General features: G+C 70.3%; 334 protein-coding genes, 12 tRNA genes, 1 other RNA gene, 6 pseudogenes and 1 riboswitch. Of the genes and pseudogenes, 232 read left to right on the forward strand and 121 right to left on the reverse strand.

Annotated elements, in window-relative coordinates:
- From BV907_RS00005 to BV907_RS00025, 5 genes are all read right to left on the reverse strand, one after another.
- The coding region (locus tag BV907_RS00005; protein ID WP_245827701.1) for an amino acid permease at positions 1–673 on the reverse strand (673 nt) is incomplete at its 3' end.
- A gap of 76 nt (positions 674–749) precedes the next feature.
- Positions 750–2,183 carry an aspartate ammonia-lyase gene (gene aspA, locus BV907_RS00010; protein ID WP_077487621.1) on the reverse strand — a complete coding sequence of 478 codons (1,434 nt, stop codon included), beginning with the start codon at positions 2,181–2,183 and terminating at the stop codon, positions 750–752.
- Positions 2,184–2,233: 50 nt separating this feature from the next.
- Complete coding sequence (locus tag BV907_RS00015) at positions 2,234–3,319, reverse strand: asparaginase (protein WP_077487622.1); 1,086 nt, start codon at positions 3,317–3,319, stop codon at positions 2,234–2,236.
- 67 nt (positions 3,320–3,386) lie between these two features.
- Positions 3,387–4,127: a FadR/GntR family transcriptional regulator gene (locus tag BV907_RS00020; protein ID WP_077487623.1), complete on the reverse strand. Its 741-nt coding sequence runs from the start codon at positions 4,125–4,127 to the stop codon at positions 3,387–3,389.
- 20 nt (positions 4,128–4,147) lie between these two features.
- Complete coding sequence (locus tag BV907_RS00025) at positions 4,148–4,390, reverse strand: fumarylacetoacetate hydrolase family protein (protein WP_077487624.1); 243 nt, start codon at positions 4,388–4,390, stop codon at positions 4,148–4,150.
- A 97-nt stretch (positions 4,391–4,487) separates the two neighbouring features.
- On the opposite strand from BV907_RS00025, the gene BV907_RS00030 reads away from it, so the two are divergent.
- From BV907_RS00030 to BV907_RS00040, 3 genes are all read left to right on the forward strand, one after another.
- Positions 4,488–5,303: a hypothetical protein gene (locus BV907_RS00030; RefSeq protein WP_077487625.1), complete on the forward strand. Its 816-nt coding sequence runs from the start codon at positions 4,488–4,490 to the stop codon at positions 5,301–5,303.
- Positions 5,304–5,319: 16 nt separating this feature from the next.
- Positions 5,320–6,126 carry a transglutaminase-like domain-containing protein gene (locus BV907_RS00035; RefSeq protein WP_077487626.1) on the forward strand — a complete coding sequence of 269 codons (807 nt, stop codon included), beginning with the start codon at positions 5,320–5,322 and terminating at the stop codon, positions 6,124–6,126.
- A 139-nt stretch (positions 6,127–6,265) separates the two neighbouring features.
- The gene (locus BV907_RS00040) at positions 6,266–6,997 is read left to right on the forward strand and encodes a hypothetical protein (protein WP_245827702.1); all 732 of its coding nucleotides are present in this window, start codon (positions 6,266–6,268) and stop codon (positions 6,995–6,997) included.
- 68 nt (positions 6,998–7,065) lie between these two features.
- Here BV907_RS00040 and BV907_RS00045 read toward each other — a convergent pair whose 3' ends face one another.
- The 8 genes from BV907_RS00045 to bcp all read right to left on the reverse strand — a co-directional run bounded on the left by BV907_RS00045 (position 7,066) and on the right by bcp (position 16,679).
- Positions 7,066–7,461 (reverse strand): PepSY domain-containing protein, encoded by a 396-nt coding sequence (locus tag BV907_RS00045; protein ID WP_077487628.1) that lies wholly within the window; start codon positions 7,459–7,461, stop codon positions 7,066–7,068.
- Positions 7,462–7,567: 106 nt separating this feature from the next.
- Complete coding sequence (locus BV907_RS00050) at positions 7,568–8,026, reverse strand: MarR family winged helix-turn-helix transcriptional regulator (RefSeq protein WP_077487629.1); 459 nt, start codon at positions 8,024–8,026, stop codon at positions 7,568–7,570.
- Complete coding sequence (locus tag BV907_RS00055) at positions 8,023–9,183, reverse strand: LLM class flavin-dependent oxidoreductase (RefSeq protein WP_077487630.1); 1,161 nt, start codon at positions 9,181–9,183, stop codon at positions 8,023–8,025. Before BV907_RS00055 ends, BV907_RS00050 begins: the two co-directional genes overlap by 4 nt.
- A gap of 129 nt (positions 9,184–9,312) precedes the next feature.
- Positions 9,313–12,549 carry an efflux RND transporter permease subunit gene (locus BV907_RS00060; protein ID WP_077487631.1) on the reverse strand — a complete coding sequence of 1,079 codons (3,237 nt, stop codon included), beginning with the start codon at positions 12,547–12,549 and terminating at the stop codon, positions 9,313–9,315.
- A gap of 63 nt (positions 12,550–12,612) precedes the next feature.
- Positions 12,613–14,103, reverse strand: coding sequence for a malate:quinone oxidoreductase (locus tag BV907_RS00065; RefSeq protein ID WP_077487632.1), 1,491 nt, complete (start codon positions 14,101–14,103; stop codon positions 12,613–12,615).
- Between the two features lie 95 nt (positions 14,104–14,198).
- Positions 14,199–15,857: an ABC transporter substrate-binding protein gene (locus BV907_RS00070; RefSeq protein WP_245827703.1), complete on the reverse strand. Its 1,659-nt coding sequence runs from the start codon at positions 15,855–15,857 to the stop codon at positions 14,199–14,201.
- Between the two features lie 140 nt (positions 15,858–15,997).
- Positions 15,998–16,079: transfer RNA gene (locus BV907_RS00075), tRNA-Leu, on the reverse strand.
- A gap of 99 nt (positions 16,080–16,178) precedes the next feature.
- On the reverse strand, positions 16,179–16,679 hold the full coding sequence (gene bcp / locus BV907_RS00080; RefSeq protein ID WP_077487944.1) for a thioredoxin-dependent thiol peroxidase: 501 nt from the start codon (positions 16,677–16,679) through the stop codon (positions 16,179–16,181).
- A 166-nt stretch (positions 16,680–16,845) separates the two neighbouring features.
- On the opposite strand from bcp, the gene BV907_RS00085 reads away from it, so the two are divergent.
- Positions 16,846–16,918 (forward strand) — tRNA-Lys (locus BV907_RS00085).
- Positions 16,919–17,003: 85 nt separating this feature from the next.
- Here the strand turns inward: BV907_RS00085 and BV907_RS19510 are convergent.
- Together BV907_RS19510 and BV907_RS00090 are read right to left on the reverse strand one after the other, a co-directional pair.
- Positions 17,004–17,135 carry a hypothetical protein gene (locus BV907_RS19510; protein ID WP_281250827.1) on the reverse strand — a complete coding sequence of 44 codons (132 nt, stop codon included), beginning with the start codon at positions 17,133–17,135 and terminating at the stop codon, positions 17,004–17,006.
- 151 nt (positions 17,136–17,286) lie between these two features.
- Complete coding sequence (locus BV907_RS00090) at positions 17,287–17,766, reverse strand: hypothetical protein (RefSeq protein ID WP_077487633.1); 480 nt, start codon at positions 17,764–17,766, stop codon at positions 17,287–17,289.
- A 127-nt stretch (positions 17,767–17,893) separates the two neighbouring features.
- Between BV907_RS00090 and ilvD the strand changes: the two genes are divergently transcribed.
- The 6 genes from ilvD to metG all read left to right on the forward strand — a co-directional run bounded on the left by ilvD (position 17,894) and on the right by metG (position 26,748).
- On the forward strand, positions 17,894–19,624 hold the full coding sequence (gene ilvD, locus BV907_RS00095) for a dihydroxy-acid dehydratase (protein WP_077487634.1): 1,731 nt from the start codon (positions 17,894–17,896) through the stop codon (positions 19,622–19,624).
- A 299-nt stretch (positions 19,625–19,923) separates the two neighbouring features.
- Positions 19,924–21,789, forward strand: coding sequence for an acetolactate synthase large subunit (locus BV907_RS00100; RefSeq protein ID WP_077487635.1), 1,866 nt, complete (start codon positions 19,924–19,926; stop codon positions 21,787–21,789).
- Positions 21,790–22,302 carry an acetolactate synthase small subunit gene (gene ilvN / locus BV907_RS00105; RefSeq protein ID WP_077487636.1) on the forward strand — a complete coding sequence of 171 codons (513 nt, stop codon included), beginning with the start codon at positions 21,790–21,792 and terminating at the stop codon, positions 22,300–22,302.
- Positions 22,299–23,369 (forward strand): ketol-acid reductoisomerase, encoded by a 1,071-nt coding sequence (ilvC, locus tag BV907_RS00110; protein WP_077487637.1) that lies wholly within the window; start codon positions 22,299–22,301, stop codon positions 23,367–23,369. Before ilvN ends, ilvC begins: the two co-directional genes overlap by 4 nt.
- Before the next feature lie 110 nt (positions 23,370–23,479).
- Positions 23,480–25,075, forward strand: a complete 1,596-nt coding sequence (gene serA, locus BV907_RS00115) for a phosphoglycerate dehydrogenase (protein WP_077487638.1) — start codon at positions 23,480–23,482, stop codon at positions 25,073–25,075.
- Positions 25,076–25,191: 116 nt separating this feature from the next.
- Complete coding sequence (metG, locus tag BV907_RS00120) at positions 25,192–26,748, forward strand: methionine--tRNA ligase (RefSeq protein ID WP_077487639.1); 1,557 nt, start codon at positions 25,192–25,194, stop codon at positions 26,746–26,748.
- Between the two features lie 142 nt (positions 26,749–26,890).
- Here metG and BV907_RS00125 read toward each other — a convergent pair whose 3' ends face one another.
- A complete protein-coding gene (locus BV907_RS00125; RefSeq protein WP_077487640.1) occupies positions 26,891–27,856 on the reverse strand; it encodes a type IV toxin-antitoxin system AbiEi family antitoxin domain-containing protein in 966 nt (321 codons plus the stop codon).
- Between the two features lie 208 nt (positions 27,857–28,064).
- On the opposite strand from BV907_RS00125, the gene BV907_RS00130 reads away from it, so the two are divergent.
- From BV907_RS00130 to BV907_RS00170, 9 genes are all read left to right on the forward strand, one after another.
- Complete coding sequence (locus tag BV907_RS00130; RefSeq protein WP_077487641.1) at positions 28,065–29,180, forward strand: DNA glycosylase AlkZ-like family protein; 1,116 nt, start codon at positions 28,065–28,067, stop codon at positions 29,178–29,180.
- Positions 29,181–29,254: 74 nt separating this feature from the next.
- Positions 29,255–30,307 (forward strand): 3-isopropylmalate dehydrogenase, encoded by a 1,053-nt coding sequence (locus tag BV907_RS00135; protein WP_077487642.1) that lies wholly within the window; start codon positions 29,255–29,257, stop codon positions 30,305–30,307.
- Between the two features lie 120 nt (positions 30,308–30,427).
- Positions 30,428–31,540: a branched-chain amino acid aminotransferase gene (locus tag BV907_RS00140; RefSeq protein ID WP_077487643.1), complete on the forward strand. Its 1,113-nt coding sequence runs from the start codon at positions 30,428–30,430 to the stop codon at positions 31,538–31,540.
- Between the two features lie 286 nt (positions 31,541–31,826).
- Positions 31,827–32,603 (forward strand): fumarylacetoacetate hydrolase family protein, encoded by a 777-nt coding sequence (locus tag BV907_RS00145; protein ID WP_077487644.1) that lies wholly within the window; start codon positions 31,827–31,829, stop codon positions 32,601–32,603.
- A 123-nt stretch (positions 32,604–32,726) separates the two neighbouring features.
- Entirely contained in the window at positions 32,727–34,250 is a 1,524-nt protein-coding gene (gene gltX / locus BV907_RS00150; protein ID WP_077487645.1) for a glutamate--tRNA ligase, read from the forward strand.
- Between the two features lie 49 nt (positions 34,251–34,299).
- A complete protein-coding gene (locus BV907_RS00155) occupies positions 34,300–35,010 on the forward strand; it encodes an HAD family hydrolase (RefSeq protein WP_281250828.1) in 711 nt (236 codons plus the stop codon).
- Between the two features lie 173 nt (positions 35,011–35,183).
- Positions 35,184–35,255 (forward strand) — tRNA-Gln (locus tag BV907_RS00160).
- Between the two features lie 71 nt (positions 35,256–35,326).
- Positions 35,327–35,399, forward strand: a tRNA-Glu gene (locus tag BV907_RS00165).
- A 70-nt stretch (positions 35,400–35,469) separates the two neighbouring features.
- Positions 35,470–35,542 (forward strand) — tRNA-Glu (locus BV907_RS00170).
- A gap of 46 nt (positions 35,543–35,588) precedes the next feature.
- Here BV907_RS00170 and BV907_RS00175 read toward each other — a convergent pair.
- Both BV907_RS00175 and BV907_RS00180 read right to left on the reverse strand, forming a co-directional pair.
- Complete coding sequence (locus BV907_RS00175; protein WP_139346517.1) at positions 35,589–36,113, reverse strand: DUF1697 domain-containing protein; 525 nt, start codon at positions 36,111–36,113, stop codon at positions 35,589–35,591.
- 31 nt (positions 36,114–36,144) lie between these two features.
- Positions 36,145–36,864: an IclR family transcriptional regulator gene (locus tag BV907_RS00180; protein WP_077487648.1), complete on the reverse strand. Its 720-nt coding sequence runs from the start codon at positions 36,862–36,864 to the stop codon at positions 36,145–36,147.
- A 125-nt stretch (positions 36,865–36,989) separates the two neighbouring features.
- On the opposite strand from BV907_RS00180, the gene leuC reads away from it, so the two are divergent.
- The 6 genes from leuC (at position 36,990) to BV907_RS00210 (ending at position 43,534) form a co-directional block, all read left to right on the forward strand.
- Positions 36,990–38,435, forward strand: coding sequence for a 3-isopropylmalate dehydratase large subunit (gene leuC / locus BV907_RS00185; protein WP_077487649.1), 1,446 nt, complete (start codon positions 36,990–36,992; stop codon positions 38,433–38,435).
- Positions 38,436–38,453: 18 nt separating this feature from the next.
- Positions 38,454–39,053 (forward strand): 3-isopropylmalate dehydratase small subunit, encoded by a 600-nt coding sequence (leuD, locus tag BV907_RS00190; protein ID WP_077487650.1) that lies wholly within the window; start codon positions 38,454–38,456, stop codon positions 39,051–39,053.
- Positions 39,054–39,211: 158 nt separating this feature from the next.
- Positions 39,212–40,537 carry a UDP-N-acetylglucosamine 1-carboxyvinyltransferase gene (gene murA, locus BV907_RS00195; RefSeq protein ID WP_077487651.1) on the forward strand — a complete coding sequence of 442 codons (1,326 nt, stop codon included), beginning with the start codon at positions 39,212–39,214 and terminating at the stop codon, positions 40,535–40,537.
- 74 nt (positions 40,538–40,611) lie between these two features.
- Positions 40,612–41,334 carry a lysophospholipid acyltransferase family protein gene (locus BV907_RS00200; protein WP_077487945.1) on the forward strand — a complete coding sequence of 241 codons (723 nt, stop codon included), beginning with the start codon at positions 40,612–40,614 and terminating at the stop codon, positions 41,332–41,334.
- A 50-nt stretch (positions 41,335–41,384) separates the two neighbouring features.
- Positions 41,385–42,401: an NAD(P)H-dependent glycerol-3-phosphate dehydrogenase gene (locus tag BV907_RS00205; RefSeq protein ID WP_281250837.1), complete on the forward strand. Its 1,017-nt coding sequence runs from the start codon at positions 41,385–41,387 to the stop codon at positions 42,399–42,401.
- 2 nt (positions 42,402–42,403) lie between these two features.
- Positions 42,404–43,534, forward strand: a complete 1,131-nt coding sequence (locus BV907_RS00210) for a D-alanine--D-alanine ligase family protein (RefSeq protein WP_077487652.1) — start codon at positions 42,404–42,406, stop codon at positions 43,532–43,534.
- Between the two features lie 19 nt (positions 43,535–43,553).
- Here BV907_RS00210 and BV907_RS00215 read toward each other — a convergent pair whose 3' ends face one another.
- Positions 43,554–44,078, reverse strand: a complete 525-nt coding sequence (locus BV907_RS00215) for a DUF3515 domain-containing protein (protein ID WP_077487653.1) — start codon at positions 44,076–44,078, stop codon at positions 43,554–43,556.
- A 101-nt stretch (positions 44,079–44,179) separates the two neighbouring features.
- Here BV907_RS00215 and BV907_RS00220 point away from each other — a divergent pair, with 101 nt between their 5' ends.
- From BV907_RS00220 to BV907_RS00245, 6 genes are all read left to right on the forward strand, one after another.
- The gene (locus BV907_RS00220) at positions 44,180–45,199 is read left to right on the forward strand and encodes a thiamine-phosphate kinase (protein ID WP_077487654.1); all 1,020 of its coding nucleotides are present in this window, start codon (positions 44,180–44,182) and stop codon (positions 45,197–45,199) included.
- 22 nt (positions 45,200–45,221) lie between these two features.
- Positions 45,222–46,211, forward strand: a complete 990-nt coding sequence (locus BV907_RS00225; protein ID WP_077487947.1) for a DAK2 domain-containing protein — start codon at positions 45,222–45,224, stop codon at positions 46,209–46,211.
- On the forward strand, positions 46,201–48,441 hold the full coding sequence (locus BV907_RS00230; protein ID WP_077487655.1) for an ATP-dependent DNA helicase RecG: 2,241 nt from the start codon (positions 46,201–46,203) through the stop codon (positions 48,439–48,441). Before BV907_RS00225 ends, BV907_RS00230 begins: the two co-directional genes overlap by 11 nt.
- Before the next feature lie 51 nt (positions 48,442–48,492).
- Entirely contained in the window at positions 48,493–49,095 is a 603-nt protein-coding gene (gene rsmD, locus BV907_RS00235) for a 16S rRNA (guanine(966)-N(2))-methyltransferase RsmD (RefSeq protein WP_077487656.1), read from the forward strand.
- Complete coding sequence (locus BV907_RS00240; protein WP_077487657.1) at positions 49,092–49,556, forward strand: hypothetical protein; 465 nt, start codon at positions 49,092–49,094, stop codon at positions 49,554–49,556. The genes rsmD and BV907_RS00240 overlap by 4 nt, the downstream gene beginning before the upstream one ends.
- A gap of 80 nt (positions 49,557–49,636) precedes the next feature.
- Positions 49,637–49,825 (forward strand): hypothetical protein, encoded by a 189-nt coding sequence (locus tag BV907_RS00245; protein WP_077487658.1) that lies wholly within the window; start codon positions 49,637–49,639, stop codon positions 49,823–49,825.
- 50 nt (positions 49,826–49,875) lie between these two features.
- Here the strand turns inward: BV907_RS00245 and BV907_RS00250 are convergent, their stop codons facing one another.
- Together BV907_RS00250 and BV907_RS00255 are read right to left on the reverse strand one after the other, a co-directional pair.
- A complete protein-coding gene (locus BV907_RS00250) occupies positions 49,876–50,670 on the reverse strand; it encodes a spermidine synthase (protein WP_077487659.1) in 795 nt (264 codons plus the stop codon).
- Positions 50,667–51,863, reverse strand: a complete 1,197-nt coding sequence (locus BV907_RS00255) for an aminotransferase class I/II-fold pyridoxal phosphate-dependent enzyme (protein WP_077487660.1) — start codon at positions 51,861–51,863, stop codon at positions 50,667–50,669. Before BV907_RS00255 ends, BV907_RS00250 begins: the two co-directional genes overlap by 4 nt.
- An 82-nt stretch (positions 51,864–51,945) precedes the next feature.
- Here BV907_RS00255 and coaD point away from each other — a divergent pair, with 82 nt between their 5' ends.
- From coaD to ftsY, 7 genes are all read left to right on the forward strand, one after another.
- Positions 51,946–52,428, forward strand: a complete 483-nt coding sequence (coaD, locus tag BV907_RS00260) for a pantetheine-phosphate adenylyltransferase (RefSeq protein ID WP_077487661.1) — start codon at positions 51,946–51,948, stop codon at positions 52,426–52,428.
- Between the two features lie 160 nt (positions 52,429–52,588).
- On the forward strand, positions 52,589–53,119 hold the full coding sequence (locus tag BV907_RS00265; protein WP_077487662.1) for a YceD family protein: 531 nt from the start codon (positions 52,589–52,591) through the stop codon (positions 53,117–53,119).
- 31 nt (positions 53,120–53,150) lie between these two features.
- A complete protein-coding gene (gene rpmF, locus BV907_RS00270; RefSeq protein WP_066498296.1) occupies positions 53,151–53,354 on the forward strand; it encodes a 50S ribosomal protein L32 in 204 nt (67 codons plus the stop codon).
- 18 nt (positions 53,355–53,372) lie between these two features.
- Positions 53,373–54,077: a ribonuclease III gene (gene rnc / locus BV907_RS00275; protein WP_077487663.1), complete on the forward strand. Its 705-nt coding sequence runs from the start codon at positions 53,373–53,375 to the stop codon at positions 54,075–54,077.
- 3 nt (positions 54,078–54,080) lie between these two features.
- Positions 54,081–55,040: a bifunctional DNA-formamidopyrimidine glycosylase/DNA-(apurinic or apyrimidinic site) lyase gene (gene mutM, locus BV907_RS00280; RefSeq protein WP_077487664.1), complete on the forward strand. Its 960-nt coding sequence runs from the start codon at positions 54,081–54,083 to the stop codon at positions 55,038–55,040.
- 135 nt (positions 55,041–55,175) lie between these two features.
- Positions 55,176–58,778, forward strand: a complete 3,603-nt coding sequence (smc, locus tag BV907_RS00285; RefSeq protein WP_175637307.1) for a chromosome segregation protein SMC — start codon at positions 55,176–55,178, stop codon at positions 58,776–58,778.
- Between the two features lie 46 nt (positions 58,779–58,824).
- Entirely contained in the window at positions 58,825–60,042 is a 1,218-nt protein-coding gene (ftsY, locus tag BV907_RS00290; protein ID WP_139346518.1) for a signal recognition particle-docking protein FtsY, read from the forward strand.
- A gap of 48 nt (positions 60,043–60,090) precedes the next feature.
- Here ftsY and BV907_RS00295 read toward each other — a convergent pair whose 3' ends face one another.
- On the reverse strand, positions 60,091–61,296 hold the full coding sequence (locus BV907_RS00295) for an MFS transporter (RefSeq protein ID WP_077487667.1): 1,206 nt from the start codon (positions 61,294–61,296) through the stop codon (positions 60,091–60,093).
- Between the two features lie 279 nt (positions 61,297–61,575).
- Between BV907_RS00295 and BV907_RS00300 the strand changes: the two genes are divergently transcribed.
- From BV907_RS00300 to BV907_RS00310, 3 genes are all read left to right on the forward strand, one after another.
- Positions 61,576–62,952 carry an ammonium transporter gene (locus BV907_RS00300; RefSeq protein WP_077487668.1) on the forward strand — a complete coding sequence of 459 codons (1,377 nt, stop codon included), beginning with the start codon at positions 61,576–61,578 and terminating at the stop codon, positions 62,950–62,952.
- Complete coding sequence (locus BV907_RS00305) at positions 62,949–63,287, forward strand: P-II family nitrogen regulator (RefSeq protein WP_077487669.1); 339 nt, start codon at positions 62,949–62,951, stop codon at positions 63,285–63,287. Before BV907_RS00300 ends, BV907_RS00305 begins: the two co-directional genes overlap by 4 nt.
- A gap of 277 nt (positions 63,288–63,564) precedes the next feature.
- Complete coding sequence (locus BV907_RS00310) at positions 63,565–64,950, forward strand: ammonium transporter (protein ID WP_077487670.1); 1,386 nt, start codon at positions 63,565–63,567, stop codon at positions 64,948–64,950.
- 40 nt (positions 64,951–64,990) lie between these two features.
- On the opposite strand, the gene BV907_RS00315 is transcribed toward BV907_RS00310, so the two are convergent.
- Positions 64,991–66,445, reverse strand: a complete 1,455-nt coding sequence (locus BV907_RS00315) for a glucose-6-phosphate dehydrogenase (protein WP_077487671.1) — start codon at positions 66,443–66,445, stop codon at positions 64,991–64,993.
- A gap of 153 nt (positions 66,446–66,598) precedes the next feature.
- On the opposite strand from BV907_RS00315, the gene ffh reads away from it, so the two are divergent.
- Complete coding sequence (gene ffh, locus BV907_RS00320; RefSeq protein WP_077487672.1) at positions 66,599–68,173, forward strand: signal recognition particle protein; 1,575 nt, start codon at positions 66,599–66,601, stop codon at positions 68,171–68,173.
- Between the two features lie 169 nt (positions 68,174–68,342).
- Here the strand turns inward: ffh and thiC are convergent, their stop codons facing one another.
- Positions 68,343–70,130, reverse strand: a complete 1,788-nt coding sequence (thiC, locus tag BV907_RS00325; protein ID WP_077487948.1) for a phosphomethylpyrimidine synthase ThiC — start codon at positions 70,128–70,130, stop codon at positions 68,343–68,345.
- Positions 70,128–70,235: riboswitch (TPP riboswitch) on the reverse strand. (Overlaps the previous gene by 3 nt.)
- A 58-nt stretch (positions 70,236–70,293) precedes the next feature.
- On the opposite strand from thiC, the gene BV907_RS00330 reads away from it, so the two are divergent.
- The 17 genes from BV907_RS00330 to BV907_RS00410 all read left to right on the forward strand — a co-directional run bounded on the left by BV907_RS00330 (position 70,294) and on the right by BV907_RS00410 (position 83,385).
- The gene (locus BV907_RS00330) at positions 70,294–71,394 is read left to right on the forward strand and encodes an amidohydrolase family protein (protein WP_077487673.1); all 1,101 of its coding nucleotides are present in this window, start codon (positions 70,294–70,296) and stop codon (positions 71,392–71,394) included.
- A gap of 90 nt (positions 71,395–71,484) precedes the next feature.
- On the forward strand, positions 71,485–72,360 hold the full coding sequence (locus BV907_RS00335) for a VOC family protein (RefSeq protein WP_077487674.1): 876 nt from the start codon (positions 71,485–71,487) through the stop codon (positions 72,358–72,360).
- Positions 72,361–72,439: 79 nt separating this feature from the next.
- Positions 72,440–72,895 (forward strand): carboxymuconolactone decarboxylase family protein, encoded by a 456-nt coding sequence (locus BV907_RS00340; RefSeq protein WP_077487675.1) that lies wholly within the window; start codon positions 72,440–72,442, stop codon positions 72,893–72,895.
- A gap of 214 nt (positions 72,896–73,109) precedes the next feature.
- A complete protein-coding gene (gene rpsP, locus BV907_RS00345) occupies positions 73,110–73,523 on the forward strand; it encodes a 30S ribosomal protein S16 (RefSeq protein ID WP_077487949.1) in 414 nt (137 codons plus the stop codon).
- Between the two features lies 1 nt (position 73,524).
- The gene (locus BV907_RS00350) at positions 73,525–73,767 is read left to right on the forward strand and encodes an RNA-binding protein (RefSeq protein ID WP_077487676.1); all 243 of its coding nucleotides are present in this window, start codon (positions 73,525–73,527) and stop codon (positions 73,765–73,767) included.
- 101 nt (positions 73,768–73,868) lie between these two features.
- Positions 73,869–74,402, forward strand: coding sequence for a ribosome maturation factor RimM (gene rimM, locus BV907_RS00355; protein ID WP_077487677.1), 534 nt, complete (start codon positions 73,869–73,871; stop codon positions 74,400–74,402).
- Positions 74,403–75,236: a tRNA (guanosine(37)-N1)-methyltransferase TrmD gene (gene trmD, locus BV907_RS00360; protein ID WP_077487678.1), complete on the forward strand. Its 834-nt coding sequence runs from the start codon at positions 74,403–74,405 to the stop codon at positions 75,234–75,236.
- A gap of 232 nt (positions 75,237–75,468) precedes the next feature.
- Complete coding sequence (gene rplS, locus BV907_RS00365) at positions 75,469–75,828, forward strand: 50S ribosomal protein L19 (protein WP_077487679.1); 360 nt, start codon at positions 75,469–75,471, stop codon at positions 75,826–75,828.
- A gap of 33 nt (positions 75,829–75,861) precedes the next feature.
- A complete protein-coding gene (gene lepB, locus BV907_RS00370; RefSeq protein WP_077487680.1) occupies positions 75,862–76,527 on the forward strand; it encodes a signal peptidase I in 666 nt (221 codons plus the stop codon).
- Positions 76,524–77,282, forward strand: coding sequence for a signal peptidase I (gene lepB, locus BV907_RS00375; protein ID WP_245827705.1), 759 nt, complete (start codon positions 76,524–76,526; stop codon positions 77,280–77,282). Before lepB (BV907_RS00370) ends, lepB (BV907_RS00375) begins: the two co-directional genes overlap by 4 nt.
- Positions 77,279–78,106, forward strand: a complete 828-nt coding sequence (locus BV907_RS00380; RefSeq protein WP_077487682.1) for a ribonuclease HII — start codon at positions 77,279–77,281, stop codon at positions 78,104–78,106. Before lepB (BV907_RS00375) ends, BV907_RS00380 begins: the two co-directional genes overlap by 4 nt.
- A 4-nt stretch (positions 78,107–78,110) precedes the next feature.
- A complete protein-coding gene (locus BV907_RS00385) occupies positions 78,111–78,452 on the forward strand; it encodes a DUF2469 domain-containing protein (RefSeq protein WP_077487683.1) in 342 nt (113 codons plus the stop codon).
- A gap of 115 nt (positions 78,453–78,567) precedes the next feature.
- The gene (locus tag BV907_RS00390) at positions 78,568–78,924 is read left to right on the forward strand and encodes a YraN family protein (protein WP_077487684.1); all 357 of its coding nucleotides are present in this window, start codon (positions 78,568–78,570) and stop codon (positions 78,922–78,924) included.
- On the forward strand, positions 78,921–80,480 hold the full coding sequence (locus tag BV907_RS00395) for a YifB family Mg chelatase-like AAA ATPase (RefSeq protein WP_077487685.1): 1,560 nt from the start codon (positions 78,921–78,923) through the stop codon (positions 80,478–80,480). Before BV907_RS00390 ends, BV907_RS00395 begins: the two co-directional genes overlap by 4 nt.
- Positions 80,481–80,533: 53 nt before the next feature.
- The gene (gene dprA, locus BV907_RS00400) at positions 80,534–81,688 is read left to right on the forward strand and encodes a DNA-processing protein DprA (RefSeq protein WP_077487686.1); all 1,155 of its coding nucleotides are present in this window, start codon (positions 80,534–80,536) and stop codon (positions 81,686–81,688) included.
- Between the two features lie 48 nt (positions 81,689–81,736).
- Positions 81,737–82,681 carry a tyrosine recombinase XerC gene (locus BV907_RS00405; protein WP_077487687.1) on the forward strand — a complete coding sequence of 315 codons (945 nt, stop codon included), beginning with the start codon at positions 81,737–81,739 and terminating at the stop codon, positions 82,679–82,681.
- Between the two features lie 200 nt (positions 82,682–82,881).
- On the forward strand, positions 82,882–83,385 hold the full coding sequence (locus BV907_RS00410) for a DUF3145 domain-containing protein (protein WP_077487688.1): 504 nt from the start codon (positions 82,882–82,884) through the stop codon (positions 83,383–83,385).
- A 148-nt stretch (positions 83,386–83,533) separates the two neighbouring features.
- On the opposite strand, the gene fabF is transcribed toward BV907_RS00410, so the two are convergent.
- The 6 genes from fabF to aceE all read right to left on the reverse strand — a co-directional run bounded on the left by fabF (position 83,534) and on the right by aceE (position 91,492).
- On the reverse strand, positions 83,534–84,769 hold the full coding sequence (fabF, locus tag BV907_RS00415) for a beta-ketoacyl-ACP synthase II (protein ID WP_077487689.1): 1,236 nt from the start codon (positions 84,767–84,769) through the stop codon (positions 83,534–83,536).
- 96 nt (positions 84,770–84,865) lie between these two features.
- Positions 84,866–85,111 carry an acyl carrier protein gene (locus BV907_RS00420; protein WP_077487690.1) on the reverse strand — a complete coding sequence of 82 codons (246 nt, stop codon included), beginning with the start codon at positions 85,109–85,111 and terminating at the stop codon, positions 84,866–84,868.
- A gap of 100 nt (positions 85,112–85,211) precedes the next feature.
- Positions 85,212–86,273 (reverse strand): beta-ketoacyl-ACP synthase III, encoded by a 1,062-nt coding sequence (locus tag BV907_RS00425; protein ID WP_077487691.1) that lies wholly within the window; start codon positions 86,271–86,273, stop codon positions 85,212–85,214.
- Entirely contained in the window at positions 86,270–87,211 is a 942-nt protein-coding gene (locus BV907_RS00430; RefSeq protein ID WP_077487692.1) for an ACP S-malonyltransferase, read from the reverse strand. The genes BV907_RS00425 and BV907_RS00430 overlap by 4 nt, the downstream gene beginning before the upstream one ends.
- A 105-nt stretch (positions 87,212–87,316) precedes the next feature.
- Complete coding sequence (locus BV907_RS00435; protein ID WP_077487950.1) at positions 87,317–88,558, reverse strand: PucR family transcriptional regulator; 1,242 nt, start codon at positions 88,556–88,558, stop codon at positions 87,317–87,319.
- 192 nt (positions 88,559–88,750) lie between these two features.
- The gene (gene aceE / locus BV907_RS00440; RefSeq protein WP_077487951.1) at positions 88,751–91,492 is read right to left on the reverse strand and encodes a pyruvate dehydrogenase (acetyl-transferring), homodimeric type; all 2,742 of its coding nucleotides are present in this window, start codon (positions 91,490–91,492) and stop codon (positions 88,751–88,753) included.
- Positions 91,493–91,888: 396 nt separating this feature from the next.
- Here aceE and BV907_RS00445 point away from each other — a divergent pair, with 396 nt between their 5' ends.
- The 6 genes and pseudogenes from BV907_RS00445 to gndA all read left to right on the forward strand — a co-directional run bounded on the left by BV907_RS00445 (position 91,889) and on the right by gndA (position 95,310).
- Positions 91,889–92,305 (forward strand): DUF3052 domain-containing protein, encoded by a 417-nt coding sequence (locus BV907_RS00445; RefSeq protein WP_077487693.1) that lies wholly within the window; start codon positions 91,889–91,891, stop codon positions 92,303–92,305.
- Complete coding sequence (locus BV907_RS00450; RefSeq protein ID WP_077487694.1) at positions 92,305–92,802, forward strand: peroxiredoxin; 498 nt, start codon at positions 92,305–92,307, stop codon at positions 92,800–92,802. Before BV907_RS00445 ends, BV907_RS00450 begins: the two co-directional genes overlap by 1 nt.
- A gap of 70 nt (positions 92,803–92,872) precedes the next feature.
- Positions 92,873–92,945: transfer RNA gene (locus BV907_RS00455), tRNA-Val, on the forward strand.
- Between the two features lie 206 nt (positions 92,946–93,151).
- A pseudogene (locus tag BV907_RS19515) lies at positions 93,152–93,466 on the forward strand (NAD(P)-binding domain-containing protein); the annotation flags it as partial.
- Between the two features lie 75 nt (positions 93,467–93,541).
- Positions 93,542–93,706, forward strand: a pseudogene (locus BV907_RS19185) (L-idonate 5-dehydrogenase); the annotation flags it as partial.
- Positions 93,707–93,873: 167 nt separating this feature from the next.
- The gene (gene gndA / locus BV907_RS00465) at positions 93,874–95,310 is read left to right on the forward strand and encodes an NADP-dependent phosphogluconate dehydrogenase (RefSeq protein ID WP_077487696.1); all 1,437 of its coding nucleotides are present in this window, start codon (positions 93,874–93,876) and stop codon (positions 95,308–95,310) included.
- 130 nt (positions 95,311–95,440) lie between these two features.
- Here the strand turns inward: gndA and epsC are convergent, their stop codons facing one another.
- From epsC to msrA, 3 genes are all read right to left on the reverse strand, one after another.
- Positions 95,441–96,019, reverse strand: coding sequence for a serine O-acetyltransferase EpsC (epsC, locus tag BV907_RS00470; RefSeq protein WP_245827733.1), 579 nt, complete (start codon positions 96,017–96,019; stop codon positions 95,441–95,443).
- 57 nt (positions 96,020–96,076) lie between these two features.
- Entirely contained in the window at positions 96,077–97,012 is a 936-nt protein-coding gene (cysK, locus tag BV907_RS00475; protein ID WP_077487697.1) for a cysteine synthase A, read from the reverse strand.
- An 87-nt stretch (positions 97,013–97,099) separates the two neighbouring features.
- Positions 97,100–97,624, reverse strand: a complete 525-nt coding sequence (msrA, locus tag BV907_RS00480) for a peptide-methionine (S)-S-oxide reductase MsrA (protein WP_077487698.1) — start codon at positions 97,622–97,624, stop codon at positions 97,100–97,102.
- Between the two features lie 55 nt (positions 97,625–97,679).
- Between msrA and BV907_RS00485 the strand changes: the two genes are divergently transcribed.
- The gene (locus BV907_RS00485) at positions 97,680–98,615 is read left to right on the forward strand and encodes a Nif3-like dinuclear metal center hexameric protein (protein WP_245827706.1); all 936 of its coding nucleotides are present in this window, start codon (positions 97,680–97,682) and stop codon (positions 98,613–98,615) included.
- Between the two features lie 53 nt (positions 98,616–98,668).
- Positions 98,669–99,403 carry a zinc ribbon domain-containing protein gene (locus BV907_RS00490; RefSeq protein ID WP_077487700.1) on the forward strand — a complete coding sequence of 245 codons (735 nt, stop codon included), beginning with the start codon at positions 98,669–98,671 and terminating at the stop codon, positions 99,401–99,403.
- 6 nt (positions 99,404–99,409) lie between these two features.
- On the opposite strand, the gene BV907_RS00495 is transcribed toward BV907_RS00490, so the two are convergent.
- Positions 99,410–100,174, reverse strand: coding sequence for a YaaA family protein (locus tag BV907_RS00495; RefSeq protein ID WP_077487701.1), 765 nt, complete (start codon positions 100,172–100,174; stop codon positions 99,410–99,412).
- A gap of 86 nt (positions 100,175–100,260) precedes the next feature.
- Between BV907_RS00495 and rnpB the strand changes: the two genes are divergently transcribed.
- From rnpB to BV907_RS00510, 3 genes are all read left to right on the forward strand, one after another.
- An RNA gene (gene rnpB / locus BV907_RS00500) (RNase P RNA component class A) lies at positions 100,261–100,657 on the forward strand.
- Positions 100,658–100,897: 240 nt separating this feature from the next.
- A complete protein-coding gene (locus tag BV907_RS00505; RefSeq protein ID WP_077487702.1) occupies positions 100,898–102,376 on the forward strand; it encodes a glyceraldehyde-3-phosphate dehydrogenase in 1,479 nt (492 codons plus the stop codon).
- A gap of 71 nt (positions 102,377–102,447) precedes the next feature.
- Positions 102,448–102,657, forward strand: coding sequence for a hypothetical protein (locus BV907_RS00510; RefSeq protein ID WP_077487703.1), 210 nt, complete (start codon positions 102,448–102,450; stop codon positions 102,655–102,657).
- Between the two features lie 109 nt (positions 102,658–102,766).
- On the opposite strand, the gene def is transcribed toward BV907_RS00510, so the two are convergent.
- From def to orn, 3 genes are all read right to left on the reverse strand, one after another.
- The gene (gene def, locus BV907_RS00515; protein ID WP_175637309.1) at positions 102,767–103,384 is read right to left on the reverse strand and encodes a peptide deformylase; all 618 of its coding nucleotides are present in this window, start codon (positions 103,382–103,384) and stop codon (positions 102,767–102,769) included.
- A gap of 128 nt (positions 103,385–103,512) precedes the next feature.
- Positions 103,513–103,585: transfer RNA gene (locus BV907_RS00520), tRNA-His, on the reverse strand.
- Positions 103,586–103,701: 116 nt separating this feature from the next.
- Positions 103,702–104,340: an oligoribonuclease gene (orn, locus tag BV907_RS00525; RefSeq protein WP_245827735.1), complete on the reverse strand. Its 639-nt coding sequence runs from the start codon at positions 104,338–104,340 to the stop codon at positions 103,702–103,704.
- 184 nt (positions 104,341–104,524) lie between these two features.
- On the opposite strand from orn, the gene mptB reads away from it, so the two are divergent.
- Positions 104,525–106,063 carry a polyprenol phosphomannose-dependent alpha 1,6 mannosyltransferase MptB gene (gene mptB, locus BV907_RS00530; RefSeq protein WP_077487705.1) on the forward strand — a complete coding sequence of 513 codons (1,539 nt, stop codon included), beginning with the start codon at positions 104,525–104,527 and terminating at the stop codon, positions 106,061–106,063.
- Between the two features lie 78 nt (positions 106,064–106,141).
- Positions 106,142–109,102: a glycoside hydrolase family 2 TIM barrel-domain containing protein gene (locus tag BV907_RS00535; RefSeq protein ID WP_077487706.1), complete on the forward strand. Its 2,961-nt coding sequence runs from the start codon at positions 106,142–106,144 to the stop codon at positions 109,100–109,102.
- Positions 109,103–109,159: 57 nt separating this feature from the next.
- Here the strand turns inward: BV907_RS00535 and BV907_RS00540 are convergent, their stop codons facing one another.
- Positions 109,160–110,209 carry a LacI family DNA-binding transcriptional regulator gene (locus BV907_RS00540; protein WP_077487707.1) on the reverse strand — a complete coding sequence of 350 codons (1,050 nt, stop codon included), beginning with the start codon at positions 110,207–110,209 and terminating at the stop codon, positions 109,160–109,162.
- Between the two features lie 166 nt (positions 110,210–110,375).
- On the opposite strand from BV907_RS00540, the gene BV907_RS00545 reads away from it, so the two are divergent.
- Genes BV907_RS00545 through BV907_RS00555 form a run of 3 tightly spaced genes read left to right on the forward strand, consistent with a single transcriptional unit; the run spans position 110,376 to position 113,613 of the window.
- On the forward strand, positions 110,376–111,545 hold the full coding sequence (locus BV907_RS00545; RefSeq protein ID WP_139346521.1) for a Gfo/Idh/MocA family protein: 1,170 nt from the start codon (positions 110,376–110,378) through the stop codon (positions 111,543–111,545).
- Positions 111,545–112,777: a dihydrodipicolinate synthase family protein gene (locus BV907_RS00550; protein WP_077487709.1), complete on the forward strand. Its 1,233-nt coding sequence runs from the start codon at positions 111,545–111,547 to the stop codon at positions 112,775–112,777. The genes BV907_RS00545 and BV907_RS00550 overlap by 1 nt, the downstream gene beginning before the upstream one ends.
- The gene (locus BV907_RS00555) at positions 112,774–113,613 is read left to right on the forward strand and encodes a sugar phosphate isomerase/epimerase family protein (protein WP_077487710.1); all 840 of its coding nucleotides are present in this window, start codon (positions 112,774–112,776) and stop codon (positions 113,611–113,613) included. Before BV907_RS00550 ends, BV907_RS00555 begins: the two co-directional genes overlap by 4 nt.
- 118 nt (positions 113,614–113,731) lie before the next feature.
- Here BV907_RS00555 and BV907_RS00560 read toward each other — a convergent pair.
- Positions 113,732–113,804, reverse strand: a tRNA-Arg gene (locus tag BV907_RS00560).
- A 203-nt stretch (positions 113,805–114,007) separates the two neighbouring features.
- Here BV907_RS00560 and BV907_RS00565 point away from each other — a divergent pair.
- Both BV907_RS00565 and ettA read left to right on the forward strand, forming a co-directional pair.
- Positions 114,008–114,547 (forward strand): single-stranded DNA-binding protein, encoded by a 540-nt coding sequence (locus BV907_RS00565; RefSeq protein WP_077487711.1) that lies wholly within the window; start codon positions 114,008–114,010, stop codon positions 114,545–114,547.
- 102 nt (positions 114,548–114,649) lie between these two features.
- The gene (gene ettA, locus BV907_RS00570) at positions 114,650–116,332 is read left to right on the forward strand and encodes an energy-dependent translational throttle protein EttA (RefSeq protein ID WP_077487712.1); all 1,683 of its coding nucleotides are present in this window, start codon (positions 114,650–114,652) and stop codon (positions 116,330–116,332) included.
- Positions 116,333–116,415: 83 nt separating this feature from the next.
- Here ettA and BV907_RS00575 read toward each other — a convergent pair whose 3' ends face one another.
- Entirely contained in the window at positions 116,416–117,318 is a 903-nt protein-coding gene (locus BV907_RS00575) for an acyl-CoA thioesterase (protein WP_077487713.1), read from the reverse strand.
- Between the two features lie 105 nt (positions 117,319–117,423).
- On the opposite strand from BV907_RS00575, the gene BV907_RS00580 reads away from it, so the two are divergent.
- The gene (locus BV907_RS00580; RefSeq protein WP_077487714.1) at positions 117,424–117,906 is read left to right on the forward strand and encodes an acyl-CoA thioesterase; all 483 of its coding nucleotides are present in this window, start codon (positions 117,424–117,426) and stop codon (positions 117,904–117,906) included.
- Positions 117,903–118,574, forward strand: coding sequence for a DUF8185 domain-containing protein (locus BV907_RS00585; protein WP_077487715.1), 672 nt, complete (start codon positions 117,903–117,905; stop codon positions 118,572–118,574). Before BV907_RS00580 ends, BV907_RS00585 begins: the two co-directional genes overlap by 4 nt.
- A 41-nt stretch (positions 118,575–118,615) precedes the next feature.
- Here BV907_RS00585 and BV907_RS00590 read toward each other — a convergent pair whose 3' ends face one another.
- From BV907_RS00590 to pepN, 4 genes are all read right to left on the reverse strand, one after another.
- The gene (locus BV907_RS00590) at positions 118,616–119,092 is read right to left on the reverse strand and encodes a globin (RefSeq protein ID WP_281250830.1); all 477 of its coding nucleotides are present in this window, start codon (positions 119,090–119,092) and stop codon (positions 118,616–118,618) included.
- On the reverse strand, positions 119,085–119,750 hold the full coding sequence (locus tag BV907_RS00595; protein WP_077487717.1) for a mechanosensitive ion channel family protein: 666 nt from the start codon (positions 119,748–119,750) through the stop codon (positions 119,085–119,087). The genes BV907_RS00590 and BV907_RS00595 overlap by 8 nt, the downstream gene beginning before the upstream one ends.
- Positions 119,751–119,824: 74 nt before the next feature.
- Positions 119,825–120,292 (reverse strand): OsmC family protein, encoded by a 468-nt coding sequence (locus BV907_RS00600; RefSeq protein WP_077487718.1) that lies wholly within the window; start codon positions 120,290–120,292, stop codon positions 119,825–119,827.
- A complete protein-coding gene (gene pepN / locus BV907_RS00605) occupies positions 120,279–122,852 on the reverse strand; it encodes an aminopeptidase N (RefSeq protein ID WP_077487719.1) in 2,574 nt (857 codons plus the stop codon). Before pepN ends, BV907_RS00600 begins: the two co-directional genes overlap by 14 nt.
- Positions 122,853–123,023: 171 nt before the next feature.
- Between pepN and BV907_RS00610 the strand changes: the two genes are divergently transcribed.
- The 10 genes from BV907_RS00610 to BV907_RS00655 all read left to right on the forward strand — a co-directional run bounded on the left by BV907_RS00610 (position 123,024) and on the right by BV907_RS00655 (position 130,901).
- Entirely contained in the window at positions 123,024–123,986 is a 963-nt protein-coding gene (locus tag BV907_RS00610) for a hypothetical protein (RefSeq protein ID WP_077487720.1), read from the forward strand.
- Between the two features lie 53 nt (positions 123,987–124,039).
- Positions 124,040–124,522, forward strand: coding sequence for a ribose-5-phosphate isomerase (locus BV907_RS00615; protein WP_139346522.1), 483 nt, complete (start codon positions 124,040–124,042; stop codon positions 124,520–124,522).
- A gap of 6 nt (positions 124,523–124,528) precedes the next feature.
- On the forward strand, positions 124,529–125,452 hold the full coding sequence (locus tag BV907_RS00620; RefSeq protein ID WP_077487721.1) for an Fpg/Nei family DNA glycosylase: 924 nt from the start codon (positions 124,529–124,531) through the stop codon (positions 125,450–125,452).
- Between the two features lie 81 nt (positions 125,453–125,533).
- Positions 125,534–125,604: transfer RNA gene (locus BV907_RS00625), tRNA-Gly, on the forward strand.
- 103 nt (positions 125,605–125,707) lie between these two features.
- Positions 125,708–125,782, forward strand: a tRNA-Pro gene (locus BV907_RS00630).
- Between the two features lie 66 nt (positions 125,783–125,848).
- Positions 125,849–127,237: a trigger factor gene (tig, locus tag BV907_RS00635; protein ID WP_077487722.1), complete on the forward strand. Its 1,389-nt coding sequence runs from the start codon at positions 125,849–125,851 to the stop codon at positions 127,235–127,237.
- Positions 127,238–127,467: 230 nt separating this feature from the next.
- Positions 127,468–128,094 carry an ATP-dependent Clp protease proteolytic subunit gene (locus tag BV907_RS00640; RefSeq protein WP_077487723.1) on the forward strand — a complete coding sequence of 209 codons (627 nt, stop codon included), beginning with the start codon at positions 127,468–127,470 and terminating at the stop codon, positions 128,092–128,094.
- A 31-nt stretch (positions 128,095–128,125) separates the two neighbouring features.
- The gene (locus BV907_RS00645; RefSeq protein ID WP_077487724.1) at positions 128,126–128,785 is read left to right on the forward strand and encodes an ATP-dependent Clp protease proteolytic subunit; all 660 of its coding nucleotides are present in this window, start codon (positions 128,126–128,128) and stop codon (positions 128,783–128,785) included.
- Between the two features lie 115 nt (positions 128,786–128,900).
- Positions 128,901–130,190 carry an ATP-dependent Clp protease ATP-binding subunit ClpX gene (clpX, locus tag BV907_RS00650; RefSeq protein ID WP_077487725.1) on the forward strand — a complete coding sequence of 430 codons (1,290 nt, stop codon included), beginning with the start codon at positions 128,901–128,903 and terminating at the stop codon, positions 130,188–130,190.
- A gap of 87 nt (positions 130,191–130,277) precedes the next feature.
- The gene (locus BV907_RS00655) at positions 130,278–130,901 is read left to right on the forward strand and encodes a mycothiol-dependent nitroreductase Rv2466c family protein (RefSeq protein ID WP_077487726.1); all 624 of its coding nucleotides are present in this window, start codon (positions 130,278–130,280) and stop codon (positions 130,899–130,901) included.
- A 409-nt stretch (positions 130,902–131,310) separates the two neighbouring features.
- Here the strand turns inward: BV907_RS00655 and valS are convergent, their stop codons facing one another.
- Positions 131,311–133,926: a valine--tRNA ligase gene (valS, locus tag BV907_RS00660; RefSeq protein ID WP_077487727.1), complete on the reverse strand. Its 2,616-nt coding sequence runs from the start codon at positions 133,924–133,926 to the stop codon at positions 131,311–131,313.
- Between the two features lie 71 nt (positions 133,927–133,997).
- Between valS and BV907_RS00665 the strand changes: the two genes are divergently transcribed.
- Positions 133,998–134,426 (forward strand): DUF488 family protein, N3 subclade, encoded by a 429-nt coding sequence (locus tag BV907_RS00665; protein ID WP_175637310.1) that lies wholly within the window; start codon positions 133,998–134,000, stop codon positions 134,424–134,426.
- Here the strand turns inward: BV907_RS00665 and BV907_RS18105 are convergent.
- Positions 134,329–134,859 carry a hypothetical protein gene (locus tag BV907_RS18105; RefSeq protein WP_139346523.1) on the reverse strand — a complete coding sequence of 177 codons (531 nt, stop codon included), beginning with the start codon at positions 134,857–134,859 and terminating at the stop codon, positions 134,329–134,331. The two genes, BV907_RS00665 and BV907_RS18105, sit on opposite strands and share 98 nt — an antisense overlap.
- 368 nt (positions 134,860–135,227) lie before the next feature.
- On the opposite strand from BV907_RS18105, the gene ileS reads away from it, so the two are divergent.
- From ileS to ndk, 4 genes are all read left to right on the forward strand, one after another.
- Positions 135,228–138,620: an isoleucine--tRNA ligase gene (gene ileS / locus BV907_RS00670; protein WP_077487728.1), complete on the forward strand. Its 3,393-nt coding sequence runs from the start codon at positions 135,228–135,230 to the stop codon at positions 138,618–138,620.
- The gene (locus BV907_RS00675; protein ID WP_425441582.1) at positions 138,617–139,990 is read left to right on the forward strand and encodes a bifunctional folylpolyglutamate synthase/dihydrofolate synthase; all 1,374 of its coding nucleotides are present in this window, start codon (positions 138,617–138,619) and stop codon (positions 139,988–139,990) included. The genes ileS and BV907_RS00675 overlap by 4 nt, the downstream gene beginning before the upstream one ends.
- Positions 139,990–140,454 carry a DUF4233 domain-containing protein gene (locus BV907_RS00680; RefSeq protein WP_077487729.1) on the forward strand — a complete coding sequence of 155 codons (465 nt, stop codon included), beginning with the start codon at positions 139,990–139,992 and terminating at the stop codon, positions 140,452–140,454. Before BV907_RS00675 ends, BV907_RS00680 begins: the two co-directional genes overlap by 1 nt.
- 77 nt (positions 140,455–140,531) lie before the next feature.
- Complete coding sequence (gene ndk, locus BV907_RS00685) at positions 140,532–140,951, forward strand: nucleoside-diphosphate kinase (RefSeq protein ID WP_077487730.1); 420 nt, start codon at positions 140,532–140,534, stop codon at positions 140,949–140,951.
- A 113-nt stretch (positions 140,952–141,064) separates the two neighbouring features.
- On the opposite strand, the gene BV907_RS00690 is transcribed toward ndk, so the two are convergent.
- Positions 141,065–141,694 (reverse strand): vitamin K epoxide reductase family protein, encoded by a 630-nt coding sequence (locus tag BV907_RS00690; RefSeq protein WP_077487731.1) that lies wholly within the window; start codon positions 141,692–141,694, stop codon positions 141,065–141,067.
- A gap of 403 nt (positions 141,695–142,097) precedes the next feature.
- Here BV907_RS00690 and BV907_RS00695 point away from each other — a divergent pair, with 403 nt between their 5' ends.
- The 16 genes from BV907_RS00695 to BV907_RS00770 all read left to right on the forward strand — a co-directional run bounded on the left by BV907_RS00695 (position 142,098) and on the right by BV907_RS00770 (position 157,837).
- The gene (locus BV907_RS00695) at positions 142,098–145,544 is read left to right on the forward strand and encodes an Rne/Rng family ribonuclease (RefSeq protein WP_077487732.1); all 3,447 of its coding nucleotides are present in this window, start codon (positions 142,098–142,100) and stop codon (positions 145,542–145,544) included.
- Between the two features lie 9 nt (positions 145,545–145,553).
- Positions 145,554–147,089 (forward strand): bifunctional hydroxymethylpyrimidine kinase/phosphomethylpyrimidine kinase, encoded by a 1,536-nt coding sequence (locus BV907_RS00700; RefSeq protein WP_245827707.1) that lies wholly within the window; start codon positions 145,554–145,556, stop codon positions 147,087–147,089.
- Positions 147,090–147,375: 286 nt separating this feature from the next.
- The gene (gene rplU / locus BV907_RS00705) at positions 147,376–147,687 is read left to right on the forward strand and encodes a 50S ribosomal protein L21 (protein WP_077487733.1); all 312 of its coding nucleotides are present in this window, start codon (positions 147,376–147,378) and stop codon (positions 147,685–147,687) included.
- A 61-nt stretch (positions 147,688–147,748) separates the two neighbouring features.
- On the forward strand, positions 147,749–148,000 hold the full coding sequence (gene rpmA / locus BV907_RS00710) for a 50S ribosomal protein L27 (RefSeq protein WP_077487734.1): 252 nt from the start codon (positions 147,749–147,751) through the stop codon (positions 147,998–148,000).
- 155 nt (positions 148,001–148,155) lie between these two features.
- The gene (gene obgE, locus BV907_RS00715; RefSeq protein WP_077487735.1) at positions 148,156–149,769 is read left to right on the forward strand and encodes a GTPase ObgE; all 1,614 of its coding nucleotides are present in this window, start codon (positions 148,156–148,158) and stop codon (positions 149,767–149,769) included.
- Positions 149,753–150,889: a glutamate 5-kinase gene (proB, locus tag BV907_RS00720; RefSeq protein ID WP_077487736.1), complete on the forward strand. Its 1,137-nt coding sequence runs from the start codon at positions 149,753–149,755 to the stop codon at positions 150,887–150,889. Before obgE ends, proB begins: the two co-directional genes overlap by 17 nt.
- A 59-nt stretch (positions 150,890–150,948) precedes the next feature.
- Positions 150,949–152,301, forward strand: a complete 1,353-nt coding sequence (locus BV907_RS00725) for a glutamate-5-semialdehyde dehydrogenase (protein ID WP_077487737.1) — start codon at positions 150,949–150,951, stop codon at positions 152,299–152,301.
- A gap of 105 nt (positions 152,302–152,406) precedes the next feature.
- Positions 152,407–152,649, forward strand: coding sequence for a hypothetical protein (locus BV907_RS19055; RefSeq protein WP_077487738.1), 243 nt, complete (start codon positions 152,407–152,409; stop codon positions 152,647–152,649).
- Between the two features lie 62 nt (positions 152,650–152,711).
- Positions 152,712–153,344: a nicotinate-nucleotide adenylyltransferase gene (gene nadD, locus BV907_RS00735; protein ID WP_077487958.1), complete on the forward strand. Its 633-nt coding sequence runs from the start codon at positions 152,712–152,714 to the stop codon at positions 153,342–153,344.
- The gene (locus tag BV907_RS00740) at positions 153,341–154,663 is read left to right on the forward strand and encodes a hypothetical protein (RefSeq protein WP_077487739.1); all 1,323 of its coding nucleotides are present in this window, start codon (positions 153,341–153,343) and stop codon (positions 154,661–154,663) included. The genes nadD and BV907_RS00740 overlap by 4 nt, the downstream gene beginning before the upstream one ends.
- Positions 154,664–154,695: 32 nt before the next feature.
- Complete coding sequence (gene rsfS / locus BV907_RS00745; RefSeq protein ID WP_077487740.1) at positions 154,696–155,088, forward strand: ribosome silencing factor; 393 nt, start codon at positions 154,696–154,698, stop codon at positions 155,086–155,088.
- Positions 155,089–155,754: a histidine phosphatase family protein gene (locus BV907_RS00750; RefSeq protein WP_077487741.1), complete on the forward strand. Its 666-nt coding sequence runs from the start codon at positions 155,089–155,091 to the stop codon at positions 155,752–155,754.
- A 117-nt stretch (positions 155,755–155,871) separates the two neighbouring features.
- Positions 155,872–155,944 (forward strand) — tRNA-Ala (locus BV907_RS00755).
- Between the two features lies 1 nt (position 155,945).
- Positions 155,946–156,021: transfer RNA gene (locus tag BV907_RS00760), tRNA-Ala, on the forward strand.
- A 276-nt stretch (positions 156,022–156,297) separates the two neighbouring features.
- The gene (locus BV907_RS00765) at positions 156,298–156,564 is read left to right on the forward strand and encodes a hypothetical protein (RefSeq protein ID WP_077487742.1); all 267 of its coding nucleotides are present in this window, start codon (positions 156,298–156,300) and stop codon (positions 156,562–156,564) included.
- Positions 156,565–157,150: 586 nt separating this feature from the next.
- The gene (locus BV907_RS00770; protein WP_077487743.1) at positions 157,151–157,837 is read left to right on the forward strand and encodes a GntR family transcriptional regulator; all 687 of its coding nucleotides are present in this window, start codon (positions 157,151–157,153) and stop codon (positions 157,835–157,837) included.
- Between the two features lie 147 nt (positions 157,838–157,984).
- Here BV907_RS00770 and BV907_RS18110 read toward each other — a convergent pair whose 3' ends face one another.
- Positions 157,985–158,191 carry a hypothetical protein gene (locus BV907_RS18110; protein WP_139346526.1) on the reverse strand — a complete coding sequence of 69 codons (207 nt, stop codon included), beginning with the start codon at positions 158,189–158,191 and terminating at the stop codon, positions 157,985–157,987.
- 675 nt (positions 158,192–158,866) lie between these two features.
- Here BV907_RS18110 and BV907_RS00780 point away from each other — a divergent pair.
- The 4 genes from BV907_RS00780 (at position 158,867) to BV907_RS19190 (ending at position 164,574) form a co-directional block, all read left to right on the forward strand.
- A complete protein-coding gene (locus tag BV907_RS00780) occupies positions 158,867–160,564 on the forward strand; it encodes an ATP-binding cassette domain-containing protein (RefSeq protein ID WP_139346527.1) in 1,698 nt (565 codons plus the stop codon).
- 3 nt (positions 160,565–160,567) lie between these two features.
- Positions 160,568–162,088, forward strand: a complete 1,521-nt coding sequence (locus BV907_RS00785; protein ID WP_077487746.1) for an ABC transporter substrate-binding protein — start codon at positions 160,568–160,570, stop codon at positions 162,086–162,088.
- Positions 162,089–162,125: 37 nt separating this feature from the next.
- Positions 162,126–164,021 (forward strand): ABC transporter permease subunit, encoded by a 1,896-nt coding sequence (locus BV907_RS00790; protein ID WP_245827708.1) that lies wholly within the window; start codon positions 162,126–162,128, stop codon positions 164,019–164,021.
- A gap of 274 nt (positions 164,022–164,295) precedes the next feature.
- The gene (locus BV907_RS19190; protein ID WP_245827709.1) at positions 164,296–164,574 is read left to right on the forward strand and encodes a YHS domain-containing protein; all 279 of its coding nucleotides are present in this window, start codon (positions 164,296–164,298) and stop codon (positions 164,572–164,574) included.
- Positions 164,575–164,622: 48 nt separating this feature from the next.
- On the opposite strand, the pseudogene BV907_RS19720 reads toward BV907_RS19190, so the two are convergent.
- The 8 genes and pseudogenes from BV907_RS19720 to BV907_RS00825 form a co-directional block, all read right to left on the reverse strand.
- A pseudogene (locus BV907_RS19720) lies at positions 164,623–164,927 on the reverse strand (transposase); the annotation flags it as partial.
- 151 nt (positions 164,928–165,078) lie between these two features.
- Positions 165,079–165,504, reverse strand: coding sequence for a transposase (locus BV907_RS19725; protein WP_425441583.1), 426 nt, complete (start codon positions 165,502–165,504; stop codon positions 165,079–165,081).
- An 8-nt stretch (positions 165,505–165,512) separates the two neighbouring features.
- Positions 165,513–165,641, reverse strand: coding sequence for a hypothetical protein (locus BV907_RS19520; protein ID WP_281250832.1), 129 nt, complete (start codon positions 165,639–165,641; stop codon positions 165,513–165,515).
- A gap of 918 nt (positions 165,642–166,559) precedes the next feature.
- Positions 166,560–166,667, reverse strand: a complete 108-nt coding sequence (locus BV907_RS19855; RefSeq protein WP_342745488.1) for a hypothetical protein — start codon at positions 166,665–166,667, stop codon at positions 166,560–166,562.
- A gap of 446 nt (positions 166,668–167,113) precedes the next feature.
- The gene (locus BV907_RS00810) at positions 167,114–167,389 is read right to left on the reverse strand and encodes a YHS domain-containing protein (protein ID WP_139346528.1); all 276 of its coding nucleotides are present in this window, start codon (positions 167,387–167,389) and stop codon (positions 167,114–167,116) included.
- A gap of 31 nt (positions 167,390–167,420) precedes the next feature.
- On the reverse strand, positions 167,421–169,745 hold the full coding sequence (locus BV907_RS00815; RefSeq protein ID WP_077487748.1) for a heavy metal translocating P-type ATPase: 2,325 nt from the start codon (positions 169,743–169,745) through the stop codon (positions 167,421–167,423).
- 26 nt (positions 169,746–169,771) lie between these two features.
- A complete protein-coding gene (locus BV907_RS00820; protein ID WP_077487749.1) occupies positions 169,772–170,716 on the reverse strand; it encodes a heavy metal-binding domain-containing protein in 945 nt (314 codons plus the stop codon).
- Entirely contained in the window at positions 170,716–170,928 is a 213-nt protein-coding gene (locus BV907_RS00825; RefSeq protein WP_139346529.1) for a heavy-metal-associated domain-containing protein, read from the reverse strand. The genes BV907_RS00820 and BV907_RS00825 overlap by 1 nt, the downstream gene beginning before the upstream one ends.
- Before the next feature lie 236 nt (positions 170,929–171,164).
- Here BV907_RS00825 and BV907_RS00830 point away from each other — a divergent pair, with 236 nt between their 5' ends.
- Entirely contained in the window at positions 171,165–172,328 is a 1,164-nt protein-coding gene (locus BV907_RS00830; RefSeq protein WP_175637312.1) for an FAD-dependent oxidoreductase, read from the forward strand.
- A gap of 523 nt (positions 172,329–172,851) precedes the next feature.
- On the opposite strand, the gene BV907_RS00835 is transcribed toward BV907_RS00830, so the two are convergent.
- From BV907_RS00835 to BV907_RS19645, 4 genes and pseudogenes are all read right to left on the reverse strand, one after another.
- Positions 172,852–173,190 carry a metal-sensitive transcriptional regulator gene (locus BV907_RS00835; protein WP_077487962.1) on the reverse strand — a complete coding sequence of 113 codons (339 nt, stop codon included), beginning with the start codon at positions 173,188–173,190 and terminating at the stop codon, positions 172,852–172,854.
- Between the two features lie 821 nt (positions 173,191–174,011).
- Entirely contained in the window at positions 174,012–174,386 is a 375-nt protein-coding gene (locus tag BV907_RS00840; RefSeq protein ID WP_077487752.1) for an ArsR/SmtB family transcription factor, read from the reverse strand.
- Complete coding sequence (locus BV907_RS19640; protein WP_342745493.1) at positions 174,346–174,837, reverse strand: MFS transporter; 492 nt, start codon at positions 174,835–174,837, stop codon at positions 174,346–174,348. The genes BV907_RS00840 and BV907_RS19640 overlap by 41 nt, the downstream gene beginning before the upstream one ends.
- Positions 174,838–175,003: 166 nt before the next feature.
- Positions 175,004–175,492, reverse strand: a pseudogene (locus tag BV907_RS19645) (MFS transporter); the annotation flags it as partial.
- A 590-nt stretch (positions 175,493–176,082) separates the two neighbouring features.
- Between BV907_RS19645 and BV907_RS00850 the strand changes: the two are divergent.
- Together BV907_RS00850 and BV907_RS18115 are read left to right on the forward strand one after the other, a co-directional pair.
- Positions 176,083–177,345 carry an MFS transporter gene (locus BV907_RS00850; RefSeq protein ID WP_077487753.1) on the forward strand — a complete coding sequence of 421 codons (1,263 nt, stop codon included), beginning with the start codon at positions 176,083–176,085 and terminating at the stop codon, positions 177,343–177,345.
- Positions 177,342–177,758, forward strand: coding sequence for an ArsR/SmtB family transcription factor (locus tag BV907_RS18115; protein WP_175637306.1), 417 nt, complete (start codon positions 177,342–177,344; stop codon positions 177,756–177,758). Before BV907_RS00850 ends, BV907_RS18115 begins: the two co-directional genes overlap by 4 nt.
- Here the strand turns inward: BV907_RS18115 and BV907_RS00860 are convergent.
- Together BV907_RS00860 and BV907_RS00865 are read right to left on the reverse strand one after the other, a co-directional pair.
- Positions 177,742–178,461 carry a GntR family transcriptional regulator gene (locus BV907_RS00860; protein ID WP_175637314.1) on the reverse strand — a complete coding sequence of 240 codons (720 nt, stop codon included), beginning with the start codon at positions 178,459–178,461 and terminating at the stop codon, positions 177,742–177,744. The genes BV907_RS18115 and BV907_RS00860 overlap by 17 nt on opposite strands.
- A 421-nt stretch (positions 178,462–178,882) precedes the next feature.
- Positions 178,883–179,941 carry a cation diffusion facilitator family transporter gene (locus BV907_RS00865; RefSeq protein WP_077487964.1) on the reverse strand — a complete coding sequence of 353 codons (1,059 nt, stop codon included), beginning with the start codon at positions 179,939–179,941 and terminating at the stop codon, positions 178,883–178,885.
- A 142-nt stretch (positions 179,942–180,083) separates the two neighbouring features.
- On the opposite strand from BV907_RS00865, the gene BV907_RS00870 reads away from it, so the two are divergent.
- Both BV907_RS00870 and BV907_RS00875 read left to right on the forward strand, forming a co-directional pair.
- A complete protein-coding gene (locus BV907_RS00870) occupies positions 180,084–180,296 on the forward strand; it encodes a heavy-metal-associated domain-containing protein (protein WP_077487755.1) in 213 nt (70 codons plus the stop codon).
- A gap of 310 nt (positions 180,297–180,606) precedes the next feature.
- Positions 180,607–180,861: a YHS domain-containing protein gene (locus BV907_RS00875; protein ID WP_077487756.1), complete on the forward strand. Its 255-nt coding sequence runs from the start codon at positions 180,607–180,609 to the stop codon at positions 180,859–180,861.
- Positions 180,862–181,313: 452 nt separating this feature from the next.
- Here the strand turns inward: BV907_RS00875 and BV907_RS18120 are convergent, their stop codons facing one another.
- The 7 genes from BV907_RS18120 to BV907_RS00910 form a co-directional block, all read right to left on the reverse strand.
- Positions 181,314–181,505, reverse strand: a complete 192-nt coding sequence (locus tag BV907_RS18120) for a hypothetical protein (protein ID WP_139346531.1) — start codon at positions 181,503–181,505, stop codon at positions 181,314–181,316.
- A 117-nt stretch (positions 181,506–181,622) separates the two neighbouring features.
- A complete protein-coding gene (locus BV907_RS00885) occupies positions 181,623–182,015 on the reverse strand; it encodes a hypothetical protein (RefSeq protein WP_077487758.1) in 393 nt (130 codons plus the stop codon).
- Positions 182,016–182,480: 465 nt separating this feature from the next.
- A complete protein-coding gene (locus BV907_RS00890; RefSeq protein ID WP_077487759.1) occupies positions 182,481–184,016 on the reverse strand; it encodes a multicopper oxidase family protein in 1,536 nt (511 codons plus the stop codon).
- 305 nt (positions 184,017–184,321) lie between these two features.
- The gene (locus tag BV907_RS00895) at positions 184,322–184,723 is read right to left on the reverse strand and encodes a DUF6153 family protein (RefSeq protein WP_077487760.1); all 402 of its coding nucleotides are present in this window, start codon (positions 184,721–184,723) and stop codon (positions 184,322–184,324) included.
- A gap of 379 nt (positions 184,724–185,102) precedes the next feature.
- The gene (locus tag BV907_RS00900; RefSeq protein WP_077487761.1) at positions 185,103–186,062 is read right to left on the reverse strand and encodes a 2-hydroxyacid dehydrogenase; all 960 of its coding nucleotides are present in this window, start codon (positions 186,060–186,062) and stop codon (positions 185,103–185,105) included.
- A complete protein-coding gene (locus BV907_RS00905; protein WP_077487762.1) occupies positions 186,059–187,258 on the reverse strand; it encodes a pyridoxal phosphate-dependent aminotransferase in 1,200 nt (399 codons plus the stop codon). The genes BV907_RS00900 and BV907_RS00905 overlap by 4 nt, the downstream gene beginning before the upstream one ends.
- A gap of 187 nt (positions 187,259–187,445) precedes the next feature.
- Positions 187,446–187,823, reverse strand: a complete 378-nt coding sequence (locus BV907_RS00910) for a cupin domain-containing protein (protein ID WP_077487763.1) — start codon at positions 187,821–187,823, stop codon at positions 187,446–187,448.
- 83 nt (positions 187,824–187,906) lie between these two features.
- Between BV907_RS00910 and BV907_RS00915 the strand changes: the two genes are divergently transcribed.
- From BV907_RS00915 to BV907_RS00925, 3 genes are read left to right on the forward strand one after another with little or no spacing between them, the layout of a single operon-like run.
- A complete protein-coding gene (locus BV907_RS00915; RefSeq protein ID WP_077487764.1) occupies positions 187,907–188,272 on the forward strand; it encodes a zinc ribbon domain-containing protein YjdM in 366 nt (121 codons plus the stop codon).
- A 48-nt stretch (positions 188,273–188,320) separates the two neighbouring features.
- Entirely contained in the window at positions 188,321–188,983 is a 663-nt protein-coding gene (locus tag BV907_RS00920; protein ID WP_077487765.1) for an alpha/beta hydrolase family protein, read from the forward strand.
- Between the two features lies 1 nt (position 188,984).
- On the forward strand, positions 188,985–189,278 hold the full coding sequence (locus BV907_RS00925; RefSeq protein WP_077487766.1) for a DUF1905 domain-containing protein: 294 nt from the start codon (positions 188,985–188,987) through the stop codon (positions 189,276–189,278).
- Positions 189,279–189,329: 51 nt separating this feature from the next.
- Here the strand turns inward: BV907_RS00925 and BV907_RS00930 are convergent, their stop codons facing one another.
- Complete coding sequence (locus BV907_RS00930; RefSeq protein ID WP_077487767.1) at positions 189,330–191,144, reverse strand: SulP family inorganic anion transporter; 1,815 nt, start codon at positions 191,142–191,144, stop codon at positions 189,330–189,332.
- A 70-nt stretch (positions 191,145–191,214) separates the two neighbouring features.
- On the opposite strand from BV907_RS00930, the gene BV907_RS00935 reads away from it, so the two are divergent.
- Together BV907_RS00935 and BV907_RS00940 are read left to right on the forward strand one after the other, a co-directional pair.
- On the forward strand, positions 191,215–192,630 hold the full coding sequence (locus BV907_RS00935) for a phytoene desaturase family protein (protein WP_077487768.1): 1,416 nt from the start codon (positions 191,215–191,217) through the stop codon (positions 192,628–192,630).
- Between the two features lie 20 nt (positions 192,631–192,650).
- Positions 192,651–193,778 (forward strand): class I SAM-dependent methyltransferase, encoded by a 1,128-nt coding sequence (locus tag BV907_RS00940; RefSeq protein WP_077487769.1) that lies wholly within the window; start codon positions 192,651–192,653, stop codon positions 193,776–193,778.
- Here BV907_RS00940 and BV907_RS00945 read toward each other — a convergent pair.
- A complete protein-coding gene (locus BV907_RS00945) occupies positions 193,747–194,766 on the reverse strand; it encodes an aminoglycoside phosphotransferase family protein (protein ID WP_077487770.1) in 1,020 nt (339 codons plus the stop codon). The two genes, BV907_RS00940 and BV907_RS00945, sit on opposite strands and share 32 nt — an antisense overlap.
- A gap of 179 nt (positions 194,767–194,945) precedes the next feature.
- Here BV907_RS00945 and BV907_RS00950 point away from each other — a divergent pair, with 179 nt between their 5' ends.
- From BV907_RS00950 to metE, 9 genes are all read left to right on the forward strand, one after another.
- A complete protein-coding gene (locus tag BV907_RS00950; RefSeq protein WP_077487965.1) occupies positions 194,946–196,154 on the forward strand; it encodes an ROK family protein in 1,209 nt (402 codons plus the stop codon).
- Between the two features lie 60 nt (positions 196,155–196,214).
- Positions 196,215–197,222 (forward strand): AAA family ATPase, encoded by a 1,008-nt coding sequence (locus BV907_RS00955; protein WP_077487771.1) that lies wholly within the window; start codon positions 196,215–196,217, stop codon positions 197,220–197,222.
- 9 nt (positions 197,223–197,231) lie between these two features.
- Positions 197,232–198,113: a DUF58 domain-containing protein gene (locus BV907_RS00960; RefSeq protein ID WP_077487772.1), complete on the forward strand. Its 882-nt coding sequence runs from the start codon at positions 197,232–197,234 to the stop codon at positions 198,111–198,113.
- Complete coding sequence (locus BV907_RS00965) at positions 198,103–198,570, forward strand: hypothetical protein (RefSeq protein WP_077487773.1); 468 nt, start codon at positions 198,103–198,105, stop codon at positions 198,568–198,570. The genes BV907_RS00960 and BV907_RS00965 overlap by 11 nt, the downstream gene beginning before the upstream one ends.
- Positions 198,561–199,541: a vWA domain-containing protein gene (locus tag BV907_RS00970; protein WP_077487774.1), complete on the forward strand. Its 981-nt coding sequence runs from the start codon at positions 198,561–198,563 to the stop codon at positions 199,539–199,541. The genes BV907_RS00965 and BV907_RS00970 overlap by 10 nt, the downstream gene beginning before the upstream one ends.
- The gene (locus tag BV907_RS00975) at positions 199,538–200,536 is read left to right on the forward strand and encodes a vWA domain-containing protein (protein WP_077487775.1); all 999 of its coding nucleotides are present in this window, start codon (positions 199,538–199,540) and stop codon (positions 200,534–200,536) included. Before BV907_RS00970 ends, BV907_RS00975 begins: the two co-directional genes overlap by 4 nt.
- Positions 200,533–201,363, forward strand: a complete 831-nt coding sequence (locus tag BV907_RS00980) for a tetratricopeptide repeat protein (RefSeq protein ID WP_077487776.1) — start codon at positions 200,533–200,535, stop codon at positions 201,361–201,363. Before BV907_RS00975 ends, BV907_RS00980 begins: the two co-directional genes overlap by 4 nt.
- Positions 201,364–201,679: 316 nt before the next feature.
- The gene (locus BV907_RS00985) at positions 201,680–202,630 is read left to right on the forward strand and encodes a methylenetetrahydrofolate reductase (RefSeq protein WP_077487777.1); all 951 of its coding nucleotides are present in this window, start codon (positions 201,680–201,682) and stop codon (positions 202,628–202,630) included.
- Between the two features lie 41 nt (positions 202,631–202,671).
- Complete coding sequence (gene metE / locus BV907_RS00990) at positions 202,672–205,023, forward strand: 5-methyltetrahydropteroyltriglutamate--homocysteine S-methyltransferase (RefSeq protein WP_077487778.1); 2,352 nt, start codon at positions 202,672–202,674, stop codon at positions 205,021–205,023.
- Between the two features lie 47 nt (positions 205,024–205,070).
- Here the strand turns inward: metE and BV907_RS00995 are convergent, their stop codons facing one another.
- The 3 genes from BV907_RS00995 to BV907_RS01005 form a co-directional block, all read right to left on the reverse strand.
- Entirely contained in the window at positions 205,071–205,574 is a 504-nt protein-coding gene (locus BV907_RS00995) for a DUF2004 domain-containing protein (protein ID WP_077487779.1), read from the reverse strand.
- A 72-nt stretch (positions 205,575–205,646) separates the two neighbouring features.
- On the reverse strand, positions 205,647–206,474 hold the full coding sequence (locus BV907_RS01000; protein WP_077487780.1) for a DUF72 domain-containing protein: 828 nt from the start codon (positions 206,472–206,474) through the stop codon (positions 205,647–205,649).
- Between the two features lie 34 nt (positions 206,475–206,508).
- Entirely contained in the window at positions 206,509–207,432 is a 924-nt protein-coding gene (locus BV907_RS01005) for a LysR family transcriptional regulator (protein WP_077487781.1), read from the reverse strand.
- Between the two features lie 405 nt (positions 207,433–207,837).
- On the opposite strand from BV907_RS01005, the gene nrdH reads away from it, so the two are divergent.
- The 10 genes from nrdH (at position 207,838) to BV907_RS19525 (ending at position 254,950) form a co-directional block, all read left to right on the forward strand.
- Positions 207,838–208,086 carry a glutaredoxin-like protein NrdH gene (gene nrdH, locus BV907_RS01010; RefSeq protein ID WP_077487782.1) on the forward strand — a complete coding sequence of 83 codons (249 nt, stop codon included), beginning with the start codon at positions 207,838–207,840 and terminating at the stop codon, positions 208,084–208,086.
- Between the two features lie 34 nt (positions 208,087–208,120).
- Entirely contained in the window at positions 208,121–208,606 is a 486-nt protein-coding gene (nrdI, locus tag BV907_RS01015) for a class Ib ribonucleoside-diphosphate reductase assembly flavoprotein NrdI (RefSeq protein ID WP_077487783.1), read from the forward strand.
- The gene (gene nrdE / locus BV907_RS01020) at positions 208,576–210,747 is read left to right on the forward strand and encodes a class 1b ribonucleoside-diphosphate reductase subunit alpha (RefSeq protein ID WP_077487784.1); all 2,172 of its coding nucleotides are present in this window, start codon (positions 208,576–208,578) and stop codon (positions 210,745–210,747) included. Before nrdI ends, nrdE begins: the two co-directional genes overlap by 31 nt.
- Before the next feature lie 37 nt (positions 210,748–210,784).
- Positions 210,785–211,762 (forward strand): class 1b ribonucleoside-diphosphate reductase subunit beta, encoded by a 978-nt coding sequence (gene nrdF, locus BV907_RS01025; RefSeq protein ID WP_077487785.1) that lies wholly within the window; start codon positions 210,785–210,787, stop codon positions 211,760–211,762.
- Between the two features lie 60 nt (positions 211,763–211,822).
- Positions 211,823–213,118: a right-handed parallel beta-helix repeat-containing protein gene (locus BV907_RS01030; RefSeq protein WP_077487786.1), complete on the forward strand. Its 1,296-nt coding sequence runs from the start codon at positions 211,823–211,825 to the stop codon at positions 213,116–213,118.
- Between the two features lie 209 nt (positions 213,119–213,327).
- Entirely contained in the window at positions 213,328–250,893 is a 37,566-nt protein-coding gene (locus tag BV907_RS01045; protein ID WP_175637315.1) for a hypothetical protein, read from the forward strand.
- A 96-nt stretch (positions 250,894–250,989) separates the two neighbouring features.
- On the forward strand, positions 250,990–251,841 hold the full coding sequence (locus BV907_RS01050; RefSeq protein ID WP_245827710.1) for a hypothetical protein: 852 nt from the start codon (positions 250,990–250,992) through the stop codon (positions 251,839–251,841).
- Positions 251,842–252,018: 177 nt separating this feature from the next.
- On the forward strand, positions 252,019–252,438 hold the full coding sequence (locus BV907_RS19195; protein ID WP_077487790.1) for a YciI family protein: 420 nt from the start codon (positions 252,019–252,021) through the stop codon (positions 252,436–252,438).
- Positions 252,411–253,736, forward strand: coding sequence for an RNA polymerase sigma factor (locus tag BV907_RS01060; RefSeq protein ID WP_077487791.1), 1,326 nt, complete (start codon positions 252,411–252,413; stop codon positions 253,734–253,736). The genes BV907_RS19195 and BV907_RS01060 overlap by 28 nt, the downstream gene beginning before the upstream one ends.
- Positions 253,737–253,831: 95 nt before the next feature.
- The gene (locus BV907_RS19525; protein WP_077487792.1) at positions 253,832–254,950 is read left to right on the forward strand and encodes a hypothetical protein; all 1,119 of its coding nucleotides are present in this window, start codon (positions 253,832–253,834) and stop codon (positions 254,948–254,950) included.
- Positions 254,951–255,010: 60 nt separating this feature from the next.
- On the opposite strand, the gene BV907_RS01070 is transcribed toward BV907_RS19525, so the two are convergent.
- A complete protein-coding gene (locus tag BV907_RS01070) occupies positions 255,011–256,738 on the reverse strand; it encodes an alpha-amylase family protein (protein WP_077487793.1) in 1,728 nt (575 codons plus the stop codon).
- Between the two features lie 10 nt (positions 256,739–256,748).
- A complete protein-coding gene (locus tag BV907_RS01075) occupies positions 256,749–257,747 on the reverse strand; it encodes a TIGR03885 family FMN-dependent LLM class oxidoreductase (RefSeq protein WP_077487794.1) in 999 nt (332 codons plus the stop codon).
- 144 nt (positions 257,748–257,891) lie between these two features.
- Between BV907_RS01075 and BV907_RS01080 the strand changes: the two genes are divergently transcribed.
- Genes BV907_RS01080 through BV907_RS01095 form a run of 4 tightly spaced genes read left to right on the forward strand, consistent with a single transcriptional unit; the run spans position 257,892 to position 262,355 of the window.
- Positions 257,892–258,428 (forward strand): DedA family protein, encoded by a 537-nt coding sequence (locus BV907_RS01080; protein ID WP_077487795.1) that lies wholly within the window; start codon positions 257,892–257,894, stop codon positions 258,426–258,428.
- A complete protein-coding gene (locus BV907_RS01085) occupies positions 258,425–259,243 on the forward strand; it encodes a thioesterase family protein (protein ID WP_077487796.1) in 819 nt (272 codons plus the stop codon). Before BV907_RS01080 ends, BV907_RS01085 begins: the two co-directional genes overlap by 4 nt.
- 3 nt (positions 259,244–259,246) lie before the next feature.
- Positions 259,247–260,008 carry a lipoate--protein ligase family protein gene (locus BV907_RS01090; protein WP_245827711.1) on the forward strand — a complete coding sequence of 254 codons (762 nt, stop codon included), beginning with the start codon at positions 259,247–259,249 and terminating at the stop codon, positions 260,006–260,008.
- 58 nt (positions 260,009–260,066) lie between these two features.
- Positions 260,067–262,355: an FdhF/YdeP family oxidoreductase gene (locus BV907_RS01095; RefSeq protein ID WP_077487797.1), complete on the forward strand. Its 2,289-nt coding sequence runs from the start codon at positions 260,067–260,069 to the stop codon at positions 262,353–262,355.
- Positions 262,356–262,460: 105 nt separating this feature from the next.
- Here the strand turns inward: BV907_RS01095 and BV907_RS01100 are convergent, their stop codons facing one another.
- Both BV907_RS01100 and BV907_RS01105 read right to left on the reverse strand, forming a co-directional pair.
- On the reverse strand, positions 262,461–262,721 hold the full coding sequence (locus BV907_RS01100; RefSeq protein ID WP_077487798.1) for a mycoredoxin: 261 nt from the start codon (positions 262,719–262,721) through the stop codon (positions 262,461–262,463).
- Between the two features lie 137 nt (positions 262,722–262,858).
- Positions 262,859–263,596 (reverse strand): SOS response-associated peptidase, encoded by a 738-nt coding sequence (locus BV907_RS01105; RefSeq protein ID WP_077487799.1) that lies wholly within the window; start codon positions 263,594–263,596, stop codon positions 262,859–262,861.
- 117 nt (positions 263,597–263,713) lie between these two features.
- On the opposite strand from BV907_RS01105, the gene BV907_RS01110 reads away from it, so the two are divergent.
- The 6 genes from BV907_RS01110 to pdxS all read left to right on the forward strand — a co-directional run bounded on the left by BV907_RS01110 (position 263,714) and on the right by pdxS (position 272,055).
- The gene (locus BV907_RS01110; protein ID WP_342745490.1) at positions 263,714–264,136 is read left to right on the forward strand and encodes a DUF6504 family protein; all 423 of its coding nucleotides are present in this window, start codon (positions 263,714–263,716) and stop codon (positions 264,134–264,136) included.
- Positions 264,137–264,146: 10 nt separating this feature from the next.
- Positions 264,147–267,581 carry a DNA polymerase III subunit alpha gene (locus BV907_RS01115; protein ID WP_077487800.1) on the forward strand — a complete coding sequence of 1,145 codons (3,435 nt, stop codon included), beginning with the start codon at positions 264,147–264,149 and terminating at the stop codon, positions 267,579–267,581.
- A gap of 123 nt (positions 267,582–267,704) precedes the next feature.
- On the forward strand, positions 267,705–269,720 hold the full coding sequence (gene thrS, locus BV907_RS01120; RefSeq protein ID WP_077487801.1) for a threonine--tRNA ligase: 2,016 nt from the start codon (positions 267,705–267,707) through the stop codon (positions 269,718–269,720).
- Position 269,721: 1 nt separating this feature from the next.
- Entirely contained in the window at positions 269,722–270,396 is a 675-nt protein-coding gene (locus BV907_RS01125) for an HIT family protein (RefSeq protein WP_077487802.1), read from the forward strand.
- Positions 270,386–271,012: a phosphatidylinositol phosphate synthase gene (gene pgsA / locus BV907_RS01130; RefSeq protein WP_077487803.1), complete on the forward strand. Its 627-nt coding sequence runs from the start codon at positions 270,386–270,388 to the stop codon at positions 271,010–271,012. Before BV907_RS01125 ends, pgsA begins: the two co-directional genes overlap by 11 nt.
- Positions 271,013–271,146: 134 nt before the next feature.
- Complete coding sequence (pdxS, locus tag BV907_RS01135; RefSeq protein WP_077487804.1) at positions 271,147–272,055, forward strand: pyridoxal 5'-phosphate synthase lyase subunit PdxS; 909 nt, start codon at positions 271,147–271,149, stop codon at positions 272,053–272,055.
- 830 nt (positions 272,056–272,885) lie between these two features.
- Here pdxS and BV907_RS01140 read toward each other — a convergent pair.
- The 8 genes from BV907_RS01140 to BV907_RS01175 all read right to left on the reverse strand — a co-directional run bounded on the left by BV907_RS01140 (position 272,886) and on the right by BV907_RS01175 (position 281,763).
- Positions 272,886–273,839 carry a LysR substrate-binding domain-containing protein gene (locus tag BV907_RS01140; protein WP_077487805.1) on the reverse strand — a complete coding sequence of 318 codons (954 nt, stop codon included), beginning with the start codon at positions 273,837–273,839 and terminating at the stop codon, positions 272,886–272,888.
- A 113-nt stretch (positions 273,840–273,952) separates the two neighbouring features.
- Positions 273,953–274,957 carry an isopenicillin N synthase family dioxygenase gene (locus BV907_RS01145; protein WP_077487806.1) on the reverse strand — a complete coding sequence of 335 codons (1,005 nt, stop codon included), beginning with the start codon at positions 274,955–274,957 and terminating at the stop codon, positions 273,953–273,955.
- A gap of 249 nt (positions 274,958–275,206) precedes the next feature.
- Positions 275,207–275,557 (reverse strand): cupin domain-containing protein, encoded by a 351-nt coding sequence (locus tag BV907_RS01150; RefSeq protein ID WP_175637317.1) that lies wholly within the window; start codon positions 275,555–275,557, stop codon positions 275,207–275,209.
- 56 nt (positions 275,558–275,613) lie between these two features.
- The gene (locus BV907_RS01155; RefSeq protein WP_077487808.1) at positions 275,614–277,080 is read right to left on the reverse strand and encodes an alanine/glycine:cation symporter family protein; all 1,467 of its coding nucleotides are present in this window, start codon (positions 277,078–277,080) and stop codon (positions 275,614–275,616) included.
- A 150-nt stretch (positions 277,081–277,230) separates the two neighbouring features.
- Positions 277,231–278,112, reverse strand: a complete 882-nt coding sequence (gene dapA / locus BV907_RS01160; RefSeq protein ID WP_077487809.1) for a 4-hydroxy-tetrahydrodipicolinate synthase — start codon at positions 278,110–278,112, stop codon at positions 277,231–277,233.
- Between the two features lie 43 nt (positions 278,113–278,155).
- Positions 278,156–279,514: a protoporphyrinogen/coproporphyrinogen oxidase gene (locus BV907_RS01165; protein WP_077487810.1), complete on the reverse strand. Its 1,359-nt coding sequence runs from the start codon at positions 279,512–279,514 to the stop codon at positions 278,156–278,158.
- 30 nt (positions 279,515–279,544) lie between these two features.
- Positions 279,545–281,074, reverse strand: coding sequence for a xylulokinase (locus tag BV907_RS01170; protein ID WP_077487811.1), 1,530 nt, complete (start codon positions 281,072–281,074; stop codon positions 279,545–279,547).
- Complete coding sequence (locus BV907_RS01175; protein ID WP_077487812.1) at positions 281,071–281,763, reverse strand: hypothetical protein; 693 nt, start codon at positions 281,761–281,763, stop codon at positions 281,071–281,073. The genes BV907_RS01170 and BV907_RS01175 overlap by 4 nt, the downstream gene beginning before the upstream one ends.
- Before the next feature lie 319 nt (positions 281,764–282,082).
- On the opposite strand from BV907_RS01175, the gene BV907_RS01180 reads away from it, so the two are divergent.
- The gene (locus BV907_RS01180) at positions 282,083–282,898 is read left to right on the forward strand and encodes a GntR family transcriptional regulator (RefSeq protein WP_077487813.1); all 816 of its coding nucleotides are present in this window, start codon (positions 282,083–282,085) and stop codon (positions 282,896–282,898) included.
- A 36-nt stretch (positions 282,899–282,934) separates the two neighbouring features.
- On the opposite strand, the gene BV907_RS01185 is transcribed toward BV907_RS01180, so the two are convergent.
- Positions 282,935–284,263 (reverse strand): flavin monoamine oxidase family protein, encoded by a 1,329-nt coding sequence (locus BV907_RS01185; protein ID WP_077487814.1) that lies wholly within the window; start codon positions 284,261–284,263, stop codon positions 282,935–282,937.
- Positions 284,264–284,626: 363 nt separating this feature from the next.
- On the opposite strand from BV907_RS01185, the gene BV907_RS01190 reads away from it, so the two are divergent.
- The 5 genes from BV907_RS01190 to BV907_RS19530 all read left to right on the forward strand — a co-directional run bounded on the left by BV907_RS01190 (position 284,627) and on the right by BV907_RS19530 (position 288,548).
- Positions 284,627–285,418 carry an amino acid ABC transporter ATP-binding protein gene (locus tag BV907_RS01190; RefSeq protein ID WP_077487815.1) on the forward strand — a complete coding sequence of 264 codons (792 nt, stop codon included), beginning with the start codon at positions 284,627–284,629 and terminating at the stop codon, positions 285,416–285,418.
- Positions 285,419–285,425: 7 nt separating this feature from the next.
- On the forward strand, positions 285,426–286,073 hold the full coding sequence (locus BV907_RS01195; RefSeq protein ID WP_077487816.1) for an amino acid ABC transporter permease: 648 nt from the start codon (positions 285,426–285,428) through the stop codon (positions 286,071–286,073).
- Positions 286,073–286,735 (forward strand): amino acid ABC transporter permease, encoded by a 663-nt coding sequence (locus BV907_RS01200; protein WP_077487817.1) that lies wholly within the window; start codon positions 286,073–286,075, stop codon positions 286,733–286,735. The genes BV907_RS01195 and BV907_RS01200 overlap by 1 nt, the downstream gene beginning before the upstream one ends.
- Positions 286,736–286,797: 62 nt before the next feature.
- On the forward strand, positions 286,798–287,664 hold the full coding sequence (locus BV907_RS01205; RefSeq protein WP_077487818.1) for a substrate-binding periplasmic protein: 867 nt from the start codon (positions 286,798–286,800) through the stop codon (positions 287,662–287,664).
- A gap of 113 nt (positions 287,665–287,777) precedes the next feature.
- Positions 287,778–288,548 carry a GntR family transcriptional regulator gene (locus BV907_RS19530; protein WP_077487819.1) on the forward strand — a complete coding sequence of 257 codons (771 nt, stop codon included), beginning with the start codon at positions 287,778–287,780 and terminating at the stop codon, positions 288,546–288,548.
- Positions 288,549–289,102: 554 nt separating this feature from the next.
- Here BV907_RS19530 and BV907_RS01215 read toward each other — a convergent pair.
- From BV907_RS01215 to BV907_RS01225, 3 genes are all read right to left on the reverse strand, one after another.
- A complete protein-coding gene (locus BV907_RS01215) occupies positions 289,103–290,269 on the reverse strand; it encodes an NAD(P)/FAD-dependent oxidoreductase (protein ID WP_077487820.1) in 1,167 nt (388 codons plus the stop codon).
- 30 nt (positions 290,270–290,299) lie between these two features.
- On the reverse strand, positions 290,300–291,952 hold the full coding sequence (locus BV907_RS01220) for a choline dehydrogenase (protein ID WP_077487821.1): 1,653 nt from the start codon (positions 291,950–291,952) through the stop codon (positions 290,300–290,302).
- A 139-nt stretch (positions 291,953–292,091) separates the two neighbouring features.
- Positions 292,092–293,123, reverse strand: a complete 1,032-nt coding sequence (locus tag BV907_RS01225) for a PucR family transcriptional regulator (protein WP_077487822.1) — start codon at positions 293,121–293,123, stop codon at positions 292,092–292,094.
- 146 nt (positions 293,124–293,269) lie between these two features.
- Here BV907_RS01225 and pruA point away from each other — a divergent pair, with 146 nt between their 5' ends.
- Positions 293,270–294,895 (forward strand): L-glutamate gamma-semialdehyde dehydrogenase, encoded by a 1,626-nt coding sequence (gene pruA / locus BV907_RS01230; RefSeq protein ID WP_245827712.1) that lies wholly within the window; start codon positions 293,270–293,272, stop codon positions 294,893–294,895.
- 93 nt (positions 294,896–294,988) lie between these two features.
- Here pruA and proC read toward each other — a convergent pair whose 3' ends face one another.
- A complete protein-coding gene (proC, locus tag BV907_RS01235) occupies positions 294,989–295,813 on the reverse strand; it encodes a pyrroline-5-carboxylate reductase (RefSeq protein WP_077487823.1) in 825 nt (274 codons plus the stop codon).
- 305 nt (positions 295,814–296,118) lie between these two features.
- On the opposite strand from proC, the gene BV907_RS01240 reads away from it, so the two are divergent.
- The 3 genes from BV907_RS01240 to BV907_RS01250 all read left to right on the forward strand — a co-directional run bounded on the left by BV907_RS01240 (position 296,119) and on the right by BV907_RS01250 (position 300,701).
- Positions 296,119–298,164 (forward strand): FAD-dependent oxidoreductase, encoded by a 2,046-nt coding sequence (locus tag BV907_RS01240; RefSeq protein WP_077487824.1) that lies wholly within the window; start codon positions 296,119–296,121, stop codon positions 298,162–298,164.
- A gap of 115 nt (positions 298,165–298,279) precedes the next feature.
- Positions 298,280–299,638, forward strand: coding sequence for an MFS transporter (locus BV907_RS01245; protein ID WP_077487825.1), 1,359 nt, complete (start codon positions 298,280–298,282; stop codon positions 299,636–299,638).
- A gap of 40 nt (positions 299,639–299,678) precedes the next feature.
- Positions 299,679–300,701 (forward strand): Ldh family oxidoreductase, encoded by a 1,023-nt coding sequence (locus BV907_RS01250; protein WP_217697868.1) that lies wholly within the window; start codon positions 299,679–299,681, stop codon positions 300,699–300,701.
- A gap of 397 nt (positions 300,702–301,098) precedes the next feature.
- Here BV907_RS01250 and BV907_RS01255 read toward each other — a convergent pair whose 3' ends face one another.
- Together BV907_RS01255 and BV907_RS01260 are read right to left on the reverse strand one after the other, a co-directional pair.
- Positions 301,099–302,445 carry a flavin monoamine oxidase family protein gene (locus tag BV907_RS01255; RefSeq protein ID WP_077487826.1) on the reverse strand — a complete coding sequence of 449 codons (1,347 nt, stop codon included), beginning with the start codon at positions 302,443–302,445 and terminating at the stop codon, positions 301,099–301,101.
- 78 nt (positions 302,446–302,523) lie between these two features.
- Entirely contained in the window at positions 302,524–303,408 is an 885-nt protein-coding gene (locus BV907_RS01260; protein ID WP_175637318.1) for a substrate-binding periplasmic protein, read from the reverse strand.
- Between the two features lie 1,589 nt (positions 303,409–304,997).
- On the opposite strand from BV907_RS01260, the gene BV907_RS18125 reads away from it, so the two are divergent.
- Complete coding sequence (locus BV907_RS18125; protein ID WP_139346533.1) at positions 304,998–305,429, forward strand: hypothetical protein; 432 nt, start codon at positions 304,998–305,000, stop codon at positions 305,427–305,429.
- Between the two features lie 421 nt (positions 305,430–305,850).
- Here the strand turns inward: BV907_RS18125 and BV907_RS18130 are convergent, their stop codons facing one another.
- The 3 genes from BV907_RS18130 to BV907_RS01275 form a co-directional block, all read right to left on the reverse strand.
- On the reverse strand, positions 305,851–306,834 hold the full coding sequence (locus BV907_RS18130) for a hypothetical protein (protein ID WP_139346534.1): 984 nt from the start codon (positions 306,832–306,834) through the stop codon (positions 305,851–305,853).
- A gap of 329 nt (positions 306,835–307,163) precedes the next feature.
- On the reverse strand, positions 307,164–308,291 hold the full coding sequence (locus BV907_RS01270; RefSeq protein ID WP_077487829.1) for a hypothetical protein: 1,128 nt from the start codon (positions 308,289–308,291) through the stop codon (positions 307,164–307,166).
- A gap of 218 nt (positions 308,292–308,509) precedes the next feature.
- Positions 308,510–308,728 (reverse strand): hypothetical protein, encoded by a 219-nt coding sequence (locus BV907_RS01275; protein ID WP_077487830.1) that lies wholly within the window; start codon positions 308,726–308,728, stop codon positions 308,510–308,512.
- A gap of 86 nt (positions 308,729–308,814) precedes the next feature.
- On the opposite strand from BV907_RS01275, the gene BV907_RS01280 reads away from it, so the two are divergent.
- The 4 genes from BV907_RS01280 (at position 308,815) to BV907_RS01295 (ending at position 314,237) form a co-directional block, all read left to right on the forward strand.
- Entirely contained in the window at positions 308,815–309,534 is a 720-nt protein-coding gene (locus BV907_RS01280; protein WP_139346535.1) for a DUF6308 family protein, read from the forward strand.
- Positions 309,535–310,164: 630 nt separating this feature from the next.
- Positions 310,165–311,358, forward strand: coding sequence for a hypothetical protein (locus BV907_RS18135; RefSeq protein ID WP_139346536.1), 1,194 nt, complete (start codon positions 310,165–310,167; stop codon positions 311,356–311,358).
- Positions 311,359–311,587: 229 nt separating this feature from the next.
- On the forward strand, positions 311,588–312,022 hold the full coding sequence (locus BV907_RS01290; protein WP_077487833.1) for a hypothetical protein: 435 nt from the start codon (positions 311,588–311,590) through the stop codon (positions 312,020–312,022).
- Positions 312,023–312,416: 394 nt separating this feature from the next.
- Positions 312,417–314,237, forward strand: coding sequence for an ATP-dependent nuclease (locus BV907_RS01295; RefSeq protein WP_175637319.1), 1,821 nt, complete (start codon positions 312,417–312,419; stop codon positions 314,235–314,237).
- Between the two features lie 102 nt (positions 314,238–314,339).
- On the opposite strand, the gene BV907_RS01300 is transcribed toward BV907_RS01295, so the two are convergent.
- The 3 genes from BV907_RS01300 to BV907_RS01310 form a co-directional block, all read right to left on the reverse strand.
- Positions 314,340–314,801 carry a hypothetical protein gene (locus BV907_RS01300; RefSeq protein ID WP_077487835.1) on the reverse strand — a complete coding sequence of 154 codons (462 nt, stop codon included), beginning with the start codon at positions 314,799–314,801 and terminating at the stop codon, positions 314,340–314,342.
- Entirely contained in the window at positions 314,798–315,769 is a 972-nt protein-coding gene (locus tag BV907_RS01305; RefSeq protein ID WP_139346537.1) for an ImmA/IrrE family metallo-endopeptidase, read from the reverse strand. Before BV907_RS01305 ends, BV907_RS01300 begins: the two co-directional genes overlap by 4 nt.
- Positions 315,770–316,455: 686 nt before the next feature.
- Complete coding sequence (locus BV907_RS01310; protein WP_077487837.1) at positions 316,456–317,415, reverse strand: DUF4238 domain-containing protein; 960 nt, start codon at positions 317,413–317,415, stop codon at positions 316,456–316,458.
- 1,093 nt (positions 317,416–318,508) lie between these two features.
- Here BV907_RS01310 and BV907_RS01315 point away from each other — a divergent pair.
- Both BV907_RS01315 and BV907_RS19210 read left to right on the forward strand, forming a co-directional pair.
- Positions 318,509–321,286: a phytase gene (locus BV907_RS01315; protein WP_077487838.1), complete on the forward strand. Its 2,778-nt coding sequence runs from the start codon at positions 318,509–318,511 to the stop codon at positions 321,284–321,286.
- A gap of 242 nt (positions 321,287–321,528) precedes the next feature.
- Positions 321,529–321,707: pseudogene (locus tag BV907_RS19210) on the forward strand (ectoine/hydroxyectoine ABC transporter ATP-binding protein EhuA); the annotation flags it as partial.
- A 55-nt stretch (positions 321,708–321,762) separates the two neighbouring features.
- Here the strand turns inward: BV907_RS19210 and BV907_RS01325 are convergent.
- The 3 genes from BV907_RS01325 to asnB all read right to left on the reverse strand — a co-directional run bounded on the left by BV907_RS01325 (position 321,763) and on the right by asnB (position 327,907).
- On the reverse strand, positions 321,763–323,064 hold the full coding sequence (locus BV907_RS01325) for a phosphoribosyltransferase family protein (RefSeq protein ID WP_077487839.1): 1,302 nt from the start codon (positions 323,062–323,064) through the stop codon (positions 321,763–321,765).
- A gap of 101 nt (positions 323,065–323,165) precedes the next feature.
- A complete protein-coding gene (locus BV907_RS01330) occupies positions 323,166–325,178 on the reverse strand; it encodes a M3 family metallopeptidase (protein WP_077487840.1) in 2,013 nt (670 codons plus the stop codon).
- 65 nt (positions 325,179–325,243) lie between these two features.
- Positions 325,244–327,907, reverse strand: coding sequence for an asparagine synthase (glutamine-hydrolyzing) (gene asnB, locus BV907_RS01335; protein ID WP_077487841.1), 2,664 nt, complete (start codon positions 327,905–327,907; stop codon positions 325,244–325,246).
- A gap of 89 nt (positions 327,908–327,996) precedes the next feature.
- On the opposite strand from asnB, the gene pdxT reads away from it, so the two are divergent.
- From pdxT to BV907_RS01380, 9 genes are all read left to right on the forward strand, one after another.
- Complete coding sequence (gene pdxT, locus BV907_RS01340; RefSeq protein ID WP_077487842.1) at positions 327,997–328,728, forward strand: pyridoxal 5'-phosphate synthase glutaminase subunit PdxT; 732 nt, start codon at positions 327,997–327,999, stop codon at positions 328,726–328,728.
- Between the two features lie 2 nt (positions 328,729–328,730).
- Positions 328,731–329,486 carry a YebC/PmpR family DNA-binding transcriptional regulator gene (locus BV907_RS01345; protein WP_077487843.1) on the forward strand — a complete coding sequence of 252 codons (756 nt, stop codon included), beginning with the start codon at positions 328,731–328,733 and terminating at the stop codon, positions 329,484–329,486.
- A gap of 3 nt (positions 329,487–329,489) precedes the next feature.
- Positions 329,490–330,122, forward strand: a complete 633-nt coding sequence (gene ruvC / locus BV907_RS01350) for a crossover junction endodeoxyribonuclease RuvC (RefSeq protein ID WP_425441585.1) — start codon at positions 329,490–329,492, stop codon at positions 330,120–330,122.
- A gap of 153 nt (positions 330,123–330,275) precedes the next feature.
- Positions 330,276–330,926 (forward strand): Holliday junction branch migration protein RuvA, encoded by a 651-nt coding sequence (gene ruvA, locus BV907_RS01355; RefSeq protein WP_077487844.1) that lies wholly within the window; start codon positions 330,276–330,278, stop codon positions 330,924–330,926.
- Positions 330,919–332,001 (forward strand): Holliday junction branch migration DNA helicase RuvB, encoded by a 1,083-nt coding sequence (ruvB, locus tag BV907_RS01360; RefSeq protein WP_077487845.1) that lies wholly within the window; start codon positions 330,919–330,921, stop codon positions 331,999–332,001. Before ruvA ends, ruvB begins: the two co-directional genes overlap by 8 nt.
- Before the next feature lie 128 nt (positions 332,002–332,129).
- On the forward strand, positions 332,130–332,585 hold the full coding sequence (yajC, locus tag BV907_RS01365) for a preprotein translocase subunit YajC (protein WP_077487972.1): 456 nt from the start codon (positions 332,130–332,132) through the stop codon (positions 332,583–332,585).
- 98 nt (positions 332,586–332,683) lie between these two features.
- The gene (gene secD, locus BV907_RS01370) at positions 332,684–334,453 is read left to right on the forward strand and encodes a protein translocase subunit SecD (protein WP_077487846.1); all 1,770 of its coding nucleotides are present in this window, start codon (positions 332,684–332,686) and stop codon (positions 334,451–334,453) included.
- A complete protein-coding gene (secF, locus tag BV907_RS01375) occupies positions 334,453–335,451 on the forward strand; it encodes a protein translocase subunit SecF (RefSeq protein WP_077487847.1) in 999 nt (332 codons plus the stop codon). The genes secD and secF overlap by 1 nt, the downstream gene beginning before the upstream one ends.
- Positions 335,452–335,668: 217 nt before the next feature.
- Positions 335,669–337,942 (forward strand): RelA/SpoT family protein, encoded by a 2,274-nt coding sequence (locus BV907_RS01380; protein WP_077487973.1) that lies wholly within the window; start codon positions 335,669–335,671, stop codon positions 337,940–337,942.
- 152 nt (positions 337,943–338,094) lie between these two features.
- Here the strand turns inward: BV907_RS01380 and BV907_RS18645 are convergent, their stop codons facing one another.
- The 3 genes from BV907_RS18645 to BV907_RS01395 all read right to left on the reverse strand — a co-directional run bounded on the left by BV907_RS18645 (position 338,095) and on the right by BV907_RS01395 (position 341,003).
- Positions 338,095–338,688 (reverse strand): hypothetical protein, encoded by a 594-nt coding sequence (locus BV907_RS18645; RefSeq protein ID WP_077487848.1) that lies wholly within the window; start codon positions 338,686–338,688, stop codon positions 338,095–338,097.
- Positions 338,689–338,820: 132 nt separating this feature from the next.
- A complete protein-coding gene (locus BV907_RS01390; RefSeq protein ID WP_425441590.1) occupies positions 338,821–340,257 on the reverse strand; it encodes a DUF349 domain-containing protein in 1,437 nt (478 codons plus the stop codon).
- A gap of 5 nt (positions 340,258–340,262) precedes the next feature.
- Positions 340,263–341,003, reverse strand: a complete 741-nt coding sequence (locus BV907_RS01395; protein ID WP_077487849.1) for a peptidylprolyl isomerase — start codon at positions 341,001–341,003, stop codon at positions 340,263–340,265.
- Positions 341,004–341,120: 117 nt separating this feature from the next.
- Between BV907_RS01395 and hisS the strand changes: the two genes are divergently transcribed.
- The gene (hisS, locus tag BV907_RS01400; RefSeq protein ID WP_077487850.1) at positions 341,121–342,470 is read left to right on the forward strand and encodes a histidine--tRNA ligase; all 1,350 of its coding nucleotides are present in this window, start codon (positions 341,121–341,123) and stop codon (positions 342,468–342,470) included.
- Between the two features lie 108 nt (positions 342,471–342,578).
- Here hisS and BV907_RS01405 read toward each other — a convergent pair whose 3' ends face one another.
- Positions 342,579–343,841, reverse strand: a complete 1,263-nt coding sequence (locus tag BV907_RS01405; RefSeq protein WP_077487851.1) for an APC family permease — start codon at positions 343,839–343,841, stop codon at positions 342,579–342,581.
- 104 nt (positions 343,842–343,945) lie between these two features.
- Between BV907_RS01405 and aspS the strand changes: the two genes are divergently transcribed.
- Positions 343,946–345,778: an aspartate--tRNA ligase gene (aspS, locus tag BV907_RS01410; protein ID WP_077487852.1), complete on the forward strand. Its 1,833-nt coding sequence runs from the start codon at positions 343,946–343,948 to the stop codon at positions 345,776–345,778.
- An 88-nt stretch (positions 345,779–345,866) separates the two neighbouring features.
- Here the strand turns inward: aspS and BV907_RS01415 are convergent, their stop codons facing one another.
- Positions 345,867–348,146, reverse strand: coding sequence for a hypothetical protein (locus BV907_RS01415; protein ID WP_077487853.1), 2,280 nt, complete (start codon positions 348,144–348,146; stop codon positions 345,867–345,869).
- Between the two features lie 240 nt (positions 348,147–348,386).
- Between BV907_RS01415 and BV907_RS01420 the strand changes: the two genes are divergently transcribed.
- The 14 genes from BV907_RS01420 to nusB all read left to right on the forward strand — a co-directional run bounded on the left by BV907_RS01420 (position 348,387) and on the right by nusB (position 362,219).
- On the forward strand, positions 348,387–349,805 hold the full coding sequence (locus tag BV907_RS01420) for a replication-associated recombination protein A (RefSeq protein WP_077487854.1): 1,419 nt from the start codon (positions 348,387–348,389) through the stop codon (positions 349,803–349,805).
- Positions 349,806–349,989: 184 nt separating this feature from the next.
- Positions 349,990–350,613, forward strand: a complete 624-nt coding sequence (gene rpsD, locus BV907_RS01425; protein ID WP_245827714.1) for a 30S ribosomal protein S4 — start codon at positions 349,990–349,992, stop codon at positions 350,611–350,613.
- A gap of 151 nt (positions 350,614–350,764) precedes the next feature.
- Positions 350,765–351,139: a DUF948 domain-containing protein gene (locus BV907_RS01430; RefSeq protein WP_077487856.1), complete on the forward strand. Its 375-nt coding sequence runs from the start codon at positions 350,765–350,767 to the stop codon at positions 351,137–351,139.
- 32 nt (positions 351,140–351,171) lie between these two features.
- Positions 351,172–351,384: a hypothetical protein gene (locus BV907_RS01435; RefSeq protein ID WP_077487857.1), complete on the forward strand. Its 213-nt coding sequence runs from the start codon at positions 351,172–351,174 to the stop codon at positions 351,382–351,384.
- Positions 351,385–351,485: 101 nt separating this feature from the next.
- Positions 351,486–354,164, forward strand: coding sequence for an alanine--tRNA ligase (alaS, locus tag BV907_RS01440; RefSeq protein WP_077487858.1), 2,679 nt, complete (start codon positions 351,486–351,488; stop codon positions 354,162–354,164).
- Between the two features lie 12 nt (positions 354,165–354,176).
- Positions 354,177–354,728: a Holliday junction resolvase RuvX gene (ruvX, locus tag BV907_RS01445; RefSeq protein ID WP_245827715.1), complete on the forward strand. Its 552-nt coding sequence runs from the start codon at positions 354,177–354,179 to the stop codon at positions 354,726–354,728.
- Positions 354,729–354,733: 5 nt separating this feature from the next.
- Positions 354,734–356,881, forward strand: coding sequence for an endolytic transglycosylase MltG (gene mltG / locus BV907_RS18145; RefSeq protein WP_245827716.1), 2,148 nt, complete (start codon positions 354,734–354,736; stop codon positions 356,879–356,881).
- On the forward strand, positions 356,878–357,771 hold the full coding sequence (locus tag BV907_RS01455) for a shikimate dehydrogenase (protein ID WP_139346539.1): 894 nt from the start codon (positions 356,878–356,880) through the stop codon (positions 357,769–357,771). The genes mltG and BV907_RS01455 overlap by 4 nt, the downstream gene beginning before the upstream one ends.
- Before the next feature lie 26 nt (positions 357,772–357,797).
- Positions 357,798–358,997 (forward strand): chorismate synthase, encoded by a 1,200-nt coding sequence (aroC, locus tag BV907_RS01460; RefSeq protein ID WP_077487861.1) that lies wholly within the window; start codon positions 357,798–357,800, stop codon positions 358,995–358,997.
- Complete coding sequence (locus BV907_RS01465) at positions 358,994–359,545, forward strand: shikimate kinase (protein ID WP_077487862.1); 552 nt, start codon at positions 358,994–358,996, stop codon at positions 359,543–359,545. Before aroC ends, BV907_RS01465 begins: the two co-directional genes overlap by 4 nt.
- Positions 359,542–360,654, forward strand: coding sequence for a 3-dehydroquinate synthase (gene aroB / locus BV907_RS01470; RefSeq protein ID WP_077487863.1), 1,113 nt, complete (start codon positions 359,542–359,544; stop codon positions 360,652–360,654). The genes BV907_RS01465 and aroB overlap by 4 nt, the downstream gene beginning before the upstream one ends.
- Positions 360,651–361,160, forward strand: a complete 510-nt coding sequence (locus BV907_RS01475) for a tetratricopeptide repeat protein (RefSeq protein WP_077487864.1) — start codon at positions 360,651–360,653, stop codon at positions 361,158–361,160. The genes aroB and BV907_RS01475 overlap by 4 nt, the downstream gene beginning before the upstream one ends.
- Before the next feature lie 85 nt (positions 361,161–361,245).
- Entirely contained in the window at positions 361,246–361,809 is a 564-nt protein-coding gene (gene efp / locus BV907_RS01480) for an elongation factor P (protein WP_077487865.1), read from the forward strand.
- Positions 361,809–362,219 carry a transcription antitermination factor NusB gene (nusB, locus tag BV907_RS01485; protein WP_077487866.1) on the forward strand — a complete coding sequence of 137 codons (411 nt, stop codon included), beginning with the start codon at positions 361,809–361,811 and terminating at the stop codon, positions 362,217–362,219. Before efp ends, nusB begins: the two co-directional genes overlap by 1 nt.
- A 97-nt stretch (positions 362,220–362,316) precedes the next feature.
- Here the strand turns inward: nusB and BV907_RS01490 are convergent, their stop codons facing one another.
- Positions 362,317–363,417: a PrsW family intramembrane metalloprotease gene (locus BV907_RS01490; protein ID WP_245827717.1), complete on the reverse strand. Its 1,101-nt coding sequence runs from the start codon at positions 363,415–363,417 to the stop codon at positions 362,317–362,319.
- A gap of 420 nt (positions 363,418–363,837) precedes the next feature.
- Here BV907_RS01490 and pyrR point away from each other — a divergent pair, with 420 nt between their 5' ends.
- The 13 genes from pyrR (at position 363,838) to BV907_RS01555 (ending at position 378,981) form a co-directional block, all read left to right on the forward strand.
- Positions 363,838–364,413 (forward strand): bifunctional pyr operon transcriptional regulator/uracil phosphoribosyltransferase PyrR, encoded by a 576-nt coding sequence (gene pyrR / locus BV907_RS01495; protein ID WP_077487868.1) that lies wholly within the window; start codon positions 363,838–363,840, stop codon positions 364,411–364,413.
- A complete protein-coding gene (locus tag BV907_RS01500) occupies positions 364,410–365,417 on the forward strand; it encodes an aspartate carbamoyltransferase catalytic subunit (RefSeq protein ID WP_077487869.1) in 1,008 nt (335 codons plus the stop codon). The genes pyrR and BV907_RS01500 overlap by 4 nt, the downstream gene beginning before the upstream one ends.
- Positions 365,414–366,745 carry a dihydroorotase gene (locus BV907_RS01505; RefSeq protein WP_077487870.1) on the forward strand — a complete coding sequence of 444 codons (1,332 nt, stop codon included), beginning with the start codon at positions 365,414–365,416 and terminating at the stop codon, positions 366,743–366,745. The genes BV907_RS01500 and BV907_RS01505 overlap by 4 nt, the downstream gene beginning before the upstream one ends.
- Positions 366,745–367,278, forward strand: coding sequence for a PH-like domain-containing protein (locus tag BV907_RS01510; RefSeq protein ID WP_077487871.1), 534 nt, complete (start codon positions 366,745–366,747; stop codon positions 367,276–367,278). Before BV907_RS01505 ends, BV907_RS01510 begins: the two co-directional genes overlap by 1 nt.
- Positions 367,275–368,492, forward strand: coding sequence for a glutamine-hydrolyzing carbamoyl-phosphate synthase small subunit (carA, locus tag BV907_RS01515; protein ID WP_077487872.1), 1,218 nt, complete (start codon positions 367,275–367,277; stop codon positions 368,490–368,492). Before BV907_RS01510 ends, carA begins: the two co-directional genes overlap by 4 nt.
- Positions 368,492–371,857, forward strand: coding sequence for a carbamoyl-phosphate synthase large subunit (gene carB, locus BV907_RS01520; protein WP_077487873.1), 3,366 nt, complete (start codon positions 368,492–368,494; stop codon positions 371,855–371,857). The genes carA and carB overlap by 1 nt, the downstream gene beginning before the upstream one ends.
- Positions 371,850–372,743 carry an orotidine-5'-phosphate decarboxylase gene (gene pyrF / locus BV907_RS01525; RefSeq protein ID WP_077487874.1) on the forward strand — a complete coding sequence of 298 codons (894 nt, stop codon included), beginning with the start codon at positions 371,850–371,852 and terminating at the stop codon, positions 372,741–372,743. The genes carB and pyrF overlap by 8 nt, the downstream gene beginning before the upstream one ends.
- A gap of 168 nt (positions 372,744–372,911) precedes the next feature.
- Positions 372,912–373,241 carry an integration host factor, actinobacterial type gene (gene mihF, locus BV907_RS01530; RefSeq protein ID WP_077487875.1) on the forward strand — a complete coding sequence of 110 codons (330 nt, stop codon included), beginning with the start codon at positions 372,912–372,914 and terminating at the stop codon, positions 373,239–373,241.
- Positions 373,242–373,255: 14 nt separating this feature from the next.
- The gene (gene gmk / locus BV907_RS01535; RefSeq protein WP_245827718.1) at positions 373,256–373,876 is read left to right on the forward strand and encodes a guanylate kinase; all 621 of its coding nucleotides are present in this window, start codon (positions 373,256–373,258) and stop codon (positions 373,874–373,876) included.
- Positions 373,877–373,919: 43 nt separating this feature from the next.
- Positions 373,920–374,195, forward strand: coding sequence for a DNA-directed RNA polymerase subunit omega (gene rpoZ / locus BV907_RS01540; RefSeq protein WP_077487876.1), 276 nt, complete (start codon positions 373,920–373,922; stop codon positions 374,193–374,195).
- A gap of 28 nt (positions 374,196–374,223) precedes the next feature.
- Complete coding sequence (gene coaBC / locus BV907_RS01545; RefSeq protein ID WP_077487877.1) at positions 374,224–375,528, forward strand: bifunctional phosphopantothenoylcysteine decarboxylase/phosphopantothenate--cysteine ligase CoaBC; 1,305 nt, start codon at positions 374,224–374,226, stop codon at positions 375,526–375,528.
- Positions 375,525–376,760 (forward strand): methionine adenosyltransferase, encoded by a 1,236-nt coding sequence (metK, locus tag BV907_RS01550; protein WP_077487878.1) that lies wholly within the window; start codon positions 375,525–375,527, stop codon positions 376,758–376,760. The genes coaBC and metK overlap by 4 nt, the downstream gene beginning before the upstream one ends.
- 49 nt (positions 376,761–376,809) lie before the next feature.
- Positions 376,810–378,981 (forward strand): primosomal protein N' family DNA-binding protein, encoded by a 2,172-nt coding sequence (locus tag BV907_RS01555; protein WP_077487879.1) that lies wholly within the window; start codon positions 376,810–376,812, stop codon positions 378,979–378,981.
- A 60-nt stretch (positions 378,982–379,041) separates the two neighbouring features.
- On the opposite strand, the gene BV907_RS01560 is transcribed toward BV907_RS01555, so the two are convergent.
- On the reverse strand, positions 379,042–379,614 hold the full coding sequence (locus BV907_RS01560; RefSeq protein WP_077487880.1) for a Pycsar system effector family protein: 573 nt from the start codon (positions 379,612–379,614) through the stop codon (positions 379,042–379,044).
- Positions 379,615–379,912: 298 nt separating this feature from the next.
- On the opposite strand from BV907_RS01560, the pseudogene BV907_RS19730 reads away from it, so the two are divergent.
- Together BV907_RS19730 and BV907_RS19215 are read left to right on the forward strand one after the other, a co-directional pair.
- Positions 379,913–380,208 (forward strand): annotated as a pseudogene (locus BV907_RS19730) (phospholipase effector Tle1 domain-containing protein); the annotation flags it as partial.
- Positions 380,203–380,790: a phospholipase effector Tle1 domain-containing protein gene (locus tag BV907_RS19215; RefSeq protein WP_245827719.1), complete on the forward strand. Its 588-nt coding sequence runs from the start codon at positions 380,203–380,205 to the stop codon at positions 380,788–380,790. The pseudogene BV907_RS19730 and the gene BV907_RS19215, both read left to right, overlap by 6 nt.
- A 168-nt stretch (positions 380,791–380,958) precedes the next feature.
- Here the strand turns inward: BV907_RS19215 and BV907_RS01570 are convergent, their stop codons facing one another.
- The 3 genes from BV907_RS01570 to BV907_RS01580 are packed head-to-tail and all read right to left on the reverse strand — an operon-like array spanning position 380,959 to position 384,079.
- Complete coding sequence (locus BV907_RS01570; RefSeq protein WP_077487881.1) at positions 380,959–382,092, reverse strand: glycosyltransferase family 4 protein; 1,134 nt, start codon at positions 382,090–382,092, stop codon at positions 380,959–380,961.
- Positions 382,089–382,997 (reverse strand): alpha/beta fold hydrolase, encoded by a 909-nt coding sequence (locus BV907_RS01575; protein WP_245827720.1) that lies wholly within the window; start codon positions 382,995–382,997, stop codon positions 382,089–382,091. Before BV907_RS01575 ends, BV907_RS01570 begins: the two co-directional genes overlap by 4 nt.
- Before the next feature lie 59 nt (positions 382,998–383,056).
- Positions 383,057–384,079 (reverse strand): sugar-binding transcriptional regulator, encoded by a 1,023-nt coding sequence (locus BV907_RS01580; RefSeq protein WP_425441587.1) that lies wholly within the window; start codon positions 384,077–384,079, stop codon positions 383,057–383,059.
- 106 nt (positions 384,080–384,185) lie between these two features.
- Here BV907_RS01580 and BV907_RS01585 point away from each other — a divergent pair, with 106 nt between their 5' ends.
- The 3 genes from BV907_RS01585 (at position 384,186) to glpK (ending at position 388,284) form a co-directional block, all read left to right on the forward strand.
- A complete protein-coding gene (locus BV907_RS01585) occupies positions 384,186–385,907 on the forward strand; it encodes a glycerol-3-phosphate dehydrogenase/oxidase (RefSeq protein WP_077487883.1) in 1,722 nt (573 codons plus the stop codon).
- A gap of 23 nt (positions 385,908–385,930) precedes the next feature.
- Positions 385,931–386,683, forward strand: coding sequence for an MIP/aquaporin family protein (locus BV907_RS01590; protein WP_077487884.1), 753 nt, complete (start codon positions 385,931–385,933; stop codon positions 386,681–386,683).
- 65 nt (positions 386,684–386,748) lie between these two features.
- The gene (gene glpK / locus BV907_RS01595) at positions 386,749–388,284 is read left to right on the forward strand and encodes a glycerol kinase GlpK (protein WP_077487885.1); all 1,536 of its coding nucleotides are present in this window, start codon (positions 386,749–386,751) and stop codon (positions 388,282–388,284) included.
- Positions 388,285–388,389: 105 nt separating this feature from the next.
- On the opposite strand, the gene BV907_RS01600 is transcribed toward glpK, so the two are convergent.
- The 4 genes from BV907_RS01600 to BV907_RS01615 are packed head-to-tail and all read right to left on the reverse strand — an operon-like array spanning position 388,390 to position 396,077.
- Positions 388,390–389,286 carry a hypothetical protein gene (locus tag BV907_RS01600; RefSeq protein WP_077487886.1) on the reverse strand — a complete coding sequence of 299 codons (897 nt, stop codon included), beginning with the start codon at positions 389,284–389,286 and terminating at the stop codon, positions 388,390–388,392.
- 29 nt (positions 389,287–389,315) lie between these two features.
- Complete coding sequence (locus tag BV907_RS01605) at positions 389,316–392,447, reverse strand: efflux RND transporter permease subunit (protein WP_077487887.1); 3,132 nt, start codon at positions 392,445–392,447, stop codon at positions 389,316–389,318.
- Position 392,448: 1 nt separating this feature from the next.
- Positions 392,449–392,916, reverse strand: a complete 468-nt coding sequence (locus tag BV907_RS01610) for an efflux RND transporter periplasmic adaptor subunit (RefSeq protein ID WP_139346540.1) — start codon at positions 392,914–392,916, stop codon at positions 392,449–392,451.
- Complete coding sequence (locus tag BV907_RS01615; protein ID WP_077487978.1) at positions 392,913–396,077, reverse strand: efflux RND transporter permease subunit; 3,165 nt, start codon at positions 396,075–396,077, stop codon at positions 392,913–392,915. Before BV907_RS01615 ends, BV907_RS01610 begins: the two co-directional genes overlap by 4 nt.
- A gap of 418 nt (positions 396,078–396,495) precedes the next feature.
- Between BV907_RS01615 and leuS the strand changes: the two genes are divergently transcribed.
- The 11 genes from leuS to BV907_RS01670 all read left to right on the forward strand — a co-directional run bounded on the left by leuS (position 396,496) and on the right by BV907_RS01670 (position 413,871).
- Positions 396,496–399,042, forward strand: a complete 2,547-nt coding sequence (leuS, locus tag BV907_RS01620) for a leucine--tRNA ligase (protein ID WP_077487889.1) — start codon at positions 396,496–396,498, stop codon at positions 399,040–399,042.
- A gap of 10 nt (positions 399,043–399,052) precedes the next feature.
- Positions 399,053–400,051, forward strand: coding sequence for a DegV family protein (locus BV907_RS01625; RefSeq protein ID WP_077487890.1), 999 nt, complete (start codon positions 399,053–399,055; stop codon positions 400,049–400,051).
- A 484-nt stretch (positions 400,052–400,535) separates the two neighbouring features.
- On the forward strand, positions 400,536–401,516 hold the full coding sequence (locus BV907_RS01630) for a hypothetical protein (RefSeq protein WP_077487891.1): 981 nt from the start codon (positions 400,536–400,538) through the stop codon (positions 401,514–401,516).
- An 860-nt stretch (positions 401,517–402,376) separates the two neighbouring features.
- Entirely contained in the window at positions 402,377–403,054 is a 678-nt protein-coding gene (locus BV907_RS01640; protein WP_245827721.1) for a ComEA family DNA-binding protein, read from the forward strand.
- Positions 403,054–405,828 (forward strand): ComEC/Rec2 family competence protein, encoded by a 2,775-nt coding sequence (locus BV907_RS01645; RefSeq protein ID WP_077487893.1) that lies wholly within the window; start codon positions 403,054–403,056, stop codon positions 405,826–405,828. The genes BV907_RS01640 and BV907_RS01645 overlap by 1 nt, the downstream gene beginning before the upstream one ends.
- A 285-nt stretch (positions 405,829–406,113) precedes the next feature.
- Positions 406,114–406,314: a hypothetical protein gene (locus tag BV907_RS19060; RefSeq protein WP_217697870.1), complete on the forward strand. Its 201-nt coding sequence runs from the start codon at positions 406,114–406,116 to the stop codon at positions 406,312–406,314.
- A 250-nt stretch (positions 406,315–406,564) separates the two neighbouring features.
- Entirely contained in the window at positions 406,565–407,170 is a 606-nt protein-coding gene (locus BV907_RS01650) for a dihydrofolate reductase family protein (RefSeq protein ID WP_077487894.1), read from the forward strand.
- A 152-nt stretch (positions 407,171–407,322) separates the two neighbouring features.
- A complete protein-coding gene (locus tag BV907_RS19535) occupies positions 407,323–407,448 on the forward strand; it encodes a DUF1016 domain-containing protein (RefSeq protein WP_139346541.1) in 126 nt (41 codons plus the stop codon).
- Between the two features lie 85 nt (positions 407,449–407,533).
- Positions 407,534–410,641, forward strand: coding sequence for a polymorphic toxin-type HINT domain-containing protein (locus BV907_RS01655; RefSeq protein WP_077487895.1), 3,108 nt, complete (start codon positions 407,534–407,536; stop codon positions 410,639–410,641).
- 1,092 nt (positions 410,642–411,733) lie between these two features.
- Positions 411,734–413,185: an ISL3 family transposase gene (locus BV907_RS01665; protein WP_425441588.1), complete on the forward strand. Its 1,452-nt coding sequence runs from the start codon at positions 411,734–411,736 to the stop codon at positions 413,183–413,185.
- Positions 413,131–413,871, forward strand: a complete 741-nt coding sequence (locus tag BV907_RS01670; protein WP_139346543.1) for a DUF4386 family protein — start codon at positions 413,131–413,133, stop codon at positions 413,869–413,871. Before BV907_RS01665 ends, BV907_RS01670 begins: the two co-directional genes overlap by 55 nt.
- A 408-nt stretch (positions 413,872–414,279) precedes the next feature.
- On the opposite strand, the gene BV907_RS18155 is transcribed toward BV907_RS01670, so the two are convergent.
- Positions 414,280–415,668, reverse strand: coding sequence for a S1 family peptidase (locus BV907_RS18155; RefSeq protein ID WP_139346544.1), 1,389 nt, complete (start codon positions 415,666–415,668; stop codon positions 414,280–414,282).
- A 515-nt stretch (positions 415,669–416,183) separates the two neighbouring features.
- On the opposite strand from BV907_RS18155, the gene BV907_RS01680 reads away from it, so the two are divergent.
- The 3 genes from BV907_RS01680 to holA all read left to right on the forward strand — a co-directional run bounded on the left by BV907_RS01680 (position 416,184) and on the right by holA (position 418,113).
- Positions 416,184–416,372 carry a hypothetical protein gene (locus tag BV907_RS01680; protein ID WP_077487897.1) on the forward strand — a complete coding sequence of 63 codons (189 nt, stop codon included), beginning with the start codon at positions 416,184–416,186 and terminating at the stop codon, positions 416,370–416,372.
- A gap of 175 nt (positions 416,373–416,547) precedes the next feature.
- Positions 416,548–416,850 carry a DUF4193 family protein gene (locus BV907_RS01685; RefSeq protein WP_077487898.1) on the forward strand — a complete coding sequence of 101 codons (303 nt, stop codon included), beginning with the start codon at positions 416,548–416,550 and terminating at the stop codon, positions 416,848–416,850.
- 234 nt (positions 416,851–417,084) lie between these two features.
- Entirely contained in the window at positions 417,085–418,113 is a 1,029-nt protein-coding gene (holA, locus tag BV907_RS01690; protein ID WP_077487899.1) for a DNA polymerase III subunit delta, read from the forward strand.
- Positions 418,114–418,217: 104 nt separating this feature from the next.
- Here the strand turns inward: holA and rpsT are convergent, their stop codons facing one another.
- Positions 418,218–418,478 (reverse strand): 30S ribosomal protein S20, encoded by a 261-nt coding sequence (gene rpsT / locus BV907_RS01695; protein ID WP_077487900.1) that lies wholly within the window; start codon positions 418,476–418,478, stop codon positions 418,218–418,220.
- A 159-nt stretch (positions 418,479–418,637) separates the two neighbouring features.
- Positions 418,638–419,210 (reverse strand): type II toxin-antitoxin system PemK/MazF family toxin, encoded by a 573-nt coding sequence (locus BV907_RS01700; RefSeq protein ID WP_425441591.1) that lies wholly within the window; start codon positions 419,208–419,210, stop codon positions 418,638–418,640.
- A 130-nt stretch (positions 419,211–419,340) separates the two neighbouring features.
- Between BV907_RS01700 and lepA the strand changes: the two genes are divergently transcribed.
- The gene (lepA, locus tag BV907_RS01705; protein WP_175637321.1) at positions 419,341–421,194 is read left to right on the forward strand and encodes a translation elongation factor 4; all 1,854 of its coding nucleotides are present in this window, start codon (positions 419,341–419,343) and stop codon (positions 421,192–421,194) included.
- A gap of 42 nt (positions 421,195–421,236) precedes the next feature.
- Positions 421,237–422,487, forward strand: a complete 1,251-nt coding sequence (gene hemW / locus BV907_RS01710) for a radical SAM family heme chaperone HemW (protein ID WP_077487902.1) — start codon at positions 421,237–421,239, stop codon at positions 422,485–422,487.
- A gap of 36 nt (positions 422,488–422,523) precedes the next feature.
- Here the strand turns inward: hemW and BV907_RS01715 are convergent, their stop codons facing one another.
- Together BV907_RS01715 and BV907_RS01720 are read right to left on the reverse strand one after the other, a co-directional pair.
- The gene (locus BV907_RS01715; RefSeq protein ID WP_077487903.1) at positions 422,524–422,928 is read right to left on the reverse strand and encodes a DUF4870 domain-containing protein; all 405 of its coding nucleotides are present in this window, start codon (positions 422,926–422,928) and stop codon (positions 422,524–422,526) included.
- Between the two features lie 95 nt (positions 422,929–423,023).
- Positions 423,024–423,866 (reverse strand): DUF3097 domain-containing protein, encoded by an 843-nt coding sequence (locus BV907_RS01720; RefSeq protein ID WP_077487904.1) that lies wholly within the window; start codon positions 423,864–423,866, stop codon positions 423,024–423,026.
- A gap of 284 nt (positions 423,867–424,150) precedes the next feature.
- On the opposite strand from BV907_RS01720, the gene hrcA reads away from it, so the two are divergent.
- From hrcA to BV907_RS01735, 3 genes are all read left to right on the forward strand, one after another.
- Positions 424,151–425,167, forward strand: coding sequence for a heat-inducible transcriptional repressor HrcA (gene hrcA, locus BV907_RS01725; RefSeq protein ID WP_077487905.1), 1,017 nt, complete (start codon positions 424,151–424,153; stop codon positions 425,165–425,167).
- Positions 425,168–425,179: 12 nt separating this feature from the next.
- Positions 425,180–426,310 (forward strand): molecular chaperone DnaJ, encoded by a 1,131-nt coding sequence (gene dnaJ, locus BV907_RS01730; RefSeq protein ID WP_077487906.1) that lies wholly within the window; start codon positions 425,180–425,182, stop codon positions 426,308–426,310.
- Between the two features lies 1 nt (position 426,311).
- Positions 426,312–426,878 (forward strand): 16S rRNA (uracil(1498)-N(3))-methyltransferase (locus BV907_RS01735; RefSeq protein ID WP_245827723.1); only part of this gene is annotated, 567 nt, incomplete at its 3' end.

Genomic DNA, 426,878 nt, shown 5'->3' on the forward strand with positions numbered 1-426,878 from the left:
GGCCGGTGGGTGCGCCGGTGGGGGTGCCGAAGGCCACGAAGTAGATGCCCAGGACGAGGAAGGCCAGGAGGGCGGCGACCTTGATGAGGGCGAACCAGAACTCCATCTCGCCGAAGACCTTGACCGAGACCAGGTTCAGGGCCAGGACCAGGACGAGGGCGATCAGGGCCCAGGCCCACTGCGGGACGGCGCCGATCCAGGGCACGTAGCGGCCGAAGAAGTTCATGTACAGGGCCGCGGCGGTGATGTCCACGATGGTGGTCATGGCCCAGTTGATCCAGTAGAACCAGCCGGAGACGTAGGCGGCCTTCTCGCCGAAGAACTCCCGGGCGTAGGAGACGAAGGAGCCGGAGGAGGGCCGGTGCAGGACGAGCTCGCCCAGGGCGCGCAGGATGAGGAAGACGAACGCGCCGCAGATCGCGTAGGAGAGCACGAGGGAGGGCCCGGCCGCGGCGAGCCGGCCGCCGGCGCCGAGGAACAGGCCCGTGCCGATCGCACCGCCGATCGCGATCATCTGGATCTGCCGGGCCTTGAGGCCCTTGTGGTAGCCCGCGTCCTCGGCATGGAGCACGTGGTCCGCCGCGTGCGCGTGGCCATGATCCTCGAGGTGGTCAGGGATGTCGGCGCCCTGGGGCTGGGCGCCCTGGGGCTGGGCAGGGTGCATGGAGGACATCAGTGTCCCTTTCACTGGGGGGATGGGGGCAGGGGGACAGGGTCAGGGGAGGGCGGCCGGGGAGGAGGCCCGGCGCCTACCGGCTCAGGTTCGCGAGCCGCTCCGGCCGCAGGAGCTCCTCGAGCCGCTCGGCGGTCAGGAGCCCGCGCTCGAGCACGAGCTCCGCGACGCCGCGTCCGCTCGCGAGGGCTTCCTGCGCGATGGAGGTCGCGGCCGCATAGCCGAGGTAGGGATTGAGCGCCGTGACGAGGCCGATCGACTGTTCGACGGACGCCCGGAGTCGCTCCTCGTTCGCGGTGATGCCCCGAACGCAGCGCTCGGTCAGCGTCTCGCACGCCGCCGTGAGGTGCGTGATGCTCTTGTGCAGGCTGTGCACGATCACGGGCTCGAAGGCGTTGAGCTGGAGCTGGCCGCCCTCGGCCGCGAGCGTGATCGTCACGTCGTTCCCGATCACCTCGAAGGCGACCTGGTTGACCACCTCGGGGATCACGGGGTTGATCTTCCCCGGCATGATCGAGGAGCCGGACTGCACGGCTGGCAGGCTGATCTCGGCGAAGCCCGCGCGCGGCCCCGAGGCGAGCAGGCGCAGGTCGTTGCAGATCTTCGAGAGCTTGACGGCCACGCGCTTGAGGACGCCCGAGAGGTGCACGAACGCGCCCATGTCCTGGGTCGCCTCGATGAGGTCGACGGCGGTCACGAGGGGCAGGCCGGTCGCCTCGCCGAGGTGGCGGCAGGCGGCCTCGGCGTAGCCGGGCGGGGCGTTGAGACCCGTGCCGATCGCCGTGGCGCCGAGGTTGATCTCGTGGATCAGGGTCGAGGCCTCGCGCAGGCGTTCGCGGTCCTCGCCGATCGTGACCGCGTAGGTGCCGAACTCTTGGCCCAGCGTCATCGGCACGGCGTCCTGGAGCTGGGTCCGGCCCATCTTCACGACCGTGCGGAACTCCGCCGCCTTCTCCGCGCAGGCGTCCTCGAGCCGCACGAGTGCGCCGAGCAGCTCCTCGATCCCGGCGACCGTGGCGACCCGGACGGCTGTGGGGTAGACGTCGTTCGTGGACTGGCTCAGGTTCACGTGGTCGTTCGGGTGCAGGTAGGCGTACTCGCCCTTCGCATGGCCGAGCAGCTCGAGCGCGCGGTTCGCGATGACCTCGTTCGCGTTCATGTTCGACGACGTCCCCGCGCCGCCCTGGATGACGTCGACGACGAACTGGTCCACGAGGTGCCCGTCGAGGATCTCGCGGCACGCGGCCTCGATCGCCTCGCCGCGCTCGGCGTCGAGCAGCCCGAGCTCGCGGTTCGTCCGCGCCGCCGCGAGCTTGACGGCGGCGAGGCCGCGCACCAGATGGCCGTTGGTCGAGAGCGGCTGCCCCGTGATCGGGAAGTTCTCGACGGCCCGCAGGGTGTGCACGCCCCAATAGGCCTCGGCGGGGACGAGCCGGTCGCCGAGAAGGTCATGGTCGGTCCGGTGTGCACCGTCCTTGGAGTCCTCGAGCGGGGTGGTCGGTTGGGTCATGGCGGCGTCGCCTTTCGGTTCTGGTGCCGGGCAGGGTCAGGTGGCTGCGGTCAGCTGGTCGGGAACGCGTCGTCGAGGGCCACGAGGCTGCCCATCGGCCGCCCGCCGCCGAGCACGTCGGGACGCGCGAGCTGGGCCAGCGGCCCGCCGTCGAGCGCCTCCGGGACGCCGAGAGCGGCGAGGGCGCGCACAGTGATCGGCATGCGGGCGCGGTCGCCGCCGTCGGCGACCTTGACGGCCACGGCGCGGCCGTCGGGCAGGCCCACGAGCTGGACGCCCTCGAAGCCGTCCTTGGCCACGGCTCCCGGCACGAGACGCATGAGGACCGTGACGTCGCGGCCCTCGCCGGCGACCATCTCGGGGTGGGTGTGCATCGCGCGGCCGACGGCGGCTTCCGCGCTCGGGCGAGCGGCGTCGCCGTCGTGCGTGGCGGCCCACTCATGCTTGGCGGCGGCACGCGCGAGGAGGCCGTAGGCGCGGGCCATCCCTGCGAGGCTCACCGCGGGCACGGGGGTTCCGCAGCCGTCCGTGCTCCAGGTCTCCGGCTCCTCGCCGGTCAGCTCGGCGACGGTTTCGGCGATGAGCCGCTGGAGCGGGTGCCCCGGGTCGAGGTACCCCGCGACGGGCCAGCCGTTGAGCGTGCAGACGGCGGCCATGGCAGCGTGCTTGCCGGAGCAGTTCTGGCACAGCCGGTCGGGCCGGCCGGACGCGCGGAGCCAGGCCTCACGCTCGGGGACGCCGTAGGGCAGGTCCGTGGTGTTGGCGAGGGCCGACGCGTCGAGTCCGTGCAGCCCGAGGATCCGCAGGGCGCCCTCGCGGTGTCCAGGCCCGCCGCTGTGGCTCGCGGCAGCCAGGGCGAGCAGGTCGTCGGTCACGCTGAGCCCGGCGCGGACGAGCGCAACGGCCTGGAGGGGCTTGAGCGCGGAACGCGGGTAGAACGGCGCGGAGTCGCCTGCCGCCCACAGGAGCCGGCCGTCAGCGTCCGTCGCGGCGATGCTGCCATAGTGCACGCTCTCGATGAGCTCCCCGCGCCATTGGACCGCGAGCGGGACGTGAGCGGGCAGGGCGCCCGCGACAGCGGGGCGCCGGAGGGCTGCGGGCAGCGTGGCTTCGGGCAGGGCGGGAGAAGGCGTCATGGTTCCTGGGGGAGTCGGAGACGGAATCAGGGGTCAAAGGGGCGGCAGGCGCTGCCCGGCGGCGGCGTCAGCCCTCGGGCGGGCTGGAGCCGAGGGAGCCGAGGGCCCGCCCGACGGCCTCGAGGTGCTCGGCCATGGCCGCGCTGGCAAGCTCGGCGGAGCCGGCCTCGATCGCGGCGAGGATCTTCTGGTGCTCGAGGTCCGAGGCGTGCTGGCGGTCGGCGATGAGATTGAGCGTCTCGGACTGGTGGGCAAGGGCCTCGCGGAGGTCCGTGACGACCGACTCGAAGACCTTGTTGCCGCTCGTCCGGGCAATGTGGCAGTGGAAGGTCGCATCGAGCGCGACCCACGCGGCGGGGTCGTCCTCGAGCGCCATGTCCGCGACGATCCCCCTGAGGGTCGCGAGGTCCTCCTCGCTCCGGCGCACCGCGGCGAGGCCCGCGGCGGGGATCTCGATGTGGGGGCGGGCCTCGGTGAGGTCCCGCGCGGAGTACCTGCCGAGGACGAGGTCGCCCGAGACGCGGCCCGAGACGACGAACGTGCCCTTGCCGGTGTGGGTCTCCGTGAGGCCGAGCGCCGCGCAGGAGCGCAGGGCCTCGCGGACGACCGAGCGGCTCACGCCGTACCGCGCCGCGAGGGCTGACTCGGACGGGAGCCTGCTCCCGACGGGAACGGTCCCCGACTCGATCTCCGAGCGGAGGTCCGCGAGCACGGCCTCGGCAGCGCTGAGGCGGGCGAGGGGCCGACGATCCGTCGTTCCGAGCCGCCCCTCAGACTGTCGAGGTGTCGTGCTGTCTGACAGGTTCACGCGAACGACTATGGCAGTCGTCACAGGAGCGTGTCAAGCGCGCGGCGAGGGAAGCCCGTGAGGATGACGTCGCCCGGGTGGAGCGTCATGAACGAGCTCGCATGGACGAGGATCTCTTCGAGGCCCCAGCTCAAATTCTCGATCCGCCCCGCGCACAGCGGCGAGCCGTCGACCGCGACGCGCAGCTCGGCGTCGTCCGCGGGCCGCCGCGTGACGATCCAAGGTCCTAGCGGGGCGGAGGAGGCGTCAGGCTGGATGCTCACCCGGCCATCCTAGGGGCGGGCCCGGTGCCCCGGCCGTCCCGGGGGTTGCGCTGGCCCGGCTGCGGAGGTCCGGGCCCGGGTTCGCTATGGTGGCCCCATGGAAGCCGTCCCGCCGCGCCGCCGCCTTCCCCGACCCGTCGCCACGGCCGCCCTGGCCATCGTCACCCTCACCCTCATCGCCGCGTGCTCGGCGGCCCCCCACACGCCCGTCTGGACCGGCGTGACGAGCGGGTCGCCGGCGGCCACGTCGGCCGGCTCGGCCTCAGCCAGCCCGAGCGGGAGCCCCACCGGCACCGCGAGCGGCGACGCCACGCCGTCGTCCGCCCCGACCTCCGGCGCGTGGAAGACATTCACCGACCCCGGCCGGACCCTGAGCTTCCAGCTTCCCGAAGCATGGATCGTCCAGTCCGTGGCCCCGGACCCGGGATCGCGGCCCGGGGCCCTGCGCTTCGACGTCAAGACCGCCGAGGGGGAACCGGTCGCGACGCTGCACACGGGCGTGCCGGTCGCGTTCGCGGAGTCGTGCCCGGAGGGGGAACGCCACGGCTACACGGTCCTCGCGAGCGAGCCGGTCGAGGTCCCCTTCGCCGACATCCCCGGTGCCATCGAGCCGCGGTTCGTCCTCCGGGCCGTCCACTCGAGGGCGTTCATCGCCTCCTACGGCCTCACCAACATGCCGACGGCGGTCGAGGGCAAGGTCTGCCAGCTGCAGAACCGGGTCTCGGGCCCGGAGACGACGGGCGGCTTCTGGTTCGCGGACCAGCCCTTCGTCGATCCGGGCTCGGCGGAGTTCGGGAGCACGCGGACGATGTTCGATACCCTTGCCGAGGTGTCGTCCTACGCAAGCTCCTCGACCGAGTTCGCCGACGCCCGGCGCATGATCATGTCGCTGAAGTTCACGTCCCAGCACTAGCCCCTTTCGGAGCCCCATGCAGCGAAACGTCAGCGCCCGCCTGTCCTTCACGACCGCGGCGCGGACCAAGCTCGCGATGGCCGTGGCCGTCGCGCGCCAGCCCGGCTACACGTCCTTCGAAGAGGAGCTCCTCATCACCTCGGACGGCGAGCGGCTCGAGGCGCGCGAGCTGCTCGACGGGCATGGCGGCCGCTTCCACGTCCTCGAATTCGGGGAGCCAGCGGAGGTCGAGGTCGTCTACACGGCCCGGGTCGGTGGCACGTGCGAGCCCGAGCCCGCCGACGAGATGGAGCTCATCCGCTACGTCAGGCCCAGCCGGTACGCCGAGAGCGACAGGCTCCTGCCGACGTCCTACGCCCAGTTCGGCTCGCTGCGCGGGATGGACCTCGTCACGGCCGTCCGAAATTGGGTGCACGGACAGCTCTCCTACGTGAGCGGGTCCTCGCGCGGCACGGACGGCGCTGTCGAGACGCTCCTGCACCGCCGCGGGGTGTGCCGCGACTACGCCCACCTGGCGATCGCGCTCCTGCGTGCCAAGGACGTGCCCGCCCGGCTCGCCGCTGTCTATGCGCCCGGTCTGCGCCCCATGGACTTCCACGCGGTGGCCGAGGCCTATGCCGACGGCGCGTGGCACGTCATCGACCCAACCGGCCTCGCGCCGCGCTCGGCGATGCTGCGCATCACGGCCGGCCGCGACGCCTCGGACACGGCCTTCCTGTCTACCGTGGGCGGGAGCCTCACGCTCAAGCGCCTCAGCGTAGGCGCCGAGGTCGAGGGCGAACTCCCCGCCGAGGACCCGGCCGCTGTCGTCCGCCTCGCCTGAGACCGCGCCCACTGGTGCAGTGTCTCTGGCGGGCATCGGGTCTGGACAGCCGTTTGGGCCATCGAGCACCGGGTACTCCCACCGGGACGGCTCAGATCGCCACCGGCCCAGAAGAGGGTGGATCGCTATGAAGTCAAAGATGAAGGTCTTCTTGGGAGTCGCCGCATTATTGCTGATCGCAGGCGGAGGCTTGTTTCTCTACACCAGCATCCGTCCTGCCCAGAGCTGGGCGGAGTACAATCCGCAGATCAGCCAGGCTGATTTCACAACGCAGATTTCCAACAAGTACTTCGCCCTTCCCCTCGGCAAGAAGCTGGTCTATGAAGCCACGAACAGGGGAGGCAGCGAGAGAATTGAGATAGAAATTCTCAAAGAGACCAAGATCATCGAAGGCATCGAGACTGTCATCTATCTGGACAGGGAATACAAGAACGGGCAGCTCGTCGAGGAAACCCGGGACTACCTGGCCCAGCACAAGAGCGGCGATGTCTGGTACTTCGGCGAAGACGTCAGCAACTTTGTGGACGGAAAATTGAAGGATCATCGGGGATCCTTCATGCACGGCAGGGACGGCGCAAAAGCGGGCATCTGGATGAAGGCCGAACAGAGGATCGGAGATTCCTACAGACAGGAATACTACCGGGGTCATGCCGAGGATATGCGAGATACTGTCGAAACCGGTCTGACCGTCTCTACGGGAATGGGCACTTTCAGAGATTGCGTCAAGGTCTATGACTGGACGCCGCTTGAGCTAACCTCCCGAGAGCACAAGTACTACTGCCCTGAGGTCAGTTCGCTGGTCCTCATTGAGGACATTTTCACTGGCAAGCGAACAGAACTCACGGATATGGTTCTGGCCAGCACGGGCTAGCGCTGCATCCGACAGGACCACATCCGACGGGTCCCCGTCCGACAGCGCCACGGAGCCCGTCGCAAGGTTCAGTCGCGCTCCGGCGCTCCCGTGCGGAGGACCTGGAAATCTGCTCCCAGTTCCACGTCAACCTCGGAGCCGTCCGGAAGGATGATCCCCACCTCATAGGCGGAGCCGGCTTCGTTCTCCCGTTCCACTTCGCCTACCTGGCCCTGGCCAACCTTCGCCAGCGCGGCTTGCCCTGCCTTGTCCCTTTCCTCGGCGCTCAGAGGCGCCCCGGAGTCGGATCCATCATCGTCCTGCTCTGTCGATACGACGTGGAACGAGCTGTTCGGCGCCACAGTGCTGGGTCCCGCCAACGATTGACTGTCGCCCAACGTGCTGCCCGCAACGGCTGCGGACGCCCCGCCCAGGGTGGCCGCGGCTGCGGCAAGGCTGGTGATCCAAAGGGTCTTCCGGTCCATGACAGTCTCCTGTTGTCTGTCCCCCGACCCACTCGATCGTTGCTTTCCCATCATCCTCCGGCGGCTCATTCGGAGGGAAGGATTGGAATGGGTGATGCACCCTGCGCTAGAGCGGGTGGTTCGCGACGACGTGCTCCCGCAGCCGTGCAGTGAGTCGCTGAAGCGCCGCGAGCTCCTCGCTGTCGAGGGCGCCGTCGAGGATCCGCGCGATCTCGCGGACGTGGGCCCGGCCGATCTCCCGCTGGAGCCCGCGCCCCGCGTCGGTGAGCCGCACGACGATGCCGCGGCCGTCCTCGGGGGCGCTCTCGCGGGTCACGAGGCCCTGCTTGTCGAGCCGCTCGACCAAACGTGAGAGGCTTGACTGGGCCAGGAGCACGTGGTCGTTGAGCTCGTTGAGGCGCAGGCCGCCGCCCGGACAGGCGCTGAGCGTGAAGAGCACGTCGTACTCCTTGATGCCGAGGCGCCGGAACGCCGGGTCGCGCGAAAGCCTGCGCATGACGGCGACCTGGGCCCGGAAGAGCGACTCCCAGGCCTCGGCGGCCTCGCGCACCGTGGGCGTTCTCATGGTCGCCCCACGCTGCCATCCGCCGCGCCCGCGCCGGCACCTGCGGTCGCGTCCGCGGGCTCACCGCCGTCGCCGGCGAGCTCGGCTGCCCGCTTCGCCGCGACCCGGGCGTCATGGGTGGGCGCCTCGGGGACGTCCGCGGGCCGGCCCTCGGCGAAGCCTGCCTTGAGCTGGGGGAGCACCTCCCCGAGGAGGTCGAGCTGCTCGAGGACCGTCCTGAGCGGGAGCCCCGCGTGGTCGACGAGGAAGAGCTGGCGCTGGTAGTCCCCGAAGTAGTCGCGGAAGGCGAGGGTCTTCTCGACGAACTCGGCCGGGCTGCCCACCGTCAGGGGGGTCTGCGCCGTGAAGTCCTCCATCGAGGGGCCGTGGCCGTAGACGGGCGCGTTGTCGAAGTACGGCCGGAACTCGCGCTTCGCGTCCTGGGAGTTCCTCCGCATGAAGAACTGCCCGCCCAGGCCGACGATCGCCTGATGCGCCTTGCCGTGCCCGTAGTGCTCGTACCGCTCGCGGTAGAGGCTGATGAGCCGGATGTAGTGCTCCTTGGGCCAGAAGATGTTGTTCGCGAAGAAGCCGTCGCCGTAGTAGGCGGCGAGCTCGGCGACCTGCGGGGTGCGGATCGAGCCGTGCCACACGAACGGCGCCACCTCGTCGAGCGGGCGCGGCGTGACCGTGAAGTTGTGCAGCGGCGTGCGGAACTTGCCGCTCCACGTGACCGTCTCCTCGTCCCACAGGCGGCGCAGGAGCGCGTAGTTCTCGATCGTGAGCTCGAGGGAGTCCTGCGGGTTCTTGCCGAACCACGGGTAGACGGGCGCTGTGTTGCCGCGGCCCAGCACGAGGTCCGTCCTGCCGCCGACGAGGTGCTGGAGCATGCCGAAGTCCTCGGCGATCTTGACCGGGTCGTTGGTCGTGATGAGCGTCGTCGCGGTGGAGAGGATGAGCCTCTCGGTCTGCGCTCCGATGTACCCGAGGAGCGTCGTGGGGGAGCTCGGGTAGAACGGCGGGTTGTGGTGCTCGCCGGTCGCAAAGACGTCCAGTCCCACCTCCTCGGCGTGCTTGGCGATCTTCACGATCGCCTGGATGCGCTCGCCCTCGGTCGGCATGCGACCCGTGGTCGGGTCGAGCGTGACGTCGCCGACGCTGAAGATTCCGAACTGCATGGGAGGGACCCCTTCCTCTGGGTGCTGGCTCTCGGTCTACCGGGAGTCTAGCAGGATAGATGCATTTGCATCTACTTGAACCGAGGCAGGGGCGGATCCATTCCCGCCCCGGGACGAGTCCCCGGGCCGTCAGGTCCTCGCCGCGCGCCGTCCGCTGACCCGGGGCACCTCGCCCGTCGTCCAGTCAGCCTGGGCGTCCCCGGCGGGTGCGGCGACGTCGTCGCCCGGCGTCCGCCCGGCGTCGTCCGTGCCGCCGTCCTCCATGGTCACCGGAGCGCGCCGCAGGTCCCGCAGGAGCCGGCGCCGCTCGAGGCGGCCCTCGACGAGCCGGTACAGCACTGGGACGATCACCAGCGTGAGCGCCGTCGAGGAGACGAGGCCGCCGATGACGACGACGGCGAGCGGCTGCGCGATGAACCCGCCGCCGCCCGTGAGGCCGAGCGCCATGGGGATCAGGGCGAAGACGGTCGCGAGGGCCGTCATGAGGATGGGCCGCAGTCGCTGGCGGGCGCCCCGCTCGATCGCCTCGGCGAGGTCCAGGGCCGCCCGGCCCGGGGAGGGCCGCCGGTACTGGTTGATGAGGTCGATGAGGACGATCGCGTTCGTCACGACGATGCCCACGAGCATGAGCAGGCCGATGAGCCCGGGCAGGCCGAGCGGGATCTGCGCGACGAGCAGGGCCGCGATCGCTCCCGTCGCGGCGAACGGGATCGAGACGAGGAGGATGAGCGGCTGCACGAGGCTCTTGAACGCGGCCACCATGATGACGTACACGATCACGATCGCCGCGAGGAGGGCGAGCCCGAGCTGGCGGAAGGACTCGGCCTGCTGCGTGCTCGCGCCGCCGACCGTGGCCGTCGCGCCGCGGTCGAGGCCCAGGGCGTCGACGCGGCGCTGGACCTCGGCGCTCACGGCCCCGAGGTTCGTGTCCTCGGGGGCGACCGAGACGGTCGCGGTGCGCTGCCCGGAGGTGCTCGTGACGGTCACGGGGACGTCGACGGCGTCCACGCTCGCGATCGCCCCGAGGGTGAGCCCGCCCGGGGCGCCGGGGATCCGGAGCGAGCGCACGGCCTCAACGCTGGTGAACTGCGTCCCGCGTCCGATCCGCACGGGGTAGTCGGTCGTGCCGAAGCGCACCGTCCCCGCGGGCAGCGGACTCGCCGTGGCGGCGAGGGCCGTCGCGATCTGCTGCTCGCTGAGCCGGGCGGCGGCGGCCTTGGCGCGGTCGACGCGCACCTGCACGACGGGCTGGCCCGCGGCGAGGTTGCTCGTCACGCCCGTCGCCCCGGGGACGCCCTCGAGCGCTGCGAGGACGTCCTCGTTCGCCGCGGCGAGGGCCTCGGCGTCGGGCGCCTTGACCGTGACGTCCACGGTCGAGGAGGTCCTGAAGCCGCCCTGCTGCCGGCCCACGCTCACGGTGCCGACGCCGTCGAGGCGGCCGACGGCGTCGCGCACCTCGGCCTGGAGCGCCTGCTGGTCGCGGTCCTCCTCGGTGATGACGGTGAAGGTCGCGTTCGAGGCGCCGGTCGAGAGGAACGCGCCGAAGCCCGTCGTCGAGTTGCCGACCGTGACCTGGACGGTCCGCACGCCGTCGGTGCCCCGCAGGAGCTCCTCGACGCGCCCTGCCGCCGCGGAGGTGGCCTCGAGGCTCGTCCCGGGCGCCATGGACTGGCGGACGGTGAAGCTGTTCTCGCCCGAGCCGCTGAGGAGGTTCGTCTGCAGGAGCGGGGTCATCGCGAAGGTCCCCAGGAGCACGAGGCCGCCCGCGATGAGTGTGAGCACGGGGTGCCGCTGGGTCGTGCGCAGGACCGGGAGGTAGCCGCGCTGGAGCGGGGAGGCCTTCTCCTTCTCCATCGCCGCGGCCGCGGCTTCGCGCGGATCGCGCGCCTGCGCCGCGCGGTGGCCCAGGAACCAGTAGGCGAGGACGGGGACGATCGTGAGGGCGACGAGGAGGGAGGCCAGCAGCGCGAGCGTCACGGTGAGCGCGAAGGGGCGGAAGAGCTCGCCCGCGAGGCTGCCGACGAAGGCGATCGGGAGGAAGACGGCGACGGTGGTCAGGGTCGACGCCGTCACGGCGCCGGCGACCTCGCGCACGCCGTCGAGGATCGCCGTCGTCTTCTCCTCGCCGTAGCCGAGATGCCGCTTGATGTTCTCGATCACGACGATCGAGTCGTCCACGACGCGGCCGATCGCTATCGTGAGCGCGCCGAGCGTGAGGAGGTTGAGCGAGTACTCGGCGGCGTAGAGGCCGATGAACGTGGCGAGGAGGGAGAGCGGGATCGAGACGGCCGTGACGAGCGTCGCGCGGACGGAGAGCAGGAAGACGAGGATCGTCAGGACGGCGAAGCCGAGGCCCAGGAGGCCCTCGGTCGTGAGGTCCTTGATCGAGGTCTCGATGAACGGGGCCTGGTCGAACACGGTCGCCAGCCGGGCGTTCGAGCCGAGCTCGGCCTCGAGCTGGGGGAGAAGGTCGCGGACCGCGTGCGAGATCGCGACGGCGTCACCCTCGGGCTTCTTCGTCACCGAAAGGGCGAGCGTGGGCCTGCCGTCCGTTCGGGTGATCGACGTCGCCTCGTCGTCCTCGAGGGCGACGGCGGCGACGTCGCGGATCGCCGTCGGCGTCTTGCCTCCGGCTAGCGGCAGCGCACCGACTGCCTCGGGCGACTCGAGCGGGCTCCCGGCCTGGAGGGAGAGCGTTCGGCCCTCCTCCTGGACCGTGCCCACGGGCACGAGGGAGCCGTTGTTCTCCAGCGCAGTGCGGATGGCGGCGACCTCGGTGCCGCGGGCCGCGAGGGCCGCCGGGTCGGGGGTGATCTGGAGGTGGCGGGTCGCCCCGCCGGTCATGTCGGCGCCGCGCACTCCCGGGATGCGCTGGATCTTCGGCACGGCGAGCTCGGCCAGCTGCGCGCTGAGCTCGCTGAGCGGCCTGTCCGAGGATGCGGCGAGGAACACGATGGGGAAGTCGCTGATGCTGCCCGCGACGGTCTGGGGTTCGACGCCGTCCGGCAGCGTGCGCCTCACGGTTGAGACGGCGCGGTCGATCTGGTTGCGGGCCCGATCCAGGTCAGTCCCGTACGCGAACGACAGCCGGATGGTCGAGACCCCCGAGCGGGAGGTCGAGGCCGAGCTCTCGAGCCCCTCGACCGCCTGGAGCGCCTTCTCGACGGGCCCGCCCACCTGCCGGTCGACGACCTCGGGGGACGCGCCGGGCATGGACGAGACGACGGTGAGCTGCGGGAACTCGATCGAGGGGATGAGCTCCTGCTTGAGGCTCCCGGCCGTGATGACGCCGAAGGCGGCGGCGCAGACCGTGATGAGCGCGATGAGCGCCCTGTTGGCCATGGAGAGGCGGGCGAGGCTGAACATCGTGCCCTTTCACGTCACGCGGCGAACGGCCCGTGCCCTGAAGGGACACGGGCCGCTGGCCGTCTACTGGGCGGGTGCTGCGAGCTGCAACGCCGAGGCGGTGCTCGCTGCGACCTCGGCCGCGAGGGTCGGATTCTCGTCGAGCTTGACGCCGTAGCCCGGCATCATCTCCCGGAGCCGGCCCTCCCAGCCCTTGTAGAACTTCGGGAAGCAGCGCCGCATGAGCTCGAGCATGATCGGCACGGCCGTCGAGGCACCCGGCGAGGCGCCGAGGAGCGCGCCGACCGAGCCGTCGCGCGCCGTGATGACCTCGGTGCCGAACTGGAGGACGCCGCCCTTGGACGCGTCCTTCTTGATGATCTGCACACGCTGGCCCGCGCTGATGAGCTCCCAGCCGTCGCCCTTGGCCTGCGGGAAGTACTCGCGCAGCGCGTCGATCTTCGCGTCTCGGCTCTTGGCGACCTCCTTGATGAGGTAGGCCGTGAGGTCCATGTTGTCCTTCGCGACCGCGAGCATCGGGATGATGTTGCCGAGGCGGATCGAGAGCGGCAGGTCCAGGAGGGAGCCGTTCTTGAGGAAGTTCGTCGAGAAGCCGGCGTACGGGCCGAAGAGCAGCGAGCGCTTGCCTTCGACGTACCGCGTGTCGAGGTGCGGGACGGACATGGGCGGGGCGCCCACGGAGGCCTGGCCGTAGACCTTGGCGTTGTGCGTCTCTGCCACGGAGTCCTCGGTGCAGCGCAGGAACTGGCCCGACACCGGGAACCCGCCATAGCCGCGGCTCTCGGGGATGCCCGATGCCTGGAGGAGGTGGAGCGCGCCGCCGCCCGCGCCCACGAACACGAACTTGGCGTGGATGCCGCCGCGCTCGCCCGAAGCGAGGTGCTTCGTGGAGACGTTCCAGCCGCCGCGGGAGCGCTCGAGGTCCGTCACGTCGGTGCCGTAGTTGACCTCGACCCCGCTGCGGTCGAGGAAGCCGACGAGCTCGCGGCTGAGCTGGCCGAAGTCGACGTCGGTGCCCTCGGCGACGCGGGTCGCCGCGACGCGCCCCGCCCCGCGGCCCTTCATGACGAGGGGCGCCCACGACTCGATGACCGCCGGATCCTCGCTGTACTCCATCGACGAGAAGAGCGTGTGCGGCTTGAGCGCGTCGTAGCGCTTCCGCAGGTAGTCGGAGTGCGCGTCGCCGAGCACGAAGCTCATGTGCGGGACCGTGTGGATGAACTGCGACGGATCGCCGATACTGCCCTCGGTCACGAGGTGCGACCAGAACTGCCGCGAGAGCTGGTACCCCTCGTTGATGCTCAGCGCCTTCGCCGGGTCAACGGAGCCGTCCTTGGCCTGAGGGGTGTAGTTGAGCTCGCAGTAGGCCGCGTGGCCTGTTCCCGCGTTGTTCCACGGCCCCGAGCTCTCGAGCCCCACGTCGTCGAGGCGCTCGAAGAGGACGATGTTCCAGCTCGGTTCCAGCTTCTTGAGGAACGCTCCCAATGTGGCGCTCATGATGCCGCCGCCGATCAAGACGACGTCGGCGGACCGGGTGGTGGAAATGAAGGTCACTGATGTCTCCCTGCGCAAATGGACCAGAGGCAGAATATCCCTCGCCCGAGCGGTTCGCTAAATCCCCTCAGGTCCCCGCGTCAAGGCTTCTGTGCCTATTTTTTGAGGCGGATCCGATTGAACATCTCGTGCAGCACGGGCGACGTCGGATAGCTCTCGACCCGGGCCGATGTGGCCACGGCGGAGATCGGGAAGGCGATGGGCACGGCGGGCACGGTTCCGGCGAGCTGGTTGTTGATGTCGACGTACGCGTTCCGGCGCTCGGCGCCGTCGGCCAAGAACCGTGCGCGCTCGATCTTGCTGAAGAGCTGGGCATCGAAGAAGCCGAACTCTCCGTTCCTCGCCCCGAACAGGGCGGTGAGGAAGTTGTCCGGGTCGGAGTACGAGCCATTGAGGCCGAGGAGGTGGAACGCGTGGTCGCCCTTGGACGTGACGCGCGTGAGGTATCCCTCCGACCATTCGACGGGCACCGGCTTGATGTTCAGCCCGACGGTCGTGAGTTGGGCGCTGAGCTCCGCGTAGATCTTCTCGGGGGTCGGCAGGTAGGAGCGGCTCACATTGAGCGGGTAGCAGAACGTGAGCTCCTCGCCCTTGTACCCGGCTTCCGCGAGAAGCCGCTTGGCCCGCTCGGGGTCGAAGCCCGGGAAGTTCGCGGACGAGTTGAAGCCCGTCACCCGGGGCGGGACGAACTGGCCGGCTGAGGATGTGTCGTCGACGAAGAACCTGCGGATGAGGGCGTCCTTGTTGATGGCGGCGGCGACCGCCTGGCGCACCTTCTCGCTCTGCAGGGGCGACGACTCCTGGTTCATCCCGAGGTAGAAGACGGAGAACGGATCCCGGCGAGCCACGGGGAGGCCACGGCGCACGAGGGCCTCCATCGTGTCCACCGTGACGGGATCGAAGCCATCCACGCGCCCGTCGACGAGGGCCTGCAGGCGGCTCTGGGGGGTGTCGTAGACGACGAAGCTCAGCGTCGCGATCTCACCGCGCTCGCCCCAGTAGCCCGGGTAGCTCACGAGCTCGACCCGGTCCGCCGAGCGCCCGGCGAAGGAGAACGGTCCCGTGCCGACCGGATGCAGGCCGTAGCGGGAGATCGGGCCCGCCGGCGTGGGCTGGTCCAGGAGGTCTGCTGTGCCCTCCGCGAGCGCCTTGGGCGAGGAGATGGCGAAGGCCGGCATCGTGAGGGCATCGAGGAACGCCGTGAGGGGGCGCGTCAGCTCGATCCTGACCTCGTGGGCCGAGACCACCGTGCACGACTTGAAGACCGAGAGGTCCGCCTGGTCGGCGTGCGCGCGGAACACGGACGTGAAAGCCATCGTCGGGTTCGCGGCCCGGAACTCCGGCGGCGCGGCGAACCACCGGTCGACGTTCGCCTTGACCGCCGCCGCGTCGAAGGGCGTCCCGTCGTGGAAGGTGACGCCTTCGCGCAGGGTGAACGTGTAGGCGTGGCCGTCGTCGCTCGCGGTCCAGGACGTCGCGAGGGCGGGGGAGGGCTGCGACGTCGTGAGGTCCGCGGCGACGAGGCCCTCGAGCACCTGGCGCGAGACGCGCCACGACTCGAGGTCCGACGTCGCGGCTGGGTCGAGCGATGCGGGGGCGGCCGGGACGGCGAAGACGAAGGCCTCGGTGGGCTCCGCGGACGACGGCGTGGGGCTGGGCGCGGGGGAGGGCTGCGGCTGCGGCGTGCACCCGGTCAGGACGAGGGCGCCGACCGCCGCCTGCAGTACACCCCTGCGACCAATGCTTCCCGACACTGCGCTCCCTGCCACTGCCTGCCTTTCCCTGCGCCCCGCCCGCTGGTGCTGTCCCCGCCTGCCCGCGGGCGGCCTTCCGGCCGGCCAAGCCGCGGAAAGGGCAGGCGGGCGGAGGGCCCGTGGACGGGAGATCCGAAGAGTGCGCGAGGAGGGACTTGAACCCTCACGTCCGAAGACACAGGAACCTAAATCCTGCGTGTCTGCCAATTCCACCACTCGCGCAGTGTTCCCGCGCCGGGCGGGACCGCCCGGCCAGTCTACCGGGCGCCCGTGCTGAAGAAACTCCTGTGGCGCGGGGCACGCGACTGGCCTCGTCCTAGGCTAGGCGCCCGCCGTGGCCGCGATCTTCAGGTCGCGGTGCAGCTTGGCCACGTGTCCCTTGGCGCGCACGTTGTACTGCGCGAGCCCGATGCGCCCGTCCGGCTCGACGACGAACGTGCTCCGGATGAGCCCCTGGTAGGTGCGGCCGTAGTTCACCTTCTCGCCCCACGTGCCGTAGGCCTCTGCGACGGCGTGGTCCTCGTCGGCGAGGAGGAGGAAGCCGAGCTCCCGCTCGCGGGCGAAGGTCCGGACGGCGTCGGCCGGATCGGGGGAGACGCCGACGACGGTGTACCCGGCGCCGGCGAGGGAGGCGAGGCTGTCCCGGAAGTCGCACGCCTGCTGCGTGCACGCCGGGGTGTCGACCTGCGGGAAGAAGTAGAGGAGGACGCGCTGCCCCGAGAGGTCCGCGAGGGACGTGGTCCCGCCGGCCGAGTCGGGGAGGGAGAAGCCGGGAGCGGGGTCGCCCGCAGTGAGGCGGTGCTGTGGTGCTGACGTGGTCATCGGCCCAGCGTAGCGCCGGGCGATGCGGCCGTCGGAGGCGGTGATGCACCTCACCCGTCAGGGTGCCCCGGCCGATTTCACTTGCCGCTGGAAGTCGTGTAGAGTTTCATGTCGTTGCGGGGCACGGCGACGGACCGAAAGGGACGGCGCAGGGCACGCACGGAACGCGCCTCTAGCTCAACTGGCAGAGCAATTGACTCTTAATCAATGGGTTCCGGGTTCGAGTCCCGGGGGGCGCACACAAGAGAACGAAGGGCTCCGGCTGATGCCGGGGCCCTTCGGCGTTCAAGGGGCCAGCCCGCTGCTCAGCCCGTCCGGCGCTGCTCAGCCCGTCCGGCGCGGCGCGAGGATCCGGTGGCGCCCCCGGCGCGCGATCGAGGCGTCCTCGTGCAGGATCATCCAGGTCCCGAGGGCGAGCGCGATGCAGGCCGAGATCAGAATGAGCAACCAGTCCATAGCGGTTCCTTCGCGCGGCCCCCGTCCTGTGGGGGCGGATGAGGCCATTGAACGATGGGCCGTTTCGGCGTGTCCACCACCAGCGCCGGAGCAGATTCGGCGTGTCGCGCTGCTCGCCGCCGGGACGTGCTGTGGGCTCGGCCCGGCGGGGTCAGAGGGCGGCGAGCTCCTCGAGGAATGCGGCGAGGTCGGCGGCGTCGTCCTCCTGGTGGAGCGTTCCGGCCGACGCCCCCGCATGGGGCAGCGCGCAGTCGGCGCGCAGCGTGAAGGTCACGACCCGGCCCGTGCTCGTGGCGACGTCGTACGCCCCCTGCCCGACCACGGTGACGTACGCGAGATTCGTCAGGTCGATCGTCGCCGGCTGGCCGGCGGGGGCGAGACTCGTCCGGTCGAAGGGCGCGAGCACGAGTTCGACGGGCCGGCGCCGGTAGCCGAGGACGAGCCCCCGCGGCGCCGGCGCGCCCGGGACCTGCCCGGTCACGGTTCCCCCGCACTCCGTCGCGCACACGAGGTTGTAGTCGCCGTAGTTCGGGATCTGGCCGTCGAAGACACGGTGGAGCGCGGCCTTCAGCCGGTCGTCGGACTCCGCGTCCGGACGGCCGGACTCTGCTGTGCTCACGTCGCTGCTCACGCCAGGAGGCTCCTTTCGCCGCCCCCAGTCTACGGACAGGGGGTATGGCGGGGGCAGCTCGCGAGCGATACTGGGTCACCGCGCGGCGGGCTGACCCGGCAGTGGGGCCGACCCTAGACTGTGGCCCATGACCGACGAGAGCCAGGCCACAGCACCAGGATCCAGCGGAGACATCGACATCAAGCCCCGCAGCCGCGCGGTCACCGACGGCATCCACGCGGCCCCGTCGCGCGGCATGCTGCGCGCCGTCGGCTTCGGCGACGAGGACTTCGCCAAGCCCCAGATCGGCGTGGCGAGCTCGTGGAACGAGATCACCCCCTGCAACCTCTCGCTCGACCGCCTCGCCAAGGCCGCCAAGGAAGGGGTCCACGCGGCCGGCGGGTTCCCCCTGCAGTTCGGCACCATCTCCGTCTCCGACGGCATCTCGATGGGCCACGAGGGCATGCACTTCTCCCTGGTCTCCCGGGAGGTCATCGCGGACTCGGTCGAGACCGTCATGCAGGCCGAGCGCATCGACGGCTCGGTGCTCCTGGCTGGCTGCGACAAGTCGCTCCCGGGCATGCTCATGGCCGCCGCCCGTCTGGACCTCGCGAGCGTCTTCCTCTACGCCGGGTCGATCATGCCCGGCTGGGTCAGGCTCGAGGACGGCACCGAGAAGGACGTCACGCTCATCGACGCCTTCGAGGCGGTCGGCGCCTGTGCCGCGGGCAGGATGTCCCACGGGGACCTCGACCGGATCGAGCGCGCCATCTGCCCCGGCGAGGGCGCGTGCGGCGGCATGTACACCGCCAACACGATGGCCAGCGTCGCCGAGGCACTCGGCATGTCGCTCCCGGGTTCGGCCGCCCCGCCCTCGGCCGACCGCCGCCGCGACATGTTCGCGCACCGCTCGGGCGAGGCCGTCGTCAACCTCCTGCGCAGCGGCATCACCGCCCGCGACATCCTGACCCGCGAGGCGTTCGAGAACGCGATCGCCGTCGCCATGGCCTTCGGCGGCTCGACGAACGCCGTCCTGCACCTGCTCGCGATCGCCCGCGAGGCCGAGGTCGGGCTGGAGCTCGAGGACTTCAACCGCATCGGTGACCGCATCCCGCACCTCGGCGACCTCAAGCCCTTCGGCCGCTACGTCATGAACGACGTCGACCGCGTCGGCGGCGTGCCGGTCATCATGCGCGCCCTGCTCGACGCCGGGCTCCTGCATGGGGACGCCCTCACCGTCACCGGCAGGACCGTCGCGGAGAACCTCGCAGAGATCGACCCGCCGGACCTGGACGGCAAGATCCTCCGCGCGCTGGACAACCCCATCCACGCGACGGGCGGCATCTCGATCCTGCACGGCTCGCTCGCGCCGCAGGGAGCCGTGGTCAAGACGGCGGGCTTCGACGCCGAGGTCTTCGAGGGCACGGCCCGCGTCTTCGAGCGCGAGCAGGGCGCGCTGGACGCGCTCGACGCCGGCCGGATCGCGGCGGGCGACGTCGTCGTGATCCGCTACGAGGGTCCCAAGGGTGGCCCGGGCATGCGCGAGATGCTCGCCATCACCGGCGCGATCAAGGGCGCCGGCCTGGGCAAGGACGTCCTCCTGCTGACCGATGGCCGCTTCTCCGGCGGGACGACGGGGCTGTGCATCGGGCACGTCGCGCCAGAGGCGGTCGACGCCGGCCCCATCGCCTTCGTGCGCGACGGCGACCGGATCCGCGTGGACATCCCCTCACGCACCCTTGACCTGCTGGTCGCCGACGCCGAGCTCGCGCGGCGCAGGGAGGGCTGGGAGCCGATGCCCGCGCGCTACACCCGCGGCGTGCTCGCGAAGTACGCCAAGCTCGTCCACTCGGCGAGCGAGGGCGCCGTCGTGGGCTGACAGCGGGGGCGCCAGTGCGCGGAAGCGCGCCGCGCGGTCTCACGTACTGGAAGAGGGTCCGCAATGTGAGATGCCCGTGGGGCAAATTGACACTCTCGCGGGCCAGCGGCAAGACTGTGGGCATGCAGACCGAACCGACCGGCATGGTGCTCGATGTCGTCGTCCTTGCCAAGCGCGTGGCTCACTGAGCCCGTCTGGCACGATCTGTCACGCGCAACCCCTCGCAAAGCCTCAAGGCTGCAGGGGTTGTTTTTATTTGAGCACAGCACTTCGCCACGAAGATCCTAAGGAAGAGACTGATGAGCAAAGGAACGCCGATCAGCCCATCGCTGATGGCTTCGAAGCCGTCCGCGGCCAAGGCCGCGGATTCCGTCGACACCGTCGACTCTGCCTCTGCCGTCCTGGGGCCCAACCGCGTCGTTGGGCCCACAGAGATGACTGGATCTGAAGCAATTGTCCGCTCGCTCGAGGAACTGGGCGTGGATGATGTCTTTGGTCTTCCGGGCGGCGCGATCCTGCCGACCTACGACCCTCTGATGGCTTCGAAGATCAACCACGTGCTGGTGCGCCACGAGCAGGGCGCAGGCCACGCTGCCCAGGGGTATGCGATGGTCACCGGCCGTGTGGGAGTCTGCATCGCGACGTCGGGTCCGGGCGCCACCAACCTGGTGACCGCGATCGCCGACGCGCACATGGACTCCGTTCCCCTCGTCGCAATCACCGGCCAGGTCTCGAGCGCGGTCATCGGCTCGGACGCCTTCCAGGAAGCGGACATCGTGGGCATCACCATGCCCATCACGAAGCACTCCTTCCTCGTCACGAAGGCCGAGGACATCCCGCGCACGCTCGCCGAGGCCTTCCACCTCGCCTCGACCGGCCGCCCGGGGCCCGTCCTCGTGGACATCACCAAGGACGCCCAGCAGGCCAAGACGACGTTCAGCTGGCCGCCCAAGATCGACCTGCCCGGCTACCGCCCCGTGACACGCGGCCACAGCAAGCAGGTGCGCGAGGCCGCCCGGCTCATCGCGGCCTCGTCCAAGCCCGTCCTCTACGTCGGCGGCGGCGTGGTCAAGGCGCACGCCTCGGCCGAGCTCCTGGCCCTCGCGGAGGCGACCGGCGCCCCCGTCGTGACGACGCTCACGGCGCGCGGCGCGTTCCCGGACTCGCACCCGCAGCACGTCGGCATGCCGGGCATGCACGGCGGCGTCGCCGCGGTGACGGCCCTGCAGCAGGCCGACCTTCTCGTCACCCTCGGCGCCCGGTTCGACGACCGCGTCACCGGCGTCCTGAGCACGTTCGCGCCGAACGCCAAGGTCATCCACGCGGACATCGACCCCGCCGAGATCTCCAAGAACCGCACGGCGGACGTGCCGATCGTGGGCTCCGTCAAGGAGATCATCCCCGAGCTCACCGAGGCGGTCCGCGCGTCCGGGGCCGCTCCCGACCTCGGACCGTGGTGGTCGTTCCTGCGCCGCCTCCTCGAGGACTACCCCCTCGGCTGGACCGAGCCCGAGGACGGACTCATCGCGCCGCAGCGCATCATCAAGCGCCTCGGCGAGCTCACCGGCCCCGAGGGCGTCTACGTCGCCGGCGTCGGCCAGCACCAGATGTGGGCCGCCCAGTTCATCCGGTACGAGCGCCCCCACGCGTGGCTCAACTCGGCCGGGCTCGGCACGATGGGCTACTCGGTCCCGGCGGCCATGGGCGCCAAGGTGGGCGACCCCGACCGCGTGGTGTGGGCGATCGACGGCGACGGCTGCTTCCAGATGACCAACCAGGAGCTCGCCACCTGCGCCCTGAACAACATCCCGATCAAGGTCGCGGTCATCAACAACTCCTCGCTCGGCATGGTGCGCCAGTGGCAGACCCTCTTCTACGACGGCCGCTACTCGAACACGGACCTGCACACGGGCCACGAGACCGTGCGCATCCCGGACTTCGTCAAGCTCGGCGAGGCCTACGGCTGCGCGTCCTTCCGCGTCGAGCGCGAGGAGGACATCGACGCCGTGATCAAGGAAGCGCTCGAGATCAACGACCGCCCGGTCGTGATCGACTTCGTCGTGAGCCCCAATGCGATGGTGTGGCCCATGGTGCCCGCCGGCGTGAGCAACGACCTGATCCAGGTCGCCCGCAATTCCACCCCCGATTGGGAAGAGGAGGACTGAGTGTCCCGCCACACCCTGTCCGTGCTGGTTGAGGACAAGCCGGGCGTCCTGACGCGCGTCGCCGGCCTCTTCGCCCGCCGGGCCTTCAACATCCACTCGCTCGCCGTCGGCCCGACGGAGGTGGACGGCGTCTCGCGCATCACCGTCGTGGTCGACGCGGAGGGCGACCTCCTCGAGCAGGTCACGAAGCAGCTGAACAAGCTCGTGAACGTCATCAAGATCGTCGAGCTCGTGCCCGAGAACTCGGTCCAGCGCGACCACGTCCTCATCAAGGTCCGGGCCGATGCGGTCACGCGCCTCCAGGTGACGCAGGCCGTCGACCTCTTCCGGGCGTCGATCGTCGACGTCTCGACCGACTCCCTCGTGGTCGAGGCCACGGGGACCACCGAGAAGCTCGACGCGCTCCTGGGCGTCCTCGAGCCCTTCGGCATCCGCGAGATCGTCCAGTCGGGCACCCTCGCAGTCGGCCGCGGCTCGCGGTCCATGAGCGACCGCGCGCTGCGCGCGAGCTGAGAACTTCGCACACCTTCCAACGCAAGCCAAGGAGACACCAAGTGACTGAGCTGTACTACGACGACGACGCCGACCTGTCGATCATCCAGGGCAAGAAGGTTGCCGTCATCGGCTACGGCAGCCAGGGCCACGCCCACGCCCTCAACCTGCGCGACTCGGGCATCGACGTCCGCGTCGGCCTCAAGGAGGGCTCCAAGAGCCGCCCGAAGGCCGAGGAGGAGGGCCTGCGCGTCCTGACCCCGCGCGAGGCCGCGGAGGAGGCCGACGTCGTCGTCATCCTCGCCCCGGACCAGGTGCAGCGCCACCTGTACGCCGAGGACATCGCCCCGGCCCTCAAGGACGGCGACGCCATCGTCTTCGGCCACGGCTTCAACATCCGCTTCGGCTACATCCAGCCGGCGGCTGGCGTCGACGTCATCCTCGTCGCCCCGAAGGCGCCGGGCCACACCGTGCGCCGCGAGTACGTCGCGGGCCGCGGCATCCCGGACATCATCGCCGTCGAGCAGGACGCCACGGGCAAGGCCTGGGACCTCGCGAAGTCCTACGCGAAGGCCATCGGCGGCACCCGCGCCGGCGTCATCAAGACGACCTTCACCGAGGAGACCGAGACGGACCTCTTCGGCGAGCAGGCCGTGCTCTGCGGCGGTGTCTCCCACCTCGTCCAGGCGGGCTTCGAGACGCTGACCGAGGCCGGCTACCAGCCGGAGATCGCCTACTTCGAGGTCCTCCACGAGCTCAAGCTCATCGTGGACCTCATGTGGGAGGGCGGCATCGCCAAGCAGCGCTGGAGCGTCTCCGACACGGCCGAGTACGGCGACTACGTCTCCGGCCCGCGCGTCGTGACCCCGGCGGTCAAGGAGTCGATGAAGGAGATCCTCGCCGACGTCCAGTCCGGCGCGTTCGCCAAGCGCTTCATCGACGACCAGGACAACGGCGCCAAGGAGTTCCTCGAGCTCCGCGAGAAGGAGGCGCAGCACTCGATCGAGGCCACGGGCCGCGCGCTGCGCTCCCACTTCTCCTGGAAGCAGCAGGACGCCGACTACACCGAGGGCTCCGCGGCCCGCTAGCCGGCCGGGGCGGCGGCGGGCGCGTGAAGCGCCCGCTAGCCGCCCGCCCCCGTCCCCACTGCACCTTCATCCTCATCCCCCTGACACCCGAAAACTGGAGAGGCCCCCCAGTGAGCACCGAGAAGCCCGTCGTCCTCCTCGCCGAGGAACTGTCCCCCGCCACCATCGAGGCCCTCGGCCCGGACTTCGAGATCCGGCACACCGACGGAGCCGACCGCGCCCAGCTCCTCGCCGCGATCGCCGACGTCGACGCGATCCTGGTCCGCTCGGCAACGCAGGTCGACGCCGAGGCCATCGCCGCCGCCAACAAGCTCAAGGTCGTCGCCCGCGCGGGCGTGGGCCTGGACAACGTGGACATCAAGGCCGCGACCCAGGCCGGCGTCATGGTCGTCAACGCCCCGACGTCGAACATCGTCTCCGCCGCCGAGCTCACCTGCGGCCACATCCTCGCGCTCGCGCGCAACATCCCCGCCGCCAACGGCGCCCTCAAGGGCGGCGAGTGGAAGCGCTCGAAGTACGCCGGCACGGAGCTCCTGGACAAGAAGCTCGGCGTGATCGGCCTCGGCCGCATCGGTGCCCTCGTGGCCGCCCGCATGCAGGCCTTCGAGATGGAGATCCTCGCGTACGACCCGTACGTGACCGCCGCCCGTGCAGCCCAGCTCGGAGTCAAGCTCGTCACGCTCGACGAGCTGCTCGAGCAGAGCGACTTCATCACGATCCACATGCCCAAGACCCCCGAGACCGTGGGCATGCTCGGCAAGGACGCCTTCGCGAAGATGAAGCGCACCGCCTACGTCGTGAACGTGGCCCGCGGCGGCCTCGTCGACGAGGCCGCCCTCGCCGAGGCGCTCGAGGCCGGCGAGATCGCCGGCGCCGGCATCGACGTGTTCGCCAAGGAGCCGAGCACCGATCTGCCGTTCTTCGCGCACGACAACGTCGTGGTGACCCCGCACCTCGGCGCGTCCACGGACGAGGCCCAGGAGAAGGCCGGCATCTCGGTCGCGAAGTCGGTCCGCCTGGCCCTCGCGGGCGAGCTCGTGCCCGACGCCGTCAACGTGGCCGGCGGCGTCATCGCCCCGGACGTCCGCCCCGGCATCCCGCTCATCGAGAAGCTCGGCCGCATCTTCACGGCCCTGGCCCACGAGTCGGTCACGCAGATCGACGTCGAGGTCGCCGGAGAGATCGCGGCGCTCGACGTCAAGGCGCTCGAGCTCGCTGCCCTCAAGGGCGTCTTCACCGACGTCGTCTCCGAGAAGGTCTCCTACGTCAACGCCCCCGTGCTCGCCGAGCAGCGCGGCGTCGCCGTGCGCCTGCTCACGACGACCGACGCCGAGGACTACCGCAACGTCCTCACGATCCGCGGCCTGCTCCAGGACGGCTCGCAGGTCTCCGTGGCCGGCACGCTCACGGGCCCCAAGCAGATCCAGAAGATCGTCCACATCAACGGCTACGACGTCGAGATCCCGATCTCGGAGCACCTCGTCGTGATGTTCTACTCCGACCGCCCCGGCGTGATCGGCACGATCGGCCACATCCTCGGCATGAACGAGATCAACATCGCCGGCATGCAGGTGGCCCGCTCCGAGGCCGCCGGCCAGGCCATGGCGCTGCTCACGGTCGACTCGGCGATCCCCTCGAACGTCCTCGATACCGTCAAGAGCGAGATCGGGGCCTCCGTGGTCCGCGAGATCGACCTCGAGGACTGAGGGCCCTCGCGGGCACTGGCCGCTCAGCCAGCCGCGCACGACGGCGACCCCACCGCACGCGGTGGGGTCGCCGTCGTCTTTAGCGCCGGTGCCGGGGACTGCGGTAGTTTCTTAGGGTGACGTCGACTGCCAAGACCCCGTTCTACATCACCACCGCCATCACGTACCCGAACGGCGAGCCGCACATCGGCCACGCGTACGAGTACATCTCGGCGGACGCGATGGCGCGCTTCAAGCGACTCGACGGGTACGACGTCTTCTTCCTCACCGGCACTGACGAGCACGGGCTCAAGATTGCCCAGACCGCGCAGAAGGCCGGCCTGACGCCCCAGGAGTTCGTGGACCGCCAGGCGGAGGTCTACCGCGAGGTGCACGAGCTGGTCGGCACGAGCTTCACCCGGCTCATCCGCACCACGGACGAGGACCACTACGCGGCCGCCCAGGACATCTGGAAGCGCATGGAGGCCAACGGGGACATCTACCTGTCCAAGTACGAGGGCTGGTACTCGGTGCGCGACGAGGCCTTCTACACCGAGGAGGACACCGTGGTCCGCGACGGTGTGCGGTACTCGAAGGAGACCGACACCGAGCTGACCTGGACGGCCGAGGAGAGCTACTTCTTCCGCCTGTCCGCGTATCAGGACAAGCTCCTCGCGCTGTATGAGGCCCAGCCCGAGTTCGGCGCCCCGAACTACCGCTTCAACGAGGTCATCTCGTTCGTGAAGCGTGGGCTCGAGGACCTCTCGATCTCGCGCACGTCCTTCGACTGGGGCGTCCCCGTCCCGGGCTCGGAGTCGCACGTCATGTACGTGTGGGTCGATGCGCTCACGAACTACCTGACCGGCGTCGGCTACCCGGATGTCGACTCGGAGCTGTTCACCAAGTACTGGCCCGCCGACGTGCACATCATCGGCAAGGACATCTCGCGCTTCCACGCCATCTACTGGCCCGCCTTCCTCATGAGCGCGGGGATCGAGCTGCCCAAGCGCGTCATGATCCATGGCTTCCTGCAGAACAACGGCGTCAAGATGTCGAAGTCGCTCGGCAACGTCGTGGCGCCGCGCGACATGATCGGCCAGTACGGGCTCGACACGATGCGATACTTCCTGCTGCGCGAGGTCCCCTATGGCGCGGACGGCTCGTACAACCATGAGGCCATCGTGTCCCGCATGAACGCGGACCTCGCGAACAACCTCGGCAACCTCGCCCAGCGCTCCCTGTCCATGGTGGCGAAGAACCTCGACGGCGTCGTCCCCGAGCCGGGGGAGCTCTCCGACGCCGACCGGGCGATCCTCGACGCCGCCGCCCGCCTGCTGCCCGCCGCGCGGGCCGCGTTCGAGAAGCAGGAGTTCTCCCGGGCCCTCGAGGCGATCTGGGGGGTGCTCGGCGACACGAACGCGTACTTCGCCGAGCAGGCCCCGTGGGTGCTGCGCAAGACGGACCCGGCCCGCATGGCGACCGTCCTGTACGTCACGCTCGAGGTTGTCCGGAAGGTCGCGACGCTCGTCCAGCCCGTCATGCCGGGCTCCGCCGCGAAGCTCCTCGAGGCCCTCGGCCAGCCCGAGGGGGAGGCACGGCTCTTCGCGGCCCTCGCCGCGCCGATCGCCCCTGGCACGCAGCTGCCCGCCCCGGCGCCGGTCTTCCCGAAGTACGAGGAGCCGGCCGGCGCCTGACCTCCCGCCGAGGTGGGGGGTTGTCCCGCCGAAATGGGGGTGTGTGCCGCCGAGGTGGGGGTGTGTGCCGCCGAGGTGGGGGACACGCACGACGGCGACCGCTCGCCGTCGTGCGCCCGGCCCGCCAGCCGCTCGGTGCGCGTCACGCGATCGAGGCGAGCCCGTGCGGCGTCGTGAGGAACGCGCGCACCTTGGAGCGCAGGGCGTCGACGTCGTCGAGCTCGGGCCAGTAGATGTTCAGCACCCGCCATCCAGCCGCGATGAGGCGGGCCTCCCGTGCCTGCTGCGCCGCCATCTTGGCGTCGGGCGGGCCGTAGTCGAAGTACTTCGCGAAGCCGTGCACTTCGATCACGAGCCGCCGCTCCGCCCAGCCGAAGTCCACGCGCTCGCGCCCGCCCGCCGTCGTGATCCAGAGCTGGAGCTCGGGCTCCGGCAGGTTCCACTCGGTGAGGAGGAGCCTGAATCGTGTCTCGGCGGGGGACTCCGACCGGCCGTCGGCCGCCGTGAGGACTTCGCGGACGCGGCGGATTCCGCGCGTTCCCTTGCCTTCGGCGACGAGGCGGCGCAGTTCTTCGACGTCGGCGCCGTGAGCCAGGCCGGAGTCGGCGACGATGACGGCCAGCTCGAAGGGCAGGAGCCGCGCGCAGTCGATGATGGTCCGCTCGAGGGAGGTGACGCGCATGCCGTTGCGGATGCGGATGTCGCGGTCCGGAATCCTCTGGTTGTGCCGCACGACATCGTCGCGGATGCCGGTTTCGCCGGCGCGGCTCGCATGCGCGACGTGCACGAGTGGCCGGGCCCGCCACAGCGACAGTCCCCAGAGGAGTGCCGCAGACGTGTGGGTGTATACGTGCAACGCGCCTGACGCCGCGGCGTTGTGCGCGCAGATCCGCACGATCATCGGGTCCGGAGTCCCGGACAGGTTGGGTGAAAAGATCCCCCGTTCCTGCCGGGTCAGTTCGCCGGCGTCGACCAACCGGCGGATGCTGGTCCTGTCCACGCCCGACCCGAGCAGATCCGCCGTCGTGAGCAGGGGGACGGGCGACGGCGCGTGGCTGGCGAGGGCTTGGAGGCGGCGGCGGGCGTCCGGGTCCAGGTTGAGGTCCATGCTCGGAGTGTGCCCTGTGATCGACGGCCTGCAGCGCCCCTACGAATGATTGTGGACAACGTGGCCGAAACTGCGGGGCTGTGGAGGGGATTTCGGCGATCTATTCGCGGGCCGGGAGCCCCCATTTCGGCGGTATATTCCCCCATTTCGGCGGTACGTTCCCCCATTCGGCGGTAGGTCAGATCGGGGGCCTTCTATCCTTGGGACCATGGATTGGACGGCCGTGGTGCGGCAGCGCCTCGCGACCCAGCGACTCACCGCCGAGCCCCTTGCCTCTGCCGGGGACACAGTGAGGCTCCTGCTCGGGGTCCAGGCCCAGGAGCGTGAGCATGCTCTGTCGTCCCTCGTGCTCCGCTCCCGCGTCCCCTCCATCGCTGCTGCTCGGACCGAGCTGGACGCGGGGTCCTTCGTCCGGACCCACATCCTGCGCCAGACATGGCATTTCGTCGCCGCGGAGGACCTGCGCTGGCTGCTCGACCTCACGTCGCCCCGGGTCGAGGCGAAGGAGATGGCCTACGTCCGCAAGTTCGTGCCGGAGCCGCGCCACCTCGATCGCGCCCTCGACCTCATGGGTTCGGCGCTGGCGGGCGGAAGGCTCTCGACCCGCAAGGAGCTGGGCGCGCTCATGGAAACGCACGGCCTGCCCGGGGCGGGGGAGGCCGTCGGCCACGTGCTCATGATCGCCGAGCTGCGCGGCCTCATCTGCGGCGGTCCGATCCGCGGCAGGGAGCACACGTACGGCCTGGTTGCCGATCTCATCGATGCGCGGCCAGACATGCCGGGTGACGGCTCGGACGGGTTGTCGGGTTCGCGCGAGGCCTCCCTCGCCACGCTGGGCATGCGGTTCTTCGCCGGCCATGGACCCGCCTCGGCCAAGGATCTTGCGCGGTGGGCGACGCTCACTGCCGTTGACGCGAAGGCCGCCGTCGCCGGTGCGCGCTCGCTCGGCGAGCTCGAGGAAGTCCAGGTCGATGGGATTCCTCACTGGTTCTCGCCCGCAATGGCGGCAGAACCCGTCGCGGCCCGGCTGGCTGACGCCTTCCTGTTCCCGGTCTACGACGAAGCGGTCCTCAGCTATCCGCTCGTGACCTTCCCGTCGCTTGGGGATGCGCCGAGGGTCGACGGTGTCGAGGCCTCGTGGGGGTGGGCAGTCCTGGATGCGACCCGCGTCGGCCTCTGGAAGCGAACTGTCCACTCGGATCGCGTCACCGTGGAGACCCGGCTGGCCCCCTCGCTCGGCCGCGGGGAACGACGCCGGGTCGCCGCCGCCGTCGACCGCCTCGCAGCGGCCAACGGACTCCCGGCCGAGCATGTCGAGGTGTGACGGCAGAAACCGACCCCCGTCCGCACTTCGAGACGACATGACCAGCATGTGGATGCCGCCGATATCCTAGGAACATGACGCAGACGCAGCTCGACCTCGCAGTGATCCCCGGCGACGGCATCGGCCCCGAAGTGACGGCCGAGGCGCTCAAGGTCCTCCACAAGGTCCTCGAGGGCACGGGCCTCGACGTCAAGGAGACCCACTACAGCCTCGGCGCGCAGCACTGGCTCGAGACGGGCGAGACGCTCTCCGACGAGACGCTCGCCGACATCCGCGGCCGCGACGCGATCCTCTTCGGCGCGGTCGGCGCGGCGCCAGGCGATACCCGGATCCCCTCTGGGCTCATCGAGCGCGAGCTGCTCCTCAAGCTGCGCTTCACCCTGGACCACTGCGTCAACCTCCGCCCCTCGAAGCTCTACGCGGGCGTCGGCAGCCCCCTCGCCAACCCGGGCGACATCGACTTCGTCGTCGTGCGCGAGGGCACCGAGGGCCCGTACACGGGCAACGGCGGCGCCCTGCGCGTCGGCACGCCCCACGAGATCGCGACCGAGGTCTCGGTCAACACGGCGCACGGCGTCGAGCGCGTCGTCCGCGACGCGTTCCGCCGCGCCGAGGGCCGCCGCAAGAAGGTCACGCTCGTCCACAAGCACAACGTCCTCATCTACGCGGGCCACCTCTGGAAGCGCACCGTCGAGGCCGTCGCGGCCGAGTTCCCCGGCGTCGAGCACGACTACCTGCACGTCGACGCCGCGACGATCTTCCTCGTCACCGACCCGTCGCGGTTCGACGTCATCGTGACCGACAACCTCTTCGGCGACATCCTCACGGACCTCGCCGGCGCCGTCACGGGCGGCATCGGCCTCGCCGCGAGCGGCAACATCAACATCGATCGCACCGCCCCGTCCATGTTCGAGCCGGTCCACGGCTCTGCCCCGGACATCGCCGGGCAGCAGAAGGCGGACCCGACGGCGGCCATCCTCTCCGCCGCGCTCCTGCTCGAGCACGTGGGCCAGCCCGAGGCCGCGGCGCGGATCGAGGCGGCGGTCGCGGCCGACGTCGAATCCCGCACCCCCGGCCGGGCGCGCACGACGGCGCAGGTCGGCGACGCGATCGCGGCTCGACTCTAGCTGTATCTGCCGCGGGCTCTCGCCCGTTCCCGGCGGGACCCCGGCGTAAGCTGTAGGCACTGACAGCCCCCGACGCGGGAAGCAGGGTGGCTTCCCGGCTCGGAACGATGTGGAGGAATCATGACTCAGAACGCCCTCGGCGTGGAATTTGCGCAGCGCCTCTCGGAGACCCCGAGGAGCGCTGACGAGCGTGCTGCCGTCCTGGCGAACCCGGGCTTCGGCAACCACTTCACGGACCACACCGCCGTCGTCGACTACACAGTCGACGCCGAGGGCAAGGGCGGCTGGCACGATGCGCGGATCGAGCCGTACGGCCCCATCGCCATGGACCCCGCGGCCGCGGTGCTGCACTACGGGCAGGAGATCTTCGAGGGCCTCAAGGCCTACCGCCACGCGGACGGCTCGGTCTGGTCGTTCCGCCCCGAGGCGAACGCCGCGCGCTTCAACCGCTCGGCCCGCCGCCTGGCCCTCCCGGAGCTCCCGGCCGAGCTCTTCATCGAGTCCCTGCGCCAGCTCGTCTCGGTGGACAAGGCCTGGGTTCCGAACGGCGAGGGCGAGTCGCTGTACCTGCGCCCGTTCATGATCGCGACCGAGGCGTTCCTCGGCGTCCGCCCTGCCCGCGAGGTCTCGTACCGTGTCATTGCGTCCCCGGCGGGGAACTACTTCGGCGGCGAGCTCAAGCCGGTCTCCATCTGGCTGTCGGAGAAGTACGCGCGCGCCGGCCACGGCGGCACGGGCGAGGCGAAGTGCGGCGGCAACTATGCGGCGTCGCTCGCGGCCCAGCTCGAGGCGGAGGCCAACGGCTGCAAGCAGGTCCTCTTCCTCGACCCGACCAATGACAACGCCGTCGAGGAGCTCGGCGGCATGAACATCTTCTTCGTGTTCAAGGACGGCACGCTCGTCACCCCGGCGCTCAACGGCAACATCCTCCACGGCGTGACGCGGGACTCCATCCTCCAGCTCGCCGTCGACCGCGGCCTCTCGGTCCAGGAGCGGAAGATCACGATCGACGAGTGGCGCGAGGCCGCCCAGGCCGGGACGATCAGCGAGGTGTTCGCGTGCGGCACGGCCGCCGTCATCACGCCGATCGGCGAGCTCAAGACCGCCGACGGCTCGCTCGTGACCGCGCCGCTCGAGGGCGAGTCGGTCGCCATGAGCATCCGCGAGCAGCTCCTCGGCATCCAGACCGGAGCGGTCGACGACCTGCATGGCTGGCTGACCCGGCTCGCCTGAGCGACCTTCGCGCAGCGCACAGCAACGGCGCACGACGGCGCGTCCCCGCCACCGGGGGCGCGCCGCCGTCGTCCCCGAGGCGGTTCCCAGCGTTGCGGGGTCACCTCCCAGCGTTGCGGGGTCACCTTCCAGCGTTGCGGGGTCACCTTCCAGCGTTGCGGGGTCACCTTCCTGTATTGCGTGTCCAATGTCGGGACATTGACCTCTGAACGTTGAAAGGTGACCCCGGATCCTTGCGAGCTGACCCCGGGTCGCAGGGAGGTGACCCAGCGATAGGGTAGGGGCCATGCGCATTGCCCGTTGTGTACTGGATTCCGAACCCTTCTACGGCGTCGTCCAGGGGGAGCCAGGCCAGGAGCGGGTCGCCGTCATCAAGGGCGACCCGTTCTTCGCCGGCATCGAGCCCACCGGCGTCACCCACCCGCTCGAGGACGTCCGGCTCCTCGCCCCGATCATCCCGCGCAGCAAGGTCGTCGGGATCGGCCGCAACTACGCGGAGCACGCGAAGGAGTTCGGCAACGAGGTCCCGACGGAGCCGGCCATGTTCCTCATGGCCAACACGGCCGTCGCGGGGCCCGGCGATCCGGTCGTCCTGCCCGAGTGGAGCGAGGAGGTCTCCTACGAGGGCGAGCTGTGCGTCGTGATCGGCCGCATCTGCAAGGACGTCCCGGCGGAGAAGGCGGACGACGTGATCTTCGGCTACACGGTCGGCAACGACTTCACGGCCCGGGACAAGCAGCGCGCCGACGTCCAGTGGGCCCGGGCGAAGTCCTTCGACACCTCGGCGCCGCTCGGCCCGTGGATCGAGACCGAGCTCGACACCGAGGACCTGCGCCTCGTCACCCGGCTCAACGGCGAGGTCAAGCAGGATGGCACGACGGCGGACATGGTCTTCGGCGTCCGTGAGCTCGTCGCCGCCGTCTCGAGCGCCTTCACGCTCCTGCCGGGCGACGTCATCATGACCGGGACCCCGGCCGGCGTGGGCCTCGTCTCTGAGGGCGACAGGGTCGAGGTCGAGATCGAGGGCATCGGCACGCTCTCGAACCCGGTCGTCCGGCGATAGGACCGGGCTCCCAGGGCTGCCAGGGGTCCACAGGCCTCACGCACGACGGCGGGTGGGCGGCGGGGCGCGGGCCACCCGCCCGCCGTCGTGCGCGCCTGGGCTCGGCCCTAGAATGGTGCCACTATGACTTCCTCCGCCGAGCTCGCCGCTGCCTACTCCTCGCCCATCCCGTCGGTTACCCCGGACACGCCCGTGCGCGTGCGCTTCTGCCCGTCCCCGACAGGCACCCCGCACGTCGGCATGATCCGCACGGCCCTCTTCAACTGGGCCTATGCGCGCCACACTGGCGGGACGTTCGTGTTCCGCATCGAGGACACGGACGCCCAGCGCGACACGGAGGAGAGCTACGAGCAGATCGTCGAGGCGCTGCGCTGGCTCGGCCTGACCTGGGACGAGGGGATCGACGTCGGCGGGCCCCACGTGCCCTACCGCCAGTCCCGCCGCCTCGAGCTCTACACCGCGGTCGCGGCCAAGCTCAAGGACGCCGGCTTCCTCTACGAGTCCTACTCGACGCCGGAGGAGATCGAGGCCCGGCACCGGGCCGCGGGCCGTGACCCCAAGCTCGGCTACGACAACTCGGACCGCGACCTCACTGCCGAGCAGGTCGCGGCGTTCCGCGCCGAGGGCCGCGAGCCCGTGCTGCGCTTCCGCATGCCCGAGGAGGACGTCGTCTTCGACGACCTCATCCGCGGCGAGATCCGGTTCAGGGCCGGCACGGTGCCGGACTTCGTCGTCGTGCGCGCGGACGGCTCGCCGCTCTACACGCTCGTGAACCCCGTCGACGACGCGCTCATGGGCATCACGCACGTGCTGCGCGGCGAGGACCTCCTCTCCTCGACCCCGCGCCAGGTCGCGCTCTACCATGCGCTGCACGCCGTCGGCGTCGCGAGCTACATGCCGCTCTTCGGCCACCTCCCGTACGTCATGGGGGAGGGCAACAAGAAGCTCTCGAAGCGGGACCCGCAGTCCAACCTGTTCCACCACCGCGACCGCGGCTTCATCCCCGAGGGCCTCCTGAACTACCTCGCCCTGCTCGGCTGGTCGCTCTCGGCGGACGAGGACATCTTCACGGTCGACCAGCTCACCGCGAACTTCGACATCGCCTCGGTCCTGCCGAACCCGGCCCGCTTCGACCAGAAGAAGGCCGAGGCCATCAACGGCACGCACGTGCGCATGCTCGTGCCCCGGGACTTCCGTGACCGCCTTGTGCCCTACCTCCGCGCCGCCGGCGTCGTCGGCGAGTCCCTCTCGCCGCGCGAGGAGGAGGTCCTCACGGAGGCGGCGCCGCTCATCCAGGAGCGCATCACGCTCCTGGGCGAGGCCCCCGAGATGCTCGGCTTCCTCTTCGCGGCCGACGACGCGATCGTGATCGCGGACGACGCGCGCAAGGGTCTGCCCGAGAACCTCGTCGAGGTGCTCGACGCCGCCCTCGCCGCCCTCGAGCCCGTCACGGACTGGACCGCGGAGGCGATCCAGGCCGCGCTCAAGGCCGCGCTCGTCGACGGCCTCGGCATCAAGCCCCGCCTCGCCTTCGGCCCCGTGCGCGTGGGCGTCTCCGGCCGCCGCGTCTCCCCGCCGCTCTTCGAGTCCATGGTGATCCTCGGCAAGGAGTCCTCGCTCGCGCGCCTCAAGGCCTTCCGTGGCTGAGGCCTTACCTCGCGCTGTTGATGCCGTGCGCGCTGTAGACGCTCCCCGCGTGCGTGGCGTGCTCCTCGACATCGACGAGACCCTCGTGGATCTCGAGGGCGCGATGGACCGCGCCCTGCGGGAGGTCTCCGGGCCGCTCCTGCCGCACCTCGGCCAGGAGGAGTGGGTCACGTTCTGCCGCATCTTCACGCGCGGCTCGGACGACATCTACGCGCGCTACATCGAGGGCGAGATCACCTTTGCGCAGCAGCGCGTCCTCCGCGCCGAGCGCTGCCTCGCCCACTTCGGGGCGGCGTTCGGCTCGGGACAGGACGCGCTCGCGTGGCTCAGCGCCTACGAGACGGCGCAGCCGGCCTACGTCCAGGCGTTCGACGACGTGGCGCCGCTCCTCGACGCGCTCGACGCCGCGGGCATCCCTTATGGCGCCGTGAGCAACAACGTGCACGACTACCAGCGGGCCAAGCTCGACCACGCGGGGCTGGAGCGCATCGCGGTACTCGTGGGGATCGATGCCGTCGGGGTGGCCAAACCGGACCCGGCGATCTTCCGCGAGGGCCTGCGCCGGCTCGGCACGAGCGCCGAGGAGACGGTCTACGTGGGGGACAACCCCGACCACGACGTCATCGGCGCGGCCGGCGCTGGAATCCGCGGCATCTGGCTCAACCGGAGGGCAGCCGTCCTGCCTGCGGAGACGGCTCCGTCCGTCCCGGAGCAGGTCGGCAGCCTCGTCGAGCTGCCCGGCCTCCTGGGCCTCTCCTGAGGCCCGGATGGCCTCTCGCGGCCCCGTCCCGCCCGGCCCGACGGGGGTGTCCGCGGCCTGGCCGGGGGAGACCTGCCGATTTGGCGGGCAGGCGGGCATCGGGTAGAGTAACTACTCGTGCTGAGGGGCACGGCGGGGATCCGAAGGGAAGCGCGCCGGAGTCCTGAAGGCCTTGGGATATGGTGTAATTGGCAACACTACGGTTTCTGGTACCGTCATTCTAGGTTCGAGTCCTGGTATCCCAGCTCCTGAAGCGTCACTCCTGTGGGGCTGAAGGCACGCCCGGATCGCGTCCGGGCGAACGGTAAAGTACCACGGCCCCATCGTATAGCGGCCTAGTACGCCGCCCTCTCACGGCGGTAACGCGGGTTCGAATCCCGCTGGGGTCACGGTTGGATGCCCGGCTCGTCCGGAAAGCGTCCGCCACTGGAAGTCCTGCCCTCGGGCAGGGCAGTGCGAGGCCCCATCGTATAGCGGCCTAGTACGCCGCCCTCTCACGGCGGTAACGCGGGTTCGAATCCCGCTGGGGTCACCTCGGGAAGGGCCCGGTCTTCGGACCGGGCCCTTCTGCTGTCTCCTCAGGCGAAGGCGGCCCTGACCTTGAGCATCGTGCGGAGGTTGCGGGTCGTCGTCGTGGCCTTGAACTTCGGCTTGGCCGTGGCCTTGGACAGCGGCGACACGAGCGTCGACCCGCGCGGGGCGAGCCACGCCGTCGCGCCCGGCGCGAGGCGCTCCTGGCCATCCGCGCCGTCGGTCGCCGCGGCGAGCTCGTCGAGGGCCGCCGGGTCGGAGCTGAGCGTGATGTAGGTGTGCGTCGAGGCGTCGTCGGCCGGGTACGGGCAGGCCTCGACGATCGCCTCCACCTCGGCGCGCGTGAGCACGACGACCCACGCGTCGTAGCCGAAGGCCGCCCGCAGCGCCGCCTCGACGGCCGCCTTGAGGGGACGGGCGCCGAGGTCCGTGGACAGGACGATGTTGCCACTGGCCAGGAGCGTCGCGACATCCGTGACGTCGAGGGCCCCGATGACGTCGCGCACCTCGGCCATCTTGAGGGTGATGCCGCCGACGTTCACGCCGCGGAGGAAGATCGCGTACTGGGCCACGGGCCTCCTTGTTCCGGGGCCGGCCCAGCCGTCAGTCGTTGCCCTTGCGCAGGGCCTCGGTGAGCAGCCGTCCGGCGTTGCAGACCACTTCAGCATGCTGACGGCCCGGCTGGCGGGTCAAGCGCTCGATGGGGCCCGAGATCGAGACGGCGGCGATGACGCGCCCGGACGGGCCGCGGACGGGGGCGGACACGGAAGCGACACCGGGCTCGCGCTCCCCGAGGCTCTGGGCCCAGCCGCGGCGGCGGACGCCGGCCAGGACCGTGGGCGTGAAGCGGGCCTGGTTGAGTCCCTCGAGCAGCCGGTCGTGGTCCTCCCACGCGACGAGGATCTGCGCGGCCGAGCCTGCCTTCATGCTCAGCTGGGTGCCCACGGGAATCGTGTCGCGCAGGCCGACGGGCCGCTCGGCGGAGGCGACGCACACGCGCCAGTCGCCCTGGCGCCGGAAGATCTGGGCGCTCTCGCCGGTCGCGTCGCGCAGCTGGACGAGGATCGGGCCGGCGGCGGCGATGAGGCGGTCCTCGCCTGCGGCAGAGGCGAGTTCGACGAGCCGCGAGCCGAGCACGAAGCGGCCCTGGATGTCGCGGCTCACGAGGCGGTGGTGCACGAGGGCGAGCGCGAGGCGATGGACGGTCGGCCTGGCGAGCCCCGTCGCGGAGACCAGCTGGGCAAGCGTCGTCGGCCCGGCCTCGAGGGCATCGAGCACGAGTGCGGCCTTGTCGATCACGCCGACGCCACTAGAATTGTCCATAGGTTGATATTGCCGTCTCAATATCTGAGATGCAAGTTCGCCGGCTGGCCAGCGCGAGAGCACCACTGGTCCACTGGAATCCAAGGCAGCCGGACCGGCCGCCGCCAATGCGAAGGGAGCTGGGCGTGGGACGCACACTGGCCGAGAAGGTGTGGGACGCGCATGTCGTGCGCAAGGGTGAGGACGGGCAGCCGGACCTCCTCTACATCGACCTCCACCTCGTGCACGAGGTGACCTCCCCGCAGGCGTTCGAGGGGCTCCGCCTCGCCGGCCGCCCGCTGCGCCGCCCGGACCTCACCATCGCGACCGAGGACCACAACACGCCGACGCTCGACATCGACAAGCCGATCGCCGACCCGACGAGCCGGACGCAGATCGAGACGCTGCGCGCGAACTGCAAGGAGTTCGGCGTCCGCCTGCACCCGCTCGGCGACAAGGAGCAGGGCATCGTCCACGTCGTGGGCCCGCAGCTCGGCCTGACCCAGCCCGGCCTCACGATCGTTTGCGGCGACTCGCACACCTCCACCCACGGCGCGTTCGGCGCGCTCGCGATGGGCATCGGCACGTCCGAGGTCGAGCACGTCATGGCCACCCAGACGCTCCCGCTCAAGCCGTTCAAGACCATGGCCGTCACCGTCGAGGGGACGCTCAAGCCCGGCGTGAGCTCGAAGGACATCATCCTCGCCGTCATCGCCAAGATCGGCACGGGCGGCGGTCAGGGCTACGTGCTCGAGTACCGCGGCTCCGCCATCCGCGCGCTGTCCATGGAGGCGCGCATGACCATCTGCAACATGTCGATCGAGGCCGGCGCCCGCGCGGGCATGGTCGCCCCCGACCAGACGACCTACGACTTCATGAAGGGCCGCCCGCACGCCCCCGAGGGCGCGGACTGGGATGCCGCCGTCGCGTACTGGGACACGCTGCACACCGACGAAGACGCCGTCTTCGACGCGGAGGTGTTCCTCGACGCCGACGAGCTCGAGCCGTTCGTCACGTGGGGCACGAACCCCGGCCAGGGCGTCTCGCTCTCCCAGACCGTCCCCGACCCGGACTCGTTCGCCGATGAGAATGCCAAGGCCGCGGCGCGCCGCGCCCTCGAGTACATGGACCTCGCCGCGGGGACGCCCATGAAGGACATCCGCGTCGACACGGTCTTCCTCGGCTCGTGCACCAACTCGCGCCTCGAGGACCTGCGCGCGGCGGCCGACGTCGTGCGCGGCCGGACGAAGGCGGAGAACATCCGCATGCTCGTGGTCCCCGGCTCGGCGCGCGTGCGGCTCGAGGCCGAGGCCGAGGGCCTCGACAAGGTGTTCACGGAGTTCGGGGCGGAGTGGCGCTTCGCGGGTTGCTCAATGTGCCTCGGCATGAACCCGGACCAGCTCGCGCCGGGGGAGCGCTGCGCATCGACGTCGAACCGCAACTTCGAGGGCCGCCAGGGCAAGGGCGGGCGCACGCACCTCGTCTCGCCCGTCGTCGCCGCGGCGACGGCCGTGCGCGGGACCCTCTCCTCGCCGTCGGACCTCGACCCGCTGCCCACCTCGTCCGACGCCGCCAGCCCGGCCGCCGCCTAGAAAGGCCCCGAAGGAACCATGGAGAAGTTCACGACCCACACCGGCATCGGCGTCCCGCTGCGGCAGAGCAACGTCGACACCGACCAGATCATCCCGGCGGTCTTCCTCAAGCGCATCACGCGCACGGGCTTCGAGGACGCGCTCTTCGCTAGCTGGCGGAAGGACGAGTCCTTCATCCTCAACCGCGAGCCGTTCAGCCACGGCTCCGTTCTCGTTGCCGGCCCCGACTTCGGCACGGGCTCCTCGCGCGAGCACGCCGTGTGGGCGCTCAAGGACTACGGGTTCAGGGTCGTCCTGTCCTCGCGCTTCGCCGACATCTTCCGCGGCAACTCGGGCAAGCAGGGGCTCCTGGCCGCCGTCGTGGCCCAGGACGACATCGAGCTCATCTGGAAGGAGCTCGAGAACCATCCCGGGACGCAGATCACGGTGGACCTGACGTCCAAGACCGTCGTGTGCGGCAACCTCGTCGCGCCGTTCGAGATCGATGACTACACGCGCTGGCGCCTGCTCGAGGGCCTCGACGACATCGGCCTGACCCTCCAGCACGAGGGCGAGATCGCCTCCTACGAGGGGTCGCGGCCCTCGTTCAAGCCGACGACGCTGCCGGCCCGCAGCTGACCGGCAGCCCGGAGCCCGCTGCAGGGCGCTGAGCAGCGCGGAAAGCAAGCTCGCGTCCGGCGTTTTCCCGACGCCGGACGCGAGCTTCTATGCTTAGCTGGGTCCGCCGCCGGGGCGCTCGGCGCCGGAGGTGCTCCAGGGAGTGAGGAAAGGTGCAGATGAGCAGTGTCCTGACCATCCGAGGGGGCATCCCCCTCTCGGGGAGGGTGGCCGTGCGCGGCGCCAAGAACCTCGTCCCCAAGGCCATGGTCGCAGCCCTGCTCGGCAGCGCGCCCTCCGTGCTCCGCAACGTCCCCGAGATCAAGGACGTCGACGTCGTCACGAGCCTCCTGCAGCTGCACGGCGTCAAGGTCGACCGCGACCCGACTGCGGGCGAGCTCAGGCTCGACCCGAAGGCCGCCACGGCGGCACCCTCTGCGGAGATCGACGCCCACGCGGGCGACTCGCGGATCCCGATCCTCCTGTGCGGCCCGCTCATCCACGCGATCGGCGAGGCGTTCATCCCGGACCTCGGCGGCTGCCGCATCGGCGACCGCCCGATCAACTACCACCTGAACGTCCTGCGCGAGTTCGGCGCCGTCGTCGACAAGCGCCCGGGCGGGATCAGCATCTCCGCCCCGCGTGGCCTCCACGGCGCGAAGATCTCCCTGCCGTACCCGAGCGTCGGCGCGACCGAGCAGGTGCTCCTGAGCGCCGCCCGGGCCGAGGGCATCACGGAGCTCACGGGCGCGGCCACCGAGCCAGAGGTCATCGACCTCATCGCCGTCCTGCAGAAGATGGGCGCGCTCATCAGCGTCCAGACCGACCGCACGATCCGCATCGAGGGCGTCCCGGAGCTCGGCGGCTACAGCCACCGGGCCCTGGCCGACCGGAACGAGGCGGCCTCGTGGGCCTCGGCGGCCGTGGCGACGCGGGGGGACATCTTCGTCGAGGGCGCGTCGCAGCGCGACATGATGACGTTCCTCAACGTCTACCGGAAGCTCGGCGGGGGGCTGCAGATCGAGGACGATGGGATCCGGTTCTTCCACCCCGGCGGCAAGCTCTCCCCGCTCGTGCTCGAGACCGACGTCCACCCCGGGTTCATGACCGACTGGCAGCAGCCGCTCGTCGTCGCCCTGACCCAGGCCGACGGCGTGTCCATCGTCCACGAGACCGTCTACGAGAACCGGTTCGGCTTCACCGAGGCCCTGCGCCGCATGGGCGCGACGATCCAGGTCCACCGCGAGTGCCTCGGCAGCGTCCCGTGCCGCTTCGGCCAGCGGAACTTCCACCACTCCGCGGTCATCTCGGGGCCCACCGAGCTGCACGGGGCGGACTTCGACATCCCGGACCTCCGCGGCGGCTTCAGCCACCTGATCGCGGCCCTCGCGGCGGAGGGAGTCTCCCGCGCGACCGGCGTGGACATCATCAAGCGCGGCTACGAGCGCTTCACCGACAAGCTCCAGGCGCTCGGCGCCGACTTCGACCTCGAGGAGGACCGGTGACCGGTCGGCACGGCAACGAAAGCCTGGGGGAGAGGGTCGCGTTCGCCATTGCGGCCGCCATCGTCCGGCCCCTCATGAACCTCCTCATGGACAGGGAGTGGCGCGGCACCGAGAAGCTCGCAGCCCTCGGCGGCGGCTTCATCGCGTGCCCGAACCACTGCACCGAGATCGACCCGCTCACCGTGGGCCACATGCTCTACAACAACGGCCGCTCGCCGCACTTCCTGGCCAAGGCGGGGCTCTTCAAGCCGCCGGTTCTCGGCCAGATCATGCGCGGGACCAAGCAGATCCCCGTCGACCGCGGCGGCACCGGCGCCGGCTCGTCCCTCGAAGTGGCACGCGAGGTGATCGACGAGGGCGGGGCGATCATCGTCTACCCCGAGGGCACCCTGACCCGTGACCCCAACCTGTGGCCCATGAAGGGGCACACGGGTGCCGCGCGCCTGGCCCTCAAGACGGGCGCCCCAGTCGTGCCGATCGTCCATTGGGGGGACCACGAGCTGTTCCCGCGCTACGCCAAGCGCCTGTACGTGTTCCCGCGGAAGAAGGCCGTCGTGCTCGTCGGGGACCCCGTCGACCTCGACGACCTGCGCGGGCGCCCCATGGACAAGACGACCCTCGTCGAGGCCACCGAGCGGATCATGGCCGCGATCACCGGCCTCCTCGCGGAGCTGCGCGGCGAGGAGCCGCCGGCTGAGCGCTGGGACCCCGCCGCCAACGACCAGAGCCTGCACGGCCGCGACGTCGCGCGCGGCGCCCGGGTTCCCACGACGGACGACGGCGGGACGGCCGCGTGAGCGCTGCGAACCCGGCGCCGGGGGAGGCACCCGCGGGAACGCGCGAGCCCCTGACGCGGATCGCCGTCATGGGCGCGGGAAGCTGGGGGACGACCTTCGCGAAGGTCCTCGGCGAGGCCGCCGAGAGCCACGGCGCCGAGTGCAGCATCCGCATCTGGGGGCGGCGCGAGGAGATCGTCGCCGACATCAATGCCCACCGCAATGCGCGCTACCTCGACGGCATCACGCTCCCGGCCTGCATCACGGCGTCGACGGACCCGGCCGAGGCGCTCGAGGGCGCCGAGGCGGTCGTCCTCGCCGTGCCCGCCCAGTCCCTGCGCGGCCAGCTCGCGGACTGGGCCTCGCACATCCCCGCGGACGCCGTCGTCGTCTCGCTCATGAAGGGCCTCGAGCTCGGCTCCGACGCTCGCATGAGCGAGGTCATCGCCGAGGTGACCGGCGTGCCCCGCGAGCGGATCGCCGTCGTCTCCGGCCCGAACCTCGCCCTCGAGATCGCCCGCTGCGAGCCCACGGCGTCGGTCGTCGCGTGCAGCGACGAGGCGACGGCGCACTGGCTCGCCGAGGCCTGCACGGCCCCGTACTTCCGCCCGTACACGAGCACCGACGTCGTCGGGGTCGAGATCGGCGGGATCGTCAAGAACGTCATCGCCCTCGCGGTGGGCATCTGCGAGGGCAAGGGCATGGGGGACAACACGAAGGCCTCCGTGATCACGCGCGGGCTCGCCGAGACCACGCGCCTCGCCGTCGCCCTCGGCGGCGACCCCCAGACCATGGCCGGGCTCGCGGGGCTCGGCGACCTCGTCGCGACGTGCTCCTCGAAGCTCTCGCGCAACCACTCCGCCGGCGCGCTCCTGGGCCAGGGCCTGAGCGTCGAGGAGGTCGGCGTGCGCATGACCCAGGTCGCGGAGGGCATCAAGTCCGCCCCCGCGGTCAACGAGCTCGCCCAGCGGCTCGGCGTCGACATGCCCATCACGGCCGCCGTCGTGGCCGTGCTGCGGGGGCAGCTCCCCGTGGACCAGCTCGGACCGCTGCTGCTCGCGCGGCAGCTCAAATCAGAAGGCGACTAGCTGTGGATTCCAACGCAACGACCGGTTCCAAGATCCGCGTCGCGCTCCTGTTCGGAGGCCGCTCGAGCGAGCACGCCGTCTCCTGCGTGACGGCGGCCGGCGTCATGGGCGCGATCGACACCGACAAGTACGAGGTCGTGCCGGTCGGCATCACGCGCGAGGGCCAGTGGGTGCTCTCCGACGGCGACTGGCACGAGTGGGCTCTCAACCAGGGGCAGCTGCCCGAGGTCGGCGCGGCGGAGGGGACCGTTCAGCTCGCCGAGGGCTCGGGGCGCACGCGCCTCGTCGTGGCCGAACCCGACCGCGTCCCCCGCGAGCTCGGCGGCGTCGACGTCGTCTTCCCGCTCCTGCACGGGGCGTTCGGCGAGGACGGCACGGTCCAGGGCCTCCTCGAGCTCGCCGACGTCCGCTACGTCGGGGCGGGCGTGCTCGCCTCCGCCGTCGGCATGGACAAGCATTTCATGAAGGTCGCGTTCGCCGCCGCCGGGCTCGAGGTGGGCCCGTACGTCGCGGTGACCGACAAGCAGTGGCGCCGCGACCCGGCCGCGGTGCGCGACGCCGTCGGCCGCCTCGGCTACCCCGTCTTCGTCAAGCCGTGCCGCGCCGGCTCGTCCGTGGGCATCTCCAAGGTCGACGGGCCCGAGGGCCTCGAGGCCGCGATCGACGAGGCTCGCCGACACGACCTGCGGCTCGTCATCGAGGCGGGGATCGTGGGCCGCGAGATCGAGTGCGGCGTGCTCGAGGGCCGCGGCTCGGACTCGCCGCGGACGTCACTGCCCGGGGAGGTCTCGGTCGCCGGTGGAAGCCACGCGTTCTACGACTTCGACGCGAAGTATGTCGAGGACAACGCCGCGGCGCTCTCGTGCCCCGCGGACCTGCCCGAGGAGGCGATCGCGCGCGTGCGCGAGCTCTCCGCGGCCGCGTTCGACGCCGTCGCGGCCGAGGGCCTGAGCCGCGTGGACTTCTTCTACACGCCCGACGGCAGATTCATCATCAACGAGATCAACACGATGCCCGGCTTCACTCCCATCAGCATGTACCCGCAGATGTGGGCCGCGACCGGCGTGTCCTACCCCGAGCTCATCGACGAGCTCATCCAGCTCGCCCTCGCGCGCCCGACTGGGCTGCGCTGACGCGCGGGCCGGGCCGGCCTCAGCCCGCGGCCGGGAGCGACGCGAGGTCCTCCTGGCCCACGCACTGGCGCGTCGCGGGGACCTTCTCGACGGCGCCCGAGAGGCTCGCGAGCACGGTCGCCGAGCTGATCCGCCCCTCGTCGAGGAGGATCTCGGTGGCGGGCTCGCGCCCGTACGTCGTGAGCGTGTAGTAGGGGTCGCCCTCCTCGATGACCCAGTCGACGCCGTTGACGGTCACGCACCGGTCCGTGGTCGGGCCGGGGGCGGGCACTCCGCAGCGGAGCACGACGGCGGACGGGTCGCCCCACGCGGCCGTCGCCTGGCTCGTCGTCTTGCGCAGCGCCGCGTCGCCGAGCGTGTCGGGAAGCGCGATCATGAGCGGCGCGCAGGCCGGGTTGGCGGCGTCCGGCGCGGGCTCGACCGCGACGGGGGCCGCGCAGCCCGCGAGGGACGCGCCGAGCAGGCCGAGCAGCCCGAGCAGAGCAGCGGCGGTGCCGCGTCCCATGGTGGCGCGGGAGCGGGCGGGGGAACGGCGCGCGGGCATGCTTCTCCATCCGGGGTCGGGGGGTCTATCCAGCCTACCCGCCCGGGGGGAAGTGCCAGCGAAGGGACAGCGTCCAGAGGCGCCGCGGCTAGGCTAAGAGCGTGACGGACACCCAGGACAGGCCGGCCCTCGTGCGCGAGCTGAGCGAGTCCGAGCTCCTCGACCGCATCTTCCCCCGGCTCGACGTCCTCGGCGCTGCCCTCCTCGGGCCGGGAGACGACGCCGCCGTCGTCGCCGCGCCGGACGGGCGCGTCGTCGTCAGCACCGACACGCAGACGCAGGACGCCGACTTCCGCCTTACGTGGCCGAGCGGCTATCGCAGCACGGGCGCGGACGTCGGGTGGAAGGCCGCGGCGCAGAACCTGTCCGACATCAATGCGATGGGCGCCGTCGCGACGGCCATGGTCGTGAGCCTCACGCTCCCCGGCGAGACCGAGGCCGAGTGGGTCGAGGACTTCGCCGACGGGCTCGTCGAGGCGATCCGCGCCCTCGGTGCCGACCGGTGCACGGTGGCCGGCGGCGACCTCGGCCGCGGCCGGGAGCTCTCCGTGACCGTCACGATCCTCGGGACCCTCGAGGGACGCGCCCCCGTCCTGCGCTCGGGCGCCCGCCCCGGCGACGTGCTCGCCGTCGCGGGCCGCCTCGGCGCCGCCGCCGCCGGCCTGGCCCTGCTCGAGCACGGCCCCGCGTACGCGACGCTCCCTGCGAGCCTCCGCGAGGCCGTGGGCCGGCAGTGCCGGCCTGTCCCGCCCCTCGCCGCCGGGCCTGCCGCCGCCCGCGGGGGCGCGCACGCGCTCATGGACCTCTCTGACGGGCTGCTCAAGGACGGCCAGCGCCTCGCCGCGGCGAGCGGCGTGGGCCTCGACTTCGACGCCGAGTCCCTCGCCGCCCACGCCGCCCTCCTGGCCGAGCCCGCGGCCGCCGTCGGGGCAGATCCGCTCGGCTGGGTGCTCGGCGGAGGGGAGGACCACGGCCTCCTCGGCGCCTTCCCCGCGTCCGTTCAGCTCCCGGAGGGCTTCGCTGCGATAGGCTCGGTCGTGCCCACGGCCGGCGGGCCGGGCGGGGTGGCCATTGGCGGGCGCCCCGTGCAACCGAGCGGATGGGACCACTTTGCACGCTAAGATCGCCTCGAACGCCGCGGCCATGCGGCGCTGGCTCGCCGACGCCGAGACCGTCCTGGCCAACCACAGCGACCGCCTCAACGCGATCAACATCTTCCCCGTCGCGGACGGGGACACCGGCACCAACCTCTACCACACGGTCCGGGCCGCCGCCTCGGCCGCCGCGGAGACCCCCGGCACCGACGTCGGCGAGGTCCTCGCAGCCGCGGGCCAGGCCGCGATGGAGGAGGCCTGGGGCAACTCGGGCACGCTCCTGGCCGTGTTCCTCGACGCCGTCGCGGCGACCCTCAGGGGACACACGCGCGTGAACGGTCCCCTCCTCGCCGCGGCCCTCCACCGCGCCCAGATCCGCGCGTGGTCTGCCCTGAGCGAGCCCGTCGCCGGGACGATGCTCTCGGTGCTCGAGGCCGCCGCCGACGGCGCGGCGTCCCCGCGCGCCGTGCATCCCGGGACCGGGGACGGCGGCCCCGACAGCAACCAGGCGCTCGCGGCGGCGCTCGACGCCGCGGTCCAGGCCGCCGTCGGCGCCGTGGTCGACACCGAGTCCCAGCTGGGCGTCCTCACGACCGCCCGGGTCGTGGACGCCGGCGGCGTCGGCCTGCTCCTCGTCCTCTCCGCCCTGCGCACCGCCGTCCTCGGCGAGGGGCTCTCCGACGACGTGCTCGACGGGCTCCACGGCTACCGCGTCGACGACCCGCACATCCACGCGGACCAGCCGCACGCCGTCGGCGTCGAGCTCATGTGCACCGTGACCCTGAGCCCGCTCCACGCCGCGGGTCTGCGCCAGCGGCTCGATGAGATCGGCGACTCCGTCATCATGAGCCCGGTGGGCGCGTTCGACGACGGCGCCGGCGTGTGCCGGTGGCGCGTCCACGTGCACGTCGCGGACCCGGACGCGGCGCTGGCCCTCATCCGCTCGCTCGCCGAGCCGGAGAAGATCTCCTTCACCGAGCTGCACGCCGAGCCGCCGGCCGGCGAGCACGCTGCGGAGGGCGGCACCGTTGGCCGCTGAGCGGGACCGGCCCCTCTCGCGGCTGCTCGGGGCCTCGTCCGCGAAGAAGATCAGGGACAGCCTCGGTCTAGAGACCGCCGGGGAGCTGCTCGACTACTTCCCGCGCCGGTACGTCCAGCGCGGCGAGCTGACCCCCATCGCGCTCCTGCCGCTCGACGAGGACGTGACGCTCATCGCGCGCGTCGTCAGGGCCGCGACCCGGCGCATGGCCACGCGGAAGGGCTCCATCACCGAGGTCCTCGTCTCGGACGGCTTCGGCGACCACGGCGCGGACACGATCAGCCTCACGTTCTTCAACGCCTTCCAGGCCTCACGGCAGCTCGCCCCCGGCACCGTCGCGATGTTCTCGGGCCGCGTCGGGCGCTACAAGGGGAAGCTTCAGCTGACCAACCCCGACTACGTGCTCCTCGACCCCGAGGACTCCGCCGAGGGAACCCCGGAGGAGCTCGCCGCGAGGCCCATCCCCGTCTATTCCGCCACGGCCAAGCTCACGACCTGGCAGATCGAGCGGGCCGTCAAGACCCTCCTGAGCCAGCTGGACCTGGGCACGCTCGAGGACCCGCTGCCGGAGGCCCTCCGGCAGAAGTACCGGCTGCCGGGGCTCGCCGACGCCTACCGCCTGATCCACGAGCCGGCGACGCAGGAGGCGTGCATGCTCGCCCGCCGCCGCTTCCAGTACGAGGAGGCACTCGTCCTCCAGTCGGCCCTCGCCCGGCGCCGGATCCAGCACGCCCAGCTCCCGTCGCGGCCGAGCCCCGCCCGCCGCGGCGGCCTGCTCGACGCGTTCGACGCGCAGCTGCCCTTCGAGCTCACCGAGGGCCAGCGGTCCGTGGGGGAGGAGCTCGCCGCCGAGCTCGCCGCCCCGCACCCCATGAACAGGCTCCTGCAGGGCGAGGTCGGGTCGGGGAAGACGGTCGTCGCCCTGCGCGCGATGCTCCAGGTCGTCGACGACGGCGGCCAGGCCGCACTGCTCGCACCCACCGAGGTGCTCGCGGGCCAGCACTACGAGTCGATCCGGCGCACGCTCGGACCGCTCGCGCGCGAGGGCCTGCTCGGGGCCTCGGACGGGGTCGAGGTCGTCCTGCTCACGGGCTCGCAGTCCGCGGGGGAGCGCAAGCGCGCGCTCCTCGCCGCAGCGAGCGGGCAGGCGGGGATCGTCGTCGGCACCCACGCCCTGCTCTCCGAGGCCGTCCAGTTCGCCGACCTCGGCCTCGTCGTCGTCGACGAGCAGCACCGGTTCGGCGTCGAGCAGCGCGACGCCCTGCGGGCCAAGAGCCTCGCGACGCCCCACCTGCTCGTCATGACGGCCACGCCGATCCCGCGCACCGTCGCGATGACGGTCTTCGGGGATCTCGAGACCTCCGTCCTGCGCGAGCTCCCGGCGGGCAGGGCGCCGATCGCGACCCACGTCGTGGGGCTCGTGGAGAACCCCTCGTGGGAGCAGCGCATCTGGGCCCGTGCGCGCGAGGAGGTCGACGCCGGGCGGCAGGTGTACGTTGTCTGCCCCCAGATCGGGGAGTCGAGCGAGGAAGGCCAAGAAGAAGGCGACCTCGCGGCCCTCGACGCCGCCACGTGGGGCGGCACGGCCCTCGCCGACGGCGCCTCCGCGCCTCCGCCTGCCGCCTCGGTCGCCGGGACGATGGAGCAGCTGGCCGGCGAGGCCGCCCTCGAGGGGGTCCGCCTCGGCATGCTGCACGGGCGCATGGACACCGCCGACAAGTCGGCGTCGATGGAGTCCTTCGCCGCCGGCCGCACCGACGTCCTCGTCGCGACGACCGTCGTCGAGGTCGGCGTCGACGTGCCCAACGCGACCCTCATGGTCATCCTCGATGCCGACCGCTTCGGCATCGCCCAGCTGCACCAGCTCCGCGGCCGCGTCGGGCGCGGCGGCCACCCGGGCACGTGCCTGCTCGTGACCGCCCTGGAGCCCGGCCACCCGAGCCGCGCCCGCCTCGACGCCGTCGCGGCCAGCACCGACGGCTTCGTCCTGGCCCAGAAGGACCTCGAGCAGCGTCGCGAGGGCGACATCCTCGGGGCCACCCAGTCCGGGAGGCGCTCGACCCTGCGTCTCCTGCGGGTCCTGCGCGACGCCGAGGTCATCGAGCGGGCCCGCGGCGACGCCCTCGGGCTCGTGGCCGAGGACCCCGGACTCGACCGGCAGCCCGCCCTGCGGGCCGCCATCGACGAGTACCTCGGGCCCGACAAGGAGGTGTTCCTCGAACGTGGATGAGGCACTCACGCAGGCAGTCGGGCGCCCGGCCGCCCCCTCTGGGCCGAGCGCATGAGCCGGATCATCGCCGGCATCGCGGGCGGGACGACCCTCGCCTCCGTCCCCGGCTCGGCCACCCGGCCCACGACCGACCGCGTGAAGGAGGCCCTCTTCTCGCGGCTCGACGCCCTCGGCATGATCAGCCGCTCGCGCGTTCTCGACCTCTTCGCGGGCTCGGGGGCCCTCGGGGTCGAGGCCGCGAGCCGAGGCGCGTCGACGGCCGAGCTCGTCGAGGCCGACCCGAAGGCCGTGCGGGTGTGCGAGCGCAACGCGCGCCTCGCCAACGACGCCCTCGGCCGGCGCGCCGTCACCGTGCACCGCTCCAAGGTCGCGGGCTTCCTCGAGCACACCCTGCCCGGCCGGCACTGGGACCTCGTGTTCATGGACCCGCCCTACCCGCTCGGCGAGGAGCCCCTCTCCGCGGTCCTCACGGCGCTCGTGCCGCATCTGGCCGAGGACGCGCTCGTCGTCGTCGAGCGTTCCTCTCGCTCGCCCGAGCCGGCGTGGCCCGAAGGCCTGGTCCTCTTCGCCGAGAAGAAATACGGCGAGACGCGGCTGTGGTTCGCCGAGCCGGTGCCAACGCCGTCGGAGCCCCCCGCTACGGTGGGGGCATGATCGAGCCCCTCGGCCCGGCCGCCGCAGCGACCGCCTCCCCGACAGCTCCCGCCGCTGCTCTCGAGATAGCGTCCGGCTCCCTGCCCCAGTGGTGGGAGATCGTTGCGGCCTTCGCCCCTGTCGGGACGTTCGCCACCGCCGTCGTCGCGGCCGTGGTCGGCCTCCACACGATCCGCCAGCGCTCGTACTCGGACCGGCGCGCCGAGTTCTGGCGGCGCACGGAATGGGCCCTCGAGGCCTCGGTGTCCCCGGATCTCCAGCTCCAGGCGATGGGCACGATGGTGCTCGCGAGCCTGGCCAAGAGCGATCTCATCGCGAGCGAGGAGGAGCTCAGGCTCCTCGACGCCGTGTGGGTCGACCCGATCGCCGAGGCCGAGGAGGCCGGCCTGGACGAGGAACTCGGCGGCGACGGCGGGCCGGACAGCGGCGGGGCGGGGCCTGACGACGTAGGGCGGGGCTGATGGCGTGGACGCCCCCGCCGCAGCCGGGGATACTGGCAGGAGAGCTGCGCGGCGGTCGCAGCGGCACGAAGGGGTCTGATGTGAGCAAGCACGAGGCACGTCCCGGCGCAGGCCGTCACACGTCCGAGCCGTCCGAGCGGCGCCCCGGATCCTCGGACCGGCGTGTCCAGATCGCGGCCGCGCGGCTGCGCGTCGTGCTCGACGAGCGGCTCAACCGCCCCACGCCCGAGTGGGTCAAGCGCCTCGCCGAGCAGAAGCTCGCGAGCTGAAGCCCGGGGCCGGCGCTCCCGGCCGGTCTGCCGTTCCCTGACGCGCTTCCTCAGTCCGAGAGCGCGTCGAGTTCGACCCCCCGCACGAGGACTCCCGGGTGCGGGCCCGCCTCCGTGAGCCGCTCCGTCCAGCCCTCCGGCCACGCACCCCTGAGCCCGACGGCGACGACGTTGCCCGGGAAGCGTGCCGTGAGCATGTCCGGCTCGGTGAGCACCGCGACCTCGGCCAGGACGGAGCGCATCGCCGCGAGCTGGGAGCGCACGAGCGCCAGCGGGGGCTCGTCGCCGATGTTGACCACGAGCGCCCCGCCCGGCGCGAGGAGCGCCGCGGCTTCCGCGTAGAAGCCGGCGTCCGCGAGGTGCTCCGGGGCGTCCGGCCCCGAGAAGACGTCGAGCACGACGACGTCGTACGGCCCCCGCGCCCCGACCGTGGTGAGCTCCCAGCGGGCGTCCCCGATCACGGTCTCGAGGTCGGTCCCCTCCGGCAGGGGCAGGTGCTCGAGCACGAAGTCCGCGAGCTCGCGCTCGAGCTCGACCGCGGTCTGCACTGAGCCCGGCCTGGTTGCCTGGACGTAGCGGGCCAGGGTCAGGGCGCCCGCGCCGAGGTGCAGGGCCCGGATCTGCGTGCCGGCCGGGGCGACGGCGTCGACGACGTTCGCGATCCGCCGCAGGTAGGCGTAGAAGACGTGCTCGGGGTGGCCGAGGTCCACGTGCGACTGCTCGGCCCCGCCGATCGAGAGGATCCACGCGCCCGGGACGAAGGCGTCCGGCTCGACCGAGGCGTGGGCGCCGACGCCGCGCAGCCAGCGCGTGCGCGGCTCTCCATCCTGGGCGCGGCGCCTCACAACGCGTCCGCGAGGCCCGCGAGGCGCGAGGCGGCCTCGTGCAGGAGGGGGGCCTTCTTGCAGAACGCGAAGCGCAGGAGCGAGCGCGTGCGCTCGGCGCCGCCGAGGTGGCAGAAGACGGAGACGGGGATGGCGGCGACGCCGACGAGCTCGGGCAGGCGGCGGGCGAGTGCGGGCGCGTCGTCGATGCCCAGCGGGGAGGTGTCCGCCGTGATGAAGTAGGTGCCCTCGGGGACGAAAACGTCCAGGCCCGCCGCGCGCAGGCCCTCGGCGAGGATGTCCCGCTTGGCACGCAGCGTGTCCGCGGCTGCGGCGAAGAACTCGTCCGGGTAGCCGAGGCCCAGCGCGACGGCCTCCTGGAACGGCGTCCCCGAGCTGTAGGTGAGGAACTGCTTGATCGTGCGCACGCGCGCGACGAGCTCCTCGGGCCCGCTGATCCAGCCGACCTTCCAGCCCGTGAACGAGAACGTCTTGCCCGCCGAGGAGATGGTCACGGTGCGCTCGCGCGCGCCGGGCAGGGAGGCCACGGGAACGTGCCGGTCGCCGAAGACGAGGTGCTCATAGACCTCGTCGGTGACGATCACGGCGTCGTGCCGCGCCGCGAGCGCGACGATCCGCTCGAGCGTCTCGCGGCCGAACACGGCGCCCGTGGGGTTGTGCGGGTTGTTCAGCAGCACGAGGCGGGTGCGCGGCGTGAACGCCGCCTCGAGCTCGGCCGGGTCGGGCTGGAACGCCGGTGCGTGCAGGGGCACGGTCGTGTGCTCGGCGCCGGCGAGGGCGATCATCGCCCCATAGGAGTCGTAGAACGGCTCGAAGGTGAGCACCTCGTCCCCGGGGCCGGCGAGGGCCAGGACGGCGGCGGCGATCCCTTCGGTCGCGCCCGTCGAGATGACGACCTCCCGCCATGGATCCAGCGCGATGCCGTAGAACCGCGCCTGGTGCTCGGCGACGGCCTCACGCAGCCGCGGGATGCCCTGGCCGGGGGCGTACTGGTTGGCGCCGGAGAGGATCGCGGAGCGCGCGGCCTCCATCATCTCGGCCGGGCCGTCCTCATCCGGGAATCCCTGTCCGAGGTTGATGGCACCGTGCCTGACGGCGAGCCCCGTCATCTCCTCGAAGATCGTCACGCCGAGCCGGCCGTCGGAGCCGAGGAGGTTGGCACCTGCTGCTGTTCGCTGCCACGCGGAAGTCATCCGCCCATGCTATGGCCATCGGGGGAGGCGGCGCGCCCTGCGCTGGCGGTGCCGCCAAGGGGCCATGGAGTATGTTGGCGGTATGCGACGCGCAGTGTGCCCCGGCTCCTTCGACCCGATCCACAATGGGCACCTCGAGGTGATCGCGCGGGCCGCGAACCTCTTCGACGAGGTCGTCGTCGCAGTCTCCACCAACTACATGAAGCAGTACCGGTTCACCCCGGACGAGCGGATCGCGATGGCGCGGCGCACCCTCAGCGCCATCAGCGGGATCATCGTCGAGCCCATGGGGGAGGGCCTGCTCGCGGAGTACTGCCGGCAGCGGGGCGCGTCGGCCATCGTCAAGGGACTGCGCTCGTCGAGCGACTTCGACTACGAACTGCCCATGGCGATCATGAACCGCCAGCTCACCGGCGTCGAGACCGTGTTCCTCCCCGCGGAGGCCCACTACGTCCACCTGTCCTCGACGCTCGTCAAGGAGGTCTACGATCTCGGCGGCGACGTCTCCGAGTTCGTCCCCCGCTCCGTCCTGGCGCGCCTCGCCGAGGGCGCGCCTGGCCGGTGAATGGCCGCGGGGCGGCTAGACTGGTCGGGCACAGCGGGCGCGGCCATCGCCGCCTTTCGGCGGCGCGGCCTGGTTTGGGGCAAGTGGTTCCCACAGGCTAGGATGGTTTGTCGGTCTATGTTCTACAGGAGTTCTCATTAAGCGCGAAGCACGTTCGCCTTTGATGTTCGATGTCAAGGACCTCGGGCGCAGCCCGGGGACTATGCGAACCCTCACGGAGCATGTACCCGCACCGAGTGATCTCGGTGTGGCGCTCATCGGCGTCGGCGAAGGATCCCCCGTGGATCTGGACCTGAAGCTCGAGTCGGTGCACGAGGGGATCCTGGTCTCGGGGACGGCGCACGTCACAGTGACGGGCGAATGCGGCCGCTGCCTGGATCCCATCGAGTACGGGCTCGACGCCGAGGTGCAGGAGCTTTTCTTCTTCGAGGGACACGCGCCCTCGGACGGAGAAGACGATGAAGAGCAACGTCGAGTCGAGCACGAGTCCATCGATCTTGAGCCGGTGTTGCGGGACGCAGTAGTGACCCTGCTGCCGTTCCAGCCGGTGTGCCGGGAAGACTGCGAAGGGCTGTGCTCCGAATGCGGAGTGCGCCTCGCGGACGAGCCGGGGCACCACCATGAGGTCGTCGACCCCCGGTGGGCTGCCTTGGCAGATTTGGTGAAGCCAGACCGGCACGACGATGAGTAAGTGTTGGCACTAGAAGAGAAATGAGTTAGCCGTGGCTGTTCCCAAGCGGAAGATGTCTCGCTCGAATACCCGCGCCCGCCGCTCCCAGTGGAAGGCCTCCGTTCCCACCCTGGTCAAGACCGTGGAGAACGGCCGCGTGACCTACAGCCTGCCGCACCAGGCGAAGGTCGTGACGGACTCGGCTGGCACCGAGCTGTTCCTCGAGTACAAGGGCCGCAAGGTCGCCGACGTCTGAGCGGCGTGATACTCGCGCATGAGCACTCATGACGAGCTTCTGAAGCGTCTCGGCGTCGGCATCGACGCCGAGACGCTTCGTCTTGCCCTCACGCACCGCTCCTACGCCTACGAGAACGGCGGCATCCCGACCAACGAGCGCCTCGAGTTCCTCGGCGACTCGATCCTCGGGTTCTCCGTCACGGAGCTGCTGTACCGCGAGCACCCCGACCTCACGGAGGGCGAGCTCGCCAAGCGCCGCGCCGCCGTCGTGAGCACCCGCGCCCTCGCGGGCATCGCCCGCCGCCTCGGCGTCGGCGAGCACATCTACCTCGGCCAGGGCGAGAAGGTCACGGGCGGGAAGAACAAGTCCTCGATCCTCGCGGACACCATGGAGGCGCTCATCGGCGCCACCTTCATCTCCAACGGCCTCGAGACCGCGCGCCGCCTCGTCGTGGACCTCATCGGGCCGCTCCTCGCCGACGCGGCCGTCCTCGGCGCCGGCACAGACTGGAAGACGCACATCCAGGAGCTTGCGGCCAACCGCCAGCTCGGCGCCATCCACTATTCGGTCGAGGGCGAGGGTCCGGACCACGCGCGCGTCTACACCGCGACCCTCCTCATCGGCGGCACGGCCTACGGCACCGGCATGGGCAACTCCAAGAAGGAGGCCGAGCAGCAGTCCGCCGCGAACGCGTGGAAGGTCCTGGGCCCCGACGGGCAGGACGCGACGGCTTCGGGCTAGTAGATGCCCGAGCTCCCCGAAGTCGAAGTCGTCCGGCGCGGCCTCGCCTCGTGGGTCGTCGGCCGCACGGTCGAGGACGCTGAGGTCGTCGACCCGCGCTCGGTGCGGCGCCACGCCCTCGGGCCGCAGGACTTCTCCGGCCAGCTCGAGGGCGCGAGGGTGCTCGACGCCGTCCGGCGCGGGAAGTTCCTCTGGCTCATCCTTGCGGGCCCCGACGACACCGGCGCCCCAGACGGCACCCTGCCGCACACCGCGCTCATGGCCCACCTGGGCATGAGCGGGCAGCTCATCGTCGAGGACGAGAGCCAGCCCCGCGAGAAGCACCTCAAGGTCCGGCTCACGCTGAGCGAGGTCCCTGGCATGCCCCGCGAGCTCCGCTTCGTGGACCAGCGCATCTTCGGTGGCCTCGCCGTCGTGCCGCTCGTGCCGACGCACGACGGCGGGCCCGGCGGCCGCGGTGAGGCGCCCCTCGCGCTCGTCCCGGCCGAGGCGGCGCACATCGCCCGAGACCCGCTCGACCCGCTGTTCGACCCCGAAGCGTTCCATGCCCGGCTGCGCTCGCGCCGGACCGGGATCAAGCGCGCCCTGCTGGACCAGCGGCTCGTCTCCGGCATCGGCAACATCTACGCCGACGAGGCCCTCTGGGGCGCGCGGCTGCACTATGCCCGCCCCACGGAGACGTTGCGCCGGGCCGAGACGGCCCGGCTCGTCGCCTCCATCCGTGAGGTCATGGAGCGTGCACTCGAGGCCGGCGGGACGAGCTTCGACTCGCTGTACGTCAACGTCAACGGCGCCTCGGGGTACTTCTCCCGCTCCCTCGACGCCTACGGCCGGGCCGGGCTGCCCTGCCGGCGCTGCGTGGCCGAGGGCCGCGTGGGGACCATCGTGCGCGAGCCGTTCATGAACCGGTCCTCGTACCGGTGCACGCGGTGCCAGCCCGTGCCCCGCAACGGGCGCTGGTAGCCGCGGCCCCCGCGCACGCCTGGCCGCGCGCCGTCGTGCGCTGAAACCGGGGGCACACCGGCCGGTTGCCCGGCCCACGGCGTGTCGCGGCGTAGATTGGAGCATCATCGACCGCCGAGCGAAACAGCAGGACCCTTGCACCTCAAAACCCTGACCATCCGAGGCTTCAAGTCCTTCGCCTCGGCCACGACCTTCGAGTTCGAGCCGGGGGTCACCGCGGTCGTGGGCCCGAACGGCTCGGGCAAGTCCAACGTCGTGGACGCTCTCGCGTGGGTCATGGGGGAGCAGGGCGCCAAGACGCTGCGCGGCGGCAAGATGGAGGACGTCATCTTCGCCGGCACCGCCGGGCACCCCCCTCTGGGCCGTGCCCACGTCTCGCTCACGATCGACAACGCCGACGGCGCCCTGCCCATCGAGTACAGCGAGGTCACGATCTCCCGGGCGCTGTTCCGCGCGGGCGGTTCCGAGTACGCGATCAATGGGACCCCGTGCCGGCTCCTGGACATCCAGGAGCTCCTGAGCGACTCGGGCCTCGGGCGCGAGATGCACGTGATCGTCGGGCAGGGCCAGCTCGACCGCGTGCTGCACGCCACGCCCGAGGACCGGCGCGGCTTCATCGAGGAGGCCGCTGGGATCCTCAAGCACCGCCGCCGCAAGGAGCGCACGGTGCGCAAGCTCGAGGCCATGCAGGCCAACCTCGCGCGCCTGACCGACCTCACGGGCGAGATCCGCCGGCAGCTGGGCCCGCTCGGCCGGCAGGCCGAGGTGGCACGCCGCGCCCAGCGCATCCAGGCCGACGTGCGCGACGCCCGCTCCCGCCTCCTCGCGGACGACATCGCGACCCTGGCCGCCGCTCTGGAGAAGGAGGACGCCGACCAGACCGCCCTCGTCGAGCGCCGGGCGGAGGTCGAGCGGCGCCTCGACGCCGGGCGCCGCGAGCAGGCCGAGGCCGAGCGGGCCGCGGCCGCCGCCACCCCGACCCTCAACGCGGCCCGCGACACGTGGTACCGGCTCACCCAGGGCCGCGAGCGGCTGCGCGCCCTCGCCTCGCTCGCCCTCGAGCGCCGCCGGCTGCTCGGCTCGTCGGACGCGCCGGTGCGCGGCCGCGACCCCGAGGCGCTCGAGCGGCAGGCCGAGGCCCTCCGGCTGGAGCTCGAGGCCGTCTCCGAGACCGTCGAGGTCAGGGCCGAGGCCCTCGCAGCGTCGGAGGAGGCCCGCGCGACCGCCGAGGCCGGGGCCGCGGCCGAGGACCGCCGCCACACCGCCCTCCTGCGCGCCCAGGCCGACCGGCGCGAGGGCCTGGCACGCCTCGCCGGGCAGGTCGCCGCCGCGCGCAGCCGCGTCGAGGCCGCCGAGGGCGAGATCGGGCGCCTCCAGGCGGCCCTCGGCTCGGCCGGCGAGCGGGAGCGGGCGGCCCAGGAGGAGTTCACGGCCCTCGAGGCCCAGATCGCCGGCGTCGAGGCGGGCGAAGGCGACCTCGACGCCGACTACGAGGAGGCCGCGGCCGAGCTCGCCGCCGCCGAGGAGGAGCGCGAGGCCGTCCTCGAGCGCCGCCGGAAGGCCGCGGCCGACCGGCAGGCCGGGCAGGCCCGCCTCGAGGCGCTCTCGGCCGGGCTCAAGGACCGCGACGGGACGGGGGCCGTCCTGTCCTCGTCCGCCGGGGTGCTCGGGCCGGTGGCTGACCTCGTGCGCGTCGAGGCCGGATTCGAGGCCGCGGCTGCGGCCGTCCTCGGCCCGTTCGCCGAGGGGCTCGCGATGTCCGGGCCGGATGAGGCCGCCGCGGCCCTCGAGCGGCTCAAGCGCGACGGCGCCGGCCAGGCCGCGCTCCTCGTCGGCGGCCCGTCGCCCTCGGGCATCCTTGGCGCCGGAGCGGGAGGGGACGACGGCGGCCGCCCGCGCCCTGAGCTCCCGCCGGGCGCGCGCTGGCTCGACGACGCCGTCGCGCCGGACGCCCGCGTGGCCCCCGCCGTCGGCCGCCTGACCCGGCACGCCGCCGTCGTGCGGTCCCTGTCAGACGCCGCGGCGCTCGTCGCCGACCACCCCGGGCTCGTCGCCGCGACGCCCGACGGCGACCTCGTCACGGCCGCGTCCCTGCGCGGCGGCTCGGCGGGCGCGCCGTCCACCATCCAGCTCCAGGCGGAGGTCGAGCGCGCCCAGGCCGCCCTCGACGCGGCCCAGGCCGAGTACGAGCGCTGCGGGTTCGCGCTCGCCTCGGCCAGCGAACGCGAGCGCGCCGCCCGGGAGCGCGCCGAGGAGGCCCTCGCGGCGCTCAACGACTCCGACGCGCGCTTCGCCGCCGTCGCCGAGAAGCTCGCGGCCCTCAACGCCCAGCTGCGCGGCGCGGCCGCCGAGGAGGAGCGCCTCGCGGCCTCGCTGGCCGCGGCCCGCGCGCAGCTCGAGACGGAGGAGCTCGCCCTCGAGGCCGCCGCCGAGAGGCTCGAGCTCGCCGAGGAGGCGCCCGAGGAGGAGCCGGCCCCGGACGAGCGGGACCGCCTGCACGCCGAGGCGGTGGCGGCGCGCTCGGCCGAGCTCGAGGTGCGTCTGGCCCTTCGCGCGGCGCAGGAGCAGGAGCGCACGCTCGAGGCACGTGCCCAGTCCCTCGAGCGCGCCGCCGCCTCCGAGCGCCGGGCCGCCGAGGAGGCCCGCCGCCGGGCCGAGCGGCGCGCGCGCCAGGCGGCCCGGGCGCAGGCCGTCGCCCAGGCCGCGCAGGCTGGGCTCGCGGCCATGGATGCCGCGGTCGAGGAGGCCGTCGCCGAGCGCGACGACGCCGAGGCCCGCCGCGCCGAGCTCGACGAGCGCCTTAGGGGGCTGCGACGCGCGAACGAGGAGCTCTCGCGCGAGCTCGCCGAGCTCAACGACGCCGCCCACCGCGACGAGCTCGCCCGCGCCCAGCAGAAGCTCCGGCTCGAGGCGCTCCAAGAGCGCGCCGTCGACGAGCTCGGCCTCTCCGCGGAGGCGCTCGTCGCCGAGTTCGGCCCGCACCGCCCCGTCCCTGTGCCCGACCTACCCGCCGACAAGTGGGCGGCCCTCCGCGTCGAGGTCGACGACGAGGGGGCACCCGTCGAGGAGGGCGTGCCGTTCGTCCGCGCCGAGCAGGAGCAGCGCCTCAAGCGGGCCGAGCGGGATCTCGCGGCCCTCGGCAAGGTCAACCCGCTCGCGCTCGAGGAGTTCGCCGCGCTCGAGGAGCGCCACCGGTTCCTGAGCACGCAGCTCGACGACCTCAAGGCGAGCCGCAAGGACCTCCTGCAGATCATCGCCGAGGTCGACGAGCGCGTGCAGCGCGTCTTCGCCGAGGCCTTCGCCGACACCCAGGAGCAGTTCGAGCGCGTCTTCGCGCGGCTGTTCCCCGGCGGTGAGGGGCGGCTCGTGCTCACGGACCCCTCCGACCTGCTCACGACCGGGATCGAGGTCGAGGCGAGGCCCGCGGGCAAGAAGATCAAGCGGCTCTCGCTCCTGTCCGGGGGCGAGCGCTCGCTCACGGCGGTCGCGCTCCTCGTGGCCATCTTCAAGGCCCGCCCGTCGCCCTTCTATGTCATGGACGAGGTCGAGGCCGCGCTCGACGACACGAACCTCGGCCGGCTCATCACGGTCTTCGAGGAGCTGCGCGCATCGAGCCAGCTCATCGTCATCACCCACCAGAAGCGGACCATGGAGGTCGCGGACGCCCTCTACGGGGTGTCCATGCGCGGCGACGGCGTCTCGACGGTCATCAGCCAGCGGCTCGAGCCCGCCCGCTGACGGGAGGGCCAGGGGCCCTCCCGGACCCTGTGAGAAGCTAGGAAGCGTGACAGACCTTTCCGCCATCCTGCCCGTCATCATCGTCGTCGCGATCGCAGTCCTCGTCGTCGCCGGGGCCGTCATCGGGCTCGTGCGCGGCCGCCGGAAGAAGATCGACTACACCGGCCCGCGGGACGCCAACGACCAGGTCATCGCCCCCACTCGCCCGGGCGCCGTCGACACCGAGACCGCCCCGCCCGCCGGCGTCGGGACCCTGCCCGAGCCCGCAGAACCCGCGGCCGCCCCTGAGCGTGACGTCGTCGACGAGTCCGTTGTCGAGGCCGTCCCGACCGAGACCCCCGCGCCCGTGGCCGGGCGGCTCGTGCGACTGCGCGAGCGGCTCGCCAAGAGCAACAGCATCCTCGGCAAGGGCCTCCTCGCGCTCCTCGCGAGCGACAGGATCGACGAGAACGTGTGGGACGAAGTCGAGGAGACCCTCCTCCTCGCGGACATCGGCACCGAGCCGAGCCTCGCGCTCGTCGACTCCCTCCGCGACCGCGTCAAGGTCATGGGCACGCGCAGCCCCGAGGAGGTCCGCGCGATGCTCCGGGAGGAGCTCGTCGCCCTCGTCGATCCGTCCCTCGACCGCTCCCTCAGCGTCGACCGCAAGGCGGGCAAGCCCGCCGTCGTGCTCGTGGTGGGCGTCAACGGCGTCGGCAAGACGACGACGGTCGGCAAGCTCGCGCGCGTCCTCGTCGCGGAGGAGAAGGACGTCATCCTCGGCGCCGCGGACACGTTCCGCGCGGCCGCCTCCGAGCAGCTGGCCACGTGGGGCGCGCGCGTCGGCGTGCCGACGGTGAAGTCCGACGTCGATGGCGCCGACCCGGCGTCGGTCGCCTTCGAGGCGGTCAAGGCCGGCATCGAGCAGGAGGTCGACGTCGTCATGGTCGACACCGCGGGCCGCCTCCAGAACAAGGTGGGCCTCATGGACGAGCTCGGCAAGGTCAAGCGCGTCATCGAGAAGCAGGCCGAGGTCGACGAGGTGCTCCTCGTCCTCGACGCGACGACCGGCCAGAACGGCCTCAACCAGGCCAAGGTCTTCTCCGAGGTCGTCGACATCACGGGCATCGTCCTGACCAAGCTCGACGGCACCGCGAAGGGCGGGATCGTCGTCGCGATCCAGCGGCAGCTCGGCGTCCCGGTCAAGCTCGTGGGCCTCGGCGAGGGCCCGGACGACCTCGCCCCGTTCGACCCCGAGGCGTTCGTCGACGCGATCCTCGCCTGACGGGCCCCCTCTCTTCATCCCCTCTCAACGCCGCATCGCAACACGCTGCTATTCCGTGCGGATAGCCGCGTGTTGCGATGCGGCGCTGTGGCGCCAGGCCCAGAGCGGCGCCGCAGCGAGGAGGCATGTGCCGGAGACCGCAAAAGCCCAGCCGTAGCCGATGCCGTCAGCGAGGGCGCCGGCGACGAGCGGGCCGAGGATGCTGCCGATGTCCGCGGCCATCTGGAAGACGGCGAGGGGGCGGCCGCCGCTGCGCTCGGCGCCGATCGTGTCCGCGACCGTGGCCTGGAGGGACGGGCCGAGGAACCCGGAGCCGAAGCCGGCCGCGACCGAGAGGGCGAAGAACGCAGCCTCGGAGCCGCTCACGCCCAGCAGCGCCGTCGGCACGGCGGTCCCAGCGAGCCCGAGGAGGGCGACCGGCCGGCGCCCCCACCTGTCGGTGAGCCGGCCCGAGAACGTCAGCGAGGCCGCGGTCCCGGCCGCGAAGAGGGCCAGCGCGAGGCCCGCGGTCCCCGAGCCGGCGCCGAGGGCCGCCGTCGCGAAGAGCGGCACGAGCGCCATCCGGATGCCGAAGGTCGCCCAGCCGTTGGCGAAGTTCGAGCCCACGGCCGCCCGGAACGCGCCGCTGCCCAGAGCCTCCGCGAGCCCCAGAGGCGGCCGGGCGGCGCCGTTGCCCCGGGCCGGCGCGCCGCGGCCGAGCAGGAGGTGGACGACGGCGGCGGCGACCACGAGCGCCGCGGCATAGACGAGGAACGGCACGCGCAGCCCGAAGCCCGCGAGGACGCCGCCGAGGACCGGGCCCGCGATGCTCCCGAGCAGGAACGAGGACGCGTAGAGGCCGCTCACGCGGCCGCGTGCGTCGGGCGGCGCGAGCCGGACGATGAGCCCGGCGGCGGAGATCGTGAACATCGTCGAGCCGATCCCGCCGAGGCCACGCACGGCCAAGAGGGTCCAGTAGTCGGGCGCGAAGGCGCACGCGGCGCTCGAGGCGGCGACGAGGAGCAGGCCGGAAGCGTAGACGGGCCGCTCCCCGAGCCGGTCGACGAGCCGCCCGGCCGAGGGGGCCAGACATAGGCGCGCGAGCGCGAAGGCGCTCACGATCACGGACGCCGCCGTCGCGCCGACGCCGAAGCTCGTGGCCAGCTGGGGCAGTACGGGGGCGACGAGGCCGAATCCCACCGCGATGACGAACGCCGCGGCCACCATGACCCAGACGTCGCGGGGCACGGACGGACGCGTGGGGACTCGAGGCATGCCTCCACCCTAGGGCAGCGGAGTCCTCACGGCCCGGCGCGCCCCCTGGTGAGGTCTGGCGCCGCGTGGGACGCGGACGAAACACGCGCGAAACGATCCCGTGACGAGGGCTTTACGCCGGGGAGCAACTTGTAACGGACGCGCAATCTTCGCCGCGACCGGTTGAAACACCGCCGCCGGATGCTTGTTGACAGGTTCAGGGCTGCGGGAGGCCGTCTCCGGCGCCCACGAACGACAGCTTCCGACAGTTTGTCGCACGCACACTCGAAAGGTTCCACCATGGACACTGGCGACACCGCCTGGGTGCTCATCTCCGCGGCCCTCGTGCTGCTGATGACTCCCGGACTCGCGTTCTTCTACGGGGGCATGACCCGTGCCAAGAGCGTCCTGAACATGATGATGATGAGCTTCGGGGCCATCGCCCTCGTCGGCGTCCTGTGGGTCACCGTCGGGTACTCGATGTCCTTCGGCACCGACATCGGCGCCGGCCTCCTCGGCAACCCGCTCGAGAAGTTCGGCCTCGAGGGCGTCCTGACCACGGGTGAGGGGGCGCCGCTGGCCGGCACGATCCCGGAGATCGTCTTCGTCGGCTTCCAGGCCGTCTTCGCGATCATCACGGTCGCCCTGGTCTCCGGCTCCATCGCCGACCGCGCCAAGTTCGGCTCGTGGATGGTCTTCGCCGGCCTCTTCGCGGTCCTCGTGTACTTCCCCGTCGCGCACTGGGTCTTCGACTTCAACAAGGACGCCGAGGGCAACCCGATCGGCGGGTGGATCGGCCAAGGCCTCGGTGCCATCGACTTCGCCGGCGGCACCGCGGTGCACATCAACGCCGGTGCGGCGGGCCTCGCGCTCGCGCTCATCCTGGGCAAGCGCAACGGCTTCGGCAAGGACCCGAACCACCGCCCGCACAACCTCCCGTTCGTCATGCTCGGCGCCGGCCTCCTGTGGTTCGGCTGGTTCGGCTTCAACGCCGGCTCCGCCCTCGCGGCGAACTCGGTCGCGGGCTACGCCTGGATCAACACCCTCGTGGCCCCGTGCGCCGCGATCCTCGGCTGGCTCATCGTCGAGAAGCTGCGTGACGGCCACGCGACGTCGCTCGGCGCCGCCTCCGGCATCGTCGCGGGCCTCGTGGCCATCACCCCGGCCGCCTCGGCGATCACCCCGCTGTGGTCCATCGTCCTCGGCCTCGTCGCCGGCGTCCTGTGCGCCCTTGCCGTCGGTCTCAAGTACCGCTTCGGCTACGACGACTCGCTCGACGTCGTCGGCGTCCACCTCGTCGGCGGACTCCTCGGCACGCTGTTCATCGGCCTCGCGGCCAACCCGGAGTCCCCGGCCGCAGGCCAGGGCCTCTTCAGCGGCGGCGGCTTCGAGCTCCTCGGCAAGCAGGCCATCGGGGCCGGTGCGGTCCTCGCCTACTCGTTCGTGCTCTCCCTCGTCATCGGCTGGCTCATCAGCAAGACGCTCGGCTTCCGGGTGTCCTCCGAGGCGGAGGAGGCCGGCGTCGACATCGCGCTCCACGCCGAGACGGCCTACTCGTCGAGCTCGGCGGGCTCCGGCTTCCACCCGCTCGGCCACCGGGCCGAGGCCGAGGTGAAGGCGTTCAACGCGGACGACCTCCTCTCGGAGAAGTCCGGCGGGAAGAAGGTTGAGGCATGAAGCTCATCACCGCGATCGTCCGGCCTGAGAAGCTCGATTCGATCCGTGAGGGCCTCGAGGCCTACGGGGTCCAGGGACTGACCGTCAGCTCGGCGTCCGGCTACGGCCGCCAGCGCGGCTACACCGAGGTGTACCGCGGCGCGGAGTACAGCGTGGACCTCATTCCCAAGCTCCGCGTCGAGGTCCTCGCGACCGACGAGCAGGCGGACGACATCCTGGACGTCATCATCACGACGTCGAACACGGGCCGGGCCGGCGACGGCAAGGCGTGGACGATCGACGTCCACGAGGCGGTCCGGGTCCGCACCGGGGAGCGCGGGGCAGCCGCGATCTAGCGCCGCACCTCTGGCGCTGCACACAGCGCGTTTCGCACGGACGACGGCGGGTTCCTTTCCCGCCGTCGTCCGTGCGAAACACTGCGTTAACACGCCGGTGACGAGGTCTTAACGCCCGGGGGGATTCCTGTAACACGGGCGCAACCCGGATGGCGGCTGCGTGAAACACGGGGGCGGGAGTCTATTCGCCAGCGGTCCGCACGCGGCGCCCCGGAGGGAGCGGCGCGGGGCGGACAGTCCCCATCAGCTGCCCGTGACCTCCGTGAAAGGCATCCCCATGAATGCTGGCGACACCGCCTGGGTCCTCGCCTCCTCAGCCCTCGTGGCGCTCATGACGCCCGGCCTCGCGTTCCTCTACGGCGGCATGACCCGGGCAAAGAGCGTGCTGAACATGATGATGATGAGCTTCGGGGCCCTCGCGCTCGTCGGCGTCCTGTGGGTCACGGTCGGCTACTCGATGTCCTTCGGCGCCGATCTGGGCGGGGGCATCGTCGGCAACCCGCTCGAGGCCTTCGGGCTCGAGAGCCTCCTCGCGACCGGCGAGGACACGCCCCTCGTGGGCACGGTCCCTGAGCTTGCTTTCGCCGCGTTCCAGGGCACATTCGCCATCGTGACCGTGGCCCTCGTCTCGGGCGCGATCGCCGACCGCGCCAAGTTCGGCTCGTGGATGGTCTTCGCCGGCCTCTTCGCGGTGCTCGTCTACTTCCCCGTCGCCCACTGGGTCTTCGACGCGAGCACGGACGCGGCCGGCGCCTTCGCGGGCGGCTGGCTCAACGGCCTCGGCCTCATCGACTTCGCCGGCGGGACCGTCGTCGAGGTCAACGCCGGTGCCGCGGGCCTCGCGCTGGCCCTCGTCCTCGGCAAGCGCAAGGGCTTCGGCAAGGACCCGAACCACCGCCCGCACAACCTCCCGTTCGTGATGCTCGGCGCGGCCCTGCTCTGGTTCGGCTGGTTCGGCTTCAACGCCGGCTCGGCCCTCGCCGCGGACGGCGTCGCGGGCTTCGCGTGGATCAACACCCTCGTGGCCCCGTGCGCCGCGATCCTCGGCTGGCTCCTCATCGAGAAGCGCCGCGACGGGCACGCGACCTCCTTCGGCGCCGCCTCGGGCGCGGTCGCCGGCCTCGTGGCCATCACGCCGTCGTGCGCGGCCCTCACCCCGCTGTGGTCGGTCGTCCTCGGGTTCGTCGCCGGCGCCGTGTGCGCCCTCGCCGTGGGCCTCAAGTACCGCTTCGGCTACGACGACTCGCTCGACGTCGTCGGCGTCCACCTCGTCGGCGGAATCGTCGGCACCCTGTTCATCGGCCTCGCGGCGAGCCCCGAGGCGCCGTCCGGCGGCCAGGGCCTCTTCTACGGCGGCGGCCTCGACCTGCTCACAGTGCAGGCGATCGGCGTCGTCGCGGTCATGGTCTACTCGTTCGCGGTCTCCCTCGTCCTCGCCCTGGCCATCAAGGCCACGCTGGGCTTCCGGGTCTCCGGGGAGGCCGAGGAGGTGGGGGTGGATCTCGCGATCCACGCCGAGACCGCCTACGCCTACGGCGGGCTCGGCTCGTCGGGAGGGGCGTTCCACCCGCTCGGGCTCGCCGATGGCACCCCCGCGGCCGGGCCAGGTGCCGGGGAGCGCGAGGCGTCCGACGCCGAGGAGCTCGCCGGGGCTGCCCGCTGACGACGGCGCGCTGCACGGCGGCAGCTCAGGCGGCGGCGGTTCAGGCGGGGTCGCGGCGGGACGTCGCCCAGCTGGCGGGCCCCGTCCCGCCGGCCTCGTACTCCTCGAGGGGGACCTCGCCCTTCGCCCACGCCTCGAGGACGGGGTCGACGACCTGCCAGCAGTCCTCCGCCGTGTCGCCGCGGACCGATAGGAGGGGGTCTCCGGACAGCACGCCGTCGAGCACTTCGCCATAGGGCGCCAGGTCCGGGGCGTTGAGGTCGGCGTCGAGCGTGACGCGGTTGAGCGTGAGCACATCCCCGGGGCCGTTGACGTCGACATCGAGGCGGAGCGTGTCCGGGCCGAAGCCGATCCTGAGCCGGGTCGGCGTGTCCGTCCCGCGGAAGCCGCGAGGGAGGTGCGGGACCGGCCGGAACGTCACGACCGCTTCCCTGCGCTTGACGCCCAGGCCCTTCCCCGAACGCAGCACGAACGGTACTCCCGCCCAGCGCCAGCTGTCGATCTCCACCGTGACCTCGGCCAGGGTCTCCGTGCCGCGGCCAGGCTCGACGCCGGGCTCGGCGGCGTAGTCCGGGATGTCCCGGCCGTTCATCGTCCCGGCGGTGTAGCGGGCGCGTGCCGTGGTCTCGGCATAGGGGAGGGGAACCCGCGCGGCACGCAGCACGGTGCTGACGGCGTCCCGGAGGTCCCGCTCGTGCAGGGCCGCCGGGACGTCGATCGCGAGGAGGGCGAGGATGTGCAGAAGGTGGCTCTGCACCATGTCGCGGAGGGCGCCCGCGCCGTCGTAGTAGCCCGCGCGGCCCTCGAGGGCGAGGTCCTCGTCGAAGATGATCTCGACCTTCTCGATGTGGTCGCGGTTCCACACGGGCTCGAGGATGCGGTTCGCGAACCGGAGACCGAGGATGTTCAGCACCGTGCCCTTGCCGAGGAAGTGGTCGACCCGGAACACCTGCCGCTCGGGCACGAGGCGGCGCAGATGCGCGTTGAGCTCCGCCGCGGACGCGGCGCTCGTCCCGAAGGGCTTCTCGAAGACGAGGCGGGTCCCGGGCGGCAGGTCGTCGTGGCCGAGGAGGGCGCACGCCGCGACGCTCACCCTGGGCGGGAGGGCGAAGTAGACGGCGACGGGCGGGCTCAGGGAACCGAGGAGTTCCGCGAGCACACCGGGCGCGGTCACGTCCGCCTGCCGGTAGTCGGACTCGTCCCGAAGGCGCTCGAGGGTCCTGCGGCCTTCGTCGGACGCCTGGGCGAGCGGGGCCTCGGTCGCGGTGCGGAGCCGTTCGCTCCACTGCTCCGGCGTCCAGGGCTCGTGGCCAGCGCCCACGAGGGCGAGCTGCGGGTGCCGGCCCGTCGCGAGCAGCTGGGCCAGGCCCGGCAGGAGGAGCCTGCCGGTGAGGTCGCCCGAGGCGCCCAGGACCAGGAGGGTCCTGGTCGGCTCGGGCTCGGGGGTCCGGGCTGCCTCTGACGCTGTCTGGGACTCTGCCTCGGTGCCGGTCACCGTGCCAGCATGCCATCCGTGCGCGGCCGTTGATACCCTTGGGGGTGAGCCGCGGCGCGTCGCGGTGCTGGGCGGTGGAGTCAGAGTTCGCCCGCCGCCAGCCGCGCGCCGGGAACCGGACAGATACCCGTTACTGAAAGAAGTGCACCCCGCGTGTTCAATTCCCTCTCGGATCGCCTGAGCGCCACCTTCAAGAACCTCCGCGGCAAGGGCCGGCTGAGCGAAGCGGACGTCGACGCCACGGTCCGCGAGATCCGCCGCGCCCTCCTCGACGCCGACGTCGCCGTTCCGGTCGTGCGGGACTTCGCAGCGAGGATCCGCGAGCGGGCCCTCGGCGAGGAGGTCTCCGCGGCGCTGAACCCGAGCCAGCAGGTCGTCAAGATCGTCAACGACGAGCTTGTCGGGATCCTCGGCGGGGAGACCCGCCGCCTGCGGCTCGCGAAGAACCCGCCGACCGTGATCATGCTCGCCGGCCTCCAGGGCGCGGGCAAGACGACGCTCGCCGGCAAGCTCGCGAAGCACCTCAAGCGCGACGGCCACTCGCCCCTGCTCGTCGCCGCGGACCTCCAGCGGCCCAACGCCGTCACCCAGCTCCAGGTGGTCGGCCAGCGCGCCGGCGTCGCCGTCTACGCCCCGCACCCGGGCGTGCAGTCGGAGTTCGAGGCCGCTACCGGCGACCCGGTCGCCGTCGCCCGCGGCGGCGTCGACGAGGCGCGCACGAAGCTGCACGACGTCGTCATCGTCGACACCGCCGGCCGCCTCGGCATCGACGCGGAGATGATGCAGCAGGCCGCGGACATCCGCGCCGCGATCAGCCCCGACGAGGTCCTCTTCATCATCGACGCCATGATCGGCCAGGACGCCGTCAACACGGCCAAGGCCTTCGAGGAGGGCGTCGACTTCACCGGCGTCGTGCTCACGAAGCTCGACGGCGACGCCCGCGGCGGCGCCGCGCTGTCCGTCGCGACCGTCACCGGCCGCCCGGTCATGTTCGCGTCCACGGGCGAGGGACTCGACGACTTCGAGCTCTTCCACCCGGACCGCATGGCCTCCCGCATCCTCGACATGGGCGACATCCTCACGCTCATCGAGCAGGCGGAGAAGAGCTGGGACAAGGACGAGGCCGCCCGGATGGCGAAGAAGTTCGCCGACCAGGAGGACTTCACGCTCGAGGACTTCCTCGCCCAGATGCAGCAGATCCGCAAGATGGGCTCGATGAAGAAGATGCTCATGATGATGCCGGGCGCCCAGAACTTCAGGCAGCAGCTCGAGCAGTTCGACGAGCGCGAGATCGACCGCGTCGAGGCCATCGTCCGGTCGATGACCCCGCACGAGCGGCTCGCCCCGAAGATCATCAACGGGTCGCGCCGGGCCCGCATCGCCCGCGGGTCGGGCGTGCACGTCTCCGAGGTCAATGGCCTGCTCGAGCGCTTCGGCCAGGCGCAGAAGATGATGCGCAAGATGGCCCAGGGCGGCGGCATCCCCGGCATGCCCGGCGTCCCCGGCATGGGTGGCGGCTCGCGCAAGCCGGCCGGCAAGAACGGGAAGAAGAAGGCCAAGTCGGGCAACCCCGCCAAGGCCGCCCAGCAGCTGCGCGAGGCGGAGGCTCGCCGCGCCGCCGGTGCCCAGTCCGCGCCCGGCTCGGCGTTCGGCCAGCAGATGCCTGCGGACTTCGACCCCTCGGCACTGAACCTGCCGAAGGGCTTCGAGAAGTTCCTCGGCAAGTAGCCCCGGGCACAGGCCACCCGAAGCACGACGCCGAAGGGGCGCCTCCGCTGGGAGGCGCCCCTTCGGTGTCGTGCGCGCTGGTGCAACCCGCTGGCTCCGACGTCTGCTGCCCTCGGCCGCATCTGCTGTCCGGGTCCGGGCAGCAGATGCGCCTCAAGGGCAGCTCATGCTACTCAGGGGCGCCGACCCCAATGGTCTCCGGGAGGTAGACCTTGCCGCCCTGGGCGAGGAACTCCTCGCTCTTCTGGCGCATGCCAGCGATCGCCTCCTGGGCCTCCTTGGAGCCGAACTCGTTCCGGATGTCCTGCGAGATGCGCATCGAGCAGAACTTCGGCCCGCACATCGAGCAGAAGTGCGCCGTCTTGGCGGGCTCGGCCGGGAGGGTCTCGTCGTGGAACGCCTCGGCGGTCGCCGGGTCGAGGGAGAGCGAGAACTGGTCCTTCCAGCGGAACTCGAAGCGCGCCTTCGAGAGGGCGTCGTCGCGCTCGTGCGCCCCCGGGTGGCCCTTGGCGAGGTCGGCGGCGTGCGCGGCGATCTTGTAGGTGATGACCCCAGTCTTGACGTCGTCGCGGTTCGGCAGGCCGAGGTGCTCCTTGGGCGTGACGTAGCAAAGCATGGCCGTGCCGTACCGGGCGATCTCGGTCGCGCCGATGGCCGAGGTGATGTGGTCGTAGCCGGGCGCCACGTCGGTCACGAGGGGGCCGAGCGTGTAGAAGGGCGCGCCGTCGCACAGCTCCTGCTGGCGCTCGATGTTCTCGCGCACGAGGTGGAACGGGATGTGGCCGGGGCCCTCGACCATGACCTGGACGTCGTACTCCCAAGCACGCTTCGTGAGCTCGGCGAGGGTGTCGAGCTCCGCGAACTGCGCGGCGTCGTTCGCGTCCGCCGTCGAGCCGGGGCGCAGCCCGTCGCCGAGCGAGAACGCGACGTCGTACTGGGCGAAGATCTCGCACAGCTCGTCGAAGTGCGTGTAGAGGAAGTTCTCCTCGTGGTGCGCGAGGCACCAGCCGGCCATGATCGATCCGCCGCGCGAGACGATGCCCGTGACGCGGTTGGCCGTGAGCGGCACGTAGCGCAGGAGCACGCCAGCGTGGATCGTCATGTAGTCCACGCCCTGCTCGCACTGCTCGATGACGGTGTCCCGGAAGACCTCCCACGTGAGCTTGGAGGCGTCCCCGTTGACCTTCTCGAGCGCCTGGTAGATCGGCACGGTGCCGATCGGCACGGGGGAGTTGCGGATGATCCACTCGCGCGTCGTGTGGATGTCGTCGCCGGTCGAGAGGTCCATGACCGTGTCCGCGCCCCACTTGGTGGCCCACTGGAGCTTGTCGACCTCCTCGGCGATCGAGGATGTCACGGCCGAGTTGCCGATGTTGGCGTTGATCTTCACGAGGAACGCCTTGCCGATGATCATCGGCTCGGACTCGGGGTGGTTGATGTTGCTCGGGATGATCGCGCGGCCCGCGGCGACCTCGCTGCGGACGAGCTCGACGTCGCAGTTCTCGCGGAGCGCGACGAAGCGCATCTCGGGCGTGATCACGCCGGCGCGCGCGTAGTGCATCTGCGTCACGCGCCGGCCCTCCGTGGCCCGGCGGGGGACGGGCTTGGCACCACGCCACTCGGCCGACGCCTCGCCGCGGCGAAGCGCCGAGCGGCCGTCATCGAGCAGGTTCCGCTCCCGGCCCTCGTATTCCTCCGTGTCGCCGCGCTCGGCGATCCACGCCACGCGGTACGGCGGCAGCCCCACGACGGGGTCGCTGCCCGGGCCCGCGGTGCGGTAGACGGTCAGCGGCGGGTTGGCCTCGCCGCTGGGGGAGTCGTCGAGCGCGATCTGCGTGACCGGCACCCGGATGCCGTGCTCCGCGTCCTCGAGGAAGGACAGGGAGTGGGCGGGGTGCTGCTCAGTCGAGCTGATTTCTACTGCGTTCTCCGCTTGCGCGGTAATTGCATCGCTCATGGATGAGCCCTCACTTCCTACGCCGGCATGACCCGGACAGGTTCGACGGTCGCAGGCCGCGCCAGCCTGATCTCAGCCCCTGCGAGGGCACCCGTGTGGACCCGACGAGACTAGCCTGCGCCGCGCCGGGGCGCCAAAGCGGCGCTCTCGTTACGCTGGGCTCATGAGCCGCATCATCCACCTCACGGGCCCGGTCCTGCCCGAACGCGGCGTCAAGCGCGCGGAGGCGTGGGCCGTGGACGGCCGCATCACCTATGTCCGCCCCGTGGCGGCGCCGGAGGCGACGCTCGCGGGCTGGGTCCTCCCGGGCCTCGTGGACGCGCACTGCCACCTCGGGCTCGTGGCCGGCGGGGCGGCGGACGACGGCGCGACGCTCGCCCAGGCGCGCGCCGACGCGGCCGCCGGGGTGCTTCTCGTACGCGACTGCGGGAGCCCCGCGGATACGCGCTGGCTCCAGGCGCGCGACGACGTCCCACGCCTCGTGCGCGCGGGCCGGCACATCGCGCGCAGCCGCCGCTACCTCAGGGGCCTCGCCCTCGAGGTCGAGCCGGAGGGCCTCGCCGAGGCCGTCCGCAAGGAGGCGCGTACCGGGGACGGGTGGGTCAAGATCGTCGCGGACTGGATCGACCGCGACGCCGGCGACCTCGCGCCCGCGTTTGCTCCCGCCGTGGTGCGCGAGGCCGTGGCAGCGGCCCACGCCGAGGGCGCGCGCGTCACGGCCCACACGTTCTCGGCGGAGGCCCTCGACCCCCTCCTGGACGCCGGGGTCGACTGCCTCGAGCACGCGACCGGGCTGCTGCCGCGGCACATCCCGCGGCTCGCCGACGCCGGGGTGCCGATCGTCCCGACGCTCGTCAACGTGGCCACGTTCCCTGAGATCGCCGCCCGCGCCGAGGCGAAGTTCCCCCGCTACGCAGCGCGCATGCGCGCCCTCTGGGAGCGCCGGCACGAGCGCATCGCCGCGGCCCACGCCGCCGGCGTTCGCATCTACGCGGGCACCGACGCCGGGAGCGTCATCGCACACGGGAGGATCGCCGACGAGGTCGTCGAACTCGCCGTAGCGATCGGGGCCGAGGCCGCGCTCGACGCCGCCGCGTGGGGGGCGCGCTCGTGGCTCGGCGCGGCGGGCCTCGCCGAGGGCGATCCCGCGGATGTGGTCGTGCTCGCGGCCGACCCGCGGCGCGACCCGGGGACGCTCGCCGCCCCGCTGCACGTGCTCCGGGACGGTATGCGGATCGCGGGGACGAGGGCCCAGGCGACCTGACCGGCGAGTTGCGACGGAAGGTATTGATTGAAGCTTCAAGTAAAGCTAGACTTGAACCAACAACCTTCCCGAATCCTGCAAGGAGCCCCGATGACCGCGTCCGCCCAGGACCTCCTGCCCGCCGACCTCGCCATGGGCACGGTGATGCTCAAGGTCGGCGACATGAGGCTCATGCTCGACTACTACGAGCGGGCCCTCGGCCTCGTGCCGCTCACGGAGACCCTCGGCGGGCCCGTCCTCGGCCGGCGCGGCGTCCCGCTCGTCCACCTGAGCCAGGCGGCGGGCCTGCAGATCCCGAGCCGGGGAGAGGCGGGCCTGTTCCACACCGCGATCCTCTTCGAGAGCCGGGCCGACCTCGCGGCCACCGTCGCCACGGCGGCGCAGTACGACCCCCGCCGCTACGCGGGCAGCGCCGACCACCTCGTCTCCGAGGCCTTCTACTTCACGGACCCCGAGGGCAACGGCGTCGAGCTCTACGTCGACAAGCCGCGCGAGACGTGGCGGTGGGACGGCGACCAGGTCGTGATGGACAGCCTCCCGCTGCCCCCGCAGGCGTTCCTCACCGGGAATCTCACCGAGGAATCGGTGAGCGGCCAGCGCGAGGCTGCGGCCGGCGTCGGCCACGTCCACCTGCAGGTGGGCGACGTGCCGACGGCGCAGGCGTTCTACGTCGACACGCTCGGCTTCGAGAAGACCGCCGGCTGGCACGGCCAGGCGCTCTTCGTCTCGGCGGGCAGGTACCACCACCACATGGCCATGAACGTGTGGAATTCCCGTGGCGCCGGGCCGCGCAAGGAGACGCTCGGCCTCGGCGAGGTGCTCATCCACGTCCCGGCCGAGGACGACGTGCTCGCCGCCGCCGACCGGCTGCGCGCCGCTGGCGTCGGGAGCCACCACACCGGCGCCGAGCTGCGCTTCGAGGATCCCTGGCGCAACCGGATCCGCATGGCCGTCGTGGCAGCCTGAGGAAGCCTGCGCTACGCTCGTCGTGTCCGCACCCAGTGCGGGCACCACGATTTGCCGCACCGCCGCAGAGGGGGACACCGTGACCGCTCCCAGCCCGTTCGCCGAGATCTTCGTCGCCACGCATTCCGAGGCGTTGGCCCGAGCGGCCGCGCTCGACGGCGGGTCCGGCACGGACCCGGGTGGGATCCGGATCCCCGGCGTCTCCGACTATGAGATCGAACAGCTCGGCAGCCTTGTCGGGGCGGCCGTGCACGCCCCCGGAGTCGACTACGAGCTCACGATGGTGGACGTCGCGTCGGACTCCCTCCTCGCCGTCCCGATGGCCATGGTCCGCGCCCTGGCCGAGCTCCTCGGGTACGAGTCCGGCGAGGAGGAGGGCGACGCCGTCGAGCGCGTCGCGGCGGCCTGGGTGGACCAGGAGGACCTGCCCTTCGACGCCCGCGAGGCCTACGACTACGTCGAGCAGCTCGCGAAGCTCGCCGCCGACGTCGACGACTCGGACCACCAGGAGCTGTTCGTCTGGGCCGGGACCTGACGCGGACGGTGCGCCACGCGCCGGGCCGGTCGCGCGTGGCGCGTGCGCGGCGACGCGTTTTCTCTGGCACAATGGACAGGTACTCGATCCGCACGGCCCCCTCTCTGTCGTGCGCATTGTGTCAACTTGAGAGCCCTGACGAAGTACGGCCCGCCCCACGGGAGCGGAAAAGCCGGGGCTCGACCCGTGTGCAGAAACAGGAGTGACCACAACCGTGGCCGTTAAGATTCGTCTCAAGCGCTTCGGCAAGATGCGCGCCCCGTACTACCGCATCGTCGTCGCCGACTCGCGCACCAAGCGCGATGGCCGTGCGATCGAGGAGATCGGCAAGTACCACCCGACCGAGGAGCCCTCGTTCATCGAGGTCAACTCCGAGCGCGCCCAGTACTGGCTCGGCGTCGGCGCTCAGCCGACCGAGCAGGTCACGGCGATCCTCAAGATCACCGGCGACTGGCAGAAGTTCAAGGGCCTCGAGGGCCAGGAGGGCACCCTCAAGGCGCCCAAGGCCAAGGAGGCCTTCGTGGCCCCCGACAAGGGTTCCGTGATCCTGCCCGAGGCCATCACCCCGAAGGCCGCCAAGAACGACGAGGCCGAGGCCGAGGCTTCCGCCGAGACCGAGGCTGAGTAGTTTGCTGGCCGAGGCCCTCGAGCACCTCGTCCGCGGGATCGTGGACAATCCGGATGACGTCACGGTGGAGGCCAAGAGCAACCGCCGGGGCGAGATCCTCGAGGTGCGCGTCCACCAGGACGACCTCGGCCGCGTGATCGGCCGTCAGGGCCGCACCGCCCGCGCGCTGCGCACCGTCGTGGCCGCCCTCGCCGAAGGCGAGCCGGTGCGCGTCGACGTCATCGACACCGACCGCCGCCGGTAGGCGCCCCAGCCAGCAGGCCTCATTCCGGCCCCTCCGCCCGCTAGGGTGGAGGGGCCGGAGCCGTTCCCACCCGACACGTCCGCAAGGAGCAGCACAGAGCGATGCAAGTACAGGTAGCCCGGGTCGGCAAGCCCCACGGGATCCGCGGCGAGGTCACGGTCCAAGTGCTCACCGATGCGCCCGAGGACCGCTTCGTGCCCGGCGCTGCGTTCATCGTCGAACCAGCCTCCCTCGGCCCGCTCACGGTGCGCGCCGCGCGCTGGAACAAGGAGATCCTGCTCCTGTCGTTCGACGAGGTGCCCGACCGCACCAGGGCCGAGGAGCTGCGCGGCGCCCGGCTCTTCGTCGAGACCGACGAGCTTGAGGACGACGACGAGGACGGGTGGTACGAGCACGAGCTCGTCGGGCTCGAGGTCAGGGTCGAGGGCAGGGCCGTGGGCACCGTGGCCGCGCTCCAGACGATGCCCGTCCAGGACCTCCTCGTCGTCGACACGCCCGAGGGCGAGGTCCTCGTGCCGTTCGTCGAGCAGATCGTCCCGGAGGTGGACCTCGAGGGCGGCTTCGTCACGGTCACGCCGCCGCCGGGCCTCTTCGAGCTCAACCGGGAGCCCGGGGAGCCGGAGCCGGGGGCCTAGGTGCGCATCGACGTCGTCAGCATCTTCCCGGACTACCTCGCGCCGCTGCGCCTGTCCCTGCTCGGGCGCGCCCAGGAGGACGGGCTCCTGACCCTCACGGTGCACGACCTGCGCGAGTTCACCTCCGACCGGCACCGCACCGTGGATGACACGCCGTACGGCGGGGGAGCGGGGATGGTCATGAAGCCCGAGCCGTGGGCCCTCGCCCTCGGGCGCGTGCTCGCGGCGCAGACAGGCGTCTCTGACGCCTCCGTGGACGACGGCGCCGCAGGAGCGCCCGCCGGAGGCGCGCGGCGCCCCGTCCTCATCGTCCCCTCGCCCGCGGGGCAGGTCTTCACGCAGGCGATGGCGCACGAGCTTGCCGAGGAGCCGACGCTCGCGTTCGCGTGCGGGCGCTACGAGGGCATCGACGAGCGGGTCCTGGACTGGGCGGGGGAGCACTTCGACGTGCGTCCCGTGAGCCTGGGGGACTACGTGCTCAACGGGGGAGAGGTCGCAGTCATGGCCATGGTCGAGGCCGTCGGGCGGCTCCTGCCCGGCGTCGTCGGAAACCCGCACTCCCTCGTCGAGGAGTCCCACTCGGACGGCCTCCTCGAGTATCCCGTGTACACGAAGCCCGCCTCGTGGCGCGGCCACGAGGTCCCGGAGGTGCTCCTCTCCGGCAACCACGGCAGGATCGCGCAGTGGCGGCTCGAGCAGCAGCTGCGCCGCACTGCCGCTCGCCGGCCCGAGCTGCTCGAGGGCGCCGACGCCTCGGCCTACGGCAAGGCCGAGCGGGCGGTTCTGCGGGAGCTGGGGTTCGAGGTCGCCGACGGGCGGCTGCGTCGGGCGTGACGGCGCCTGCCGGGGGCGGCGCGCCGAATGGCGGGCCATGCCGGGCCTGTGGCAGAATGGTCAGTTGTGTCTGCCGGGCATCGGACCTGCCGCAGGGGGCCTGCGCCAACGGAACGGACACGCCGCCTCGCCGGGGCTTTCGGCTGGCGGTCGCACACACTCCGGGCTGCGCCGCGAGCGGCGGAGCCCGAAACCAAAGCGGGTGACCTGTGGCATCCGCCAGGAGAAGATCATGCACATTCTCGACGCCGTCGATGCCGCCTCGCTGCGCTCCGACATCCCCGAGTTCGCCCCCGGTGACACGATCAAGGTGCACGTGAACATCATTGAGGGCAAGAACACCCGCGTCCAGGTCTTCCAGGGCTTCGTCGTCGGCCGCCAGGGCCACGGCGTCCGCGAGACCTTCACGGTCCGCAAGGTCTCCTTCGGTGTCGGCGTCGAGCGCACGTTCCCGGTGCACTCCCCGATCATCGAGAAGATCGAGGTCGTGACCAAGGGCGATGTGCGCCGCGCCAAGCTCTACTACATGCGCGAGCTGCGCGGCAAGGCCGCCAAGATCAAGGAGAAGCGCGACTACAGCTCCGCCAAGTAGCCTCCGGCTGCCCAACGGCTGCACGCCCCTTCCGTGGCCAGTACCGAGCGCCAGTCCCGCCTGCGGGGCTGGCGTTCGGCCGTCCTGGCCCTCGGCATCGCCCTGCTCGTGTGGGGTGTCATCCGGGCGCTCGTCGTCGACGTCTTCTACATCCCCTCCGGCTCGATGGAGCCGCTCCTCGTCCCCGGCGACCGGATCGCCGTCGCGCGCCCCCTCCTCGACGGGCAGCCCGTCCAGCGGGGGGACGTCGTCGTCTTCGACGGGCGGGGGTCGTTCGTGCCGCTCGCCAGCAGCCGGGGCTGGTTGGGCGACGCCGTGCGCGGTGGCGCCGAGTGGCTCGGCATCGTGGCGAGCGAGACGGTCTACGTCAAACGAGTCGTCGGCGTCGCGGGGGACCATGTCCGCTGCTGCACGGCCGACGGCCGGCTCGAGGTCAACGGGGCCCCGCTCGACGAGCCGTACGTCTATCCCGGCGACGCCGCGAGCGAGCAGGCGTTCGACGTCGTCGTGCCCGACGGCCGCCTGTGGCTCCTCGGCGACCACCGCTCCGACTCCGCCGACTCGCGCTCGCTCCTCGGTGCCCCGGGCGGCGGCATGGTGCGCACCGAGAGGATCATCGGCAGGCCGATGGCGATCCTCTGGCCGCTTGATAGATTGGGCCATCTGAGCACGGCCCCCATATCGAAGGACAACCAGTGAAGCGCACCCCCGGACCCGGATCCGACGAAGCGGACACGGGGGCGCAGCCAGAGCGCGCCGCGCGCCACAGGGAGGCCCCCTCGAAGCGCGGCGGCCTGCTCGGCTGGCTTCGTGAGATCGCCATCATCCTGGCCGTCTCGGTGGTCCTGTCCTTCCTCATCAAGACGTTCCTCTTCAAGGCCTTCTACATCCCGTCGGAGTCGATGGTGCCGACGCTCGAGGAGAACGACCGGATCTTCGTCAACCTCATGGTGCCGCGGAACTTCGCGCTGGAGCGGGGGGACGTCGTCGTATTCCGGGACACGAAGGGCTGGCTGCCCGCTGTCCCGGAGAAGCCCTCGAACCCGCTGCTGGAGGGCCTCGAGTTCATAGGACTCCTGCCCGACACGTCGCAGCAGCACCTCATCAAGCGCGTCATCGGTCTCCCGGGGGACCACGTCGCCTGCTGCGACGACGCGTCCGGGCGCATCACGGTCAACGGCGAGCCACTCGCGGAGGCCTACGTCAACCCCGCCGAGTTGCCCCGCCCCCTGCCGTTCGACGTGACGGTTCCGGAGGGTAGCATCTGGGTTATGGGAGACAACCGGAACCACTCCTCCGACTCCCGCATCCACGACGGCGAGCGGCGCGGCTCGGGGTTCATCTCGCTTGACGACGTCGAGGGCAAGGCGACCGTCATCGCGTGGCCGTTCACGCGGCTGCGCATCCTCGACAGCTATCCGGCCACGTTCAGCAGCGTGCCCCCCGCGTCATGAGCACCGCCCGCCCCGGCCTGCCCGCGCCGACCCTTCGCTTCGTCAACCGTCTCGCCGGCGAGTTCGGCCCGCTCGTCGCCGGCTGTGACGAGGTGGGGCGCGGCGCCCTCGCCGGCCCTGTCACGGTGGGGGTCGTCGTCGTCGACGCGCGTCGGGTGAAGACGAGGACTGTCCTGCGGGACAGCAAGCTCCTGACCCCCGAGCGGCGCGTCGAGCTCGTGCCCCTCGTGCGCACATGGGCCGTGGGATCCGCCGTCGGGCACGCAAGCGCCGAGGAAATCGACGCGCTGGGGCTCATGGGGGCCCTGAGGCTCGCCGGCGTCCGGGCGCTCGAGGTGCTCGGCGCCGAGGGGATCATTCCCGACGCTGTCCATCTCGACGGCAACTACGACTGGCTGGCCCGGGGAGGGCAGGCCTCGCTCTTCGAGGAGGCCGTGGCGATTCCCACCGTGCCGGTCCGGACCACGATCAAGGCCGACCTGAAGTGCCAGGCGGTCGCGGCCGCTAGCATCCTTGCCAAGGTCGCGCGGGACGAGATCATGGTGGGCCACGGGCTGGCTGATCCGCGGTATGGATGGGCCGTCAACAAGGGCTATGCCACGCCGGACCACCGCGCGGCGCTCGCCCAGTTCGGCCCCAGTAGCCTGCACCGGCTCTCGTGGCACCTCGGGACGGGACTCCCGCCCGAGGACGCGCTGGGGATGATCGAGGCGCTCGGGACCGACGCGGAGCTGGAGCCATACCCTGAGCTGGAGCCAGACGCGGCCCTGGGACTCGACGACGTGCACGCCGACGGTGGAGCGCCGGCCGGTGGGGGAAGATAGGACCATGAGCGCCGAAGACCTTGAGAACTACGAGACCGACATGGAGCTCCAGCTCTATCGCGAGTACCGGGATGTCATCTCGTTGTTCAGCTACGTCGTGGAGACGGAGCGCCGGTTCTACCTTGCCAACCATGTGGACCTCCAGGCCCGCTCGGCGGACGGCGAGGTGTACTTCGACCTCACCCTTCAGGATGCGTGGGTCTGGGACGTCTACCGCACTGCCAGGTTCGTCAAGAGCGTCCGCGTGATCACCTTCAAGGACGTCAACGTCGAGGAGCTCCCGAAGGTCGAAGACCTCGGTCTGCCCAAGGACGGCGGGCTCGGCGCGGCGGGGCTCGGGGGCTGAGCACGGCCCCTCGCCGCAGCCCTGACTGCTCCTCCACAGCTGCCCGGCGGGGCGTGTCGTCCACATAGGGAAGCTCTCGGCCCCCAGCGGATCTCGCGGGCGCGAGTCTGGTTCCATGAGAGCCAAGGACAGACTCGGGCAGCGCGGAGAGCGGCTCGCCGAAGACTACCTGCGGTCGCAAGGCGCCGCGATCCTGGACCGGAACTGGAGGTGCCGAGACGGCGAGCTCGACATCGTCGCCGACGACGCCGGGGTGCTGGTCGCCGTCGAGGTCAAGGCCCGCCGCTCGTGGGACTTCGGCCACCCCTTCGAGGCCGTCGACCCCGTGAAGCTCGGCCGGCTCGTCCGCCTGCTGGGCGCCTGGGCGGCAGCACACGGAATCCGCGGCGGACGACGGCGCGTGGACGTCATCGCGGTGACGGGGCCGGCCGGGGAGCTCAGCCGCATCGAGCATCTGCGGGGCGTCGCATGAGCGGGCTCGGCCGGGCGCTGGGCGTGGCCCTCGTGGGCCTCAATGGCTACCTCGTCGAGGTCGAGGCGGACATCCAGCAGACCCTGCCGGGCTTCGTCGTCCTCGGCCTGCCGGACTCGGCGCTGAACGAGGCGCGCGAGCGCGTCCGCAGTGCGGCCCACAACAGTGGGCTGCCGCTCACTCGGCGCAAGCTCACCGTCAACCTCATCCCGGCCTCCCTGCCGAAGCGGGGGACCGGCTTCGACCTCGCGATCGCCGTGGCCGCCCTCGCCGCCGCCGGGGACCTGCGCCCGCCCGCCGGCGTCGTCTTCCTCGCCGAGCTCGGCCTCGACGGGCGGCTGCGCCCGATCAGGGGCGTCCTGCCCGCGGTCATGGCGGCCGTGCGCTCTGGCCGACCAGACGTCGTCGTCGCAGCCGACAATGCGCGGGAGGCCGCGCTCGTGCCGGGCGCCACGGTCCACGCCTACGAATCCCTCGGGCAGCTCGCCCTCGACCTCGGCGCCGACCCCCGGACGGTGGTCATCCCGCCGCGGGGCCCGGTCCGGGACGGCAGCACGGGCGCCGGGGGAGAGGAGCCGGGCCAGTCACTGATCGCTGTCGCGGATCTGCGGGACGTGGCCGGCCAGTCGGAGGCCCGCGCCGCCCTCGAAGTCGCCGCGGCCGGCGGGCACCACCTCCTCTTCGTGGGCCCGCCGGGCGCGGGGAAGACGATGCTCGCCGAGCGCCTCCCTGGCATCCTGCCCGACCTCGACGACGAGGCCGCGATGGAGGTCACCGCCATCCATTCCCTCTCCGGGGACCCGCGTGCCGGACGTGAGCTCATTCGCCGCCCGCCGTTCGAGAGCCCTCACCATACGGCGAGTGCACCGGCAATCGTCGGCGGCGGCAGCGGCGTGCCCCGCCCCGGGGCGGCGTCCAAGGCCCACCGGGGCGTGCTGTTCCTCGACGAGGCCCCCGAGTATGAGGCGAGGGTGCTCGATTCCCTTCGGCAGCCGCTCGAGAGCGGAGAGCTCGTGATCCACCGGGCGGCAGGCGCCGCCACATACCCCGCCCGCTTCCAGCTCGTTCTCGCCGCCAATCCCTGCCCCTGCGGCAACGGGTTCGGCAAGGGACTGGACTGCACGTGCACGGCGCAATCCAAGCGCCGCTATTTCGCCAGGATCTCCGGCCCGCTGCTGGATCGGGTCGACATCCAGCTCCACGTCCGCAAGGTCTCCGCGCTGGACCTCCAGACGCGGGCCAGCGGCGAGTCCACTGAGACCGTCGCCGGCCGCGTGCGCGAGGCCAGGCACCGGCAGGCGGAGCGTCTTGGCCCGTTCGGCCTCGAGACGAACTCTCAGGTGCCCGGCCGCCTCCTGCGCGGTCAACTCAGGCTGGATCCCGCCGCGACCCGGCCGCTCGAGAGCGCCCTCGCCGCCAACACGCTCACGGCCCGCGGCTACGACCGTGTCCTCCGGCTCGCGTGGTCGCTCGCCGACCTCGCGGGAGCCGACCGGCCCGGAGGGGACGAAGTGGGCCAGGCCCTCCTCCTGCGGCAGGCGGTGGCAGCGGCATGAATGGCGACTCGGCACGACGCGCAGGCGGCAGCGCCCTCGGGGAGGAGCAAGGCATGGACGGGATCCGAGTGGCCCGGGCGGCACTGTCGAGGCTCTTCGAGCCGCTCGACCCCATCGGCACGGCCCTCGTCTCCATCCTCGGACCGGTTGACGCGCTGCGGGTCGCCACCGGACGTGCCGCGGCCGCGGGGGCCGAGGCGGTGCTGGCCGATCCGGGCATGGGTGGCGGGGCCCTCGCGGCCGCCCTCGAACGCTGGCGGCCCCGGGTCGCGCAGCTGGCACCCGAGAGGGACCTCGAGACCATCGCGCGCTTCGGTGGCCGGCTCGTCATCCCCGAGGATGACGAATGGCCGGACGGCCTCGACGACCTCGGCGCCGAGGCGCCCCTGTGCCTGTGGGTCCGCGGAGAGGACCGCCTGCCCGCGATGAAGCGCACAGTGGCCATCGTCGGATCGCGGGACGCGACGGGCTACGGACTGTCTGTCGCCGGGGAGCTCGCCAAGGGCCTCGCGGACCGTGGCCTCACGGTCGTCAGCGGGGGCGCCTACGGCATCGACGGGCAGGCCCACCGCGCCGCCCTGGCGTCGTCGTCGCACGCGCTGCCCACGGTGGCGGTCATGGCCGGAGGCGTCGACCGCTACTACCCCTCCGGCCACGAGGACCTGCTGCGGGAGGTTGCGAGGCGCGGGCTCATGGCCTCCGAGATGCCGCCCGGGGCGTCGCCGACGCGGCACCGCTTCCTCAAGCGGAACCGGCTCATCGCGGCGCTGTCGTCCCTGACGGTGGTCGTGGAGGCGCGCTGGCGCTCCGGCGCCCTCAGCACCGCCCGCAGGGCGGCGGAGATCGGACGCCACGTTGCTGCCGTCCCCGGATCCGTCTACAGTGCCAACTCCGTCGGATGCCACCGGCTCCTGCGGGAGGGGGCACTGTGCGTGACCGACGAGAAGGAGGCCTTCGAGCTCCTCTCGGCCTCGGGAGAGGGTCTGGTCGAGGAGCCCGAGGTCCCGGCCGCGGCGCACGACGGATTGTCCCTCGTGGATTTCATGGTCCTCGAGGCGCTGCCCAAGCGGCGCGGGGCAGAGGTCGAGAGCCTGGCGTCCGTGGCGGGACTGAGCGAGGCTGAGGTGAGGGCGGGCCTCGGCCGGCTCCAGCTCCTCGGCCTCTGCACTCGGTCCGAGTGGGGCTGGCGGCGGGTCGCGGACGCATGAGGCGCGTGTCGCCTTGCCCGCGCCCCGGGCGAGCGCGAGAGTGGCCCGGTGGGAACAGACGACGACGCTCGCCCTCTGGCCGAGGGCCTCGAGGGGCCCCTCCGTGACTTCATCCGGCACATCGGCCTCGGCCGGGGCCGGTCCGAGCACACGCTCCGTGCCTACGAGTCCGACCTCCGCTCGCTCCTCGCGACGGCGGCGGCGGACGGCGCGTCCACCCTCACCGAGATCGACCTCGCGACGCTCCGCCGCTGGCTCGGGCGCCAGAGCGAAGCGGGCCTCGCGCGGTCCACGGTCGCCCGGCGCGCCGCCTCGGTGAGATCGTTCACGGCATGGGCCCGCCGGGAAGGCCTCCTCGAGGTCGATCCCGCGCTCCGCCTCCTCGCACCGAAGCGCGAGCGGCACCTCCCCGAGGTCCTCCACCGCGGTCAGGTCGAACGGCTCGTGGATTCGCTCCAGGCCGAGGCGACCGGGGCCTCCGGCGAGGACGCGATCCCCGCGAGGGACCTCGCCGTCATCGAACTGCTCTACGCCTCCGGAACGAGGGTCGGGGAGCTCGTTGGGCTGGACGTCGATGACGTCGACTTCGACAGGCGCATGCTGCGGGTGCTCGGAAAGGGGAGCAAGGAGCGGGCCGTCCCGTTCGGCGTCCCGGCCGAGAAGGCCCTCCGCCGCTGGCTGGCGGTGCGCGGACGCCTCGCGACCCCTGGGAGCGGGCCCGCCCTCTTCCTTGGCCGCCGCGGCGGCCGGCTCGGCCAGCGACAGGCACGGGAGATCGTCGACCGCGCCCTCCGCGGGCTCGGCGATACCTCTGCCAGCGGCCCCCACGCGCTGCGCCACACCGCGGCGACGCACCTCCTCGACGGCGGAGCCGACCTGCGCAGCGTGCAGGAGATCCTCGGCCACGCCAGCCTCGCGACGACCCAGCTCTACACGCACGTCTCGGTCGAGCGGCTCCGGTCGAGCTATCAGGCATCTCACCCCAGGGCCTGAGGGCCGGGCGGGAAATCCGCGCATTCCTTGCGGCATGGCGCACTGGCGCAGGCGCAAGGTCGTACGGCAGAATGGTCGCGAAACCGCCGGATTCGGGTCGAAGGGGCGCGAGTTGGCGGACAACTGCATAGGCGCGGATCGCTGGGCACCGCCCGCTGACGGTCGTAGGGGAAGACGTACCGGCAGCGATGGAGGATGGAATGTCTGCAGTGATGACGCGTGGTCTGCTGTTCGTGCACTCGGCACCGAGCGCGCTGTGTCCCCACGTTGAGTGGGCCATCGGCTCGGTCGTCGACAAGCGGACTGACTTGGACTGGACGGCGCAGCCCGCCGCTCCGGGGATGTTCCGCGCCGAACTATCGTGGATGGGCGCCCCGGGCACGGGGGCGCAGCTCGCCTCAGCGCTCCGAGGGTGGGCCCACCTCCGCTACGAGGTCACAGAGGAGCCGAGCTCGGGCGTGGACGGGGCCCGCTGGTCGCATACCCCCGAGCTGGGCATCTTTCATGCCATGACCGACGTGCACGGCAACATCGTGATCTCCGAGGACCGCGTCCGCTACGCCTACGAGGCAGGGGGAGGGGACCCCGCCGTCGTGTTCCACGAGCTCTCTCTGGCGCTCGGCGAGGCGTGGGACGAGGAGCTCGAGCCGTTCCGCCATGCCGCGGAGGGTGCGCCCGTGCGCTGGCTGCACCGGGTCGGCTGACGCCCCCTGCATCCTCTGCCCGTGCGCACCCACGGCACACCATCGTCGCGACACAGCACTGGGGCCCGCCGAATGGCGGGCCCCAGTGCTTTGGCGTGCGTGCGGGCTGTTCCGTGCGTGCGGCGCCCCCTGGCACGGAGCCGCGGACTCAGCGGCTGCGGATGACGATGACCGCGTTGTGCCCGCCGAAGCCGAAGGAGTTGCTCAGGGCCACGATGTCGCCCTCCGGCAGGTCCCGGGCCGTCGTCACGACGTCGAGCGGGATCTCGGGATCCTGGTTGTCGAGGTTGATCGTCGCCGGGGCCATGCGCTCGTGGACGGCGAGGACCGTGAGCACCGCCTCGACGGCACCGGAGGCGCCCAGGAGGTGGCCCATCTGGGACTTCGTGGCCGAGACGCCGACGTTGTCCACGTGGGAGCCGAGGGCGGCCTTGAGGGCCGTGTACTCTGGCTTGTCCCCGACCGGGGTCGACGTCGCATGGGCATTGACGTGGACGATGTCCTCGGGCTGGACCCGGGCGTCGAACATGGCGGCCTTGAGGGCGCGCGTCGCACCGAGGCCCTCCGGGTCCGGGGCCGTGATGTGGTACGCGTCCGCGGTGACCGACGTCCCGGCCAGCTCGGCGTAGATCCGGGCGCCGCGGGCGAGGGCGTGCTCCTCGGCCTCGAGGACGAGCGCGCCGGCGCCCTCGCCCATGACGAAGCCGTCGCGGTCGATGTCGTAGGGACGCGAGGCCGCCTCGGGGTCGTCGTTGCGCTTCGACAGCGCCTGCATGGAGGCGAACGCCGCGATCGGCATGGGGTGGATCGCCGCCTCGGCGCCGCCGACCATCACGACGTCGGCCTTGCCCGAGCGGATGAGCTCCTGGCCCACGCTCATCGCCTCGGTGCCGGAGGCGCAGGCGGAGACGGGGGTGTGGGCGCCGGCGCGGGCGCCGAGATCAAGGCTCACGGCTGCGGCGACGCCATTGGGCATGAGCATCGGCACGGTCATCGGCAGGACTCGGCGCGGCCCCTTCTCCTTGAGCGTGTCCCAGCCGTTCAGGAGCGTCCACACGCCGCCGATCCCGGTCGCGAAGGCGACTGCGAGGCGGTCGTGGTCGACGTTCTCGATCCCCGCGTCCTTCCACGCCTCACGGGCGGCGATGACGCCGTACTGCGTCGACGGGTCCATGCGCTTCATCTCGACACGGCTCAGGACCTCCTCGGCGGGGACGGTGAGCCTGGCAGCGATCTTGACGGGAAGGTCGAACTGTTCCACCCAGTCGTCGGTCAGCCTGCGGACGCCCGAGACGCCCTTGAGGGCGTTCTGCCACAGGGTGGGGACGTCGCCGCCGATGGGCGTCGTGGCTCCCAGACCGGTCACAACAACTTTGCGCGCCATGCTTCGCTCTTTCACGTGTAATCGCGTCGGGCCAGCGAGGGCTGGCAGGTCATGGTCGGCGGCCGGTGCCATGGGCACCGGCCGCCGGGGAAAGCCCTAGGCCTGGGCCTGGGAGATGAAGTTGACGGCGTCGCCCACGGTCGAAAGGTTCTTGACCTCCTCGTCCGGGATGCGGACGCCGAACTTCTCCTCGGCGTTGACCACGATGGTCATCATCGAGATCGAGTCGATGTCGAGGTCGTCCGTGAAGGACTTGTCGAGCTCGACGGCGTCGGTGGCCAGGCCCGTCTCCTCGTTGATGATCTCGGCCAGACCGGCGAGGATCTCTTCGTTGCTTGCCATGTCGGCTCCTTTTCTCGGTGTGCCGGCGGTCAGCCGGGTCAGGGTTCCAGCCGCTCGTGCGGCTTGGCTTGCATGCCCCGGCACGCCGGGGCACTCGGTCTCAGGGAAGGACCACGACCTGGGCGCCGAACACGAGTCCAGCGCCGAAGCCGATCTGGAGTGCCAGCGTGCCGCTGAGCTCCGGGTTCTCCTTCAGGAGCCTGTGGGCAGCGAGCGGGATCGAGGCCGCGGAGGTGTTGCCCGCGTCCACGATGTCGCGCGCCACGACCACCGACTCCGGAAGCTTGAGCTGCTTGACCATCTCGTCGATGATCCGCATGTTCGCCTGGTGCGGGACGAAGGCCGAGATGTCCTCGGGGCCGACGCCGGCAGCGTCGAGCGCCCGCTTCGCGACCTTCGCCATCTCCCACACGGCCCAACGGAACACGGACTGGCCATCCTGGCGCAGCGTCGGCCAGATCTTGGCCTCGGTGCCCAGCACGGCGGCCGCGTTGCCCGCGCCGTCCCGCTCGGCCTCGTCCGAGAGGTCGCGGACGTCGAGGAGCGAGTGCGTCATGCCGATCGTGCCCCATTTGCTGCCGTCCGAGCCCCACACCGAGGGCCCGATGCCCGGCGTCTGCGAGGGCCCGACGACGACGGCACCCGCGCCGTCGCCAAGCAGGAAGGAGATCGTGCGCTCGGTGTTGTCGATGAAGTCGCTGAGCTTCTCGGCCCCGACGACGAGGACGTAGTCGGCCGCGCCCGAGCGAACGAGCGCGTCCGCCTGGGCGACTCCGTAGCAGTAGCCCGCGCACGCCGCGGAGATGTCGTAGGCCGGTGCCGGCGTCGCGTCGAGGCGGTCAGCGAGCACGGCGGCGGCCGACGGGGTCGCGTACGGGTGCGTCACGGTCGAGACGATGACGGCGCCGAGCTGGCTCCCCTCGATGCCGGCGGCGGCGAGGGCTTCGCGGGAGGCGCCCTCCGCCATGTCGATGACGCTCACGTCGGCGGGGGCCCGGTGGCGGGTGACGATGCCGGTGCGCTGGCGGATCCACTCGTCGGAGGAGTCGATCCACTGGCACACGTCGTCGTTCGTGACGGTGACCGTGGGGCGGTAGGCTCCGATGCCGAGGATCCGGGAGTGGTCCTTGACCGGGGCCTGTGCGAGCACCGGGGCGGTCACGCGTTCTCCTCTGCGCGCTCGGCGTCGGCCGCGAAGAGGGCCAGCGCCGCGTCGAGGTCGCCTGGGGTCTTGACCGCGACGGTCTTGACGCCCTTCATGCCGCGCTTGGCCAGTCCGACGAGCGTGCCCGCCGGCGCGAGCTCGATCACGCCGGTCACGCCCTTGGCCTCGAGGGTGTCCATGCACAGGTCCCAGCGGACCGGACGGGAGACCTGCTCGATGAGGCTGCCCACGGCTGCGTCCCCCGAGGCGACCTCTTGGCCGTCGTAGTTGGACAGGAGCGGAACCTGCGGCTCCGACACGGCGAGGCTCGGCCGGAGCTCCGCGAGCGCGGCGACGGCGGAGGCCATGTGCTGCGTGTGGAAGGCGCCGGCTACCTTGAGGGGCACGATGCGGGCCTTCGCGGGCGGGTTGTCCGCGAGCGCCTGCAGCTGCTCGAACGTCCCGGCGGCCACGACCTGGCCGCCGCCGTTGACGTTGGCCGGCTCGGCCCCCGCTGCGGCGATGGCGTCCAGCACCTCCTGTGCATCTCCGCCGATGACGGCACTCATCCCCGTCGGCGTGACGGCTGCCGCGCGGGCCATGCCCTGGGCACGGACGGAGACGAAACGCATCGCGTCCTCGGGGCTCAGCACGCCCGCAAGGGCCGACGCGGTGATCTCTCCGACCGAATGGCCCGCGAGGACGATCGGCAGCTGGCTGAGCTCGACGTCGAAGAGGGTCTCCGCGGCGACGATGCCGGCTGCGACGATGAGCGGCTGCGCGACGGCGGTGTCCTTGATGGTCTCCTCGTCGGAGGTGGTGCCGTGGGCCACGAGATCGAGGCCGGCAACCTCGCCGAGGGCACCGAGGCGCTCGGCGACGGCGGGGACCTCAAGCCACGGAGCGAGGAATCCGGGCGTCTGGGAGCCCTGTCCAGGGCAGACAATTGCTAGCACGTATCCAGCTTTCCAAATCGGGGTGCGTCCAAGCGGTGGGCTCGCGTACCAAGCTCCAGAACGCGATTTGTGGGAAGTCTACAATGCCTGCCGGGGTACGCGGCGTCAGGCGGACCGCCCGGCGGGGCGTTCGGCGGGGGTCCTCGACGGCGCCGAGAGCCGCCCGACGACGAGCGCGGTCTGCAGGACGAAGGCCTCTCGGGGCAGGAGTGGGTCCCAGCCCGTGACGTCGCAGACCCTGCGCAGCCGGTACCTCACGGTGTTGGCGTGGACGAAGAGCTCGCGCGCCGTCGCCTCGAGGGAGTGCCCGAGCTCGAAGTAGGCGCTGAGGGTCTCGACGAGACCGTTGGAGGCCGCCATCAGCGGACGGTAGATCTTCTGCACGAGGGCCCGGCGCGCGGCGTCGTCCCCCGCGACGACGCGCTCCGGCAGGAGGTCGTCTGCGGCGACGGGGCGCGGGGCGTTCGGCCACGCCCGCGCGGCGGAGAGGCCCGCGAAGGCCGCCTGTGCCGAGGCGCTGGCCTCGAGCAGCGTCCCGGCCTCGGGGCCGAACACGACGGGGCCCGGCGCGAAGAGCTCCGCGAGGCGCGCCATAGCCCCGGGCGGGTCCTCGAGCCCGCCGAGGATGAGGATGAGGCGGTCGCCCTGGATGCCCACGAGCGCGTCCTGAGCGTAGCGGCCCGCGAGCCGGCGGAGCTCGCCGACGTACGTAGGGCTCGGCTCGAGGGGCGAGCTGCCCACCATGACCGTGAAGCGCTCCTGCGCCTTCCACCCCAGCGCTGCGATGCGCGAGCGCAGCGCGTCGGTGTTCTCGCCCCGCAGGATGGCGTCGACGATGAGCGCCTCGAGCCGCGTGTCCCACGAACCGCGCGTCTCGGCGGCCCTGGCGTAGACGTCCGCCGCGGCGAAGGCCACCTCGCGCGAGTACCTCAGGACGGCCTCGCGCAGGGCGGGCTGGTCCTCCTCGGGCGCGAGGTGCGGGACCTGGTCCTCGACGGCCTCGACGACGATCCGGATGAGCTGGAGCGCCTTCTGCAGGCTGATCGAGCGCGTGAGCTCGGTGGGGGCGTTGCCGAACACGTCCGAGAGGATCCATGAGGGCAGCGTCGGCCGCTCGTACCAGGTGACGAACGCGGCGATGCCGTTCTGCGCGACGAGGCCGAGGGCGGAGCGCTCGTCGGCGCTGAGCCGGCCGTACCAGGGCAGGACCCGCTCGAGCTCCCGCATCGTCGTCGTCGAGAGCTGGCCGACGTTCGCGCGCAGCTTCTTGATCGTCTCGGCCTTGGCGGGAGAGATCGTGAGCTTGCCGTTCGGCGCGTTGCCGGGGGAATGCTGCGGCTGGGCCATGGCAAGAGCATAGGCGAGCCCGCCGAGCAGGTGCATTTTGTGAGAAGGCTACAAGCTGCGGTGGGCGGCTTCACACAGCAGGATCCCTCCCTGCGGCGCCCCCACGGACGACGGCGGCCCTCCCCACATGTGGGGAGGGCCGCCGTCGTCGGTGGTCGCCTGGGCCAGCTCTCGCCGGCTGTGCTCTGCCGGCTAGCTCTCGCCGCCGGCGTTGCCGGTCGTGCCCGCGTTGACGTCCAGGAGCTGGTACTTGTCGAACGCCTGGCGGGGGGCCTCGGCGTCGACCTCGCCGCGCCGCGCGAGCATCTGCAGCGCGCGGACCACGACCGAGTGCGAGTCGATCTTGAAGTACCGGCGCGCCGCGGCCCGCGTGTCCGCGAAGCCGAAGTCGTCGGCCCCGAGGGTGGCGAACTCGTTGGGCAGGAACTGGCGGATCTGGTCCGGCACGGCCTTCATGTAGTCCGAGACGGCCACGATCGGGCCTGTCGCGCCGGCGAGCTGCTGGGTCACGAACGGCACGCGCGCCTCCTGGCCGGGGTTGAGGAACGCCTCCTCCTCGGCGGCGAGGCCCTCGCGGCGCAGCTCGTTCCAGGACGTCACGCTCCACACGTCGGCGGAGACGCCCCACTCGTCCGCGAGGATCTGCTGGGCCTCGAGGGCCCAGGGGACCGAGACGCCCGAGGCCAGCAGCTGGGTGCGCGGGCCGTCGATCTTCGCGGGGGAGAGGAGGTAGATGCCCTTGAGCAGGCCGTCGACGTCGAGCTCCTCGGGCTCGGCCGGCTGGACGATCGGCTCGTTGTACACCGTGAGGTAGTACATGACGTTCGGATCCTCGTGCTTGCCCCCATACATCCGCTCGAGGCCGGCCTTCACGATGTGCCCGATCTCGTACCCGTAGGCCGGGTCGTACGTGATGACCGCGGGGTTCGTCGAGGCCAGGATCGGGGAGTGGCCGTCGGCGTGCTGCGTGCCCTCGCCCGTGAGGGTCGTGCGGCCTGCGGTCGCGCCGATGATGAAGCCGCGCGCCATCTGGTCCGCGGCGGCCCAGATCCCGTCCCCCGTGCGCTGGAAGCCGAACATCGAGTAGAAGACGTAGATCGGCACGAGAGCCTCGCCGTGGGTCGCGTACGAAGTGCCCGCGGCCGTGAACGCCGCGATCGAGCCCGCCTCGTTGATACCCACGTGGACGATCTGCCCGGCCGGGGACTCCTTGTACGCGAGCACGAGGTCGCGGTCCACGGACAGGTAGTTCTGGCCCTTCGGGTTGTAGATCTTCGCCGTCGGGAAGAACGCGTCCATGCCGAACGTGCGCGCCTCGTCGGGGATGATCGGCACGACCCGGTGGCCGAACTCCTTGTCCCGCATGAGGTCCTTGAGCAGGCGCACGAACGCCATCGTCGTCGCGGCCTGCTGCTTGCCCGAGCCGCGCTTGGCGACCTCGTAGGCCTTTTCCTCCGGGAGGGCGACCGTGCCCTTGGAGTCGCGGCGCTCCGGGAGGAAGCCGCCGAGGGCCCTGCGGCGCTCCATCATGTACTGGATCTCCGGCGCGTCCATGCCCGGGTGGTAGTACGGCGGGCGGTACGGGTCGGCCTCGAGCTGCTCGTCGGAGATCGGGATCCGCAGGTGGTCGCGGAAGTCCTTGAGGTCCTGGAGCGTGAGCTTCTTCATCTGGTGCGTCGCGTTGCGCGCCTCGAAGTGCGGGCCGAGGCCGTAGCCCTTGACCGTCTTGGCCAGGATGACCGTGGGCTTGCCCTGGAACTCGGTCGCGGCCTTGTAGGCGGCGTAGACCTTCCAGTAGTCGTGGCCGCCGCGCTTGAGGTTCCAGATGTCCTCGTCGCTGAGGTCCGCGACGAGCTCCTTCGTCTCCGGGGTCTTGCCGAAGAAGTGCTCGCGCACGAACCCGCCCGACTCGGCCTTGTACGTCTGGTAGTCGCCGTCGAGGGTCGAGTTCATGATGTCCACGAGGTGGCCCTGCTTGTCCTTGGACAGGAGGGCGTCCCACTCGCGGCCCCAGAGGACCTTGATGACGTTCCAGCCGGCGCCGCGGAAGAACGCCTCGAGCTCTTGGACGATCTTGCCGTTGCCACGCACGGGGCCGTCGAGGCGCTGGAGGTTGCAGTTGACGACGAAGGTCAGGTTGTCCAGGTTGTCGTTGGCGGCGAGCTGGAGAAGGCCGCGGCTCTCGGGCTCGTCCATCTCGCCGTCGCCGAGGAAGGCCCAGACGTGCTGGTCAGACGTGTCCTTGATCCCGCGGTTGTGCAGGTACTTGTTGGACTGGGCCTGGTAGATCGCGTTCATGGGGCCGATGCCCATCGACACGGTCGGGAACTCCCAGAACTCCGGCATCATGCGGGGGTGCGGGTAAGAGGAGAGGGCGTGGCCCTCGCGGGACTTCTCCTGACGGAAGCCGTCGAGGTCCTCCTCGCCGAGGCGGCCTTCCATGAAGGCGCGGGCGTACATGCCGGGGGAGGCATGGCCCTGGAAGAAGACCTGGTCGCCGCCGCCCGGGTGGTCCTTGCCGCGGAAGAAGTGGTTGAAACCGACCTCATAGAGCGTGGCAGCGCCCGCATAGGTCGAGATGTGGCCGCCGACCCCGATGCCGGGGCGCTGGCCGCGGTGGACCATGACCGCCGCGTTCCAGCGCATGTAGGCGCGGTAGCGCCGCTCGAACTCCTCGTTGCCAGGGAACTCCGGCTCCTGGTCAGCGGGGATCGTGTTGACGTAGTCGGTCGTCGTCACCATCGGGACGCCCACGCTCTGCGAGCCGGCGCGCTGCAGGAGGCTGCGCATGATGTACTGCGCGCGTGCCGTGCCGCGCTCCTCGATCAGCGAGTCGAGCGACTCGATCCATTCCGCCGTCTCTTCGGGGTCGCGGTCCGGGAGCTGGTTGGTCAGGCCACTCAGGATGTGCGAGGTCTCTTCTCCTACAGACACGTCCAAACCTCTCTTCAAGCCCGGTGGCCGGCGCTGGTGGCAGCCGGACGGCGGGCGGTGTTGTCGCTGTGCCCTGTGCGTTCAGGGCCTTCGTTCTGAGCGCCCTGGTGGCTGTCGGGTTCTGCGGCCAGGCTGGCACTCAAGCCACACTCTAGTCGTGGGCGGCACGGGATGCGTAGCGGGATACCAGGCGGGCTGCCATTGTTGCGCCTCACCGGCAGCGGAGTGTCTCCCCCCGTCTGACGCTGCCTTGACGGGCTATGCGGTGCTGTGCGCTTGAAGCCACGGGGCAAACGGTGTTGGCTTGTAGCTACGGCGGACCTCGCCGGCGCGCGACCATCTCAGGGAGCGGACGCCAGGGCCGCCGCTTGCACGCAACGGCACGAGGAGGAAGACGTGGGCGAGACCGACACCGCCGCGGATAGCAATGTGGCGGCGCGATTGGGTTTCAAGGATGGAGACCTGATCCAGGAGTTCGGCTACGACGAGGACGTGGACTTAGGCCTGCGCGACGCGATCGAGGAGGCGGTCGGCTCCGACCTTCTCGACGAGGACGACCACGAGGTCGTCGACGCGGTCATCGTGTGGTGGCGCGACGGCGACGGAGACCTTGTCGACATGCTCGTCGACGCCCAGACCACCCTCGGCGATGGCGGCGTCATCTGGCTCCTCACGCCCAAGCAGGGACGTGACGGCCACGTTCGGCCCATGGAGGTCCAGGAGTCCGCGCCGACGGCGGGACTCCACTCGACGTCGTCCGTCGGCGTGTCCAAAGACTGGAGCGCCATGCGGCTCGTGCGGAAGAAGCAGTAATGCAGGTCCGCCCCGGCGTGCCCGAGCTGGGCAGCATTGCTCCGGATTTCGAGCTGCCCAGCCAGTTCGGGGAGCCGGTACGGCTCTCCTCGTACCGGGGCCGGCCGGTCGTCGTGCTGTTCTACCCGTTCGCCTTCTCGGGGATCTGCACCGGCGAGCTGTGCGAGGTGCGGGACGCCTGGGACGTCTTCGCGGCGGTCGACGCCGAGGTGCTCGCCGTCTCAGTCGACAGCAAGTTCTCGCTGCGCGCCTATGCGGCGGCCGAGGGCTACGGCTTCCCGCTCCTCTCCGACTTCTGGCCCCACGGCGAGGTCGCGCGCGACTACGGTGTCTTCGACGAGGAGAGCGGCATGGCCCTGCGGGGGACGTTCATCCTCGACGCCGAGGGCGCCGTCCGCTACCGGGTCGTGAACCCCCGAGGGCAGGCGCGGGACGTGGACGAGTACCGGGCTGCCCTCGCGGAGATCACGGGGAAGGCCGGTATGACCGGATCCTAGGCCCGGCCGCGTGGGGTAGAGTGGGGCAGCGTCGGCAGGCGCAGTCGCACGGCACGCACTGCCGAAAGAGGGGTCTTTAGCTCAGCTGGTAGAGCGCCACGCTTACACCGTGGATGTCATCGGTTCGATCCCGGTAGGACCCACCTCGCCAGAGGAGCCCGTCGCGATACCACGGCGGGCTCTCGGCGTTTCGCCGGCGCTGTGCGCCCAGGAAGACTCTGCACGGTGCGTCCAAGGAAAAGCCGCCGGGCATGGAACGAGCCTCCCGCCGCGACCATTGGGGGGTTCGCCGCGGCGGGAGGCTCTGACTTGAATATAGGGTGAACTGGCCCCGAAATCAAACACGTGTGTGCAATCTTTGCGCCGCGCCCGGCGGGTCAGGCGCCGGCCTCGAAGCTGTCGTCTTCATGCTCCCCGACCTGCCCATGATCGTTCAGGCCTGCGAGCCCATCCTCGAGCGCTGGCGGCTCAGCCCGCCCACGCGCCCCACCCGCATCGTCGTGATGAGCAGCGTCTCGCCCGTCGCCGTGAAGGACTTCGGCGCCCGGGTCGCGCACGCCGGCGGCGGGCTCGCCTCCGTCGTCGACGCGCGCCCGTCAGCGGCGGGCGGCAGGCCGCCGTCGAGGGCACCCTCGCGATCATGGCCGGCGGGGATGCGGACGACGTCGACGCGCTCGCCCGCTCTTCGCGCCCTGCCGCGCAGCGTCCTGCGCCTCGGCGGCCTCGGCGCCGGCTCCCTTTCCGCTTCAACGGCGAGATCGACGAGGTCCTCGCCGCGCTCGGCGACGGGTCGCTCGACGCCGGCGGGGTCGTCACGCACGAGTTCGCGGCCGAGGATGCGCTCGAGGCCTTCGAGGTCGCGCGCGACTCCTCCGCCTCGGGCAAGGTGCTGCTCCGCTTCTGAGGCAGGTTTTCTGAGGCACGCGGGCGGCGCCCCACGACGACAGACGGCAACTCACCGCAACGGGGAGCCAAAATGAGGCATGCCGAAATACGATGTCAAACAGTGATCCCCCATTCCGCCGTCAACTAGCCTTGTCTGCGGAACCCCAGTGAAGAGACGGAGAGTACATGTCTGCACAGATCGGCGTCACCGGCCTTGCGGTGATGGGCGCGAACCTGGCCCGCAACCTCGCCCGCAATGGATACACGGTGGCCCTGCACAACCGCTCGGTGGAGAAGACGGACACGCTCCTGGCCAAGCACGGCGACGAGGGCGACTTCCTCCGCACCGAGACGCTGCAGGAGCTGGTCGACTCGCTCGAGAAGCCGCGCCGCGTGCTCATCATGGTCAAGGCCGGCAAGCCGGTCGACGCCGTCGTCGAGCAGCTCGTGCCGCTCCTCGAGGAGGGCGACATCGTCATCGACGCGGGCAACTCCCACTACGAGGACACCCGCCGCCGCGAGGCCGCCCTCGCCGAGAAGGGCCTGCACTTCGTGGGCGTCGGCGTCTCGGGCGGCGAGGAGGGCGCCCTCAACGGCCCCTCGATCATGCCCGGCGGCTCGAAGAAGTCCTACGAGGCGCTCGGCCCGATGCTCGAGAAGATCTCCGCGAAGGCCGACGGCGAGCCGTGCTGCGCGTGGGTCGGCACCGACGGGGCCGGCCACTTCGTCAAGATGGTCCACAACGGCATCGAGTACGCCGACATGCAGGTCATCGGCGAGGCCTATGACCTCCTCCGCAGCGCCGCCGGCATCGAGCCGGCCGAGCAGGCGGCGATCTTCGAGGAGTGGAACCAGGGCGAGCTCTCCTCGTTCCTCATCGAGATCACGGCTGAGGTGCTCAAGCACGTCGACGCTCCGACGGGCAAGCCGTTCGTCGACGTCGTCGTCGACGCCGCGGGCCAGAAGGGCACGGGCCGCTGGACGGTCCAGTCCGCCCTCGACCTCGGCTCCCCGGTCTCCGGCATCGCCGAGTCGGTCTTCGCCCGCGGCATCTCCTCGCAGAAGGACCAGCGTGCGATCGCGCAGGAGACCCTCGCGGGCCACGAGGCCGCCGTCGAGGTCCCTGAGAACTTCGTCGAGGACGTCCGCCAGGCCCTCTACGCCTCCAAGCTCGTCTCCTACGCCCAGGGCCTCGACATGCTCACGAGCGCCGCCAAGGAGTACGGCTGGGAGCTCAAGCTCGACGAGATCGCCTCGCTGTGGCGCGCCGGCTGCATCATCCGCGCCGCCCTGCTGAAGGACATCACCGCCGCCTACAAGGGCGAGGACAAGCCGGCGAACCTCCTGTTCGCCCCGGCCTTCGCCGAATCGGTCGGCGCGGCCGTCCCGGCGTGGCGCCGCGTCGTCGCGACCGCCGTCCAGCTCGGCATCCCGGTGCCGGTCTTCTCGTCCTCGCTCGCGTACTACGACAGCCTGCGCCGCAAGCGCCTCCCGGCCGCCGTGATCCAAGGCCAGCGCGACCTCTTCGGCGCCCACACGTATCAGCGCGTGGACGCAGAGGGTACGTTCCACACCCTCTGGGGCGAGGACCGCTCCGAGATCGCGGCCGTCGACACGCACTGACGCGCGGCGGCTGACAGGCGCACGCCGCAGGGCACACGGTCCGAAGGGCCCCTCACCGGATGGTGAGGGGCCCTTCGCCGTTCGGTCCCGTCGTGCGCTGCCCCGTGTGGGCGGAGCAGCGCACCCGGGCTCAGATGTAGTAGTACTCCGCGGGGTCCACGGCCGGCTTCGTCTCCTTCGCCGAGTCCCGGTGACGCCACGTGGCCGGGACTCCCGTGACGATCGAGTTCGGCGGGGCGTCCTTGACGACGACGGCGTTGGCGCCAACGGCGCTCCCGGCGCCGATCGTGATCGGGCCCAGGACCTTGGCCCCGGCCCCGATCGTGACGCCATCGCCGATCGTCGGGTGGCGCTTGACCTTGGCGAGCGAGCGGCCGCCGAGCGTGACGCCGTGGTACATGAACACGTCGTCGCCGATCTCGGAGGTCTCGCCGATGACGACGCCCATGCCGTGGTCGATGAAGAACCGGCGGCCGATCGTGGCCCCCGGGTGGATCTCGATCCCGGTGAGGAACCGCCCGGCCTGCGAGATGAGGCGGGCGGCGAACCTCAGGTCGTCCCGCTGCCACATCTTGTGCGTCAGGCGGTGGATCCAGATGGCGTGCAGGCCCGAGTAGGCGAAGAAGTTCTCGATCTTGCCGCGCGCCGCCGGATCATGGGCGGCCGCGGCCTCGAGGTCCTCGCTCAGCCGGGCCAGGGTGCGTTTGATCAGTGACACAGGTTTCCTTCTCAATCCTTCTACCGCAGCACCCCGGCCGGCGGGGTCCTAGCCGCGGATGTCGTCGTAGAGAACGGTGGAGATGTAGCGCTCGCCGAAGTCACAGACGACCGCGACGATGAGCTTGTCCTTGTTCTCCGGGCGCTTGGCGAGCTCCAGGGCACCCCACACGATCGCGCCGGAGGAGATGCCCGCGAGGATGCCCTCCTGCGTCGCGAGGGCGCGCGCGGTGGCCACGGAGTCCTCGAGCGTCGCGTCGAGGACCTCGTCGTACACATTCGTGTCGAGGACCTCGGGCACGAAGTTGGCGCCGATGCCCTGGATCTTGTGCGGGCCGGGGGCGCCGCCGTTGAGGATGGGGGAGTCCTTGGGCTCGATGGCGACGACCTGGACGTCCGGCTTGCGCTCCTTGAGCACCTGGCCGACGCCGGTGATGGTGCCGCCGGTGCCGATGCCGCTCACAAAGATGTCGACCTCGCCGTCGGTGTCCTTCCAGACCTCCTCGGCCGTCGTGGCGCGGTGGACCTCGGGGTTCGCCGGGTTGGCGAACTGCTGGGCCCAGATGGAGTTCTCGGTGTTCGCGACGATCTCCTGGGCCTTCTCGACGGCGCCGCGCATGCCCTCGGAGCCCGGGGTCAGCACGATCTCTGCGCCGAAGGCGCGCAGGAGCACGCGGCGCTCGGTGGACATCGTCTCCGGCATGGTCAGGATGACCTTGTAGCCGCGCGCGGCGCCCACCATGGCCAGGGCGATGCCCGTGTTGCCGGAGGTGCCCTCGACGATCGTGCCGCCTGGCTTGAGCGCGCCCGCCTTCTCGGCCGCCTCGATGATCGCGACGCCGATGCGGTCCTTGACGCTGTTCGCCGGGTTGTAGAACTCGAGCTTGACGGCGACCTGCGCCTCGAGGCCCTCGGTGAGCCGGTTGAGGCGGACCAGCGGCGTGTTGCCGACCAGCTGCGTGACGTCGTCGTAGATGCGTGCCATGGGACCTTGCTTTCGGGAGGTGGGCATGGATGGACGAGCCGGGCGGCCGGCTGCGCGTTCAGCCTAGTCAGCGCCGATCGCCGCTTTCTAGGGCGTGAGCCATTCCGAGTAATATTTCCGGGCCTTGGCGAGCTTCGGGTTGATGATCACGTGGCAGTACCCGGTGTCGGAGTTCTTCGCGTAGTAGTCCTGATGGAACTCCTCGGCGGGGTAGAAGGTGCTTGCGCGGGTCACCTCGGTCACGATCGCAGCGCCCCACAGGTGCTGGTTCCGCTGGATGGCGTCCTCGAAGAGCATCTTCTCCTCGTCGGTCACGTAGAACATCGACGACCGGTACTGGGTCCCCACGTCGTACCCCTGCCGGTTGGGCGTCGTCGGGTCGTGGATCGCGAAGAACATGTCCAGCACGGTCTCCTCGGGGATCACGGCCTCATCGAACGTGACGGCCACGACCTCGGCGTGCCCGGTCATGCCGCTGCACACGCTGTAGTAGTCCGGGTTGGGCAGGTGCCCGCCGATGTAGCCGGAGACGACGGCGCTCACACCCTTGGTCTTCTGGTACACGGCGTCGAGGCACCAGAAGCAGCCACCGCCCAGGATGAAAGTCTTCATGCTGCCTACAATGTCCGCAGCCCGCGGAAGATTCCCGAGAGAGGACCGCCCCCTCGTGTCAGAGCAGACCGGCCCCGAGACGCAGCAGCCATCGACCCCCGCAGAGCCTGAGCGCGAGGCAGATTCCACCCGAGCCGCCGGCTCCGTCGATGCTCCTTCCCTTGCCGACATCCTCCTCGCCGTCGAGGAGCTGTGGCCCGAATCCCTCGCCGAGGGCTGGGACGCCGTCGGGCTCGTGACGGGCCGCCCGTCCCAGCCGGTGTCGAAGATCCTCTTTGCCGTAGACCCCGTCCTCGAGGTCATCGAGGAGGCCGCCACCTGGGAAGCGGACCTCCTCATCACCCATCACCCCCTGCTCCTGCGCGGCGTCAATTCCGTCGCCGCCAACACGCCCAAGGGCCGGGCGGTGCACCGGCTCATCGAGACCGCCACGGCGCTCCTGACGGTGCACACGAACGGGGACAGCGCCGTCGGCGGCGTCTCCGATGTCCTCGCCGACGCCCTCGGGCTCGAGGATGTCCAGCCCCTGACGCAGGCGGCCAACGGCCTGCCCGAGGAAGGCATCGGCCGGGTGGGTGACCTGCCCGAGCTCACGAGCCTCGCGGACCTCGCGGGGCGCCTGTTCGGCATCCTCCCGACCGTCGCCGGGGGCGTGCGCGTCGCGGGGGACCGCGACGGGCTCGTGCGGCGCGTCGCCGTGTGCGGCGGCGCCGGGGACGGCCTCTTCGACGCCGTGCGGGCCGCCGAGGCGGACGTGTACATCACGGCCGACCTGCGCCACCACCCGGCCTCCGAGGCACGCGAGTCCGCACCCGACGGGCGGCCCTACCTCCTGGACGTGAGCCATTTCGCGAGCGAGTGGCTGTGGCTCCCGGCCGCGGCGGCCGCCCTCGACAACGTGCTGCGCGACCAGGGGCACGAGATCGACATCCGTGTCTCGACCGTCAACACCGATCCGTGGGACTTCATCCTCACGCCGGGCGAGGGATAGAGTCGCAGCACACGAGGCCCTGACCCGCGTCGGGGCGATCCGGAGGAGGAACCATGCCCAAGGCCCCCGCCGCCGAACAGCTCAAGCTCCTCGGCCTCCAGGCGCTCGACGCGCGGCTGCACGCCCTCGATGTCCGGCGCCGGGCCCTCGAGGGCGATCCGCGGATCGCGCCGACCATGGCGGCCAGGGACCAGGCCGGGGCCGCGGCGAAGGCGGCCGACGACGCCGTCGCGGCGGCGGAGCGCGAGCTCACCGCGGCCGAGGACCAGGTCGCGCAGGTGTCGGCGAAGATTGCGAAGGACGAGCAGCGGCTCTACGCGGGCGGGCTCTCGAAGGACCTCGAGGCCCTCCAGAAGGACATCTCCTCGCTCAGCGCGCGCCGCAGCGACCTCGAGGACGCCGAGCTCGAGGTGCTCGAGCGGCTCGACGCCCTCCGCGCCGCGCAGGCCGAGGCCGCCACGGTGCTCGCCGCGGCCGACTCCGCGCATGCCGCGCTCCGCGCCGAGCTCGACGCCGCCCTCGCCGAGGTCGCCGACGAGCGCGCCTCCGTCACGGCGGAGCGGGGGGAGTACGCGGCCGGGGTGGACCCGGCGCTCGTCGCGGTCTACGAGAAGACCCTCGCGAAGCGCGGCGTCGGCGCGGCCCGGCTCTTCCACGGCACGTCCGAGGGCTCGGGCATGGCCCTGAGCCCCGGCGACCTCTCGACCATCAGGGGCGCTGCCGAGGACGAGATCGTCTTCTGCCCCGACTCGGGCTGCATCCTCGTCCGCTCGCCCGAGTGGAGCTGACCCGACTCATCCCTGCAGCACCAGGGCGAGCGAGTGCGGTGTGCGGGCCGTGCCCTCGCGGAGCTCGGCCGTCCACCCCTCGCGGGCGACGTCGAGCAGCGCCTCGGGCGTCGAGGGAGCCGTCCCGCGGCGCGTGAGCAGGTGCCGGACGAACTCGCCCCGGTGGTGCTTCGCGAAGTGGCTCACGACGCTGCGCTTCCCGCCGCGCTCCGTGAACACGTCCACGGTCACCGTCGAGGCGCGCGGGGGAGCGTAGGCAGCGGCGTACGTGCTCGAGCGGCAGTCGACGACGAGGCCCTCGGCCGCGCGTACCGCGAGCGCCTCGGCGAGGCGGGGCTTCCAGAACGAGGCCAACCGCCCGAGGCCCGGCAGGGCCGTCGACATGGACAGGCGGTACGCGGGGACGGGGTCGGCGAAGCCGACGGCGCCCCACAGCGCCGAGACCACCACGATCCACTCATCGGCCTTCACCCGCTGCGCAGGCGTGAGGCCCGCGTAGCCGAGCGCCTCGTACAGGACGCCCGAGTACACGCGGTGCGCCGGGGCCGCCGGTTCCGCGTGAAGCCGCCGGTTCCGCTCGACGTCGTGAGCGAGCGAGGCGCCGACCTTGAGCACCTCGAGGGCGTCCCCGCGCCCGCTCACGTCGGCGAGGGCCTCCATGACCTCCTTCCGCGCGACGTCGAGGTCCGGGAAGCTCAGGGACGCGAGGTCGACGGCGGGGCCCGAGGGCGCGGGGGTCTTGCCCTCGGAGGGCGGAAGCAGGATCAGCACCCGAGCATCCTACCGACGGCGGGACGCACTGCCACGACGGCGCCGGGGGGCGGGCAGCGGGGCCGGTAGACTGGGACGGACGAGGTCAGGTCGACCGGGCGATCGCGGGGCGCCTCCTTCATGGAGGGGCCGCGAGGAAAGTCCGGGCTCCGCAGGGCAGGGTGGTGGGTAACGCCCACTCGGGGTAACCCGCAGGCCAGTGCCACAGAGAACAGACCGCCGGCGGACACGTCGAAAGACGCATCCCGCCGGCAAGGGTGAAACGGCGGTGTAAGAGACCACCAGCTCCCCGGGTGACCGGGGAGGCTCGGTAAACCCCACCCGGAGCAAGGCCAGACAGGACGCGTTTGAGGGCTGCCCGCCCGAGCGCCCGGGTAGGCCGCTCGAGGCCGCCGGCAACGGCGGTCCTAGATGGATGATCGCCTCCCGCGCCAGGGCAACCGGGCGTGGAGACAGAACCCGGCTCACAGGTCGGCCTGTCCTCGTCCCCAGCCTCCCGCGACCTCCCGCTCCCGTCATGCCGCGAGCCGCCTGTGAGTGACTTCACAGCCCTGCGCGGACCATCCGGAACGCCCCGGCCTGTACGCTGGACGAGAACGTAGAAGTTCTCCACGAGCCGGGCTCTGCGATCGCAGGACCGGCTCTCTTCATGCCCGTCCGGCCACCCGTCGGCGGGCATGCGCACGACGGCGTGCGCGCGACTCTGCAGAGAAAGGCACCTGTGTGAGCACAACGGCGGAATCCGCACTCGGCACCTGGATCGGACGCGAGGCAGCGGCGGAGGCGATGATCCCGATCATCGGCCGGCTGTACCGCGAGAACAACGTGGTGACCTCGGTCCACGGTCGCAGCCTCATCAACCAGTCCGTGGTCGGCCTCCTCAAGGCCCACCGCTGGGCCCGGCAGATCGAACGCGAGGAACTGAGCCTCGACGAGACCCTCCCCATCCTCAAGGCCCTCGAGCCGCTCGAGCTCGGCGCCGCGTCGGTCGACATCGCCCGGCTGAACGAGAAGTACCGCGCCGAGGGCGCCGGCCGCCCGCTCGAGGAGTTCCTCCGTGAGGAGCTCGCCGAGATCGTCGGCAAGCGCGGCGCAGACCCGCGCCAGAGCACCGACGTCGTGCTCTACGGCTTCGGCCGCATCGGCCGCCTCGTGGCCCGCATCCTCATCGAGCACGCCGGCGGCGGCCACGGCCTGCGCCTCCGCGCGATCGTCGTGCGCAAGGGCTCGGACAAGGACCTCGTCAAGCGTGCGAGCCTCCTGCGCCGCGACTCCGTCCACGGCGCCTTCGAGGGCACGATCACCGTCGACGAGGAGAACAGCACGATCCTCGCCAACGGCACCCTGATCAAGGTCATCTACTCGGACAGCCCGGCCTCGGTCGACTACACCCAGTACGGCATCAACGACGCGATCGTCGTCGACAACACGGGCAAGTGGCGCGACGAGGATGGCCTGTCCCAGCACCTGCAGAGCAAGGGCGTCGCGCGCGTGCTGCTCACGGCCCCCGGCAAGGGCGGCCTCAAGAACATCGTCCACGGCATCAACCACGAGACGATCGAGGCCGGCGACCGGATCGTGACGGCCGCGTCCTGCACGACCAACGCGATCACCCCGGTGCTCAAGGCGGTCAACGACAAGTACGGAGTCGTGCACGGCCACGTCGAGACGGTGCACTCGTTCACGAACGACCAGAACCTCATTGACAACTTCCACAAGGGCGACCGCCGCGGCCGCGCCGCGGGCCTGAACATGGTCATCACGGAGACCGGCGCCGCCAAGGCCGTCGCGAAGGCGCTCCCCGAGCTCGCCGGCAAGCTCACGGGCAACGCCATCCGCGTCCCCACCCCGGACGTCTCGATGGCCGTGCTGAACCTCAGCCTCGCCGAGGAGACGACGAAGGAGGAGGTCAACGCCTACCTGCGCGAGATGTCGCTGCACTCGGACCTGCGCAAGCAGATCGACTACATCGACTCGCCCGAGGTCGTCTCGACGGACTTCGTCGGCTCCCGCCGCGCGGGCATCGTCGACGGGCTCGCCACGATCTCGTCCGGCAAGAACCTCGTGCTCTACGTCTGGTACGACAACGAGTTCGGCTACAGCTGCCAGGTGGTCCGGGTGCTCGAGGAGATGGCCGGGGTCAACCCGCCGTCGTTCCCCGTGCAGGTCGCGGCTGACCTGAGCCTCGCCGCGGCGCGCTAGCACCGGATGCCAGGCACCGCTCGGGGGCAACTCCGTGCGGTGTCTGGATTCGCCGGGCGCGACGGGGCAAGATGCACCGTATGGAAGCTACGGAGCATGAGAGCACCCTCGAGCACGCGCTCGATGTCGCCAGGGCCAACGCCAAGCAGGCCAAGCTGCTCGTCGAGCATGCGAGGGCCGGCCTCGCCGCCGGGGACGTGAGCCCCGAGCGGGTGTCCCAGCTGGAGGAGCTGCAGCGGATTGCCGACGAGGACCTCCTGAGGGTCACGCGGGAGCAGTAGCGCAGCCCCCCGGGGCCCACGACGCCGAAGGGCGCCGCACACAGCGTGCGGCGCCCTTCGCTGTTCCCGGGTTCCGATGCCGGGCGCCCCGTCCCTGGGGGCGTGGCCGTCAGGGGACGTCGTGGACGTGCTCGTGCCGGTCGTGGTCGCCGTCGCCGTGGCCGAAGGGGTCCGGATCGACCCCGGGCATCCAGGTCAGCCCCGGAACGCCCCAGCCGTGCTTCCGGACCGCACGCTTGGCCTTCCTGGCGTACCGGTCGGCGAGCCGGTCCACGTAGAGCTTCCCGTCGAGGTGGTCGTACTCGTGCTGCATGACGCGCGCGAACCAGCCGGTCGCGACGAACTCGAGCGGATTGCCGTCGCCGTCGAAGCCCTCGACCCTGGCCCAGTCGGCGCGCCGCAGCGGGAATCCCTCGCCGGGGAACGAGAGGCAGCCCTCCTCGTCCTCCTCCGGGTCCGGGGCGGCGCCGGAGATCTTGGAGAGGGTCAGGCGCGGGTTCACGACGACGCCGCGCGGGGGCACGCCGTCGTCGTTGCTGAACTTGTACACGAAGACGCGCAGGCCCACGCCGATCTGGGGGGCCGCGAGGCCCACGCCGTGGGCGGCGTCGTTCGTCTCGTGCATGTCCGCGATGAGCGTGCGCAGGGCGCCATCGAACTCGGTGACCTCGGCGGCCCGCCGGTGCAGGACGGGCTCCCCCCAGATGGTGACGGGATGGACGGTCACGGCTGAAGCTCCTGTTCTGTGCGGGAGGCAGACCTGCATCGGAGGCGGATCCGCGCAGGAAACGCCCGAGGCCGCCCGGGATGTCCCTGGCGGCCTCGAGGGCGGCCGGGACGGGCCCGGCCATTCGGGGTGAGTAACGGGGCTTGAACCCGCGACCTTCTGGACCACAACCAGACGCTCTGCCAACTGAGCTATACCCACCGTGATCGCTCCCGGGGCGTTTTCCCCCGCGGAAGCAACGACATCAAGCATACCTGCTCTTGAGGGGTGCTCATGACCAAAACTGGCCCCGGGCGGGGAAATTTTCCGGGCGGGGCTCAGCCGGCGGTCGCGGCCCCCGGCTCGGCGGCCTCAGCGGGGTCTGTGGCCTCAGCGGAGGCTGTGGACTCGGCGCCGGCCCCCGCGATGCCCTGGGCGATGGCCTGCGCCGTCGCCGAGTCCGGGCCCGGCGCGGGGACGAAGACGGCCTGGCGGTAGTAGCGCAGCTCGTCGATCGAGTCCCGGATATCCCCGAGGGCCCGGTGGCCGCCGGTCTTCGTCGGGGCCTGGAAGTAGGCGCGCGGGTACCAGCGGCGCGCAAGCTCCTTGATCGTCGAGACGTCGATGACGCGGTAGTGCAGGTGCGAGACGACCTCGGGCATGTCCCGGGCGAGGAACATGCGGTCGGTCCCGACCGAGTTGCCGCCGAGCTGGGCCCTGCGCGGCTCGGGGACCCACGCGCGGATGTACTCCATGACGCGGGACTGGGCCTGGCCGAGGGTCACGCCGTCGGGAAGCTCGCCGAGCAGGTTCGACGCCGTGTGCATCTCGCGGACGAAGTCGTCCATGCCCGCGAGGGCCTCCTGGCTCGGGCGGATCACGACGTCGACTCCCTCGCCGAGGATGTTCAGCTCGGAGTCCGTCACGAGGACGGCAACCTCGATGAGCGCGTCCTTCGAGATGTCCAGGCCGGTCATCTCGCAGTCGATCCACACGATTCGTTCATTGGTGATGGGCACCAGCCCAGCGTACAGTCCGCCGCCGCCGGCCCACCGCCGTCGTCCGCGCCCCGGTGCTACGATGGTCGCACCGCCGAGCCCTGCGCCTGCACCGCGGTGGGGCACGCCCTGATGTGGCCTCACGACGAAATGGACGCGCCGAATGACTCTTCCCTCGCACCATGTCAGACGACCGGGCGCGGACGTGGAGCTCCCGGAGATCGAGAACCCCCGCGGGCCGCTCATCGCAGGCTTCGTCGGATCCCTCGCGATGCTCGTCGGCTCGTTCGGCGTGGGGTGGCTCGCGCCGGCGTCCGAGCTGCGCCGCCACGCCCTCTTCATCTGGATGCGCACCGAGGTGTCCGGTGTCGTCCTGAGCATCGTCCTGCTGGCCGTGGGCGGAATGCTCCTTGTAAGGGCCTGGCTGCGGCTCGGGCAGAAGGTCCATGAATGGGGCCCGCAGGCGCGGGCCGCGACCCTCAGGGCCCTCGCGCTGTGGGGCGGGCCGATGCTGTTCTCGGTGCCGCTGTTCAGCCGCGACGTGTACTCCTACATCGGCCAGGGACGGCTCATGGTCGAGGGGTTCAACCCGTACCGCGACGGGATCTCGACGCTCTCGAACTACTACCAGCTCGGTGCGGACAAGATGTGGAGCGAGGCGCCCACGCCGTACGGGCAGCTGTTCCTGTGGGTGGAGCAGTTCGTCGTCTGGGCCACGAACGTCCAGCCCGAGGCGAGCGTGCTCCTCTTCCGGCTCGTGGCCCTCGTCGGCGTGGGGCTGGTCGCTGTCTATGTGCCCAAGCTCGCGCAGCTGCACGGGGTCAACCCCCACCGCGCCCTGTGGCTCACGGTGGCCAATCCGCTCTTCCTGACGAACTTCATCGCGGCTGTCCACAACGACTCGCTCATGATCGGCCTCGCCGTCGCGGGCGTGTACTTCGTCGCGGTGCGCCGCCCGCTGCTCGGGATCGCCCTCGTGACGCTCTCCGTGTCCGTCAAGCCCATCACGGCGCTCCTGCTGCCGTTCGTGGCGCTCATGTGGGCGGGGAAGCACGCCTCCTGGCCCAGGAAGGCGCTCTACCTCGCCCTCGCCGCGGGCCTCTCGCTCGGACTGCTGTACGCGATGAGCCTGCCCAACGGCTTCGGGTTCGGCTGGATCTACGGGCTCGCGGCCCCTGGATCCGTGTGGATCTGGTACGCCCCGGTCGGGATGATCGGCATGATGGTCGCCTCGATCGGGGGGTCCCTCGGCCTCGGCTGGCTCGCGCTGGACCGGGCCGTGTTCGCCGTCGCCCGGGTCGTCTCGCTCGCGCTCATCGCGTGGCTCCTGCTCCGGGGCTCCCACGATCGGCTCGTGCGCCGCATGACGCTCGCGTTCGCCGCCGTCGTCCTCCTCGCCCCGATGATCCAGGCGTGGTACATCGTCTGGCTGATCCCGCTCTTCGCCGCCACGGGGATCCGCGACGACTGGCAGGTCAAGACCCTGTACTTCGTCGTCTCGTTCTTCATGGTCTACGGCATCTCCGACCAGCTGGACGTCTTCCCGTACCTCCAGCAGGGCGACAACCAGCTTGCCCTCGCCCTGGCCCGCAACACCGCGGCGCTCCTCGCGCTCCTGTTCGCGCTCTACCTCATCTTCATCGACCCGAAGACCCGTACCTTGTTCCGGCCCGGCGGGCGCAGCCTGCTCGCCCGGCGCTGATTCCTCTGGCGGACCCTCGACCGGCGACGCTTTCCGACTAGGCTGGTCGGGCACGTGACCGCCGCCGAAAGGTGCCCTGTGAGCTGGTTCGCCGACGAGACACCGCACCGGGGCGCCCTGCCGCCCCGGGCCCATCTGAACTCGGACGCCCGCGCAGTGGCGCTCGACGGCGAGTGGGCCTTCCGCTGCTCGCCCACCGCGGCGGGGACGCCTGGGTTCGAGACGGCAGGCTTCGACGATTCGGCCTGGGACCGCGTGCGCGTCCCGCACTGCTGGCAGCTCGAGGGCGTGCCCGGCGCTCCGGCCTACAGCCGTCCCGCCTACACGAACGTCGTCTACCCGTTCCCCGTCGACCCGCCCGCCGTCCCGGACGAGAACCCCACGGGGGAGTACCGGCGGACGTTCGCCCTCCCGCCGGTATCCGGCGCCGGCCGCTGGCTCCTCCGCTTCGAGGGCGTCGACTCGGCCTTCGAGGTCTTCCTGAACGGCGTGCGCCTCGGCGAGGCGAAGGGCTCCCGGCTCACGCACGAGTTCGACGCGACCGCTGGCCTCGCGGCCGAGGCCAACGCTGCAGAGGGCGACGCGGCCGAGGGCAATGTCCTCGCGGTCCGCGTCCACCAGTGGTCCGCGGGGTCGTACCTCGAGGACCAGGACATGTGGTGGGTCTCGGGCATCTTCCGCTCGGTGACGCTCCTGCACCGCCCCGACGGCGGAATCGACGACCTCTTCGTGCATGCCGGCTACGATGCCGCCACGCGCACGGGGCGACTCCTCGTCGAGGCGCCGGACGGCGCCGTCGTGCGCGTGCCGGAGCTGGGGCTCGAGGTGCCGGCCAACGAGCCCGTCGAGGTGCCGGGGGTGGAGGCATGGAGCGCCGACGTCCCGCGGCTCTACCGGGGTGCGGTCTCGACGCCGGCCGAGACCGTGCGGATCGCGATCGGCTTCCGGACGGTCGCGATCGAGGACGCGACGCTCCTGGTCAACGGCGTCCCGCTCACGATCCGCGGCGTCAACCGCCACGAGTGGCACCCGCTCACGGGGCGGACCCTCGACGAGGCGACCATGCGGGCCGACATCGAGCTCATGAAGCGCCACAACGTCAACGCCGTCCGCACGAGCCACTACCCGCCGGACGCTCGGTTCCTCGACCTGTGCGACGAGTACGGGCTCTGGGTCCTGGACGAGTGCGACCTCGAGACGCACGGCTTCGAACGCGTGGGCTGGCGCCGCAACCCGAGCGCCGAGCCCCACTGGCGCGACGCGCTCCTGGACCGCATGCAGCGCACGCTCGAGCGCGACAAGAACCATGCGAGCGTCATCGGGTGGTCGCTCGGGAACGAGTCGGGGCGCGGGGAGAACCTCGCGGCCATGGCGGTCTGGGTGCGCGAGCGCGATCCCGACCGGTTCATCCACTACGAGGGCGACTGGGACAGCCCCTACACCGACGTGTACTCGCGCATGTACGCGGACCACGCCGAGACCGAGCTCATCGGCCGGGGCGAGGAGCCCCGCACCGACTCCGTCGCGCACGACGCGCATCGGCGCGCCCTGCCCTTCGTGCTGTGCGAGTATGCCCACGCGATGGGCAACGGCCCCGGGGGACTCGCCGAGTACGAGGCGCTGTTCGAGCGCTATCCACGGCTCGCGGGCGGGTTCGTGTGGGAGTGGATCGACCACTGCATCCCCCAGCGGGCGGCGTCGGGCCCCCACGAAGGGGCCGAGTTCTTCGCCTACGGCGGTGACTTCGGCGAAGAGCTGCACGATGCGAACTTCATCGCGGACGGACTCGTCTTCCCCGACCGCACGCCCTCGCCGAGCCTGGCCGAGCTCGCCAAGACGTACGAGCCGGTGCGGATCGGCGTGGGGGAGGAGGGCATCGCGGTGCAGTCCCGGCTCGCCCACGGCACGACGGAGCACCTGGCCTTCCGCTGGCGGTGCGAGGACGACGGCGCCGAGGTCGCCTCGGGCGAGTTCGCGCTGGGCCCGCTGGCGCCCGGGCACGGGACGACGCTGCCGCTGCCGGCCGAGGTGCGTGGCGCGGCCTCCCCGGAGCCCGGTGTGGAGCGCTGGCTCACGGTGCGCGCGGTCCTCGCGGCCGACACGCCGTGGGCCGCGGCGGGGCACGAGCTCGCGTGGGGGCAGGGCCGTCTGGACCGACCCGTCCCGCCGGCCCGGGAGCCCGCGCGGCCCGCGGGTGACGCGCCCGCGCGGCCGCGGGACGACGGCGGATGGGACCTCGGCCCCGCCCGCTTCGACGCCTCGGGGCGGCTCGTCCGGCTCGGCGGCCTCGACGTGCTCGGTCCGCGGCTGGACCTCTGGCGCGCCCCGACGGACAACGACGAGCTCGCCTGGACCGACCCGCCGGGGCCCGCATGGCGGCGCCTCGGGCTCCACCGGCTGCGGCACCGGACCGTCTCCGCCGTCGCCGAGGAGAACGCGCTGAGCGTCGTCGCGCATGCGATGCCCGCCGGCTCGGACGTGGGGTACGAGGTCGAGTACCGGTGGCGCGCGCACGACGGCGGGGTGCGGCTCAACGTCGTCGGCTCGCCGATCGGCACGTGGGACGTGCCGGTTCCGCGGCTCGGCGTCCGCCTGGCCGTGCCAGCCGGCCTGACGCAGGTCTCGTGGCTCGGGCTCGGGCCGGGGGAGTCCTACCCCGACAGCGCGGCGGCCCAGCGCGTGGGACTGTACTCGGCGACGGTAGCGGAACTCCAGACGCCGTACGTGCGCCCGCAGGAGAACGGGGCCCGCCGCGGCGTCCGGCGGGCCGAGCTCGCGGGCAGCGTCGCCGGGGAGACGGCCTGGCTGCGGATGGAGGGCGGGCCGTTCATCCTGTCCGTGCGCCCGTGGACCTCGGAGGACCTCGACGCGGCGGCGCATCCGACGGACCTCGAGCGCGACCCGACGTGGCTGCACGTGAACCTGGACGCCGAGCACCACGGCGTCGGATCCGGCGCGTGCGGGCCGGTCGAGCTGCCGCCGTACCGGCTGCACGCGCAGCGGTTCGCCCTGTCCGTGCTCTTCACCGCGGGGGGCTGACGGGCCCGGGACGGGAAGGGTCCCGGCGCCGGGGATGCGGGACGGCCGGGTTCCTGGCTACGTGTGCGCGGGACCCTGGGTGCTGCGGCGGAGGACGACGCTCCCGGTCACCTCGGCGGGGCTCGCGTCCCCGAGCGCGGTCTCGACGGCGAGCCGGCCCATTTCCTCGAGGGGCAGCCGCACCGTGGTCAGGGCGGGACGGAAGTCGCGCAGCGTCTCGATGTCGTCGAACCCCGCCACGCCCAGATCGCGCGGCACGCGCAGCCCCTCCTCGCGCAGGCCCGCGACGAGGCCGATCGCCATGCGGTCGTTGACGGCGAAGACGCACGTCCTGCGGCCGGCGTCGTGCGCTGTGCGGACGGCCGCCGCGATCCCCGGCGCCGCCGCGAAGCCGCCGTCGCGGTCGAAGTCCGTGCGCACGACGCCGGCCGGGGAACGGCCCGCGTCCGCGAGGCCCTGCTGGAATCCCTCGGTGCGGAGGTCGGAGGTCACGAGGCCCCCGCGGCCGGCCACGACGACGTAGTCGTCGAAGGGCTCGCCGCCGAGCCTGCGCCCGAGCTCGCGGGCGAGGTCCCGGTTGGGGACGGAGATCACCCGGACTGCGGGGTCTTGGTCCCCGGGGAAGGGGTGTCCGATGAGCGCCATGTGCCCCCCGTTGGCGAGGTAGCGCGCCGTCTCGCGGCTCAGGGCCTCGTTGTCCGCCGCGTCCTGGGGGCGGTCCGAGCGGCTTCCCGCGATGACGATCGCGTCGGTGCGGCGCGCGGCGAACGCCTCGACGGCGCGGCGCTCCTCGGCCGGGCCGCCCGCCGTTCCGATCAGGAGGACGGTGCGCAGGTGCTCGCGCGCCGCCGCCTGCACGCCACGCGCGATCGAGGAGAAGTACGGGTCGGCGATGTCGTTCACGACGAGGCCCACGAGGCCTGAGCTCGAGCGGGCGAGCGCCTGGGCCTGGGCGTTGGGGATGTAGCCGAGGGATTCGGCGGCCGCCCGGACGCGCTCGGCGATCTCGGCGGCCGGCTTGCGCTCGGAGCCGTTGAGCACGCGCGAGGCCGTGGCAGGGGAGACCCCAGCACGCCTTGCGACCTCGGTGAGCGTGACTGCCGGCATGGTCCTCCTTCGAGCGCGGTCCGGTGGTGGACCGACCTGCCCAGTATCGCACCGGTCAGGCGCATTCGGAATGCGCTTGCCATGCGGCGTGCCGTGGGTCATAGTTGATCCATTGGAATGCGCTTTCCGCGCTCATTACACCACGCCACGACCACGGGAGGGCCCCTTGAGAACCCAGACGAAGACCCTGCGCATCGCGATGAACGGCATCACCGGACGGATGGGGTACCGCCAGCACCTCGTGCGCTCCATCCTCCCGATCCGGGAGGCCGGGGGCGTGGTGCTCGAGGACGGCACGAAGGTCCAGGTGGAGCCGATCCTCGTGGGCCGCAACGAGGCCAAGCTCCGTGAGCTCGCGGAGAAGCACAAGGTGGCCGAGTGGTCGACTGACCTCGACAGCCTGATCCAGGACCAGAGCGTCGACATCGTCTTCGACGCCTCCATGACGAGCCTGCGCGCCGAGACCCTGCGCAAGGCCATGCGTGCCGGCAAGCACATCTTCACGGAGAAGCCCACGGCCGAGACCCTCGACGAGGCCGTCGAGCTCGCGCGGATCAGCACGGAGACCGGGGTGACCGCCGGGGTCGTGCACGACAAGCTCTACCTGCCGGGCCTCGTGAAGCTGCGCCGGCTCGTCGACGAGGGCTTCTTCGGCCGCATCCTCTCGATCCGCGGCGAGTTCGGCTACTGGGTCTTCGAGGGGGACATCCAGCCCGCCCAGCGCCCCTCGTGGAACTACCGCAGGGAGGACGGCGGCGGGATGACGACGGACATGTTCTGCCACTGGAACTACGTCCTCGAGGGCATCGTCGGCAGGGTCAGGAGCGTCAACGCCCTCACGGCGACCCACATCCCGGCCCGCTGGGACGAGCAGGGCAGGGAGTACCAGGCCACGGCGGACGACGCCTCCTACGGCATCTTCGAGCTCGAGACCCCGGCGGGCGACCACGTCGTCGGCCAGATCAACTCCTCGTGGGCGGTGCGCGTCTACCGCGACGAGCTCGTCGAGTTCCAGGTGGACGGCACGCACGGCTCCGCTGTCGCCGGCCTCACCAAGTGCGTCGCCCAGCAGCGGGCCCACACGCCCAAGCCGGTCTGGAACCCGGACCTGCCCGTGACCGAGTCCTTCCGCTCGCAGTGGCAGGAGGTTCCGGCCAACCAGGAGCTCGACAACGGCTTCAGGCTGCAGTGGGAGGAGTTCCTGCGCGACGTCGTTGCCGGGCGCGAGCACCGCTTCGGCCTCCTCTCCGCGGCCCGCGGCGTCCAGCTCGCCGAGCTCGGCCTGCAGTCCAACGCAGAGCGCCGCACCATCGACATCCCGGAGATCGAGCTCTGATGGCCTCCGTTCCCTCTGTCGCCCTGCCCGAAGGGACGTCCGCGGGCGCAGGCACTCGCCGCTATGAGCTCCAGCCCGCTACCGCGTGGCAGAAGCCCACGGAGCCCTTCACGGCCCGCAAGGTCTACGCCGCCGCCCACGTGATCCCCACTGCGACGGGGGACAACACCCCCGGCGCCCCCGCCGAGCTGGACTGGGAGCGGACCCTGGCCTTCCGGCACGAGCTGTGGTCCTACGGCCTCGGCGTCGCCGACGCCATGGACACCGCCCAGCGCGGCATGGGCCTGGACTGGGCCGCCACCCAGGAGCTGATCCGCCGGGTCGGCGCCGAGGCGGCCGCCGTCGCCCAGGCCACCACGGGCGCCACCGCGGGGCTGACCGTCCGCGACCTCGTCGCCTGCGGCGCGGGGACGGACCAGCTCGACCTCGCCTCCGTCCCTTCCGGGGCGGCCGGCGTCCGGCAGGCCCTCGAGGCGTACCGCGAGCAGATCGCCGTCGTCGAGGCCGCGGGGCCGAAGGTCATCCTCATGGCCTCGCGGGCCCTGGCCAAGGCCGCCACGGGCCCGGCCGACTACCTCGGCGTCTACTCCACGCTCCTGTCGGAGGTGAGGCAGCCCGTCGTCCTGCACTGGCTCGGCGAGATGTTCGACCCGGCCCTCGCCGGCTACTGGGGCTCGGCCGGCGTCGCGGGCGCGACCGAGACGTTCCTCGAGCTCATCCGCGCCCATGCGGGCAGGGTCGACGGCGTCAAGGTCTCCCTCCTCGACGCCGCGCACGAGGTCTCCCTCCGCGCTGCGCTGCCCGAGGGCGTCCGCCTCTACACGGGCGACGACTTCAACTACCCCGAGCTCATCGACGGCGACGGCGAGCGCCACTCGGACGCGCTCCTGGGCATCTTCGCGGCGATCTACCCGGCCGCCTCGGCCGCCCTGCAGGCCTACGAGGCCGGGGACGCCGTCGTCGCCCGCAAGGTCCTGGACTCCACGCGCGAGCTGGGGCTGCACATCTTCGGCGCCCCGACGTCCTACTACAAGACCGGCATCGCGTTCCTGTCCTGGCTCAACGGCCACCAGCCCGGCTTCCAGATGGTCGGCGGGCTGCACTCGGGCCGCTCGGTGCCGCATCTCGTGCGCGTCTTCGAGCTCGCGGACCAGACCGGCCTCCTGCTCGATCCCGGGCTGGCCGCGCGCCGCCTGGCCGCGTTCCTCGAGGTCAACGGGGTGGCGCAGTGAGCGGCGCCTCCCGCCTGTCCCTGAACAGCGCGACGACCAAGAAGTGGACGCTGCGCGAGGCGGTCGACGGCTGCGTGCGCGCCGGCATCGGCGCGATCGGCCCGTGGCGCGACCGCGTGCACGAGGCCGGGGTCCCCGAGGCGGCCGCCATGATCCGGGACGCGGGCCTCGAGGTCTCCTCGCTGTGCCGCGGGGGCTTCCTCACGGCTGCGGATCCCACGGGGCAGGCGGCCGCGCTCGAGGACAACCGCGCCGCGGTGCTCGAGGCCCAGACGCTCGGCACGAGGGACCTCTACCTCGTCGTCGGCGGCCTCGCCGAGGGCGAGAAGGACGTCGTCGCGGCCAGACAGCGCATCGCCGACCGCCTCAAGAAGCTCGTGCCGTTCGCCCACGACCACGGCGTGCGGCTCGTGCTCGAGCCGCTGCACCCGATGTACGCCGCCGACCGCGCGCTCATCTCGACGCTCGGCCAGGCGCTCGACCTCGCCGAGCCCTTCGAGCCGCAGGACGTCGGCGTCGCCGTCGACACCTTCCATGTGTGGTGGGATCCCGCCCTGCGCGGGCAGATCGCCCGCGCCGGACGGGAGGGCAGGCTCGCCTCCTATCAGGTGTGCGACTTCAACCTGCCGATCGCGGCGGACGCCCTGCTCTCGCGCGGCATGATGGGCGACGGCGTGATCGACTTCGCGACCATCACCGGCTGGGTGCGCGACGCCGGCTATACGGGCCTCATCGAGGTCGAGATCTTCAACCAGGAGATCTGGGACGCGGACGGCGACGAGACGCTCGCGATCATGAGGCAGCGCTATGAGGAGCTCGTGCTCCCGTACGCGTGAGCGGTGCCCCCGCACTGTCCATGGCCGCCCGGAGCAGCCGCGCGAAGGGCCCGGTGCCGCACGGCACCGGGCCCTTCGCGGTGCCAGCACATCCGGGGAAGGCCTCTTCACCGCAGAGCGCCCCAGGAGGGAATCGAACCCCCGACCGTCGGATTAGAAGGCCGCTGCTCTATCCTCTGAGCTACTGGGGCCGGCCCAAGAAGTCTATCCCGCCGCGGCCCCGCCCGTGCACGCGCCATGCCCTGGACGATGGCCTGCAATCCTCCTCCACAGCCCCCCGTCCGGCGAGTCCTCCACATACGGGGGGAGGTCCCTGTTGGGCCCTCCCCGCCCGGCGGAGGCTGGACCCAGGCCTTTCGAGTGGGAGGGCCTCCAACACAGGAAGGGCAGGGCCATGACCGACTACATCACGCTCAGGGGCTGGGTGGGCACCGAACCCACGTTCGGACGGACCCCTACGGGCCTGCCATTCGCCAACTTCCGGATGTCGGTGGGCGAGCGGCGCTTCGAGGAAGGAGTTCAGGCGTGGGTCGAGAAGCACACGAGCTGGTACAGCATCTCCTGCTACGGGAAGCTTGCGGAGAATGTCAGGGACAGCGTCCACAAGGGGCAGCGGCTCATCGTGATGGGAAAGCTGCGCATCAGGGGCTTCCAGCGGCAGGACGGTTCCCCCGGGTTGGAAGCGCAGCTCCAGGCAAGCGCCGTCGGCCACGACCTCGCCATGGGTGTCAGCCAGTGGAACAAGCGCCGGGACGAGATGCCTGCCGAAGCGTCGGGGAGGCGGCCGGGGCTGGTCGAGGGCGTCGGCGTCGTGGATCCCGTCACGGGCGAGGTCCGGAGCCGGGAGCAGGACGAGGACCCCTTCGGAGCGGAGGTTCCGCCGTTCGAGGAGGACGCGGAGTCGGGGCCCGACGAGGAGCTGCTCTCAGCCTGAACGGTCAGGCAGCGGGCCCGGGGCGGATCGGCGCCTCGCCGTCGGGGCTCCCGGGCGGCCGCCGATGTGTGCTCGTGCGGCGGACCCACTAGATTTAAGGCCATGGCGGAATTCATCTACACCATGACCAAGGCCCGGAAGGCTGTGGGCGACAAGGTCATCCTTGACGACGTGAGCATGTCGTTCTTCCCCGGGGCGAAGATCGGCGTCGTCGGCCCGAACGGCGCCGGCAAGTCGACCATCCTCAAGATCATGGCGGGCCTCGACACGCCGTCCAACGGGGAGGCGCGGCTCTCGCCCGGCTACACCGTCGGCATCCTGCTCCAGGAGCCGCCCCTGAACGAGGACAAGACCGTCCTGGGCAACGTCCAGGAGGGCGTCGGCGAGATCTACGGGAAGATTCAGCGGTTCAACGCCATCTCGGAGGAGATGGCGAGCCCGGACGCTGACTACGACGCGCTGCTCGAGGAGATGGGCAAGCTCCAGGAGGCCATCGACACGGCCGACGCGTGGGATCTGGACTCCCAGCTCGAGCAGGCCATGGACGCCCTCCGGTGCCCGCCGCCGGAGGCTGACGTCCGGGTCCTCTCCGGTGGTGAGCGCCGACGCGTAGCCCTGTGCAAGCTCCTGCTGCAGAAGCCGGACCTGCTGCTCCTCGACGAGCCCACCAACCACCTCGACGCCGAGAGCGTGCTCTGGCTCGAGCAGCACCTCGCGTCCTACCCGGGCGCTGTGCTCGCCGTGACCCACGACCGCTACTTCCTCGACCACGTCGCGGAGTGGATCTGCGAGGTCGACCGCGGCCGCCTCTACCCCTACGAGGGCAACTACTCGACCTACCTCGAGAAGAAGCGCGCGCGCCTCGAGGTGCAGGGCAAGAAGGACGCGAAGCTTGCCAAGCGCCTCGCCGAGGAGCTCGAGTGGGTCCGCTCCAACGCGAAGGGCCGCCAGACCAAGTCCAAGGCCCGCCTGGCCCGGTACGAGGAGATGGCCGCCGAGGCCGAGCGCACGCGCAAGCTCGACTTCGAGGAGATCCAGATCCCGCCGGGACCCCGCCTCGGCCAGATGGTCATCGAGGCCACAGAGCTCAAGAAGGGCTTCGGGGACCGGACCCTCATCGACGGACTCTCCTTCTCGCTGCCGCGCAATGGCATCGTGGGCGTCATCGGCCCCAACGGCGTCGGCAAGACCACCCTCTTCAAGACGCTCGTCGGGCTCGAGTCGCTCGACGGCGGTGAGCTCAAGATCGGCGATTCCGTCAAGATCTCGTACGTGGACCAGAGTCGCGGCGGCATCGACCCGAACAAGACGCTCTGGGAGGTCGTCTCCGACGGCCTCGACCACATCCAGGTCGGCCAGGTCGAGATGCCCTCGCGCGCGTACGTCTCGGCCTTCGGGTTCAAGGGGCCGGACCAGCAGAAGAAGGCCGGCGTCCTCTCCGGCGGCGAGCGCAACCGCCTGAACCTCGCGCTCACGCTCAAGCAGGGCGGCAACCTCCTGCTCCTCGACGAGCCGACCAACGACCTCGACGTCGAGACCCTCTCCAGTCTCGAGAACGCGCTGCTCGAGTTCCCCGGCTGCGCCGTCGTGGTCTCCCACGACCGCTGGTTCCTGGACCGCGTCGCGACGCACATCCTCGCCTACGAGGGCACCGACGAGGACGAGGCCAACTGGTACTGGTTCGAGGGCAACTTCGAGTCCTACGAGCAGAACAAGGTCGAGCGCCTCGGCCCCGAGGCAGCCAAGCCGCACCGTGTGACGCACCGCAAGCTCACCCGCGACTAGGCACCACGGGTGCGCGCAAGGAAGGCCGGTCCCCCTCGGGGGCCGGCCTTCCTTGCGCTTGGGGCCGCGCCCGGGACCCGGGCCTAGGAGGGGCCGTCGAGGTAGGGGAGCCTGACCATGCCCTCCTGGCCGACACTGGCGACGTGGATGCCGCGGCGGTCGAAGATGCGGCCCACGCCGAGGCCGCGCGCGCCCTGCGCGCTCGGGGACTCCTGAACGTACAGGAGCCAGTCGTCGACGCGGACCGGGCGGTGCCACCACATGGCGTGGTCGAGGCTGGCGACGCTCATGCCGGGCGTGATCCACGTCAGGCCGTGGCGCCGCAGGATCGGCTCGAGGAGGGTGTAGTCGCTCGCGTAGGCGAGCGCCGCGCGGTGGAGGTCCTCGTCGTCGGGCATCTCACCGAACGTCTTCATCCACACGGCGTTGCGGGCCACACGGTCGCCCGCGGCCGAGACGTAGACGGCCGGGTCCACGTGCCGGACGTCGAAGGGCCTGTCGAAGGCCCAGTACTGGGCGACCGGATGGTCGATCGAGCCCAGGAGGTCCGCCGTGCTCGGCAGCGTCTCGGGGTCCGGGATGCCCTCGGGCATCTCGGACTGGTGGTCGAGTCCCTCCGAGTCCGCTTGGAAGGACGCAATCATGGAGAGGATGGGCTGGCCGTCCTGGTAGGCGTGCACTTGGCGTGCGGAGAACGAGCGGCCGTCGCGCAGCCGCTCGACGCCGAACGTGATCGAGGTCTCCGCGTCGCCGGGCCGCAGGAAGTAGGCGTGCATCGAGTGCACGTGCCGGTCCTCTGGCACGGTGCGGCCGGCGGCGACGAGGCTCTGGGCCAGGACCTGTCCGCCGAAGACGCGGTGCCGCGGCTGGCGCTCGCTCGGGCCCACGAAGACGTCCTTGTCCGTGCGGGCGCCACCGAGGTCGTCAAGGTCGAGGAGCGTCAGGAGCAGGCCGGTGGAGTCCGGTGAGGGGGCGGACGGCGTCATGCCTCGACACTAGACGGCCCGCGCCGCTCGGCCAACTGGACCCGCCGCGCCGGCTCCCTGCCCTCCCGGGCCGGGCGCTCCGGCGCGTTCTGCGAAGATGGGAGCATGCCCTCCGCCTACCGGTTCCCCCTGCAGCTGCGCTTCGGCGACGTGGACTCGTACGGTCACGTGAACAACGTCCGCTTCCTCCAGTTCCTCGAGGACGCGCGCGTCCACTGGATCCGGGAGCCCCTGGGCGTCGAGGCGCCGGACGCGCACACGATGGCGGACCTCGTCACCGCGGAGAACTTCACGCTCGTCGGGCGGCACGAGATCGAATACCTCGCGCCCCTGCACTACCGCCGCGAGCCCGTGTCGGTGGACCTGTGGGTCACACGGATCGGCGGCTCGAGCTTCGACCTCGGGTATGCGGTGCGCGATGCGGACTCCGAGTACGCGATCTGCTCGACCTCGATGGTCCTCGTGAGCCGATCGACCGGCCGCCCCGTGCGCCTGTCCCCGCCGCTGCGTGCCCATCTGGCCGCGTTCGCCGGTCCCGACGTGCCGTTCCGTCGCCGGCCGCCGCTTCCCGTCGAGGCGCAGGCATGAGCGGGGCCGACGCCGCGGTGGGCCTCGACCTGGGCGACGCGCAGGCCGTCGCCGACCTGCGCGTCCTGCTCTCGCGGGCGCGGGCCGTGGAGGACGGAGCCGTGCGCCTCCAGGCCGTCGGGAACGTCCTCGCCGTCTGGGTCTGCGTGCTGCGGCCACGCGCCCTGGGGGAGGCGACGCCCACGGTGCTCGGCGTGCGCACGATGGCGCTCGCACGCCCGGCCCACGTGGACGCGACCGTCACGATGGCGTCCGTCGGGGACAGGCTCGCGCGCCTCGGCGACTCGGGCACGGTCCTCGAGGTCCCGCCGTCGACCGTCCGCGAGGCGTGGGCCGCGGTGAGCCCCCCGCGCGGCCCATGGCAGCTGGCCGGCAGCATCGACGGGGCGACGCTCGAGGCGGCCGCCGCCGCGGGCATGGCCGAGGTCGCCGGTGCGGTGCCCGAGCAGCCCGGCGCCGCGATGGTCCAGAGTGCACGGGCGGCGGTGTGGGGCCGAGACCTCGAGGCGAGCCCGGGCCTGCCCGCCGGGGCGGCCTTCGCCGCCGTCGCGCTCGGCTTCGTCATCCCCGGCGAGCCCCTCGCGCGCTACGAGTCGGGGGCCTGGGTGCGGATCACCTCGGAGCGCGGGCACGTGCTGTGCCGGCGGCCCTCCGTGCTCGCCTCCTGACGGAGGGGCCGGGCGGGTCGGGGAGCCCCTCCGGGGACGCCTCAGTCGTCGAAGGTGTTGACGAGGGAGTGCGCGGCGCGCTCGAGGTAGTCCCAGAGCGTCGCCTCGTGCAGGGGCGGGAGTCCCAGCGACTCGACCCCGGCGCGCATGTGCAGCAGCCAGCGGTCGCGGGCCTCCGGGTTGACCTTGAAGGGCATGTGCCGCATGCGCAGGCGGGGGTGGCCCCGCTCAGCGCTGTAGGTCCCGGGCCCGCCCCAGTACTGCTCGAGGAACATCGTGAGCCGGCGCTTGGCAGGGCCCAGGTCCTCCTCGGGGTACATGGGCCGCAGCAGCTCGTCCTGCGCGACGCCGTCGTAGAAGACGTCAACGAGTTTGACGAACGCCTCGTGCCCCCCGATCTGCTCGAAGAAGCTCCCCGCCGCGGCCGCGGCGGGGTCTCCCGGCTGGGGCCCGCCGGGGCCCCGAAGGAGGTTCGGCCGCTCCCCGCCGGGGACTCCCGGCGCCGTCGTGTCACTCACTGGCCCGCTGACCTCCGCTGCAGTGCTCCTCGGGGACCCCGTGCCCCTCGTCCTCGGATCCATTGTCCGGCGGGACGTAGGTGCCCTGCGAGCGGTTGCCCACCCGCAGGATCTCGCCGTTGCGCAGGTACCAGATCGTCCCGTCCTCGGCCCGCACCCGCGTGATCCGCAGGCCCACCGACTCGACGGTGCCCACGACCTCGCTGGTCTCGATGATGTCGCCGATCCCGTACTGGTCCTCGAGCGTGATGAAGATCCCGGCGAGGAAGTCGCGGATGAGCTGCTGGGCGCCGAAGCCGATGGCGACACCGAGGATCCCGACGCTCGTCAGCAGGGGCGCGATGTCCACGCCGAGCGCCTTGAGCACGTAGATCGCGACGATCGTCGTGATGATCACGACGACGGAGCTGTTCAGGAGCGAGCCGATCGTCTCGGCGCGCTGGGCACGCCGCTCGGAGTCGAGGGCGCGCAGGGCGGGGGCCGCCCAGCGGAAGAACCGGTGCTCCGAGAGCTGGGGGCCGCGCCGCACGCGCGTAACGATCTGCCGGATGACGAATGTGGCGAGGAGCCACACGATGAGCCCGGCGCCGATGGCGATGCCCACGTCGATGAGCGTCGTGTTGATGGTGGCTACGGCGGTGTCGAAGTCCTCGGTCACAGGCGTCTTCCTCCCTGGGGTCGGGGATTGAGGATCGACCCTAGCCTATCGGCGGACGCTGGGTGGGCGCTGAATCAGGGAGCCTCCGGGGCGTGCCTGACGGGGAAGTTGACGCTCCGCGCAATGAAGCACAGCCCGTGCGCCTCCTCGTGCAGCCGGTTCGCGAGTCCGCGCTGCGACTCGTCCGCGAGGCCCACACGCGGGTGCAGGAGCACGTCGATGAACTCTCCGCTGCCGTCCCAGTTGAGCCGCATCGTGCCCTCGGCCCGGTCCTCGTACGAGACGACCACGACCCCGTGATTCACCGCCACATGCAGGAAGGAGAGCATGTGGCATTGGGCGAGAGCGGACAGGAGCAGCTGCTCGGGGTTGTACCGGTCCCGGTTCCCGTGGAAGGTCGGATCGGCCGAGCCGGGCAGGACCGGCAGCCCCGGCAGCGCGACGTCGTGCTCACGCCCGTAGGCGCGGTAGCCCGACGTGCCGCTGCCTCGGTTCCCCGTCCAGGTCACCGTCGCTTCGTAGCGGTGCTCAGCGAGCGCCATCGCGCACTGGCTCCCTGTCGGCCGCCTGCGCGCGCAGGGCGCGGGCCACACCGTCGCGGTTCTCGAGCATCGTGCGCCGCAGCGCGCCCTGGTCGGGGGAGAGCGCGGCGAGGAACGCGTCCGTGCGCGCGAGGGTCGCCTCGGTCGTCTGCCGGGACGGGTAGAGCCCGACGACGATCTGCTGGGCGAGCGCGTGCGTGCGGTCGGCGACGATCGCCGGCACGGCCTCGAAGTACCGCTCGGTGAAGGGGGCCAGCAGCGCGGCGTCGTGCACGCGCGCGAAGCCGTTGACGGCCGCCTGCTGGATGGCGTTCGACAGGTCGCCGCGCACGACGATCGCCTCCCACGCCTCCTCCTTCGCCTCTGCCGTGGGGCGTGCGGCCTTCGCGAGGGCCGCCGCGACCTGGCCGGTCGAGGTGTTGTCCCGCCCCAGCTCGTCGTCGATGAGCCCGACCTCCGCGCGGCCGCCCGCGGCGAGCGAGGCGATGAGCTCCCAGCGCAGGTCCTGGTCAACGGCCAGTCCTGGGACCTCGACGCCGCCGCCGAGGAGGCCCTCGACCGCGTCCAGGTGCTCGGCGGAGGAGGCGGCCGCGGAGAAGGCCTTGACGAACTGGAGTTGGCTGTCGGATCCGGGCGCGGCCTCGAGGGCAAGGCCCCAGAGCCGTCCCGCGGCCTCGCGGGCGGTGGTCTCGCGCGCCTCGGGGGCTACGTAGTAGTCGAGCGTCGTGGCGAGCTGGCGCAGGAGCGTCGTGACGACCGACGAGTCCGTCTCCGCCCCGATGTTGGCCAGGACGAGGTCCACGTAGCCCCGCGCCGGCGCTTCGCCGTCCCTGGCAGCATCCCACGCCGAGCCCCAGACGAGGGCGCGGGGCAGGCTCTCGGCGATGTGCTTCAGCCCCCCTGTCGCCGTGGCGAGGGACACCGGGTCGAGCCGGACCTTGGCGTAGGCGAGGTCGTCGTCGTTGAGCAGGATGAGCTCGGGCCGCGCGAGGCCCGTGAGCTCGGGCACCTCGGTGAGCTCGCCGTCGACGTCGAGCTCGGTCCGGTGGGTGCGCCCGAGGGTGCTCCCGGCGCCGCGCGAGTAGAAGCCGATCGCGAGCCGGTGGGGTCGCAGGGTCGGATGCTCGGCCACGGCGGTCTGCCGCACGGCGAAGCGGAGGATGCGCCCGCCGTCGTCCGTCTCCAGCTCGGGAATGAGCGTGTTGACGCCCGCGGTCTCGAGCCAGGCCCGGCCCCACGCGGAGAGGTCGCGCCCGCTGGCAGCCTCGAGCTCCTCCATGAGGTCCGCGAGCACCGTGTTGCCCCAGGCGTGCTTCGCGAAGTACCGGCGCACGCCCTCCATGAACTGCTCCGGTCCCACCCAGGAGACGAGCTGCTTGAGCACCGAGGCACCCTTGGCGTAGGTGATGCCGTCGAAGTTCACCTCGACGTCGGCGAGATCGTTGATGTCCGCGAAGATCGGGTGGGTCGTCGGCAGCTGGTCCTGGCGGTAGGCCCAGGACTTCTCGACCGAGGCGAATGTCGTCCACGCGTGCGTGAAGTCCGTGCACTCGGCCGCGGCGAGGTGCGACATGTACTCCGCAAAGGACTCGTTGAGCCATAGGTCATCCCACCAGCGCATCGTCACGAGGTCTCCGAACCACATGTGCGCCAGCTCGTGGAGCACCGTGATGCTGCGGCGCTCGACCGTGGCCTGCGTGGGCTTCGAGCGGAAGACGTAGCCCTCGAGGATGGTCACGGCGCCGGCGTTCTCCATCGCCCCCGCGTTGAACTCGGGGACGAAGAGCTGGTCGTACTTCGCGAATGGGTACTCGCAGCCGAACCGCGCCTCGAAGAACTCGAAGCCGCTCTTCGTGATGGCGAAGAGGTTCCCGGCGTCGAGGTAGGGCATGAGGGACCGGCGGGCGAAGATTCCGAGGGGGATCTCACGGCCCGCAGCGTTGACGTGCACATCCCGCACGGCCTCGTAGGGCCCGGCGATGAGCGCTGTGACGTAGCTCGAGAGCGGCGGGGTCGGCTCGAAGTCCCACACGGCGGCCTTCCCAGAGGCCGGGACCGGCTCGGGCGTCGGGGAGTTCGAGACGACCTGCCAGTGTGCCGGGGCCGTGACGGTGAACCGATAGCGCGCCTTGAGGTCGGGCTGCTCGAACACGGCGAAGACGCGGCGGGCGTCGGGCACCTCGAACTGGGTGTAGAGGTAGACCTCGCCGTCGACGGGGTCGACGAAGCGGTGGAGTCCCTCGCCCGTGTTCATGTAGAGGGCGTCGGCGTCGACGACGAGCTCGTTCTCGGCGGCGAGGGACGGCAGCTGGATCCGCACTCCGTCGTTCACGGCCGCCACGTCGAGGGCCGCGCCGTTGAGGGTCACCGAGCGGACGGAGTCCGTGATGGCATCGATGAACGCCGAGGCGCCCTCGGAGGCGGTGAAGCGCACGGTCGTCTTCGACTGGAAGGTCCGCTCGCCTCTCGTCAGGTCGAGCTCGACGTGGTAGCTCTCCACCGACCGGATGGCGGCGGCCCTCTCACGCGCTTCCGAATGGGTCAGGTTGGTCCCTGGCATGTGGCCTCCAAGCATCGGTGCGGCTCTCCCGCGGGCCCTGGCTCCCGCCTGCGCGCGGTCACCGGGAGGTGGTGCAGCCCACTTTGAAAGCACTATTTCATGGTGCGGTCCCGGAGGCCAGCATGCCACACGGCGCGCGAGTGTGGCGCGCCCGTGCAGTAGCGTTGGGGCATGGCCAGCAGGACGGAGCAGCGATGGGACCGTCGGGCCCTGCGCTTCGCGCTCATGTTCCCCGCCCTGCTCGGCGCCGGGTTCGCCCTGGCGGCCTTCACCTTCCGAGGGCGCGTCCCTGAACCCGTCGCGTGGCTCTGGGATGCCGACGGTGGGCGCGCGTTCGTCTCGTTCGCGGGCTACCTCGCGGGCGGCGCCGGGCTCGTCGCGATCGCCGGCGCCCTCGCGTGCCTCCCTGGCGCGCTGCTCACCCGGCCCCCCATCGCCCGCAGGATCACGATGGGCGGGGGCGTCGGCTTCGCCCTGTTCCTCACGACCGTCCTGGCCGCTGGCCTCATGGGCCAGGTCGGGGTCGCGGACGCGCGCGAGTCCCGGCCGGACCCAATCGTCCTGGCCATGGGCAGCGGCGCGGCGCTTGCCCTCGCCGTCGTCATGATGTTGGCCTTCAAGCCCGACGAGCAGTGGAGTCCCAAGGACGAGGCCGCGCTCCTGGCCGAGCTCGAGCCCGAGCGGGCCCGGTCGACGTTCGGGTACTGGGCGCATGCGCGGTCGTCCGTCTTCGTCATGCTCGGGGTCCTCGTGGTGCCGGTGTCCCTCCTGCTCGTGCTCATCTCGGCGTGGCTCAGCGCGCTGCTGGCGCTCGTGGGCCTCGTTGCCGCGGGCTCCCTCATGCTGCACGTGTCGGTGAGCCCCGAGCGCGTCCGGCTTCGGGCCGGAGGGCTCGTGCCCGTCCTCTCCTTCGCCCCGGAGCGCGTCCTGCGTGCCAGCTCGCGCGACGTCGCAGCGCGCGAGTTCGGCGGCTGGGGCTACCGCCGGCGGGGAGCCGACATCTCGGTGCTCGTGGCGAGCGGCCGGGCTGTCCAGGTGGTCCTCGACGGCGGCCGCCGGTGCACCTTCTCGGGCCGCGACGCGGAGACGTCGCAGCGGGTCGTCGAGGTGCTCCGGGCCGCCTCCGGCGCGTAGGCTTGGCCCCGGCCCTCAAGGGCCCGAGAGCTGCCGACAGAGAGAGGAACGCCGTGCCCAAGCCGCGCGTCCACATTGCCACCGACCACGCGGGCATGGAGCTCAGCGCACACCTCGCCGAGCACCTGCGCGGGCAGGGGTTCGAGGTCGTCGACCACGGCCCGACGGCATACGACCCGCTCGACGACTACCCCTCCTTCTGCATCAATGCCGCCCGCGCCGTCGTCGCGGACCAGGAAGCCGGCACGCACGCGCTCGGGATCGTCCTGGGCGGCTCCGGCAACGGCGAGCAGATCGCCGCGAACAAGGTCAGGGGCGTCCGGGCCGCGCTCGCCTGGAACCTCGACACGGCCCGGCTCGCGCGCGAGCACAACGACGCGAACGTCGTCGCCGTCGGCGGCCGGCAGCACAGTCTCGAGGAGGCCACCGCGATCATCGAGGCCTTCCTCGCCGAGCCCTTCAGCAATGACGAGCGCCACGTGCGCCGCATCGGCAAGATCGCGACGTACGAGACGACCGGCGAGATCGTCGAGTAGCGGGCGGTGCCAGAGGGTCACTCCGTCCATCGCCTCGCGCGCCAGTTCACGGACGTCTTCGCCGGCAGGTGGCTTGCCGTCTCGAGCCCCCAGGGCCGCTTCGCCGCAGGAGCGGCCCTGCTCGACGGCCGCGTCCTGCTCGCTGCGGACGCGCACGGCAAGCAGCTGTTCCTCCGCTTCGAGGGCGGGCTGGTCCTGCGGGTCCACCTCGGCCTCTACGGCGCGTGGGACTTCGGCGGGGACGAGACGTTCCGCGGCGCCTCGAGCATCGGCGCGCCCCGGCGCGTAGGGGAGCGGGAGGTCGCGGACGACGGCGTGCTGCCGCCGGGTGGGGCGCGCGCCGCGGCGGAGCCGCCGGCGCCCGTCGGCGCAGTCCGGGTCAGGCTCGTGTCCGAGCACGGGTGGGCGGACCTGCGTGGCGCGAGCGTGTGCGTCGCCGAGACCGAGGCCGAGGCCGACGCGGTCCGTGCACGGCTCGGACCGGACCCGCTCCGCGCGGACCCTCTCCCTGCGGAGGGGACCACGGCGGGCGGCGAGGAGTTCGCGCGGCGGATCGCGCGCCGTCGTACGCCCGTGGGGCAGCTGCTCATGGACCAGGCGGTCGTCGCCGGGATCGGCAACGTCTACCGCGCCGAGCTGCTCTTCCGGGCCGGCCTCGACCCGGCGCTGCCGGGGACGCGTCTGGGCGCCGAGCGGGCCGAAGCGCTCTGGCTCGACGCGTGCGCCGCGCTCGCGCAGGGCGTGCGGGACGGGAGGATCATCACGACCGACCCCGCGCTGTGGCCTGCGGACGGCGAACTCCCGCCGCCCGAGCACTCCCATTACGTCTACCGGCGCCAGGGGCTTCCGTGCCGGCGCTGCGGCACGGAGATCGCCCTCGCCGAGGCGGCCGGCAGGAAGCTCTACTGGTGCCCTCGCTGCCAAGCCTGAAGGCGCGCGCGAGCGGGTGCGGAGGCAGGGGCCGGGGATTTGACAGGGGGCGCCCCGGACGGCTTTAGTGGGAAGGCGCTCGGGGACGTAGCTCAATGGTAGAGCCTCAGTCTTCCAAACTGATTACGCGGGTTCGATTCCCGTCGTCCCCTCTTGAACAGTGGGCTCCTTCCTTCCGGGAGGGGCCCACTCGCGTCCCCGGGCCCAATGTGCATTGCCGCGTTCCGTCACTGTATCGTGGTCTGTGCACTAGACCGGGGTGTAGCTCAGCTTGGCTAGAGCGCCTGCTTTGGGAGCAGGAAGTCGCAGGTTCAAATCCTGTCACCCCGACAGTCGCGTCCTGAGGCACATGTCCCAGGGCCGCACCCCTATCCGACCATCCAGGAGAGCCACGCTGTGAAGAGCGCTGCCGAGAACCTCAGCCCCACCCGGGTCAAGCTCAACGTCGAGGTTCCCTTCGACGAACTGAAGCCGAACATCGACGCCGCCTACAAGGCCGTCGCTGAGCAGATCCAGGTCCCGGGCTTCCGCAAGGGCAAGGTCCCGGCCCGCCTCATCGACCAGCGCGTGGGCCGCGGTTACGTCCTCGAGACGGCCATCAACGAGGGCCTCAACGATTGGTACCAGCAGGCCGTGGCCGAGACCGGCATCCGCCCGCTCGCCCGTCCCGAGGTCGAGATCACCGAGGTTCCCGACCCGTCCGCGACGGACGGCGAGCTCAAGTTCACCGTCGAGGTCGATGTGCGCCCCGAGGTCGAGCTGCCCGACTACGCCGGCATCAAGGTCGACGTCGCCGCCGCCGAGCCCTCCGACGAGGACGTCGAGACGGCCCTCGACGAGCTCCGCGGCCGCTTCGGCACCCTCAAGCCGGTCGACCGCCCGGCCCAGGCCAAGGACTTCCTGACGATCGACATCACGGCGTCGGTCGAGGGCGAGGAGGTCGACTCCGCGTCCGGCCTCTCCTACGAGGTCGGCTCCGGCACGATGCTCGAGGGCCTCGACGAGGCCGTGACCGGCCTGTCCGCGGGCGAGGAGTCCGTGTTCGAGACCAAGCTGGCAGGCGGCGAGCACGCCGGCGAGGACGCCTCGGTCAAGGTCACGGTCACCGCCGTCAAGGAGCGCGAGCTCCCCGAGGCCGACGACGACTTCGCCCAGCTCGCGTCGGAGTTCGACACGATCGCCGAGCTCCGCGAGGACCTCACGAAGCAGGCGGCGCAGTCCAAGGTCGTCGGCCAGGGCGTCGAGGCCCGCGACAAGGTCCTCGACAAGCTCGTCGAGCTCATCGAGGTGCCCGTCCCCGAGGCCGTCCTGGCCGAGCAGATCGAGTCCCACTTCAACCAGGCCAACGGCGGCCACGCGGCCGGCGAGGACCACGACACCGAGGAGCACCGCGCCGAGGTCAAGGCCAACACGGAGCGCGCGTTCAAGAACGAGGTCATCCTCGACGCGATCGCGGACAAGGAGGAGATCGGCGTCTCGCAGTCCGAGCTCATCGAGTACCTCGTCACGACCGCGAGCCAGTACGGCATGGACCCGAACCAGTTCGCCCAGATCATGGACCAGTCCGGCCAGGTCCCGATGATGGTCGGCGAGGTCCGCCGCCGCAAGGCCCTCGCCGTCGTCCTCGGCCAGGCCGAGGTCACCGACTCCGAGGGCAACGCCGTCGACCTGAGCGAGTTCGTCCGCCCGGCCGGCGAGGAGCCCGCCGCGGAGGAGACGGCTGGATCTGCAGAGGACGCCGCCGAGGTCGTCCCGAGCGACGACCCCGCCGCCGCCAAGTTCTGAGGCGCACCGCTGGGCCCCTCGGCCCGCCGGGAAGCCTCTGACGGCCGCCGCGACCAGCCACGTGCTGGGCGCGGCGGCCGTTCCGCGTCAGGGGCGCAATCGGGGCCGCTCCCCGGTGCCATGACGCCGTCAGCGAACAGTGCCCGCCCGGCCGCCACCGCGCAGCTGAAAGGGGCTAGTGTCCCTGTAGCAGCATTCGAACACTGCAGCAGATGGAGAAGGATCGCACCATGACCACCCAGCAGGAGAGCACCCCCCGGCTGGCCGCGCCCGGCGAGGCCAACGGCCAGGACAACTTCGTCTACCAGCGGCTCCTCAAGGAGCGCATCATCTGGCTCGGCTCGGAGGTCCGGGACGAGAACGCCAACGCCATCTGCTCCCAGCTCCTCCTCCTCTCGGCTGAGGACCCGCAGAAGGACATCTACCTCTACATCAACTCGCCGGGCGGGTCCGTCACGGCTGGCATGGCCATCTACGACACGATGCAGTTCATCCCGAACGACGTCGTCACCGTCGCCACCGGGCTCGCCGCCTCGATGGGGCAGTTCCTGCTCTCCTCGGGGACGAAGGGCAAGCGCTACGCGACGCCGCACGCGCGCATCCTCATGCACCAGCCCTCGGGCGGCATCGGCGGCACGGCGTCGGACATCAAGATCCAGGCCGAGCTGATCCTGCACATGAAGAAGGTCATGGCGGAGCTGACGGCGGACCAGACGGGGCAGTCGGTCGAGACGATCCTCAAGGACAACGACCGCGACAAGTGGTTCACCGCGCAGGAGGCCCTCGAGTACGGGTTCTTCGACAAGATCGCCGAGCGTGCCGGGCACGTCTCCGGCGGCGGCGGAACCGACAAGTAGAGACGCCTAAGCAGGCAAGGAGCATTTCGAGATGGACATGAGCATGGGCGTCAACCCCGCCGGGCTTCCCACGGCCCGCTACGTTCTCCCGCAGTTCGAGGAGCGCACGCCGTACGGCTTCAAGCGCCAGGACCCGTACACCAAGCTGTTCGAGGACCGCATCATCTTCATGGGCGTCCAGGTCGACGATGCGTCCGCCGACGACATCATGGCGCAGCTGCTCGTCCTCGAGGCGAACGATCCGGACCGGGACATCACGATGTACATCAACTCCCCGGGCGGCTCGTTCACCGCGATGACGGCCATCTACGACACGATGCAGTTCATCCGGCCCGAGATCCAGACCGTGTGCCTCGGCATGGCGGCCTCTGCCGCCGCCGTGATCCTCGCCGCCGGGACGCCGGGCAAGCGCCTCGCGCTGCCGAACTCGACGGTCATGATCCACCAGCCGGCACTCTCCGGCGGCTCTGGAGGGCAGGCAACCGACCTCGAGATCCAGGCGCGCGAGGTCCTGCGCATGCGCGAGTGGCTCGAGCATACGTGGGCCAAGCACACGAACAAGACCCCCGAGGAGATCAGCGCCGACATCGAGCGCGACAAGTTCCTCACTGCAGAGGAGGCCAAGGACTACGGGCTCGTGGACGAGGTGCTGCAGTCCCGCAAGATCCGCCCGAGCGCGATCGCCCGCTGAGGTCCATGGCGCCGGTGTCCGGTTCATCCGGACACCGGCGCCGTGCTTCCCGACGAGTGTCAGCGCGGTGGCCTACAGTGGGAAGGTCACAGCTTCTGCAGAAGGGAATCGACGAATGGCGCGCATAGGCGAGAGCGCAGACCTGCTGAAGTGCTCCTTCTGCGGGAAGAGCCAGAAGCAGGTCAGGAAGCTCATTGCCGGCCCCGGGGTCTACATCTGCGACGAGTGCATCGAGCTCTGCAACGAGATCATCGAGGAGGAACTCGCCGAGGTCTCGGACCTCGGCTCGTTCGAGCTGCCCAAGCCCCGCGAGATCTTCGACTTCCTCCAGGAGTACGTCATCGGCCAGGAGCAGGCCAAGCGTTCCCTGGCCGTCGCCGTCTACAACCATTACAAGCGCATCCAGTCGGGCCAGCCGTCCAAGTCAGGCTCGCTCGCCGAGGGCCACGCCCACGACGACGTCGAGGTCGCCAAGTCGAACATCCTCCTCATCGGCCCCACCGGCTGCGGGAAGACCTACCTCGCCCAGACCCTCGCGCGCCGCCTCAACGTCCCTTTCGCCGTTGCCGACGCCACGGCGCTCACGGAGGCCGGCTATGTCGGCGAGGACGTCGAGAACATCCTCCTCAAGCTCATCCAGGCCGCTGACTACGACGTCAAGAAGGCCGAGCAGGGCATCATCTACATCGACGAGATCGACAAGATCTCCCGCAAGAGCGAGAACCCTTCGATCACGCGCGACGTCTCCGGCGAAGGCGTCCAGCAGGCGCTGCTGAAGATCCTCGAGGGCACGGTGGCCTCGGTGCCGCCGCAGGGAGGCCGCAAGCACCCGCATCAGGAGTTCATCCAGATCGACACGACGAACGTCCTGTTCATCGTGGCGGGCGCGTTCGCGGGCCTCGAGGAGATCATCGGCCAGCGGGCAGGCAAGAAGGGCATCGGGTTCGGCGCGCCCCTGAGCTCCATCACGAGGCATGAAAGCACCTACGCGGACGTCATGCCCGAGGACCTGCTCAAGTTCGGGCTCATCCCGGAGTTCATCGGCCGCCTCCCCGTCATCACGACGGTCGAGAACCTGGACCGGAACGCCCTCATGCAGATCCTGACGCAGCCGAAGAACGCCCTTGTCAAGCAGTACCAGAAGATGTTCCACCTCGACGGGATCGAGCTGCACTTCGAGGACGAGGCGCTGGAGGCCGTCGCCGACCTGGCCCTCGAGCGGGGCACCGGTGCCCGCGGCCTGAGGGCCATCCTCGAGGAGGTCCTCCTCCCCGTCATGTTCGAGCTGCCGAGCCGCGACGACATCTCTGGCGCGGTCGTCACCCGCGAGGTGGTCCTCGGGAAGGCCCAGCCGACCCTGATCCCGCACAACGTGGCGGCCAAACGGCGGACCAAGTCCGCCTGACCCCAGGTCCCGCGGTGTCCGCCGCCAGGGGCTACGGGCCTCTGGGCGGGGGCATCGAGACGCACGAGCAGCGCAAGGAGCACACGCATGACCGCCGAGGGCGCAGCCGCAAAGCAGAGGGCAGACTTCTGGTTCGACCCCGCCTGCCCGTTCGCCTGGGTCACCTCCCGGTGGATCGAGCAGGTCGAGAAGGTCCGGGACATCGAGACGACGTGGCACGTCATGAGCCTGTCCGTCCTGAACGAGGGCCGGGAGCTCGACCACGACTACCAGCGCCGCATGGACGACAACTGGGGTCCGGTGCGCGTCATCATCGCCGCCTCGGAACTCCACGGGCGCGAGCACATCAAGCCGCTCTACGACGCGATGGGGACGCTCATCCACCAGGAGGGCGTCACCGACCGGGCTGAGGTGGTCCGCAGGGCGCTCGAGCACGTGGGCCTCCCGGCCGAGCTGGCCTCGGCCGCAGACTCCGACGACTTCGACCCCCAGCTCCGTGCGAGCCACAAGGAGGGGATCGACAAGGTGGGCCAGGACGTCGGGACGCCCATCGTGGCGTTCAACGGCACGGCCTTCTTCGGCCCCGTCATCACGCGCGTCCCCGTGGGCGAGGAGGCAGGGAGGATGTGGGACGCCTCCGTGGTGCTGGCCGCCAATCCACACTTCTTCGAGATCAAGCGCACGCGCACCGAGCGGCCCAAGGCCGTCTGACGCGGGCGACGGCGCAGGACAACGGCCCTGCGAACTACATTCGAGTAGTTTTCCCGACCCCCTTGCATGCCCCCGTGATCGGGACCACAATAATCAGTACCTCATTCGAAAGGATGAGGACGTGGAAACCAAAGATTCAGTGACAGTCGTATCGACGCAGCCTCAGGCAAAGCCGAACGACTGACCGCCAGTGACGGAGCGGTAAGACCTGGATTCCAAGGATTCCACGAGACTGCAAGAACGTCACCGCGCAGCCGAAAAGTCGAAGCCCCACCAACGTCATCGCTGATGGGGCTTCCCCTTTGTCCGGATGCGGCCGTGCTGTCCGCTCCGTGAAGGGCTTGCTGACCACTCCACGACGGCCGGTGCGCGGCCCGAAGCCCCAGGGGCTTCGGGCCGCGCCGGCTGTCTAGGCCTCGGCGGGGGCGAGCTCGACGGAGCTCACAGTGAGCTCCCCGGCGCCATCCACGAGCTCGATCGTGCGGGCGTTGGCCGCCGCACGCAGGTCGCCGAGTCCGTTCTGGAGCTGCTTGAGCTGCTCCGCGGGGGCGGAGACGACGGCCGAGAGGACCTCGGTGCGCTGCTTGACCTTGGCCTCGGACTTGGCCTTGCGGATGCCGGAGAGCGCGGCCCCGACCGTCGGCAGCATGCCCGTGTCGCCGTCGGCCACGGCCACCGGTGCCGGCCACGCGGCGCGGTGGACAGAGCCCGAGCGCCACCAGCGCCAGACCTCGTCCGTCGCGAACGGCAGGATCGGGGCGAAGAGACGCAGGACCGCGTCGAGCGTCGTGGCGAGGGCCGCGAGCACCGAGGCCTTCTGTTCCTCGCCCTGGGCCCCGTAGGCGCGGTCCTTGACGAGCTCGACGTAGTCGTCGGTGAACTGCCAGAAGAACGACTCCGTAATCTGCAGCGCCTTGGCCGGGTCGTAGGCGGCGAAGGCCCCGCCCGCCTGCTCCACGACCTCCGCCAGCTGGGCGAGGAGTGCGCGGTCCAGGGCGTTGACGAGGACCGGGTCCGATCCGTCCGCGAGCACGTTGGCCTCCGTCGCGCCAAGGCCCAGCACGAACTTGGAGGCGTTGAGGATCTTGATCGCGAGGCGCCTGCCGATCTTCATCTGGGCGACCTCGAAGGCGGTGTCCGCGCCGAGGCGGGCCGAGGCGGCCCAGTAGCGGACGGCGTCCGCCCCGTACTCCTCGAGGATGTCAGTCGGGACCACGACGTTGCCCTTGGACTTGGACATCTTCTTGCGGTCCGGGTCGAGGACCCAGCCCGAGATCGCCGCGTGCTTCCACGGCACCTTGCCGTGGAGCTCCTCGCCGCGTACCACGGTCGCGAAGAGCCACGTGCGAATGATCTCGTGCGCCTGCGGCCGCAGGTCGAAGGGGAACACCTTGCCGTAGAACCCGTCGTCGGTGCTCCAGCGCCCCACGATCTGCGGGGTCAGCGAGGACGTCGCCCAGGTGTCGAAAATGTCGGGATCGCCCGTGAAGCCGCCGGGGACGTCGCGCTGCGACTCGTCGTACCCGGGGGCGGGCTCCGCGACGGGGTCCACCGGGAGCGACTCGTCGGAAGGGACGATGGGCGAGGTGTAGTCGGGGTTGCCGTCGTCATCGAGCCGGTACCAGACCGGGATCGGCACGCCGAAGAAGCGCTGGCGCGAGATGAGCCAGTCGCCGTTGAGGCCCTCGACCCAGTTCTCGTAGCGCGAGCGCATGAACGAGGGGTGCCACTCGAGCTCGCGGCCGCGCGTGATGAACGTCGCGCGGCGGTCCTCGTCGCGGCCTCCGTTGCGGATGTACCACTGGCGGCTCGTGACGACCTCGAGCGGCTTGTCGCCCTTCTCGTAGAAGTTCACCGGGTGGAGGATCTTCTTCGGCTCGCCGTCGAGGAGGCCACGCTCGGTGAGGATCTTCACGACCGCCTCCTTCGCGGAGAACGCCGTCTTGCCGGCGATCTCCGCGTAGGCCTCGTGGCCCTCCTCCGAGGTGATCCAGTCCGGCGTCTCGCTCTGGATGCGGCCGTCGCGGCCGATGATCGCGCGCGTGGGCAGCTGGAGCTCGCGCCACCACGTGACGTCGGTCAGGTCGCCGAAGGTGCAGACCATCGCGATGCCCGAGCCCTTGTCCGGCTTCGCGAGAGGGTGGGCCTTGACCTCGACCTCGACGCCGAAGAGCGGCGAGGTGACCTTCGTGCCGAAGAGGTGCTGGAAGCGCTCGTCGTCCGGATGCGCGACGAGGGCCGCGCAGGCTGCGAGGAGCTCGGGGCGCGTCGTCTCGACGTGGATGGGCTCGCCGTCCGGCGTCGTGAACGCGTAGCGGTAGTACGCGCCCGGGACCTCGCGGTCCTCGAGCTCGGCCTGGGCCACGGCCGTGCGGAAGGTGACGTCCCACAGGGTGGGAGCTTCGGCGAGGTACGCGTCGCCGTCGGCGACGTTCTTGAGGAACGCGCGCTGGGACACGGCGCGGGACGTCGCATCGATCGTGCGGTAGGTCAGGTCCCAGTCGACCGAGAGGCCCAGCGTCTTGAAGAGGTGCTCGAAGACCTTCTCGTCCTCGACCGCGAGCTCCTCGCACAGCTCGATGAAGTTCCGGCGCGAGACGACGTCGAAGTCGCGCTGGTTCTTGGCGGGCTGGGCCGGCGGGCGGTAGCCGGCGTCGTACGCGATCGACGGATCGCAGCGGACGCCGTAGTAGTTCTGCACGCGGCGCTCGGTGGGCAGGCCGTTGTCGTCCCAGCCCATCGGGTAGAACACGTTCTTCCCGGTCATGCGCTGGTAGCGCGCGAGCAGGTCGGTCTGCGTGAAGGAGAACATGTGGCCGACGTGCAGCGAGCCCGAGGCGGTGGGCGGAGGGGTGTCGATCGAGTAGACCTGCTCCCGCGTGGTCTCGGGGTCGAACCGGTAGGTCCCCTCCGCGAGCCAGCGTTCGGTGAGCTTGGACTCGAGGCCCTCGAGGGCGGGCTTGTCGGGAACGGCGGTCGGGGTGCGTCCGGGCGTGTCTGTACCCGCGGTGACTGCTTCAGGCATGGGGCCAATTCTTCCATGGATTGCAACCTCAGTCGGCGGCGGCGCGGCGGGAGCGCCCCTAGCATGGGCACATGGGCACGATCGGCATCCGCCGGGTGTACGACCCCTCGCCGAAGGGGACGTACCGAATCCTCGTCGACAGGGTCTGGCCCCGCGGGCTCAGCAAGGACGCCGCCGCCGTCGACCTCTGGCTCAAGGAGGTCGCCCCGTCGACCGAGCTCAGGACGTGGTTCGGCCATGACGCCGAGCGCTTTGAAGAGTTCGCGCGCCGGTACCGGGACGAGCTCGAGGACTCGGAGGCCTTCACGGAGCTCGCCGCCGCCGTGAAGGACCACGCGAAGGTGGAGCTCGTCTACTCGGCGCGGGACGAGGAGCACAACCAGGCGATCGTCCTACGGGACCTCATCCGGCGGCCCGGAGCCGCCCGTGCCACCACGCCGTCCCGCGGCGCGTCCGCGGCGCGGGGGAGCGCGGCGCCGGAGCCGGGAAGCGCGCCATGACCGAGAACCCATCAGGGCACATCCCCGCCCGGAGCGAGCCGCCGGCGCGCGCGGCGTGCTGCTCGAGGGCCGCGATGTCTGCCCCCGCCGAGAGCAGCTGGCTGAGGGCCGTCTCCCCGGGGGTGTCTGTGAGGCGGAGCTCGAGGCCGCCGCGCGACCAGTGGAGCTCGAGCACGACGGGTGCGGCCGCGTCGGCGTGGGCGGCCGCGTTGGCGAGCCCGTAGAGGATCACACGGAAGGCGGCCTCCTCTCGTGCGGCGCCCAGGGGCACGGGCGTCCCGGTCTGGGTGATCTGCAGCCGCAGGCCCAGGCGGCGCCCCGCGCCGACGAGGCCCTCCGCATGGGCGAGGCTCGGGCCTGCCGGCCTGGACGGCGGGCGCGCGCCGTCGACTGCCTGGCGGGTCCGGTTCCAGTGGCTGGGCAAGGCGGACATGGATGCCTCCTCGAGGGCGATAATTGCATGCCGACCCCAGCAGTATCGGCAGCGCAGGCCAATAAGTCCAGTCGCTAGATAAATAGAGGCCGCGTGTCTCCCTGCGCTTCGACACGTGCGGGCGGCGCGCCGTAGACTAGACCCCAAAGCGTCGACCCGGCCATCACCGGCGAGCTTCCGGAAGAACGGCAGGCGGCCCTCGCGGCGGCAGGCCCAGTAGAACCGGACGGGCAGGCCCGTCACAGCCACAATGAGAGGCCCACTGCGCAGGCATGCCGGCGGCGGGCAAGTGAGGTGGTACCGCGGTGCTGCCCGGCAGATCCGGGCGGAGGCCGTCCTCGCATCGTCAGCAGCGAGCCAGGATCCGAGTGAGCGTGTACCCCAAGGCCACCACCGCAGCGGACGCAGTCAGCAGCGAGAGCACCCCCAGCCGGACGCAGACCGGCGCCGTGCGCTTCCCCGAGGTGGAGGAGCGCATCCTGAAGTACTGGGACGAGGATGGCACGTTCCAGGCCTCCATCGACGCCCGGGACGCCGGCCGCAACGGCGACAACGAGTTCGTCTTCTACGACGGCCCGCCCTTCGCGAACGGCCTGCCCCACTACGGCCACCTGCTCACGGGCTACGCGAAGGACCTCGTCGCCCGCTACCAGACCCAGCGTGGCCGCCGCGTCGAGCGCCGCTTCGGCTGGGACACGCATGGGCTGCCCGCCGAGCTCGAGGCCATGAAGCAGCTCGGCATGAGCGACAAGGCGCACATCGACCGGATGGGCATCGACAAGTTCAACGACGCATGCCGCGCCTCTGTCCTGAAGTACACCCACGAGTGGGAGGCGTACGTCAAGCGCCAGGCCCGATGGGTCGACTTCGAGAACGACTACAAGACGCTCAACGTCGAGTACATGGAGAGCGTGATCTGGGCGTTCAAGACGCTCTATGACAAGGGCCTGACGTACAACGGCTACCGCGTCCTGCCGTACTGCTGGAAGGACGAGACGCCCCTGTCCAACCATGAGCTGCGCATGGACGAGGATGTCTACAAGGACCGCCAGGACCAGACCGTCACCGTCACCTTCCCGCTCCGCGCGGGCGAGTCCGAGCTCTCCCGCGAGCTCGAGGGCGTGCTCGCCCTCGCCTGGACGACGACGCCCTGGACCCTTCCCACGAACCTCGCCCTCGCCGTCGGACCCGAGGTGCGCTACGCCGTCGTGCCCGTGGGGCCGAACGGGGTGAAGGTCGCTGGCGAGGGCGCGTTCGACGGCGCGCGGTTCCTCCTCGCCGAGGACCTGCTCGGCTCCTACGCCAAGGATCTGGGGTATGACGACGGCGCTGCCGCCCTCTCCGCCGTCGAGCGCACCCTCGCCGGGGATGAGCTCGAGGGCCTCCGCTACGAGCCGCTCTGGGACTACTACGCGGACACGGAGACATGGGGCACGCAGAACGCGTGGCAGATCCTCGTCGCTGACTACGTCACGACGACCGACGGCACCGGCATTGTCCACCAGGCCCCGGCCTACGGCGAGGACGACCAGAAGGTCTGCGAGGCCGCCGGCATCCACGTGATCCTGTCCGTGGACGAGGGCGCCCGCTTCCTGCCCATGTTCGCGTCGTCGGCCAACGGGGCTGCGCCCCTGAAGGACATCGCCGGCCTGCAGGTCTTCGAGGCCAACAAGCCGATCACGCGCGTGCTCCGCGAGCAGGGCCGCCTCGTCAAGCAGGCCAGCTACGATCACAGCTACCCGCACTGCTGGCGCTGCCGCAACCCGCTGATCTACCGCGCGGTCTCGAGCTGGTTCGTCGAGGTCACCAAGATCAAGGACCGCATGATCGAGCTCAACGAGCAGATCACCTGGATCCCCGGCAACGTCAAGCACGGCCAGTTCGGCAAGTGGCTCGAGAACGCCCGCGACTGGTCGATCAGCCGCAACCGCTACTGGGGCTCGCCCATCCCGGTGTGGGTCTCGGACGATCCGAACTACCCGCGCACCGACGTGTACGGCTCGCTCGCCGAGATCGAGCGCGACTTCGGCCGGGTGCCGCTCAATCACGACGGCGAGCCGGACCTGCACCGGCCGTTCATCGACGAGCTGACGCGCCCCAACCCGGACGACCCGCGCAGCCCCGAGGAGGGGCAGTCCACCATGCGGCGCGTCCCCGATGTGCTGGACGTCTGGTTCGACTCCGGTTCGATGCCGTACGCCCAGGTGCACTACCCGCACGAGAACCAGGACTGGTTCGAGACGCACAACCCGGGCGACTTCATCGTCGAGTACATCGGGCAGACCCGCGGCTGGTTCTACACGCTGCACATCCTCGCCACGGCGCTCTTCGACCGGCCGGCGTTCCGGAACGTCATCAGCCACGGGATCGTGCTCGGCTCCGACGGGCAGAAGATGTCCAAGAGCCTGCAGAACTACCCGGACGTCTCCGAGGTCCTCGACCGCGACGGCTCGGACGCCATGCGCTGGTTCCTCATGTCGAGCCCGATCCTGCGGGGCGGCAACCTCATCGTCACCGAGCAGGGCATCCGCGACGGCGTGCGCCAGGTGATCCTCCCGCTGTGGAACGTGTACAGCTTCTTCACGCTCTATGCCAACGCTGCGAAGGCAGCGAACCCATCAAACACAGCGGAGTCGGGCTACGAGGCGAGCCTGCGCTATGACAGCTACTCCGAGCCGCTCGACCGCTACCTCCTCGCCCAGACCGGGCGCCTCGTGGAGGCCATGCAGGAGAACCTCGACGCGTACGACATCTCGAGCGCGTGCGACGCCCTGCGCGACTACCTCGACATGCTCACGAACTGGTACGTGCGCCGGTCACGCCAGCGCTTCTTCGACGAGGACAGGGACGCCTTCGACGCGCTCTACACCGCGCTCGAGGCCGTGTGCCGCGCCTCGGCGTCGCTCCTGCCGCTCGTCACCGAGGAGATCTGGCGCGGCCTCACGGGCGGGCGCTCCGTCCACCTCGCCGACTGGCCCGACGCGGGCCTCTTCGCCGACGACGCGGCGCTCGTGGCCCAGATGGACCGCACCCAGGCCGTGTGCTCGGCCGGGTCGTCGCTGCGCAAGGCCGGGAAGCTGCGGGTGCGCCTGCCGCTCAAGGCGCTCACCGTCGTCGTGCCCGGCGCCGCCTCGCTGGCCGGAAGCGAGGCCGTCATCGCAGACGAGCTCAACCTCAAGTCCGTCCGGCTGCTCGACGCGGCCGAGGCGAGCGAGGAGGAGTTCGGCATCGAGCGCAAGCTCGTCGTCAACGCCCGCGCCGCCGGCCCGCGCCTCGGCAAGGGCGTCCAGCAGGCGATCAAGGGGTCGAAGAGCGGCGACTGGTCGGTCTCGGACACCGGCACCGTGACGGCAGGCGGGCTCGGGCTCGAGCCGCACGAGTACACGCTCGAGACGGTCGTGGACCCCGCGAAGGCCGGCGCCTCCGCGGCGGTGGCCATGCTCCCGGGCGGCGGCTTCGTGGTCCTCGACACCGAGGTCACCCCGGAGCTCGAGGCCGAGGGCATCGCCCGCGACCTCGTCCGCACCGTCCAGCAGGCCCGCAAGGACGCCGACCTCAACGTGAGCGACCGCATCCGCACGACCATCACCGCCCGCGCCGAGGTGCTGGCCGCCGCGCGCGCCCACGAGGGGCTCGTGGCCGGGGAGACCCTGAGCGTCGAGCTCGTGCTCGTCGAGGCCGACGCCGAGCCCTCCGCCGTCGTCGCGGTCGTCGCCTCCGCACAGTCCGAAGCCCAGCCGGCAGGGGAGGGGGTCCTGTGAGCGGCGGCCTGCCCGAGCTGGCAACGGTCGAGGAGGTCTACGCCGAGCTCCTCGGCCGCGCCCCCGAGAACAAGATGGAGCCCAGGCTCGCGCCGCTCTTCCGCGCCATGGACGTCCTCGGCGAGCCCAACCGGGCGTTCCCGATCGTCCACGTCACCGGGACGAACGGCAAGACGTCCACGGCCCGCATGATCGAGGCCGGGCTCCGGGCCCACGGGCTGCGCACGGGCCGCTACACGAGCCCGCACCTCGTGCGCGTGACCGAGCGGATCAGCATCGACGGCGAGCCCGTGCCCGATGCGACCTTCGTGCGGATCTGGAACGAGATCGCGCCCTACCTCGGGATCGTCGACGCCGAGCTCGAGGCCGCCGGGCAGCCGCGGCTGACGTACTTCGAGTGCGTGACGATCCTCGGCTTCGCCATCTTCGCCGACGAGCCCGTCGACGTCGCCGTGATCGAGGTCGGGCTCGGCGGGATCACCGACGCGACGAACGTCGGCGACGGCGCCGTCTCGGTGGTCACCCCGATCTCCCTCGACCACACCGACCTGCTCGGGGACACCGAGGCGGACATCGCCGCGGAGAAGGCAGGCATCATCAAGCCCGGTGGCTTCCTCGTGAGCGCTGCCCAGCCCGCGGACGCGGCCCAGGTGCTGCTCGAGAAAGCCCGTGAGGTCGGTGCCGCCTACCGGTTCGAGGGCGTCGAATTCGGCGTCGAGTCCCGCTCGCTCGCCGTCGGCGGGCAGCTCGTGACCGTCCAGGGGCTCGCGGGCCGCTACGAGGACATCGCCGTTCCCCTGCACGGCGCACACCAGGCGCAGAACGCCGCAGTCGCGATCGCGGCCCTCGAGGCGTTCTTCGGCGGGGGCGAGCGCGAGCTCGACACCGGCCTGCTGCGCGAGGCCTTCGCGGACGTGACCTCGCCGGGCCGGCTCGAGGTCATCCGCACCGCGCCGACCATCGTCCTCGACGCCGCGCACAACCCCGACGGCATCCGGGCCAGCTCGGCCGCCCTGTCCGAGGCCTTCGACTTCTCGGTGCTCGTCGTGGTCCTCGGCGTGCTCCGTGAGAAGGACGCCGAGGAGATCCTGCGGACCCTCCAGGAGGAGCTCGCCGAGCTGCCGGTCGAGTACTGCTTCACGCAGTCCGCCTCCCCGCGCGCGATCCCTGCCGAGGAGCTTGCCGAGCTCGCGATAGACCTCGGCTTCGGGGAGGACGCCGTGCACGTCGAGTCGAAGCTCGACGACGCCATCGAGTATGCGGTCGAGCGCGCCGACGCCGTGGGCGACTTCGGCGGCGGGGTGCTCGTCACCGGCTCGATCACCGTCGTCGGCGAGGCCCGACTCCTGCTCGGGAAGGGGGCCGTGTGATGGCCCGCCTGACCAAGGCGCAGCGCGAGTGGCGCCCCGGCATGCCGAAGAAGCGGCGCAGCGTCAAAGTCATGTTCGCGTCCCTGACGCTCGTGACCGAGGCGTTCGTGGTGTTCTTCGCGACCCTCGTCGTGTTCGGGCTGCGCGGCCGGGAGCTCGGCGCGCCCCTCGTCCTCACCGGCGGGTTCGGCCTCGTCGTCGTCTTCGTCCTCGCGTGCGCCGTCGTTGCGCGGCCGTGGGGCGTCTGGGTCGGGTGGGCGCTCCAAGCGGTGCTTGTGGCCCTCGGCTTCCTGGAGCCCATGATGTTCGCCGTCGGCGCGGTCCTCGCGCTCACGTGGTGGTACGGCATCAGGACGGGTGCCCGGATCGACCGTGAGAGTGCCCAGCGCGAGCGCGAGCAGGCCGAATGGGAGAAGGCCCACCCCGAGGAGGCCGGGGGCGCAGGCGCCCCGGACGGCCAGTAGCGCCCCCGGCGGCCGGCCGGACCCCGTCCGATCAGTAGACTGGCAGGCAAACGAGAGTCCCCGACCCAGGAGCATCTGTGAGCACTGAACGCACCCTTGTCCTCGTCAAGCCGGACGGCGTCGCCCGCGGGCTGACCGGAGAGATCCTGGCCCGCGTCGAGGCCAAGGGCTACCACCTCGCCGACATCAAGCAGCTGGTCCCGAGCCGGGACCTGCTGGCCGAGCACTATGCAGAGCACGAGGGCAAGCCGTTCTACGAGCCGCTCCTCGAGTTCATGGCCGGCGGTCCCGTCGTCGCCGCCGTGTTCGAGGGCCACCGCGTCATCGAGGGCTTCCGCTCGCTCGCCGGCGCCACCGACCCGACGACGGCCGCCCCCGGCACGATCCGCGGCGACTTCGGCCGCGACTGGGGCCTCAAGGTCCAGCAGAACCTCGTCCACGGCTCCGACTCGCCCGAGTCGGCCGAGCGCGAGATCAAGATCTGGTTCGGCGCCTGATCCACTGAGCCCACGGCGCAGCTGCGCCCACGGCGAAGGGCCCTCCCGCGGCTGCGGGAGGGCCCTTCGCGCGTCAGGGCCGGGACCGGAGCCGGCCCGGCTGAATCCTCCAGCTACATCGTCGAGGGCACGAACATGTGGATGAACCGGAAGAAGATCGACGCCGCGACGCCCACGTACAGGACGGCGACGATGACCCAGCCCCAGTCAGCGAGGACCCTTGCGACGGCGGGGGGCGCCGGGATGACTCCCTGGACGACGTTGCGGGCGGTCGTCCAGACGAACATCGGGATCATCATGGCCCACACGACCATGCAGAGCGGGCACAGGATCCCGATCGAGTACAGGGCCTGGCTCCAGAGCCACACCACGAACGCGAAGCCCAGCGTCACACCGGTCTGGAGGCCGATCCAGTACCCGCGCCCGACGTGGGCACCCGCGAGCAGGCCCACCGCGGTCGTGATCGTCACGGCGAAGGCGACGATGCCGATGAACATGTTGGGGAAGCCGAAGACTGAGCTCTGCCACGTCTCCATGACGTCGCCGCACGAGACCCACGGGTTGACGTCGCAGACCGTCACGTGGCCCGGGTTCTCGAGCTTCTCGAGCTTCTCGAGGACGAGGGCGCCCGAGGCGAGCCAGCCGACGACGCTCGTGACAAGCAGCAGCCATGCGAACGGCCTCGTGCGGGCCATCGTGGGGCCCGCATCGGCGGCCGGCACGGTTGAGGTCTGGGTGAACATGGGGTGAGCGGTCCTTCCTCGCGTGATGTCGGCATTCTAGGACGGCAGGCTGGACACGGGCCGTACGGACCGGCCTCGCTTCGCCCCCCGCGTGGCGGGCGTGTGAGAGAATGCCAGTGGCCGGGCACTGTCCCACATGCAGTGGTCGGTCCGGTGTTCAGCGCGAAGACCGCCAGCCCCCTCGGGCCCCGCCGGATCAGTGATCCGCATGGGGCCGTCGGGGCCAGAGCGGCACCTGGCCGGCCCTGACGGTAGGCGGGTTGCACGCGGCACCGGCTCTGCGCGGCGAACCCCGCGCGGGCAACGGACTGACTTTCTGTCGGCGCCCGCGGGTGCCGGCTCGTGGTGCCGCCGCGAGCGCCGGATGTGGGGGCGACCGTGGCGGCCTTTGGAGTACGCACAGATGGATATCGAACAGCAGGCCGCCGAGACGGCCCCTGAAGCAGCCCCCGCGGAGGAGACGGAGAAGCCCCGCCGCAGGACAGCCCGGCGGCGGACCGCCGCCCCGACAACCGACGCCGCGACGACCCCCGCCGAGGTGAGGACGGCCGACGCCACCGAGGCGGTGAAGGCGTCCGACGCCGCCAGCGACGGCGCTCCCGCCGAGCCGCCCACCCCCGAGAAGCCCAAGCGAGCGCCCCGCAGCCGCAAGAAGGCGGCGCCTGTCGAGGAGTCTGCCTTCTCAGAGCCGGTTCCCGCCGAGCCGGTCCCCGATGACGCGGCTTCCGCCGAGGCGGCGGCGCGCGAGTCTGCCCCCGTGCGCTCGCGCCGCCGTGCGAGCGCCCGCGCCGCGGCAGCCCAGGCCGACTCGAAGTCCGCCGCGGCGACGCCCGCCCCGGACGCGGAGGCGCGCGCCCAGCAGGCCGAGGCCACAGCCCCCGAGCCCACGGCGCCCTCGTTCCGTGCGAAGAGCTCCGTGCGGGCACGCCGCCGCGCCGCCACGTCGGCGCCTGCCGCCCCCGCCGCGGCCCCGACCGACACTGAGCTGGCTATGGCCGTGGGAGACGCCGAGCGGGCTGCCGCCGAGTACACCGCTGCCGAGCGGGCTGCCGCTGAGCACGCCCCTGCCGAGCAGGCTGCCGCCGAGTACGCCGCTGCCGAGCAGGCGCCGGCCATCGAGCCGGCGCCGGCAGCAGCCATGGCCCCGACGGAGGCTGGGGTGCCCCAGGAGGCCCCCACCGCCGAGGAGGCCTCCCAAGAGCAGGAGCTCAGCGGGTTCGCGGCCCTCTTCAGCGATGCCGCTTCGCCGACCTCTCTCCTGTTCCAAGCACCGGACCTGAGCGCGGTCGTCCGGCCCGCCCCCGCCGAGGAGCCCGAGGGCGAGGAGGAGTCCGAGGAGGACGAGGAGGCGCTTCCCTCGCGCCGCCGCCGCCGCAGCCGCGGCCGCCGCGGGCGCTCCCGCGGCGGCGAGGAGACCGGAGAGGAGGCCGCCGGCGAAGGCGAGGACGAGGAGGCAGAGGGCGACGCCGACGAGGTCACGTCGCGCCGTCGCCGTCGCCGCCGCCGGGGCGAGGTCGACCTCGAGCTCACGGGCGGCGAGGACGGCGATCCGCTCAACACGGTCACGCGGGTGCGTGCGCCCCGCACCACCTCCGAAGGCACGTCCAGCCGCGTCCAGAGCGTCAAGGGCTCGACGCGCCTCGAGGCCAAGAAGCAGCGCCGCCGCGAGTCCCGCGAGTCCGGCCGGCGCCGTCACGTCATCACCGAGGCCGAGTTCCTCGCCCGGCGCGAGTCGGTCGACCGGCAGATGGTCGTGCGGCAGAAGGAGGACCGCATCCAGATCGCCGTCCTCGAGGACGGTGTGCTCGCCGAGCACTTCGTCTCGAAGACGCAGCAGGACTCCCTCATCGGCAACGTCTACCTCGGAAAGGTCCAGAACGTCCTGCCGTCCATGGAGGCTGCGTTCGTCGACATCGGCCGCGGCCGCAACGCCGTGCTCTACGCGGGCGAGGTCAACTGGGACGCGGCGGGCCTCGACGGCGCCCCGCGGCGCATCGAGAACGCGCTCAAGTCCGGCGACTCGGTGCTCGTCCAGGTCACGAAGGACCCGGTCGGGCACAAGGGCGCGCGCCTCACGAGCCAGATCTCCCTCCCGGGCCGCTATCTCGTGTACGTCCCGGGCGGGTCGATGACGGGCATCTCGCGCAAGCTCCCCGACGTCGAGCGCAACCGGCTCAAGCGGATCCTCAAGGACCGGCTCCCCGAGGACGCGGGCGTGATCGTGCGCACGGCGGCCGAGGGCGCGAGCGAGGAGGAGCTCACCCACGACATCAACCGCCTGCGGGCGCAGTGGGAGTCGATCCAGTCGCAGGCGTCCTCGACGAAGGTGCTCGCCCCCGAACTCCTCTACGGCGAGCCTGACCTGACCATCAAGGTGGTCCGGGACGTGTTCAACGAGGACTTCTCGAAGCTCATCGTGAGCGGCGACGAGGCGTGGGACACGATCGAGGCGTACGTGACCTACGTGGCCCCGGACCTGCTCGGCCGGCTCGAGAAGTACCAGGGCGAGGACGACGTCTTCGCGCAGTGGCGCATCGACGAGCAGATCCACAAGGCCCTCGACCGCAAGGTGTTCCTGCCCTCGGGCGGCTCCCTCGTGATCGACCGCACCGAGGCCATGACGGTGATCGACGTCAACACGGGCAAGTTCACGGGCTCGGGCGGCAACCTCGAGGAGACCGTCACCAAGAACAACCTCGAGGCCGCCGAGGAGATCGTCCGCCAGCTGCGCCTGCGCGACGTGGGCGGGATCATCGTCATCGACTTCATCGACATGGTCCTCGAGTCGAACCGCGACCTCGTGCTGCGCCGCCTCGTCGAGTGCCTCGGCCGCGACCGGACCAAGCACCAGGTCGCCGAGGTCACGTCCCTCGGGCTCGTGCAGATGACCCGCAAGCGCATGGGCACGGGCCTGCTCGAAGTCTTCAGCGAGACCTGCGAGGTGTGCGCCGGCCGCGGCGTCATCACGTACGAGGAGCCGGTCGAGCGCGGCAGCCGTCCCTCGGTGGCGGCCGTGGAGCCGCAGCAGGCACGCGCCGATGCGAACGGCGGCGGCCGCAAGCGGCGCCGGCGCGGCGGCCAGGTCGCCGAGGCCCCGCCGGCACCGGCGGCCCCGGCCCCGGCCCCCGCGGACGAAGCCCAGCGGCAGGCCCGCGCGCAGGCGACCCGGGCGGCCCTCGCCGCCGTCGCCGCCGCGGCGCACGCGGCGCACCTGCACGACGACGAGGTGGCCGCCGCGCGCGCGGCCGCCGAGGCCCACGCAGCCGAGGCTCCGGCGTCGCAGCTGACCGCCTCGGCGCCCGCCGCTGAAGCCGCCCCGGCACAGACTGCGCCCGGCGAGATCCAGGGGCCCGAGGTCCCAGCCACCTTCGCCGCCCCGGCGGCTCCCGAGGCTCCCACGCCCCGCCTCGGGCTGCCGCTGCCCCCGGCTCAGGCACCCGGCGTGGCCGCGCCGCCGGTCTCCGGCCACGGCGCCCCCGCGGTGCTGACGATCGGCGGGGAGCGGATCCAGCTGCCGCACGGCGAGGCCCCGGCCGAGCCGCCCGCCCCGACTCCGACCCCGATCCTGAGCCTCGACGACCTGAGCCACGCCTTCGACCAGCTCACGGGGGAGCGGCACACGCCCTCCGAGGGCGAGCGCCCCGGCCGGCGGCGCCGCAGCCGCGGCGCGCGCAGCGGCCAGGGCTCCGCGGAGGTGACCCGCGTCGAGCAGTCCTCGGGCGCCGTCGGCGGCCAGACCCGCTCCGCCGCAGCCCCGGCCAAGCCCCAGCCGACCGAGCCGGGGCACGGCCCCGACGAGGGCGACGGCCCGCTGATCCTGGGCGTCGGCGTGCCGGCGTCGGAACTCTAGAGGGCGCTGGTGGGGCGGATCCCTCGCGTCCTCAGCATCGCAGGATCCGACCCCTCCGGCGGGGCGGGCATCCAGGCGGACCTGAAGAGCATCGCGGCCATGGGCGGTTACGGCATGAGCGCCATCACGGCGCTCACGGCGCAGAACACGCGCGGCGTCACGGCGGTGCACACGCCGCCGGCGGGGTTCCTCGCGGCGCAGCTCGAGGCCGTGTCAAGCGACATCGCGGTCGACGCCGTCAAGATCGGCATGCTCGCTGACGCGGACGTGATCCGCACCGTCGGCGCGTGGCTCGAGCGGACCAGGCCCGGCGTCGTCGTGCTCGATCCGGTCATGGTGGCCACGAGCGGCGACCGGCTGCTCGCGGCGGAGGCCGAGGAGGCCCTGCGCGGGCTCCTCTCGAGCGCGGATCTCGTGACGCCGAACCTCCCCGAGCTCGCGGCGCTCGTCTCGGAGCCCGAGGCCGAGACGTGGCCCGTGGCGCTCGAACAGGGCCTCCGGCTCTCCGAGCGCACCGGGGCGGCCGTGCTCGTCAAGGGCGGCCACCTCGAGGGGGCCGAGTGTCCCGACGCGCTCGTCGACGCGGCGGCGCCCGAGGGCGGCCGCGTCGTCGAGATCCCAGGCCTGCGCGTGGACACGCCGAACACCCATGGCACGGGCTGCTCGCTCTCCTCGGCCCTCGCGACCGTCCAGGCGCGCACCGGGGACTGGGGCAGGTCCCTCGCCGTGGTCAAGCAGTGGCTCCGCGGCGCGCTCGAGGCCTCCGCCCTCCTCGAGGTCGGCGGCGGTCACGGGCCCATCCACCACTTCCACCACGCCGAGGCCGCCGTGCCGCTCGCGGAGGGGGAGTTCGCCGGCGCGCTGTGGGACGCGACGGAGAAGGTACGGGCCGAGATCGACGCGCTCCCGTTCGTCGCGGAGCTCGACGCCGGCACGCTCGCCGAACGGGACTTCGCCTACTACCTCGCCCAGGATGCGCAGTACCTCAACGGCTATTCGCGGGTCCTCGCGCGGGCGAGTGCGCTTGCCCCGACCGAGGCGGAGCAGGCCTTCTGGGCCGAGGGCGCGCGCGTGTGCCTCGAGGTCGAGGCGGAGCTGCACCGCACGTGGCTCTCGCGCCACCCGCAGGACGGCGGGAGCCTCGCCCTGGGCCCGGTCACGAAGGCCTACGTGGACCACCTGCTCGCGGCCTCGGCCTCGGGCAGCTACGCCGTGCTCACGGCCGCCGTCCTCCCGTGCTACTGGATCTACGCCGAGGTGGGCGCCGCCCTGCATGCTCGCCTCGTGTCCCGGCGGGAGGCCGGAGGAGACCGGGGCGCCGGAGAACACAGGGACGCCGGAGAACACCGGGAGCACCCGTACGCGGACTGGATCGAGACCTACGCGGATGAGGGCTTCGCCGAGGCCACGCGCCGTGCCGTCTCCTACACCGACGCCGCCGGGCGTGCGGCGTCGGCGGGGGAGCGGCAGGCGATGCACGCCGCCTTCGCGGCCTCCGCCGCCTACGAGCGCGAGTTCTTCGACGCGCCGCGTCGGTACGCGTGAGCCGCGCGGCCGCCGTCATGGTCTAGACTGGGCAAGCGTGCTTTCCGGCCCGGCCGTGCTTTCCGGCCAACGGGCCGGACCGGCTCATTTGCAGCCGGGCTGAGGACTGGCGTATCCTTGATCCTCGGTGCTTTCGCCGTCATTTGGGCTCTGCTCCCAGGGATTCCCCTCGCGGACTCGCGGCACGAAGCACAGCTGGGCGCCTGACTCCCCGTGCATGGGCACGGATGCCGGGCGCCGCGCGCAAAGAGCTTTAGAAATATCGTCGAGAGAAGTGAGTTCCCAAGTGGTGTACGCGATTGTCCGCGCTGGCGGCCGCCAGGAGAAGGTTTCCGTCGGAGACTTCGTGACCCTCAACCGCGTGGCCGGCGCCGCCGGCAGCACCATTGAGCTGCCCGCGCTGCTCCTGGTCGACGGCGACAAGGTCACCTCGTCCGCTGCCGACCTGTCCAAGGTCACGGTCACGGCCGAGGTCCTCGAGGACCTCCGCGGCCCGAAGATCGTCATCCAGAAGTACAAGAACAAGACCGGGTACAAGAAGCGCCAGGGCCACCGCCAGGAGCTGACCAAGGTCAAGATCACCGGCATCAACGCCTGAACCTCGCGGTTCATCTGATTTTTCACCTGATTTCCTGACATTCCCTAGGGAGGCATAGCTCATGGCACACAAGAAGGGCGCAAGCTCCACCCGCAACGGCCGCGACTCGAACGCCCAGCGCCTCGGCGTGAAGCGCTTCGGCGGCCAGACCGTCAACGCCGGCGAGATCCTCGTCCGCCAGCGCGGCACGCACTTCCACCCGGGCAACGGCGTGGGCCGCGGTAAGGACGACACCCTGTTCGCCCTCACCGCCGGCGCCGTCCAGTTCGGCACCCGCCGCGGCCGCCGAGTCGTCGACGTCGTCGCCGCGTAGCGCGAAGACACCGCAGCTTTACGTGCCCCGCGGGGCACTCACCACGCACAGGGTGGAGCGGGCCAGTGGGTCCGCTCCACCCTTTGCTGTGCCCGGGTCGGCCCGGGCGGCACCACTAGACTCGGGGGAGACCCCGACGACCTAAGGAGAACACCGTGGCGAGCTTCGTGGACCGCGTCGTGCTGCATGTCTCGGGCGGCAACGGAGGCCACGGCTGTGTCTCCATCCGGCGCGAGAAGTTCAAGCCCCTCGCCGGCCCCGACGGAGGCAACGGCGGCAATGGCGGGAGCGTCGTCCTGCGCGTTTCCTCGCAGACGACGACGCTGCTGGACTACCACCACTCGCCCCACCGGCACGCGGAGAACGGCGGGCCCGGCATGGGCGACTGGCGCGCCGGGCACCAGGGCGCCGCGCTCGTCCTGGCCGTCCCTGACGGCACCGTCGTCAAGTCCCGCGACGGCGAGGTCCTCGCCGACCTCGTGGGCGAGGGCGCCGAGTACGTCGCCGCGGAGGGCGGCCAGGGCGGCCTCGGCAACGCCGCCCTCGCCTCGGCCAAGCGCAAGGCCCCGGGCTTCGCTCTGCTCGGGATCGAGGGCGAGTCCCGCGACATCGTGCTCGAGGTCAAGACCATCGCCGACATCGCGCTCGTGGGCTACCCGTCGGCGGGCAAGTCGAGCCTCATCGCCGCGATGTCCGCGGCCCGGCCGAAGATCGCCGACTACCCCTTCACGACGCTCGTGCCCAACCTCGGCGTCGTCCAGGCCGGCGACGTGCGCTTCACGATCGCCGACGTCCCCGGCCTCATCGAGGGAGCGAGCGAGGGCCGCGGCCTGGGCCACGACTTCCTCCGGCACGTCGAGCGCTGCGCCGCGCTCGTGCACGTGCTCGACTGCGGGACCCTCGAGGCGGAGCGCAATCCGCTCGACGACCTCGCGGTCATCGAGGCGGAGCTCGAGAAGTACTCGGCGGACATGGGCTTCGCCGGGGCGGACGGCGAGGTCGTGCCGCTCAACGAGCGCCCCCGCCTCATCGCGCTCAACAAGGTCGACCTGCCCGACGGGCGAGACATGGCCGAGATGGTCCGGCCCGAGCTCGAGCGCCGGGGCTACCGCGTCTTTGAGGTCTCCGCGACGAGCCACGCGGGCCTCAAGGCCCTCGGCTTCGCGATGGCCGAGGTCGTCCAGGCCGCGCGCGCCTCCGTCAAGGCCGCGCCACGCAAGGTCGCCCCCGCCGTCCTGCGCCCCCGCGCGGTCAACGAGGCGGGCTTCCGGATCCGCCGCGAAGAGCGCAACCTCGAGCCGCTCTTCCGCGTGATCGGCGAGAAGCCCGAGCGCTGGGTCAAGCAGACCGACTTCGCGAACGAGGAGGCCATCGGCTACCTCGCCGACCGGCTCAACCGGCTCGGGGTCGAGGACGAACTGTTCAAGGCCGGCGCCAGGGCCGGGGACACGGTCGTGATCGGCGAGGAGGACGGCGTCGTCTTCGACTGGGAGCCGACCATGATGACCGGTGCCGAGATCCTCACCGGGCCTCGGGGTACAGACCTCCGCCTCGCCGACTGGGAGCGCCCGACGCGTGCGCAGAAGCGCGAGGAGCACGAGGAGCGCAAGGCGGCCAAGGCCGCCGCCCGGGCAGAGCTCGAGGCCGAGCGGCGAGCCGGGATCTGGACCGAGTCGACGCGCCGGCGCCAGCAGCCGGCCACGGACCGCGACGCCGTCGCCAGCGACGAGGCCGCGGAGGGGGAGTGGGCGGATGACGACGACCTCTGAGACGCTCGTGCGCGGGCGGGAATGGCTCCCCGAGGCACAGCGGATCGTGGTCAAGGTGGGCTCGTCCTCGCTCACGACCATCCGGGGAGGGATTTCCGAGAAGGCCCTCGCCGCGCTCGTGGACACCCTCGCTGATCGCGCCAACGCCGGGACCGAGATCGTGCTCGTCTCCTCGGGGGCGATCGCCGCGGGCCTCGCGCCCCTCGGCCTCGCCCGCCGCCCGAAGGACCTCGCGACGCAGCAGGCGGCCGCGAGCGTCGGCCAGGGCCTGCTCATGGCCCGCTACACCCAAGCCTTCGCCGCCCACGGCGTGACCGTGGGCCAGGTGCTGCTCACTGCCGAGGACCTCGTGCGCCGCACGCAGTATGCCAACGCGCACCGGGCCCTCGAGCGGCTCCTGAACCTCGGCGTCGTGCCGATCGTGAACGAGAACGACACCGTGGCGACGCACGAGATCCGCTTCGGCGACAACGACCGGCTCGCGGCCCTCGTCGCGCACCTCGTCCACGCCGACGCGCTCGTGCTCCTCTCCGACGTGGACTCCGTCTACACAGGCCCGCCCTCCGAGGGCGGCGTGCGGATCGAGCACATCCGCGGGCCCGAGGATCTCGACGGCGTCCGGATCGGCAGCGCGGGCAAGGCCGGCGTCGGCACGGGCGGCATGGCCACGAAGGTCGAGGCGGCGGGGATCGCCGCCGGCTCCGGCATCCCCGCCCTCGTGACCTCGACGGCCGCCGCGGCGCGCGCCCTCGCGGGCGAGGACGTCGGGACGTGGTTCAGCGTGAGCGGCAGGCGCAAACCCGTCCGGCTGCTGTGGCTCGCCCACCTCGCGGCGACCCGCGGCTCGCTCGTGCTGGACGACGGCGCCGTGCGGGCCGTGCGGCACCGGCACCGCTCGCTCCTGCCCGCCGGGGTCACGGCCGTGTCCGGCGACTTCGAGGCCGGGGACCCGGTCGAGCTCACGGACGCCGCGGGCGCCGTCATCGCGCGCGGGCTCGTGAACTTCTCGGCGGCCGAGCTCCCCGCGATGCTCGGGCGCTCGACGCGCGAGCTCGGGCGCGAGCTCGGGCCCGAGTACGAGCGCGTCGTCGTGCACGTGGACGATCTCGTCCTCGTCTGAGCCTGCCCACTGTGACCTGCGCCGAGGCGGGCTCCACCCCCGGTCGGTAGACTTGATCCATGACTGACACCGCCCACGAGACCGTTCCCGTCGAGCACACGCCTTCCGCGTCAGAGGCCCCCGCGGCTTCCGCACAGCCGGCGTCCTCGCCAGCGGATGTCGAGGCGGCCGTCAACGAGATCGGCGACCGCGCGCGCCGCGCCGCCCGCCACATGGCGCGCGCCAACCGCGCATGGAAGGACAGCGCCCTCAGGGCGATCGGCGCCGCGCTCAAGGCCAAGGAGGAGGACATCCTCGCGGCCAACGAGAAGGACCTCGAGGCCGGCCGCGCGAACGGCACCTCGAAGGCGCTCCTCGACCGCCTCGCGCTCACGCCCCAGCGCATCGACGGGCTCGTGGACGCCCTCGAGAACCTCGCGGGCCTGCCCGACCCGGTGGGCAACGTGGTCCGCGGCCAGACCCTGCCCAACGGCCTGCGCCTGCGCCAGGTCAACGTGCCCATGGGTGTCGTCGCCGCGATCTACGAGGCACGCCCCAATGTCACTGTGGACATCGCCGGCCTCGCGCTCAAGAGCGGCAACGCGGTCATCCTGCGCGGCGGCAGCGCGGCGGCGAACACGAACACGGCGCTCGTGGCGATCCTGCGCGACACCCTCGTGGAGGTCGGCCTGCCGGCCGACGCCGTGCAGAGCGTCGACGCGTACGGGCGCGAGGGCGCGAACGTGCTCATGAAGGCCCGAGGCCGCGTCGACGTGCTCATCCCGCGTGGTGGGCGCGAGCTCATCCAGAGCGTCGTTCTCAATTCGACCGTCCCCGTGATCGAGACGGGCGAGGGCAACGTGCACATCTTCGTCGATGAGAGCGCCGACGAGGAGATGGCCGTCGACATCCTGCTCAACGCCAAGACGCAGCGCCCGAGCGTGTGCAACACGGTCGAGACGCTCCTCGTCCACCGCGGGAGCACGGTCCTCCCCGCGCTCGCCCGGGCCCTCGCGGCCAAGGGCGTGCGCCTCCACGTCGACGGCCGCACGATGGAGGGCCTGCCCGAGGGCGTCGATGCGACGGCCGCGACGGACGAGGACTGGGCCACCGAGTACATGGACCTCGACCTGGCCGTCGCGACCGTCGACTCGCTCGACGACGCCATCGAGCACATCCGCCGCTGGAGCACGGGCCACACCGAGGCGATCGTCACGAACGACCTGCGCAACGCCGAGCGCTTCGTCGCCGAGATCGACTCCGCGGCCGTCATCGTCAACGCCTCGACGCGCTTCACGGACGGCGGGGAGCTCGGCCTGGGCGCCGAGGTCGGCATCTCGACCCAGAAGCTCCACGCGCGCGGGCCCATGGGCCTGACGGAGCTCACGACCACGAAGTGGATCGTCCAGGGCGAGGGGCAGGTCCGCGCCTGAGCGTCGCGGTAGGATGATCCAAGCAGCCGGACGGCCGCGCCCCGTGGACGGTTCACCGTACCGCCCGGGCGCGGCCGCCGCATCCACCGACCCGAAGGGACAACAATGCTGGCAACGCTGATCAGCACCGCAGTGAACGTGACCGGCCAGGCGGTTGGTCACGAGGAGCGCGCGCCGCTCATCGCGGAGCCGTGGGTGATCGGCGTCGTGATGTTCGCCATCTTCGTGGCCCTCATGTTCACCACGATGGCCTTCAAGAGCCTCGGACGCCGCCACGAGCCCGTCGAGGAGCACGCGGACCCGCACCGCCAGCACCCGAACAAGCACGACCGCGGCCAGGGCCACTGAACCCTCTGGCCGTGGGTCCGGCTGACCAGCGCGCGAGCGGACGGCGGGTCCGCCTCGGCGTCATGGGCGGAACCTTCGACCCGATCCACCACGGCCACCTCGTGGCCGCGAGCGAGGTCGCGTCGAAGTTCGCCCTCGACGAGGTGGTCTTCGTCCCGACCGGGGAGCCGTGGCAGAAGTCGAAGCGGCGGGTCAGCCAGGCCGAGCACCGCTACCTCATGACGGTGATCGCGACGGCCGCCAACCCGCGGTTCACGGTGAGCCGGGTGGACATCGACAGGCCCGGGCCCACGTACACGATCGACACCCTGCGGGACCTGCGCCGGCTGCGGCCGGAGGCGGACCTCTACTTCATCACCGGCGCGGACGCGATGGCGCAGATCGTCTCGTGGAAGGACGTCGACGAGCTCTGGGACCTCGCCCATTTCGTCGGTGTCACGAGGCCAGGCCATGAGCTGCACGACCTCGGGCGCAAGGACGTGAGCCTGCTCGAGGTCCCGGCCATGGCCATCTCGTCGACGGACTGCCGCGCACGCGTCGCGGCGGCCGAGCCCGTCTGGTACCTCGTGCCCGACGGGGTCGTGCAGTACATCGCCAAGTACGGGCTGTACCGTGCTCACGACGGCGCGGGCTCGGTGGGGGAGCCCGCGCCGGCACGGGAGCACAGCGGCAGCACGGGAACGACCAAGCCATGAGCAACGACGAGACACCGATCACGAGCAGGCGCCAGCGGCGCCGCGCGCAGGCCGAGCGCGCCGAGAGCGGGCAGGAGCAGCAGCTCACGCCCGCTCAGGCCGAGGCCGAGGCCCGCGCCAAGGCAGAGGCCGAGGAACAGGCCGCCCGTGCCCGGGCCGAAGGGCTCGCCGCCGCCCACGCGGCGGCAGCCACGACCGGCGCGCGGGAGCCGGAGGCCGCGACGGCGCCCCTGCCCGCAGCCCTCCGGGCCCAGGCCCAGCCGGCACGGCCGGCCCCGGCCCAGGATCCCACCGGGCGGGCCCGTCGGGCCCTCGACGTCCCGGCGGACAGCGACGGTCACGCCGAGCGCACATCCCAGGCCCGCGCCCGCGACCGGGCCACGCATCAGGCGCTCCGACAGCTCCACGAGAAGGAGCAGGCCGCGCAGAGCGCCGCCCAGACCGCGGCGCTGCCGAGCCGCCGGGCCCTGCGGCAGCAGGTGGACACCGGCCGGATCCCGACCATCGGGGAGCAGGCCGGCCCGGTTCCCGAGGCGCCGGGGCCCAGCCAGCAGCCCACGGCGCCGATGGCGGGCCCGATCCCTGTCGTGCCCCCGGCGCCCGGCGCGGCCGCCGCGCCCGGCCCGGTGCCCGGCGTCGACCCCGCACCGCCCACGGCGATGCAGGGGATCGTGCCCAACGGGCTGACCGTCACGCCAGCGCTCGGGCCCGAGACCGGCTCGTTCCGCAAGCTCAGCCACGAGCAGATTGCCGCCGCGCGCGAGATGCTCAAGGAGCAGGCCAAGAACCAGGCCGCCATGATCGAGGCGCAGCGCTCGGGCGGCACCGACGTGGACCCTGAGCTGCTCGCGCAGCAGGTCGCGATGGCCGAGCGCGCCGCCGTCCTTAACCGGCGCGCGCGGGCCAAGCAGCGCCTGGCCGAGGAGACCCGGCGCGAGAGCGCCGCGCCGCGGAAGGCCCCGACGCCGAGCGCCACGGACAACCTCGCGATGGTGACCCCGCTCGAGTTCGTGCGCGTCCCCGGCGTCCCGCATCCAGTGATGAAGCCGCCGTCCACGACCCACGTGCCCCTCGCCGCCGGCGCCACGGGCCAGGTCGCGAAGCAGCCGGTGCGGACCCAGGCACCCGACGCCGTGCCGCCGGTCGAGGCGGCCCCGGTCTCGGCGCGCAGCGCCCACGGGCTCGACCCGCTCGGCTCGGCGCAGGCCGGGGCTGGGCGCGCCGAGCGCGAGCGGCTCATCCTGCTGGGCATCGGCGCGCTGGGGGTCCTGGCGCTCATCGTCGCCGTCATCATGACCGTGCTCGGCGGCGGCAGCTAGCCGCCGCCCGCTACCCAAGCTCAAGGAGAAGAGTGAGCGCAACAGAGTCCGCCGTCCAGCTGGCCCGCACGGCCGCGAGGGCCGCCGCCGACAAGCTCGCGGAGAACATCGTGGCCGTCGACGTCAGCGAACGGCTCGCCATCACCGACGTGTTCGTCATCGCCTCCGCGGCGACGGAGCGCCAGGTCAACGCTGTCGTGGACAACGTCGAGGACGAACTCATCGTCCGGCTCGACCGCCGCCCCGTACGTCGCGAGGGCCGCTCCGAGGGCCGCTGGGTCCTGCTCGACTTCGGCGACGTCGTCGTGCACGTCATGCACGACGAGGACCGGGCCTTCTACGCGCTCGAGCGCCTCTGGAAGGACTGCCCCCTCGTAGACCTCGAACTCGAGGACGGCGGCGCCGCGACGCCCGCCGCCGGCTGAATGCGCGAGCGCAAGGGGCGCCGGGTCGTCTTCTGGCGGCACGGGCGCACCGATTGGAACGCGGCCGGCAGATTCCAGGGGCAGACCGACATCCCGCTCAATGAGGACGGCCGCGTCCAGGCGCAGGATGCCGCGCTGCGGCTCGCCTCGCTCATGCCCGACGCGATCGTCTCCTCCGACCTGGAGCGCACGCGCGCGACGGCTGAGGCGCTCTCGGCGGTCACGGGGCTTCCCGTCGCCCTCGACGCGGGCCTCCGCGAGACGAACGCCGGCCACTGGCAGGGGCACACGTTCGACGCGATCCGGGCGCTCTACGGCGACAGCCTGCACCGCTGGGAGGACGGGGATGTGCACGTGCCCGCGGGGGGCGCCGAGACGCGCCTCGACGTGGCCGCCCGGGTGCGCGCCGCCGTCGACCGCGCCCTCGGCGCGGCGCCCGCTGACGGCACCCTCGTCGTCGTGAGCCACGGCGGGGCGATCCGCGTCGGCCTGGCCGAGCTCCTCGGCCTGCCGCACGGCCTCTGGGGCGCTCTTTCGGGCCTCGCGAACTGCTCGTGGTCCGTTCTCGAGGAGCGGCGCCCGCACCCCGACGGGTCGCCGCGCTGGCGCCTCGGAGAGCACAATGCGGGCACGCTCCCGGTGCCCGTGACGGTCGAGGAGGGCTGACTCTGGGAGCGGCTCCGATTTGTGCAGAGGGGTCGCGACGTTCTAAGATATTCGAGTTGCTCCGGACGGGGCGAGAGGATCGCGAAGTCCTCTACGAACGGTCCGAGGCTACACTCTGGGGCTGTGGCGCAGCTGGTAGCGCACCTGCATGGCATGCAGGGGGTCAGGGGTTCGAGTCCCCTCAGCTCCACGGGGGTATGGCGCAGTTGGTAGCGCGTCTGCATGGCATGCAGAAGGTCAGGGGTTCGAATCCCCTTACCTCCACCACGGGAGGCCCGGATGATCCGGGCCTCTTTTCGTTTCCGGCCGCGGTCCTCGGACCGGGGTCTTCTTTTTCTTCGGCTGGTACCTGCGGGTGGGGTCGATGGTGAAGTCGGCAAGGATCTCGCCGGTTCAGGGCCATGCGGGCTGTTCGTGGTTGAAGGCTGTGCTCCGAGACGGGGTGCGGACCGGGGCTCCCGCTTCGGACGGGCACGCGAGCGGTGAGCGCTCGAGGCGTCGGCGGTTCAGTGAAGTCGATCCCTCTGGCAGGTGCCTCGGCCCATGACGTCGGCGGCGGCGCCGAACACGCCGCTCTCGGCCACCGCCGCAGAAACGGCGGCTACGGCTGCGGCAAGGGCAACTCGCTGCGCCATCGGAGGCAAGCTGCCCACCGGGACCGATCTGCGGTCCGAGAAGCAACAGAAGACGCTCGAGGCGGAGTCCAATGCCCAGGAGGCCCATTTCAAGGTCGAGCTCGCCCCCTGCACGCGCCTGATCATCGAGTGGGCTCCGGCCCTCATCCCCACTGGTCCGTCCGCCGCACCCTGACATCGTCCCCGGCATGGATGTCCACGGATCTGTTGACGCGGGGATTCCGGCCCAGGTGCGCTGTCACTCTGTCATGCTGCACGGAGGTAGGGCTCGCCGTCGGTGCCGAACATTCAGCTGCCGAGGGCGTGGTCGACGACGACGGGGGTCGCCTGCTTGAGGATAGGGCTCAGGGAGGCCATCGTTCACCTTTCGGGTAGGGTGCGGCCAGCACTTGGACGTCTGCTGCAGGGAGGGCCCGGAGAGTAGAGGGTGCTGGCCGTGGCATTTGGGGCTCTTCAGCGGGCTTGCGCCGTCTGCGGAACCGCGGTGCCGGCTAGGCCGGCGTGGACTCGAGCGCTGCGGTCGCCCAGTTCTCCGAACCACGCGCCATTTCGTTCTGGGAGGAACGCTCCCGTTCCCATCTCTCGTGGTTCCATGCTGGATTACATGGCTCTTATTGTCAACAATCAACGATGAAGATGTCGGCTGGACCTCTCGTGAGGCGAGGGGCAGCGGCGTCCGCAGCGGATGAACGATGGGAAAATTGGCCAATACGGGGTTAGGATTGTTGACAACATGTTCGTCTAATGGCAGGGGGAGCGCCATGAAGAGCGGCCAAGAGCTCCGACCCATCGTTCAGGAGTCCACGCCCTCTTTGGCCGCGGCCCAGCTGAGAAGGCACATCGCCGAGGGAACTCTGCCGCCCGGTGCCCAGCTCGTGGAGGCCGACATCGCCAGGGAGCTCGGCGTGAGCAGGGGGCCGATTCGTGAGGCAATTCAGCGTCTCACCCAGGAGGGCCTCTTGGTCAGCATCCGCAATAGGGGTTTCTTCGTCTCCGAATTCGATGAGGGCGACATCCGCGATATCTATGAAGCGCGGACCGCTGTGGAGAAGGCGGCCGCATCGATCCTCGCCGACGGCGATCCTTCCCGGGCGGGAGCAGAACTGCTCGGCTGCGTTGACCGCATGGATGAGGCCAGATCCGCGGGCGATCAGGTTGCGATCTCAGAAGCGGACATCGCCTTCCACGAAAGGCTCGTCGCGATGGCTGCGAGTCCGAGGCTTTCGAAAATGCATGCCACGCTGCTGACCGAGACGCGCATGTGCCTCAACCGGCTGCGGGGACGCTACGAGGACGAATCGGTGCGCGTCGCAGAGCATCGCGGAATCGCTGAGGCGATCCGTGATGGGAAGCGCGATCTCGTCATGGATCGACTCGACGCCCACAAGGATGACGCCCTCGTAAGGCTGTTCCCCACCCATGAAGCGAGCAGCACGGCCGCCTCGTAAGGGGTGCTTGTCTTCTCCGCGGGTCTACAGGCTCTCGCAGCCCGACCGAGAAGCGCTCGCAGGGATAGCCCTCTCCAACCACTCGAGGTGGAAGGGTTCAGGCCTCCGGCTTCACCGGAGTGGCGCGTGGAAGCGTCAGGCCTTCGTCTACGTGACATAATTCGTGCCGCCGGGTCTCCAGTCCGGTCTGAAGGAGAGCCCGCGGGCGAACCTGCCCTCATCTGTGCGCCACGGGGTGGTTCGGTAGGCCTGGGATGGTGCGGTGGCCTGGATCAGGGCGTGGGCGCGGACGAACACCTGCGCCCCGCACAGGTGTGCCGGGACGGAGTAGTGGGCGTCTTCGAAGGTGACCATCGAGGTGTTTCTCGAGACCGTGCGGGCCAGGCCGAGCGCGACCGTGTGCGCGGTGTCCGGCGCGCGAAGTTCAGGGTCTGCTGGTTCCGCGCCGGCACCCCGGCCACGTGGGCGGGGTGCCGTTCTTCTCGTTGTCCGTGAGCACACAGGTCGGTGCCCCGCGAGCCGTCGCTGAAATCCTGGTGCAGCCACATGCACGGCTCGGCGATCCCCCGAGTGTAGGCCAGTGCGAGCAGGGCTTCTTCCTGGGCGACTTCGGTGGCGCGCGGACACCATCCTCAAACCCCCAGGGAGAGCCCCGCCGGCCCCTCGGGCCCTCGGGTAGAACCCTTGAATCTCAGATTGTCGAGCAGTACTATCGAACTGTGATGTAGGACACAAGTGTCCGACAAAATGACAGGCGAGAGTAGGTGTCCTGACCATCCCCGGAGAGCTACTCAAGGAGGCGGGAGCCATGTGGATGTCGATGAAGTCGTCCAGGCGTGGAGCCGGTTCCGGAAGCCCCGTTCTCTAGCGGGCGAAGCGCCTCATCGTGGCCGACGGGCGGATCGCTGCGGATGGGCAAAGATCCCTATTGTTGAGTGTTGACAATGAGGCTATCGGCTTCTAGCGTTTGAAGCAGCGATCCGGGGCATCGACTACGATGCCCCGCACCCGAAATTGCAGAGGGAATTCGTGAACACTCTTGAAGTCACCGGCCTGAAGATCTCGATTCGCGGTCGCGAGCTCGTGAAGGGCATCTCATTCAGCATTGCGCAGGGGCAGCGAGTTTGCCTGCTCGGCGAATCCGGTTCTGGCAAGTCTCTTACGGCGGCCGCCGTCTTGGGGCGGCTGCCGGCGAACGCCGTCGCCAAGGGCAGCATCCGAATCAATGGCGTGGAGGTGCTGGGCGTTCCGACGTCCAAGCGCCCGGACGAAGCACGGGTCGGGATGGTGTTCCAGGACTCCGCCGTGGCGTTGAACCCTCTGGTGCGCATCCGCGATCAGCTCATCGAGCCGCTGCGCCGCCACCGCGGCCTCTCAAAGCGGGATGCGCTCAGCGCCGCCGTGGAGTTGGCTGGCTCAGTCGGCCTTCCCGACCCCGAGCGCCTAGTCGACCGCTTCTGTGCTGAGCTCTCCGGTGGTCAGCGCCAGCGCGTGTGTATCGCACTCGCACTGGCCTGTACTACGCGGCTGATGGTTGCTGACGAGCCGACGACGGCACTCGATGTCGTAACGCAGGCGCGTGTTCTGGACGTGCTGAAGAAGTACACGGCAGGGAAGAACACTCCGGCCCTGCTGTTCATCACCCACGACTTCGCCGTCGCCTCCGAGCTGTGCAGCGAATCCGTGGTCATGAAGGACGGGACCATCGTCGAGCAGGGGCAGATCCACGGGATCTTCGCCTCTCCGAAGGACCCCTACACGTGCGAGCTGATCCGCGCGGCACGGGCCGCAACGATCGAGCCGTACATCGAGAAGCTACAGGCCGAGGACCAGCCAGAGCCAATGCCCGGGCTGGCGCCGACATACTTCGACATCAGCGGGGTCAGCCGCGCGTACCCCATGCCGCGGAAGAAGGCCTTCGCCAAGCCGCAGATGAAGGTGGCGCTGCAGCCGACCACGTTGAAGATCGCTGCCGGCGAGCGGATTGGGATCGTGGGGGTCTCTGGCTCTGGTAAGACCACTCTGCTGAAGATCATGCTCGCGCTCGAGTCCACCGACACTGGGGCGGTGGTGAGCGACGGCAAAGAGGTCTTCCCGGCCGAGGTCCGCGCCCTGAAGTGGTACCGCCGCCGGGTGCAGTACGTGCCGCAGGATCCGGCGAGCTCGCTGGATCCGTTCATGACCGTCCGGGATCTCGTCGCCGAGCCGCTGGTGCGCCTGAACGTCCCCGGCGACCGCGACGAGGCGGTGCGGGTGGCGTTGGAGTCCGTGGGTCTCGACGAGAGGTTCCTCTTGCGCCGCGCGAGCGAGCTCTCGGGAGGGCAGGCGCAGCGTGTGGCCATCGCCCGCGCGATCGCCACCGAACCCGACTTCCTGATCGCCGACGAGCCCGTGAGCGGCCTGGACCTTCCCATGCGCGAGTCGATCGTGGCCCTGCTCACCCGGATCTCGGAGGAGCGCGGCACCGGCATCATCGTGGTCTCCCACGATCTGTCCATGGTGGCCAGCATGTGCAGGCGCACCGTGGTCATGCACGGCGGGGAAGTCGTCGAGGACGCCCCGACCGCGCAGCTTCTGACCGATCCGCAGCACCCCCGCACGCGAGAACTCCTCAGGGCGATCCCCACCCTGCACGTCCTTCCCCAAACGCTCCTCACAGACAGCGCATTGAGCCTCCTTGACAGCCCAGGCAAGGCGCTCCCCGCACAGCTCACCCGAAAGGCCTGATCCATGAACCAGAAACAACGCCGCCGCTCCCTTGCCATCGGCTCGCTCGCTGTGGTCTCCGCCCTGGCCCTGACCGGCTGCTTCTCCAACGGGGGCGCCGGCACGGGCGCGGCCGGGGGGGAGAGCGCCCGCATCCGGGTCGCCATGGCCCTTGAGCCGGTCGCCGGGCTCTCGGTCTTCAGTGACGACGCCTCGACCGTCTCGCGCTGGGGCGCCATCGAATCCCTCGTGCAGCTGGACGAGACAGGGGCGGCGCAGCCTCGGCTCGCGACCGAGTGGAAGCAGATCGACGACCTGACGTGGGAGTTCGCCCTCCGCGAGGGCGTCACCTTCCAGGACGGCACGAAGCTCGACGCCAAGGCGGTCGTGAACTCGCTGCAGAAGGCCCTGGCCGCGAAGCCCCTTCCGCGGTCTGTTGCCGGGCTCCAGATGACATTCGACACGCCCGATGATGTGACCGTGCGGATCACCACCGGGACACCCGAGCCGATCCTGCCGCAGCGGCTCTCCAGCCCCCAGCTGGCGATCCTCTCCGCGGCGGCCTACACGGCCGACGGCACCGCCAGCCCCGTCGGCACGGCAACCGGCCCGTTCAAGGTGACCAACGTCGGCGGCAAATCGACCTTCACCCTGGACCGCTATGACGGCTACTGGGGGGAGAAGGCGAAGGCCCCCGGCATCGACGTCACCATCGTCACCGACGGGACGGCTCGGGCCGCGGCGCTGCGCACCGGGACCGCCGACGTCGCCGTGGCCCTGCCGATCTCGCAGCTTCCCCAGATCGACCCCGAGCTGGTGCAGGAATTCCCCTCGCCACGGACGACCACACTCTACATGAACACCGCCAAGGGCGTTTTCGCCGATCCCGCGATGCGGGCGGCGGCTCGGGCCGCGATCGATCCCAGCGTCCTCGCCAACGACGTCTACGAGGGCCGCGCCGATGCCGCCCAGGGCCTCTTCGGCCCCGCCCTCCCGTGGGCGAAGGACCTGCGGGGCAACGTTGCGTCCTCGGTCGCTCCCGGCGACCCGCAGGGAAAGCAGATCACGCTGGCGACCTACTCCGACCGGCCCGAGCTGCCCGAGGACGCCACCCGCATCCAGCAGGAGCTGGAGAAGGCGGGCTTCGTGGTCAAGCAGGACGTCCGCACGAACGCGAACTTCATCAAGGACGCGCTCAGCGGGGCGTTCGACCTGGTGATCGGCTCGAGGTCCACCCAGCTGGACACCGGCGACCCCGTCTCCTTCCTCGCCAGCGACTTCACCTGCAAGAGCACCGGCCTCAACTTCGCCCAGCTGTGCAATCCCGAGGTCGATGCGGCGGTCGCGAACGCCTCCGCCCAGAAGGCTGGCCCGGACCGGCAGAAGGCCATCATGGGAGTCGAAGCCATGCTGCTCCAGCAGAACGTCATCGTCCCGCTCGTGAACGAGCGGCTGGCCCAGGGCCAGGCGACGGGCGTCAGCGGGGTCGTCCGCGACCCGTTCGAGCGGCGCCTGATCACCAACGAGACCACGGCCGCCCGGTAGCCCGAAGCAGCCTCAGCACCGAACAGAAGGAGGAACCGTGGCCGACTCCACGCAGCTCGTCCCGATCCTTCGCAGGCGCATGCGAAGCCGCCAGCCCAAGGGCCGGCGGGCATGGGTGCCCGCAGCCTCGCGGATCATCTCCGCGCTCGTCGTCGTCTTCTTCCTGGGCATGCTGCCCTGGCTCTCGAACCGGGACCCGGCACAGTCGATCTTCCAGGCCCGCTACGCCGAGGCGGACATGACCCCAGAGGCGCTGGAGGCCATCCGCCAGGAGCTGGGCCTGGAATCGGGCCCGCTCGGGGTGTTCTTCACCTGGCTCGGGAACACGCTCAGCGGCGACTGGGGCCTGTCCTGGGTCAGCGAGCAGCCGGTGCTGCCCTTCATGCTGGGCTCCCTGGGCGTCTCGCTCTCGCTCATGCTCTTCTCCATCGCCGTCGCCGCGGTGCTTGCCACGGCACTGAGCATCAAGACCTTCCGCCGAGGCCTGGCCGGGCGCACCGACCGGACCGGCGGCGGCGTCGCGGCAGCCTTCACATCGCTGCCCGAATTCCTGCTGGCATCGCTGCTGCTGGTGGTCTTCTCGGTGTGGCTGCGGTGGTTCCCCCCCTTCGGCTGGTCGAATCTGTCCAACGCCGTCCTCCCGGCACTGGCGATGGGACTGCCGGCCGGAGGGTACATCGGACGGCTGTTCTCCGATGCCGTGGCGGGCACGTTCAGCGAGCGGTGGGTGGCGACCTGGTCGGTCGCCGGCTTCTCCAAGGCGCGCCTGGTCACGGCGGTAATCCGCCGAGCCCTGCCCGGCGTCACCCCGCAGATCGGCCTCGTGTTCATCGGGATCACGGCCGGCGCCGTCGCCGTCGAGCAGGTATTCGCGATCCCGGGCATCGGCCGGGCCACCCTCAGCGCCGCCCAGGCGCAGGACCTGCCCGTGCTGCAGTCCGGGGTGATCCTACTGATGCTGCTCGCCCTCTCCCTCGGGACCGGGGCAGCGCTCGTCCGCCGGCTCCTGCTCGGCCCCGCCCTGCGCTCGAATTCCATCCCGACCGCGGTGCCGAAGCCGGCGAGCCCGCGCAGCGCGTGGATCCTGCCGATCACCGCGCTTTCGGCCATCGTGGTCCTGATCCTCCTCGGCCTGTCCCGTGACCCCTACGCGCTGGACTTCCCACGGCTCGCACCGCCCAGCTGGGCTCTGCCGCTGGGGGCCGACGCGGCCGGGCGCGATGTGCTGGCCCGTGTCTCGAACGGCGCGCTCACGACCATCCTCGTCGCGATCGCCGTCGCTGGCCTCTGCTTCGTCCTCGGCCTCGTCATCGGCATGTTCCCCAATGCCGCGGCGGGCCCGATCGAGATCAAGAACGCGCTGCCGCACATCATCGCCGGAATGATCGTCGCGGGCATCCTCGGCCCCTCGGCCTTCGGTGCCGCGATCGCGATAACCCTCACCGGCTGGGCGCCGCTGGCCGCACATACCGCCGCTTTGGTGGCCGAAGTCAGGGCCCAGCCGCACGTGCAGATAGCACCCGTGCTGGGAGTGGGCCGCGCCCGCCTCATGCTCCGCTACGTCCTGCCCAGCGTCGTCGGACCGGTGTTCCGCCATGCCGCCCTGCGCCTGCCGGGCATCGCGCTCGCCCTAGCCGCGCTCGGCTTCCTCGGCCTCGGCCCCCGGCCGCCGGCACCCGACTGGGGCCTGATCCTCGCCGAGGGCATGCCCTACGTCGAGCGCGCCCCCCTCGCCGTGCTCGTGCCCGCCGGAGCGCTCGTGCTCCTGTCGGTGTTCGCCGTCTCGCTCTCGAGCCTCACCGTCGACTTCCGTAGCGGCCGGGGCAGGACCCTTCGCCCGCGATCTATGCACCTACAGAATGGCAGGCAAGCAGTCACCGGTCCTACGGCCGTGATGCCCGGGAGCACGTTGGAGGAAAGCAAGCAGCTCTAGACCAGGGTCGGGCGATCAGCCGGGGGTGACAGCCCTCGGCTGGGGATGGGCACGGACAGCATCCGTGCCCATCCACTCGGCCTCGCGCGAAGCCCCCGTCTTGAGAAGACGCTCGAGAACGCCATTACCGTGCCGGCGAGCACCGTGGGCAACAGCCCCCGCCTGCGCTCCTTCCAGACACAGGCGGCGGCAGTCGCCCACGCCCGGCCGCACGCCAGTTCCGGCCCGAGCACCGGGCGACTGATCCTCTCAGAACCGAACGAAAGGAAACCCCATGTCCGAGGCACACAACCACGAGGCCGCCCCCGTCCAGGAGCACTCGCACTCCCACTCCCACTCCGAGCACGCCGGCGAAGGCCACTCCCACAGGGTGGCCATGGCCGATGAGGCCACCGGCGAGTGCCCGGTGATGCTCGGGAACTACGTGGACAAGGAGGATGCCGAGGCCCAGGGCCTCGTCCGCGACTACGAAGGGAATCGCTACTACCTCTGCTGCGCCGCGTGCGGCCCGCTCTTTGACGCGGATCCCGAGAAGTACCTCGCCGCGCTTTAGGCAACCGAGGGGACTGTCAGGTAGCGGTGGGTCTGGCGCGGCGTGTAGTTAGTTGATTCTTCCGTCGAAGGCGATTGCGGAGGCGTTCAAAGCCGGCTCCACCTCGTGGCCCATCGTGCCCGCCCCTTGCCCTAGGGGGCCAAGCGAGCGGGTCATGAGGAAGAGGTACTTCAACGTGGTGGCGTCGTTTGGGAAGTGGCCCCTGGCCCTCACGGCGCGCCCATACCGGGCGTTGAGGGACTCGATCGCGTTGGTCGAGCAGATCACCCGCCTGATCTCGCGGCGTCCCAGTCCAGGAATGGGGCGAACTCGGGCCAGGCGTTGCGCCAGAGCCGGGCGATCGCAGGGTACTTCGTGCCCATTTGGCCTCGAACTCCCCGAAGCGTTCCTTGGCTGCGGTCTCGGTCGGGGCGGTGCCTCGGGCAGGCCCTTGAGCCCGTCGCAGACGGCGATGCTGCACACGTCCTCCACGCCGCGGGTCTTGATCTCGGTCAGGACCCCGAGTCAGTACTTCGCGCCCTCGCCGCCGTCCCCGGCCCAGTTCCCGAGGATGTCGCGTTCGCCGTCCACCGTGACGCCGAGGACGACGTAGAACGGCTTGTTGCGCACCTGCCCGCCCCGGCCCTTGACGTGGATCGCGTTCGATGACCACCACCGGGTACACCGGGTCAAGCGGGTTGGCCGACTCGGCCATCTCTTCGGAGACCTTCTCGGTATCCGGGAAATCGTGTCCTTGGAGACGGTGGCGCCGTAGACCTCGTCGAAGTGGGCGGCGATCTCCCCGGTGGTCAGGCCGTGGGCCGTCAGCGACAGGATGACCTCGTCGATCCCGTCCAGACGCCGCTGGCGCTTCCTGACAGTCGGCGGCTCGAAGGTGCCCTCACGGTCCCGGGGCGCGTCGATTTCCACTGGGCCCACCTCGGTGAACACGGTCCTGGTCAGGCCGGCAAGGAGCCACTAGGCTCAAGCCCTGCTCGCGTGCCTACCCCCAGCAGCGACTCCGCGAGCTCCTTCTGATCGATGACCTCTCCCGTCACGGGATCGATCATCTCCACGGTCTCGGTCATAGCCCTTCCTTTCGGTCAGGCCACGCCGTTCACACCGTTATTCTTACAGTCCCGACCGCGACGCCAAGACCCGCAGAGTCTTGCAAGGATCTCGTCGGCGATGTTGGTCCAGATCGATGTTGTTCTTCAGTGATCGGGTGGATGTGAGGGTCGCGGCATAGTGAGCGCGTGTAGGGGAGAAGTGCCAACCAACCTGATGCCGGTCGCCGAACGAGCGCGGGCCATCGCTGGTCTGCCCCGACATCTCTGCGTCGGGTGGGGCGCCCTCTGGCAGGCCCTGAAGCTCGAACTGGAACGACTCGCCGCCGCCGTTGTGCGCTTCTCCGGGTCGCTAGGCCGAGGATAGACGAGCGCACGGCACCCATGCCAATACCGGCTGACCCTGGCCGGCCCGGTCCAGATATGCCGCAGGACCGTGCGGGCTCCTTCGAGCCAATGGTGGCACCGCCCCTGGATCCGGTGCACGCGGGGGTGTTGGTGGACTGCATCCACGCCAAGGTCCGCGAACGGCACGTCGCGAACCGGCCGATCTACGTGGCACCGGCCCTCACTGCCGAGGGGACCGCGACGGCCTCAAGGGCCCGACGCCGTGTCAACCTCTGGCGGAAAGACGTCGCCTTGACCGGGTTCGAGATCGGATTCGACGCTCGGCTACCCCTAGGCCGCCACTGACCAACAGACAACCCAGTTGGCACGAAAAAATCGACAGAGCCGTCGAAAACGACCGAGGTCGACTGAGCAGTGGGAGAGAGATTCGTCCCAGGCATGTCCCCTCGGCAGAATGGCATACGGCCCGGTGACCGTCCTCGTCGTACGTCGAGGACGGTCGTTGCGTGGTCCTTCGTCAGCTGGGCGTGCTCGACGGTGAGGCATTCGTCCCTGAGCGTCACGTGTCCGGTGATGACGGGGGTGCCTCCTTCAGCAGCGCAGGGTCCGTGGCACGATCAGGGCCCCGATCACGAGGGAGACGAGGGCGTCTGCGCGGGTGAAGTTGGTCAGGGCGTTCACGACAGCTGCGATGATCACCGCAGCAGAGCCGAGGGAGGACCAGCAGGCCGATAGCAATTACCGGCCAGCCCGATGATCCCGAACCAGAGCATCGTCCCGAAGCCGACCCCGGGCGGTTCGATCAGGCGCCGGAAGGCCTCGACGAGGATGAACCCGCCCACGACGAGCAGCAGTCTGGCTGCAGGGCAGCGGCGAGGACCTCTGCCCGCTTGTACCCCACGTCCCATGCCCACGGAGAGGGGTTGCGATCAGGCGCTCCCTGTCCTGCCTTGCATCCGGCGTGCGAGTTCGTGCCCGCTCATCCTTCGTTCTTTCCATCCCTTGGGTCGTTCCATCAGCACGGCAGATACCGCTCGGGGTGTCTGGCAAGCAGTGGGGAGGAGAGCCAGTCTCCCGGCTCTCCTCCCCGTGGTGTGCCCTGTGGCGGGGCGTGCGTGGACGCTGTGCCCTAGGGTCCGACTCGCCTACAGCACGGCGAGGTACTTCTCAGGGTCCGCGTCGAACATCGGCCCGCACGCGGCGCAGCAGAGGTAGTAGCGGGTGCCCTCGTGGTCGCGGATGAGGCCCTTGGCCTCGGCATCGGCCTTGTCCACGTAGTTCCCGGGCATCACCGGGCACTCGGCAGTGGTGGCCTCGTCTGCCACGGCGACGCTGTGGGAGTGGCAGTGCCCCTCGTCGGCGGGCTCGGAGTGGGAGTGCTCCTGGACGGCGGTGGCGTCGTGGTTGTGTGCCTCGCACATGGGGTTTTCCTTTCGTTGGTTTTCCGGTATCTCAGGCGCGCGCCGCTTCGACCGGACGCGGGGTTCGGCTGGGGGCGGGCGACTGCTGGTCCACCGCCTGGCTCTGGAAGGAGCGCAGGCGGAGGCTGTTGCCGACGACGAAGACGCTGGAGAACGCCATCGCCGCACCGGCAAGCATGGGGTTGAGCAGGCCGAGGGCGGCCAGCGGGATCGCGGCAACGTTGTAGGCGAAGGCCCAGAACAGATTGCCCTTGATCGTGCCGAGGGTACGCCGGGAGAGGCGGATCGCATCGGCGGCACTGCGCAGATCGCCGCGGACGAGGGTCAGGTCGGACGCCTCGATCGCCGCGTCTGTGCCGGTGCCCATCGCGAGCCCGAGGTCCGCCTGGGCCAGCGCGGCGGCGTCGTTGACGCCGTCGCCCACCATCGCCACCGTGCGCCCTTCGCCCTGAAGGCGTGCGACGACAGCGGACTTCTCGCTCGGGAGCACCTCGGCGATGACCTGGTCGATCCCGACCTCGGCGGCGATGTGCTTTGCCACGACCTCGTTGTCTCCGGTGAGGAGGATGGGGGTCAGGCCAAGGGCCCGGAACTGTCGCACGGCTTCGGCACTGGTGGGCTTGACCTGGTCGGCGACAACGAGCACGCCTCGGATCGCACCGTCCCATGCGGCCAGGACCGCCGTCTGGCCGCGCGACTCGGCGGTGCGCTTTGCCTCGTCGAGCACGGCATCGGAAGCGACCGCCGATTCGTCAAGCAGGCTCTGGCGGCCCACAATCACGCTGTGGCCGTCGACGAGACCGGTGACGCCCTTGCCCTCGATGTTCCGGAAGTCCCCCACCTCGGGCAGGGGGGCAGCGAGCGCCTCGGTGGCGCCGCGGGCGATGGCCTGCGCGATCGGGTGCTCGGAGGCGTCCTCGAGCGCGCCGGCAATGCGCAGCAGATCCTCGCGATCCGTGCCGGCGGCGGCGACAGCCTCAACGAGTGTCATCCGGCCCGTTGTCACCGTTCCTGTCTTGTCGAGCACGACCGTGTCGACGCGCCGGGTGGACTCGAGCACCTCGGGGCCCTTGATCAGGATCCCCAGCTGGGCGCCGCGCCCGGTGCCGACCAGGAGTGCGGTCGGCGTGGCCAGGCCTAGGGCGCACGGGCAGGCGATGATGAGCACCGCGACGGCGGCCGTGAACGCCGTCGCGCCCGGGAATCCCGCGCCGAGCCAGGCGCCCAGGGTCGCCACCGCAACTGCAATGACGATCGGGACGAAGACGCCCGAGACTCTGTCGGCGAGGCGCTGCACCTCAGCCTTCCCGGACTGGGCGTCCTCGACGAGCTGGGCGATCTGGGCGAGCTGGGTGTCTGCGCCCACGCGCGTCGCTCGAACGACGAGCCGCCCGCTGGCATTCACGGTCGCTCCGGTCACGGCATCGCCCGGGCCAACCTCCACTGGCACGGATTCGCCGGTGAGCATCGACGCGTCCACCGCGGAGGTGCCGGTCAGGATCACGCCGTCGGTGGCGATCTTCTCCCCGGGCCGGACGACGAATTCGTCGCCGACCACGAGCTGCTCGGTCGGGATGCGTGTCTCGACGCCGTCGCGGAGCACGGCGACGTCCTTCGCGCCCAGCTCGAGCAGGGCCCGCAGTGCGGCGCCGGCCTGGCGCTTGGAGCGCTTCTCGAAGAAGCGTCCGGCCAAGATGAACATGGTCAACCCAGCGGCGACCTCGAGGTAGATGTTACCCGCGCCGTCGCTCGGGGCGATCGAGAGCTCGAACGCGTGGCGCATCCCGGGCATCCCGGCGGTGCCGAGGAAGAGCGCGTACAGCGACCACAGGAACGCCGCGAGCGTGCCGAGAGAGACGAGGGTGTCCATGGTGGCGGCACCGTGGCGCAGGTTGGTCCAGGCAGCCTTGTGGAAGGGGAATGCCGCCCAGAGGATCACGGGAGCGGCGAGGGCCAGAGAGGCCCACTGCCAGTAGGTGAACTGGAGGGCCGGGACCATGGCCATGAGGATGACCGGTACCGACAGTACGCACGATGCAATCAGGCGCCGCCGCAGGTCCGCGAGCTCATGGTCAGGCTCCTCGCCCCCCTCCGAGGGCGATGCCTGCTCGGGAGGGGCGGGCAAGGCCGCGGTGTAGCCGGTCTTCTGGACCTCGAGGATGAGCAGCTGGGGGTCGTAGCCCTCGGGGACGAGCACCTTCGCCTTCTCGGTGGCGTAGTTCACGCTCGCCTCGACCCCGTCCATCCGGTTGAGCTTCTTCTCGATCCGGTTGGCGCAGGATGCGCAGGTCATCCCGCCGATCTCGAGCTCAAAGCTCGCGCGCGCAGATTCGGTCGGTGCTGTTGTCGTTGACATGGTGATCCGTTCTCAGGTGCGTGGGCTCAATGACCGTGGCTCTCGCCGGGGGTCTGGGCAGGCTGCGTGCCCGGCGCGCCGTCTGCCGGGAGCACGAACGCGGCAGAGTGGACGGCGCCGTCGATTTGGAAGTCGAAGTAGAGCAGGTACCGCCCAGAGGTCGGAGCCTCTGCCGCGAACCTCACGGTCGGTCCGCTGAGCTGGCCGCTCTGGGGCTCAGCGCCTTCGGGATGCACGTGCAGATACGCGAGGTCGCCCTCGCGCAGCGCGACAAGATGGCCGAACGCGCCGAGGTAGGGCTGCAGGGTCGTGACCGGGGCGCCGTCTTTCGAGACGGAGAGCGTGAGCTCCGACGAGGCGCCGCCCTGGATGTCCCCGGCGATCGTCACCTCGAAGCCGTCGACATTCGCGGTGCGCGTCTCTGCGGGAGAGGCTGCCGGGGCGACCGTCCCAGCGACCTCAACAGTGCGGGTGAGGGTGAGCGGATTCGAGCTGCCGCCCGGAACGAAGTCGGTGAAGATGCGGTAGGTGCCTGCCGCCTTCCAGGTCCACGGGATGGACCAGGAGCCGTCCGGGCCGCGCTCAGGATGGACGTGGCGGAACTCCGAGCCGTCGGTGCGGACGACGATCAGATGCAGGTCCTTCTCGTGCGAAGTCACATACTCCAGCAGCGGCTGTCCGTCGGCATCGCCGATGGTGAAGGAGAGCGTGCCGGCGGCTCCGACCTCGGCAGGGGCGCTGACCGGACCCAGCTGGTAGCCCTCAGCCGCAAGCGTCACCCCGCGTGTGGGGCCTTCGTTTCCGCCCTGCGCCTGTCCCATCGCCGCCATGTGGTCCTGCCCCTGACCCATCGCCGCAACCCGGTCCTGCGCCACGGTCTTCGGGATTGTCGCGCCCGTGACCGTGAACGCCGCGCCGAAGGCGACGGCGAGGCTGGCCGCGTACAGGCCAAGGCGCGTGGCGGTGCGCATCAGACCCGCGCCGCCGAGTAGCCTGCCTCGTCCACGGCGGCGATCACCGCAGCGTCGTCAGCAGGGCCATCGGAGCCTGTGACCACGAGCCGTCCGGTGGAGGCGCTGATCTCAATCCCCTTGACCCCGGGAATCTGCCCGACCTCGTTGCGGATCGAGACCTCGCAGTGGCCGCAGCTCATTCCAGTGACCTGGTATTCGGTGGTGCTCATCAGTGGATCCCTTCGTATTGGCAGCTAGTCATATACCCCTAGTGGGTATCTCTAAGACAAAGATATACCCAACGGGGGTACCCGATGCAAGAGTATGGCGAACGTGAGATTCGACCAAGATCCCGTGCCCACCGGTGCTCGTCAGTTGGTACCTGCATGGGGTATCTTCGGACTGGCATACATACCCTGTAGGGGTATATCCAAGGTGCCGAGCGCTTATGGAAGGAAGTTGTACCGTGAATCAGGAAGCGAACCCGAGCGTCCTCATCCTCGGCGGGGGAGCGGCGGGGCGCGCATGCGCCCAGGAGCTACGCACTCGCGGATTCGCAGGCAGGATCGACATGCTCGACGCCGAGCCGGGCGGCGCGATCAACCGCACGCTGCTGGACAAGGCCCTGCTTCCGGGGCTGCTCACGCGGGAGCAGATCGCCCTCCCGGCGGTCGAAGGAGTGGCGGTGACGTCGGGCGAAGCCACTGCCGCCGACCTCGGGACGAAAACGGTCGAGCTACGTGATGGCCGGCGTCTAAGCGCCGACGCCGTCGTGATCGCAACGGGTGCCATGCCTCGCCACTCGGACGGCATCGACGTCGCCGCGGAGGTGGCACTGCACCGGCTGCACACCGCCGATGACGCAGACGCCCTCCGCGAGTCGATCCCACAGGCCGATGGACGACGGATCGCCGTGCTCGGCGCGGGATTCATCGGCACCGAGCTTGCCAGCCACTATGTTGCCGAGGGCGCCGAGGTAGTCCTCGTGGGCCGGTCGTCTACCCCTCTGGTCAGCGCACTTGGCGCCGAGATCTCCCCTCGGCTGGCCGCCCTGCAGCGTGAGCGGACGGACGCACGACTGGGAGCTGCGGTACGCGCGATCACGCCGAACGGTGCCCGCGCCCAGCTCTCCCTCTCCGACGGCAGCTCCATCGAGGTTGACGCTGTCATCCTCGCGCAGGGTGCGGTTCCCGCGACCGCATGGATAGGGGTGCCGGACGGGATCCGAGTGGACGACCGCCTGCGCGGGCCTGAAGGCGGATGGTACGCGGCGGGAAGCGCGGCATACATCGCCTCCGGCGGCGAGAGGCTCACGACGGACCACTGGGACGCCGCCGTCGCCCAGGGCCGGCACGCCGCGCGGACGATCCTCCACGACTTCCTGGGCGGCGAAGACCCGGGTCCCTATCGGCCGACGACGGGATTCACCCTCTCCGCGTTCGGCTCGACGATCGCCGCACGCGGCCTGCGGCGGCCCGACGGCTCGGAGCGAGCGGCCTCCTGGCCAATCGAACCGCCACGGCCCGACGCCGTGCTGACCGAATTCGTGGACGCTGGTGGAGAAGTGACGGGCGTAGCGGGGTTCAACGCCGGCCCTGCCGTGGTCCGCGCGGCGGCGGCGATCGCCTGAGCCTGGGGAGTGCCTGTTCTCCTCGGGCGCCCAGCTCGCCGCGCTGGTCTGTCCTGCCAGCGGTGGGCCCTTGAATCACGACAGCCTTCGGGCGGCTCCTTAGCCATCGCCGCGCTCTGCTACGCGAGCGCGGCCCTGTGCAATGGGGTGAGCCGACCGCGTGTGCTCTGGCCGACGCTCCTTATCGTCCTGTGCCGGGATGTTCGCTGGCAGCATCTCGGTGAGGCTGGCTGTCAACGCCAAGTCGGTCTACGACTCGGGTCCGGGGGTATCGTCTTCTCGGCTCGGCACCCACCTGCAGGCGCACCTGCCGCTTAGGACGGACTCTGAAGGGCACTCGCCACGGAGGGCCAGGGAGGCCCTTGAAGAAGAGCTCGAGGGATTGCGCCGTGGACGACAGAGGTGTTGGGGCAATCGATGAGGGGGCCACGAAGGAGGCAGCGTGGCCGCACGACGACGGCGACGCGCCCACGGCGGGCGCGTCGCCGTCGTCGTCCTCAGCTGTGGCCCTGCGTTGCCTCGGCTATGAACGCACCAGCCTGGCAATCGCGTCTGACGCCTCTTTGATCTTGATCTCAGATCCCGGTCCGCCGAGGCGGGCGGCGCCGACAACGCAGTGCCGGAGATGGTCGTCGAGCAGGCCCAGTGCGACACGCTCGAGGGCTTTGTTGAGGGCGGCGACCTGGGTGAGGATGTCGATGCAGTACTGCTCTTCGTCGACCATCCGGCTGATGCCCCGCACCTGTCCTTCGATGCGCTTGAGGCGCGCCTGGTAGTTGGCCTTATCAGTGATGTAGGCGTGATGAGAGTCGCCGTGTGCGGCCGGTGCTAGATCTGTGCCGAAAGCTGAATCGTCGGCCATGATGCTCATGATGGCAGTTTCCCTTCGTGCGGCCTATGCCGTTTCCCGCTGTACGGTGGGGGCCTGGCTGCGTCGTGGTCGGCCCTCGCGGCTCTTCTTCGACCTACCCCTACGGGGTATAGATGGTTTTCTTTACTATACCCTACGAGGGTATTGATGCAAGGTTCGGGCGAGGACAGGGAAGAGGGTTACGCCCGATCGGGAGCAAACGCCTAGATGCCTGCAAGAGGCAAGAGCCCCTTTAGGCATACTGTCTCAGGTCAGGCGGCAGTCCTGTCGCCTCGATGGTGGTCCGACCCGCTGAGTCCAGCAGGGGAGTGGTTCCGACGGGGCCTGCGGAACTAGGAATCGCCGGTTACGTGCGCTGTCACGCGTGATGGTGAGCGGCAGATCCCTCCGCCGTACCGGCGATCGAGGAGAGGTGCTTCCAGCTGCCATCGCCCAAGGCGTGGCGGAATATGTCCACCAGCCGGAAGCCAGGCCGTTCCCTCGCTCAGGGCGGTGAGCTCGATGATCTCGGTGACGTACTTGTCGCCGCGCCTTGCAGCAGCGCGGTGAGGGCGAGGGCAAGGATCTGAGCAGCCGTCATCGCGGGACTCTGGAACGCCCCGGTGTGGTGAGGGGATCAGCACGGCTGCGCAGCAGGACAAGCTGCCCGGTGTACCCAGTGTCGCGTGCGCGTGCGCGGCCGCGGCGAGGCCGAGGACCAGACCGGAGACGACGAGGCGCGCAGCAGCTACAGGGGTGGCCTGTGCTGGCCTGCTCCTCGCCCTTTCCTGCCGCCGCTCCGCGCTGGATGACTGAAATGTTGTGGGTGCTGGTCAGTCGTGGGTGGGTTCGCCGGTGAGCCGGTGGTCCGCGTGGTTGATGGTCTCCCGGATCAGCCGAACCAAGTGTCCGTCGTGCAGGGAGTAGATGACGTGACGGCCGTCCTTGCGGGTGTCGACCAGGCCGCTGAGTCTGAGCTTGGCCAGGTGTTGGCTGACCACGGTCCGCGGCGCCGGAGCAGCAGCCGTGAGCTCTGTGACGGTCTTGGGGCCCTCGGCCAGCTGCCAGAGCAGCTGGAGACGGGTAGGCTCGGCGAGCATCCGCAGGGTCCCGGCGGCCGTCTCGAGCAACTCCGGCCCGGGCGCGACGTCATGGACAAGCGAGGCCTCAGCGGCGTGACTGGCTGCCGGGTGCGGCTGGCTGCTCATCACCGTGCTCCAAACTCTTCGTGGCGGTGGCCCGGGCGTCATGCCGGGGCCAGGACAGGAAGGCACCTACGGCCCCCATGATTGCAAGGATAGTCAACGCGAGCGAAGTCGGGCCGAGGCCAGCCGCTGCCCCGACGATGCCGGCCAGAGGATAGCTGACGATGTAGCAGGCGTGGGAGAGGGAGAACTGAGCTGTGAACACATACGGCCGGGTCTCCTCGGTCGAGGCCTGCCGCAGCAGCCTCGCCGACGGGGTCAGGATCGTGGAATTCCCGGCCCCGAGCAGGAACCACAGTCCCAGCAGCCACCACCAGGTCCCGTTGCCTGCAGGCAGGAACAGCAGCGCTGTCGCCCCGGCCAGCGCGGCGGGGAGGAGGGCGGCGCCGGTGAGCATGACGGTCCGGTCGCCCACACGCTCGAGCAGCCGCGGTGCGCTCAGGGCGACGACCATCGACCCGATGCCGAAGGAGGCCAGCGCGATTGCCAGATCGGTGTCGGGGCCGGTGGAGGATCTCCCGGACGATGACGACGCTGTTCACCAGTACTAGGGCCGTCGGGGCGGACACGACTAGGTTCAGGGCCATCAGGGACCGCAGCCGCCGGTTGCGCCAGAAGATCCGGACGCCGAGTGTGGTGCGGTGCCATAGTGTGGCTGCCCCGCCCCCCTGCGCTCCAGTTGCGGGCACGGCGGCGGTCACGACCATGAGGGCGGAGAACAGGAAGCCGCCGACCGTGCCCAGGAACAGGCTGCTGTAGCTGAGCACGCTTAGCAGCAGGGCCGCGATGGCCGGGCTGGCCAGCGCCTCCAGGTCATAGGCGAGCCGGGAGAGTGACAGTGCCCGGGTGTAGTCCTTCTCGTCCTTCAGCACGGATGGAATCAGGGACTGGAAGGCGGGAGTGAACGTCGCCGAGGCCGACTGCAGCAGGAAGATCACCACGTAGATCTGCCAGGCCTCGGTGATGAACGGCAGGCAGAGCGCCATCGCCGCGCGCACCAGGTCCGCGCCGATCAGCACCGGCTTCTTCGGAAGGCGCGCCACGACGGCGTTGATCACCGGCGCGAACCCCACGTAGGCGAACATCTTGACCGTCAGCGCCGTGCCCATCACGGCTCCGGCATCCTTGCCGGCCAGGTCGAACGCCAGCAGTCCCACCGCGACTGTCAGCAGGCCGTGCCCAGCAGCGCCACCACCTGCGCGGCGAACAGCCGCCGGTACGTCACATCTCGCAAAACAGTCGACATCCCGAACCTCAGAGTCTGAGTGCCTCTATGCACCTGAGGTAAGTGCATAAGTGCATTGATATGCACAAATCGTCGCACACCCGATGGGTGCGTGGCCAGCCCGCCTCGGCCTCCGGCTGGACGGCGGCCCTCCAGGGACGGCACTGGCGGCCATGGACTTCCCGGAGCCCGAGGCGCCGAGCAGACACAGACCCCGGCCCGCCAGGGGCTCGAAGCTGAGCCCTATCCCTGTTCTGGCCGCGGATGCTGATCCGCAGATTCTCGGATCTGCACACTTGCCAGGTTGCGCATCACAAACTGCCGTAAGCTGGACTGATTGCCAACAATCTGACGTAACGAAGATCCCAGGCTCCCGTCCCAAGGAATGGCGAGGCCAGCCCGCACTCCTGCGCACCCCGCCCCGCGAGAGTCAAATTGTTGCTTATGTGCGCAACTAATGGGATATTGGGTGCCATGCTTCGTATCCTGCGACTCCCCGTCATCCGGCGTATGCTCGCTGCGCATGTGCTTGCCCTGCTCGGGACGGGACTGTCCAGCATCGCCCTCGGCTTTGTGGCCTTCGATCTGGCCCGCGACCAGTCCGGCTCGGTACTCGGAACGGTCCTAGCCATCAAGATGCTCAGCTTCATGGTCGTGGCGCCCCTCGCGGCCGCAGTTCTGGTCCGTGTCCCGCCACGGGCAGTCCTGGTCGGATCCGACGTGCTGCGGGCCGTTGTCGCCCTCGGGCTGCCGTTCGTGTCGGAGGTGTGGCAGGTCTACGCGCTCATCGTTGTGCTGCATGTTGCCTCAGCCGTGTTCACGCCGACGTTCCAGTCGACTCTCCCCCGAGTGCTCCCGGACGACCGGGATTATGGGAATGCCCTGGCCCTTTCCCGGCTGGCCTACGACGTCGAGGCCGTGGTCTCGCCCATGCTGACCGCGCTCCTGCTCCTTGCCATGCCGGCCCAGCACCTGTTCTTCGGCACCGCGCTGGGCTTCGCCGGATCCGCGGCGCTCCTCGCATCGCTGGCTCTGCCCCTGGCCCTGCCCTCGGAGAGCCACGGCGAACCGTTCCTGAAGCGCCTGACTCTGGGCAGCAGGCTGTTGTTCACTACACCCGCCCTCCGCGGGATCTTCGCCCTGCACCTCGCAGTTGCCGGCAGCGGGAGCTTTGCTCTGGTCCAGACGGTTTCGGTGGTCCGCGGTCCCCTGGGGTCGGACGAGACGGCAGTCGCTCTCGCCCTGGGCGCCATGGGTGCCGGCTCGATCTGCGCAGCACTGGCTGCGCCCCGTCTGGTGGCCCGCCAAGGCACCCGCCGGGTTCTGCTGGTCGCAGGAATCCTGGTGAGTGTGCCGCCCTTTGGCGTGCCGTGGGCGCTGTCGAGCACCGGCATCCCCGGCCTCGCCCTCTTGGCCGCCCTGTGGTTTGCCTTGGGTGCGGGGTACTCCGGGGTACTGACGCCGATCGGTCAGGTGATCCGGGCCACGATACCCGAAACAGAACTCCCCGCGGTCTTCGCTGCCCAGTTCTCACTGGCCCACGGCTGGTGGCTTATCTGCTTTCCCTTGGCCGGATGGCTGGGAGCGCTGACGTCGCTCGGGGCGGCCGCCGTTGCCATGGCCAGCATCTCCTTGGCCGCGACCGTCGCGGCGTCATTCATCTGGAAGCGTCCGGATGTGGCGACGGCGCACGCTGTCGGCAATGCTGCCAGAATGACAGAGGAAGCCCGGCTGTGAACCACGCCAAGAAGGCAGCCAACGCCGCCGCGGAGGCTGCCAACGCTGCCAAGCCGCTGGCGGAGGTCTCGCTTCCGTCCGACGCAGACCTCGACGGCGCGGCCGAGTTGGCGCGCCTAGTCGCCGACCGGACGCGGCTGGGCATTCTGGCGCTGCTGGCCCCGCGCGAACTCTCGGTTGGGGAGATCGCCCAGAAACTGAACCGCCCCGTCGCCTCCGTCTCGCAGCATCTGGCCAAGCTGCGGATCGGGCGGCTGGTGAGTTCCCGCCGGGCGGGAACCACGATCTACTCACTCACGCTTGCAGAGCGAGCACGCGCTCTACGACCGGCCCCCCACCACGAAGCTCCTCCGCCCGGGGCCGAAGACCACGGGCGTCGGGCCAGCCTCCTGCCTGTCACAGACCGTTCGTAGCCGCCGGCCCGTGGTGGTCCAGGGACCGTGCTTCGAGGGTTGCCGTTGCATGGCCTTCCGCTCCCGAGAGGTGCCTGTGGAATGCGGAGTGGATCTGCGTCATGGTACCATCCGCAATCAGTTTCGCCATGGCCATGTGGTCGTGGCTCAAGGTGTTCGGGGTCGGATAGGCCTGTTCGAGGTTGAACATGCAGATCAAAGATTCGGCGGCCAGGGTGCTGTAGGCACGGAGCAGTCGCGAGTTTCCAGCGTGGACGATCAGGGCTGTGTGGAAATCAAGGTCCAGGCGTGAAACAAGCGCCCAGTCCGAGGCGGCCAGTGCCGCCGGCAGTTGCGAGGCGATGCCTACTAACTCATCGGAGACTTCCCTCCGTCGCTGGGCCGACCGGGCCGTGATGATCTCTGCCGCACCGATCTCCAGAATCTCCCTGACGCCGTAGATCTCCTCAACGTCCTGATTCGTCAGTTCGATCACGAAGACGCCCCGGTTGGGCCTGTTGACCAACAGGCCCTCCTGGCACAGGCGCTGGAGCGCCTCGCGCACGGATGGACGCGAAACGCCGAGCTGCCTCGCCACGAGGGCCTCGTTGATCTGCTCGCCGGGTGCGAAGAGGCCGTGGACGATCCGCTCGCGAAGCAGGTCCGCAATCCTGACGGCGATGGGTTTCGGTGTGATGGCGGAAAGGCCCGCTGCTTTGGTCATCTCTTCCCGATTCCTCTCTTTCCTGGCGAGAGGCCCTCTGGCAGCCGTCATCACACTCCTGTTGGCAGTCGGTCCCCGGGCCGCTCCCGCCTAAGTCTAGAGCCGTCGGTGACCGCGCTCCGCAGCACTCACCGCGAGGGGGATCTCGTGCGGCGGACCGGTAGCGACCAGTTCGGAGATAGCCCTGTGGTCCTCTTTTCCGGACTCGGCGACAAGCGTCATATTGAACTGAAGGTCCACAGGGATGAACCTGTCCCGGTCGCGCACTTCCCATCGGGCCCGGCCGAACGGGCCACGATGGCATCCGCGGCGGCGAGCTCCACGGTCTCACGGGCAAAGTAGATGTCCTCGACGTCTTCCCTGGTCCGCTCGGCCAGCTGGTCGGGCGGGCAGGGCGGGAGGACCGAAGGTCCTGGGCTACTTAGGCATGGACTTCCTGCTCGTGGGAGGCATGGTCCCGGGATTCGATCTGGAGCGTGCTGTGGCCGGTGTCGAAGTGCTCTCCGAGGCAGGCGAGGAGCTCATCGAGTATCGCGTGGGATCCGTCAGCAATCGTCCCATCGTCCACGACGACGTGGGCGGAGAACACGGGCACACCCGAGGTGATGGTCCAGGCGTGCATGTCGTGCACGTCCTGCACGCCGGGAACACTCAGCAGGTGGGCGCGCGTCTCCTCAAGGTCCATGTCCTTCGGAGTGGCTTCCATCAGCACATTCAGAACGTCCTTCAGCAGGCTCCACGCCCTTGGCAGGATCAGGAGTGCAATGGCTATCGAGGCGATCTGGTCAGCGAGCATCCAGCCTGTCAGCCAGATGATGATGCCGGCGATGATCACCGCCACCGAGCCGAGCAGGTCACCCAGGACCTCCAAGTAGGCGCCCCGAACATTGAGGCTTTCCTTCTGGCCCGACTGGAGAATCAGCAACGAAACGAGGTTCGCCACGGCCCCGGCAATCGCCGCAAACAGCATGGGCCCGGATTCGACCTCGACGTCCGTGCCGAGGCGCTGGACCGCCTCGACGAAGATCAGGACGGCAATCGCCGCGATTGCGACTCCGTTCAGCAGGGCGGCGAGCACCTCGACGCGCTGGTAGCCGAAGGTCCGCTTCGCGGACGCCGGTCGCGTCGCGATGACGCTGGCAATCAGGGCGATGAAGACTCCCGTCGCGTCCGTGAGCATGTGCCCGGCGTCGGCCAGTAGGGCCAGGGAGTTGGAGATCATCGCCCCGACCACCTGCATCAGGAAGATCGACGCGGTGATGCACAGCACGATGATCAGTTTCTTGCGGTGTCTTCCGGTGGCCGTCGAGTGGTCCCCCAGACCGTGGCTGTGGCCGTGGTGCCCGTGGTCGTCTGCCTTGGCCCTCGGTGCGCGATGGCCCGCGCTGAAGGCCCACCGGTGATGGTGGCCGCCGTGGCCATGCCCGTGACCCTGGTGGCTCGGGGCCGTCGGAGTCGGGGCTTTGCTGGGTGAAGTCATGCCGGCAAACATAGCAGGGTCGTCAGATTGTTGACAATGGGCCATCAACCGTTCGGCCTCGTTTGACTTGCATACCCCCCTTGGGTATAAAAGAGGCATGCGCATACCCTATAGGGGTACTTAATCAAGGGAGGGAACGTTCATGGCCACGGTTGAATTCCAGGTAACAGGCATGACGTGCGGCCACTGCGAGCTGTCCATCCGCGAAGAGGTGCACGAGGTGGCGGGCGTCGAGTCTGTCGAGGTAAGCCACCAGACAGGAAGGCTGGTGGTCACTGGCGACCGAACTGTCGACGCCGCTGCAGTCATCGCCGCCGTCAAGGAGGCTGGCTACCTGGGGGTGCTGTCGTCGTAAAGGCAGCATGACGGCTGGGGCCTACGCAGCGACTGCGGCCGCGACTCGATCCGGCTCGCGCGCTGGACCCTCGGCACAATCAAGACCCACCTTCGCCTACAAGGTCGCCGCGATCCCCTGGCCGCCCGGCCTGCTGAACCAATGCTCGCAGGAGCCGCGATAGCGTTCTCCAGCGTCTTTGTGGTCATCAAAGGTCTTCCGCCTGCGCACTTCAAGAGCCAGACGGGCAATACGTCACCGGCCACTGCGCACTCCCGTGCACGGCAGCCGATCGACGAACCCACAACCCCATCCACCGAAAGGAACCCCCATGGGAAGCTGCTGTAGCACGAACAACACCCCCACCAACAGCAAGCGCGAGGACCTGACCCTCACCACCGCACCGGCACAGGCCGACGACGCTGTCACTACCTGCCCGGTTATGGTCGGCACCACAGTAGTGAAGGCTGTCGCAGAGTCCGCCGGCCTCTTCCGCGACCACGAAGGCAAGCGCTACTGGTTCTGCTGCGCCGGCTGCGGCCCGGCCTTCGACGCTGACCCGGCAAAGTACGCGCACGCCGTCTGACGCACGGCGGCAGGAGCGGACCCTGAGCGCGCGGTGGCCTAGCCTGGCCGCTGCGCCCTCGCCGTGTCCGCCTTTCGGCAGAACGGGATCCATCGTCGACAGCACCCCCAGAGGACCGTGCCAGGACAGCGGTTGCGCTGGACGCTGACTCTGGGGTGCCCGTGGCGATCGAAGGCCAGGCCAGGAATCCGGCCGGCCGACAACGAGCAGCACTGCAGCGGAAGGGATCCATGGCATGGATTCCCGCACCCGCGTGGCGGCACAGGACCACTCGCCGTCTCAGCCGCCCCTGCGCGGAAGACCATGACTACGAGCACCACGCGGCCTCCGGCCACCTGCAACGACCTCGACCAATGCCATGCGGCCCACGGTTATCTCGCCGACAATCGGCTCTCTGGCGGCAATGCTCCGAGATGAAGCGCGGGCTGGCAAGATGCAGGAGGCCACCGAAGCTATCGCCCGGTCCGTTCGCGCCTGAACCCGCAGCCAGGTCCCCTGCGATGCGGGGCGAGGAAGAACTTGGCGGTGCGCTTCACCTCGTCGAGTGCGGGATCGGGCCCGACTGCCAATTCGTCCAGCAGGGGCTGGCTGCCTACGGTCACGCTGTGGCCGTCGACGACGCCGGTGACGCCCTTGCCCTCCATGTCCTCGCGTCGAGCGCGATGGTGTCGACGCTTGGGGTGGACTCGAGCACCTCAGGGCCTTGATCAGGATCCCTAGCGGTGCGCCGCGCCCGGTGCCGACCAGGACGGCGATCTAGGTCATGCGTGATGGTGAGCGGCAGATCCCTCCGCCGTACCCGCGATCGAGGAGAGGTGCTTCCAGCCGCCATCGCTCAAGGCGTGGTAGGCAACGTGCAGTTCTTTGGCCGGGCTCTTGGAGGACTCGAGGTCGTTTCCGTCGAGGGCAGCGGCCAGCCTTCCGGCCGAATCCACGAACGTCTCGGCCGTTTGCCGAAGCTCTTCAGGCCAAGCAGTGGCAGCGACGGCAGTGCGGGCATGCCGGAGAAGGGCGGACCACTCCGGGTCTATGGTCGGGGACGGTTTGCCGATGGAGGTTGCTATGCCGTGGAAGCCGACGCCGTCGATGTAGGTCAGGGCCGCGATCAGCCCTGCCGTGGTGCCTGAGTCGTGGCTCGAGTCGCTGTGCGTCATGACGTTGCTTCCTTTCGGGCAGCCGCTTGATCTTTGGGCTGGGATCAAGGATGACCTCCACCGGGGAAGGGCTCAAGGATCGCGCCTGCTGACTTTGTCCACTCGAAGAAGAAGGACGGAGCCACTCCTTCGGGATCCAAGCATCGATCGCGCCGCGCGCAGGAGCCCGCCGGGGATATCCCCGCCAGGCGGCAGCCCAGTCCATGACGAAGTAGGCCGCGGGGGCGTCCGGCCGGCAAGCGCGATCTCGGATCCAGGTCTGCTATCCGCCGCGGTGAGGGCACGGCGACGGATTGGGCTCGTGCGTAGAACCCGCCCCTCGGCTTGAACTGAACGCCACCGGCGGCTTTCGCCCTGGTCTCGGGTACTCGGTGACCGACCTGTCCCCGGTCACGTGGGTCTTGTTGTAACGCCCTCGGTCCCGTCTGCTTCTGCCGACGGGACCGAGGGACGGGGTACGGGCCCTCACTCGATATAGCTGAGGACCCCCATCATCCCCTGGGCGGCGTGGTAGGCGTTGTGGCAGTGGTAGAGCCACTGGCCGGGGTTGTCCGCATCGAGGACGACGGAGACCGTGGCGCCCGGGCGCACGATGACGGTGTCCTTCCTCGCTCCGGACTGGCCGATCTGGAACGTGTGGCCGTGCACGTGCATGGGGTGCCACATGGTGCCTTCGTTGACGAAGTCGATCTGGACGCGGTCCCCCTCCCGCACCTCCAGGGCACCGTCGTAGGGGCTGTGCATGGCGAAGCGCCTGCCGTTGATGCCCCAGTCGTAGGCCATCATCGACCCTGTCAGCCTGACGGTGTGAGTCACTGTCGGGGCCTTCGCGGGGAGGCGGACCTCGGCTGCGGAGGCGAGTTGGCCGCCGTCGACCACAGTCCCGCCGAGCTCGGAGGGCAGCGCGGCCGGAATGGGCTCCTTGCCGCTTCCGGTGCTGATGCGCCCCAGGGCGAGGCCGGTCTTGCCCTCGGGAAGGGCCATGAGCGGGGTCCAGCCGGCCGGAACGGTCAGCAAGGCGTCGATCCGCTCGCCCATGCCGAGCACGACAGCGTCGACGTCCTTGCGCTCCACGGGGTAGCCGTCGGTGTGGGTCAGCGTCAGGCGGACCCCGGGTGCGCCGACGCGGTAGGCGGTGTCGCCGGCGGCGTTGATGATCCGAAGCCGGACGCGGTCCCCCGGCTTTGCCGTGATGGTCTCGGGGTCGGAGGGGGTGCGGCCGTTGAAGAGGTGCAGCGGGTAGCGCACGTCCCCAGCATCGCCGCCGAGGAAGTCGCTCGACGCGCCCATGGACATGTGCTTCCCGCCCATCATGCCGCCGCTGTGCATCTCGCCCATGCCCTTGGACAGTTCGGCCAGAACGTCGTTGGGGGTCCCGGTGACCCCGTCCATCCAGTCGTCCAGAAGGATGATCCACTCGTGGTCGTAGTCCTTGGCCTCGTCGGGGTCGTCCACGATGAGCGGCCCGTAGAGGGCACGCTCGCGCTGGAGCTCGATATGGGAGTGGTACCAGTGGGTGCCGGAGTGGGGCAGGCGGAAGCTGTAGGTGAAGTCGGCGCCGGCCCCGATTGGCTGCTGGGTCAGGGTCTCCACTCCGTCCTGGTCGTTGGCCAGGGCCAGACCGTGCCAGTGGATGACCGTAGCCTCGGGCAGGCCGTTGTGGAGGGCGACCTGGAGCCGGTCACCCACACTGCCCCGGAGCAGTGGCCCGTTGATGGCGCCGTTGTAGCCCCAGGTGGGGATCTTCTTCGCGTCAATGGCGACCGTGGCGGGGGCCGCCGTGAGGGCCTTCTCCACTGTCTTACCCGTGGACCGGCGGGCCTGCTCGAGTGCCTGCACGGCCGAGTCGCTGGCCAGGACGCGGCGCGTGGCCGCGGCGGAGGGAGCGGAACAGGCTGCCAGCAGCGCGGCCGAGGCTGTGGCGAGGGACAGCCCGAGCAGCCGGCGGCGGGTGAGCGCTGCCTCCGGGAATCGGGGCGTGGTCGGTTTCAGGTAGTTCATCTGGTGGTCCTTCCTGTGCAGTCCGAGCCGCGTTTGGGGGCTTGGGACCGTTGCCTTAGCCGTCGATGAAGAGGGCTAGGTGGGAGTCGTCGGAGTTCTTGATGGCCAGCTGCGCGCCCCAAGCCGTGCTCGAGGGTCGGACGCCGCTGCCCTCGTCCACGGGATCGGTGTAGATCCCAGGCGGTTCGAGGGCGTGGTCGCCGCCTACTCCGGGCTTCTGCGGGGACGCGGCATCCGCTACGTGGTGGCGGCTGAGGCCGGTCTAGGTCTGGGTGTCGTCGAAGAGGCCGGTGGCAGAGAGCGGTTTACGTGCGGCTTATCGAAAGCTGGTGCAGCGAAGGAGCCGGCAGCGGGGGGCCGCGGTAGGAGAGGAAGCCGGCGACGGCAGGATCCGCCCGGAGCGAAGGCTGCTCAGAGGGCAGCAAGGGCTGTGCGCTGTCGGGGGACGGCGGGGCCAGAACGCAGACCGTGCCGGTGTTGGCCGCAGGGTTCTGCGGCTCGGTGGGGCACGTGCGCTCTCCCATGAGCATGGAGGCGGGCTGGTCGGCAGTAGAGGCTGCCGCAGCGTGGTCGCCCGCCATCCCAGCCATGCCCGCATGCGAGAGGGAAAGGCCGTGCATGCCCATAACGCCGAGCACGATCAGGACTGCGGCGAGGACGCCCAGGTAGGAGGCGCGGGCTGCACGCCGGAACCCCTGTCCTTCCATGCCGCTGCCTCCTTGGTCGCTCACTGGGCCAGACTGCCTCGATCTACAATACCCACCCCGGGTATCGGAGCGCTAGACGGGGACGGCCGCGACGGTGATTGCCCGGGCAATTCCGCGGCGTCGCGCCTCACTCAAGACGTAGACGCGGACGAGCCCGAGGGGTGGAGTACCAGACACTCCAATGCTCGTTGGCGTCTAGCGTAGATGTTCAATGAGCCCTACGTAGGATTGTCAACAACCTGACTGGGCAGGCCGAGCTGCTGTCCGCGCGCGAGTCGGTCGAGGGCTCGGCGTGAAGGGCGCCAACGAGCGCGAGCCCCGTCCTTTGGGACGGGGCTCGCACTCGTTCTGCTTTTGCGTGTTGAGGACTGGCGGCAGACTAGCCGATCGGTGTGGGCGGACGTTCGCCGCTGAGCAGGGCGAGCGCGTTCTCGGCGGCGAGCATCGCCATCGCGGTGCGCGTCTCCACGGTGGCGGAGCCCAGATGCGGCAGCAGCACCACGTTGTCGAGCTCCAGCAGCGCGGGATGCACCGTGGGCTCGTTCTCATAGACGTCCAGTCCGGCACCCGCGATCTGGCCCTCACGCAGCGCCGACGCGAGCGCCGCTTCGTCGACGATCGGCCCGCGCGCGGTGTTGACAAGGTACGCAGAGCTCTTCATCGCCGCGAGCTGCTCGGCACCGATCAGGTGATGCGTGGCAGGCCCGTAGGGGCAGTGCAGCGAGACGACGTCGGAGACGGCCAGCAGCTCGTCGAGATCGACCCGCTGGGCGCCCAGCTCGGCGGCGATCTCGGAATCGATCTCACTGCGCGACTGGTAGACGATCTCCATGCCGAAGGCCTTGGCCCGGCGCGCGGTCGCCTGGCCGATGCCGCCCATGCCGACGACGCCGAGGGTCTTTCCCTGCAGCCCGCTGCCGAGCAGGAAGAACATGCCCCACTTCCAGGCCTGGCCGGAGCGGATGAGCCGCTCGCCCTCGCCGAGCCGGCGGGTCGCCATGAGGATGAGGCTGAGCGCGATGTCGGCCGTGGCGTCCGTGAGCACGCCGGGGGTGTTGGTGGCCACGACGCCCCGCTCGGTGCAGGCCGGCACGTCGATGTTGTCGTAGCCGACGGCGACGTTGGCGACGACCTTGAGCTGCGGGCCGGCGGCGTCGAGCAGCTCGGCGTCGATGCGTTCGGTCAGCAGGCTCACAATCGCCTCGGCGCCGGCCACCCGGCGCAGGAGCTCCTCGCGGCCAATCGATTCCGGGCCCTGCCAGGCATCGACGTCGTGCTCGGCGCGGAGCTTCTCGATGGCGGCGTCGGGGATACGCCCCGTGACGACGACCCGGCTCATGCCGTCTCGATCCACTCGCGCAGGCGGCCGAGGCCGTCGCGGATGTCGGCCACGTCGATGCCCGAGTAGGCGAGCCGGATGTACTGCCGCTCCTCGCCAGGCTGGCGTCGGCCGAAGTGCTCACGCGTGCAGAAGGAGACGCCGGTCTTGTACAGGGCCTCCGTGGCGAAGTCGCCGACTGCCGTGAAGCCCAGGCGCTCCATGGCCTCGGTGACGTCGGGGAACAGGTAGAACGTCGACTGCGGTACGGCGACGTGCATGCCCGGGATCGCGTTCAGGAGCTCGCATGCGGCATCCCGACGCTCGCGCAGGACGTCGAGCATCTGCTGCACGGGCTCCTGGGGGCCGCGGAGCGCCTCGATGCCGGCCCACTGTACGTAGTGCGTGGTGCACGACTCGTCGTTGGTGTTGAGCGTGCTGAGCACCTTGGCGATCTCCACCGGGGCGACGGCGCAGCCGAGGCGCGAGCCGGTCATGGCGAACTTCTTGCTGAACGTGTACAGGATGACCGTGCGCTCCGCCATGCCGGGGAGCGAGGCGATCGAGCTCGAGACCCCCTCGTAGCGGGTCTCGAAGTAGGCCTCGTCCGAGAGCACCCAGAGATCGTGCTCCTGGGCGATCTGTGCAATGGCCTCGCGCTCGGCCGCCGTGGACTCAGCCGAGATGGGGTTCTGCAGGTCGTTGTAGATGATGGCGACCGTGTTCGGGGTGATCGACGCGCGCACCTGGTCGAGGTCGATCGCGAAGCCCTCGCTCGTGGGCAGGTAGCGGTAGGGCACCGCCGTGCCGCCGAGGTACTCGATCTGCGACTCGTAGATCGGGAAGCCGGGGTTCGGGTAGAGCACCTCCTGGCCGGGGTTCATGACGGCCTGGAGGAACTTGGTGATGACGGGCTTGCCGCCGGTCATCACCACGACGTTCTCGGGGGTGAAGCTGATGCCGCGACGGGAGCCGAGGTCGTCGGCGAGGGCCTCACGCAGCTGCGGGATGCCAGGGCCGGGGCAGTAGCCCGTGTAGCCGTCCGCGATGGCGCGGTTCATCGCCTCGACGATGTGCGGGGCCGTCGGGATGTTGATGTCGCCGAGGTGGAAGGGGTACACGCGGTTCCCCTGGGCCTTCCACGCGGCCGCGGCTTGCGCGACGCTGAAGGCGGTCTCGGTGCCCAGGCGTTCGAGCCGGTGTGCGAGTTTCTGCATGCAGTTCCACTCCTCATCGAGTTGACGGTCAGTCTTCCGGCGGATGCAGGATTAGTATGGAACTAATATATCAACCCGCGCACTCTGATGTGCAACAGATCTCATAGAAAACAGCGCCAGATGTCGGGATCTCCCGGAGAGCGTCGCGGCCGCGGCGGAGGCACGGGTCGGCATCTGCCCCGGAGGATCATCCAGTCGGCCGCGCCGACAGCCCCAGACCCGGCTTGCGCCGGTGCACCGAGAAGTACACGAGACCCTCGGCGCCTGCCGTGAACCCACGCCGCGTGCGCCGCGGGAGCCACACGATGCCGCCGGGTTCGAGCGCGACGTCTCCGCCCGCCGTCGTGAGGATCCCGGAGCCGGAGACGACGTGCAGGATCACGTCGAGGTCGGGGCCTGCGTGCTCGCCGATCGAGCCGCCGGGCCCGAGGGCGATGACGTTCGCGTCGAGGTCCCGCTCGTCCGCGGCGAGCCGCCACACGGCCCCCTGCCCCTCTGCGTCGCGCGCGAGTGCGCTCGTGTTGGCGAGGACGCGGGGGAGGTCTTCTGCGCGGGGATCGACCATGGGCGCCACTCTAGCCATCCAGCGCGGCTGCGCCCCGTGGTGGTCGGGGGGCCCCGATCCTCTGGCCCGATATCCTGAACCACATGAGCGATACCCTTCCGACGTGCCCCGAGTGCGGCAGCGAGTACACCTATGAGATGGGGGAGCTGCTCGTCTGCTCGCTCTGCGCCCACGAGTGGGAGGCCCGCATCGGTCAGGGGGCCAATGGAGGTGCTGCGCCTGAGGGCGCCCGCGAGATCCGCGACGCGGTCGGCAACCCCCTCGCCGACGGCGACACCGTCACGGTCGTGAAGAGCCTCAAGGTCAAGGGCAGCTCCCTCGTCATCAAGGTCGGCACCAAGGTCCGCGGGATTCGCCTCGTGGACGGTGTCGGCGATCATGACATCGACTGCAGGATCGAGGGCGTGGGCCCGATGCAGCTCAAGTCCTCCGTCGTGAAGAAGGCGTAGCGGCCCCTACCGCCGCGGCGCCCGCTGCGAGCGGGCATGATGGAATCCATGAGCACCGAGCGCATCAGCATTCCGACCGACTCCGGGGACGTCTCCGGCGTCTACACGCGGCCGGAGGGCGCTGACGCGACCGTCGTCGTCGCCCACGGCGCCGGCGCCGGGATGGACCACCCCTTCATGGCGGGCTACTGCGAGGCCCTCGCCGGGCTCGGGATCGCGGCCCTGCGCTTCAACTTCGCGTACATGGAGGCCGGAAAGAAGGTCCCGGACCGAGCGCCCAAGGCCATCCCGGTGTGGGCGGCCGCGCTCGCGGAGGCCCGGCGGCGGTCAGAGGGCGAGCCGATGTGGGCCGCGGGGAAGTCGTTCGGCGGCCGCATGGCCTCCATGGCCGTCGCCGAGGGCGCCATGGACGCCGCGGGCCTCGTCTTCCTCGGCTATCCGCTGCACCCGGCGGGGAAGCCCGAGAACCTGCGCGACGAGCACCTGTACGGGCTCAGGGTCCCGATGCTCTTCCTCCAGGGAACCCGGGACACGCTCGCCACGCGCGACCTCCTCGAGGGGGTGGTGACGAAGCTGCCCACCGCGACGCTGACGTGGTTCGACGACGCCGACCACTCCTTCGCGGTCAAGGGCGCCAAGCGCGCCCCCCACGAGATCGGGGGATCGCTCGCGGCCCCGACGGCGGAGTTCATCCGGGCGCAGCGGGACTGACGTGGACTTCGAGGCGCCGCTCTGGCGCTACCCCGGGCCCGGCGGCTGGCACTTCGTGACCCTCCCGCCCGAGCTCGCGGACGAGCTCCGGGAACGCACTGCCGGCACCCGGGCCGGCTTCGGCTCCATCCGGGTCCGGGCCACGGCTGGCGGCGTCTCGTGGGACACCTCCCTCTTCCCCGACGCGGCCTCCGGCTCCTACCTCCTGCCCGTGAAGAAGGCCGTTCGGACCGCTGCCGGCCTCGGGGACGGCTCTCTCGTGAGGATCGGGCTCACCCTGCCCGGCGAGGACTGACGGGCCGGACGGGCCCAGAGGACCACATGCCCAGGTCCGGGCGACCGTGGCTCACACGCGCTGCCCGCCGGCGCCCCGGTCACCCCCGCCTGTGGTGCCCCCGTCGCCGTCGCGCCCGCCCGGGGTGCCCCGCCCGCCGTCGTGCCCCCCGTCCGGCCGCAGGGCGCGCACGGCCGCGCTGACGGTGGGATAGAAGTGGTCCGGCCCGAACCGGGCCCGGGTCCCGAAGCGCAGGAGCCGGTCCTTGACCGGGCCCTTGAGCTCGGCGAAGACGAACTCGATCCCTCGGTCGGCGAGCCACTCGTCGAGGTCGACGAGCTCGTCGAGGGCCGTCGTGTCGATCCCCGTGATCGGCTCCGCCGCGAGGATGACGTGCGTGACATCCCGGTCCGCGTCATCCTCCGCCTCCTCGACGAGCGAGCGGACGAACCCGGTGAACACCGCGCCGTTGGCGAAGAACAGCGGGGCGTCGAAGCGGGCGATGACGAGGCCCGGGACGCGGACGCCCTCGGGGTGGCGGGAGAGGTCGTGGTAGCCCGGGATGTCCGGGAGGTCGCCGAGCTCTGCGCGGTACGGGGCCCACGCGCGGCGCACGAACTCGAGCAGCGCGAGGGCCACCGCGACCACGACCCCGGGAAGAACCCCGAGCGTCGTGACGCCGAGGAAGGCCGCCGCCAGGACCACGGTCTCGCTGCGGCTCATCCGCGCGAGCCGCGCGATCGCCCCGAAGTCGATGAGGCCCACGACGGCGGCGATGACGACGGCGGCGAGCGCGGCGGTGGGCAGGTACTCGGTCGCGCCGGGGGCCACCAGCATGAACCCGACGACGAGCACCGCCGAGATGACCCCTGCGAGCTGGCTCTTGGCCCCCGTCGCGACGGCGACGGGGGTGCGCGACGAACTGCCGGAGACCGGGAAGCCGCCGAAGAGGCCGGTCGCGGTGTTGGCGATGCCGACGGCGGCGAGCTCGCGGTTGCCCGACACGCGCAGGCCGTCCCGGCGGGCGAGGCTCTGCGACAGGACCCCCGTGTCCGCGAAGGACATGAGGGCGATGCCGGCCGCAGGGGCGACGAGCCCGAGGGCGTCGCCCCACGTCACCCCGCCGAGCGACGGCGCCGGCAGGCCTTGAGGGAGCGCCCCGGTAACGGGCACCCGCTCGCCCAGGCCCGCGGCCCACGTGACGACCGAGGCGAGCACGACGGCAGGCAGCACGCCCGCGAGCCGCTGGCCGAGGAACCGGCCGACGGCGATCACGGCGAGCGCGCCGAGGCCCAGTCCCGCGGCGGCGACGTTCGTCTGGCCGGATGCGACCGCTGCGGCGATGGCGGCGAGCCGCTCCCACGCCGACCCTTTCCCGGAGTCCAGACCGAGCAGCACGGGCAGCTGGGAGGCGATGACGACAAGCGCGATGCCCGCGAGGTAGCCGATCCGGATGGGCCGGGACAGCAGGCCCGTGATCGCGCCGAGCCGCAGGACGGAGGCGAGGACCATGATGCCGCCCATGATCACGGCGAGCAGGCCCGCGAGCGCGAGCGCCTTCTCGGGGCTGCCCGCCGCGAGCGGGAGGATCGCGGCGGCGATCATGGGCGCGAGCGCGGAGTCCGGCGCGAGGACGAGCACCCGGCTCGGCCCCACGACCGCGTAGACGATCATCGGCACGATCGTCGCGTACAGCCCTGAGACCGGCGGCAGGCCCGAGGCCTGCGCGTACGCCATGCCCGAGGGGATGAGGAGCCCGAAGAGGGCGGCGCCCGCGAGGGCGTCCTTGCGCAGCCAGTCCGGCTCGTACCTCGTGAGCCACGGTGCGAGAGGGAGCCAGCGCGGCAGGCGGCCGATCGGCGACGTGCCTCCCTCGGTGCGCTCCATGCACGGGATCATTCCGCGTCGCGGTCACGCGCGCCAGAGCCCGCCGAAGGGGGAGTGGCAGGATGGGGGGATGAGCACAGCTGTCGTCGTGGGGAGCGGGCCCAACGGGCTCGCGGCCGCCGTGCATCTGGCCGACCGGGGGCTCTCGGTGCGCGTCCTCGAGGCGGAAGACCGGATCGGCGGCGGCTGCCGCAGCTCCGAGCTGACCCTGCCGGGCCTCGTGCACGACGAGTGCTCGGCGTTCCACGCCCTTGCCGCCGGCTCGCCGTTCCTCGCGGGCCTCGGCCTCGAGGAGCACGGGCTGCGCTGGCTCTGGCCCGAGGTCCAGCTCGCCCACCCGCTCGACGGGGGGCGGGAGGCCCTGCTGTGGCGGGACGTGGCGCAGACCGCGGCGGGCCTCGGGGACGACGGCGCGGCATGGGACGCGCTCGTCGGCCGGACGGCGCGGGGCTTCGGCGACCTGCTCGAGGACATCATGCGGCCGCTCGTCCACCTTCCCCGCCACCCCGTCGCGCTCGCCCGGTTCGGGCTCGACGCCGTCCTGCCGGCCTCCGTCGTCGCCCGCAGGTGGCGCGGCGAGGAGGCACGGGCCCTCTTCGGCGGCATCGCCGCGCACGCCTTCGCCCGGCTCGACGCGCCGTTCACGGGATCCATCGGGATCGTCCTCGCCGCCTCCGGCCACGCCGTCGGTTGGCCCGTCGCCGCCGGCGGCTCGGCATCGATCACCGACGCGCTCGCGGCCCGGCTGCGCGCGCTCGGGGGGACGGTGGAGACGGGGCGCAGGGTAACGGACGCGCGCGAGCTCGACGCCGACGTCGCCCTCCTCGACGTCGCCCCCGGCGCGGCGGCCCGCATCCTCGCCCCGAGCCTGCCCGCACGCACGGCGCGCGCCTATCGGCGGTACCGCCACGGCCCGGCGGCGTTCAAGGTCGACTACGCGGTCGAGGACGGCATCCCATGGGCCTCGGCAGGCGCGCGCCTGGCCGGGACAGTGCACCTCGGGGGGACCCTCGAGGAGATCGCCGCGGCCGAGGCGGCGACCGCGCGCGGCACGATGCCGCAGCGGCCCTTCATCCTCGTCGGCCAGCAGTACCTCGCGGACCCGTCGCGCTCGCAGGACGGCGTCCATCCGGTCTGGGCGTACGCGCACGTCCCGCACGCGTGGGCCGGCGACGGGCTCGAGGCCGTGACCGCCCAGATCGAGCGCTTCGCCCCGGGCTTTCGTTCCCGGGTCCGGGCCATGGCGGTGCGCAGCCCGGCCGCGATCGAGGCGTCCAACGCCAACTACGTGGGCGGGGACATCAGCACGGGCTCGAATGGGGGGCTCCAGCTCCTCGTCCGGCCACGGCCCGCGCTCGACCCGTACGCGACCGGCGTCCCGGGCGTCTACCTGTGCTCGGCCGCGACCCCGCCGGGCGCCGGTGCCCACGGCATGCCCGGCTACCGCGCGGCCGAGGCGGCCCTCGCGTGGCTCGCCCGCGGCTAGGCCGAAGTTAGGGTGGACGGGTGCAGGACTTCCCCTTCGACCTCCTCAGGCGCTTTCCCGACGTCGAGGCCGAGAACCTCCAGGCCCACGACGCGACGGACCGGCTCCTCGCGGCCCGGGGCCTCGCCGACGCGTCGGCGCGCGGGCTCGACGGCGCCCAGGTTGCCGTCATCGGGGACGCGTACGGGGCCATCACGCTCCAGCTCGCAGCGGCCGGGCTCACCGGCGTCAGGGTCCACCAGGATCTCGCGACCGGCCGGGCCGCGCTCGCGGCCAACGCCGCGCGGCTCGGGCTCGCCGGGACGTTCGAGCCCCGCGAACTCGACGCGGGTCTCCTGCGCGGCGCCCGGCTCGTGCTCGCCCAGCTGCCGCGCGGGCTCGCGGAGCTCGAGGAGGCCGCGGACGCCGTCGCGCGCTGGGCCGCGCCGGACGCCATGCTCATCGCGGGCGGGCGGGTCAAGCACATGAGCCTCGGCATGAACGAGGTCCTGCGCACGCGCTTCGCTGACGTCGCGGCGGGGCTCGCGTCGCAGAAGTCGCGGCTGCTGACCGCGAGCGGGCCGCTGCCCGTCCCCGACCGCCCGCCGTTCCCCGTGTGCGAGCCGCAGGGCGACGTCGGGCTGACCCTGTGCGCCTACGGGGGCGCCTTCGCGGGGGCGCGCCTCGACATCGGCACGCGTTTCCTCCTGGGCTTCCTCGACCGGATCCCGGCCGGGGACGCGGTGGACCTCGGCTGCGGCACGGGCGCCCTCGCCGCCGCCTACGCCCTCCGGCATCCGGGTGCCCGGGTCGTCGCGACCGACCGCTCGGCCGCGGCTGTCCGCTCGGCCCGGGCGACCGCGGCGGCGAACGGGCTCGCGGACCGGATCCGGGTCGAGCACGACGACGCCGGCGGCCTGCTCGCGGCGGGCTCGGCCGACGTCGTGCTCCTCAACCCGCCGTTCCACCTCGGCTCCGCCGTCCACGCGGGCGCCGGCATGCGGCTCATCGAGGCGGCCGGGCGGATCCTGCGCCCCGGCGGTGAGCTGTGGTGCGTCGCGAACCGGCACCTCGACTACCGGCGCACCCTCGCCGGCGCCGTCGGGCGCACGGAGGCGGTGGGCCGCAGTCCCAAGTTCACGGTGACCCGGTCTGTGCGCCGCGGCTGAGCCCGAACTCCGCGAGCAGTCCCGCGAGCGTCTCCTCTCCATTGCGCACGAACGCGGGGTCGTTGCCCTCGGTCGCGACCGAGAGCAGCCCGAAGTGCAGGGCCCAGCCCGCCGCCCGGAGCCAGCACGCCTCCCCATAGCCGCTGCCGTCGTGCTCGAGGAGCGAGCGGAACCTCTCCCGGTCCTGGGCCCGAAAGAGCTGCCAGGCCGCGGCGAGGTCTGCCGCCGGATCGCCCGCGCACACGTCGCCGAAGTCGATGACCCCGGCGAGGCCGCCGTCCGGGGCGAAGAGCACGTTGCCCGCGTGCAGGTCCCCGTGGATCCAGCGGCGGGGGCCGTCGAGCTCGGGCGTACCCCGCAGCCGATCCCACAGCCGCGCGAGGGCAGGAACATCCCCGGCGCCGATCCGGGCCGGGCACGGCGCGCCGGGCCCGCCGTGCCGGGAGGGCGCCCCGAGCTGGGAGAGGACGGCGAGGCGCGAGCCGACGGCGGTGTCGAGACCAGCGAGCCCGCCGCCGCGGAAGGGGTTCTCGGGCGCGCCGGCCGGAGCGGGCGTGTGGAGGGCTCGAAGGAAGGCCGCGAGCGCGGGGACAGCGGACGCGCGCTCGGCAGCGGGGACCTCGAGCCCCGGCGTGCCCTCGGTCCAGCGGCAGACGCTCCATGGCCACGGATAGCCGCGGCCCGGCCGTCCCTCGCGCACAGGCACGGGCAGCGCGACCCCGACGCCGGCATCGGCCAGGCGAGCGGCGAGCGCGGGGACCACATCGAGCTCCTTCCGGACGAGCTCCGCCGCGAGCGCCCGGCGGGGGACGCGCACGCACAGGCCGTCGCCGAGCCGGTAGACCACGTTGTCCCAGCCGACGGCAGCGGGGCGCAGGGGCAGGCGTGCGAGGTCGGGGTGCTGGTCGGCGAGGAGACCGGCGACGAGCCCGAGGGTGATGGGGAACTCCTCCGACGGGACCGCCGAGGCGGCCGGGACGCTGGTCATGGGCACGCCTTTCGCGAGTGCGGTCAATGCACGGCTGTTCACGGTAACGTACTCCTAGAACCGCGTTGGCTCAGGCAGACAGCAGGCAGACAGTACGGCGCGGCCGAGGGGACCTGGGGAAGGACACTGTGACGGAGCCACGCCAGCCCGCCGCCCGACGCGGTACCAACCTGCCGCGGATGGGCGACTTCAACCTGACCGTGATCCTCGACGCCATCCGCCGCTCCGAGGCCGGCCTGAGCCGGGTCGAGCTGGCCCAGATCGTCGGACTGTCCCCGCAGACCATCTCCAACATCTCCCGCCGCCTGCTCGACCAGAGGCTCATCGTCGAGGCCGGCAAGGAGGGCACCGGGCCCGGCAAGCCGCGCACCATCCTGCGGCTCAACCCCACGGGCATGTACGCCGTGGGCGTGCACCTCGACCCGAGCATCATCACGGTCGTGCTCCTGGACCTCGTCGGCGCGATCGTCGCGAAGAACACGTTCACGACGCCGCGCAGCCACGTCCCGTCCGAGGTCGTCGCCGCGATCGCGGACTGCGTGGAGATGCTCATCGACTCCTCGGGCGTGGACCGCGCGCTTGTCGCTGGCGTGGGCGTCGCCGCCCCCGGCCCCATCGACCTCGACCGCGGCGCCGTCGTCGGGCCCCCGCTCCTGCGCGGCTGGGGCGACGTCCCCCTGCAGGCCATGGTCCAGGAGGCCACCGGTCTGGAGACGACGATGGACAAGGACGTCACGGGCGCCGCCGTCGCCGAGGTCTGGGCAGGCGGCCCGGGGAGCTCCGAGAGCTTCGCCGTCTTCTACCTCGGCACCGGCCTCGGCTGCGGGCTCGTCCTCGGCGGCGAGGTCTACCGGGGCAGCTCCGGGAACGCCGGCGAGATGGGGCATATCATCGTCGACCCGGACGGGCCCGAATGCTTCGACGGCTGCGGCATGCGGGGGACCATCGCGACGGTCCTCGAGCCGGTCCGCCTCGTCGGGGAGGCGATCGCCGCGGGCGCCCTGCCGCCCCTGCCGGCGGAGCCCGTCGCGGCCGACTTCCAGGCCGGCTTCGCGCGCCTGAGCGAGCTCGCGGGCGAGGGCCACGAGGCCGCCGTCGAGATCCTGCGCGGCGCGGCGCGGAAGATGGCCTGGGCGGCCGCCGTCGTCGGCAACCTCCTGGACGTCGAGCGCATGGTCTTCGGCGGGCCCTTCTGGGAGCCCGTCGCCGAGTTCTGCCTGGAGGTCATGCCGGACATGGTCAACGACCTGCTCGCCACGCGCGGCATCTACCGCGTCGAGCTCACCCGCACGGCCCTCGGGGAGGACGTCGGCGCCGTCGGCGCGGCGTGCCTTGTCCTCGAGCGCGCGCTCGCCCCCCGCGCGGAACGCCTCCTGCTCGGCGGGTAGCATGGAGGGACGGGCCGCCGCAGCCACGGTGCCCGGGCCAGCGCACACGAGGGGGAAACCGTGACGCAGCATGTGGACAGGGCGCCGCTCGAGGGCGTGGACCTCGAACGGGCCCACGAGACGATCGGAGCGATCACGGCCCAGTTCGAGGCCACGGTCGTGGGCCAGACGCGCCTCCGCGAGACGCTGCTCATCGGGCTCCTCACGGGCGGGCACGTGCTCCTCGAGTCCGTCCCTGGACTGGCCAAGACGACCGCCGCCGCGACGCTCGCCCACTCCATCCAGGCCGTCTTCCGCCGCATCCAGTGCACCCCGGACCTCCTGCCGAGCGACATCGTCGGAACCCAGGTGTACGACGCGCGGGACGCCTCCTTCACGACCCAGCTCGGCCCCGTCCACGCGAACATCGTGCTCCTGGACGAGATCAACCGCTCGAGTGCCAAGACCCAGAGCGCCATGCTCGAGGCGATGCAGGAGCGGCAGACCAGCATCGGCGGGCAGATCCACCGCCTGCCCGAGCCCTTCCTCGTGCTCGCGACCCAGAACCCCATCGAGCAGGAGGGCACGTACCAGCTGCCCGAGGCCCAGATGGACCGGTTCATGCTCAAGGACGTCCTCGACTACCCGAGCCCGCAGGAGGAGGCCGAGGTCCTGCACCGGATCGACCTCGGCGTCTTCGAGGCGGCCCGGGCCAGCCGCCCCGCCGCGGCGCTCGACGACGTGCGCGCGCTCCAGGACGCCGCCCGGAGGGTCTACCTCGACCCCGCGATCGTGCGCTACATCGTGGGCCTCGCCTACGTGACGCGGCACGCCGAGCAGTACATCGAGGCCCGCCTCGCCCGCTTCATCGAGTTCGGCGCGAGCCCGCGCGCGAGCATCGCCTTCAGCGCCGCGGCCCGGGCGGCCGCCCTCCTTGCCGGCCGCGACTACGTCGTGCCGGAGGACGTCAAGTCCCTCGCCCACCGCGTCCTGCGGCACCGCGTCATCCTCGGCTTCGAGGCCATCGCGGAGCAGGTCCCGGTCGAGACCGTCATCGACGCCGTCGTCGCGGCGGTCCCCACCCCCTAGGCGCCCGCCATGACGAGCCTCGTGACGAAGGTCAAGACGAAGATGTTCATCTTCGCCCACCGCCGCGCGCGCACGATGCTCGACGGCGAGTTCGGCTCCGTGTTCCGGGGCCGCAGCCTCGACTTCGACGACCTGCGCGCCTACGTGCCGGGGGACGAGGTGCGGGACATCGACTGGAAGGCCACCGCCCGGGTCGGCTCGCCCCTCGTCAAGCGGTACGCTGCCGTGCGCAAGCAGACCGTCCTGCTGCTCGCCGACACCGGGCGCAACATGGCCGCGGTCTCGCGCGGGGGCGAGCCCAAGAAGGAGATCGTGCTCATGGCCCTCGGCGTGGTCGGCTACCTCGCCCACCGCCACGGCGACCAGGTCTCCCTCGTCTCGGGGGACGCGTCGTCGTCCGAGACCGTGCCGCCCCGGGGCGGAGAGGGGCACCTCGAGCTCATCCTCCGCCGGGTCGACGACGCAGTCGGCCTCGACGCCGGGCCGAGCGACCTGACCGCCCAGCTCGCGCACGTGGCCCGCACCGTCGCCCGCCGGAGCCTCATGTTCATCGTCGCCGACGAGGCCGCCGTGGGGGAGGAGGATGCCTCCCTCCTGCGCCGCCTCGCGGCGCAGCACGAGATCCTCTGGTTCACGGTCCGCGATGCCGAGCTCGCCGGGGCCGCCGCCCCGCGGCGCAGCTATGACGTGGCCGACGGCGGGTACCTCCTCAGCCTCCTGGCCGAGGGCGGCGAGGTCGCCGAGGACTACCGCCGGCTCGTCGAGGAGCGCAGCTCCCGGCGCGCGCGGATCCTCACGGGCCTCGGGATCGTCGAGGCGCACGCCGACTCGGTCGAGGATGTCCTGCCGGCACTGTTCCGGCTCCTCGAGAGGCACCGCCGTGCCCGGTGACCCGCAGTTCTACGGCCCGCTCGGCTACTCCGGGTTCTGGCTCTTCCTCGGCCTGGCCCTCGCAGTCGCGGCACTCGGCTGGGTCGCCTACTCGGTGTGGAGCACCCGGCCGCCGCAGCCCGGCCGGGACGTCCCGGTGCCCCGCTTCCACGCCCCCGCGGGCCTCCGCCACGAGTACCTCGCGAAGATCGACGAGGTCGCCGCCCTGCTCGACGCGCGGGAGATCAGCCCGCGCACGGCGACCCAGGAGCTCTCCCGGATCGTGCGCGGCTTCGTGCAGGAGGCCACGGGCGTGCGCGCCTCGAAGATGACCCTCGACGAGCTCCGCTCCCAGCGCGTGCCGGCCGTCGCCGAGGCGATCGAGCGCTTCTACCCGGCCGAGTTCTCGGCCGCCGGGGCGCATGACGCCGACGGCGCGCTCACGGACGCCAGGACGGTGGTGGGCACGTGGACCTGATCTTCGCGTGGCTCCTGATCCCCGGCGCGATCGCCCTCGCGGGGGCCCTCGTCCTCGTCGTGCGGCGCCGCAGGACCGGCGAGGAGGCCGTCCCCGTCGCCCACGGCGATCGTCTTGCCTCCCTGCCGAGCTACCAGCGGCTCGTGCGCCGACAGCGGCTCTGGCTCACCGTCGTCGTCCTCTCGGCGCTCGTGCTCGCCGGGGCGCTGCTCTTCGCCGCGGCCCGCCCCGCGCTCACGTCCTCGCAGCGGCCCGAGCAGCGTAGCCGCGACATCATCCTCTGCCTCGACACGTCCGGATCGATGAGCAGGGCCGACGCGGCGATCGTGGACGTCTTCGCCTCGATGGTGCGCGACTTCCGCGGCGAGCGCATCGGCATGACGATCTTCGACGCGAGCGGCGTCCAGGTCTTCCCGCTCACGGACGACTACAGCTACATCGAGGACCAGCTCGCCCGTGCGCGGGACGCCTTCGACCGGCGCAGCGCGGACCCCGCCTTCTTCGAAGGCACCCGGGAGGGCCGCGGCACATCGCTCATCGGCGACGGCCTCGCCTCGTGCGTGCAGAACTTCCCCCGGCTCGACACCGAGAGGCGGTCCCGGTCCGTGATCTTCTCGACCGACAACTACCTCGCCGGGACGCCGGTGTTCGCCCTCCCGGAGGCCGCCGACCTCGCCAAGGCCAAGGGCGTGCGCGTCTTCGCGCTCAACCCCGCGGACTTCGGCCCGCGCACGACGAACGAGGAGGCCCTCGAGCTCCGCGCGGCCGCCGAGTCCACAGGCGGGCAGTACTTCCCGCTGCGGAGCACGACGGCCGCGCGTTCGATCATCGACCAGATCCAGGCCAGCGAGGCCACGGCCACCCAGGGCAGCGCGCGTGGCCTCGTGGCCGACAGGCCGGACGTGCCGCTCGGCGTCGCCCTCGTCGCGGGGGCCTTCCTGGCCCTCGGCCTGTGGAGGGTGCGGTCATGACCCTGCTCCCCGTCTTCCCCTGGTGGGCCACCGTCGCCCTGACCCTGGCCGTGATGGGCGGGACCGGCTGGGCCGCGTGGCGCGCGCTCTCCGCCGGTCGCGAGCGCAGGCCGTGGATCCTGCGGGGGCTGCTCGTGGCGTTCCTCCTCGTGGCCGTGTGGCGGCCGGGCATCCCGGGCGCAGAGGCCAAGGGCGCCGTCAACGACCTCAACGTGTTCTTCGTCGTCGACCTGACCACGAGCGTCTCCGCCGAGGACTACGGCGGCGCGCAGCGGCTCGAGGGCATGCGCGCGGACATGGTGGCGATCGCCGAGCGGCTCGCGGGGGCCAAGTTCGCGGTGCTCGCGTTCGACACGAGGGGCAGTGTGCGTATGCCGCTCACGACCGACACGTCGGCCGTCGAGGCCACGGCCGAGGTCATGCGCCCCGCCTACTGGCTCTACTCGAAGGGTTCGAGCATCTCCGCCGGGGCGGACGTTCTGCGGCAGCGGCTCGAGGCCTCGTCCCGCGACGCGCCGGAGCGGGCCCGGATCGTGTTCTACCTCGGCGACGGCGAGCAGACGAGCGCCGACCCGCCCGCGCCGTTCAGGATCGACCAGAACCTCGTCAACGGGGGAGCCGTGCTCGGCTACGGGACCGGCGCCGGCGGGCGCATGCGGGAGAACTCGCCGCTCGAGGTCGACGGCCAGCAGGCCTACATCCAGGACCCCACGACGGGAGAGGACGCCGTGTCCCGCATCGACGAGGAGGCCCTGCGCGGCATCGCCGGGGAGCTCGGCGTGCCGTACGTGCACCGCGGACCGGGCGACGCCGTCGACGAGGCGCTCGCCGAGGCGCAGCCGGGCCAGCTGCGCGTGAGCGACGAGTCGGGGCTGTTCGGCCGGTTCGAGCTGTACTGGATGTTCGCCCTCGCAGCCTTCGGGCTCGCGCTGGCAGAGGTCGTGCGCTCGGGGCGGGCCCTCCGGGAGCTCGTTCCCACGGGGAGGCCGCGATGAGCACGCTGCTCGACGGCGGACCCTCCGCCCAGGCCGGGGGGCCGGAGTCCCAGGAGCGCCCGGAGGACCGGGCCGCGCGGATGCGGCGCCGCCGGCGACTCCTCGCGTGGGGCCTCCTGCCCGTCCTGGCCGCCCTCCTCGTTGCCGCGAAGCTCCTGGGGATGAGCGTCTTCGCCCAGCAGGCGATCTGGGCCTTCGACGCGAAGGACGGGGCGGGGGTCTCCTCCGCGGCAGACGGCATGGGGGTCGCGGACGTGGTCGAGACCCACAAGTCCCACTTCGCGCGCGGGGACGCGTACGTCCTCGCTGGCGACTACGCACGGGCCCGCGCTGCCTTCGAGGAGGCCCTGCGCCGCACGGGCCCCGACGACGAGTGCACGGTGCGCGTGAACCTCGTGCTCTCGATCGAGAAGCTCGCCGACGCCGCGAACGTGTCAGGGGACACGGCCAGGGCGACGTCGCTCTACGACGAGGGCCTCGCCGTCGTCGAGGCGGCGCCCGAGGGCTGCTTCCAGCCCAACGGCCCGCTGAACCAGCGCCAGCAGGGGGAGCGGCTCGGCGAGGCCGAGGAGCGCATGCGGCGCGAGCGCGCCGAGGCCCAGCCACAGCCCGGGAAGCAGCCGCAGGGGCCATCGGGCACTCAGCCCGGCCCCGCTCCGTCTCCGAGCCAGGACCCCGCCCAGGCCGCCGAGGAGCAGGCTCAGCAGGACCGGCTCAAGGAGCTCGGGCAGAAGTCCGAGACCGGCCAGCAGGAGCGCGCCGAGGGCGAGCAGCGCCGCGACTATCTTGAGACCCCGCCCCAGGCGCCTGTCGACAGGCCCTGGTAGGCCCGCGTCGGGTCACATTGCGTCATGCTCGGACACAATGCTCCCTTGGGCTTGAAGGCGGCGGGCAGAGATTTCTATGGTCGTAAGCGAGTTGCTCCTGCAACGTGTCAGCGATCCCCTGCTGGGGATGTGGGTGCCCCCGTGTGGGTCTGACATTTGCCGCAGGGGGCCACCATCCTCAGCCGGGCGCCAGCCGCGGCGGCGTCCGAGGATGGGTGTGACCCCTGCCTTCTTGAACATCACGTCGCCCGCAACCGCCGGTCCCGTCCTCGGACAGGCCGAAGGCCGCGGGCGAACCGGACCGCCAAGGATGCAAATGTCCCCACCGACGCTCATCGACCAGCCCTCGACTGTCGCCACCGCGCCTGTCGCGCTCTCGTACGAGCTCTTCCCGCCCCGCAGCCCAGCCGCCTCCGAGACGCTGTGGGCCACGATCCGCGAGCTCGAGGCCACGGACCCCGACTACGTCTCGGTCACCTACGGCGCCAGCGGCTCCAACCACGACACGGCTCTCGACCTCGTCGACCGGCTCCAGCTTGAGACGACCCTCCGCCCGCTCGCGCACCTGACGTGCGTCGGCGGGACGCCCGAGGAGCTCAGCAGGATCGTGAACGAGCTCCTGGACCGCGGCGTGCGCGGCATCCTGGCCCTGCGCGGCGACCAGCCGAAGGACGGCCACGTGCCCCCGGGAGCGCTGCGCTACGCCCAGGACCTCATCGAGCTCATCCGCCGGGTCGAGCTGCGCCGCTCAGCGCAGTTCGCCGCGGGCAAGGTCGCGATCGGCGTCGCCGCCTACCCGACCAAGCACCCGGAGTCCCCGAGCGAGGGCCACGACGTCGAGGTGCTCCTCGCGAAGCAGCGCTCCGGCGCGGACTTCGCGATCACCCAGGTGTTCTTCCACGCTGAGCAGTACGCCTCGCTCCTGCACCGCGCCCGCCGGGCCGGCGTCACGATCCCGCTCATCCCGGGCGTCATGCCGCTCACGTCCCTGCGCCGCATCGAGAAGCTCTCGGCACTCTCGGGCGTGAGCCCGGACGCGGCGTTCGTGGACCGGATGCGCTCGGCCACCGACGAGGCCGAGGCCCGCCGCCTCGGCGTCGAGGCGACCGTGGCACTCGCGGAGTCGTCCCTCGACGCCGGCGCCCCGGGCCTGCACCTGTACACGTTCAACGAGCACGCCTCGTCTCTCGACGTCCTCACGCGCCTCGACCTGCCCCGGCCCGCAAGGCCGTCGCTCGCCGCCCGCCGCCGCAGCACGCTCTCCTGACGCCTCCCGACATTCCACCACCGACCAAGGACCTACACCCCATGACTGCACAGAACACCCCTGTCTTCCCGTCCGCGACCATCCTGGGCTACCCCCGTATCGGCCGCCGCCGCGAGCTCAAGAAGGCCGTCGAGGCCTACTGGGCCGGCAAGAGCAGCGCCGCCGTGCTGCAGGCCGCCGCCGAGCAGATCCAGCTGGGCACCGCCGCCCGCCTCGCCGAGCTCGGTCTCACCGAGTCCTCCGCGGTCCCGGGCACATTCTCCTTCTACGACCAGGTCCTCGACACCGCCGTCGCCCTCGGCGCCGTCCCCGCCCGCTTCGGCGCGCTGCACGACGCCGACGGCCGCCTCGGCCTCGACGCCTACTTCACGCTCGCCCGCGGCAACGCGGAGCAGCAGCCGCTCGAGATGACCAAGTGGTTTGACACCAACTACCACTACCTCGTCCCGGAGATCGGCCCGGAGACCTCTTTCTCGCTCTCCTGTGAGCGCGTCGTCGAGGAGTTCGCCCTCGCCAAGGCCAACGGCACCGTGACCCGCCCGTACCTCGTGGGCCCCGTGACGTTCCTGGCCCTCTCCAAGGCCTCCGACGACGCCCCCGAGGGCTTCGCGCCGCTGTCCCGCCTCGAGGACGTGCTCCCGGTCTACGCAGAGCTCCTGCAGCGCCTCGCCGCCGCCGGCGCCGAGTGGGTCCAGCTGGACGAGCCGGTCCTCGTGGCCGACGGCGACGTTCCCGCCGCCGAGCTGAGCGCCGCCGTCGAGCGCGCCTACGCCGCCCTCACGGCCGCCCCCGTGGGCGAGGCCCGCCCGGCGATCCTCCTCTCCGCCCCGTACGGCGGCCTCGGCGAGCAGACCGCCGCCGTCGCCGCGACCGGCGTCGAGGCCGTCGCCCTCGACCTCTTCAAGGGCGCCCTCCCCGCAGCCGCCGACCTGGCCGCCTTCGCGGGCAAGACCGTCGTCGCCGGCCTCGTCGACGGCCACAACATCTGGCGCAACGACCTCGCCGCCTCGGCCGCGAAGCTCGACGCGCTCACGGCCGCCGGCGCCGAGCACGGCTTCGCCGTCGCCGTCGCGACCTCCACCTCGACCTTCCACGTCCCGCACGACGTCGAGGAGGAGACCCAGCTCGACGCCCAGCTGCGCAGCTGGCTGGCGTTCGCCGACCAGAAGGTCCGCGAGGTCGCCGTCCTCGCCTCGTACCTCGCCGACCCGGCGTCCGCCGCCGGCGCCATCGAGGAGGCCACCCGGGTCATCGCCTCACGCGCCGAGGCCGCCGGCGTCCGCCGCCCCGAGGTTCGCGAGCGCACCGCCGCCCTGACCGACGCTGACTTCTCCCGCCCGGCCTTCGCGGTCCGCGCCGCGGCGCAGGACGCCGTGCTCAACCTCCCGCCGCTGCCGACGACGACCATCGGCTCGTTCCCGCAGACCGCCGAGGTCCGCGGCGCCCGGGCCCGCCTGAACAAGGGCGCGATCGACGCGGCCGAGTACGAGAAGCTCATGAAGGACGAGATCAAGCGCGTCGTCGACCTCCAGGAGGAGCTCGGCTTCGACGTCCTCGTGCACGGCGAGCCCGAGCGCAACGACATGGTCCAGTACTTCGCCGAGAACCTCGACGGCTTCGACGTCACGGTCCATGGCTGGGTCCAGTCCTACGGCTCCCGCTGCACGCGCCCGTCGATCCTCTGGGGCGACGTCTCCCGTCCGGCCCCGATGACGGTCCCGTGGGCCGAGTACGCCCAGTCCCTCACCGGCAAGCCGATGAAGGGCATGCTCACCGGCCCGGTGACGATCCTCGCGTGGTCCTTCGTGCGCGACGACCAGCCGCTCGCCGAGACCGCCAACCAGGTCGCCCTCGCCCTCCGCGACGAGATCTCCGACCTCGAGGCCGCGGGCATCAAGGTCATCCAGGTCGACGAGCCCGCCCTGCGCGAGCTGCTCCCGCTGCGCACGGCGGACCAGCCGGCGTACCTCGACTGGTCGGTCAAGTCCTTCCGCCTCTCCACGGCCGGCGCGGCGGACGCGACGCAGATCCACACCCACCTGTGCTACTCGGAGTTCGGCGTCATCATCGACGCGATCGACGGCCTCGACGCCGACGTGACCTCGATCGAGGCCGCCCGCTCGCGCATGGAGGTCGTCAACGACCTCGAGTCCCACGGCTTCGGCCGCGGCGTGGGACCGGGCGTGTACGACATCCACTCCCCGCGCGTTCCCGGCCAGGGTGAGATCGAGGAGCTGCTCAAGACCGCCGTCGCGCACGTGCCGTCGCGCCAGCTCTGGGTCAACCCCGACTGCGGCCTCAAGACCCGCGGCTACGCGGAGACCGAGGAGTCGCTGCGCAACCTCGTCGAGGCCGCCAAGGCGGCCCGGTCGCTCCTCGGCGCCAACGCCTGAGGTCCTCCTGAAGCCCTAGGCGCATGACGGCGTCGTGGGCGGCGAGCTCAGTCCCAGCTGAGCTCGTCGTCCACGACGCCGTCCTCGTCCGCCGCGGCGACGAGGATCTCGTCGGTGAAGCCCTCCCCGAGGGTGAAGCCGAGCACGAAGTAGCGTTCTGGCTGGCCGGGGAAGATCCCGACCTTGGCCAGCCTGAGCGCCGCGACGAACCTGTCGGCGTCGACCTCCTCCGGGGTGTCGACGCCGAAGAGTTCCCGGGCCTTGCCGTTGTGCAGGTTCTGGCGGTGGAAGTGCATGTACTCGACGGCCGGGGAGTCCTCGTCCTCGAGGTCCTGGCTGATGCGCTCGCGCGCGGCGTCGATGAGCTCGGGCAGGAACCGCAGGCGGTAGTCGACCTTGTGAAGGGCGGCCTCGTCGAGCCGCTCGTGCTCGCCGATGCTCAGGTCGAGGTCGACCGGGGTGCCTTTGTAGTCGTAGCTGCCCGTGATGAGCCGGTGCCCCGTCGATGCGAGGGCCACCTGGCCGAAGTGCGGGCTGACTGCCGTCTCCATGACTAAAAGATAGTCCCGCCCCCACGGGCTGGCCAGCTTTTCCGGGCTCCCCGCCGAGCCCCGGCGGACCGTTCAGCGGAGCCGCTCGAGCAGCGCCATCGCGTCGTGCGGCGCTCGGCCCCCGGCGTCGTTGTCGAAATAGACGTAGGCGTCCAGCCCGTCGTCGAGCCAGCCGCGCACCCGGTCGGCCCAGCGGTCGAGGGACGCGGGGTCATACCCGCCCGAGTACAGCTCCGACTCCCCGTGGAGCCGCACGTACCGGAATCCCCCCGTCTCGTCCGCCATGCGCGGCCAGCGGCCCGCGCTGTCCGCGACGACCGTGCAGATGTCGCGGGCGGCAAGCAGCTTGCGCGCCTCGTCGCTGTCGAAGCTCGCGTGTCGGGGCTCGAGCGCGTGGCGCAGCGGCGCATCGACGTCGGTCTTCGTGAGAGCGCGGTCCGCGGGGACCTTCTTCGAGTGGCCCTTCGCAGCGGTGGCCGCCTCCGCCGTCGTCCGCGGGAGGAGGTCGAGGAACCCGCTCACGAGGTCCGCGTCGAAGGCGACGCTCTCGGGGAGCTGCCACAGGATCGGCCCGAGCCCCTCGCCGAGGGCGAGTACGCCGGAGGCGAAGAAGTTGGCCAAAGGGACCTGCACGTCGCGCAGCCGCTTGAGGTGCGTGATGAAGCGCCCGCCCTTGACCGCGAACACGAAGCCCTCCGGCGTCGCGTCCCGCCAGGCCTCATACGAGGACGGGCGCTGGAGCGAGTAGAAGGAGCCGTTGATCTCGACGGAGGTCATGCGCTCGGCGGCGTAGGAGAGCTCGTCGGCCTGCCGGAGCCCGCGCGGGTAGAAGTCGCCGCGCCACTGCCGGTAGCGCCAGCCCGAGACGCCCACGTACGCCCTGCCCCGCGCGCCGCCCATCGCCTGCCCCTGTCCTGCTGCCTGCGCTCTCCCGTTACCCTCTGCCGCCCCGTGCAGTCACGCCGGCGAGCGTCTCTGCGACGAGGTCGAGGAACAGGCCGGCCTGCGTGTCGCGCTGGCCGGAGAGGCGCAGGGCGAAGATGTTGCGCGCGAGTCTGATCTCCGGCACGTCGACGACGGCGATCCCGCCCGGCCGGGCCTGGAGCGCGAGCTCGGGCACAAGGGCCGCGCCGAGGCCGGCCGCGGCGAGGCCGAGGCTCGCGTTGAAGTCGTCGCTGTAGCCCACGATGCGGGGGTGCATGCCGCAGCTCGCGAAGAGCCTGTCGATCACGGTAGCGTCCGCCGTCCCGGGGTGGTGGACGATCCACGGCATGCCGCCGAGCTGGTCGGCGCTCATCCGCGAGCCCTCCGCGATGCCCCAGGCCGCCGGGATCACGACCTTGAACGCGTCGTCGCCGATCCACTGCCGGTCCACCGTGTGCGGCCACGCCAGCCCGGCCTGGCCCACCTGGTACACGAGCACGACGTCGAGCTCGCCGCCCGCGCGCAGGCCCTGGATGGCCTGGCCCGGCTCGGCGATGGAGACGTGGAGGTCGATCCCGAGCCCGCGCCAGCGCTCGCTGCGCAGCACGGCCGGCAGGGCGTAGGTCGCGAGGCTCGGGAAGATGCCGAGGCGCAGCTCGCGGCCCGCGGCATCTGCCGCCCTGGCGGTGGCGGCGAGCAGCGCGTCGATGTCCGTGAGCACCTTGGCCGCGTGCCGGGTCATGACGACGGCGGCCTCCGTGGGGGCGATGCTCCGCGCCGTGCGCTGGAACAGCTCGACGCCGGTCTCGCGCTCGAGGGCCGCCATCTGCTGCGACACCGCCGACGGCGTGTACCCGAGCCTGGTCGCGGCGGCGGCGAACGAGCCCTGCCGTACGACCTCGAGCAGGGTCTGGAGATGGACAGGATTGACCACGCCTGCTCCTTCCCGCCGTGCCCTCTTCGCTGTGTCCTTCTCGCTGCGCTGGAACCTCCTGCGGCGACCGCGTTACAGCCTACGACACGCCGGGAGATGAACAACACGGAACTTTTTTCCGCTGTGCACGGAGGCGTCCACAGTCTGTGGATGCGTCGATCCCAGGGGCGGAAATCCGCGGAACTCACTGGGAAACACGGTGCATTTCGTGTGCGCAGCGTGTGGACTACGGGCGTGAGGAATGACATACTTGTAATACATCATCTAGGGGTCCGCAGCGGCGGCGCGCACAACATGTAGTATCGAGGGCAGCCGAGGCGTTCCGGATCCGGACCAAGCCGCCGGCGCGGCAGGTGGAGTGAAACGCCCAGCCGGAGAAAGACTTTTCGCAGGAGGGGAAGATCCATGAACGTCACGGTCTACACGAAGCCGGCGTGCGTGCAGTGCAACGCTACCTACCGTGCCCTCGACAAGAAGGGCATCGAGTACCAGAGCGTCGATGTCACGCAGGACCCGGAGGCACTCGCGCGGCTCAAGGCGATGGGCTATATGCAGGCGCCCGTCGTCGTGGCCGACGGCGACCACTGGTCCGGCTTCCGCCCCGACAAGATCGCGGCGCTCGCCCAGGGCGCAGCGACCGCGTCGGTGGCCTGACCGCCGTCATAGGCCCTCAGCAGGAGGTGCTCGCATGACCGCCCAGGCCATCGGGGCGGGAGAGGCGCGGGCCTTGGGATCAGACCCGGGGCCGCGCCCGACGGCGAGCCGCCTCATCTACTTCTCCTCCGTCTCCGGCAACACCCACCGCTTCGTGGGCAAGCTCGGCCTCGAGGCCGAGCGCATCCCGCTGCTCTCCCGTGAACGCCCCCTGCGCGCGACCGAGCCCTTCGTGCTCATCGTGCCGACCTACGGCGGTACCGGGGGAGCGGGGTCAGTGCCGAAGCAGGTCATCAGATTCCTCAACGACCCGCACAACCGGGGCCTCATCCGGGGCGTCATCAGCGCGGGCAACACGAACTTCGGGGACAACTACTGCGCTGCGGGCGACATCATCGCCGTCAAGTGCGGGGTGCCCCACCTCTACCGATTCGAACTCATGGGCACGTCAGAGGACGTGGACCGGGTCACCAAGGGATTGGACGAATTTTGGACACGACTGTCGCTTCCCCCGCAGTAGCGCCTGCAGACCCCAAGGAGCTTCCCGCGAAGTTCAAGGGCCTCGGCTACCACGAGCTCAACGCGATGCTCAACCTGTATGGCGAGGACGGGAAGATCCAGTTCGACGCCGACCGGTACGCCGCGCGCCAGTACTTCCTCGACCACGTCAACACCAACACGGTGTTCTTCCACGACCTGGACGAGAAGCTCGAGTACCTCATCAAGAAGGACTACTACGAGCGCGAGACCCTCGACCAGTACACGATGAACTTCGTGCGCGACCTGTTCAAGCGCGCGTACCAGAAGAAGTTCCGCTTCGAGACCTTCCTCGGCGCGTTCAAGTTCTACACCTCGTACACGCTCAAGACCTTCGACGGGAAGCGCTACCTCGAGCGCTACGAGGACCGCGTCTGCATGGTCGCCCTGCACCTCGCGCGCGGCGACGAGCAGCTCGCGACCCAGCTCGTGGACGAGATCATCTCCGGCCGCTTCCAGCCGGCCACCCCGACGTTCCTCAACGCCGGCAAGAAGCAGCGCGGCGAGCTCGTCTCGTGCTTCCTCCTGCGCATCGAGGACAACATGGAGTCGATCGCGCGCGGCATCAACTCCGCCCTCCAGCTGTCCAAGCGGGGCGGCGGGGTGGCCCTGTCGCTGACGAACATCCGCGAGCACGGCGCGCCGATCAAGCAGATCGAGAACCAGTCCTCGGGCGTCATCCCCGTCATGAAGCTCCTCGAGGACTCCTTCTCCTACGCGAACCAGCTCGGCGCGCGCCAGGGCGCCGGCGCTGTGTACCTGCACGCGCACCACCCGGACATCTACCGCTTCCTCGACACCAAGCGCGAGAACGCGGACGAGAAGATCCGCATCAAGACGCTCTCGCTCGGCGTCGTGATCCCGGACATCACGTTCGAGCTCGCGAAGAAGAACGAAGACATGTACCTGTTCTCGCCGTACGACGTCGAGCGGGTCTTCGGCATGCCGTTCTCCGATGTCTCGGTCACCGAGAAGTACTACGAGATGGTCGACGACGCGCGGATCAAGAAGACCAAGATCAATGCGCGCGAGTTCTTCCAGACCCTCGCCGAGATCCAGTTCGAGTCGGGCTACCCGTACATCATGTTCGAGGACACGGTGAACCGGGCGAACCCGATCGCCGGCAAGGTCACGATGAGCAACCTGTGCTCCGAGATCCTCCAGGTGTCCACGCCGTCGCTGTACAACGAGGACCTCTCGTATGCGGCGGTCGGCAAGGACATCTCGTGCAACCTCGGGTCGATGAACATCGCCAAGACGATGGACTCGGAGGACTTCGGCCTCTCGATCGAGACCGCGATCCGCGCTCTCTCCGCCGTCTCGGACATGAGCTACATCAACTCGGTGCCGTCCGTGGCGGAGGGCAACGCCCAGTCGCACGCGATCGGCCTCGGGCAGATGAACCTCCACGGCTACCTCGCCCGCGAGCGCGTCCACTATGGCTCCGAGGAGGGCCTGGACTTCACGAACATCTACTTCTACACGGTGCTCTTCCACGCCCTTCGCGCCTCCAACCTCCTCGCGAAGGAGCATGGCCAGGCGTTCGGCGGCTTCGAGCACTCGAAGTACGCCTCCGGGGAGTTCTTCGACAAGTACACCGAGCAGGAGTGGGTCCCGCAGACCGAGAAGGTCCGGGAGCTGTTCGCAAACGTCCACATCCCCACCCAGGAGGACTGGCGCGTGCTCAAGGCCGAGGTCGTGGCCCACGGGATCTACAACCAGAACCTCCAGGCCGTCCCGCCGACGGGCTCGATCAGCTACATCAACAACTCCACCTCCTCGATCCACCCCGTCGCCTCGAAGATCGAGATCCGCAAGGAAGGCAAGATCGGCCGCGTCTACTACCCCGCGCCGTTCCTGACGAACGACAACCTGGAGTACTACCAGGACGCGTACGAGATCGGCTACGAGAAGATCATCGACACCTACGCCGCCGCGACGCAGCACGTGGACCAGGGCCTGTCGCTGACGCTGTTCTTCAAGGACACCGCCACCACCCGCGACATCAACAAGGCGCAGATCTACGCTTGGCGCAAGGGGATCAAGACGCTCTACTACATCCGCCTCCGCCAGCTCGCTCTCGAGGGGACCGAGGTGGAGGGTTGCGTGAGTTGCGCGCTCTAGTGGCAGCCGGATCTCACTTCTTTCGAAAGGACTAGCGATGACCTCGGAGAAGCTCAAGCTCCTCGACCACGTCCAGGCGATCAACTGGAACCGGATCCAGGACGACAAGGACGTCGAGGTGTGGAACCGCCTCGTGAACAACTTCTGGCTGCCCGAGAAGGTGCCGCTCTCCAACGACGTCCAGTCGTGGCACACCCTCACGCCGCAGGAGCAGCAGCTCACGATGCGCGTCTTCACCGGCCTGACGCTCCTTGACACGATCCAGGGCACCGTCGGCGCGGTGAGCCTCATCCCGGACGCGCTGACCCCGCACGAGGAGGCGGTGTACACCAACATCGCCTTCATGGAGTCGGTGCACGCCAAGAGCTACTCCTCGATCTTCTCGACCCTGTGCTCGACCAAGGAGATCGACGACGCGTTCCGCTGGAGCGTCGAGAACGAGAACCTCCAGCGCAAGGCGCACATCGTCATGGACTACTACCGGGGCGACGAGCCGCTCAAGCGCAAGGTCGCCTCGACGTTGCTCGAGAGCTTCCTCTTCTACTCGGGCTTCTACCTGCCGATGTACTGGTCCTCGCGGGCCAAGCTCACGAACACGGCCGACCTCATCCGCCTCATCATCCGCGACGAGGCCGTGCACGGCTACTACATCGGCTACAAGTTCCAGAAGGGCCTTGAGCTGGTCTCGGAGGAGAAGCGCCAGGAGATCAAGGACTACACGTTCGAGCTGCTCTTCGAGCTGTACGAGAACGAGGTCCAGTACACGCACGACCTCTACGACGTCGTCGGTCTCTCCGAGGACGTCAAGAAGTTCCTGCACTACAACGCCAACAAGGCGCTCATGAACCTCGGCTACGAGGCCATGTTCCCGTCCTCCGTCACGGACGTGAACCCGGCGATCCTCTCGGCACTGAGCCCGAATGCCGACGAGAACCACGACTTCTTCTCCGGCTCCGGCTCGAGCTACGTGATCGGCAAGGCGGTGAACACCGAGGACGAGGACTGGGACTTCTGACGGTTATCGAGTGGAAGGCATCCCGCGATCAAGGCCGGATCGGGCGATAAACTTCCGCGTGTGATCCTGCTCCGGGCCGTTGCCAGCTTCGCTCTCGTGGCCATGCTGGCCGGATGCGCCGGCTCGCCGACACCTGAACCGACCCCCAGCGACACCGCCACCGCGTCTGCGCAAGTCTGCGCGGACGCGGTGGCCGGCATCGTGACGGCCGCATCTGACCTCGTTGCGAACTACAGCGGACCCGCTGGCACTGGCACTCGCACGGGCGCCGCCGAGCCGACCACGGGACCGACAAGCGAGCCGACGTCGACCGGCGACGCGCTGTCTGAGGCCGTCGCTGGTGCACGCGCGATGCGACAGCAGGCGGGATGCGGCGACGGCCAGTTCAGGGCCGCGCTCGAGTCAGGACTCAAAGAGATCGAGCCGTCGGGGCCGATCGCGGAGGCCGTGCTGCTGCGCGTGTCAGCCTCACTGCTCGGCGAAGTGCGCCAGGAGACGGGGGAGTGGGTGCTCGAACCGGGCGCCGACCTCGCCGAAGCGCTCTCACGCGCCGCTGACGGCAGCACCCTCGTGCTGCCGGCCGGCACGACGGAGCTCGACGGAACACTCGTCCTACTGGCCGGAGTCACGCTCCGAGGCGCGGGCCGCGACCAGACGGTCCTGCGCTCGGCCGCCGCCGACGCCGCGTTCATCGTCGCGACGGGATCGCTCGTGAAGCTCCAGGATCTGACGGTCGACCTCACCGGAGCAAAGCCCGCATCCGGCCTCATCGCTGGTCCGTCCGCGTCGGTCGCGATCACCGGAGCCCGGATCGCGGGAGCGACCGCGGCCGGGGACGGGATCGGCGGCGCGGGCGTCCACCTGTCGGCGGAGGGGGCCGAAGCATCGGGGCGCGGCACGACCCTCGAGATCACCGGCTCGAGCTTCGAGCGCAACGCCTGGGCGGGCGTCGCCGTGTCGGGCGGACACCGGGTCAGCATAGAGTCGTCGACGTTCGCGGACAACGGCGAGGCCGGCATCGTGTTCCTGGATTCCTCGAGCGGGTCGATCGCGTCGAGCACCTTCACGGGAAACTCTGTGGCCGTCGCGGCCACCGGCTCGGCCACGCCCACGCTGCTGTCGAGCGCCGTCTCGGGAGGGTCGGTTGGAGTGCAGGCCGATGCGATGTCAGCTCCGATCGTCGACGGCGTGACGATCGACGGCGCCTCGACGGCTGCCATGATCTTCGGCGGAGAGTCCACCGGATCGATCAGCGCCACGAAATGCGAGAACGTCCCAAACGGCATCGTCGTATCGGATTCCGCGGCACCGACGCTGGGTACGAACACCTGCGCCATCGCGCGCGGCGCAATGTGAGAGGGCATCGTCGTATCGGATCTCGCGGCACCGACGCTGGGCGCGTACACCGGCGACCTCTCGCCGGACCTGTACACGATTGTCGAAGGGTGCAATACTCCTGGCTGGCGACCCTGAGCGGGGGCTCGAGCAGGTCGCCAATCACGTGCGGTCCATAGCCTAATGGGGGGTAAGTGGTGCCGGTTTCGGGGTGGACCGGCCTCGGCGCAATGCGCCCTGGTCAGCATGATGGCGGCTCGCGCATCCGCACCGTCGCGCGCCGCCACGGCGCCGCCATCGTCTCCTCCATCGTCACCGCCGCAATGATCGCGGTCCTCGGCGCCCCACCAGCGAATGCGACGCAGCCCGCCGCGCCGGCCGCGCCCATCACGCCCGAGCAGCCCGCGCAGACGCCGGCATCCGACCCCATCGTTCCCGACGCGCCCGAGGTCATCCACCTGCGCGACGCCCAGGTGCTGGCCGTTGAGATGCTTCCACGCGACGAAGCGCGGGCGGCCCTCGATGAGATCTTCGCCACCCAGCAGCGCCAGCCCACGACAACCGCTCCTCAGACGCAGCGCGACCGCGCGGCCGAGGCGGCCGAGGCGGCCCACCTCCAGCAGCTCGTCACCGCGCAGCAGGTCGCCCAGGCACAGGCCGACGCCGACGCCAAGCTTCAGGAGGCGCTCGCCGCTCTGGCGAAGGCCCTCTCGACCAGCCAGTGCACGACCGTCGGAGGCGCGAACGGCCAGCCCGCGTCGATCTCGTGCCCCATGGAGGACGGCGACGCCACGATCTCCGGCGACAACGGGGTCGGCGTCAGCACGCCGACGTCGACACCGACGCCGACGCCGACGCCGACGCCGACGCCGGCGCCCACACCGACTCCGACACCGACTCCCAGCCCTTCCGCGAGCGAGGATGAGACCGAGGCGCTCACGGCGTCGAGCCTTCCCGCCGACCCCGTGGCTGCCGACCAGGCCCTGTCCGCGGGTGTGCTCGCCGGCGCGGTGGCGCAGGCCACCGCCGAGTGGGCGGCCGTCGGAGCCGACGTCTCGGGCATCTCCGCCACGGTCGCGGCGCTCTCGGGCGCGACGCTCGGGCAGGCATCCGGCCGCTCAATCGTGATCGACGACGACGCCGCCGGTTGGGGCTGGTCGCGCATCGACCTCCTCACGGTCGTGCGTCACGAGATCGGCCACGCCCTCGGCGCCGGCCACGGCTCGGGCCTGATGTCGGCAACCCTCTCGCCCGGGCAGTCGTTCGGCGTGGACGCGTCCGTGCTTCCCGCAGCCGAGCCCGCGCCGGCCGCGGCCGAGCCTGCGGCTTCCGCCGGGCCCGTCGCACCCGTTGAGCCCGCACCGGACACTCAGACGCCGGCCGAGGCCCAGACGCCGACGAAGACCCAGACGCCGACCGAGGCTCAGACGCCGGCCGAAGCCCGGACGGAGACCCAGCAGACCCAGCAGCCCGCCGACGCCGGCCAAGCGCCGGCCGCCACGACCGGATGGACGGTGGACGGCACGACCGCCGCGCTGACGCTGTCGTCGACGGATGCCGCCACCGGCACCCTCCGCCTCTCCGGCGGTGCGATCCGCTTCACGTCTCCCTCCGGCTCGACCTCCTCGGTCGACGCCGCCGGCCTCACCGCGGTCGTCGTGCGCGGAACGGACGCCGCGGCATCCACCGCTTCCTTCACCGTCGACCTCAGCGGCATCGCAGGACTCGCGCTCGCCATCGAGGCCGCGACGGACCGCCTGCACATCACCGGTCTCGCCGGCGCCGCCCGTCTCGCCGCGGACGGTACGCGACTTCGCCTGGACTCGCTCGTCGCGAGCCTGACGTTCCTCGCCCCGCGCCTCGCCGCTCTGATCGAGAGCGTCGACACCGTCACGCTCGCCGGCTCCCTGTCCTTCGCCGGCGCCGATGTCACTGTGCGGGGTCGCCGCATCGCGGTCGAATCCGGCGCCGTCCTCGACACCCGCGGCACCGACCGTGACGGAGCGATCACGCTCGCCGCGTCCGATGTCCGGACCGGAGCAGTGGATGCCGCGGCATCCGTCTCGGTCAACGGAGCAACCCTCTCGGGCGGCGCGGTCAGTCTCACCGCCGAGTCGGCGAACGCGACGAGCGCACGTGGATCCTCGACGGCCACCGTCAGCCTCGACGGCGCGACGATCCACGCCAGCGGCGACGTGACGCTGCGCAGCGACTCTACCGCCGACCTGGCGGCCTCCGGCCAGTTCGCCTTCGTGAAGGGGGTCTCGGCCGCGGTCACCCGCGTGAGCGGCAACTCGAGCATCGGCACGCCCGGCACCGTCCGGATCGAGGCGCGTAACACCGCGTCGGCGATCGCCGTCTCGGCCAACGACGGAGGCGTCGCGCTGTCCGAGGCCGACCTCACCCGCCTGACTCACGCGATCGTCGAGGGCGACCAGCACATCTCGGCCGCCGAACTGGTCCTCGTCGCGGCGGCCGCAGGCACGCTGCGCGTCGCGGCGGCCGGCACCTCGGGTGCCGCGGAAACGTCGGCCGAGGCATCCACTCTCTCAGGCCGCGCCCTGGCGGCAGCGCCCGCATCCGGCTCGATCGCCGTCGGACGCGCGTTCCTTGAGACGATCGCCCGCATCGCACCGGCCGCCCAGCTGACCGTCGGCGCCGCGAACGTCTCGCTGCAGACCGACTCCGACATCGCCGCGTCGACGTCCGCGACCGGTACCGACGGCGGAGTCGCGGCGCTCGTCATCCGCGACGTCGCCGAGAGCAGCGTCTCGACCGGCGCAGGCCTCACCGGCGCCGCCGACCTCGCCCTCCGTGCGACCACTCGCCACTCCGCCACCGCAGACAGCACCGGATGGGCGCTCGTCTCCTCCACCGCCGCGACCTCCGCGGTGGTCGGCGCCGGCGCGCCGCTCGCCCTTTCGGGGGACCTCGCGATCACCGCGACGCAGGAGGCCGAGGCCCGCGCCACCGCCGCTGGCGCCGCTCTCGTGCTCGGCACCCACGACATCACCGCGCGCCTCGACCGCGCTGCGACGGTTGCCGGTTCAGTGACGCTCGCGTCGGCCGGCACATCGGTCAGCTTCTCGTCCGCGGCAGCCGCTCCGGTGGCGATCGCGCCGGCCGCCCCGATCCAGCTTCTGGCCGCGCTCGGCGCCGCATCGACGTCGGCGATCGCCGTCCCGGCGATTCCGGTCCGCACCTTCGCGGGCTCGGTCCTCGCCGCCACGGTCACCACGGCGCTCGGCAGCGTCCTGGGCTCGGCGCCGCTCCGCAGCGGCGGAACCATCGATCTCTCGGCGATCGCCAACGGCTCCGGCTCGGCCGGCGGCCGCGGTCAGGACCTCGCCGTCGACCGGACGTTCCTGCTGCCGGCGGCGACGCGCTCTGCCATCGTCGATGTGAACAGCCCGGTCTTCGCCGGCGACGACATGCTGATCCAAGCGGGCCGCGGGCCTCCGGTCGCCGGAAGCGCTCAGTCCACCGCAGTCATCCACCTCGACGCGGCCGTCACACTCCTCGACCCGGCCGCCACCCTCACCCTCGAGAGCCCCGAGCAGTCGCTGGCGATCACGCCACCTGCCGGTGCGGTTCTCCTCCCCGCCTCCACGGGCGGCACCGTCTCGTTCGGGAACGCGACCCTCACCTTCGCACCCGGCTCGCTGCCGGCAGACGCCTGGATCGTGATCACCTCGCGCACCGCGGCAGTCGGCGGCATCCTCACGACCTCGTCGATCTACGATCTGCGTGCGTACGACATCCGCACCGGCGCCGAGATCACGACGTTCCTCATCGCCCCCGTGCTCACGATCGCCGTCGGCGGCGCGGCGAGCGGCTCGCGCATCTGGTACGTCGCACCCGATGGCTCGGTCCAGGCCATTCACACGACGGCGGATGACGCGTCCGGCACCATCACGGCGGCACTGCCGCACTTCTCGGACTACGTCGCCGGCTCGCCGCTCGCCGGCATCGTCGGGCTCATCGTCCAGCAGCTGCAGTCGTACCTCGCGAACCAGACGTACACGCAGAACCTCGGTACGCACCGCCTCGGCTCCGCCCTGACGCTGAGCGACATCACGCTCACCATCAACACCGTCTCGGTCGCCTCGCCCTACAGCGGCTCCGCCATCTTCAGCGCGGGACTCCAGCTGTCGCTCGTCGTCGGGTCGCTGTCGATCACCGCGAACGCCGCCGTCTCGGCGACCTACACGCTGACCAACGCCACGTCGCTCGATGCCGGCTCGCTCCTCATCACGGTCGGAGCTCTCTCGCCGGCAACGACGTTCGAGATCGCGATCGCCGCGGGCGGCACCGAGATCGCCACGCTCTCCGCCGACTCGGCGACGCTCAGCCAGTCCGGCTCCAACCTCACGATCACCGCGTCGAACGTCTCCGCGGGCTTCGGCGGACACGTCTCGATGGCCGGCGGATCGCTCTCGCTCATCTCGCGCGGGGACACCGGCGACGTCGAGGTCGAGCTGACCGGCGGCACGGTGTCCATCTCCGGCGGCACGTCGGGCCTCGCGCTCACCGACGCGGTCCTCAGCTACAACGGCACCGACGGGCTCGCGCTGAGCGCCAACCTCGCCCTCACGGTCGGCACCACGGTCCTCACCGGCGCCGTCCGCGCGACGCAGGCGGCCGGCGTCACGACGCTCACCGTGAGCGACCTGCAGACGACGCTGGCCTCCGGTTCCGAGCAGACGGTGGTCCTCAGCGGCGGCGCGGGCACTCTGATCCTCGGCACCGCCGGCACCAGCGGCTCGCTCTCGGCGACCGTCGTCGCGACCGGCACGCTCACCGCCACGCTCGCCGGTCGCCTCGAGATCGACACCGCCGCCGGCACGACCGCCGTGGCAGTCGCTGCGCGCGGACTGAGCCTCGACCTCGGCGAGGGGCTCGCCCTCTCGAACGCCGTGATCGGGCTCTACATCGAGTCGGGGAGCGGCGGGACCGATGTCGCGCTCGACGCGACCGGAACCGTCACGCTCACGGGCTGGGCCGACGCGAGCTTCAGCGGCACGCTGCGCGCCCGCATCAACGGCTTCAGCGATGCCGTCTCGGAGACCATCGCCCTCGCGGACGGATCGGGCGACGTCATCGTGGCCTTCACCGCGGGCGAGGGCGACACCATCAGCGGCACCGGCCTGACGCTCGTCGTCCTCGGCCAGAGGATGACCGGCGACTTCGTCTTCGCCGACGCGGGCGACGGCTTCACAGTCACCGTGTCGAACCTGGTCCTCACGTTCCGCGAAGGCGATGCGACCGTCGCGAGCTTCACGGGCGGCGGCAACCTGACCCTATCCGGCGACGAAGCGACCGCCGACCTCGACGGCACGCTCACCATCACCGTCCCGGGCCTGGCATTCTCGGGCACGCTGAGCCTCGGCCTCAGCACCGCCGAGAGCGACTCCTTCGTGCGCGCGACGGGCACGGGGATCAGCCTCACGATCGCGGGACAGGCGATCACCTTCGCGGAGTTCGCCGTCTCGCGCACGACCACCGCCGGCGTCACCCGCACCGAGATCTCGGTGAGCGGCGGCGAGTTCGTCGTCGAGGAGAACGGCACCGAGCTGATCGCGCTCAGCGGGATACACGGCTCCATCACGATCACGGCGGGCGGCGTCGCCGGCCGGCTCGAGGCCGGCATCTCGAGCGAGATCACGGAGTTCGCCTTCGCGTCGACCGTTGCCATCGCCCTCAACACCGCAAGCGCCGCGATCGGCGACCTGCCCGCAGGACCGTACCTGCGCGTCGACGCGATCGGCACCACCATCACCGTCGGCGGCCAGGCCCTCACGGCCGACCTCAGCCTCCAGCGCGGCGTCGACGCGGCCGGCGATATCGTCGTGCGAGCCGGCATCGCGAACGGCTCGCTCCTGCTCACGGCCGGCGGCTCGACGGTCGTCTCGCTCACGCAGGGCACCGGAGCGCTCCTTCTGACGGACGCCGGGTTCGCGGCATCCCTCTCCGGCGTCATCGCCGTGAGCCTTCCGGGTGTCTTACTCACGGGCGGACTCGGCGTGCGGATCAACACGACCGGCGTCGCCATCGACACGACCGTCGCGGTGCGAGGCGCTGACCTCCCCCTGGTGCTCCCCGCCGGGTCGGCCGACTATCTGCAGCTCAGCGGCACCGACATCACGCTCGTGGTCGCCGGGCAGCGCCTCACCGGATCGATCACGGTCGAGAAGTACGGCGCCACGACCGTCGTCACGGTGTCGGACGGATCGCTCGTGTTCGGCGACGGCATCGCGACCGTCACCGGCGTCACCGCCTCGCTCACCACGGGCGCCTCGGGCATCTGGGGCAGCTTCACCGGCGCGCCTTCGCTCAACGTCCCGGGCGTGGGCATCACCGCCGCGAGCCTCACCGTACAGATCAACACGGATGCCGCGGCCGAGCACGACTCGATCGCTGCGGGCACCGTCCGGGTGGGCGCCGCGAGCCTTTCGGTGAACGTCTCGGGCGTCGCGATCACGGGCTCCATCTGGTTCGAGCGCGTCGTCGCCGCGAATGTCGCGAGCTACCGGGTCAGCGTCACGGGCGGATCGGTCAAGCTCGGCCCGGTCGCCACCCCGTACGTGGACGTGAGCGCCATCACCGGCACGTTCCTCATCACTTCCGCGGGCGTGGCCGGCCAGGTCACCGCGACCGCGGCCCTCACCGTTCCCGACCTCATCTCGATCACGGGCAAGACGATCTCGCTGTCTGTCAACACGACTCCGGGTCCGGTCGACCTTGGCAGCAGCGTCGTGCTGCCGGCCGGTCCGTACCTGCGTATCGAGGTCGAGAGCCTCACTGCCGCCATCGCCGGCGGCAAGCTCGTCGGCTCTTTCGCCTTCACCCGTACGGTCCACGCGTCGGGCGCCGCCGAGATCGTGGTCGCGATGACCGGCGTCGACGCCTACCTGGGCGCCGCGGACGCCGACCCGTCGCTCTTCGACGGCGAGGGCGCGCTCATCATCCGCGAAGACGGCGTGGCCGGCTTCCTCGCCGGATCCGCGTCGCTCGGCGGCAGCGGTGTCTCGGTCTCGGGCTCGGTCCTGCTCGAGGTCAACACCACCCCCGCCGCGATCGACACGACGCTCATCGTCGGCGGCAAGACGATCGTCTTCAAGCTTCCCGAGCCTGCCCCGGGCGGCACGATCTTCCGGCTCTCGGTCTCGGACCTCACTCTCACGATCGGCGACTTCGTCACCATCGAGGGCAACCTCACCTTCAGCGACACGGTGATCGGCGGCCAACCGGTGCGCGTGGTCGCGGCATCCGGCCTCACGATCTTCCTCGGCCGCGGACCCGCCTTCCTGCAGTCGGGCGCGATCAATCCGCTCGCGGTCGGCGTGCTGCTCACCGGCGCGACCATCGGCCTCATCGAGATGGGCAACGGGCATGCGCTCGTCGCGACCGGCACCGTCAGCATCATCGGCGTCCCGGGCGTGACGGTCACGGGAACGACGAGTGTGCGGGTCAACAGCACCGGCCTCGCCGTCTCGCAGACGATCGAGATCCCGGGCAGCACCGCACCCGGCGTGGCCGTGAACTTCGCGGCGGCCGCCGCGGTCACCGAGTTCGTCGTCAGCGACGCGAGCCTCGCCTTCGCCGGTCAGTCGCTCACCGGAGACTTCTCGTTCGGACGTGACGGCACGGGCATCACGCTGTCGGTCGACAACGGGGCGATCTCGCTCGGCGACGCGGTCGAGCTCGGCGAGATCACCGGCGCACTCGTGATCCGCGCCGACGGCATCGCCGGTTCGCTCAGCGCCGTCGTCTCGATCGAGGCGCTCGGCGTCGACGGGGTCACCGCCACGGTCGCCGTGAACAGTGCGGCCGTCGCGGTCACCGTCGGGTCGACCGCGCTCCCCGCCGGTCCGTACGTGCGGGTCTCGTTGACCGGACTCGACCTGGCGTTCCTCGGCCAGACGATCCGCGCCGACATCGCCGTCGAGCGACTGGTGTCGGGCGGCGTCGCCACGACCGTCATCGGCCTCGCGAACGTCGCGCTCTTCCTGGGCGACGACGCCGGCACGCCGGGCGCGGGGACCACCGAGGTCGCCGACGACCTGGGCGTCCGCCTCACCGGCGGATCCGGCCTCCTCGTCGTGACGACCACCGGGATCGCGGGGCGCATCGGGGGCAGCATCACCGTCCGCCTCGGCGCCGACGCGTCGCTCGACGGCGCCCTCGCGCTGACCCTCAACACCACCGCCACCAGGGTGCAGGCATCCGTCGTCGTCGGCACCACGACGCAGTCGCTGGATGTCGCCGCCGGCCCGTACCTGCGCTTCGAGGGCACCGGGCTCACGCTCCAGGTGCTCGGCCAGTCGATCTCGGCGAACGTCGCGATCGAGCAGGTCACGCCGCTCGGTGCGAACGGGTCGCCGGATGCCACGAAGAAGGTGCTCCGCATCGCGGCGACCGCGGTGCACATTACCCTCGGCGGCGGCGCGGTCTCTGTCACCGACGGCACGGCGCTCATCCTCCTCTCGTCGGGCGGCGGCACGTCGTCCTTCGCCGGTCGCATCACCGGCACGCTCGCGCTCGATGTTCCCGGCGTCGCCCTCTCGGGCGCCCTCGCCGTGGAGTTCTCCACCGCGGTCGACGCGATCGACCAGTCCTTCACCATCGCGGGCGAGACGCTCGAGCTGACGCTGCCGGCTGGAGGCGTGGACGGCTACCTGCGCGTCGCCGGGACAGGCATCACCCTCACGGTCGCCGGCCAGTCGCTGACGACCGACATCGAGATCGTCGACGCGTCGGGCACGCTCACCGTGACGCTGCGCAACACGACGCTCGTGCTCGGCGGCGACACTCCGCTCGTCACGATCTCGCAGCCGACCTCGGGCGCGGGCGCCACCGCGACCATCGTCGTCGGCGCGGCCGGCGCCTACGGGTCGATCGCGGTCGACGTCGTGCTCGGCGTTTCCGACGTCACCGTGACCGGCATGATCACCATCGACTTCAACACGACGACGGCCAGCCAGACCATCGGAACCGCCCCCGACGACGTGACGCTGGCGGCGGGCCTCATCCGCGTCGGCGGTGAGGACCTGTCGATCGCGGTGTTCGGGCAGACGCTCACCGGCGACGTCGTCGTCGAGCAGGTGACCACGACCGCGGGTGCGACCGTCACGCGCATCGCACTCGCCGAGGTCGAGCTCGACCTCGGCCCCCTCAGCGCGTCGAACGGCACGGGACTCTTCGTGATCACGCCGCTCGGGATCGCAGGTTCGCTGACCGTCCACATCGAGGTGCAGACCGGCGCGCCGTTCTCTCTCACCGGGATGCTCGAGCTGCAGCTCAACACCACGTCGGCCGCGGTCTCGGAGACGCTCCAGATCGGCTCGGGCACGGTGTCGCTCGACGTTCCGGCCGGCCCGTACCTGCGTCTGGCCGGCACCGGAGTCGTGCTGACGGTCCTCGACCAGGCCATCCGCGCCGACGTCGCCTTCGAGCGCGCCACCTCCTACGGCACGGACGGCGTCCTCGGCGGCACCGACGACACCACGCTCACCAAGATCGCGCTCGCGAACGTCGAGCTCTCTCTCACCGCGGGCAGTGCGCGACTTTCGCTCACCGGCGGCGAGGCGCTCTTCGTGCTTCCCGCAGCCGGGGGACTCGCAGGTCGGGTGTCGGGGGCCGTCGCACTGAGCGGTGTTCCGGGCGTCACGCTGGCCGCGACGCTGGCCCTCGAGATCAACACGACCGATGCCGCCGTCGACGAGGCCGTGCGGGTCGGCACCGGCACGATCAGCGTCGAGCTGCCGGGCGTCACCGGCGGTTACCTGCGCCTCGCCGGCACGGACGTCGGGATCAGCGTCGCGGGCCAGACCATCGCGGGCGACATCGAGGTCGTGAAGAGCGGCAGCACGCTCAGCCTCACGATCGACAACGGCGCGATCGCCTTCGGCGCGGGCGGCGCACCGCTCGTCAGCGTGACCGACGTCTCGGGCACCTTCTTCCTCACGGCGACCGGCATGGCGGGCTCCGTCGGCGCGACCCTCACGGTCACGGTCCCCGGCCTCGAGGTCACCGGCGTCGTCGCCGTGCAGATCAACTCCGGCACCGCTGCCATCACGCTCGACGAGGGCGAGTCGACCGAAGTCACCCTCCAGCCCGGGCTGAAGGTCGAGGTCACCGGAGCGTCGCTCACCGTCGCGGGCCAGACGCTCGGCGCCGCGCGCATCCTCGTCAGCCGCACGCCGAGCGGCGAGGTCGGCTTCGCGGTCACCGATCTCACCCTGCAGCTCGGCGGCTTCGTCAACATCACGACCGGCCACCACTGGTCCGGCGCGCTCGTGGTGACTGCCGGCGGCATCGCGGCCACCTTCTCCGGATCGACGATCGGCATCTTCTCCCTCCCCGGCCTGACGCTAGGCGGCGACGTCGAGTTCGCCATCAACACCACGAACGCCGCCATCCGCCGCACCGACCTCGGTATCGACGTGCCGGTCGGGCCGTTCCTGCACATCGCGATCACGAACGGCGTGCTCGGCGTGACGGGCGGCCCGTCGTTCTCGGGCAACTTCCTGCTGAGCCGCAACGCGACCACCGCCGTCACCACGATCGCGTTCAGCCAGATCACCGTCTCGCTCACGCCGGAAGGCGAGGCGGGCCCGCTCGCCATCACCGACGGGAAGGGTGCGTTCCTGCTCACCGCCGGCGGCATCGTCGGGACGTTCTCGGGGGTCGTCTCGGCCTCCGCCAGCGGCCTCGACGCGGACGCGACGGTCGCGGTCCGATACAACGGCACCACTCAGGCGCTGAACCAGACGATCACCGTCGGCGGCATCGACGTCGCCCTCGTGTTCGCCGCGGACGAGATCGCCGTCGGCGGTGCCCCATTCATCGCCCTGGCCGTCTCGGGATCCATCACGCTCGGCGACTTCGTCGAGATCATCGGCAGCGTGGCGTTCAGCGGCTCCGAGCTCGAGGTCAGCGGACTCACGATCTTCGTCGGCCAGGGCCCCGGCTTCGTCGACGGCGGCGCGCGCAACCCGTTCGCGACCGGTCTCTTCCTCACCAACGTGAGCGGCGTCGTCAGCGGCACCGCGGGCAGCCGCGTCGTCGCCGTATCGGGCACGGTCGAGCTCGTCGGCATCCCGGGCGTCACGCTCGCGGGGACCGTCGCCGTCTCGTTCAACGAGACCAGCACCGAGCAGGTGCTCGGCTCGGGCGACACCGCCGTCACGGTCGCCGAGGGTGCGCCCGGCGCGCCGCACCTCCTCGTCATCGGCGACCTGACGCTGAGCATCGCCGGCCAGGAGCTCACCGGCACCTTCGCCATCGAGACGCTGACCGGCGGCGGGCTGCGCATCAAGTTCGGCTCTGCAGCCCGCGACGGCGGCAGCCCGCTCACGCTGAGCCTCGGTGACGGCGTCGCCCTCGCGACGATCGCGTCCGGCGAGCTCGAGCTCACGACCGCCGGCGTCGCCGCCGTGCTCGTCGCGACCATCACCCTCAACGCCGGCGACGCGTTCGACCTCGACGGCGCGGTCCAGCTGCAGATCAACACCGCGACGACCCCGAAGACGGTTCAGGGCGCCGTCCTGCCCCCGAGCTCGGTGCGGGTGCAGGTCGGAACGCTCGCGACTCCCGCCGTGCTCACCATCCAGGAGCAGACCCTCAGCGGCGTCTTCGTCTTCTCGCAGGTCCGCGGCCACGTCGCCCCCGGTGCACCGGCCGGAACGGTCGCGCCGGCCACCACGGTGCTCATCGCCTCGGCGCTCACCCTCACCATCGGCACCGCCATCGCCGGCGTTCGCCTGACCGACGGCGAGGCGGTCTTCGTCATGACCGCGGCGGGCCTGGCGGGCCGGGCCGGCGGCACGGTCCGCATCCTCGTCCCCGACGACGCAGTGCAGTTCAGCGGAACCTTCACCGTGGCCGTCAACTCCGGAGCCGCGGTCGCGCAGACGTTCGAGCTGGACGGCACGACCATCGTGCTCGAGCTGCAGGTCGGCCCCTACATCCGGGTGGAAGGCGTCGACGTCGCCATCGCCGTCGCCGGCCAGCGGGTGTCGGGTGACTTCACCTTCACGAAGTCGGGCACGACCACCTCGATCACGATCGCGAACGCGCGCGCGGGCTTCGGCGACGGCACCACGGAGTTCGTGACGCTGACCGGCGGCACGGGCTCGTTCGTCCTCAGCCCCGTCAGCGGCAGCACTGGCGGCCTGGTCGGGTCGATCAGCGGCACGGTCGCGGTCACCCTGCCGGGCATCGGGGTCAGCGGCACCTTCTCGCTCTCGCTTAACACCGGCGCCGCAGCTCCGTCGCTGGCGATCACCGGCCAGGGCATCACGATCGATATCGGCGGCTTCCTGCTGACGCAGGGCACCATCACCTTCTCGCAGCGGACGGTGGGCGGGGCCAAGATCATAGACGTCGCCGTCTTGGCGAAGGCGAGCTTCGGCGCACCGATCGGCACCCTCACCTTCTCGGGGGCTCTGCAGATCGGCCCCGCCGGGCTCGCCGGCGTCCTGGCCATCACCGAGGTCAGCATCCCGCTCGGCGGCGGTGTGACGGTCGCGGCATCCGCTCTCCGTCTCGAGATCAACCGCGGGACGCAGGCTGTCGTCCTCGCGGACCTCGCGAGCACGCGCCTCGAAGCCGGGCCGTACCTCCGCCTTGTCGGCGACGGCATCCAGATCGCCACGGGCGGCGTGACGATCGTCGCGTCGGTGGCCTTCCAGCAGGCGACCAACAGCGCGGGTCAGACTCGCACGGTGATCGCGGTCGCCGGCGGCGCCGTGCACCTCGGCACCGCCGCGGACGCCGCCATCCTCACGGGCGTCGACGGACTCATCGTCCTGACGCCCGCGGGCATGGCGATGCAGCTCGGCGGCACGCTCGACCTGGGCTCCCTCCTGCCCGACGGCGTCACCGTCGCCGGCTCCTTCGCCGTCGCCATGAACCAGTCGACCGGCCGTGTCACCGAATCGATCACGCTCGGCTCGCGCTCCGTCTCCCTCGACCTCGAGGGCGGCCTCGCCATCCGGGTCAGCGGCAAGGGCGTCACCCTCGCGATCGCGGGTCAGACGCTCAGCGGCGACTTCTCGTTCCAGCGCACCGGCTCGGACACCGAGATCGTGCTCGAGAACGTGTCGCTCCGCATCGGCGACGGCAGCAGCGACATCCTCACCCTCACCGGCGGAGCCGGGACCTTCACGCTGGCGGCCGGTGCGAACCCGGGCATGCACGGCACCGTTTCGGGAACGGTCGCGCTGACGGTGCCGGGTGTCTCGGCCTCGGCGACGATGGTGCTGACGGTCGACACCCGCGTCGGCAGCAAGAAGTTCGCGATCGGCGTCACCGGCCTCGTGCTCGATATCGCCGGGCAGCGCCTGAGCGGCAACTTCACGTTCGAGCAGGTCGGCGCAGGCACGGCTCGGGTCATCACGGTCACGGCCACCGCGGTTACGATGTTCCTCGGCGATCCGAAGGGCGCGGGCGCGGGCGACGACGTGGGGCTGCTCCTGACCGACGGCGAGGGCGCCTTCATCCTCACCTCCGCCGGCATGGCCGTCGACATCTCGGCCAACGTGAACCTCGTCGGGCTCGGGGACATCCCGTTCTCGCTGGGCACCGGCCTCGACGTGCAGCTGCAGATCAACACCGCGCCGACCCCGGTCGACACGACGGCGGGCCCGCTCACCGTCAAGCTTCCGGCGGGCCGCTTCATCCGCGTCGAGGTGAAGGGCGAGGTGACCGTCTTCGGGCAGTCCATCGAGGGCACGTTCATGGTCGAGCAGGTCACCGGCGCCGGCGCGGACCGGAAGGCCGGCACCGCCGACGACGTGAAGGTCCTGCGCATCGCGGTGACCAAGGTCGCGATGTTCGTGGGCGACGACGGCGGCACGGCCGAGGACTTCACCGACGACATCGGCATGCGCCTCACCGACGGGACGGCGCTGCTGCTGCTGACGAGCGAAGGCTTCGGCGGGTCGATCTCGGCGACCGCCGCCATCCGCCTCGGCGAGGGCCTCACCGCCACCGCCACTGTGGCTGTCGAGATCAGCAACATGCGCCGAACCGTCGGCGGCAAGATCGTGCCGGTCGCGGTGAACGAGGAGTTCATCGTCGGCGGCGAGGCGCTGACCCTGACGCTCCCGGCCGGCCCCTACCTGAAGGTCGGTGTCACCAGGCTCGCGCTGAACATCGAAGGACAGCAGCTCACCGCCGATGTCTCGTACGAGAAGTCGACGGCCCTCGGCGCGGACGGCGCGCTCGGCGGCGGCGACGACGTCGAGAGCGTCAAGATCCGCTTCGTCAACGTCGGCCTGCGACTCGGCACGCCGGACCGCGACATCGTCATCGTCCGCGACGGCTCCGGCGCTTTCGACATCGTCCCGAAGATCGGCGACAAGAAGGCCGGCATCGCGGGCCGCGTGCAGGCCACCGTCGAGCTGCTGATCCCCGGCGTCACCTTCTCGGGCACGCTCGAGGTGCGCATCAACACGCTCGCCGACGCGAAGGACGTCGACGGCGTCTCGATCAGTCCCGGTGTGGCCGTGGCCGGCCTCGACCTCACGCTCGAGGTCGCCGGCCAGCGCCTCACGGGCGACTTCTCCTTCTCGAAGGATCCCGCGAGCGGCGAGATCACGCTGGCCCTGGCCGACGTGAAGCTCGAGCTCGGCGACGGAACCCAGACCTACGTGACGGTGACGATCGACGAGGGCGCGATCCTCGTCACCCGCAGCGGCATCGTGGCCGCGATCGTCGCAGGCATCGCGTTGAACCCGGCTGTCCTTCCCGATGTGGAGGTGGTCGCCGACGTCATCGTCCTCATCAACAACACGACCGCCGACGTCAGCCGGCAGGTCGAGCTCGGCGGCTCGCCCATCACCATCTCGGTGCCGAAGAACACGCTCGTGGTACAGGTCGGCCTCGTCGGCCGCGAGGCGGAGTTCACGATCTTCGGTCAGACGCTCGCGGGCGTCGCCGTCTTCGAGCAGAAGAAGACGGCCGCCGGCGCGAAGATCGTGCGTCTCGCGTTCACCGGCGTCCAGCTGTTCCTCGGCGACCCGGGTGGGGACGGCGAGCTCGACGACGTGGGCGTCCGCCTGACGGACGGCGCCGGTGCCTTCATCATCACGCCCACCGGCATGGCGGGCGAGGTCACCGGGTCGGTCGACGTGGTCGGACTGCCGTTCGACGTCGAGTCCGACTTCACGCTCCAGATCAACACGATCAAGAGCGGCACGCAGGGCGTCGTGGTCAACGAGGTCTTCCAGTTCGCCGGCGTCTCGGTCACCACGACCACCGACGGCAACGCGTCGCGCGCTGAGGTGCAGCGCATCTCGGTCGGCGTCCCCGCCGGCTCCTTCACGCTGGCGCTCGATGCGAACCGCAACGGCACGCTCGAGGCGAGCGAGATCAGCGCGGCCATCCCGGTGGGGGCAGATGCCGCCGTCGTGGATGCCGCCATCGAAGCCCTCATCGACTCCGAGGCCGGCACCGACAAGGTCACGGTCGCGGCGCAAGTGGGCGGCTATCTCGTCGAGTGGGTCGATGACGGCAACCAGGTCGCGCTGCAGCCGAACGTGCGCGTGCTGTCGCTGCCCAAGGGCCCGTTCGTGCGAGTCGTCGCGAGCAACGTCGTGGTCGACTTCGGCGACGTCGAGCTCAATGTCGCCGCGATCGCCTTCGACCGATTCGGAACGGGTTCGACCGCCGTCACGCGCATCGCCTTCACGGGCGCGAGCCTCGGGTCGACGGCCAGCATCGGCTCCGACAACCCGGGCCTCAAGGAGGCGTCCGGCATCCTGGTGGTCTTCCCGCGCCTCGCCGTGACCGACGACAGCACGACCCCCGACACGATCACCACCACCGGCGGCGTCGCGGGCATGCTGACCGGCAAAGTCTCGACCGGCGAGAACCTGAACGCGAGCGTCGGCTTCGCGATCAACACGACCGGGGTCAAGGTCAAGCAGACGATCGACATGGGCGAGACCGACCTCGTCCTGGATCTGACGGATGACACGTTCCTCTTCATCGTCCAGGACCTGAGCTTCGATTTCGGCGGCTTCCTCGAGATCCGCGCCGGTCAGTTCGCCATCAACGGCAACACCTTCCGCGGCAGCGGCCTCGAGATCTTCATCGGCTCGGGTCCGTCGAAGCTCGCTGACGGCAGCCTCAACCCCGACGCCATCGGCGTGCTCATCCGCAACGCCGAGGTGCACTTCGAGCGCAGCACGGCCGTCGGAGGCGGCTGGGCGATGCGCGCGACGGGTCAGCTGGCGCTGCTCGGTCTCGACGGCCTGGGCATCTCGGGCAACGTGTCGTTCCAGGTCAACGGCTCCGACTCGGTCACCTTCACGCTGGACGAGATGGGCGGCATGTCCGGTCCCATAGCTCCCGGCGCCTTCAGCTTCATGGCGTCCGGCGTCGTCATCACGGCGGGCGACGTCGTCCGCCTCGGCGGCACGCTGCGCCTCACCCGCCAGCCGAACGGCGCCCTCGACATCTCGCTGTGGAACGCGACCGCGCTGGTCAAGAGCGGTGGCACCAACATCGTGAGCCTCGCCGGCTTCGCGACCTTCTCGATCTCTCCGATCTCGGGCTTCCAGCTCGGCTCGTTCAAGGTGACGGACTTCGCACTGTTCCCGCCGACCGACGTCGTCGAGCCGCCCGTGAGCGAGCCGCTACCCGTCGTCGTGACCGCGGACCTCGCCAAGCCGCTCCGCGGCTCGGTCTACACCGGCGCGACGCTCACCGAGATCGAGATCACCTTCTCCACCACGGACGGCACGATCAGCGAGGCGTCGATCATCGACAACCCCCCGGAGTTCGCGATCTCGGTGGCCGGTTCGAACGAGACGTGGACGCCCGGCATCCTGCCGACGAAGGTCGCGGGCAAGCCGAACACGTGGCGCTACACGCTGACGCCCAGCGGCTCGGGGGCGCTGCCCACGACCGCGGTGGTCACGGTCGCCTTCACCGCCGGCGGAGTGCTCACCGCGGGCGGCAGCCCCGCGCCGCTCCTCGCTGAGCAGGAAGTGTTCTACGTCTTCCGCCCGACGGCCGCGAAGCCCAAGCCGGGACCGGTCGCGTCCCTCGCGGTCGCGAGCATCAACCAGGCGCAGCTGAACGCGCAGAGCTACATCGACGTCACCTACACGTCCGTGCCGGAGACGCCGGATGCGGCGGCGGCGCCGATCGTCAAGTCACTCATCGAGAACAGCACGGTGGCTCCGTTCACCATCTCGGGCCTCGTCGCCGACCTCGAGATGAACGGCGCCGTCCCGGTGCTCATCGGTGCGCCGCTCCTGATCGCCGGAGCCGACCCCAACGCCACGTCGGTGACGTATCGGTACTTCCTCAAGGACAGGAACCGCAACAACACGCTCGGCCTCTTCAGCGGCACCGGCAGCATCACCATCACGCTGGCGGAGAACCGCGTCGCCAGCGGCGCGGTCGGAGCTCCCGCCTACAACAGCGCCCAGTCCCTGACTCTCGCCGTGACCGCGAGCCTCGCGGGTGAGCTCGTCGAGGGCGGTCCCATCGCCCTCGGGCCGCTGACGCTGCAGGGGCCGACCGTGGGCCTCGGCGGCTTCGGGTTCGTCGACGGCAAGGTCGTGCTGTCCGTCATCCTGGGCGTCCAGCGCGCGTCGCTCGCCTTCGGCGGCAACCCGACGACCGGCGCGCCGTCGACGGCGCAGGCGAGCTCCGGCATCACGGTCGACCTCATCGGCCTCAGCGGTTCGTTCGAGCTGGCCGTCGACGTCTTCGGGCTCCTGGGCGGAAACGTCGACATCCGCCTCACCGGCAAGTGGGGCCTCCAGGTCGCAGCGCTCGACGCGCAGATCCCGAACGTCGCCCGCTTGCAGGCGACCGGCGTGAAGGTGACCTACGACCCGAAGGGCGCCTTCGATCAGGAGATCGTGCGCATCAACACCGCCACGATCACGTTCCCCTCCTTCGGCATCACAGGCTCGCTCCGCCCGTACGACCCGGCCAAGGCTTCCAACATCTCCGCGAACAACGATGTGGCGCTCGACGTCGGCGTCATCCCGGGCCTCACCATCTACGGCAGCGGCTTCAAGCTCGGCACCGCCGAGCTCGCGTACGGGCTGCCTCCCACCACGGGCGCCACCGCCGACCTCGGCAACGCGCTCGCGCCCACGGCGGTCGACCGCAAGATCACGCTCGGCGGCATCCTCGAACTCGATGACATCCGGGTCGGCGTCTCGGGCCTCGAGGTCCGCTTCCCGCCGGACGGCGCCACCGTCGGCTTCACCGGCTCGATCTACATCGCCACGGGCGGCGCCAAGCTCTTCCCCGGCAAGGCGTACGGCGCGACCCTCACCGACCGGCTCACCACCGATGACCGCCGGCCCGACGGCACGATGGACGACGAGGCGTTCCGCATCGCGCTGAGCTTCGCGGGCGGCAAGGTGCAGGCGTTCCAGCTGACCGTCGACACGCTCGAGATCCGCATCGGCACGTACGTCACGCTCACCGCGCGCGACTTCCGCCTCGACACCGGCGCCAGGGGCTCGGACTACATGGTCCGGTTCCAGGCGGTCGGGGCCAAGGTGACCATCGGCTCGCTCGTCCTCGCGGGTGAGGGACGCAACTTCGCCATCACCGGCGACGGCGACTTCAAGGCGCTGAGCGGCTTCGGCGTCTTCCTGTCGGTGGGCTCGGCGACGGGCGACTCGTTCAAGTGGCCGAGCTTCCTCCCCGTGCGCATCGATGCGATCGGCATCCAGTGGGCCGACGTCGAGCGCGCGCCGGGTGACTTCGAGCTGATCCTGTCGGCGAGCGTCACCGGCATCCAGGGCCTGTCCGGCCTGCAGATCACCGGGTCGATCCAGGGCATCCGCATCAAGCCGTCGCTGCTGATCGAGGGCAAGTTCCCGATCATCGGCATCGACGCACTGGGCGTCACCGTCAAGGGCAAGATGTTCGGCGGCGAGGTGTCGGCCGGACTCGTCGGCGGCATCATGAAGCTGGACTCGGAGTACAACATCATCGGCGTCTTCGACACGACGACCCCCGTGCACCAGCGCGTCTTCTACCTCGGTCTCGAGGGCACGATCTCGATCGCCGGACTCGCCGGGTTCGGCATCCGGATCGGCCTGTCGGAGCTCGGCCCGCTGCAGGTCTTCCTCAGCGTGAACGTGCCGGGCGGCATCCTGCTCGAGCCGAACTCGGGCCTCACGATCAACGACTTCGCCGGTGGCGTGGAGTTCTTCAAGACGCTGCCCTCGATCGAGGATCCCTTCGCGCTGCGCTCCTCGGCGTTCCAGCTGCCGACGGTCGTGACCGCCGACCAGTGGCTGCTCCAACTGCAGCAGCAGGTGGCGCTGCAGGCGAAGACGATCTCGCAGACCCCTGGACAGAGCGGGTTCGCCGCGGCGTTCACCGCCCCGATGGTGATCACCGGATCCGCGCGCATCTACTCGATCTACACATCGCAGGCCGTCTTCAACGGCCAGGTGATCCTCAAGATCTCGACCGACGGCAAGATCCTCATCGTCGGCACGCTCAACTTCGCCGACAACAACGTCTCGATCAGCGGGCGCCTCTACGCCGACCTGTCGAAGGTGTCGACCGGCAACGTCGTGATCCTGTTCCTCGCCGACTTCCCCGACCAGGTGCGCCTGCTCACGCTGTACGGGAAGCTCAAGATGGGCTTCCGCAACTCGTCCGGCAACGAGGTCACCTTCGACGTCGTCGAGGGCCTCGACCCGATCGCGACCGGCACGCCGCCCGTCATCGACCTGGGCGCGCCGACTACGAACGGCGGCACGGTGGACGTGGGTGTCGTGAACGGCGCCGCCGGCTCGACCAAGTACGTCGACGTGACGTACACGCCGGCCGCCGGCGCGAGCCTGGACCTCGCCCGCATCCTCGGGCCGAACCGCACCGGCTTCACGCTCTGGTACGGCACCGAGACGACTGCCCGCGCGACCATCACGGTGAAGCCCGTGCCGATCGTCGCCGTGACGACGCCCGGCGGCATGAAGTTCGTCGAGCTGCTGACAGACGCGAACGGCGCGTACTACATGCTCGACGTTGACCGAGTCGACGTCCTCAAGGTCGCCGACCACACCACCGGCGGCGACCTGCTCGAGGCCGCGGTGCGGATCGCGGGCACCACGCGCTTCCGCTACGCGATCGGCACCGCCGAGCTGGCGATCGGGCGCTGGGAGCTGCGCTTCGCCGCGGGCGCCGCGAAGAACGCCGACCTCACCACCGAGGCGGGCACGACCTCCGGCGCGAGCAGCGCCGCGACGACGCTCGCCTTCACCGTGACCGGCGTCAGCGCGACGGTGACGAACCCGACGCCCGGCGCCTCGGTGGACGTCAACGTCGTCAACGGCCGCGCGTGGATCACCGTGACGTTCACGAAGCCGACGCTCTTCACGATCGACCCGGCCTCGATCACCGACCTCGCCGCCGAGTTCCAACTGTCCGGCCCCGGCCTCGGCACGATCCAGATCGACGGCACGCAGGCGCCGCAGCTCGTCTCGACGACCGCGACGAGCATGACCTATCGCTACTGGCTGACCGGGCGGTTCGCGAACACGGGCGCCGTGAGCCTCACGTTCCTCTCGGGCAGCTGGTCGTACCTCTTCACCGTCACGGGCCCGGTCGCCATCACCGACGCCCCCGAGGCGCCGGTCGGCGGCAGCGGCTCGGTGCGCACGACGGTCGGCGTCCGCTTCCCGGGCGGCGGCATCGGCGGCTTCGCCGGGGTGCCGGCCGGCTTCACGGTCGACGCCGACTCCGTGATCAAGCGCCTCACCGGACTCACCTTCGGCGGCGGAACGTGGGCCCTCACCGTCGACACGACGGTCCCCATCACGGCGACCGAGATCCCCGGGGAGTTCCGCATCCCGGTCGTCGTCGCGGCGTTCGGCTCGGCCGGCGCCCTCACGGGGGCGCTCACCGCGAGCCCACTCGGCTTCCGCGGCACCGTCACGGCGGGCACACAGCCGGCGCAGGTGCTGACCGTCACCCCGACCGTCTACATCGACGTCGACTTCGACGCCCTCGTGAACGGCGCCTCGCTCGACCCTGCGTCGATCCTTGACCTGGCGGCCGAATTCGAGCTGTATGGCGAGGGGCTCGGCACGATCGCGCTCGACAGCACGCGCGCGCCGCTCCAGATCACCGGCGCCCCGGACGGCACGCTGCGCTTCCGCTTCTGGCTCACCGGTCAGTACGACGCCGGCCTGCAGGTCACGCTCACGCGCCTGCCGGGCACGTGGTCGTACCTGAAGTCGGTCACGCCGACCGCGCCGAACCTGGCGGCGGCCGGACCGGACCTCGTATGGGCGCAGAACCTCGTCGTCACCGTCCCGAGCGCCACGGCCGCCGGCTTTGATGCGGGGTTCGACCTCGACGTGGCGTCCATCATCGCCCGCCTCGACGCGCTGGTGTTCACCACGGCGGTCGGTGACTGGACCGTCGTCCGCGACAACACCAAGCCGATCACCGTGGGTCTCGGCGCTGGCGAGTTCATCGTCCCGGTGATCGTCGAACGAGCGGATGCCGACGCCTCGACTTCCGGTGTCACCCTGGGCGCTCTCGCCCTGGGCTTCGCGAACACCGCGCAGCCCGTAGCCGACGCGCCGTTCACTGCACCGGGCCGCACGTTCATCGACATTCCGTTCGCGGTCCCGACGGGTCTCCTCATCAACGAGGGGTCGATCACCGACCCCGAGGCCGAATTCACCATCACGGTCATGCGCGGCGGTTCGCCGGTGACGATCGCCGTCGGAGCGGCGTCCATCCTGGTGTCTGCCGACGGCGTGCTGTGGGTCCGCTACCAGCTGTCGGGCGAGCTGCTCGCCGGCGACATCGTCACGGTGACATTCGAGGGAGCGGGCGCGTGGACCTACACGCAGCTCGACGGCACCACCGCGTACGCCGGTCCGCAGCCCGACGCCGGCACGCGCCCAGCGGTCGCGGTGCCGCTGCCGCTGACGGCCGACGACCGTCAGATGACGTACCTCGACGTGACGTTCATCCCGCCGGCGTCCATCGGCGGCACGACCTACCAGATCGACTTCGACACCATCACCGGTGACGAGTTCACCCTCGCGGGCCCCGGCGCGAACGGCGTGCAGATCGTCGGGTGGGTGCAGCTGAGCGGCAACACGTGGCGCTACCTGCTGAAGGGCGCCTTCGCCCCCGGCCGCGTGGACGTCATCTTCGACCTGACCAAGTTCGGCGTCACCCCGGCGCGCGCGCCGCCCGCCGGAGCGGTCGTCACCCTGACCCAGTCCTTCCAGGTCGTTGGCGCGACGGCCGACGTCGTCCGCTCCGTGCCCGACGACGCCGGCACCAGCGACAAGGATGAGTCGGCCACCATCGGGCTCTCGGGCTCGAGCATCGGCCGCGACCTCCTCAACGCACTCAAGTACCTCGAGATCCGCTTCCGCGGCTCGGCCGGCTTCGCGATCGACCACTCGACCATCAACGGCGATGAGATCGAGTTCCGCGATGCTGCGGGCAACCTGATCGCCCTCTCCGCCCCGGTCCGTGTCGGCACGAGCGACATCTACCGCTACGCCTTCACCGCGAACCTCGCCGCCGGCGCGTACACGATCACGTTCCTTGCGGGCCGCTTCGCCGACATCGCAGGCCGTCTCAACTCGACCGAGACCGAGACGCTGACCCTCACCGCCCCGACGTCATCGCTGAACGACCCCACGGCCGGCTCGGTGCTCGACGCGAAGGACCTCGGCGGCCGCGGCTGGGTCGACATCACGTTCACCGACTTCGGCGGCGCGGGCATCGACCGGGCGTCGATCACCGACGCGGGCGCAGAGATCAAGATCACCGCCGGCGGTGTGGACCTCGTCGTCATCGGATCCGCGATGCTCGTGAGCGGCAGCACCTACCGCTACTTCTTCTCGGGACACGTCGGCGGCGACCTCGTCATCAGCTTCATCGATGGCAGCTGGCTGAACGAGACGGGCACCCCGTTCGCCGCCGCGACGCACGCCGGCGCGGCGACCGCCGAGCTCGACCTGAGCGAAGGCACCATCAAGCCCCGAACGTGGGTCGGCGTTCGGCTCACCCCGACCGCCGGCGCGCGGGTCGACGCGAACTTGCTCGGTGCTAACGACCTCAGCTTCGCCGGCGGCGGTACCGAGGCGCTCCAGTACCTCGGCGTACTTTACGCGGACGGTATCGCGCGCTACACCTACCGACTCGACACCGCGCTCACCGCCGGCACCGTGACCGTGACGTTCGCACCGGGCGCCTGGTCCGACACCGCGGGTAACCTGTCGGCGGGCGGCAGCCAGAGCTTCCGCCTCATCGAGCAGGGCACGTCGTTCTTCATCGAGCTGTCGGGCGGCATCAAGCTCCAGGCCGGGGACTTCCTCGACGAGCCGCTGATGCACATCCACGCCGAGGTCATCCTCGAGATCGACACCAACCGCAAGCTATTCATTCTCACCTTCGCCGGTCAGATCGACGTCTACGGCCTCGGCACCTTGGGCGCCACGTCCGGCCGGTTCGTGCTCCTCGTCGGCGACGAGTCCACGAACCCGATGCACCCCGTCCCGCAGTTCTGGGGTGTGGCCTCGATCGAGACCAACTTCGAGGCGCTCGAGCAGTACGGACTGCACCTGAGCGGCTCGGCGCAGCTGCGGATCAACCTCACCAACGAGGTCAAGACCGAGACGCTGACCCTCAAGGGCGTCGGCCCCGGCGGCACCGACCTGACCGAGAGGTTCGTCCTGCAGCCGTTCAGCTTCGGCTTCCAGATCGTCGGCCAGGCGATCGTCGCTCCCGCAGGCACCGAGCTGATGCGCATCCAGGGCGGCCTGTACCTCAACATCTCGGCCAACCCGCCGACGCCCTCGATGGAGCTCTTCCTCACCGGGCAGCTGTCGTTCGGGTCGGGCTCCGCCCGCCTCGAGTACGGCTCGGTCACCGGCGTGATGATGATGACCGACAACGGCGCCATCCCAGGCGTCGCCGGCAGCATCCGCGTCGCCACCGGCGTCGGCATCGGCCTGCCGGATGTGGGCTCGCTCTTCTCCGCGACCGGCTCGGTCAACGTGATCTTCAACACGACGCTCGCCGATCAGACGTTCGTCGTGCCGAACGCCTTCCTGCCGCTCCTGCTGCCGGGGCAGTCGCCGGTGTTCTACATCCCGAAGTCGGCGCCCGGCATCGACGGCCAGCCCGACCCGAGCGCCCCTCCCGGCGGCAGCATCTACGTGGTCGCGAGCATCCAGGCGGAGCTCACGATCGGCGGGGTGTTCACGCTGACCGGCTTCGTCGGCATCACGGCCGCCTTCGACCCGAACGGCACGGCCTACTTCAAGGTCGACGGCATGGTGGGCACCACCATCCCCTACCTCGGGTCGCTGACCGGTGCCCTGAACCTCGCGGTCTACGTCGGAGCGCAGACCGGCGTCGTGGGACGCGTGCAGCTGACGCTCGGCGTCGACTCCATCCCGGGCCTGGAGCTCGACGGGATGTTCCTGCTCGAGATCAACACGTTCTCGACGACTCGCGAGATCCGCACCTTCGCGGTCGAGACCGAGACGGTCAACGGCCGGACGGTGTTCAAGGACTTCAAGCGTCAGAACGGCGCACTCGTCGTCGAGAACCAGACGCTGGGCGTCGTGGCCGGCTTCCGCCTCGAGATGAACGGCCACCTGCGGGTGCTGGACGTGCTCGACATCAACGGACACGTGGTCCTCACGATCGGCGCGAACGAGGTCAGCCTGATCGTCAACGGCGGCGCATCGCTCGAGCCGTTCGGCTCGGTCGTGCTCCGTGACAGCGGCTTCCGCATCAACAACAAGGGCCTCGTCGCCCGTCTCGACCTGTCGCTCGACGCCGGCTTCGGCGGCGAGATCGGGCTCGGCTTCTCGGTGAGCGCCGTGCTGGCCATCAACACGACGGGCGCCGTCGCGGTGTTCGGCTCGACGAACGTCGCTCCAGGCTTCCTCCTGCGCCTCGACGGCTCGATCGACTTCCTCGGCTTCGCGCGGGGCACCGGCTACGCCGAGATCCGCGTCGCGTCGGGCGCGTTCGAGATGGGGTTCGGCGTCGCGTTCGACCTCGCTGGCCTGAAGTTCAACGCGAACGGCGTCGCGGGCATCTACGACAACGGCTTCGTCATGGAGGTGTCGGTCAGCGCCTCCGCCGACGCGTTCATCTTCAGCCTCTCCGCCAACGGCACGCTGCGGATCAACACCCTCGGCGAGACCAAGAACGGCGTCGCACCGGGCTTCAAGCTCAGCCTCAACGGCTCGGTGACGCTGCTGAAGATCATCAGCTTCGACGCCGGCTTCACGATCGAGGTCGGCAAGACCAGTGCGACCGACAGCGACTACTCGGCGGGCGACTGGTACCTCGACGCGTACGCGAGCATCGACCTCTTCATCTTCGACCTGTCGGGCTCGGTGTTCCTGAACTCCGAGGGCAACTTCTCGCTGGACCTCCGCGGCCACATGCAGCTCGGCGGCGACTTCATGGGCATCCGCGGTGACTTCCACCTCGAGATCTCGTTCCTGAAGAACGAGAGCGATGGCATCATCTGGTACACCCTCTTCATCGGCGGCGGGGCCAGCGTGGAGGTGTACTTCGACTTCAAGCTGTTCGAGATCACGCTCGGCGTCGGCCTGGACCTCTCGGTCAGCGCCGACTCGCGCAACGCCGACTCGAACGGCAACGTGCCGCTGGAGTTCCGCGTGACCGTGCGGTTCAAGGTGCTCGGCTCGTGGTACTCGCGCAGCGACACCTTCGAGATCGGCACCGTGCGGTTCCCGGTCGTGCCGTACCTCGCGAGCAACGGGACCACCGGACACGACGACCCCTACCGCGACCTGCGCGAGTGGAAGACCACCGACCGCGATCTGCACCTCAACGTCGGCGCGGCGGCCCAGCGCGCCGCGCGCAACGTCTCCACGGGCACGATCGACGAGACCGTCCGCATCGAGCAGGTCGGCGGACTCGCCGATGGCCTCGCGACGATCCGCATCACCGCGTTCGGCCACACCCGCACCTACGCCAAGGTGCAGCGCATCCACGCCTACTTCGACAACGGCGCCGACAACGTCGTCATCGACCCGAGCGTGCAGATCCCCGTCACTATCGACGGCGGCACCGGAAACGACACGATCCTGCTCCAGGGGTCCGGCTCCGGAAGCTCGCTCAGCGGCGGCGACGGCGACGACACCATCACCGTGGACGGCGCCGGCAGCGCCACCCTCAACGGCGGCGAGGGCGCCGACATCCTGCGCCACATCGGCAGCGGCATCGTGACGCTGAACGGGGACGGCGGTGCCGACAGGCTGTTCGGCGGCAGCGCGTCCGATCGCCTCTATGGCGGCGACGGCGCCGATGAACTGTCCGGCCCCGCCCGCCTGTACGACGGCGGCGACGAAGACGACACCATCACCGCGACCTCGGCGGTTTTCAGCTCGCCCGACGACCTGGTCGTCATCGGTGGCGCCGGCACCGATGAGCTCACGCTGATCCTGACCGGCAGCGCCGACATCCTCACCATCGCGAACCCGGCGGCGGACACCCTCCGCTACACGCTCGCCGGCGCCGCCCGCACGAGCACCGGCATCGAGAGCCTCGTCATCGACGCGGGCGCCGGACCCGACCAGATCACGCTCTCCGACATCACGGGTCAGGATTCCGGCATCCAGACGGTCGAGATCCTGGTGGGCACCGGCAGCACCGACTTCGTCACGGTGCTCGGCTCCGACACGGCGGCCGACGCGTTCACCATCTCCACCGACGGCGCCCGCACGCGGGTGGTCCGCACCACGGCGCACGGCTACACCGTGTGGATCGACGGGGCGGTGCGCGGTCAGGGCGACTCGCTGATCGTCGACGGACGCGGTGGGAACGACACGCTGAACGCCTCCGGCATCACCGTCGACCGCCTCGCGCTGACGCTCATCGGCGGCACGGGCGACGACACGCTCGTCGGCTCCTCGTACGACGACGTGCTCGACTCGGGCCTCGGCGACGACACCGTCACCGGCGGGCTCGGCCGCGACACGTTCCTCGACGCGGGAGGCCACGACACGCTCATCGAGTCGTTCGTGAACGGCGACTTCGGCCTCTACGAGAACCTGTTCGTCGTCGGCCTCGCGGTGGGCACGAACTTCGGCACCGGCTCGATCGCCGAGAACCTGGACGGCATCTTCGAAGTGGGGCGCCTGACCTCGACCGGTTCGCAGAACACGTGGATGCTGGTGGGCGACGCCGACGGCACGGTCCTCGTCGCCGGCGCCCAGCGGGAAGCCCAGGCGTGGACCGGCACCGCCTACCTCGACGCCGGACCCGGCGCCGACGTCGTCCGCATCGAACTGGCGCGCTCGACCGGCATGGCCGTCCACGTGAACGACCTGTCGGGTGCAGGCGACAATCTGCAGGTGTGGGGCACCGCGGCGCCCGACGACCTGATCATCGACGTCGTGGCCTCGCCGGCCGCGGGGACGCAGGCGAACCGCATCCGCCGCGTCGGCTTCAGCGGCGCGGGCGCCGAGACCACACTCGGCACGATCACCCACGCGGGCGTCGAGACCGTCGACATCCGCGCGCTCGCGGGCGGTGACCGTATCGCCGTGCGCGCCATCCAGGTCGAGCACCGCATCTTCACCGGCGAGCACACCGACCGCATCGCCGTCGGCTCGAACGCTGCGGGCGCGGGCACGACGAACTCGACGTGGACCAACACCGCCGGCGACGTCAACGCGATCGGTGCCCTGCTGCGGGTCGACGGCGGCTCGGGCCCGAACGCGATCCCCGGAAACGACTTCCTCGCCGTCGACGACACCGGCGACACCGCCGCGAACACCGGCGACCTCACCTTCGAGTGGCTCACGGGGCTCGGCATGGGCACCGGCATCCACTACACGTCCTTCGAGCTGCTGACGACCGACCTCGGCTCGGGCGGCGACACGTTCACGATCCACTCGACGCACTCCGCGACGACCGCCGTCACGACGAACGACGGCGCCGACACGGTCACCGTGCGGTCGGTCGCCGGCATCACCACGGTGAGCACCGGCGCCGGCAATGACACCGTCCGGGTGAGCTCGACGCTCACCGGCATGAACGGCACCCTCACCGGCATCGCCGCGCCGCTGACGCTCACCGGCGGCGACGGCACCGACATCCTCTACCTCGACGACGCGGCCACCGCGCTCGACCGGATCGGCGTGGTCACGGGCACCTCGGTCTCGGGCCTCGGAATGACCGGCGGCTCGCCCACGCCGAGCCTCGTGCAGGTCGTGACCGTGCTCGGTGCCGTGGACGGCCGCTTCGCCCTCACGATCGCCGGGCTCGGCACCACCGCCCAACTCGCCTTCGATGCGACCGCCGCCCAGGTGCACGCGGCTCTCGAGGCGAAGGTCGGCGTGGGCAACCTCGTGGTGACGAAGGCGGGCGGGCGCTGGACGATCGCCTGGACCGGAGCGCTCGCGGGCGCCGCCGGCTGGACGCGCACGATCTCGCTCACGCCGGTCGCAGGCCACGAGCTCGCCGCGGCGGGCGGCGGCACGGTCACGACGGGCGTGCTCGCTGAGACGAGCGGCCGCATCGGCTACGGCGCGTTCGAGACCCTCGACATCACGCTGGGCTCCGGCTCCGACGTCCTCAACGTCGACTCGACCCATGCCGGCGCGACGCTCGTCCACGCGGCGGCCGGAAACGACCGCGTGTTCGTCGAGGCGCTGTCCGGCACCACGACGATCGAGGGCCAGGGCGGAGACGACTGGCTGGTCGTCAACGCGGTAGCCGGGCCGGTCGGCGTCAACGCGATGAACGGCCAGGTGCTGAACCTCGACGGCGGCGCGAACTCCGACTTTTACCTCATCGACCTGTTCGGCGTCGGCAGCAGCCGCATCAACACGCTCGACGTCGCCGACGGCGGGACCAACGTGCTCGTCGTGAACGGCTCCGAGCTCAACGACACCTTCCTCTTCCGCCGCAACGCCACTCGCGCCCTCATCGCGCAGCTGTCGGCCCCCGGCGCCACGTCGGGTCAGTTCGGCGCGGCCGAGAAGGTGACGTACGGCCAGGAGATGACCGGCGGCGTCGTGGTCAACGGCCTCGCCGGCGACGACACCTTCGCGTTCGACGACACGGCGTCGGTCGTGACGGTGAACGGCGACTCGGGCAACGACCGGTTCCGCTTCGGCCAGCTGTACACGGCCTACACGCCCGACGCGGAGTTCCCGGCGGCATCCTTCTTCGCCTCGACGCGCGGCGATCTGACCCGCGGCGTCTCGTACACGGCATCCGTCTACGGCGGCACCGGCGACGACGTCTTCGAGGTCTTCCGCAACGTCGCGACGCTCAACCTCTACGGCGACGCCGGCGACGACACGTTCGTCATCCGCTCGTTCGTGGGCGAGTCCGAGCTCACCGCGCTCAACGCCGGCGAGGGCCGCAACTTCATCCAGTACGCCTCGAACGCCCCGGTGAACGTCGACGGCGGCTCGGGCTACGACCTCGTCGTCATCATCGGCACCGAGTTCGGCGACACCTTCGTCATCACCGCGAACGGCGTCTATGGCGCCGGACGCGTCATCCGGTACACGAACGCCGAGAAGGTCTCGATCTACGGCATGGAGGGCGACGACGTCTTCCACGTCCTGTCGACCAACCCGGCCGTCGAGCTGTCGATCTTCGGCGGGCTCGGCTCCGACCGCGTCGAGGTGGGCAGCGCCGCGCCGGCGGTCCAGGCTGACGACCTCCTCGGACACACCGGCCTCATCCGCCACGAGGTCGAGAGCACCGTCGGCAACGCCCTGTGGGCGCTGCTTCGCGTCGACGGCATCGCGACCGAGATCATGGACAACGACGAGCCCACGGTGGTCGTCGCGCCGGTCGGCGGCTCGCTCGTGCTCACCGAGGGCGCCGCCGCGTACGGCGAGGTGACGGTCCGCCTGACGCGCTCCCCGGCGACCGCGGTGCAGGTGACGCTCGTCGCGCCCGCGATCGACCCGACCTCCACCAGCCGCGTCCGCTATCTCGAGCTCTCGGTCGACGGCGGCGCCACTTGGCAGACCTCGGTCACGCTGAACTTCGCCGCGGGCGACACGGCGCAGCGCACCGTCCGGGTCCGCGCGATCAACGACCTCGCGGCAGAGGGCGCGTGGTTCGCTCCCATCGACGCGATCGTCACCGGCGGCGCCTACGCGGGTGCGCTCGTCGCCACCACATTCGCCCGGGTGCTCGACGACGAGGCGCCCGAGGTCCCGGTGGTTCTGCCCGACGGCGGCATCCGCGTCATCGAGCCGGTGGACGCCGCCGGCACCGGCGGCACCACCGCACAGTACGAGGTGCGGATCGTCTCGATGCCGCGCGGCCCGGTCACCGTCCTCGTCACGGCGCCGACCGGACTCCTGATCTCGACCAACGGCACGACGTGGTCCACCGCACTGACGCTCACCTTCGCCGTCGCCGGTGCTCAGACGGTGCACGTGCGTGCGATCGACGACTCGATCGTCGAGGGCCAGCACGTGCAGGCGATCACCGCGGTGATCACGTCGCGCGATCTTGTCAGCGGCACGGTGACCGGTTCGGGCGGGCTCGCGAACGAGTTCGCATTCGGCGTCACCGCCGGCGGCCCCGTCGCGGCGGGCGCGCTGAAGGGCCACCTCATCCGCATCACGAGCGGTGCCGGAGCAGGCCAGGTGCGGCGCATCTGGAACAACACCGGCATGACCATCGAGATCGAGGGGGAGTGGGACGTCGTCCCGGCCACCGGAGCCTCCTTCGTCATCACCGGCTACACCGCCCCCGTCACGACGAACGAACTCGTCGGCACCGTCTCGGCCATCACGCCCGACCGCCTGACGGTGACTCTCACCGGTGTCACGCTCCCGACCGCCGACGGCGGGCTCGCGGGCGCGCTGCTGCGCATCGTCGGCGCCAACGGCACCGCGACCTACCGCGCGATCGCCTCGAACACTGCGACGACGATCACCGTCACCGACCCGTGGGGCTCGAGCGCCTTCGTCCTTGGCACCACGCAGGTCTACGTCGCCGAGCTCGCCGGCGCGCTGGTGTCGCGTGTCAGCGTCCTCGTCCACGACGCCGACACCGCCGGAGTGGTCGTCACGCCGGTCGGCGGCGACATCCGCCTGGTCGAGGGCGCGACCGCTTCGCAGTTCGGCGCACAGGCCGCCTACACCGTGCGCCTCACGATGGCACCCGCGGCCGGTGAGACGGTCACCGTCAAGGTCAGCGCGATCGCCTCGTTCACCCTCGACATGGGCGGCCCAGACTGCGGCCTGCCGAACGGCTGCCACCAGCGCCAGCTCGAGTTCTGGAACGGCTCGGCGTGGGTCGCCGACCTCGCCCTCGCGTTCACCGCGGCGAATTGGGCGACCGACCGTACCGTCGTCATCCGGGCGATCGACGACGGCATCATCGACGGCGGCGACGTCCAGGAGTTCGCGGACGCATCGCGGCGCCTGCACCTCATCCAGGGCCCGCTGTACGTGTCGGGCGGCGACGACCCGAACCCGCCGGTCCAGCTCGAGCTCGACGCCTACCTGCCGATCCTGCTTCCGGACGAGAGCTCGGGCCACCCCGACCCCGTCACCGCCTCGTCGGGTCAGGCGATCGAGGCAGCGCAGGTCGACACGCTCGTGATCCACAACGAGGACAGCCCCGCGAACGACTCGGGCGTGCTCACGCGTGAGAGCATCACGGGCTTCGGCATGGCGCCGGACTACTCGCTCGCCGGCCGCCCGGTCCTCGGCGGAATCCGCTACGCGCAGTTCGAAGACCTCACGATCCTCCTCGGCTACGGCGACGAGACGTTCGTGGTCGAGACGACGCACGCCGGCACGACCACGATCGACGCCGGCCGCGGCAAGGACGCGATCATCGTCCGCACTATCGACGGCCACACCCGTGTCCTCGGCGGCGAGGGTGACGACACCTTCACCGTGGGCTCCTCCGACGCGCGCCTCGACCTGCTCGCCGGACTCCTCGTCCTGGTCGGCGGAGCCGGCGCCGACGTCGCCAACGTCATCGACTCTGGCGACACGACCAACAACCTCGGCTGGCTGACGCAGGACACCCTGACCGGCCTCGACGTGACGCCGCGCGCCGCCCTCGACGAGCTCGGCCGACCGCTCGACCGCCTCTACTCTGTCACACCGCGCGGCGGCTCGTTGGCGATCCTGCTGGCGCAGGTGCAAGGCGGTCTTGCCACCGGCATCGGTGCGGTCACCTTCGCCGCGGGAACGTCGGCCGAGGCGGTGCGCTTCGCGCTTCAGAAGCTTCTCTTCCCGACGACGCTCGGCGCCGACCCCGGCGTGTCGATGAGCTGCGGTGAAGAGAACGCCACGCGCTGCGCCGCGAGCGTCTACGTCTGGCTGGTCGGCGGTACGTACCTCATCGGCTTCCGCGGCGAGGTGAACGAGGACCCCGCCACGCCGATCTCGATCCAGCTCTCTGCATTGGGAGCGAGCGCAGCGGATGCCGCGACCGACGTCGGCAGTATGTCGGGCATCCGGTACCACGGCCTCGAGACCCTCAACCTCGCGCTCGGCTCTGGCACCGACGTGCTCAACGTGCGCGGCACCCTGCCGGTCACCAACATCTCGTTCGGAAACGGTGACGACCGCCTCTACATTTCTTCGCTGGCGGACGTCGCCTGGAGCGACAAGCCGCAGTTCCTCGCGGGCGACCTCGACGACATCGACGGCACGCTCAACCTCGACCTCGGTTCGGGACGCCACACGCTCCTGGTGAGCGACGAGGGTGCAGGCGCCGGCGACCCGAGCGTGCTCATCACCGACGTCGCGTCCGCCGCGCGAGCGGTAGGCGCCAACCTCTCGACCGCCGGCGAGATCTTCGTCACCGGCCTGTCGCAGGCCGGCATCTCGTGGCGTGCCGCCGCCGACGGCACCTTCGCCGACGGCATCCGCATCTGGACGGGCGGCTACGCCGACACGATCCGCATCGACGGCACGCACGTCCGCTCCGGAGTGCGCACGACCACGTGGCTCAACACCGGACTCGGCAACGACACCGTCACCGTGGACCTGCAGGCGAGCGAGGACGAGTTCTTCGTCCTCAACACGCAGGGCCCCAACGACAACGTGCTCGACCTCGGTGCCGGCGGCGCCCACCTCGACGACGGCGACGAGCCGGTGCGCCCCGACCTCGTGGTCGAGGTCCGCCGAAACGGCACGCTGGTCTCCGCCGGCCGCTACGTGGTCTCGTCCGAGCTCGACACGATCGGCCTGTTCGATTCGCTGGTCCCGGGCGAGGTCGTCACCGTGACCCTGCATCTCACGTCGTGGACGGTCGTGTCGGCCGGCTCGTACGACCTTGCCGGCCTCGGCGGCAGCGGCGCTGTCGCGGGCTACCGCGTCTGGGTCAACGGCCGGCTTCTCGACGCCTCCGAGATCACGCAGTCCAGCAGCGTCCTCGCGTTCGCGGCACCCGCGCAGCGCGGCGGCATCGCGGCGCACGTCGTGGTCGAGGTGACTCGCTCGGCGACGCAGACGTTCACCATGCCGCAGACCGGCGCCATCCTGCCGATCGGCGTCACCGACGACGACACCGTCAACGGGAACACCTCGTCCCTGCCGCTGGTGATCTTCGGCGGCATCGGCGCCGACACCATCCACGGCGGCACCGGCGGCGACATCGTCTTCAGCGACCGTGGCCGGGTGCAGTGGGTGGATGCCTCGGGCGCGGTCATCGCGCAGAGCGGCAACGGCGGTGTGGACGACGTCACAACGGGTGTCGCGAGCCCAGTCGGCTACGTGTGGACGGTCGACCCGACGATCGGCGGAGCGGACGTCATCACCATGGGCATCGGCTCCGACATCGTCCTGGCTGGCGCCGCGGGCGACACCATCACCACCAACCGCGGTGAGACGGCCCAGGTTTCGGATGGCTCAGCGATCGTCTTCGGCGACCACGGGCGCATCGACTGGGTGAGCAAGGATGCCGCGCCCGACGACCTCGACATCGTCGAGTCCATCGATCCGAACCACGGCGGGGCCGACGTGATCACGACCGGCCGCGCCGACGATCTGGTCATCGGCGGCGCGGGCGGCGACACCATCACCGTCTCGGACGGCCGCAACGTCGTGCTCGGCGACAACGGGCGCTTCGAGGCCACCGGCTCAGCGGCGCCGGTCTGGGGTGCGGTGCCGCTCCCGACCGGCACACTGACGACGACCTCGCCCACCATCGGCGGCAACGACACGATCGTCTCGGGTTCGGGCGTCGACCTCATCATCGGCGGTGCGGCGAACGACAGCGTTCGCGCAGGAGCCGGGAACGACATCGTGGTCGGCGACCACGGCGAGATGGTCCTCGCCGTCGCCGGCGGCGCACTGCAGGTGCTCAAGATCGCGGTGATCGACCCGGGTATCGGCGGCGACGACGAACTGCGGGGCGAGGCCGGGCAGGACATCCTGATCGGCGGCACCGGCACCGGGCTGCTCACCTCGTGGGATCGCCTCGACGGCGGCAGCGATCAGGACCTCATCTTCGGCGACAACGTCTCGCTCGACCGCACGAACCGCTTCGGCAACCACACGAGCCCGCGCTTCCAGACGCTCACCGGCGGCCAGATCTACAGCACCACCGGCGGCTACTCCGCCGGCGATGCGCTGATCTCGCTCTTGGCGCGGAACAACCCGGCCGGCGCCACCGCCTGGAGCGACTTCGGCATCACGATCCTGGACCACTCGTCGAGCACTCCGGCCGGCCTGTACAACAACGACTACATCGCCGGCGGCGCGCACGACGACATGATGTTCGGTCAGCTGGGCGACGATGTCGTCCAGGGCGACGGTTCGATCGATCTCGCCGTCGGGTGGTCGCGCGCGACCGGCGTACTGGTGGTCCAGGCGTCGACCGACAGCATGGCGACCGACGGCGACGACTACATCGAGGGCGGCGGGGGCGCCGAAACGATCTTCGGAAACCTGGGCCGCGACGACATCACCGGCGGCAGCTCCGACTTCTTCAAGCTCGAGACTCCCGGTGCGCGTCCGGACGACGCGGACATGCTGTTCGGCGGCTCCGGCACGCGGATCAGCCGCAACTACGACGAGCCGATCAACCTCCACGGCCGCGACTCCGACAACATCGTCGGCGACAACGGCAACATCTACCGCCTCGTGAGCACCGCCGGCGCGTTCCTGACCTTCACGTACGACAACTACGGCAGCGCGAACGGCGAGATCCGCCTGCTGCCTCGCGCCGTTACGCTGCTCGACTACACGCAGGGCGGACCTGACTACACGCCGGGCGCGGTCAACGACATCGGGGTTGCGGACGAGATCCACGGCGAGTCGGGCGACGACACGGTGTACGCGGGTCGCGGTGAGGACGTCGTCTTCGGCGACTCCGGTGACGACGACATCATCGGCGGCTGGGGTCACGACTGGATCTCGGGCGGCACCGGCATCGACGGCATCCTCGGCGACGACGGACGCATCTTCACCAGCCGCAACGGCAGCGCCGAGGTGCTCAACGGTGTGACGACCGCGACGACCGAGACCGAGATCACCACACCGGGCCGCGTGCAGGTCGCGATCATCAACCCGAACGGCAAGCTGACCAAGCGCGTCGATCTCACGCCGTTCGCGATCAACGGCCAGTACACGGACACGCTCTACCGCGCGGTCTACGCGAACGACGTCATCTTCGGCGGGTGGGACGGCGACTTCATCCACGGCGGTTCCGGCGACGACGCGATCTCGGGCGCCGAGGCGCTGGTCGAGGGCTACGGGTTCGGCGGCTTCGCGACGAACGGTCAGGTCATCCGCATCCGCAGCGACTTCACGCGGCCGATCAACGACGGCACGCTGCTCGGCTTCGATGTCGCCGCCGGAGAGTTCGCCCTCTATGACGAGTACGCGCCGATGAAGAAGATCCTGCTCGGCGGCTTCGAGTGGCTCCTGAACTTCAGCCACCTCGAGGGCCGTACCGACAGCGGCGTCACGTCCGACGGCGACGACGTGATCTTCGGCGACCACGGCAACGACTGGCTCGTGGGCGGCACTGGACGCGACACCCTGTGGGGCGGCTGGGGCAACGACCTCATGAACGTCGACGACGTGCTCACCACGAACAACGGTCTCAACGACCAGCCCGACACGAACGTCTCGTACGAGGATCGTGCCTACGGCGGCGCCGGACTCGACGTGCTGATCGGCAACACCGGCGGCGACCGCCTGATCGACTGGGTCGGCGAGTTCAACAGCTTCCTCGTGCCGTTCGCGCCGTTCGGCCTCGGCACCGTCAGCCGCCAGGTCGCGCCGGGCCTGTACGACTTCCTCTACGCGCTGTCGATCGCGCAGGGCGCGGACTTCACGATCGTCGAGTACGCCGGCAACATGCTGGCCCCGCGCAACGGCGAGCCGTACGGCGAGATCGGCCTCGTCACGCAGCAGGACGACTACTGGCAGGACCAGACAGGTGGCCCGCGCGACCCGCAGCCCGGCAACGTGCCCGGAGGTGCGCGCGACGTGCTCCGCTCCGCGTCCTTCACGAACGGCAGCGACGCGTTCTTCGCCGACTCCGGTGTCTTCGCGGTGCAGGGCGGCGCGCTGACGGTGACGGCGACGTCGACGACCGGCGATGCGACCGCGGTCTACTACATCGACCAGTACCTGCCGATCTACTACGAGCTGCACGCGCAGGTCTACCTGACCAAGCCCACCGGTGGTTGGAAGGCCAACGCGTACGTCATTTTCGACTACTTCTCGCCGACCGACTTCACGTTCGCAGGCGTCGACCAGTCGACGAACAAGCTCGTGATCGGCCGCCGCACGGCCTCGGGCTGGTGGGTCGACGTGCAGTCGTCGATCTCGGGCGGCGTCAAGTACAACGAGTGGTACGGCATGAAGGTGGCGGTCAACGGCACCACCGTGACGGTCGTGCTCGACGGCGTCGCCGCCTTCACGCATACCTTCGCCCCGCGCATCATCGACGGGGTCGCGGTCGGCCTCAACAAGGGCTTCGTCGGCGTCGGCTCGAACAGTGCGCGCGGTCGGTTCGACAACATCTCGGTGCAGGTGCTGCCACCCACGATCACGCTGGACGTGACGGAGGAGTTCACGTCGGGACCGGGCGTCGCGGGCGGCGTCGTGCGCGGCACGTGGACTCCGGGATCGGGCACGCTCACCGGCACGGCGAACACCGGTGCCCCGGCGATCTCGCTGGTCGACCTCGGCACCGCCATCGACGCCAACGCGTACCTGGAGTTCACCGCCGTCCTGACGCTCGCCGCCGGTGCCCGCGCCGGAGTCGCGTACGACTACTACAGCGCCACCGACTACAAGTTCATCGTCCTCGACCTCGCCGCGCAGGCCGTGATCTTCGGCCACGTCATCGGCGGCGCGACCGTGGTCGACGAGCGAGTGAGCCGCACGCTCACCGCCGGCACGAAGCACACCATGCTCGTCACGATCAAGGGCGCGTCGGTCTCGCTCATGCTCAACGGCGAGTTCATCCTCTCGCGCGCCTACAACTCGGCGCTCGCCGACGGGCGACTCGGGCTCGTTGTCGCCGCGGGTTCAGCGACGTACGACTCGGTGCGCGTCCGTACCGACGGGTATACCCCGCCGGGTACAGCGTCACAATCAGAGCCGCAGACGACAACCACAACCTCAACAAGTTCCACAACAACCTCAACAAGTTCCACCTCGACGTCGACGAGTTCGACCTCGACGACGTCGCCCTCGGGCTCGAGCGTGACGACGAGTGAGCCCAGCCCCGCGCCGGAGCCGACTCCCGAGCCGACACCGTCGCCGGAGCCCGTCACGACGAAGCCTGGGCGCGGCAAGAACTGAGCCCGCGCCGCCCCCGCGTGCAGCATCCCGTGTCAGCGGTGCGTCCCGGGGGTAATGCCTCGGGGCAAGCACTGGATCGCACGAGGGAGGGGCACGATGGACATGAGGAGGGTGGCGCCGGCCGGACTCGCCGCCGCGGCGATGCTGACGGTCGCTGGCTGCACGGGCGGGGGAGGGCCGACGGCCTCGCCCACGGCGACCGCCACGCCGGACCGCGTGTACAGCGCGGACGAGCTGCGGGGCCTGATCAGCGGCCTGCACGACTCCGAGGGCAACGAGCTCAGGCTCTACTCCGAGGCACAGGTTGCCCAGGGCAAGGGCCTCGGGGACATCCTCCTGGACGCTGCCACCGTTGACCCCGCGGACTGCAAGGAGATCGCGACGGCGGGTCTCGAGACGAGCGTGGACCGCGGCTCCGTCGCCGTGGCGATCTCCGAGAGCCAGGAGCCGAGGACCGTCTCGGCACAGTCCGGCTCCGAGGGGCCCAACGCCAAGCAGATCCTCAGCGACATCAGGGGGAAGATGGGCGGCTGCTCCACGTTCACCGTCGAGGTCCTCGGGCAGCGGACCACCGTCTCGAGCGAGGAGCTCGACGCGAGGACCAACGCGGACGAGACCTTCGGGACCGTCAGCACGCGCGACAACAACACCTCCGACATGCTCATGCAGGTCTCCGGCGCGGAGGGCAGGCTGCTCGTCGTCGCCACCAAGAGCGGCGCCGGCCTCTCCGACGACGACCGGACGGAGCTCGAGGGGCTCGTCAACGAGGTTCTGGACCGGGCCACCTCGCCCTCACCGAGCCCGACGACAACGACCACCAGGCCGACGACGACGTCCCCGGCCACGCGCGGCACGGACACCGCCACCGACGGGACGATGAGCCCGGCGACGCCGGGCGCGACAGGGACGATTCTCCCGACGGGAGCCACCACGACGCCGACGCCGTGACGCCCCGCGGCGGCGGCCTGACCCTGCCCCGGCGGCGGCCACGCGCCGTCGTCCGCCGGCCGGCACAGGAGAAGAAGAGAAAATCCCTGCCCGGATGTCGATCTGCGCCTTTCCCGTTCGACCTAGGGATGAAAGGGTCGAGAGGCGACCCCGACGACACTCCAGGAGAGAACCACCATGGCCAAGTACATGCTGATCTGGCGCAACACCGACGAGTCCCTCAAGGCGATGATGGACACGCCGTTCGACGAGATGCTCGAGTCGGTGGGCCGGTTCAACGACGAGCTCATCAAGGCCGGCGTCCTCGTCGCCGCCGAGGGCCTCGACGACCCCTCCACGGGCGTCGTCGTCGACTACAGCGGCGAGACCCCCGTCGTCACCGACGGGCCCTACGGCGAGACGAAGGAGCTCTTCGGCGGCTTCTACATCCTCGACGTCGCTTCCCAGGAGGAGGCCGTCGAGTGGGCCCGCCGCATGCCCGCCGTGCCCGGCTCGAAGTGCGAGATCCGCCGCGTGCCCGGTATCGAGGAGTTCCCGCAGGACAACGAGTGGATCGTCAGGGAGCGCGCGTGGCGCGAGCGGACGGGCCAGCTCTGAGCCCGACTGAGCAGGCCGCGCGGCCGGCGCGGCGGGCCGTGGAGGCCGTGTGGCGGATCGAGTCGCCGCGGATCGTCGGCGCGCTCGCCCGCTACACCGGCGACTTCGCCCTCGCCGAGGACGTGGCCCAGGAGGCCGTCGCGGAGGCCCTTGTGGCCTGGGACCGCGACGGCCTCCCGGCCAACCCGGCCGTCTGGCTGCTCTCGGCCGCGCGGCGCCGCGCGATCGACGCGTTCCGCCGGCGCTCCGCCCTCGACGCGCGGTACGGCCTGCTCGCGGGGCAGCTCGCGGAGGGGCAGACGACGACGGGGGCGGCAGTCCCGCCCGAGCGCGCCGACGGCCTGCTCTGGGACCCGGACAGGGTCGACGACGACGTCCTCGCCCTCGTCTTCACCGCGTGCCACCCCGTGGTCTCCCCGGAGGCCCGCATCGCCCTGACCCTGCGCGTCGTCGCGGGCCTGACGAGCGAGGAGATCGCCCGCGCGTTCCTCGTCCCGGTGGCGACCGTCCAGGCGCGCATCACGCGGGCCAAGAAGACCATCGCGGCCGCGGCGGTGCCCTTCGAGGTGCCGCCCGCGGACGAGCGCCGGGAGCGGCTCGCCGCCGTCCTGAGCGTGCTCTATGTGGTCTTCACGGAGGGCTCGACGGCGACGAGCGGCGACAGCCTGCTGCGCACCGACCTCGCGCGGGAGGCCATAAGGCTCGCGCGCATGCTCGTCGCGACGCTTCCCGGCGAGCCGGAGGCGCACGGGCTCCTGGCGCTGTTCGAGCTGACCGCGGCCCGCTTCCCCGCGCGCACCGGGCCCGACGGCGAGGCGATCCTGCTCGAAGATCAGGACCGCCGGCTGTGGGACCGCTCGGCGATCCGGCGCGGCACGGCCGCGCTCGAGCGTGCCCAGGCCGCGGGCCGCGGGTTGGGGCCCTACGGCCTGCAGGCCGCGATCGCCGCGTGCCACGCCTCGGCGCCCTCCGTCGAGGAGACCGACTGGGAGCGCATCGTGCTGCTGTACGAGGCGCTCGGCCGCGTCGCGCCCTCGCCCGTCGTCGAGCTCAACCGCGCCGTCGCCGTCGCCATGGCCGTGGGGCCCGCCGAAGCGCTGGGGATGGTGGACGAGCTCGTCGTGTCGGGAAGGCTCGCCGGCTCCCACCTGCTCCCGGGCGTCCGCGGGGAGCTCCTGGCGAGGCTCGGCCGCCGGGACGAGGCGAGGGCCGAGCTCGAGCTCGCCGCCCGCCTCTGCGCCAACGACCGCGAGCGCACCGTCCTCGTGCGCAAGGCGGCGGCCCTCACCTCCGGCTGACAACGCCGCATCGCAACACGCCGTTATCCCGGCCGGATAGCAGCGTGTTGCGATGCGGCGTTGTGGCTCTGGGCCCGGCGCCTATGATGCGAGGCATGGACCTGGCCGACGTCGCCGCCGAGCTCTACGCCCTGCTGCCCGCGGAGTTCACCGCGGCGCGCAACCGGCGGGCCAAGGACGCGAAGACCGAGGGGCACCCGCTGCTCGCCAAGCAGGTTGCCCGGCTGCCCAAGCCCACGGCGTCCGCGTGGGCCGTCAACCTGATCGCCCGGCAGCACCCGGAGGAGCTGGCTCCCGTGCTCGACCTCGGCGCGGCCATGCGCGACGCGCAGGAGATGCTCGACGCCGGGCGGCTTCGCGCGCTGGGGCAGCAGCGCAGCCAGGTGCTGGCCGCCGCCGTCCGCCGCGCGCGCTCCGCCGCCGAGGCGCTCGGGGTCACGATCTCCGATGCCGCGGCGGGCGAGATCGAGCAGACTCTGCGCGCCGCGATGGGGGACCCGGACGCCGCCGCGGCGGTGCGCAGCGGGCTGCTCGTGCGCCCCTTCGCGGGCGGGGGCTTCGGCCCCGCGGACCTCTCGGGGGCCGTCGCCGTGCCGGGGGCACTGGCCGACGGCGGGACCCGCGCTGCCGTCGAGACTGTGGATACCGGGACGCGGACGACGGCGAGGGCAGCGCGAGCCACGGCGGCGACCTCGGAGACGGCGACCTCGGAGACGGCGACCTCGGAGACGGCAACGTCGAAAACCGAGGGGAAGAAGCCGGACTCCACCGCGGTGGATGCGGAGACGGAACGGGCGGACAGGGACATGGCCGCGAAGGACAGGGCCAAGGCCGAGGCGGAGGAGGTGAAGCGGCTCGAGGCGGAGGAGGCCGAGGCCCGCCGGGAGGCGCAGCGTCAGGCGGAGGAGGCCAGGCGGCGCGAGCGCGAGGAGGCGCAGGCCGACCTCGCCGAGGCCGAGGAGGCCCTTGCGGCGGCCGAGGCCGAGCTCGAGGACGCCGAGCGCCAGGCGGAGGAGGCCACGTCCCGCCGCGAGTCCCTCGAGGGCGAGCTCGCCGGGCTGCGCACACGGGTCGCCGAGCTCGAGGAGGACCTCGACGGCGCCGAGCGGGAGGAGGGCCTCGCCGGGCGCGCCCGGAGGCTCGCCGCGCGCCTCGCGGAGCAGGAGCGCCGGGCCGTCGCGAGGGCCCGCGAGCGCCTCGACCGGCTGACCTGACAGGTCCCGGCTGCCCCGCACGGATTCGCGAACGCGGTGCGGGCCGTGGCGCAAGGAGGCTCAGATCATCCGCCGCATCCCGGGGTGCTGGATGCGCAGCCACGCGTGCCCGTAGCCGTCGAGCGCGAGCTCCACGCCGCCGTCGGCCGCGACGGGAAGCCCGCTGTCCGGGATGTCACCCGAGGAGAGCAGGTCCAGCAGCACGACGCCGTCCCAGCTCCGCCCGCCGTCCGGGGAGGGCCCGGAGGGCGGCTCGCCGAGGTCCAGCCGGAAGCTCACGGCCTCGGAGGACAGGTTGTGCACCGCGAGCAAGCCCGCGTCCTCCCACGTGCAGCGGTGCGCGAGGACGGCATCGGCACGGTGGTCGAGGACCTCGCACTGGCCCCAGCCCAGCTCCGGGCACTCCCGGTAGCGCTGCGCGAGCCGCGTGATGAAGTTCAGCAGGGAGTCGGGGTCGCGGCGGGCCGCGGCGACGCTGACGTGCGCCGGCCCGTAGCCCCCGCCCGGGATCCTACTCACGAGGCGGTTCGGCGGCGCGGCCGAGAAGCCGGCGCTCGGCTCCGCGGTCCACTGCATGGGGGTGCGCACGGCCATCCGGCCCTCGGCCGAGAGGTCCTCGCCCATGCCGATCTCCTCGCCGTAGTACAGGACGGGCGTGCCCGGGAGCGTGAAGAGCAGCGAGTACAGGAGCCGGATCCGGCGCGGATCGCCGTCGAGCATGGGAGGGACACGCCGCTTGAGTCCGCGGCCGTAGACCTGCATCTCGGGCTCGGGGCCGAACGCGGCGAAGACCTCCTGCCGCTCCTCCTCGGAGAGCTTGTCGAGGGTCAGCTCGTCGTGGTTGCGCACGAACGTGGCCCACTGGTTGTCTGGGGCGATCTGCGGCCGCTTCCGGAGCGCCTTCGCGAGCGGCCGGGCGTCCTGCCGGGCCATCGCGAGGTACGTGTTCTGCATGACGATGAAGTCGAACATCATCGTCAGCTCGTCCCCCTCGGGGCCGCCGAAGTAGGTCAGCTGGTCCCTGTAGGGGAGGTTGACCTCGCCGAGGAGGACCGACTCGCCGCTGCGGCGGCCCATGAACTTCCGCAGCGCCCGCAGGTACTCGTGCGGGTCGCTGAACTGCCCGAGCTCCTTCCCGTCGACGCCCGCGGTCGAGAGGAAGTAGGGCACGGCGTCGACGCGGAAGCCGCTCAGGCCCACGTGCAGCCAGAAGCCGATGGCCTTCGCGATCTCGTCCCGCACCCTCGGGTTGGCCACGTTGAGGTCCGGCTGGTGCTTGTAGAAGTGGTGCAGGTACCACTCGCCGGTCTTCTCGTCGAGGGTCCAGATCGACTGCTCCTGGTCCGGGAACACGACCTGGCGGGACGTGTCCGGCGGCGGGTCTGAGCGCCATACGTAGAAGTCGCGGTAGGGGCTGTCCTTCGCCGAGCGCGCGGCCTTGAACCAGGGGTGCCGGTCCGAGGTGTGGTTGACCACGAGGTCCGCGATGACGCGCATCCCCCGGTCCTTGGCCGTGCGGATGAGCTCGACGAGGTCGCCGTGGTGGCCCAGGCGGTGGTCGACGCCGTAGAAGTCGGTCACGTCGTAGCCGTCGTCCCGGTCGGGAGTCGGGTAGAAGGGCATCAGCCACAGGCACGTGACGCCGAGCTCGGCGAGGTAGTCCACGCGCTGGGCGAGGCCCGCGAGGTCCCCGATGCCGTCGCCGTCGGAGTCGAAGAAGGTCTCGACGTCGAGGCAGTACACGACGGCGGTCTTCCACCACAGGTCGGACGTGTCCGTGATGCGCATGGAGGCTCCCTCAGTAGGTGACCTGCTCGTCGGCGGGGCTGAGGTTCTCGGTCGTGAGCAGGGCGGGGATGACCCTCCGGCCGAACGTCTCGATGAAGCCGCTCTGCTCCTTCCCGACGTGGTGCAGGTAGAGCTCGTCGAAGCCGAGGTCGATGAATTCCTGGAGCCACGCGGCATGCTGCTCGGGGTCGGGGGAGACGAGCACCGTGGCGCGCACCTGCTCCTCGGTCACGTCCCGGCCGGCCTCGTCGAACTCGGCGGCGGTCGCGACGTCCCAGGTGCGCGGGTGGGGGACGGCGCCGGAGCGCCACTGGTCGTGCGCGATCGCGATCGCCTCGTCGTCGCTCTCGGCCCAGGAGAGGTGCACCTGCAGGACGGCCTTGCCGTGCCCGCCGCGGGAGCGGTAGGCCGCGAGCACCTCCCGCAGCGTCGCGTGGTCCTGGTGGACGGTGATGAGCCCGTCGGCCCAGCGGGCCGAGCGGGCGGCGGTCTCTGCCGTCACCGCCGGCGCGACGAGGGCGGGGGTCGGGTCGGGGAGGTCCCAGACGCGCGCCCGGTCCACGCGCACGAGGCCCCGGTGGGTCACCTCCTCGCCGTCGAGCAGCCGGCGGATGACGTCGACGCTCTCCTCGAGCCGCGCCTGCCGCTCCTCCTTGGGCGGCCACGGATCGCCCGTGATGTGCTCGTTCATGTTCTCGCCGCTGCCGAGGGCGATCCAGAAGCGGCCGGGGAACATGCACCCGAGCGTCGCTGCGGCATGCGCGACGACGGCGGGATGGTAGCGCTGCCCCGGCGCGTTGACGACGCCGAAGCGCAGCCGCGTCGTGGCCAGGGCCGCACCGAGCCAGGAGAACGCGAACCCCGAGTGGCCCTGCCGGGCAGACCACGGCTCGATGTGGTCCGAGCACATGGCGCCCTGGAAGCCCGCTCGCTCGGCATGCTGGACGTCGCGCAGGAGCTGCGCCGGGCCGATCTGTTCGTGTGAGGCATGGAAGCCGATGACAGCCACCTCCCGTGTCTAGCAGCGCGCCGGGACGGTGTCGAGGGCCCAAGAGGCAACCCGCGCTGCCGGGCGCGGGGCGGGCGCTGGGGATCGGCTAAGCTGGTGAATTGCGCAAGGGGCAGCTTGCGCAATTCACGGCGGGAGGTGCGCATGGACGCGATCCTCTCCCTGCCCTTCGCCCTGGCCGTGGCGATCCTCTTCTGCATCGTGCTCCTGCGCACCAACGCGACCTACTGGGCCGGCCGCGGCGCCGCGGCGGGCCTCGCGCACAGCCGCCGCCTCTCGGCCCGCCTCGCGCGCCCCCGCCCCGCCTGGGCGCTGGCCCGCGCCGGCCGGCTCATCGAGCGCTGGGGGCCGATCGCCGTCGTCCTCGCCTACCTCACCGTGGGGCTCCAGACCGCGATCCACCTCGCCGCCGGCTCGGCGCGCATGAGCCTGAAGCACTACCTGCCCGCGGCCGTCGTGGGCTCGGCAGCGTGGGCCTTCCTCTACGCGACGATCGGCCTCGCGGCGATCGAGCTGTGGGTCGACTCCGCCTTGGCCTCCCCGTGGCTGTGGCTCGTGGCGGGCGCGGCGGTGCTCGCCGCCGTCGTGCGCGTGCTCCTGGTCCGGCGCCTTCGGCGGCCCCGCGATACTGTGGACGAGGCCGCCCAGAGTAGGGCAGGCCATGAGAGGAGCGGGACGTGACGCAGGCGTCTGAATGGACGGCGCAGCTGCCGGAGCTGGCCGAGGGCGACTCCTACTACGAGGACCTCGGCGGCGGCCGTTTCCGCTCCACGATCCACGCCCAGGGCGCGTGGAACCCGCACGAGCAGCACATGGCCCCGGCGTCCGGCATCATCGCCCACTGCCTCGCCCAGCATGAGGCCCGGCCCGGGATGCGGCTCGCGCGCCTGAGCTATGAGATCCTCGGGCTCATCCACGCCGGCGAGTTCGAGGTCGCGGTCCGGACCGCCCGCCCAGGCAGGACCATCGAGCTCCTCGAGGCCGAGCTCACCGCCGCGGGGCGCGTCGCGATCCGGGCGAACGCGTGGCGGCTCGTCACGAGCGACAGCTCCGAGGTCGCCGCCGTCGAGGACGCGCCGATCACCCCGGTCGAGGAGTGCGAGCGCTGGTACGGCTCCGAGTGGCCAGGCGGCTACATCCGCTCCCTCGAGATGTACCAGGCCCCGCACCACCGCTCCGGCCGCGGGACCGTGTGGATCCGCACGTCCCACCCGCTCGTCGGGGCGGTCCCGAGCCCGGACTGGGTGCGCCTCATCGGCCTCGTGGACACGGCCAACGGCATCGCGACCCGCGTGCCCCCGGGCCCGGGCAGCTGGGCCTTCCCGAACGTGGACCTCCAGATCCACCTGTACCGCGAGCCCACGGGCGAATGGCTCGGGATCGACAACGCCGTCACTTTCGGCACCGACGGCATCGGGCTCACGTCCTCCGTGCTCCACGACGCGAGCGGGCCCTTCGGCCGGGCGGAGCAGATCCTGACCCTGCGCAGGGCCTGAGGCATGGCGGAGTGGAACGAGGGCGGCTCCGTCCGCCTCGACGTCGTCGCCGGGCTGCCCGCGGGCTCCGGCGCGGCCGCCGAGCTCGGCGGGGCGGCCGAACTCCTCGACGAGGTCAAGCGGGGGCTCCGCGGCGGGACCCTGCGCCTCTACCGGCCGCGGCCCACCATGGCGTTCGGGCAGCGGGACACGCGCCTGCCGGGGTTCGAGGCGGCACGTGAGGCGTCCCGTGCCCACGGCTTCGAGCCCGTCGTGCGCAAGGCCGGGGGCCGGGCGGCGGCCTACCACGGCGGCACGCTCATCGTGGACCACATCGAGCCCGCGCACGAGGCGATGGTCGGGCACCGGCATCGCTTCGAGGTCTTCGGCGAGCTCTACGCGCGCGTCCTGCGGTCCCTCGGCGTCGATGCACGGGTCGGGGAGATCCCCGGCGAGTACTGCCCCGGCGAGTTCAGCGTCCACGGCGTCCCGGACGGGGTACTGGCCGGGGCGGACGATCCCGAGCTCACGACGGCGGCCGGCCGGGTCAAGCTCGTCGGCACGGCCCAGCGCGTGGTCGCCGGGGCGTGGCTCTTCTCCTCGGTCTTCGTCGTGAGCGACGCCGTGCCCGTCCGGGCGGTCCTCACTGACGTCTACCGCGCCCTCGACCTCCCGTTCGACCCGGCCACGGCCGGCGCCGCCGACGACCTCGTGCCGGGCCTCGCCGTCGACGAGGTCGAGGCGGCGCTCCTCGCGATGTACCGAGAGCACGGCGCGCTCGCCTGAGCCCTCCTTCGAGGATTCCCCGTTGCCGATCCCGGGCGCCGGTGCTAGACCTTCAGCTATGGCGAGGAAGCCGCCCACACACGACGTCGACGATTCGCACCTCACGGTAGGGCCGCCGAGGCGCTCGGCCGCGGGCCTCGAGAGCGTGGCCGAGACCCTCCCGCTGGCCGTGTCCCGGCTCGGGGCGGTGCGGGCGGCAACCGCCCTGGCGAACCTCAACCAGCGCGGCGGCTACGACTGCATGAGCTGCGCGTGGCCCGACCCGCCCGATCGGAAGGTCGCGGAGTTCTGCGAGAACGGCGCGAAGGCGGTCATCTGGGAGGCCGAGCCGCTGCGGATCCCGAGCTCGTTCTGGGCCGAGCACCCGCTCAGCGAGCTGCGAGGGCGCACCGAGTACTGGCTCGGCCAGCAGGGACGGCTCGTCGAGCCCGTCTACCGGAATCCGGGGACCGACCACTACGTCCCGATCAGCTGGGAGGAGGCGTTCGCCGTCGTCCGCCGCGCCCTCGCCGCGCTCGCCTCGCCCGACGAGGCCACGTTCTACACGTCCGGCCGGACGAGCAACGAGGCGGCGTTCGCCTACCAGCTCTTCGTGCGCTCCTTCGGCACGAACAACCTGCCCGACTGCTCGAACATGTGCCACGAGTCCACGGGCGCGGCGATGGGGGCCACGCTCGGCGTCGGGAAGAGCGCGATCTCGTACGAGGACTTCGCGAAGGCGGACCTCATCGTGATCATGGGCCAGAACCCCGGCACGTGCCACCCGCGCATGCTCACGGCCCTCGAGGAGGCCAAGGCGGCCGGGGCGCAGATCGTCGCCGTCAACCCGCTCCCGGAGGCCGGGCTCATCAACTTCCGCAACCCCCAGCGACCGCGCGGGCTCCTCGGGCACGGCACCGACCTCGCGGACCAGTTCCTGCAGATCCGGCTCGCCGGCGACATGGCGCTCCTGCAGGCGGTGTCCAAGCGCGTCCTCGCCGCGGAGGCCGCCGCGCCGGGAACGGTCCTGGACCAGGCCTTCCTCGACGAGCACTGCGAGGGGCTCGAGGCCTTCGCCGCGCACATGGCGGCGCTCGACGACGACGAGGTGCGGGCCGCGACCGGGCTGCGGGACGAGGAGATCGACGAGCTCGCCGCGCGGTACATCGCCTCCGAGCGGACCATCATCACGTGGGCCATGGGGCTGACCCAGCACCGCAAGGCCGTCCCCACGATCCGGGAGATCGTCAACCTCCTGCTGCTGCGCGGGAACATCGGCAGGCCGGGCGCGGGGCCGTCGCCCATCCGCGGGCACTCGAACGTCCAGGGCGACCGGACCATGGGGATCTGGGAGAGGATGCCCGAGCCGTTCCTGACGCGGCTCGGCGCCGAGTTCGGGATCGACGTGCCGCTCGAGCCTGGGCTCGACTCCGTCGAGAGCATCCGCGCGCTCGCGGACGGGCGGGTCAAGGCGTTCGTCGCGCTCGGCGGGAACCTCGTCTCGGCGATCTCGGACACCGCCGTCGCCGAGCGGGCCCTGAGCGGGGCGCGGCTCTCCGTGGCCATCTCGACGAAGCTCAACCGGACGCACGCGTTCGCCGGCGAGGAGGCCCTCATCCTGCCCACGCTCGGGCGCACGGAGGTGGACCTGCAGGCCTCCGGGCCGCAGTTCGTGAGCGTTGAGGACACAGTCTGCGCCGTGCACGCGTCCGAGGGGAAGCTCGCCCCGATCGCCCCCGGCGTGCTCTCGGAGGTCTCGATCGTCGCGCGCATGGCCCGGGCGGTCCTGGGGCCCGGGCACCCGGTGGACTGGGAGGGCTTCGAGGCGGACTACGACGCGATCCGGGAGCGGATCGCGCGCGTCGTGCCGGGCTGCGAGGACTACAACGCGCGCATCCGGCGCCCCGGCGGGTTCGTGCTGGCGCACGGGCCGCGGGACGAGCGCCGCTTCCCCACGGCGACCGGGAAGGCCAGGATCACGGTCAACGAGCTCGAGACGATCCGCGTGCCGGCCGGGCGCCTGCTCCTGCAGTCGGTGCGCTCGCACGACCAGTTCAACACCACGATGTACGGCCTCAACGACCGCTACCGCGGCATCCACAACGGTCGGCACGTCCTGTTCGTCAACCCCGACGACCTCGCGGAGCTGGGCCTCGCCGACGGGCAGCATGTGGACGTCCACTCCGAGGCGGACGACGGCGTGGACCGCACCCTGCCCGGGCTGCGGCTCGTCGCGTACCCGACCGCGCGGGGCTGCGCCGCGACGTACTTCCCCGAGGCGAACGTCCTCGTTCCCTTGGGCGCGACCGCGGAGGTGAGCAACACGCCGGCGTCCAAGTCCGTCGTCGTGCGCCTCGAGCCGGTCTGACGCCGAGGTGGGGGTGTGTGCCGCCGACGTGGGGGTGTGTGGACCCGCGTAGTGGGGGTGTGTGCCGCCGAGGTGGGGACCCAGGCCCCCCACTTCGGCGGGGGCTCAGACGCCCAGCTTCTCCTTCACGTGCGCGGCCGAGGGGTTCGTCGCGGCCGAGCCGTCCGGGAAGATCACGGTCGGGACGGTGCGGTTGCCGCCGTTGATCTGCTCGACGAGCTCCGCGGTGCCCTCGACCTCTTCGATGTTGACCTCGGTGTAGCCGATGCCCTGGGCGTCGAGCTGCTTCTTGAGCCGGGTGCAGTAGCCGCACCAGGTCGTGGAGAACATCGTGATCGTGCCGTCGGCGGGGGTGAAGCTGTCCATGCGTGTGCTCCTGTCATGGGAAAACGGGGATCCTCCGAATCAACGGTACGGGGCAGCGCGGTATTCCGGGCGCTCGGTTAAGGGCCGTGACTCAGGCAGGGGGCTCGACTGAGGCAAGGGCTCGGCCCAGCACGGCGTCAGTCGGCCGGCTGGATGAGCTCCGGGCCGTTGTTGCGCACGCTGTTGACCATGTCGCCCACGATCCGGGGGACGAGGTGGGGCTCGGGCATCGAGTCGATGAGGGCACGCACGTCCGCCTCCTTCGTCGTCCCGGGGTCGAGCCAGTCGGCCCACATCTCGCGCGGGACGATGACCGGGGTGCGGTCGTGAATGTAGCCCAAGGAGTCCGACGCCGGCCCGGTGAGGATCGTGCACGTGCGCAGCCACCGCTCGGGGTGGTCGGGCGGCAGCGACGGGTCCGGCCAGTTCTCGAACAGGGCCGCGAAGGCGAGCAGCCCGCCGTCGGCCGGGTGCAGGTAAGTGGGCACCTTGACGAGCTTTCCCTTTCCCCCATCCGCCCCAGCAGGCTCCCGCTTCTCCCACTCGTAGTACCCGTCGGCGGGGACGAGCGCGCGCTTCGTCGCCGCGGCCTTGCGGAACGAGGGCTTCTCGGTGACCGTCTCCCGGCGGGCGTTGATGAGCCGCGCGGCGCCCTTCGTGTCCTTGGACCAGGGCGGGACGAGGCCCCAGCGGGCGGTCACGAGCTTGCGCGAGGCCTCGCCTGTGTCCTTGTCGGTTCGGTCCAGGACGAGGGGGACGGGGTCCGTCGGGGCGATGTTCCACGATGGGGCCAGCTCGTCGATGTAGGTCTCGTCGACGTCGAACTCCGCCACGAGGTCGCCGACGGCCCGGGCCATGACGTATCTGCCGCACATGGGGCCATTATGTCCTGCGGCCTCGACGGCACGAGAGAGGCGGGGGAGGCGCAGGGCATTCACGGCTGTCGGAGGCCGGGTCTACACTGGAAGGGTTCGAAGATATATTCGATACGAGTGGGAGGCGAACTGCAGCTCAACTGCGAGGCGAACTGCAGTTCACAGAAGGTCAACGTCAGTTTCTTCAGGGTCCGGGAGCGTCCGATGGGCATGTTCAGCGAGGCGGTGCAGGTCTGGTCCTCCGCCGACGGGCGGCCCGAGCGCCTGCGCTGGAAGGGCACCGACTACCGCTTCGCGTCCGAGCCCGTGCGCTGGTTCGAGCGGCGGCCCTGGTGGCGCGACGAGGGCCGCGCACCCGTGGGCTACGGGCCGGGGCTCGTGGACCACGAGATCTGGCAGGTCCAGGCGGTGCCCGAGGGCGCGTCCCCCGAGGCCGCCCAGGAGCCCGTGACCCTCGAGATCGTCCGCTACGGGGCCACCGGGGTGTGGCGCCTCCTGCGCGTGCACCGCGGCGAGGCCATGTCCCGCAGGCTGGCCTGAGGGGAGGCGCATGGCATCGGCATCCTTCACGCACCTGCACGTCTCGAGCGCGTTCAGCGCCCACTACGGCGTGTCCTGGCCGGACGAGCTCGCCGCGGCGGCGCAGGCCGACGGCGCGACGGCGCTCGCATGCACCGACCGCGACGGCCTCTACGGCGCCGTCAAGCACTTCAAGGCCTGCCGGGAGCACGGCATCGACCCGATCGTCGGCGTCGACCTCGCCCTGCTCGCCGACCCCGAGGAGGCGCACGACGGCGGCGCGCGCCCGGGCGCGAAACAGCGGCGCGGCGCGGCAGGCGTGGCGGGGCGCGTCGTCGTGCTCGCGCACGGCCGCAACGGCGGGGCGGGCTGGAAGGCTCTGTGCCGCCTCGTCTCCGACGCCCATGCCTACACCACGGGGAAGGCCAACAGCCCCGTGCCCGCCGGCGTGACCCGCGCCGAGCTCGCCGCGCGCTGCCTCGACGAGGAGACCGGACGGCCCGTCCTGACCGTCCTGATCGGGCCGGACTCGGACGTGGGGCGCGCGATGGGCGGGCGCCGCTTCCTGCGCCCCCGCACGCTCTTCCGCGACTGGCTCGACGCGATGCCCGTCGGGGTGCTCGCCGTCGAGCTCGTGACGCACCTGAGCGCGCCCGGGCAGCCGCTGAGCACGAGCCACGCCGTGCGCATGCTCCGGCTCGCGAACGAGCACGGCATCCCCGCCGTCCTGACCAACGCCGTGCGCTACGTCGAGGAGGACGGCGCGGCCACCGCGGACGTGCTCGACGCCGCCCGCACCCTCACCCCGCTCGAGCGGCTCATCGCCCCTCTGGACGGCGACGGCGAGTACCCGCTCGGTCCCTCCCTGCAGCCCACGGGCCAGGGCTGGCTCAAGCCGGCCGGGCTCATGCAGGCCCTCGGCCGCGAGGTCATCCACGCCGCCGGGCTCGGGGGGAAGGACCTCGACCACCTGCTCTCCAACACCGAGCGCATCGCCGACCGCTGCCGGCTCGACCCGGTCGCGGACGCAGGGTGGGGGAGGCCGGTCGTTCCCGAGGCCTCGGTCATCGGCATCACGGGGGAGCCGCAGCGCCAACTGCGCGAGCGCGCGTACGCGGGCATCGGGCGCCGCTTCCCCGCGCTCGCGGAGGGCGAGTTCGCCCGGGTCAAGGGCCGCCTCGAGCACGAGCTGTCGATCATCGGGGACCTCGGCTTCGCCTCGTACTTCCTCACCGTCGCGGAGGTCGCGGAGATGATCCGCGGGATGGGCGTCCGCTCGGCCGCGCGCGGCTCCGGCGCGTCGAGCCTCGTGAACTACCTCCTCGGCATCAGCCACGTCGACCCTCTGCGGCACGACCTGATCTTCGAGCGCTTCCTCTCCCGGGACCGCTCGACCCTGCCGGACATCGACATCGACGTCGAGAGCGCGGAGCGGCACAACGTCTACCGGAGGATCTTCGAGCGCTTCGGTGCCGAGCGGGTCACCCTCATGAGCATGCAGAACGGCTACCGGGCCCGCGGTGCCGTGCGGGATGCCGGGCTCGCCCTCGGCCTCGATGAGGAGGAGGTCGGGGACATCGCCAAGCAGCTGTGGCGCTTCTCCGCGAGCCACTTCCGCGAGGCGCTCGCGGAGAAGCCCGAGCTGCGGGGCTTCTCCGAGCAGGTGGGCCAGAACCAGCAGCTCGAGCTCCTCGTCGACCTCACCGAGCGGCTCGACCGGCTCCCGCGGCACATCTCGATGCACCCGTGCGGCGTGATCCTCGGCGACGCGGGGCTCCTCGACCGCACCCCGATCCAGCCCAGCGGCATGGGGCTGCCCATGAGCCAGTTCGACAAGCACGACATGGACCCCATGGGCATGCTCAAGCTCGACGTCCTCGGGGTGCGCATGCAGAGCTCGATGGCCTTCGCCGTCCGGGAGGCCGAGCGGATCGACGGGACCAGGATCGACCTCGACGCCGTCCCGCTCGACGACGAGGCCACGTACGAGCTCATCCGCTCGACGCACACGCTCGGCTGCTTCCAGATCGAGTCCCCGGGCCAGCGGGAGCTCGTGGGGAAGATGGCCCCCCGCGAGTTCAACGACCTCATCATCGACATCTCCCTCTTCCGTCCAGGGCCCATGAAGAGCGACATGGTCCGGCCGTTCCTCGAGCACCGGCACGGCTTCGCGCCGGAGCGCTACCCGCATCCGGACATGAAGCCCTATCTCGCCGAGACCCACGGCGTGACCGTGTTCCACGAGCAGGTCCTGCGCACCTTCGACACGTTCACGGGCTGCGGGCTCGCGAAGGCGGACGAGTTCCGCCGGCTCCTCGGCAACGAGGCCAAGGAGCCCGGTGTCGAGGCCTACTTCCGCGAGCGCGCAGCGGCCAACGGCTACAGCCCCGAGGTCATCGAGAAGGTGTGGGGGACGCTCAAGGCCTTCGGAAGCTTCGGCTTCTGCAAGGCCCACGGCGCCGCGTTCGCGGTGCCCACCTACCAGTCGGCCTGGCTCAAGGCCCACCATCCCGAGGCGTTCCTCGCGGGGATCTTCGAGCACGATCCGGGCATGTACCCCAAGCGGCTCCTCGTCGCCGAGGCCAGGCGCATGGGCATCCCGATCCTGCCCGTGGACATCAACGCGAGCCGGGACGAGTACCGCGTCGAGCGGATCGCCGCGGGGCCCGACGCCGGCAGGCTCGGCATCAGGCTCACGCTCAAAGGCATCTACGGGCTCTCCGAGGGCGAGCTCGCCCGGATCGTCGCGGGCCAGCCGTACGCCTCGATCGCCGACGTGCGGGACAGGGCCAGGCTCACCCGCTCGAGCCTGAGGCGGCTCGCCGAGCTCGGCGCGTTCGACTCGCTGCACCGGGCGGTGGGCGCGCGGGGGAGCCGGGCCGACCTCGTCGCCCACCTCGCGGAGCTCGCGCCCCGCCCCTCGGCGCGGCGGGACGCCCCGATCGAGGGGCAGCTCTCGCTCGAGATCGGGGACGTCGAGCTCGCCAACCTGCCCGCGCGGCTGCCCGAGCCTTCTCCGGCGGAGAAGGTCCGCACGGAGCTGGACCTCATGGCCGTGGACGCGAGCGCGCACCTCATGGACAGCCACCGCCCGCTCCTGGACCGGCTCGGCGTGACGACGGCGGACAGGCTCCTGTCCCTGCGCAACGGCAGCCAGGTGCTCGTCGCGGGGGTGCGCGTCGCGACCCAGACCCCGCCCATGCGCGGCGGGCGGCGGGTCGTGTTCATCAGCGTCGACGACGGGACCGGCTGCGTCGACTCCGTGTTCTTCACCGAGGCCCAGGAGAGGACGGGCCCGCTGCTGTTCGGCACACGCCTGCTCCTCATCCGCGGGACGACGCGCCGGACCGGCCCGCGCGGGATCAGCCTCAGCGCCGACATGGCCTGGGACCTCGCCGAGCTCGAGGGCTCGCTGGACCACGAGAACCCCGTCCTGCCCGAGCCCGGGCACACCCCCGCCGCGTGAGCCGCCGCGCCCGGCGCCCGGCGCCCGTACATGCCTGAGTTGTTCGATACGCTTGTCCGTGGCTGGCTGTGGTCACCGTACGCCACAAGCTATGAAGCCGACAGACGAAGAGGAGACACCCCCGTGCCAGATGCCCAGCAGTTCACCATCACCGTCGACGGCGAGGAGCGCACCGTCACGGCGGGCACCACGGGAACCGAGCTCTTCGACAGCCGCCGCGAGATCGTCGTCATGCGCGTCGACGGGGCCCTCAAGGACCTCGACCAGCCCGTCGCGGACGGCGCCGCCGTCGAGGGCGTGGACATCGCGAGCGAGGACGGGCTCAACGTCCTGCGCCACTCGACCGCGCACGTCATGGCCCAGGCCGTCCAGCAGCTGCGCCCCGGCGCCAAGCTCGGCATCGGCCCGTACATCAAGGACGGCTTCTACTTCGACTTCGACGTCGACGAGCCCTTCACGCCCGAGGACCTGCGGACCCTCGAGAAGATGATGCTCAAGATCGTCAACCAGAACCAAGTGTTCCGCCGCCGGGTCGTGACCGAGGACGAGGCCCGCGAGGCCATGGCTGGTGAGCCCTACAAGCTCGTCATCCTCGGCGCCAAGGACAACCAGTCCGAGGGCGCCACGAAGGAGGGCGCGAACGTCGAGGTCGGCGCGGGCGAGATCACGATCTATGACAACGTCGACCGCAAGAGCGGCGACGTCGTGTGGTGCGACCTGTGCCGCGGTCCGCACCTGCCGAACACCAAGCTCATCTCCAACGCGTTCGCCCTGACCCGCTCCGCCGCCGCCTACTGGCTCGGATCAGAGAAGAACGTCCAGCTCCAGCGCATCTACGGCACGGCGTGGCCCACCAAGGAGGCCCTCAAGGAGTACCAGGAGCGCATCGCCGAGGCCGAGCGCCGCGACCACCGCAAGCTCGGCGCCGAGCTGGACCTCTTCTCCTTCCCGGAGGAGCTCGGCTCGGGCCTGCCCGTGTTCCACCCCAAGGGCGGGATCATCCGCAAGGCCATGGAGGACTACTCGCGCCAGCGCCACACCGAGGCCGGCTACGAGTTCGTCTACACCCCGCACATCACGAAGGGCCACCTCTACGAGGTCTCGGGGCATCTGGACTGGTACCGCGAGGGCATGTTCCCGGCGATGCACATCGACGCCGAGCACGCCGAGGACGGGACGGTGCGCAAGCCCGGCCAGGACTACTACCTCAAGCCGATGAACTGCCCGATGCACAACCTGATCTTCCGCTCCCGCGGACGGTCCTACCGCGAGCTGCCGCTGCGGCTGTTCGAGTTCGGCTCGGTGTACAGGTACGAGAAGTCGGGCGTGGTCCACGGCCTCACCCGTGTGCGCGGCATGACCCAGGACGACGCGCACATCTACTGCACGCGCGAGCAGATGAAGGACGAGCTCGCCTCGACGCTGACCTTCGTCCTCGACCTGCTCAAGGACTACGGCCTCAACGACTTCTACCTCGAGCTGTCCACGAAGGACCCGGAGAAGTCCGTCGGCAGCGACGATGCCTGGGAGGAGGCCACGCGCACCCTTGCCGAGGTCGCGGAGGCCTCGGGCCTCGAGCTCGTCCCGGACCCGGGCGGTGCCGCGTTCTACGGCCCCAAGATCTCGGTCCAGGCGCGCGACGCGATCGGCCGGACGTGGCAGATGTCCACGATCCAGCTCGACTTCAACCTGCCCGAGCGCTTCGAGCTCGAGTACCAGGCGGCCGACGGCACGCGCCAGCGGCCCGTCATGATCCACCGCGCGCTCTTCGGCTCCGTCGAGCGGTTCCTCGGCGTGCTCACCGAGCACTACGCCGGTGCGTTCCCGGCGTGGCTCGCGCCCGTCCAGGTCGTCGCCATCCCGGTCGCCGAGGCCTTCAACGACTACCTGTACGACGTCGTCGCGCAGCTGAAGCGCGAGGGCATCCGCGCCGAGGTGGACGCGGGCAGCGACCGGTTCCCGAAGAAGATCCGCACCGCGAGCAAGGACAAGATCCCGTTCGTGCTCATCGCCGGCGGGGAGGACGCCGAGGCCGGGGCCGTGTCCTTCCGCTTCCGCGACGGGAGCCAGGACAACGGCGTCCCGGTCGAGGCCGCCGTGAAGCGGATTGTCGAGGCCGTCCGCACGAGGTCGGTCTGAGATGGCGGAGTCCACGGGGATGGGGGCCGCGCGCGAGGGAGGGCCGGAGGCTGTCCCCAGCGGCAGCGTGCCGGACCGGGAGGTGACGGACGGCTTCGAGCTGGCCGGGACGCCCGACGCCTTCGGGCGCCTGTGGACTCCGCACCGCATGGCCTACGTGACGGGCGGGCAGGGCCGCTTCCGCAACGAGGACGAGTGCCCGTTCTGCGCCGCGCCGCGCCGCAGCGACGAGGAGTCGCTCATCGTGTACCGCGGCGCTACGTGCTTCGCCGTCCTGAACCTGTTCCCGTACAACCCCGGCCACCTGCTCGTGTGCCCCTACCGCCACGTGGCCGACTACACGGACATCTCCGCCGAGGAGACCGCCGAGATGGCGGAGATCACCCAGACGGCGATGCGCGTGATCCGGAAGGTCGCCGGCCCGCACGGATTCAACATCGGGGTCAACCAGGGCGACGCCGGAGGGGCGGGCATCGCGGGCCACCTCCACCAGCACGTCGTGCCCCGATGGGGCGGCGACGCGAACTTCCTGCCGATCATCGCCCAGACGAAGCAGATCACGCAGACCCTCCAGGAGACCCGGGCGCTGATCGCCGAGGCGTGGCCCGAGGCGGCCCCGGCGGACGACGGCGGGCGGCTCGCGCAGGACGGCGGGAAGGCGCCGGGTGCTCAATAGGCACGCGCGCAAGCTGTTCACGCGGCTCTTCACGCCGCTTGCCGCCCTCCTGCTGCGGTGGCACGTGTCCCCCGACGCCGTGACGGCAGTAGGCACGATCGGGGTCTCGGCGAGCGCCCTCGTCCTGTACCCCCTCGGGGAGCTGTTCTGGGGGACGATCGCGATCACGCTCTTCGTCTTCTCGGACGTCGTCGACGGGATCATGGCCCGGCTCGCGGGCCGGTCCGGGCGCAGCGGGAACTGGGGGAGCTTCCTCGACTCGACACTCGACCGCGTCCAGGACGGGGCCGTGTTCGCGGGGATCGCCTTCTGGTTCTTCGCCGGCGGCGCGAACTTCGCGACGGGAGTGCTCGCCGTCGTGTGCCTCGCGCTCGGCTACCTCGTCTCCTATGCGCGGGCCAAGGCCGAGTCCCTCGGCTACGAGGCGAACGTGGGGATCGCCGAACGGGCGGAGCGGCTCGTGGCCACGCTCGTCGTCACGGGCCTGTGCGGGCTCGGCCTTCCCATCCCGGTCCTGACCTGGACCTTCGTGCTCCTCGCCGCGGCGAGCGCCATCACCGTCGTCCAGCGTGTCGCGGCGGTGCGGGCGCAGGCCATCACCGGTCACGCCGCCTGAAGGCCCTGTGCAGGCATCCAGAGCGTCCGCGCAGCCGTTGGGAGTCATGCCAGTCACAGCCGGTCCGCGGCGGGGATAGACTGGGGTGTCCCCACAGACGTATCCAGCTTTTTCGCGACAAGAAAGACGAGTACGTGTCTACTGAAGCAAACGCCTCGGCGCCGACGACTGGCAGCAACCGCGTCAAGCGCGGCATGGCCGAGATGCTCAAGGGCGGCGTCATCATGGACGTCGTCAACGTCGAGCAGGCGAAGATCGCCGAGGACGCCGGCGCCGTGGCCGTGATGGCCCTCGAGCGCGTCCCTGCTGACATCCGCGCCCAGGGCGGCGTCTCCCGCATGTCCGATCCGGACATGATCGACTCGATCATCAACGCCGTCTCGATCCCGGTCATGGCCAAGGCCCGTATCGGGCACTTCGTCGAGGCCCAGGTCCTGCAGTCCCTCGGCGTGGACTACATCGACGAGTCCGAGGTCCTGACCCCGGCCGACTACGAGAACCACATCGACAAGTGGGCCTTCACGGTCCCGTTCGTGTGCGGTGCGACCAACCTGGGCGAGGCGCTGCGCCGCATCAACGAGGGCGCGGCCATGATCCGCTCCAAGGGCGAGGCCGGCACCGGCGACGTCTCCAACGCCACCACGCACATGCGCAAGATCCGCGCCGAGATCCGCCGGCTGTCCTCGCTGCCCGAGGACGAGCTGTACGTCGCGGCGAAGGAGCTGCAGGCCCCGTACGAGCTCGTGAAGGAGATCGCCGAGACCGGCAAGCTCCCGGTCGTGCTGTTCACCGCCGGCGGCATCGCGACCCCCGCGGACGCGGCGATGATGATGCAGCTGGGCGCGGACGGCGTGTTCGTCGGCTCGGGCATCTTCAAGTCCGGCAACCCGGCCCAGCGCGCCGCGGCCGTCGTGAAGGCCACGACCTTCTTCGACGACCCGGACATGATCGCCAAGGTCTCCCGCGGCCTCGGCGAGGCCATGGTCGGGATCAACGTCGACGAGATTGCGGCCCCTCACCGGCTTGCTGAACGTGGCTGGTAAGCCTGATAAATGAGGGTTTCTCGGCTCGTGCTGCTGCTGACACGGCTGCGCGAGCAGGGACCCAAGCCGTGGTCCAAGATTGGTGACCTTGCAGGATTGCGTCGAGCGTGAAACTGGTTGACGAGGAATTCGTTCTGTCATTTCGTCAGACCACCGTTCAGACAGCGGCCCTGTGAAAGCTGAGAGTGACGAAGCCCCAAGGCGGATGCCTTGGGGCTTCGTTCATTCTGGGGCAATGCTGATGCAGGCCGCTCAGCCTGCTCGACCGAATGGCTTCAGCTGCAGGTGTTGACGCTGGAGGTGTCGAAGTCGACAAGTCGGATTTCTCCCCGGGGTCGATGCCCTCAACCATGTATGCGCGGAGGCTCATTTCGACGCCGTCCCTCTAGGGTCGGAGGACACGCGTGGGCGTCACGTCGTCGAACGTGACCGCCGGGCCGACCTGCTCGTCGCCGTCGGCGCGGGAAAACGCCAGTCACCGCAGCGTGGGGATCGCCATCATCGGCCGTCGGACCTGGCTGCCGTCATTTTCCGCTCGAGGGGGAAGGTCGCGGGTTCGATCATGACTCGGGTGCGACGGTCTGGAGATCGAGGGCGCGTATCCGATCCGCTGCCCGGACTGTTGCGCCATCTCTAGACCGTTGCACGCTTCCGTTGCAGGAGGCCTGGTGCTGACCCTCGTGCCATGCATGTCGGCCGGTAGGGGAGTGTTGCGGGGTGCACCCCAACGCAATTGCACCTTTTGGCCTGACGTACGGTCCCAGGTCCAGTCTCTCCTGTCTGATGGACGGACGATCCGCCGCGGGGATCCGGGACCTGGGCCGACGCGCTCACGCAGCCTTACGGGAGACAGGGCCATTGAGCGACGGCATTCCTTGCGAGAACAGGCTCGAGGACGTGGCCTTGATGAGGTCGAGCGTCTGGGCGACGAGCGGATGACTCGCGCCGCCTTTGCGCGTGGAGGTCATGATCCGTCGCGCGGGCGCAGGTTCCCCGGACAGCCGGATGCTCGTGACGGGCCACCGTGGGGTAATGAGTCCGAGGCGTGGCATGAGCATGACCCCGAGCCCTTGGGCGACCAGCGCCGCGCCGGTTTCCCATTCATCGGCTTGATGGGCCTGCTGCGGGGTGAAGCCAGCCGCTACACATGCCGTGACCGTGAGCTGGTGGTACGCCCCTCCGGGAGTGCCGATGATCCAAGGCTCCCGGGCGGCGTCAGCGAGCGTGACCGTGTCGCATGCTGTCAGCGGGTGATCGTTGGGGACGACAAGGTCCAGCGGGTCGTCCAGCAGCAGCTGCTGGTCAAAGCGCTCGTCGCCCAGTGGTGGGGTGTCGGCGGTCACCATCACCAGCGCCAGGTCTGCCTCGTGCGTCGCGAGCATTTCGAAGCAGCGGGCGGGCTCGGCCTCGACCACGCGAAGGCTGAGCCGCGGATGGCGGTCACGCAGCCGGGCGGCGGCAAGGGGGAGCAGGTGGGTCGCGGCGGTGGAGAAGCCGCACAGGGTGAACTGGCCTGCGGACTCCTCGCTCGCGGCGGCGAGTTCGCTGCGCGCCTGCTCCCACTGTGCCTGCAGCACCGCCGCGTGTCGCAGCAGGGTGTGCGCCGCCGTCGTCAGCTTGATGCCCCGCCCTGCCGGCTCGATCAGCGTGACCCCGAGTTGCTCGGACAGCTGGCGCAATTGGTAGGAGATGGCCGACGGCGTGTAGCTCAGAGCCGCTGCGGCGGCCGTGACGCTGCCATAGTGATCGAGGACCTGCAGGACCTTGAGCTTCCCGTCAATCATGGAAGCAACTGTAGAAAGAGCGGTCAGAGGATGCTTCCACCCAGAGCGAGGAGACGCCCCCGGCGTTCGACATGAGTCGAACGCCGGGGGCGCGCAGCATTCCGTCCTGAGAGTCAGGAGACGGGGGTGAGATCCTTGTCCGCTTCCTGGAGATGGGGGTAAACGTCCACAAATCGGCTGTACTTGTACTCACCGCAGGTGAAGGGCTTGAAATCGACCGGGTTCTCCGCGTCAATGCAAGTCGCCACCGGCTCGACGATGGCATCGAAGTCGAGGTCGATGAAGAACGGAATGGAGTAGCGTGCCACGCCGCTCGTGTTGACGACCCGGTGCACGGTCGAGGAGTAGCGGCCGTTGGTCATGGCCTGGACGAGGTCGCCGATGTTGATGATGAAGGTGCCCTCCACAGGCGGTGCGCTGACCCACTCACCGTCCTTGTTCTGGACCTGCAGACCGCCGACGCTGTCCTGGGACAGGATCGTCAGGAAGCCGTAGTCGGTGTGCGCGCCGATGCCGATCTCGTCCTTGGAGGCCGAGACGTCCTGCGACGGGTAGTGGAGGAGACGCTGGATCGTGATCGGGTGCTGCTGCTTCTTCTCGAAGTAGTCCGCGGGGAGGCCGAGGCTGAGGGCGAACGCGCTGACCAGCTTGCGCGCCAGCCCCATCATCGCGTCGTGGTACTCCTCGCAGGCCTCCTTGAACGAGGGCAGGCCCTCCGGCATGGGGTTGGGCCCGAAGAAGGGGGAAACCTCGTCCGTGTGAACGCCGTAGTCGAAAACCTCCTTGAGGTCGCGGGTGTTCTTCGGGTCCGCGTTCTCGCCGTACGGGGGGATGTAGCCGCGCAGCGTGGGGCCTGACTTGGCCACGTGCAGGCGCTCCTTGACCTCCAGCGGCAGCTCGAAGAACTCCTTGGTGGCCGCGTACATGCGCTGGACCAGATCTGCGGGGACCCCGTGGTTCTTGACGTAGAAGAAGCCGACCTCCTCGCAGGACTTGCCGATCTTCTCGGCGACGCCCTGGGGGTCGCTCCCATCGACCAGTGCGGCGATGTCGATGATCGGAATCTCGCTGAACGCCGTCTGCCGGCTGGCGAAGCGGTTGTCGGATGCGTTGGTCACGGGGACTCTCCTTTGAGTTCTGACAGGAATTGGATCACCGGCATTTCCGATAACTCGTGGTGCCGTCACTAAGAATTCTGTCCGGGATCACCGCTGAGAAAAAGCAAATGATTTCTCGCTGGACTGTGCAAATACTCTTCATGATCAGAAAGGCCGCCTGCGGCGGTTGCAGAGAAAAACGCCAGTGGCCGCAGGGAGTGTATCCCTGCAGCCACTGGCGTTGCCCGACAGTTCCGTGGAGAACGCGGCCTAGGCCGCCGGAGGCTCGCCCGGACCGCCGGCCCAGACCATGAGGACGGGCTCGGCGCTGCGGTTGTGGATCCGGTGCGGGACGTTCGGCGGGACAGCGAGAGCGTCGCCGGCGCTTAGCGGATACTCGCGCTCGCCATCGTCGATGATGCCCTCCCCGGAGACGCAGTAGAACACCTCCCACGCTCCGTCGTGACCGGGGTCGACGGCGCCAGTGTCGCCCGGGTTCACGAGAGAGCTGCCGAACCAGAGGTCATCGTTGCGGAAGTACTCCCGGCAGAGCTCGGGGCCCTCGTAGAAAACCTTCGCGTCGTCGGGGCGGACGATGTACGGGACGGTGGTCGTGCTCATGGTGCTCCTTTGCGTCATTTGCTTGCGGTGGTCGTTCTGGTTGGTGGGGGGAGGAATCAGTGGAAGGCGGAGGCGACCGTCGCCTTGCGCTCCTCGACGGGGGACTCCCAGAAGACCGCGCCGCGGATGCCGAGGGCCTTGGGGTCGAAGACCGGGTCGATACCCATCTTCCTCTGGCGGTCGTAGTCACGGCAGACCTTGATGATGACCGGGGACAGCAGCACCAGGCAGGCCATGTTGCACCAGGCGAGGAGGCCGAAGCCGATGTCGCCAGCCGCCCACACGGCACCGGCGTTGGCCACGGAGCCGAAGAACGAGATGCCGAGCGCCCCGAGCTTGATCACGACGCCGAGCACCTTTCGGGCCTGCTCGTTCTTGACAAGGAAGAACAGGTTGGTGGTCGCGACGTAGAAGTAGAAGATCTGCGATGTGAATGCGAAGAGGAGGACGGCGATCGAGACGAAGGCGGGACCCATGCCGGGAATGGCCGTGTCGATGGCCGACTGGACGAAGTTCGGCCCGGCCACGAGGCCCGGGACACCCTCGAAGATGTATCCGCCCTTGCCGTCGGTGACGTTGTAGGTGCCGGCGACGACCATCATGAGGCCCGTCGCCATGCAGATGAGCAGCACGGTGACGTAGATGCTGAACGCCTGCACGATGCCCTGCTTGCCCGGGTGGGTGTTCTGCGCCGCGGCGGCCGCGTATGTCCCCTCGCCGTCGCCGGCGGCGGAGGCGAAGACCGCGCGCCGAACGCCCCACTGCACCGCGAAGCCCACGATGCCGGCGTACATCTGGTCGATGCCGAGCGCCGAGGTCACGATGAGCGTGATCGCGGCTGGAACCTTGTCGAGGTTCACGAAGATGATGACGATCGCGCACAGGAAGAACCCGATGGACATGACGGGGACGACGGCCTGGGAGAAGTTCACGATGCGCTTGGTCCCGCCCACGATGACGAGGGCCAGCAGCGCGGTGACGATGATGCCGGTCACCCAGGTCTCGAGGCCGAAGGCGAGCTTGGCGCTCGAGGCGATGTTGTTCACCTGGATGCCGGGGAAGATGAAGCCGTAGCCGGTCACGCTGATGAGGGCGACGATCACGGCCAGCCATGGCGCCCGGAGACCGTACCTGATGTAGAAGGGCATGCCGCCGCGCTGCTCGCCGGCCACGCGCTGCTTGAACACCTGGGCGAGGACGGCCTCGGCGTAGGCGACGGTCGAGCCGAGCAGGGCGGTGACGGCCATCCACAGGAGGGCCCCGGGGCCGCCGGCCGCGATCGCCGTTGCGACGCCGGCGATGGATCCGACACCGACGCGCGCCGACAGCGTGAGGGCGAGGGCCTGGAAGGCGGACAGGCCGCCCTCGCCGCCGTGGCCTTGGCGGATCTGCCGCAGCATGTCCGGGAACCTGCGGATCTGGACGCCGAAGGTGGCGATGGTGAAAAGCAAGCCGAGCCCCAGGACCACGTAGGCCAGTGGGCTCCAGAGCGTGCTGCTGAAGGCTGCCAGGGTTTCTTCCATGGGTGTATCCAATGCAGAGGGGTGAATGGGCACAGGCCGGCTCAGCGTTGAGGCCGGTGAAGGCCGACCTCAGCGTCGGGCGGTGCTGTGCGGTGGCGGTCCCGGGGGAGGGGGCAGGGCTCCGCCTCCCCCGGGGGCTGGGGAGTCGGGCTAGGCGAGACCGGCCAGCGCGTCCTTGAGCCGGAGGACGTCGTCGTGCGGAGTCTCCAGGAAGGGCTCGCGCGGCGAGCCGGCGTCCACGCCCTGGAGCCGGAGTCCTGCCTTGACGGCCTGGGAGAACGGGAGCTGCAGGAGGGCGTCGATCACGGGGTACACGCGGCGCCACTGCTCGCGGGCGCCCTCGATGTCGCCGGAGCGGACGGCACGCACGACGCCGGCGATCTCGTCGGGGACGACGTTGGCGGCCCCGGCCATGACGCCGGTCGCGCCCTCGAGGAGGGCGCTGAAGAGGAAGCTGTCCCACCCGACGATGAGGCCGATGTCGTCCTTGTAGTAGTGGATGAGCCGCAGGGCCTGCTCCCAGTCTCCGCTGGAGTCCTTGACGTACTTGACGTTCTCGATCTCCCGGCCGAAGCGCGCGAGGGTCTCGGCGTCGAGGTTCACCCCGGTCACCGAGGGGTTGTTGTAGAGCATGACCGGGATCGAGATGGAAGCGGCGACGTCGGTGAAGTACCGGGTGATCTCCTCGATCGTAAGCGGCTCGTAGTACGGGGCGGCGAGCATGATGGCGTCGGCGCCCGCGCGCTCGGCGGCCTGGGCGAGGCGGATAGCGCGCTTGGCCGTGAGCGAGCCGCTGTTGGCGACCACGGGGACGCGACCGGCGGTGTGCTCGACGACGACCTCGAAGACGTGGATGCGCTCCTCGTCGCTCAGGGCGGCGACCTCGCCGGTCCCGCCGCCGGCGACGAGCGCGTCGATGCCCGCATTGACCGAGCGGTCGACGAGAAGCCGGAGGACGGCGTCGTCGATCTCGCCGTTCTCATCGAAGGGGGTGGACAGCGCGGTCAGGACGCCGTTGATTTCCTTGGACATTCAGGATTCCTTGTCTGGCTGGTGGAAGGTCGGGGGCGGGGGCTCAGCGGCCGCGCTGCAGACCCGTGGAGAGGAGGCTCGCGGCTTCCTGCGCCGCGGTGAACCCGGAGCTGATGGCGGTCTCGGTGTAGAGCGTGCCGAGGTAGTCGCCGGCCAGGAAGATCCGCTCCGACGGACGGGTGAGGATGGGCTGGAGCTTGCTGCGGCCCGGGAAGCAGTACGGCGAGCCGAACTCGAACTTCTCGACGCGGGCCTCCTCGACGATTCCCTCGAAGCCTGGGAAGATCTCGTCGAGCTCGCTGATGTACGTCTTGGCGATCGTGTCCGCGTCAACGTCCCACAGGCGCCGGCCCATGCTCGCGGGCGAGAACGTCATCATGCTGCCGCCGGGCTGCCGGTAGGCCTCGCGGCCGCGGACGAGGTTGCCCTGGTTGAGCGCCACCGTGAAGGACTTGTTCGCGACCGCGATCCCGTACGTGTTGTCGTACGGCATGGGGTGTGTCTCGTTGGTCAGGAACGCGCCGGCGACGTGGGGGCCGTACTCGATCTTCGACAGCGCGTCCCGGAGGTCCTGCGGGAGGTTCACGGCGACGCGGTGGGTGATCGGCGCGGGCGTGGCCATGACGGCGGCGCGCGCCGTGACCTCATGGGCGACGCCGTCCTGGGTGTAGCGGACGACGACGTGGTCGCGGTTCTGGATGACCTCCTCCACGACCGCGCCGAGCTCGACCCGGTCACGCAGGGCCTGGGCGATCCCCTCGGTCAGGGTCGAGGCGCCTCCGGCGATGGCGCGCCCGAGTCCCTGGCCGATGTTCCAGATGAGGCTGAAGTAGCCGATGCCGGCGCCGGCGGAGAGCTGGTCCGGATCGGCGGCGGAGCGCATGACGACGGGGATGAAGAATTTCTTCGCGTCCTCGGAGAGCTGGCCGATGTAGTCGGCGAAAGTGCGGTCGTTCTCGAAGTCGTAGATGCGCTGCTGGCGCACCTCGGGCGTCTCGCCTGGGCGGGAGGCGACGGCGCGCGTGTAGCGCAGGACGTCGAGGCTGAGCTTGATGCCCGGCTTGAGGATGGACAGGCGCCCGGAGGCCTTCATCGGGAACCGGAAGGGGTACGTCATGACGGGGCCGGTCGTGAGGAACTTGCCGTTCATGGCCATGCCCTGGAGCGATCCCGGGATCCGCATCGAGCGGGTGCCGGTCTCGGCGAGCAGCTCGGTGGTCGAGCTGCCCTCGCCCGCGTACATGTGCCCGCCCCAGTTCATGACGTACTGGCCGCGCTTCTCGGACATGACCCGGCCGCCCACACGACGGTCGGACTCGAGGACCTGGATGTCCCAGTGGCGGAGGCGCCACGCCGCGGAGAGGCCTGCGAGGCCACCGCCGATGATGACTGCGTCCTTCATGGAAGGCTCCTTCTTGGAATTCGGGGGTGTCTAGTGGAAGTCCTCGGCCGGCTGGAGCAGCGGCTTGAGGGATTCCTGGAGGGTCATGTAGCGGGAGAACAGCTGGTCGTAGACCTCGGCGTTCTCCGGCCGCGGCTTGAACGAGCGGTCAAGCTCGATGCCCGAGCGCGCCACCGGGACGGCGGAGTCGAGAAGGCCGACGGCGGCTCCCGCGATGAGTGCCGCGCCGCGGCACGCCGCGCTCTCGGCGCCCCGCAGGGTGTGCACGGGAGTCTGGGTGGCGTCCGCCTTGATCTGGCACCAGGCGTCGCTCTTCGACCCGCCGCTGAGCGAGATGATCTCCTCCACGTGCACGCCGAGCCGGGTGGTGGAGTCGATCATCCGGCGCAGCACCATGGCGACGCCCTCCATGATCCCGCGCGAGAGGTGCTGCTTCTTGTGCGCGAGCGTGAGGCCGAAGATGGCGCCGCGCGCGTAGGGGTCGAGGTCGGGCGGTCCGGAGCCCTGCAGGTGGGGCAGGACGATGAGACCGTCGCAGCCCGCTTCGACCTGCTGCACCTCCTGGTCGATGAGGTAGTAGGCGTTGATCCCGCAGAGCTGCTCGATCTGGGTCTCTGTGGGGCAGAACTCGTCCCGGTACCAGCGCATGACCATGCCGCCGGTGGAGAAGTTGTGCAGCATGTACTGCCCCGGGATGGCCGCCGGGAAGCAGGGGACGCGGCCCGAGGCGTCGAGCGCGAGCTCCTCGACGATCGTCACGCTCGTCAGGGCGGAGCCGGTGCTCTCGGAGAAGATCCCGGGGACGGCGTTGCCGACACCGAGGGCGCCGCAGGCCTGGTCGAGCGCGCCGACAGAGACAGGAAGGCCGGCCGGGAGCGCGAGGTGGGCGGCGCCGTCGTCCGTCACGGTCCCGACGATCTCGCCCTGGCCCGCGATCTCGGGCAGCTGGTCCGCGCTGATGCCCAGGTACTCGAGCATCTCGGGCCAGTACTGGCGCGTGTTGATGTCCCACAGGATCGTCGAGCACAGCAGCGAGTCCTCGCTCACGAGCCGCCCGGTGAGCCGGTACACGAGGTAGTCCTTGAGCAGCACGAACTTCGCTGTCCGCTCGAACACCTCGGGCTCGTGCCGCTTGAGCCACAGGATCTTCGCTGCGGGCCAGATGGCGTCCATGGCGACCTGGCCGGTCGTCGAGTGGATCGCGGGGCGGCCGAAGTGCCGCTCGATCTCCTCGGATTCAGCCGTCGCGCGGTTGTCCATCCACACGATCGCGCGGCCGATGGGCCTGTTGTCCGCGTCGAGGCAGAGCATCGTCTCGCCCTGCGCGGAAAGTCCCAGCGCGGCGAGATCCCCGACGGCGCCCGGCACCTCCTCCAGGACGCGGCGGACGGCGAGGGCGAACGTGCTCGTGTACGTCTCGGCGTCGAGCTCGACGCGGCCCGCGCGGGGGGTCAGCAGTGAGTACTCCTCCGAGTGGCTGCCGAGCTCGGCGCCGGCCGCGTTGAAGACGGCGGCCTTGATCGCGGTCGTGCCGACGTCGACTCCCAGAAGGTGGGTCATGACTGGCCTCCCCAGAACGTGGCGTCGATCTCCACGACGCGCTCCAGATTGTCGCGGAAGGACCCACCGGGCACGAACGCACCCTCGAACAGGGCCCCACCCATCGTGTAGCCGAGGGGGCGGATCTCCTGCATCCGGCGGATGCGATCGGCCGAGTTGATGCTGCCTGCGATGATCAGATTCTGGCCCCCCAGCTGGTATTCCACCAGCTTCGCAAGCTGGATCGGGTCACCGTCCGCAAAGCGGTAGGCGACGAGGTCAACACCGTCGGCGCCGAGCCCACGGAGCCGGACGGCGTCGCTGATGACGTCCTCGGGGGAGCCGGTGAGCTCGATCGGCGAGCCGCCGACGCTGCCGCAGAACGGGAAGTACTTCATCCCGGCCTCGCGGACGCGCCCGAGGACGGCCTCCGAGAACACGCCCCCGGTGAAGTACTCGACGCCGCACGCCGTGGCGAGGGCTGCGGCGTTGAGCAGGTCCTTCTCGTCGAAGCTCACGACCTCCAGGACCGGGGTCTTCCCGGCGTCCTTGAAGTCGGCGACGAGCTGCTCCATCTCGCGCGTGGACAGGCCGACGTCCTTGAAGCCCCAGTACTTGACGGGGAGGTCGGCCGCGTTGCGGAAGCATTCGCGGGCGTTGGACACGGTCACGTCATTGTGCGTGAGCATCACGATGATCTCTGGCTTCACGGGCTCGGCTTTCTCCAGGGGGATAGGGCGGACAACTTGTGGGAGGCAGATCTCTGACTTGTTCACGGTCTGCCGGGAATTGATGGCAAGCACTCCATCGGCGAAGGGTTCCAGTCCCCTGTCGAGGCGATGCGGGTGCGAGTTGGTCACAACAATGGGGCTTGACAACTCAAGTGGTCCCATGTCTCTAAAGTTGTCCTACATCTTCGACAAATCGACTGTAGGAGACGTAGGTCACCTGTGTCAACAGACGGACCGAGAGCAGACTTGTCCTCTCAATGCAGGGGCAAAGTTGTCCTACCGTTGTACGATGTAGTGCATGCAGACACAGGTGGAAGCCGCTGGGCCGGAGCCCAAGGCCGCGGGGGAAGCCTCCCAGCGGCTCAGTGCGAAGGATCGGGCGGTCCAGGGCTTGCGCCGCCGGCTCTCGGAGGAGGCGTGGTCGGCGGGGGACCGGCTGCCCTCAGAGCCGGCTCTCGCCAAGGAGCTGGGCGTCAGCAGGGTCAGTGTGCGGGCCGCCCTCGCTGAGCTGGAGAAGGAAGGCCTCGTCGACCGGCGGCATGGGTCGGGCACGTACGTGAATTCGGTCAGGCCGCTCGTGAGCAGCCTGCACCTCAACGTGGGCTCGGACGAACTCATCAAGTCCCGGGGCCATGTGCCGGGGATCTCCGAGATGACCTGGAGGCAGGAGGAAGCGGACGAGGACCTCGCCGAGCGCCTCGGCATCGATGTGGGGACGCCGGTCATCCACCTCTACCGCGTCCGCACCTCGGACAGGACGCCGGTGACGATCTCCCATGACTACTTCGCATCCTCACTGCTTCCGGACCAGCCCATGAGCCTGGGCCTGGGCCCGTCCCTCTACGCCTTTCTCTCCAGCGTCTGCGGGGTGGACGTGAAGTTCGGTGTCGCGACGCTCGAGCCGGCGCAGGTCGGCGAGCTGCTCGCGCCTGTGTTCGGTGTCGCGCCTGAAGAGCTGTGCCTCGTGATCAGGCAGGTCGACTACGACCTGATGGAGCGCCCGGTCTCGTACTCGGTCGAGCACCATCTGGCCAGTGCCTTCGACTTCCAGTTGGTCCGCGAAGGCCCAGCGGTTCGGGCAGCATCCCGGAGTGAAAGCGCCCGTGAGGTATAGGGGTTCACTGCATAGGTCGGAGTCTGGAGAGCGGGCTTAGAGCCCTCTGCCGCCAACCACGTCCGCTGCCACGCGGTCGGCCTCCACGAACGCTCCGTGCGATCCCGCCGTCGTGGAACTCCAGTCGCCTGCAAAGTGCAGGCCATCAACCGGGCGGCGGATCTCGGAGAGGGCGTCCGCGCGCTCCAGGCCCAGGAGCGCGAAACAGTGCTGCCACGTCTGGATGTGATGACCTCTGATCCGTCCGCGCAGGGCCGGAGCGACTGAGAGGAAGTCTTCGAGCCACTCTTCTTCGGCGACCCGATTTCCGGGCACATTGGGCTGATATCCGGCCTGGTTCGCGTAGCACATGTAGTGCACGATCCCGGGCTCGTCTGCGCTGCGCCAGCGGCCTGGGGTGGAGTTGAGGATGCAGTCGAAGCGATGGCCGACTGTGGTCACCATTCCCCAGTCCCGATGCTCCGGGACGTCCGACACATCCGCGGCGATCACCATCGTCGTGTTGCCAGGAGTCGAGGCCGCATCGAGCGCGACCTTCTTCCACTCAGGCAGGCGGGGAACGATCGCCTCGATCAGCGGGGCAGGGACGGCCAGGAGAACCTCTCGCCCTTCGAATTCAGTCTCGCCTTCGGGGGTCACGGCCGTGACGGTGTATACAGCGCGGATCGGATCGAACTCCACCTTCGTCACTGACGCCGACGTGCTGATCGCCCCCGGATCCAGCCGCTCCGCCATGGCCAGCACGACGGACTGCATGCCGTCGATGAGCACCCGCCGGTTCCGCGTCTCATGCGCGGGATAGCTCGCGAAGTAGCGCAGTGCATACTGCGCAATGATCTCGCTGGCTTCGCCGACGGCACCTGCCCGGATGGCTGTCGCAACGATCTCGCGCACTCTGGGCGACAGCCCCTCGAGGCGTTCAGCGACCGTGATCGATGCCAGGCCCTCTGCGCGGTCGGTGAAGACGCCGCCGGCGGTCACCGTCGCGTACTCATTGACCGAGTCGTCGAGGAGCCGGAGCAGTTCAGCGCTTTCGCCGTCGGTGAGCGGGAGCCCCGACACGACCTCGTCATTGGTGCACCCCACTGAGGTGACTCCCTTGTAGGCGATGCCGTACGTCCGGGGCTCGAAGGGGATCGTGTCGAGGCCGAGCTCCTCCACGAGTTCGTGCGTCCGAGTACCCACGTAGACGAACTGTGCACCCGCATTGGCTGCACCTCCTGGAAGGGTGACGCTTTTCGTCCGCCCGCCGACCTGACCTGCAGCTTCCAGGAGCTTCACCGCAAGGCCACTCTCCCGCAATTGGTAGGCGGTCCCAACGCCGGCCGGTCCTCCACCGACGATCACCAGATCATAGAAAGTCATTCTTGTTCCTCTTTGAATCCAGTTGTCGAACAACTTGCGAGGTCTTGATGCTAGGAGTCGCGACCTCTAGTAGTCAATGAACACAGGAGAACTAGGGCTGCGGACCCCACCTTCGCCTCCTGCCATCTACACCCCTTGGATCAGGATCAATCCCAAGTCGTCCTACATCGCGAGGAAGATGTAGACAACTTCCAGACATCTGGCTACAGTGATATCGAGCACACGATGTTGCAGGGATCACACCCGATAGGGACCCAGCCGCTTGTGCCAGCACCAAACAAGTCGCCCGGCTGCGGCCAGGGCACGCCATCCCTGCGGACCGGTCTCAGGACCAAGCGCGTCCGCTACGCGAAGGAACGAAGAATGGTCTTCAGTTTTGGCACGAGAACTCCCCCGACCGCGCTCACTGGTGAGGTAGTGGTCTCTGGGCTCGGCAAGAGTTATGGCGCAAGCCGAGTGTTGTCGGATGTGAATCTGACGATGAACGAGGGCGAAGTGGTCTCGATCATCGGGCCGTCGGGGGCGGGCAAGAGCACGTTCCTGCGATGCCTGAACTACCTGGAGACGCCGACGGAGGGGACGATCGAGATCGGCGGTGCCCGCGTGGTGGCCGGTGGCAAGCGGCCGGACAAGGCAAGCCTCGACCACCTCCGGCGCGTCACGGGCATGGTCTTCCAGAGCTTCAACCTGTTCCCCCACCTCACCGTGATGGAGAACATCACCCTCCCGCAGCGGAAGGTGCTGGGCGCGAGCAAGGAGGAAGCGCAGGAGGTCGCGAACAAGCTGCTCAAGCGCGTCGGCCTTCCCGACAAGGCCGAGCAGTATCCCGCGCGTCTCTCGGGTGGACAGCAGCAGCGCATCGCCATCGCGCGTGCTCTCGCCCTGTCGCCGAAGGTCATGCTCTTCGACGAGCCGACCTCGGCCCTCGATCCCGAGATCGGCCTCGAGGTCCTCGCCGTCATGCGTGACCTCGCCGACGAGGGCATGACTATGATCGTGGTCACGCACGAGATGCACTTCGCACGTGACGTCTCGGACCGAATCATGGTGATGGGCAACGGCGGGGTGCTGGAGATCGGCCCGAGCGAGCAGGTGATGTCGCAGCCTCAGAACGAACGCACGCGGCAGTTCCTCAAGGCCGTGCTGGATCGGTGAGGCGGCCATGATTGCGCAGCTCTTGCTCACGATCGCCCAGGGCGTCGGACTCACTCTCTACGTCACCGGTGCATCGCTGCTGTTCGGGGGCGCTATCGGCCTGGTGCTCGTCGCCGCCGTACGCTCGCGGATCCCGGTGATCAGCGGTATCGCCACCCTGTACATCAATGTGGTCCGGGTCGTCCCGCCGATCACGTGGCTGTTCCTGATCTACTTCGGCCTGCCCCAGTACGCCCTGCGGCTGTCGGCCATCCAGGCGGCGATCGTCGGGTTCTCCCTCATCGCCTCGGCGTTCATGGCCGAGATCTACCGCTCGGGACTGCTCAGCATCCCGGACGCGCAACGCGAAGCCGCCCACGCCCTCGGGCTGAGCCCGGTCGCCACCGTCGGGCACATCATCACCCCGCAGGCGTTCCGGGTCGCGCTGCCGGCGGTGGCCTCGTATGCCATCGGTCTTCTCAAGGACTCCGCCCTGGCTTCCACGATCGGGGTGCGTGAGATCACCTACTACGCCCAGCAGAGTGCAAGGCAGACGCATGAGGGATTGTTGTCGTTCATCATTGCCGGGGTGCTCTACATCGTGATCAGCCTCGTCGTCGCCGTCATCTCCCGGCGGGTCGACCTGAGGCTGCGCAGGAAGATCGGAGTGGCCTGATGGACATGCTCACCCAATGGGTCGGATGGCTGCCGAACCTCGCTCCAGGGGTTCTCGTCAGCCTCCAGTTGACCGGATTCTCGCTGCTCTTCGGCTTCCCGCTCGGGCTGCTGTTCGCCGTGATGGCAGAGGCGAAATTCCTGCCCCTGCAGTGGATTTCTTTCCTGTTCGTCGAGGTCGGCCGCGGACTTCCTGCTCTGGTGCTGCTGTACCTGCTGTACTTCAGCCTCCCGGATGCCGGCATCACGCTGACGTCGCTGACGACGGCGATCATCGCCCTGAGCTGGAATGCAGGAGCGTACGCCTCTGAGTACTTCCGGGCAGGACTTGCCGCGGTACCACTGGGACAGAAAGAAGCGGCGATCACCTCAGGGCTGCGCGGGTGGACAGGATTCCGGATTGTCATCCTGCCTCAGGCACTGCGGATCTCCACCCCGCCCCTGGCCGGACTTGCCGTGCTGATGTTCCAGGGCAGTTCACTCGCCTTCGTGATCGCCGTACCCGAGCTGATGTCCAAGGCCTTCCAGATCGCCTCCATCACCTTCGAGTACATCAGCGTCTATACCCTCACCGCAGTGATCTACGGCTCCATCACCCTCGTCTTCCTGGGCTTCGTCCGGGTGCTCGAACGGCGCCTCGGCCGCCATCTGGAACGCAGATGAAGCAAACCGCCCCTCCACCTCTCGGGGGCAACCCGCCCCACCTCCACCGTTAAGGATCAACCATGTCAAGAAATCCCCGCACCCTCGTGCGCACGCTTTCCGCCGGCACCGCCGCTGGCCTGCTCGCGATCTCCCTTGCCGCCTGCGGCGGCGGCAACACGGCAGGCGTCGGATCCGACTGCACCCCGGCCCACGACGGTCTCAAGACGGTCGCCGACGGCGAGCTCACGGTCGCCAGCTACGAGTATCCGCCCGTCACCATGCTGGACGGCGAGACCTTCACCGGCATGGAAGGCGACCTGATCACGGAGATAGCCAAGATGGAGTGCCTCAAGGTCACGGTGACCTCCTCCGGCGGAGCCGGCGCAGTGATCCCCTCCGTCCAGTCAGGCCGGGCCGACATTGGCTCGGGCAACTGGCTGCGCACGAAGGCACGGAAGTCGATCGTGTACATGAGCACCCCCTTGTGGAGCGATCCGCAGGCGATCGTGTCCAAGTCCGGTCTCACCAGCGACGATCTCGAAGGAAAGGTGGTCGGCTCGGTTGCCGGCAACCTCTGGAACGACAGTATGCAGAAGTGGCTCGGGGACAACTTCAGGATCTATCAGGACGACGAGTCGATCTATGGAGACCTTGAGGCGGGGCGCATCGATGCGCTCGTCGCAGGGGCTGCAGTCGCCACCCACCGGTTCAAGGACAACCCGATTGAGGGTGCCACGGTGATCAACGTCAAGCCGAACCCGAACGTCCCCGAGTTCGCTGCTGTCGGCCAGGTCATGCTGCCGTCCAGCCTCGGCAACCAGGAGTTCGGCGAGGCGCTGGACGAGGACATCGAGAAGCTCCGCCAAGACGGAACCATCAAGAAGATCCTCGAGAAGTACGGACTCGACCCCGCCGTCGGCGAGCCGGGCGCACCCAGCGAGCTCTGACGCTGGCGTCGCACTGCACTCGGGCGGCGTCGGATGTCTCATCCGACGCCGCCCTTGCGCTGTCCTCGGTGCCAGACGGTGGCGCAACTCGTACCAGTCCTGAGAGGTTGCACATGCTTGGACCCATCAGTGTCCGCCGGCCCCCACGTCCGAGCGCTACAGCCCGCGCGGTCGAATCGCTCCGGCTTCTGCTGGCGGAGAGGTCATGGGGCACCGGGGACAAGCTGCCGTCCGAGCCCGCGCTCGCCACACAGATCGGGGTGAGCCGCGTGAGCGTTCGGGCGGCACTCGCGATACTCGAGAGCGAGGGATTGGTCACCAGGCGACGCGGCTCGGGGACCTACCTCACCTCCGTTCGCCCGATCGTGAACAGTCTCCATCTCAACACCGGCTCCAGTCAGCTGCTCAGGTCCCGTGGGCGTGTTCCCGGCATCTCGGAGATGTCCTGGCGTGAGGTGGGGGCAGACGCTGAAGTAGCGGTCAGCCTCGGACTTGAGCTGGGTACCCCAGTGATCGACCTCTATCGTGTGCGGACCTCGGATGGAACGCCGGTGACGGTCGAACACGGCTATTTCGCCGCCTCACTGCTGCCTGAGCAGATGATTGACGTGGGACCGTCCCTCTACGACTTCCTGTCCACAGCGTGCGGAGTCGACGTGGTGTTCGGCATCGCGACCTTGGAACCGGCTCCCGTGGGCGAAGAGCTCTCTGGGATCTTCGGGGTCGGCAGTGAGGAGCTGTGCCTGGTGATGAAGCAGGTGGACTACGACGCGGCCGAGCGTAGTGTCGCTTACTGCGTGGAACGCCACTTGGCGGACGCATTCGACTTCCAGCTAGTGCGCCAGCCGCCGGTCCACCCGGCTTCCCGCCCAGGGCGCCCATAGAAGCCTTCTGGCGCGTTGCCCACTGAGCTCACACATCCCTGACACTCTGAAAGCCCGGCCCCCGAGTGATCCTCGGGGGCCGGGCTTTCCTGGTTGCCGCCCAACGGTTCTTCATTGGACGGCAGATCCCTATGCAATAACCGCTTCGGCGCAACTAGACCCTCCAGACGCTCGCGTCATCCTTGATATGGAGCGCGATGCGGCCTCGGCCGGCTTCCCCCCATACCCAGAAGACGGAGGAGTCGTTCGCGATCATGTCGATGACCCCGGTGACTTCCGTATCCAGCCCCCTCCGGACGAACACCCTGTCGCCAGGAGCGAACGACTGCCATTGCTCAGGGGGAACGGGCAGTCCATACATGGGATGAGGTTCGCCGGGAGAAGGCGGGAATGCTTCCGGATGCTCCCCGGAGGTGCCCTCAGACCCTCGAGTTCCCTGTCGTCCGATGAAGTGCGTCCTGGACTTCACGTACTGACTCCGTTCTCTCTGCCAGACGCCGAAGCGCCGACAGACTCCGTCGGCGCTTCGACCACATCTGCTCCACTGACCGCTACTACCGGATGCCGATCTCGGCATAGGGCGCGTTGTCGCCAACACGCTGGTACCCGAACGGCGTCAGATCGATCGTGAGGTACTTGCCGGTCGTGATGTGCTCCGCGATGGCCCGCCCGACGCCGAGCGCGTGCATGAACCCGTGGCCGGAGAAGCCTGCCGCGACATAGAAGTTGTCGTACCGCCCCTGCCAGTTGCCCACGATGGCATTGCCGTCGAAGCGGTTCTGGTCGTAGAGGCCGGTCCAGGTGCGCTGCTCACGGAAGTCCGTGGCGCCGGAGATGCGGTGTGCCAGGGCCGGCTCGACCACCTTCGCATAGTACTCGGGGTCGATCGTGAACTCTTCGCCGCCTGGGTGGTCGAAGTCCACGAGGCCCACCGAGACGCCCCCGAGGTGGGCATGGATGGCCAGGCCGGCGATGTCCTTGATGAAGGGGAGGTGGTCGAGCGGCTTCGACGCGACGGCGTAGTGCTCGTGCCGGCGCATCGGCTCGACGGGGAGGTCCATGCCCAGCTGCGCCGCCAGGCCAGGGGCCCAGGTCCCTGCGGTGTTCACGAAGGCATCGGCCGTCAGGACCGGCCCGGACGCGAGGCGGACCCCGGTGACCTTGGGCGAATCGGCGATGAGCCCCTGGACCTCGTCCTCGAGGACCGTGACGCCGGCGTGCCGCGCGCGGTTCTGCACGCCCTCGAAGAAGGCCTTCGGATCGAGCCAGCCGTCACGGGAGGAGAGCACCGCGCCGCGAAGGTCGTCGGTGCGGATCTCCGGATACCTCCTGCCGAGCTCAGCCGGCTCGATCCACTCGGCGTCCACCCCGCACGCGCGCTGCGTCTCGTAGTTCCGGGCGAGGATGTCGACGTCCTTCTCGCCGGCGATGAACAGGTAGCCGTTCGAGCGCCACTTCAGGTCCGGCGTCGAGACGCCCGGGACGGCAGCCCAGTCCCCCCAGTTCTCGACGATGTCGAGCGTGTACTGCGAGAGCGCGATGTTCTCCGGGCGGGTGAAGAGCTGGCGGATCCCGCCGGTCCCCTTGCCCGTGGCCGCCTTCGCGTAGGTCGGATCCTTCTCGACGATGACGACCTCGGCGTGTGGGTCGGTGAGCTTCATCTGCAGGGCGGTGGCGAATCCGACGATTCCGCCGCCGATGACAACAACGTCTGCCTTCATGGGTCGTTCCACTCCTGTATTCACGTGCGATCAGATCTTCCGGGTGCTCTGGCCTGACGAGCGGTAGAAACCGGCCGTCGAGGGCTCGAGGGCGGGCACGCCGCGGACCTGGTCTGCGATCTTCTCGGCCATCATCATCACGGGGGCGTTGATGTTGCCCGTGATGACCTTCGGCATGATCGAGGCGTCCGCGATCCGCAGGCCGCCGACGGCGTAGACCCGGCCCTGCTGGTCGACGACGGCCTCGTCGTCGAGGCCCATGCGGCACGTGCCCGAGGCGTGGTACGAGGTCCCGACACTCTTGCGCACGAAGGCCTCGATCTCCGCGTCCGTCTGCGCCCCGGCTCCGGGGCTGAGCTCGGTGGGGGAGAACCGCTGCCAGGCGCGCTGCCGCACGAGCCTGCGGGCCAGCTTGACGCCATCGACCAGATCCTTCAGGTCCTGTCGCTGCTCGAGGTGGTTGAAGACAACAGAGGGGTTCTCGGCCGGGTCGGCCGACTTCAGCCTGACGGCACCGCGGCTCAGCGGCCGTGCGAGGTCCATCCAGAACTGGAAGCCGGGCACCGGGACGACCTTGCCGCGGTGCAGGCGGCGGGTGATCGGCAGGAACTCGTACTGCATGTTGCCGTACTCGACATCGTCGCGGGTCTTGAGGAAGGCGCCGGTCTCGAAGAAGTTGGTGGTGCCGAGCCCCTTGCGCGCCAGGAACCATTCGGCCCCGAGCCGGCCGCGGCCGAGGATACCCAGCTCGCTCGTGAGCGAGTGCTCGTGCGCCGTGCCGAATTGGATGTCGACGCCGGGGTGGTTCTGCAGGTTGCGCCCGACGCCGGCGACGTCGGCGATGAGGGGGATGCCGTGCTGGCGCAGCTCCTCAGCCGGTCCGATGCCAGAGAGCATGAGCAGCTTCGGGGTGTTGACCGCCCCAGCGCACAGGATCACCTCCCGCTCGCTCGAGATCGTCCGGGAGGTCCCGTCTTCGTCGACCGCGATCCCGCGGACCATGCCGTCGCTGACGACGAGGCCCTTGACCATCGTGCGCAGCATGACCGTCAGGTTCGGACGGCCCGCCGCGGGGCGGAGATAGGCCCTAGAGGTGCTCCAGCGCACGCCGTCGTCGATGAACGACTGGGCGATATGCAGGCCCTCCTGGCGGTAGGCGTTGTGGTCCGGCGTCACCTCGAAGCCGGCCTGCTCGCCGCCGCGCAGGAACGCGTCGTAAAACTGGTGGGCGGCACGTGCCCGGGTGATACGGACTGGGCCGTCCCCCCCGCGCCACTCGTTGGCGCCCTCAGAGAAGCTCTCCATCTTCCGGAAGTAGGGGAGGACGTTCGCGTAGGACCACTGGTCGAGGCCGTCGGCGGCCCAGCCCTCGTAGTCGAGCGGATTGCCGCGATTGAAGATCATCGCGTTGATCGAGGATGAGCCGCCGAGCAGCTTGCCGGACTTCTCGTCGATGGTCTTGCCGTGCGCATGGGGCTCGGGACCGGACTGCAGGCCCCACTGGATGCGCTTGTTCTGATAGATGAACGGAAGGGCGGCCGGCATCGCGAGAATCGGATTCCGGTCGCTGCCCCCGGCCTCCACGAGGAGGACCCTCAGGGACGGGTCCTCGGAGAGGCGGGACGCCACAATGCATCCGGCAGTACCTGCTCCGACCACGATGTAGTCGTACGAATCAGCCATGAACGGGCTCCTTGCGGTCGCTGATGTGGCTCGATCGTACGGGCGTGATCTAGCCGACCGCTTCGGAGAATGGAACGAAGCCGCAGCCCGTTTTTCGACAGGAGTCGAAGGGGCAGGAACCGCGGCTCAGCAGCAGAAGTCAGGCCTCCAGAGCCCGCCGGTACGCGTCGAGCCACAGCGCCAGCTGGAGCGGCGTGCGCGTCGCGCCGACCCGGAGGTCGACGCCGGTCAGCTCGGCGATGCGGTCGAGCCGGTAGTACAGCGTGGTGCGATGGATGTGCAGCTCGTCGGCGGCGGCGGTGACGTCGCCGCCGTAGTCGAGGAAGGTGCGGGCGGTGGCCAGGAGTTCGTCGCGCTGCTGGGACCGGAGGACCTCGACCGCGGGGTGCAGGTCGGCGGGGCCGAGGGACGCCGGAGCGTCGACGACGAGCCGCCAGGCGCCCAGACTGTCCCACGAGACTGGGTCGAGGCGGGCACCGGCCGCGACGGCCGTGAGCGTGGCCCTGGCCCTCGCGACGGCGGTCGAGAGGGCGACGAGAGGCACGGGCGAGCCGCTCGTCGCCGTCCTCCGCCGATGGGTCACCACGGGGTAGGCGTACAGGCCGCCGGGCAGCGGCCACGCTCCCGTGCGCACCGCGGCATCGACCTGGACTTCGGCATCGTGCGGCAGCTGTTCCTGGCGGGCAAGCTCCCGCGCGGCCTCGGCGTCCGGGCCCTCGAGGAGGGCGGCGATGAGCTCGTTGCGGCGACGCCGGACATCCTCGGCCGAGCCGTGCCGTGTGGCCAGGACGGAGGCGGCGAGGTCCGCACACTCGATGAGCGGCTCGAGGTCCTCCTCTCCGACGATGTGCTCGGGGTCCAGAACCCAGAGGTAGCCCATCAGGCGTCCCTCGCGGCGGGCCGGGACGCACCAGCGGGCCCACATGCCCCGCTCGGGCATCTCGGGCGTGCGAACGGGGCCGACCGCCCTGTCCAGGTTGAACTCCCGCACGACTTCCGCGGCCTTGGGGTCCACATGCCGGTCGAGAATCGTGGACATGCGCGTCTGGTCCACCGACCCCCTCGTGCTCCACCAGACGGGCCGCTGGTCGCGGTCCTCGACGAGCACGGACAGGTTCAGGGCGAGGGACAGCCGATCCACCGCTGCTTGCACGTCGCCGCTGTCCGCCATTGATCTCTTCTCCACTCCAGTCAGCAACCCATCCTACAGATGCCGAAAACGGCTGAAGGCTCTTCGACATCCAGACGCAGGCCGGGGCCAGTCCGCGAACCTAACCTGCTGGGGACCTCTATTCCCGACATGCTGGAGAACGCCTCGTGACCGCACTTGCCGCATCCATCGCCGCGCAGGACTTCGACCTGGTGCCCAGCCGGTCGTACCGTGCCGGCTCCCCTGAGAGGGCCCGGCTTGAAGCCGCACTCACGGAGGTCCGGTCGGCCGCCTACGACCTCCCGCTCGTCATCGGGGGCCGTGAGGTCCGCACGGGGAACACGTTCCCCATCCTTGCACCACACGAGCGCGCAACGGCGCTCGGAAGCGTCCACACCGGCTCGGCGCCGGAGGTCGAGGCTGCCGTCGCTGCAGCACGCGAAGCCGGGAGGACGTGGGGCCGGCTGCCCGCCGATGAGCGAGCTGCCCCGTTCCTCAGGGCTGCTGACATGCTGAGCGAGGGGCCATGGCGTGACCGGCTCGTGGCCGCGACCATGGTCGAGCTGTCCAAGACAGCCGCCCAGGCCGACGGCGACGTCGCCGAGGCTGCCGACTTCATCCGCGCCAACGTAGCCAACATGGCGGCCCTTGAGAGTGTGCAGCCCGTATCGCCTGCGGGCTTCGTCAACCACGTCGACTATCGCCCCCTCGAGGGCTTCGTCCTCGCCATCTCGCCGTTCAACTACACTTCCATGAACAATCTCGCCTTCGGCCCCGCGCTGCTCGGCAACTCTGTGCTCTGGAAGCCCGCGTCCACCGCGGCCCTCGTCGCGAACCTCTCGCTGCAGCTGCTGCGCGAGGCCGGCCTGCCCGACGGCGTCATCAGCCTCCTCAACGGGGAGGGCCGCGAGATCGGCGATCTGGTGGTCCGCCATCCCGAGCTCGCGGCGATCCACTTCACCGGATCGACTCGCACCTTCCGCTCCATCTGGGACACCGTGGGCCGGAACGTCTCCCGCTACCGCGACTTCCCCCGCATCGTCGGCGAGACTGGCGGCAAGGGCTTCGTAGCTGTCCACCCGTCGGCCGACGTCGAGGCCGTCGCGGTCGCTTGCGTCCGGGGCGCCTATGAGTACCAGGGCCAGAAGTGCGCCGCCGTCACCCGCGTCTACGCGCCGCGGAGCCTCTGGCCGGCGCTGAAGGAGCGGCTCATCGAGCAGACTGAGGCACTCGCCGTCGGCGACCCGACCATGCCCGGAACACAGTTGGGCGCCGTCATCAGCGGCCGCCAGCACGCAGGGCACGTGGACGCCCTCGCCCAGGCGCGGGAGGAGAACCTGGTCCTCGCCGGCGGTGACGCCTGGGACACCCCCGGCTGGTTCGTCCAGCCCACGCTGCTCGAGGTCTCCGACCCCAGGTCGCGGTTCATGACCGAGGAGTTCTTCGGGCCGATCATGGCCGTCTACGTCTACGAGGACTCCGCGTGGGAGGAGACCCTCCGGCTCGTCGATGGCACCTCCGAGTACGGCCTCACGGGCGCGGTCTTCGCCGCTGATGAGAGTGCGATCGCGAAAGCCGACCGGGTCCTGCGCTACACGGCCGGCAACTACTACATCAACGACAAGCCGACCGGCGCTGCCGTCGGCCAGCAGCCCTTCGGCGGCGCACGCGCCTCGGGCACGAACGACAAGGCGGGCACCGTGTGGAACACGATCCGCTTCACGAGCCCCCGGACCACCAAGTGGACCCAGACGCCCGACTCCGGCTCCCGCATCGCGGCCCTCGACGGCTGAACCCCCTGCGGGCGAGCCCCGGTCATCGGCTGATGACCGGGGCTCGCCTGTCTGGCTCCTGCCTCCGGGCTGCTTCTTCCCTCGGGCGAAGTGCTACCGCCGGAAGCGGCCCGTCATCGCGGAGACGAAGGCCGCGCGCACCGCGCGCTCATCGAGTTCGCCCATGGCCGCGACAGTGTTGCCGCCGGGGCTCGTGACGCGTTCGCGGAGCACCACCGGGTGCTCACCGGATTCCCTGAGCAGGGCGCCGGCGCCCACGATGGTCTGCACGACGACGCTGCGTGCCATGTCCCGGCGAAGGCCCATTGCTACGCCGGCCTCGATCATGGCGTCGACGACGTAGAAGAAGTGCGCCGGCCCGGTGCCGCTGAGGGCCCCGACCGCCCGCTGCTGCTCCTCGGGCACCACGATGACCTCGCCGGAGAGGGAGAAGAAGTCGCGCACCTTCTGCAGCTGCTCCTCCGAGCAGTTGAGACCCGGCGTGAGGACCGCGAGGCCCTCGCCCACCTGCGCCGGCGTGTTGGGCATGACTCGGACGACGGCGCTCCCCTGACGCAGGTGCGCCTCGAGCTCCTGCGTGGTCACCCGAGCGGCCAGCGAGACGACGACGGCGGTGCTGGGCAGCGCGTCGGCGATCTCGTCCAGCACACCGGCCACCTGCTCTGGCTCGACGCCCACGACGACGAGCTCCGCCGTCGTGACCGCCTCGCGGTTGTCCGTGCCGCCCGTGACCCCGTACTGAGTGGCGATGCGCTCCACGTGGTGCCGGCGGCGGGCGGTCGCGTGGACCCGCTGCGGGTCGAGGCCGCCCTTGAGGGCGCCGGCCATGATGGCCTCGCCCATGTTCCCGATGCCGATGAACGCGGTTGCTGTCGTTGACGTTGTCGTTGCCACGCCCTGGTCGCGGGTGATGGTCATTTGTCTCCTCCTTGAGGGGTTGCCTGTGTCTCGGCCACGGCCGTGGCTCCACCGTAGGGACGCCCTTCGGGGCTGGGCTCTGACCGGTTGACGTAAACCTCCGGCCGCGTTCCGACAGGAATCGGAAGCCCAGAGGCCGGTCCGGGGTAGGGGGAGGGGCGCACTTCGATTTTTGTCGGAACTGGGGCTCAGGGTTCCTTCCTCTGGTCGAAGAGATCCCGCGGCGATCGACCCTACGATCGAGCGACAGAGCCGCAGTGACCTTCCTCACTGATACATTCCTGAAGGCAAGGAGCAGTACACCCATGACGGTGGAAACCCAGAAGGACCTCGACGTGAACGTGCCGCCAAGCAAGGACGATGCTTCCGAGGTGTCCCCGCGCAGCGACGAGAAGTTCCCACTGCTGCTGAGCCCGCTGACCATCCGCGGGAAGTCCCTGCGCAACCGCATCGTATCCACGCCCCACGCGACGGGATGGGACACCCCCGGCGGCACTCTCGTCCAGGCCGAGGTCGACTACCACGTGCGCAAGGCAGCCGGTGGCTGCGGGCTCGTCATGACCTTCGGTTCCGCGAGCGTCGATCCTGAGACGGCGGCTTCCTATGGCGCCATCGCCCTCTGGGACCCCCGCAACGAGCCGGCGCTCCGCGCCTTGGCCGACGGCGTGCACCGCCACGGCAGCTTCGTGATGTCCCAGCTCACCCACATGGGCCGCAGGGGCGATTCGCGCAAGTCCGGCATCCCGGTGCGCGGCCCGTCCGACATCCCCGAGCCCGAGCACCGCGAGGTCCCGGTGCCCCTCACCACCGCAGAGATCAAGCGGATCGTCACCCGCTTCGTCGACGTCGCGAAGCGGCTCGAGGCCTGCGGCTGGGACGGCGCCGAAATCACCTCGTTCGGCCACCTCATCGAACAGTTCTGGGACCCGAAGATCAACAACCGCACCGACGAGTACGGCGGCTCCCTCGAGAACCGCATGCGCTTCGGCATGGAGGTCGTCGAGGCCGTCCGTGCCGCGGTGAGTGAGAACTTCATCGTCGGCTTCCGGATGACCATCGACCAGCGCTCCGGCACGGACGAGGTCGGGCTGAACCCCCGCGAGCTCGCGGAGATCGCTGTCCGCATGGCCAACACAAGCCACATCGATGTCCTGTCCCTGACCGGCGGGGCGGCCATGACCAAGCAGGCCCTCGCCAACGCGATGGGCTCCGACTTCGTTCCCGAGGTCCCCTTCGGCGAGCTTGCCGCCAGCATCCGCAGCCAGATCCAGATCCCGGTCATCCTCGCCGGGCGCATTCTCGATGGCCAGCACGCCGAGGGCGCCATCCGCGACTATGGCGTGGACCTCGTCGGCATGACCCGCGCGATGATCGCCGATCCTGATCTGGGGAACAAGCTGGCCTCGGGGCAGCGCATCCGCCCCTGCATCGGCATCAACCAGGGCTGCATCGGCCGCCTCTACAACGGGCTCCCCGTGCGCTGCTCCGTCAACCCCGCCATCCGCGAACCCCAGCTGGGGACCCTCCTCCCGGCGCCCCGCGCCAAGAACGTCATCGTCGTCGGCGCGGGAGTGTCCGGGCTCGAGGCGGCCCGGTCGGCGGCGCTCCGAGGCCACAAGGTCGTCGTCCTCGACAGGGGACCCAAGGCCGGTGGCAGGGCGAGCATCAACGCCGAGCACGGCTGGCGCCCGACCTGGCAGCGCTACCTCGACTTCCTGATCGAGGAAGCCGCGGATGCCGGCGTCGACGTGCGCTACGGCATCGAGGCCACGGCCGAGGAGATCCTCGCGCTCTCGCCCGACGAGGTCATCTTGGCCACAGGCTCGAGGCTGCGCGAGGCGCTGCTGCCCGAGGGCGCCCTGCAGGTCCACGACGCCGACGAGATCATCGTGCAGGCGCCGGCACCCGCAGGAGCCGGGACCGCCGTCGTCATCGACGAGGAGAACGGATTCTGCGGTCCGACGGCCGCCGTCGCCCTCGCCGAGAAGGGCTGGAACGTCGTCATCGCCACCCCGCTGCAGATGGTCGCGGGCGACGTCGACGGGACCGTCCTGCCCTTCGTCCACCGCAAGCTCGAGACGGCGAAGCCGACGATCCTCGTGAACATGCGTCTCCACGCCGCCGACCACCAGAGCGTCACGGTCGAGAACGTCCTCACCAGCACCCAGACGGTGATCCCCGACGTTGGCCTCCTGGTCGTCGCGGGCCACCGTCAGGGCACCCACGCACTGGCCCAGCAGCTCGCGGCGAAGGCACCGTCGCTGTCGGTCCATCTCGTCGGCGACGCGCTCTCGCCTCGCGGCTTCGACGACGCCACCGCCGAGGGAGCCCGAATGGGGGCCGCCGTCTGACCGCGGCCCCGCCCACGACTACTCCAGCACACGGCTGACCGCCCTTCCACCGGTCGCCGTCCACCGGGGCATCCGCCCCGGCCCTTGAACCATGCCTTCCGAAAGGAAATCGCATATGTCCCATGTAGTCGACGACGCACCGCTGTCGTCCTTCCACAAGAAGCTTGCGCTGTACTCCTCAGGCGGCCCGTTCGTGGACGGGTACATCCTGAGCATCATCGGCGTCGCAATGATCCAGATCACGCCGCAATTCAACCTCTCCGCCTCGGAGCAGGGCCTTGTGGGCGCCGCTGCCCTTGTGGGCATCTTCTTCGGAGCCTTCCTCGGCGGGTGGCTCACCGACAAGTTCGGCCGGCATGTCCTCTTCACCGTGGACCTCATCGCCCTCGTGGTCTGCTCCATCGTCCAGGCGTTCGTCGCGGATGCCTTCTGGCTCATCATCCTGCGCCTGCTCATCGGCGCCGCCGTCGGCGCGGACTACCCGATCGCGACTTCGCTCCTCGCGGAGTTCACCCCGAGCCGCTGGCGCGGCCCGCTGCTCGGGGCGTTCACGACGATGTGGTTCGTCGGCGCGGCCGTCGCGTACATCGTGGGCCAGTTCCTGCTGACCTTCGAGGACGGGTGGCGGTGGATGCTCGCGAGCTCGGCGATCCCCGCACTCATCATCGTGCTCCTGCGCATGGGGACCCCCGAGTCCCCCCGCTGGCTGGCCAAGGTGGGCCGCCATGAGGAGGCCAACGAGGTCCTCGCCAAGGTCTACGGCCCCCACGTCACCTTGGCCGATCTGCCCGAAGAGAGCGGCAAGAATGTCAGCGTCGGCGAGCTCCTCAAGTCCGGCTATGGCAAGCGGATGGCCTTCATCACCATCTTCTGGACCTGCTCCATCGTCCCGCTCTTCGCCGTCTACGCGTTCGGCCCGGCCATCCTCGAGGCGCTCAAGCTCGGCGGAGACCTCGCCCACATCGGCTCGGCCGCGATCACAGTCCTCTTCCTCGTCGGCTGCCTCGTGGCCGTGTTCCTCGTCAACCGCATGGGCCGCCGGCCACTCCTGATCCACAGCTTCCTCTGGAGCGGCCTGGCCCTCCTGGCCCTGGGTCTGTTCCCTGAGGCCAACAACTGGGTCATCATGGCGTTCTTCGCGGCCTACGCCGTCTTCATCGGCGGGACGCAGATCATGCAGTGGGTCTACCCGAACGAGCTCTTCCCGACCGAAGTGCGCGGCTCCGCCGTCGGCCTCGCCTCCTCCCTCAGCCGCATCGGCGCGGCCGTCGGAACGTACCTGGTGCCTGTAGCGCTGGTGAGCCTCGGAATCGGACCCACGATGGTGATCGCCGCCGTCGTGACCCTGCTCGGGGTCGCCGTGTCCATGGCGTGGGCGCCAGAGACGCGCGGCCTGACCCTCGGCCAGTCCGCCGCCCTGACGGCCGGGACCTCGCAGCAGCCCGAGCGGCCGCGGGAAGACGCCCTGCGCTAGATTGCAGGCCATAGAGGAGACCTCGAGCAAGGAGAGCGCCGTGGCCGCGAGGACGCCGAGGGCGAAGGGTGTCGACGAGCCACGGGTGCGCGTGGAGGCCGGAGAACTGTCGGAGCTGTGCAGGGCTGCTGTGCTGAGGCACGGCGGCAGCCCGGCGATGGCCGCCTCGCTGGCCGACGCGATCGTGCACGCCGAACTGCGGGGAAAGAGTTCAGTAGGGGTCGGACACCTCTTCGACTACCTCGACTCCCTTGTGGAAGGCCGGATCGACGGCGGCGCCCAGTCGGTCGCGACGTGGCCAACCCCGTCCCTGGCGCTCTCCGACGCCCGGGACTCCATCCCGCACCTTGCCTTCGACGGGGTCTTCGAGGAACTCGTCCAGTCCGCCCGTGCCAACGGGGTCTGTGTTCTCAGCGTCAGGAACGCCTACACGTGCGGCGAGGTGGGCTACTTCGTCGATCGCCTCGCCCGCAGCGGCCTCGTGGCGTTGGCCGTGGCCAATGCCACGGCGCTCATGTCCGTCGGAGGATCGAAGAGGCCCGTCCTCGGAACGAATCCCCTCGCCTTTGCGGTGCCGGGCGAGGACGGGCCCGCCCTCCTCGTGGATCAGGCCTCCAGCCACACGGCGTTCGTCAGCATCAGGCAGGCCGCGGAGGCCGGTGCGCCCATTCCCCGAGACTGGGCGCTCGACGGCGAAGGGGAGCCGACGTCGGACGCGCGGGAAGCCCTGGCGGGGGCCCTGCTGCCCTTCGGGGGATACAAAGGCGGCAACATCGCCCTCATGGTCGAGCTGCTCTCAGCCCTCTCGGGAGCGAGCTGGTCCGTCGACTCGGGGCCCTTCGACTCGGGCTCAAGAAGCCCGGCCGTCGGCATGTTCGTCCTGTGCCTCGACCCGGCGCGCTTCGACCCCGCCTACGTCTCGAGGGTGAGCGAGCACTTGGACCGGCTGGAGACCGAGCACGGCGCCCGGCTGCCAGGGCGGGGCAAGGCCGAAGCGGCGAGAGCGCGGGGCTGCGAGATCCCCGCGGACATCCTGGCCAAGCTCCGGAAGCTCGCTGCCTGACCAGGCCCAGGGGGAGCGCTGGCTGCTCGAGCCCGCCTCGATCAGTCACGTGGCATGGCCTTCTCCCCAGAGTGAAGCGACCGAGTGCTGGAACAGCGCGGCCATGCGAAAGCGCCGGGCAGGCCAGCAGCCCCGCCTCCCGGGTAGGCGGACTCGTCAGGCGATGCCTCCTCACGCCGGCCCGCCACTGCAGATCTCATGCCATCGGTTCGGGATCTGAGGCGGGAGCATCTGGCGAGGCAGGCAGGCTGCCTCATTGCCAGGGGGAGACCCGAGCGACGGTGACTGCGGCGATGCTCCTATTTGGTCGACTTCGCAGGACAGGCCCAGCCGATGTGGTCGCTGAAAGCAGAAGTGCCCCCGGCCGGCTGGCCGGGGGCACTCGTCCGCGTGGGGTCTACCTGCGTTGCAATGAATCCGGGACCGACTGCCGGACGAGTTCCGCCACCCGGTGAGCCTCTGCATAGGCCCCGTGGGAGCCCGCCGTGGCGGAGGTGTAGTCCCCGGCGAAGTGCACTCGTCCCACCGGGCGCTGCAGCTCCGGCAGGACCTGGGCTCGCTCGGGTGTGAGAAGTGAGAAGCAATGCTCCCAGGACTGGCCGTGCACTCCGAGGATGTTTCCGCGCAGGGCGGGAGCGACCTTCAGGAAGTCCTCCACCCACTCGTGTATCAGCGCAGGATCATCGGAGAAGCCCGGCACGTGGCCTGCAGTGTTTCCATAGCAGACGAAGCGCACGATGCCCGGGGGAGTGCCAGGAGCGGCCACGCCGGGCAGCGGGTTGATGATGGCGTCGAACCGAGTGCCCACCGTGGTGAGGAAGGACCATTGCGCAACCTCTGGGCACTGGTTCGCGTCGGCGACGATGTTGAGGGTGGTGCTGCCGGGAGTCTTGACGCGGGCCAGGGCCCGGGACTTCCAGTCGGGCAGCCCGGGGCACAGCTGCGCGACCAGCGGCGACGGGACAGCCATCACGACCTGGCGACTGCTCAGGGTGAGGCTGCCTGTCGGAGTCGTGGCATGGATGCGGTAGAGGTCAGCCTCTGAGTCAAAACGCACTTCAGTGACGCGTGTGCCCAGCTGGACTGTGTGCTCGGGCAGCCTGCGGACCATGGCCTGAGGAATGGCCTGCATCCCGTCCACGAGGTAGAGACGGTTGTTCTTCTCCCGCGCCAGATAGCTGGCAAAGTAGCGCAGGGCATACTTGGCCGACAGCTCCTGTGGTTTCCCCACCGCGCCCCCCTTGATGGCCGCCTCGAGGATGGCCACGACCTGAGGGTCCAACCCGGTGAGCGAGTCAGCGACAGTGTGGTCCTCCAGCGAGTCAGCCGCACGGCTCAAGGCACCGTCGGCGGTGAACGAGCTGTACTCGTCCAGGACATTCGCCATGAACTCCCGCAGCTGCCGCTTTCCGCGCAACGGCAGAGGCAGACGCTCGACGAGCTCGTCGTCGTCGGTCGAGACCGAGGTGACGCCGGCGACGTGGATCCCGTAGGTGGTGGGGCGGAAGGGGATCAGCCGCAGGCCCAGTTCGGTGGCCAGCGACTCGCTCATCGTGTCCCTGTAGACGAAAAGCGCCCCGGTGTTGGCCGGCACGCCAGCGACATGGACAGTCTTCGTCCGGCCTCCAACTTCCGCGGCGGCCTCCACGACGCGCACGTCAAGCCCGGATCCGCGGAGGAAGTATGCCGTGCCGACCCCGGCCGGCCCTCCGCCCACGACGACAACGTCATGCACAGTACTCATCAGTCTCCTTCACAGTGATGATGCAAAAGGGAGGGGCAGCCTGGCTGTCAGCAACCAGGCTGCCCCTAGGAGGGAGCGCTACAGGAGATACGGCTCGCCGGTGTTGCTCGCCGACTCGTCAAGGTCATACTTCTTGAGCGTCTCGGCGATGAAGCCCTCCTCGCGGAGCTTCTTGATCTGGTCATTCAGGGCCTGGGTGAGCCCAGGGTTGCCCTTTGCCGTGGGCCAGTTCAGCTGGCCGGGCCGGGACGTGACCGCGATGCGGGAGTCGGGCTTCAGCGGCACGATCTTGGCGCCGTCTACCGGAGCGGACTCGAACCGGTGGGTGGTGGCCGCGACACTGTCGATGACGGCATCGAGGCGTCCGCTGGCGAGGTCCTGGAAGACGGCTTCGGGGTCCTGGTAGACGGAGAAGCTGTCGCCGAAGATCTTCTGCAGATCGTCGTTCCAGAGATTGCCGACGACGGATCCGATCTTCTTGCCGTCGAGTTCGCTGATCGCCTGGTAACCGGCAATGGAGACGAGAGCGCCCTGGTCGAGGTAGACGGGGTCGCTGAGGGCGACGAGCTGGGAACGGGCCTGGGTGCGGTACCAGTCACCGGCCGCGAGATCAGATCTTCCCGTCTGCACCGAGGGGATGGCGGCGGCGGCGCCACCGGCGGAGTCGACAACGAGCGTCAGGCACTCTCGCTTTGCGATCTCGGTGAGAAGTTCGCCTTCTATCCCGCCGAGGCCGCTGTCCTTGAGCATGGTGTGCGGAGGGAATTCGTAGGTGGAGACAGTCAGTTGACCCTCGTTGACGGTGCTGAACTCGTGCTCGGGAGTGCAGCTCGCCGTTCCGGAGCTCTCGGCCGAGCCGCCGCACGCCGACACCGACAGGGCCAGGGTCAAGGCGGCCCCTGCGGCGACGCTGCGGGCCAGATACTTACGGGGGACGTGGGTACTGCGAACGGAATTGTTCATGGTTTTCCTCGGTTCGAAGGATGCGAGGCAACGCCGCCTTGCACCCATAGCGTCTGGAGTTCTGTTGGAGCCGCCCTTCCCAGGCGGCCCGTGCGGGGAAGGAGCTCGAGTCGCGTTCTCTCGAACCCGAGCGTCGAGGTGTGTTCGATCGTAGGGTTGCGCTCCAGTGGAGCGCTTCGACGGACTGAAGGAACCACCCCGTGCTCCTTCGACAAAAATCGAAAGGCAACATCCCGCTCCGCTCGGCCAGGAGCCCTCTTGAGCAGTTTGCTCGGACCGCCGACCGAAGCAATTAGGGCTTCAGAGAGCTAGCACCCGTTAATGCTGTCTCTGGCCCATGTCGTCTCTGCTAGTAAGACAAGCGAGCCCTCAGCGGGGAAGCACTATGTGAAGCAATAGCTTGACATAATATCCGCTCTCGACGGCAGCAGCGTCGGCCGTGGGGTGGGTACCGTTACAGGAAGTGGCGGTACCGAGCTTCCATCCAGTTGTGGCGGGGAGAGGACCGGCTTGCCGTTGCAGCGGGTTTGGCCGGCGTGCTTTGTCTGATCTCGGGACGTAAAGAACATGTGGTGGTCGCAGCGAGTGGAGCCTGTTTGTGCTGATTTAGCAGGCAGGAATTTGCCTCAGAAACGAATGCCAAACATACTCCTCGCATTGACCCCCGGGTCCACAATCCTAAATGATGAGATGGCGGGAGCCTCGTAAAGCAGCAACCCGGCATCGAAGGGCTGGTTCGGATCATCGGCCAGCGCTCCGATTCCCGCGGCGAGCACGTCGTCTACGGTTTGATCGTCGAAGGCAGGATGGTCGTCGCCCGCGGCCGCATCGACGCGTCGTTCAGCGGCGCGGTCGAGGTCCGGCGACGACCATGGACCCCGGCTTCTGTGCTACCGGTACAGCGATCGGGCGTCCGCCCGAATGCCGTCCGGAACGCGCTGACGAAGGCGCTGGGAGAGGAGAAGCCGCAGGTCGCGGCGGCCTGCGTGACGGCCCGCCCCCTCGGCGAGCGTGAGGACTCTGCAGGCAACTGGAGTGCAGCGGACAAGGCGGCTGGAGGATGGCGGCGTGAGCGCCACGCGGCCACTATTCTCGAGGGCGCACAGCCGCACAGGATGGTTTCTGGCATCTTCCTTATGGAAGGGCGTCGATCCTATCATGCGCTTGTGGATGAGGGGGGAGGCGGCCCTGCCGGAAGGCGAATCCTGGTCGCGGTGCTTTGGCCCATGCTGCTGGGTGCTGTCGGGGTCGGCGGCGTCTTGGCCGTCAATTCGGTGCTCGGCCCGGTCTACGCTCCGTCGGCGACTCTCCCCGCTCGCAGTGCGGCGGCCTCCCAGCCCAGCCCGAAGGCCCTGACTAGTGCCCCCACACTGGATACGGGCTTGTTCGCCCGGAGCTCCGCGGCCACCAAGCGTGCGGCAGCGTCGACCCCTGCCTCTGTCCCGACCCCACCTCCGGCTCCGTCTCTGGCCGCCCCGGCACCTGCGCCTCAAACACCTCGAACGACCGCAATACAGCCGACCGTCCCCAGGTCCCCTCGACAGGCACTGGAGTGCCCGTCGGGTGCCGTGACGGTCACTCTGGACAATATGAGTGCCACAGACATTGGAGTCTGGTTCGGTGCCTTCGACGTCGAAGTGCGAGGGCGGGCCGTGAACAATATGAACGCTCCGGTGAGCGTCTGGCTTACCGGGCCCTGGATAAGGGGCCTCAACACCTCTGGTGAAGATGTCTACAGCCTCAGCAACTCTGAATTTCTGACACCACCGCCACCCTTGGGAACGCCGGCACCAAGCCAGTACACCCTGCAACCCGGTGCAAGTCTGGAGTTCGTGGCGAACACCGAAGATCTGAACGAGTCCCTCATGCGGCAAGTGGCCTCTTGGTACATGGAGCCACCGAAGTACTCCTTCGACTTCGACATCGATCTCCAAGTGAGGGGATGCGACACAGTCCTCGAGATCCCACCGGGCCGGGGTGCGATCGCCAATACATTCGTTCCCCACCCCGGAGCGCCATAGTCCGTGCTGCCTCCGCTGTCACCTGAACTCGGAGCCCCCTACCTCCCTCCGAATAGACTCCGCTGCCTTCGGAGCCCTCAGCCGGTTCTTCTCCACTTGCCACAGCCACTCGACCACAACCCTTCCCCATCCTGACCAACACGATGGGGCCCTCGTACGACGATGGCGCGCAAGATGGCGCAACCATTAGGAACTGCGTCCCGGCGTTACCGATCCAACATGACCGAACCCTGAATCGCTCGGTAGGCGTCAGGGCGTTGTGTCAGACCGCCAACATGGAGCAGCCGTCGGCCGAGTGGGGTTGGGAGCGATCGGGCCCGGCATGGGGTGCCCGGCCTTTCGTACCGGGCGGGGCCAGGACCACCTTGGTCTGGGCTCTGTGAGGTCGGACCGGATCCTGCTGCTGCGAACCATGAGCAGGCTAAAAGTTGGTATTGCGACGCTGCCACGACCCACTACCTGGACTTTCGAGGTTGCCGGTGTCCAAGTTGAAGGTCCATGTGTGATGTGAGGATTGTATGCCTTTCGCAGGACCTTTCACTTTCGCGTACGAATCTTTCAGGTCGATATGAATGCAAAGATGAGAGTAACCCCTCTCCTTTAGCTTGTTCACCAGCGCCGGGGCATCCTTTTGTGTGAAGTCCTTCAGGAGTTCGTTCCATTTTGGCTTGAAAGCAGTGATAAGTGCGGCCTCTGCTGCATCAACTGTCGCCTTCGAGACGGGGCCATCTGCCAGGACGTCCGCCCAGTTTTTCGCCATCGATCGGATCGTTGGTGAAAAATCTGTCCCGCGTTGAATCGTCTTGAAGTGTGCATTTATAGATGTTAGCTGCTGATCTATGGTGATGAACGCTACCGCGCGATTGTCAACCAGATCTTGAGTATCGCTAAATATCTTGTCCACGGTCTTGTGACCCTGAGTCAGGCGATCTATCGCTTTGCTGCTGCCATCCGTCCCATACGATTGGCCAATGTAGGCAACCTCGAAATAGAAAAGCCCTTCAAGAGCGTCCACTTGCCAAGTCTCAGCCTTGATAACTGCTTTCGCTACCTCAGCGACTGTGACCCTTCGCGGCTGACCACCGCCCGAATCGGGAACGAGGACGAGCGATTTTGTGGGATCGAACGACAATGTGGACTCGGGGAATGCAGTCTTGGGCACCCTGAGGGTTTGGGGCATTGTGCTGTCCGTGGTTCCATAGGTGAAGTCCAGTTTCCACCCCAACCAATCGGGGGAAGTGCTGAGAGCGGTCGGCACCAACTTCGGGCCGACCACGACAAAGTAGATGTGATGCTGCTGCACACGCGATAGCTCTGCCAAGTCTTCCCGAAAGCGTTCAGGGGCCGACCACGTCATGCTGGAACTGTTTTCAATGCCCAAGGTAACTTTAGGTTCGTCTGCCATAGTGTCTCCTGCTCTCCAACTGACAGCAGTTTAGGCAACATCCTGCCGGCTCGTCCTGGACCAGGCTCTCCGTCGCCAACGCATAAGTGATGATCACCCATCCGAACACCACGAGCCCCGCAGGCGAAACCAGCTGGCCGCGGACCAAAAGACCGCCCCGCTCAGCCCCCCGACAGCGAACAGCGCGCCGCCGACCGCGCAACGAAAACCGACAGCAGCCTGATTTCAGACTTGCGCAGCAGAAAACCCCGGTGAACCGCACCAACCCGAGGAAGCGCTCCCCTCGCACGACTTCGGCTTGCGGCAGGCAAGTGGCGTCGCGCAGGAGCTCAATCAGCAGGAAGACCGAAGTCCGGCGAGGAGGCGACGCGGCTGGCTCTGAATACTTGGGCAAGCGTCGAAAGCGCTTCGAAGACGCCAAGGGTCTCGCTGAGGAACTCGAGATACGTCATCCCGGAGGGATCATCGTCACTGACCACACGGCCTGTCTGGAGGTCGTGGTGCGCTGTCGCGTGGCCGATCGTATTGCGGCGGCGGTTATTGAGGAGATCCGCGAATGACTCCCAGCCCGGAACCTGAGTCACATACGCGACCTTGTAGGCATTCGGCAGCTTGTCGAACTTCTCGAGGCTCTTGGGGCGCTTGTTCGCGGGCACGCTCTCGGGATGGACCTCTCCGAAGTCATCGGGGCTACCGCGCTTCACGGTGTTCTGAGCCGCAACGAGCGGCCAGAGGCACTTGCAGGCGAGCTCGAATCCATGTTGGTACAGGTCCCTCACTGTCGAGAACTCGTCGCGGTAGAGCACCAATTTGTTGAAGGCGACCTTCTCTTCCGGCCCGACGAACCTGCCGAGGAGCCCCATCTCCCAGGACTCGTGTTGCTCGACGAAACGGTTGAGCTCAGTGAAAAGGTCTCGTTCCAGCACGGCCGCCGCTTGACCCCGACGCCGAAAGGCCAAGAGGTGGTCTCTGTGCCGGTTCATCGCTGCGGTGTGCTTCCGCGAGAACCGGCCGATCACTCTCTCGCTGGTGGTCCCAGTGCTCCCCGTGATCATCTCCGTGGCTGTTCCCAGGGCTTGGTAAGCGACAGTCGTTCGCTCATGGCTCGTGCTCGGGTCCCAGTCAAGCCCGAATCGCTGCTTCGCGATGCGAGAAAACATCTGGGTGTTGCCTTGGAGGTAGTACTGAAACAACACGCGGACGTGTGGCCACATGGCCCGGCTTGCCTCAAGCGCAGTATGCCGTTCGGACTCGAACTCGATGAAGACGTCTTCGCCGAGGATCTGAAAGAGCGTCATATTTGGGAAGGCCCCGGTCGGAGCGAAGGAGTCAGCTTCGTAGAGCGACGGCACGAACGGGTTGATGGTCAAGACGAGCGCGCCGGGAAGCTCTGAGGAGGGGTTCAACACGTCGCATTCAATGTCGATCCGGTGGTTTTCAAGTTCGGTGCCCGACATGGAGCCTCGGATCGGCAGACGGCAATGCGGACAAGGGAGATAGAAGCGCGTACCTCTGGTCGGTTCCACACCCAGCCGTGCGACGAACACTTCTCCACATCCGTGGCACTTGAGGTGGTAGCGGGAGATCACGGTGCCAGATTAATCCATGCGAGGGTCCTTCGCCGCGCAGGCCGCCTTGCCGAATCAACACCACCGGTTTAGGGACACAATCGGCTTCAGCCCTTGGCACCCAGGAAGCTGTCGACGACCCGCCGGTCGTCAGCCAGGGCGAGCAGGTTGGCCCGGTCGCTGGTCACCTGGAAAATCGTCCGCTGGTTCAGGGTCTTCTGCGGTTCTCCGCTCGTCCGGGAAGATTGCTGGGAGGGACCGATGGAGGCCTGGTTCGCCGGGCTCAGAGTCACATGGGCGGGCAGTTGCTGAAGGCGCACCGCCATGAACAGATCGCATCCTTGGGCAGTCGCTCGAATTGAGGACGCCAGCTTGGGATCGAAGGATCACGGGAAGTGGGAAGATGGCCGCTGTGGCGATCACCCTCACAGCGAGCCTTGCGCCGGGGGCAGAAGTCCGCGCCGTGAAAGTGCTGCGGCACTGCTTTGCGCATATTGGCGGGACACGCAGCGGATTCACGGGAGGATGCTGGGATGCGTTCGACCCGAGTGGGATGCGTACTGCCTCGACCAACACCTTCACTTCTGATGATCTGATTGCCTGCTCCCTGTTGTCTTCGCCTATTGGCGGGGGAGCGGCCGTCAGCCTTCTCCAGGGCCGGCGTCGCGAGTTCGAGGTGCTCTTGGAGCAGATCGGCCCGGATCGCGACTTCATCACCCTCGATACGACTGAAGGGTCTGAGTTTGCGCCGGTCAGGGCGCTGTACACGGCACTGTGTTCGTTGCCTAGGATCGGTCAGACGCATGCGACCAAACTTCTGGCTCGCAAGCGACCTCGCCTGGTGCCCATCATCGACCAGGTGATCCTCGAGGCAGTCTTCAACGGAGCGCCCCGGCAGTGGCAGCTCCTTCACGAGGAGTTCCGCGCCGAAGACAATGCGCTGTGGAATCGACTCATCCGCCTGCGCGAGGCCGCCGGGCTCGGGGTTGAGGTGCCCATCATGCGCGTGTTCGATGTCCTCGCGTGGATGGACGGAAGTGGAAACTCCGAGCGAGCCCTCGGGAACGGTGCAATCGTCGACACCTTGGACCCAACGGTGCAGCTCAGGGATATGGGCAATCGCGGCGGCTGAGCCGGTCGTTGAAGTCCGAGTCGGCGCTGTCAAAGTGCAGGCAGGCCCAGACGACGTCGGAGATCAGCGGCAAGCGCCCCGTTCTCCTGGCAGCCGGCCCCGAGGCGTCATCAGTTCCTGCGCTGGGCCGTGTCCGGCTCGAGGGTTGGGGACTCTCATTGCACCTCAGGCTGCCGAGTGGCGAGCATCAGGAATGGCGGGTTTCCTGCCTTGAGGATCAGAGCCTGGGAGGTGGGTCCCTCGGTGTTGCTGCGTGCCTCGTACCAGAGGCCGTCATGCTTCCGCCACGCGATCCCGGCCGCTGGCCCGACGCCTCCGCAATGTAGACCTTGGGAATCTTGAAAGGGGACCCACACGCGCAACTCGGCCGTCCGGCTAGGAACTGGCTGTGTCGGCTTCCGCCCACGGCGACTTGTCGATTTCACCCTGCCAACGGATTCGGACGGAGCCTCTGCATGAGGCTGTCCCCGCGCTACACATGGGAGTGGGACGAGCTGCTTGTAGTCAAAGCTGCATAACAGCCATCACCGGCTTCATACGGCACTTCCAATCGGCTGTCGGCTGGCCTATTCCGATTCTGGGCTATCGCCGCCTGTTTTAGAACGATGTCAAGAAGACTACGATCCTGCCATGGAAGGGCAGACGACTTCGCGAATTTTTAGGGTGGCGCTCTTGGCGGAGTCCGCTGCCGTGTTCCCGGTGGACGACGATTGGAAAATCCAAATGCCGGATGATTCCGGCCGGCGGGTCCATCTGACTGCGCTAACAAGATACGTCGGGGATGAGACCCTCCACACAGCACGAGAACTGGTGTGTCACTTCGAGATTGAAGCTGATCACATAGACGAGGCCATCGCAATAGGAACGGAAGCGTCCTCATGGCTTCTTCCAATCATGGCGTTTGCCGCCAACGCTGAAATCGGAGAACCTCGACCCCACGTCGCCTATGAGCTCGCCCGCTCTGAGACAGGGCGGGAGTTTTTGCAGTTCTACCGGGTCTTCCGTGATGATGAAGCCCCGCAACGAAGCCGGTTCATTCACAAGGGCTCCACCGAAGCAGTTGTTGCGGCAATTAGTGGCAATGAAGAGGAACAACGGCTATGGCGGTGTCTTTCCCAATATGCCTTTGCCCTGGAAAATTGGACCTTCGGAAACGAGTTTCTGGCACTGAATCACCTTTGGATTGGCGTTGAGAACCTGAGCAAGGCAACCCTGAGAAACAAGTGCCGCAACTCCGGGATCACCGAAGGACAGCTGGCCGAGTCATATGGGCTGGATCCTGCGGACCGGAACTGGCGGCGTGACTTACTCACGGCAGTCCGACTGCACTTGATCTTCCAAAGCGACCAATCGACTCACCAGCGTGCACGGGCGGTCAGCGATGGATTCGAGCACGGGTTCAGACCCGCGAGCGAGTTGCAGAGCGCAGCTGCTGAAATTTGCCCCAGAGTGTTCGCATACCTGCGTCAGGCCGTGCTGGATGTGTTGGAACTAAAGCCTGAGATCGCTTCGGCGATTATGGCTAGGGACCCTCTGGACTGGCGCTCGGCCCATAAGTTCATTCGAGGGTGGTTGGTCGGCGATCCCGACGATGATCGTCTCGGCTCGCCGGAAGTACTGTATCCGCAGCTGAACTGGGGCACAGTACTCAAAGAGATGAAGATCCACGAGGATGAATCGATCAGCTACACGTACGATGAAAATTTGACCCCGATGCTCGGCATTGGAATGGGGTTCAAGCTCCGCGGTCTTGGTGCGAGCTGGCGACCCCTGAACCATGACAGACAAGGGCTCAACCAGCCAGGCCAGTCGGAGGGAGAATAAGAACCTGCCGCCCGCTGAAAACTCAAAGCCAGACAGGATGTTCCTTCGCCAATGAAAACCATGAGTGCCGTTCCTTGGCCTTGGGGGAGCACTATCCGAAAGACCCGCAAGTCTGCCTGATGTCGGATCTCCGCTCGAATCGACGATCCTCGGTTCAAGGTTCGACAAAGTACCGTCTTCTGAACGAGTTCAATGGCGTGGGCCACGCCCAGTCTGCGAGAATCGCCGTATGGCTGGCCGCCCCGAGTCCGACGAGCACTATGTGCTTGACCTGTGCGACAAGATCCTCGGCGCGAGCGGCCGCCGCCAAGCAACGTTTGACTGGCTCCGCGGCGACCCGTCCCCTTCGAGACCCCTCGGCACAAAGCTCCCTGTGGACGGCTTCTGGCCCGGTCTCGAGCTCGTAGTCGAGTTCCAGGAGGAGCAGCATTCGAAGCCCTCGCCATTCTTCGACCGACGCCAGACCGTATCCGGCATCGGCCGCGGCGAGCAGCGCCGCCTCTACGACGAGCGCAAGAGTCTACTCATCCGCGAGAACGGGTTGCGTCTCGTGGTGATCGATAAGTCCGCGTTCGTCATCAGGTCGAAGCGGATCATGCGCGACCCTGGGAGAGACTGCGCCGTTGTCCGTCAGCACCTCAGCAACTACGCGAACAGGTCCTGAATAGCGCATTCCGCGTCCCGGCCATGTACGAGACGATCACATCGTCTTTCCTGCACTACGTCCAGGAAAATCCTTAACTCCGCCGCCTGAAGCCCGAGCGTGATGTTCATGTGGTGATCGCACCCTTTCGCCTGGTATTGCAGCGATTGCAGTATCACTCTTCACAGTGTTATTCGCGCTCCTCCGGGTCAATGTACGTAAGTATGCATGTGGTGCGATGGCAGCGCGGGCGCGAAATCTGCCTGTCTAAGAGGGCCGCGAATGCTTCTGGGGGGGCTATCCGAGTCCATCCTCGATGTAGCGGGCCAACAGCTGAATCGGCGCGAGCTTGTTCGGCCGTGCAGGTGGTGATCGCTCCCGTTCCCAGGGTAGCTACGCCCATAGACTGGCTCGCGTGCACATAGATCGCGTTGACGTAGAGCGGCTGCTTGGGTTCGAGAAGCTGAGCATTGAGCTGGATCCGCAGCTGCAGCTGATTGCCGGGCCGAACAATGCTGGGAAGTCGTCGCTGCTCCGGGTGCTGGAGACCTTCTTCGCCAACCCGACCGGGTCGGATCTGCTGCGATTGAAGCCTTTGCATGAGTACTACGTGCAGGGAGGCCCCCGGATGATGTCCAGCGTGGTGGTGCACTTCGGGGGACTTGCCGAGGCCGAGCAGGAACTGTTCGCCGACGCGGTCCTTAAGGACGGCACCTTCTGGATCAAGATCTCATGCTCACGGGGCGGGAGAATCACCTACGAAGCGAGTCGCAAGTCCGCACGCGCGAGCGACCTCTATAAGGCGGTACTGCAATCGTTCAGCTTCGTGAAGATCCCGTCCGTCCGTGTGAGCGAATCAGGGCAGGGCGAGAACGACCAGTCATTGGTCAGGCTGTACGAGACGCTCGAGGGCGTGCTTGTGAGATCGGGTGGCTCGCGCAGGACCCAGCTGCAGAGGGAGTTCGAGGACGCGATCAAACCAGTTGAGGACCTTGTGCATAAGGTCCTGAGTGAGTCCGTGGCCGCCGTGGCGACGGAGCTTCCGTTTCGGGAGCGTGAGTTGGGGATCAACCTGCCTGACTCAAGGCATGCTCTTCGAGGGATGCTCCAGGAGGCTGTCATCACCAGCCGGGACGAGGTGGAGGTCTCGATCGCGGAACGGGGTACCGGCTTCCAGTCCGCGATGGTGCTCGGGATCCTTCGGTACGTGGCCTCTCGGAGCCAGCAGGCGGGTGGAAACGTGGTGTTCGCGATCGAGGAGCCTGAAGCCTTCCTCCATCCACAGACCCAGCGGGCGATGGCAAAGATCTTGCGGGAGATCTCAACTGGGGCGCAGCTGCTTGTGACCACTCACAGCCCCGTCTTGGTGGATTCATTCTCCGTTCGCCGGATCGTACGGCTTCCGCTCAGTTCAGGTGGCACCAACTACACCGCGCGTCGTCAGGAGCTTACACAGGCTGAAGAGGGACGGCTGACCAGGTACTGCGACGCAACAAATAGTGAACTCGTCTTCGCGAACTCGGTTGTTCTTGTCGAAGGCCATGGTGACAAGCTCCTGATCGACTATCTGCTCGCTCGCATCACCGGCGGGGCGGGTGGCCACTACGCCATGGGCATCGCCGTCATCGAAGCGTCGGGGATCGGCACGATCAAGCATCTCCTGGGACTCGCGCAGTACTTCGACGTCCGCGCCTACGTCATCACTGACAAAGACGGCCTACACAAGTCAGGCGGCAACGGCCAGCGCAAGTTGCTGGAGATCCTCAAAGCCAGAGATCCTGCCCCGTCCCAGAATGAGCTTCAGGTTTTACATGGCTTGGCGGATGCAACGGTGCCGAACTTGAAGGCCGCCCTTGAGCAGCAGGCGAGTCTCAATCGCAGCCTTGCAATGTGGGATGCGTTCGTTCTCGCATCCGACCTTGAAGGCCTGCTGCTCGACACTGTCGGCCAGACGAAACTGGCTGAGATGCTCGGACCGGCGGGCGAGAACGAGGTTGACCAGGTGGCGTCGGATAGATTCGCGTCAGGCGTCACAGGCAAAGAGGAACTGGCGGCTTGGCTTGGTTCGAAGGGATGGAACTCCACAGGAAAGAAGTCGGGGAAGGTCAAGCCGCACTTGCCGTCGGCTCTCCTGAGAGCGCACCTTGCCACACGCAAGAACGTCCCCCAGACGGTTAAACCGCTCGACGATTGGCTTCGCATGATCGTGAAGGATCACGAGCGGTCACCGCTCTGAACGTTGTCGTTGTGCCGCCGGCACGCACCAGCGTCTAGGTGGACTCGCGACATCGAGGCTGGCCCCGATGGATGTGTCGCTTATCCCGCCCGCGTTCTCCCGTTAGCCGCTGGCATTGGCCATATGCGCTTCGAGCACGGCGAGGAACTCCTGATTGGTCTTCACGGGGAGCCCGAACTCTCCTGCTTTGGCCTGCACGGCCTTGTCCCCTGAGACCACGGTCCACGTCGGGCTGAACAGGGCCGCGGCGTCTCTGCGTTGGCCGTCCACCGCGGTGGCGATGACTAGCGGGTCAGCGTTGCCAAGGTTGGCGTAGAGGTTCACGAGCTTCGTATCGCCGACTGGGACCCTGGCCATCACCTCGATGAGCCGTGCGAGCACACTGGGGGTTGTCGGGTACTCCAGGCGCTTCAGCTCTTCGAAGTCGGGGAAGCCCTCGGCCTCGTGCAGGACCTCGCTCGGGATTCGGCAGTGCGCCGTGAAGTAGTCGCTGGCTCGATGCTCTCGCCCAAGGAACGACAGAGCGTTGTTGTCGATGACGTACACGTTCCCGTAGCCGCTCATCGCATGGCCTCGCGGAAATCGCTGATCTGGTGTGGCTTGAGATGGCGGAGGCAGACGATGCGGCAGAACTCGCCCGGGGAGATCTGCCCTGCCTCGAGCACATTGAGCATCCGCCGGGAGAGCTCGCGACCGTTGTACTTGCGTACGGCATTGATGGCACTCGGCTGGCGCGCTTGGGTCTTCGGGCGCTGTGCGTACTCCTCTCGCAGCTGCTGCAGGTGGGAGTTGGCCAGGTCGGGGGTGATCATGCCGAGCCGCATCGCGCGCACGGCCATCGCGCTGGGCGTCACCTTGAGCACGTCGGCCGCGGCCTTCACTTCGTCTAGCGATCCGAGTGACGTGCTGCGAAGTGCCTCTCTCGGCATGAGCATCGCGCCGACGATGTCGTATTCGCGTCCCACGTCCGACCCTGTGCTGGAGCCGTCATAGGTGACCGGCGCGAAGATCTTCCGCGCCACGAGCACGCTCATCAGAGCGAGCGTGAAGAGCATACGGCCCGCGGGCTCCTGGTAGTCGCCGTGGTCCCCGCCGGAGAGGAAGATGTACGGCACCTTTGCGTCCTTGATGGTCATGCCGCTGAACTTCACGCCGGTGATCCTCTGCGGCATGAAGTTGTTGACGCTGCGGGAGACAAGGACCTGGTTCGCCTCGAGCCGTGCGATCAGCAGCTCGAGGGCGTCCTCCTTCTTGCGCACTGACATGATCGAGTCGTTCGAGAGCCCGAGAGCGTCCATCAGTTTGCTGGCGTCCTCCTCGACCGATCTGCCGACCTTGCCGAGCAGCCCGACGATCCTGTTCGGCGTCAGAGTCTTGTCGTTCTTCTTGAGCAGTTCCTGCTTGCGCAGGAGGTCCTTGACGATCAGCTCGATTTCTCTGAGGTTCACCCGGTCGCGGGAGTTCACGGAGAAGGTCTCCTTGGTGAGGCCGCTCAGGAGCTTGTCCGTCTTTGCCTTGATCTGTGCCTCCACGACGGGTAGCGGGGCGAAGAAGAGCACGTAGGGGATCTCGCCCTTCCGCGCAAGGAAGACGAGGTCGGAGAAGTCGATCGAAGAGGTCGAGACGGCCTTCCTGTAGCGGCGTACGTGCTGGCGACCGAGTTGTTGAGGAGCGCGGCGAACACCGCTTCGTCTATCGGGGTCCGCTCGCCGTTCAGAAGGACATCAATCGCCATCGCCCGGCTCCTCTCTATGAAATGCGGCGGAGGCCACACATTGCCCCGTAATCTGCGACCCGCTCGCCGTGCGGTGGTACGGCGAAGGTCTCGCGCGACGATGTCCATCCGTCGCGGCACGCGGCGGGGACCTCGCCGACCTCTGTCAGGTACTGCCGCCGTTGGGGGAGAGCGACACGCGACTGCTCCATTTCAGTCGCGCACGTCCTTCCGGTTGCCTGGCCGACGCGAGGACACCTCGAAGCACTTCCGCGCTTCTGGCTGCGCTTGCCCTCGGTGAACTTTGTTGCCCCGGGCGTTCGTGCGGACCGCGAGCGACTCCTTAGAACATCCACATCCGGCCCTGGCCCGTCGCTGAGAACGGTAATCGAGCAGATCTAGGAGCTTCGCTTGCTCCCGATGACAACTACGTGGTCCGCCTCTACACCAAGGCAAAGGCGCTGAAGCCGGTGCAGCCAACCCCGAAACCACTTTAGATTGCACCTACCGGTCGCGTGGCCCGGGAAACTCCCCTGGAACGAGACCGGCATCGTCGGGGTGATGAAAGACCCAGTTCCGTGCGTTGGCAATCGTATGGCTGTTCAAGAGACGAGCCATCTTGGTGGTACCAGCCATCTCACGGTCATGTCCTCCGGCGACAATCTGGTCCCAAAGCTCCGTGAGCGCTGTCTGGCCGGCTGCCTCCTCAAAGAGTGGCTGCGGATTGCCCAGAAGGAGGCCGACGTCCCTGGCAAGAGGGAGCGAGATTCCCCAGGCTGTCGCCACGCCAACGCCTGTGAATACTCCATCCAATTTCAGATCGCGCACGAGTGCGACCGGTGTATCGCATGTCAGCAGCTTCCTGCGGTTGAATCTGATTAGAATCCAAGGACGTCCAATAAAATAGGGCACCAGTCGCGGGACAAGTTCGAGTATGTGGAGGATGTGCTCCGCCGGAGCCGTCTTCATGGTCAGACCTTCTGACTCAGAGGCCTGCTGAACCAGCCGATCAAGTACATCGTCGCCCACGTGTTTGCCTGACTGAGCCAGGGTGGCCCTGACCCCGTCCACACCCATCTGAGAAATCACCTGGGACAACGCTTTTCCGTACATCTGGTCCATGAGCATTCTGGCATCCGGACCTCTGCGGAACTGAAGGGCAAGGAAAGTGCCCAGGATCTCCCGGTCTTCGCGAGGCAGTGGCCAAGTACCCGTAACTGCCTTCCTGATGATGGCCGATGCATCGCCTTCCATTCGGGACAGTTCTTTTTCGAAGACATCAGCCCCTTCAGGGTGACCAGGAAGTGCGTAGAAGTTGGTCCGGACGGTCGCATGGGTCGTAGGGATGACCAGCCGCTTCGCATCACTGAGCCTGACAGCGCCTAATTGCGGCGTGTTGTCGGCGGATCCAAAGCCATTCAAATAGAACTTCGGAACCGTATGATGCCGCTTGCTGACCCCCATGTGACCGCGTCCTTCCTTCTGTATTCTGCCGCTCAAAGCCTATTGTCCACTTCACCGGAAGCGGGGAACTCGCGCACTGCCGCGTTGGACCACACGGTCCTGGTTGCAAGACAGGGCTGCCCAACGCTGCATTGTCTTTACTCTTTCCCGCACCACCGGGAGCGGGCAAGACTATGCGCTGAACGGCTCCAAGGGCGCTTCCCTGATGGCCAACGCCGCCGTCCTCATCCTCTCTCTGGCAAATCAGGTCGTGATACGGACGGAGCTCGTGCAGGGTCCACATGTTGTCAATCTTGGACCACGGCATCAACGTCGACGAGATCCCCCAGCCGCACCGCCTCGCGGAGCGCGGCTGGTAAGTGATAAATGAGGGTTTCGAGCTCGTGCCGCCGCTGGTCTGGCGGCGCGAGCCGGGATCCAAACCGTGGTCCAAGATGGGCCACTTCGTAGGAGTGAGCCGAGCGTGGCGTAGGCAGCATTCCTACCTCAGGTGATAGTGACGAAGCCCCAAGGCGGATGCCTTGGGGCTTCGTTGATTGTGCTGGGTATCCCAGTCTGCGGTGAAATCCTGGGAGTCTTTCGATGATTACCCCCGTGCGTCCCCTCCATTCGTCGTGCGGTCGGGGGACCGCAATCGGACGGCTTCGATTCCTGTGGGCAGTACGTTCCAAAAACTCGCCGAGCTCATCGCGGCCGGACTCGAAAAGCGCTGGACTGTAGCGTATAAGGCACCTTCACCTGCCTTAATTCGGGCGGCCGGGAGGCATCCGGTGGACGACCCGGCTTGCGGGCGGGCCGAACTAGCAAATTTCGGTTGATGAGACGGGTGTCAATTTCGGTCTGCAACTCGGTACATATGGCCCGGTGCATCGTGAGCGACTAAAGCGCCATTAGGTGGGCAACCGCCGGCTCTCTCGGACCCAGGAAACAGGTAGTGCCAGCTCAAGAGACAGGTACCGACTACTGGTGACCGTGGGCTTGCCTGGTCTCTAAGCTCCGAATAGAGCCGTTATATCGGCCAACCGTGATAAGGGTGTCTGCCGGCACCCGGTGCTGCCTTCGTGCAGCCCACCGGCAATCGGATAGGAAATCCATGGCTCACACTGTTAGTGTTCGACGCGCGCAGGCGGCTGGCGGATCCTTGCGCCACGCTCCCACGCTTTTCCGGCTCCTGCTTGCCGCGGTTTTAGCTGCCGCCCTCGCAGGACTCACCGTACTCATCGCCCCGCCAGCGCATGCGGCGGACGTCCTCGTGACTCCCTCGGCAGAGACAACACCCGTTCCGAGCTCTAGTGACGCGGCAGACGACACCGCGATCTGGATACACCCCACGGATCCGTCGCAGAGCGTGGTGATCGGCACGGACAAATTAAGTACCGGAGGCGTGGGGGTCTACGACCTATCGGGGCGCCAGTTACATTTCTACCTGCACGGCAGCATGAACAACGTCGATCTCCGGTACAACTTTCCGTTGGGCAGTGAGCGCGTCGCCCTCGTCGGCGTGACGGAGAGGAATGTGGAGTCGACCGGCGTTCGATTCTACAAGGTGAACGTCGCGGACCGGTCCCTGACAGAGGTGGGGCGCATCAGCACTCCAGGGAGGCCTCGCGGCTTCGGCATGTATCACTCCCCAGTCTCCGGGAAGTATTACGCCTTTGTGCATGACTTCAACACGAATGTGATAACCCAGTTCGAGCTGGACGGCTCCAATGGATCGGTTCGAGGGACTGCCGTGCGTTCTTTCGACAACGGCGACAGCTCGGAAGGCATTTCGGCAGATGATGAGCTGCAACGTCTCTATGTGTCCGAGGAGAAAGTCGGCTTGTGGAGGTACGGAGCTGAGCCGGGGGACGGTTCAACCCGGGCACTCGTGGATCGCACCGTGGCGACCGGTGGACGAATAGTGGAGAACGTCAAGAACTCCGCCATTTATTATGGTCGGCAGGGGACCGGTTATCTGATTGTGTCGAGCCAGGGTGGATCCAACTTCGTCATCTACAACCGCGGTGACAACGCCTTCGTCGGCTCCTTCAAGATCGTCGATGGCGGCGGCGTCGACGGTGTGAATGGTCAGGACGGGATTGATGTCACCAATTTCCCGCTCGGGCCCTCCTTTCCCGCTGGACTTTTCACGAGCCAGGACCACAACAACACCAATGCGGGCAACGGCAACAGCGGTAACCAAAATCACAAGCTTGTCTCGTGGCAGCGAATTGCCGATGCTTTCACCCCTCGGCTGCTTGTTGACAACACTTTTGACCCGCGTCAAATAGGAGCAGAGGGCGGAGGGGGAGACCCAGGACCGGATACCACACCGCCCGATACCTCGATCACAGGCGGTCCGTCAGGGACCAGTAGCAGCACTTCGGCTGATTTCACCTTCGCTGCGACGGAGCCTGGGACCTTCGAGTGTGCCTTGGATGGGGGTGCCTTCGAGGGATGTACGTCGCCGAAGAAGTACGCTGATCTCGCAGTTGGCTCGCACGTCTTCGCGGTGCGAGCGACCGACGCGGCTGGCAACTCCGACCCAACCCCTGCGGAGCGAACGTGGGGCATCGACACCTCTGCGCCTCAAACGGAGACCTTGGCGCCGACAGCGGACGCGTATGTTTCCAGCGCGGCGACGACGACGAACTACGGGACGGCGTCGAAGCTCGCAGTGGACAACAGCCCGGTGGAGAATGCCTACCTGAAGTTTGATCTGTCGGGACTCGCAGGGCGGACGATCGTCAGCGCGAAGCTCGAACTGCGGGCGACGACCAGCGGCTCTAAGGGTACGCAGAACGTCAGGTTGGTTACGGAGGACACGTGGACTGAGAGCGGCCTCACGTACAGCACAAGGCCGGCTTTGGGCAGCAGCGTGCTGGGCAGTGTCGGACCGGTCACGACGAACACCGGTTATGAAGTGCCACTGTCTGCGTCAGCTCTGCAGGGTGAGGTTGGCGGCATCCTGTCGCTTGGCATCAACGCCACCAGCAGCGACGGGGCCGACTTCGGCTCCAGAGAGACCACGACCCCACCAAGGCTGGTGCTCCAGTTGGGATCGGGCACGGGGACGCCACCTGCGGATACCACCGCACCCACGGTGACCTCAGTGACTCCGGCAGAGAATGCACCAGACGCAGCGGTCACCGGAAATGTCACGGCTACGTTTTCGGAGGCCATGGACTCGACGACGGTCAACGGGGCGACGTTCACACTGGCCGAGGGAACGTCAACCACTCCTGTGGATGCGGTAGTCAACCTCAGCAACAACACCGCCACATTGGATCCCATCGCCAATCTCAATCCTGGTACGCAGTACACCGCGAGGGTCACCGGAGCGAAGGATTCCTCCGGCAACACAGTCATCGCCAAGACGTGGACTTTCACTGCAGCCGCGGCTACGTCGCCCTCGGAGACGGTGACGTTGACGCCGACAGCGGACGCCTATGTTTCCAGCGCGGCGACGACGACGAACTACGGGACGGCGTCGAAGCTCGCAGTGGACAACAGCCCGGTCGACAATTCGTATCTGAAGTTTGATCTGTCCGGACTCGCAGGAAGGACGATCGTCAGCGCGAAGCTCGAACTGCGGGTGACGACCAGCGGCTCAACGGGTACACAGACCGTCCGGTTGGTTACGGAAGACTCGTGGACTGAGAGCGGCCTCACGTACAGCACAAGGCCGGCCTTGGGCAGCAGCGTGCTGGGCAGTGTCGGACCGGTCACGGTGAACACCGGTTATGAAGTGCCACTGTCTGCGTCAGCTCTGCAGGGTGAGGTTGGCGGCATCCTGTCGCTTGGCATCAACGCCACGAGCAGCGACGGGGCCGACTTCGGCTCCAGAGAGACTACGACCCCACCAAGGCTGGTGCTGCAACTGCAATAGCCGCAGGTAATCGCCGGCGACCAGAGCACCACTGAAGAGAACAAGAGGCGGGGTCCAGTGGACCCCGCCTTTTGCTTGCTTTGGACCAGGCCGACGGCCAGGAACTCGACGAAAGCGATGAGGCAGAGCCCGCCGGTGTAGTCACCTGTACTGCGCGCCCAGGGAGCTCGCCGCGGGGCAGGACGAGGTCAAGCCTCATGGCTTGAGGCCTCTTGCCTGATGGACGGGGCGGGGACGAGGAGGCCCGGTCAGGCATGACCATGGTCGTCGTGACCCACGAGTTCGGCTTCGCCCGCGAGGTGGGGGGCACCTCTGACCTTCGTGGACGGCGGCGGTCGTGGTCGAATCGGGCCACCCCCGAGAGGTCATCGCCAACCCGCAGCACGAGCGCACCAAGGGCTTCCTCAGCCGCGTCCTCTAAGAGGTGACCCCGCATCCCTGAGAGGTGACCCCGCATCCCGACTGAGGATCCGCGCTCACGCCAGATGGCGCGTGAACCATCCTCGCGCGAGCTCCGCGACGGCGTCGAGCGCCCCCGGCTCCTCGAAGAGGTGCGTCGCGCCGGGCACGATCTCGAGGCGGTACGGGCAGCGCAGCTGCGCGGCGGCCTGGCGATTGAGCGCGAGGACGTCGGTGTCGGCCCCGCCGACGATGAGCAGCGTCGGCGCCTCGACCACGCCGAGCCGTGGCCCCGCGAGGTCCGGCCGGCCCCCGCGGGAGACGATGGCCTGGATCCCGGAGCCCGGCTCCGCCGCCGCCCACAGGGCTGCGGCCGCCCCCGTGCTCGCGCCGAACCATCCGATCGGGCGGTCGGGCCCCGTCCGCTCGCGCAGCCACGCGGTCGCCGCGGCGAGCCGCGAGGCGAGCAGCTCGATGTCGAAGACGGCTCGCCGGTCGAGCTCCTCCTCGTGGCTGAGCAGGTCCGTGAGCAGCGTTCCCAGCCCCGCACCCTCCAGCACGCGGGCGACGGCGCGGTTGCGCGGGCTGTGCCGCCCACTGCCGCTGCCGTGCGCGAAGACGACGACGCCCCCGGCCGGGGGCAGGTGCAGCCGCCCCTCGAGGGTGGCATCCCCGGCCGGGATCTCGACGTCCTCGTCGACGGTCGCCTCCGGGTCGTCGGCGGCGGCATCTTGTCCGGCCGGCCGCCGGGCCGCGGCATCGAGGAGGGCCAGGACGTCGTCGTCACGCGTCGGACTGAAGTCGCGGTAGAACCGGCCGACGGCGCGGAACACCGCGGGCATCGAGAGGCACACGAGCTCGTCGGCCTCCGGGACGCTGCGGGCGGCGTCGTGGGGCCCGACGGGAACCGCCATGACGACGCGGGCGGCGCCGAGCTCGCGCGCGACCCGGCACGCGACGCGCGCCGTCGAGCCCGTCGCGATGCCGTCGTCGACGATGATCGCCGTCCGACCCGCGAGCGGGACCGGCGCGTGCCGGGCCCGGATCCCCGCGACCCGTGCGTCGAGCACCTTGCGCTCCTCCGCCTCGACGGCCTCGAACTCGCGCGGCGTGACGGCGGACATCGCGAGCACACGCTCGTCCGTCACGAGCGTGCCGTGCTCGCCGATGGCCCCCATCGCGAGCTCCGGCTGGAACGGGACGCCGAGCTTGCGGACAACGATCACGTCGAGCGGCGCGCCGAGGGCCGTGGCCACTTCGTAGGCCACGGGAACGCCGCCGCGGGGCAGCCCGAGGACGACGGGGTCCTGCCCCCGGAAGTGCTCGAGGGCCTGGGCCAACTCCCGCCCGGCCTCCGCCCTGTCCTTGAACACGCGCATGGCATCCTCCTCGTGAACCCCTTGCCTCCACTGTCCCGCGCCTCGGCGGGATCTGGCAGGGGTGGGGCCGACCTTTGTCGCCGCCCGCGGACTGGCGGCGCTCAGCCGAGGCCGCGCCGGGCGATGAGGTGCGCGACGTCGGCATCGCGGCCGCGCAGGGCGCGGAAGGAGTCGAGCGGGTCGCGCGAGCAGCCGCGCGAGAGCAGCTCGCGGCGGAAGGCCTCGCCGTTGCCGCGCGTGAGCCCGCCGTTCTCGCGGAACCACTCGACCGTGTCGGCGTCGAGGACCTCGCTCCAGATGTACGACCAGTACCCGGCCGCGTACCAGCCGCCCGCGAAGATGTGCTGGAAGTAGCCCGTGCGGTAGCGCGGCGGCACGAGCGGCAGGGCGACGCCCGCCGCCTCGAGCGCGCGGGACTCGAAGTCCGCCACCGCGCCCGGGTCCTCGCCCGCCGGGAGCCCGTGCCACGCGAGGTCGAGGAGGGCCGCGCCGAGGTACTCCGTCGTCGCGAAGCCCTCGCCCCAGAGCTTCGCGGCCTCGAGCCGGTCGAGTTCCTCGGCGGCGAGTGGCTCGCCCGTGGCGTGGTGCCGCGCGTAGTTCGCCACGACCTCCGGCCACAGCATCCACATCTCGTTGACCTGCGAGGGGTACTCGACGAAGTCCCGGGGCACATTGGTCCCGGAGAAGCGCGGGTACTGCACCTCCGAGAGGAGCCCGTGCAGCGCGTGCCCGAACTCGTGGAACACGGTGCGCAGCTCGTCGAGCGTCAGCAGCGCCGGCTCACCGGGCGGCGGCTTGGGCACGTTGAGGTTGTTGACGACGACGGGCCGGTGCCCGAGGAGCCCGGACTGCTCGACGAGCGAGTTCATCCACGCCCCGCCTCGCTTGGTCCCGCGCGCGAAGTAGTCTCCGAGGAACAGCCCGAGGCCCGAGCCGTCGGCGTCGAGCACTTCCCAGACGCGCACGTCCTCGTGGTAGCCCGCGAGGTCGGGGCGCTCCTCGAACCTGAGCCCGTAGAGCTCGCCGGCAGCGTAGAAGACGCCGTCGCGCAGCACGCGGTCGAGCTCGAAGTAAGCGCGCAGGGCCTGCTCGTCGACCGAATGCCGGGCGCGGTGCACGCGCGCGGAGTAGTAGGCCCAGTCCCACGGCTCGAGCTCGTGGCCGGCCTCCTCGGCGAGCGCAGCGGCCTCGGCGTGGGCGTTGCGGACGGCGGCCGGCGCGAGCCGGGAGAGCATGCCGCGGACCGCGGAGATCGACGGCGCGGTCTGGTCGTCGACGGCGAGCTCGGCGAAGTCGGCGTACCCCAGGAGCGCGGCCTTCTCGGCCCGCAGCCGCGCCATCTGCGCCGCGAGCTCGGTGACGTCGGTCGACCCCCCGGAACTGCCCCGCGTCACCGACGCCTCGAAGATCCTCCGGCGCAGGCCCCTGTCCTCGAGCACCGCCAGAAGCGGCTGGCTCGTGGGCTGGATGAACGTCACGAGCCACCCGGACGCGTGCCCGGCCTCGCGCGCCGCCTCCGCGGCGGCGGCGCGGTCGTCGTCCGACATCCCGGCGAGCTCTGCCTCGTCCGTGACCAGAATCGCGGCCTCGTTGATCGCGGCGGCGACCCGCTGGCCGTACTCCGTGCCGAGCCGGGAGAGCTCGGTGTTGATCTCGCGCAGGCGGGCCTGGCCGGCGTCGTCGAGCGCTACGCCCGCGCGTCGGAAGGCCGCGAGCCACTCGGAGACGAGCCGGGCCGACTCCGGGTCGAGGCCGTCCGTGCCGATGGCGGCGAAGCGCGCGTGCAGGGCGCGATTGAGGTGGATCGCGTCGTCGTGCGCGCTGAGCGCCGGCATGAGCTCGGTCTCGAGGGCCCGGATCTCCGGCGTCGCGTGCGAGGACACGAGCGTCGAGAACGCTGCCATGGCGCGCTCGAGGAGGCGCCCGGACCGTTCCATCGCGACGGCCGTGTTCTCGAAGTCCGCGGGCTCGGGCGAGGAGGTGATCGCCTCGATCTCGGCGAGGTGCTCGGCGAGCCCCGCGCGGACGGCCTCGGCGTAGTGGCCGTCCGTGAGCTCTCGGAACGGCGGGAGGCCGTAGGGCAGCGGGCTCGGCTCCAGGAGGGGATTGACCATGAAGGGAGCCTTTCACGCAGCAGGGGCCGCGGCAAGCGCCGCGGCCCCTGCTGGGCTGGTCCCCGTCAGTCCTGCGCGAACACGAGGGACATCGGGGTGGCCTGGGAGCCCTGCCCCTGAGGGTTGTCCTTGAACATGCCCGCGATGGTCTCCTTCGGCAGCGCCGTGTCGTGGCCCATGACGACGACGCCGAGGTCGTTCGCGTCCATGATCGCCGTGCCGCCGAACGAGGCGACCGCCTCGGCGGGGAGTGCGGCGCGCACGGCCGCGCTCAGGGCGCGGGCGACGCCGTCCGGATCCTTGGGCGCGAGCTTCACCGAGTTGCTCGCGGCGCCGAGGCTGTACGGCGTCGCGCCGTCGATCGCGTTGATGTTGTTGCCCACGACGTCGTAGAAGACGCCGCTCTTGCCCTGCAGCTTGCCGACGACCGACGCGGCGGCGGCCTTGACGATGAGCGGCAGGCCGACCTCGTCGATCGCGATCTGCATCGACCACGGGCTCCCGAGGCCGATCCCCGCGGGCGTGCGCGTGACGAACTTGCTCAGCACGCGGGCGGCGGGGGAGACCGTGATCTCCCAGACAGGGAAGGAGCGGCCCTGCGTGATCGCGACGATCTTCTCGCTCACGAGCAGGTACCACGGCCGCCCATCGGCGGAGGCGCGTGCCTCGCCCGGGGCCGCGGGCAGGCCGTCGAAGAAGCGCTTGACGTACCCCGTGACGGCGGGGGCCAGCTCGGTCTCGCGCGCGAAAACGTCGGTCTGGAGCGGGAAGCGGCGGAACGTCGTGCCGGCCGAGACGATGTCGAGCTCCTTGCCCGGGTTGGCCTCGTAGTCGCTCTTGTCCACCGCGACGTCGGCCGGGGCCTCGTCCTTGTCGATGAACTCGCGGAACCACAGTTCCACGTTGAGCAGGCGCCAGAAGACCATCGTGTCGGCGTCGTTCTTGCCGTTGAGGTACTCCTCGAACGCCGTCAGGACCGCTTCGCGGTCCCAGTACGGGCGGCTGTAGAACGAGTTCGACATGAAGACCTTGTAGATCCGCTCCTTCATGAGCCGGAACCACTCCGCCTCGGGGGTCGTGAAGCCGATCTTGTTGCGACGGTTGCTGATGACCTCGGGGAGGAGCCCGCGGGTCGCATCGCGCAGGACCCGCTTGTTCCAGCCCTCCTTGATGATCGCCTCGTCCGAGAGGCTGAAGAGGTACTTCACGACCTCCTTGTCGAGGAACGGCACGCGGCCCTCGAGCGAGAAGCGCATCGTGTTCTTGTCCTCGTAGCGCAGGAGCGAGGGCAGCGACTTGGCGAAGAGGTCGTCGATGAGGCGCAGCTTGAGGTTGTCCGGGATGTTCCCGAAGGACTCGCCAGCAAACTTCTTCGCCCAGTCCCTCTTCAGGAGCGAGCCCATGCCCACGGTCTTCTTCCCGCTCACCATGCCCGCCAGCCGGAAGCGGCCGAGGCGGTAGAAGACGTCGAGGCTGCTCGAGGTCTCCCTGGCGAGGGTCGCGTAGTCGCCGGCGGCCTTGAGCTGGCGCAGGTACGCGAAGTAGTAGGGGATGTAGCCGGCCATCATCTCGTCGGCGCCCTGCCCGTCGAGGAGGACCGTGACGTGCTTCGTGGCCTCCTTCATGACGCAGTACTGCGCATAGGGGCCAGAGGAGATGATGGGCTCCTCCATCGTGCGGACGAAGTCCGTCAGGTCCGCGTCGAAGCCCTCGGGGCTCGGCTTGATCTTGTGGCCGGCGATGTTGCCGCTGCACGCGTCGATCGCGGCGTCGGCGTACGCCTCCTCGTCGTTGATCGAGTTCGGGAAGACGGCGCTGAAGGTGTTCTGCTTCGCGCCGACGGCCTCGAGGCCCTCGGCCTTCTCCTGCATGAGCCTGTTGATCGTCACGACGACGGCGGAGGAGTCGAGCCCGCCCGAGAGGGCGCTGCCGACGGGCACCTCGGAGTTGAGCCGGATGCGGACGGCCTCGGTGAAGCGGCGCCGGTACTCGTCGACGACCTCGGGCGTGTAGGGCGTGTTGACCGTCGAGAGCTCCTCGAGCTCCTCGCGCAGGCGCGTGTAGGACGAGATGCGGAACCGGCCCGTGCCGAGATCCACCGTCATCATCTCGCCGGGGAGGAGCTTGTTGACGCCGGCGAAGAAGGTCTCGGCCGTGTCGTCGTGGATGCGGAACTTCAGGTAGCGGTAGAGGATGCGCTCGTTGGGCGCGGCCTCGATGAGGCCGGTCGCGAGGATCGGGCGGATCTCCGACGCGAAGAGCAGCTTCGGCTCCGCCTCGGTCCCGGCGTTGGCCCAGTAGACCGGCTTGATGCCGAAGTGGTCGCGCGCCAGGACGAGCCGGTTGCGGGTGCGGTCGAACACCGCGAGCCCGAACATGCCATTGAAGCGGTCGAACGCGTCCGTGCCCCACTCCTCGTAGGCCTGGAGCACGACCTCGGTGTCCGAGGCGGTGCGGAACGAGCGCCCGAGGCCCTCGAGCTCGGCGCGCAGCTCGCGGTAGTTGTAGACCTCGCCGTTGTAGACGAGGACCGTCGCTCCGTCGGCGCTCAGCATCGGCTCATGCCCGTGGGCGACGTCGACGATCGCGAGCCGCCGGTGCGCGAGACCGACGCTTCCCTCCGAGAAGTACCCCTCGCCGTCGGGCCCGCGGTGCTCGATGCAGCTGTTCATCCTCGGCAGGAGGGATTCCTCGAGCCCGGCGCCGAAGTATCCGGCGATTCCGCACATAGTGCTGTCCTCTTCTTCTCTCGACCGTCGGGGTTCTGCGCTCCATGCTACCGGCGGGCCGGCGGCCGGCCGGGCGCGACTAGACTGTCATGGTGACTTCCGCAGTTCCCCAGCCCTCTTCCCCGCCTGCCGCGGCGCTTGGCTCCGCCCCTGCCTCCGGCGGGCCCGCCGCCGGCGGCCCCGTCGTCGGCGTCCTCGCCCTGCAGGGCGACGTGCGCGAGCACCTCGCGGCCCTGGCACACGTCGGCGCGCGCGCCGTGAAGGTGCGCCGCCCCGAAGAGCTCGAGGGGATCGACGGGCTCGTGATCCCCGGCGGGGAGTCGACGACGATCGACAAGCTCGCGCGCGCGTTCGGCATCGCGGAGCCACTGCGGGCCAAGATCGCGGAGGGCTTCCCCGTGTACGGCTCGTGCGCGGGCATGATCCTGCTCGCCGACGAGATCGCCGACCCGACCAAGGACCTCTCCGGCCACGCCCAGGAGAGCTTCGGGGGCCTCGACATCACGGTGCGGCGCAACGCCTTCGGCCGGCAGCGGGAGTCGTTCGAGACGGACCTCGACTTCAAGGAGGTCGACCAGGCGGGCGGGCCCGTGCACGCGGTGTTCATCCGGGGCCCGTGGGTCGAGCGCGTCGGGCCGAGCGTCGAGGTGCTCGCCGAGGTCGACCCGCAGCACGCGTCCCACACGGCGACGCTGGAGGGCAAGGCTAGAATTGTCGCAGTTCGTTCAGGGCGGCTGCTCGCGACATCGTTCCACCCCGAGGTGACGGGCGAGACACGGATCCATGAACTTTTCATCCGCATGATCAAGGGAGAAGCGTAGGCATGTCCGGCCACTCCAAATGGGCGACCACCAAGCACAAGAAGGCCGCCATCGACGCCAAGCGAGCCAAGGCGTTCGCGAAGTACATCAAGACGATCGAGGTCGCGGCGCGCCTCGGCGGGGCTGACGTCTCCGGCAATCCGGCCCTCGACCTCGCCGTCAGCAAGGCCAAGAAGAACTCGGTCCCGAACGACAACATCGACCGCGCGATCAAGCGCGGCGCGGGCCTGACCGGCGAGGCCATCGAGTACACGGAGATCATGTACGAGGCCCGCGGCCCCCAGGGCTCTGCGCTGCTCATCGAGTGCCTCACGGAGAACCGCAACCGCGCCGCCGCGGACGTCCGCCTCGCCGTGACCCGCAACGGCGGGTCCATGGCAGACCAGGGCTCCGTCAACTACCTCTTCACCCGCAAGGGCGTCGTGAGCCTGCCGAAGAACGGCCTCTCCGAGGACGACGTCCTCATGGCCGTGCTCGACGCCGGGGCCGAGGAGGTCAAGGACGGCGGCGAGAACTGGGTCGTCTACTCCGAGCCGCATGACCTGCAGGCCCTCCGCGACGCCCTCACCGCGGGCGGGATCGAGTACGAGACCGACGAGGTCGAGTTCGTCCCGTCCATGGAGGTCCAGCTCGACGCGGACGGCGCGCGGAAGTTCGTGCGCCTCGTCGACGCCCTCGAGGACCTCGACGACGTGCAGAACGTCTACACGAATGCGGACATGAGCGACGAGGTCATGGCGGCCCTCGAGGACGACTGACGCGTGGCCGGCTCTGCCGCCGACGGCACCCGTGCGAGGCCCGGGTCCCCCCTGCGCGTGCTGGGCGTGGACCCGGGCCTCACGCGCTGCGGGCTCGGGGTCGTGGACATCCAGCGCGACCGCACGGCGACCCTCGTCGGCGTCGGCGTCGTGGGGACGGACGCCCAGCAGCCCCTCGACGCGCGCCTGCTCGCGATCGCGAGCGCCATGGAGGAGTGGCTCGACCGCTACTCCCCGGGGGTCGTCGCCGTCGAGCGGGTCTTCTCCCAGCTCAACGTGAGCACTGTCATGGGCGTCGCCCAGGCCTCTGGGATCATCATCGCGGCAGCGGCCCGGCGCGGGATCCCGGTCGCGCTGCACACGCCGTCCGAGGTCAAGGCCGCCGTGACCGGGAGCGGCCGGGCGGACAAGGCGGCCGTGACGCGCATGGTCACCAAGATCCTGCGGCTCGACACGCCGCCGCGCCCGGCCGACGCCGCCGACGCCCTCGCGCTCGCCCTCGCGCATGCGTGGCGGGGGAGCGCGCCCGGCTCGCCGTCCGCCGTCGGGCGCACGACGGCGATGACGGCGACGGCGCTGACGCCGGCGCAGAGGGCATGGCAGGAAGCCGAGGCCAAGGCGAGGCGCGGCAGGTAGGCGAGCGGGATCAGGGCGGCGGGAAGAGCGGGCAGAGGCCAAGGCGCGCCGCGGCAGATGAGCCGAGCCCCCGCCGTCGGCCGCTAGAGTTCTCGTAGATATGTTCGGGTGACAAGCGTTCCGCGGCAGCGCCGCGGGCGGCAAGGAGTTCTCGTGATCAGCTTCCTCCGCGGCCCCGTGGCCCAGGTGGGCCTGTCCTCGGCGGTGATCGATGTGAACGGCGTCGGCATGGCGTTCTGGGCCACGCCCCAAACCCTCGGCGGACTGCGCGAGGGGGCCGAGGCGACCGTGCACACGTACCTCGTGGTACGCGAGGACTCGCTCACGCTCTTCGGGTTCGCGGACCCCGGCGCACGCGAGGTGTTCGAGGTCCTGCTCGGAGTCTCGGGCGTCGGGCCTCGGCTCGCGCTGGCCGTGCTCGCGGTGCACAGCCCCGAGGCGGTCCGCATCGCGGCGCATTCGGAGGACGCCAAGGCATTCACGAAGGTCCCGGGGATCGGGCCCAAGGTCGCCGCGCGCCTCGTCCTCGAGCTCAAGGGCAAGCTTGTGCCCCTCGGCGCGCCCGGGGAACCTGCGCCCGAGTCGCCCGCGGCCGCCGGCGACGGGGCGTGGAAGGCGCAGGTCATTGAGGCGATGGCGTCGCTCGGCTGGAGCGAGAAGGACGCCGCGGCGAACATCGACCGGGCCCTGGCGGACCAGCCGGAGCTCGCCGAGACGGGCAGCGTGCCCGAGATCCTCCGTGCCACGCTGCGCTGGCTCGGCCAGGGAACCCGGCCGGGCGTGAAGGCGGGGGCCCGTGGCTGAGGCGTCCCTCGTCTCGAGCGGGGAGGAGCCCGAGGAGCGGGTCATCGAGGCCGCCCTCCGGCCCAAGTTCCTCGACGAGTTCGTCGGCCAGGCGCGCGTGCGCCGGCAGCTCTCGCTCGTGCTCGAGGCGAGCCGGCTGCGGGGCCGCACGGCCGACCACGTGCTCCTGTCCGGCCCGCCCGGCCTGGGCAAGACGACGCTGTCCATGATCATCGCGGCGGAGATGAACGCCCCGCTGCGCATCTCCTCCGGCCCGGCCATCCAGCACGCGGGCGATCTCGCCGCGATCCTGTCCTCGCTCACGGAGGGCGAGGTGCTCTTCCTCGACGAGATCCACCGCATGTCGCGCCCCGCCGAGGAGATGCTCTACATGGCGATGGAGGACTTCCGGGTCGACATCGTCGTGGGCAAGGGGGCGGGCGCGACGGCGATCCCGCTCGAGCTGCCGCCGTTCACCCTCGTGGGCGCGACGACGAGGGCCGGGCTCCTGCCCGGCCCGCTGCGCGACCGGTTCGGCTTCACGGGACACCTCGAGTTCTACTCGGTCGAGGAGCTCGAGCTCGTGCTCCGCCGCTCGGCGGGCCTGCTCGACCTCCGGGTCACCTCGGCCGGCTTCGCGGAGGTCGCCGGAAGGTCGCGGGGGACGCCGCGCATCGCCAACCGCCTCCTGCGCCGCGTCCGCGACTGGGCCCTCGTGCACGGGATCGCCGAGATCGACGCGCGCTCGGCCGCCGCGGCGCTGGACATGTACGAGGTCGACGCGAAGGGCCTGGACCGGCTCGACCGCTCGGTGCTCACGGCCCTCGCGACGAAGTTCGGCGGCGGGCCTGTCGGCCTCTCGACGCTCGCGATCGCCGTCGGCGAGGAGCCCGAGACGGTCGAGACGGTCGCCGAACCGTACCTCGTGCGCGAGGGGCTCGTGGGCCGCACGCCGCGGGGCCGGATCGCGACGCCGCTCGCCTACGCGCACCTCGGCCTGCCGGTCCCCGCGGCCGCCCCGTTCGCGGACAGCGCAACCCTCTTCGGGCCGGGCTCGGAGGAGGGCCCGGAGGACGCCTCCGACGCCGCTCTCTGAGCGTCGCGCCAAGCCCGTGCGCTTAGACTGTGTACACGCCTCCCGCCGCGGCGGGGGCCACTATGCTGTGCCCGCAGGCGGCCACGCCGCCCGGGCCTTGTCGACAGATTGGACCTCACATGGACTTGATGACCATCCTCCTGCTGGCCGTCTTCGCCTTCTTCATCTTCTCGATGTTCCGCCGGAACAAGAAGGCCCAGCAGCAGCAGGCCGAGATGCAGTCGAAGTTCGGCCCCGGTGTCGAGGTCATGACGAGCTTCGGCCTCTACGGGCGGATCGTCGAGATCGACGACGCCGAGAACAAGATCGTCCTCGAGCTGAGCCCCGGCAACAACGCCACGGTGCACCGCCAGGCCGTGACCAAGGTCGTCGAGCCGGCCGCCGTCGAGCCCGGCGCCCCCGCGGCCGAGGATGCCGCCGCCCCGGCAGAGGCGCCGGAGGCCGGCCCGTCAGTGTCTGGCCCGTCCGGGCCCCTCGGTCTCGGCAAGCCCGCCGCGGATGCCGGCACCCCGCAGGAGCAGGCCTCCGAGACGCCCGAGGAGACGCTCAAGCGCCTCGACGGCGAGGACAAGAACCAGAAGTAGCCATCCGACGCGCCGCCCGGGAACCGTCCCGGGCGGCCGCGACGCGAATTGCCCGCGGGCCGCTTCCGGGCGCCGCGCCCACGAGACGAAGGACCACCATGGCACGATCCCGCACGAGGCCGGGACTCAAGACGCTCCTCTGGCTCGGCGTCATCCTCATCGCGCTCACCGGCGTCCTCGCCGGCGGAAACCTCGCGGGGCAGGCCTCGTGGGCGCCCAAGCTCGCGCTCGACCTCGAGGGCGGAACGCAGATGATCCTCGCGCCCAAGGTCTCGGGCGGCTCGCAGATCAGCCAGGAGCAGCTCGACCAGGCGGTGGAGATCATCCGCCAGCGCGTCGACGGCTCCGGCGTCGCCGAGGCCGAGATCAGCACCCAGTCCGGGCGCAACGTCGTCGTGAGCCTCCCGGGCACGCCGTCCGCCGAGACGCGCCAGCTCATCCAGGCCTCGGCCGACATGAACTTCCGCCCCGTGCTTGTCGCCGGCAACCCCGGGGCCGTGCCGGAGGACCAGCGGGCCCCCGAGGAGCAGCTCCCGCAGCCGACGGCGGCCCCCGCGGACGCCAGCGACCAGAACTGGATCACGGCCGAGGTCTACCGCCAGTTCGAGGCGCTGGACTGCTCGGGCGCGCTGCCCGAGACCACCCAGCGCTCCGATCCGGCGAAGCCGCTCGTGACATGCGAAGCCGGGAGCGACATCGGCGGCCCCATCAAGTACATCCTGGGCCCGGTCGAGGTCGTCGGCACGGACATCGCCGGCTCGACGTTCCAGCTCCAGCAGGGCCGGCAGGGCGCCGTGACCAACGAGTGGGCCGTCAACATCCAGTTCAACGACGCCGGCACGGAGAAGTTCAAGGCGGTCACGCAGCGGCTCAACGGGTTCTACGTCGCGGACCCGAACGACGTCCGCGCCCAGTTCGCGATCGTCCTCGACGACAAGGTCATCTCCGCGCCGCGCTCCCTCGCGGTCATCACCGACGGCCGCCCGCAAATCACGGGAAGCTTCACCGAGGCCACGGCCAAGACGCTCTCCGACCAGCTGCGCTACGGCGCCCTGCCGATCAGCTTCGACATCCAGAGCGAGGAGCAGATCTCCGCGACCCTCGGCGGCGAGCAGCTGCGCATGGGCCTCCTCGCGGGCGGGATCGGCCTCCTCCTCGTGATCGTCTACTCGCTGTTCCAGTACCGGGCCCTCGGCTTCGTCACGATCGCCTCGCTCGTCGTCGCCGGCGCCCTGACCTACCTCGCGATCGCGATCCTGGGCTGGACCGAGAACTACCGGCTCTCCCTCGCCGGCGTGGCGGGCCTCATCGTGGCCATCGGCCAGACCGCGGACTCGTTCATCGTCTACTTCGAGCGCATCCGCGACGAGCTCCGCGAGGGGCGCGGCCTTGTCTCCGCCGTCGAGAACGGCTGGAAGCGGGCCAAGCGCACAGTGCTCGCGTCGAAGGCCGTCAACCTGCTCGCGGCCGTCGTGCTCTACTTCGTCGCCGTCGGCAACGTGCGCGGCTTCGCGTTCACGCTTGGCCTCACCGCAATCGCTGACCTCATGGTCGTGTTCATCTTCACGCACCCGACCCTGCAGCTGCTCGCGCGCACGCGGTTCTTCGGCGAGGGCCACCGCTTCTCCGGCCTCGACCCCGAGCGCCTCGGCGCCGTGCCGCTGTACCGCGGCGCGGGCAGGCTGCGCGACGCGTCCGAGGCCGCCAAGGGCACCCTCAAGCCGAAGAACGCCGCCGCCGCGCGCGAGGCCGGCCGCCGCATGACCATCGCCGAGCGCCGCGCCGCCGAGGCCCAGAGGCAGTCGGAGATGTCCTCCGCCTCCGGGCGAGGCGGGCGAACCTCCGAGCGGAACGAGGAGCAGAACTGATGTCCACCTTCTTCGCGCGCTTCGGCAACGAGCTCTACACGGGCAAGCGCTCCTACGACTTCGTTGGGCCGCACAAGCGCCTCTGGTTCGCCATCGCGGGTGCCCTCGTGCTCGTGTCGATCCTCATCCCCGTGTTCACGGGCGGGTTCAACCTCGGCATCGAGTTCCGCGGCGGCAGCGAGTTCCGCGTCTCCCAGGTCCCCGACACCGACCCGGGCCTCGGGGAGCAGGCCGTCGACGCCGTCGCGCCGGGCAACGCCCCCCGCGTGGCCAACATCGCCCCGGGCACCATGCGCATCCAGACGGACCAGCTCACCGACGACGAGACGCTCGAGGTCAAGGCCAACCTCGCCACCTCCTACGGGGTCGGCGAGGAGAATGTGACCTCGTCCTTCGTCGGTCCGACGTGGGGCGCCGACGTCACGCAGCAGGCCATGATCGGCTTCGTCGTGTTCGTGCTCCTCGCGGCCGTGCTCATGGCCCTGTACTTCCGGACCTGGAAGATGTCCCTCTCGGCCCTCACGGGCATGTTCGTCACCATGGTGATCACCGGCGGCGTCTACGCCGCGAGCGGGTTCGAGGTCACGCCGTCGGCCATCATCGGCTTCCTCACGATCCTGAGCTACTCGCTCTACGACACCGTCGTGGTCTTCGACAAGATCCGCGAGAACACCGCCGACATCTCCACCTCGACGCGGCGGACCTACGCGGAGGAGGTCAACCTCGCGGTCAACCAGACCCTCGTGCGGTCGATCAACACGATGATGGTCGCCGTCCTGCCGGTCGCGGCGATCCTCTTCATCGGCGCCGGCCTCCTCGGCGCCGGCACGCTGCGGGACCTGTCCCTCGCGCTCTTCGTGGGCATCCTCATCGGCACGGCCGCGACGATCTTCATCGCCGCGCCGATGTACGCCTGGCTGCGCGAGCGGGAGCCCGAGCTCGTCAAGCAGGCCGAGCGGGTCCGCTCGCGGCGGACGACGGCGGCCGCGAGCGTGTGAGCCCCGTTCTCGGGCATACACTGAGGGCATCCCATCGTAGGTAGTGGAGGTGCCATCAGTGGTCGAGCGTCCGACGTCGTCCCCGGCCCAGCCCGGGGGCCCCAGCGCCGCCCAGAGCGGCCGCCCGGGCCCGTCGTCGTCCGCGCGCACCGCATCCCCCGCCGCGACAACCTCTGGGGCCGACTCAGCGCCTGAGACGCCTCCGGGCGGCAACAGCCTGCTCGAGCGGCCCGCCCTGGGCCGGCGGGACTGGACCTTCTCGCGGCTCGCCCGGCTCACGGGGCGGGGGCCGAGCGCTCACTCGCCCATCCTCGAGCCGCTCCTGCGCACGGTGCGGGCCAACAACCCGCGCGAGGACTTCGACCTCATCCGCCGGGCCTACGAGGTTGCCGAGCGGAGCCACCAGGGCCAGAAGCGCAAGAGCGGCGACCCGTACATCACGCATCCCGTCGCGGTCGCGACGATCCTCGCCGAGCTGGGCATGACGGGAACGACGCTCGCCGCGGCGCTCCTGCACGACACGGTCGAGGACACCCCGTACACCCTCGAGGACCTCCGCCGGGACTTCGGGCCCGAGGTGGCCATGCTCGTCGACGGCGTGACCAAGCTCGACAAGGTCCAGTTCGGGGACGCCGCACAGTCGGAGACCGTGCGCAAGATGGTCGTGGCCATGGCCAAGGACATCCGGGTCCTCGTGATCAAGCTCGCCGACCGCCTGCACAACGCGCGCACGTGGCGCTTCGTCTCGCCGGAGTCCTCCGCGCGCAAGGCGCGCGAGACCCTCGAGATCTTCGCCCCCCTCGCCCACCGCCTCGGCATGAACACCATCAAGTGGGAGCTCGAGGACCTCTCGTTCGCTGCCCTGTACCCGAAGGTGTACGAGGAGATCGTGCGCATGGTCGGGGCGCGCACCCCCGAGCGCGAGAAGCAGCTCTCCGTGGTCCGCGCCCAGATCGCCGACGACCTGCGCGCCGCCAAGATCAAGGCCGAGATCACGGGCCGGCCCAAGCACTACTACTCGATCTACCAGAAGATGATCGTCCGCCAGAAGGAGTTCGACGACATCAACGACCTCATGGGCGTGCGCGTGCTCGTGGACTCCGTCCGCGACTGCTACGCCGCCCTCGGGACGCTGCACGCGCGGTGGAACCCGCTCCCGGGCCGGTTCAAGGACTACATCGCGATGCCCAAGTTCAACATGTACCAGTCGCTGCACACGACGGTGATCGGGCCCAGCGGCAGGCCTGTCGAGATTCAGATCCGGACCCACGACATGCACCGCCGGGCCGAGTACGGCGTGGCGGCGCACTGGAAGTACAAGGACCAGCCGCAGGCCCAGAGCCACATCCCGAGCGGCAAGGCCTCCGAAATGGGCTGGCTCCGCTCGCTCGTCGACTGGCAGCAGGAGACCTCGGACCCGGGGGAGTTCCTCGACTCGCTCCGGTTCGAGATCAACGCCCGGGAGGTCTTCGTCTTCACGCCGAAGGGCGAGGTCATGGCCCTGCCCGCCGGCTCGACCCCCGTCGACTTCGCCTACGCGGTCCACACCGAGGTGGGGCACCGGACGATCGGCGCGCGCGTCAACGGCAAGCTCGTGCCGCTCAACAGCGAGCTCAACCACGGCGACTGGGTCGAGATCTTCACCTCCAAGGCCGAGGGCGCGGGGCCCAGCCAGGACTGGCAGCACTTCGTCAAGAGCGCCCGGGCGCGGAACAAGATCCGCCAATGGTTCACGAAGGAGCGCCGCGAGGAGGCCATCGACAAGGGCAAGGAGCTGCTCACGCGCGCGATGCGCAAGCAGAACCTCCCGCTGCAGCGGCTCCTGAGCCACGACGCGCTCCTCTCCGTCGCCCAGGAGTTCCGCTACCAGGACATCGCAGGCCTCTACGCCGGGATCGGCGACGGGCACGCGTCGGCCCAGTCCGTCGTCGAGAAGCTCGTCGACAGCCTCGGGGGCGCCGCGGGGGCCGCCGAGGACATCGCCGAGACGATCGCGCCGACCAAGGGGAGCATCCCGCCGCGCTACTCGAACTCCGGCGTGATCGTGCGCGGGGTCGGCGACGTGTGGGTCAAGCTGGCCCGCTGCTGCACGCCTGTCCCGCCGGACCCGATCATGGGCTTCGTCACGCGTGGCTCCGGCGTGTCGGTGCACCGCTCCGACTGCACGAACGTCGCGGGCCTGAAGGCCGAGCCTGACCGCATCGTCGACGTCGACTGGGCCCCGACGCAGTCGAGCGTGTTCCTCGTCGAGATCCAGGTCGAGGCCCTCGACCGCAAGAGCCTCCTCTCCGACGTCACGCGCGTCCTCTCGGACAACCACGTCAACATCCTCTCGGCGCACGTGCACACCTCGACCGACCGCCTGGCCATCTCCCGGTTCGCCTTCGAGATGGGCGATCCGAAGTACCTCAGCCATGTCCTGAGCGCCGTGCGCCGGATCGACGGGGTCTTCGACGTCTACCGGACCACCGGCAATCGGCGCCGCGGCTGACCGGCCGCGGAGTCGGGCCCACCCTCGACCCCACGGCGCACCAGCGCCCCGGTCTCGCGGCCCACGAACGTGAGACCGGCGGCTCCCCGCGAGACCGGTCCCGACAGCACCGGTCTCGCAGGCTAGGACCGGTCTCGCGGGGAGGCACTGCCCTAGCCCGCGCGCAGGCGCGCGAGGGTCCGCCGTGCGCGCTCCTTGTGGGGCTGCCGGGGGAGGGCCTCGAGCGCCCTCGCCACGAGGCCCAGCGTCAGCCCGAGTCCGGGCTGGGCGAGCATCCTGCGCAGGGCCGGGACGGCGTGCCGGTCCTCGCCGTGCACCGCGAGGTCGACGGCGGTGCGCAGCGGCGCGGTGACCTGGAGCCCCGCGAGCTCGATCACATCGAACGGCCCGAAGCTGACTTCGTGCACGAGCAGCCGGCTCGTGGAGCGCAGGCGCGAGATGCGGTGCGAGCTCTCGACGAGCATGACCGGCGCCTCGGGCGCGGGAGCGCACCCGAAGACCCATGCCGCCGTCAGGCGCCCCGCGACGGCGCGCGCCCGGACCCGGTCGGGCAGGAGGACGGCCAGCGTACGGGCGCGGAGATCTGGCCCGTCGGCGGCACGGGCCGGGACGTAGGCGTCGCCCACGCTGCGCCGCAGGAGGCCGTCCGCCTCCATGGCCTGGAGCTCGACGGCGGTGAAGGGCAGGCCAGCGAGCAGCACCGGCGTCCCGCCGGGGACGTGGAGCGGTTGCTGGGCGCTGGGCATGGGGACATCATGCCCGCTCGCGGCGGGGCCCCGCAGGCCCGCCGGCGCACCTGTGGACAACGCGCGGGCCCCGCGGCGCACTCGGGGAGTGCGGCGCGGGGCCCGGTGGATGCGGTGGCAGCCGGCGGTGGCTCAGGCGAGCTCGTTCGCGGACTTCCGGAGCTGGTCGAGCCACGAGCGGCGGGCCTCGAGGGCCTCGCGTGCCTTCGATGCGGCGCGGGCGTCGCCCTTCTGCTCGGCCTCGGAGATCTCCGCCTCGAGGGCCTCGATCGAGGACTCAAGCTGGCTCAGGGCCGAGTCGGTGCGGGCCTTCGTCTCCGGGTCGGTGCGGCGCCAGTTCTCCTGCTCGGCGTTCGTGACGGCGTCCTCGACCTTGCGCAGCCCGGCCTCGATCCGGCCCATGTCGCCGCGCGGCACCCGGCCGGCCTCCTCCCAGCGGTCGCGGATCGACTGGAGCGCGCGCTTGGCCGCGGCGAGGTCCGTGACCGGGAGGATCTGCTGGGCCTCGGCCAGGAGCTGCTCCTTGATGCGGAGGTTGGCCTCGTACTCGCGGTCGACGGCCTCGTTGGCCGCCTTGCGGGCCTCGAAGAAGACGTTCTGCGCGGCACGGAAGCGCGCCCACAGGGCGTCGTCCTCCTTGCGGCTCGCGCGCGGAGCCGCCTTCCATGCGTCCATGAGGCGGCGGTACTCGCCCGCGGCCCAGCCCCACTCCTGCGAGGTCTGGAGCGTCTCGGCCTCCTCGATGAGCTTCTCCTTGACGGCCTTGGCCTGGGCGTTCATGCTGTCCAGCTGCGAGAAGTAGGCCCGGCGGTGCCGGTCGAACTGCGTGCGCGCGGCGCGGAAGCGCTTCCAGAGGGCGTCCTCCGCGGACCGGCCGAGGCGGAGGCCCGACTTCTGCGAGGTCTTCCACTCCTCGAACAGCTCGTTCATCCGGGCGCCGCTGATCTTCCACTGCGTCCGCTCGGGATCCTGGCCGCTGATCTGCTCGGCCTCGGCCACGATGGCCTCGCGGCGCGCGAGCTCCTCGGCGCGGGCCTGCTCGTGGGCCTCCTTCTCATGCGCCTCGGCGTCGGCGAGGGTCGCCTCGAGCGCATCGAGCCGGGCCTCGGCGGAGCGGAGGTCGCCGACCATGGAGCGCTCGGCGAGCTGGGCGCGCAGGTGCTCGACTCCCTTGCGGACGTCGGCCGCGTTCGCGTGGGTGCTCACGCGCTGCTCGAGCAGGACGATCTGCGCGAGGACGTCCTCGTACTTGCGGGCGAAGTAGGCCAGCGCCTCCTCGGCGGACACACCGGGGTACTGGCCCACCGGGTGCTCCTCACCGTCGATGGTCAGGAACACATGGCCGTCGCCCTCGACGCGGCCCCACTTCGAGGCCTCGGCGAGCGAGACGGCCGGCGGGGCCGGCACGGACGCCGGGGCGGACGGCGCCGCCGGCTTCGGCTTGGCGGCGAAGGCCGCGGGGGAGGGAACGGGTGCGGCCGCGGGGGCCACGGCGTCGTCGGATTTCTGACTTTCGGTCACCGCTAGAACTCTTTCGCTTGGTTGTGCTTGGGCTGGCGGGCTTGCCAGACCATCTAGTTCACCGTCAACGAGTCTATCGTGACAGGTGTCACGGGCGGCCCGTCCTCGCCGGCGGATGTTCCCGCCGCGGCGAACTGCTGGACGGCCTCGAGTCCCGACGTCACGCGGCCGACGACGCTGTAGCCGCCCGCGCTGTCCGAGGGGATGGTCGTGTCCCGGTAGACGATGAAGAACTGCTGGCCGTTGCTGTACGCGTCGTTGCCCTTGCGGGCGACGGCGATCGTGCCGGCCGGGTACACGCCGTCGGCCGGCGCGTTCTCGACGGGGCCCCATGAATAGTCGGATTCGGGCGTTCCCGTGAGGTCGAGGGCGCCGCACTGGAGGACGCCGAAGGAGGTGGCGGTCGTGAGGCGGTGGCAGGGCCGCCCTGTGAGCGTGCCGGCGTCGGCGAGGGATTTGAAGACCGCCGCTGCCTGGGGCGCCGCGTTGCCGTCCAGTTCGATCCCGAGCGGCTGGCCATTGAGCACGAGCTGGCCCGTGAAGGTCCTGCCGGCCGCGGTGTCCGGCGCGGGGATGTGGGGCGCGTTGGGGACGGAGGGGCTCGGCGAGGGGCTCGGCGTCTCGAGCCCCGCCTGCGCCGCCGCGTACTCGGCGGCCGTCGGGTTGGAGGCGAACACGGTGCTCTGGAGGACCGCCGCGAGCACGATGGCTCCGACGGTGACCGCGGAGGCGATGAGGTTGTCGCGCCGTCGGCGCTCCAGCTGGTCGCGGCGCAGGGCGGCCTTGGCCTCCATGAGCTGGACTCGACGCCGTTCCTCCTGCGCGTTCCGCCTGGCCACGCGACCGCCCTCCCTGCTGCCACCGCATAAACTTGTGCAGCAGTCAGTCTACGCACAAGGAGCTCTCAACCCATGGCACGTACCGCCTCGCTGTCCGGATTCCCCGAGTGGCTTCCGCAGGAGCGGCTGGTGGAGCTCCATGTGCTCGACACCCTCCGGCGGACCTTCGAGCTCCATGGCTTCTCGTCGATCGAGACGCGCGCCGTCGAGACGGTGGGCCAGCTCCTGCGCAAGGGCGAGATCGACAAGGAGGTCTACGGCCTCTCCCGTCTCCAGGACGACGAGGACGCGGCCCGGAAGGACGACGCCGGCGCCCTCGCCCTGCACTTCGACCTCACGGTCCCGTTCGCGCGCTACGTCGTCGAGAACGCCGGCCACCTCGCGTTCCCCTTCCGCCGCTACCAGATCCAGAAGGTGTGGCGCGGAGAGCGCCCCCAGGAGGGGCGGGCGCGCGAGTTCACCCAGGCGGACATCGACGTCGTCGGCGACGGCCAGCTGCCGTTCCGCTACGACGTCGAGCTCGCCCTCGTGATCGCCGAGGCGCTCTCCGCGCTCCCGATCCCCGAGTTCCGGCTGCGGGTCAACAACCGCAAGCTCGCCGAGGGCTTCTACCGGGGGATCGGCCTGACCGACACCGGGGGCGTCCTGCGCAGCATCGACAAGCTCGAGAAGGTCGGGCCCGAGCGCGTCGCGGAGCTCCTCCAGGAGGAGCTCGGCGCGACGCCCGAGCAGGCCAAGGCCGCCCTCGAGCTCGCCTCGATCCGCACCGAGGATGCCTCCTTCGTGGCACAGGTCCGCGCCCTCGGCGTCGAGGACGAGCTGCTCGAGGAGGGCCTCGCCGAGCTCGAGCAGGTCATCTCCGTGGCCTCGGCGGCGGCGCCGGGCAAGGTCGTCGCCGATCTGAGCATCGCCCGCGGCCTCGACTACTACACGGGCACCGTCTACGAGACGGTCCTCGTCGGCCACGAGCAGCTCGGGTCGATCTGCTCGGGTGGACGCTACGACGCGCTCGCGACGAAGGGCAACCGCACGTTCCCGGGCGTGGGCCTCTCGATCGGCGTGACCCGCCTCGTCTCCCGCATCCTGAGCCAGGAGCTCGCCACGGCGAGCCGCTCGGTGCCCACCGCCGTGCTCGTGACCCTCGTCGACGACGAGTCGTGGACCGCCGCGCAGGGCGTCGCCCGGCAGCTGCGCTCCCGCGGGATCGCGGTCGAGGTCGCGGCGAAGGCGGAGAAGTTCGGCAAGCAGATCAAGTACGCGGACCGCCGCGGCATCCCGTTCGTGTGGTTCACGCACGAGGACGGGCGACACGAGGTCAAGGACATCCGCTCCGGCGAGCAGGTCCCCGCGGACCCTGCGAGCTGGATGCCGCCGGCGGCGGACCTTGTTCCGCAGGTCCTCCCGGCGGCCGCCGCCGAGTAGGCGTCAGCCGGCGCGGCGACAGTGTCAGCCGGTGCGGCGACAGTGTCAGCCGGTGCGGCGACAGCGTCAGCCGGTGCGGCGACAGCGTCAGCCGGTGCGGCGACAGCGTCAGCCGGCGCGGCGCCGTCGTGCGCTGACCACAGCCGCGCGCCCGGCCACGCCCGCGGCGAGCACCCCTGCCATGACGGCCGCGGACTGCCACGGGAGCGTGAAGGCGAGCACGAGGCACCCGGCCGCGCCGGCGGCGTTGAGCCAGCGCGGCGCGTAGCGCGGCCGCTCCGCACGCGTGAGCGTGAACGCCGACGCGTTGGCGACTGCGTAGTACACGAGCACGCCGAAGCTCGAGAACCCGACCACCGTCAGCACGCTCCCGGTCAGGACCAGGAGCACGACGACGGCGCACACCGCGAGCTCGGCCGCCCACGGGACGCTGTGCGCGCCGCCGATGCGGGCGAGACCCCGGGGGAGGTCGCCCTCGCGCGCCATCGCGAGGGCCGTTCGCCCGACGCCGGCGACGAGGGCCAGGAGCGCCCCGAGGCATGCGGCCGTCGCGCCGGCCCGGACGATCGCCTCGGCCCACGTGCCGGCGGGGGAGACGAGGTCCGCGACCGGTGCGGACGACCCCGCCAGGAGCGGTCCGAGCCGGCTCGAGAGGATCCCGGTGAGCCCGGCGTACACGACGAAAGCGCCGCCGAGGGCGCCGAGGATCGCGCGGGGGATCGTCCGCTCGGGGTCGCGCACCTCCTCGCCGAGGGTCGCGATCCGGGCGTAGCCCGCGAAGGCGAAGAACAGCACCCCGGCGGCGGGCAGGAGGCCCAGCGGTCCCGGCTGGCCGGCGTCGTGCGCGGCTGAGGAGAAGGCGCCTGGAACAGGCCGCGCGAGCCCCACGGCCGCCGCGAAGCCGAGCACAGCGAGCACGACGGCGAGCAGCACCTTCGTGACGAACGCCGTCCGCGTGATGCCGGCCAGGTTGATGCCCGTGAGCGCGAGGACGGCCGCGACGGCGGCGGGCACGGCGTAGCCGGGCGCGACGTAGTGGGCGAAGGTGAGTGCCATCGCGGCGCACGAGGCGCTCTTGCCGGTGACGAAGCCCCAGCCCGCGACGAAGCCCGCCCACGGTCCGAGCCGCTCCCGGCCGTAGACGTACGTCCCGCCGCTCGAGGGATACCTGGCGGCGAGCGCCGCCGAGGCCACCGCGTTCGCGTAGGCCACCGCGGCGGCGAGGACGAGGGCCGCCATGAGCCAGGGGCCGGCGAGCTGCGCGGCGGGACCGAAGACGGCGAAAACGCCGGCGCCGAGCATCGAGCCCAGGCCGATGGCCGTCGCGTCGACCGCGCCGAGGCGACGTTCAAGGCCGGGGGCGGACGGCATGGGACCTCCTGCGGGTAAACTCGTCGGGAACACCTCCGGCCTGCAGCGACCGGGCTCGCGCCCACGCATCCGGGCCGTCTTACGATCCTAGTAAGGGGATAGCTGTGCTGCGCACACACGGCCTCGGGACCCTCCGTCCCGAGCACATCGGACAGACCGTCACCCTGGCCGGCTGGGTCGCCCGCCGCCGCGACCACGGCGGGGTGGCCTTCGTGGACCTGCGCGACTCCTCGGGCGTCTCGCAGATCGTGGTCCGCGAGGAGGAGGTCTTCCACGGACTGCGCAACGAGTTCGTCCTGCAGGTCGAGGGCACGGTCGAGCGCCGCCCCGAGGGCAACGAGAACCCGCACCTCGCCTCGGGTGAGATCGAGGTCATCGCGGAGAAGGTGACCCTGCTCAACACGGCGGACCCGCTCCCGTTCCAGGTCGACGAGCACGTCGAGGTCGGCGAGGAGGCGCGCCTCAAGCACCGCTACCTCGACCTGCGCCGGCCCGGGCCGGCCCGGGCGATGCGCCTGCGCTCCGAGGCCAACCGCGTGGCCCGCGAGCTCCTGCACACCGAGGGCTTCACCGAGGTCGAGACCCCGACCCTGACCCGATCGACGCCCGAGGGCGCCCGCGACTTCCTCGTTCCGGCCCGCCTCGCCCCGGGTTCGTGGTACGCGCTTCCGCAGTCCCCGCAGCTGTTCAAGCAGCTCCTGCAGGTCGGCGGGATCGAGAAGTACTACCAGATCGCGCGCTGCTACCGCGACGAGGACTTCCGCGCAGACCGCCAGCCCGAGTTCACGCAGCTGGACATCGAGGCGAGCTTCGTCGAGCAGGACGACATCATCGCCCTCGGCGAGCGCATCGTCGCGGAGCTGTGGAAGCTCATCGACGTCGAGATCCCGACGCCGATCCGGCGCATGACGTACTGGGAGGCTATGGCAAAGTATGGCTCGGACAAGCCGGACCTGCGCTTCGGGCTCGAGCTCACGGACCTCACCGAGTACTTCAAGGACACGACCTTCGGCGTGTTCAAGGCCCCGTACGTGGGCGCCGTGGTCATGCCGGGCGGCGCCTCCCAGCCGCGCCGCACGCTCGACGGGTGGCAGGAATGGGCGAAGCAGCGCGGCGCGAAGGGCCTCGCCTACGTCCTGTACAAGGAGGACGGCGAGCTCGCCGGCCCGGTCGCGAAGAACCTGACCGAGGCCGAGCGCGCGGGCCTGGCCGAGGCCGTGGGCGCCAAGCCCGGGGACTGCATCTTCTTCGCCGCCGGAGAGACGGGCGACGCCCGCGCCCTGCTGGGCGCCGCCCGCGTCGAGATCGGCCACCGCACGGGCCTCATCGACCCGAACGACTGGGCGTTCGTGTGGATCGTCGACGCGCCCCTCTTCGAGCCGGCCGCCACGGTGAAGGCCGCGGGCGATGTCGCGCTCGGCTACTCGGCCTGGACCGCCGTGCACCACGCGTTCACCTCGCCCAAGCCCGAGTTCCTCGACACCTTCGACCAGGACCCCGAGAACGCCCTCGCCTACGCCTACGACATCGTGTGCAACGGCAACGAGATCGGCGGCGGCTCGATCCGTATCCACCGCCGCGACGTCCAGGAGCGCGTCTTCGCGGTCATGGGCATCGGCCACGAGGAGGCCGAGGAGAAGTTCGGCTTCCTCCTCGAGGGCTTCAAGTACGGCGCCCCGCCGCACGGCGGCATCGCGTTCGGCTGGGACCGCGTCGTCGCACTCCTGGCGGGCGTCGAGTCGATCCGCGAGGTCATCGCGTTCCCGAAGACCGGCGGTGGCTTCGACCCGCTCACCGCCGCGCCCGCCCCGATCACGCCGCTGCAGCGCAAGGAGGCCGGCGTCGACGCGAAGCCAGAGCCGAAGAAGGCGCAGCACACGGAGCCGAGCACTCCGGCCAAGGCGCCCGTGGCGGAGGCGGCCGGCCAGGGAGCCTGATCCAGAACGGCGCGCATCTGGCGTTCTTCCGGGCGTCCGCGCACGACGCACAGGGGCGGCACCCGCGGGTGCCGCCCCTGTGCTGTGCCTACTGCCCTGCAGGAAGGGTGACTTCCACGACGACGGGCCTGCGCTCGACCCCTGTGCCGGTCTCCGCCGAGAGGACCAGCTGGCGCCCTGCCAGAACGGCGTCCGCGGCCCGCGTGCGCTCCGAGCGCAGCACCTCGCTCTCGAGCGCCATGGTCCGCCACGAGCCGTCTGCCCGCCGGCGCAGGGCCGTCAGGTGTGATGCGGTCGTCGTTCCCACCGTCGCGACCAGCACGGCCTCGTCGCCGTCGGAGGCGAGATCGTGGCCGATCGACGTATCCGCCTCGAGCGCATCCTGTGCCGCCGCCGTCCACGTCGCGCCGTGGTCCGTGCTCTCGTAGAGGACCACCCGGTGGCGCTGCTCCGGCAGTTCCTCCGTGACGGCGAGCACGAGGGTGTCCCCGGCACGGACCAGCTCCCCGGGGGACCGTTCGGCGCCCTCGGCTCCGGCGGGCGGGGCGATGTCGACGAAGGCCGACCCGTCGGCGCTGCGCCACAGGCGCAGCTGGGTCCGGTCGTCCTTGTCCGTGACGGTACCAGCGGCCACAATCGCGCCGTTCGCGGCGGCTTCGAGCTGGGAGACACCCACGGACTGCTCCTCGGATCCCCTGAACGGCTCGGGGGCCAGCTGGGTCCAGGACGCCCCGTCCGTGGTCACGGCGATCGATCCGTTCGCGACGCCGTCCGCGTCCTCCGCCCAACCCGAGACGAGGTACCGGTCGCCGAGCACGAGGGCGTCGCTGATCCGCGAGTCGTCCGCGGGACGGCTGCTGAGGACGGCTTCGCTCCCGCGGACCCAGTCGAGGCCGTCCTTGCTCGTCCAGGCCACGGCGTGGGCGTGGTTCGCCAGCTGCCGCCACCCGAAGGCGACTCGGCCAGCGGCTCCGGAGCGCAGCCCGGTGAAGTGGATCGGCTCCTCCGAGGGCAGGAGACTCGGCGCACCGAGGGTGCGGTCCTGGGTGCGCCGGAAGACGGCGGCCTGCCGGCCCGCGTAGCCGAGGGCCTCGATGCCCCCGTCCACGGCGGTCATGGCGGCGATCGACGGGGCGAGGTCCTGATGCCCGGTCAGGGTCGAGCGGAGCGAGGCCGTGCCGGTGGCGTCGATGAAGAAGACCTCGACCCGGGAGCCCAAGGTCGAGTACTGGGCGTGGAAGGACAGGAATCCACCGGAGACGGCGAGGTTCCCCTTCGCGAACCTGTGGCCGTGGGGGTCCTCGGCCGGCAGGCTGACGTTCTTCCAGGATCCCGGGGAGCCGACCTTGAGGCTGGCCCAGATGTCGGGTGAGGCGCCGTGGTCCCCGGCCGCGAGGTAGACCCCCTCTGAGAAGTCCAGCTCGTCGTCTCCGGCATAGGGGGATGTCCCGTCCCTGAGCCCGTGCTCTACCGTCGGATGGATCATGTCGTTGCCCAAGGGAGCCCTGAAGACGGCTTCGGGGTACGTCCTGCCGTAGGTCTTCCAGCCCCAGCCGAGGGTCGCCGGACCCTGTGGCGTCCACGCGGCGGCCTGAGGTGCGGAGTTGCCCGGGCCGATGGAAGTCTCGGAGCGGTATCTGTTCCTCCTCCAGGTGAGGCCGCCGTCGCCCGAGTGGTACACGAGCCCGCCTGTCGTCTTCTGCCCGAACGTATCGATTGTTCCCTGGCCAACAAGCAGGAGCTCTGCGTCCGAGGCCACAAGGTCCGAAAACGTCCCGTCGATCCCCACAGCTGCGTAGTCCTCGGGGGAGAGCCCGTCGGGGGTCAGCGGTGCAACCGTCCAGGCCGCTCCGTCCGCGCTCGTGGCCGCCTGCCACGGCTCCTCGCCCTGCTGGAACACGATGGTCCAGCCGACGGCCGTTCCGGCCACGAAGTACTCGGCGCCGTCGGGCACCGCCACGCCGTCTCCCTGACGGGTGAAGGCCGCAGCGTCGGGGCTCGTGCGCACGACGAGCCGGTCCCGCGGTCCCGTGGACGGGCGGCCCAGAGCGAGCCACCCCTTCGGGGACACGGCCAGCCGCTCGAGATCGTCGTCCGTCACGGCCTGTCCGTCAATCGTGGCATCCGTCCAGATGGCCCCGGCATCCCGCGAGTGGGAGATGGTCTTGTGTCCTGTCCCCGACGCCGGAGCGACCCACCTCAGGACCGCGACCGAATCCCCGCGCCCGACCGGCGAGGAGACGTTGGCATAGGAGAGCGCCTGCTGCGACCGCTCGGTCGTGATGCCGGCCGCGTCGATGGTGGCGACGGTCGGGCCGGCGCCCCCGTCGCACGCGGACAGCGCGAGGCAGAGCGCGAAGGAGATCACGACGGCGGCCGCTGAGGCCCCGCCGCGCCGAGTCCGTACGCGCCGAATCCGTACAGGTCGTCGATGGAACATGGTTTCCCCCGTAAGTCACAGGTGCGCCGGGCGCCATGTCCCGACGCCGTGACCCTAGCCCGGCGGCAGGGCCGCGCGCTCGGCATCTGGTCCTGCCTGTGGATAACCGCGGTCCGCCCTGCGGCGGCGGGACGAAGAGTGTCGGCGGCGCGCGGTAGCGTAGAGGCGATGGAAGATCTGTTCGGATTCGGGGACGACGACGACGCAGCGGAGGAGTCGCCGTCGTCCGCCCGCGCGGCGCAGCGGGGCCCGCTCGCCGTGCGCATGCGCCCCCGCAGCCTCGACGAGGTCGTGGGGCAGCAGCACCTGCTCGGCACAGGGTCGCCGCTGCGCCAGCTCGCGGCGGGCGCGCCCGGCGCCTCGTCGGTGACGGGACCCAGCTCCGTGATCCTGTGGGGCCCGCCCGGGACGGGCAAGACGACGCTCGCGCACGTGATCGCCCGCGGACCGGGGCGGAAGTTCGTCGAGCTCTCTGCGGTCACCGCCGGCGTCAAGGACGTGCGCCGGGTCATGGACGAGGCCCTCACCGCCCGGGACCTGCACCGCACCACGACAGTGCTGTTCCTCGACGAGATCCACCGCTTCACGAAGGCCCAGCAGGACGCGCTCCTGCCGGGGGTCGAGAACCGATGGGTCGTGCTCGTCGCCGCGACCACCGAGAACCCCTCGTTCTCCGTCGTCTCGCCGCTGCTCTCGCGCTCGCTCCTGCTCACGCTCAAGCCCCTCACCGACGGGGACATCCGCGGACTCATCGAGCGCGCGGTGACCGACCCGCGGGGGCTGGGCGGCGCCGTCGTGCTCGCGGACGACGCCGCGGATCACCTCGTGCGCCTCGCCGGCGGGGACGCGCGGCGCGCCCTCACGGCGCTCGAGGCGGCCGCCGCCGTCGCCCTCGGGGAGCCGGGAGAACGGGCCGATGCGACGGTCGATGAGGCCCAGGCGCGCGGGCCGGTCACGGTCGAGCTGCGGCACAGCGAGAAGGCCGTGGACTCCCACGCCGTGCGCTACGACCGCGCCGGGGACATGCACTACGACGTCATCAGCGCGTTCATCAAGTCGATCAGGGGCTCCGACGTCGACGCATCGCTGCACTACCTCGCGCGCATGGTCGAGGCCGGGGAGGATCCGCGTTTCATCGCGCGGCGGCTCATCATCTCCGCCTCGGAGGACATCGGCATGGCCGATCCCACGGCCCTCCAGACGGCCGTCGCAGCGGCGCAGGCCGTCCAGCTCATCGGCATGCCGGAGGGCCGGATCGTCCTGGCCGAGGCCGTCGTCCACCTGGCCACGGCGCCCAAGTCCAACGCCGCCTACATGGGCATCAACGCCGCGATCGCGGACGTCCGCGCGGGGCTCGGCACGGGGATCCCCGCCCACCTGCGTGATGCCCATTACGCGGGTGCCCAGCGGCTCGGGCACGGGAAGGGCTACACGTACTCCCATGACGCGCCGCACTCCGTCGCGACCCAGCAGTACCCGCCGGACGACCTCGTGGGCAAGGACTACTACGTGCCGACGGGCAACGGCGCCGAGCGCGAGATCGGGTCCCGGCTCGAGCGGCTGCGGGGGATCGTCCGCGGGACATGATCCGGCGGGGGCCGCGCCCTTTACGTGCTAGGCTTGATGACCGTCTGGCACGTCCGGCGCGCCCCCTCCTGAAGAGATTCGGCAGGGCCAGTGCGCCCGACGGTAGCAGAAGGCAGCCGCGGGCCAACGCTCTCCACCTCGGGAGGCCAGTGATCCGATGCCGCGGCAGTATGAAAGGACACACGTGTCGAGCACTCGTGCCCGCCGTCAGACGCGCCTCTCGCGCTCTCTCGGCCTCGCCCTCACCCCCAAGGCCGCCAAGTACATGGAGCGCCGCCCGTACGGCCCCGGTGAGCACGGCCGCGCCCGCAAGAAGCAGGACTCGGACTACGCAGTCCGCCTCCGCGAGAAGCAGCGCCTCCGCGCCCAGTACGGCATCCGCGAGGCGCAGATGACCCGCGCCTTCGAGGAGGCCAAGCGCACCAAGGGCCTCACCGGTGAGAACCTCATCGAGCTCCTCGAGATGCGCCTCGACGCCCTCGTGCTCCGTGCCGGCTTCGCCCGCACGATCTCCCAGGCCCGCCAGCTCGTCGTGCACCGCCACATCACCGTGGACGGCAAGCGCGTCGACCGCCCGTCGTTCCGCGTCGCCGAGGGCCAGCTCATCGGCGTGCACGAGCGCTCCGAGACCATGGCTCCGTTCCAGGTCGCCGCTGCCGGCGCCCACCGCGACGTCCTCCCGGCCGTCCCGGGCTACCTGGACGTCAAGCTCGAGTCGCTCCAGGCCCGCCTCGTGCGCCGCCCGAAGCGCTCCGAGGTCCCCGTGACCTGCGAAGAGCAGCTCGTCGTCGAGTACTACGCCCGCTGATCCGCCTCCCGCCTGGGCTCAGGCGGGGGCACCAGCACGAGGAGCCCGTGGCACGAGCCGCGGGCTCCTCGCGTGTGTAAGGTAGCCAAGAGGCCCGCCGCACCGACGGCGCAGGCCATGGCAAGAAGGCTCGGACGAACGGGAGGAATCTGTGTCCGGAGGCGATATCGCAGGGCTCATCGCGGCGGGGGTCTTCGCCGTGCTCGTGGCCCTGCTCGCGGTGCCCATCCTCAAGCTCGGGAGGGTCCTGGACGAGCTGCGGGGGTCCATCCGCAGCCTGGCCGACGGCGCGACCCCGCTCATGGACGAGGTCACCGCGACGGTCACGACGACGCACGGCCAGCTCAAGAAGGTCGACGGCATCGCCGCGAACGTCTCGGACGCGACGGCCAACGTCTCCGCGCTTTCCTCCCTCGTGGCCGCGACCGTCGGCTCGCCGCTCGTGAAGGTCGCAGCGTTCTCCTACGGCGTCCGGTCCGCCCTGTCCCAGCCCAGGCCGCGCCGGTCCGGCCGGCGGAGCCGCTGACACCCGCGCAGCCGAAGAACGGGAAGGAACCCATGAAGCGCATTGTCTGGCTCGGCGTCGGGGTGGCCATCGGGGCCATCGCGTGCCAGAAGGTCATCGAGGCCCGCTCCCTGGCCTCGCCCGGCGGCCTGAACCGCGCCGTCGGCGAGCTCGCCGACAGCATCGCCCATTTCGCAGACCAGGTCCGCGCGGGCATGGCGGAGCGGGAGACCGAGCTGCGCAGCGGACTCGGGCTCGACTCCTAGGCACGGCACTTAGAATTGACTCTCGTGGCGGGGCCGTGGGCCCGGGCGCCACACGCTGCGCGCACGGGCGCGTCAGAACCCGGAAGGTTGAAGCACACAGCATGAAGTCGCACGAGATCACCCGACGCTGGATCGACTACTTCGTCAGCAAGGGGCACACGGCGGTGCCCTCGGCGTCGCTCGTGTCCAGCGATCCCTCCCTCCTGTTCACGGTCGCGGGCATGGTCCCGTTCATCCCGTACCTGACCGCCCGCGAAGAGCCGCCGTTCCCGCGCGCGACGAGCGTGCAAAAGTGCATCCGCACGGGGGACATCGAGGAGGTCGGGAAGACCGCCCGCCACGGCACGTTCTTCCAGATGTGCGGCAACTTCTCCTTCGGCGACTACTTCAAGCAGGACGCCATCAGGTTCGCATTCGAGCTCCTGACCAGGAGCGTCGACGACGGCGGCTACGGCCTTCCCGCCGAGAAGCTCTGGGTCACCGTCTACGAAGAGGACGACGAGGCCGAGCGCCTCTGGCTCGAGAACACCTCGATCCCGGCCGAGCGCATCCAGCGCATGGGCAAGAGCGACAACTACTGGTCGACCGGCCAGCCCGGACCGGCCGGCCCCTGCTCCGAGATCTACTACGACCGCGGCCCGGCCTACGGCCCTGAGGGCGGCCCCGCCGTCGACGACAACCGGTACATCGAGATCTGGAACCTCGTGTTCATGCAGTACCAGATCGACAACGTGCGCTCGAAGACCGACTTCACGATCCTGGGCGAGCTGCCCAAGAAGAACATCGACACGGGCCTCGGCATGGAGCGCCTCGCGATGATCCTCCAGGGCGTCGAGAACATGTACGAGACCGACCAGGTGCGCCCTGTCATCGACAGGGCAGCGGAGCTCTCGGGCAAGGAGTACACCTCCGCGGAGTCGGACGACGACCCGCACCACGTGGACGACGTCCGGATGCGCGTCGTGGCCGACCACGTCCGCAGCGCCCTCATGCTCATCGCCGACGGCGTCACGCCCTCCAACGAGGGCCGCGGCTACGTCCTGCGCCGCCTCATCCGCCGCGCCGTGCGCGCTATGCGGCTCCTCGGCGTCGAGAAGCCCGTCCTGCCCGAGCTGCTCCCGGCCTCGCGGGACGCGATGAAGGGCGTGTACCCGCAGGTCGAGAAGGACTTCGACCGGATCAGCCGCATCGCGTACGGCGAGGAGAAGGCCTTCCTGCGCACGATCGCGGCCGGCACGGCGCGCCTCGACGAGGCCGTGGCGGCCTCCAAGTCCGCGGGCTCCAAGCTCAGCGGCGAGGAGGCCTTCACGCTCCACGACACGTACGGCTTCCCGATCGACCTGACCCTCGAGATGGCCGAGGAGGCCGGGGTCGCCGTCGACGAGGCCGGGTTCCGGGCCCTCATGGAGGACCAGCGCCAGCGCGCCCGCGCCGACGCGAAGGAGAAGAAGAGCGGGCACGCCGACCTCAGCGTGTTCCAGGAGCTCCTCGCAGACGGCCAGACCGTCTTCACGGGCTACACCGGGCTCGAGGGCGAGTCGCGCATTCGCGGCCTCGTCGCGGGCGGCTCGCGCGTGGCCCGCGTCGGGACGGGCAGCGAGGTCGAGATCGTGCTCGAGGAGACGCCGTTCTACGCCGAGGCCGGTGGTCAGGCCGCCGACACGGGCATCATCACGGGCGACGGCTTCGTCGTCGAGGTCCTCGACGTCCAGCGCCCGGTCAAGGGCCTGAGCGTGCACAAGGCGGTGGTCCGCGAGGGCGAGCTGCACTCCGACGCCCTCGTGCGCACCGCCGTCGACCGCGAGCGCCGGCACGCCGCCGAGCAGGCCCACACCGCGACGCACCTCGTGCACGCCGCCCTGCGCCAGATCCTCGGCCCCGAGGCCGTCCAGCGCGGCTCGTTCAACAAGGCCGGCTACCTCCGGTTCGACTTCGCATGGGGCGAGCAGCTCTCGGGTGCGTCCAAGAGCGAGATCGAGGAGGTCGCGAACCTCGCGATCCGCGACAACTTCACGGTCAACACCGCGGAGATGCCGTTCGCGGAGGCCAAGGCGGCCGGCGCGATGGCCCTCTTCGGCGAGAACTACGGCTCCCGCGTGCGCGTCGTCGAGATCAACGGCCCGTGGTCCATGGAGCTGTGCGGCGGCACGCACGTCGATACGACGGCGCTCATCGGCTCCCTCACGCTGCTCGGCGAGCAGTCGGTCGGGTCCGGCAACCGCCGCGTCGAGGCGTTCGTGGGCCTCGATGCCTTCCGCCACCAGGCCGCCGAGCGCGCCCTTGTGTCGGAGCTGACGGAGATCTTCAAGGTCCCCGCCGGCCAGCTCACCGAGCGCATCTCCGCGACTCTGGACAAGCTCAGGGCCGCGGAGAAGGAACTCGAGCGCCTGCGCAAGGAGAAGCTCACGGCTTCCGCGGCCGCGCTCGTGGGGTCCGCGAAGGACGTCGCCGGGGTGCGCCTCATCACGCACGACGCCGGGGAGCTCGGCTCCGCGGACGAGCTCCGCGCCCTCGCGCTCGACCTGCGCGCCCGGCTCGGCGCCCAGCCTGCCACCGTGGCCGTGGCCGGCGTCGCGAAGGGCCGTCCCGCCGTTCTCGTCGCAACGAACGAGGAGGCCCGCGCGGCCGGCGTGAAGGCCGGTGCCCTCGTGCGCACCGCCGCGGGGATCCTCGGCGGCGGAGGCGGCGGCAAGGACGATGTTGCGCAGGGCGGCGGGACCGACCCGGCGAAGATCGTCGACGCGCTGGCCGCCGTGGCCGACGCCGTCGCGCAGCGCTAGGGTCGCGTGCCTGTGGCTGCCGATGACAGCAGTGTGCCCGTGTTCCGGCGCGGCGTGCGCCTCGCGGCCGACGTGGGGACGGTGCGCGTCGGCGTCGCGGTGTGCGACGCCGACGGCATCCTGCCGACCCCGCTCGCGACGCTCAAGCGGGACCGGAAGGGGAACACGGATATCGCGGTGATCGTGCGCGAGGCCCTCGAGCGCGGCGCGATCGAAGCCTACGTCGGCCTGCCGCGCCTGCTCTCGGGCCGCGAGGGCGAATCCGCCCAGCTCGCCCGTGACTTCGCCGCCACGCTGGCCCAGCGGCTCGCTGACGCCGGCAGCGAATGCGAGGTGCGTCTCGTCGACGAGCGCCTCACCACCGTCGAGGCGCACCGCAGCCTTCACGCGGCTGGCCTCGGCTCTCGCGAACACCGTAGAGTGGTGGACCAAGTGGCCGCGGTCGGCATCCTCCAGCACGCACTGGACCTGATCCGCGGTCGGGGTGCGGCAGGCACGGCGGTGGCCGCGCCCGGCACGCGGAGTGGGGAAATCCGTGGCGACGACTCAGACATGAGAGGCTAGCGAGGATGGACCCGAAGGAGAACACGACACCTGCCGTGCCCGAACGGCCCCTGACGCGCCGAGAACTGCGTGAGCGCGAGCGAGCCCAGCAGGAGGCGCAGCAGCGCATGCTGGCCCCGCAGCGGCGGGCCCACACGCCGCCGCCGTCCGCCTTCCCCCGCGCCGCGGCGGCCAGCGCGCCGCCCGCGAACCCCTCGGCGAGCACGCGTCCCACCCCGACGGGACCGACGATGGCCGTTCCGCCCGCGGCCGCGGCCGAGGCGGTCACGCCCCCTCAGCCGGTCACGGCGGTGCCGAGCGCGCCGCCCGCCGACGGGGTGCAGGGCACCCCAGCCCGGCATGACGGGCTCCGCCCCCGCCGCGCGGCGTCCGCCGAGAGCACCCCCGGCGCCGGCGTCCCCGCGCCGGTGCCCGCCGGGTCCCCGACGTCGGCCTCGATGGGCTGGGGCTCGTACCCGTCGTCGGCGGGCTCCTCCGCCGCGGCCCCGGCTCCCCGGTCCGCCCGGCCCCAGGCCCAGCCCCAGACCCAGTCCGCCGAGCCGGCCCAGCCGGGCCCGACCGCCGCGGACGCACCGTCCGACGGCGCGGCCGCGCTCCCCGCACCCGTCCCCGCGGCGTCGCCTGCAACGGCCTTCATGCCCGCTGTCGTCCGCCGCAGCGCGCCCGCCGTCCCGGCCCCGGAGGCCCCGGAGCCCGCGGGCGAGGCCCCAGCGGGCGAGGCCCCCGCGACCAGGCCAGTCAGCCGCGTCCCCGCGGCCGTGCCGGCCACCGACGCCGGCGGCCGGCACATCTTCCCCTTCGCGGCCCAGCGGTTCGCCGCGCAGGCACCCGCCGAGCCGGAGACGGCGGGCGGCTCGCACCGCGCCCACGGCGCGCACGCCGCCCACGCATCGGCTGCCGTCGCCGATCCGGACACGGCCGCGGACGCCGACTACGTCCACGAGGAGCCGCTGCACACCGGACCGCTGCACACGCAGGCCTTCGCTGCGGAGCAGGCCCATCACGACGGGAGGCATGCGGCCGACGACCACTACGGCCACGGGCATGCCGACGCGATGCACGAGGTCTTCGGCGAGCCCGTCGCCCCGGCCCCGCGGCGCCGCAACCGGCGGCTGCGCGTCATCATCGGGCTGGGCCTCGCGATCGCCCTCTTCGTCGGCGCCGCCCTCGTCGGCATCCAGTTCCTCGCCCCGATCCTCGGGCTCGACCGCGTGAGCGACTATCCCGGGCCCGGAACGGACGAGGTCGTCGTGACCGTCCAGGCGGGCTCCGGCCCGGCGGCCGTGGCCAACAGCCTCGAGAAGCAGGGCATCGTCGCCGACGCCAAGACGTTCCTCAAGGAGTTCGCCGCCACGGGGGCGAGCCTGCACCCCGGCGACTTCACCCTCAAGAAGGAGATGCGGGCTAAGGACGCCGCGCAGATCCTTGCCGGGAGCGCGGGCGAGAAGGTCCTCTACTTCGCGCTCAACGCGGGCCTGCGGGTGGGCGAGTCGCTCGACGCGATCGCCGCGTCGGGCTCGGTCGACCGGAAGGAGCTCGACGCGCTCAACGCCCAGCCGGCGCAGTTCGGGCTCCCCGCCCAGGCCAAGAACCTCGAGGGCTACCTCGCCCCTGGCGAGTACCGCTTCCCGATCGGCACGAGCCCGAAGGACATCCTCGCGAAGCTCGTGGGCACGACCCTCGACACGCTCACTTCCGCGGGCGTCACGGACCCCGCGAAGCAGTACGAGGTGCTCACCATCGCGAGCATCGTCCAGGCCGAGGGCGGCCGCGCGGACTACGGCAACGTCGCGGGCGCGGTGTACAACCGCCTCAAGCCCAATCCCGAGACGAGTGGCCTCATCCAGTCGGATGCCACCGTCACCTACGGCCTCGGCCGCAAGAGCTACAACATCACCGAGGAAGAGAAGGCGGACGCCTCGAACCCGTACAACACGTACGCTCGCACGGGCCTCCCGGCCGGGCCGATCGGGTCGCCGGGCGCGACGGCGATCAAGGCCGCCGCGAGTCCCACGGCGAACGACTACCTGTACTGGGTGACGGTGAACCTCGACTCGGGCGAGACCAAGTTCTCCAGGACGTACGCCGAGCACCTCGGCTACGCGCGGGAGTACGAGCGCTGGTGCCAGGCGAATGCGGGGAAGTGCCAGTGACAGAAGAGCCTGGGGCCGCGCGCGCGGCCGTCCTGGGCCACCCGATCGGACACTCGAAGTCGCCGGCGCTGCACCGCGCCGCCTATGCCCTGCTGGGCGTCGAGATGGACTACACGCGCTTCGACGTGACCGAGGAGGGCCTCGCGGACTTCGCGCGGCGGGTCCGCACCGAGCCCGGCTGGCGCGGGCTGTCCGTCACGATGCCGCTCAAGTCCGCGTTCGTGCCCCTCGTCGACCGGCTCGAGGGGCTCGCCGCCGAGCTGGGCGTGCTCAACACCGTCGTCGTCGAGGACTCCGCCGCGGGGCCCGTGCTCGTGGGGCACAACACCGACGTCGCCGGGATCGTCGAGGCGTTCCGCCACGCGGGGGTGTCCTCCGCCGGCGCCCCGGTCATCGTGGGGGCGGGCAACACCGCCCTCGCCGCCGTGGCGGCCATGAAGCAGATGCACGCACGCCGCGTGACCTTCCTCGTCCGGGATCCCGCCCGCGCGGGCGAGGCCGTCGGGCTCGCCGAGCGGCTCGGGCTCGACGTCCGGGTCGAGGACATCGAGGCCGCGGCCGGACGGCTCGCGTCCGCCGACGTCGCCGTCAGCACTCTGCCGCCCCGTGCGGCGGACGGGCTCGCGGCGCACCTCGCTGACGTGCCGGAGCTCCCGGCGACGGACGACGGCGCCCCCCGGGTCCTGCTCGACGTCGCCTACGACCCGTGGCCCAGCGATCTCGGGCGGGTCTGGGAGGCCCGGGGCGGAACCGTGCTGCACGGGCTCGAGATGCTCGTGTACCAGGCCGTCGAGCAGGTCGTGCTCTTCACGGGCCGCGAGGAGGCCCGCTCACCGCGCGTCACAGATGTGATGTGCGACTCAGTCGGTGTCCCGCGCCGCACGGCGTAGCGGGCCCCCGTGGCAGGATGGAAGATATGTTGCGTTGGTTGACCGCCGGTGAGTCGCATGGCCCGGCACTCGTAGGAATCGTCGAGGGACTCCCCGCGGGCGTGGAGCTCACGAGCGAGGACATCCGGCGGTCTCTCGCGCGCCGTCGTCTCGGCTACGGCCGCGGCGCGCGCATGAAGTTCGAGCAGGACGAGGTCACCATCATCGGCGGCGTCCGGCATGGCCTTACCCAGGGCGGCCCCGTGGCCATCCAGGTGGCCAACACCGAGTGGCCCAAGTGGGAGCAGATCATGGCCGCCGACCCGGTCGACGCGGCCGAGCTCGAGGGCCAGGCCCGCAATGCGCCGCTGACTCGCCCGCGCCCGGGCCACGCGGACTTCACGGGCATGCAGAAGTACGGCTTCGACGAGGCCCGCCCGGTCCTCGAGCGCGCCTCTGCGCGCGAGACCGCGACCCGGGTCGCGCTCGGCACTGCTGCCGCGGCCCTCCTGCGTTCGCTCGGCATCGAGCTCGTGAGCCACACGACCCAGATCGCCGGCGTGGCGGTCCCCGAGGAGGCGCCGCTCCCGCTGCCCTCCGACGTCGAGGCCCTCGACGCGGACCCCCTGCGCTGCTTCCACGCCGAGACCTCGACCGCGATGGTCGCCGAGGTTGACGCCGCCCACAAGGAGGGCGAGACCCTCGGCGGCGTCGTCGAGGTCCTCGCCTACGGCCTCCCGCCCGGGCTCGGCAGCTACGTGCACTGGGACCGGCGGCTCGACGCGCGGCTCGCCGCGGCGCTCATGGGCATCCAGGCGATCAAGGGCGTCGAGGTGGGCGACGGCTTCCGCACCGCCGCGCGCCGCGGCTCGGCCGCGCACGACGAGATCGTCCGCGACGCTTCGGGCAAGATCATCCGTTCGACCAACCGCGCCGGCGGCATCGAGGGCGGCATGAGCATCGGCGACGTGCTGCGCGTGCGCGCGGCCATGAAGCCCATCGCGACCGTCCCGCGCGCCCTGCGCACGATCGACGTCGCGACCGGGGAGCCGGCCAAGGCCCACCACCAGCGCTCCGACGTGTGCGCCGTGCCCGCTGCCGGCGTCGTGGCCGAGGCCATGGTCGCGCTCGTCCTGGCCCAGGCCGTGCTCGAGAAATTCGGCGGCGACTCGGTGGCCGAGACGCGCCGCAACGTCGAGTCATACCTCGAGGCCATCCCGGCGAGCCTCGACTCGGTGGCCGGATGACCCGGACCCGGCGCCGGCTGGACCGGCCCGTCGTGCTGTTCGGGCCCATGGCCGCCGGCAAGACCTCCGTGGGCGTGGCCCTCGCCGAGCTCACCGGTGCAGAGTTCGTGGACACCGACGCGCTCGTCGTGGCCGAGCACGGGCCGATCCCGGAGATCTTCGCCGTGCACGGCGAGGAGGGCTTCCGCGAGGCGGAGGCCGCCGTGATCGCCCGGATCCTCGGCGGCGAGCACCCGGCGGGCCTCGTCCTCGCGCTCGGCGGCGGCGCCGTCCTGCGCGAGGAGACGCGATCCCGCCTCGGCGGTGCGCATCGGGTGTACCTGAGGGCCTCGTGGGAGGACGTCGCCCCGCGCCTGGTCGGCAGCGACGACCGGCCGCTCCTGCACGGGGACGCCGAGGGCAGCTGGAAGGCGCTCATGGAGCGCCGCCGCCCCGTGTTCGAATCGCTCGCGACCCTGAGCGTGGACACCGGGCGTGGGACGGCGCAGGACGTCGCGGCCGAGATCGCCGCCAGCCTGTGCGACATCGACGAGGGAGTGCAGGCATGAGCAGCGACGCTGCGGTCATCAAGGTCACGGGGAGCAGCCCCGCCGAGAACTACGACGTCGTCGTCGGGCACGGGCTCCTCGACCGGCTCGCGCCCATCCTCGGCGAGCGCGTGCGCCGCGTCCTCGTCATCCACCCGCGCGCCCTGCGCGCGACCGGCGACGCCGTGCGCGAGTCCCTCGCGGCGGACGGCTTCACGGCGCTCACCGCCGAGATCCCGGACGCCGAGGAGGGCAAGCACATCCAGGTGGCCTCCTTCTGCTGGCAGGTCCTCGGGCAGAACGACTTCACGCGCTCGGACGCGATCGTCTCCGTCGGCGGGGGAGCGGTGACCGACCTCGCGGGCTTCGTCGCCGCGACATGGCTGCGCGGGGTCCGCGTCGTCCACCTCCCGACGAGCCTCCTCGGCATGGTCGACGCCGCCGTCGGCGGCAAGACGGGCATCAACACCGCCGAGGGCAAGAACCTCGTCGGCGCGTTCCACCCGCCCGCCGCCGTCCTGGCCGACCTTGACGCCCTCGCGACCCTGCCGCGCAACGAGCTTGTCTCGGGAATGGCGGAGGTCGTCAAGTGCGGCTTCATCGCCGACCCGCGGATCCTCGAGCTCATCGAGGCCGACCCGGAGGCCGTCGCGGATCCCGCGTCCGAGACCGTGCGGGAGCTCATCGAGCGGGCCATCGCGGTCAAGGCGCGCGTCGTGTCCTCGGACCTCAAGGAGTCCGGGCTGCGCGAGATCCTCAACTACGGGCACACCCTCGGCCACGCGATCGAGCTCGCCGAGCGCTACTCGTGGCGCCACGGTGCCGCCGTGAGCGTCGGGATGATGTTCGCCGCCGAGCTCGCCCGCAGCGTGGGGCGGCTCAGCGACGAGGTCGCCGACCGGCACCGGACGATCCTCGCCTCGCTCGGCCTGCCCACCTCGTACCGCGGGGACCGCTGGCAGGCGCTGCTCGACGGGATGCGCCGGGACAAGAAGTCCCGGGGGGACCTCCTGCGCTTCGTCGTGCTCGACGACGTGGCCAAGCCCGGGATCCTCGAGGTCCCGGATACGTCCCTGCTCTTCGCGGCCTACCAGGAAATCTCCGAGGGGTCAGAGGGAACGGCAGCATGATCCTCGAACGGCGCGAATGGCCCGACGCCGGATTCCCCGGTCTCGCCGTCAACCCCGAGACCCTCAGCGCGGAGATCGTCGACGAGGAGCGCTGCGAGGCGGCGCTCTCCACGAGCGACGAGCCCGCCGACCGCGCGATCGTCGAGCTCGCGCGCGGGCACGTCAACAGCGCGGCGGAGATCATCGTCGAGGCCCGCTACCAGGATCCCGAGTCGTTCCAGCTCAAGGTCCTCGAGCTCGACGTCATGCGCGCCGGGAACCGCAACGACCGCGCCGTCGAGCGGGCCCAGCAGCTCCTCGCGGAGACCAAGGGGACCCCGCGCGAGGCGGTCGTCTACCAGTACCTCGGCAAGATCCAGTTCTCGCGCGGGCAGTATGCCGCCGCCGAGTCCGCGTTCTCCAAGGCCCTCGACCTGCGCGTCGCCCAGGCCGCCGACGCGAGCCTCATCTACTCCACGACCGTGGCCCTGGGCCGCGCGCGCGAGCTCCTGGGCGCCCAGGGCTGAGACCGGCGGGCGCCCTTTCGCCTGGTGATTCGCTTGTAGAATGGTCTGCGGACTTCTCCCAGACCGCAGACCAGAGAGGCTTTTCGTGGCAACCACCAACGACATCAAGAACGGCACCGTGCTGAACCTGGACGGCCAGCTGTGGAACGTCATCGAGTTCCAGCACGTCAAGCCGGGCAAGGGCGGTGCCTTCGTGCGCACGAAGCTGCGCAACGTCCTCTCGGGCAAGGTCGTCGACAAGACGTTCAACGCCGGCACGAAGGTCGACACCGCGACCGTGGACCGCCGCGACTACCAGTACCTGTACAAGGACGGCGAGGACTTCGTGTTCATGGACACGGACACCTACGACCAGCTGCACGTCTCAGGCGAGACCGTGGGCGACGCCGCGAACTTCATGCTGGAGAACCAGACGGTCCTCATCGCGCTGCACGACGGCGCCCCGCTCTACATCGAGCTCCCGCCGAGCGTCGTGCTCGAGATCACCTACACCGAGCCGGGCCTCCAGGGCGACCGCTCCTCCGCCGGCACCAAGCCCGCCACCGTCGAGACCGGCTACGAGATCCAGGTCCCGCTCTTCCTCGAGACCGGCACCAAGGTCAAGGTCGACACCCGCGACGGCAGCTACCTGGGACGTGTCAACGACTAGTGAGTGCCCGTGGCAAGGCCCGCTCGCGGGCCGTCGAGATCCTCTTCGAAGCGGAGCAGCGCTCCGCCACGGTGTCTGAGGTCATCCAGCGCCGCCGGGACAACACCGAGCAGCTGATCAACCCGTACACCGTCCAGCTCGTGGACGGCGTCATCGCCAAGCAGGGCCAGATCGACGAGATCCTGAGCACCTACGCCCAGGGCTGGACGCTCGAGCGCATGCCCGCCGTCGACCGCGTGATCCTGCGCGTCGGCGCATGGGAGCTCCTGTTCAACGACGACGTCCCGGACGGGGTCGCCGTGAGCGAGGCCGTGGCCCTGGCCCGGACGCTCTCGACGGACGACTCGCCGGCCTTCGTCAACGGCCTGCTCGGCCGGATCCAGCAGCTCAAGCCGACGCTCCTCGCCTGAGCCGGCGCCGAGGCGGCCCCAAGACGCCAGCGAAGGGCCCCGCACCCGCGGGGCCCTTCGCCGCGCTGCCCGGGCAATGCCCTGGCCGGGCATCAGCTCACAACGGCCGCTGATGGGCCGGGATGCCGGTCACGGCGGCGCGCAGCTGGACGACCCGATCGAGCAGGGCCCGCTCCGTGCTCGCATGCCCGGCGACCTCCCGGCCGCTCAGCACGCGCTGGCGCGTGGAGGCAAGATCCGTCGCGGCGCGGATGAACTGAACCATCTGCGCCCGCCGTCCCACCGAGGCGGCCCAGCGCAGGCCCGCGGAGCGGCCCCGCGGCGTCGCGAGCATGTCGACCTCGAGGGGCGTGAACCAGCCGGCCTCGGCATACTCGACGAGCCGGCGGTGGGTGAGCCGCGCGTCGGCCCGGCGCAGGAGGTAGACGCCGACGACGGAGGCCGCGAAGAGCGGGATCTGCACGACGGCGTAGAGGATGAAGAAGTCCTCCCCGGCCCCGTTCCAGATGTTGTGCAGGAGCATCGCGGGGACGAGCCCGACGCCGAAGGACACGACGGCGAGCCACGGGCTCCAGCGCCGCGCGGCGAGCCCCATGACGAGTCCCGTCGCGCCCGTGAACATCGCGTGAGCGAAGGGGGACAGCACGCCGCGCAGGGTGAAGACGACGGCGAGCGAGGCCGCGGAGCCCTGGGTCTGCTCGTAGAGCCGGCCGAAGTACAGGATGTTCTCGGTGAAGGCGAAGCCCGCGGCGATCGTCATGCCGAAGACGATCCCGTCCACGGGCCCGTCGAAGTACTTGCGGGCCGCCAGTATCAGGATGAGCAGCCCGAGGCCCTTGGCCACCTCCTCGACGATCGGCGCCTGCACCGTGGCCATGAACTCCATGGTCCTGGCCTCATTCGCCCCGGGCGGGCCGAAGGCGGCCATGAAGAGCGGCTGGAGGAGGGTCGTGGCCGCGACCGCGACGGCGGCGCCCCACGCGAGCGCGAAGACGAGGAGCCCGCGCGGCTCCGGCTCCCAGCGGTCGACGGCGAGGACCGCGAGCAGCACGACGCCCAGGGGGAAGAGCGAGAGCACGAAGCCGACGGTGAGTCCGCCGCTGCCGGTCGCGCCGACGAGGAACGGCACGACCAGCGCGAGGCTGCCCACGACGAGCACGGCCCCGGCGACGAGCAGCACGAGCAGTCCCGGGGCCATGGGCGCCCGCCCGGGGAGCGTGGGGATGGCCCGGGCCGCGGGAGCCGAGGCGGGCGGACGCGTGGCCTTCGGATGGGGAACCGCGGCCGGCCGCGGCTCCCTTCGTGACTCCCTCCGGGGCGGCTCTGTCGTCCCCTCCGGGGGCCGTGGCCCCTGCGGCTGAGGATAGCGCGGGGGCGGCACGAATCCGTCGGGATCGTCGGGTGCCTGCCACGGGCCCGGCTGGTTGCTCGTCATGCCTCAAGGCTAGGCCCGCCGACCCCGCCGTGGGGCCGTGACGGCTCTGACAGCCGCGGAATCCGGGGCGATCCCCTGTGGTAGCGTGGAGGGACAGTCTGTCCTTTTTAATTCCGTCCTGTGAGGCGGGGAAAGGGGTCTGCTGTGGCAACTGCCCCTGCAGAACAACAGGGTGACGGCGGCATGCGCCGCATCGTCCTGAGCGCCGGCGACATCGACCGGGCGCTCACGCGCATCGCGCACGAGATCCTCGAGGCCAACAAGGGCCCGGAGGGACTCGTCCTCCTCGGCATCCCGCGCAGGGGCTACCCCCTCGCCGTCCGGCTCGCGGCCAAGCTCGCCGCGGCCGACCCCGCCGTCGACCCCGAGCGCATCGTCGGCCAGCTCGACATCACGATGTTCCGCGACGACCTCGCGCGCCAGCCCACCCGCCCGCCGGCCCGGACCGTCCTGCCTGCGGGCGGCATCGACGACCGCGTCGTGGTCCTCGTCGACGACGTCCTCTTCTCCGGGCGCACCATCCGGGCCGCGCTGGATGCGATCGTGGACCTCGGCCGCCCCCGCAGCGTCCGGCTCGCCGTCCTGGTCGACCGCGGCCACCGGGAGCTGCCCATCCGCGCGGACCACGTGGGCAAGAACCTCCCCACCTCCCGGGCCGAGAAGGTCCGCGTCCGCCTCGCCGAGGTCGACGCCGGGGCCGGCTTCGCGGAGGACCTCGTCGCCATCGAGTCACTCCCCGCGCAGGAGGAGGCCAGGTGAGGCACCTGCTCTCGACCCACGACCTCTCCCGCGCGGACGCGATCCGGATCCTCGACACGGCCGAGGAGATGAGCGCCGTCAACGACCGCGAGGTCAAGAAGCTCCCCGCCCTGCGGGGCCGCACCGTCGTCAACCTCTTCTTCGAGGACTCGACCCGCACGCGCATCTCCTTCGAGGCCGCGGCGAAGCGGCTCTCGGCGGACGTCATCAACTTCGCCGCGAAGGGTTCCTCGGTGTCGAAGGGCGAATCGCTCAAGGACACGGCGCAGACCCTCGAGGCCATCGGCGCGGACGCCGTCGTCATCCGCCACCCCGCCTCCGGCGCGGCGCAGCGGCTCGCGACGACCGACTGGATCAGCGCCGCCGTCGTCAACGCCGGCGACGGCACGCATGAGCACCCCACCCAGGCGCTCCTCGACGCGTTCACGCTGCGCCGGCACTGGGCGAAGCTCGCGGGCACGCCCTCGGGCGGGACGGACCTCGCCGGGGCCAAGGTGACGATCGTCGGGGACGTCCTGCACTCGCGCGTCGCCCGCTCGAACGTGTGGCTCCTCACGACCCTCGGCGCGCAGGTGACCCTCGTGGCCCCGCCCACGCTCCTGCCGATCGGCGTCGAGCACTGGCCGTGCACGGTCGCCTACGACTTCGACGAGGCCATCGACGCCAAGCCCGACGCCATCATGATGCTCCGCGTCCAGGCCGAGCGCATGAATGCCTCCTACTTCCCCTCCACGGGCGAGTACTCGCGCCGGTGGGGGCTCGGCGACGAGCGCTTCGCGCGTCTGGCCGAGCTCGGCCTCGCGGACACCGTGATCCTGCACCCCGGACCCATGGTCCGCGGGCTCGAGATCTCCTCGACGGCGGCCGACTCGGCACGCTCCCAGGTGCTGCGCCAGGTCGCCAATGGCGTCTCGGTGCGCATGGCCGTCCTCTACCTGCTCCTGTCCTCGGGCCTCTACGCCCAGGACGCCACCGCCGCCCACGCCAAGGAGAGCGCATCATGACCGAGCCGACCCGCTTCCTCCTCTCCGGCGCCTCCCTCTACGGCGAGCGGACGGCGGACATCCTCGTCGCCGACGGGCGCATCGCCGAGGTGGGCACGGGTCTGGACGCCTCGGGCGCGTCCGTCGTCGACGCCGACGGACTCGTCGCCCTGCCCGGCCTCGTCGACGTCCACACGCACCTGCGCGAGCCCGGCCGCGAAGACGCCGAGACGGTCGAGACCGGAACCCGCGCCGCGGCGCTCGGCGGCTACACCGCCGTGCACGCAATGGCCAACAGCAACCCCGTCGCGGACACCGCCGGCGTCGTCGAGCAGGTCCAGACCCTCGGCCGCCGCGCCGGCTGGGCCGAGGTCCGGCCCGTCGGCGCCGTGACCGTGGGCCTCGCGGGCGAGCAGCTCGCCGAGCTCGGCGCCATGGCCGACTCCGCGGCGGCCGTGCGCATGTTCTCGGACGACGGCATCTGCGTGCACGACCCCGTGCTCATGCGCCGCGCCCTCGAGTACGTCAAGGCGTTCGACGGCGTCGTGGCCCAGCACGCGCAGGAGCCGCGCCTCACGGCCGGGGCCCAGATGAATGAGGGCATCGTCTCCGCCGTGCTCGGCCTCCCGGGCTGGCCTGCCGTGGCCGAGGAGAGCATCATCGCCCGCGACGTCCTGCTCGCTGCGCACGTCGGCTCGCGACTGCACGTGTGCCACGTCTCGACGGCCGGCTCGGTCGAGATCATCCGCTGGGCCAAGGCGCGCGGGATCGACGTCACCGCCGAGGTCACGCCGCACCACCTGTGGCTCACCGACGAGCTCGCGCGCACCTACAACCCGGTCTACAAGGTCAACCCGCCGCTGCGCACGGACGACGACGTGCAGGCTCTCCGCGCGGCCCTCGCCGACGGCACGATCGACGTCGTCGGCACCGACCACGCCCCGCACCCGAGCGAGCACAAGGAGTGCGAGTGGGCGCAGGCGGCGATGGGCATGACCGGGCTCGAGACCGCGTTGAGCGTCGTGCAGCACACGATGGTCGAGAGCGGCCTCATGACGTGGCGCGACGTCGCGCGGACGATGTCCGAGGTGCCTGCGCGCATCGGCCGCGTGGCCGACCAGGGCCGACCGATCGCGGCGGGCGAGCCCGCGCACCTGACGCTCGTCGACCCTGCCGCCCGCTGGACGGTGGACCCTGCCGTGCAGGCCACGAAGGGGCGCAACTCGCCCTTCGCGGGCCGCGAGCTGCCGGGCCGGGTCGTCGCGACGTTCTACGCGGGGCATCCGACCGTCCTGGACGGTGCCCTCAACACGCCCCACCCGGCGGCCGAGTCCGCCGGGGCGCGCTGATGGAGCGTCTCGGCCCGGGCCTGCTCATGCTGGCCCTCGCCCTCGCGCTGATGGGGCTCGTCCTCGTCGGCTGGCGGGGGAGGCTGCGCCGGCAGTCCGGGATCGCGGCACCGGCGCCCGTGCCGGACGCGGCGGGCCTCGGGGCGGAGCGGCTGCGCTGCAGCGGGCAGTACGTCGTCACGACGGGCGCGGGCGACTGGCTGGACCGGATCGCCGTGCACAGGCTCGGCGTGCGCACGGCCGCGGACGCCGTCGTGCACGACGCCGGGCTCGTGCTCGAGCGCTCCGGCGCGCCGGACGTGTTCATCTCCGCGGGCGACCTGGACGGCGTCCGGCTCGAGGCGGGCATGGCCGGGAAGTTCGTCGAGGAGGGCGGGCTCGTGGTCGTGTCCTGGCGCCTCGGAGGCACGGCCGTGGACACGGGGTTCCGGCCGCGCTACGCACAGGAGAAGAATGCCCTCGTGGCAGCAATCGGGGATTTGGTACGGACCGCGCCGCGTGACGGCGACGGCGAGGGAAAGAGTGAGCAGTGACTGAGAAGGGTACGAACCTGCGGACGGCCACGACACGGCAGCCGGCCGTGCTCGTCCTGGAGGACGGGCGCGCGTTCCGCGGCCACAGCTACGGGGCCGTCGGCACGAGCCTCGGCGAGGCGGTCTTCGCGACCGGCATGACCGGCTACCAGGAGACCATCACCGATCCCTCGTACGCCCGCCAGATCGTGGTGCAGACCGCGCCGCACATCGGCAACACGGGCGTCAACGGCGAGGACGCCGAGTCCCGCCGGATCTGGGTCGCCGGGTACGTGGTCCGCGACCCCGCGCGGCTCCCCTCGAACTGGCGCAGCGAGCGCAGCCTCGATACGGAGCTCGAGGAGCAGGGGATCGTCGGCATCCAGGGGGTCGACACCCGAGCCATCACGCGCCACCTGCGCGAGCACAAGACCATGCGCGCCGGCATCTTCTCCGGCGACGCCGCCCGGCGCAGCGACGCCGAGCTGCTCGAGACGGTGCTCGCCTCGCTTCCCATGGAGGGCTCGCGCCTGGCCGAGGAGGTCAGCATCGACACGGCCTACACGGTCGAGCCCGCCGACCACGGCTGGGACGGCGAGCCGCGCTTCACGATCGCCGCGATCGACCTCGGCATCAAGTCCATGACCCCGCACCGGTTCGCCGAGCGCGGCGTGCGCGTGCACGTCCTGCCGGCCACGGCGACGCTCGAGGACGTCGAGGCGGTCCGCCCGGACGGGTTCTTCATGTCCAACGGCCCCGGCGACCCCGCGACGGCGGACGCCCAGGTCGGGCTCCTGCGCCAGGTCCTGGACAGCCGCCTGCCCTACTTCGGCATCTGCTTCGGCAACCAGATCCTCGGCCGGGCCCTCGGCTTCGGCACCTACAAGCTGCGCTACGGCCACCGCGGGATCAACCAGCCGGTCATGGACCGCCGCACGGGCAAGGTCGAGATCACGAGCCAGAACCACGGCTTCGCCGTGGACGCCCCGCTCGACGGCGCCCCCGTGGCCCCGGAGGAGCGCTACGGCCGCGTCGAGGTCTCGCACATCAGCCTCAACGACCAGGTCGTCGAGGGCCTCGCGTGCCTCGACATCCCGGCCTTCTCGGTCCAGTACCACCCCGAGGCCGCGGCCGGCCCGCACGACGCCGCGTACCTCTTCGACCGCTTCATCGACCTGATGGAACAGTCCACGTCAGCCACCCCCCGCACCCCCGAGACCGAGGAAGCGAAGTAATGCCGAAGCGTACGGATCTCAAGAGCGTCCTCGTCATCGGGTCCGGCCCGATCGTCATCGGCCAGGCCGCCGAGTTCGACTACTCCGGCACGCAGGCGCTGCGCGTGCTCAAGGAGGAGGGCCTGCGGGTCATCCTCGTCAACTCCAACCCGGCCACGATCATGACCGACCCGGAGTTCGCCGACGCGACCTACGTCGAGCCGATCACCCCCGACGTCGTCGAGAAGATCATCGCCAAGGAGCGCCCGGACGCCGTCCTGCCGACCCTCGGCGGGCAGACCGCGCTCAACACCGCGATCGCGCTCGACAAGGCCGGCGTGCTCGCGAAGTACGACGTCGAGCTCATCGGCGCGAACATCGCCGCGATCGAGCTCGGCGAGGACCGCGAGAAGTTCAAGGGCGTCGTCGAGCGCTGCGGCGCCGAGAGCGCCAAGAGCCACATCATCCACACCATGGACGAGGCCCTCGCCGCGGCCGAGGACCTCGGCTACCCGATGGTCGTCCGGCCGTCCTTCACGATGGGCGGCCTGGGCTCCGGCCTGGCCTACGACGAATCCGACCTGCGCCGGATCGTCGGCCAGGGCCTCCAGTACAGCCCGACGACCGAGGTGCTCCTCGAGGAGAGCATCCTCGGCTGGAAGGAGTACGAGCTCGAGATGATGCGCGACAAGAACGACAACGTCGTGGTCGTGTGCTCGATCGAGAACTTCGACCCGGTCGGCGTCCACACCGGCGACTCGATCACGGTCGCCCCGGCCCTGACCCTGACCGACCGCGAGTACCAGAAGCTGCGCGACGTCGCGATCGCCGTCATCCGCGAGGTCGGCGTCGACACGGGCGGGTGCAACATCCAGTTCGCCGTCGATCCGAAGACGGGCCGCGTCGTCGTCATCGAGATGAACCCGCGCGTGTCCCGCTCCTCGGCGCTCGCGTCGAAGGCCACGGGCTTCGCGATCGCGAAGATCGCCACGAAGCTCTCGCTCGGCTACACGCTGGACGAGATCCCCAACGACATCACCCAGAAGACGCCGGCGAGCTTCGAGCCGACCCTGGACTACGTCGTCGTCAAGGTCCCGCGGTTCGCGTTCGAGAAGTTCCCGGCCGCGGACCCGACGCTCACCACGACCATGAAGAGCGTCGGCGAGGCCATGGCCCTGGGCCGCAACTTCACCGAGGCCCTGCAGAAGGCGCTCCGCTCGCTCGAGCAGAAGGGCGCCCAGCTCGACTTCTCCTCCGTGCCGGAGTACGAGGTCCCCGAGCTCGTCGAGCAGGCCAAGCGCCCCACGACCGACCGCCTCGCCCAGGTGCAGCGGGCCCTCCTCGGCGGAGCGAGCGTCGACGAGCTCTACGCGGCGACGGGCATCGACCCGTGGTTCCTCGACCAGCTGCAGCTGCTCAACGAGGTCGCGGCCGAGATCAAGGCGTCCTCAGCGCTGACCGAGGAGACCCTCCGCCTGGCCAAGCGCCACGGCTTCTCCGACGAGCAGATCGCCGCGCTCACGCACTCGACCGCAGCCGTCGTGCGCGGCGTGCGGCAGGCCCTCGGCGTCCGCCCCGTCTACAAGACCGTGGACACGTGCGCGGCCGAGTTCGCTGCCTACACCCCGTACCACTACTCGTCCTACGACGAGGAGGACGAGGTGGGCCTGCACGCGAAGCCCTCGGTCATCATCCTCGGCTCCGGCCCGAACCGCATCGGCCAGGGCATCGAGTTCGACTACTCGTGCGTGCACGCCTCCATGGCCCTGCGCAAGGCCGGGTACGAGACGGTCATGGTCAACTGCAACCCGGAGACGGTCTCGACCGACTACGACGTCTCGACCCGCCTGTACTTCGAGCCGCTCACGCTCGAGGACGTGCTCGAGGTCATCGCGGCCGAGGAGCGCACGGGCGGCGTCCTGGGCGTCTTCGTCCAGCTCGGCGGCCAGACCCCGCTCAAGCTCGCCCAGCAGCTCGCCGACGCCGGCGTGCCGATCCTCGGCACCTCGCCCGAGGCGATCGACCTCGCCGAGCACCGCGGCGCCTTCGCCAAGGTCCTCGACGACGCCGGGCTGATCTCCCCGAAGAACGGCACGGCGGTGTCCTTCGAGGAGGCCAAGCGGATTGCGGACGAGATCGGCTACCCGGTCCTCGTACGCCCGTCCTACGTGCTCGGCGGCCGCGGCATGGAGATCGTCTACGACGAGGCCAACCTCTCCCGGTACATCGCCAACGCGACCGAGATCACCCCGGACCACCCGGTCCTCATCGACCGCTTCCTCGAGGACGCCGTCGAGATCGACGTCGACGCCCTCTACGACGGGCGTGACCTCTACCTCGGCGGCATCATGGAGCACATCGAGGAGGCCGGCATCCACTCGGGCGACTCCGCGTGCGTCCTGCCGCCCGTGACGCTCGGGGAGAACGTCGTCGAGCGTGTGCGCACCGCCACGGAGGCGATCGCGCAGGGCGTCGGCGTCCGCGGCCTCATCAACATCCAGTTCGCGCTCGCCTCGGACGTCCTCTACGTGCTCGAGGCCAACCCGCGCGCCTCCCGCACCGTTCCCTTCGTCTCGAAGGCCACGGGTGTTCAGCTCGCGAAGGCCGCCGCGCTCATCGGCACCGGCGTGACCATCAACCAGCTGCGCACCGCGTACCGCATGCTGCCCGAGGAGGGCGACGGCGCACACGTGCCGGTCAACGCCCCGGTCGCCGTGAAGGAGGCCGTGCTGCCGTTCAGCCGGTTCCGCACCCCCGAGGGCACGGTCGTGGACAGCCTGCTCGGTCCCGAGATGCGCTCGACCGGCGAGGTCATGGGCATCGACAAGCACTTCGACACGGCGTTTGCGAAGAGCCAGGCGGGGGCCAACAACGCCCTGCCGACGTCGGGCCGCGTGTTCGTCTCGGTCGCGAACCGCGACAAGCGCTCCGTGATCCTCGGCGTGAAGAAGCTCGCGGACCTCGGCTTCGAGATCCTCTCGACCGGGGGAACGGCCGCCGTCCTGCGCCGCAACGGCATCCAGGCCACGGTGGTGCGCAAGGTCGGCGAGGGTCCCGGCCCTGCCGGCGTGGATGGGGGCGAGGGCACGATCGTCGACCTCATCAACGACGGCGGGATCGACATGGTCTTCAACACGCCCTCGGGCGGGGCCGCGCGCGGTGACGGCTACGAGATCCGCGCCGCCGCGACGTCGAACGGCAAGCCATGCATCACGACGGTCGCGGAGTTCAACTTCGCGGTCCTCGCGATCGAGGCCATGCGCAGCTTCGAGTGGAGCGTCACGAGCCTCCAGGAGCACGCGGCGGCGGTGCGCGGCGAGCCCGGCGCGGCGCAGGCGGCGCCGGCTGCGACGGTGTCCTCGGCGACTGGGGTCGCCGGTGCCTGACGCGCCCAGCGTGCCGGCGGAGACCGCCGCCGTGCACCGTGCCCCCTTCGGGGAGCGTCTCGGCGACGCCGTCGCCGAGCGCGGCCCGCTGTGCGTCGGCGTCGACCCGCACCCCTCGCTGCTCGCGGCGTGGGGGCTCGCGGACGACGCCGACGGGCTGCGCCGCTTCTCGCTCACCGTCGTCGAGGCGGTCGCCCCGGTCGCGGCCGCGCTCAAGCCGCAGGTCGCGCTCTATGAGCGGCACGGCTCGGCCGGCATCGCGGTGCTCGAGGAGCTCCTCGCGGCCTCGGCGGATGCCGGCCTGCTCACGATCGCCGATGCCAAGCGCGGGGACATCGGCTCGACCATGGCGGCGTACGCGGACGCGTGGCTGCGCGAGGGCTCCCCGCTCGCGGCCGACGCCGTGACCCTGAGCCCGTACCTCGGCTTCGAGTCGCTGCGCCCGGCCCTCGACCTCGCGGCCGAGACCGGCCGCGGCGCGTTCGTCCTCGCGCTGACCTCGAACCCCGAGGGCGCGTCGGTGCAGCACGTCGGCGGCGGGGGTCCGGACGGCTCCGTCGCTCGGCGCATCGCCGAGGCCGCCGCCGCGGAGAACAGGCGCTACGCCGCGTCCGCGGCGGGCCAGGGTTCCGTCGGGCTCGTGGTCGGCGCGACGGTGGGCGACGCCGTCGGCCGCCTCGGCCTCGACCTCGCCGCGATGGGTGGCCCGATCCTCGCCCCGGGCCTCGGCGCCCAGGGCGCGACGGCCGCCGTCCTGCGCGAGACCTTCGGCGCCGCCTACCCGCAGGTGCTGGGGACGTCGAGCCGCGAGATCCTCGCGGGCGGGCCGAGCGCCGCGGGCGTGCGTGAGCGCGCCGAGCGCACGCTCGCCGAACTCGCGGCCTGAACCCACTGGCGGCGGCCGGCACGGGCCGCCCCTGCCGCACTCGCGAACCGGCCCCCCGCGCCGTTGCCAAGCGCGCGGGGTCCGGCTAGGTTGACCATGCCCCGGGGTGACGGGCCCCGGGCGGGCCCCTCGCGGGCACGGCCCCAGTCAGCCTCCGGAGGTAGCGCCGTGGTCCTGAATCCGTTGACCCCCCAGCAGCGGGCCGAGGCCCTCGCGAAGGCCACCGCCGCGCGCGCGGTGCGGGCCGAGGCCAAGTCCGGGCTCCGCCATGGGACGCTCGCCGTGGGCGAGCTGCTCGAGCGGGCGCGCGAGGACGAGGCCCTGGCCCGGCTCAAGGTCACGGACATGCTCGAGTCCCTGCACGGGATCGGCAGCGTGCGGGCCCTGGCCATCCTCGATGCCCTCGGCATCGCCCCGAGCCGCCGCCTGCGCGGGCTCGGGGTCCACCAGCGGCGCGCGCTGGTAGATTTTCTGGGAGCGCATGAGCGCGAGAACTGACACGGAAGGACAGCGTGGAGCACATCGAAGGCCATGAGCCGGACAGGGCCCGTGCCAAGGAGAGCTGGCTGACGGTCCTCGCGGGTCCGACCGCCGTCGGCAAGGGCACCGTCTCGACCTACATCCGGGACACCTACCCGGAGGTCTGGCTCTCGGTCTCGGCGACCACGCGCGAGCCGCGCCCGGGCGAGACCGACGGCGTCCACTACTTCTTCAAGACCGCCGAGGAGTTCGACCGCCTCGTCACCGAGGGCGCCTTCCTCGAGTGGGCCGTTGTCCACGGGAAGAACCGCTACGGGACCCTGCGCAGCTCTGTCGAGGAGGCGATCGCCGAAGGGCGCCGGGTCCTGCTCGAGATCGACCTCCAGGGCGCCCGCCAGGTCAAGGAGGCGATGCCCGGGGCGCGCTTCGTGTTCCTGGCCCCTCCGAGCTGGGAGGAGATGGTCCGCAGGCTCGTCGGGCGGGGCACGGAGAGCCCCGAGGAACAGCAGCGCCGCCTCGAAACGGCTAAAATAGAACTCGCTGCCGAGCCGGAGTTCGATTTCACCGTCGTCAACGACGATGTCCGGCGGGCAGCGGACGAGCTTGTGTCACTCATGGGGCTGACCCCGCACGCCCGCCAGTCGACGCGCTAGCGTCGCCGGTCCCTGTCTACTTGATCAGAGCATTGGAGAACCCGTGTCCGCGAATTCCGAAGGCATCATCAACCCGCCCATCGACGACCTCCTGACGAAGTCCGACTCCAAGTACGGCCTCGTGATCTTCGGCGCCAAGCGCGCCCGCCAGATCAACGCCTACTACGCCCAGCTGCACGAGGGCCTCTTCGAGTACGTCGGTCCCCTCGTCGACACGCGTCTGAACGAGAAGCCGCTCTCCATCGCGCTGCGCGAGATCAACGACGGCCTGCTCGTCGCCAACCGCGCCGAGGAACCGGCCGAGGGCGACCAGGGCTAGCGGAAGCAGCGGAAAGGAGCGCGGGGGAGTGCGCATCGTCCTCGGCGTGGGCGGCGGGATCGCCGCCTACAAGGCGGCCTCGCTCCTGCGCCTCTTCACGGAGGCCGGCCACGAGGTCACGGCGGTCCCCACGGAGGCCGCCCTCGCCTTCGTCGGCAAGGCCACGTGGGAGGCCCTCTCCGGCCGGTCCGTGCGCACGGACGTGTTCGAGGCGGTTGAGACCGTCAACCACGTCCGGCTCGGGCACGAGGCCGAGCTCGTCGTCGTCGCCCCCGCGACCGCGGACCTGCTCGCGCGCGCAGCCGGCGGCCACGCCGACGACCTGCTCACGAACACCCTCCTCGTCGCCACGTGCCCGGTGCTCATGGCCCCGGCCATGCACACCCAGATGTGGCACCACCCCGCGACCCAGGCCAACATCGCGATCCTGCGCGAGCGCGGCGTGACCGTCCTGGACCCCGCCGTCGGGCGCCTCACGGGCGCCGACACCGGCCCGGGGCGCCTCCCGGAGCCCGAGGAGATCTTCGCCGCGGCGCTCGCCCTCGTGGCACGCGCAGCGCACGACGGCGCTACCTCCTCCGGAGGTGAAGTCACAGCAGGGGACGCCGCCGCGGGGGAGCAGCTCGCCGGGCGACGGCTGCTCGTCTCCGCGGGCGGCACGCGGGAGCCGATCGACCCCGTCCGCTTCCTCGGCAACCGCTCCTCGGGCAAGCAGGGCGCCGCGATCGCGGCGGCGGCCCTGCGCGCGGGCGCGAGCGTGACCTTCGTCGCGGCCCACCTCGACGTCGAGCCGCCCGCCGGGGCCGAGACCGTCCGCGTCGAGACGGCCCTCGAGCTGCGCGACGCGATGCACGAGCACGCGCCCGCGGCCGACGCGATCGTCATGGCCGCCGCCGTCGCCGACTTCCGGCCCGCCCAGCAGCACGGGAGCAAGATCAAGAAGCAGGACAACGCCGCCGACCCCGTCATCACCCTCGTGCGCAACCCCGACATCCTCGCCGAACTCGTCGAGCGCCGCAACGCCGAGGGGCGTGGGCAGCTCATCGTCGGCTTCGCCGCCGAGACGGGGGACGCCGGCGCGGGCGTCCTCGAGTACGCCCAGGCCAAGCTCGCGCGCAAGGGCTGCGAGCTGCTCGTCGTCAACGAGGTCGGCACAGACCGCGTTTTCGGGCTCGACGAGAACAGTGTGACGATCCTCGCACGCGACGGGTCCGAGCCCGAGCACGCGGCGGGAAGCAAGGACGACGTCGCGGACGCCGTCGTACGCCGTGTGACGCGGGAGCTCGCCTCCCGCGCGGGAGGCGGCACCGCAACCAGTAAGGTAGACCAGTGACCCACGCACCTCATGCCGCAGTCGGCCATGCCTCCGACTCGACCGCCCTGCGCCTCTTCACGTCCGAATCCGTGACGGAGGGGCACCCGGACAAGATCTGCGACCAGATCAGCGACGCGATCCTCGACGCCCTGCTCGCGGTCGACCCCGAGTCCAAGGTCGCCGTCGAGACGATGGCCACGACGGGCCTCGTGCATGTCGCCGGCGAGGTCACGACCGACGCCTACGTCGAGATCCCGCAGATCGTGCGGAACACGATCCTCGGCATCGGCTACGACTCCTCGGCCAACGGCTTCGACGGCGCGCGCTGCGGCGTCTCCGTCTCGATCGGGCAGCAGTCCTCGGACATCTTCGAGGGCGTGTTCCACTCGCTCGAGTCCCGCGAGGGCATCTCGGAGGACGAGTACGACCTCCAGGGCGCCGGCGACCAGGGCCTCATGTTCGGCTACGCGTCCGACGAGACCGCCAGCTACATGCCGACGCCGATCTGGCTCGCGCACCGCCTCTCCGAGCGGCTGACCGATGTGCGCAAGAGCGGCGAGCTCCCGTACCTCCGCCCGGACGGCAAAACCCAGGTCACCGTCGGCTACGACGGCGACCGCCCCGTGAGCGTCGAGACGGTCGTGATCTCGAGCCAGCACGCCGAGGGGACCCAGCTCGCGACGCTGCGCGCGGACCTCTCCGAGCACGTCATCCGCCCCGTCCTCGAGGCGAGCCAGCTCGAGACGGAGCACGTGCGCAACATCCTCAACCCCGCGGGCGCCTTCATCATCGGGGGCCCGGTGGGAGACGCCGGCCTCACCGGCCGCAAGATCATCGTCGACACGTATGGCGGCTTCGCGCGCCACGGCGGCGGGGCCTTCTCGGGCAAGGACCCGTCGAAGGTCGACCGCTCGGCCGCGTATGCGATGCGCTGGGTCGCCAAGAACGTCGTCGGGGCCGGGCTCGCGCGCCGCGCCGAGGTCCAGGTCGCGTACGCGATCGGCCAGGCGCGTCCGGTGGGCATCTACGTCGAGACCTTCGGCACCGAGAGCGTCGACCCGCTGCGGATCAGCGCCGCGATCAACGAGATCTTCGACCTGCGCCCCAAGGCGATCATCGAGGCCCTCGACCTCAAGCGGCCCATCTACGCCAAGACGGCCGCGCACGGCCACTTCGGCCGCGACGAGCCGGACTTCACGTGGGAGCGCCTCGACCGGGTCCAGGACCTCAAGGACTTCTTCGACGCCTAGGACTGTCGGTGGCGCATGATGGACTGCCCTCGTGAGCCAAGGAGTTGACGTGCCCGCGCAGCCTTCCGGGGCAGAGCCCGTCCAGCCGTCGCTGCTGAGCGGCTTCCCCGCGGCGCCGCCGCCTCCGACGGGCCCGCGGGCCGCCGCGTCGCTGCCCGTGGCGCGCGTCTGCGTCGAGTCCCCCCTGCCGCAGCTCGACCGGCCGTTCGACTACCTCGTCACCGTGGAGCTCGACGCCGCCGCGGTCCCGGGCGTGCGCGTGCGCGTGCGCATCGCCGGGCAGGAGCACGCGGGGTTCCTCCTCGAGCGGCGCGAGACCTCCGACGCGGGCGTGACGCTCGCGCCCCTCGCCGCCGTCCTCTCGCCCCTGCCCGTGCTCGCCCCCGAGATCGCGGCGCTCGCCACCGCCGTCGCCGAGCGGTGGGCGGGGGCGCTCGGAGACGTGCTGCGCTTCGCGGTCCCGCCCCGCGCTGCCAAGGTCGAGGCTCAGTTCGCCTCCGCCGCGGCCGCCCGCGCCGACGCCCCCGGGGGCGAGGATGGGGCTGGTGACGGGGCGGCTCCCGGCCCCGAGGCGCCCGATGCAGAGGGTGCCGCTCTCCCGGGGCCGACCGCCGGTCCTGGCGACGACGCCGGCTGGGCCGCCCTCCGGCACGGCCCGGCGTTCCTGCGCCACCTTGCCGCGGGCGGCAGCCCCCGCGCCGTCCTCCAGGCGGTCCACGGCTACGGGCCTGCGGGCTGGCCCGCGACGGTGGCCCGCGCGGTCGCCGCCGCCCTCGCCTCGGGCCGCGGCGCCCTGGTCGTCGTCCCCGACCGCCGCGACCTCGCCCGCGTCCACGCCGCCGTCGAGCGCGCCGTGCCGGGCGAGCGCGTCGTCCGCCTCTCGGCCGAGGACGGCCCGAGCACGCGCTCGCGCGCCTTCCTCGAGCTCCTCACCGGCCGGGCGCGGGTCGCCGTCGGCATGCGCGGCGCCGTGTTCGGCCCGGTGCGGGATCTCGGCCTCATCGTCTGCTGGGACGACGGCGACGACCTCCACGCCGAGCCCCGCGCCCCGTACTTCCATGCCCGCGAGGTGCTCCTCCTGCGCGCCGAGCAGGCCGGGTGCGCGCTCCTGCTCGCGGGGCACAGCGTCTCCGCCGAGGCCGAGCGGCTCGTCGCCTCCGGCTGGCTGCAGCGGATCGCGGCCGAGCGGCCGACCCTGCGCCGTGAGCTGGCCCGGGTCACGAGCACCGCGGACAGCGTCGAGTCGGCCCGCGATCCGCTCGCCCGCGTCGCCCGCCTGCCGCACGCGGCGTGGCAGCTGGCCCGCGAGGCGCTCGCGCGCGGGCCGGTCCTCGTCCAGGTCGCCCGGGCGGGGTATGCGCCGTCGCTCGCGTGCGCGGCCTGCCGCGAGCCCGCCCGCTGCCGGCACTGCTCGGGCCCCCTCGCCGAGCAGGCCTCGGGGCGCGAGCGGCTCGTCGCGTGCCGGTGGTGCGGCATCCCCGAGCTCGACTTCTCCTGCCGGTCCTGCGGGGGCCGCAGCCTGCGCCGCAGCACCGTGGGTGCCCTGCGCACGGCCGAGGAGCTCGGCCGGGCGTTCCCCGGCGCCGTCGTCGTGACGTCCTCGGGGGATGCGGTCAAGGACGAGGTGCCGGACGCCCCTGCGCTCGTCGTCGCGACCGTCGGCGCCGAGCCGGTCGCGCCCTCGGGCTACGCGGCGGCAGTCCTGCTCGACGGCGAGGCCCTGCTCCGGCGGGAGTCCCTGCGCGCGGGGGAGGAGGCCCTGCGCCGGTGGCTCAACGCCGTGGCCCTCGTCCGCCCGGTCCGGGACGGGGGACGGGCCGTGATCACGGCGGGGGACAGCGAGGCCGTCGACGCGCTCGTCCGCTGGGACCCGGCCGGCTTCGCCGCACGCGAGCTCGGCCTGCGGCGCGAGCTCGGCCTGCCGCCGGCGGTCCGGGTCGCGGCCGTGACGGGAGCGCGCGCCGACGTCGAGGCGTTCCTCGCCGCCGCCGCCGGGGTCACGGGCCTTCCGGGGGTCCGCACGGTCGGACCGGTCGACGTCGCGCCGCTGCCGGCGCCGGACGCTCAGGATGCACAGAGGGACTCGCGCGCGCTCGTCTTCTTCCCCATCGGCGAGGGGGCGGCCGTCACCCGCGGGCTCCGGTCCGCGCGGATCTCGCAGGCCGCCCGGCGGACGGCCGGCCCCGTGCAGCTGCGCGTCGACGCCCCCGACGTCCTCTGAGGGCGCATCCGGCGTCGGCGCCACTGGATGCTGGCGATTCTCTCCTGGGATCAGCTCTTCTCAGGTGCCGCTCGTGCCGGTCGATGCAAGCCCTGCCAGATGGAGCGCATTCGCCAGGACAAGCAGAACGAAGCTGGCGGCAGCGGCGACGAACGCCCGATTGGTCCAGTTCGCCCTGACACGCATGAACCTCGCCATGACGGTGATCTGGTGGAGACGCACTTGGGTTTCGAGCTCCTCGGTCACCTGGCCGGCCGCGTCCTGGAAGTCCGCCGGGTCGACCTCCGCGATGCGCGCCCAGGACCAGAGGTGACCGACGCCCACCGAAGCCGGCCGAGGACTGGAACCGCGACGGACATGGAGTGCGATGAGGGCGCAGGTCACCGAGGCAGCAAGCAGCGCGAGAGCGAGCAGGACGATGGAGCCGACGACGGGACCGGCAAGGGCGGCACTCCTGGCAACCTCATCCGGCGAAGTGGACACCACCGCTCCGATGGCCGAGGCGATGAGCCCGTCCAGGGTGAGGACCATCTGCGCGCGACCGTACAAGTCCCGATTGTTGGTGAGCAGGTCCTCGTGCAGGCTTCGGGCAAAGGCCAGTGCGGGCGGCGTCGGTGCTTCCTCGTGGCTCATCCCGCCACCTGCAGGATCTCCGCCGTCATTGCATTCCCTGCCCGCCCACTGTCCCCAGCCATACTGCGAGCGTAAGGAGCAAGGCCGGTGCACAACAGATTCGGAGCAAAGGCCCCGGGTCTAACTTGCCTCCACGATCGCCGAATTCGGCGACGCCTTACCAGGACGCGCCGTTCATGATGGAGTGCTAGGTGAATCCGACGGTTGGCGGCTCGTCGCATTCCGCTGGAAGTGGACTGGGGGGACCATGAAGCGCATTGTCGTATGCTGCGACGGCACGTGGGATCTGCCGGACCAGATGACAGACGGCTGTCGGGGCCCCACGAACGTGGTCAAGCTCTTCCGGGCTTTGGCCCGCCATGACAGGAGGGGCGTGGAGCAGCGCCGTTTCTACATTCGAGGTGTCGGGACGGGCCGGTGGGACCGGATCCGGGGCGGAGCCTTCGGGTTCGGCCTTTCCCGCAACGTCCGCAGGGCGTACAGGAAGATCGTCGAGAGCTTCGAACCCGGCGACGAGATCTTCCTGATCGGCTTCAGCCGCGGGGCGTTCACGGCCCGCAGCACAGCGGGCCTCATCCGGAACTGCGGATGGCTTCGCCCAGAGCACGCGGACCGGCTGGACGAGGCCTATGCGCTCTACATGGAGCGGAGCCCAACAGGCGCTGGCAGTTCCACGACACCGACCTCTCCACCAAAGTCGACTTCGCCTTCCAGGCCCTTTCCATTGACGAGAAGCGGAAGCCCTTCCAACCGACGCTCTGGCGCCAGCAGGCTGAGGCCCGCGGCCACCAGCATCTGGAGCAGGTCTGGTTTTTCGGAACCCACTGCGACGTGGGGGGAGGCAATCCCGAACCGTCGCTGTCCGATGTGCCCCTGGTGTGGATCGCGCAACGGCTCCAGTCCCTCTGCGGGCTCGCCTTCAAGGGCTTCCCGTCCACGCACCCGAACCCGCTCGGACCGCTCACCGAATCCCAGACCGGATTCTGGTGCGTCCTGCCTCCATATCCGAGGCCGATCGGTGCGGCGGACCATGAACGCATTGCCTCCACGGCGCTACGGCGGTACGAGATGGACGACGACTACAGTCCGTCGAACCTGATCGCCCATCTCGACGACCCCCATCGGTTCGTCGAGATGGGAGAGCGCCGGCCCGGCGACCACTCTGCGCAAGGGTGATCTGCTGGAGCTTCACCAACGTGGTGTCGTCCGACTCCGGCAGTTCCGTTCCCGCCGTCAAGTACGCTTTAGGCGCACTTGGCGGCCGGAACTGGACTGCGGGACGGCCGAGGGCCGGACGCGACGAGCACGAGGCGTTCGTCACCGGCCCGCGCGTTGCGGGCCCGGTCAGCGGTCCCCGGCGCCGCGCCCGAGGCGCCCGAGCCAGCCGGGCCGGCGTCGGCCGCGGGAGGCGAACTCCGCCCGCGCGTCCTCCGCCGCGGCGAGCAGCGCCTCCGCCGACCGGTCCCAGCTGAACTCCCCGGCCCGGGCCAGGGCGGCGCGCGAGGCCGTCTCCCACGCCCCGGGCGCCTCGAGGGCGCGCACCGCGGCGGCGAACTCGGCGGGGGAGTCGGGATCGACGAGGGCCGTCCCGGTACCGCCGACCTCGCGGAAGATCGGGATGTCGCTTGCGATGACGGGGGTGCCGAGGCTCATGGCCTCGACGAGCGGGAGGCCGTAGCCCTCGGAGCGCGAGAGGCTCACGAGCGCAGTCGCGCGCAGCAGAAGCCCCTCGTACTCCGCCTCGCTCACGCCGTTGTGGAACACGAGCCGAGCCCCGGCGGGGGCGAGCGCCTCGAGCTCGGCGCGGCGGGCGAGGCTGATCCGGCTCAGGAGATGGAGCTCGTACTCGGGGAGGTCCCGCATGCCGGCGATGGCCGTCTCGACGTTCTTGTACGGCATGAACGAGCCCATGTAGACGAGCATGCGTTCTGCGCCTCCGTCGGACGCCCGCGGAGCGCGGCCCGGCTGCGGGGCGTTGCCGACGATGCGCACGGGCCGCCGGGTGAGCCGCTTGCCGGCCATGAGCGCCTCAGTCGTGTGGCTCACGGTGGCGACGACGTCCGCGCGGTCGAGCAGGAGCCGCTGCGGCCAGTACGCCATGTGGTAGAGGCGCCAGAGCAGGCGGACGGGGGCAGGCAGGAAGCCGGGCGGCTGCGGGTGCACGTAGTAGATGAGGTCGTGCAGCGTGAGGATGAGCGGGTACCGGCGCCCCCACGTGCCCATGGTCTGCATGGGGCAGAAGACGACGTCCGGCGCGAGCCGGTTGACCCGCGCGGCGATGAACAGCTCGGCGGGGGAGAGCGGGCTCGAGACCAGGACGTGCGGCACGGCGGGCAGGAGGGCGAGCTGGCGCTCGTCGCTGACAAGCATCGCGACGTCGGCGCGCTTCGCGACGGCCTCGATGAGGCTCGCGCCGTAGCGGCTGATCCCGTCGTGCTGGTCGGTGCGCGTGAAGCGCGCGTCGATCAGGATCCTCACGCGGCGGCCTCCTCGAGGAATGCGGTGATCGCCGCGGCGGCCGGCTGCGGCGTCTCGTAGTGGATCAGATGCCCGACGCCGGGGATGACGGTCAGGCGCGCGTCCGGCAGGAGCGACGCGAACCGGCGGACGTCCGGCAGGTGCGCGACCTCGTCGCGGTCGCCGGCGATGAGCAGCACGGGAAGCGCGAGGCCGTCCGGGGCCTCGGCGGCGTGGTGCGAGATGGAGGCCTTGAACGCCTCGAGGAGCATCGAGCGCGAGGCGAACTCGCTGAAGTGCTCCTCGTGCTGGGCGTGGACGAAGCGGCGCAGGTCCGGCTCGCGCGTCTTGGCCATCGTCTCGCTCATGACGCGCACGATCGCCGGCGAGCGCAGGAGCGCCGCGCCGGCCCGCTCGGGGAGCCGCGCCGCGGCCCAGTAGTAGAGCTCGGCGAGCCGGCTCATGATCGCCTGCGGCCCCTCGAGGGCGGGCGCCGAGATCGGGTTGACGAGGACGAGCCGCGTGAACCGCCCCGGGTGCGCCGCGAGGAAGTGGGACGTGACGATCGAGCCGAAGGAGTGGCCGAGGAGGACCGTCTCGGGGCCGAGCCCGAGGGCGTCCGCGAGGGCGCCGAGCCACGCGCCGTAGCCCGCGATGTCGTGCCGGCCCTCCGCGAGGACGTCCGAGGCGCCGAAGCCGGGCAGGTCTGGCATGACGACCCGGACGCCCGGGAGGGCATCCACGACGCGCAGGAGGCCGTGGTGCGTCCCGCGGAAGCCATGCACCGCGAGGATCGTGGGCGGCTCCCCGGCGGCTGGCGGGCGGGCAGGCTCGTAGGTGAACACGGCGGTCTCTGCGCCCAGGACGTCCACCGTGCTGCGCCGCTCCCGCTCCTCCAGCTGGGAGGAGAGGAAGGGCTGTGCCATTGGCGCCGCCATCAGGTCACCGTCGGGATGGGGGTCATGGGTCCAATCTACCGGCGCGCTCAGGCCTGCTCGGCCAGGAGGGCGCGGGCCGTCGCCTCGTCGACGATGAGCTCCGTCGCGAGCCGGGCGTTGAGGGCGCCGCGCAGGGCGGCGGCCTTGGACGGGCCCGAGACGACGCACAGCCGCCGCGGGACCGTCCGGAGTGCCGCGAGGTCCGGGCCCGTGCCTCGGGCGTTGAGCCCGATCCCCTCCGAGGAGCCGTCCTCGCGGAAGAACACGGTCGCGACGTCCCCCACGACGCCCTCTGCCGCAAGGGACTCGAGGTCCGCCGCGTCGAGGTAGCCGCTCGAGTAGACGTGGCTCGGGACGTCGGCGTGCACGGAGCCCACGCCGAAGACAGCGAGGCCCATGCGCGCCTGCACCTCGAGCACGCGCCGCACGCTGCGCTCACGCCACATCCAGGCCTTCGTCTCCGGGCGGTCGAAGAAGGCTGGCACGGGGAACTCCTCGACGGCGGCGTCGAAGGCGGTGGCGAAGCGGCGCATGATCTCGCTCGCGTAGCCGAGGCCCATGGTCTGGGTGTTGGCGGCCCCGTTGAGCTGGACGACGGTGCTCCCGTGCGTGGGCCTGCGCCCGAGGTGGCGGCTCATCGCGCTCACCGTTGATCCCCACGCGATGCCGATCACGCTCCGCGACTCGACGAGCGAGGTGAGGGTCCGCGCCGCGTACAGCGCAACCCTGTCGAGCGACTCGGCCTCGCTGAGGTTCTCGACCTGTGGCACGACGTGGACGGACTGGGGCGCGAGTCCGAAGCGGTCCGACACCTCGTCCTCGAGCTCGGCCGCCGTGTCCACGGGGCTGTGGATCTGGATCTGCACGAGCCCCTCCCCGCGGGCGAAGGAGAGCAGCCGCGACACCGTGGACCTCGAGGTGCGCAGCTGCCGCGCGATGCTGTCCATCGTGAGGTCCTGGAGGTAGTACATCCGGGCCGCCATGAGGGCGTCGTGGTGCCGGCGGGTCGCGGGATTCTGTGCGGCCAGGGCTCCCTGCTGCGGGTCCCGGCCGGTCTCGGGCGTGCTCATGGGGCTGCCTTCCTGCACGTTTGTGCAAAGTGGTTGATCTTGTTGTGCAGCTCTTCCAAGAATTATCGCGAGCGCTCCCCGCATCGACCACCCGCAAGGAGTAACCGTGGCACCAGACCTTCCCGTCCCCGCCCATCGCGCACAGGCCGAAGCCCTCCGATCCGCTCCGCGGGCCCGTGTGCTCGTCATCGGCGGAGGCATCAACGGCGTCGGCATCTTCCGTGACCTTGCCCTCCAGGGCGTCGAGGTCGCCCTCGTCGAGCGCGGCGACTACTGCGCGGGAGCGTCCGGCGCGTCGTCGCACATGATCCACGGCGGCATCCGCTACCTCGAGAACGGCGAATTCCGCCTCGTCCAGGAGTCCGTCGCCGAACGCAACCGCCTCCTGCGCATCGCGCCGCACTACGTCAAGCCCCTCGAGACGACGATCCCCGTCTTCTCGACGTTCTCCGGGATCCTGAGCGCGCCCCTGCGCTTCCTCACCCACCGCTCGGGCCGGCCGCAGGAGCGCGGCGCCGTGCTCATCAAGCTCGGGCTGAGCCTGTACGACGCGTTCTCCCGGGACGGCGGAGCCGTTCCCCGGCACCGCTTCGTCGGGCGGAAGCGCGCCCTCGCGGAGCTTCCCGCCCTGCGGTCGGACGTCAAGTACGCCGCGACGTACTTCGACGCGTCCGTGCACGACCCCGAGCGGCTCACGCTCGACGTCCTGCGCGACGGCCTGACCGCCGGTCCGCACGCGAGGGCGAGCAACTACGTCAGCGCGGTCGGCGTGTCCGACGGCGCCGTCCTCCTGCGGGACGAGGTCACCAGCGAGGAGTTCGCCTTCCACGCCGACGTCGTCGTGAACACGACCGGCGCCTGGGTGGACCGCACCAACAGCGCGCTCGGCGCCGGCACCGCCTTCATGGGAGGCACGAAGGGATCCCACATCGTCCTCGATCATCCCGGGCTGCATGCGGCGTGCGCGGGACGCGAGATCTTCTTCGAGCACAGCGACGGCCGGATCGTGCTCATCTACCCCCTCGGCGACCGCGTGCTCGTCGGGACCACCGACGTCGCCGCGGGGGACGACCTCGAACCCACGTGCACCGACGCCGAGGTCCAGTACTTCTTCGACCTCATCCACCACGTCTTCCCGGGCCTCACCGTGGACCGCAGCAGCATCGTCTACACGTTCTCCGGAGTGCGGCCCCTGCCTCGGCAGGACGACACGGCCCCGGGGTTCGTGTCGCGGGACTACCGCCTCGAGAGGGCTAAGCTCCCGGGCGGGACAAGCCCCATGCTGAGCCTCGTCGGCGGCAAGTGGACGACCTTCCGTGCCCTGTCCGAGCGGGTCGCGGACGAGGTGCTCGGCCTCCTCGGGCGTGCCCGCACCGTGGGCACGGCCGACCTCCCCATCGGCGGCGGCAACGGGTTCCCTGCCGGCCCCGAGGAGATCCGGGCATGGGTGGGCGCGCACAGCGGGCCGGGTGTCGACGCCGCCCGCGCCCGGACGCTGCTGGCCCGGTACGGCACGCGGGCGGAGCAGGTCATGGCCCATCTCGCCGCCGGTGAGGACAGCCCGCTCCGGACCACACAGGAGCTGAGCGTGCGCGAGCTGGCCTGGATGGTGACGCACGAGCAGGCCGCCCATGTCGAGGACGTGCTGCTGCGCAGGACGTCCCTCGCGTTCCGCGGCCTCGTCACGGGTGAGCTCGTCCACGAGATCGCCGAGCACCTCGCGCCCACCCTGGGCTGGGACGCGGAACAGACCCAGCAGGAGGTGCGGCGAGCCCTCGCCACCCTGTCCGAACGCCACCGCGTCGACGTCGAGCAGCTCGTCTCCTGACGCGCCCCCGAAAGGAGTCAAAGATGCCTCTAGGACATGTGTTCCTCTCCGAAGTGCTCGGGACGAGCATGCTGACGCTGCTCGGCTGCGGCGTCGTCGCCAACGTCGTGCTCAAGGGCACCAAGGGCCACGCCGGCGGCTTCCTCATGATCACGTGGGGGTGGGGCATCGCCGTGTTCTCCGGCGTCTACGTCGCCGCGGCGTCCGGCGCCCACCTCAATCCCGCCGTGACCCTCGGCCTGCTCGCCAACGGAAGGGCCGAGTACGCGCCCGGCGTCGCCGTCGACCCCGCCTCGACTCTGGCCTACCTCGTGGGCGAAGTCGCCGGCGCGTTCCTCGGCGCCGTCGTCTGCTGGCTCGCGTACAAGCAGCACTTCGACCACGAAGAGAACCCGGCCATGAAGCTCGGCACGTTCTCCACGGGGCCGGCCATCGGCTCGGCGCCCTGGAACCTGCTCACCGAGATCATCGGCACGTTCGTCCTCGTGCTCGTCGTCCTCTCGTTCGGAGGGACCCCGTCGGGCCTCGGGCCGCTCGCCGTCGCGCTCCTCGTCGTCGGCATCGGCGTCTCCCTCGGGGGGCCGACCGGCTATGCGATCAATCCCGCCCGCGACCTCGGTCCCCGCATCGCCCACGCCATCCTGCCGATCAGGGGCAAAGGGCCGAGCAACTGGAGATACTCGTGGATACCGATCGTCGGCCCGACCGTCGGCGGCGTCGCCGCCGGACACGTCGCGCTGTGGACGCCGGGCGTCCTCGCGTCCGTCGTCCACTAGCACCACAGCCTCACCTCTGTCCCACGTCCTTCCTCCCACCGCAGACTCATCCGAAGGAGCCATGAATGTCTGAGCAGGAATCGCCTCAGGGCGCGTACGTCATCGCGATCGACCAGGGCACGACGAGCACGCGCGCGATCGTCTTCGACCACTCGGGCGGAATCGTCTCGACCGGCCAGCTCGAGCACGGGCAGATCTTCCCGCAGGCGGGCTGGGTCGAGCACGATCCCCGCCAGATCTGGGACAACACGCGCGAGGTCATCGGCCAGGCCCTCTCGAAGGCCAACCTCACCCGCCACGACATCGCCGCCGTCGGCATCACGAACCAGCGCGAGACGGCGGTGGTGTGGGACAGGACGACGGGCGAGCCCGTCTACAACGCGATCGTGTGGCAGGACACGCGGACCCAGGGCATCGTGGACCATCTCGCGGCCGACGGCGGCGTCGACCGGTTCGCGAAGAAGACCGGGCTTCCGCTCGCCACCTACTTCTCAGGGACGAAGATCGCGTGGATCCTCGACAACGTCGAGGGCGCCCGCGCCCGGGCCGAGGCGGGCGACCTCCTCTTCGGCAACACCGACGCCTGGGTCCTCTGGAACCTCACGGGCGGCACCGACGGCGGAGTGCACGTCACGGACGTCACCAATGCGTCCCGCACGCTGTTCATGGACCTCGAGGCCCTTGCCTGGGACCAGGAGATCCTCGACACGTTCGGGGTCCCGGCGTCCATGCTGCCGGAGATCAGGTCCTCGTCCGAGGTCTACGGGACCGTGCACGGCTCGCAGCTGCTGCGCGGGGTCCCCGTCGCGGGGATCCTCGGCGACCAGCAGGCGGCCACGTTCGGCCAGGCGGCCTTCGGCACCGGCGAGGCCAAGAACACGTACGGCACGGGCTGCTTCCTCATCTTCAACACCGGCGAGGAGATCGTCCACTCGCAGAACGGCCTGCTCACGACCGTGGGGTACCGGCTCGGCGACGCCCCGCCGCACTACGCGCTCGAGGGCTCGATCGCGGTGACTGGATCGCTCGTCCAGTGGCTGCGGGACAACCTCGGGATGATCCAGACCGCGCCGCAGGTCGAGGAGCTCGCCCGCTCCGTCGAGGACAACGGCGGCGTCTACATCGTGCCCGCGTTCTCGGGCCTCTTCGCCCCCTACTGGCGCCCCGACGCCCGGGGCGCGATCGTGGGCCTCACGCGCTTCGCGAACAGGGGGCACATCGCGCGGGCCGCGCTCGAGGCGACGGCCTTCCAGACCCGGGACGTGCTCGACGCCGTCAACGCCGACGCGGGCGTCCCGCTCACCGAGCTCAAGGTCGACGGCGGGATGGTCGCCAACGACGCGCTCATGCAGTTCCAGGCGGACATCCTCGGCGTCGACGTCGTGCGCCCACGCGTGATCGAGACGACGGCGCTCGGCGCGGCCTACGCGGCCGGCCTCGCGGTCGGGTTCTGGAAGGACCTCGGCGAGTGCTCCGCCAACTGGGGCGAGGACCGCAGGTGGAGCCCGTCGATGGACGCAGAGGAGCGGGAGCGCCAGCTGCGGCTGTGGCGCAAGGCGGTGTCCAAGTCCATGGACTGGGTCGACGGGGACGTCCGTTAGCGTAGGCGGCCATCGATCACGGCGGTTTGCAGACCCGCCACGTGGAAGGGGCGGCACGTCATGTGCCGCCCCTTCTCGCTGTTCGGATGGTGCCAGAGGTCGAGGCTACTCGACCTGGGCAGGCGCGGTCTTGGCGTAGACGCTGCGGCTGACTGTATAGCCGCGTGCGTCCTGCTCGAGTGCCTGCGAGTTCACCTCGTTGAGCTGCGCAGCGCTCAGCGTGGTGATCTGCACGAGATCCATGAATTCCTGATCCGTGCCGCCCACGGCGGTGACCTTCACCAATCCCGTGCCCTTCGAATAGAACTTCCGCTGGTGCCCGGCCTCGGGAGGATCCAACGGGTTGTACTCATCAATGACCAGAACATCGTTGTAGCAGCCCGTCGGTACGCACACGTGCTGGTTCTTCTGGATGACGTTGCCGCAGTCCAGGAAGTCGACCTTCGGTGCGTAGGCCTGAACGTAGTCCGGGGCGCTCAGCGACGGCTTGGCCAGCATCGCGATGCCGGCCTGCGCCTTGGCAAGGCCATGGATGAACGTGCTGGGCGCTCCGACGAACTCACCGTTCTCGTACTCCTCCGGGTACTCGCCGAACAGCCAGACCGTACCGCCACGGGTCTGCGCGAAGAACGCCAGCTCGGATTCCAGCAGCTGACCGTCCTCGTAGTCGCGGTCCCAGAGCACGCGGGTTGTCACGCCGTCGATCTCCTTGGTCAGTCCGGTGACGGTGTGGATCACTGAATGAGTGTGGACGCCGTCTGCGGAGGTCACCGTGCCGGTGGTCGTGAACTGCATGCCGGGCTCCAGGGCGAACCACGGGTTGTTGATCCGCGGCACGGTCTGGAACGCGGTCGGATCGAAGGTGATGGCCGATCCCGGTCCGCACAGTTCGTTCGACGTCGTCGCTGCGCCGGCGGGTCCCGCCGTCGCCAGCGTCAACGTGCCCAGCACCAGCAGCAGGGCCGATGTGCCGGCGGTGATCCGGCGTCGCCGAGTGAACACGGATGTCCTTTCACTAGGGTTGGGCCGAATCAGACCGCTGGCTCGGGTTCGGGGCGGCGCTCACGGCGGCTCCGTGGCTTGGCGAACCTGAGGTACAGCGACGGGACGATGAACAGGTTGACGAGAGTGGAGGACACCAGGCCGCCGAGAATCACGACTGCCATGGGGTGCTCGATCTCGTGTCCTGGGAGGTTGCCCATGATCACCAGGGGAACCAGCGCCAGGGCCGTTGCCAGCGTCGTCATCAGGATGGGCGAGAGCCGCTCCGCGGCCCCGCGCATGACCAGCGCATGGCCGAACTCCTCACCCTCATGCTCCTCCAGATGCTGGCAGTGGTTGACCAGCAGGATGCCGTTGCGCGCGGCGATACCCATGACCGTGAGGAAGCCCACCAGCGAGCCCAGGGAGAGGACGCCGCCGCCCAGCATGGCTGCAAGCACGCCTCCCACCAGAGCCACCGGGAGCGTCAGCATGATCAGCGTGGCCAGTCGCCAGCTGCGGAAGGCCGCCTGCAGGAGCAGGTAGATCGCGATCACCGCGCCGCCTGCGAAGATCAGCAGCCGCTGGGACGCAGCCTGGCGTTCGGCGTACTCACCGAGGACTTCCGCGTGGACGCCCGTGGGGAACTGGATCGTCGCCAGTCCCGCGTTGAGCTTGTCAACGACTGCCGCCAGGTCGCCTTCCTTGACGTTGGCGCTGACGTCGATGCGCCGGGAACCACCCGTCCGCTCAATGACGTTCGGCGTCGGCTTCACCTGCACCGAAGCAACGTCCTTGATGCGGATCAGCTGTCCGGATGGCGTGCTGATCGGAAGGTCTTCGATGCTCGTGACGCTGGTGCGGAGGGCCGGGGCGCTCCAGACCTGCACGTCATAGGCCTTGCCGTCGCGGAAGACGTCGCCGGCTTCCTCGCCTGCCACCATGGTGGCCGCGGCGCGGCGGACGTCACCGGGCTTGAGCCCGTACTGGCTGGCCTTGGCGAGGTCCACCTCGACGTCGATCTGCGGTATGTTCACCTGGAGGGACACCTTGGGAGTGATCGCGCCGGGCACGCCGGCCAGGACGGACTTGACCTTGTCGGCCTGCTCGCGCAGGACCGCCAGGTCGTCGCCGTACACCCGAACGACCACCGCGTAGCCGGTACCGGTCAGCACTTCACGGATGCGTTCCTTCAGGTAGGTCTGCACGTCCCGCTTGATGCCCGGATAGCCTTCCACGACTTCCTGGATGGAGGCCAGTGTCTTGTCGTAGTCCACTGCAGGGTCGACGCTGATCCAGTTTTCACCGAAGTGCACGCCCACCACCTCGTCCGCGACCAACGCCTGGCCGATGTGGGAGCCGCAGTTGCGTACGCCGGGGATGGTCATGAGCTCATTGCACGCGGCCTGGCTGACCCTGACCTCCTCTGCATTGGACGTTCCCGGCTGCGTGATCCAGTGCATCAGGAAGTCGCGTTCCTTGAATTCAGGCAGCAGGGACTGCCCGAGCAGTGGCGCGGTCACGATGCCGGCGATGGCCAGCACGCCGACGGCGGCATACCCCGGGATGGGGCGCTTGACCGCGGGCTGGAGGACCTTGTGGTACCAGCGCTTCAGCACCCTGACCACCGGCGGATCCTTGTCTTCCAGCGGTGCGCGGCGCAGGAAGATGTAGGCGAGTGCCGGGGTCACCGTGAGGGCGACGACCATCGAGGCCAGCACGGCCAAGGTGTAGGAAATGGCCAGGGGCCGGAAGAAGGCGCCGGTCAGGCCGTCCAGGAAGAAGATCGGCACCGTGGCGGCGATGATGATGAGCGTCGCGTAGACGATGGGACCGCGGACTTCGATGGAGGCATTCACCACCACCCGCGCCGTCATGGAGCCGTCCCCTGCCGCGCGGTGCTTTCGGAGGCGCCGGACGATGTTTTCGACGTCGATGATGGCGTCATCGACGACGACCCCCACGGCAATGACCAGGCCGGCCAACACCATGGTGTTGACCGTGCCTCCTGTCCAGTAGAGGACCAGGGCGGCGGCCAGGAGGGACAGCGGGATGGCGACGACGCTGACAAAGGCCGTGCGCCACTGGAACAGGAAGAGGGCGAGCACCAGGATGACCAGGAGGCAGCCGAAGAGGAGCGCCAGGCCGAGGTTGTTGATGGATTCCTCGATGAAGGTGGCCGGCCGGAACAGGGTGGTGTCCACCTTGATGCCGCTGAGGCCAGGTTCGATCTGCTTGAGCGCTTCCTCAACGCCCTTGGTGACCTCCACCGTGTTGCCCCACGGCAGCTTCTCCACGATCAGCATGAGGCCGGGCCCACCGTCGATCACGGCATCACCGATCAGCTGCTGGTGGTCCTCGACGACGTCTGCCACGTCGCCGAGCTTCACTGCGCCTCCGGGCCGTTCCTCCACGGGAACCTGGGCGAGGTCCTCCGGGCTGGTGATGGCCTGGACGTGTCGGATGCCGAGGGACTGGTTGCCCGTCTCCAAGGCACCGCCTGTCCCCGTGAGGGAACCAGGTGTGTACTGGAGGAGGCCGGAGTCGAGGGCTTCCGACGTCGCGGTCATCACCGACTCCAGACTGACATTGTGCTGCTGCATCCGCACGGGATCCGACTGCACCACGAGCATCTGGATCCGTTCACCCCAGATGGCCACGTTGGCCACCCCCGGCACCCGAAGCAAGTGCGCCCGGATGTTCCAGTAGGTGATCATGGACATCTCGATGAGGGATCGGGTGTCCGAGGACAGGCCGATCTTCATCACCCGGCTGGTCGAGGACAGGGGCTGCAGCATGATCGGAGGGGCTGCCCAGGTGGGTAGCGTCGGCAGGACCTGGGCCATTCTTTCGGACACGAGTTGTCTGGCGGCCACCTGGTCCGTGCCCGGCTTGAAGAGCAGGAGGACGGAGGACAGCTGGGGGACAGACTTGGAGCGGAGCTCGGTCAGGCCCTCGATGCCGTTGAAGGCCTCCTCGAGTGGCACGGTGACGAGCTCTTCGACCTCGGAGGCCGTCAGGCCAAGGCAGGCCGTCTGGACCTCGACGCGTGGCGGAGCGAACTCCGGGAACACATCCACGGACGCCGTGCTCAGCTGGGCGCTTCCCACCACCATGAGCACCGCTGCGAGCGCCAGGATGATTGAGCGGAACCTCAGGCTGGCGGCAACAATGCGGCGCATGTCAGTGTGCCGTGTCGAATTCGGCGCCGAAGAGCTCGGCCGCTGCTGTGGTGACGATCACCGTGTCCACGGATGGCCCGGCGGAAGCGAACACCGTGCCACCTTCGATGCGGATAACAGTCACCGCCTGCCGCTGGTAGACCCTCGGCTCGGGATTTGCGTAGACCCACGTTCCGCCCTTGGCGTCGTAGAGCAGGGCTTCGTAAGGCAGCGTGACCGCCACCCCCTCCGATCCTGCCTGGACTGTCGCGGTCTGGAGGTCCAGCCGGTCAATGGCCTTTTCGGACAGGGTGATTTTGGCGATTCCGGTCGAGGCGTTCTTCTCCACCTTGGCGGGCGGCTCCGCCACTGAGTCCGCGGCCATCGAGGACGTGCCGCAGCCCGATACGAAGAACAACCCGAGCACCAGCCAGAGAGAACTGGCCGCACCGGCCGCCGCCTGGCGGCCGGTTGAAGGACGACGTGTCATCTTGCTTCCACCTTTTCCTGCATCGCAGGGAATTCCACACGGTAGATCGCTTCCCAGTCCTCCGGGCCATGTTCGGGACCGAACCACAGCAGCACCAGCGGGACTACCAGGAGAGCGAAGAGCGTCGTGGTCACCAGACCACAGAGGATGATGAGTGCCATCGGCGCCACGACGGCCGAGCCCGCCGCCCCGCCAAGCAGCGCGATCGGGACGAGCGCTATGGCTGTGACGGCAGCGGCTTTGAGCACCGGAACGACGCGTTCCCTGGCTGCCGCCATGACCACCGTGGCGCGGGAGGCGTCGGCCTGCTCGCGCCAACCGCGGTCGCAGGCTGCGGCAAAGACCGCCGTGTTGCGGACCACAATGCCCAGCAGGACGGCGAGCGCTGCCAGCGAAATCCAGGACACGGAGCGTCCAGCCAGGAACGCAGCCAGGAAGCCGCCTGACAGCGCTGCCGGGAAGCCGAGGAAGGCAGCCACCGCTGTCTTCCAACTGCGGACGGCAGTCTGGACCAGGAGCAGCACGCCGATGAGGGCGGCGGCCCCGATGCCCATGGCGAGCAGCCCAGCGTTCTGTTGCTCGGCGTACTTCGTCGTGATCTCGGCGTGGTACTCCACCGGGAACTGCACGGTCTGGATAGCGGCTCGGATATCGCGTTCGACATCGCCCAGGGGGCGGCCTCGGACGTCAGCGACGATATCGATGTACCGGATCGAGGCGCTGTGGTGGATGACTGTTTCACTCGACACGATCCGGACCTGGGCGATGTCGCCGAGCTTCACATGACCACCATCGGGCGTGTCGATGAGAAGATCGCGCAGGCTGGTCAGGTCGTCCCGGACGTCCGGCGTGCCGCGGACCACCACTTCGAAGACCTTTTGCTGTTCGAAGAGGTTGCCCACCACGATGCCCTGCATCAGGGTGGCTGCTGCCCGTCGTGCGTCGCCGGGCTTGATGCCGACCTTCTGGGCCGCGGTCAGATCCACCTCGACCTCCAGGACGGGAAGCCGGGTGGTGGAGTTGATGCGAGGCGAATCGAGTCCCTGGATGCCGCTGATGGCCCTGTGGACTTCCTCGGCCTTTTCGCGGAGGACGTTCATTTCCGTGCCAAAGACGCGGACCGCGAAGCCGGGCTCTACGCCGGAGCGCACTTCCCCGACCTGCTGCTGCGAGTAGCTGATGACGTTGTGCGCGATGCCCGGGTAGCCGCTGACGACGTCCCTGACGGCGCTTTCAACCTGCGAGTAGTCAGCGTTCTGGGCTACGGAGACCCACAGCTCCGCTGAGCTGTTTCCGACCACTTGGTCGGAGGTGATGGCGCGTCCAACATGGCCGCCCACGCTGGTGACGCCGGGAATGGTACGCAGCTCGTCCGCGGCCCTGGCCGCGATCCGGCTCACTTCCGAGGTGGACGTCGCCGCCATGGCATCCCACTGAATCAGGACGGTGCGGTCCGGCAGCGTCGGCACGACTGCACGGTCGCCGCCCAGTTGCGACGCGACCAGGAGCCCCGCGAGTCCGACGACGGCGACGGCCGCCACAACGACGGCAAGCATGTTGCGTCCACGGTCCAGGGCCTGGTCGTAGTAGCGGTGGACGGTCTCGAAGCGGCCCGGCCCAGGCCGTTCGACCGCATGGCGCTTCATCAGCAGATGCACCATGACGGGGGTGACACCGATGCCGACGATGAAGGCTGCCGCAAGTGCCAAGGCCATGGCCCAGATGAGCGGGCTGAAGAAGGCAACACCAATGCCTGTCGTGAACAGGACGGGCACCATCGCCAGAACGACGGTAAGGGACGCCAGCAGCAAGGGCGTGCGCACCCAGCGGACGGCAGCCGTCACGTGCGACTTGAAGTCCCCGTTCCCTTGGACTCCTGCAGGCCGGGAGCCGCGAAGCTGGGCATGGACATCTTCAACGGTGTCGCCCACGATGAGCGTCACGCCTAGGAGGATGCCCACCAGAACCGTGACGTTCAGGGTCGCCCCCTGCATGTCCAGAACCAGGACCGCGGCAGTCACCGACGTCGACAGAGCCACGAGGGCTACCAAGGCGGCACGCCAGCTCCTGAACAGGAGCCAGAACAGGGCAACCAGGATGGCAAGGCTGATCAGCAGGGCGATGCCAAGCCGGTCCACAGTTTCCTGCAGGGCGGAGGCTGGCCGGTAGATGGAGGTGTCCAGTGCGACGCCCGACAGGCCGGGTTCAAGGTCCTTCAGTGCGGCCTCGACGTCTCCTGTGACCTGGAGCGTGTTGGCGTCCGGGAACTTCTCAATGACCAGGAGAAGGCCTGGGTCCTGAGCGGCCAGGGCATCGCCGATGAGGGGCTGATGGTCTTCCTTCACCGAGGCCACGTCGCCGAGGAGTACGGACGGATTCGACTCCTCGACGTGCACCTGGGCGAGTTCCTGCGGGCTGCGGATCGGCAGGACGTGCTGGATGCCGAGGCGCTGGTTCTGCGACTCGATGAAGCCGCCGGTGCCCGGAGTCGAGGCCTCGAGGAAGCTCAGGGGTGAGACCCATACCGCGTTGCCCGTGGTCTTCACGATCTGTTCCAGGGTCACGCCCTTGTCACGCAGCCTACTGGGATCGACCTCCACCTGGAGCTGCTGTTCACGCTGGCCCCAAATGGATACGTTCGCTACACCCTGGACGCCAAGGAGGCGCGGCTTGATCTTCCAGCGAGCCAGCACTGACAGGTCAATCCCGGACAGCTGCTGGGAGGACATGCGCACCATGAGCAGCCGGCTCGTGGACGAGAGAGGCTGCATGATCAGCGGGGGCGAAGAGACGTTGGGCAGGGCGTGCGCCTGCGTCATACGCTCTGCGACCAGCTGCCTGGCACGCATCAAGTCAGTGCCGGGACGGAAGACGAGTTCGACGGAGGACAGGCCGGGCACCGATTTCGACCGGATCTCCTCAAGCCAGGGAACCCCGTTGAGAAGGTCGGCCTCCATCGGGGTTGTAATGAGCTGCTCCACTTCCGTCGCGGACAGGCCAAGGGCTTCTGTCTGGATTTCAACGTGAGCGGGGGCGAATTCCGGGAGGCCGTCGACTGCCATACGAGGAATGTTGACGATTCCGAACCCTATGATCCCCGCCGCGATCGCGAGCACAAGGATGCGGAATTGCAGGCTGAACCGTGTCACCCAGCCGAACATGGCTAAGGCCTGGGTTGTCCGGGAGAAAGCGAAGAGCGATTGGCCGTCAAAGCTCGGCCGGCAGGCGGGCATGCGCCGCACCAAAGTTGCATTTCAGGCTCCTCATAACCTGATGAGACCTTTGGTGATCCCCCAGACCTAGAGACATAGTGAACCGATTGGGTCGCCGCCGCAATGGGGGTGGTCAGCACGTGGCCTGGGCCCTGGCACATGCCCGCTTTCGCGCGGGTCGCCGTGGAGCGGCTAGAGTAGGACCATGCACGCAAGCCTCCTGCTTAGCTAGCCGCCCGGCGTCACGCCGAGCGGCCGCCCCTCATGTGTCGAGGGGCTTTTGTGTGTTGTGGATCAACTGGTCCGAGGCAGGAGTGGGAACCGTCATGACCGGGCAGGCGTCATGGAAGAACAGAAGAGGGCAGCAGTGAGCGTTCAGCCGGAGACCGAATCCGGAGCAGCAAAGGAAGCGGTCGAACGTAGCTCCGACGGCGGCTACAGCTTCCCCGCCGTGGAGGCCAAGTGGTCGGCAGTGTGGGACGAGCTGGGCGTCTTCACGCCCAAAGACGACGGAAGCCGTGAGCGCCGCTACGTACTCGACATGTTCCCGTACCCATCAGGCGACCTGCACATGGGCCACGCCGAAGCGTTCGCGATGGGCGACGTCGTCGCCCGTTACTGGCGCCTCAAGGGCTACGACGTCCTCCACCCCATCGGCTGGGACTCCTTCGGCCTGCCCGCCGAGAACGCGGCCATCAAGCGCAACGCCCACCCGTCCGAGTGGACGTACGCGAACATCGAGACCCAGGCGGCCTCGTTCAAGCGCTACGGCCTGAGCCTGGATTGGTCGCGCCGCCTGCACACCTCGGACCCCGGGTACTACCGCTGGACCCAGTGGCTCTTCCTGCGCTTCTACGAGCGCGGCCTGGCCTACCGCAAGAACCACCCCGTCAACTGGTGCCCCAAGGACCAGACGGTGCTCGCCAACGAGCAGGTCGTCAACGGCGCGTGCGAGCGCTGCGGCACCCCGGTGACCAAGAAGGCCCTCAACCAGTGGTACTTCAAGATCACCGACTACGCGGACCGCCTGCTCGACGACATGGCCGAGCTCGAGGGCCACTGGCCGGAGCGCGTCCTCGCCATGCAGCGCAACTGGATCGGCCGCTCCGAGGGCGCGCACGTCCACTTCGCGATCGAGGCCGTACAGGGGGCGCACGACGGCGCGGGGTCACTTCCCGAGCGCGACGTCACCGTCTTCACGACCCGTCCGGACACGCTCTACGGCGCGACCTTCTTCGTCGTCGCGGCCGACGCCGAGCTGGCCTCCGAGCTCGTCGCGCCCAGCCACGCGCAGGAGCTCGCCGAGTACCAGGACCGGGTCAAGAACCTCTCCGAGATCGAGCGGCAGAACACCGACCGCGAGAAGACCGGCGTCTTCCTCGGCCGCTACGCCGTCAACCCCCTCAACGGCGAGCGGCTCCCTGTGTGGGCGGCGGACTACGTCCTCGCCGAGTACGGCACCGGCGCGATCATGGCCGTCCCCGCGCACGACCAGCGCGACCTCGACTTCGCCCGCGCCTTCGGCCTGCCCGTGCGTGCCGTCCTGGACACCGGCGAGGAGGACCCGGCGGAGACCGGCGTCGCGACCGCCGGCGAGGGCACGCTCGTCAACTCGGGCCCGCTCGACGGCCTCTCCAAGGCCGAGGGCATCGCGAAGGCCATCGAGATCGTCGAGGCCGCCGGCACCGGCCAGGGCACGGTCAACTACCGACTGCGCGACTGGCTCCTGTCCCGCCAGCGCTTCTGGGGTGCCCCGATTCCCATCATCCACTGCGACGAGTGCGGCGAGGTGCCGGTCCCGGACGAGCAGCTGCCTGTGCGCCTGCCGGACGACCTGCGCGGCGAGCAGCTGGCGCCCAAGGGGACTTCGCCGCTCGCTGCCGCGGCCGAGTGGGTCAACGTCGCGTGCCCGTCCTGCGGCGGGGCCGCGGCGCGGGACACGGACACGATGGACACGTTCGTGGATTCCTCGTGGTACTACCTGCGGTACCTCTCGCCGGACTACGCCGAGGGCCCGTTCGACCCCGAGGCCGCGAGGAACTGGATGCCCGTCGCGCAGTACGTGGGCGGCGTCGAGCACGCGATCCTGCACCTGCTCTACAGCCGCTTCTTCACCAAGGTCATCAAGGACATCGGGCTCATCGAGTTCGACGAGCCGTTCGCGGCGCTCATGAACCAGGGCCAGGTGCTCAACGGCGGCAAGGCCATGAGCAAGTCCCTCGGCAATGGCGTGGACCTCGGCGAGCAGCTCGACCAGTTCGGCGTCGACGCCGTGCGCCTCACCATGGTCTTCGCGTCCCCGCCCGAGGACGACGTCGACTGGGCCGACGTCTCGCCGTCCGGCTCGGCCAAGTTCCTCGCCAGGGCCTGGCGGCTCGGCCAGGACGTCACGAGCGCCCCCGGCACCGACCCGGCGGGAGGCGACCGCGCCCTGCGCGCCGTCACGCACCGCACGCTCGCCGAGGCGACGGAGCTCGTCGAGTCGCACAAGTTCAACGTCGTCGTGGCCAAAGCCATGGAGCTGACCAACGCCACCCGCAAGGCCATCGACGCCGGTCCGGGCGGCTCCGACCCGGCCGTGCGCGAGGCCGTCGAGGCCCTCGCGATCATCCTGAGCCTCTTCGCGCCGTACACGGCCGAGGACCTGTGGGCCGCGCTCGGGCACGAGCCGTCGGTCGCCAATGCGGCCTGGCCGGAGCACGACCCGGCACTGACCGTCGAGGACACCGTGACCGCCGTCGTGCAGGTCCAGGGGAAGGTGCGCGACCGCCTCGACGTCGCACCGGACATCACGGAGGACGCCCTCCGCGAGCTCGCCCTGGCCTCGCCCAGCGTGGCCCGCATCCTCGACGGCCGCGGCATCCGCACCGTGATCGTCCGGGCGCCGAAGCTCGTCAACATCGTCCCTGCCTGATCCGGCCGCCATGGGGGAGGGGAAGGTTCCTGAGGCCCCGGCCTGGGCGTGGCTGCGGCGCGGCCTCGGCCGGCTCCGGCCCGCGCCGGCCCCAGTGGCGCGGCCGCGCACGGCCGTCGTCACCGACTCGGCCGCGGCCCTGCCGGCCTCGTGGTCCGAGGAGTTCGCCCGGCTGGGCTGCTTCGCGTCCGTGACGCTGCCGGTCATGGCCGGGGACGAGATCTTCACCGAGGGCCAGGACGTGGACACGGCACTCGGCGTCGCCCTTGCCGCGGGCCGGCCCGTGCGGACCTCGCGGCCCTCGCCCGGGCAGTTCGAGCGTGCCTACCGCTCCTTCGAGGAGGCCGGCTTCGAGGGCGTCGTGTCCCTGCACCTCTCCGGGGGACTGTCCGGGACCGCTGACGCGGCGCGCCTGGCCGCCGAGCGGGTCGGGATCCCGGTCGAGGTCGTCGACTCGCGCACGGCGGGGATGGCCCTCGGCTTCGCCGTCCGCGACGCCGTGCTGGCCGCGGCGGACGGCGCCGACCCCGCCGCGGTCCGCGACGCAACCCTCGCGCGGCTCGCCGGCTCCGAGGCGCTGTTCTACGTTCCGAGCCTCGAGCAGCTCCGCCGCGGGGGCCGCATAGGGACCGCGGCCTCGCTCATCGGCACGATGCTGGCGATCAAGCCGATCCTGACGCTCCAGGACGGGCTCATCGTCCCGCTCGAGCGGGTCCGCACTTCCGCCCGCGCCCTCACCCGCCTGCGCGAGCTCGCCCTCGACAAGTGCGCCGCGTGCGGCGCGCCCGACCTCGCCGTGCACTACTTCGGCAACGCGGACGAGGCCGAGGAGTTTGCGGCGGGCCTCGCCCGCGCCGTGGGCGCGACAGATGGGGGCATCGTCGTCACGCCCCTGCCGGCCGTCCTCGCGGCGCACACGGGCCTTGGGGTGCTCGCCGTCGTGGTTTCGCCGCCCGAGGCCCGGCAGGGAGCCCACAAGGGCGATGGAGCCCCGACGTCGGCCGAGTAGTCCTTCGCTGTTCGGTGATGAAGAGGTGGTGGCGGTGACCACGCACCTGGGCCAGCAATTCACCGCAGACAGCAGTCTGTCCCCAGGCATCCGGCCGCTACAGGCACAAACTCGTCAGCGACCGGGTAATTCCGCGAAATGGCCCGAGCAAAGACGAGTACACCACCTTCTTGTCCCCCATAGCGGCCGGCTCCTACCCTGTGCCCATGGCAAAATCCGTTCCTCGGGCAGGGCCTACGGGAATGGTTGGCGGACACATGGGCTGGGGCAAGCGAACACAACCACATGATGGCTGGCGGCCCTTGCACGCCCGGAAGCGGAAGCGCCTCGACGCACGTATTCCGAACGAGGACGAAAATCCTGCTCAACCTGCACGTACTAGCAAGGGCTCGGGACTCGCGCGCGGGGCCCGACAGCATCTGGGCCCAGGGGATGCTGCCCCGCACCCGGATCATTTCATTCCAACTCCCGAAAGACCACGCTAATGTTCCAGCCCAATAGGGGTCTGTCCGCCCTTGGCACTGTCTTCACGCTGCTTTTGGCGATGGCCACGGTGGCATCGTGCGCGACACCAGGTTCACCCCAACCTCCGACGACTTCTGCCCCCGCAACGTCGTCACCGCCGGCATCGACACCAGCGCCAACGGACGCCCAGGAACTCTGCGGCCCAGGGTCGGCGATCAACTTCGACAAAACAGCCTTCCCGGCATCTCCCAAGATCGACAACCAGTGGTTTCCGTTGAAGCCGGGCATGCAGTACACAACAACGGGCACCGTCGAGGCCGCCGATGGCACCACCGAACGTATCGTCACTCATACTGTTACCGGCCTGACCAAGGTCATCGACGGGGTGAAGACTTTGGTGATGTGGGACCGCGACTACCAGGACGGTGCACTGGTTGAATCTGAACTGGCATTCTTCGCCCAGGACAACGCCGGAACGGTCTGGCTCTTCGGGGAATATCCTGAAGAGTTCGAAAATGACGTATTCATTGGCGCGCCGAACACCTTCATTCACGGGATATCCGGGAGCCAGGCCGGCATTGCCATGCAGGCCCAGCCCCAGACCCGTACCCGGACACCGGAATATGTCCAGGGACACGCCCCTTCCGTGGGCTTCCTTGACTGTGCGCGCACGATCAGCATGGACGTCGCCCTCTGCGTCCCCGCCGGCTGCTACGGGGGCCTGCTGGAGATCAACGAGCGCAACCCGCTCGAACCGGCCGTAGGCAACCAGCGCAAATTCTATTCAGCCGGGACGGGATTGGTGAAAGTGACAGCCATCGGCGGCGAAAGGCAGGAAACGCTGGACCTCACCAAGGCTGAGCAACTCAGCGACGCGCAACTGGCAGAAGTCAATGCCCAAGCGCTTGATCTCGACGAGCACGGATACGAGGTCAGCAAGGACGTATACGCTCAGACACCCCGCGCCGAAGCTGCCACGGAAGGGGCCGGCCGCAGCTGACGGGCGATCGCGCACCATCGAGACGACGACCCAGAGCTTGAGAACCCGAATACTCATTGGGGTTGTCGTCTTGTTGCAATTCCTTGCCAAACCAGGGACTACTTGGCCCAGCGCAGAAATGGTGATGTCTGGTACTTTGGCGAAGACGTCAGCAACTTTGTGAATGGAATACTGAGAGATCATTCGGGCAGCTTTATGCACGGCAAAGACGGCGCAAAAGCCGGAATCTGGATGAAGGCCGAGCAGAGAATCGGCGACTCATACCGGCAGGAATACTATCCGGGTCATGCCGAAGACATGCGTAATACTGTCGCCACCGGTCTGACGGTATCCACAAGAGACGCACATACACCGATTGCGTCAAAGTCTATGACTGGACGCCGATTGAGAGGCGATCCAGAGAGCACAAATACTATTGCCCCCAAGTCAGCGCCCTAGTACTCATTGAAGACTTGGAAACCCGCCAACGAACAGAACTCACTAACATTGAGCCTTGACGCATTTCATTCGCTGATCACAATGGTCAGCAGAATGCCAACGAACTTCACCCGCAGAACAGCTCAGGGTGGATAGCCAGCAGTCCTCCACATGTCCTCCACACGCGCCGCTTGGGCGTGTCCCTCCACATAGCGCCGCACCCCGCCCGGACTGCCGGGTACCCGTGCAACCGTGGTCCCATGGCATGGTTGGCGCGCGGCAATCAGGGGGCGGAGCGGAGGGCCGCCCGCCACCGGTGGGACGAACTGTTCCCAGGCCCCGACGCCGGCCTGCTTGATGCCGTCTCACCGTCCCGGCCGGATACGCTGCTCGATCCCGGTGCCGGAGAGTCCGCTCGGCCCTCCCGCGGCCCCAGTCGCTTCGTGGTCACCCTCCGCGCGGCCGCCGCCCTCGCCGTCGTCCTTGCCATCTGCAGCGGGCTCTGGTGGTGGAGCTCGGCCTCGGCGGCGCCGGACGTGCGGACGGTCGAGGCCGCCGATGAGGCGGAGGCGGGCCACGGCGAGGCCCTGAAGCCGGAGCCGGAGCCGGGCGAAGAGCCCGCCGCCGGGGATGCCCTCGTCGCCCATGTGGCGGGAGCGGTGGCGGCGCCAGGGGTGTACCGTCTGCCCCGCGGCGCGCGGTACCACGAGGCCATCGCGGCGGCGGGGGGCGCGGGCCCTGAGGCCGACGTCCACCGGCTCAACCTCGCTGCGGCCGTCGAGGACGGCATGCGGCTGTACGTCCCGCGCATCGGGGAGGCCGTGGACCCCGCGGCCAGCGGGATGCCCGCTGCGGGGGGAGGCGCGGCGCTGCCCGGCGGGCCGGTCGGCCGCGGATCGGCCGGTGGCACTGCCGCCGGGGGCAGGGCCGCAAAGGTCAACCTCAACACGGCCACCGTGGAGGAGCTCGGCGCCCTGCCACGGGTCGGCCCCGTGCTCGCGCAGCGCATCGTTGACTTCCGCACCCAGCACGGCCGGTTCGGCGCGCCCGAGGATCTCGACGCGGTCGACGGCATCGGCCCGAAGATGCTCGAGACCCTCCTGCCCCTCGTGACGGTCTGATGGCAGAGCGCGGAAGCCTGACGGGAGGCACAGGGTACGAGCGAGACAGCGCACGGGACGGCCGGGGCCGAGCATGGGAGCGCTACCGATCGTCCGCTGCCTCCGGCGTCGCCGTCGGCGAGGCCCCCAGACCGAGGCTCCGGGACCGAGCCAAGGAGTGGATCGCTGGCCTGTGGTCGAACGCCGACGCTCCGTCCGCCGTGTGGGGCGGCAGGTGGCGGGATCTGCGGCTCGCGCCCCTCGGTGCCGCGGCCTGGCTCGGCGCTGCCCTCGGGGCGCCGCTTGCCGCGCTCCTCGGGACCGGTCTGGGCACAGGCCCCGCCGCGGGTGCTGGGCTGGCCGGCACCGCGGCGCTCGCGTCCATCCTGGCCGGGCTCGCCCTCGTCGGCGCGGCCGCCGTCCGCATGAGGCGCCGCCGGGCGGGCCTCCGCCGGGGAAGCCGCCCGGGCGCGCGACCGTCTGCGCGGCAGAAGGCGGCCGTCCTCGGAGGCTGCATCGCCGTGGCGCTCGGGGCCGGGCTGACGGCCTCCGCCGCCCAGTGGGGCACGGAGAACTCGGGCCCCACCGGCGAGCTGCTCTCCCGTGGCGGGCAGACCACGGCAACCGTCGAGGTCACCGACGACGCCCGTGCGCAGCGACTTGGCGGCGCCTTGGCCTCCGGACCCCGGTTCCTCGCCGAGGCGCGACTGCTCGAGGCGACCTACGGCGGCCGTGCCTTCTCCTCACGGGCGCGGGTCCTGCTCGCCGGTGGGCCCGAGCTCGAGGGTCTGCGTGCGGGTGTCCGGCTCGAGCTCGCCGGGACGGTGGTCCCTGCCGAGCAGCCGGCCGGCCGGGCGCTCCTGAGTCTCGACAGCCCCCCGCGCACTGTCGGCTCCGCGGACGGAGCGCGTGCGGCGGCCAGCGCCCGCGAAGCCCTGCGCGGCGCCTCGTCGTGGCTGCCCGCGGACGCGGCGGGCCTCCTGCCCGGCATGGCCGTCGGGGACACGTCGGCGCTGCCCGCAGACTTGGAGGAAGCGATGCGCGCCGTCGGGCTGGGGCATCTGACCGCAGTGTCCGGGGCGAACTTCACCATCGTCCTCGGGGCGGTGCTCCTGACGATGCGGTCCCTTCGCGCTCCTCGGTGGCTCGCAGTCGGGGCGAGCGCCGCGGCGCTCGGCGGCTACCTCGCGGTGGTGGGACCCGAGCCGAGCGTCGCGCGCGCGGCCGTCATGGGGACCGTCGGCCTCGCCGCCCTCACGGCCGGCCGCCCGGGGCGCAGCTGCTCGGCCCTCGCCGCCGCTGTCCTCGTCATGGTCGTGGTCGACCCGTCGCTGGCTGCGAGCCTCGGATTCGTGCTTTCCGTCACCGCGACGCTGGGCATCGCCCTCGTCGGGCCCCCGCTTGCCCAGGCCCTCGCCCACCGGCTCCCCGGCTGGCTCGCCCTCTCAGCCGCCGTTCCCTTGTCCGCGCAGCTGCTCTGCGGCCCCATCGTCGTCCTCATCCAGCCGCAGTTCCTCACGCTGTCCCTCGCGGCGAACGTTGCCGTCGCGCCGCTCGTCCCCCTCGTCACGCTTGCCGGGACGCTCGCCCTGGCCACAGGCGTGTGGTGCCCTCCGGCAGCCGTCGCCTGCGCCGCGCTGGGCGGGGCCGCGGCCCAGGGCGTGGCGGCCGTCGCCAGGGCCGCGGCTTCCGTCCCGGGCGCGGCCCTGCCCTGGCCGGACGGGGCTCCCGGAGCTCTCGCCATGGCCGGGATGTCGGCCGTCAACCTCGCCGCCCTCTGGGCCGTGTTCGTGCCCTCCGGGCGCGCCGCGTCAGCGGTCGTCCTGCACGCGGCGGCCGATGCGCTGCGCGGCGCCCTGAGCCCCGGGGAATCGGGCACCGGTCCGGTGGGCGCAAGAGAGACCGGACGGGCTGTCCTCGCACGGCGACGGCTGGCAGGCGCGGCGGGAGCCCTCGTCGTCGTGGCGGCCCTCCTCGCGGGCGTGCGGCTCGTCGCGGGCCCCCGCGGGCTCGAGGGCTGGCACGTCACCCTGTGCGACGTGGGGCAGGGAGACGCCGTCGTGCTCGCGACGGGCGAACGGGCAGCGCTCGTCGTCGACAGCGGCCCTGACCCGAGGCTCATCGACTCGTGCCTCGACGACCTTGGCATCGGCACGGTCGAGGCCTACGTCATCACGCACTTCCACGCCGACCACTACGGAGGGACCGCGGGCGTCCTCTCGGGCCGGACGGTCCGGCGGGCACTCGTCCCCGCGGCGGCAGGAGCGCCGCCCGCGGTGGTGCGGGACCTGCTCGCCGCCGCGCACGTCCCGGTCGCGGCCGCCGGCGCGGGGGAGAAGGGGCGGGCCGGCCCGCTGAGCTGGCGGGTCCTCTGGCCGGCGAGGCCCGCGGGGGCCGTAGCGGCGCGAGCGGAGTCCATCGAACAGAACAACGTGAGCCTCGTCCTAGACGTGGACTGGGACGGCATGCCGCAGGCCGGCATTCTCCTTACGGGCGATCTCGAGGAAGACGCCGCGGCACGGCTCCTGGCACGCGAGCCGGGTCTGGCCCGGCGGCCGCCACCGGTCCTGAAGATTGCGCACCACGGGGCCCGCAACGGCGGAACTGCGATCCTCGATGCCCTCCGTCCCGACGTGGCCCTCATCTCGGCAGGGAGGGACAACGACTACGGCCACCCCCACCCCGAGATCGTCGCCGCCCTCGAGCATCGGGGGACCGCGACGGTGCGCACCGACGAGTCCGGTACGGTCCAGCTGCGCTTCGCCTCGGGATCGGTCCAGTGGGCACCTCGGTGAATAGAACAGGCCACAGCCCGAGCAGAAGGCGGCCGAAGCCGCCGAGGCCCTCGGTGCGGAGGGGGCCGCCGTGACGGCCCGTGTCGTGCGCGCCCGTTCCGGGTGCGCATGGCCATCGCTGCCGAGGCCGCCCGCGCCTGGAACGAGGCCGAGGCGAAGGCGGCCGTGGTGCCCGGCCGACCGCCGTCGAGGCCCGGTTCGCCGCCCTGTGGCGCGAGGCCGTGGTGGTTGCCCGGGCCGAGCACTCGGAGGCCAAGGCCGGCTGGCAGGCCATGCTGGACCAGCTTGAGGCCGAGCGGCAGACTCTGGGCGAGGAGGTCGAACAGCTCGAGGGGAGAGGAACGAGGCCCGAAGGGGCGCGACGAGGCCAGCAAGGAAACGGATCGCCTGCGCGAGCAGGCCGCAGCGGCCGCGGTCACCGCAGCGGAGGCCCTGGCCGAGCAGCGGGACGGACTGCGCGACAAGATCCGCAAGCAGAAGCACTGACTGGACGCCCGGTTCGGGAGATGATCCGCCAGCGAGCACGCTCGGGCGGGCTAGCTGTGCTGACACGGAGTTTGTGGCCAGTCTCAGGTCAGAGTCCGCCCGGAATCATCCCGTTGTGGGTCAGAGGCTGCTCTTGCGGATCAATACATGGCGAGTCTTGACCCGATTTGGCCATTTTGCGGCGGTAAGCGGGCCGGGTCTGTGATGAAATCCAACATGATGGCCCGCTTCTGACTCAAGGAGGTTCGCAGTGACGGACACCACCTGCCACATGTCGATCTCGCTGGACGGCTTCGTCGCCGGGCCGAACGAGAGCCGCGAGGACCCCTTGGGCAAGCGGGGGCTGGAGCTGCACGGCTGGCACATCGGCGACCCGCGAGCCAACGATGCCGACAAGGTCGCGAACGACTGGCTCATGCGCCCGCGGGGCGCGTATGTGATGGGTCGGAACATGTTCGGCCCGATCCGAGGGGACTGGGATGAGGAATGGACCGGGTGGTGGGGAGCCGAACCGCCGTACCACGCGCCGGTGTTCGTGCTGACCCATCACGGACATGACCCGATCCAGATGGACGGCGGGACGACCTTCCACTTCGTCACCGGGGGCTTCGACGCGGCCTACTCCGCAGCGTGCCAGGCTGCCGGGGACAAAGGCGTGGACATCGCCGGTGGGGCTTCGACCGTCCGACAGGCACTGATCGCCGGCGTGATCGACGAACTCACCCTCGACATCGCACCGGTCCTGCTCGGTTCGGGCGAGCGCATCTTCGACGGCGTTGAATCCTTCGGCTTCGAACCCGCCGAGGTGCTTCACTCACCGCTGGCTACCCACATCCGCTATCGCCGCGTCGGCTAGGCGTTGACGGGAGCCAGGCGACCGACCGGATACCGGCCTCATGGTCTAGGAACCTCAAAGTCGCGATCACCGGCGAAATGACTGAAGTCCGCCGACCTGGAGCGGTTCCGCCTGTGAGTGGGGTGTCGGACGACCCAGCTCTGGTTGGTGCCATGGAGCTCGCGCCCAACTTCCCAGACGGCTATGCCGAGGCCTTGGCCTCCCTCAAGGAGCAGGTCCGTGGCGCCCAGCTCCGGGCCCGCCGGGCCGCGAACACGGCGATGATCGAGCTGTACTGAGCAGTGGGACGGGCTCGGCAACCGCTCGGTCTTCGCCTGGGACCCCGCCACCTCGACCGCGACCACGACCGACCCCAGGGGCGGGGTGTGGAAGGACGTCTACACAGGCAACGTCCTGCTCCGCCGGGTCGACCCCACCGGGGCCTCGACGGGCTACGAGTACGACACCCAGCTGCGCCTGTCCGCCACCATCTCCGCCGACGGGACCCGCACCGCCCTGGCGTACAGCCCGGCCGGGGACCTGAAGACCTTCCCGGGCGGCACCGGGACCGTGCGCAGCGAGCACAACGCCGCGCACCTGCCCACGACCACGGTCAACGCCCGCGGCTACACCAGCACCCGCGGCTACGACGCGGCGGACAACCTCACCCAGCTCACCCGCCCCAACCCCGCCGGCGGCACGGTCGACTACTCCTACGTCTACGATGCGGCCGGGAACGTCACCTCGGCCACCGACCCGCTCGGCAACGTCTCGACCTTCCAGTACAGCGCCGAGGGCGACCTGACCCGGGCCACCTCCCCGCTCGGCTCGGTGCAGTCCATGGCCCACGACGCCGCGGGCCGGGTCACCGCCGTGACCAGCCCACGCGGGAACGCCGCCGGGGCGGACCCGGCACAGTTCATCTGGCGGTACGAGTACGACGCCCTCGGCCGGCCCACCAAGGCCACCGACCCGGCCGGGCAGTACGAGACCGTCGGATACGACGCCGACGGCAGGGTCACCAAGGCCACCGACACCAAGGGCCGCGCCACCACCTACACCTACGACGACGCCGGACACCTCACGACAGTCCAGGTACCCGACCCGAACGTCCCGCCCACCACCACGGCCTACGACGCCAACGGCAACACCACCACGGTCACCGACTCCATGGGCCGGACGGTGTCGTTCCAGTACGACGCCGCCAACCGGGTCACCTCGGTGACGAACCCACTGGGCACCTACACCTTCTCCTACACGGCCAGGAACCAGATCGCCACCGTCACCGACCCCCAGGACGCGGTTACTGCCTACAAGTACGACGCCGCCGGCCGGGTGGTCTCCTCGGACCAGCCCGGAACCGACGGCGACGCGACCTACACTTACGACGCCAACGGGAACCGTACCTCCATGACGGACCCGAATGGGACCACCACGTATGCCTATGACTCCCTCGATCGGCTCACCACCGTCACCAGGGCTGGGAGGACTTTCGCGCTTGGCTACGACGCGGCCTCGAACCTGACCAGCCTCACCAGCCCCGACGGAGCCGTCACGAGCTACGTCTACGACGCCGACGGCCGCGCCACGCAGGTCAAGAACGGCGCCGCCGTCGTGGCCGAATACACCTATGACCCCGACGGCAACACCCTCACCGTCACGCGCGCTGACGGCTCCACGGCCACCAAGACGTATGACAGCCTCGGCCGGCTCACCCGCATCACCGACGCCACCGCCGCGGCGACCCTGCTCGACGAGGCCTACACCTACGACCCCGCCGGCAACCCCACCTCCATCGCCCGGCCCGACGGCACTGCCGACACCTTCGCCTACGACACCCTCGACCGGCTCACCAAGGCCTGCTACATCCTCACCGAGACCCGCAACGCCCAGACCACCACGCACGCCTTCACCTACACCAGGGGCGGACGCACCGCCACGGCCACCACACCGGCAGGGACCACGACCTACACGTACGACGGCGACGGCCGCCGCCTCAGCGCCACCCTCGGCACCGCCAAGACCACCTTCGAATGGGACCCCTTCTACCGGCTCGCCAACGAACTCGACACCAACGGCGCCCTCGTCCGGCACTACACCCACGGCGACCAGCCCCTCACCGCCCACGACGCCGCCGGCACCCCGGCCTACCTCCACACCGACCGGCTCGGCTCCATCCGAGCCCTCACCGACGCAACCGGCGCCGTCACCTCGGCCGGGGCCTTCGAACCCTACGGACGGCCCCGGGCCACCGGCCCGAACAACCCCAACGCACCACCCCTGGGCTGGCTCGGCCAATACCAGGACCCCACCGGACTCACCCACCTCCGCGCACGCCAGTACGACCCGACCGCGGGCATGTTCCTCAGCACCGACCCCGCCGCGTCCACCAGCATCTCCAGCGCCTACACCTACGGTACGGCCAACCCGCTCCGCTACCTCGACATCACCGGCCTCTTCTCCTGGGACGAATTCCTCGTCGGCGTCCAGGACGTCAGCGGCATCGTCTCCGACGTCGCCGGCGTGCTCGCCATCGCGGCCGCCGTCACCGGCATCGGCGCCCCCGTCGCAGCCGCACTCGGCACGATTTCGGTCGTCGCAGGCGCAGTCCACGCCGGCACCAAAGCCATCCAGGCCTACAACACCTGCAACAGCGGCAAAGGCGCCTGCGGCGACGCCGTCGCCGAAGCACTCATGTCAGCAGCCGCCGCCGTACCCGGCGGCCGACTCGTCAAGGGCGCCGCCAGCGGTTTGAAGAGCCTGTCAGGGGCCTCAAAAGCCGCCAGCACCCCGGCAAAGGCCTGCTCATTCTCCGGGGCGACGGTGGTGCTCATGGCCGACGGCGCACGCAAATCGATCGAGAACATCAAGATCGGTGACAAAGTCATCGCGACCGACCCTGAAACCGGGGAGCAGGAAGCCAAGACCGTGGAGCGCGTCTTCGTCCACGACGATACTGTCATCGACCTTGGGGTCGAGGGCGAGCCCATCACCACCACCGAGGACCATCCCTTCTGGTCTGTCACCGACCAGCGGTTCGAACGCGCTGACCAACTCGAGCCGGGCGAGGAGGTTCTCGGTGCAGATGGGCGGACTATCAGGGTCTCGGGTCTCGAAGTCGGGACCCGGCGCCAGGCGTTGGCCTACAACCTATCCGTGGAAGGCATCCACACCTACCAGGTCGGTCAATCCGAGATCCTCGTCCACAACACCTGTTGGGCGAGGCCGGAAACGCTTGAAGATCACTTCCGGCGTCATGGGGGAGATTTTGACGCTGTATCAGCGAATGATTATGCGGGCATGGCCTCTGATTTCTTTGGCAGGGCGGGTGCCGAAGGCTTGCCGACCAAGGTCGACGTCGATGGTACCATCCGAATATATGATCCAGATTCAAATACATTTGGATCCTTCACCTCGGAAGGAAAGGCCAAGACTCTTTTGAAGCCGACCAGTCCCAGCTATTGGGAACGTCAACCAGGAGTGTTCCAGTGAGCGAGCATTACATATGTCCCGTGTGTGGGTATCCCGAACTCAATGAGCCACCTCGGAGTGAAAGTGGCGGAGGATCATATGAGATCTGCTGGAGTTGTGGATTCGAATTCGGCGTGTCCGATGATGATCTGGGATTCACATATGAAGACTGGCGTAGGCTGTGGATCCAGCGAGGAATGCCGTGGGATAGCGAAGCAATCCGCCCTCGCCCATCGGGATGGGACCGGGTCCGCCAGCTAGATAATCTGCCCCCGAAGTGAGGGGGACCATGGAAGATCGCGAGCAGGCCGGCGAACTCGTAGTGACCAGAGCGTGGACGGCCCAATCGGCGCGGATCATCGAGGTAGGACGTGCCCATCGGCTTCGTGTTGAACTATGCGCTCGGATTCGATGAACCGACGCTCGAGTGCGGGTCTGTCCTTGGATGGATGGAGGCGAGGTTCGATGAGGGCCCGGACGATGTTCGTGGCCTTCTGGATTCTCACAAACATTCCTCAGAAGGCCCCTGATCGCCAACGGTGTGAGAACGGGCTCTGAGACGGAATCCGGGGCTCATGCTCAGCGACGCGCACTCCGGCGAGAGCTTCCCAGAATGGGCCGTTTGTGAGAGGTTGTTCAGGGCCTTCACCGGGCTTCCTTTGGGGGCGGGTCTTACAGAGAATTCGGCAGGCCCGAGATCGCGGGCTTCTCGAGGAGGTCTCCGAACCGGTGGCGAGGTGTCCGGTGGACGGCCGGCTTGCGGGCGGGCGAACTAGCGAATCTCGGTTGATGAGATGGGTGGCAATTTCGGTCTGCAACTCGATAATGGTGGCCCGGTGCATGGTGGAGCGACTAAAGCGGCCTTGGATGCCAATCGCCGGCTCCCGGACCAAGGAAACAGGTAGTGCCAGCCCGGAAGACAGGTGACGACTACTGGTGACCGCGGGTTTGTCTGGTCCATAAACTCCGGATTAGCCACTATTTGGGCCCACCGTTGTGAATAGTGTCTGCCGGCCCCCGTTGGTGGCTCTTCGCGGTTCGTCGGGAAGTGAGCTCGTGGCCCTGTTGGATGAGTGGTGTCTAAGCATTCGTCCGGAACAGGAACCACGAGCCTTGATCGAGCCTACGACGGGGCAGCCCTGCCCTGCCACCGTGATCTTCAACCTGCCCGAATACCGCGTCCTCTCCGCCGTGGTCTCCGCTCTCGGCGTCCGCCGGATCACGCTTGAGTCCACTGCGGTGCCCGGCTGCCCGGCATGCGGGGTCGTCTCCGAACGCGTGAAGGACCGCGGGCTCCAGCGCCTGCGCGATATCCCCGTCGCGGGCGCAGCCGAGGTCCTCTGGCGCAAGCGGCGCTGGTTCTGCAACGAGCCGGCCTGTCCGCGCGGGTCGTTCACCGAGGCCACTGACGAGGTGCCCCGCCGGGCTCGCTCCACTCGGCGCCTGCTGCATGCCCTGGCCGCCGCGGTCGTGGTCGCAGGCCGCGCGGCCGCCGAGGCTGCCCGTGCCCACGGGGTCTCGTGGTGGCTGGCCCAGTCCGCCCTGGACGCGGCCGCGGCGACCCTGCCGGACGTGGACGACCTGGCGCCGAAGCGGCTGGGGATCGACGAGCACCGCTACCGGTCCGTGCGCTGGTTCCGCGAGGACGAGTCGTCCCCGTGGGTGCGCATCGAGCCGTGGATGACCACGATCGTGGACCTGGACACCGGCCAAGTCCTGGGCGTGGTCGAGGGCAGGGACAGCGAGGGCGTGGGCGAGTGGCTCTTCGCCCGGCCCCTTCCCTGGCGGCTCGGGGTCGAGACCGTGGCGATCGACCCGTCCGCGGCGTTCCGCAAGGCCCTGCGGATGTGGCTGCCCCGCACTGCCGTCTCGGTCGATGCCTTCCATCTGGTCTCCCTGGCCAACCAGGCCGTGACCGAGGCACGTCAGCGGCTCTCGCATGAGCTCAGGGGCCGGCGCGGCCGCACGATCGACCCGGGATGGGCGAACCGGCGCCTGCTCCTGCGCGCCGCCGAGACCCTCTCCGACCGCGCCCGCACCCGCCTCCGCGAAGTATTCGCCACCGACGACCCCACCGGGCAGCTGCAGGCAGCCTGGGAGGCCAAGGAGCAGCTGCGCACCCTCCTGCGCTCGGGCTCGCTCGAGGACGCCGGGGACCACCTGCGCATCCTCGAACGCCTCGTCGAGACGGCGCCCACACCCGAGACGAAGCGCCTCCTGCGGACCGTGAAGAAATGGTGGAACGAGATCGAAGTCCTCATCACCACCGGCGCGACCACGGCCAAGGTCGAGGCGAACAACACCGCGATCAAGAACATCAAACGCACCGGCCGCGGCTTCCGCACGGCCGCCCGGGAGTACTACGACACCGCGGCCTTCGCCGCCCAGCCCGGCCTGACGGGCTTAGGGCGGGCAGCGAGCCACGAGGGACGTCGCCCTCTCGCATCCCTGATCTGTGCGCTTCATACTTGCAGTACGCGGTCAGGGGGCGTAGTGCCAGGGAGGACGCCATGGGTTCCAGAGAGAACTCCGAGCCGCTGGACAGCCCAACGTTCGGCCATGTGAGAACGGGAGGGGCGACGGGCAGGTCGAACCGCTGGGCCGCGGTGGCTGGTCTGGGGTTCGCCGCCGTGGTGGTGGCCAGCTTCTTCCTGCCCGCCCAGCCCAGTATCGACAGCCCTGCAGAGGGCATCGCGGCCCAGCTTGCGGCGGACCTCACCGCCCACCAGCTATCGCTGTTGCTGGGATTCCTCGCCGACGTCGCCTTCCTGGTATTCCTGGCCGGCCTCTGGAGCAGGCTGCGCCGAGGGGAGGGCCAGGCTGGGATGTTCGCCGCGCTGGTCCTCATCGCTGGCGCTGCCGTGGTGACGCTCATGCTGGTGTCGGGGGGCCTGTCCCTCGCACTCGTTCAGCATGCCTCCGGTGGCCAGCCCGACCCGGCAGTGCTCTCGGCCCTCATCGCCCTCAACGCCTGGGTGGGTAGTGCCATTCTGCCTGCCAGTGCCGCGATGTTCCTCGGGGCGGCGATGGCCATCCTGACCACTCGGGCGTTGCCGCGGTGGCTGGGCTGGCTGGCGGCCGCCACGGCCGTGTTGCTGCTCATCTCTCTCGCGGGAGTGTTCCAGAGCACTCCTGGGGAAGGCGTACTCGGCATCATCGGATTCAGCGGCTTCCTGCTCTTCCTGATCTGGGTCCTGGCCACGAGCATCGTGCTGCTGCTCCGGCCCGGCCGGCAGCCGGGCGGTGCATAACACCAGCCCGTCATCGGTTGAGAATGGAATCATGGCACGCGCTAGCCGCCTCCAGGAAGCGGACTCCGGCACCGTCGAGGGCGTCTCGCCGGCGCCGACAAGGCCTTGAGGCACTCGCGCAGGAACAGCTACACCTTTGAATAGGAGACTCCACCAGGTATCCGTCCAGACGTGGGCGACCCGATGACCGTCCGGGCTGCCTAAGCGGCCCGTGTCAAGGAGCAGGGCTGGCGAAACGTGGGATGGAGCGTCGCAGCGCCCATCTTCCGGCTGATCACCGACACCGGACTGGCGGGCTGATGCGCTGGGCTGGGCCCACGACGGCGGCCTGCGCCTCCGCGACGGGAGGCGCAGGCCGTCTGTGCTCGGCTGCGATAGGCCGGCCTCGATGGGGCTGCCCGGCCCGGCTCAGACCGGGGGAGACTCCTGTCCCCGGGCGGCTTCGGCCGACGGTGCCGGAGCGGCGGGTGGCTGTGGAGCGTGCTGCGCGTAGGGCTGGTTCGGCTGGAACCCGGGCTGCAGCGGGGCAGGCGGCTGGAAGCCGGCCGGGGCCTGCGCCGGTTGCTGTGCGTGTTGCTGTGTCGGCGCGGGGTAGGCCTGCTCCGGGTACGACTGGCTCGAGTACGTCGGCTCCTGCGGGGCCGAGGGCGCATAGGCCGGGCTCAGCTCAGGGCGACCAGTGGCGGACTGGCCGAACTGCGCAGCCTGGCCCGGCTGGACCGGGCCCTGTGCAACCCGCTTCTTCCTGGCGAGGACCACGACGAGCGCGGTGCCGACCGCGAGCAGGAGGACGGCCAGTCCGCCGACGGTGAGCACGAGCGCCAGGTTGTCCGCGAACCAGTTGCCCTCGTTGGGGCGGTCGCCGAGGGGGACCACGGTAGAGCCGGACGGGGCCGTGCTCGGCGTCGCAGCCGCAGGCTTGACTCCATTGCGGCTCAGGAAGGATTTGAGCGCCTCGGTGTCGGTGACGAAGTTGAAGGCCTGCTCCTCGCCGCGGGGCTTGAAGCTGTTGACGCCCATCACGCTGCCGGCGGCGTCCAGAGTCGGGCCGCCGGACATGCCGTTCGTGACGGCGGCGTCGATCTCCGTGATGGGGACGCCTGTCGTGGTGACCTGGCGGGAGGACACGGTGCCGGACTTGAACGAGGCCCGCTGACGCGATGCGTCGCTCACGTCGGTGACGGAGCCGGCGAAGCCGACCGCCGTCACGGTCTCTTTGACGCCGGGCGACGTCGCGGCGACCGCGAGCGGGGAAGTGCCGTCGAGGTCGGCGATCTTGAGCAGGGCCAGATCGCCGTTGTCGAAGGTCTGGGCGTCGATGAGCTGCGCGGTCAGGCCGGTGGTCTGGAGGGCGGGCATGGCGCCCTCGACGCCCTGCGGCTGGTATGCGCGGACCGTCACACCCGTGACGGAGGCCCAGTCCTCGTCCCATCCCTGCTGCAGGTACTCGCTGTAGCCCAGCGAGTCGAGGACCTTTTCGAGGATGGCGAGCCTGACGTCGTCGTCCTTCTCGACGCAGTGCGCGGCAGTCACAATGTGCGCCTGCGTGCTCGCGAACCAGCCGGTGCAGCCGCCGGCGACGCTCGCTGTGTAGCTCTCGGTGCCGGAGGTGAAGGGCACCTTGACCGCGCCGTCGAACGTGAGGTCGAGGTAGACGATGGACTTCTCGGCGTCGTTCGCCGAGGCCGCGTGGGCGGGTGTCGGGGAGCCCGGCCCGAGGAGGGCGAGGGCGAGGGCCGACAGTGCGGCGAGGCAGGCCACGACAACGTGGCGGAGCGAGGGCCGGAGGGTGGTCATGGGTTGTCTCTTTCCGGAGGGCGCGAAGGAGCGCTGCCTGTTCCAGCGGGTGCGAGTGGAAGTGACGGGAGATGGGCACGTGCCGCGGCAGCTCGGCCACCGTCGACCACCAGGAATGAGGTGGTTGGGGCGATGGAACGGCGGCTGCTGCACATGATGTGAGACCCTTCATTGGGCCCGGCGGGATGGTAGGTGTAGTGAAAGTTCCTCGCGCGAGCGTGATGCGCCCCCGTCCGGCCATTTCAGGCTAGTGATTACCTCCAGTCGATGGAGCCTCTTGGGGAAATCCTGCGCATTCCTTGCCTAAAAACGCGGCTATCGACGGTATCGGCGGCCGGCCCGGCACCACGCCGCGTCCGCCGAACTGATGCCAGGCCTGTCCAAGGCTCAGGTCGCGACAGATCGTCCAAAGAATCACCGAGCATTCCAAAGATCGGAATGCTACGAGATTCTGCTGAGGGAGGTTCGTCCCGGCTGGCCAGGATGACCTCGCACCCTCCCGGGTCAAGGCGCGCGTGGAGGCGAACCTCGAGACCCTGCGGACCTTGCGCACCCTCCAGGCCGAGGACCGTGCGGCCACGGCCGATGAGCGCTCCCGGCCCGCCCGCTGGGGCAGCTGGGGCGCCCAGGGCGTTTGGCAGATCTTCGACGAGGACCGTCACGAGCACGCCGCCCAGCGCGAGGAGCTCAAGGGGCGCTGCTGAGCGAGCGCGAGTCCTTGGCCGGCAAGCGGACGACCATCAACGCTCTACACGGACGCGGCTTACGTGCACTGCTAGACCAAAGGCGAGATATCGCTGCGGTGCGGAGCATTGACAGCCCGCAGTGGTGTACGGTTGCTGACTCGCCCCAAAACCCACAAGGAAGAGAAAACACCCCGTGGCCAGTGACTACGACGAACTCCGCCCCGACGTCAAGGAGTCTCAGGAGGACTCGCTCGAGGCAGTCAAGTCCGCCAATGCCCCGGATCCGCGCAGTGTCGTCCGCGACCTCGACGGTGATGAGAACCTGGACGGCGGCGATCTCCCTGGCGGCGAGTTCGTGGACGGAGAGCTCATTGTGCACTTCGTCCCCCAGGGCGACGATGAGTTCGTCTGCCAGTCCTGCTACTTGGTCCGGCACAGATCACAGATCGCCAGATTGGCGGGCGATGCCGCCTACTGCACCGACTGCGAAGCCTGACTCGAACCCGCCCACCGGAAGACCGACCCCAGTCCCACCAAAGCTTCTTTTCGATAGGAGCGGCACTGCCGCCGTCGTGGATCTCTACAGCACGGCTGTGGGTGCTGCCCCAATGAACGAGTTAGCTCAGATCCTGGGTGATGGCATCGGTCCCGGGCGCGTGTTGGTCGGCCTGTTCCCCCCATGGCAGAGTGGACGCGTGAGGACGACAGCAGCACCCGCAGGCGGGAACGCATGAGCCCGGCCACCCGGTCCGGTCGCTCACCGGGGGCGCGCGCCTCATCGGCCGGCACGGTCGACTGGCGCTCCGTGGCTCCCGCGCCGGTCGTCCTCGTCGTGGGCCCGGAGGACTACCTCGCCGCACGGGCCATGGACGCCGTGCGGTCCCAGGTGCGCGGGGTGAGCCCGGACCTCGAGCTCACGCGGCTCGACGCCGGCTCGTACGCTGGCGGGGAGCTGCTGCTCGCGGCCTCGCCGTCCCTCTTCGGGGAGCGCAAGCTCGTCGAGGTCCACGGCCTCGAGTCCATGACAGAGGAGTTCCTGCGCGACGCGCTCGCCTATGTCGCGGCGCCGGACGAGGACGTCGTGCTCGTGCTGCGGCATGCGGGCGGAACGCGCGGCAAGAAGCTCCTCGACGCGGTCAAGGCCTCCCCGGCACCCATCGTCGACTGCCAGCCGCTGAAGAAGGACGCCGACAAGGCCGCCTTCGTCGCCGCGGAGTTCAGGGGCTCGGGGCGGCGGATCGAGCGCGAGGCGATCGAGGCCCTCGTCGCGGCCGTCGGGAGCAGCCTCGCGGAGCTCGCCGCGGCGTGCAGCCAGCTCCAGCTCGATGCTGCCTCGACCGTCGACGCCGCGACGGTCGAGAAGTACTACGGCGGCCGTGTCGAGGCGACCGCCTTCAAGGTCGCCGATGCGGCCCTCGCGGGAGACGCCGCCCGCGCCCTCTCCGCCTTCCGGCACGCCCTCGACACGGGGGTCGACCCGGTCCCCATGGTCGCGGCCGTGGCCGCCAAGCTGCGCACCCTCGCGCGCGTGGCCGGGGCGCAGGGCTCGGCGAACCAGATCGCCCGGGAGCTCGGCATGCAGCCCTGGCTCGTCGAGCAGGCCCAGCGGGACATCCGGGGGTGGACCCCGCAGAGCCTCGCGGAGGCAATCCGCGCCGTTGCGGAGGCCGACGCCCAGGTCAAGGGCCTCGCCCGGGACCCGGCCTACGCCGTCGAGCACGCCCTCGGCGTCGTCAGCGCGGCCGCTCAGGCCCGCTGACGCCGGCCCCCGGGGAACCGGGCCTCACCCTGGTCAGACAGCAAACAGCCGGGGCCGGCATCCTGAACGGATGCCGGCCCCGGCTGCGATGCGCTGAGGGTGGCTCAGAGCGCGCCAACCCGCTTCGCGATGCCCGACTTGCGGTTCGCGGCCTGGTTCTTGTGGATGACGCCCTTGCTCACGGCCTTGTCGAGCTTCTTGCCCGCGCGGGCCAGAGCGGCAACAGCGGCGTCCTTGTCGGCGGCCTCGACGGCCGCGTTGACGGCGCGGATGGCCGTCTTCAGCTCGGACTTGACCGAGTTGTTGCGCAGACGCGCCTTCTCGTTGGTGAGAATGCGCTTCTTCTGGGACTTGATGTTTGCCACGTATGAACTCTCTTGTAAATGCCAACAGGGTCTAGAGGGCTTTCGGACCGGCCATCGACTGAGCGGCGTGGGGATGCCTATGGCAGCCGGTCGTCAGTGCCCGTCGACCTGCACGGACACACAGCAGACAATGCTAGCAGAGCCAAGGTTGCCGGAGCGTCAGCTCCAGCCGTGGCGTGTCCGCAGCCGGGCGGCCACGGCCTCGAACGCCGCACGGTCCAGAACGGCGCCCTCGCGCCGCACGGCCCCCGGGTCGATCTGCAGGACGCGGTCGAATCTGACCTCGCTCGGGCGCCCTCGCGCGTCCCAGGCGCCGGTGCCGATGTCCAGGTAGTCGCCCGCGCGGTCGCCGTTCCCGCTGCCGGTGTGGTCCCGGCTCGTGAGCATGAGCGCGAGGAGGAGGGCGCCCCGGCGGGCGACGACGAGGACGGGCCGGTCCTTGCCGCGCGAGTGGTCCTCCTCGTACGGCACCCACGTCCAGACGATCTCGCCGGGGTCCGGCTCGCCGTCCGGGTCGGGGTGGTACTCGGCGCGCGCTGTGCCGGAGAAGTCGCCCGCGTACCCGGTGCCGGGCACGACGGCGTGCGGCGCCGGTGCGCGCGGCACCCCCGCCCGCGGCGCCCCGGCCGACCGCGGCGGGACCCCGCCGTCGTGCGCAGCCCCACGGCGGGCGAGGCCGGCGCCGATGGCGGCGCGCAGGAGGGACAGGGCACGGGAGGCAGTGGAGCGCAGCACGCGTCACAGCCTAGCGGCCGCGCCGGTCCCAGCGTCCCGGAAGCCGGTGAACCACCCGGGGCCGATCCGTGGGAGACTAGGAAGTCAGCATCTCCCCGCCAGCTTTCGGACAGTGAGGACCCACAGCGTGTCTCCCATGGCCCGCACCGCCCCGGTGCCTGCCGCGACGGATCCGTCGATCATCCGCAACTTCTGCATCATTGCGCACATCGACCACGGCAAGTCCACGCTCGCCGACCGCATGCTGCAGTTCACGGGCGTCGTCCAGCCCCGCGACATGAAGGCCCAGTACCTGGACCGCATGGACATCGAGCGGGAGCGTGGCATCACGATCAAGTCCCAGGCCGTGCGCATGCCCTGGGAAGTCGAGGGCACCGCCTACGCCCTCAACATGATCGACACCCCCGGGCACGTTGACTTCACCTACGAGGTGTCCCGCTCGCTCGCCGCGTGCGAGGGCGCCGTCCTGCTCGTCGACGCAGCCCAGGGCATCGAGGCGCAGACCCTCGCGAACCTGTACCTCGCGATGGAGAACGACCTCACGATCATCCCCGTCCTGAACAAGATCGACCTTCCCGCGGCGCAGCCCGAGAAGTACGCCGAGGAACTCGCGAACCTCATCGGCGGCGACCCGGCGGACGTGCTCAAGGTCTCCGGCAAGACGGGCGTGGGCGTCGAGGGCCTCCTCGACCGCATCGTCGCGGACATCCCGGCCCCGGTCGGCGACGCCGCCGCCCCGGCCCGCGCCATGATCTTCGACTCGGTCTACGACACCTACCGCGGCGTCGTGACGTACGTGCGCGTCGTCGACGGCTCGCTCAACCCGCGCGAGCGCATCCAGATGATGTCCACCAAGGCCAGCCACGAGCTGCTGGAGATCGGTGTCATCTCCCCGGAGCCGATCCCGAGCAAGGGCCTCGGCGTGGGCGAGGTCGGCTACCTCATCACGGGTGTGAAGGACGTGCGCCAGTCGAAGGTCGGCGACACGATCACCAACCTGTCCAAGCCGGCCGCGCAGTCCCTCGGCGGCTACCAGGACCCGAAGCCCATGGTCTTCTCGGGCCTCTACCCGCTCGACGGCTCCGACTACCCGGACCTGCGCGATGCCCTCGACAAGCTCAAGCTCAACGACGCCGCGCTCGTCTACGAGCCGGAGACCTCGGCCGCGCTGGGCTTCGGCTTCCGTGTGGGCTTCCTCGGCCTCCTGCACCTCGAGATCGTGCGCGAGCGCCTCGAGCGCGAGTTCAACCTCGACCTCATCTCAACGGCGCCCAACGTCATCTACGACGTCACCCTCGAGGACACGTCGGTCGTGACGGTGACCAACCCGAGCGAGTTCCCCACCGGCAAGGTCAAGGAGGTCCGCGAGCCGATGGTCTCGGCGACCATCCTGGCCCCGAACGAGTTCGTGGGCGCGATCATGGAGTTGTGCCAGGGCCGCCGCGGCCAGATGAAGGGCATGGACTACCTCTCCGAGGACCGGGTCGAGCTGCGCTACTGGATCCCGCTCGCGGAGATCGTGTTCGACTTCTTCGACCAGCTCAAGTCCAAGACGCGCGGCTACGCGTCGCTGGACTGGAAGGCCGACGGCGAGCAGGCCGCCGACCTCGTCAAGGTCGACATCCTCCTCCAGGGCGAGCAGGTCGACGCCTTCAGCGCCATCACGCACCGGGACAAGGCCTACGCCTACGGGACGATGATGACGGCGAAGCTGCGCGAGCTCATCCCGCGCCAGCAGTTCGAGGTGCCGATCCAGGCGGCGATCGGATCGCGCATCATCGCGCGGGAGAACATCCGGGCGATCCGCAAGGACGTCCTCGCCAAGTGCTACGGCGGCGACATCACGCGCAAGCGCAAGCTGCTCGAGAAGCAGAAGGAAGGCAAGAAGCGCATGAAGATGGTGGGCCGCGTGGAGGTCCCGCAGGAGGCCTTCATTGCCGCGCTGACCACGGACGAGTCGAAGGACAAGGCGAAGAAGTAGTGCGAGTCCCCTCGGCACCCGCCCGGACGGCGGTGGCGTAAGGTGCCCAGCGCCCTTCCGCTCGGCGATCCCGCACCGGCCGACGGCGTGCTGCCGCCGCAGGCGGCCGTCGGCGCGGGGGAGCGCGGCTTCTCGCTCTACGCGCACATCCCGTTCTGCGCCGTGCGGTGCGGCTACTGCGACTTCAACACCTACACGGCCACCGAGCTCGGGGGCGGCGCGTCCCAGGCGGCCTACGCGGCGACGGCGGCCAGCGAGGTCCGCTTCGCCGCCGCGGCCTTGGACGCCTCCGGCGTGCCCCGCCGGCCGATGTCCACCGTGTTCTTCGGCGGCGGGACCCCGACCATCCTGCCGGCGTCGGACCTCGCCGCGATCCTCGCGGCCGCCGTCGACGCTTGGGGCCTCGAGCCCGGCGCCGAGATCACGACCGAGGCGAACCCGGACTCCGTGACCCCCGCCTCCCTCGAGGCCCTCGCGGAGGCGGGCTTCACGCGCGTGTCCTTCGGCATGCAGTCAGCCGTCCCGCACGTGCTCAAGGTCCTGGACCGCACGCACTCGCCGGGCAGGGTGCCCGAGGCGGTCCGCTGGGCCCGGGACGCGGGCCTCGACGTGAGCCTCGACCTCATCTACGGCACGCCGGGGGAGAGCATGGCGGACTGGCGCGCGTCCCTCGATGCGGCCCTCGCGTGCGACCCGGACCACGTGAGCGCCTACGCGCTCATCGTCGAGGATGGGACGAAGCTCGCGGCCCAGATCCGCCGCGGCGAGGTCCCGGAGACGGACGACGACGAGCACGCCGAGAAGTACGAGCTCGCCGACGCGGTGCTCGCCGAGGCCGGGTACGCGTGGTACGAGGTGAGCAACTGGGCCCGCGGCGCCGGGGGCGACAGCCCAGAGGGCGCGCGGTATGCATGCCGGCACAACCTCGCCTACTGGAACGGCGGGGACTGGTGGGGGATCGGCCCGGGCGCGCATTCGCACGTCGGCGGCGTCCGCTGGTGGAACGTCAAGCATCCGACCGCCTACGCGGGCCGGCTGGCGCGCGGCGAGTCGCCGGCCGCGGGGCGGGAGACGCTCGACGCCGAGACGCGCCACACCGAGCGCGTCCTGCTCGGGCTGCGGCTCGCCTCCGGCCTTCCGGTGGCGGACGTCCCGGTCGAGGGCCGGGCCGCCGTCGCGGGCCTCATTGCCGACGGACTCGTCGAAGGTCCCGCGGCCCTGCGCGGCCGGCTCGTGCTCACCCTGCGGGGGCGGCTGCTCGCCGACGCCGCCGTGCGGCGCCTCCTGCCGTAGGTCTGCGGCGGGGGGCCCGGGTTGGCCGGGCCCCGGCTAGGGGATGAGCCGGAGGTTGTAGCGGTACTGGTACGGCTGCCCGCGGTTGACCTGGACGCCGGCCATGACGGCGAAGACCGTGAGGGCGAGCCACACGAGGGTCGCGAACACTGCGAAGACGTTGCCGACGACGGGGATGAGCGCGAGCACGTTGAAGACGATCGCCGCAGCCGTGGGCGGCAGCGTGAAGTTCAGGGCCTCCTTGGACTCCTGTGCCGTGAACGGGCCCCTGTCCCTGAAGACGAGGTAGATGAGTAGGGACGGGACGCATCCCAGAATCCCGCCGAAGTGCGCGAGCGTGGCCCACTGGCGGTCCTCCGTGGCCGTGAGCGGGAGCGCGCGGGCCGGCGCCCCGTGATAGTCGCTCTCGCCGTTGCGGGGGTCCTGCGGGTACTCAGCCACTGGGAAGTTCCTTGCCTGTGCGTCGTAGGGTGCGTTCTGCCCGCGGCGGGGGTTCCGGCCCCCGGGGCACTCCAAGGATAGCCAAGGTTGGGACCTCAGGCCGTCAGGAAGTCGATGACCTCCTCGACCCGGCCCAGCAGCGCGGGCTCGAGGTCGGCGTACGTCCGCACCGCGCCGAGCAGCCTCTGCCAGCCGAGGCCGATGTCCTCCGGGCCGGCATGGGGCCAGCCGAACGCCGAGAGGATGCCCGTCTTCCAGTCAGTCCCGCGGGGCACCACGGGCCACGCCGGGATGCCGAGCGTCGAGGGCTTGATCGCCTGCCACACGTCCACGTAGGGGTGGCCGACGATGAGCACATTGCCCGCGGCTCCGGGCGCGGACATGGCCTGGGCGGCGATGCGCGCCTCCTTCGAGCCCTCGACGAGGTGGTCCACGAGGATCCCGAGCCGGCGCTCCGGCCCGGGCCGGAACTCCGCCACGGCGGCGGCGAGGTCGTCGACGCCGTGGAGGGGCTCGACGACGATGCCCTCCACGCGCAGGTCGTCGCCCCAGACCTTCTCGACCAGTTCGGCGTCGTGCTTGCCCTCGACCCAGATCCGGCTCGCCTTCGCGACCTGCGCGCGGAGCCCCTCGACCCGCACGGACCCGGAGGCGGTGCGGGCGGGTGCCGTGGCCGCGGCGCGGGGGGCCGGGGGTCCCACGCGGACGGGTCTGCCCTCGATCAGGAACCCGAAGCCCAGCTGGAACGAGCGCGAGCGCCCCCTCCGGTCCTCGAGGCTCATGACGTGCATGCCGCCGGACTTCTCGACGCGGGTCACCGCGCCGACCCAGCCGCTCTCGGCGTCCTCGAGCACGAGGCCGATCTCCACGGGCACGAGGGGAAGCTCCCGCTTCGTGGGCGCGGCGAGGTCCGTCGGCCCCCATGAGTCGTACGACATCCGTTCCACGCACACCGGCCTTCCTCGCCCCCGGCGCGGGCTCCGCGCCGGGCCGCCCGCCCGGACGGCGTGACCATGCTACGGGCGGCGGAGCCGGCCGCGCGGGAGCCTCGCCGTGGCGGCCTGGCGGGGCCCCGCGGGCCGAGATCGGCGGGCTGCGGGACAGGCGCCCGCGGGCATAATAGACTTAGCACTTGGTCTCAGGGAGTGCTAACAACCGCCGGCGTGCGACGCCGGCACCGGCGCCGCACGGAGCCGGGCTGTGACAGCCGAGGGGTGAGAGGATGAACGAGCCGCGCAAGCTCGAGGTGCTGCGCGCCATCGTGGAGGACTACGTGCACTTCCGCGAACCCGTCGGCTCGAAGGCACTCGTGGAGCGCCACGGGCTCGGAGTCTCAAGCGCCACGATCCGCAACGACATGGCGGCCCTCGAGGACGAGGGCCTCATCGCGGCCCCGCACACGAGCGCGGGCCGCGTCCCCACCGACAAGGGCTACCGCGTCTTCGTCGACCACCTCACGTCCGTGCGCCCGCTGTCCCCGGCGGAGAAGCAGGCCATCCACGCGCTCCTGGACGGCGCGGACGACCTGGACGACGTGCTCGAGCGCACCGTCCGGCTCCTGTCGCAGCTGACCAACCAGGTCGCCGTCGTGCAGTACCCGCAGCTTGGCAGGGCCCGCGTGCGCCACATCGAAGCCGTGGCACTGGCCCCGCACGAGGTGCTGCTCGTGCTCATCGCCGACACAGGCACCGTCGAGCAGCGCGTCCAGTCCGTCGTCGAGGAGGTCGACCGGGACCGCCTCGTGTACCTGCGCGACCGCTTTGTCGAGGGCGCCGCGGGGACGCCCGTCACGCACCTCGATGCGACGCTCAGCGCCATCGTCGACGCCCTCCCGCCCCACGACCAGCCCCTGGCCGCCGAGCTCGTGCGCGGCCTCTCCGTCCTGGCCGCCTCGAGCCGCGAGGACCGCATGGTCATGGCCGGGACGGCCTACCTGGCCCGGTCGACGAGCGACTTCCTGCAGAGCATCTCGCCCGTCCTCGAGGCGCTCGAGGAGCAGGTGGTCCTGCTGCGCCTGCTCTCCGAGATGGCGAGCGACCCCCGCGGCGTGACCGTCACCATCGGCCGCGAGAACCCCTATGACGGGCTCGTCGAGACGTCCGTGGTCGCCACCGGCTATGGCCGCACCGACGGGCCGAAGATCGGCGTGCTGGGCCCCACGCGCATGGACTACCCCGCCACGATGGCGGCCGTGCGGGCCGTGGCCCGATACCTGTCGAAGATCCTGGCCGGAAGCTAGAGAAAGAAGACCGTGAGCAGCCACTACGAAACCCTGGGCGTTCCGACTGACGCGAGCGCCGAGGAGATCAAGAAGGCCTACCGGAAGCTGGCCCGCAAGCTCCACCCCGACGTCAACCCCGGCGATGAGGCGGCTGACCGCTTCAAGGCGGTCACGCACGCCTACGAGGTGCTCTCCGACCCGCAGAAGCGCCGCGTCTACGACACGACGGGCAACGAGAACGGCACCGACAACGGATTCGGCGGGGCCTACAACGGCTCCGGCTTCGCCTTCCAGGACATCTTCGAGACGTTCTTCGGCGGGGGTGCCGCCGGCCAGGCAGGCCCGGCCTCGCGCACGCGCCGCGGCCAGGACGCGCTCATCGCGGTCCGGATCGAGCTCCGGGACGCCGTCTTCGGCGTCAACAAGAAGATCGAGGTCGACACGGCGGTGCTCTGCGGGCGCTGCGAGGGCTCGTGCTGCGAGCCCGGCACCGAGCCCGTGCGCTGCGGCGTATGCCACGGCAGCGGGCACATCCAGCGGCCCGTCCGCTCGATCCTGGGCCAGGTCATGACCATGGCCACGTGCCCCTCCTGCCAGGGCTTCGGCACCGAGATCCCGAACCCGTGCAACGAGTGCGGCGGCGAGGGCCGCGTGCGCAGCCGGCGCTCGCTCACGGTCAAGATCCCGGCCGGCGTCTCGACCGGCACGCGCATCCAGCTCTCCGGCCAGGGCGAGGCGGGAACGGCGGGCGGACCGTCGGGCGACCTCTACGTCGAGATCCGCGTCGCGAGCCACGGCACCTTCACGCGCGAGGGCGACCAGCTGCACGCGACGCTCAGCGTGCCCCTGACGGCTGCGGCCCTCGGCGCGGAGATGAGCCTCGACACGTTCGACGGCGAGCAGACGATCTCGCTGCGCCCGGGCACGCAGTCCGGTGACGTCGTCACCCTCCCGGGCCTCGGCGTCGCCCGCCTGCGCGGCGGCGGGCGCGGCGACCTGCTCGTGCAGGTCCGCGTCGAGACCCCCACGCGGCTTGATCCGGAGCAGGAGGAGCTCCTGCGGCAACTCGCCAAGCTGCGCGGCGAGCAGGTCGGCGAGGGCAAGCTCGTGGGCACGGGCGGGGTGTTCGCGAAGCTGCGCGACAGGCTCGGCAACCTCTGACATGTCCCGTCCCCTCTTCTACGTTCCGGCGGGCGCGCTCGACGGCGCCGCCCAGGGGACGCTCATCACGGTGGGCGGCGCCGAGGGCCGGCATGCCGCGACGGTCAAGCGGCTCGCCCCGGGCGAGGGCGTGGACCTGGCCGACGGCGCGGGCGTGCGGGCGGTGGGCACCGTGGAGAGCGCCGCGGGCTCCGAGCTCGTGGTCGCGGTCGAGCGGGTCAGGCGCGAGCCGGCCCTCCCGTACAGGCTCGTCCTCGTCCAGGCCCTCGCGAAGGGCGATCGCGACGAGCTGGCCGCCGAGACGGCCACGGAACTCGGCGTCGACGCCGTCATCCCCTGGCAGGCCGAGCGCTCGATCGTCCGCTGGAAGGGGGAGCGGGCGGAGAAGTCGCTCGCGAAGTGGCGCTCCGTCGTGTTCGCGGCCGCGAAGCAGGCCCGCCGGGCCACCGTTCCGGTCGTCGAGCGGGCGCACGACGGCGCCGCGCTGGCGGAGCGGATCGGCGCGGCTCGGCTCGCCGTCGTCCTGCACGAGGACGCTGCCGAGCCGCTCTCGGCGCTCCTGACGGCG

It is taken from the genome of Sinomonas mesophila (genome assembly GCF_001999765.1).
In the GTDB taxonomy this organism is placed as follows: Bacteria; Actinomycetota; Actinomycetes; order Actinomycetales; family Micrococcaceae; genus Sinomonas; species Sinomonas mesophila.

Bases quoted from the DNA above. Each gene is read 5' to 3' on its own strand.
- aspA (WP_077487621.1), bottom strand. From the start codon at position 2,183: ATGACCCAACCGACCACCCCGCTCGAGGACTCCAAGGACGGTGCACAC.
- BV907_RS00015 (WP_077487622.1), bottom strand. From the start codon at position 3,319: ATGACGCCTTCTCCCGCCCTGCCCGAAGCCACGCTGCCCGCAGCCCTC.
- BV907_RS00030 (WP_077487625.1), top strand. From the start codon at position 4,488: ATGGAAGCCGTCCCGCCGCGCCGCCGCCTTCCCCGACCCGTCGCCACG.
- BV907_RS00035 (WP_077487626.1), top strand. From the start codon at position 5,320: ATGCAGCGAAACGTCAGCGCCCGCCTGTCCTTCACGACCGCGGCGCGG.
- BV907_RS00040 (WP_245827702.1), top strand. From the start codon at position 6,266: ATGAAGGTCTTCTTGGGAGTCGCCGCATTATTGCTGATCGCAGGCGGA.
- BV907_RS00045 (WP_077487628.1), bottom strand. From the start codon at position 7,461: ATGGACCGGAAGACCCTTTGGATCACCAGCCTTGCCGCAGCCGCGGCC.
- BV907_RS00050 (WP_077487629.1), bottom strand. From the start codon at position 8,026: ATGAGAACGCCCACGGTGCGCGAGGCCGCCGAGGCCTGGGAGTCGCTC.
- BV907_RS00055 (WP_077487630.1), bottom strand. From the start codon at position 9,183: ATGCAGTTCGGAATCTTCAGCGTCGGCGACGTCACGCTCGACCCGACC.
- BV907_RS00060 (WP_077487631.1), bottom strand. From the start codon at position 12,549: ATGTTCAGCCTCGCCCGCCTCTCCATGGCCAACAGGGCGCTCATCGCG.
- bcp (WP_077487944.1), bottom strand. From the start codon at position 16,679: ATGACCACGTCAGCACCACAGCACCGCCTCACTGCGGGCGACCCCGCT.
- BV907_RS19510 (WP_281250827.1), bottom strand. From the start codon at position 17,135: ATGGACTGGTTGCTCATTCTGATCTCGGCCTGCATCGCGCTCGCCCTC.
- ilvD (WP_077487634.1), top strand. From the start codon at position 17,894: ATGACCGACGAGAGCCAGGCCACAGCACCAGGATCCAGCGGAGACATC.
- BV907_RS00100 (WP_077487635.1), top strand. From the start codon at position 19,924: ATGAGCAAAGGAACGCCGATCAGCCCATCGCTGATGGCTTCGAAGCCG.
- BV907_RS00125 (WP_077487640.1), bottom strand. From the start codon at position 27,856: ATGGACCTCAACCTGGACCCGGACGCCCGCCGCCGCCTCCAAGCCCTC.
- BV907_RS00130 (WP_077487641.1), top strand. From the start codon at position 28,065: ATGGATTGGACGGCCGTGGTGCGGCAGCGCCTCGCGACCCAGCGACTC.
- BV907_RS00135 (WP_077487642.1), top strand. From the start codon at position 29,255: ATGACGCAGACGCAGCTCGACCTCGCAGTGATCCCCGGCGACGGCATC.
- BV907_RS00140 (WP_077487643.1), top strand. From the start codon at position 30,428: ATGACTCAGAACGCCCTCGGCGTGGAATTTGCGCAGCGCCTCTCGGAG.
- BV907_RS00145 (WP_077487644.1), top strand. From the start codon at position 31,827: ATGCGCATTGCCCGTTGTGTACTGGATTCCGAACCCTTCTACGGCGTC.
- gltX (WP_077487645.1), top strand. From the start codon at position 32,727: ATGACTTCCTCCGCCGAGCTCGCCGCTGCCTACTCCTCGCCCATCCCG.
- BV907_RS00180 (WP_077487648.1), bottom strand. From the start codon at position 36,864: ATGGACAATTCTAGTGGCGTCGGCGTGATCGACAAGGCCGCACTCGTG.
- leuD (WP_077487650.1), top strand. From the start codon at position 38,454: ATGGAGAAGTTCACGACCCACACCGGCATCGGCGTCCCGCTGCGGCAG.
- murA (WP_077487651.1), top strand. From the start codon at position 39,212: ATGAGCAGTGTCCTGACCATCCGAGGGGGCATCCCCCTCTCGGGGAGG.
- BV907_RS00200 (WP_077487945.1), top strand. From the start codon at position 40,612: ATGAACCTCCTCATGGACAGGGAGTGGCGCGGCACCGAGAAGCTCGCA.
- BV907_RS00215 (WP_077487653.1), bottom strand. From the start codon at position 44,078: ATGCCCGCGCGCCGTTCCCCCGCCCGCTCCCGCGCCACCATGGGACGC.
- BV907_RS00225 (WP_077487947.1), top strand. From the start codon at position 45,222: ATGCGGCGCTGGCTCGCCGACGCCGAGACCGTCCTGGCCAACCACAGC.
- rsmD (WP_077487656.1), top strand. From the start codon at position 48,493: ATGAGCCGGATCATCGCCGGCATCGCGGGCGGGACGACCCTCGCCTCC.
- BV907_RS00240 (WP_077487657.1), top strand. From the start codon at position 49,092: ATGATCGAGCCCCTCGGCCCGGCCGCCGCAGCGACCGCCTCCCCGACA.
- BV907_RS00255 (WP_077487660.1), bottom strand. From the start codon at position 51,863: ATGACTTCCGCGTGGCAGCGAACAGCAGCAGGTGCCAACCTCCTCGGC.
- coaD (WP_077487661.1), top strand. From the start codon at position 51,946: ATGCGACGCGCAGTGTGCCCCGGCTCCTTCGACCCGATCCACAATGGG.
- rnc (WP_077487663.1), top strand. From the start codon at position 53,373: ATGAGCACTCATGACGAGCTTCTGAAGCGTCTCGGCGTCGGCATCGAC.
- mutM (WP_077487664.1), top strand. From the start codon at position 54,081: ATGCCCGAGCTCCCCGAAGTCGAAGTCGTCCGGCGCGGCCTCGCCTCG.
- BV907_RS00295 (WP_077487667.1), bottom strand. From the start codon at position 61,296: ATGCCTCGAGTCCCCACGCGTCCGTCCGTGCCCCGCGACGTCTGGGTC.
- BV907_RS00300 (WP_077487668.1), top strand. From the start codon at position 61,576: ATGGACACTGGCGACACCGCCTGGGTGCTCATCTCCGCGGCCCTCGTG.
- BV907_RS00305 (WP_077487669.1), top strand. From the start codon at position 62,949: ATGAAGCTCATCACCGCGATCGTCCGGCCTGAGAAGCTCGATTCGATC.
- BV907_RS00310 (WP_077487670.1), top strand. From the start codon at position 63,565: ATGAATGCTGGCGACACCGCCTGGGTCCTCGCCTCCTCAGCCCTCGTG.
- thiC (WP_077487948.1), bottom strand. From the start codon at position 70,130: ATGAGCGATGCAATTACCGCGCAAGCGGAGAACGCAGTAGAAATCAGC.
- BV907_RS00330 (WP_077487673.1), top strand. From the start codon at position 70,294: ATGAGCCGCATCATCCACCTCACGGGCCCGGTCCTGCCCGAACGCGGC.
- BV907_RS00335 (WP_077487674.1), top strand. From the start codon at position 71,485: ATGACCGCGTCCGCCCAGGACCTCCTGCCCGCCGACCTCGCCATGGGC.
- rimM (WP_077487677.1), top strand. From the start codon at position 73,869: ATGCAAGTACAGGTAGCCCGGGTCGGCAAGCCCCACGGGATCCGCGGC.
- rplS (WP_077487679.1), top strand. From the start codon at position 75,469: ATGCACATTCTCGACGCCGTCGATGCCGCCTCGCTGCGCTCCGACATC.
- BV907_RS00380 (WP_077487682.1), top strand. From the start codon at position 77,279: ATGAGCACCGCCCGCCCCGGCCTGCCCGCGCCGACCCTTCGCTTCGTC.
- BV907_RS00385 (WP_077487683.1), top strand. From the start codon at position 78,111: ATGAGCGCCGAAGACCTTGAGAACTACGAGACCGACATGGAGCTCCAG.
- BV907_RS00390 (WP_077487684.1), top strand. From the start codon at position 78,568: ATGAGAGCCAAGGACAGACTCGGGCAGCGCGGAGAGCGGCTCGCCGAA.
- BV907_RS00395 (WP_077487685.1), top strand. From the start codon at position 78,921: ATGAGCGGGCTCGGCCGGGCGCTGGGCGTGGCCCTCGTGGGCCTCAAT.
- dprA (WP_077487686.1), top strand. From the start codon at position 80,534: ATGGACGGGATCCGAGTGGCCCGGGCGGCACTGTCGAGGCTCTTCGAG.
- BV907_RS00410 (WP_077487688.1), top strand. From the start codon at position 82,882: ATGTCTGCAGTGATGACGCGTGGTCTGCTGTTCGTGCACTCGGCACCG.
- fabF (WP_077487689.1), bottom strand. From the start codon at position 84,769: ATGGCGCGCAAAGTTGTTGTGACCGGTCTGGGAGCCACGACGCCCATC.
- BV907_RS00420 (WP_077487690.1), bottom strand. From the start codon at position 85,111: ATGGCAAGCAACGAAGAGATCCTCGCCGGTCTGGCCGAGATCATCAAC.
- BV907_RS00435 (WP_077487950.1), bottom strand. From the start codon at position 88,558: ATGGCCCAGCCGCAGCATTCCCCCGGCAACGCGCCGAACGGCAAGCTC.
- BV907_RS00450 (WP_077487694.1), top strand. From the start codon at position 92,305: ATGCAGGTCCGCCCCGGCGTGCCCGAGCTGGGCAGCATTGCTCCGGAT.
- gndA (WP_077487696.1), top strand. From the start codon at position 93,874: ATGTCTGCACAGATCGGCGTCACCGGCCTTGCGGTGATGGGCGCGAAC.
- cysK (WP_077487697.1), bottom strand. From the start codon at position 97,012: ATGGCACGCATCTACGACGACGTCACGCAGCTGGTCGGCAACACGCCG.
- msrA (WP_077487698.1), bottom strand. From the start codon at position 97,624: ATGAAGACTTTCATCCTGGGCGGTGGCTGCTTCTGGTGCCTCGACGCC.
- BV907_RS00490 (WP_077487700.1), top strand. From the start codon at position 98,669: ATGCCCAAGGCCCCCGCCGCCGAACAGCTCAAGCTCCTCGGCCTCCAG.
- BV907_RS00510 (WP_077487703.1), top strand. From the start codon at position 102,448: ATGCACCGTATGGAAGCTACGGAGCATGAGAGCACCCTCGAGCACGCG.
- orn (WP_245827735.1), bottom strand. From the start codon at position 104,340: ATGACCGGCCTGGACATCTCGAAGGACGCGCTCATCGAGGTTGCCGTC.
- mptB (WP_077487705.1), top strand. From the start codon at position 104,525: ATGACTCTTCCCTCGCACCATGTCAGACGACCGGGCGCGGACGTGGAG.
- BV907_RS00540 (WP_077487707.1), bottom strand. From the start codon at position 110,209: ATGCCGGCAGTCACGCTCACCGAGGTCGCAAGGCGTGCTGGGGTCTCC.
- BV907_RS00550 (WP_077487709.1), top strand. From the start codon at position 111,545: ATGGCCTCCGTTCCCTCTGTCGCCCTGCCCGAAGGGACGTCCGCGGGC.
- BV907_RS00565 (WP_077487711.1), top strand. From the start codon at position 114,008: ATGACCGACTACATCACGCTCAGGGGCTGGGTGGGCACCGAACCCACG.
- ettA (WP_077487712.1), top strand. From the start codon at position 114,650: ATGGCGGAATTCATCTACACCATGACCAAGGCCCGGAAGGCTGTGGGC.
- BV907_RS00575 (WP_077487713.1), bottom strand. From the start codon at position 117,318: ATGACGCCGTCCGCCCCCTCACCGGACTCCACCGGCCTGCTCCTGACG.
- BV907_RS00580 (WP_077487714.1), top strand. From the start codon at position 117,424: ATGCCCTCCGCCTACCGGTTCCCCCTGCAGCTGCGCTTCGGCGACGTG.
- BV907_RS00585 (WP_077487715.1), top strand. From the start codon at position 117,903: ATGAGCGGGGCCGACGCCGCGGTGGGCCTCGACCTGGGCGACGCGCAG.
- BV907_RS00600 (WP_077487718.1), bottom strand. From the start codon at position 120,292: ATGGCGCTCGCTGAGCACCGCTACGAAGCGACGGTGACCTGGACGGGG.
- pepN (WP_077487719.1), bottom strand. From the start codon at position 122,852: ATGCCAGGGACCAACCTGACCCATTCGGAAGCGCGTGAGAGGGCCGCC.
- BV907_RS00610 (WP_077487720.1), top strand. From the start codon at position 123,024: ATGGCCAGCAGGACGGAGCAGCGATGGGACCGTCGGGCCCTGCGCTTC.
- BV907_RS00640 (WP_077487723.1), top strand. From the start codon at position 127,468: ATGACCACCCAGCAGGAGAGCACCCCCCGGCTGGCCGCGCCCGGCGAG.
- BV907_RS00645 (WP_077487724.1), top strand. From the start codon at position 128,126: ATGGACATGAGCATGGGCGTCAACCCCGCCGGGCTTCCCACGGCCCGC.
- clpX (WP_077487725.1), top strand. From the start codon at position 128,901: ATGGCGCGCATAGGCGAGAGCGCAGACCTGCTGAAGTGCTCCTTCTGC.
- BV907_RS00655 (WP_077487726.1), top strand. From the start codon at position 130,278: ATGACCGCCGAGGGCGCAGCCGCAAAGCAGAGGGCAGACTTCTGGTTC.
- valS (WP_077487727.1), bottom strand. From the start codon at position 133,926: ATGCCTGAAGCAGTCACCGCGGGTACAGACACGCCCGGACGCACCCCG.
- BV907_RS00665 (WP_175637310.1), top strand. From the start codon at position 133,998: ATGGGCACGATCGGCATCCGCCGGGTGTACGACCCCTCGCCGAAGGGG.
- BV907_RS18105 (WP_139346523.1), bottom strand. From the start codon at position 134,859: ATGTCCGCCTTGCCCAGCCACTGGAACCGGACCCGCCAGGCAGTCGAC.
- BV907_RS00680 (WP_077487729.1), top strand. From the start codon at position 139,990: ATGGCCCGCCTGACCAAGGCGCAGCGCGAGTGGCGCCCCGGCATGCCG.
- BV907_RS00690 (WP_077487731.1), bottom strand. From the start codon at position 141,694: ATGTTCACCCAGACCTCAACCGTGCCGGCCGCCGATGCGGGCCCCACG.
- BV907_RS00695 (WP_077487732.1), top strand. From the start codon at position 142,098: ATGGATATCGAACAGCAGGCCGCCGAGACGGCCCCTGAAGCAGCCCCC.
- rpmA (WP_077487734.1), top strand. From the start codon at position 147,749: ATGGCACACAAGAAGGGCGCAAGCTCCACCCGCAACGGCCGCGACTCG.
- proB (WP_077487736.1), top strand. From the start codon at position 149,753: ATGACGACGACCTCTGAGACGCTCGTGCGCGGGCGGGAATGGCTCCCC.
- BV907_RS00725 (WP_077487737.1), top strand. From the start codon at position 150,949: ATGACTGACACCGCCCACGAGACCGTTCCCGTCGAGCACACGCCTTCC.
- BV907_RS19055 (WP_077487738.1), top strand. From the start codon at position 152,407: ATGCTGGCAACGCTGATCAGCACCGCAGTGAACGTGACCGGCCAGGCG.
- nadD (WP_077487958.1), top strand. From the start codon at position 152,712: ATGGGCGGAACCTTCGACCCGATCCACCACGGCCACCTCGTGGCCGCG.
- BV907_RS00740 (WP_077487739.1), top strand. From the start codon at position 153,341: ATGAGCAACGACGAGACACCGATCACGAGCAGGCGCCAGCGGCGCCGC.
- BV907_RS00750 (WP_077487741.1), top strand. From the start codon at position 155,089: ATGCGCGAGCGCAAGGGGCGCCGGGTCGTCTTCTGGCGGCACGGGCGC.
- BV907_RS00765 (WP_077487742.1), top strand. From the start codon at position 156,298: ATGACGTCGGCGGCGGCGCCGAACACGCCGCTCTCGGCCACCGCCGCA.
- BV907_RS00770 (WP_077487743.1), top strand. From the start codon at position 157,151: ATGAAGAGCGGCCAAGAGCTCCGACCCATCGTTCAGGAGTCCACGCCC.
- BV907_RS18110 (WP_139346526.1), bottom strand. From the start codon at position 158,191: ATGGTCACCTTCGAAGACGCCCACTACTCCGTCCCGGCACACCTGTGC.
- BV907_RS00785 (WP_077487746.1), top strand. From the start codon at position 160,568: ATGAACCAGAAACAACGCCGCCGCTCCCTTGCCATCGGCTCGCTCGCT.
- BV907_RS19190 (WP_245827709.1), top strand. From the start codon at position 164,296: ATGTCCGAGGCACACAACCACGAGGCCGCCCCCGTCCAGGAGCACTCG.
- BV907_RS19520 (WP_281250832.1), bottom strand. From the start codon at position 165,641: ATGACCGAGACCGTGGAGATGATCGATCCCGTGACGGGAGAGGTCATC.
- BV907_RS00810 (WP_139346528.1), bottom strand. From the start codon at position 167,389: ATGTGCGAGGCACACAACCACGACGCCACCGCCGTCCAGGAGCACTCC.
- BV907_RS00815 (WP_077487748.1), bottom strand. From the start codon at position 169,745: ATGTCAACGACAACAGCACCGACCGAATCTGCGCGCGCGAGCTTTGAG.
- BV907_RS00820 (WP_077487749.1), bottom strand. From the start codon at position 170,716: ATGCGCACCGCCACGCGCCTTGGCCTGTACGCGGCCAGCCTCGCCGTC.
- BV907_RS00825 (WP_139346529.1), bottom strand. From the start codon at position 170,928: ATGAGCACCACCGAATACCAGGTCACTGGAATGAGCTGCGGCCACTGC.
- BV907_RS00835 (WP_077487962.1), bottom strand. From the start codon at position 173,190: ATGGCCGACGATTCAGCTTTCGGCACAGATCTAGCACCGGCCGCACAC.
- BV907_RS00840 (WP_077487752.1), bottom strand. From the start codon at position 174,386: ATGAGCAGCCAGCCGCACCCGGCAGCCAGTCACGCCGCTGAGGCCTCG.
- BV907_RS19640 (WP_342745493.1), bottom strand. From the start codon at position 174,837: ATGGTCGTCGCCCTGAGCGCACCGCGGCTGCTCGAGCGTGTGGGCGAC.
- BV907_RS00850 (WP_077487753.1), top strand. From the start codon at position 176,083: ATGCTTCGTATCCTGCGACTCCCCGTCATCCGGCGTATGCTCGCTGCG.
- BV907_RS00860 (WP_175637314.1), bottom strand. From the start codon at position 178,461: ATGACCAAAGCAGCGGGCCTTTCCGCCATCACACCGAAACCCATCGCC.
- BV907_RS00865 (WP_077487964.1), bottom strand. From the start codon at position 179,941: ATGACTTCACCCAGCAAAGCCCCGACTCCGACGGCCCCGAGCCACCAG.
- BV907_RS00870 (WP_077487755.1), top strand. From the start codon at position 180,084: ATGGCCACGGTTGAATTCCAGGTAACAGGCATGACGTGCGGCCACTGC.
- BV907_RS00875 (WP_077487756.1), top strand. From the start codon at position 180,607: ATGGGAAGCTGCTGTAGCACGAACAACACCCCCACCAACAGCAAGCGC.
- BV907_RS18120 (WP_139346531.1), bottom strand. From the start codon at position 181,505: ATGGAGGGCAAGGGCGTCACCGGCGTCGTCGACGGCCACAGCGTGACC.
- BV907_RS00885 (WP_077487758.1), bottom strand. From the start codon at position 182,015: ATGACGCACAGCGACTCGAGCCACGACTCAGGCACCACGGCAGGGCTG.
- BV907_RS00890 (WP_077487759.1), bottom strand. From the start codon at position 184,016: ATGAACTACCTGAAACCGACCACGCCCCGATTCCCGGAGGCAGCGCTC.
- BV907_RS00895 (WP_077487760.1), bottom strand. From the start codon at position 184,723: ATGGAAGGACAGGGGTTCCGGCGTGCAGCCCGCGCCTCCTACCTGGGC.
- BV907_RS00900 (WP_077487761.1), bottom strand. From the start codon at position 186,062: ATGAGCCGGGTCGTCGTCACGGGGCGTATCCCCGACGCCGCCATCGAG.
- BV907_RS00905 (WP_077487762.1), bottom strand. From the start codon at position 187,258: ATGCAGAAACTCGCACACCGGCTCGAACGCCTGGGCACCGAGACCGCC.
- BV907_RS00910 (WP_077487763.1), bottom strand. From the start codon at position 187,823: ATGGTCGATCCCCGCGCAGAAGACCTCCCCCGCGTCCTCGCCAACACG.
- BV907_RS00915 (WP_077487764.1), top strand. From the start codon at position 187,907: ATGAGCGATACCCTTCCGACGTGCCCCGAGTGCGGCAGCGAGTACACC.
- BV907_RS00920 (WP_077487765.1), top strand. From the start codon at position 188,321: ATGAGCACCGAGCGCATCAGCATTCCGACCGACTCCGGGGACGTCTCC.
- BV907_RS00930 (WP_077487767.1), bottom strand. From the start codon at position 191,144: ATGGAGCGCACCGAGGGAGGCACGTCGCCGATCGGCCGCCTGCCGCGC.
- BV907_RS00935 (WP_077487768.1), top strand. From the start codon at position 191,215: ATGAGCACAGCTGTCGTCGTGGGGAGCGGGCCCAACGGGCTCGCGGCC.
- BV907_RS00945 (WP_077487770.1), bottom strand. From the start codon at position 194,766: ATGACCAGCGTCCCGGCCGCCTCGGCGGTCCCGTCGGAGGAGTTCCCC.
- BV907_RS00950 (WP_077487965.1), top strand. From the start codon at position 194,946: ATGGGCGACTTCAACCTGACCGTGATCCTCGACGCCATCCGCCGCTCC.
- BV907_RS00960 (WP_077487772.1), top strand. From the start codon at position 197,232: ATGACGAGCCTCGTGACGAAGGTCAAGACGAAGATGTTCATCTTCGCC.
- BV907_RS00975 (WP_077487775.1), top strand. From the start codon at position 199,538: ATGACCCTGCTCCCCGTCTTCCCCTGGTGGGCCACCGTCGCCCTGACC.
- BV907_RS00980 (WP_077487776.1), top strand. From the start codon at position 200,533: ATGAGCACGCTGCTCGACGGCGGACCCTCCGCCCAGGCCGGGGGGCCG.
- BV907_RS00985 (WP_077487777.1), top strand. From the start codon at position 201,680: ATGTCCCCACCGACGCTCATCGACCAGCCCTCGACTGTCGCCACCGCG.
- metE (WP_077487778.1), top strand. From the start codon at position 202,672: ATGACTGCACAGAACACCCCTGTCTTCCCGTCCGCGACCATCCTGGGC.
- BV907_RS00995 (WP_077487779.1), bottom strand. From the start codon at position 205,574: ATGGAGACGGCAGTCAGCCCGCACTTCGGCCAGGTGGCCCTCGCATCG.
- BV907_RS01000 (WP_077487780.1), bottom strand. From the start codon at position 206,474: ATGGGCGGCGCGCGGGGCAGGGCGTACGTGGGCGTCTCGGGCTGGCGC.
- nrdH (WP_077487782.1), top strand. From the start codon at position 207,838: ATGAACGTCACGGTCTACACGAAGCCGGCGTGCGTGCAGTGCAACGCT.
- nrdI (WP_077487783.1), top strand. From the start codon at position 208,121: ATGACCGCCCAGGCCATCGGGGCGGGAGAGGCGCGGGCCTTGGGATCA.
- nrdF (WP_077487785.1), top strand. From the start codon at position 210,785: ATGACCTCGGAGAAGCTCAAGCTCCTCGACCACGTCCAGGCGATCAAC.
- BV907_RS01045 (WP_175637315.1), top strand. From the start codon at position 213,328: ATGCGCCCTGGTCAGCATGATGGCGGCTCGCGCATCCGCACCGTCGCG.
- BV907_RS01050 (WP_245827710.1), top strand. From the start codon at position 250,990: ATGGACATGAGGAGGGTGGCGCCGGCCGGACTCGCCGCCGCGGCGATG.
- BV907_RS19195 (WP_077487790.1), top strand. From the start codon at position 252,019: ATGGCCAAGTACATGCTGATCTGGCGCAACACCGACGAGTCCCTCAAG.
- BV907_RS19525 (WP_077487792.1), top strand. From the start codon at position 253,832: ATGGACCTGGCCGACGTCGCCGCCGAGCTCTACGCCCTGCTGCCCGCG.
- BV907_RS01070 (WP_077487793.1), bottom strand. From the start codon at position 256,738: ATGCGCATCACGGACACGTCCGACCTGTGGTGGAAGACCGCCGTCGTG.
- BV907_RS01080 (WP_077487795.1), top strand. From the start codon at position 257,892: ATGGACGCGATCCTCTCCCTGCCCTTCGCCCTGGCCGTGGCGATCCTC.
- BV907_RS01090 (WP_245827711.1), top strand. From the start codon at position 259,247: ATGGCGGAGTGGAACGAGGGCGGCTCCGTCCGCCTCGACGTCGTCGCC.
- BV907_RS01095 (WP_077487797.1), top strand. From the start codon at position 260,067: ATGGCGAGGAAGCCGCCCACACACGACGTCGACGATTCGCACCTCACG.
- BV907_RS01100 (WP_077487798.1), bottom strand. From the start codon at position 262,721: ATGGACAGCTTCACCCCCGCCGACGGCACGATCACGATGTTCTCCACG.
- BV907_RS01105 (WP_077487799.1), bottom strand. From the start codon at position 263,596: ATGTGCGGCAGATACGTCATGGCCCGGGCCGTCGGCGACCTCGTGGCG.
- BV907_RS01115 (WP_077487800.1), top strand. From the start codon at position 264,147: ATGGCATCGGCATCCTTCACGCACCTGCACGTCTCGAGCGCGTTCAGC.
- BV907_RS01125 (WP_077487802.1), top strand. From the start codon at position 269,722: ATGGCGGAGTCCACGGGGATGGGGGCCGCGCGCGAGGGAGGGCCGGAG.
- BV907_RS01140 (WP_077487805.1), bottom strand. From the start codon at position 273,839: ATGATTGACGGGAAGCTCAAGGTCCTGCAGGTCCTCGATCACTATGGC.
- BV907_RS01150 (WP_175637317.1), bottom strand. From the start codon at position 275,557: ATGAGCACGACCACCGTCCCGTACATCGTCCGCCCCGACGACGCGAAG.
- BV907_RS01155 (WP_077487808.1), bottom strand. From the start codon at position 277,080: ATGGAAGAAACCCTGGCAGCCTTCAGCAGCACGCTCTGGAGCCCACTG.
- dapA (WP_077487809.1), bottom strand. From the start codon at position 278,112: ATGTCCAAGGAAATCAACGGCGTCCTGACCGCGCTGTCCACCCCCTTC.
- BV907_RS01165 (WP_077487810.1), bottom strand. From the start codon at position 279,514: ATGAAGGACGCAGTCATCATCGGCGGTGGCCTCGCAGGCCTCTCCGCG.
- BV907_RS01170 (WP_077487811.1), bottom strand. From the start codon at position 281,074: ATGACCCACCTTCTGGGAGTCGACGTCGGCACGACCGCGATCAAGGCC.
- BV907_RS01180 (WP_077487813.1), top strand. From the start codon at position 282,083: ATGCAGACACAGGTGGAAGCCGCTGGGCCGGAGCCCAAGGCCGCGGGG.
- BV907_RS01185 (WP_077487814.1), bottom strand. From the start codon at position 284,263: ATGACTTTCTATGATCTGGTGATCGTCGGTGGAGGACCGGCCGGCGTT.
- BV907_RS01190 (WP_077487815.1), top strand. From the start codon at position 284,627: ATGGTCTTCAGTTTTGGCACGAGAACTCCCCCGACCGCGCTCACTGGT.
- BV907_RS01195 (WP_077487816.1), top strand. From the start codon at position 285,426: ATGATTGCGCAGCTCTTGCTCACGATCGCCCAGGGCGTCGGACTCACT.
- BV907_RS01200 (WP_077487817.1), top strand. From the start codon at position 286,073: ATGGACATGCTCACCCAATGGGTCGGATGGCTGCCGAACCTCGCTCCA.
- BV907_RS01205 (WP_077487818.1), top strand. From the start codon at position 286,798: ATGTCAAGAAATCCCCGCACCCTCGTGCGCACGCTTTCCGCCGGCACC.
- BV907_RS19530 (WP_077487819.1), top strand. From the start codon at position 287,778: ATGCTTGGACCCATCAGTGTCCGCCGGCCCCCACGTCCGAGCGCTACA.
- BV907_RS01215 (WP_077487820.1), bottom strand. From the start codon at position 290,269: ATGAAGGCAGACGTTGTTGTCATCGGCGGCGGAATCGTCGGATTCGCC.
- BV907_RS01220 (WP_077487821.1), bottom strand. From the start codon at position 291,952: ATGGCTGATTCGTACGACTACATCGTGGTCGGAGCAGGTACTGCCGGA.
- BV907_RS01225 (WP_077487822.1), bottom strand. From the start codon at position 293,123: ATGGCGGACAGCGGCGACGTGCAAGCAGCGGTGGATCGGCTGTCCCTC.
- proC (WP_077487823.1), bottom strand. From the start codon at position 295,813: ATGACCATCACCCGCGACCAGGGCGTGGCAACGACAACGTCAACGACA.
- BV907_RS01240 (WP_077487824.1), top strand. From the start codon at position 296,119: ATGACGGTGGAAACCCAGAAGGACCTCGACGTGAACGTGCCGCCAAGC.
- BV907_RS01245 (WP_077487825.1), top strand. From the start codon at position 298,280: ATGTCCCATGTAGTCGACGACGCACCGCTGTCGTCCTTCCACAAGAAG.
- BV907_RS01255 (WP_077487826.1), bottom strand. From the start codon at position 302,445: ATGAGTACTGTGCATGACGTTGTCGTCGTGGGCGGAGGGCCGGCCGGG.
- BV907_RS01260 (WP_175637318.1), bottom strand. From the start codon at position 303,408: ATGAACAATTCCGTTCGCAGTACCCACGTCCCCCGTAAGTATCTGGCC.
- BV907_RS18125 (WP_139346533.1), top strand. From the start codon at position 304,998: ATGAGTGCCACAGACATTGGAGTCTGGTTCGGTGCCTTCGACGTCGAA.
- BV907_RS18130 (WP_139346534.1), bottom strand. From the start codon at position 306,834: ATGGCAGACGAACCTAAAGTTACCTTGGGCATTGAAAACAGTTCCAGC.
- BV907_RS01270 (WP_077487829.1), bottom strand. From the start codon at position 308,291: ATGTCGGGCACCGAACTTGAAAACCACCGGATCGACATTGAATGCGAC.
- BV907_RS01275 (WP_077487830.1), bottom strand. From the start codon at position 308,728: ATGGCGGTGCGCCTTCAGCAACTGCCCGCCCATGTGACTCTGAGCCCG.
- BV907_RS18135 (WP_139346536.1), top strand. From the start codon at position 310,165: ATGGAAGGGCAGACGACTTCGCGAATTTTTAGGGTGGCGCTCTTGGCG.
- BV907_RS01290 (WP_077487833.1), top strand. From the start codon at position 311,588: ATGGCTGGCCGCCCCGAGTCCGACGAGCACTATGTGCTTGACCTGTGC.
- BV907_RS01300 (WP_077487835.1), bottom strand. From the start codon at position 314,801: ATGAGCGGCTACGGGAACGTGTACGTCATCGACAACAACGCTCTGTCG.
- BV907_RS01310 (WP_077487837.1), bottom strand. From the start codon at position 317,415: ATGGGGGTCAGCAAGCGGCATCATACGGTTCCGAAGTTCTATTTGAAT.
- BV907_RS01315 (WP_077487838.1), top strand. From the start codon at position 318,509: ATGGCTCACACTGTTAGTGTTCGACGCGCGCAGGCGGCTGGCGGATCC.
- BV907_RS01325 (WP_077487839.1), bottom strand. From the start codon at position 323,064: ATGCGCGTGTTCAAGGACAGGGCGGAGGCCGGGCGGGAGTTGGCCCAG.
- BV907_RS01330 (WP_077487840.1), bottom strand. From the start codon at position 325,178: ATGGTCAATCCCCTCCTGGAGCCGAGCCCGCTGCCCTACGGCCTCCCG.
- asnB (WP_077487841.1), bottom strand. From the start codon at position 327,907: ATGTGCGGAATCGCCGGATACTTCGGCGCCGGGCTCGAGGAATCCCTC.
- pdxT (WP_077487842.1), top strand. From the start codon at position 327,997: ATGGTGACTTCCGCAGTTCCCCAGCCCTCTTCCCCGCCTGCCGCGGCG.
- BV907_RS01345 (WP_077487843.1), top strand. From the start codon at position 328,731: ATGTCCGGCCACTCCAAATGGGCGACCACCAAGCACAAGAAGGCCGCC.
- yajC (WP_077487972.1), top strand. From the start codon at position 332,130: ATGACCATCCTCCTGCTGGCCGTCTTCGCCTTCTTCATCTTCTCGATG.
- secD (WP_077487846.1), top strand. From the start codon at position 332,684: ATGGCACGATCCCGCACGAGGCCGGGACTCAAGACGCTCCTCTGGCTC.
- secF (WP_077487847.1), top strand. From the start codon at position 334,453: ATGTCCACCTTCTTCGCGCGCTTCGGCAACGAGCTCTACACGGGCAAG.
- BV907_RS18645 (WP_077487848.1), bottom strand. From the start codon at position 338,688: ATGCCCAGCGCCCAGCAACCGCTCCACGTCCCCGGCGGGACGCCGGTG.
- BV907_RS01395 (WP_077487849.1), bottom strand. From the start codon at position 341,003: ATGGAGGCCAAGGCCGCCCTGCGCCGCGACCAGCTGGAGCGCCGACGG.
- hisS (WP_077487850.1), top strand. From the start codon at position 341,121: ATGGCACGTACCGCCTCGCTGTCCGGATTCCCCGAGTGGCTTCCGCAG.
- BV907_RS01405 (WP_077487851.1), bottom strand. From the start codon at position 343,841: ATGCCGTCCGCCCCCGGCCTTGAACGTCGCCTCGGCGCGGTCGACGCG.
- BV907_RS01420 (WP_077487854.1), top strand. From the start codon at position 348,387: ATGGAAGATCTGTTCGGATTCGGGGACGACGACGACGCAGCGGAGGAG.
- BV907_RS01435 (WP_077487857.1), top strand. From the start codon at position 351,172: ATGAAGCGCATTGTCTGGCTCGGCGTCGGGGTGGCCATCGGGGCCATC.
- alaS (WP_077487858.1), top strand. From the start codon at position 351,486: ATGAAGTCGCACGAGATCACCCGACGCTGGATCGACTACTTCGTCAGC.
- mltG (WP_245827716.1), top strand. From the start codon at position 354,734: ATGGACCCGAAGGAGAACACGACACCTGCCGTGCCCGAACGGCCCCTG.
- aroC (WP_077487861.1), top strand. From the start codon at position 357,798: ATGTTGCGTTGGTTGACCGCCGGTGAGTCGCATGGCCCGGCACTCGTA.
- BV907_RS01465 (WP_077487862.1), top strand. From the start codon at position 358,994: ATGACCCGGACCCGGCGCCGGCTGGACCGGCCCGTCGTGCTGTTCGGG.
- aroB (WP_077487863.1), top strand. From the start codon at position 359,542: ATGAGCAGCGACGCTGCGGTCATCAAGGTCACGGGGAGCAGCCCCGCC.
- BV907_RS01475 (WP_077487864.1), top strand. From the start codon at position 360,651: ATGATCCTCGAACGGCGCGAATGGCCCGACGCCGGATTCCCCGGTCTC.
- BV907_RS01490 (WP_245827717.1), bottom strand. From the start codon at position 363,417: ATGGCCCCGGGACTGCTCGTGCTGCTCGTCGCCGGGGCCGTGCTCGTC.
- pyrR (WP_077487868.1), top strand. From the start codon at position 363,838: ATGCGCCGCATCGTCCTGAGCGCCGGCGACATCGACCGGGCGCTCACG.
- BV907_RS01505 (WP_077487870.1), top strand. From the start codon at position 365,414: ATGACCGAGCCGACCCGCTTCCTCCTCTCCGGCGCCTCCCTCTACGGC.
- BV907_RS01510 (WP_077487871.1), top strand. From the start codon at position 366,745: ATGGAGCGTCTCGGCCCGGGCCTGCTCATGCTGGCCCTCGCCCTCGCG.
- carB (WP_077487873.1), top strand. From the start codon at position 368,492: ATGCCGAAGCGTACGGATCTCAAGAGCGTCCTCGTCATCGGGTCCGGC.
- BV907_RS01560 (WP_077487880.1), bottom strand. From the start codon at position 379,614: ATGAGCCACGAGGAAGCACCGACGCCGCCCGCACTGGCCTTTGCCCGA.
- BV907_RS19215 (WP_245827719.1), top strand. From the start codon at position 380,203: ATGGCTTCGCCCAGAGCACGCGGACCGGCTGGACGAGGCCTATGCGCT.
- BV907_RS01575 (WP_245827720.1), bottom strand. From the start codon at position 382,997: ATGGCACAGCCCTTCCTCTCCTCCCAGCTGGAGGAGCGGGAGCGGCGC.
- BV907_RS01580 (WP_425441587.1), bottom strand. From the start codon at position 384,079: ATGAGCACGCCCGAGACCGGCCGGGACCCGCAGCAGGGAGCCCTGGCC.
- BV907_RS01590 (WP_077487884.1), top strand. From the start codon at position 385,931: ATGCCTCTAGGACATGTGTTCCTCTCCGAAGTGCTCGGGACGAGCATG.
- glpK (WP_077487885.1), top strand. From the start codon at position 386,749: ATGTCTGAGCAGGAATCGCCTCAGGGCGCGTACGTCATCGCGATCGAC.
- BV907_RS01605 (WP_077487887.1), bottom strand. From the start codon at position 392,447: ATGCGCCGCATTGTTGCCGCCAGCCTGAGGTTCCGCTCAATCATCCTG.
- BV907_RS01610 (WP_139346540.1), bottom strand. From the start codon at position 392,916: ATGACACGTCGTCCTTCAACCGGCCGCCAGGCGGCGGCCGGTGCGGCC.
- BV907_RS01615 (WP_077487978.1), bottom strand. From the start codon at position 396,077: ATGTTCGGCTGGGTGACACGGTTCAGCCTGCAATTCCGCATCCTTGTG.
- BV907_RS01625 (WP_077487890.1), top strand. From the start codon at position 399,053: ATGGGGGAGGGGAAGGTTCCTGAGGCCCCGGCCTGGGCGTGGCTGCGG.
- BV907_RS01630 (WP_077487891.1), top strand. From the start codon at position 400,536: ATGTTCCAGCCCAATAGGGGTCTGTCCGCCCTTGGCACTGTCTTCACG.
- BV907_RS01645 (WP_077487893.1), top strand. From the start codon at position 403,054: ATGGCAGAGCGCGGAAGCCTGACGGGAGGCACAGGGTACGAGCGAGAC.
- BV907_RS19535 (WP_139346541.1), top strand. From the start codon at position 407,323: ATGGAGCTCGCGCCCAACTTCCCAGACGGCTATGCCGAGGCCTTGGCC.
- BV907_RS01670 (WP_139346543.1), top strand. From the start codon at position 413,131: ATGGGTTCCAGAGAGAACTCCGAGCCGCTGGACAGCCCAACGTTCGGC.
- BV907_RS18155 (WP_139346544.1), bottom strand. From the start codon at position 415,668: ATGACCACCCTCCGGCCCTCGCTCCGCCACGTTGTCGTGGCCTGCCTC.
- holA (WP_077487899.1), top strand. From the start codon at position 417,085: ATGAGCCCGGCCACCCGGTCCGGTCGCTCACCGGGGGCGCGCGCCTCA.
- BV907_RS01720 (WP_077487904.1), bottom strand. From the start codon at position 423,866: ATGTCGTACGACTCATGGGGGCCGACGGACCTCGCCGCGCCCACGAAG.
- hrcA (WP_077487905.1), top strand. From the start codon at position 424,151: ATGAACGAGCCGCGCAAGCTCGAGGTGCTGCGCGCCATCGTGGAGGAC.